We start from the raw sequence: 461,373 nt of genomic DNA on the forward strand, positions 1-461,373 counted from the left end.
CGCCGCCATCGGCATCGCCTACGCCTCACCAGGCCGCTGGGCCGGGGTTGTCGCCCTCGTTCCCTTCGTCATCTTGATCCTCGGTGCCCGCGCGTTGACGTCGAATTACGATGTGTCGCTGAACATCAGCTACTTCCTTGCGATCGCAGTCGGGCCGCTGATCGCGGACCTCGCATTGACCTTGGGCCCGTCGAGCCGTAAGGACATGGAACGCAGTGAACCCAAAACCGTTGCATTGGCCCCGGACATCAAAGGATGGAAGGGATACTTCCCCAATCCTCTGAAGGTCCTCGATCGCAAGCAGATCGGTTACACCGCCGCCGCTTCCACGGTGTCGAGCGCAACCTTCGTCTTCAGCCCGGTCGCCATGACTGTTCTGATGGGTGAGCTGGTAGGTGCGCGGATCAAGAACGGCTATCACCGACTGACCACAATGGTCTCGGCGAAGAACGGTACGACGGAATCCACCTACATCGCGGAAACCCTCATCCCACTCGTCGCTTTCGGCCTTCCGCTCAGCCCGCTCGCGGCAGGCCCCGCAGCCCCTCTGTTCAACGCTCCACCGGTGTTCGAGACCAATCAGGAAACCGGAGTGATCAACAATCTCTCCACGTACCTGACGCAGTGGGAGTTCCTGCTCTACGGACTGCTCGCAGTGGTCACGGCAACGGTCATCGCATACCCGTTTGCCATGAACTACGCGTACCGCGCTGCGTCAGCGGTGGTCAAGCACATCAGTCACGAAGCTGTGATCGCGGTGTTCACGGGACTCGTCGTCGTCATCAGCATCTGGGAGGGCGGCATCCTCGGGCTTCTGATAACCGTGACGGTCGGCCTGGTCGGTGGTCTTCTCGGGCGCCTGTTCAAGATTCACGGCGGAGTTCTGTTCATGGGTTACTACGTAGCGCTGTTCAGTGTTCCTGCGCTGATCAATCTGTTCTGAATCGGTCGACTCCACCACCACGTGCGGACCCGCAACAAACTGCGGGTCCGCACGTATTTCTTCAGCTACCGACCGTGAGCGCCACGGTTCGATTGCGGTCCAACTTCTTCGCTCGATACAACGCCTCGTCAGCGCAATCGACCAATTGCGTCAGGTCTGCGTCGCCGTGGGGTGAACACGCGACGCCGATGCTGACCGTCGGCCCGAATTCACCCAATACTGCCGACGAATTCTCCGCTTGCGCGCGTCGAATCATCTCGGCTGTTTCGGTCGCACCCTCGAGATCGACGCCGGCCATCAGTACGACGAACTCCTCGCCGCCCAATCGGGCGAAGAGATGCTTGTCATCGAGGTGCCGCCGCACCTGATCGGCAAAACTCACCAACGCCGTATCGCCGGCACGATGACCGAGGTTGTCGTTCACCATCTTGAAGTGATCCAGATCCATCATCAGGACGCTGACCGGACGTCCAGAGTGGCGACGCGGATCGGTCGCACCCGTCACGCTGCCGCCTCGCCGCAAGAATTCGTCCCGGCGCAACGCACCGGTCAGATCGTCGTGGGTGACGGCCTGGGTGAGTGCCTCGAGCGCGCGGCGACGCTCGAGGATCACGCAGGCCACCGCGATCGGCGCTACCGCCAGTAGCGACAATCCGATCTGGACCGACGCGCTGACCGGCGAGACGCCCTCGCTGGACAATCCGAGATGGCCGTCGGCCGTCAGTACCAACGTCCAGGCAGTTGACACAGCTGTGAGCACCGACGTGACAAAAACATTGGTGAGCAAGGCTGCAGTCACCAGCGCCGGCATGGCAAACGCGATCGCTCCGGCACCGCCTATCACCCACTCCAAGATGATGCAGACGGCCAGCAGCGCCGTCGGAACGAATGATCGACGCACAAGCGTGGCAACAGCTTTCGGTTCTCGATCCACTCGTCGAAGCGAAGGGAATGTCAGCACCAAGGGGACGATGGTCATGTAGTTGACGAACTCACTCGAGAACCAGAGCAACCAGCCGTCCCACCACTGCCCGCCGAACAGCACGCGGTTCGCGATTCCGCCCACGAGCGCCGCCATCGACGCGGCGGCGACAGTCATCGACACGAGATAGCCGACGGACTGAATACTGGTCAGTCGACGGTCCTCACTGTCGACCCAGCGAAAGGCGTAGAAGCCGCTCGCAACCCCGACGATGTTGGCCGCGTTGAGCCACACCGTGGACTCCCATGCCCCACCGGTGATCAGGTCGGCTCCGACATAACCGACTACGACGCAGATCCAGGTGAGCAATGTGGCGGAACGCGGCGACCGAAAGAGGATCCCGAGTAGCAGCGCGTTGGCCGGCCAGAAGACTGCAAGCGTGCCCGGCAGACGGCTCAGAATTCCGACCAGGCACGAGACGAAGACGACTACGCCGATAAGCAGTGCGCGACGTACGGCCGATGACGACAACGACTTTTCGACCGTGCTCACCACCTAAACTCGACTGACCTACTCACAATTCGACAACCACTGTCGGTGACCAAGGCGCCCCGGATGCAGGGTCGCCGCAAGACAGCCGTCGAAATATACCGACCGGAATCGTACGCGAGGGACGTCGAAACCCGAGGCGCCCCACTGTGCCTTGGCTATCGATGCGGACAAATCGGATGTTACGTCGTCAGTTGGTCAAATGAAGTTCACCGAGCGTGATCGAAGCGGTGCGAGCAAACTCTCGGACACTCGCGCCTCCACTTCCGGCAGGCATTACCCCGAGAAGGGGAACACCGCTGACCGAGACCAGATCCTCGCGATTGCATCTCTCGGCGAGGTCCGGTTCCTGCGGCCACGAACCGATCACCAACCCGGCGCAGTCCACGCCGGATGCACGCAGGGCTTCCACGGTCAGTGCGGTGTGATTGAGCGTGCCCAGGCCGGACGCAACCACCAGCACCACTGGCGCTGCCAGAGCCGCGGCAAGATCGCGAGCGGTGAACCCGTCGGCGCCCAAGCGGACCAGCAAGCCGCCGGCGCCTTCGATCAGGGTCAGGTCGTGGGTGGTGTCCAGGTCGGAGGCGACCCGAACCACGTCGTCGAGCGCCAACAACGGGAGACCACTTCGACGGGCAGCAGTATCCGGCGCCAAAGGTTCGGGGTACCGCGCCAACTCGACCAGCGTCGCACCGCCGCCGGTCAGACGCTCGATCTCGGCCAGATCACCCGCACCGTCCACGTCGACGCCGGTCTGGGCCGGTTTGAGCACCGCAACCGACTTTCCCGACTGCAGGGCGAGCGATGCCAGTGCTGCCGTCACCACTGTTTTTCCGACGTCGGTCGACGTTCCGGTCACCAGGAGAATACTCATGCGCGAGCACCTGCCAATACCTCGTGAAGTACGAGTGAGATCTGCTCCATCTCGGATGCGGACAGCGTCGCTCGTGCAGTCAGACGCAGCCGTGACGTTCCTTCCAGAACCGACGGCGGGCGGAAGCATCCGACGTGCAGTCCCTGGTCCCGGCACGCGGACGCGGCATCGAACGCCCGCTGCGGATCACCGAGAACGACTGAGACGACAGCAGATTCAGGCGACGGAGCACCGGTGACGTCCGCCAACTCGGATGCCCGGGCCAGGACGTCGAGCGCTCGCGTCGGCTCACGCTGGAGTACGGCGAGTGCAGCCCTGGCCGCGCCTACGGCGGCCGGTGCGAGCCCGGTGTCGAAGATGAACGTTCTTGCCGCGTCGATGAGATGCGCGCGGATCTTGTTGTCACCGAGTACAACTCCGCCCTGGCTGGCGAGCGCCTTGGACAGTGTTGCAGTCACGACGACGTCGGGTTCACCGGCCAGGCCAGACTCGTGGACGAGTCCACGTCCACCGGCACCGCGCACACCGATGCCATGCGCCTCGTCGACCAACAGGATCGCCCCGTACTCGCGGCACACCTGATGCATCTGCCGCAGTGGCGCAAGGTCTCCGTCGGCACTGAAGACCGAATCGGTGACGACCAGCGCTCGCTCTTCCACTCTGCTGCGCAACGTGTCGGCGAGAAAGCCCACGTCCGAATGCGGAGCAACGGCAACCCGAGCACGTGACAGGCGGCAGGCATCCACCAGCGAGGCATGCGATCCCGCATCGGAGACGATCAACGACCCTGGACCCGAGAGCGCCGTCACCGCGCCGAGATTGGCTGTGTAACCGGAGGAGAAGACAAGTCCGGAGTCCGCCCCGACGAACTCGGCCAGTTCGACTTCGAGCAGTTCGTGTTCGGTGGTGGTGCCGGTGACCAGACGCGAGCCCGTGGCGCCCGCGCCCCAACGGCGCAGAGCCGCCGTGGCACCCTCGATCACATCGGGGTGCCGCACGAGTCCGAGGTAATCGTTCGACGCCAGGTCGATCAACGGGGAGTCGACCGTGCGAGGACGGAGTTCGCGACGCAGTCCAGCGGCCCTGCGGTCCGCTTCGACGGCCGTCAGCCAATTCAGCGAGGTGTTCACTTTTCCGACCATACTTGAACACCGTTCAACTCAATGGTTAGGGTGCATCCGTGCTCACAACCGGACTTGATCCCCATGACGTCTCCGCCATCGATGCCGATGTCCTCTGGCATCCGTACGGATCGTTTCCCGCGTCGACTCGTCCGCTGATCGTCGACTCTGCGCAGGGGGCTACCCTGACGCTCTCCGACGGCCGCCGATTGGTCGACGGGATGAGCTCGTGGTGGGCCGCCATTCACGGCTACCGCAATCCCGTGCTCGACACCGCCGCCGCACGGCAGCTCGGCAAAATGAGCCATGTCATGTTCGGCGGACTGACGCACGAACCCGCCGCTCGCCTCGGGCGGCTGCTCGTCGACATCACACCACCTCACCTCGACAAGGTGTTCCTCTCCGACTCCGGTTCGGTGGCCGTCGAAGTCGCAGTGAAGATGTGCCTGCAGTACTGGCGGAGCCTCGGAAAGCCGTCGAAGAATCGTTTGATGACCTGGCGCGGCGGATACCACGGTGACACCTTCACTCCCATGAGCGTCTGCGATCCCGACGGCGGCATGCATTCTCTCTGGACCGACGTCCTGCGCCCTCAGGTCTTCGCGCAGGCTCCCCCGGCGGGCTATCTCCCCGAATACGTGCAGGAGTTGGAATCGCTCTTGGCCGAGCATCACGAGGACCTCGCAGCGGTGATCGTGGAACCGGTGGTTCAAGGCGCCGGCGGAATGCGTTTCCACGATCCCGCGTACCTGATCGACCTGCGTAACCTCTGCGACAAGTACCAAGTCCTCCTGGTCTTCGACGAGATCGCGACCGGATTCGGACGCACCGGAGAATTGTTCGCCGCCGATCACGCCGGCGTCAGTCCCGACGTCATGTGCGTCGGCAAGGCACTGACCGGCGGGTACATGAGTCTGGCGGCAACGCTGTGCACCACGGAGATCGCGGAGACCATCACTGCCGGTGAGGGCGGCGGGCTGATGCACGGCCCCACCTTCATGGGCAATCCACTCGCGTGCGCCGTCGCGGTGGCGTCGACCGAACTTCTGCTTGCGATGGACTGGCGGCGTGACGTCGCAACCCTCGAACGTGGCCTCGCTCGAGGCCTCGCCGAAGCCGTCACAATTCCCGGGGTCGTCGACGTCCGCGTCAAAGGCGGAATCGGAGTGATCGAACTCGAACAGCCGGTCGACATGCAGAGCGCGACCGATGCAGCCGTCGACGCCGGCGTCTGGCTCCGGCCGTTCCGCAACCTCGTATACGCGATGCCTCCGTACCTGTGTTCGGAGGCAGAGGTGGAACAGATCACAGCCGGAATGCTTGCAACCGCCCGCAGCCAGGCGAAACGGTGATCGGCACCGTAGACAGTCGACGAGATTCGATCGGCTGCACCCGATAGGGTCTGATTCATGGATCAACCGCCGAGCGAGACCTCAGCCACTCCCATCCCGGTATGGCCTGGCAGTGCGTACCCACTCGGTGCCACCTACGACGGCGCGGGGACCAATTTCTCGCTCTTCTCCGAGGTCGCCGAGGCCGTCGAACTGTGCCTGATCGCCAAGGACGGAACCGAAACCCGCATTCGGATGGACGAGGTCGACGGTTACGTCTGGCATGCGTACCTTCCGTCGGTATCCCCCGGCCAGCGATACGGCTACCGCGTACACGGGCCGTACGATCCGGCTGCAGGTCTGCGATGCGATCCGAGCAAACTCCTGCTTGACCCGTACGGAAAAGCGTTCGACGGAGACTTCGACGGAGACCGTTCGCTGTTCTCGTACGACGTCGAATCGGCGGCGGACCCCGAACCTTCAGGAGACGACGAATCTCCCGCCGTGGGGCCGCAAGAGGCTACCGACGAAACGAGTTCGGAAGCCGAATCGGACGAGGTGGGCCTCGAAGACGACTCGCCCACGGGCGATCAGGAATCGGAAGAGATCCTCGAGCCCGAACCCTTCGAGCCGGAACCACTCGTCGACGAACCCGCCACCATCCCTTTCCCCCAACATGATTCGCTCGGCCATACGATGTCGACCGTCGTCATCAACCCGTTCTTCGATTGGGCGTCCGACCACTCGCCGAAGCGTCCTTATCACGAGACGGTCATCTACGAAGCGCACGTCAAGGGTATGACCGCGACGCACCCCGGAGTTCCGGAGGAATTGCGCGGCACGTACGCGGGGCTCGCTCATCCGGTGATCATCGAGCACCTCACCGATCTGGGTGTCACGGCGATCGAACTGATGCCGGTCCACCAGTTCATGCACGATCAGGTGCTTCTCGACCAAGGTCTGCGAAACTACTGGGGTTACAACACCTTCGGCTTTCTCGCTCCACACACCGACTACTCCTCGGCCACGAAACCCGATGCGGCCGTAGCGGAATTCAAAGCCATGGTGCGCAGCTTCCACCAGGCGGGTATCGAAGTGATCCTCGACGTGGTCTACAACCACACCGCCGAGGGCAATCACATGGGGCCGACCATCAGTTTCCGCGGAATCGACAATGCCGCCTACTACCGCCTGGTCGACGGCGACGAAGAGCACTACATGGACTACACCGGAACGGGCAACAGCCTCAACGCCCGTCATCCGCATACGCTGCAATTGATCATGGACTCTCTGCGGTACTGGGTCACGGAGATGCACGTCGACGGTTTCCGCTTCGACCTCGCCTCGACACTCGCCCGTGAACTGCACGACGTGGACCGCCTTTCGGCCTTCTTCGATCTCGTGCAACAGGATCCGATCGTCAGTCAGGTGAAGCTGATCGCCGAACCGTGGGACGTCGGCGAAGGCGGTTACCAGGTCGGCAACTTCCCCGGCCTGTGGACCGAATGGAACGGCAAATACCGCGACACCGTCCGCGACTACTGGCGTGGTGAGCCGGCAACGCTGGGGGAGTTCGCCTCCCGTCTCACCGGATCCTCTGATCTCTACGAGGCCACCGGACGTCGCCCTGGCGCGAGCATCAACTTCGTCATCGCTCACGACGGTTTCACCCTCCACGACCTCGTCTCGTACAACGAGAAGCACAACGAAGCCAACGGCGAGAACAACAACGACGGCGAATCGCACAACCGATCTTGGAACTGCGGGGTCGAAGGCCCCACCGACGACCCGGAAATCCTCGAACTGCGTGGCCGTCAGAGCCGGAACATACTGGCTACGCTGATGCTCAGCCAGGGCACCCCGATGCTTGCTCACGGCGACGAGATGGGCCGAACTCAGCAGGGTAACAACAATGTTTACTGCCAGGATTCGGAACTGTCATGGATGGATTGGACTCTCGCGGAAACCAACGCCGACCTCGTCGAGTTCACCAAGCGCGCAATTGCCTTGCGCGCCAAGAACCCGGTCTTCCGGCGTCGTCGATTCTTCGAGGGGCGACCTATTCGAAGCGGCGATCAGAGTCGCGACATCGCCTGGCTCACGCCGTCTGGCGAAGAGATGACTCCGGCCGACTGGGACAGCGGTTTCGGCAAGTCGTTGGCTGTCTTTCTCAACGGTGACGCGATCCCGGAACCGAACTACCGTGGCGAGCGCGTCACCGGAGATTCGTTCCTTCTCTGCTTCAACGCCCACTACGAAGATCTCGAATTCTCCACCCCCAACGCGGACTACGCGTCGGAGTGGACCGTCGTACTCGACACCTCGGTCCCCACCGGTGAGAGCGATACCGTGATCAAAGCCGGAACAACATTGGATGTAAAAGCGCGAGCATTGACGGTACTTCGCAGAACCGCTTGAGGGAGACGTGCACATGGCCCCGATAACCAGCACCTACCGACTGCAGTTGCGACCGGATGCATTCACTCTTCGTGATGCGGCCGCACAGGTGGACTACTTCGAGGCATTGGGGGTCTCACATCTCTATCTCTCCCCCATCCTCACGGCAACGTCCGGATCGACGCACGGCTACGACGTCACCGATCCGACAACCGTGTCCGAAGGACTTGGTGGCCGCGAGGCCCTGGTGGAGCTCTCGCGCGCCGTTCGATCACGTGGGATGGGCCTGATCGTCGATCTGGTCCCCAACCATGTCGGTGTCGCCAAACCTCGCGAAAATGCTTGGTGGTGGGACGTTCTCACGCACGGGCAGTCGTCGGAGTACGCGCATTTCTTCGACATCGATTGGGCCGAGGACAACGGAGCCAACGGCGCCGACGGCAAACTCTCACTCCCGGTACTGGGCAGCCCGGACGATCTCGACGCACTGACTGTCGAGAAAGATGGCGAGGAAACACTTCTCGCGTTCTACGAGCACCGCTTCCCCATCGCTGCCGGTACTGAATTCGGATCTCCACAGGAGGTGCACTCCAGGCAGTCGTACCGACTCGTACCGTGGAACGCCGGGATCGTCAATTACCGACGGTTCTTTGCCGTCAACGAACTCGCTGCGCTGCGCCAGGAGGACCCCCAAGTCTTCGAACTCTGCCATCGGCAAGTGAAGTCGTGGGTCGACGAAGGACTGATCGACGGCGTTCGCATCGATCATCCGGACGGACTCGCGAATCCGGCGGAATATCTCGGGCGCCTGCGAGAACTGATCGGACCAGATCAGTGGCTCGTGATCGAAAAGATCCTCGGCCATACGGAACCACTCGATCCGATGCTCCCGATCGACGGCACCACCGGATACGACGCCCTCAATCAGCTGGGCGGCGTTTTCGTCGATCCCGCCGCCGAACTCGAATTGACCGAACTCTCGGCAGATCTGACCGGCGACGACGGGGACAGTGCATGGTTGCATCACACCGAACGTCAGTTCAAACGCGACACCGGGCGCGGTGACCTTGCACCGGAGGTTCGCAGGCTCGTGCGTGCAATCCGACGCGAAACCGGAAGTCGTTGCAGTGAGACCGAACTGAACGACGCAGTTGTCGTCGCGATCGCTCGGATGCCGGTGTACCGATCCGACTACAGTCCCCTCGCCGGTTTGGCCGCTCGGATCGTCGGCGACATGCACGAATTGGCTCCCGGACATGAACCATCGTTCAACGTGTTGGCGCAATCCCTGGTGAACAGCGGTGAAGCCTCAGTTCGCTTCCAGCAGGTGTGTGGCGCTGTCATGGCCAAGTCCGTCGAAGATCGACTCTTCTATCGGACGGCGCGCCTGGTCTCACGTCAGGAAGTCGGCGGCAACCCGGCATCGCTTGCCGTCTCCGTCGCCGAATTCCATCTCCACAACGCGGACCGAGCGAAGCGGTGGCCGCGCGCGATGACGAGTCTGTCCACTCACGACACCAAACGCGGCGAGGACGTGCGGGCACGGATCGGTGTTGTGTCTCAGGTGCCGACACTGTGGGCCCGGCTGATTCGCGAGTGGGAAGACGTGTGCCCCAGCCCTGATCCGCTTACCGGATTGTTCTTGTGGCAGAACATCATCGGTGTGTGGCCGGCGGGCGGCCGCTCGGCAGCCTCGGTTCCAGAGCTGCGCGAGCGTTTGCACGCCTATGCGGAGAAAGCCGTCCGCGAGTCCGGCGCCAGAACTTCCTGGAACGATCCGGACGTCGACTTCGAGTCGGCAGTGCACCGCTGGATCGACGAGGTGATCGACGGCCCGGTCGGTGATTCGGTCAGCGAATTCGTCGGCCGGATCGCGCGTCACGGCTGGTCGGACTCTCTGGGCCAAAAGCTGCTCCAACTTCTCGGGCCCGGCGTTCCCGACGTCTACCAGGGCACTGAGCTGTGGGAGGACTCGTTGGTCGATCCGGACAACCGGCGGCTTGTCGACTACGGAACGAGGCGATCACTGCTCGATTCCGGCGCCGCGCCGATCGACGCAACAGGAACCGCAAAGTTGCACCTCGTTCGCACGGCACTGACACTGCGGCGGGAGAACCCCTCGTGGTTCGATCACGGTGAGTACCGGCCGGTCTTCGCTTCAGGTTCCGGATCCGGTCATCTGGTCGGCTTCTCGCGCGGCCCGGCAGGTGATCCGCCCATGGTCGTCGCTCTGGCGACGCGACATTCGCTCAGACTCTCGTCGCACGGTTGGAGAGATACGCGAGTGGACCTGCCAGCTGGCGAATGGGTCGACGCACTGAGCGGACAACCCGTCTTGTCTTCGGATGCGCGGGACATCTTCGCTGCCGGGCCATGTGCCCTGTTGACCAGGGTGCGCTGAGCGGTTTCCGCTGACTGGGCATTCACCCCCGAAAAGAACTTCGTCGCGCTAACTTCCGAAGAGCAGATCGTCACCACTAGTCGGAGGTTTGAGCATGGCCGCCAGTCGATTCACCGGAAAAGTTGCCTTCATCACCGGAGCCGCCCGCGGTCAGGGGCGCGCCGAAACTGTCCGGCTGGCAGAAGAGGGCGCAGACATCATCGCCGTCGACGCGTGTGTTCAATTCGAATCCACCTCGTATGCCGGCGCCACCGACGACGACCTGGCCGAGACAGTCGAACTGGTCAAGGCCCTGGACCGTCGAATTGTCGCTACCAAGACCGACGTTCGCGACTTCTCTGCGCTGTCCGCGGCGCTCGCGGCCGGCATCGACGAATTGGGGCGACTTGACGTCGTCGTCGCGAACGCCGGAATCTGTTCTGCCAACATGTCCTGGGAAATCACGCCCGAGCAGTGGCAGGAAACGCTCGACGTCAACCTGACCGGCGTCTTCCACACCGCCAAGGCAGCGATCCCGCACCTGATCAAGCAAGGCACCGGTGGCTCGATCATCTTCACCAGCTCCGTCGCCGGCCTGCGCGGCCTCCCCTTCCTCGGCCATTACGTCGCGAGCAAACACGGCATCACCGGTCTGGCCAAGACGATGGCCTCGGAGTTGGGGCAGTACAACATTCGGGTCAACACCATCCACCCACACGGCGTGGAAACCGGAATGCAGATGACGGACATGCGGCCGCTCATCGACGCCAACGCCCACACACTCGGTCCGATCTTCATGCAGACCTTGCCCGACCCGGTCAGCCAGCCGGAGGACATCGCCGCCGCCGTCGCGTTCCTCGGTTCCGACGAGGCCCATCACATCACCGGCATCGCGATGCCGCTCGATCTGGGCACCCTGATCCGCTGATCGAATCTTCTCGAGTTTTTCCCGTCCTCGGGGAATATCGCTTCCCCGAGGACGGTTGCGCGAGACATGACCAAAACTGTTGTAGCGCAGACGTACGGCACGCCCGAGGTCCTGAAGCTGGTGGACGTCGATTTACCGGCACCGAAATCAGGTGAAGTCCTGGTCGACGTGAAGGCGATCGGCGTCAATCCCTTCGACTTCAAGCTCTACAGCGGCGCTTTCGGCACCGACCCCGAGAAACTTCCCATCCGCCTCGGCGGCGAGGCAGCGGGCGTCGTCTCGGCTGTCGGCGACGGCGTCACAAATGTGAACGTCGGCGACGAAGTGATCGTCAGCCCCGGCAACGGCCTCTACTCCGAACAAGTAGTCGTGCCGGTCTCCTCTGTCACCGCGAAGCCCGCAGGCATCAGCTGGGAACAGGCAGCCGGCCTCCTTCTGGTCGGCGGAACTGCAGTCGACGCCCTCGACACCATTCGGGTCGGTTCCGGCGACACCGTTCTCATCCACGGCGCGTCCGGCGGCGTCGGCGCGATCGCTGTTCAGTTGGCAGTTGGTCGCGGAGCTACGGTGATCGGCACTGCGGGAGCCTCGAATCAGGATTACGTGCGCTCGCTCGGCGCCACGCCTGTGCTCTACGGCCACGGCCTCGAAGCGCGTGTCCGTGAACTCGCGCCGAACGGCGTCGACGCCGCCTTCGACACCGCCGGAACGGACGAAGCCGTCGATGCATCTCTGGCTTTGGTCACCGACAAGAGTCGCATCGTCACCATCGTCGCGTTCGGACGCGCCCAGACCGACGGCTTCGCTTCCGTCGGCGGAGGCAATCCGGCAAGTGCGGAAGCGCGTTTGAAGGCACGATCCGAACTTGTCGAACAAGCCGGTTCCGGACACCTCATCGTGAAGATCGCCAAGACCTTCCCGCTAGCGGACGTGGCACTCGCTCACACCGAGTTGCAGAGTTCGCACCCCGCGGGAAAGTTCATCCTCGTTCCGTGACCTTCAGCTCTGTCTTGCCTAGGCCTTAGGGGCGAGTGGAACCAACAGGGTGGTGCCGAACGCGACGAGCACCGATTCGCCTTCGCGTTCGGCATGTACCTCGGCAGTGACGAACACCTGCTTGCGCCCGGCCTTGACCGAGCGCGCCGTAGCGACAAATGCGGTTCCGACGCCCGGACTCACGAAATTGACCGCGCAGTTGGACGCCGCCACGACACCTACCTGGGTGAAAGCAGCAAATCCGCACGCGGTGTCGACGAGTCCCGCCACGAGCGCAGCGTGCAGGTGTCCCGAGTACTGGCCCAGATCCTCACGCCATTCGAGCCGCAGACAAACGCGACCCGGTTCGGCCTCCGTGACTTCGAATCCGGCCCACCGGTTGAAGGCCGCCGAGGCGTTGACCGCGCGCAACTGTTCGAGCATTTCAGAATTTCCCATGTAGACCAGTCTACATAGATTGTGGTGGATCGCTGGGGTGTTTAAGCTCCAACTCGTGGCGACTCCCCCGAAACACCGCGAAGCACTCGTACGAGCTGCGGCCGATCTGTTTCGCCGCCAGGGGTATGCGGCAACGGGCCTCAACGAGATCCTCAAGTCGAGCGGGGCGCCGAAAGGTTCGCTCTACCACTACTTTCCCGGCGGCAAAGAGCAGATCGGCGAAGAGGTCGTCCGCGTCGGCGGGCAATTGGTCACCGACACCCTGACCGAACTCGCCGACAGCCAATCGGACGCCGGGTCGCTACTGCGCGAGTACGCGCGGTTGCTCGCCGGATGGGTGAGCGATTCGGATTTCCACGAAGGCTCGCCGATCACGACGGTGTTGTTGGAACTTGCCCCCGATTCGGAGAGCGTGACAGCCGCCGGACAGGCGGTGTATCGACAGTGGACTTCGCTACTGCGCGACACACTGATCGCGTCCGGGGTCGGACGTGCGCGAGCGGAACGGCTTGCCGTCCTGGCAGTGTCCGCGCTCGAGGGCTCGCTGGTGCGGGCTCGCGTCGAACGATCCGGTCAGCCGATTCTCGATTCCCTCGGCGAGGTCGCCGACGTGTTCGACGGAGCAATCGCCGCGGCGCACTCGCACTGAGCGAACGCGACCTGAGCGAACGGCACTCTCGGTCTCATGAAGGCGCCGAAAGGTACGTTCGCTCGGAATCGGAGGGTGGCTCAGTCGGCTTCCGGGCGCCACCTCGAGCACCACCGCGGGCCGCGCCGATCCCTGCGACGACGACGCACGCGATACCTGCCACGGCCAGAACACTCGGAACCTGTTGCAGCACAACCAGACCGATAAGCTGCGCGAAAGCAGGCTCGAGACTCATCAGCGTGCCGAACGCCGCCGTGGACAGCCTTCGCAACGAGACCATCTCCAGAACGAACGGCACGACGGGCAGCAAGATCGCGAGTCCGAGGCCCACGAGAATCAGATGCGGAGTCAGCCGCCCGATAGCCGAGTGGCCTACGGCAATTGTCGCGGCCAACCCGGCTACCGCCATCGACACCGCCAGCCCGTTGATACCGGCAACCTCGTCGCCGACGCGCTGGGTGAGCAAAATGTACATCGCCCAGCAGAGCGCCGCACCGAGTGCGTACGCCACACCGACCAGATCGACTGTCCCGGCCCACGGTTCGGTGAGAAGCACGACGCCCACGCCTGCCAGAACCGGCCACAGAACGCGGCCACGCCCCCGGAGCAAAGCAACCGTCAGCGGACCCAAGAATTCCAATGCGCTTGCTGTTCCCAGCGGAAGGCGCTCCACCGCTGCCATGAACAGGAGCGTCATGCCTGCGGTGACCACACCCAGAACCACGCAAGCCAGAAACGCCTTGCGAGTGAACGCCGAAGGGCGGGGCCTGACGATGATCAGAAGAATGATGCCTGCCCAGGCGAGTCGTAGCCACGCCGCTCCGTCTGCGCCGAGCTGATCGATCAGGCCCACCGACACGGCGAGCCCGAGCTGCACGCACAACATCGCCAAAACAGCCAGGCCCACTCCGGCCCGCGCTTTCGTATCCATAGCTGAATTGAACGGGAGGCCAACCGTTCGTGTCCACGCGATTTTGACCTACATTATGTTCACGATTAGTGAATGATCGAAGGATGGAAACCCGTCGACTCCATCTCCTCCTCGAACTCTCCCGCTTGGGTTCGATGCGTGCGGTCGCCGAAGCGCACAACCTCACGACGTCGACAGTGTCCCAACAACTCGCGGCCTTGACCGCGGAGACCGGTACCGCACTGATCGAGCCCGACGGTCGCCGGGTGCGGCTGACGCCGGCCGGTCAACGACTGGCCGATCATGCCGTCACCATCCTGGCAGCCGTCGATGCAGCTCGCCTGGACCTCGATCCGGACGCGGAACCGGTGGGGACCCTGCGAGTCGGCGGATTCGCAACTGCGATCAGAACCGCGATGCTCCCCGTCGCTCGAAGCCTGCAACGCAGTCACCCGCAGGTGGACGTGATGATCTACGAATACGAACCCGTCGAGGCTTTTGCACTCCTCGAACGCGACGATCTAGACCTCGCACTGACGTACGACTACAACCTTGCCCCCCGCGTCGCCGAGCCCACTACTCGAAGCAATTCCGCTCTGGTCGACGCCCTGGGGACTGTGTGTTCCCGACGACGCCAAAGCTCCCGACAAGTCCACAGAATCCGGAATCGATCTCCGCGCCTTCGCCGACACGTCATGGATAGTGAACTCACGCAACACGGCAGACGAGCGCGCTGTGCGAACCCTCGCGTCGCTGGCCGGGTTCACCCCTCGGATCACTCACCAGATCGACAGTCTCGACTTGGTCGAACTCTTGATCCTCAGTGGTTACGGCGTGGGGCTGATGCCGCTCGAACGCAAGACTCGCGAAGGCGTGCGCGTCGAACCACTCGTCGATCCGCCCGTCATCCTCACTGCCTATGCGGTGACGCGTCGCGGCCGATCGTCGTGGCCGCCGCTTCGGCTCGTGTTGGACCGACTCACGGCCTACCGATAACTCACATCCGATCAGCGTCGCCGTCGCGGCGCTGCTGCTTGGCAATTCGACGCTGCTCTTCCGCCCGCTCGCGGCACTGACGCAAGAAGGCTTCGTCCGCCGCCGGATCCTGCGCAACGGCACGTCCCGGGCGCTCGTATTCGCCGTAACCGGTTGGGCCGACGTAACCGCGGGGCGCGTTCTGTCCGCGCCCGACCACCAGCCACAGAACCGATCCCAAAGTAGGAAGGAAGATGATGATCAGAATCCAGACGACCTTGGGTAGGTACTGGATGTAGGCGTCATCTCTCGTGATGGCGTCGACGATGCAGAAAATCCACAGCAACATCGTGATGAGGCCGAACAAGGCATAGGGCACGCTGGCGATTCCTCCCGAGAATAAAAAACCCTCGCCATGCTAACGAAAACAGACCAATTAGTACATTAGATTCTGGCGAATGTTGAACTCGAGCCATCCTCGGTACGCATCGACGTCCCATCCACTGACCCGACGCAATTGCTGATGAAGCTGAGGCGAGACGAAAGCGGCAAGTATGCCCGCGGCTTTCTCGAGCGAAATCTCAGGCCTCAACAAGCCATGCTCGGAGAGACCCTCGGCTATCGACATCGCATTGACGGCCGACTGATCCGACGACTCCTCGGATAGTCGACGCATGTCGGCATCCGCACCCGAGGATTCGACCGCGACCATCATCAGAGCGCCGGCACGTTCGAGCAGTCCGATGCCCTGTGCCACGATCTGGGAGACGATCCGGCGAACGTCATCGGGGTCCGAGGCCAGGTTCGGCGCGCCGAGTGGAACCTCTTCGGCATCGAGCGCCGCAGCGAGGGCCGCTTCGAAGATCTCGAGTTTCCCGCCAGGGAAGGCTGTGAACACCGTCCGATCGGCGACGCCGGCCGAGGCGGCAATCTGCTTGACGGTGGCTTTGACATACCCGTCTCGAATAAACAAGGCCGTCGCCGCATCACGAATGAGTTCACGCGTTCGCTGCGCGGAAGCTTCACGTACGCGGGAGTGGTACTGGCGTCTGCCCTCCATTGCGCACACTTTAGCCGCATTCGATGCAACGACCATGCATGGAAAGAATCGTGCAGCTCAGGAGCCTTTTCCGGGGTGATCTATCCAGCCGTCGCTACCGGGAAACACCAACGCCTCGTGGCCGTTGTCGTACCTGACCAGATAGGGAGGACCGCCGTCCTCGCCGTGCACCTCGAGAACCTCGGCAGTTACCTCCGCCTGCCCCACCACGCGCCCCTGGACGTGGAGACGGTCACCCACTTCGGCATGCATCACTCCTCCTCGCTGCCCGCTCGCGCAGGCGCAGACCAACCACTGACGTTGTTCCCGCCATGCCGACTCGGAAACCCTGGGGCGAGTTGCCGTCGTGAGAAATCGCATATTCACCGAAGGTGACAGCGACGGGTGAACAGTGGTTCACTCATGGGTGAATTCCCGTTCACCATCGCCGCGTGAAGGACCGTCTCTTGGCATTGCACTCGTCTCCGACCACTCGCCGTTCAAGTCGGCTCATTACCGCAATTCTCTGTCTTTCCGGCACCGTGGTCGCGCTGCAACAAACGATGGTCATTCCGTTGTTGCCCGATTTCCCGAAGATCCTCGGCGTCAGCGCTGACGACGCCTCCTGGCTCGTCACCGTCACGCTCCTCACGAGTGCCGTCGCCACTCCGATCGTCTCCCGCCTGGCAGACATGTTCGGAAAACGACGCATGATGCTGATCTCGATGACGATGATCGTGGTCGGATCACTGGTCGCGGCGATCGGCGGCAATTTTGTCGCCCTGCTCATCGGACGTGGTCTCCAGGGCTTCGCGATCTCGATGATCCCCGTCGGAATCAGCATCATGCGCGACGAACTGCCCAAGGAGAAGGTGGCGTCGGCAACAGCGTTGATGAGTGCCACTCTCGGAATCGGCAGCGCACTCGGGCTCCCCCTGTCCGGGTTGATCTTCGAGCATCTGGGCTGGCCCGCCATCTTCTGGCTCTCGGCGATCGTGGGCGTCCTGCTGATCATCGCGGTAGCCGTCGTCGTCCCGGAATCGAGTGTTCGTACCCGCGGCAAATTCGACTTCCTGGGCGCGGTCATGCTCTCGACAGCACTCACGGCGATCCTCCTCGCCATCTCCAAGGGCGCCCGTTGGGGGTGGACGAGCGAACTGACATTGCTGATGTTCGTCATCGGAATCGTGACTCTCGCATTGTGGTTCCCTTACGAACTTCGCGTCACCCAGCCGATGGTCGATCTACGAACGTCGGCCAAGCGGCCTGTTCTGCTGACCAACGTCGCCTCGATCCTCGTCGGCTTCTCGATGTACGCGAACAACCTCTCCACCACCCAACAACTTCAGATGCCGAAGATCTCCGGCTACGGCTTCGAACTGGGCGTGATGGCGGCCGGACTGTGCATGATTCCGGCAGGCCTCGCGATGGTCTTCTTCGCGCCCGTCTCCGCGAACATCACGAAGCGATTCGGAGCCAAGATCACCCTGATCGTCGGCGGCACGGTGCTCGCGCTCGCCTACATCGCGCGAGTGTTCCTGACCGGTTCGATAGCACTGATCATCATCAGCGCGGCGGTGGTCAGCATCGGAACTGCAATCGCCTACTCCGCGATGCCGATGCTGATCATGCGATCGGTTCCGATTACCGAAACCGCGTCGGCAAACGGCCTCAATTCGCTGCTCCGCTCAGTCGGTACGTCCACGTCCAGCGCGGTGGTTGCCGCCATGCTCACTTCGATGGTCATCCCGTCCGGGCCGGGCGAGGGCCTTCCGTCGATCGACGCCTTCAAGAACATCTTCTGGCTGGCCGCCCTCGCCGCCGTGGCTGCTGCCGCTGCCGCTGCGTTCATTCCTCGCCGCGGCGCAAAACCGGAAGCGGCACTTCGCCCGGTGACCCCGGAAGGGTTCGAGCTTCCCGACGCCGCCGTGTCCGAAACGGAAATTGTGGTTGCCGGTCGTGTGGTCCGGGCCGACAGCCGACCGATCCGGCAGGCCGTTGTCACCGTGATGGACATGGAGGGTCGACCGATCGACTGGAGTCGCGCCGACAACGAGGGCAACTTTTCCCTCGCCCTACCCCGGCCCGGCCGGTACCTGGTGGTCACGAGCGCCGACGGTTGGTCCCCGAGATCACAGGTAATCAGCTTCGACAGCGCGCAATCGACGCACACCGTCGAACTCGGTGACCGCCTCACCATCTCCGGCAAGGTCGGAGTCGGCGGCCGAACAACCTCGGGAACCGTCGTCACGCTCACGAAACCGACCGGCGAATTCGTCGCATCCACGGTCACCGACGGAACCGGGCACTACGGAATCGCACTTCCCACATCCGGCCGGTACATCCTGACCGCGCTGACCGAGAGCGGACACGGCACATTGGCTCGTCAGATAGCGGTCATCGCGCAGTCCACCGTCGTCGACTTCGACGTACCCGTCGATGCCGAGCCGTTGACGACAGTATGAACGCCAGTATGAGCAACCGAACGCATGGCGATCGGGTATCGAGGCGAGCGACATGAGCAGCGGCGAAGCCAGCATCCTCACAGCAGCGAAAGCCTTGTTCGCGGAACGAGGTTACGCATCGACGACCATCAAGGACATCGCGGTCGCAGCCGGCTACTCCCCTGCTCTGGTCATGAAGATCTACGGCAGCAAAGCTCGGCTGTACTCGGCTGCGATCCCGTCCGCACCTCCGATGGACGAGGATCCGAATGCCGACGCCACCGGAGACATCGGCTGTCAACTGGTCGAGAAACTTGTCGCTCGTAGAGAATCCGATGAAACCGATCCGTGGGCAATGCTCGCAGTACACGTTCACGAGGCGCCAGATCCGGCCGCCGCTCGGGCCGAGATCAAGCAACGATACGTTCACGGGATCGCGCGCCGCATCGGCGACACGGAGCCCGGTTTGGTACGCAGCCAGATCGTCGTCTCACTGCTGCTCGGACTGGCCACCGGCATGCGGACGCTCGAACTCCTCGGTGAGGATTCACTGTCGTCGGAGGATCTGATCCGGCGCTACGGAAGGCTGATTCAAATAGCCGTCGACGAAATCGAACCGGTATCCGAGCACGAATCGTTCATCAGTGACACGGTGGAGGAATGACGACTTACCGATACCTCGACGCCGACCGGAATCTCCTCGAAGAGAAAGATTTCGAAACCGAGCAGGACGCACAGGAATACCGACTCTCCGTCCTCGGTGCCGAACACATCGAGCCCACCGACGAATGATCCTGTCGAGTCCCCGATCGGTCAGGAAGACTTCGCGGCAGTGGTGAGTTCAGCGATCAAGGCTTGAACGCGCCGCTCGATTTCGTCACGGATCGGGCGAACTGCTTCAAGGCCCTGTCCGGCCGGGTCGTCGAGAACCCAGTCTCGGTAACTCTTGCCGGGGAAGATCGGGCACGTGTCGCCGCAGCCCATGGTGATGACGACATCCGAATCCTGGACGGCGTCGACAGTGAGGATCTTCGGAGACTGCGCTGAGATGTCGATACCGCGCTCTGCCATCGCCTCGACCGCTGCCGAATTGACGGTCTCGGCGGGTGCGGATCCGGCGGAACGGACCTCGATGGCGTCGCCTGCGAGATGGCTCAGGAATCCCGCGGCCATCTGAGATCGACCGGCATTGTGGACGCAGACGAACAACACCGATGGTTTGCTCATGACCTCGCTCTTTCTCGACTGGATGAAACCTCTTCGACTGCAAAGCGTTTGCGTAGAGCAAGGGAGACATAGACCAGCCCGACGAGCACCGGTACCTCGATCAGCGGGCCGACGACACCGGCAAGAGCTTGCCCCGAGGTGGCGCCGTAGGTGGCGATGGCTACCGCGATCGCGAGTTCGAAGTTGTTGCCCGCGGCGGTGAACGCCAGGGTCGTGGTGCGTTCATAGCCCAATCCGATTGCGGCGCCGAGGATGTAGCCTCCGCCCCACATGAGCGCGAAGTACGCGAGCAAGGGCAGCGCGATCCGGACGACATCCCAAGGCTGGGAGGTGATCTGTTCGCCCTGCATCGAGAAGAGCACGACGATGGTGAACAGCAGACCGTAGAGCGCCCAGGGGCTGATCTTGGGGATGAACTTGTTGTCGTACCAGTCGCGGCCTTTGGCGCGTTCGCCGAAGAAGCGGGACAGAAAACCTGCCAGCAGCGGGATACCGAGGAAGATCAGGACCGATTTCGCAATCTGCCAGGGCGAGGTGTCGATGGTGGTCTGTTCGAGGCCGAGCCACCCGGGCAGGACCGAGAGGTAGAACCAACCGAGCACGGCGAACATGATCACCTGGAACACCGAATTGATGGCGACCAGCACCGCGGCGGCTTCGCGGTCTCCGCAGGCCAGGTCGTTCCAGATGATCACCATCGCGATGCAGCGAGCGAGACCGACGATGATCAAACCGGTTCGGTATTCCGGCAGGTCAGGCAGAAACAGCCAGGCGAGGGCGAACATCAGCGCCGGGCCGAGAACCCAGTTCAGGAACAGGGAGCCGGCGAGGAGTTTCTTGTCCCCGGTGACTGTGTCGAGGCGGTCGTAGCGGACCTTCGCCAGGACCGGGTACATCATGATCAGCAGACCGAGGGCGATCGGTAGCGAGATGCCGTCGATCTGCACCTTGTCCAGGGCAGTGTTCACACCGGGGATCCAGCGTCCAACCAGCAGGCCGACGACCATGGCCACGCCGATCCAGACCGCCAGATAGCGGTCGAGGGTGGAGAGTTTTCCGACGACTTCGGGGTGTTCGGTGGTGGCAGCGGTGTTGCTCATGCGGTGACCTCAGCGCAAGCGTCCACGGCACTCACGCTCGCACCTTCTACCAGCAGAACGGCGGAAAGCTGTTGCAGCGCAGCCGGAATAACCCAGTAGTACACCCAGGTCCCGCGTCGTTCACAATCGAGCAGCCCGGCCTGGCGCAACACCTTCAGGTGATGCGAGATAGTCGGCTGAGACAAGTCGAACGAGTCGGAGATGTCGCAGACGCAGGCTTCACCACCCTCGTGACTTGCCACCAAGCTGAGCAAGCGGAGACGAACCGGATCGCCGAGGGCCTTGAACATCCGAGACAAGTCGCCGGCCCAATCCTCGGTCAACGGTTCACGAACGAGCGGGGTGCAGCAAGCCTCGGAGTCCGGCAGCTCTTGATTCGACATTCTTCGATATTGGCAGATATCGAATCAACGCGCAATCGGGCATCCGGTCAGCCGGATCCCGGACTCATCCCTCGGCGATCGCCGTTCGACGCTCGAGCAGAACAGTGTCGCGCCACACGCCGTCGAGTTCGGCGATCTTCTCGCGAAGGCCGACCGTTCGAAACCCGGCCGAATGATGGAGCGAGATGGAGGCACGGTTCTCCGGGAACATCGACGTCTGCAGAGTCCAGAGTCCGTCGGCATCGGCGGCCATGACTTGCTTGCGCAACAACGCCTTTCCGACGCCACGACCACGCATGCCGTCCGCAACGTACACGGAGTTCTCGGCAACCCCGCGGTAGCAGTCACGCTCGAACACCGGACTCAACGCAGCCCATCCGACAACAACACCCCCGACAGTCGCCACCCATCGATGCTGCGGCAGCCACCGTTCGTGGAGATGCTCACGCGAGGGGACCTCAGCGGCAAAGGTGGCATTTCGGGTGTCGATACCCTCGCCGTAAATACGGCGAACCGCATCCCAGTCGTCGTCGATCATGGCCCGGACAGAGACATCGTCGGGCAGATCACTCGGGCAGCACGGACGCGGAGCAAGGACTCCCATCACCACATCCGCCGCCTGCGGCAAGGCAACGCAACACGTCGGACTCATCGCGACGACCGTGCTCGTCCCTTCCTTACGCATGGTCACAAAACCCACATCGGCAAGCTTGCGCAGGTGGTGCGACACCGTCGGTTGCCCGATCCCCAACGCCTCGGCGAGCGCTCCGACGGTAATACCACCGACCGCGCTCGCTACCCGGTGAAGCAATCGGACGCGCATCGGCTCGGCAAGGCAGGCGAACCACTGCGCGTAGGTATCGGCATCGCCCTGCGCGAGGACGGAAGAACGGATCTGATCCGAGTCCGAATCTCCGACTCGCACCGTCGGAGTCTGCAGCGAAGTCATCTCTCCACTATATCGACAGCTGTCGATGGTTGCCTACATTGATGATCGTCGATACTGTTCCCCGTAGATCGATAATCGTCGATGAAAGGCACGAAAATGAACCCCCTACCCGTTGTCGTGATCGGGGCCGGCCCGATCGGCCTGGCAGCCGCAGCAGAACTGCGCGAGCGCGGACTCACACCCCTTGTATTCGAGCGCGGAACCATAGCCGGTGCTGCGATCTCCGAGTGGAATCACGTTCGACTGTTCTCCCGGTGGTCCGAACTCGTCTCCCCCGCCGCGCGGCGACTCCTCGACCAGAATGGATGGAGCTCACCCGACGGGCAGACCTATCCGACCGGCCGGCAATGGCGCGAGCTCTACCTCGAACCACTCGCCTCGGCCCTCGCCGACCTGGTCCAGTTCGACACCGAGGTGATCGGCGTAGCTCGACGCGGACGTGACCTGGTCGTCGACGCCGGACGCGACAGCGAACCCCTCTCGATTCACCTGCGGCGCCGGGACGGAACCGAGGATCGGATGTTCGCCCAGGCCGTTGTGGATGCGTCCGGCACCTGGGGCACCCCCAACCCGCTCGGTGGTGAAGGTCTTCCTGCACTCGGCGAAGGCGCTGTGGGTACTGCGATCCGGTACCGGGTTCCTGATCTCGACGATCCGGCAGTGCGGGCACAGTTCGCCGGAACGCACACCGTCATCGCAGGTAGTGGCCACTCCGCGCTGACGGCGATCGTTGCGCTGTCAGGGTTGGCGGAGCAGGCTCCGAGCACCCGCATCACCTGGGCGGTCCGCCGAGGAAACATCGGCTCTGCATTCGGAGGCGGCGACGCTGACGAACTGCCCGCGCGCGGCGCCCTGGGCTTGCGTGCAAAGAAGGCCGTCGAGGATGGCCTGTTGAGAGTCGTCACCGGCTTCCGCACCGCAGAGGTGACAACTACCCCTTCGGGACAACTCATACTCGCCTCCGATGCGGGTGATCGCATCGAGAACGTGGACAACGTCATAACGCTGACCGGCTTCCGCCCCGATCTGTCCTGGCTCTCGGAAATTCGACTCGGCCTCGACCCGGTCTTACAAGCACCGGTCGAGCTTGCTCCGCTGATCGACCCGAACGTCCACTCGTGCGGCACCGTTTACCCGCATGGCGCGAAGGAGCTTCGCCATCCGGAGCCGGGGGTGTACTTGGCTGGAATGAAAAGCTACGGCCGAGCACCCACCTTCCTGGCGATGACCGGCTACGAGCAGGTTCGCAGCATCGCAGCCGAGCTCGCCGGCGATCACGAAGCAGCGGCCCGCGTCGAGTTGGTCCTTCCGGAGACCGGAGTCTGCGGCGGCGCAGGCATTTTCGACGAACCTGACACAGCAGAAACCGACACAGGGAAAGCCGAGGGCGGATGCTGCAGCGCCCCCGCTCCGAAACTGATCACGCTGTCTGCACCGTCCGGCAACACCTGCGGATAGAAACAGTCCTTGACGACGGAACCAGCCCGCCGGGCTGCCACATCCGGCCGAACAAGGCATGCTGATCGTGTGCATACATTCGAGGTCTGGGCGCCCACACCGGAATCGGTCCGGGTCGAAGTCGACGGCATCACGCACGAGATGGACCGGACCGACGACGGGTGGTGGCGCGCCGAGGTCGACTGCGACAACCGCGCTCGCTACGGCTTTGTCGTCGACGGTGAAACACTCCCGGATCCGCGTTCACCACGCCAGCCCGAAGGCGTGCATCTCCGCTCCCAACTGCACCAACTCGACGAGGCGTCCTGGACCGACTCTCAGTGGACCGGACGACAACTCCCAGGATCATCGGTCTACGAACTGCACATCGGAACGTTCACCCCCGAAGGAACATTCGACGCCGCGATCGAACGTCTCGATCACCTGGTAGACCTCGGCGTCGGCTTCGTGGAAATCATGCCGGTCAACGGCTTCAACGGAACTCACAACTGGGGCTACGACGGTGTGCTCTGGTACACGGTCCACGAGATCTACGGTGGCCCGGACGGATTGCAACGCTTGGTGAATGCGGCCCACGAACGCGGACTCGGCGTGATTCTTGACGTGGTCTACAACCACCTGGGCCCGTCGGGCAACTACCTCGAAAAGTTCGGCCCCTACATTGCCGATGGAGCGAACACCTGGGGCCGAACGATCAACATCGGCGGTCCGCAGTCGGGCGAGGTTCGCGAGTACATCATCGGGAATGCCCTGCGATGGATGCGCGATTTCCACATCGACGGTCTACGCCTCGACGCCGTCCACGCGTTGGTCGATCACACCGCAACGCACATCCTCGAGGAACTCGCCGTCCGAACGGAAACACTGTCGGCTCATCTGGGTCGACCGCTCACGTTGATCGCCGAAAGCGATCTCAACGACGCCACTCTGATCACGCCACGAGCGGCCGGCGGGTTCGGCTTGGACGCGCAGTGGGACGACGACATCCACCACACCATTCACACGGCCGTGTCCGGCGAACGCCAGGGTTATTACGCCGACTTCGGATCCTTGGAATCCCTTGCAAATACATTGCGGCGCGGTTTCTTCCACGCCGGAACGTATTCCTCGTTCCGTGGACGGGTTCACGGCCGGCCGATCGACATCACGCATCAGCCCGCCAGCGCCCTGCTCGCATACACGTGCACCCACGATCAGATCGGCAACCGCGCGATCGGGGACCGCCCGAGCGCCTATCTGACGCCAGGACAATTGGCGATCAAGGCGGCGCTGGTCCTGCTCTCGCCGTACACGCCGATGCTGTTCATGGGCGAGGAATGGGGAGCGACCACTCCGTTCCAGTTCTTCACCTCGCATCCGGAACCGGAACTCGGCGAGGCCACTGCCAAAGGCCGCAAAGCGGAGTTCGCGGCGCACGGCTGGAACAGTGACGACATTCCGGATCCGCAAGACCCACAGACATTTCTGCGATCGAAACTGGACTGGGACGAGCGAGACGACGAGACACGCGCTCGCGTCCTGGCCTGCTATCGCGATCTACTTGCCCTGCGCAGGAAGCGAATCGAGATCACCGACCCTTGGCTGGGGCACCTGCACGTCGACTACAACGAGGACGACCAGTGGATCACCCTGCGCCGCGGCGCATTACAGATCGTGTGCAATCTGGGAACGGACGCGGCCTCGGTCCCGGCCGGCGGAACCCCCATCCTCTGGTGGGATCCGCCGACACAGGACGAGACCGCGTCCGCAACAGTGGTGCCGGGGCACTCGTTCGTCGTACTCGAAAGCTGACTAACTCTCGAGATTCCGGTATTAACGCTTCGCGTTCTCTGGTGTACTCCGCAGCATCCGCAACACCAATGCGGCACTGACGAACAGAACCAAAGCTGTTGCACCGGCAGCAACGTGCATACCGTCGACAAACGCCGACTTCGCGGAATCGGCAAGCACCGAACCGAGTTCACCAGGTAGGTACGTTGCTTCCTGCAGGGCACCGCCGAGCGTGCCCTGTGCAGCGTGCGCCTGATCTGCTTCGAGCATCGAGGTGTCGATTCCCTTGCGGAAGATCGCCATCACCACGCTGCCCAGGATCGCCACGCCGAGCGCGATGCCGAGTTCGTACGCGGTCTCCGACACAGCGGACGCAGCGCCGGCGCGTTCGGGTTCCACCGAGCTGACCACGAGATCCGATGTCAACGTCAACGCGACACCGACACCAGCACCGGCCAGACCGAAGCCGATCACGAACATCAACGGGCCGCTGTCGACGCCGAGCGCGAGCAGCATCGCAGCACCGATACCGGCAACCGCGAGGCCCGCGCTGAGCACGTGAGACACCGACCACCGGCGAATCAACCAGGCCGCCGCAACCGCGGTGAATGCGCTGAGCAACATACCCGGGAGCATCAGCAGGCCGGCGTCGAGCGCCGAGTTACCCAGCACCAACTGCAGGTACTGCGAGCCGAAGAACAGGACACCTGCCAGCGCGAAGATCGAGAGCAGGTTGGTGATGACGGCGGTGGAGAACGACGCGTTGGCAAACAGCTTCAGATCCAACATCGGATCCTTCAGCATCCGCTGACGACGCACGAACACGTAACCCGCCGCGAGACCAACGAGGCCGATCGCCAGCAACGTGATGCTGACGCCGTGCACCACGGATTCCTTGACCGCGTACACCAGCGGCAACATGGTCGCCATCGACAGACCAGCGCTGATGAGATCGAATCGACCCGGATTGGGGTCCTTCGACTCCGGGATCAGGATCGGGCCGAGTACAACCAGCGCGATCATGACCGGAATGTTGATCAAGAAGACCGAACCCCACCAGAAGTGCTCGAGCAACCAACCACCGACCAACGGGCCGGCCGCGGTACCGCCACCGGCCATCGCGCCCCAGACACCGATCGCCTCGGTGCGCTGACGCGGGTTGACGAAGATCGTGCGGATCAGACCGAGGGTGGCCGGCATCAGCGTTGCACCGGAAATACCCTGCAGCACGCGGGCGGCAATGAGCATCTCGGGACTGACAGCGAGAGCGGCGATGATCGAGGCGAGACCGAAGCCGACTGCGCCGATCAGGAGCAGTTTTCGCCTACCGATCCGGTCGCCGAGCGTACCCATGGTGATGAGCAGACCGGCGAGCACGAACGAATAGACGTCGATGATCCACAGCAACTGCGTGCTGCTCGGTTCGAGGTCGGCGCTGATGAACGGAAGCGCAAGATCGAGCACCGTGCCGTCGACTGCGATGAGCAACACAGCAAAGGCAAGGACTATCAAGCCCGCCCAGTCACGCTTTGTCGCCCGAACCTCGTCGGGATTGATTGCAGACGTGTGATCTGCCGACACTGACATTGCTCCCCTGCGACTTTCTCTGAGTTCTTTCGAAAAGACTTCACTGCACCGTCCAGCCGGTACAGTAGGTCTACGGTAACAGTGAACCGTCCGAGCGGTAAAGTTATTTCCGGGTAGGGTCACATCACATGGCTGCCGACACTCGCGATCGAATTCTCGACGCACTGGAGAAGCTGCTGCTGGTCAGCGGCGTCGCCCAAGTCACGCTCGAAGGCGTTGCCGCCGAAGCCGGGGTTTCCAAGGGCGGACTTCTCTATCACTTCCCCAGCAAGGAAGCCCTCCTCGCGGCGATGGTCCGCAGACTCGGGGAACGCTCGGATCAGCAACTCGACGACGCCGTAGCAGGCGGTACGACGGTCACCGAGTTCTATCTGCAGATCCCCGATGCGAACGAAAGCGAAGAACTCTCACTCTTCCGGTCGATCATCGCGGCACTGAGAACAGTCGACGGACAACACGACGAAATCCAGAAGGCCGTCACACATGTGATGCGGAGCTGGGACAAGGGCCTTCAGACCGAGATCGCCGACCCTGTGCAGGCCGAGATCATCCGGCTCGTCGGCGACGGCCTGTATCTGGCGGCCATGCTCGGGCTCCCCCAGCCGGATCCCGAATTGCATCGACAGGTGGTCGAGCGACTGCGGCCCTGACCGGGGGCGTCTCTTACGTCAGATAGCGGTACGCCGGGCTTCCCGGCTCGAGCCTCTCGGACTGCATCGGCGCGCGCTCCATCCGCTCGAGTAACGCCGCCAACCCGTCGGCGGAACCGAGTTCGATACCCACCAACGCGGCACCCGTCTCGCGATTGTTTCGCTTGACGTACTCGAACAGCGCGATGTCGTCGTCCGGCCCGAGCACGTCCGAGAGGAAGCGACGGAGCGCTCCCGGTTCCTGCGGAAAGTCGACCAGGAAGTAGTGCTTGAGCCCGAGGTGAACGAGCGAACGCTCGAGGATTTCGCCGTAACGAGAGACGTCGTTGTTGCCACCGGAGATCAGGCACACGACGGTCGAACCCGGCTCGAACGTCAAATTCTGAAGTGCCGCAACGGAAAGCGCTCCCGCGGGTTCAGCGATGATGCCCTCGCTCTGATACAGCTCGAGCATCGCCGTGCAGATAGCGCCCTCGTCGATCTGATTGACGACAAACGATCCCGAACCGGACCGTGTCTGAAGTTGACGAGCCACGAGCGGCAACGACGCGTGCGACACCACGGCGGCACCCAGACGTGAGACGACCTCGTAGGGAACATCGCCGATCCTCTTGACCGCTGCTCCGTCGACAAATGGATCGACGTCGGGAAGAGTCACCGGGCCCCCGGCAACAAGAGCGGCCGTCATTGACGCCGCACCGGACGGCTCGATCCCGACGATCGACGTCTTCGGCGACCGTTCGTGCAGGTAGGTGGCGATGCCCGCAATGCAACCGCCGCCGCCGACCGGCACGACGATCGTGTCGAGAGGGGCGTCCAATTGCGTCAGAATCTCCGCTGCGATGGTTCCTTGCCCCGCAGCGGTGCGCACGTCGTCGAACGGCGGAACCATGGTTGCGCCGGTTTCGGCTACGTCCTCGGCGGCCGCAGCAGCGGCGGCGTCATAGGTCTCACCGATCATGAACAGTTCGACAAACGCTCCACCGTGCGCGCGGATGCGATCACGCTTCTGCTTGGGGGTATTGGCCGGAACGTAGATCCGACCCTTGATCTGCATCGTTCGGCACGCGAAAGCAACACCCTGCGCATGGTTACCGGCACTGGCAGTCACTACGCCGGCACCGCGTTCGGCCTCGTTGAGCTGAGCGATCAGGTTGTACGCTCCACGAATCTTGTACGAACGAACGCCCTGGAGGTCCTCACGCTTGAGATACACGTGTGCCCCGGTCAACGCCGAAAGACGATCGCTGTACTGCAGGGGCGTCGCCGCAATGACGTGCTGAATTCGCTCGATGGCCGCGTCGATCTCCTGCGCGTCGAGCGCGGGGACGGTGGACTTCGTTACTACGACATCGGGCGAGTTAGACACCCCGCCATTTTCGCACGTCGGAGATCAACCTTCCCACCACCCCGCCCCGCATGGTCTGCGAGGCAGGGTGGCGGTAGGTCAGCCGCGCGGATCCAACTGTGAGGGACGTGGCACGTTCCGCAGATTCGACTTGGCCATCTGTACTGCCTCGCCGACGCCGCCGTTCATCACCATCTTCGACATCGCCAAAGCGAAGCCCTTCATCTGACCACCGGTGATGGTGGGCGGCAACGACAATGCCAACGGATCGGTCACCAGATCCACCAAGGCCGGACCGTCGTGATCGAGCGCGGCGCGTAGGCCCGCTTCGATATCCGCGGGATTCTCGATTCGGCGCGAAAAGATACCGAGCGCAGCAGCAACCGCCGCGTAGTCGACCGCGGGCACGTCGACCCCGAAATCCGGAAGGCCGTCGACCAGCATCTCGAGCTTGACCATTCCGAGCGTCGAGTTGTTGAACACCACGATCTTGACCGGCAACTTGTACATCGCGACGGTGACCAACTCACCGAGCAGCATCGACAATCCACCGTCGCCCGACACCGAGATGACCTGACGCCCCGGACTCGACCATGCAGCACCCATCGCGTGTGGGAGCGCATTGGACATCGATCCGTGCAGCGCCGAGGAGATGAAGCGTCTCGATCCGTTCGGATTGAGATAGCGCGCCGTCCACACGTTGCACATCCCGGTGTCGGCGGTGAAGATTGCGTCGTCGGCTGCCAGATCGTCCAAGATCGATGCCGCATACTCGGGGTGAATCGGCGTGCGCTGCTTGACCGGATCCGTGTATGCACCAACCACTTTGGTCATCAGAGTGTTGTGCTTGGCGAGCGTGTCCTCCAGGAACCCGCGGTCGGTCTTTCGATCAAGCTGCGGAATCAGTGCGCTCAAGGTGCTCGCGACGTCGCCGTGCACAGCCAGGTCCAGGCTGGTTCGACGCCCCAACCGCTCGGCCGCGATGTCGATCTGAGCAGTGCGAACGTCGTCGGGCAAGAACTGATCGTAGGGAAAGTCCGTACCGATCAGGAGCAGGAGATCGGCGCCGTGGATACCGTCGTGCGCCGCACCGTAACCGAGCAATCCGGTCATCCCGACGTCGTATGGATTGTCGTACTGGATCCATTCCTTGCCACGCAGTGAATGCCCGATGGGAGCGCCGACGGTTTCGGCCAACGCCAGAACCTCCGCGCGCGCATCTCGCACGCCCGCGCCGGCGAAGATCGCAACCTTACGCGAGCCGTTGATCACATCTGCCAACGCCTTGACGTCACCGGCATCCGGAACGACTGTCGGCCTTCGGGTTTCGACGAGCGTCGGCGGGGTGCCTTCTGCCGGACAATCGGCGATGTCCCCGGGAAGCACGATCACCGAGACGCCGTTTCGAGCCACCGAATGCTGAATCGCCGACTGCACCACGCGAGGTGATTGGACTGCCGTGCTGACGAGTTCGGTGTAACTCGAACATTCGATGAAGATCCGCTCGGGATGCGTTTCCTGAAAGTAGCCCATTCCGATCTGGGCGCTGGGGATGTGTGAGGCGATCGCGAGGACCGGCGCGCCCGAACGATGAGCGTCGTACAGGCCGTTGATCAGGTGAAGGTTTCCGGGACCGCAGGATCCGGCACACACTGCGAGTTTTCCGGTGATCTGGGCATCCGCTGCGGCCGCAAAGGCGGCTGCTTCCTCATGCCGGACGTGTATCCAATCGATTCCGCCCTTCTCGGAACCACCGGTGCGACGAACCGCATCGACGATGGGATTGAGACTGTCACCGACAATGCCGTAGATCCGACTGACACCCGCGTCAACGAGCTGCTGAACCAATTGATCTGCAACGGTTTTCGGACTCATCAGACCTCCATGACACACTCACGGGAGTCGGGATCGCCGACCCCCGGGAGTGACGATTTACTTGTGATTGATGCAGCGCTTCTTGTGGAATGCGGGGTTACTTGGGTTCGAGCACGAACACCGGAATCTCACGATCGGTCTTCGTCTGATAATCGGCGTAGTCGGGGTACGCAGCGACAGCGCGCTCCCACCAGACCGCCTTCTCGTCGCCGGTGACTTCCCGAGCAACCAGGTCGAAGACCTGCGTCGCGTCACGCAGCGTGACGTGCGGGTCGGCTTTGACGTTGTAGTACCAGACCGGATTCTTCGGGGCGCCACCGAGCGAAGCCACAACGGCATACGAACCGTCGTGCTCGACCCGCATCAGCGGCGTCTTCCTGACCTTGCCGGACTTTGCCCCGATGGTCGTGAGAACGACGACGGGCATGCCGTTCATGTCGTTTCCCTCGGTGCCACCGGAGTTCTCGATGCGTGCGACCTGATCGGCGGCCCACGACGCTGGACTGGGTTCGTACTCACCTGTGATTGGCATGTGTACCAGTGAACACCCACTCGAGCACCTTGGCCACCGAACCACGCCGACCAGGCCTGTCGCCCGCGCACTCCCCTGGTTGATCGATTAAGTGAGCTGCCGATCAATAAAGTTCGCTTGCCCGAACTCTCATCTCTGGCTACTCTGAAACCACAGCTTCGAACAGCCGTATCAGAAAGGGACGAGATGACCACCGCCGATATCTCCACTCGCGAATCACGCCCCTCCCCCGACTATTGCGTCGATCTGGCCGGAACTCGGTGGCCGCTGTACAAGATCGAAGCTCTCGTGGTCGGGTTCGTGCTGTTCGTCGTCGCCGGTGCCGTCACGCAGTCGATGCAGGTGGCCGTACTGACTGCCGCAACGGCCGCTGTAGTCACGTGGTGGGTACGGCGCGTGCACTACTCACGCACCACCTGATCACCGCACTCCCCCGAACTCCCGCGAACCACGAAGGGACCTTGCTGCATCAGCAGCAAGGTCCCTTCGTTCGGTTCAGGTCCGCTCGGCGGTCAGACCGTCAGGCAACTCGGTCCGAGCAATGCCTTCAGGTCGCCCATCAGTGCCGAGGACGGTTCGACCCGAAGGACGTCGTCGACCTTCCACAAGCTGATTTCGGTTCCGCCGATCAGTCGGACATGGACATCGGACGTCCCCGGATGCCTGGTCAACACCTGCTTGAGAGCACTGAGCTTGTCCTTGGTGCATTGCCGAAGCGGCAGCGAGACCGACAGCGGACGCGCAACCCCGATCGCCGAAATATCAGGTACCGCAAGGTCGTTGCCGATCAGTGACATCCGATCGTCTCGGATCGAAACGCGAGCCTTGACCAACACGATGGCATCCTCGGCGATGTCCATTCCGTACACGGCGTACGCCTGCGGGAAGAACAGCACCTCGATTCCACCCACGAGATCTTCGAGCTGCACGATGCACCAGGTCAGACCGTTCTTGTTGACCCGGCGGTCCACCGAGGCGATGATGCCGCCGAGAGTTACCTGGGCACCGTCCTGGACGCCGCCTTCCAAAATCGCGGCGATGGACGTGTCGGACTGCTGGCGAAGAATGTGCTCGACGCCGTTGAGCGGGTGACCGGAAACGTACAGCCCCAGCATCTCTCGTTCGAGCGCCAGGCGATGCTTGGAATCCCACTCTTCGTCAGGAATCTTGACGTCGAACACCGAGGTGATCGACTCGTCCGCCTCGGCACCGCCGAAGAGGTCGAACTGTCCGATCGCCTCCGCCTTCTTGGTGCTCATCACGGAATCGATGGCGTCGGCATGAACCAACATCAGGCCCTTGCGCGGATGACCCAACGAGTCGAAAGCACCGGCCTTGATGAGCGATTCGGTGACCTTCTTGTTGCAAGCCATCGCGTCGATCTTGCCGAGATAGTCGGAGAAATCTGTGAACTTCGACTTCTCGGTGCGCGCCTTGATGATCGAGGCGACGACGTTGGCGCCGACGTTGCGCACCGACCCCATACCGAAACGGATGTCGTCGCCGACGGTCGCGAAGTCGACGCGTGACTCGTTGACGTCCGGTGGGAGAACGGTGATACCCAACTTGCGGCAGTCGGCGAGATAGATCGCGGACTTGTCCTTGTCGTCACCGACGGAGGTCAGCAGACCCGCCATGTACTCGGCCGGGTAGTTCGCCTTGAGGTACGCAGTCCAGTACGACACGAGTCCGTAGCCGGCGGAGTGCGACTTGTTGAACGCGTAGCCGGCGAAGGGAAGGACCGTGTCCCACAGCGCTTTGATGGCGGCTTCGCTGAAGTTGTTGTCCAACATGCCCTGCCGGAAGCCGGCGTAGGCCTTTTCCAGCTCGGACAGCTTCTTCTTACCCATGGCGCGACGCAGCAAGTCGGCCTGACCTAGGGTGTACCCGGCCACCTTCTGCGCCAGTTGCATGATCTGCTCCTGGTAGATGATCAGGCCGTAGGTCTCCGAGAGGATCTCCGCGAGCGGCTCCTCCAACTCGGGGTGAATCGGCTTGACGTCTTCCAAGGCGTTCTTGCGCTTGGCGTACGAGATGTGGGCGTCCACACCCATCGGTCCCGGTCGATACAGCGCCAAGGCGGCGACGATGTCGCCGAATCCGGTGGGCTGCATCAGTTTCAGCAACTCGCGCATACCGCCGCCGTCGAGCTGGAACACACCGAGAGTGTCGCCGCGGGCGAGCAGTTCGTATGTTGCCGCATCGTCCATCGGCAAAGTGTCGAGGTCGAGGTCGATGCCGCGGTTGGCTTTGATGTTCTCGAGCGTGTCGCCGATGACCGTGAGGTTTCGCAGACCGAGGAAGTCCATCTTGAGCAGGCCGATGGCTTCACACGAGGGGTAGTCCCACCCGGTGATGATGGCGCCGTCCTGGGCGCGCTTCCAGACCGGGATTGCGTCGGTGAGCGGTTCGGACGACATGATGACCGCGCAGGCGTGCACACCGGCGTTACGGATCAGCCCCTCCAGACCCACCGCGGTCTTGTAGATCTTCGCGACGTCCGGGCTGGAGTCGATGAGTGCTCGAACCTCGACGGCCTCCTTGTACCGCTCGTGCTTCGGATCGGTGATACCGGAGACAGAGATGTCCTTGGCCATGATGGGCGGCGGGAGTGCCTTGGTGATCTGATCGGCGATGGCGAAGCCCGGCTTGCCGAACTGGACGCGAGCCGAGTCCTTGATGGCAGCCTTGGTCTTGATGGTGCCGAAGGTGATGACCTGGGCGACCTTGTCGTTGCCCCACTTGTCCGTCGCGTAGCGAACCATCTCGCCGCGACGGCGATCATCGAAGTCGATATCGATATCGGGCATGGACACACGCTCGGGGTTGAGGAATCGCTCGAACAGCAACCCGTACGGGATGGGGTCGATGTTGGTGATACCCATCGCGTAGGCCACCAACGAACCGGCAGCCGATCCACGGCCGGGCCCGACACGGATCCCGACGTCCTTGGCGTGGTTGATCAGGTCGCCGACCACGAGGAAGTAGGCCGGGAAGCCCATTTCGTTGATGACGCCGATCTCGTAGTCGGCGCGGGCGAGGTACTCCTGCGGCGGTCCGCTAGGGAAGCGGCGATCGAGTCCGCGCATCACCTCGGCGCGCAGGAAGGTCTGCTGCGTGTGACCCTCCGGGACCGGGAAGATCGGCATGCGATCGTGGAACGCCCACACGTCCTCGTACGACTGCACACGCTCGCCGATGGCAACGGTGTTGTCGCATGCCCCCGGTACCTCGTTGTCCCAGATGGCGCGCATCTCGGCAGCGGACTTGAGGTAGTAGCCGTCGCCGTCGAACTTGAAGCGAGTGGGGTCGGAGAGCGTCTTGCCGGTCTGAATGCAGAGCAGCGCCTCGTGATTCTCGGCGGCGTCCTTGGTGACGTAATGGCAGTCGTTGGTGGCAAGTGGCGGAATACCGAGTTGCTTGCCGATGTCGAGCAGACCCTCTCGCACACGGCGCTCGATCGAGAGACCGTGATCCATCAGTTCGAGGAAGAAGTTGTCCGGGCCCCAGATCTCCTGCCACTTCGCGGCTGCTTCGAGAGCCTCGCGATCGTGGCCGAGACGAAGGCGGGTCTGGATCTCACCGGACGGGCAGCCCGTGGTGGCGATGATGCCCTCGGCGTGCGCCGCGATGAGCTCCTCGTCCATGCGAGGCCACTTGCCGAGCTGTCCCTCGATGGACGCGAGAGAAGACAGCTTGAAGAGGTTTCGGAGTCCGGTCGCGTTCTCGGCCACCATCGTCATGTGCGTGTACGCACCGCTACCGGAGACGTCGTCGGACTTCTGGCTTCGATCGCCCCACAGAACTCGCTTTGTGTTGAAGCGGGATTCGGGTGCGATGTACGCCTCGATGCCGATGATCGGCTTGATGCCGGCGCTCTTTGCCTCGTTGTAGAACTGGCTGGCGCCGTACATGTTTCCGTGGTCGGTCATGCCGACTGCGGTCATTTCGAGACGAGCGGCCTCCTCGAACATGGCGCCGACCTTGGCCGCACCGTCGAGCATCGAGTACTCGGTGTGATTGTGAAGATGTACGAACGAGTCAGCCACGTGCGCCTCTCTGAAGGTCTGGGAGCGAGATCGAGTGTATGCCGCGCTGCCGACACGACCGGCGACCGACGTAGCGGAGTCGCCGTGCGCCGCCTCCGGTCACGTGACCGGAACCTCGGGTTCGGCGCTCGACCTCACCGAACGCCGCGAACGTCGACTGGCGACGAAGGTGTCTGTCGTGAAGATCACCAGTGCAGCCCAGATCAGAACGAAGCCGATCCACCGTGACGCCGGCATGTCCTCGTGCATGACGGCCACACCCCACGCCATCTGGAGCGCCGGGGTGAGGTACTGCAGCATGCCCATCGTCGCCAACGGAACTCTCTGAGCGGCGACGCCGAACAGGAGCAGCGGCAGCGCGGTGACCGGGCCGGCGGCAAGCAGCAACAGGCTGTGACCGGAACCGCTGCTGATGAATGCACCGGCCCCGGTCAGGCCGAGAAACACGAGGTAGCCGACCGCGAACGGTGCGGCAACGACTCCCTCGGCAGTCAAACTGGTTCGAGGATCGAGCGGAACCACCTTCTTGACCAACCCATAGGTGGCAAACGAGCCGGCGAGCAGCAAAGCGACGATCGGAGGTTTCCCGAAGTCGACCGTGATCACCACAACTGCCGTGGCAGCGAGAACGAGCGCGGCGATCTGGGCGGGACGCAATCGTTCGCGGAAGATCACGACGCCGAGCAGAACGGTGACCAGCGGGTTGATGAAGTACCCGAGAGCCGCCTCCACGACGCGGCCTGACACCACGGCATAGATGTACGTCCCCCAGTTCACGGCGATCGCCGCTGACGCCGCGGTCACCAGCAGCCAGGTGCGTGCGCTGATTCCGCGAAGCGATCCGAGGCGGCCGGCAAAGGCCAACACGATCAGCATCAACAGAAGGGTCCACACCACCCGGTGCGCCAGGATCTCGACCGGATCGGCGAAGTCGAGTAATCCGAAGAAGGCCGGGAACGTTCCCCACAACAGGAAAGCCGCCACACCGTAGAAGATCCCCGAGGACGAACGGGACTCAGCGCGTTCGTCCTTGTTCACAGAACCGGAGTTCACGGGACCGGACCATCGTCGGGGCCGGGAGCAACGACGTCCACGTACTCCGGCAGCAAGGGACGGACGGCTGCCAACCACGGCGAGGCGTCGGACGGCAACGCTTCCACTGCACGGACGTTCGAGTCATGTTCGATCGCTTCGAGTCCTTCGGGAGTCGCTCGCACCAGCACGCCCACCGCGCAGGCGCACCCGGCGGACAATTGCTTCGCCGACGCGAGCGCCACCTGTTGCTGACGATCGGTGTCGCCGCCGAGCGAGACCAGTCGCGTGGCTGCAACACCGGGCGATCTGCGTACTGCTTCGTCGTTGTCGGGAACGGGCACCGACATGAGCGGCGTCTGGACGCGCTCTATCGGAACTCGGAACATGACCCTGGACACGCGAACGCCCGAGACCTCAGCGCCCGGCACCTGAACACTGCTGGTCGACGTGATGACCTCGTCGACGGTGAGTGCCTTCGTGAACGAGACCAACGCCCATACCGGCCCATCGACCGACGCGACGGAATCTCGCGCTCGGTCGAGGTAGTCCGGGACAGCTTCCCCACTGTCCGGACCCAGGGTGTCCGTCCGGATCGGCGGGGTCGGCACGGGATTCGCGAACCCCACGCCCACCACCGCCGCCACACCGACCACCACCGCGACGACGGCCGGCGCGGGGGTAAGCCCGCGCGGTGTCATGAGGACCGGAGAACTTCGAGTGCGTGTTCGAGATCCTTCGGGTACTTGCTCTTGATCTCGACCCAGCGACCGTCCGCCGGATGTGCGAATCCAAGAGACACGGCGTGCAACCACTGGCGCTCGAGGCCGAGCCTTTCGGCAAGTCGAGGGTCCGCGCCGTAAGTCAGGTCGCCGCAGCACGGATGGCGCAACGCCGAAAAGTGGACACGGATCTGGTGTGTGCGACCGGTTTCGAGGTGCACGTCCAGCAGACTCGCTGCCTGGAACGCCTCGATGGTGTCGTAGTGCGTGACGCTGGGCTTGCCGTCGGCCGTGACCGTGAATCGCCAGTCGTTCCCGTGATGGCGTCCGATGGGCGCGTCGATCGTTCCGCTGCTCGGGTCGGGGTGTCCCTGCACGAGAGCGTGGTAGCGCTTGTCGATGGTCCGCTGCTTGAAAGCGCGCTTGAGCAACGTGTACGCGCGCTCGGATGTGGCAACCACCATGACACCCGACGTTCCGACGTCCAGGCGGTGGACGATGCCCTGACGCTCGTGGGCACCGGACGTCGAGATGCGGAAACCGGCCGCGGCAAGTCCGCCGATGACGGTCGGTCCCGTCCACCCGACGCTGGCGTGCGCGGCAACTCCGACGGGCTTGTCGACTGCCACGACGTCGTCGTCGGCGTAGAGGATCTCCATTCCCTCGACCGGTGTCGCTTCGATGGTCAGGGGCCGCGGCGGTTCGGGCAGGACTACCTCGAGCCACGACCCTGCGGTCAGACGATCGGACTTGCCGACGGCCACACCGTCGACGAGTACCGAGCCTTCTTCCGCGAGTGTCGCGACCACGGTGCGCGAGAGTCCGAGAAGGCGCGCGAGGCCGGCATCGACGCGCATGGCATCGAGACCGTCGGGCACTGGCATCGAACGGGATTCCCTCACTTGGTTTCTCCCTCGGCTGCAGCCTTCGATTCGGTGAGCTTCTTGTCGTCCGCCTTGTGATCACGCAGGCGTTCACCGTTGGGTTCGAAGCCGAACAGTGTCAGGACGACGAGCAGAATCGCGCCACAGACGATCGCGGAATCCGCAATGTTGAACACCGGCCACCAGCCGACGGAGACGAAATCCACCACATGTCCGCGCATGATTCCGGGAGAGCGGAAGAATCGGTCGACGAGGTTACCCAGCGCGCCGCCGAGAACGAGGCCGAGACCGAGCGCCCACCACGGTGATCGGAGCGTGCGACCGATCTTGATCACACCGATGACCACACCGATTGCGACGAGAGTGAGGATCCACGTCATCGACGTCGCCATCGAGAACGCTGCCCCCGGATTGCGCACCATCGTGAATGTGACCACGTCACCGATGATTTCGATCGGCTGCCCCGGTTTGACCGCGGCGACTGCCCACACCTTCGTGAGAATGTCCGAGAGCAGGATGACAGCGGCGATGGCAATGAGCATGGTCAGCCGGCGGGGCTTTTCGACCGGCGCAACCGCCAGGTCACCGTCTTCCGATTTCACGGCTTCCGGTTTCACGGTTTCGGGCTCGTCGGCCTTCGAGATTTCGGTAATCGGCTGATCCTCCGCGTTGACATCTCGGTCTGGGTGGTCTGTACTCACGCAACCATCATCCCTCATGTTCACCGCACCGGGTCACGCACTCTGCAACTGCGGCTAGCCTGGAGCGCGTGCCACTGCTGTCCACGACCGGCCGACGCGTTCCGTTCGCCCTCGCTGCCCTCGCTCTCACCACCGTTCTCACCGCTTGCGGCGACTCGGATCAACCTCCGAACACCCCGACCTCCTCGCCGAGTGAGGTGACTGTTCCGGTGACCGCCGCGACGGTCGAAGTTCTCGAGGCGGGAAGCGAGCCGCGCGAGGTTTTGCGTACGAACTTGCCTGTCGGCACCACGCAGACGACGACGCTCGTCACCCAGGCCGTCGTGAGTCAGCAGATCGATCAACAACCGGCGCAGGATTTCTCTTCGCCGGAGATCACGATCCCGCTCTCGGCAAACGTGACCGCTGACGATCCCACCGCAGTCGTTGACCTCACGCTGTCGTCGATGACCTCGCCCGATGCAACGCTGCAGGCTGCGCTGAGCGGGGCCGACGGGTCTGCGGCCGGATTGTCGGTCACGGATTCGGGCGCCATCACCGCCCTACGGTTGAAGCCCTCCGCCAACTCGGCCAATGCTGCCCGCGCTGCAATCGAACAAGCGCTGGGCCAAGCGGTCTACCGGACCGTCGCACTCCCCGACGCTCCGGTCGGTGTCGGCGCACGTTGGGTGGTTCGGCAGCAAGTCAGCAGCGAAATCCTGCTCGATCAGACAACCACCGTCACGCTCACCGCGCGCGAGGGCAATCGGCTTTCGCTCGCGGTGGACGTATCGCAGACCCCGCAGAGCCCGGTCTGGAACCTGGCCGGTGACGCCGGAACGCTGAACATCGATCAGTACGTCATGGCCGGCTCCGGAAACCTCACCGTCGACCTCTCACTCCCCTTGCCGATCGACGGACAGATGACCGTCGGCGGCGACCAGGCATACGGCGACCCGGACAGCTCCTCGGTGATCCGGCAGACCATCTCCAACAGCATTCGGTGGGAATCGTGACACGCCGGTCGCTTCTCGCACTTGGTCTGACCGCAACGGCGGCACTGTTCGTCGTGACCGGTTGCGGCTCGGACGACTCGCCTGGTGCCGACACGACTGCGCAGGTTTCCGCCCCACAGGTCGGCTTGGCGCCGTTCACGGCTGCTCCGGCCGCACCGCTGAGCGGGGCGCCTCTCGACCGTGACGGCCTGCAACGAGCCGCGCTCACCCTGTCCGAGCTACCTGCGGACTTCGACGTAGTTCCCGACCCGGTCGACGACCTCGGCCTCACACCGGCGCCGGAAAGTTCGGAGGCGGACAAGTCGAGCACCGACCCCGCCGTCTGCGCCCAGGTTCTGGCGCCGATAGCCACCCAGGCTCCCGGATCGGTCGCCGACCTCTCCGACATGTTCACCGGCCCCGATTTCACGAGCATCGATCAGGACTCTGCTTCGTACGCCGACGGCACCGCGGCAGCAGCAGCTTTCGAGAAACTTCAGACCACGCTGGCTGGGTGTGCGGAGTATTCAGGAACCGATGCCGACGGAACGACAATCACCTATCGCGTCGGCGGAGCGTCGGACCCGAACGTCGGCGACGCGTCTTTCGCTTTCCGAATCATCACGGAGAGTGGCGGTTTCACCTTGGTCGCCGATGCGATCGTGGCCGCAGTCGGGACCACGTTGACCCAGGTGTCCGCAACTGCGCCGAGTCCGATCGCCCCCGACGTGCTGCACTCGATGGCATCGGCCGCCGCCGATCGCCTGCGCGCACAAACGCCCTGACTACGAGCGGATTCGTCCTGTCTCGGCCTTTCGCGAATGATTCGGGACCACAGACCCTTTGACAACTGCCCGTCCACACTGAACGGTGAGAGTAGGTACGAAACAGACCAACGCGACACACTGATGTGAGGAGCCAGAGTTCATGCCGGAACCCAGAAGGTCAGATCACACCGATTACGTAGCCGTCAATCCGATCTTCTCGAGGCCTGGCGAGGATTCGGTTGCATCGAAGTACACACTCGAACCCGACGGCATGCTTCCCGAGACCGCGTATCAGATCGTCCACGACGAAACGATGCTCGACGGCAATGCGCGGCTCAATCTCGCGACGTTCGTCAGCACGTGGATGGACGATCACGCCACCAAACTGTATGCCGAGTCGTTCGACAAGAACATGATCGACAAGGACGAGTATCCGCAGACCGCCGCGATCGAAACCTATTGCTGGCGCATCCTTGCCGACCTCTGGCACTCACCCTCCCCAAGGACGCAATCGGCACCTCGACGATCGGTTCGTCCGAAGCCTGCATGCTCGGCGGCCTGGCGATGAAACGACGCTGGCAGCACGCACGAAAAGCCGCGGGCAAGTCCACCGAAAAGCCAAATCTCATCATGAGTTCCGCGGTCCAGGTGTGCTGGGAGAAGTTCTGCAACTACTGGGACGTCGAAGCGCGTTACGTGCCGATCAGCGAGGAACACCACACCCTCGACGGTCACGATCTGGACAAGTACGTCGACGAGAACACCATCGGCGTCGTCGCGATCATGGGCGTCACGTACACCGGGATGTACGAGCCGGTCCTGGAAATCTCGAAGGCACTCGATGCGATCCAGGCGAAGACGGGACTCGACGTCCCCATCCACGTCGACGGCGCTTCCGGTGCGATGATCGCACCGTTCCTTCAGCCCGAACTCGAATGGGATTTCCGACTACCGCGCGTCCACTCCATCAACACCTCGGCGCACAAGTACGGGCTCGTCTACCCCGGCCTCGGCTGGGTGGTCTGGCGATCGCAGGATCTACTTCCCGACGACCTCGTCTTCAAGGTGAGCTACCTCGGCGGCAGTATGCCGACCTTCGCACTGAACTTCTCGCGTCCCGGCGCTCAGGTGATCCTGCAGTTCTACTTGTTCCTGCGTCTCGGCCACGACGGCTATCGCGCGATCCAGCAGTCCTCCCAGGACGTGGCGAAATTTCTCGCCGAAGGGATCGGGAAACTCGACGCGTTCGAACTGTGGAACGACGGTTCCGACATCCCGGTCTTCGCGTGGCGCCTCGCCGAGGGGCACACGTCCAACTGGACGCTGTACGACCTCTCGGACCGGTTGCGAGGCAAGGGCTGGTTGGTGCCGGCCTACCCCATGCCGGACGATCTCGCGGATCTGACAGTGCAGCGCATCGTGGTTCGTAACGGACTGAGCATGGACCTGGCGGCCAATCTGCTGCGCATCATCGAAGAGGAAACCGCGTTCCTCGACGAACTGGACAGCCCGATGCCGCGGCCGCGCGTCACCGAGGGATTCCATCACTGACGTCGCTTACCACGTGAAGAGCGGCCGCCCACTCCCCTTCGGGAGTCGGCGGCCGCTCTGGTGTTTCAGGTGTTACCGAGAGATCAAGCAGCGCAAGCCGGCGAGGTCAGACCTGCAACGCCGACGATCTGGCAAGCGGTGGTCTTCGAGAGCTTCCAGACGCCGTCTTCGTAGACGAACGAAGCCTGCAGGCCCTGCTGCAGCGGCTGGCCGTTGACGACGATGTTCAGCGAAGCTGCTGCCGTCTCGCTGCCCGTGTCGGTGACCGGGTCGAGGATCTCGACCTGCGCGCCGGCAGCCTTGGCGGCAGCGGCGACCTGGTTGATCAGCTCGGGATCAGCCTCGGCGCCCTGGACGAGGTTGACCTTGTCTGCGGCCGGAACGCTCTCGTCGAGTGCCTGAGCGACCTTGGCGTTGAGCTCAGGGGCGGTCGGCAGAACAACCTCGGACGTGGGTGCCGCAGAGGTGGTGGTCGTGGGCTTCGCCGAAGTCGTCTTGTCGGAGTCTCCTCCGTCTGAACCACACGCGGTCATCGTCAGGGCTGCTGCGATCGCCACGGCTGCAACGGTCATCTTCTGAAGCTTCAACTTCTCAGTCCTATCCATTCGGGTGTTCACATTCGAGCGTCAGTCGAACATCGTGCTTGCTCGAGGATCGTCGACAACATTACCCAACGGTAAGCGGAAAAAGTCTAAGGACATCCTCAGAGAAGGCTGTCGACCGCATCTGCTACCTCGAGCACCTCATCGGATTCGGCAAAAGTTTTGGCGATTCCCGTTCCGCTGGAACGGGTTTCGAAGCGAACGGTGACCACACCGTGCCCGGCGCCCTGCACCCAACCGTGTCCGTATTCTGGATGCTTCACGTCCAAACCGGGGTGCCAGTAGCGCTGAGGGACACGTGCTGCCACCGGAACGTCGAGTTCGGCCTCATCGAGGGCGCCCGTGAGAGTCTCGACCGGATAGCCGGGAACATCCTGATCCAACTCGGGAAAAAGTGATCCTTGCCGAACGGTGGACAAACCGGCGAATCCCACACCGACCAGGCGAATCGGCCCCAATTCCTGTGGATCGATGACCTGTTTCTGCGCAGTCGCGATGAGGATTTGGCGGTCGATGGTGGCAAACGGCAGCGTCACGGATCGAGTCAAGATACTCATATCGGACTTCTTGAGCTTCAGTACGACGGTGCGAGCAGCTCTTCCGTCCTTCTCCAGCCTGGAAAATGCTGCACGACCACTACTTTCGACGGCGGCGCGCAGTTGCGCCATCGTGACGATGTCTGCGGCGAAAGTGGATTCCGCGCTGATCTGCTTGGATTCGGCACGCTCGGCGACCGGCCGATCGTCGATCCCCTGCGCAAGCCGATGCAACCCCGGACCGACAGTGGTTCCGAGTATCGACGCCACCTCCGCTATGGGAGTGCGGGCAAACCCTCCGATGGTTTCGATACCGAGACGCTTGAGCTTTTCCTCGGCAACAGGGCCGATCCCCCAGAGCTTTCGCACCGGCAGTGGATCGAGCAACTCGTGCTGCATCCCGGGAGGAATCACTGCGACGCCGTCGGGCTTTGCCAGTCCCGACGCGATCTTGGCCACCTGCTTACCTGCGCCGGCCCCGATCGAAGCGACCAACCCGGTCTCGGCTTTGATCAACGCCCGCAGGTCCTCGCAAAACGCGCGGACCTCGTCAGCTCCGACACCGGCCAACTCCACCGGTTCCCCGAAAGCCTCGTCCACCGACAGTTGCTCGAGGATCGGCATACGAAGGCGCAACGCGTCGAACGTGCGTTTACTGAGAACCGAGTACAGGGACATCCGTGGCGGCAATACCACCGCTCCACCACCGACCATCCGGCGTGCTTGATGCATCGGCATTGCCGATCGCGCACCGAAAACTCTCGCTTCGTAACTTGCCCCGGCCACCACCCCGCGCCCGCCCAAGCCGCCGACCAGCACCGGGCGACCTCGCAGAGTGGGACGCGTCAACTGCTCGGCGGAAGCGAAAAACGCATCCATGTCGAGATGCAGCACCCACCTACGACTTCGTGTGGGATCACCTTGATTCATCGGGCGTTACGGTTCTCTCAAAAGTAGGTGCAGAATTTACGTCCGCGCCTTCTTCTTCGGCGACTTCTTCTTCGGCAGGGGCAATACGTCGGCAGTCCGTTGAATGAAGGCGTGCAGGTGATCGAGGTCCTGCAACCGTTCCTCCGTCACCCGGTAATAATCCTTCGCTCCCGGGTACGGCGGAGCCAGATCAGCCTCTGATCCGAACTCCGTACTGACCTCGGTGGGTTTGACGAACAGAACGTCTCCGCAGATCAAGCCCACGATCTTCTCGTCGCAATACAATCCGTACTCGCCGAACATCGCCCTTGCCCGCACGTCGAGCGGTTCCAACTGCTCGAGAATGCGCGCCACGGTTTCCTTGCTCGTGCTCATGAGAGCAAACTACTCCGGCTCCCCGACATACAGACATTCATCGGAGAGCCGGAGTAGTCGCGTCGGTACTAGACCTTCGTGATTGCGGCGCGGATACCCTCACCGAGATCGACGGCGTCGTCTCCCGCTTCACCCACCGAGAAGGAGGTGGCCAGAACCTCACCGGCGATCAATTCGCGATGACGCTCCGCCCACTCCTTGCAGTCCTGCGGAACCTCGAGCACGACGTTGATCCGGTCCGAGACGTCGAAACCGGCAGCACGGCGCGCATCCTGCAACTGACGGATACGGTCCTTGGCCCATCCCTCGGCTTCGAGTTCCTCCGTCACAGCGGAATCGAGTACGACCAGTCCCGCACCGTCCGGCAGTGCTGCCGTCGAATCCGGCTCGGCCGCAACCAGTTTCTGCGTGTACTCCTCGGGCAGCAGTTCGATGCCCGCCGCAACCACGACGCCGTCCGCGTTCTCGGTCCAGTCGCCCGCCTTGACCGCCTTGATGACAGTCTGAACGGACTTGCCCAGACGCGGTCCTGCAGCACGCGCATTGACCGCGATCTCGAAGCGCCCGTGCACGTCGACGTCATCGGTCAGATCGACCTTCTTGACGTTGACCTCGTCGGCGATCAGTCCGAGGAACGGACGCAGACGCTCGGCATCCGGCGCCGCAACCGTGACCTCGGGCAGCGGAAGACGAACACGCAGATTCTGCGCCTTGCGCAGGCTCAGCACCGTGGAGCACACGGTCCGGACGTCGTCCATCGCCGCTACCAGCTCGGGGTTCGCGGGGAGCTCCGACGCCTCGGGCCAATCAGCCAGGTGAACCGAGCGCTCCCCGGTCAGCCCGCGCCAGATCACCTCGGACACCAGCGGCAACAGCGGCGCAGCGAGACGCGTCACGACCTCGAGCACGGTGTGCAGGGTGTCGATCGCGTCGCGATCCTCGTCCCAGAACCGCGAACGCGACCGTCGCACATACCAGTTGGTGAGTGCGTCACAGAACAACCGAAGCTCGTCGCACGCGCCGGCGATGTCGTTGACCTCGAGGGCCTCGGTGATCACGTCGCGGGTGGTAGCGAGCTTGGCCAGGATGTACTGATCGAGGATGTTCTCCGAATCGGTACGCCACACACCGGATTCCGGCGCGTACAACTGCAGGAAGCTCCAGGCGTTCCACAGCGGGAGCAATGCCTGACGCACACCTTCGCGGATGCCCTGCTCGGTCACGATGAGGTTTCCGCCGCGCAAGATCGGCGAAGACATCAGGAACCATCGCATGGCATCGCTGCCGTCGCGGTTGAACACCTCCTTCACGTCCGGGTAGTTGCCCTTGGACTTGCTCATCTTGAGTCCGTCGTCGCCGAGCACGATGCCGTGCGCAGCAACGGTTTTGAACGCCGGACGATCGAAGAGTGCGGTGGCCAGCACGTGCAGCGTGTAGAACCAGCCGCGAGTCTGCCCGTTGTACTCGACGATGAAATCGCCCGGGAAATGGCCCTCGAACCATTCACGGTTCTCGAATGGGTAGTGCACCTGCGCGTACGGCATCGAACCGGATTCGAACCAGCAGTCGAGCACCTCGGGAACGCGGCGCATCATCGACTTCCCGGTCGGGTCGTCGGGGTTCGGGCGGACCAGGTCGTCGATCATCGGGCGATGCAGATCGGTCGGACGCACACCGAAGTCTGCCTCCAACTGATCGAGCGATCCGTAGACGTCCGTACGCGGGTACTGCGGATCGTCCGACACCCACACCGGGATCGGGCTGCCCCAGTAGCGGTTTCGGCTGATGTTCCAGTCGCGTGCACCTTCGAGCCACTTGCCGAACTGGCCGTCACGGATGTGCTCGGGCACCCACGTGATGTCCTTGTTCAGCTCGACCATGCGATCGCGGAACTTGGTGACCGCGACGAACCACGAGGGAACCGCCATGTAGATGAGCGGCTGCCCACTGCGCCAACTGTGCGGGTACGAGTGCTCGATCGTCTCGTGCCGCAGCAGCTTTCCAGCGGCCTTGAGGTCCTTGATGATGACCGGGTTGGCGTCGAAGACCATCAAGCCCTCGTACGGCGGAACCATCGAGGTGAACTTTCCACCCGGATCGAGCGGCTGCACGACCTCGATACCGTTGGCCGTGGCGACATCCATATCCTCCTCACCGAAAGCCGGTGCGAGGTGGACGATTCCGGTTCCGGAATCGGTTGTCACGTAGTCGGCCGAAAGCACGACGTGCGCGTTCGGATGTCCGAGGAAGAAGTCGAACGGCGGTGTGTACGACAGTCCGACCAACTCGGCGCCCTTGTGACGGGAAACGACCTCGGGGTCCTCCCCCAGCTCACGTGCGTAATGAGCAACCCGTGCTTCCGCGAGCACGTACCGCTTTCCGTCCTCGCCGAGCACCTGGACGTAGTCGACCTCGGGATGAACCGCAGTGGCCAAGTTGGACGGCAGTGTCCACGGAGTCGTGGTCCAGATGATCGCGTTTGCGCCGTCCAATGGTGAACCCGGAGCGACCAGCGGCATGTCGACCGTGACTGCAGGATCCTGACGCATCTTGTACGCGTCGTCGAGACGAGTCTCCTGATTGGACAGCGGAGTCTGCTCGTACCAGCTGTAGGGCAGCACGCGGAAGCCCTGATAGATCAGGCCCTTGTCGTGCAGCTCCTTGAAGGCCCACATGACGGACTCCATGAAGTCGACGTCCAGGGTCTTGTAGTCATTGTCGAAGTCGACCCAACGTGCCTGGCGGGTGACGTAGTCGCGCCACTCGTCGGTGTACTTGAGCACCGAGGCCTTGCAGTACTCGTTGAACTTGGCCAGACCCATGACTTCGATCTCGGCCTTGTCCTTGATGCCGAGTTGCTTCTCCGCTTCGAGTTCTGCGGGCAGTCCGTGGCAGTCCCAGCCGAAGCGTCGCTCGACCTTGCGTCCACGCATGGTCTGGAAGCGCGGCACCAGGTCCTTGACGTACCCCGTCAGCAGGTGACCGTAATGCGGCAAACCGTTTGCGAAGGGCGGTCCGTCGTAGAAAACGAACTCTTCGCTGCCGTCCCGATTGGAAACCGACGCACGGAAGGTGTCGTCGTCGTCCCACTGTTTCAGGACTTTCTGTTCCAGTTCGGGGAACTTGACTCCGGTGTCGGCGGGGACACCGTAGTCGACTTTGGGATACCCGTTACTCGCCATGGCGATCTCCTCGTGCCAGTCGGACTCGGCACGGGGACGACGTGGCGCTTGTGCGCCGACACCGCGGTACCACCCCGTTTGCACCCCGTAGATCCGCGCTTGGATCCCGAGGTGCCACTCGATCGAGCTGTGACGGGCTCACCCGTTCGGTTCTACTGAGTTCTGGGCGCCTGAAGCGACAAGAACCGTTCTTCCGAAAGCTCCCCGGTGATTGCCGGATCACAGCCTGGTATTCGTGTTGGACAGTCTAATACTCGTCCTGGACCTTGTCGGAACTCGCCCTAGGACTTGTCGGGGCCACCCGGCGACTCGCCATGATTTCTCTGATTGTCATCGTTGGCGGTGGCTGCATCGTCGATCGACGAATTCGAGGAACTCTCGACTCGACCGTAAGGCGACGACATTCCGCTGCCCGATGCCGGGTCATCCAACGAAGGAACCGCCTTCCTGCTGGTCAGCGCACTGACCAGCAGGAGGACGGCACCTGCTACACAAATCGCGATGCATGCCCACGCCCAGATCAGCGACCCTGTGGTCAGGGCGACGATCAGGAGAGCGAAACCAACTCCCGCGAGAACCAACGTCACGACCAGCACGTATCAACCTTTGTCCGGTCCGATAGCTGAGCCGACGGGGCGCTCTCGGTCAGCTGTTTCCCTTGGCGAAGGACGGGCTGTAGGAATCCTGTCCACCGTCGACCGGAACGGCCGAGCCGCGCTGTTCGAGCTCTTCGAGCTGCGATTCCAGGTAGGACTTCAGGCGCACCCGGTACTCGCGTTCGAACGTCTTGAGCTGCTCGATACGGCCCTCGAGGACCGAACGCTGCTGGTTGATGGTCGCCATGATTTCGGTGTGCTTCTTCTCGGCGTCCGCCTTGAGAGCGTCTGCCTTCTCCTGAGCCTGGCGAAGCCGGGTCTCGGAGCGAGTCTGAGCGTCGGTGAGCATCGCCTCCGACTTGTTGCGCGCATCCGCGATCATGCCGTCAGCCTTGCTGCGAGCCTCGCTCATGAGCTGCTCGGAGTTGGTGCGGGCACTGCCGAGCAGCTGCTCGGACTCGGTCTTGGCATCGTTGGTGAGGCGATCCGCCATCTCCTGAGCCAGTCCGAGGACCTTTGCGGCCTGCATGTGGGTGTCGCCACTCTGCGGCGCTGCAACGGCAGCGGCGGCGGGAACCGGCGCTGCAACAGGTGCAGGCTTGGGCGGTTCGACGACCCGAGCGGGCTCCGGCTTGGGCTGCGCTGCGACGGGTGCTGCCTGCTGAGCAGGTGCCGGCGACTTCTTGGCAGCCGCGAGCTCCTGATCCAGCTCACCTACGCGCTGGCGCAGGTCCGCATTCTCTTCGATGAGCTGCGACAGCGCCTGCTCGACGAGGTCGAGGAATGCGTCGACCTCGTCCTCGTTGTAGCCACGCTTGCCGATAGGCGGCTTGCTGAACGCAACGTTGTGCACGTCAGCTGGAGTCAGTTGCGGCATGGAAGGATCCCTTCACGCGTCATTTGGCGGTCTAGCAAGCATTCAGTTGCAACACAGTCTACGTAGTGGCGAACTACGTAGTGGCGAACCACTGGATGAGTTATGGCATCCATTCTGGCATACCACTCACTCGGACTGCGCTCAGCGAACAACCGACATCAGGATGATGACGATGAAAAGCAAGACCATGATGGATAGATCCAAGCGAACTCCACCGAGGTTGATCGGGGGGATCAACCTGCGGAGCAGTTTCACCGGAGGATCGGTGATCGTAAAAATGGTTTCGAGAATGACTGCGACCAATCCGGTCGGTCGCCAATCTCTGGCAAACGAACGAACGAACTCGACGATCACTCTGCCGATCAGCAACAGCCAGAAGACAACCAGCACCAGATAGATCACAGAGAGAAGCGCGTCCACACCCTCACTCTGCCTGACTTCTGCGGTGTGTCCAAAACAGACACACCGCAGCAATTCCGGAACCGGTCCGCATCGAGTCCGTCTTGTAACGGCCGGCGATGGGTCCGAATGCGGCGTCCGCCGAGACGGGCCGCCGTTCGAATGTGCTCACGTCACCCCTGCTCAGGGGCCGGACTGCGGTCGAGACCATCATTTCTGGCTGTAGAAACCCGTCTCGGCGATCCGACGGCGCTCCTCGGCGGAAACGTCGATGTCGGCCGGTGAGAGAAGAAACACTTTGGTGGCTACCTTGTCGAAAGAACCACGCAATGCGAACGCCAGGCCGGCCGCGAAATCGACCAGACGCTTCGCGTCGGCGTTGCTCATGTCGACCAGATCCATGATGACGGGAGTGCCGTCCCGGAACCGCTCACCGATCGTGCGGGCCTCTGCGTAGCTCTGCGGACGCAGTGTCGTGATCTTGGCGAGCGGGCCGCCGTCGTCGACAACCGGCGCACGTCGCGCTTCGGGTCGCTCTGCGCGCGCGTCGACCGCGAGGTTGCCACGGCTTGCCGGGCGCGGCGCCATCGCCGGGCGGCTGCTGCGGCTGGGAACGGTGTCGACGCGGGGCCGGGAGTCGTAGCGATCGAACTCCGCGTCCTCTTCGTCACGACGACTGGGCGCATAGCTCGCCTTCGAGAAGGCAGGTTCGACGAACTCGCGGTCGTCGCGCTCGGCATAGCCGTCGTGACTACGACGGGGTGCGCGGCGAGCCTGATCGGGCTCCTCCACGTATTCGTCCTCGTAGTCATCGAGGGGAACCATGCCGAAGTAAGCCTTGAACTTATGCAGGTTGCTCATTGATCGACCTTCCTTGGCGCGGCGGAATCAATCCGACTGCGACCGGTCGCAGCGGTGTGGACGGGTTGGGCGATCACCTGAGCGATCACCTCGAGATTACTGGTCGTGAGCCGAGCAGTGCGGTTCCGACACGCACGCAGGTTGATCCGTGGCGCACTGCAGCCTCCAGATCGCCGGTCATACCGGCCGAGAGTTCGGTTGCCCGGGGATGCGATTCGAGGATCAAAAGATGTGCCCTGCGGAGGATTTCGAACTGCTCGTCCGGATCTGATCCAAGCGGCGGGACGGCCATCAGTCCCGCGAATTCGAGACCTTCGGCTGATTCGATCCGCTCGGCGAGAGGCGTTAGCTCGCCCGTCGGAACTCCGCCACGCGCGGGGTCTCCGTCGAGACTTACCTGGATGAGCGCCCGGAGCGGCTCCGTGCGCTCACCGTCCGACAAAGCACTCAGCGCAGCCCGATCGAGTGCATCGACCAGTCGCGCACTGTCCACCGAGTGAATTGCATAGGCCCACTTCGCTACCGACCGAGCTTTGTTGCGCTGCAACTGTCCGATCATGTGCCAGCGAACCGGATCATCGATCGCGCCCGTCTGTGCAGCGCCGTCGAAGTCCGCGACCTTCTCCACTGCTTCCTGCTCACGAGACTCACCGAATTCACGGCAACCCAGTTCGTACAGAATTCGAGCGTCGGACGCCGGAAAGAATTTGGTCACCGGCAGCAGTGCTACGTCGGAAACCTCGCGACCGGCGGCAAGGCAGGCGGCCGCCAATCGCGCCCTCACCGAGTCGAGTGCCGTCGATATTTCTGTCAGCCGCATTTCCGTCTCGCGCATTTCTGCCTAGACGGTTTCCTGCGCTGCGGGCGCTTCCATCCAGATCACTGCAGCTTGACGCCCGGTCAGAGATTCTCGGCGATGACTGAACAACGCGCGATCCTCGATCGTGCACCGCGGGTCCTCGGCGACACCGGACACACCCGCGGCGAGCAACTGCTTACGCAGTCCCGCACGCAGATCGAGCCCCGGCGTGCCCTTCTCGGTGCGAGTTGCACTGCCCGGCAAGTGCTTTTCCACGTCCGCGCGCATCGCAGCGGGAACCTCGTACTGGCGTCCGCTCGCAGCCGGACCGAGGAAGGCGCCGATACGCGAAACGTCCGCGCCCTGACGCACCATCTCCGCGAGGACGCGCGGGACGATACCGATGCGGGCACCGATCCGTCCGGCATGAACGGCCGCGATCACACCGGCCTCCTCGTCGGAGAGCAGAACGGGAACACAATCTGCACTGAGGGTGGCGAGCGCCAGGCCGGGAACAGTGGTGACCAGAGCATCCGTCACCGGAATCACTTCGTCGGTCGGTTCCGTCACGACAGTGACGTTGCGCGAATGGATTTGTTCCATCCACACGAGATGGTCAGGCTCGACGCCTATTTCGCGTGCCAGACGTCGGCGATTCGCATCGACGGCTGCCGGATCGTCTCCGACGTGATCGCCCAGATTGAACGACTCGTACGGTGACGCGGAAACACCACCGGCTCGGCTGGTCACGACGCGGCGAATGCGGGTGCGGGTGGTCGACTTCTCGGTACTCAAGATAAGTGTGCTCACAAACGTCGAAAGTTGTCGTCCGGCTCAGACGTGACCGGACATCCAGTCAAGAACAGGGTACCCAGAAATTCCGGGCACCCTGTTCTCGAAACTGTTTGTAGCCCTACGTCAGCGACGCATGAAGACCGGCACGTCGACGTCGTCGTCGCCCTCGTCTTCCTGGACCGGCGCATGGCGGGGGCCACCGATCGGAGGCAAGCTGCCCGAACCGGTGGTCTCGCGCGCTGCGGAAATCGGCTGCTCGCCAGCAGGTTCGGCGGCCACCGGCGACCGGCCGACCTCACCCGCGCGCCCGGCGCCGATAGCTCCACGTCCCTGCGCGGTCGACTCCACGGGACGACGAGCCGGAGCTCCTCCGTCGAATCCCGCAGCGATGACCGTCACACGAACCTCGTCACCGAGTGAATCGTCGATGACCGTTCCGAAGATGATGTTGGCGTCGATGTGGGCAGCTTCCTGCACCAGCGAAGCCGCCTCGTTGATCTCGAACAGACCCAGATCGCTACCGCCGGCGATCGACAGGAGCACGCCGCGGGCGCCTTCCATCGAAGCTTCGAGGAGCGGGGAATTGATCGCGGATTCCGCCGCCTTGATCGCGCGTCCCTCACCCCGCGAGGAACCGATTCCCATCAACGCACTACCGGCACCGGACATGACACCCTTGACGTCCGCGAAGTCGACGTTGATCAGACCCGGAGTGGTGATGAGGTCGGTGATGCCCTGGACGCCGTTGAGGAGAACCTCGTCCGCGCTGCGGAACGCGTCCATCAGGCTGACGGCCGCGTCACCCAACTGGAGCAGGCGATCGTTGGGAATGACGATCAGTGTGTCGCAGGACTCGCGGAGCGCCTGGATTCCGGTATCCGCCTGTCCCCCACGACGCTTGCCCTCGAAAGAGAACGGTCGCGTCACGACACCGACGGTGAGTGCGCCCAGCTTCCGGGCGATGCTTGCCACGACAGGGGCACCACCGGTTCCGGTGCCACCGCCCTCGCCTGCGGTCACGAACACCATGTCGGCGCCCTTGATGACCTCTTCGATCTCGTCCTTGTGATCTTCGGCTGCCTTGCGACCCACTTCCGGGTCGGCACCGGCGCCGAGGCCACGGGTCAATTCACGACCGACGTCGAGCTTGACGTCGGCGTCACTCATCAGAAGGGCTTGCGCGTCCGTGTTGACCGCGATGAACTCGACTCCCTTGAGTCCCTGTTCGATCATGCGGTTGACTGCGTTCACGCCGCCGCCGCCGATGCCGACGACCTTGATTACGGCGAGGTAGTTGTGCGGGGGCGTCATCGGCTCTCGCCTTCCGTGTCGTGTTTCACGCTGCTTGTCAGTGCTGCTGTCTTTTTACTGCTGGTGTATTTGGTACTGCTGGTGTTCGAGAACAACCCTAAACCTCAACCACAGGGTTAGAGTTATGTCAAGTATTCGATCTGAAACGAAACGCTATGCACCGTCGTCGCGTTCCGCCATTAGGCGCGCCGAGACACACCGAAGTATTTGCTGCGCACTGACGCACGGCTGCACCGTGCGCTATCGGACCGTCGGCAGATCAGGACTGGACACGTCGTACGTCTGCCCCGGTTGGGTCAACAGCGGAAGCGTCACAGCAGCCTTACGATCCGAGTGCTCGACACCGCCCCAGTTTACGACGCGACCGTCGAGCAGAGTCAGCGTGACACTCGAAATCGACCGAGCGGCAACCTCTCCCACCTGAAATCTCAGATCCGGCGGCAACACCGACAACACCTCGAGCGCGGCAAGCGTCGGCTCGTCGTTCCACCCGGGCGTCGGTGTCACCAGACGCGGAACCCCGGGCGGCGGGACGCCCATCTCGAAGTCGACGCCCTTCTCGTCCAGCAGGTGTGCACCCTCGGGTGAGTCGACGAAGACGACCGGTACCCGTTCGGTGACGGTGACGCGGATAGTCGACGGATACATCCGCTGCACACGAGCCGAGGCCACCTTCGGAATCGTCGCCACACGTGCGGCGGCGGCGCCGGTGTCTACCCGCATCAACGGCTGACCGGTCGGTACGGCCAGGAGCGAAAGGATCTGTTCCTCACTGACGGTCGTCGCACCGAGAACTTCGGTGCCCCGCACCGAGAGCACCGGAGACAACCAAGCCGTCAACGCAATTCCCACCACCAGCACGATTGCCAGCGGTGCCACGATCAGCGGTCGCTTGAACCACTTACGAGTCGGTGTGGGTTCGGGAGCCGGCTCCGTCGACCGCGTCGAGTATCGCGATTCGGTGCGAGTACTGCGCCGACGCGTACTGGTGGCTTGTCTGGCTCGAGGATCTCGACGCCCGCGCCGACTTCGTGCGTCGGGTGTCATCGCGGCGCGGGATGCGGCGCCGAACGCAAAGCATCGAGGATCTGTTTGCCGAGCATGGTCACGTCACCGGCACCCATCGTGATGACGATGTCGCCGGGGTGAGCCAACGCCGCCACCTGCTTCGGCGCCTGTGACAGATCCGGTTGATAGTGAACAGGTTTCGTGACCGACTGAGCGACCAGCGCACCACTGACGCCCGGCATCGGCTCTTCGCGAGCGCCGTAGACATCGAGAACGACAACCTCGTCGGCCAAGTCCAGCGCCTGCGCGAACTCCTCGGCAAACGCGGCGGTGCGTGAATAGAGATGAGGTTGGAAGACCACGATCACGCGTCCGGCTGCCGAATTGGTCGACGACGAATCGTCCTCCGGTCGAACCAGATCCGCCGCCGCGCCGAGAACCGCACGAACTTCGGTCGGATGGTGGGCGTAGTCGTCGAACACCCGGACACCACGCTCGCGGCCGGTGAACTGGAACCGGCGGTGTACGCCACCGAATCCGGCGAGCCCCTCGACGATCTCCTCCGTCTCGGCGCCGGCGTCACGGGCAGCCAGTAGAGCCGCAAGTGCGTTGAGCGCCATGTGACGACCCGGCACTGCCATCCGCACGGTTCGCGCGGCGCTCTCGCCCGCCAGGTGGAACTGCAGGACTCCCCCGACGTCGTGCGCATGGAAGCCCAGTAGTCGGACTCCGACCTCGACACCGTCGACAGGCTCGAAGGCGGTGCCCGCCTCCACTTCCTGCGCGTCTGCCGATCCGTAACCGAGTACCCGGATGTCCGAACGGCCCGAGGCCACGATTCGCTTCGCGAGATCCGCCGATCCCGGGTCGTCGAGGCAAGCAATCAAGAGCCCACCCGGACGCAACTTGTCGACAAAATCGTCGAACACCTTCACATACGCTTCGACGCTGCCGAAATAGTCGAGGTGATCGGCCTCGATGTTGGTCACGACGATCACGTTGGGGTCGTACTGCAGCAGCGACCCGTCACTCTCGTCCGCCTCGGCGACAAAGACGTCACCGCTGCCGTGATGGGCATTCGTTCCCGCTTCGTTGAGTTCGCCGCCAACGGCAAACGAAGGGTCGAAACCACAGTGCTGCAGGGCGACCACGAGCATCGAGGTCGTCGACGTCTTGCCGTGTGTACCCGAAACCAGGAACGTGCGATTGCCCTGCATCAGAGATGCAAGGACAGCCGGCCGAAGAATCACCGGGATTCCGCGGCGAGCGGCCTCGACGAGTTCCGGGTTGTCCTTCGGGATAGCCGCGTGCGTCGTCACGACGACGGTCGGACCACCCGGCAGCAGGTCGAGAGCATCGGCGTCGTGGCCGATCCGGACCTGCGCCCCGCGTGCACGGAGCGCCAGGACTCCTCGGCTCTCCTTGGCGTCCGAACCCGAGACAAGACCCCCGCGAGAAAGCAGAATTCGAGCGATGCCGGACATACCGGCACCGCCGATTCCGACCATGTGTACTCGCTCGAGGTGGGCGGGCAGCGCGGTCATCGGTTTCCCCTTGCGTTTTCCTGGACGGCGTTTTCCTTTGCCGCGATGTCGAGCACGATCCGTGCGATCTCGGTTGCCGCGGTGCGGTGCCCGACGTTGGCAGCGCCACTGCTCATCTTGTCGAGGCGCGCGCTGTCGCTCAGCATCGGGACGACGGTACCGGCGACGAACGTCGGCGTGAGCTCGTTGTCGGAGACGATGATCGCACCGCCCGCTGCGACAACGGGTTTCGCGTTGAGTTCCTGCTCACCATTGCCGTGCGGCAACGGAACGTAGACGGCCGGAAGCCCGACCGCCGAGACCTCGGCGACCGTCATCGCGCCCGAACGACAGATAGTCGCGTCGGCTGCGGCATACGCGAGATCCATCCGCGAAAGATAGGGAACAGCCACATACGGTGCCGTCTCCGAGTACTGCGTGACTTCGAGAGAGTTCTTGGGTCCGTGTGCGTGAAGGACCGAGATCCCGGCCTTCGCCAGTTCTTCCGCTGCTCCGGACACCGCGTCGTTGAGCGACTTCGCGCCTTGCGATCCGCCGAAGACGAGCAGAACGGGACCGTCCTGAGGTAGTCCGAAGTACTCGCGAGCTTGCGAGCGGAGTCCCGCTCGATCGAAATTGGCGATCGACGCGCGAACCGGGATGCCAACGATCTCGGCGTCCTGATCGCCGCGGTTCTTCACACCTGACCCCGGAACCGCGGCAAGCACCCGCGTCGCCAGGCGAGCACCGATCTTGTTCGCGATGCCGGCACTGGCGTTCGCCTCGTGGATGACGATCGGAATCTTGCGGCGGCGCCGAAGAACACCGCCACGTGCGGCAAGATACGCCGGAAGCGCGACGTAACCACCGAAACCGACGATCACGTCGGCGTCGACGGAATCGAGTACCTCACGGGTCTTGCGCACCGAGGCGAGGATGCGTGTCGGCAGTTTGACGAGATCCATCGTGGGCTTACGAGGAAGCGGAACCGGGGGAATGAGCTCGAGCGTGTACCCGCGAGCCGGCACCAAGGTGGTTTCGAGACCACGCGCCGTCCCGAGCGCAGTGATTCTGGTGTCGGGCGCAGCGGCCTTGACCGCGTCCGCGACAGCAAGTGCGGGTTCGATGTGACCAGCCGTGCCTCCCCCTGCCACCACTACCGACAGAGCCGATTTGTTGCCGCTCACCTACGAATTCCTCGCTCTCGAACTTCTCGTGGATCTTGTGCCCTACGTGTCGGCGCCTGCCGACGCTGACCATTCTGCCCTCCCGCGGTGCGCTTCCGTGACCCAGCGGCCGCACCTCGGTTGGAATCCGAGGAAGGGCGAGCACCTTGATCTGCCCGCTTGCGTCGATCGCCCGTCTCGATCGCGCGCCGGCCGTCGCGTCCGCGTGCCGGTTCGATCTGCCGTGCGGGCTTCGGTCGACGGATCGGCCGGCCCCCTGACGGCGGGTGGTACAGCACGGGCTTCGGCAGTCTGAGCAACTTCGAGATCTTGCCGTCCTGCCCGGAGTTCAGAGCGGCAACTGCTTCGGGCTCGTGGCGCGCTGCATTGGCGATGACACCGAACATGAACAATGTGATCGCCAAGGACGAACCGCCGGCGGAGACCAAGGGCAACTGGAGTCCGGTCACCGGCAGCAGTCCGATGACGTAACCGATGTTGATCATTGCCTGGCCGACGATCCAGGTAGTTGCAGTGGCCGACAGGAGCCGCCAGAACGGATCGATGCTGCGGGCTGCGATCCGCAATCCCGTGTAGACGAATACAGCGAACAAACCGATCACCACTGCGCAGCCGACAAATCCCAACTCTTCGCCGATGATCGCGAAGATGAAGTCGTTGTGCGCGTTGGGTAGGTAGTTCCACTTGGCGACGCTCTGACCGAGTCCGCGTCCGAAAAGGCCCCCGTCGGCGAGCGAATACAAAGCCTGCTTGGCCTGATAGTTGTTGCCCTGCAGGTCGTCGCTCTTGTTGAAGAAGGCTTGAACTCGATCGGAACGATAACCGGCCGTCATCGCCAGCACGCCCGCCACGACGACGCCCGTCACCGCGATCGAGCCGAAGAGCTTCAGTGGCAGCCCACCGAACCACAGCAGGGCCCCGACGATGATTCCCAATGCGATGGTCGTACTGAGGTTCGGTTGCGCGACGACCAGCGCGAAGACCAGCATTGCTGCGGGCACGAGCGGAATCAGGATCGACTTCACGGATCGGTCGTCCGGCCGCCGCGAAGCCAACAGATGGGCGCCCCAGATCGCCAACGCGACCTTCATGATTTCCGAGGGCTGCACCGAGAACCCGCCGACGTTGAACCAGCGACGCGCGCCCTGCGCTTCTGTGCCGATTCCCGGAATCAGGACGAGTACCAGCATGATCAGCACGACGACGAACAGCGGAAACGAATACTGCCGGAGCACTCTCGCCGGGATCCGCAGCGCGACGTAGAAGAGCACAGCTCCGAGAATCGCGAAGATCAACTGCTGGGTGAACAACGAATACGCCGAGCCACCGGACACGTACTGCTCGACGCTCGACGCCGACAGAACCATCACGAGCCCCAAGACAGTCAACATCGTGGCAATCGTCACCACCAGGTGGAACGACGCCAACGGCCGCGCCAACCAGGCACCGATTCGGGTCTTGGGACCCTTGGTCATAGCAAGTTCCCGGCTTGGCCAGGCGAATCCGTGAACGGATCGGGTAATGCGGCGACGGCGGCGGCGAAGCTGTCACCACGATGTCCGTAGCTGGCGAACATGTCCAAGGACGCGGCGGCCGGGGCGAGTACAACTGCATCACCGGGGGACGCCAACTCGGCAGCTTCGACTACCACTGCGGCCATGACGGCATCCGCGTCGGCACCCGACGGCAGCCGGATGGTGAGAGTCGAGTTGCTGCTGTTTTCGCTCACCACTGCATCGTCCCCCGACATCACGTGCACCACGGGAACATCGGGCGCGTGTCGCGCGAGCGCGTCCTCGATCACACCAGCGTCACGCCCGAGAAGGACAGCGCCGGAGAGTCGAGGGCCGACTTCGCTCACCAATTGGTCGACGCTGGCTCCCTTGAGCAGACCGCCTGCAACCCAGACGACGCGATCGTGCGCGAGTATCGACGGTCGGGCTGCGTGCGGATTGGTGGCCTTGGAGTCGTCGATGTACACAACGGACCCGACACGGCCGACCAGCGCCCCTCGGTGTGGGCCGACCTTGTGTGCGGCCAGACCGCGTTCGACGACGTCTGCCTCGAATCCGAGTGCCCGCGCCAACGCGGCGGCGGCCAGCGCGTCCATGACGCCTGCCGGGCCGGCGGGATCTATCGACGCTGCTTCGGCCAAGCGGACGTGATCGCCGAATGCGTTGTCCACGAGGTGTCCCGCTTCGACACCCAGTTCTCCTTCGCCCGGTTCACCCAATCTGAACCCGGTGACAATGTCTGCAGTTGCGCGAGTTCCCAGTTCGGAAGCGATCGCGTCATCGAGGCCGACCACCGCGACCTTTCCGCTCAGCGCCCGCGACTTGGCCTCGGCGTACGCGCTCATTCCGCCGTGCCAGTCGAGGTGATCCTCGGCGACGTTGAGGACCACGCCGGCATCCGGACGCACCGAAGGCGCCCAGTGCAATTGGAAGGACGACAGTTCGACAGCGAGGTACTCCACGCGCGGCGACGTCTCGGCGAGTGCGTCGAGTATCGGCAGCCCGATGTTTCCGCAGGCTCGGCCGACAACTCCGGCGGCGTCGAGAATCGAGGCCAGCATCGACGTCGTCGTGGTCTTTCCGTTCGTCCCCGTCACGACGAGCCATTTACGGGGTGTGCCGAAGTGCCCGCTGTGGTCGACGCGCCAGGAGAACTCGACGTCTCCCCAGATGGGAATCCCGTGACCGGCGGCGGCTGCAAGGATCGGTGCATCCGGCCGAAAGCCGGGACTGGTGACTACGAGCCCGTACTCGGTGATCGAATCCGGAGCATCCTCGATCGAGGTGGTGGTCACCATGCCCGCGCCGAGCTCCGCGCAGCGCTCCGCGAAGTCCAAGGTCGAATCGGCAACCGTCACGACAGCACCGAGGGCGACGAGAGGTTCGATGGTCGCTTGACCGGACACCCGCCCACCGGCGACCAGCACTCGCGTACCGCGGAGCCAGGACAGGTCGTTCTCGGAATCCGCTGAGCTGGTCATGGTTTTCAGCCTCCGAGCGCTGCGAGGTATTCGCTGTAGAAGAGTGCCAATCCGATAGCCGACGCAATAGCCGCCAGCAACCAGAATCTGATGATGACCGTGGTTTCAGCCCACCCGGCGAGTTCGAAGTGGTGATGGAACGGCGCCATTCGGAAGACCCGCCGTCGGCTGGACCGGAACACCGCTACCTGGATCACCACCGACGCGGCCTCCGCGACGAACAGTGCACCGATGACCACCATCAACAGTTCCGTGCTGGTGGTGATCGACAATCCGGCGAGCATGCCGCCGAGGGCAAGAGAACCGGTGTCGCCCATGAAGATCTTGGCGGGTGCGGCATTCCACCAGAGGAAACCGATGCACGCGCCGGCGCCGGCCGCGCAGAGCACCGCGAGGTCGAGCGGGTCTCGGACGTCGTAGCAACCCTTACCGGGATTCGTCTCGCACGAGTAGCGGAACTGCCAGAACGTGATGATGACGTAGGCGCCGAGAACGAAACTCATCGCTCCGGCGGCCAATCCGTCGAGGCCGTCGGTCAGGTTGACGGCATTGGACCAGGCGCTGACCAGTAGGTAGCAGAAGGCGATGAAGACCACGGACCCGAGTGAGACGGTGGCGATGTCGCGCACGTACGACAGATGAACACTGCCCGGAGTCAGCCCGTCGTCACCGCGGAACTGAAGGGCCAGGATTCCGAAGGCAATGGCAGCGACGAACTGTCCGACCAGCTTCGCTGTCTTGTTCAGTCCCAGATTGCGCTGCTTGCGGATCTTGATGAAGTCGTCGAGGAAACCGACTCCACCGAGCGCGGTGGTCAGACCGAGTACCAGTAGGCCGGACGCCGATGGCCCCTCCGCGTTGTCCATGCCGAGACCGATGAGGTGTGAGCCGAGATAGCCGGCCCAGATTCCGGTCAGGATCGCGACGCCGCCCATTGTCGGCGTGCCGCGCTTGGCCTGGTGACTGGCTGGACCTTCGGTTCGGATCTCCTGCCCGAAACCTTGTTTCGAGAACGCCTTGATCAGGATCGGCGTGAGCATGATGGAGACCGCCAGCGCGATGCCTGCGGCGAGAAGAATCTGGATCACTGCGAATCCCCGCCGTTCTCGCCATCGGTGTTCGCGTCACCGGTGTTGTCGCTGGGCGTTGCGGCCAGAATCGCTTCGGCGACCGACCACAGTTCCACCGACTTGGACGCCTTCACCAGGACGAGATCGCCCGGTTCGAGTTCCGCTTCGAGAATGGCGATTGCCGCAGCTGCGTCGGGCACGACGACGGACTCGTCACCCCACGACCCCTCCATCACTGCTCCTTGATGCATCGCACGCGAGGTGCGGCCCGTCCCGACGACGATCAACTTGCTGACATCGAGTCTGACGGCAAGGCGACCGATCGCGTCGTGCTCGACAACTGATTCCGGTCCGAGCTCACCCATCTCTCCGAGCACAGCCCAGCTACGGCGACCGAAGTGCCGATCCGATCGCGCCATGGACACCAACGCTTTGAGGGCGGCGCGCATGGAATCGGGATTGGCGTTGTAACTGTCGTTGACGACGGTGACGCCGTCGGCGCGCTCGGTGACTTCCATCCGCCTCGCGGACGCTGCCTTCGTGCCCTCGAGGACACGCGCGATGTCTGCAACCGCGAGGCCGTTCTCGAGTGCGACGGCCGCCGCGGCCAGGGCGTTGCTCACGTGGTGTTCGCCGTGAACGGCCAGGCGAATACGTGCAGAACCCTGTGAACAGTTCAGTGTGAAGGAAGCCCTGGCCTGGTCGTCGACAACCACGTCGGTCGCCCGAACGTCGCAGTCTTCGGACTGACCGACGAATACGATCCGGGCCTTGGTTCGACTCGCCATTGCGGCGACCATGCGGTCGTCGGCGTTGAGGACCGCAACTCCACCGTCGGCTGCCGACGGGAGTGCTTCCACCAGTTCACCTTTGGCGACCGCGATCGCTTCACGCGAACCGAACTCACCGAGATGGGCAGTGCCCACATTGAGAACTACGCCGATCTTCGGCGGCGCGATCTTCGTCAGTTCGCCGACATGACCGACCCCACGGGCCGACATCTCGAGAACGAGGAAGCGGGTCTTCTCGTCGGCGCGGAGCACTGTCCACGGCAGACCCAATTCGTTGTTGAACGACCCGGGGGGCGCAACCACCTCGCCGCACTCGCGCAGCAGCGCTGCTATCAGATCCTTGGTCGAGGTCTTGCCGGCAGAACCGGTGACACCGACCAGCGTCAGTCCACCATCGGCCGGTGTGCCATCAGTTGCCAGTTCGTCGACGACTGCTCGGGCCAGAAGGCCGAGGGCATGCAGGACCGCGGCTCCGGACCCGTCGGTGTCGTGTTCGAGCAGCATCACTGCACTGGGACCGTCGTTCGGCACCGATGGAACGACGATTGCCGGAACTCCGACCGGCCGCGCCGCGAGCACCGCCACAGCACCCGCTGCCACCGCCGCTTCCGCGTGATCATGACCGTCGACACGCGCTCCGGGTAGGGCGAGGAAGAGCCCACCTGGAGCTACTTTGCGCGAATCGAATTCGACGGTTCCAGTCACCTGCGTCGACGAATCGTCGACGTCGTGCAGGGTTCCTCCGACGATCTCGGCGATCCGAGAGAGCGTCATCGGGATCATTGCTTGCCTCCATGTGCTGTGTTGATCGCGAATCGGCCGATCATTTCGCCCAACACCTCGCGGTCGTCGAACGGGTGTTTGACCCCGTCGATTTCTTGACCTACTTCGTGGCCTTTGCCTGCCACCAGGACGACATCTCCTGGCTGTGCCCACCGGACTGCTTGCTCGATCGCGGCGGCCCGGTCCCCCACTTCGCGAACCTCGCCGCGTTCGGATTCGGGCACGTCCATGGCGCCTTGCATCACCGAAGCGCGAATCTTCGCCGGATCCTCGGTGCGTGGGTTGTCGTCGGTGACGATCAGCAGGTCTGCGCCTCGCGCACCCGCTTCACCCATGAGTGCCCGTTTGCCGGCGTCGCGGTCACCGCCCGCACCGACCACCACGGCCACTCGGCCGGGAACCTGGTTGCGCAGCGTGGCGATCACGGCTTCGAGCGCTGCCGGCTTGTGGGCGTAGTCGACCACGGCGAGAAAGCTCTGCCCCCGGTCGATCCGCTGAACTCGCCCCGGGACGTCCACGGTCCCGAGCGCTCGAACAGCCGCGTCCGGGTCGAGTCCCGCCGCAAAACTGACGGTCAACGCCAGCGCAGCGTTGGCCACGTTGTATCGCCCGGGGAGACGAAGTGAGACTGGCCACGACTGTCCGTCCGGCCCGACCAACTCGAAGGTCTGCGAGCCGTCCTCGGCAACCTCGACTGCGCCGACCGTCCACTCGGCCTCGGCCGTCGAGGTCGAGACCGTGGTCACCGCGTCGCTCTCGTCGGTCGCGGCCAACTCGGCCATCCGTCGACCCCACACGTCGTCGACGCAGACGACGGCATGCTCGGCTCGCACCGTCGACTCAGGATCGAACAACCGAGCCTTGGCCTGGAAGTACTCCTCGAAGTCCCGATGGAAATCCAGGTGGTCCTGCGAAAGATTGGTGAACGCGCCGATGTCGAAGCGGATGCCGTCGACGCGTCCGAGAGCAAGAGCGTGACTGGAGACCTCCATGACGACGGTATCGATCCCCTGCTCTGCCATCACGGCGAACAGAGCATGCAGTTGCGGAGCTTCCGGCGTGGTCAGAGCGCTGGGCACCCGGCGGCCGTCGATTCGAGTCTCGATGGTCCCGACCAGGCCGGGCTTGCGGCCGGCTCCGGCAATCGCAGCTTCGAGCAAGTACGACGTCGTGGTCTTGCCCGATGTACCGGTAATGCCGACGACCTGCATCTTCTCCGAGGGCCGGCCGTAGATTTCCGCGGAGATCTCACCGAGCACATCCCGCGGGTTCGGATGAACGAGAACTGGGACGGACCGGTCAGGCGCCTTGTCCGCGGCCTCGATCAGTTCGAGGCCGGCCTCGTCGGTCAAGATCGCGGTCGCACCGCGCCCCAGAGCGTCGACGGCGAACTGAGCGCCATGGGTCCGTGCACCGGGCAGAGCGGCGAAGAGGTCATCGGTCACGATTCCCTGCGCACGCAGGTCGACGCCCTTGACGACGACCTCCGAGGACTGTGATCCCGGTTGCCCCACCCATTCGAGGCGAGCCCCGGACAGTTCGGAGAGCGCCGTGATCGCGGTAGCAACCGGTTGTGTCGGACGCGTCCCGGGAGCGCCGTCCGAGTTCGACGATTGCAAACGATTCGGCACTGTCACTCGACTCCTGGCAATTGTCGTTGTTCTATCGCGGTCGTTGTCTATGGCGGTCGTTGTCTATGGCGGTCGCAACGCAAGCAAAGTTCGGCGCACTGCGATGAATGAGGTTACTGCGACGTTTGAGATTACCGTGTCCGGGATTCACCCGAAGACCGTGTCGAAACCGACACACCGCAATCAGTCCGCCTGCAACACCAACTTGCGACCGGGGTCCGGCGACATCGGGACACTGTCACGCTGGAGCATCCACGACGCGATGTTGTGGAACAACGGTGCCGCCGACTGACCGCCGCCGCCGTCCACGCCGCGAACCGGTGCGTCGAGCATGATTCCGATCACGAATCGAGGATTGTCCGCAGGCGCGATTCCCGCGAAGGTGATCCAGTAGTTGGAGTTGGAGTAGCACTTGCACGCGGGATCCACCTGCTGCGCGGTCCCGGTCTTTCCACTGACCTGGTATCCCTCCACACCCGCGGCAACACCGGTTCCTCGTTGGTTGCCGGTGTCTTCCTGAGTGACCGACCGGAACATGTCCCGAACGGTCGCCGCTGTCTGGGCGCTGACCACCTCGACGCCCTCGGGCTGCGGCGTCTCGGTCCGCGTGCCGGAAGAATCGACAGTCGACTTCACGATCCGCGGAGGAATTCGCACGCCGTCGTTGGCAATGGCCTGGTACATCCCGGTCATCTGCAGGGTTGTCATCGAGAGACCCTGCCCGATCGGCAGGTTCGCGAAGGTTCCGCCGGACCACTGGTCGCCACTCGGAACGCTGCCCGCGCTCTCGCCGGGAAGTCCGACGTCGGTGCGTTGTCCGAGGCCGAACCTGTTCAGCATGTCTGCGTAGCGATCCTCGCCCACTCGCTGAGCGAGCATCAAGGTGCCGACGTTCGAGGACTTTCCGAATACACCGGTAGAGGTGTACGGGGCCACACCGTGATCCCACGCGTCCTTGACTGTGGCACCGGACATCGTGATGCTGCCCGGGACCTGCAGAACTTCGTCCGGAGTTGTCTTACCGTCCTCGATGGCCGCTGCTGCGGTGACGATCTTGTTCACCGATCCGGGCTCGAACGGCGTACTGACCGACGGATTGCCCATTTCGGCTGTCGGCGCGTTCTTGTCGATGCCGATTGCGGGGTTGAAGGTGCTGTCGTTGGACATGGCCAACACCTGTCCCGTCTTGGAGTCCATGACCACAACCGAAGCGTTCTTTGCGCCCGACTTGTCCTTGGCGATCTGGACCTGCTGCTGAACGTAGAACTGGAGGTCCGAATCGATGGTCAGCTCGACACCCGAACCGTTGACTGCCGGTTGCTTGTCACGCCAGCTGCCGGGGATCACAGCGCCGTCGGAACCGCGGTCATACGTTTCGGATCCATCGGTTCCGGCGAGCGTGGAGTCCATCGAATCTTCGAGACCGAGCAAACCGTGCCCGTCCCAGCCGGTCGCGCCGACGAGATTCGCGGCCAGAGAGCCACCGGGGTACTCGCGGATGTCCTGACGCTCGAGGCCGACCTCCCGGAACTTGTCCGAGATCTCGGCAGCAACCGCCGGATCCACGCTGCGCGCGAGGTACGTGAAAGTCTCGTTGCTGTTCATCTTCTGAAGCAGATCTTTTTCCGGAACGGTATCGCCGAGCTTGGCGTGGATTCCGGCGGCGATCTCGGCGAGGCGATCGCTCACTTCCGGCGCCTGCTTGTCACCCTCGGCGCCCTGCTCGATGCTCTTGGCGCGCGCTTCCTCGAGTTCCTTGCGTACCCGCACCGGCTGGAAAGTCAGCGCCTTGGCTTCCATGGTGAAGGCGAGGGGGTTTCCGTTGCGATCGGTTATCGAGCCACGTACAGCCGGATCGACCTGCGTCGTGGTTCGTTGATTGGCAGATTCCGCAGCCAGACTCGGCGCGTCGATTCCCTGAATCCACAAGAGCTGCAATGCCGCAACGGCGAGCGCACCACACATGGTGATACGACCGACTCGCTGACGAAACGGAAATGAGGCGGTGGCCGAGCGGCGCGGACGCCGACCGGGGTTGTTACGGGAGTTCTGACTCACCGACGTTCCTCAGGCGGAGCAGGCACCGCCGTCGTGGTGGCGGGTGCTGTCGTCGTGGGGATCACAGGAACCAATTGTTCACTCTGCGCGAGGTTTCGCGTGTTATTCGGAACGCTCGGCGTGGCTCCGGGAGCAACCGGCGTTGTGGTGCGCGGGGGTGTCGCAGTCGGTGCGGGCACCGATGTGGGCGCATCGAGCGGCGGCATAGCTCCGGCAGTCGCGGGAGTCGGCGTTCCGACGACCTCGACCGAACCGTCCGGATGAACTACCAGTCGTGCAGGGTCCTTGGCGGGGACCATGCCGAGAGCGCTTGCCTGATTTGCCAACTCCGGAGCCGAGTTACGCGACTGGAAGTCACGTTCGAGCGCTGCTTTCTGCTCGACCAAAGACTGGTTGTATGCACGTGCATCACTGAGTTGGTACGAATCCTCGGCAGCGCGAGTGGTCAGCAGCAGAGTCACCGCGAGACCGATGGACAGAAGTCCGATGACGGAGGCCACGAACGGCACTCTCCCCTTGAGCATCGCCCGAGGAGAGATAGACGGGCCGGCAGCAGCGACAGTTCCGGTCCGGCCTGCCGCCCGTGCGGTGCGCTTGTCGTATGCACGTTGCGCTGCACCGGATTTGCCCTGACGACTCATGCCCGCCTCCTGGAAATGCGTTCTGCGGCACGCAAACGCACCGGAGCTGATCGTGGGTTCTCTTCGATTTCCTGCTCTGACGCACGTTCTGCGCCACGGGTGAGAATGCGGAACTCCGGTCCCATACCCGGCAACTCGACCGGTAGTCCTTCAGGACTGGTGGACTTCGAGCGGGGAACCAACTCCGCCTTCACAACTCGATCCTCGAGCGACTGGTAGGACATGAACACCACTCGCCCACCGACTGCCAGTGCGTCGAGCCCGGCAGGAACGGCTGCACGAAGCGAATCCAACTCGGCATTGACTTCGATCCGCAGCGCTTGGAAGGTGCGCTTGGCCGGGTGTCCCCCCGTACGCCGCGTGGCTGCCGGGATTGTTCGGTACAGCAATTCGACCAGAGCTGCACTGGTGGTGAAGGGTTCACGCTCACGCTGCCGAAGGATCTCGGACGCAATCTTTCCCGCGAACCGTTCTTCGCCGTACGTGCTCAGAATGCGAGCAAGGTCGCCGTGACTGTAAGTGTTCAGGACCTCTGCCGCGGTCAGCCCGACCGTCTGATCCATCCGCATGTCGAGAGGAGCGTCGATCGAGTACGCAAAACCTCGGTCGGCTTCGTCCAACTGCATCGACGACACACCCAGATCGAAAAGGATCGCGTGAACCGACTCCGTCGACGGCAGACCTGCCTGTTCGAGCGCGTCCTCGATCCCGTCATACGTGGTGTGCACGAACGTCGTTCGGTCCGCGAATGGCGCCAGACGCTCGGAAGCGATCCGGAGTGCGTTGGTGTCGCGATCGAGACCGATGAGGTGAAGGCCCGGGTACTTGCCCAGGAAGAATTCGGAGTGGCCACCGAGCCCCAACGTTGCATCGATCATGTATGCGCCCGCTCCACCGTCACCGACGGCGGTGATGGCAGGGCCGAGAAGATCGTCGGCGCGGTGCAGAAGTACAGGGACGTGCGCGAAGCCATCGGCATCCGAGGGTTCGTTCACCTCGTGATCCACCATGATTGCTCCGGCTCCTACTTTCATGATTTCCGATGACTTTTCGAAAAGGTGCTGACTTTCCGAGAAGGCGATGACTGTTCGAGAAGGCGAATGCTTCGAGGTCCCTGCCCGAAGGAGAACCTGGCGCTGGGGAAGTGCGTCAGGGTCTTTCCGGGCAGAGGCCTCGCGGCATTCGCCGGGGGCTCTTCGCCTAGACGATCTCGCTGAGAGATTCGCCTGTTGCCTGCGAATAGTCCTCTTCGTTGTCTCCGAGATACCTCTCCCAGGCTGCTAGATCCCAGATCTCGAGGTAATCGACGGAGCCGGTCACTACGCATTCCTTGGACAGGTTTGCGTAACGCCGATGATCAGCCGAGAGGGTGATTCGCCCCTGGGCATCGGCGTGCTGTTCATCTGTGCCGGCGGCCAGAGCACGGACATACGCCCGAGCTGCCGGATCATTGCGTGGAGCTGCCGCTGCCTTTCGAGCAAGCTTGACGAACTCGTCCCGGGGGTAGATGGCGAGGCTGTGATCCTGACTCTTGGTGATCATCAATCCTCCTGCCAGTTCGTCTCGGAACTTTGCCGGCAACGTGAGCCGACCTTTGTCGTCGAGCTTCGGCGTGAAGGTACCGAGGAACACTCGACACCTCCTGCGAGCTTGCGCTGAAACCCTCCCTATCGAGCGGATCGTGCTTCAGCTCTCCGCCCGAACCCACAGTACCCCACTTTCCCCCACAAACAAGGAGCACATGGTCCCTATTCAGCATCATTTGCTGATAAATAGCAGGTCAGCGCAGGTGGGGAGACGTGGGGGAAATTTGTAACCGTGTCCCGGCCCACACCGCCGTCAGATCGACCCTTTACGCCACGATCTGTTGCTCCCCCACACAAAATCGCAGTACAAGCGCGGTTTTCGAATAGACGTGAGCGGGACGAGGTCTGGTCGTGCGTTGCAGTTCGACCAGGGTGGAGGAAAGTGGAGGGCCGAGTGGAGCGAAGTGGAGGAAGCCCGCGGGCATGCCCTGAGGCAGCAGGAGTGGCGAGTGATTCGCTCGCACGTCACTGATTCACTCGATGGATTGCCGGCGCACACGTACAACACCCACAGCAACGGCGTGTGGCGGTCGGCAACCTTGGTTGCCGACCGCCACACGTGTGGTCGTCCGTGTGGCGGTCGGCAACCTTGGTTGCCGACCGCCACACGTGTGGTCGTCCGTGCCCTGAAGAGGGCGTCACGTCCGAACTGCATCACTCTCGAAGTACGCCCGAAGAAGGGCGGGAGAGCTAGTCCTGCTCGAACCTGCGTTTGAATCGATCTTCCATCCGCGACGAGAATCCGCCGCCAGACTTCCGGCCGCGTCCCCGCCCGGATCCGCCGGCACTACCCCTACCCGGCGGACCGGAGGGATGATTGCCACCTTCGGAAGCGGAGTCGGCGGCCGGCGCAGACTTACGTCCACCACCCCAGAGGAACAACACCCCTGCGCCGAACATGAACAAGAAACCGAACAGGCTGATGATCGGAAAACCGCCCGGCTTGAGCGGGAGTGCAACCCCCGCGATCAGCAGGACCAGACCCAGCACGAATAGAGCCGCTGCTTGGAACCGCCGTCTACTCGACGGCGCCCGCATACGGCCGCCCCTCACATTGGAGGCGAACTTGGGGTCTTCGGCATAGAGAGCGCTCTCGATCTGATCGAGCATGCGCTGCTCGTGCTCGGAGAGTGGCACGGTACCTCCCCCGGCACTGGAAGTTTGGCAACCACCCCACGGTGTGAGGCGGCGGGTAATCAAGTTGGACGATTACCTGTTTTCATAATACGAGCAGTTTAGGTCTCGGACCACCAACTCCGGGTACGAGTTCCGCCACAAGCGTACGTATTCGTGCCGAAGGGCCCCGATTCGGCTCCATTTGCCTGTGCGGACCAGGAAATTCCCCGGAAACAACTGCCGACACGGACCATTTGTTCACGACGCTCGCAAATGCTCGGACGCGTCCTGACCGATGAAATCTTCGACCGCCGTGAGAAAACGGCCGACCTCGGCGAAGAATGCGTCGGAATCGGAGTCCGTGATCACGATCGACACGCCGGTTTCCACGGCCGCACGCGTAGAGGACCACCCTGCGAAGAACTTCGACCACGCTCCGAACGCGGGCGCTGCGGCGTCCATCAGAACCCACGCGTTTCCGCTTCGCTTGCGCTTCGAGCCGGCACCGGCAGGAGCTGCGGCCAACACTGCCCCGGCACCACGTAGGGCCGCCAGGTAGGCACACCGGAACCGGTCGGCAGGATCGCCCGCCCCAATCGCTTCCTCAAGAAGCGCATCCGCCTTCCGGAGCAGCCCCCACGCCACACCGGACTTTCCCACTCGAGCAGTGCGGTGGCTGGCGTCCGTCGCGCCGAAGGACCGCCTCGCCGACATCGGCAATCGAGAAATTGCGGCATCCGACGGACTCGACAACTCGGCAGGAAGAGTTCGTTGGCACTTCACACGTTCAGGCTTCACACGCTCGGACATCGGGGCACCTCCTGCACCGTGAGGATCCAAGACCAGGTGGGCCGGAGATGCCCGCTTCCCTTCGGGCATCTCCGGATCACCCACATCGAACATCTGTTCGACCTATTCAATATAACTGCACCCACCGACACGCCGTCAAGAGAAGAGGTGAGACCGGTCGACCCGCAGATCGCCTGGACACCACATACGGTCGACCTCGATCGCGCAGAATTCGCGAGTCGACTCCACGAGGCACTGGCCGTGTACGTCACCGCGATGGACTATCCGCGAGGAACCGAGTTCCATCGCGCACCGATGTGGCAGGAGCACGCGAACCGGCCTGGCTGGAAGGCCGTCGGCGCATTGGCGGTTCCTCAGCAACCGTCACACGAAAATCTGCCGCTGGTGGGGATCGCTTACGGGTATCGCGGGAGCCCGGACCAGTGGTGGCATCAACAGGTACTGCACGGGCTTCGGCGCTCGGGTCGTCCCCAGAGCGAGATCGACGCGATTCTGAGCGACTACTTCGAACTCACCGAACTCCACGTGCATCCGAACGGACAAGGTCACCGGTTGGGCGAATCGCTCTTGCGTCACCTCCTCGTCGATCGACCCGAACGTAGTGTGCTGTTGTCGACACCCGAGGTGTACGACGAGGACAACCGAGCCTGGCGGCTGTACCGTCGCCTCGGCTTTCGTGACGTGCTCCGCAGATTTCGTTTTGCCGGCGACAACCGGCCGTTCGCAGTCCTCGGCCGTGGACTGCCGCTGTGAGCGCGCTTCTCGACGCCGTCGTCGTCGGCTCCGGACACAACGCGCTCGTATCGGCCGCCTACCTCGCACGCGAGGGTTGGTCGGTCGAGGTTCTGGAGAAGGACACGGTTCTCGGCGGCGCCGTCTCGACCGTCGAGCGATTTCCCGGATACAAGGTGGACCGGGGGTCGTCGGCACACCTCATGATCCGACACAGCGGCATCATCGAGGAACTCGGACTCGGCGCGCACGGACTGCGCTACATCGACTGTGACCCGTGGGCGTTCGCGCCGCCCGCCCCGGGCACCGACGGGCCGGGCATCGCGTTTCACCGCGACCTCGACGCAACCTGCTGGTCCATCGAACGAGCATGCGGGACAAAGGACGCCGACTCCTACCGGCGATTCGTCGCGGTCTGGTCGGAGCGCAGTCGACATGTCATGAAAGCGTTTTCCGCACCGCCCACCGGATCGAACCTGATCGGTGCGTTCGGAGGTCTCGCCACCGCACGCGGCAACAGCGAACTGTCTCGGCAGTTCCTCGCGCCTGGCGACGCACTGCTCGACGAGTATTTCGACAGTGAGGCACTCAAAGCAGCGCTTGCGTGGTTCGGCGCCCAGTCCGGGCCTGCGATGTCGGAACCGGGAACCGCTCCGATGGTCGGCTTCGCGGCCCTCATGCACATCTTGCCGCCAGGGCGAGCAGTCGGTGGAAGCGGCGCACTGAGTGCTGCGTTGGCCTCCCGGATGGCTGTCGACGGCGCCACGGTCGCGCTCGGTGACGGCGTGACGTCGATCCGTCGAAACTCGAGTCACTGGACCGCCACAACCGAGAGCGGTCGAGAAGTTCACGCTCGCAAGGTAATCGCCGGGTGCCACATCCTGACCACGCTCGACCTCCTGGGCCGAGGGGGCTTCGACCGAACCACGCTCGATCACTGGCGGCGGAAAATCAGGGTCGGCCCCGGCATCGGCGCGGTACTTCGACTGGCGACATCCGCGCTTCCGTCGTACCGCGGCGACGCCACGACACGGGAAAGTACCTCGGGATTGCAATTACTCGTCTCCGATCGCGCACACTTGCGCACGGCACACGGCGCAGCACTGGCGGGGGAACTTCCTCCTCGCCCTGCGGTTCTCGGAATGAGTTTCAGCGGAATCGATCCCACGATCGCCCCGGCCGGGCGGCATCAGGTGACACTGTGGTCGCAGTGGCAGCCGTATCGCCTCAGCGGACATCGCGATTGGGCATCGGTCGCCGAGGCGGAGGCCGACCGGATCGTCGGCGAGATGGAGGCTTTCGCACCCGGGTTCGCCGATTCCGTCCTCGACCGATTCATTCAGACTCCCCGGGACATCGAGTCGGAATTGGGGATGATCGGCGGAAATGTCATGCACGTCGAGATGTCACTCGATCAGATGATGTTGTGGCGACCGCTTCCGGAACTGTCCGGCCATCGCGTTCCGGGAGCAGACGGGTTGTATCTGACCGGAGCATCGACTCATCCCGGTGGCGGTGTGTCCGGAGCCAGCGGTCGCAGTGCGGCTCGAATCGCACTGTCGGACAGCCGCCAGGGCGCGACTCGTCGTTGGATGCGTCGTTCGAGCAGGTCGTGAAGGTCACCCGCCGAACTTCACCCGCCGACACGCCCCCGCCTCGATGACTGGCTACGCCACGGCTGGCACGATGACCACTGTGCAACAGTCCACCGATCCCGCCGCCAAGCCGACCAGTCGGAAACGTTTCCTGACGGTTGCCGCGCTCGCCCTCATGCTTGTTCCCTTGCTTGCCGGGTGCATCCGCGTGCAGGTGTCGATGGGAGTGTCCGCGAACGATCGTGTGACCGGACAGGTGGTAGCTGCCGCTATTCCGGCGAACGAGGCGGACAAGGGTCCGCAGCTGACCCCACCTTCGTCGCTGGAGGACAAGGTACGGGTTCAGGAGTACAAGAAGGACGGGTACGTCGGCAGCCAGGCGTTCTTCAGCGACTTGTCCTTCGGTGACGTCGCCCAACTGGGCTCCATGTACGCCGAGGGGTCCGGGTCGTTCCAGATCACCCTCAAGCGATCCGGGGACACCGTCACGCTCGACGGCAAGGCAGACCTGAAGACGGTTCCGACTCAGGGCGCCGACGTCCAGGTCAGCATCGCCTTCCCGGCACGGGTCGGCACGACCAACGGAACACGAGACGGCGATTCCCGGGTGTCGTGGACCTTGCCCGCCGGCGAGGTGTCGACAATGCGCGCCGAGGTCAACTACGCGGACCCAAGCACCCGAAGCTTCGCCGGGTGGGCAGGAATCATGGCCGGGCTGGCGCTCGGTGTCGCGATTGTCGTCGGTGCGATGGCCTGGATGGCGCGCAATCGAGCACCGATCAAGCGCGCGCCCGCCGCGAAAGCACCGGTCATGAAGACGCCTGTCACGAAATCACCTGTCAGCAAGCAAGCTGACAACAGGAATCCGAAAAACACCGCGAAGTAGCGCCTGGCGATTGCCCCCTCGATTGGTGTCGAGCGGGGCAACCGGGATCAGACGGCTTGTGCTGTCCCGACAGAGGTGTCGGGGGTGAGACCGAGTCGCTCGAGGACCTCACTGGTGGCGCGCGCGAAGTTCAGCGTGATGAAGTGCAGGCACGGAGCGCCTTCGGCGATCAACCGCTCACCCATCTCGGTGGCCAGATCGATGCCGAGTTCGCGGACCGCTGCACGGTTCTCGTCCGGACCGCTTCCGGCCGCGGCGTCGAATCGACGCTCGAGAGCGGGGGGCAATGACGAGCCCGAGAGCTCGAGCATGCGCCGCACCGAGCGTAGCGACGTCACCGGCATGATCTCCGGGATGATCGGCTTGGCGCCCTGTTCTGCGTCGTACGCACTCACCCGGTCACGAAGACGCAGGTAGTCCTCCACGTCGAAGAACATCTGTGTGATCGAGTACTCGGCGCCGGCACGCAACTTCGACACCAGGTACTTCGTGTCGTATGCCAAGTCCGGAGCGCGGTAGTGCCCCTCGGGGAACGATGCGACGCCGACGTGGAAGTCGCCCAGGTCACGGACCATCCGCACGAGTTCCTCGGCGTACTCGACGCCTTCGGGATGCTTCTTCCACTCGCCGAGCGGATCGCCGGGCGGATCGCCGCGCAATACGAGGATGTTGCTGATCCCACGATCGGCGTAGGCACCGACCATGGCGCGAAGCTCTTCGGTGCTGTGTGAGACAGCAGTCAGGTGAGCAACCGGCAGCAGGGTCGTCTCTTCGGCAAGTTCGCCGGTGACACGCACCGTACGATCGCGCGTCGAGCCACCTGCGCCGTAGGTCATCGAGACGAACGCCGGTCCGAGCCGCTCGAAGGTACGCACCGCACGCCACAGGCGCGCTTCGGCGTCCGCGTCACGCGGCGGCGAAAACTCGACCGAGAACGGAATACGGCTACCTGTCGAGGAAGCGATCCGATCGACGATCGACGGTGTTCGGGTGGCCCACCCCTCGCTTGAGCGGCCCCTGACTGGATCGAATGTCACCGGTCAAGCATATGTTTTCCAGCTGCAAACAAGCTCATCGCCCAGTACTGCGTATCCCGAATGTCAGGATCGCGCAGTTCACGGCCCGACCCGCCGTTGATTCCAACCCCTACTAAGCTGGGCCCCAAGCTCGCTTCCGTGTAACCATCCGGCGCGAGAACATACCGATCTTGGAGGCCACCCTGTCCGCAGGAACCGCGCGCGTTGGACAGAGTTCGACCAACACCGCACCGCATCCGACCTCACTCGAACTGCCAGGTCTGTTCGAAGCAGCGCTCCGCGACTTCTTCGCTTCACGCCGCGAACTCGTCTCGAACATCGGCGGTGGATACGAGGAGGCCGTCAGCACCCTCGAGGCCTTCGTCCTGCGCGGAGGAAAGCGCGTCCGACCGTCGTTCGCCTGGACGGGATGGCTCGGCGCCGGAGGCGACCCGAACGGTAAGGACGCAGACGCGGTGATTCGTGCGTGCGCGGCCCTCGAACTGGTGCAGGCCTGCGCGCTCGTGCACGACGACATCATCGACGCATCAACGACCAGGCGCGGCTTCCCGACCGTTCACGTCGAATTCGAGGACCAGCACCGAGGCGAGGAGTGGAGCGGCGATTCCGCGCACTTCGGCGAGGCCGTCGCCATTCTCCTCGGCGACCTGGCCTTGGCCTGGGCTGACGACATGATCCGAGAATCCGGGATCAGCCCCGACGCGGCCGCACGAGTGAGCCCGGTCTGGTCGGCAATGCGCACCGAGGTGCTCGGTGGCCAATTCCTCGACATCAGCAACGAAGCCCGAGGCGACGAGACCGTCGAGGCAGCCATGCGGGTCAACCGCTACAAGACCGCCGCGTACACGATCGAACGCCCACTGCACCTCGGCGCCGCGCTGTTCGGTGCGGACGCCGAGTTGGTCGATGCCTACCGGACCTTCGGCACGGACATCGGTATCGCCTTCCAACTTCGCGACGACCTGCTCGGTGTCTTCGGAGATCCGTCCGTCACGGGCAAACCGTCGGGCGACGATCTCATCGCCGGTAAGCGAACTGTCCTGTTCGCGATGGCGCTTGCCCGCGCCGACGCCGCAGATCCGGCGGCAGCAGAACTGCTCCGCAACGGAATCGGCACCCAGCTGACCGACACCGAGGTCGACACTCTGCGCCAGGTGATCACCGATCTGGGCGCCGTCACCGACGTCGAAACGCAGATCGACACCCTCGTCGAGGCAGCTGCGAACGCCCTCGACTCGAGCACGGCAACGGCAGAGTCCAAGGCTCGCCTGACCGACATGGCGATCGCGGCCACGAAGCGAAGCTACTGACTGTGGCACACGTGCACCGCACTCGAACCGTCAGCTCGCCGACCGATCGAGTCGTGATCGTCGGCGCGGGACTTGCCGGACTGTCTGCGGGGTTGTATCTGCGTGGCGCCGGCCGCGACGTCACGATTCTCGAGAGCAACAGCTCGGTCGGTGGGCGAGTCGGTGTCTACCAGGGCAATGACTACAGCATCGACAACGGCGCAACGGTGCTCACGATGCCCGAACTCGTCGAAGACGCGCTTGCCGCCGTCGGTGCCGACCCAGCCTCGACAAACCCCAAATTCGTTGTGCACAAGCTCGACCCGACGTACCACGCGCGATTCGCAGACGGCACCGCTCTCGATGTCCACGCCGATCCAGAAGACATGGCTGCCGAGGTCTCCCGTGTCTGCGGGCCGGAAGAAGCGCAGCGATACCGTGCGTTGCGGCGATGGCTGAACCGGATCTTCGACGCGGAATTCGACCGCTTCATGGACGCCGACTTCGATTCTCCCCTCGGACTGGTCAATTCGCGTGACGCAGTCAAAGATCTGAGCCGGCTCGTCGCACTGGGAGGATTCGGGAAACTGGGCGGGCAGGTGGATCGCAAGATCCGCGACCCTCGCCTCCGGCGGATCTTCACCTTCCAAGCGCTGTATGCGGGCGTTGCTCCGTCTCGGGCCCTCGCGGTGTACGGGGCGATCGCTCACATGGACACCTCACTCGGCGTCTACTTCCCCGAGGGCGGGATGCGCACGATCGCCGAGTCGATGGCCGACGCCTTCACCGAGGCCGGCGGAATTCTGCATCTCGGCCGCACTGTCGAACGCCTCGTGGTGAGCGATCGGCGCGTGCACACCGTTCACACACGCGACGGCGAGCGCTTCTACTGTGACGCCGCCGTCCTCACTCCCGACATGGCCGTCACGGACTCGCTGTTGCGCCCGCATACGCGATTGCGTCCGCGCCCGGTGCGTACATCGCCGTCCGCTGTCGTGATTCACGGCACTGTTTCCTCCGCGGTCGCCGACGAATGGCCCGCGCAGCGACACCACATGATCGACTTCGGCGAGGCGTGGAAGCGTACCTTCGCCGAGATCACGGCACGCCGCGGCCGCGGGCGACTGATGAGTGATCCGTCACTGCTCGTCACCCGACCGGCACAGACCGATCCGAGCCTGGCCTTCTCGCGAGACGGCCGAATCCGTGAACCGCTGTCAGTCCTCGCGCCGTGCCCGAATCTGGACAGTGCAAGGCTCGACTGGGAAGTTCTCGGCCCGGCCTACGTGCGTGAAATCATCCTCACGCTGCAAGAACGTGGCTACACGGGACTGGTGGAGGGGTTCGATATCGATCACATCGACACCCCGCAGACCTGGCTCGAGAAGGGCATGGCCGCGGGTAGCCCGTTCGCGGCGTCACACACCTTCACCCAGACGGGGCCGTTCCGACGCAAGAACCTCGCCCGCGGCTTCGACAACGTCGTTCTCGCCGGATCGGGAACCGTTCCGGGGGTGGGAGTACCGACCGTTCTGCTGTCCGGACGACTCGCCGCCGAACGTATTACCGGTACACGGGAGCGAGCCAGCGCGGTGGGCACTCGTGCGAGCAACTAAACTAGCCCCTCGTAACCGACCATTCATCCACGATTCACCGACTCGGGCGCTGCATGCGCCGATCGACACCGATCTCCTCGGGGGAGGAACCTGCACCGATGACGTCCTCTGCCGCAGCCACTGAAAGACCGTGGCACCTAAGGGCCGCCAATTTCCTTCGGACTCCCGAAGGTCACAGTGCACTGCTCGGTTTCTTCGGCGCAGTCATGATCACTTTCGGCGGATTCGGTGCCGGTAGCGTCCGGCGCCAAGATCCGCTGCTCGAGTCGATGCATCTGTCCTGGCTCCGTTTCGGCCACGGATCGATTCTGTCGGCGGCCATCGTCTGGATCGGTGTCCTGTGCATGATCGCCGCCTGGGTTCGACTGGGCCGCTCGACTCTGCGCGGTGACGTCTCGTTGCGCGGATTGCGCTACGTCGTCCCGGTCTGGACGTTTCCGCTGCTGTTCGCGGTGCCCATGTTCAGCCGTGACGCCTACTCCTACCTGGCGCAAGGCGCGTTGTTGCGCAACGGCTTCGACCCGTATGCCGTCGGCCCCGTCGTCAATCCGGGAATCCTGCTCGACAACGTCTCAAACGTGTGGACGACGACAACTACCCCGTACGGTCCGGTTCACCTTCTCCTTGCCGACGCCATCGTTCGGCTGACCGGTGAGAACGTCATCGCCGGCACGATGCTGTTGCGGATCACGATGCTCCCCGGACTCGCCCTGATGATGTGGGCCGTTCCCCATCTCGCGACGAAGCTCGGCGGAAACACCTCGATCGCCCTGTGGCTCGCAGTACTCAATCCCCTCGTCCTGATCCACCTGATCGGCGGCGTTCACAACGAGATGCTCATGGTCGGCCTCATGGCCGCAGGCATTGCGCTCGCTCTCGAACGCAAGCACCTCTTCGGCATCGGGCTGATCGCGCTCGCCGTCGCGATCAAGGCAACCGCAGGCGTCGCACTTCCCTTCATAGTCTGGATCTGGATGATCCACGAGCGGGAGGACGCCGCAGCGGCCGGGCGAGAACCGGCGTCACCGATCCGATCGTTCGTCAAAACGGCCGGCGCAGGTTTCGCGGTGTTCGTGGCGGTACTCGGATCCACCTCACTGATCGCCGGAGTCGGCCTCGGCTGGACGACGGCACTCTCCGGTTCGGCAAAGATCATCAACTGGCTCTCGCTGCCCACGATCGTGGCGCACATCGGAACCATGGCAACCTCCTGGTTCGCCGGCGACCATTTCAACGACATCCTCGAAGTCTCCCGGACCATCTCGGCGGTTGTGTTGATCGCGATCATCGCCGTCGTGTGGTGGCGCTACCGCAAGACCGAGCGCGACGCCGTCATGGGCATCGTGATCGTGATGGTCGCCATCGTCGTTCTGTCCCCCGCAGCACTCCCCTGGTACTACTCCTGGCCACTGGCAGTAGCTGCCGGTTTCGCAATGTCGCCGACGACTCTCGCCGTACTGACCGGGCTGTCCACCTGGCTGATGCTGGTGTTCCAGCCGGACGGATCGATCGGCCTCTACACCTTCCCGCACGTGGCTCTGGCCATCGTCGCTGCCGTGATCGCGGCGATGTCCTTGCAGACGGAAGACCCACTGCGACTTCGTGGACGCAAACACGAGAAACCGATCGAAATGACGTCAGCCGCCTCGGCGCCCTCGACGTCAGGATCTGCGTGATCCGCGTGTCATGAACGCACTGCCTGCGTCCTATGAATTCTGCGAGGACGTGACGAGGGAACACGGCCGAACGTACTTTCTGGCCACCCGGTTGTTGCCCGTACCTCGACGCCGCGCAGTTCACGCGCTCTACGCATTTGCTCGCGTCGTCGACGACATCGTGGACGAACCCTCGGGTCCGCATGAACGAGGCACGGTGCTCGCCGACGTCGAACGTGCAGCCGTCAACGCACTCGACAACCCCACTGCGACAGGTGGCTTCCCGTCGACGGTTCCCCTCGACCTGACACGCGTACTCCCGGCCTTCGCGGATGCTGTGAAGACGTTCGACATCCCGCGCGCATATTTCGACGCCTTCTTCGAGTCCATGCGGATGGACGCCCCCGACACGGCGAAGTTTCGACCTGTTTACAACACGATGGACGAACTCAGCGAGTACATGTACGGCTCTGCCGTCGTCATCGGTTTGCAGATGCTCCCGATTCTCGGAGTGAGCGTTCCGCAGCAGGAAGCGGTAGTGCCCGCGTCGAATCTCGGTGAGGCGTTTCAGCTGACCAACTTCATCCGCGACGTCGGTGAAGACCTCGACCGGGGACGTCTGTATCTACCGGCGGGCGAGTTCGCCGCATTCGGGGTCGACATCGAGATGCTCGAGCACGGGCGCAGAACCGGAACGGTGGACGTTCGGGTCAAGCGCGCGCTGGCACACTTCATTGCCGTGACGCGGGGGCGGTATCGGTCTGCCGAATCTGGCATCCCGATGCTCGATCGGCGGGTCCAGCCGTCGATCCGCACGGCTTTCGTGTTGTACGGAGCAATTCTCGACCAGGTCGAGCGCGCCGACTTCCGGATACTGCATCGACGTGTGTCCGTTCCAGGACGCACGCGACTTCGAGTCGCTGCGCCGGGTCTGGTCCGGTCGGCAACCTACGCGGCGAAAAACCGCATGCGGTGAGTTGTCAGAAGGCCGGCAGCTCAGAAAGCCATGGCCTGTGCGCGGCGGATGACCTCACGCGCGAGATCACCATGCAGTGCGTCCACCGGGCGCCCCGGCAGGGAATCGTCGGCCAGGAACAACCAGCGGAGGATTTCGACATCGGTGTAGCCGCCGTCGTGCAGCACCGCCAGCAGACCGGGCAGCCACTTGACGATCTGGCCGTCCTCGCCGAAGAACACTTCGGGGACACCGAGAACGCCATGCCGCTTGACTGCGATGATCTTGTGATCGCGAAGCAACTGGTGAACCTTGCTCACCGGCAACCCGACGTTCTTCGCCACATCCACCAGCTGGAACAGGGAAACCGAAGAATCCAGGACATCATCACAATAAGGAATCGCGCTCACCGCGAGAAGTTTATCCGGTCCGGCGAGCCCGCTGTGTACCGCCCGGTGCAGTGCTCGAAACTGCCGCTCCGCTCAGGTCACAGCGCTCTGTGACGTTCTCGAGACTTCCGCGTCGGTATCGCTGGCTACGATGGACGGGATGCGGCGTATCAGTAACCGGGATTTCGCGGTGGATGTAAATGGGTGCCCTCACTGCGGGAGCCAGTACGCGGTAAACAACCACCCACATGCCGACAGCTACCACCTAGACCGCAAGCAGACAGATCGCAAGCACGGAGGAACAGTCATTACGGAGGTCGAGGGTTGATCGGCGAAATGCTCGAGCGCCGCTATCGAGTGGACGCACCGATCGCGCGCGGCGGTATGTCGACCGTGTATCGAGGCCTCGATACACGGTTGGATCGACCTGTCGCGATCAAGGTGATGGACCCGCAATTCGCCGGCGATCCAGCGTTCCTGACTCGTTTCGAGTTCGAGGCCCGGGCCGTGGCCCGACTCAAGCATCCGGCCCTTGTGGCCGTCTACGACCAAGGCAGCGATCGCAATCACGTGTTCCTCGTGATGGAACTCGTCGACGGCGGAACCTTGCGTGAACTCCTTCGTGAGCGCGGACCGATGCCGCCACACGCAGTCGCTGCAGTCGTGGCACCTGTCCTGGACGCGTTGGCGGTGGCGCATCGAGCGGGACTGGTGCACCGTGACGTCAAACCCGAGAACATCTTGATCTCGGACACCGGCGAAGTGAAGATCGCCGACTTCGGATTGGTGCGTGCAGCTGCGGCAGCAACCACCACCTCCAACAGCGTGATCCTCGGCACCGCGGCCTATCTGTCGCCGGAACAGGTGACGTCAGGAATTGCCGACACTCGAAGCGACGTCTATTCCACCGGCGTGTTGATGTTCGAACTTCTCACCGGTACAACACCGTTCACCGGCGATACGTCACTCTCCATCGCCTACCAACGCATCCACGACGATGTCCCGCGCCCAGGTTCACGTATCCCCGGTGTACCGGCGCAGTTCGATCGTCTGGTTGCCGAAGCCACTCACCGCGAGCCCGCACATCGTTTCGCCGACGCCGGTGAGATGGCAGCTGCACTTCGCAGTGTGAGCGAGCAACTGGAACTTCCGTCATACCGCGTTCCCGCTCCGCGTCGAAGCGCCCAGCACCAGAGCGCGCAAGTTGCCCCGGCCCGGCCACAACCGGCGCCCGCGCCTCCCACGGAGGTACATCCGAACTCTGCTGCGCGCCCGAACCCTGCTGCCACGACGGTATTGGCGTCCGGCGTGGCCCCGGCTGTGGCAGCCACCACGGCGCTCGGCACGGGCTCTCCTCCCCCTGGCGGTATCCAGCACACTCGCGCGGTCACCGCACAAACTGCTCGTCCGGCGACGGTCGACGGTGACTCGGATTTCGACGACGGTTCCGATTTCGGCGACGACCACCCGGGGCACGACGATCCGCATGCTCATTTTGTCGAGGCACGTCGTAAATCGCGACGAGCCACCCTGATCTGGCTGCTCGTCATCGCGGTCCTCGCGCTCGCGTTGGGCTTCGGCGGATGGTGGATGGGATCGGGCCGCTATACAGCCGTTCCCTCGATCGACGGGCTGACCAAGGACACTGCGGTCACCGCTCTGCAGGACGCCGGGCTCTCCCCCGACGTCCAGGGTCAGTACTCCGACGCCGAACCCATCGACACGGTGATCGGGACAGACCCGGCCTCCGGCTCCAGGGTTACCAAAGGCTCGACCGTCGCGCTGCTGACTTCGCTCGGGCGTCCGACTGTCCCGCCCATTCCGGCCGGCGGCGACGTCTCGGCCCTGGGCGCACAACTCGCCGACCGCACTCTCGTCGCGGTCGACGGCGGGGACACATTCAGCTCCAAGATCCCGATCGGCGGCGTGGCCGCGCTCGACCCGGCACCGGGAACCGAAGTTGCCGTGGGCTCCTCGGTCAAGGTCATTACATCCAAAGGGTCACCGCCCGTGGACATTCCCGATGTGAAGGGCATGTCCGAGAACGCTGCGCGCGCCACCCTCGACAAGGTAGGCATCTCAGTCAGCACCACCAGAACAACGTTCGACGACGCCGTCGAGGGCGGTAGCGTGATCGGCACCGATCCCGCAGTCGGGTCCTCCGTCAACGCCGGCACCTCCGTGGTTCTGCTCATCTCCGATTCCGTCAAGGTTCCCTCGCTGATCGGCCGCTCCGTCTCTTCAGCACGCGAAGAACTCGGCCGCCTCGGCCTCGAGATCACCGTGCGTCAGCTCACCCAGAACGACAGCTCGGTCATCATCAGCCAGAGCGTCAAGAACGACCTCGTTGCCAAGGGCACCGACATCAGCGTCGTCGCAATTCCCTGACAGTCCGCTTCGGCCTAATCTGAATTCATGGCCACGTGGGAACCCGAGAGCATTGGGATACTCGACTTGCCGTCGGGGAGATCGATTCGGGGTCGAGGACTCCGCAATCCGCTTCCTTCCGGACCTCTCCCCACCTTCGGCGTCTATCTGACCGGCAAAGAACCTCCCGACACCGAGTGGGAGTCGGAGTGGGTCCGCTGGCGAGATTTCTGGTTGCCGAGCGATCCCGATGCGCTGCGCAGGGCCTTGCACGAAGTGTGGGTGCGCTCGGAAACCGAAAGAGTCGAGATCGCGTGCGGTGGTGGATACGGCCGCACCGGAACAGCGTTGGCCGCTCTTGCCGTCATGGACGGAGTGCCCAGTAAGGACGCCACCGCGTACGTTCGCGCACGTTACTCACCTCGCGCCGTCGAAATGCCCTGGCAGCGCCGATTCGTCACACGATTCACGCAATAGCGAACGCCCCCACCTGCGCGAGCGGGTGAGGGCGTTTGCCGAAAATCGATGCCGGGCGCGAATCAGCTTCGGCGAAGCAAGGTTTCAGCCTCGCAGCATCTCGGCCACGAGGAACGCGAGCTCCAACGACTGTTGGGTGTTCAATCGGGGGTCGCACGCCGTCTCGTAGCGACCGCCGAGATCGAGGTCGGAGATGTCCTGCGCGCCGCCGAGGCACTCGGTGACGTTCTCACCGGTCAGCTCGACGTGGATGCCACCCGGATGCGTGCCGAGACCGTTGTGGACCTCGAAGAATCCCTGAACCTCGTCGACGATGCGGTCGAAGTGGCGCGTCTTGTACCCGGTGGAGGCTTCGTGGGTGTTGCCGTGCATCGGATCGCACTGCCAGATGACCTGGTGACCGGTGGCTTGGACCTTCTCGATGATCGCCGGCAGCAGGTCGCGGACCTTGCCGTTGCCCATGCGCGAGATCAGAGTCAGACGACCTGGCTTGTTGGTGGGGTCGAGACGCTCGACGTATTCCACCGCCATTTCCGGCGTCGTGCTCGGGCCGATCTTGAGGCCGATCGGGTTGGACACCAACTCGGCGAAGGCGATGTGCGCGCCGTCGAGCTGACGAGTGCGGTCACCGATCCAGAGGAAGTGAGCCGACAGGTCGTAGAGCTTGGGGTGATCGCTGTCGTTGTCGAGACGCAGCATCGCGCGCTCGTAGTCGAGAACCAGGGCCTCGTGGCTGGCAAAGATCTGTGCCTGGTGCAGGCTCGGATCGGTGACGCCACACGCGTTCATGAACTGCAGGCCGCGGTCGATCTCGGCTGCCAGTTGCTCGTAGCGTGCGCCCGCGGGAGACGCTGCGACGAATTCGCGGTTCCAATCGTGCACCTTGTGCAGGTCGGCCATGCCGGCGCCGGTGAGTGCGCGAACCAGGTTCATCGCGGCGCTGGCGTTGGCGTATGCACGCACCAGTCGCGAAGGATCGTGGGCGCGGACTGCCTCGTCGGCGACGAGCGAGTTGATCATGTCGCCGCGGTAGGACTTCAGACCCAACGAGTCGATGTCGGCCGAGCGCGGTTTGGCGTACTGGCCGGCGATGCGAGCGACCTTGACGACCGGCATCGAGGAACCGTAGGTGAGCACGACGGCCATCTGCAGCAACGTGCGGATGTTTCCCTTGATGTGCGGCTCGGTGTTGTCCGCGAAGGTCTCGGCGCAGTCACCGCCCTGGAGCAGAAATGCCTCACCACGCGCGACCTGCGCGAGACGCTCTTGCAGCGCCTCGACTTCGCTGGCCACCGTGATGGGAGGCACGCTCTCGAGCACAGTCCGCATGGCGGCCGCCTGGTCAGCGGGCCACGAGGGCTGCTGAGCAGCGGGCTTCGCGAGCGCCTCGTCGAGCTGCTTACGCAGTCCGGCAGGCAGCGGCGGGAGTTCGGGCAAGCGGTCGATCGGCACGTCGACAGTCCAGTTCACCTCTACAGGATATTCGCTCGCTCGTCGGCGCGTCACACAGGCTCTCGATCGCAGCCCAATCGGAACACTTCCCGCGCACCGAAACCTGGGTCAGCGAAGTGACCGTGCAGCCGAAATGGCGTCGAACTTCACGAGGTTGTGCCTGGCGTCGGCAAGTGCGTCGTGTGCGTCGGCGGGCGCCGACGGGAGGGCAGGACTGCCGTTGTCTTCCCAGAACTGTCGGAGTTCGCGGGTGTACCGCGGCATCGACTGCGGTAGTTCGGTCATATCGCCCCACAACTGGCACAGCGCGACGTGGTCGTAGGCGGCGACCCACGCCCAGAGCTCCGGAACCACCATCGGCCGCGGAACGAAGAATTTCAGAAGATCGTCGCGGATCTTCTCGCGTGATTTCCACAGCGGCGACGAAGGCTGCGGCAACTTCGGCAGCACGTTCTTGCGCACCCAACTACCGGCACGGGCGGGATCGAACTCCGTCGAAACCGCGTAATACTCTCGGCCGTCCTCACAGACAACGCCGATGGACACGAGATCGATGGTTCGACCGTCTTCGATGAATTCACAGTCGTAGAAGTAGCGCACGTCCGAAAACTATGCCGCACGCGCCGGCTCTGGAGCCAATGCGCGTGCGGCCGGTGTGGGAAATCTCTAGCTGGCTTGTGCGTCCGGGAGCGAATCCTTGTCGGTCTTCGCGGATTCCTTCGACTCGGCCGAGGCCACGAGATCGACAACCGACTCGCCGCCTTCCGCCGGAACGTCGACGGCAGCTTCGGGTTTCGTGGGCGCCTGGTTCTTGAGGCTTGCCGCGTAGATGTCCACGTACTCCTGGCCGGAGAGTTTCATCAACTTGTACATCACCTCGTCGGTCACAGCGCGCTCGACGAAGCGGTTTCCGCCCATGCCTTCGAAGCGGGAGAAATCGATGGGTTCGCCGACGATCACGGTGACCTTGGCGGGACGCCACATCCGTGAGCCGATCGGATTCATCTTGTCGGTGCCGACCATCGCTACCGGGATCACCTTGACGCCCGATTCAAGTGCGAGGCGCGCCATTCCGGTCTTGCCCTTGTAGAGGCGACCGTCAGGCGAGCGCGTCCCCTCGGGGTAGATACCCAGCAGGCTGCCCGAACCGAGGACCTTGAGACCGGCGTTGAGTGCATCCTGCGCCGCGTCTGCACCGGTTCGGTCGATGGGGACCTGACCGACCGCGGTGAAGAACCACTTCTGGAAAGCGCCCTTCAGACCGGAACCGGTGAAGTACTCACTCTTGGCAAGGAACGTGATGCGGCGGTTGACGCGAAGCGGAAGGTAGAACGAGTCCAGAACCGCCTGGTGATTGCTGGCCAGAATGGCCGCCCCGTCAGTCGGAATGTTCTCGTGACCCTTGACCGTCGGACGCCCGAGCAGCCAGAGAATCGGCCCCAGCAACACATACTTGAAGAGCCAATACCACACGGCGTCCCTCCCATTCACAGCTGAATTTCGCTGAGTACGACCTTACTGCCGACCGGTAACCCCCGCTACACACGCCCCTGCAGGATCGACCCGATCACAGTCCGGCAGACGTGGTTCCAGCGCCGTCGACCCCACCGAGATCCTGAGGCACTACCGATCGGGCCAATGCGGCGGCGCCGACCATGCCCGCAGCTTCGCCCAGCTGAGCGGAACGGATGCGGGCCAGTGGGCGGTGCTTCGCCCCGGTCAACAATGTCGCGTACTGCTCGCGGGCGTCGTCGAGAAACAGTGGGGCAGAACTCGCGACGCCGCCGGCGATCACGACCAGATCGGGATCGTAGACGTCACCGACCATGGCCAGACCCACGGCCAGCCAACGGGTGAACTCGGCGATCGTTGCCAGCGCGAGTGGGTCACCGTCCTGCGCGGCGTTGGCGATCCGGCGACCGGTGAGCGAACCAGGATCCACCGCAACCTCACGCGCCAGGACCGTCGACGCGGCCGGGTCGGCGGCAAGCAGTTCGATTGCCGTGTCGACGAGCGCCGTTCCGCTGCAATAGCGCTCCCAACACCCACGTTTGCCACACGCGCACTGACGCCCGCCCGGAACGACCTGGATGTGGCCCAGTTCGGGGGCGACGCCGTGACTCCCCCGGTACAGCTCACCGTTGATCAGCAGCGCACCACCGATGCCGGTCCCGATTGCCACCATCACGACATTGCGGCCACCTGCGGCCGCGCCGAATCGGTGCTCCGCGAACGCCGCTGCATTGGCGTCGTGTTCGAGAACGACCGGCAAGCCGAGCCGCTTGCTCAAGTCACTTCCGACCGGCGCGTCCACCCATGGCAAGTGCGGAGCGAACCGAACCGAGCTTCGATCGGAGGTGATGAAGCCGGCGACCGCCAACCCCACGGCCGATACCTCGTGCCTGGTGACCAATTCGCGCACGACGCGATCGAGACCGTCTTCGAGTGCCCTGGCCGACTGCGGGGTCGGGGCTTGAATCATCTCGAGCACTTGTCCGTCGACGTCCACGACGGAGGCCCTGATACTCGTCCCGCCGACGTCGATGCCGACCGTCAAGATGTCGTCCATGGTGGAGTCGGAGACCGCTTTCAAGCGGCGCGCGCTCATCGCGACGATTCCCGCGCGAGCGGCGTCCGCTGGAGTGCGCACCCTGAATCGGTGCCTCGTGCGTCGGTGACCATTGTGTCGATTGTGCTCATCTCGGGCCGTTCGCTCTACCCGGGGTACTGAGTCAGTCCTTGACCGTCACGTTGATCGGGACAAATGCCGCCGTGCGAGTTCGCTCCGCACCTGGCGTCGTCGGACCGCCGTCCGGTCCACGATCGGGACCTGACGGCCCCCCGAGAAACTCGTCGAGAATCTCACGAAGCAACGCAAGGAATGCTGCTGCTTGACCCGCGAGGAATGCCAACAGTTCGTGGTGCTCACCGCGAACCAGTGCGGCGAGGGCGCACACCGGGCACCAGCTGCAGCCGGTGAACACCGGCTGCGTGTCCGTGGACGCCGAGTCACTCGCAACGTCTGCCGTCGCTGCTGCGGCCTTCTGCAGCACCGGTTCCAGGCGCGTCAGAACGGTTTCCGCCAGCGCGCGAAACTCCGCGACGAGGCGCTCGTGCTCTTCGCTCATACCGGCCACACCGCGGGATCCGGGCTGAACCGGATGATCAGGTAACTGCCGTCCAACTCCGCCCCGTTCACGACACAACGACGCAGCACCGACGCCAAACGAACTCTGCGTCGTACGCCGTCTGCTCCCACCAGCACATCGTCCTCCACCCGGCCCAACGACAACGACGACGGATCCACGAGCGGAAGGTACATCCGCATCACGTACACCGAATCGACTCCGGTCCCGGACTCCAACGACACCACGATGTTGTCCGCGGTACCGACGGTGCCCGAATCCGTGCCCGCTCCACCCTCGAACGTGGCCGCGATCTCGCCCAGAGCGGCCAACCCTACCGGTTCGGCGCAAGCGCGTTCGACCGTTGTGACGGACATTCCATCGGTTGATCCACGCAGTTCGTCCACGACGAGTGCCTGAGCCGCCCGGATCGACGCGAGCCACTGCGCCGCCGGTGAATCGTCGACACCCTTCCCGGCGGACGAGTTGAACTGCGGGACAAGGTTGTTGACCACAATCCCGTCAACTCGCAACCCGGCCAGAGCCAGCCCGGACAACGTCCGACGAGTCGCCGCGACCGACACGCCGTCGGCCGACGTCACCACACGCACGCCGGTGTTCTCCCGATCCGAGAGGTGAACCGCGATCCGATCCACCGACGCGAGCACGCGTTCGACGACGGACACGAGCAGGAGCAGCCGCATGTCCGTACCTGTCACAGCGACCATCCGCCTGTGCCGCGGCCACAATCGCTCGAGATACTCCGACACCATCGACGGCGAGCCGAGTATCCGCAGCGCTTCGGCGGCGGCCGGACAGTCCACGATCACGAGGTCGTAGTCGCCGCTGTCCGAGAGGTCGACGATCTCGGCGAGCCCGAGCATGTCTTGGATGCCCAGGGATCCCGTCAACTCTTCCGGTTCCAAGCCCTCGAACGACGAACCGTGTTCGTGATCTCCCGCTCCGAAAGTTCCTGCAGCGTCGATCAACCCCGACAATCCTCGGAACTTGTCCTCGAGGAGCGCTGACGTGTCGAGTTGCCGGACGTCGAGACGCTCGGTGAGAGATGTGGTCGTTCGCGGATTCGGCACGCCCAGGACGTCTGCAAGAGAACCTGCCTGATCGATCGACACGAGCAGCACTCTCGCCCCATCGGTCGCAGCCGACACAGCAGTCGCTGCGGCAAGCGTCGTCGTGCCTACTCCGCCTTTACCGACGAACAGTTGGACGCGCGATCGTTGCTCCGGCACTCAGCCCTCGACTCGCTTCTTCAGTTCCTTCAGAGCTGTGTCGGTGATGATCTTCTCGGCCTTGCGCTTGAACAGTCCGATCATCGGAATCGTCAGGTCGACCGTCAACTCGTAGGTGACCGACGTGGTGCCGTTCGGGCCGGGCTCGAGTGTGTACGAACCGAATTGGGACTTCTGAATCTCGCCCGAGATCAGCTCCCAACTCACCGCCATACCGTCCGGTGCCCACGAATACTGCAGTTCGTAGGTGTCCTTCACCATCCCCGCGTCGAGGACGAAACGTACTCGGTCCGCGCGGCCGCCCTGTCCCGGCGCCGTCACCTCGACGGACTTCGCCGCGGCCACCCACTCGGGGTACCGCTCGAAATCGGCGATGACGTCCATCACGGCGTCGGCAGGAGCGTCGATGCTGATCAACCCCTTGGTCTTCTCGGCCATACGACTGCGCTACCTTCCTTCGTCAAAAGTCCAGAACCTGCACAACGTGCAGTGCTTCGATTATCAGTCCGGTGCTACTCCGGCGGCACGTCCCGCTTCGAGTTCGCGCTTGAGCTGGAACGACATGACCTTGCCATCGACCCGACGATTGCGGTTCATCCCGGCGAGGTCGAGGGTCGCCAGATCGGACGGCGATACGCCGACCGGCTCACAGTGCAGGAAGTAGTGCGCGATCGTCCCGTCCATGACCGGTTCGAGCCACACCTCCATGGTGCCGACCAGCTGACCGGACACTCCCCAACGGAATCCTGCGGGACCGCGATCTTCCCGGACTTCGAGCTCGAGATCACTGAACCAGCGACGCCACTGCGCGCGCGAGGACAACAGTTCGGCGACCCGCTCGGGCGGGGCGGCGATGAAAGTCTGGTCTGCGACCTGAATGCTGCTCACCGAAGTAGCTTCACATATCGCGTCCGCGAAGCGTCGAGGGGTGTCGCAACACTACATACCGGACAGACTGTAAGCCTGGCCACAACTGCGTCGGACATGCGACTACAGTAGGAGACGAAAACCCTACTCGTCAGTATTTCGCAGTGTCGGAGGTATTTCGTGCCTGAGTTCAGCGCACCCCAGACGTTCACCATTCCCGAGGATGCCTCCGCGGTCGACTCGGTCTTCGCCTTCGCGAAGACGAAGCCGGCGGCGGTTGTCTACAAGCGCAAAGTCGGAAATGCATGGGTCGATGTCACTGCAGGCGATTTCGCCGCTCAGGTGACTGCCGTCGCCAAGGGCCTGATCGCGATCGGAGTCGAGCAGGGCGATCGCGTCGGCCTCATGTCGGCGACTCGCTTCGAATGGCCGCTCGTCGACTACGCCATCTGGGCGGCCGGCGGCGTGACGGTTCCGATCTACGAAACCTCCGCAGCCGAGCAGGTTCGCTGGATTCTCGAGGACTCCGAAGCAATCGACCTCATCGTCGAGAACGACGCACATGCCGCGACCGTGAAGGACGTCGCTGCAGCCGCCCCCGCGCTGCGCACGGTGTACCAGATCGATGCCGCGGCAGGCGGTAAAGGTGTTGTCGAGGAATTGACCGCACTGGGCGCCGACATCTCCGACGAGGACGTCCACGCCCGCGTCGCTGCACTGAAGGCATCCGATCCCGCGACCCTGATCTACACGTCGGGCACCACGGGCCGACCCAAGGGCTGCCAGCTGACGCACTCCAACCTGATTGCCGAGTCGAAGGGCATCCTCGACTCCAACCTCGGCACGCTGCTCAAGACTCCTGGCGTTCGCACTCTGATGTTCTTGCCGCTCGCGCACGTTCTCGCTCGCGCAGTCAGCATCGCGTCGTTCGATGCCGGTGCAGCGCTGGGGCACACGAGCGACATCCCGAACCTCGTTCCGACGTTCGGCGAGTTCAAGCCCGACTTCATCCTCTCGGTGCCGCGCGTGTTCGAGAAGGTCTACAACAGCGCACGCGCCAAGGCGCACGGCGACGGCAAGGGAAAGATCTTCGACGCGGCCGCAGACACCGCCGTCGCGTGGAGCGAGGCGCAGGACAAGGGCGGCGCCGGCATCGTTCTCAAGGCCAAGCACGCTCTCTTCGACAAGCTCGTGTACTCGAAGCTGCGCGCAGCGCTCGGCGGGCAGTGCCAGCTGGCCATTTCCGGTGGTGCACCTCTGGGCGCTCGACTCGGCCACTTCTTCCGCGGTATCGGTGTCACGATCTACGAGGGCTACGGACTGACCGAGACCACCGCAGCGTTCGCCGTCAACACCATCGGCGCACAGAAGGTCGGTTCTGTCGGAAAGCCGTTGGCCGGCAACTCCGTTCGTATCGCAGAAGACGGCGAAATCCTCCTCTCGGGACCGGTGGTCTTCACCGGCTACTGGCGCAACGAGAAGGCGACCGCCGAGTCGATCGAGAACGGCTGGTTCCACACCGGCGACCTCGGCACCGTCGACAAGGACGGCTACATCACCATCACCGGCCGCAAGAAGGAAATCATCGTCACGGCAGGCGGCAAGAACGTCTCCCCCGCTCAGCTCGAGGATTCCCTTCGCGCGCACCCGCTGATCAGCCAGGCCATCGTGGTCGGCGACCAGAAGCCTTTCATCGGCGCCCTCATCACCATCGACGCCGAAGCTCTCCCCGCCTGGAACGAGCGCAACAACAAGGCCGCAGGAACCACAGCGGCCGACCTGGTTTCGGACGGCGAACTGGTCGGCGAAATCCAGGACGCCATCGACGAGGCCAACAAGCTCGTCTCACACGCCGAGGCGATCAAGAAGTTCCGCATTCTTCCGGTCGACTTCTCCGAGGACACAGGCGAACTCACGCCCACGATGAAGCTCAAGCGCAACGTCGTGCACGAGAGCTTTGCCGCCGACATCGAAAAGATCTACGCCAAGTAGTCTTTCGCCGATCAGCCCTCTGCCGACACGAACGTGCCGACATGAACGGCCCGCACCGAATTCGGTGCGGGCCGTTCGCGTTCGAGTCCCGTTTGCTCAGCCGAGGAGATTACGCAGTTTCGAAGCGAGCGTGTCCCACTTCCAGTCTTCGGCAACCCATGCCCGGCCGGCTGCTCCCATCGCGGCCGCGCGATCACGATCGGACAGCACCTCGATCACGGATTCGGCGACGTCGCGAACAGAGGTGCCGTCGACCACGAGCCCGGTCTTGTTCTGCTGCACCGTTTCCGGAGCGCCACCACTGCGCCCGGCGATGACCGGCACACCGGTAGCCGAGGCCTCGAGGTAGACGATTCCCAGTCCTTCGACGTCCAATCCGGCGCCTCGGGTACGGCACGGCATGGCGAACACGTCGGCGATCGTGTGGTGCGCTGCCAACTCTGCGGCGGGCACCGTGCCCGTGAAGACGACGTGATCGTCCATCCCGGTCTTACGCGCCAATTGGCGGAGATGGTCCTCGTACGGCCCACCTCCGACGATCACCAGTACCGCCCCGTCAATGCTCTTGCGTACGGTCGGCAGCGCCTTGATGAGCATGTCCTGCCCCTTGCGTGGCACGAGCCGCGACAGGCACAGGATCGTGGGCCGCTCGCCCAGCCCGTATCGCTTACGCAGTTCCGCGCGGGCGACCGAGTCCGGGTGGAACACTGACGTGTCCACTCCGGAAGGAAGGTGCTCGAGCGCCGCTTGCGGGCCGAAGGCCGCCGAGAACCGCCCACGGGTGTATTTGCTGACGAACGTCACCGCATCGGTGTGGTCACCGATCACACGCAACGACTGCCGCGCACCGGGAATCATCGACCATCCGACCTCGTGGCCGTGAGTACTCGCGATCACTCGGCTCGCTCCGGCGCGTCGAACAACCGGTGCCAACAACGCCAACGGCGCTGCCGCACCGAACCAGACCGACTCGCAGTCGTGCTTCTTGACCAACTTCGCGGCTCGACGAGCGACAAAAGGCGACGGCAGCATCAGCGGCGTCGGGTGCCGAACGACCTCGAAAGGCTGTGCCGCATCGAACTTCTTGTGCGAGTCGCCCCGCCACCGCGGTGCGTACACCACCAACTTGTCCGGCGGCAGATGCCCGGCGAACGTGTGGAGATAGGACTGGATACCTCCGGGGCGAGGAGGAAAATCGTTGGTCACCAAGAGGGTCCGGCGCATCCGTCCACCGTAGGGCACTCGGTGCTTCAAACGTGCGAAGGGCACCTCGCCGCTGCAATCGACCCAGCCGCGAACTACTCAGCCCAGATGGCTGTTGGTCCAGTCGACCCATCCGGCTCGCAGTTCCTCGGTTCCGACGCCAACGACCGCTCGGATCCGCGAATCGAGGTCTTCGGCCGTCATCTTTCCGGAGGCGAGAGCGCGAAAGAGGTCGGTCAGCTTTGCTTCTCCGAATCGATCGGCGATATACGCGTTGATCGACCACGCCGATTCGTACGCCAGTGAACTCACGACCGGTACACCGCTGAACTGCGTGTCGTCCGGAAACTCGGTCGGAGTATCGCCGGAGCGTACCGCTGCCGCCAGAGTCGGCGCGATCTCACCCCAGGCCCGCGAGGATCCACGGTTTCCCGCGTATTCGGCAAACCCTTCCAATACCCACATCGGCGACCCGTCACGGGTTTTCGATCGGGCGGCTATGTGCATCAGTTCGTGGCGCAACACCGTTCGCCTGGTGATGTCGGTCAACCTCGAAGCCGCGGCAGGCGAGAAGACCACCCGCTGGCCACTCACGTCGGAAGACCCGTCCGCCGTCGCATCCGCGACCGACACTGCAGCAATCGAAGCGCCGTCGTGATGGGAGCCGACCAGTGCGGTGAATTCCTCAGCGGACCCCGCCACCATGAGCACCGCGCGCTCGGACCACCACGGCCCCCACAACTGCGTCGTGTTCTCGATGGCTGAGTCCACATCGGCAGCCAAAGCGTCGACGAACGCCTGCTGACCCGGGTGGCCGATCACCAGCGCGTTACGCGCAGAATTCTCGGCGACGGCAAGCGGGCCGAAGTCCCAGGGGCCGTTCCAGGATTCGCCCGCCGTTCGGGCGCCGTCCAGTCCGACGATCGACCCGTCCGCAAGAACCGACCACTGATCGCCGCGTTTCGCGAGCGTCATGGACACTGCCTTGCGCGTGGGCAATGCGTCGACGCCGTCGAGGGCGTACCGCAACAGAACTTGCGCATTCCATACTTCGACGTCTCCGCCCGGCGCACCGGTTCGCGGCGCCGGAGTCAGGCCGCCGCTGGGAATCTCGTATCCCCAGTCGGAGAATTCAAGCGCTCCCGCAGCAGTGGCTCGTCGAACTTCCGCCTCGAGCACACCGGGTGCGGCGGCACTGTCGACGAACTTCGCCAGCCCCGACGGATCGTCGGACATCTGAGCCGCGGCCCATGCATCGAGAAAGCTCTGGACTTGAGCGCTGCGTTCCGCGTCCTGTTCGGCGGCGGCATTTTCGTCGGAATCGGACCTGTTCGTCAGGAAGATCGTCAGGCCCAGAACGAGCACCACGGCTACACCGAGCGCCACGAGGGCCGGATACTCCCAACGGCGTGGTCGATCTGCGCCGACGTCGGGCGTCGTCATCGGTTCAGTCGGCACGGTGCCGAGTGTAGGAGAACTCGACTCGACGCTTCACGGCGGCTGGCCACACGCCGCTCGGGCGCAGCAAGCCGTCAGTAACGACGCGCAGTGGAGAACTCCATGCCTGCCATCGACTGGACCTTCACCGGTACGCCGAACGTCGACGCATGCAGAATGTTTCCGTCGCCGGCGTAGATGCCGACATGCGAGTTGTCGCTGTAGAAAGTCACGACGTCGCCGGGCTGTAGTTGGTCCCTCGACACCGGTACACCGCCCTGCGCCTGCGCTTGGCTCGATCGCGGCAGAGTCTTTCCGATCTGCTTGTAGGCCCACACCACCAGACCTGAGCAGTCGAACTCGTTCGGGCCGGTCGCGCCCCAGACGTACGGGTCACCGATCCGCGTGAGGCCTGCCTGCAGAGCAGCAGCACCCGAGCCAGGGGTCAAGTTAGCCAGAATTTTGCTGAGATCGACGTCCGGCGGGAAAGGCGTACCGCTCAGTTGGTTACGTTCGTCGTCGGTGAGATTCTGGAAGGCTTTGGTCACGTCGGCGATCTGCGTCTGCAGTTCACTCTGCTTGCGCTGCAAATCGTCACTGAGCGCGCGGGCTTGATCGGCGGCGGTTCGCGCTTCTTCGGCCGATCGCTTCGACGCTTCCGAGGCGGCACGCGCATCGGCAGTGGCTTGGTTGAACTGAGAGACCTGTACTGCCGCGTCGTTGGAAATCACGTCGAGCGCAGACATCTGGTCGAGCAACTGCTGCGGCGAGTCGCTCACCATCAACGCAAAGAGGCGATTGGTTCGCGCACCCTGGTAATTCGCTGTGGCAATACGGTTTACCGCCGGAGCGAACTCGGCGACGCGCGCCGAAGCCGCGTCGAGAAGACCCTGATCGGCTGCCGATCGCACGTCCGCATCATTCGCGACTGCCAGCTTCGCGTCGAGGTCGATCTGCGCGTTGTGCAGCGCTTCGTTGGTCTGCTCGGAAACCCGGGAGAGTTCACCGAGCTTGTCGAGCGCCTCGGTGGGGTTGGTGATGACGGGGTCGGCACCGGCCTGCATCGAAGGCCCTGCAACGAGTCCGAACGCCAGCACTCCCACTGTCAATGCGGCCCGTACTCGACTGTTGTTTTTCGATGAAACCACGGAATGCAACTCTCCGTCTCGGTGAAGCGACGCCGACCGGGACCGGTCGACGATCTGTTAGCTGGCTGTCAACTATCCACAGTACCTGTCTCGGCCGCGCAATGTCTCGATAAGGTTACGGAACGGCATACGTTTGTGTCTACTCGCCGGTAGGCGTGTCGGGGTGAAGTACCGGGCGAATTGTCGCGAAACGAAAATGTGGGCCCCGAATCGAAGATTCGAGGCCCACATTCGAAGATCCGGAGCTCCCCCGAGCTCCGCCGCATCACAGCGGCGGATCGTTCCGACTGCCTACCGGAGACAGCCGTCGAGCGTGTTCAGAAATCAGTAACGGCGAGCGCCGTCGTACGGCATCGAGGACACCGGAGCGAGCTTCACGGGCTGACCAGCGGTCGACGCGTGGATGACATTGCCGTTACCGGCGTAGATGCCCGAATGCGATCCGCCGTAGAAGGAGATCACGTCGCCGACCTGAAGATCGGACTGTGCGACGGCAACGCCGGCTGCAGCCTGGTCGTAGCTCGTGCGAGGCAGGTTGAGACCGGCCTGCTTGTATGCCCACTGAACGAGACCGGAGCAGTCGAATGCGTCCGGGCCGGCTGCGCCGTACACGTACGGGGAGCCCAGCTTGCTCTCTGCGGCGCGAACTGCCTGCTCACCAACACTGGAGATGGGAGCGGCCGGTGCAGCCGGTGCGATGTCGGTGATGCCCGGAATGACCGGCAACTGAGGAATAGAAACGCCCGGAACCTCGAACGTGCCGACGCCGGGGATGGTGATGGGGTCTGCCGAGGCAGGTGCAGCGGTTGCAGCGAATGCTCCGACTGCGAGCGCGCCGGCTACTGCCAACTGCGCTGAACGCTTGAAACTCTGTGACGCCACTTAAGGGGTGCTCCATTTCTTCCATTCATCCGCCGACCGAGTTAGCTGACGGGTTCGGGCTGGGAAGATCAGCCCTACCCGCGTGGTCTGCAGCGATCCTGCGTGCTGCACCCCAGGCGGGATTCACCCCAGTGGAAACTTGGGTTCCCGGTTCGGGTTCCTCGCGGAGATCCCGATTAGGCGGTTCCTGACGATGCCGGTCCTGTTTGGTCCGGCAAGACTTCGTTAGGTCTCAGGAAGGTTACGAAATGATCGCGACGATGTCGACCGCTTCGTGACAATCGCGCCCGATTCGCCGGAAATCGTGGTGCCGCGCCCGCGATACGCCCGGCGGGTCACGGGGAGATAACAACAGGTCGGTTCGGCGACCCACTCCAGGCCGTCAAACCCGCGCCCGCTACCCACTGCCAAGGCTCACCAAACCCGACAATCCGATCTTCCATGCAGTTCAACGATGATTACTTGAAACTAGAACTTGTTCCGGTCACGGACGCGGTTTCAGCCGTCGACAGACGCACCGAAGACCCCCTCGACTCGCCCTACTCACAAGTAGGCGCGCGTCCACATTCGCGAGTTCCCACCGCAAGTGTGATCCTCGTCTCTCCTACTTTTGTCGGGCGTTCATCGACCGATTTCGCAACGGAAGTCCGTGCGGGTCGGATTCCGTGTCTGCACTCTCGAATTCGTGTCGGGGGGTACTTCTACTGTCTGCGGTGTGAGTCCCGCCTCGGCCCGAGAATTTCCGTCTCCGCCCCCGTTCTCCGACGGGGAGAAGTTCGACGTCGGGCGGCAACTGAGCTTCGACGAACTGGACACACCGCTGAGCGAGACAACATTTGTCGTCGTCGACCTCGAGACCACAGGGGGCAGCGCCGACCAGGACTCCATCACCGAGATCGGCGCCGTCAAGATCCGCGGCGGCGAGGTACTGGGCGAAATGGCAACACTCGTCGACCCCGGCCGGTCGATTCCGCCCTACATAGTCGAACTGACCGGAATCACCACGGCCATGCTGATCGGCGCACCTCCCATCGAACGTGTCCTGCCTGCATTTCTCGAGTTCGCCGAGGGCGCGGTGCTGGTGGCACACAACGCGCCGTTCGACATCGGTTTCCTCAAAGCAGCGGCGTCACGCAGCGCGCGCCCGTGGCCTGCGTTCCGTGTCCTGTGCACCGTCAAACTCGCCCGGCGCGTACTCACACGCGACGAAGCACCTTCGGTGAAACTCTCCGCACTCGCCCATCTCTTCCAAGTGACCACCCAGCCGACGCACCGGGCTCTCGACGACGCGCGTGCGACCGTCGACGTCCTCCACGGACTGATCGACAGGGTCGGAAACCAGGGTGTCCACAGTTACAGCGAACTAGTCGACTACCTGCCCAACATTTCCTCGCATCAACGGGCCAAACGGTCCTTCGCCGCAAACCTGCCGCGAAGCCCCGGTGTCTACCTTTTCCGCGGTCCTTCCGACGAAGCCCTCTACATAGGAACTGCTACCGACCTTCGACGCCGCGTCCGCAACTACTTCACCGGTTCGGAGACCCGCGGCCGGATGAAGGAAATGGTCGCGCTGGCCACCCGCGTGGACCATGTCGAGTGCGCGCACGCTCTCGAAGCCGGGGTGCGTGAACTACGACTGCTGAGCGCGCATGCGCCGCCGTACAACCGTCGCTCCAAGTTTCCCAAGCGAGGTTGGTGGATCACCCTCACCGACGAGGCGTTTCCGAGACTGTCCGTGGTTCGCAAGCCCACGGCCGATTCGATCGGCCCGTTCACCTCTCGCGCCGACGCAGTCGACGTCGCCGACACCGTCGCAGAGTTCAGTCGTCTGCGCACGTGTACCAAGCGTCTCGGACGCGGCGCCGTTCACGGCCCTGACTGCCCCGCTCGCGAACTGGGGGCGTGTCCAGCCTCCTGGACCCCGGAAATCAACGCAGAGGACTACGCGGCCGCCCCTGAGGCCGTGCGTGGATTCTTCCGAGGAACCAACGACGCTCCCCTCCAACAGATGCAGGCCCGGATCGACGAGCTGTCCGCACACGCGTTGTTCGAGAATGCTGCGCGTCTGCGTGACCGAACGGTCGCAGTCGCCACCGCAGTGCGGCGCACTCAGCGACTCGCCGCAGTCGCGGCGATCGAACAACTCGTTCTCGCCCGCCCCACCGGAGACGGCGGCTGGGAGCTGTCGGTGATCCGGTCCGGGCGTCTCGCGTCCGCCGGGCTCGCCAGACGTGGGACTCACCCGATGCCCGTCGTCGACGCCATCACCGCGGCGGCCGAAACCGTCCTACCGGACGACGCCCCGTTCCGCGGCGCGTCACCCGAAGAACTGGGACTGATCGCAAGGTGGCTCTCGTCGGACGGTGTCCGAATCGTGTCGGCGACATCCGGATACGTCGAACCTGTGAGCGGCGCCGGCAAGTGGGAAGCCTGGTGCCGACTCGCCCGAGCCGGAACCGAATCCGAACATCGATGACGTAACGGCGGGGCGGCACCCCTAAGCTCGATCGAAACCACCGGGTCATCACAACCCGCAGGGAAATCGAGGAGAGAAATGATCAACGCCATCGTCATGATTCACGCCGAGTCCGCTCGGATCCCGGAAACCGCGCAGGCCGTCGCCGACCTGTCCGGAGTGACCGAGGTCTACTCGTGCGCAGGTGACGTCGATTTGATCGCCATCGTGAAAGTGCGTGACCACGCCCAGATCGCCGACGTGGTCACCGGAGGAATCAACAAGGTGCCCGGCGTTCTCCGAACCGCCACACACATTGCGTTCCAGTCATTCTCCAGCGCAGACGTCGAGGCCGGTTTCTCGCTGGGTGAATAGCCCCTCGATCAGGCTTGGTCGGCCAGCTCGGCGGTGAGCGCCGCCCACTTGTGAAGCAGTTCAGCGCCCGCGCCGCTGTCGATCGCGGCAGCGGCTGCAGTCATCCCGGCAGAGATCGCACTCTCGAGATCGTCGCCGACACCGTTGAATGCCGCGATGGCTGCTCCCGCGTTCAGCAGGACCGCGTCCCGGACCGGCCCCTTCTGCCCGGAAAGCAGCGTTCTGGCGACGGTGGCGTTGATTTCGGCGTCGCCTCCACGCAACTCTTCGAGAGGAACGCGGTCGATTCCGAGGTCACGCGGATCCAGCGTGACAGTTCGCACACTTCCACCGCCGACGATGTGAACCGTCGACGTCGTCGATGTGGTCAGTTCGTCCAGTCCGTCGTCTCCCCGTACCACCAACGCCGAATTGCCGCGCTGCGCAAGGACTCCCGCGACGACCGAGATCAGTTTCGGAAATGCGCACCCGATCAGCCCGGCACGCGGACGAGCCGGATTGGTCAGTGGACCGAGCACGTTGAATGCCGTCGGAATGCCGATTTCCTTGCGAGGGACCGCCGCAAAGCGCAGTGCGGGATGGAAGACCGGCGCGAAACAAAAGCCGATGCCGACCTCTTCGACGCACCTCGCAACCTGCTCCGGCCCGAGGTTGATGCGAACGCCGAGCGCCTCGAGCACGTCGGCGCCACCGCTCTTGGACGAAGCAGCGCGGTTGCCGTGCTTGACAACTCGCACACCGGACGCGGCAACCACGATCGAGGCCATCGTCGAGATGTTCACCGTGTTGGAGCGGTCACCACCCGTGCCGACGATGTCGACGACGTCGGAATCGACCGGCACGCGCCTGGAGTGTTCGAGCATCGCGGCGGCGAGCCCTTCCAACTCCGCGGGGGTTTCTCCCTTCATCTTCAGACCGACCCCGAAAGCAGCGATCTGAGCGGAGGTGGCGTTGTCCGACATGATCTCGCCCATAGCCCAGCGACTGTCGGCTTCCGACAAGTCACTGCCGTCCGTGAGCAAACCGAGAATCATCGGCCAGGACCGCACCACTGCACTCGAATCGACGTTCACGGCGTTGGATGCGTCGGTGCCGGCCATAGTGCCTTGGTCCCCTGTCGTTCAAGTGGGCTGGATTTCGAGCTGTCGTTTCGAGCTGTCGTTTCGCGCTGCCATTTTGTGCTGCCGATGACCCTCGCAGCCTAGTCAGTGAGGTAACGAGGAAACCGAATAGGGCCGCTCAGGACTTTCTGCGACCGCGTTTGGGCGGCGCCTCCACAAGTATCGGGGGCTGGAGCGCGTCCCACCCGGCGACCGAACCACCGAGTCGCTGCGCCAGACCGGCCATTCGTGACCGCTCCTGGGAGCAATGCAGGGCGTCAAGCACCTGGACACGCTCGAAGACGACGCGAACCGAATTCTCGACCACCGGAGTCACGTCCTCGGGCCGACTCGAGCCTCGCACATATCCGTCCTGGGCGACGATGCTCTCGGCATCGGCTACCGAGCCCTCCGGGAGGTCGAGATGATGCCGCAGAACCACTTCGGACTCCGCCCTGAACTCCGGCTCGGTGGAGGCGGCACGTTCGAGAGCCGTCGAGCTCGCCTCGGCGTCGTCGAAGCCTTCGGCAACGACGACCAGATCCGACCGCCCTGCATCGAGCGGTGTCGGAATCTTCGTGCCGAAAATTCTCAGGAACCACGGTCTACTCTTGTGTGTAGCTGCCATCGCGCCAGCATATTCCGACCACGCCACCAGCGCGTTCGCCGCCCGATCCCGCGAACTCGAGCCGAGCGACGCGCCGATGGTGGACCCGAGTGGTCGTCTCTTACGACGAAGCGTCATACTTCTGTCTGTGACGAGCGCAGTAGGGACTTCAGGATCGGCAATCACCCAACGCGTGCACTCGCTGAACCGGCCGAATATGGTCAGCGTTGGCACCATCGTGTGGTTGTCAAGTGAGCTCATGTTCTTCGCAGGGCTCTTTGCCATGTACTTCGTGGCACGAGCTCAGGCGAACGGAAATTGGCCGCCGGAGCCAACCGAATTGAACCTTTATCTGGCCGTGCCGGTGACCTTGGTGCTTATCGCATCTTCGTTCACCTGCCAGATGGGTGTCTTCGCGGCTGAGCGTGGCGACGTCTTCGGACTTCGTCGCTGGTACACCATCACCTTGGTCATGGGGGCGTTCTTCGTCGCCGGCCAGGGTTACGAGTACTACCACCTCGTGCACGAGGGCACCACGATTTCGAGCAGCGTGTACGGCTCGGTGTTCTACATGACCACCGGCTTCCACGGTCTGCACGTCATCGGCGGTCTCATCGCCTTCGTCTTCTTGATCGCACGTACCCGGGTCAGCAAGTTCACGCCCGCCCAGGCCACCGCCGCGATCGTTGTTTCGTACTACTGGCACTTTGTCGACATCGTGTGGATCGCGCTGTTTGCCACGATTTATTTCATCCGTTAATCAGCTGTACGCCCCAGGCAGCCCCTGACGTCCAGTTCCGTCCCGACATACCAAAGGGATACAGATGAGTTCATCCCCCCCTCCCGCATCCGATAACTCAGCGAATGCCGCGAAGTCGCGTCGCCAGCGGAAAATCCGCCGGCGCGTCACTGGCGCGCTCGTATTGATGATGGGATTGATCAGCGCAGGTTTCCTCGCTTCGGCGTTGACACCAGCTCCGCAGGTTGCGACCGCCAGTGACGATTCAGCAGCCCTGATTCGTGAAGGCAAGCAGCTGTACGACACGTCATGCATCACGTGCCACGGCGCGAACTTGCAGGGCGTGCAGGACCGCGGTCCCAGCCTCATCGGCGTCGGCGAAGCAGCCGTGTACTTCCAGGTCTCCTCTGGTCGTATGCCGGCAGCTCGCAACGAGGCCCAGGCTGCACGCAAGGACCCCAAGTTCGATGCTGCGCAGACCGACGCCCTCGGCGCTTTCATCCAGGCCAACGGCGGCGGCCCGACGCTCATCCGCGACGAGAACGGCGAAATCGCCCAGTCCTCGCTGCGCGGTGGCGACGTCGGACGCGGCAGTGAGCTCTTCCGGCTCAACTGCGCGTCGTGCCACAACTTCACCGGCCGCGGTGGCGCACTGTCCTCGGGCAAGTACGCCCCGGTCCTGGATCCGGCCAGCGAGCAGCAGATCTACGCTGCCATGGTTACCGGTCCCCAGAACATGCCGAAGTTCTCGGATCGTCAGCTGACGATCGAGGAGAAGAAGGACATCATCGCCTACGTCAAGTCGTCGGGCGAGTCGAAGGACCCCGGTGGGTACGGGCTCGGTGGCCTCGGTCCGGCCTCTGAGGGTCTCGCCATGTGGGCCGTCGGAATCATCGCTGTCGTCGGTGCAGCATTGTGGATCGGAGCAAGGTCATGAGCGACGCTGGCCAGCATGGCGGCGATACGCCTAAGAAGTACACAGATGAAGAGCTCGACGCGATGTCACGCGACGACCTGGTCAAGCTGGGTACCAATCTCGATGGCGTCGATGTCGTCTACCGCCGTGATCGTTGGTCGGTAAAGGGCACCAGGGCGGAAAAGCGCGCCGAGCGCAACGTCGCCTTCTGGTTCGGCCTCGCCGGCGTTTCGGCGATCGCGTTCATCGCGATCTACCTGTTCTGGCCCTGGGAGTACGCAGGCGCCGGTGACGAGAACTACGGCAAGTACAGCCTGTACACCCCGCTGATCGGCTTGACCATGGGTCTGGCGATCCTCGGCGTCGGCATCGGTGCCGTTCAGTTCACCAAGAAGTTCATCCCCGAAGAGGTCTCGATCCAGGACCGCCACGACGGTGGTTCCACCGAGGTCGATCGTCGCACGATCGTCGCCGAGCTCGGCGACACCCTCGAGACGTCCACCCTCCCCCGCCGCAAGGCCATCAAGCGCAGCTTGATGTTCGGCGGCGGCGCACTCGGCGTCATGATGGTCATGCCCCTCGGCGGACTCATCAAGAACCCGTGGGCCAAGGGCGACGACTCACCTCTGTGGGTGTCCGGCTGGACCCCGAACTACCCGGGCGAGACCATCTACCTGCGTCGTGACACCGGCCGTCCCGAGGACATCGTCCTCGTTCGCCCGGAAGATCTCGATGCCGGTTCGATGGAAACGGTCTTCCCGTTCCGCGAGTCCGACCGTGGCGACGAGCACGCTCTGCTCGCAGCACTGCGCGGCATTCGTAACTCGGTGATGCTCATCCGCCTTCGCACGGAAGACACCGCGCGTGTCACCAAGCGTAAGGGCCAGGAAAGCTTCAACTACGGCGATTACTTCGCCTACTCGAAGATCTGCACCCACCTGGGTTGCCCCACCTCGCTCTACGAACAGCAGAGCAACCGTATTCTGTGCCCCTGCCACCAGTCGCAGTTCGACGCACTGACCTACGGCAAGCCGATCTTCGGTCCCGCTGCTCGCGCACTTCCGCAGTTGCCTATTACAGTGAACGAAGAGGGCTTCCTGGTCGCCGACGGTGACTTCATCGAAGCACTCGGCCCGGCATTTTGGGAGCGTCGACCGTGACCACAACAACAACCAAACCGTCCAAGATCAGCGCGGCAGCGGCTGGACAAGCGGAGGCTATGGACTCCCGCTACCACCTCGCCGCAGGCATGCGCCGGCAGATCAACAAGGTCTTCCCGACGCACTGGTCCTTCATGCTCGGCGAGATCGCGCTCTACAGCTTCGTGATCCTGCTGATCTCCGGTGTGTTCCTGACGCTGTTCTTCGATCCGTCGATGGCACACGTCGTCTACCAGGGCGCATACCAGCCGCTTCGTGGTGTCACGATGTCTCGCGCCTACGAGACGACCCTGAACATCTCCTTCGAGGTGCGCGGCGGTCTCTTCGTTCGCCAGATTCACCACTGGGCTGCACTGATGTTCGCGGCGTCGATCATCGTTCACCTCGCTCGCATCTTCTTCACCGGCGCCTTCCGTCGCCCGCGTGAAGCGAACTGGGTCATCGGCTGCCTGCTGCTCATCCTGGCGATGTTCGAAGGCTTCTTCGGTTACACCATCCCCGACGACCTGCTCTCGGGCACCGGCCTCCGCGCCGCCTTCGGTGGTATCACGATGAGTATCCCGATCGTCGGTACCTGGATGCACTGGCTGATCTTCGACGGCGACTTCCCCGGCGACCTCATCATCCCGCGTCTCTACGTCGCTCACGTGCTGCTGTTCCCGGGCATCATCCTGGCTCTGATCGCCGGCCACCTCGCGTTGGTCTGGTACCAGAAGCACACGCAGTTCCCCGGCCCCGGCCGTACGGAACAGAACGTCGTCGGCGTCCGCATCCTCCCGGTCTTCGCGATGAAGGGTGGCGCGTTCTTCGCCATGACCTTCGGCGTGCTCGCACTGCTCGGTGGTCTGTTCCAGATCAACCCCGTGTGGAACATCGGTCCGTACAACCCGTCACAGGTCTCGGCAGGTTCCCAGCCCGATATCTACATGATGTGGACGGACGGCCTTGCTCGACTGTGGCCGGCGTGGGAGATCTACCTGTTCAACCGGTACACGATCCCTGCAGTGTTCGCCGTCGCCCTGATCATGGGCCTCGTCTTCGCACTGTTGATCGCGTACCCGTGGATCGAGAAGCGTCTCACCGGAGACGACGCTCACCACAACATCCTGCAGCGCCCGCGCGACGTGCCGGTCCGTACCGCTATCGGTGCGATGTCCATCGCGTTCTACCTGGTGCTCACGATCTCCTGCATCAACGACATCATCGCGTACCACCTGCACATCTCGCTGAACGCAATGACGTGGATCGGCCGTATCGGCATGGTCATCCTTCCGCCCATCGCGTACTTCGTGACGTACCGGTTCTGCATCGGCCTGCAGCGCAGTGACCGTGCAGTCCTCGAACACGGCATCGAGACCGGCATCATCAAGCGGATGCCGAACGGCCAGTACATCGAGATCCACCAGCCGCTCGGCCCCGTCGACGAGCACGGACACCCGATCCCGCTCGAGTACCAGGGTGCTGCTGTCCCGAAGAAGATGAACAAGCTCGGCCTCGCCGGCAAGCCCGGTAGCGGTAGCCTGATCACCGCTGACCCAGTCGAGGAGAGCGAGGCTCTCGAAGCCGCTCATCACGAAGCTGAGCACGAGCAGCTTCAGATCCTTCTGGACTACCAGAACCGAACCAACGGCAAGTCCGATGGTTCAAGTGGAGAACTCCACTAAGAACGTCAGTTGACCAGTGAGGCCCCGAACCGGATTCCGGTTCGGGGCCTCACTCGTTCTCTGAGCGATTCAATATGGACAACCTCCAAGTGGGCACCACTCCCCCGGTTCGTCGTCTGAGCGCCGACAACAGCAGGCACTACGCTTTGCTAGACCTCGAGCACAGTCGAATAGTGCTCCACCGTCGGGAACGGCTCGTAGAAGTGATGGAGAAGTTCTCGCCACTTCTCGTATCCCGTGGACTGACGGAAGCCGATGGTGTGTGACTCCACGTCTTCCCACTCGACCAGCAGGAGATATCGCTCCGGTGATTCCAGGCAGTGCGAGAGCCGCAGCCTGATGAATCCGGGAACCTCGGAGATGATGGTTCGGGCCACGTCGAATGCGGCCTCGAAACGCGCTGACTGCGACGGATCGACCTGCAGGACGGCATGTTCGAGAATCATCTACGGAGTGTTGCACGTTCTCGGGAGTCCCCTCGAGGCGTTGTCGCCTGGTGAGATACTCGGACCATGACATCCCATGCACGCGGCACCTTCGAGATCGATCTTCGCCCCGCCGATCCTGAGCTCTCCGGACGCGTCGGACGCTTCGAGTTCGACAAGACGTTCATCGGCGGCGTCGAAGGCACGTCGTCCGGCCTGATGCTGTCCGCGGGCGATCCGACAGCCGGTGCAGCGGGCTATGTCGCTTTGGAGTTTGTCACGGGGCAGGTCGACGAAGCTGTGGGATCGTTCGCCCTGCAGCAGTTCGGTCAGATGATCGACGGAACGCAGAAGCTTCTGTACGAGATCGTGCCGGGGTCCGGAACCGGCGAGTTGAAGGGCATCGCAGGCACTCTCGAGCTCGAGGTCGTCGACGGTCTGCACCGCTACGACCTCGAATACTCGCTCCACGATTGACAGAGAGCGGTTGTTGACAGGGACCCTCCTACCACCGAAACGTACATAAACGACAACAGAGGCGCCGTACCCGGGTGGGTGCGGCGCCTCTGTTCGAGTGCGGGTGAAACTAGTGCTTCTCGGGTCCGGTGTAGTACTCGAACACCAGGCCTGCGGCTGCGGCGAGCACACAGACAACTGCGACTGCGATGAGCCACGGCTGGAAGTACGCCAGCGACACTGCCGCGAGTGCAGCAGCAGCGGCAAGCAGGATCGGCCAGAAGCTACCCGGGCTGAAGAAGCCCAGTTCTCCTGCACCGTCCGAGATTTCAGCGTCGTCGTAGTCCTCGGGACGGGTGTCCAGACGACGGGCGACGAAGCGGAAGTAGGTACCCACGATGAGCGTCAGACCTGCAGACAGGACGATGGCCGTCAGTCCGGCCCACTCGATACCTGTGCGTGACAGAGCGGTGAACACTCCGTAGATGATCGCGACGAGAATGAAGAACATCGTCAGGATCTCGAAGAGCTTGGCTTCGATCTTCATATCAGCACTTGTCCTTGTTCAGTGAAGAGGCTGGCCGGCTCAGTTGCCTGCAGTGGCGACGGTTGCCTGACGGTACTCGCGGTCGGTGTTGAACGGCGTGGTCGACGTAGCCACCGGCGACTGACCGATTGCCTGCAGAGCCTCGGCGGTCGTCAGACCACCCTTGCCCTCCGCGTCACCCTTGCGCAGTTCGATGTACTTGGCGAAGTCCTCCGGCGAAACCGCACGAACCTCGAAGTTCATCATCGCGTGGAACGTGCCACACATTTCTGCACAACGCCCGACGAACGCGCCTTCCTTCTCGATCTCACTGATCTGGAAGATGTTGTCCGAGTGGTTCTCCTTGGGGTTCGGGAGAACGTCACGCTTGAACAGGAACTCGGGCACCCAGAATGCGTGGATGACGTCCGAGGAAGCGAGTTCGAACTGGATTCGCTTGCCGGTGGGCAGAACGAGGATCGGGATCTCCTGGCTGGAGCCGACGGTCTCGATCTTGTCGTAGTGCAGGTAGCTCAGGTCCTCGGTGCTGTTGCCGTGGATCGGGCCGGGAACTTCTTCGCCGTGATCGTTCACAGTGGAGCCCTCGGTCTTGGCAGCCTCTTCGGCCTCGACGTCGATTCCGTTGTACTTGGCGGAACCGTCACCGAACTCGATGGAGCGGTAGCCGAACTTCCAGTTCCACTGGAAGGCCGTGACGTCTACAACGACGTCAGGGTTGTCCGTCTTGTCCAGAACATGGTTCTGAACGATGACGGTGAAGTAGAAGAGAACCGCGATGATGACGAAGGGAACTGCCGTGTAACCGAGTTCGAGCGGCACGTTGTATGCCGTCTGACGCGGGAATTCCGGCGAGTCCTTCTTCTTACGGTGGAAGATGACGGCCCAGAAGACCAACCCCCACACCAGCACACCCATGACGAGGGCGGCTACAACCGACCACGTCCACAGCTCACGCATGCGCGTCGCCTCCGGGGTGATGCCCGAAGGCCACCCGAAACGAAGCACTTCGTTGTCGATGGAGCAACCCGACAGCAGCAAGGCAGCAATGCCCAGAGATACTGCCAGCCCCGCTCGCCGAAGGATCCGACCTTGCGCCACGTTCACGCCTTCCTGATCGCCACAAAATTCAACTAGGGCATGCCCGGAGGGAAGGCCCAATTACTACGCAGCGTAGACCAAAGCCGGGCGCTATCCATCCTCGGGTCCTCGCCCGTGTCGCGGCGGACGTCACACAGCTCTCTCAGGTGCTGCTCAGGAACGGCTCAGGTCGTTTCGGCGACGCACATCACGTCGATTCGTTCCGCCGCGATCGGCAGGGACGTCGATCTGCGGCATACTTTCGTCAAGAGTTCGTTGACCTCTCCCCGACACTCGTGTCCGGGAGCCTTCTGTACAAAAATTCTGAATCGAGGAACCGGACGCTGTGTGTGGACTGCTCGGGCTACTGACATCTGGCGGAACCAGCGAGGACGCCGTCTCGCGGGTCGACCAGGCGATGCATTGCCTTCGTCACCGCGGGCCGGACGAACACGGGACGTGGAACGACGATCACCTCGTCTTCGGGTTCAACCGCCTGGCGATCATCGACATCGCTCATTCCCACCAGCCGCTGCGTTGGGGCCCACCGGAGAACCCGGAGCGTTATGCGCTCACGTTCAACGGCGAGATCTACAACTACTTGGAGATCCGCGCCGAACTGGTCAAGGACCACGACGCCAAGTTCTTCACCGAGGGCGACTCCGAGGCCATCGTCGCTGCATTCCACTACTGGGGTGAGGACGCGGTCCGGCGCCTGCGCGGAATGTTCGCGTTCGCGATCTGGGACACCGACACACGCGAGCTGTTCATCGCGCGCGATCCGTTCGGGATCAAGCCGCTGTTCATCGCGACCGGCGCCGGCGGCACCGCGTTCGGCAGCGAGAAGAAGAGCCTGCTCGAACTCACCGATCTGATCGGCATCGGTACCGAGCTGGATCCGCGTGCCATCGAGCACTACACCGTTCTGCAGTACGTACCGGAGCCGGAAACACTGCACAAGCAGATCCGCCGCCTGGAGTCGGGCAGCTTCGCTCGGGTGCGTCCGGGCGAGGAGCCCACGTTCACGCGGTATTTCACGCCGAAGTTCCCGGCCAAGCCTTTTGCACCTGGCACCGAGAAGGCGCGCTACCAGGAAATCGCCGAGGCACTCGAGGATTCGGTCGCCAAGCACATGCGTGCCGACGTCACCGTCGGTTCGTTCCTGTCCGGCGGTATCGACTCCACGGCGATCGCGGCGCTGGCGATGCGCCACAACCCCAACCTGATCACCTTCACGACCGGTTTCGAACGTGAGGGCTATTCCGAGGTCGACGTCGCTGCAGAATCTGCCGCAGCGATCGGCGCGAAGCACGTCGTCAAGGTGGTCTCCCCCGCCGAGTTCGCCGCTGCCATTCCCGAGATCGTCTGGTACCTCGACGACCCGGTAGCCGATCCGGCATTGATTCCGCTGTGGTTCATCGCGAAGGAAGCGCGCAAGCACGTCAAGGTGGTGCTGTCCGGCGAGGGTGCCGACGAGCTGTTCGGCGGCTACACGATCTACCGTGAGCCGTTGTCGCTCAAGCCTTTCGAGTACCTCCCCAAGGGATTGCGTCGAGCTGCAGGCAAGTTGTCCGAACGCATCCCGGACGGCACTCGTGGCAAGAGTCTGCTCAACCGCGGTTCCTTGACGCTCGAGGAGCGCTACTACGGAAATGCTCGTAGCTTCAACGACGCTCAGCTCCGCGCCGTCCTGCGCGATTTCCGCCCGGAGTGGACTCACCAGGACGTCACTGCGCCGATCTACGCGCAGTCACGGGACTGGGATCCGGTTGCGCGGATGCAGCATCTCGACCTGTTCACCTGGCTGCGCGGCGACATCCTCGTCAAGGCAGACAAGATGACGATGGCCAACTCGCTGGAACTGCGTGTGCCGTTCCTCGATCCCGAGGTCTTCGACGTCGCGTCACGCGTACCGCTCGATCAGAAGATCACGAAAGACACGACCAAGTACGCACTGCGCCAGGCCCTGGAAGGCATTGTGCCGCACCATGTTCTGCACCGTGCGAAGCTCGGATTCCCGGTTCCCCTACGCCACTGGCTGCGCGGCACCGAACTCTTCGACTGGGCACATCTGCAGATCGAGGAGTCGGGTACCGACCACATCTTCGACAAGCAGGCCGTCGTGAAGATGCTCAACGATCACCGCGAGGGCGTGTCCGACCACAGCCGACGCCTCTGGACCGTCCTGACCTTCATGGTCTGGCACGGAATCTTCGTGGAGAAGCGCATCGTGCCGCAGATCCAGGAACCGGTGTACCCGGTCAATATCTAGGCCTTCGGCCCCGTGAGCGGTTAGGGAGTCTCCGAACTCCTCAACCACTCACGGGGCGGAGCCCTACTTCGGCAGGATCGTCGCGATCTCGTCCGCTGCCGCGCTGCCGTATGCGTCGGTAAGGCGCTTGAGTGCCTCGTCGCGATTGAACACCCACTCCTGCGTTCCCACGGTCTCGAGAATCAACACAGCGACCAAAGATCCCAACTGTGCAGCACGCTCGAAGCTCAGACCGGCGCCGTGTGCGAGCAGGAACCCGGCGCGGAAGCCGTCACCAACGCCCGTCGGATCCACCTTGCCGGTCTCGGGCACTACATCGACGCGCACCCAATTGCCTTCGGCGTCAACAATTTCCACACCCTTGGAGCCGAGGGTGGTGACACGGATGCCGACCTGCGCGCGGATCTCTTCCTCGCTCAGACCAGTCTTCTGCTGAAGCAGACCCCACTCGTACTCGTTGGTGAACAAGTACTTCGCGCCGTGAATGAGCGCCTTGGCCTCGTCACCGGACAGGCGGGCAAGCTGCTGCGACGGATCCGCTGCGAACGGAATCCCGAGCAGACGGCATTCGTCGGTATGGCGAACCATGGCCTCGGGGTCGTTGGCGCCGATCAGCACCAACTCGACTGCGCCTGCAGTCTTGGCCACTGCCGCGAGTTCGATCTCGCGAGCCTCGCTCATCGCACCGGGGTAGAACGACGCGATCTGCGCCATGTCCTCGTCGGTGGTGCACACGAAACGCGCCGTATGTGCCTTGTCCGAGATACGGACCGCGCTGCAGTCGACGCCGTTGTCCTCGAGCCACGTGCGGTACTCGGCGAAGTCGGCACCGACTGCGCCGACGAGTAGCGGGGACCCACCGAGCACGCCCATGGCGTAAGCGATGTTGCCGCCGACACCACCGCGGCGAATCACGAGATCGTCGACCAGGAAACTCAGCGAAACGTGGGCGAGCTGATCGGCGAGGAGCTGATCGGCGAAGCGGCCGGGGAAGCGCATCAAGTGGTCGGTGGCGATGGAACCGGTTACCGCAATAGTCACGGATCGTGGCCTTTCAGCGAAGTGAGTACAAGAATGAAAGAGGAGCAAAAGTTCACGTTACCGCCCGTAGCGCCGTCATCGGCGTCCGAGCTGTCGGATCGGAACGGTCTACGTACGAGTCACCACAAACAACTGACGCGAAACCGAATGTCGGTTCCGCGTCAGTTGTTCGTGAATTGAGTTGTGATCGACAGACTCAGTTGAACGAGTCACCGCAGGCGCAGGAGCCTGTTGCATTGGGGTTGTCGATCGAGAAGCCCTGCTGCTCGATGGTGTCGAGGAAGTCGATGGACGCACCTTCGACGTACGGCGCGCTCATCCGGTCGACAACCAGATTGACGCCGTTGAAGTCGACAGTGAGGTCACCGTCGAGCGTGCGGTCGTCGAAGAACAGCTGGTACTTCAGTCCGGCACAGCCGCCGGGCTGCACTGCAATACGCAGCGCGAGGTCGTCGCGACCCTCCTGATCGAAGAGTGCCTTCGCCTTGGCGGACGCGGCCTCGGTCATCTTGACGCCGTGGGTGGCGGTCTCGTTCTGCACAGTCATGGGCTCTCCCTAATGTTCGTACCAACCCGTGAACGCTTCAACGGTACGCCGCTGCCGACTTATTCCCGCCAGTCCTTTACCGGGTGCGATTCGTCTTCATCCTATCCGGTCTTCCCGACACGGCAACGGCGCGTCGACGCTTGTGGATCCTCAGCTCCGGACGCCGCGCCAGATGTTCCACTCGCGTGCCGTGTGTTCGGCGAGTCCCTCGAGACACGCCGACGCTTCCTCCATCGCACGTTCCACCGACCCGGCGAAATCCGTCACCGACTTCGCCGCGACTATCGAGGTCGACGCATAGTCCGCCTCGTCGAGCGTCACCTGGCCGGCAAAGACGAGCGTCGGAACGCCGTGTGCTGCCCCCGCCGAAGCGAGCGTTGTGACGAGTTTGCCGCGCAGAGATTGGTGGTCGAACTTGCCTTCGCCCGTGATCACCAGGTCAGCGGAAGCCAGTAGCGCGGCTTGTCCGGTGCGATCCGCGACGACGTCGGCCCCGGATCGCCGCTGTGCACCGAGCGCAAAGAGCGCGGCACCGATACCACCCGCGGCGCCGGCACCCGGAAAATTCGACACTCGTTTTCCGGTGACGGACTCCAACTGTTCGGCCCATCTCGCGTTCCGCGCTTCGAGGACAGCGACGGCTTCGGCGTCGGCACCCTTTTGCGGGCCGAACACCGCTGCCGCACCGTGCTCCCCGAGAAGTACGTGTTCGACGTCGGTGGCGGCGAACAACTGAGTGCCTGCCGTAGCCGCCGCTGCAACCTCCAGGCCGCCCAGCGCCTCCACCAGTCCACGTCCCCCGTCGGTGCAGCAACTCCCACCGAGTCCGACGACAACCGTCTTCACGCCTGCCTCGAGCGCGACAGCGATCAGCTCTCCCACACCGAGACTGTGCGCGGCGAGTGCAGTGTCCCGCGTCGGCGGACCTCCGAGCAGGCCGAGCCCGACGGCCTCGGCGGACTCGATGTACGCCGTGTCCGAATCGAACAGCCACGTGGCGTCGACGGCGGCGGTCAAAGGCCCGGACACCCGTGCAGTCCGGATGTCGCCCCCAGCCGTGGCCAAGACGTCGACGAAACCCGGCCCACCGTCGGATTGTGGCGCGGTGACAACGTCGTCTTCGGGTCGGCCACGTCGCCAACCGGCAGAAATGGACTCAGCCGCCTCGACGGCCGTCAACGTCTCACCAAACGAATCTGGAGCAACTATTACCCGCATAGCCGAAGTCTAAGAGTCCCGAATGACCCCGATGTTTCACGATCTCGCGCGTTTCAGTGCCTCGGGCGATCGGGTTTTTCAGAAAGACCGAGGTCGGTTTCCCAGACCGTGCACTTATCCAATAGCCTGGAGGTGTGAAATTGCTACGCCGCGGTGACTCAGACAACTCCGACAAACGTGACGTCGAGGGCACTGAGGCATCCTCGGCCTCCGAAGAGGCGCCCATCGAGCAGGTGGGCAAGGGCCGCCCCACACCCAAGCGTCGTGACGCCGAGGCGAAGAGGCGTGGCCCCGTTGCCCCTGCCCCGCTGACCGCGAAGGAAGCCCGCGCCCGCCGTAAGGCGACCCGCGGCTCCAAGGAGGACCGCAAGGCCGAAGCCGCCGAGCGTCGCGCATCGTCGGCAGACCGCCGCGCCCGCATGCTCGCCGGCGAGGACAAGTACCTGCTCCCCCGCGACAAGGGACCGGTTCGCGCCTACGTCCGTGACTTCATCGACGCTCGCCGCAACCTCGTCGGGCTGTTCATGCCGCTCGCGTTGATCCTCATCATGACCATGTTCGTCACGCCCGCGCTCCAGCAGATCGTCACACTGGCAATGCTCGTGATGATGCTCTTCATGGTCGGTGAAGGCATCTGGCTCGGTCGCATGATCAACAACCGCGTCGCCGAGCGCTTCCCCGACAGCACCGACGGCGGATTCAAGCTCGGCTGGTACGCGTTCGTTCGCGCGTCGCAGATCCGCAAGCTGCGCGCACCGAAGCCTCGTGTGGGGCCGGGCGACGCAATCTGAGCGTGACGAACACGTATAGAACTTTGGTCCTCGGCGGCGCGCGGTCTGGTAAGTCCGCGCACGCCGAGGATTTGGTTTGTGCAGGCCACTTACCCGAAAGTTCGGCACCGATCCGGTACCTGGCGACAGCCAGACGTGATGTCTCCGACGCAGACTGGGAAAGCCGGATCGACCAGCACCGCAACAGACGGCCTTCTCATTGGTCGACTGTCGAAACCGCAGCTGCCGGTGACCTCGCGGCGCAGCTCGAAAGCGATTCACACACAGCGACGTTGGTCGACGATCTGGGAACGTGGCTGACCGCGGAACTCGATCGGCAAGGCGCCTGGGACGCACCGCGCGGCACCGTCACGCCCGCGGCGGACAGCCTGGTCGCCAGTGTCGAGAACTACCGCGGACACCTGGTGCTGGTCAGCCCCGAAGTGGGTTTGGCCGTCATCCCCGAGACGCGGTCCGGACGATTGTTCCGCGATGAGATCGGCACTCTCAACGCTCGTATCGCCGCGGTGTGCGATCGTGTCGTACTAGTGGTTGCAGGGTTACCGCTCATCTTGAAAGATACTGCTGCACAACCGGAAGGCACGATGTGAGTACCGAGGCCAATCCAGGGGCCATTTCAGGGGCGAATCCAGATGCCAACCCTGACGTCGCGCCAGTCAGTAGCGCCGACTTCGAACCCGTCACCCCGCCCGACCGCGAGGTGCGAGCGCAGGCCGATGCGCGTCAGCGTGATCTGACCAAGCCGGCCGGTTCGCTGGGCCGACTGGAGGCTCTCGCCGGCTGGGCATCAGCCTGCCAAGGAGTTTGTCCCCCACACGCTTTCGCTCGGCCTCGCGTCGTCGTGTTCGCGGGTGATCACGGAATCGCCCGCAACGGCGTCTCCGCCTATCCGCCGGAAGTGACCGCACAGATGGTCGCCAACTTCCTCGGGGGCGGCGCGGCAGTCAACGTCCTCGCCGAGGTTGCCGGCGCCACGGTACGCGTCGTCGACATCGCAGTGGACGGCGATACCGATCCGTCCGTCTCGAACCACAAGGTGCGCAGGTCTTCCGGGTCCATCGACCGCGAAGACGCCATGTCGAACGAGGAAACCCTTCAGGCCATCGCCGCCGGCCGAGCGATCGCGGACGAGGAAATCGACGGGGGCGCAGATCTTCTCATCGCCGGCGACATGGGCATCGGCAATACGACGCCCGCAACCGTACTCATCGCCGCACTCACGGACAGTGAACCCGTCGCGGTCGTGGGTCGAGGTACCGGTATCGACGACGCCGGATGGATCCGCAAGACCGCAGCGATTCGCGACGCTCTCCGGCGTGCCCGTCCGCACGTTCGCGACACAGTCGCGCTGCTGCGCACGTCTTCGGGTGCCGACCTCGCCGCGATGGCCGGCTTTCTGGCCCAGGCAGCTTCGCGTCGCACGCCGGTGATCCTCGACGGCGTAGTGGTCACCGCAGCCGCCATGGTTGCCGACGAACTGGCTTTCGGCGCACGTGAATGGTGGGTCGCCGGACACCGCTCCACCGAACCCGCCCACACCATCGCATTGACCCGCATGGGTCTCGAACCGATCGTCGAGTTCGACATGCGTCTCGGTGAAGGTTCAGGCGCAGTCACCGCTCTCCCGATTCTTCAGGGCGCAGTGGCAATCCTGGGCAAGATGGCGACATTCTCCGAAGCCGGTGTCAGCACTCAGGGCAGCGCACCTGTCGACGAACCCGAGTCGATCGACCTGACCAAGACCGATACGGCGGAGTGAGCGTGGCGGGCCCGCTGTCCGGGGTGCCACTGGCCTTCTCGTGGCTGACGGTCCTTCCGGTTCGTGGTCCCTCCGACATCGACCGAACTGCCGGCCGTCGCGCCATCGCGGCAGCTCCGCTCGCCGGGATCGCTCTCGGCATTGCCGCGACGTTTCTGCTCTGGGGCACAACCAGTATCGGCCTGAATCCCTATCTCGCAGGCTTGCTGACGGTAGGTGCGCTCGCCCTCGGGACACGCGGGATGCACGTGGACGGACTGGCAGACTCCGTCGACGGACTGGGTTGTTACGGTCCACCGGAGCGCGCCCGCGAGGTCATGCACAGCGGCGGTGCCGGACCGTTCGGGGTCGCGGCGCTGTTCATCTTCCTCGGGCTGCAATCGGTCTCCTTCGGCGTCCTCGCTGTTGCCGACTCCCCCACGCAGTGGATCGCCGTTCTCGTATCTGTCGCTGCGGGTCGTGTGGCCGTCGTTTTTGCCTGCCGCCGAGGTATTCTCGCGTCGAGCCCGAGCGGATTCGGTGCGCTCGTCGCCGATTCACAACCGTTGTGGGCCGCAATCGTGTGGTCGGTTCCGCTGATCGCCGCTTCCGGCTTTGCCACCGACCGGTGGTGGCTCGGCCCTCTCGTGACCGCGTCGGCGCTGGTGATCAGTGTGCTGTGCGTGCGTCACTGCGTCCGTAGATTCGGCGGACTCAACGGAGACGTTCTCGGATTCGCACTCGAACTCACTGTGACGCTTACGGCCGTCGGCCTCACTCTCGGACTGTGATCCGACGTCGTGCGAGTAGGTGTCCTTGCGTACGAAGGTTGCCTCGCGGCCGAGATCTTCGTTTTCACCGACCTTCTCCTGATCGCCAATCGCGTCGCTGATGGAGCGCCCGCCGACCCCTTCGAGGTATCGGTCATCGCAGCGTCCCGCACGCCCGTCGTTGCGGCAGGTGGATTTTCGCTCGGCGTGCAGGAGGGGCATCACGACATCGATCACCTGGTTGTGCCGGGGTTCGAACTCGTGCCGTCCGAAGACCCTGCGACGCGTTTGTCGCTGTGGGAGGGAGAAATCGAGTTCATCCGTGCGTGCGAGGCGCGCGGCGTTCGGGTGTCGTCGGTCTGCGTCGGCGCGTATCTGCTGGGCGAGGCGGGACTGCTCGACGGACGCCGATGTACGACGTCGTGGCTGTACGGTGCGGACCTCGCGAGTCGTTACCCCGGTGCGACGGTTCGAACCGACTCGTTGATCGTCCAGGACGACGGCGTCACCACCACTGCTGCGTTCACCGCCGCGCTCGACCTCGCAACAGCACTCGTGCGCGAGCATCTCGGCGACAAGATTGCGCGTACGACCGCAAGAATTACGCTGGCGCCCGAAAACCGAACCAGTCGAGCTCCGTACATCCTCGACTCGATGCTGCCCGCCAAACACACACAGTTTGCCGACGACGTCGGAAGGTGGCTGGTCGAACGGATGGCGGAACCTTACGACTTGGATCTGCTGTCGGGTGCTTTTCACCTCAGCACCCGAACCATGCTTCGGAAGTTCAAGGTCGAGACCGGGGAATCGCCGCGCAGTTATCTGCAGCGTGCACGGATCCGAAAAGCGAAACGGTTGTTGGAATCGACCGACTGGTCTCTCGGAAAGATCCTGGGGCACATCGGCTATCAGGATCCTGGAACCTTCCGTCGCCTGTTCACCGACCGCGTCGGCATCAGCCCGGCCGACTACCGAAAGCGATTCCGCAACGGCGGCGCGGGATAGGTGCGTGGCGAGCCCGCCCGAAAACATGGCGAACCGCCCTCTTCTGTAGTCGATCCCGCGCCGAAAGACTGTGCAGAGGAATTGTTTCGACTACTTGGGAGGGCTCACCGTGCCGAACCGGAGCATGACCGAAGACGATCCGCTCGAAGACTTCGACCGTCGAACGATCACCATCGACGCAGTGGCGAAGTCCGTGTACGTGGCCGGCACCGGTCCCGCAGTAATCGTCATGCCGGAGATGCCGGGCATCAGCCCGCATGTAGCGCGATTCGCCCGCTGGGTGCGCGACGCCGGTTTCACGGTCTTCGTTCCGTCACTGTTCGGCCGCGACGGAGCGGTCCCCACAGTGAACGAGGGGCTGACGGTATTCAAGAGAGCCTGCGTCAGTGCAGAATTCCGCGCCCTCGCTGCCGACGAACCGAGTCCGGCGGTCCGTTGGCTGCGTTCACTCGCCGCTTCGGCGCATGAGGAGAGCGGCGGTCCTGGCGTCGGCGTGATCGGAATGTGCTTCACCGGTAACTTCGCGTTGTCGATGATGCTCGAACCCTCGGTCATCGCGCCGGTTCTCGCCCAACCGTCGTTACCGCTCGATCGACCGGACGAAACCGACAGCGGGCCCGAAGAACTCGAAGCCGTGCGCTCGAGACTCGAGGCCGAAGACCTCACGGTGCTTGCATACCGCTTTCGAGGTGACTCGTTCTGCCGCGCACAACGATTCGCCGCCTATTCGAAGGCCTTGGGCGAGCGCTTCGTCGGGAAGGTACTACCCGACGAAGCGGCCAACGCGACAACGTCGCCGTTCTTCGAACACGTCATTGCCAATCCACACAGCGTGGTGACGGCTCATCTCGTCGACGAGGCGGGATCGCCCACCACCGTCGCACGAGACGAGATTCTGCAGTTCTTCCGGGAGCGATTGCTCGCGGAACGAACCAGCGATCAGTGAAGTTTCGTCATCCAGCCGTGGGTGTCGGCGAAGGTTCCGCGCTGGATACCCGTGAGGGTGTCGCGCAGTGCCATCGTCACCTCACCCGGCTCGCCGTCGGCGATGGTGAACTCGCCCTCGGCGGACTTGACGCGTCCGACGGGGGTGATGACTGCTGCTGTGCCGCAAGCGAAGACCTCGGTGATTTCACCGCTCTTGCACTTGGTGCGCCATTCGTCGGTGCTGATCTTGCGCTCCTCGACGGCGAAACCGGAATCGGCGGCAAGGGCGAGCAACGAGTTGCGCGTGATGCCTGGCAACAACGAACCGGACAGCGACGGCGTCACGAGGCGAGCGTCGGGGCCCGAGCCGAAGACGAAGAACAGGTTCATTCCACCCATTTCCTCGACGTACGTGCGCTCGATGGCGTCGAGCCAGACCACCTGGTCGCAACCCTCGTCGGCGGCTTGCGCCTGGGCGAGGAGTGAAGCGGCGTAGTTGCCGGCGAACTTGGCCGCGCCGGTACCGCCGGGGGCCGCGCGAACGTATTCGGTGGACAGCCACACACTGACCGGCTTGACGCCGCGCGGGAAGTACGCACCGGCGGGCGAGGCGATCAGCAGGTAGCGGTACTCGTCGGCGGGACGGACACCGAGTCCGGCTTCGGTGGAGAACATGAACGGACGGAGGTAGAGCGCGTCCTCGCCACCGGCTGCGGGAACCCAGTCGAGATCGACGTCGATCAGTTCGGTGATGGAATCGATGAACATCTGCGACGGGAGCTCCGGCATGGCCAGACGGCGCGCAGATGCCGCGAAACGCTCGGCGTTGGCCTCGACGCGGAACGAGCTGATCTCGCCACCCGGCTGACGGTATGCCTTGAGGCCCTCGAAGATGGCCTGTCCGTAGTGCAAAACCATTGCGGCCGGATCGAGCTCGATGTTTCCGTACGGCAACACCTGGGCGTCGTGCCAGCCCTTGCCCGCGGTGTAGTCGATCGAGACCATGTGGTCGGTGAAGTGCCGCCCGAAGCCGGGCGCCGCCAAAATGTCACGGCGCTCGGCGTCGGACTTCGGGGACGAGCTCTGAACACGAACGAAATCGGCGGCACCTGTCATGGGCGCAATCCTATCGAACGTGAAAAAGCTCTCTACTTGGTGTTGGTCTCCACGAACGGAGGAGACACCACGACGCACCGAAGAGCACGACCACGGACGTCGACTTCGATCTCGTCGCCGGCCGAGACATTGGCACCGGAATCGAGGAGCGCCAACGCAATTCCCACTTTGAGCGAGGGCGAAAACGTCCCCGAGGTGGTCTCGCCGATTGCCTCGCCGTCACGCAGAACACCGAGGCCGGCACGAAGCACGCCGCGATCGAGAGCCTTGATCCCCCAGAGTTTGCGAGCCGGGCCGGCAGCCTTCTCGTCGGTCAAGGTCTCTTTGCCCCAGAATGTCGGCTTCTTCCAACCGATCGCCCATCCGCAGCGCGCTTCGAGCGGAGAAATCTCGAGCGAAAGCTCATGCCCGTGCAGCGGATACCCCATCTCGGTACGAAGAGTGTCACGGGCGCCGAGTCCGGCGGCCTGCCCACCCTCGGCGCGCACTGCCTCGAGAAGCGCGCGGAACAACGGCTCGCTGTCCTCCCACCGCGGCAGGAGTTCGTAGCCGACCTCACCGGTGTAACCGCTGCGGCACACACGAACAGGCACGCCGTTCCATTCCGCATCTTCGTACGCCATGTACTCGATCTCGGTGGGAAGTCCCAGAGCGGTCAGAACCGCCACCGATTTCGGACCCTGCACAGCCAGCACACCGTAGGCACGATGCTGATCCTCGACGGTGATTCCGTCCGGTGCGAGGGCGACCAGAGCCGCAACGACGTCCGCGGTATTGGCTGCGTTCGGGACGAGGAAGATTTCGTCGTCGCTGACGTAGTACGCAATGAGGTCGTCGATGACACCACCGGACTCGTTGCAGCACAACGTGTACTGAGCCTTACCCGGCCCGATCTTGTTCAAATCGTTGGTCAGTGCGGAGTTCACGAATTCCGCGGCGCCCGCGCCACGCACGACGGCCTTGCCGAGGTGACTGACGTCGAAGAGTCCGACATTCTCACGCACAGAGGTGTGTTCGGCCACGACGCCGGCGTACGAAACCGGCATCTGCCACCCCCCGAACGGCGCGAACGTCGCGCCGAGTTCGACGTGGACGGGGTGGATCGGGCCCTGCAACAGTTGTTCGTCGGTCATGGCCCACAACCTATCGGACTTCGCCGATCGAAACATGTCCGCAGCGAGAGCTCACCCGGCCGTGACGATCGCCCGTCCGCAAACTGCAAAGGGCCTAACATCGACTCAGGCATCCGCCAGAACCGGACGCATCGCACACTCACCTCACAGGAGACACCTTGAGCACTCGCACAGCCCGATCGTTGGGACCCGACCTCGTTCTCGCCGGCACAGTCGCCAAGCGCGCAGAGATATTGGTCGTCGGTCTGACGTCGGGTCCGGACGGCCCCGAAATCGCACTCAGCGAAGGCATCGTCGCCGAAGACGTACTCGCCGAGATCCTCGACAGCCTCATCGCCGTCGGCGCCACGGGCAAGCCCGAGCAGCTCACTCGTGTCCCGGCACCGAGCGAACTGTCGGTCACCAGCGTTCTCGCCGTCGGACTCGGCTCTGCCGACAAGCTCGGCAGCGAGCAGATCCGTAAGTCCGCCGGCGCCGCAGCTCGCTCGTTGTCCGGCATCGACACCGTCGCAACCACGCTCTCGATCCTCGACCTCGGTGCAGCCGCCGAGGGATTTGCGTTGGGCGCGTACAGCTTCACCGAATTCAAGTCGTCCATGACGGCTCCCGGTCCCGATTCGCAGCCACTGGCCCGCGTCGAACTTCTGGTGCCGTCGCCGCGCACGAAGGAGACCAAAGCGACGCTGGCACGGTCGGCTGCCATCGCCGAGGCCGTCGCCACCGCACGCGAGTTCGTCAACACTCCCCCGAGCCACCTCTACCCCGCCGAGTTCGCCGCGCGCGCGAAGGCACTGGGCGTCGAGGCCGGGCTCACCGTCCAGGTTCTCGACGAGAAGGCACTCGAGAAGGGTGGCTACGGCGGAATCATCGGCGTCGGCAAGGGCTCGTCACGCCAGCCGCGTCTCGTCCGCCTCGAATACGCGTCGAAGAAGCGTGGTGCCCGCAAGGTCGCACTGGTGGGTAAGGGCATCACCTTCGACACCGGCGGAATCTCCATCAAGCCCGCCGCCGGTATGGAGAACATGACCTCGGACATGGGCGGCGCCGCAGCCGTCATCTCGACCGTCGTGCTTGCCGCCAAGCTCGGCCTGCCCGTCAACGTCGTCGCATACGTACCGATGGCCGAGAACATGCCGTCCGCGACCGCCCAGCGTCCCGGCGACGTGCTGACCCAGTACGGCGGAATCACCATCGAGGTCGTCAACACCGACGCCGAGGGCCGTTTGATTCTTGCCGACGCGATGGTTCGCGCGGGTGAGGACGATCCCGACTACATGATCGACACCGCCACCCTGACCGGTGCGCAGATGGTCGCGCTCGGCAACCGCACCCCCGGAGTCATGGGCACCGACGAGTTCCGTGACCGCGTCGCCTCCATCTCGCAGAGCGTCGGCGAGAACGGCTGGGCCATGCCGCTGCCGGAGGAATTGCGCGGAGATCTCGACTCCAAGGTCGCCGACATGGCCAATGTCACCCCACACCGCTGGGGCGGCATGCTGGTCGCAGCTCACTACCTCAAGGAATTCGTTCCCGAGGGTGTCCAGTGGGCGCACATAGACGTCGCGGGGCCGGCCTACAACACGTCAGGGCCGTGGGGTTACACCGGCAAGGGCGGTACCGGCGTTCCCGTTCGCACGATGATCTCGGTCCTGGAGGACATCGCGGTCAACGGCTGACCCCTTGCTGTGCGCCTTTATTAACCCCCCGCGGTTAATAAAGGCGCACAGCAGTTCAGGCGCCGTCGCGCAATTCCTGCTCTCGGGCCCGCTTGCGTTCGATTCGCTTACGTTCGTCATGATCGCGCATACGCTGCGGATATCCCGTTTTTCGGACGTCGTAGACCGGGATCTTCAGGTCTTGTCCCAATTTGCGGGCGCCACGTTCGCCGCCGACACGACGACGAGTCCACTCCCCGTCCTTCGCAACCAGGACGACGGTCACCTCGGTCACCGTCGTCTGCGGTTCCACATAGGCCTCGACGCCTTCGTGCGAGTGCGCCCAATTCGCCAGATGATCCGCATCACTTTGCGCTGCGGCCTGAGCCGCACTCGGCGGACGCTTGAAACGATCGAACAGTCCCACGGTCGTACCCTCCTCGGTACCGACGCCGCGGATGCACCCCGGCGATATGTCAAGTTTGCCAGGCGATGTCCGTTGTGCCTGCGCACGACATACCGTTTGGTCCGCTTACGCCGTTACAGCCGGACCCCCGACGCATACCTACTCGCCAGTAGCCGACACACCCGAAACGGACGGCATCCCCCTCATCGGACACGCCCGGCGTATCAATGGAAAGATGAACGACGGTGACGCCGCGCCCGCGCGTCGACATCGGCAAAATAGCTACAAGTAGCCGCACGTCGCGCGCCACTCGAGCACAATGCATTACGACCACAAGTCGACAAAATTCAACAACCCGAACACAACTGTCGAGGAGTCAAAAGACATGGCCTTCTCCGTCCAGATGCCAGCCCTAGGTGAGAGCGTCACCGAGGGAACTGTCACACGGTGGCTCAAGCAGGAAGGAGACACGGTCGAAGTCGACGAACCCTTGCTCGAAGTCTCCACGGACAAGGTCGACACCGAGATTCCGTCTCCCGTCGCCGGCGTCCTGACCAAGATCGTCGCGCAGGAAGACGACACCGTGGAAATCGGTGGCGAGCTCGCCCAGATCGGTGAAGCCGGCGAAGCCGCAGCACCCGCGGCAGAGGCACCCGCCCCCGCCGCCGAGGAAGCTCCCGCCGAGGAAGCGCCGGCTGCCGAAGCTCCCGCTGAAGAAGCTCCCGCTGCCGAGGCACCCGCCGCTTCGAGCGGTTCCGCTGAAGGTACCGCCGTGACGATGCCCGCCCTCGGCGAGTCCGTCACCGAAGGCACCGTCACCCGCTGGCTCAAGGCTGTCGGCGACGAAGTTGCCGTCGACGAGGCGCTGCTCGAAGTCTCGACCGACAAGGTCGACACAGAGATCCCGTCCCCCGTCGCCGGAATCCTGCTCGAGATCAATGCGCAGGAAGACGACACCGTCGAGATCGGTGGCCAGCTGGCCGTCGTCGGCTCCGGCACACCCGCCGCGGCTCCGGCACCCAAGGCCGCTCCCGCAGCACCGGCCGCACCCCCTGCCCCCAAGGCTGAAGCACCGAAGGCTGAGGCACCCAAGGCCGAGGCACCCAAGCCTGCTGCCGCACCGGCCGCCCCCGCTCCGAAGCCTGCTGCGGCTCCCGCACCGGCGGCTGCCCCCGCAGCTTCCGGCGACAGCAGCCCGTACGTCACCCCGCTCGTGCGCAAGCTCGCAACGGACAACGGCGTCGACCTCGCGACCGTCACCGGCACCGGCGTCGGCGGCCGCATCCGCAAACAGGATGTGCTCGCCGCTGCGGAGGCCAAGAAGGCTCCCGCCGCCGCTGCTCCTGCTGCAGCACCCGCGGCCGCACCGGCCGCCACCGCAGCCGCAGGCGTCCGACCCGAACTGGCACACCTGCGTGGAACCACGCAGAAGGCCAACCGTATTCGGCAGATCACGGCCACCAAGACACGTGAGTCGCTGCAGAACACCGCTCAGCTCACGCAGACCTTCGAGGTGGACGTCACCAAGATCGTCGCCCTGCGGGCCCGTGCCAAGGCCGGCTTCATCGAGCGCGAAGGCGTCAACCTGACGTTCCTTCCGTTCTTCGCCAAGGCAGTCGTCGAGGCGCTGAAGTCGCACCCGAACATCAACGCCAGCTACGACGAGGCTGCCAAGCAGATCACCTACTACGACGCTGAGCACCTCGGCATCGCAGTGGACACCGATCAGGGCTTGCTCTCCCCCGTCATCCACAACGCCGGCGATCTCGGCCTGGCCGGCCTGGCCCGCGCCATCGCCGACATCGCCAAGCGTGCACGCTCGGGTGGCCTGAAGCCGGACGAGCTCTCGGGTGGCACCTTCACCATCACCAACATCGGCAGCCAGGGCGCGCTGTTCGACACCCCGATCCTGGTACCGCCGCAGGCGGCCATGCTCGGAACCGGCGCGATCGTCAAGCGCCCGATGGTGGTCACCGACGAGAACGGCAACGAGTCCATCGGCGTTCGCTCGATGATCTACTTGCCGCTGACCTACGATCACCGTCTGGTCGACGGCGCCGACGCCGGCCGATTCCTCACCACTGTGAAGCAGCGGTTGGAAGAAGCCTCGTTTGAAGCTGATCTGGGCCTGTAAGCAACTGCTCGGCCGGCCGGGGCGTCATCTCCATCAGGAGGTGGCGCCCCGGCTTTTTCAGTACGGTCGGAGATATACGTTCGGATATCGAAGCACGCTGAATCGAAGGAGGCTTTCCGAATGCGAGTAGTCATCGCCGGCTCGTCCGGTTTGATCGGAACGGCCTTGGTGTCATCGTTGCGCTCCGACAACCACGACGTGGTGCGTCTGGTGCGACGCTCGACCGCCGGCCCCGACGAATCGCGTTGGGACCCGGACCACGACCGTCTGGACCTCTCCGTCCTGCAGGGCGCCGACGCCGTCGTGAACCTCTGCGGCGTCGGCATCGGCGACAAACGGTGGTCGGGTTCCTACAAGCAAGCGATCCGTGACAGCCGCATCGTCGCGACCGACGTCTTGGCCGAAGCGGTCGCGAGTCAGAAGGTTCCCGTCCTCGCCAACGCGAGCGCCGTCGGCTATTACGGCGACACCGGCGACAAGATCGTCGACGAGGATTCGCCGGCAGGCACCGACTTTCTCGCCACGACGTGTCGCGATTGGGAACTCGCCACCGAACCGGCGCGTGCGGCGGGTGCCCGCGTCGTCAATCTGCGGTCCGGCGTCGTGATTTCACCTCATGGGGGCATGCTCGGTCGGCTTCGGCGCCTTTATTCGTTCGGCCTCGGCGGGCGACTGGGCAACGGTCGCCAGTACTTTCCGTGGATCTCACTCGAGGACGAGTGCGACGCGATCAAGTTCGCGCTCACGACTTCCGAACTCTCCGGTCCCGTCAACCTGACCGGTCCGGCCCCTGTCACCAATGCCCAGTTCAATGACGCCATGTCCCGGGCGGTCCACCGCCCGGCTCCCTGGATCGTTCCCGGGTTCGCACTCGAAGCGTTGATCGGAGAATTCGCCAAGAGCGGCATCCTCGGTGGCCAGCGCGCCATTCCCGCAGCTTTGGAAAAGGCGGGATTCTCTTTCCGCCACAACACGATCGGCGAAGCGCTGGCGGCCGCACTCGGTTGATTCCGAAGTCGGGCGTAATCTCTACGTCCATGAGCAGCGCTGCCGTTTCCGCCCGGTTCTCGAAACTGCCGATCGCCGTCGAGCAACTCGGTTCGATCGACTACAACGCCGCGTGGGACCGCCAGCGTGAGCTCGCGGCAGCGCGGGCGGACGACATCGGACCGGACACGCTACTGCTCCTCGAACACCCGCCGGTGTACACAGCAGGACGACGCACGGAACCCGAAGATCGTCCCGTCGACGGCACGCCTGTCATCGACGTCGACCGCGGCGGGAAGATCACCTGGCACGGCCCCGGCCAGCTGGTGGGATATCCGATCGTGAAACTGGCCGAGCCCATCGACGTGGTGCGGTATGTCCGACGCATCGAGGAAGCACTGATCACGGTGTGCACGGACCTCGGCCTGAACTGCGGGCGCATCGACGGCCGCTCCGGCGTCTGGCTGCCTGCCGAACTCGCAAACGGACAATGGAAGCCCGAGCGCAAGGTTTCTGCCATCGGCGTGCGCGTCCAACGGGGCGTGGCACTGCACGGCTTCTCCCTGAACTGCAATTCGGTCCTGACCGGATTCGACAACATCATTCCCTGCGGCATCCGTGACGCCGGGGTCACGACGCTGTCGCATGAACTCGGTCGCGACGTCACCGTGGACGAAGTCACTCCCGCTGTGACCGAGGCAGTAATCGCTGCTCTCGACGGAACCATGCCCGTCACCGAACGGAACGTCGAGCGCGTCACCTTCGAAAGCGTCTCGCCTACTCCGACTTTTACTACCGTTCAGTACAGCTGACGGGCTCGCCCGAACCCCGTTGCAGTAATCACCGGGCGTAGGATCACTGTCGTGACTATCGCCCCAGAAGGACGTAAGCTGCTCCGTCTCGAGATCCGAAACGCGGAGACGCCCATCGAACGCAAACCCAACTGGATCAAGACCCGAGCAAAGATGGGCCCCGAGTACACGGAGCTCAAGGGCCTGGTCAAGCGTGAAGGTTTGCACACCGTCTGCGAGGAAGCGGGCTGCCCCAACATCTACGAGTGCTGGGAAGACCGCGAAGCCACGTTCCTGATCGGCGGTGAGCAGTGCACACGCCGCTGCGACTTCTGCCAGATCGACACCGGCAAGCCCGAAGCCCTCGACCGCGACGAGCCCCGTCGCGTCGCGGAAAGCGTTCAGGCCATGGGCCTTCGATACTCCACGATCACCGGCGTCGCCCGCGACGACCTCCCCGACGGCGGCGCCTGGCTCTACGCCGAGACCGTCCGCAAGATCCACGAACTCAACCCGGGCACCGGCGTCGAGAACCTGGTTCCGGACTTCAACGGCAAGCCCGAACTGCTCGACGAGGTCTTCGCCTCACGCCCCGAGGTCCTTGCACACAACCTCGAGACCGTCCCCCGCATCTTCAAGCGGATCCGTCCGGCATTCCGGTACCAGCGCAGCCTCGACGTCATCACCGCAGCACGCGACTACGGACTGGTCACCAAGTCCAACCTGATCCTCGGCATGGGCGAAACCCCTGAAGAGGTCACCGAGGCGATGGCAGATCTCCACGCCGCCGGTTGCGATATCCTCACCATCACCCAGTACCTTCGACCCTCGCCCCGGCACCACCCCGTCGAGCGGTGGGTCAAGCCCGAGGAGTTCGTCGCACACTCGAAGGCTGCAGAAGAGATGGGCTTCGCCGGCGTCATGGCCGGTCCGTTGGTTCGCTCGTCGTACCGCGCCGGCCGCCTGTATGCGCAGGCCATGGCGCATCACGGCCGTGAACTTCCCGAGGCGCAGCGTCATCTGACCGAGGGCGGCGACGCTTCCCAGGAAGCCAGCTCACTCATGGCGCGCCTGAATCGCTGATCCACTTTTTGCTGTGAGCCTTTATTAACCGCGGGCGGTTAGTAAAGGCGCACAGCAATGGACGTATCCTGGGTACATGGCGAACGGCAGCAAATCCGGTAAGGGCAAACCCACCAAAGAGGCAAAGGCTGCAGCGAAGGCTGCCCGCAAGCAGGCTTCCAAGGAACGTAGAACTCAGCTCTGGCAGGCATTCCAGATGCAGCGCAAGGACGACAAGCTCCTCCTGCCGCTGATGATCGGCACCCTCGTCGGTGCTGCTCTGGTCTTCTTCCTGGTCGGTCTCATCTGGGGCCTTCAGTGGTTCCTGCTGCCGATCGGCATCGTTCTCGGTCTCCTCGGCGCCTTCATCATCTTCGGTCGCCGCGTCCAGAAATCGGTGTACAAGAAGGCTGAAGGTCAGGCCGGTGCCGCTGCGTGGGCGCTCGACAACATGCAGGGTGCGTGGCGCGTCACGAATGCCGTCGCCGGCACTACCCAACTCGATGCCGTTCACCGCGTCGTCGGACGGCCGGGTGTCATCCTCGTCGCCGAAGGTTCGCCGCAACGCGTCAAGGGCCTCCTCGCGCAGGAGAAGAAGAAGACCGCCCGCCTCATCGGCGACACCCCGATCTACGACATCATCATCGGCAACGACGAGGGCCAGGTTCCGCTCTCGCAGCTCCAGCGCTACTTGAACAAGTTGCCCCGCAACATCGACACCAAGCGCATGGACAACATCGAAGGTCGCCTCGCTGCACTGAGCGCACGCGGCGGCGGAGCAGCGCTTCCCAAGGGCCCGATGCCCGGAGGCGCGAAGATGAAGGGAATGCAGCGGACCATTCGTCGTCGCTGACACTCCCCCACAGCAAAACGAAAGACCCGGGCCCACACGGACCCGGGTCTTTCTTTACTTCGAGAAATTTGTGTCAGCGCGATTTCACGAGCAAAGTGCCGGTCGCGCGGTCCTGCATACCGCGACCGTCGATGTCGGTGATGGTCGCGGGAATCACGAACACAAGCAGTGCCTGACGTCCGAGCGCGCGCACGAAGCCCACTCGGATCGGGCCTTCGATACGCGCAACCTGAAGTCCGAGGACGAACTGCCCCGGGGTGAAGTTGAACAGAGCCACGGTGACGACACCGACGGCGAACCACACCATCAGCGTGACAGTCGAGGTCATACCGTCGAAGAAGTCGCCGGTGATGAGCGAGGCCACTCCCACAGCCATCACCCAATCCACCAACAGTGCCGCGATACGACGGCCCGAACCGACCAGCGAACCCGGACCCTCCTGAGGGAAACCGAGGAGCTCGCCACGGTACGACTGCTCACGGCCGTCCGCGCTCTTCGGCAAAGCTGCTTGCGGCCCAGAGAGCCAAGTTCCGGTGATACGTGCCATGCTGTCCAGGATAGGCGTCGCAGCACCGTAGTCCAGATTTGCCGGGTTTTAACTGTGTGGCCGGTCACATGGACTTCGGAAATCCCCAGGATGCTGCGACGCGTAACACTGCCGAAACAAAGGGTTGACGAGCGGGCAACACCAGATCCCTACCGTCTGCCTCGACGGATTCAACCGACATCACTTGGCTGAAGCGACTTAAGGAGCACAAGCGTGGCGTTCACCACGGCCGAAGAGGTCATCAAGTACATCGCGGACGAGAACATCGAGTACGTCGACATTCGGTTCAGCGACCTGCCCGGCGTCCAGCAGCACTTCTCGATCCCGGCGTCTGCTTTCAACCAGGACGTGTTCGAGGACGGCCTCGCATTCGACGGATCTTCGGTCCGCGGATTCCAGTCGATCCACGAGTCCGACATGATGTTGCTTCCCGACGTCACCACGGCGCAGATCGACCCCTTCCGCAAGGCGAAGACCCTCAACATCAACTTCTTCGTGCACGACCCGTTCACCCGTGAGTCCTACAGCCGCGACCCGCGCAACGTTGCCCGCAAGGCCGAGGAGTACTTGGTCAGCACCGGCATCGCGGACACCGCATTCTTCGGCGCCGAGGCCGAGTTCTACATCTTCGACTCGGTTCGCTACGACTCCGGCATGAACTCCGCGTTCTACGAGCTGGATTCCATCTCCGGTTCCTGGAACACCGGCGCAGAGACCAACGCCGACGGCTCCCCGAACCTCGGCTACAAAGTTCGCGCCAAGGGTGGCTACTTCCCCGTCGCTCCGTACGACCACTACGTGGACCTGCGCGACGAAATCTCCACCAACCTGACCAACGCGGGCTTCGAGCTCGAGCGCGGCCACCACGAGGTCGGCACCGGCGGACAGCAGGAGATCAACTACAAGTTCAACACGCTGCTCGCAGCTGCTGACGACCTGCAGTTGTTCAAGTACATCGTCAAGAACACCTGCTGGCAGCACGGCAAGTCCGCAACCTTCATGCCGAAGCCGCTCTTCGGTGACAACGGCTCGGGCATGCACGTCCACCAGTCCCTGTGGAAGGACGGCAAGCCCCTCTTCCACGACGAGTCCGGCTACGCAGGCCTCTCGGACATGGCGCGCCACTACATCGGCGGCATCCTGCACCACGCTCCGTCGCTGTTGGCCTTCACCAACCCGACGATCAACTCGTACCACCGTCTGGTGCCGGGCTACGAAGCCCCCATCAACCTCGTGTACAGCCAGCGCAACCGCTCGGCAGCTGTCCGTATCCCGATCACGGGCAACAACCCGAAGGCAAAGCGTCTCGAGTTCCGCGCACCCGACTCCTCGGGTAACCCGTACCTCAACTTCGCTGCACAGATGATGGCCGGCCTGGACGGCATCAAGAACAAGATCGAGCCGATGGCTCCGGTCGACAAGGACCTCTACGAGCTTCCCCCGGAGGAGGCTCGCAACATCCCGCAGGCTCCGACCAGCCTCGAGACGGTCATCAACCGCCTCGAAGCCGATCACGAGTACCTGACCGAGGGTGGCGTCTTCACCACCGACCTGATCGAGACCTGGATCTCGCTCAAGCGTGAGCAGGAAATCGCTCCGGTCAACCTGCGTCCGCACCCGTACGAGTTCGAGCTCTACTACGACGTGTGATCCGCATCGGCCGCTGACCTGGGCTGGAACCGGCTGACCTAGCCTTCCGTCCGCACAGCGTCCGCAGCTTCTTCAGACGAGTCCACCCGCTTAGTGATCACAGCATCGATCGCAGAGCGGGTGGACTCGTCTGCGTCCGGCCACATGTGCCCGTAGGTGTCGAGCGTCGTCTTCGCGCTCGCATGCCGCAGCCGAGCCTGGACTGTCTTGATATCTGCGCCAGAGGCAATGAGCAGCGAGGCGAGATAGTGGCGCAAGTCGTGGAATGTGAACTCGTCGGGAAGGTCGACGTCCCCCGAATCCTTCACCGCTCGCAACGCACGTTCGATCAACCACGGTCCCGCGGCCTTCCCCTCGCCGTTCGTGACCATGTGCTCATGGGGCCACTGCTGCACCGACGCCGACAACATGAGCGCTAGAGACTGCGGCACTGGAATCGGCGCGTCACTCCCCCGTGTCTTCAACGGCTTGTCCGGCCACTGCCGCTTCGGGTGAACTACTCCCCTGGTGAAGTCGACATCGTCGACAAGAGTCGCGGCCGCTTCGGAGATCCGAAGGCCTGCGAACGCGCCAAGAAGGATCGCCACTCGATAGTGCGCCGGCATTGCGTCGTGCACTGCCCAGAGTTGCTCGGTGGTGATCACGTAGACCTTGGCGCGCCCCATGGGCGGCGATGTTCGACGCGAGCATGGGTTGCGTCCGAGTAGTCCGTCATGAACTGCGTCGCCCATGATTTGCGCGAGGCGCGAGTGTAGGGCGTAGATGTAGGAGTCCGCGAACCTGTCTGTCTTCAGCTTCGCCGTCCAGGTCTTGACGGCAGACGGCCGGACAGCAGCGAGGCGCACGTTCCCGAACTCTGCAGTTATCTGCGCAATGTGCGTACGCGCTTGCCTGACCGTCGAGTCTCGATGGACGGCATATCCAAGGATCCACTGATCGCACCATTGTTGAACAGTGATCTGAGCATCGCGGGGCGCGACGTGAGTTCCGGTGCCGAGTGCCGTCGTTGCTGTGTTCAGCCAGTTCTGCGCGTCGGCCTTCCTGTCGAAACCTTTCGCATGCTCGGTGCCGAGGTCATCGACGTAGCGGGCACGCCACCTCTTGCCCTTGCCATCGTTCGCCGATGGAACCTTCTTCTCGACATCGCCGACCTTGACCGTCTTCGTCCAGCGATCCTCGACACCAGCCCTACGGTTGCGAGTCATCTTCCGACTCTTCATGTTCTTTTTCGCGGTTCTTTGATATCGAAGATTTCGACCCGCTGGTTCGATTCCTGAGAATCGTGCGGTCTTCATCCTTCTGAGCTGCAAGCAACTTTCTCGATTCACGGTTCGCTCTCACGTCAGCTTTCGCCTCCGAAAACTCCGCGAGCACCTTATGCATGATCGGGTCTTCCAGTGTCCCAACAAGTCCCAGCGCCCCAGAGGTAATGAGCAGCCCCAAGGCGCCATCAAGAAAGCGGTCCGCCTCATCGGGGGCCGCACCAAGAGCCATGGCTTTCTGTGCGGCCAGAAATGATTCGCGAACAGTTGCAGTGAGTTCGATGATCGCGCTAGCCATCGCATATGGATCATCTTGACCGCGGGATTTTAAGTCTTTTGCAGAGTCCTTTAGATGGCGGACTACGTATTCCACCGATTCCTCGTCAACATCGGTTGAAGCTTGCGGTCTCGCGTCCGCAGCTTTACTGAAGGCCTCCTTAAAGGATATCCCTTCGCGCAAGATCGCATCCTTCTCAGGAGTTGTCGACCTCGGTTGAAGACCCTGCATGAGATCACCCAACGTGCCCGGGACCCAACCTAGTGCTGCCTCGATTTTGGTCCTTGAAGAGTCGCGGGGCCACCGCTCGCCCTTCTCTAGCGAACGGACAGTTTTGACATCAACCTCAGCTTCCTTCGCCAGATCCGCCTGGTCCATCCGCAGTCGGAGGCGACGGTCACGAACAGCGTCGCCAACCCTGATTCGTTTCTTATCTTCATCGGACATGGAAAGAGTTTTGCAGGGAACTCAGCGGAACTCAAGTCAGAGGGGAAATCGCAGGTAATTCTGCATATTGAACACGAAAACTACACAAATGTTGTTCCCTGTCGACCTGGGACTTTAATAAAAATCGAGCCACAGTTCCCTCGAGTTCCGTTGACATGTTCCCCTTCGTTCCGTAAGTTCCCTTTTGTGAAAACGGAACAACGAACATTCACCGGAAAAGGCCAGGCCAGCTGCCCCTTCGTCGAGTGCGACTGGGTACGCGTAGGGGGAACTCTGCGGGCACTTAGGGAACTTCGCGGATTCTCTCCGGGGCAGTTTGCGGAAGCTCTCCAGATCTCGCGGCCATACCTCGTGAACATCGAGAGCGGACGGAAGCGTCTGACGAACATTCTTCTAGCCCGAGCTGCGGCAACCCTACGTGTCGAACAAATCGCGATCATGCGGGAGCCGGGATGAGTAGTCAGATGGAAGTAAGCGAAGAGTTTTGGCAGGCCAAGCAATGCTTCGAGAACACGGGAATCCCCGAAAGCACTTGGCGCTACTGGGCTCAAAGATCCGAAGGGCCAAAGAGTTTCAGGCTCGGGCGCCGGAGGGTCTGGCGAAAAAGTGTAGTTCTCGACTGGATTGCCCAGCAGGAAGCAGCGACATGAATCCATCTACCTCCACAAACAACAACGGCACCGACCACGCGGCTGCAACCGCAGATGTGACCAGTGCCGTCGAGACCAATCCCCAAGCAAGGAATGAGTTCACCGTGAACGATACATCTCTATCCGCCGCAAGTGAAGTTGGTAGGACCCCGTTTGGTGAGCCACTCGGTATCAGAGAATCAATGCGTGTGAATGCAGCTGGCAGCGTACTCATTCGGGGTCCGGTACGCCAGTGACGAATGACGGTGTCGGTTGTTGTACTCCTCCTTCCAGTCCTCGATGACCACCCGGGCTTCGAGGAGGCTGTGGAATTCGTTCATGTTCAGACATTCGTCACGGACCCGGTTGTTGAACGATTCGATGTAGCCGTTCTTCCACGGTTGACCAGGTGGAACGTATCCGATTCCGACCTGGTCCTCGCAGAATGTCCTCAGTGCCTCGGAGATGAACTCAGGGCCGTTGTCGCACCGCAGCACTTGCGGCGGGCCGCCCCAGAGCGCGAACGCCTTCTCCAAGGCCGCGACGAGATCCTCCGCCGGGATGGACCGCTCGACGATGTTGAGCACCGACTGTCGCGTGTGCTCGTCCACCATCGAGGTAATCTTGAACTTCCGGCCGTCCGTAGTGGAATCGAACTGGAAGTCGATCGCCCACACCACCTTCGGTGCATCAGCCTCGGTGATCGGAGTGGTCGAGGCGCCAGCTCGTTTCCGGATCCTGTGGATCTTCACCCGCAGCCCTTCCTCGCGCCACAGTCGCTGAACTTTCTTCTTGTTGATCACCCAGCCAGTTGCACGCAGATCTGCCCACGCCCGCCGAAATCCCTTGCGCGCATTCGCTTTGGCCCAGTCCCGCAACCACTTCCGCAGATCGGCGTCCGGGTCGTCCGGGGTGTTCTTCGCTGATTCCTTGCGTTGGGTTGATCGTGGCTGCCCGACGACCTTGCAGGCGAAACGCTGCGAGAGCCCCATCGTTTCCTGGAGCATGACGACAGCGTTTCGTTTGGCGGTCGGGCTCAGAATTTTCCCCGAGCGATCTCCTTGAGTGCGGCCTTTTCGAGTTCGGCTTCGGCGAGGAGTTTCTTGAGTTGGGCGTTCTCGTTCTTGAGTTCCTTGAACTCTTTGGCATCGTCGGCTTTCATGCCGCCGTACTGCTTGCGCCAGTTGTAGAGCGTCGGCACTGAGACGTCGAGTTGTCGGGCGATCTCCTCGACGTCGGCGCCCTTGGCCGCGAGTTCGTCGCCGTGGCGCAGTTTTCGGATGATCTGTTCGGGCGTGTGCCGTTTGCGTCCAGCCATGAGTTGTAGCCTTTCATGCCCTTGATCAGGGCGGGAAGGATTCTCATAACCAGCGGGTCACTTAATGGGGGTCATGCCAAAGTGGTCGACCTGACGGTGCCGGCGGCACGCGCTCAGCGTGACACTCTCGTCACCCGCACTGACGTACTGGACAAAGTGAAGGTGTTGTCCCTTCTCCCTGACGGTATCCACGCCACAGTTGAGCAGGTTGCAACCTTCTTTGAAGTTCCCGCGAAGACGATCAGTTCGCTCGTAAATTACAACCGGGACGAGATCAGTTCCGACGGCTACCGCGTTGTACGAGGTGAGGAACTCAGATTGAACTTCAATCCGAGTTCCCTCGGCCTCGATCCCCGCACACCATCACTCGCCTTGTTCAACCGACGCGTCATGTTGCGCATCGCCATGTTGCTCCGTGACTCCGAGATCGCCCGCCGAGTACGCACGTACCTTCTCGACGTCGAGGCCGGTGTCCGTGAACTCGATGACGACGAGATCGTATTCCGTGCTTTGAAGATCCAGAGCCGCAAGATCGAGCGTCTCACTGTCGAGGTCGCCGAACTCGAACCCCGGGCAGCGTTTGCGGATCTGATCCTCGATGCATCCGGTGACTACTGCGTCGCAGACGCCGCGAAGGTGTTGTGCCGGGCGGGAATGAAAACCGGCGAAAAGCGACTCTTCGACGAGCTCGAGCGGCGCGGCTGGATCTTCCGTGGTCGCAGTGACGGCAAGTGGCGCGTGAAGCAGCCCGCCATCGAGGCCGGGTACATGTCGGAACTTCCGCAGTCGCACAAGCATCCGAAGACAGGTGCGCGTGTCACTGATGTTCCTCAGCCCCGCGTGAATCCCAAGGGCATTCAACGCATCCTCGACGATTTCCGCGCCGAGTCGCAGCTCGCGCTCGACCTTGTCCCATGACCACCCAAGTCGCATTCACTCGACACTTAGAAGGAAGTTCTCACATGTCACCCACCAGTCTCGACGCCTTGAAGTACCTCACCGCTTATGTTCACGGACAGACGGATTGGGCTGTCGACTACATCTCTGGAAACGTCTACTTCGGCCTGTCTGATGATGACGCAGGCCGGGTTGAGACTGTGCTCGACGATCCGATGGACGCGATTTCGGAGTTGCCGAAGCGGATGCTTGAGGTCGTGCAGGCTATCGAACCGGGCTTCACGATTCGTTCGGGTACGTATTCCGATGGACGACCTGTGCAGTCCATGATCGTGATCGAGGAAGGTCTCGTGTGCCCGTACCTGTGGCACTACGACATCGACAAGGTTGAGGCCGAAACGCTCACGGGGACACTGTGTGCCGACCCTGGCCAGTACAAGGGCACCTACGAGATCAAGATTCTTCCGCCGCAGTCGTTCGACGTCACGATCAAGCCGGCAAAGTTCGTCTACCACGCAGAGCCCGTGGAGGCGATCGGAAACGGTGTCGCGTCGGTGAGACTGGGCGAGTTCGAAGGCGGGCCGGAATTCATCGCCCTGGACATCGGCGACAGTGTGGAGCGTCGAACGGTGTACATCGAGCCCGATGAGGCCGGTGTCCTCGGTCGCGTGCTGCTGGAGTTCGAGAAGTCCGGTGAAGCCAAGTGACACTCGACAAGAATCGCCTGCAGGCGTACGCGTTGGACGGCACGATCATTCATCACAACCTCGTTGCGGATGAGGGTGCGTACGTCACTGTTCAGGGGCGCGATTCCCAGCCGATGACGGTCGTCTTCGACATGAAGGATCTCAAAGCGATCGCCGAAATGTATCGACAGCTGGAGTTGAGGTCGGTTCTGGATTGTCCGTCGGTGGTGCGGTGGGCTGACCGTCCGATGACCGACGAGGAACTCACAGCGAGCCATCGACTCATCTCACGTGCACTGAACGGCATCCGTAGCAACTGCCTGGATTGGGCGTGTACGGCGTCCAATCCGTGGGCAGAAGCTGGCCGCCGACAGTTGGCTAGCGACTGCCTCCAGCAAGTCGAGCATCAGTTGATGCAGGTGTATCCCGAGGCGAATGACCGGGAAATGTCCGGTGACTGAGCGGGAGTTGATCGACAACCGGGACGCGATGTCGTTGGCGGAACGTGTTGAGGCGCGTACGGACTTCGGTCCGTTGCCTAGTAATGCAAGTGTCCCCGAGCCTGCTACGAACAGGCTCGGGGACGGGAAGAGCAATTCCAACCACCCAGAAGGAATCAATCTGATGAGCACGATAGCACCTATCCCCACCAGCGAGGAAGCCTTGAAGGGCATCACAGCCGGCAATGGTATCTCCACGACACTCGACGAAGTGACCGTCGGTGCTGGACATCAGCAGGTCAAACTGGAATTGAATCGGTACGACGGCCGTGACGAAGACGGTAATCCGGAAACACCCGAGTTCGGCATCGCTTTCGAGCAGGCAGATGGCCAGCTGGACTGGGCCGAGATTCCGCCGGAGGCGATCGACGAGGCAATCTCAGCACTGGCCCGTTTGAAGCGGGCATGGAATCCGGAAGCATCACGCGTACAAGCTCTTCCACCCTTCGACGTGACAGCTAACGGCGGCAGCTACATGGCAGATGCGCCGATGATTCCGCTCGAAGAACACGAGTACGACGCGGAAGGCTTGCATGTCCAGGCATATCGGTGCGGAGACTCGACGGGGATAGATCGATTGGTGGGAATCGCTGCCACCGCTCGGCACTCGATTCTCGACTGGCCGTTCTACTTCACACCGGAAGCAGCGTTGCAGCTCGCGGACGATATCCGTGACACTGCTCTTGCTCTCATCGCTGACGCGGAGGTCGCGGCATGACCGTAATCAAGGATGCACCCACTAGCGCTGAGGTTCTCGCGAAGATCGGCGCGGACGGTGGGGAATACACCATTGTCGCGGAGGTGTTCCGAGTGCCGTTCTCTGCGCGGGTGTCTCGCTGGGATGCCAATGACGGAGAGGGTCCATACTCCGACCCGCCGCGCATCGAGATCGACTGCTCGGACCAGGACGGCGGGGAATGCTTCTTCGATCTGACGATCCTGCCTGAGTACGTCGACACTTTCGCGGCCGTCGTCGCGGAGATCGTGGCCGATTACAAGGCGGTGACCGGATGACGATCACAGAGCTGGTCCTCGCTTCGCTGCTCGTCGTTCAGTCCGCCGCTTGGGTCGCGACTGACTTCCGCCGCTTCTGCCGAGACTCCGACAGGTGGGCGGATCGATGAGAGCCAAGGTCGAGAAGTGCACGCGGTGCCGTCGCCGCATGCGAGCGATGGACGGTTGGAACGTCACGATGCGGGGCGGCATCCCGGTCGAATTGCTCTGTCCCACTTGCCAAACACCGGAAGAAAACGCAGAAGCCGTCATCAACGAGGCAACCCTCGTCTACGGCCGCACACCAAACGGACGAGCCATCGCTCGCCCCAAGACCTCGGAGGATTCGCTATGACCACCAACGCCGTGAACATCGACGACATCAAGGAAACCGTTCAGGCTCTCGTGAAGTCCGCTGTCGAATCCACAGGCCTCGCACTGACCCCGGATGTCAAAGGCGACCTCGACGGTATGACCGAGAAGGCTGTGATGCTGATGGGTTTGGGGGTCTCGGCTGATGATGCGAACGAGTTGATCGTCGATCACATCACGAACCTTGCCGACCGGATCCGTTTCGAAGCGTCGGTGGACTACTCGAACCCGCTGCCACCGCCGGTCGGGTTCGAAGGAACCGAAGTCGGGCAGTGGGAACTCGCCCTCATGCCGGCACGCCGGATCGAGCGGTACTGGTACCGCGACTTCTCACCCGAGAACCTGCGTGATGTCGGCGTTTACGTTTCAGTCACCGAGACGCTGGACGAGAACAATCGGATCGTTCGAGGGGAGCCCTCGGTCCGTATCGATGCCGAGTATGCGGATCTGTCGCCGGATGAGGCCCGTGAGGTCGCTGCGCGGATCGTGGCAGCCTCCGACGCCGTGTCGGTGCAGCCGTGACCGCACTGGACGAGTCGTTGCCGTGGCCGCCGCCCGATGCGCGGGCTGAGCAGATCCGAGAGTTGCGGCGCGAGAACGGGAAACTGCTGGCGATCGTTGCGGGGGTCGGCTCTGATGCTGGCCCCCGCAAGGGGCAGGACCGTCGGCGTCACGCAATCGAAATCTTGCAGGCGATCGGTAAGGCCGACGACGACCGTCATATCGCGCACTACGTGCGATTGGGACGTCAGTACGGGCTCACGTTCTCCACCATCGCAACGCTTCTCGGCAAATCTGTGGACGAGGTTCAGGAGCTTCTCGGGAGGACTGATGGCGCATGAGTGCATATGTGTGGCAGCCGGTTCCAACGCTCGGTCCGTGGATCGACATACCTGGAGACTCTGCCCGCGCAAACGACCTGATGCGCCGCAACTGGGAGTTGATCGACCAGATCGCGGGGATCGTCAACGGGTGCGCCGGCCAGGTCACGCCCGAGGACGAAGAACTGACGAACGAACTTTGGGAAGAGTCGTTGGACATCGAGCGCAAGTACGCCGAACTTCTCGCCGCCGAGAACGCGGAGTATCACCGCGCTACGCATGTCGCGTATTTCGGCGAGAACTACGAACAGGTTTTGGGGTGGGCATAACGACGCTCGATGTCGGCCACCCGCTGGAGACGAACATGAGGGGTCACTGTGGAGCCAGGAGAGTTCATCTCCGTCACGCCGGAGATGGTGAGGCGGCTCGGCAGTGCAAACGCCGCACTCGTCTGGTCTCGCATCCAGTTCGTCTGCCAGATCCCGGGCGAAGGACGTGTTGAAGATGAGTCCGGCCGGTGGTGGCGAGTGAGTGTGAACACTCTGTCAGAGGAAACCGGGCTGTCCGTGAAGATGGTGCGGACGGCTCTGACGGGACTCGAAAACGGGGCCCACATCGAGCTCGAGAAGCACCGAATTCTCGGCGGAGGCGATCAAACCGTGTCTTACCGCGCAACGCTCTCACCTGCCATTAGCCCTGAGGGGCAAATCGAATTGCCCTCTCCGGCAAATGGCAGGTCAAGCATTTGTCCTCAGGGGCAAATCCATTTGCCCTCAGGGGCAAATCTTTCCTTTATAGAAGAAGTAAAAGATATAAACCCTGACGCACACGTCAGGGCCGACGTTCTCGAGGTCTGCGAACTGCTCGCCAAACTGATGATCTCCAACGGTTGCCGCAAGCCCACGATCTCGGCGAAATGGAATAACGACATCCGGCTTCTGCTCGACAAGGACTGCGTGCCACTTGCCACCGTCCTTGCGGTCACCGAGTGGTCGCAACAGAGCGACTTCTGGAAAGCGAACATCCAGTCCCCGGCCAAGCTCCGCGCCAAGTTCGACACCCTCCGGCTCCAAATGCAACGAGACGGTGTTCAGCTCCCCGCTACGCCGTCAGGCATCGAGGATTGGCTCCGCGACTGCTGGACGAAGTACGACACCCAATCCGTCGAAACCAGATCCGGACTCAGATTCGATCCACCGGACATCCCCGCCGATGTGACCGACGTCCGCGAGTTCAACCTCATGGCACGAAGGCAGTGGATCACCGAATACCGACAAGTCATCACCACCCGAATCCTCGCGAAGGAGGCACCGCCCGCATGAACATCACCGGACCCAGCTTCGACACCGAAGAAGAACTCCTCGACGCACCCGATGAGGAAGCTACCGTCATCGCTGCGCTGCTCTCGCTCACCTCTCGGCACCTACTCCCGGACCTGCTCGCCAAGATCCAGCCAGCGGACTTCTACGACGTTCACCTCGGCATGATTTGGGAGGCTGCACAAGCCATCCATCGCGACGGGCGCCTGGTTTCCAAGCGGGCACTCCTCGCCCAGAAGGACACACCCGCGATTCGGGGCCGAATCACGCGGCTTGCCGGTGAGCCGGTGCGCGACGGCGAGATCCATCGCGCAGTCGCAGCGCTCAAGGACATGGCCAACCGCCGTCACCTCCTGGAAGCACTCAAGCGGGCCGCGGAACACACCTCGCTGGGGGCGAACTACTCCGAGTCCCTGCATTTCGCCTCAGAGCAAATCTCCGCGCTTACCCAAGGATCTATCCCGGAGGACACCCGAACGTTCGCTGACGCCGTCGACGCATGGCAGGAATGGGTCACCGCACCAAAGGAGTCGGTGCACACGATCCCCACGCCGTGGAATGACGTCAACGACATGCTCGCCGGCGGACTACACCCCGGGCGCTCGTACGTCATCGGCGGCCGACCCGGCGAAGGCAAGTCGATCGCACTACTCAACTTCGCCACCTACGCCGCCGAACTCGGGCATCCCGCAATCATCTTCTCCGTCGAGATGGGAGAAACCGAAGTCGTCTCACGCATCCTCGCCTCCGGCGCCCACGCCGAATACGGGCAGGTCACCAAACGCAACCTCGACGACTACAACTACTCGCAGATCCAGGAGTACAAGACCACTCACCGCGATATGCCGCTGACGTTGGTCGACAAATCCGACATCACCATCGACTCCATCGCCGCCCGGTGCCGAACCATCAAACGCACCCAAGGCTTGGACGTCATCGTCGTCGACTACCTGCAACTACTCAAGGAATCGGACAGCAAACAGCCCCGTGAACGGCAGGTCGCGCAGATCAGCCGCGCCCTGAAAATCCTTGCTCGCGAGCTTGACTGCGCCGTCATTGTCGCCTGCCAACTCAACCGCAACGCCGCCAACGCGGACCGCAAACCCGCACTGTCCGAACTACGCGAGAGCGGCAGCATCGAACAGGACGCCGACGTGGTGATCCTGCTGCACCACGAACTCATCAACAACACACCCACCGGCGAAGTCGAACTCGTCATCGCCAAAAACCGCACCGGCCGACTCGGATCCGTACTCCTGCCCTGGCGCGCACACCAAGCACGCCTCGGCTGACCACCCACACCGCCGACAAACGTCAGGAACGCGAAATGCCGGAACACTTCCATCTGCCGACGAACGAGCGGCAGGACCTCGTCAAGATCCTGGCAGAGATGCCGGAGTTGGTGGAGAACCTCGCTCGATGCATGACCATCGGGATCCGGGCACAAACCTTCGAACCGAAAGTCAGCACCGGCGAAAAACCTCAACCACTGCCATTCGCTGCCGGCGCCGACGAAGTCGCCGAAGACCTACGACGCGAGCTGATGCGATGGGTGAAATGGCTGTGCGAAGTCCGCCGAATCACGCACCCCCGCTTCGACATCCTGCCCATGGCCCGCTTCCTCAACCAACACATCCTGATCCTCGCCACCACCCCAGGATCGGAAACCGCGTACACGTCGATCGCAGCGAAAGTGAAAGCAGCGCAACGCTGCGCGGGCAGACGACCCACCACCACCACCGTGCACGTCGTCGATGTCGCACAAGCCCGCAACCAGGAACTCAACGCCAACGGCTGCGCGATCCTCGCCCGAGAAATCGGAGTCGAAGGACTGACCAGGACAAGGATCAACAACCTCAAACGACTCGGCCACATCGAACCGCTCCGATACGCCGGAAAGTTCCCGATCTACCGACTCGGCGACGTTCTCGACGCACACGAAACCGTCATCACCTGGAAGCGGCACACCGACGGACAACTGATCGACTTAACCAATCAATCATCCGAGACTGAAAAGAGTATCCAATGATCTGATACGCTGAGCGCGTTGTGCGGGCAGTGTCGAAATCGACCGCCCGCACATCCGCTTTCAGTAGAGCGCGTGCACAGAACAGGCACGAACGGCAACCGTCCGGAAGTTAAACACCCTTGCCTTCCTGCGACCGGAATGTCTGTGACTTTGAACAACAAGTACTTGAAAAGCTCAGCGATCGTGTAGCAAACTCAGCCGCGTGAAAGAGTTAGCGAAGTTCCTCAACGATCGCCTGGATGCAGACGCGGAAGCCGCTCCTCACTACACACGCTGCAGTTCCGCGAGGTGCGAGAACTGCTCACACGGACCGCTGCCCTGCGATTGCGGCGTACCGGAACGAACCGCCCTCGACATCCTGGCCAAACGCATGATCATCGACAATTGCATAGCAATCATCGACAATCACGTCTCCGGAGACTTCGCTGCGCATCACCTTGCCGAAGACACGCTCACCGCACTGGCGGCCTCGTACGCCGACCACCCCGACTATCGCAGTGACTGGATGCTTACCGTCCCGGACCAGGCCGAACCCAAACTCTAGCTAAATCCTTAGATCTGGTAATAATGGCCTGTGAACAGCCAGACGATCGCCTCCGCAACCCCTGACCAGAAGCTTCTCATCGCTGCAGCCCTCGTGAACGGGTACCCAACACCGATTCGAGATCTCCGCCAGCAGGAGGAATCGGCAGCAGTATGACGGAAGAAGAAGTCCGCGAGACGATCCGCGCTCGCGCCGCCCAAGCAGTCGGCCCCGACCTCGATGAGCGCTGGATCGAACTGATCAACAACGTCATCCGCAACAAAGCCCCTGACACGAACTAGCGTCACCTCGTCCAGGGGCGCGCCTGGATCTGTCGACGCACCAGCCGTACATCACCGGCCGCGTGCTCCAGAAATCAACGCGCACACAATTCGCTCGAATTCAGCGAGTGGCGAGACCGGTCATTCACCCAGAAACACCGGCCCCGCCACCCACGCACTCTACTCACACCGTCGCGACGCCCATTCGCGAATCAATCCATCGAAACGCAGGTAGCGCACCGACGGTGACCACCGGTTCCGTTCGCTTTGTTCCGTGCCGGAATCTGGCTGCCGGAAGGACAGTCGTTGTGATCGTGGTACACGTCCGGGTCAGACGGATTCGTTGAGTGATACGCCGAAACCTTCATTTCAAAGCCTCCTATTGCGGCGTGCACACCCATATGCGCACGTCGCAATAGGTTATTGCCGACCGATTGGTTTGTCTGGCAAATCAAGACTTCCCCCTGAAACAAAATCACAAGGGGCGAGGCCCGGGACGGGCACGAAAGTGAGGAGCGAGATGCCATCCGAGAAGTTCTACGACAGCGCCGTTGCGGTCGAAGGCGATGCCAACACACCGATTATCACCGTCGCCTGGGCGCTGCCTGGGAAAAGTGCACATCCGGGACCACAAATCAACGGCACCACGTTCGACCGGTCAGCACTCAACCGAATGATCCGCACACTCCGCAAAGCCCGCGATCAAGTCTTCGGCATAGACGACTGATCCACGTCCTCGCTCTCAGTGAGGTACGCGGCGACTCGCAGATCAGCCTCGCCGCAACAACTGAATAAACAACTCAATAGTGACCTCGGCAGCCGGCGCACGGTCCGAGGTGCAATTCCCTCGTAGCTCAAAGGCAGAGCTGCCCGCCATGATCGGGTGAAAGTGCTGGTTCGAATCCAGTCGAGGGAACCAACAGGCGGGACTTCGAGTCCACCTCTCCGCCACGGCTTACCCGCCGCTGAGCGAACCTGCCTGAGCTGCAGGTATTCACAACTTCACATCGGGGGTGTCATGCGCTCACTCGCCCTGCTCGCCGTTCTCGCCTGCTGCGTTATCGGCCCAGTCCTCACGCCTGCTGATGCGAGCGCCCGCACCGTGATCGTCGTCGACGGCACGGGACGATCCGGAGCGGCACTGCTCGCTCGCGAGATCCAGCCCGGCGACACCGTGACCTCGATCGACTATCCGGCAACGGTCCTGTGGCCGAGCTACGACCAGTCGGTGCAAGCCGGAACCCAGGCACTACGAGCGGAACTCGCCGACGCACCCGACGGGACACTCGTCATCGGCTACTCGCAGGGCGCCCGCATCGTCGGCGATGTCCTCGCCGAACCACAGCCAGCCGATGTGTCCGGGGTCGTGTACTCCGATCCACGCCAAACAGGTTCGGGGATCGAAACTCAGATCGCACTTCCCGGGGTCCTCGGCGCCACGATGTCGGGCGAGCGCAGCGCATTCACTGTGCCAGTCGAATCGAAGTGCATCCCAACAGATGGCGTCTGCGACTGGGACAACGCAGACCAGCTCGGATCTGTCGTCGGCTACCTGCGCAATCACACCCGCTACTTCAACTAACCGGAGGATCGCATGTCTGCACCCGTGCCCCCAACCCACATCGATCTGCGCGAATTCAAGTTCTCGGGCGTAGAGGCGAAAGAGCCCAACGCATTCCAGCGGATGCACAAGCGCGGTTACCCGGTTGGCGCCATCGCCGAGTTCTTCCGCTGCACTGTCGCAACGGTGCGCCACGATCTGGCACTGCCGTGATCCTCGACCTGATCGAAGCGATCCGAATCGTATGGGCGCTGATCGAGTTCTGGGTGATCTGATGGAGTTCCCATACGAAGGCGACCTGCTCGCGGTCTTCGAAGGCGTGGCACTCCCCCGAGTCATCCAAGAAGGCCTCGACTACATCAGCCCCTTCCTCGGCAAACCGAGCATTCAGGTGCAGATCGACGAGGTCCTCGACTACGCCTGGTGGTCGCGTCGAATGATGCAGCGAGAGCAGAGATGCCCAGCCTCGCGTTGATCAAGTGGGCGATCGTCAACACCTTGCGGATGTGGAGGTCCTGATGTGCCCGAGTCTCGAAGACATGTTGTTCGACGCCCGGAACCTGCTCACGAAGGCCCGTGTCATGTACGACTACGACGCGGTCATCTTCTACTCGAAGCGAGTTGAGTCGTTGAAGGCTCAGATCGCATCAGGCGGCAAGCATGAGTAGTGCGGGACGTTCGGGGCATCGTTGGCGCAAGATCCGAGCGAACCATCGAGCGATGTGTCAGGCGAGGAACGCTCCGTGCTGGCTGTGCGGACAACAGATCGACTATGACGCACCAGCGAACGCGACCGAGTCGTACGAAGCTGATCACTACTTCTCGGTGAGCACTCACCCGCAACTCGCCAACGACCCCGAGAACCTGCGCCCGTCGCACTCCGGATGCAACCGCAGCCGTGGCAACAAGGCAGCAGACACCGACACCTGGGTCCAATCAGAAGCATGGGACTGAAAAGCCCCTGACCTGCACTTACGTGGCAGATTCGGCATAACTGCAGGTCAGAGCCATAAAATCCGGACCCCCCACCCCACGGACACTCCGCCGGTTCCGTTCAATCTCCCCCTGGGCTCACAGGGGGTTGCGCGCACGCACGCACGCGCACGCGGATGTAGGGAGGGGGCCTCCGTGAACGACCCTGACGATGCGCTCGACCTCGGTGTGAGTGAAGCAACCGAGAAGGCCATCGCCGCCGCCTCCGGCCATCTGACCGACATGGACGCCGGCGCGCTCCAAACCTTGCGCGCTCTCGCCCGCAAAATCGACACCGAGCAGGAACTCCGCGACCGCGCCCTCGAATGGGCCGATTCGCATGACGCGAAACCGCCTGCCGTCGACAACGTCTCGATTCCGACGTACCTGAAGTACTGCGAGTCGCTCGGTCTCACGCCGATAGGCCGCAAGGCGCTCGGAGAAAAGAAGCAGGCCAAGGGCAAACTCGGCGAACTTCGCAGTCTGAACGGCGGCAAGGGCCAGAGCGCATGAGCAAGCCAACGCTCTACGGCAGCGAATTGCCGAGGATCTTCACCCCGCCGCTGCGCGAGTTGACGCCCGAGACCTCGCACGGGTTCGCGTGCATCCGCTTCGCCGAGGAGATCGTCGGAATCACGCTGCTGCCCTGGCAGAAATGGCTACTGATCCACGCGCTCGAATTGCGCCCTGACGGACTGTACCGGTTCCGGACCGTGCTCGTTCTCGTTGCGCGCCAGAACGGCAAGACGCTCGTGATGATGATCCTGGCGCTCTGGCACATCTACGTCCAAGGCTCCCGCACCGTCATCGGCACAGCCCAGGATTTGACCAACGCAGAGAAGGCGTGGGGCGAAGCAGTCGAGATGGCGCAGGGCGTCGAGGAACTCGAAGCCGAGATCGCGCACGTCGTGCAAACGAACGGCAAGAAATCGTTGCTCCTCGAATCCGGGGAACAGTACCGAGTCGCCGCGGCCTCGCGTCGTGGGGCTCGCGGGTTCACCGGTGATCTCGTACTGCTCGACGAGTTGCGTGAGCATCAGAACTGGGATGCCTGGGGCGCGTCGACGAAGACGACACTCGCTCGGCCGAAGGCGCAGGTGTGGGGATTCTCCAACGCCGGTGACGCGCTGTCGATCGTGTTGCGCTACTTGCGCGCTCTCGCGCATCAGGCGCTCGGGTGGCCCGATGGCAACGAGGACGAATCCGCCCTCGGCATGGCCGAGGATCTCTCCGAGGAAGATCTCGAAGACGGAGACTCGCTCGGACTCTTCGAGTGGTCCGCCCCGCCGAACGCTGCACGCAACGACCGCAAGGGCTGGGCATGGGCGAACCCGTCGATGGGATACACGATCACCGAGCGCGCCATCGCATCCGCGATGCGTACCGACCCGATCTCGGTGTTCCTCGTCGAGGTGCTGTGCCGGTGGATCTCGACCGCCGAGGCAGGTCCGTTCCCCGAGGGAAAGTGGATCGGGACACAGGACAACACGGCGAGGATTGCCCTCGCATCCAAACGTGTTCTGGCAATCGATGTTTCGTGGGATCGAACTACGACGTACATCGCCCGAGGCGGCAAGGATCGCGAAGGCTGCTCCGTCGTCGACATCGCAGCCCAGCGGCCCGGGACCGACTGGGTGGTGCCGTGGCTGATCAAACATCGCCGGCGCTACGACGCGTTCACCTTGCAGACCAACGGCGCCCCGGCGTCGTCGCTGCGGGATGTGATCAAGAATGCCAAGCTCCCTGACGGGTCGGATGCGAATCTGCCACTCGTCGAGTTGGCCGGCGCGGATCTCGTGCGCGCCACTGGCATCGCGTTCGACGCGGTCGACAAGAAACTCGTCAAACACCTGCAACACCAGGGACTCGACCTTGCGGCCGCGACGGCGCGACCGAAGGCACTGGGCGACTCGTGGGTCATCGACCGAAGGAACTCCCCCGTAGACGCCGCGCCTCTGATCGCGTTCTTCTACGTGCTCTGGCTCCTCGAACAAGAACTCGAGGAAACACCCGACCAACTACCCATCCAGGCTCCACCGCTTCAGCGGGAGGAACTGGACGAAGTAATGACCGCTGGATTCTGAGAAGGAGGTGGCTGGTGGACGCTCTGAAACTACCTGTGGGCGAAGGCGTGACGCCATGGATCAACAAGGCCGCCACGACAAGCCCGACCGCCGAAATCGGCTACGTCTCCGACGAAGGTGGCTACTGGGCAGTCGACCTCGAGGAAACCCCCGAGCTTCGCTGGCCCCAGGCCGGTGAGGTCTACGAGCGAATGTCTCGGCAAGACAGTCAGGTTCGATCAGTGTTGCAAGCGGTGACACTGCCGGTGCGGCGCACGAAGGCCCGACTCGAACCGAACGGTGCCCGGCCCGAGGTCGTCGCACTGGTTGCCGAGGATCTGCGACTGCCGGTGGTCGGGTCGGACGCTCCGCCTGCCGGTCGTGCGCGAGGTCGGTTCTCGTTCAAAGAGCACCTTCGACTGGCCTTGCTGCAAGCGAAGTTCGGGCACATGTTCTTCGAACAGAACTACCGCATCGACGACGCCGGTATGACGCGGCTCCGCAAACTCGCTCCGCGGATGCCGAGGACGATCTCGGAAATCACCACCGCCCGCGACGGCGGACTGATCTCGATCGAGCAGAGCGGGACGGACAAGCCGATCCCGGTCAGCCAGCTCGTCGCCTACGTCCTCGACGGCGACCCCGGAGACTGGCGCGGAAACTCGCTGCTGCGTTCGGCGTACAAGAACTGGCTCCTCAAGGACCGGTTGCTGCGGACACAAGCACAGGTGGTCGACCGCAACGGCCTCGGCGTTCCCGTCTACGAAGCTGGCCCGAAGGACTCCCAAGAACAGTTGGTCGAGGGCGAGAAGATCGCCCGATCCTACCGATCCGGGGACGTCTCAGGTGCGGCCACACCGTACGGCGCGAAACTCCGATTGGCTGCACCCGAGGGCAACCTGCCCGACGCACAAGGACCGATCAACTATCACGACGACCAGATCGCGAAATCCGTTCTCGCACACTTCCTCAACCTCGGGCGACAGACCGGATCGTGGGCACTGGGTACGACTTTCGCGGACTTCTTCGTCTTCTCGCTGCAGGCGCTCGCCGACTCGGTCTGCGAGACCTTCAATCAGCACGTCGTCGAAGACCTCGTCGATCTGAACTGGGGCGAGGACGAACCGGCCCCACTGGTCGTGTTCGACGAGATCGGCTCGCAATACGCCGCCGTCGCCGAGGCCCTCAAACTCCTCGTCGAGGCCGGACTGCTCGAACCCGATGACGCGGTCAAAGCCGCAGTGCGCCAGGCATACAGCCTGCCGACGAAGACCACATCCGAAGGAGGTTCCGAGTGAACCGAAACGAACGCCGGATGCGCGCCAGCGCTCGTCCGGACAAACACGACTGGTACCAGATCCGGAACGCCGCCGAGGAAGACGAAGGCCCCGCCGAGATCCTGATCTACGACGAAATCGGCTACGGCTGGTACGGCGGCGTCAGCGCCCAGAACTTCGCCAAGGAACTCGGCGCGATCTCCGCCGACGAAATCACCGTGCGCCTGAACTCGCCCGGCGGTGACGTCTACGACGGCATCGCGATTCTCAACGCGCTCCGCTCGCACAAAGCCCGCGTCACGGTCTACGTCGACGGGCTCGCCGCGTCCGCCGCAAGTTTCATCGCCATGGCCGGCGACGAGGTCGTCATGCGCCGCAACAGCGAAATGATGATTCACGACGCCTCATGCTTCGGCATCGGCAACGCGGGCGAGATGCGCAAGGTCGCAGACGATCTCGATCGCGTCAGCAACAACATCGCATCCATCTACGCCGAGCGTGCCGGTGGGACCACCGACGAGTGGCGCGAGATCATGCTCGCCGAAACCTGGTACTCCGCACAAGAAGCCGTCGACGCCGGGCTCGCCAATCGCGTCGACGCCAAAGCCGAAACCGAGGAAGACGACAAAGCTGCGAATAATTCGTTCGACCTGTCGATCTTCAACTACGCCGGTCGCCGTGAAGCGCCGGCGCCCCCACAGATCGTCCGTCACGAAGACCGTGCCGGATCTCGCCCGAGCGCATCGCATCGGGCGCCCACAACCCCAGCCGCACGCTCGGTCGGGTCTACACGAAAAGGAGGCTCGACAGTGGCACTGACACTGACTGACGAGCAGGAAACCTCCGTCCTCGAGGCCCTCGGGCTCGAGGAGGGTGCCACCGCCGACGACGTCGTGACGGCGGTCGAAGAACTTGCCACCGCACCCGAGGAAGGCGGATCCGAATCGGAGAACGCTACCACCGGTGCGACCACGGCTCGTCTGCCCGAGGGCGTCGTCGCCGTCGATGCAGACCAGTTCGCCGCACTGCAGGCACAGGCAGCGCGAGGCGCGGCTGCGGCAGAGCGCCAGGAATCCGAGGACCGCACCCGTCTCGTCGACGACGCGATCCGCGCCGGCAAGTTCCCGACCGCCAAGCGCGAGCACTGGCTCAACTACCTCAAGGCTGATCCGAAGGGCGGCCGCGAGGTGCTGGCATCGCTGGCGGAGGGATTGATCCCGGTCGGCGAATCCATCGGCCACGCACAAGAACACGAAACCACCGTCTCCGACGAGTCGCTCGACGACTTCGCCGCGCAGTTCGGACTCTCGAAGGGAGCACTCCGTGCCTGATTACCTGCCCAAGTTCACCGGCGGTCTGTCCCACCCGACCCGCACCGCGGGCGCGGGCGGTGTCACCGGCGGCCAGATCGTCACAGCGGCCGGTCTCCCCGCCGGCGCCGGTGCTCTCGACTGGGTCGGCATCGCCTCCCAGGACGCGGCAGCCGGTCAGCTGTTCGTCGCCTACAGCGGGGCAGTCCAGTACCCCACCGCTGCAGGTCCCATCGCCCAGGGCGCACGCGTCAAGTGCGCCGCGGGCGGTCAGGTCACGACCTGGGTCTCCGGCACCGATGTGCCCGACGCCCTGGTCGGTACTGCGCTGGAAGCAGCCTTCGGCGCTGGTGTCCAGTTCCCCGTCAAGTTCACACGCTGAGAAAGGAATTGGCCTGATGCCTACCACTTACCCCGACCAGGGGCCGACCATCAACGGTCAGAAGATCACCCTCGATCGACTCATGAACGACCCGGTCCTGCTGTACAGGGTGCTGCGCGACCTCGTCGACGAGCGACTCATCTCCCCGGTCATCCTGTCCGGAAAGGTCGATCTGACCGGTTCCGGGTCCGCGATCTTCGAGACCGGAGAATCGATCTACTCCGACCGCGCCGCCGAGCGTGTCGCTCACATGGGCGAGTACCCGCTCACCGGCGATACCGCCGGACCGATCACGCAGGTATCTGCCGAGAAGTGGGCGCTCGCAACCGAGTTCCCCGACACTCTCGTCTCGCGTGCCCGGATGGATCTGGCTGTCCGCAAGCTGATCAAGCTCGCGAACCGGCTGACCAAGCAGTTCGACGAGGTGTGCCTCTCTGCCGTCGCCTCCGCGGTGACACAGACTCAGGCGGCAGAGGCCGCGTGGAATACCGCCGGTGCGAACCCGTTCCTCGACGCGCTGCTCTCCGGGGCGAAGATCGACGAACTCAACGAAGGATTCGAGGTGAACACGATCGTCGCCCGACCGACGTCGTTCGCTCGTATCCTCGGCGCGGCGAAGATCCTCGACCGGTTGCCCCGCGAAGGCGCTGACGCGCCTGTGCTGACCGGCCGCATGATCTCGATCGCCGGATTCAACATCGTCAAGACCACGAACCTCCCACCGTCTACGGACGTGATGGTTCTCGACTCGACGCAGCTCGGGTCCATCGCCTTCGAAGATCAGGGCGGCGGCTACACCGGCAAGGCCGACGGAGTCCAGACCAAGCGCTTCCGCAAGGAAGAGGCGGACGGCTGGCGCATCCAGGCCCGCAAGGTCGGCGTGCCCATGGTTCAGGAGCCGATGGCGGCTCTGAAGGTGACGGGAGTCTGAGATGGCGAAGCAGTACTTCGGCAAGGCCGCACTGACAGTGGTGCGGCAGAAGAGCAACGGCTCTCGTGTCTACGTGTACGCGGGCCAGCCGGTCGGCGAGGACGTCGACGCTGGTGAGATCGCTCGGCTCGAAGCGGAAGGTTTCATCGAAGCTATCGAGATCCCCGAGACGATCGAGGATTTCGACCTCGACGGCGATGCCGGCGACGGACCGCCCGCCGAGTCGGCGCTCAAGCCCGAGTGGGTCGAGTACGCAGTCAGGCAGGGATACGACCGCGACGAAGCGGAGAAGGCCACCAAGCCGGACCTGATCAAGGCACTGAGCTGACAGTGAGGGGGCGTCATGGCATTCGCAACAACCGATGAGCTGGCCGACGGCTGGCGTCCCCTCAGCGATGCCGAGAAGAACTGGGCAGGAAAGCTGCTCGGTTCGGCGGAGCGATGGATCCGCAAGCATCGACCGGACATCGCCGCCGACGATCCCGACGCCAACGTCGTCGTCCTCTCGGTGGTGCGCAGCGCGCTGGGGCCGGGCGAGCACCTCGGGTTCAGCTCCTTCTCGCGAACCCTCGGGCCCCGCGGCAAGTCGGGCACCCTCACCAATCCGAATGCCGCACTCGTGTGGGAGGACTGGATGAAGGAACTCCTCGGCATCGCCACCTCGGAAATCGCGCTCGGGCACTTCGGGAACGGAGATCGTCGTGAGCGATGGTGAGCGCGTCCACATCCGACCGGGCACGAAACTCGACGCCCGTCAGAAGCGGATCCCCGCAACGGGAACCGCATTCGACATCGACGGATGCGTGATCGAACCGATCGGCAGCGAGGAACTCGGCGAGGTCGGCAGGAGCGGCAAGGTTAGCGGGATCAAGATCTACCCGCCCGGTCCGGTCGAGCGCGCCATCACCTCCGCCGACGTCGTCGACGCCCGCGGGCACGAGTGGCAAATCGAAGGCGATGCGGACCTGTGGATCGACGAAGACCCGGACCTGTCCGGTCCGGTCATCGTGGCGAAGCGGGCGATGGGATGAGCGGCAACAGTTTTCGGCTCAACCGTAAAGGCGTCTCGGAAATCCTCAAGTCGCCCGAGTTCGCGGCCGCAGTCAACGAAGCCGCTCACGGCATTGCCGCCGACATCGGCAACGAGGCCGAGGTGTCCGAATACACCACCGACCGCAAGGCGGCATCGATCTCGGTGCCGGCGCACATGCAGGCCAGCGACGGCGCACTCACCCGTGCCGCCGCTGCCTACGGGTTGGAGGTGAGGGCGAAGTGAAAGCTGCTCGCAGGCCCGCTGATCCGGCGAACCTGCTCGCCGACTTCTACGAGTCGATCATCCCGACTCTGCCTGATCCGATCGCATGCACAGTCGGACTCGGATTGCTCGACGACTGGAAACCGTCGATGCCCCCGCACGTCGGAGTCTTCGACGACAGCGGACCCGGGCGGTGGCCGATTTCCACCAGACCGATCCTCCGCGTCACCGTGTGGGCGATCGACCGCCCGAGCGCACGAGATCTCGCAGGATTGTGCATGGGCCTCGCGCTCGCGCACAAAGTCACCGGTATCGCGAATGTTCGTGAGCCGTCCGGGATCCTCGACGCTGTCGACCCGAAGAACCGGGGCCTGATGGCTTCGTTCACCGTGCGGACCACCGTCCGCACCCTCCCGCTCTAACCCGCCACCACTGTGGCCCGAACCCCTGAAAGGGGTGTTTTGTCATGCCTCCAGTAACCAATGCTGAAGCCTCGCACATCTGGGACGAAGCCGAGGTCTACGTCATCGAGAAGTCCGACCTCATCGCCGCCGGAATCGACATCGAGTCCCTCGTCCCCGAGACGATCGACGCCGAACTCGACCCGCGATGGATCGAAGGATTCGTCGGACTACTCGACGCGGCCGCCGGCATCCCCATCACCCCGGCCATCGAGATCACGCACTACGACGCGTTCGGCCGCGCACGGTACCGCAGCAAGTCCAAGAAGGGCACGGTCACGACCGGCTTCACCGCCTTCGAGGACAACGACGTCACGCGCAAGTTCGTACTCCCCGGATCCCGCAAGGGCAAGGTCGGCGCACCGCGCACGATGCACTTCTACACCTGCTACGTCACCCGTGACGAAGACATCGCCACGCGCATCCTCATCTCCACCGAGCCCGCACTCTTCGAGCTGTCCAGCCACAGCGGCATGGTCGAAGGCGAGCAGGAGGCGTACGAGATCACCGCGCACCACGCCAACGACAACGAGAACGACGTGTTCTTCCTCGTCGACGAGAACACCGGGTCGGACGATCTCACGATCACCACGACCTCGCTGCCCGCCGGTGTGGTCGGCACGGCGTACTCGCAGACCCTCGGCGCCGTCGGCGGCACCGGGGCGAAGACGTGGTCCAAGACCGGCACCCTTCCCGCCGGTCTGACGCTGTCGAACGTCGGTGTGCTCTCCGGTACCCCGACAGCGGCAGGTACCCCGTCGATCACCTTCACGGTCACCGACGCGGCATCGCCGACGCCGAACACCGTCAGCAAGGCGCTCACGGTCACCGTCACCGCCTGATGAACCCCGACCGCCCGCCGGTGTGCAGCCCGGCGGGCGGTCGGTCTCACCTACCGCTGCATAACCCTTTCTGCACAAAGGAGTTCGCCATGGCAACGCACATCTGGCCACACCGTGACCGAGGCCTGTACTTCATCGCCTACCGACTGTTCACCCGCAAGGCCGGGGTGAAACTCGACAGCAGCGGCAACGGCTGGCTACTGACCGCCGGACTGCTCACATTCGGGATCGGAATCGGATGGCTCGCGTGACACGCCGCGTCCCGTCCATGGCCGAGCGCGAAGAGGCTGCGATCCGGCTCGGCAAGCTCAAGCCCGGCGAGAAGATGTCGCCGCAACTGCAAACGCAGATGGCCGCCATCGTGCAGAAGGCACACGATCTCGACGCCGCCGACGCTGAGCGCGAGATCAACTCCGCCGACTTCGCCACGCCCATCGTCACCACCTACGACGCCCTGATCGAGGGCGGACTCCCCGAACATGCTGCCGCACGAGTGGTGGCCGCCATCGCGCCAGCCGTCTGGCGCACCAACCAAGGAGCTGCACATGCCCGCAAACACTGACTTCGACGACTTCGACGACACCGAACCGGAAGCGGTCGATGTTCCCACCGCCGACGAGATCGCTGCGGCGCGAATGATTCTCGCGCAGGCGAAGCTCGTCGACGTCGACGGCGCCGCGGGCATTGCCGAGATCCCTGCCGACCCTCTCGCCGACGAGGCAGAGGAAGCGAGTAGGGACAATGATGAGGAGATCCGGCGGGCGGACGAGGCCGCCGCCCGTGCGGTAGCGCACGAAAGGAAGCCCAAGGGCAACCGCAAACAGCGGCGCTCCGCGGGCAAGATCCCGGACAACGCACCCAAGCCGCAGGACCGCCAGAAGAAGACCGATGCCCGCCGCGCCGAGGCGAATGGCGACGCGGTCATCAAGCTCACCCTGTGGGGCGAGGAGATCGAGATCGATCGCTCGACACTCAGTGAGCGGTGGGACTGGCAGCTCGGCATGATCGAGAAGAACACCCTGCAGATGGTCAAGGGGCTCCTCGGCGAAGGCCTGTTCGTGTGGTTCTGCAAGAGATCTCAGGGTGACGGCAAGACCCCGTATCAGGCTGCGAACGAGTTGATGCAGCTCTTCTCCGACGAGGTCGGCACCGGTGGCGCGGGAAACTCCTAGGCCTCTTGGTCGCCCTGCGAGATCGGGGCGACGACATCGAGGCCGACCTCAAACGGTTTTACGGCGTCGACCTGCGTGACCTCTGGCGGCCCGGTGGCGGTGACTCACAGCTGACCTTGCGTCTGCTGTGGGTCTACATCCGCAGACTGCCGATGGACTCGGCGCTGGCGATCTCCGACAACGGCGGCACCATGCCGTGGACACTCGCCGACCATCTGCTCGCCGACAACTGGCTGATTCACGCTCGGGTGAACGCGCCGAAGAGTAAGCGGCCCAAGGACCATCCGCGCCGCGAAGACCGCAACAAGGCGATCCGAGCGCGCCGCGCCAGCCGCAAGGTCGGCACGTACGAGCGGGCGAAGGCACGCAACCAAGCACTCCTCGCCAAGCGAGCGCACAACAACTAAATAGGAGGTCGACGTGGCTTCAATCGGCTGGGCAACCCTGCAAGTCATCCCCTCTATGCAGGGCGCAACCGGCCAGATGACCAGTCAGATCGTCGGGCCGATGCGCACTGCCGGTCAGGCGGCCGGCCAGGCGGCAGGACAAGGTATCGCGGGTGGTATCGCTGGTGCCAGAGCGCAGGTCGAGAAGGCTTCGGAGTCGCTGGCGAAGGCGACCGACAAAGTCGCTGACGCCACTGGCCGACGGGGCCTCGCGGAGAAGACCCTGCAGAAGCTCATCGACGACGGTGTCACCGACACCGTGCGGCTGGCGACAGCAACCGAGCGACTCGAAGCTGCGAAGCGCAAAGAAGCTGCGGCGATGCGCGATGCCGACAAGGCCACGCGCAATCTCTCCGAGGCGGAAGAGCGTGCAGCGAACGCGACGGACGACATCGCGGACTCCGCCGAGAGTGCAACACGTGGCCTCAAGGGACTGTTCTCGGGACTGGACTCGGGCACGAAGAAACTCGCGGGGTTCGCTGCCGGTGCAGCCGGGCTGGGCGGTGCCGTCGACCTCGGGATGAAGTCCCTCGAGAACGGTGCCACGTTCGACAAGATGGCTGCGCAGATGGGCGCCACCGGCGACCTGGCCAAGGAGTACGGCAAGGAAGCGGGATCGCTGTACGCGCAGGGTCTCGGCACCTCGATGGAAGATGCTGCGCTCGCGGTGCAGTCCGTCGCGGTCGCATTCCCTGTGGCCGGATTCGAAGGTGAGAAAGCGCTCGGCGAGATCTCCGCGTCGGCGATGAAGTTCTCGGACATCTTCGACACCGACGTCTCCGAGTCGGTGCAGTCCGCTGCGCAGTTGGTCAACAACGGTCTCGCGAAGGACTCCACAGAAGCGTTCGACCTGATGACCGCAGCGGCGCAGCGAGTCGGCCCTGCGATGCGCGAAGAGCTGCCCGAGCTGATGGGCGAGTACGGCACGTTCTTCTCCTCGCTCGGCTTCAACGGTCAAGAGGCGTTCGGCATGCTGGTGAACGCATCCGCCGAGGGCGCGATCGCCATGGACAAAGTCGGTGACGCACTCAAAGAGACCGGCATCAAGGCCTCCGACCTCGGAGACCAGGGGGCGCAGGACGCCCTCAAATCGTTGGGTCTGGACGCGCAGCTGGTCGCCAACGATCTGCTGATCGGCGGCGAACAGGGCAAGTACGCCTTCCAGCAAATGGTCGACGGTCTACTCTCCGTCGAGGATCCGGCCAAGCAAGCCGAGGCGGCGATCGCCCTCTTCGGCACCCCGCTCGAAGACCTGAACAAGGCAGAGATCCCGGCATTCCTCGAAGCCATGGGCGGCGCAGGCGATTCGATGATCGGATTCGAGGGCAGCCTCGAATCCGCCTCGGACACCATGAATCAAGGTCCGCTCGCGGCGATGCAGAGCTTCGGTCGTGGCCTCGAAGAGAACGTCACCTCGATGCTCGGCGACAACGTGATGCCGATCCTCGGCGAGTTCACGGGCATGCTCGACGAGAACGAAGGCTCGATGCTCGGCGCCATCGCCGGTATGACCGGTATGGGCGGCGCTGTTGCTGGATTCGAAACGGCCAAGGGCGCATTCGATTCCGTCAAAGAGGGCGCCATGGGCCTCAAGGATGGTTTCGTTTCCGCCAAGGACACAGCGGTCGGACTCGCAGACAATGTCAAGAAGGGCGTGTCGGCAGTCAAGGACTTCGACGTCGCTTCGAAACTCTCCTCCGCGACAACGAAAATCTGGTCCGGAATCCAGTTGGCGTTCAACGTCATCATGTCCGCAAACCCGGTAATGCTCATCGTCGTCGGCATCGGCTTACTCATCGCCGCAGTCGTACTGATCGCCACGAAAACCACATGGCTTCAAACGATCTGGGACGCAGTGTGGGGTGGAATCACCGCCACCTGGGACTGGGCCTGGGGCAAACTGCAGGAAGGGTGGGAACTCCTCAAGCAGGCATTCGGTGCGATCGGAGACAAGGTCACCCAGGTCAAGGACTGGATCGTCGGAAAGTGGAACGAACTCGTCGACTTCGTCACGGGACTGCCTGGACGAATCGCTGCAAGCGCGTCCGGAATGTGGCAGAGCATCCTCGATTCCGCTGGCGCGGCTAAGGATTGGGTCGTCGGAAAGTTCGACGAGGTCGTTGGATTTGTGACCGGACTCCCGGGCCGGATCACATCTGCCGTGAGCGGCATGTGGGATGGCATCAAGGAGGCATTCAAGAATGCACTGAACTGGGTCATCAACAAGTGGAACAACTTCAAGATCCCGGCAGCCAAAATCGCGGGTGTCCAGGTCAGTCCCGAGATCAACTTTCCCGACCTGCCGCTGCTCGCTAGCGGAGGCATCGCAGGTCGCCGGAAGGACGGCACGCTCTGGGGACCTGGCACGCCGACATCCGACTCGATCCTCGGCATCGATCAATGGGGCATGCCCACTGCACTCGTCTCGACGGATGAAGGGGTGGTCAACGCCCAGGCCATGGCCAACGGTGGATCCGAACTCGTCGGCGCGCTCAATGCCGGCTGGACGCCGACCGCGGCCGAGTTGCACACGATGTTTCCGGACCTGCCGAAGTTCGCGGGCGGCGGCGTGCTGGGCGGCATTCAGGCCGGAGCAAATCAGCGCAAGCCGGTCGATGTCTACCGGGACTGGAGCATGGTCCCCACGACACCGCAGACGCCCGCACCGGTCAATCCCGAGGTGTTCGGCGGAACGAACTGGACACCCCCGGCGCAGAACTCGGGCGCAGGCAACGGTGTCCAGAACACTGGCGTGTCGTCTCCGTCCGGCGCATCGGGCACTCAGGGGACATCGGCTCCGTCAGGTGCATCCTCGGGCGGTGGCGGCGTCGGTGAGCCGTACGGCCTCCCGACCGGATCCAGCATCAGCTACGGGTCGGCAGGATTCCCTGACTGGGTGACCATCCTGGGGTCGACGTACGGACTGCAGCCGAGTACCTATCCCGGCCATCAGGAGAGCGATCGAGGAGAGGCGGGCTACGCGCCCAATCCCAATCACCTCAATCGTGGCATCGACTGGTCAGGTCCCGTGGACAAGATGCAGGCATATGCCGAGTGGCTATTGTCGATCGCTCCGAAGTCGGACGGCCTTGAGCAGATCATCTGGCAGAACCCGAACACCGGGCAGAAGATCGGATGGGCTGGACGAAGCGCTGATTCGAGCGGAAGTTATTTCGCTGCGGACTATTCCGGTCATCAGGACCACGTTCACACGCGGACATCGGCCTCTATCGGCGATTCCGCTCCGGACGTGGATGCTGCCCCGGAAAGCCCTGAATCGACAGGGGCGTCGACGTCGGCGCTAGCGGGCACCACCTCCACGACGACGGAAACGACCACCTCGCCGGAGAAGCAAAAGGTGTTCTCGGCGAGGGATCGAATCAAGACGATGTTCACCGACGTTGCCGGGATCTGGGCGGACTCCGCGATCGAGATCTTCGGCGTCGGTGAATGGCTGGATCTGGCGGACCGGTACACGATCACGCCGGGCACGACATCGTCGACGACATCACAGTCCGAGACGATGTCCAATGCCGAGGCGGACGCCGCGATCGTTGCCGGCACAAAAGACCCGGTCGATACGACGGTGCGCACAGGTCACGATCTGTACGCGTACGAGATCGCACGTGCAGCAAAGGATATGGGTCTTCCCGAGTCCGCTGCTGTGATCGGTGAAGCGACCGCCCTCGTGGAGGTCGGAGATCCGCTGAAGATGTTCGCCAACGCGGGACTGCCTGCATCGCTGCTGCTTCCGCATGACGCTGTCGGATCCAACGGCAGCTCGACCGGACTCTTCCAGCAGCAGAACTTCCCGGAGTGGGGCACGCTCGAACAACGGATGAATCCGTTCGAGAGCGCGAAACTCTTCTACGAGAAGTTCCCGCAGAACTGGGAAACCATGGATCCCGGTGCTGTGGCGCAAGCTGTGCAGCGCAGCGCGTTCCCGTCGAAGTACGCGGGCATGATGGGCCGCGGTAAAGAGTTGGTGGACAACACCTCTCTGTTCGACACCGGCGGCTGGCTGATGCCAGGCGAGTTCGGTTTCAACGGACTCAACGAGCCCGAACCCGTGCTCAAGAACGCGCACTGGAAGATCGCCGAATCCAACATCTCCAAGGTCGACGAACTCGTCGGTGCTGGCGTCGGTGGCGGCCCTCGGGTGCAGATCGTCAACAACAACAACCAAGTGATCGCTGACCAGGATTCCTGGCAGCGCGATCAGGCGAGCCGTCAGCGGACCGCCATCATGCGTTACGGAGGCTGACGTGGCAGATATTTGGATCGTCGGCGCGAACGGTCACCGCCTCGATGTTGCTGGACGCAACGCCGGCCGCCAGGGAATCACCCTGGCGGCCGGCCAGGTTCAAGGGATCTACGGGGCACCGATCAGCAGTGAATGGAAGCGCGCCGCTCGCCAGCGTGGCGGTTCGTTCAAATCCCGCACGTACCCGTGGCGGGACGTGGCCCTCGGATTCCACCTCTTCGGCGACGAAGGCGGCATGGACATCGAGCAACTCGACGGGCTGATGGATCAGATGATCACCGACGCCCCCGACGAGTACGACAAAGACGAGCAGCTCGCTCGGATCGTCATCAAGTCCAAACGCGACATTCGGCGTCTGTTCATCCAAAGATACGAGGACACCGACCTCGCACCGGAATTCGATCCGACACTCGAAGAAGAGCAGTACCTGAACCCGATCTACAAAGTCCGGTCTGCTCAACCGTTCTGGGAAGGACGGACGAAGGTCACCCATTTCGAAGCGACGACGACCGCGGCGTCCGGCTTCATCGAAGTGGCAAATCCAACGCCGATCCCGATGATGCAAACCTGGGTGCTCACCCGGGCGCAGTGGAACATCCCGGACTTCTCCTGGGATGGCAAGAAAGGCAAGCGGGTCCCGGGCGGCAAGTATCCGAACCGGATCGTGCCGTTGCTACCGATCGACTCCGTCCATGCCGGGGCGCGCATCAACTACGACCCGATGAAGCTGATGCTCGAATCCTGGTCGGGAACGAACCTGCTCGGCGAGAACGGCGGCCGCGAGTACTTCATGCACAAGATCCCGCCGTACACCCCGCGCACAAAACTGCCCATCAGCTATACCGGCGCACCCGCCGGAGGTGCCCGCGCCGAGCTGCATCAACCGCGACTGTGGCCGAAACCGTGGGGAGGTGAACTCTTGTGAGTGTCGACTTCACTCTCAGCCTCAAGGAACAGTGCGAGGCGATCTGGGAGGCCACCGAGCAGCGGCAGTGGGAACTCGACCGCGAGCGGCGCACAGCGCCTGTGGTGCGGTTGTGGACCGGCGCGAACGCCGACCTCGTGCACATCGTCGAATGCGAAGACGAGGCGTCATGGGAGGACCCCGACTGCGACACCGGCGTCGGGACCCTGAAGATCGACTTCTCGATGCCACAAGCGCAGTGGCTCAACGACATGTACGGCCGCATCCAACGCGGCGAGAAACGAAACGTCATCGTCTCGGTCGACTACATGGGCGACCGATGGTCCGGACTCCTCGAGGAGACCGACGTGCAGACCGACGAACTCGGTCACTCAGTTCTCACCGCGACGTTCCTCTCGGACTTCGAGCAACTGAAGACGAAACTGCTCTGGGCTACACCAACCATGCCGGCGGCGTTCCAGCCGATCAAGGTGTTTGGTCTCGCGGGCCCCTCGCCGTGGGTGCTGCTCGGCGCGCTGCACATCAACCTGTGCCGCGAGAACAACCCGATCCTCACCTTCCCCGACGACCCGCTCAAGCCCTCGTCGTGGTGGGAGGGCTTCGACATGTCCACCTGGACAGTCGTCGTCAAGCCCGGCAGCTTCATGGACTGGCTCGCCACCGGTGTTCCGTGGGCCAGGCTCACATCCCGATTCAAGTACTGGCACGAAGCGGCGCAAGCGATCCTCGCCGACTCCGAGCTCTCGCTGCAGTGGCGCCGCTGGTTCACCGGCGACCCGCTGCCATGGCCGGGCGCGAAGCTGCGTCACGGCGTACTCGTGGTGTGGATCGAAGACAAGTCCGGAGTGCACGCCGGAACTGCCAACGGCGGCACATGGTTCGACGGTCTCGTGCGCGCCATCCGTTCCTACACCGAGGATTTCGTCGAGAACATCGAAGAGACCATCACAGATATGCCAGTGGTCGGCGACTACCGAATCCCGGGTAAACGGCTCACCGATCCTCGTGTGCCGTACGTGTATTACCCGCCGGACAGTCCGGGGGTGCTCAGGTCGAGCTTCAAACAGCGACCAGCGCGTGCCGTGCAGCTCGTTACCGGTGGCCACTCGATGCCGGGCGTGAACGAAACCATGGGTGCACTCGTGCAAGGGATATTCGATGTCGTCGGAAATCTGTTGCAATTCGGCAGCATCGGCGGATCAATCGACCGAATCCTTGCCCCGTTCTACGAAAACACTGTGCTCGCTTGGATTGCCGTCAAGCTCTTGCGGCGTGCCCAAGTCTCCGGCGACTTCCGGTACTTCGAGTTCTTCATCGCCTCGGGAGGCAAGGCGTACACCCTCGACTCGCTTGCCGTGCTCCGTGCCGGCGCATTCGAAACACGCACGATCTTCGCCGGAGAAATGGAAATCGGCAACGCCGCACCGTATGTCATCGGAGCACCCGGCATCGGCCACTTCGGCAAGGGCGACCGCGTCGTCACCCGGATTCCAGGCGACATCACCCAACGCATGCACGTCGAACGAGTTTCGAAGAAAACCCTCTCGTGGGGCGTGGACCGCGCAGCGGACTTCGCCATCACCCTCGGCGGCGAAAAGCTCCAACAAGATCCGATCCTGCGCCTGATGGCCGAGATCGCCAACGGCAAATCCGAACTCAAGGAACTGGGGGTCATGGGATGAAAACGGACGAGATACCGCAACGCGAGAGCTGCAACCTCGACGATCCGGAAGAGATGTTCTGGTGGATGTTCGTCTCGATGCCCGAACTACGCGGCGCGCTGGCGATGCTCCCATTCGTCTACTACCGACTGATGTCGAAACGACTGCACGACTTGGGCGCCCGACTCAAGTGCGACGAGTGCGGACACATGGCCGAGCCGACGCTGAAGCTGCGACTGCCGCAAACCGAGGAGCACTGGATGACAGGCCTCGGCAAGTGGGTCCCGATCGACGAACCCGACCCGCCGCGAACCGAAGCGAAAGACCTTGTGCGCCAAATGCCCAAAGAACTGCGCGACGAACTTACCGACGCCCTCGACGCCATCAAAGCCGAGGGCACCGCACACCCGATTGCCCAGAAGGAGCACAACCAATGACACTCACCACACCGGCATTCGATGCCCGCTTCATGCTCAGCAATTCACGATCGAGTCGCTTTGGCGCCGCGGTCACCAACGCCTACTGGCATACCGAGGAAGGCAACGCCTCGGCCGTTCAACTCGCCGGGTTCTGTGGCAACCCCGCGAACAACGCGAGCTATCACGACATCATCCGCGATGGCATCGTCTGCCACGTCGTCGACGACGACTACGCATCCTGGTCGGTGCTCAACGTAAACCCGTCTTCGTACAACCTGTGCTTCGCCGGATCTCGCGCAGCATGGACCGAGGCACAGTGGATGGCACGCGCCGACGACATCCGTGTAGCCGTCTGGCTCACCCTCGAAGTCTGCCGACGCAAGGGCACCATCGCCACCGAGATCCTCGCCGAGGGCGGGGGACGGTACCGGCGCGGATCCGGTATCGCCGACCACGCCTACGTCACCAAGATTCTCGGCATCGGAAATCACACCGACCTCGGTCTCGGATTCCCGTGGTGGTTCGCCAAGCAGATCCTCGCCGAGTACCTCGCACCGGAACCGGTCAAGCCGGTCGTACTCAACGCGATCGACGAGGAGTACAAGCGCATTGGCGCTGAGGGCTCCTGGCTCGGGAAGCGGATCACGCAAGGTGAAAGTGACTGCCGCACCCGGGGTGGCAAGTTCGCCGAATTCGAGAACGGCTCGATCTACTGGTCACCTGAAACCGGCGCGAAGGCTATCCCCACGCTGCTACTCGGCGCCTACGCAAACCGTGACTACGAGAACGGACCACTCGGCTACCCGATCGGTGACCACACCGTCCTCACCGGACCGGATGGCAACGCGTGGGGCGACGTTCAAGGATTCGAAGGCGGACCGCTCTACCGCAAGTACGGACAGACCGGGCACCGAGTCCACGGCCTGATCCTCGCGACGTGGCGGCGAGCCGACTTCGAGAACGGTGAACTCGGCTGGCCCACCTCCGACGAAATCGCTCTCGCCAACGGCGACATCGTCCAGCACTTCGAACGTGGCGACATCTTCTACTCGCCTACAGGGACCGTTGCCCTGCGCCCGCAGGACGGACCGGACCAGCACTTTCCAATCGCGCACTGACAGGAGCACTTTGACATGAGCAAGTTCATTACATCCAAGTTCTGGGCCGACACCGCCGAACGAACTGTTGCCACCGCAGCCCAGACCGCGTTGGCGACGATCGGTGCCGGTGCGCTCGGATTTCCAGGCGTCGACTGGGCGAGTGTCGCATCCATCTCCGGGCTCGCTGCCGTCCTGTGCATTCTGAAGGCTCTCGCCGCAGGAACCAAGGGCGATCCCGAATCCGCCAGTTTCATCGGCTGAGCGCGTGACGTGGCTGCAAGAGTGGTACGACACGATCGGCGTCAGCACCTTCCTGCTTGCAATCGTCGCGTGGCTGATCGGCCGGCGGAAAGGTAAGGCCGACATCGGGAAGATCGATTCCGAGTCGGGGAAGATCGGCGTAGAAGCGGCGCAGATCATCGCACAGACCGCAACCGATCTACTCGTTCCACTATCGGAGCGGGTAGGCAAACTCGAAGCTCGGATCGATGTTCTCGAGGCGGAGAACGAGCACAAGACGAAGCTGCTCGACTCCGCGATCCGGTTCATTCGAGAACTGTTGCTGTGGATCGAGAATCACGCACCGGGACGTCCACCCCCGACGATTCCTCCAGATCTGGAAAGCGAGCTGCAGAGATGACGTCACCTGACCCGACCCGGCCGTATCCGGCGGGGATGCTCGACGGACTCGGAGGAATCGCTGCGTGGGCGGACAAGACTCGCGCTGAGTACGAGAGCGAGATCCTTGGCGATGTTACCGAGTCGACGAAGAAGATCAAGCTGTTCGGTGGGGGCGTAGCCGACACTCAAACCGAATTGGCTGGGCTGCAGTCCAGGACCCAGAAGCTCGAAGGTGTCATCGGCTACGCCCACGCATACGCGAACGGCGGAACCTCACTCTCGCTCGGCTCGGTGAAGTATCCGATGTCGAACCAGATCGGACCTGTCGTGGGCGCAACCATGACCAACGGATCGTTCATCCTCGGGTCCAAAGGGCTATGGGTAGCCGACGGTCAAGCGACTTTCGATTTCCTGAACATCGGCGTGAAAAAGATCAGCTTGACGTTGAAGGTGTATGCGCCCAACGGGTCTGAGCATTTCAAACGCACGTCCATATTCGACACCGGCGAGCAGAACACGCGAGCGGTTCACATGCCGTTCACGGTTCCGTCCGCGGGCTACTACGTCGAACTGTGGGTCAACGCCGCGATCGGTCGCGGTGTGTTCGGCGGTAGCGAATGGAATGGCCTGTCGGTCAGCAAGATCAGTACCGAGGAGAATTAGGAGGCAACTGTGACCACAACTCTTGTCGAGGACCCGCAGTATCCGCCGATCGACTACTTCCGCGGTTGGCCGCCGATCGAAGTGCGCACTGACGCCGAGTGGCACTATCTCGCGTGTCTCACGATCGCCGAGAGCGGGATCCTCGACGGCGATGTCGACGCCATGGCGCTCGCTCTCAAGTCCAGTGCTGCACGAGAGCAGGCGTACCGCGACGAGATCGTCGCCGGTTGGGCCGCCATCGAAACGGAGGCGCACGCGATGAACGACGCCATCGACGCAGAGGAGGTGAACACATGATCGGATGGGAACCACTGCGCGACGTCATGAGCATCACCACCGGCGACTTGATCTTCTCGCGTATCCGAGACGAAGGACCGATACCTGCCGGAACGGTCATCGAGATCATCTGGGACGACGGCCCGACATGGCCGGCCACCTCGATCCTCGGAAACAAGGTGAGTTGGCGCATCGAATCAGCCGAACTCACCGACATCGACAGCGGCGACACCTTCACCGTCTGGGTCCGATACCCGAACGGCGACACCGAAACCACCGACGACTACGAGTGGATCAAAGGATCCGCTCAACGCCCTCTAGACGAAGGATTCTGACATGGCACTTGTATGCCCCGTCGCAACCGCCAACAGCATCGCGACATCCGCAGCAGCACTCGGCTCGACCTTCGGGCTCCACACTGGCAGTCCTGGCCCCGCGGGCACCGCCAACGAGGCGACAGGCGGCTCGTACGCACGCCAGACTGCAACTCCCGCCGCGGCGGCGCTCGGCGTCGTGGTGTGGTCGCAGATGACGTTCCCGGTCGCCGCGAACACGTACACCCACATGACCCGGTGGAACGGTTCGACGCTGGTCGAGGTGATCGACAATCCGGACATCATCATCAGCCCGTCCGGCGAAGCCAAGGTCAACCACAAGGTGACCATCCCGTACGCGCTCCCGGCCTAAGCCATGAGGTTCCCGGCCCCGGACGTCGGGGTAGCCCGCTTTCCAGGACCGGACATCAGAGCAGCCCGGTTCCCTGGCATCGACGAGGGCACGGTCCCATTTCCTCCGGCGCCGAAGCTAGTCGTCCGCGTGTCCACCGAAACTGTCATCGACATCATCTCGGCAGGTGTCGTGATCGGTGTGCCGTGGCATCGCTCCGAGACCGTCATCGACGTCATCTCGACACCGGCGGTCAGCGCGTCCGTCACGATCGACACAGAGAGTGTCGTCGACGTCGTGTCGGAGACGATTCAGATCATCGACGTCGTGAACTCCGAGACGATCGTCGACATCGTTTCCGGAACCACAGTGAAACCGTCTCCGACCGTTGGCACGAACACCGTCGTGGACATCGCATCCACCAGTTCGGTCAAACCGTCACCGACGATCAACACCGAGACCGTCATCGACATCGTTTCCAGTGCGATGGTAATCCCATCGCCCACCACTGCGGGCGAGACGACTATCGACATCGCGTCGACCTCGACAGTGAAACCATCGCCGACCGTCAACACGAACACTGTCGTCGACATCATTTCTGAGGGAAGCATCACCACGTTCACGACATCGGGTGCAACACTCACCGCCGAGAACCAAACCGGCAGCACCACACCAGCCAAAACCACAGGGTGGGTTGCCGATACAGCGACGTACCCAGGCAGCACGATCGTGAGCAACGGCGTGCAAATGCGCGGCACGAAAACGGGTGCCAAGTTCAAGTTCGCTGGGCCGGTCTACTGGACTTGGTCGGGCAACGTCAACATCGCGGCGTACGTCGGCGGCGTGCAACGAGGCACCACCGCAGTCGTCAACCTCCCGAACGCATACACCGAGTACCAGCGCAGCGGCGAGATAACCATCGACGTAGCCAACGGCGAGGTTGTCGATCTGTACATGTGGGCCGGTCAATCGTTCGGCGTCACACGTCGAGTCGGATTCAAATACTGGGTCGAATGACTCGGACGACAAAGCCCCCACCCTCATCGCATGCAGTGGTGGGGTCGGGGGCCTTTCGGCGTTCGAGAGGCTCACCGACGAGTGGGACTGCGAGCGCACTATAGGTTGGCCTTGCGCAACCGTTGCACTGGACGGTGCACAGCTAGGGGCAGCCCACCTGGCCGATCTTCGGCCCCGGCCAGGTGGGCCGATGCGCGCCGCCGCCCGCTGAAAGGAATCGGCGCGCAGAATGGGCGGCCCGCCGACTTCTGTGTGGCAGCGACGGCGGGCCGGGTGCATTCCGGGGTTGATGGTCGGAATGCAGGGAGGAACCTTACCAAGCCGTTACCGGGCGTCAGATTGCGACCCGCAACAAAATTCCCCCACCCTCATTGGACGGATTCAACACGTCGTTGCGCACGCAGGTCATAATTCGCGGATCTCGAACGAGTTGTCATTTTATGACGAATGCAACACCGAGCCGCGCCTAAATCCCGGTCGCGTTTCATGAACAGCCGCGGCGCTGGGCTTCCCTTACCCTCCCGATCTGCACGGTGGGGTGGGGCAAGATAAGTCAGCGGACGCGACGATGGCCGAGGGGTACCCCCAGCGGCTGAGCTGTGACCAGTGAGCTGAGCAATCGAGTTGCGACGGCAGCGATAAAAGCGCCAGTTCCGAGACAGAACGCTAACCGTTTCATGACATCTCCATTTCAATGTTCGCTCGGTCGACTCAACGCATATGAACCGCAGACGACCTCAGCCGATCCACGCAACCAGGGCAATCGAGCCGCCAATGCACGAGGCGACCAACGATGCGTCGACCAGCAGTCCGGACCAGAACGAGTCTTTGGCACCCGCTCCCAAATTTCGTAGCTGAACCATAACCTTCCCCTGTCGCAGGTTCTCGAACAGGAGATTACCCAAGCCTATCGATTTGCTGGCATCGTTGGGAGCTAACTCACACACCGAAAAAGGCCCACCGACGAGAGTGTGATCAGCACGCCGGTGAGCCTTGTGCGCGCCGGGAACCGTGACGGAATCGACGCGCAGCCTCAGATGGCCTCACCGAGAAAAAGCAGCGTGACTTGCGAGGCCCCGGCGAGGCGATGCACTCCCACTGCCGCAGAGAAGTGGGAGCGCAGTTCGTGGTGCCCCGCCGGGCGGGATGGGAGTCTCAACCGGCGGGGCGCACGCCATACCCGAGTACGGAGTCGGGTGATGCCGCCGTCGAGAATTTACGCGGCGGTGATCGAGGATGCCAGTCTTCATTGAGTCACAGATAGTTGCGACAGGTAACTACCGCATTTCTGTAAACGCCTGGAATCGAAGCAGCCCCGACGGCCACACAAAGAGGGGACCGACGGGGCCGGTGAACACCGACGTCTCCGCCGAGCATTTACATCTCGACAATACATGTCACGGTAACCGAATGGTAGCCGCTGTACTGCCCTTACCCCCGACTTCGCCCTGCCGTTCACTACCTACGCTGGACGTGCGCTACCAACCGCGTTCCCGGCGGGGATCTTCGTGGTTGTCGGCACTCTTTCGATGGGAATCACATCGGCCGGACACACGTCGCGGTGATCATGCTGGAGACGCAGCCGTTCAACCGGCGGGATCCACACACCGTCGTACACCAGCGCTCCACAGCGTCGGCATTCCGTGCGATAAACGCTATTTACCATCAGCGACTGCATCTTTCACTGTCCTGGGATCCCGAACCGCCTACAGGTTAGTGCGTCTGGCCGGACCGCGTGCTCCGACCTCCGTCGATCGTTCCGGCGGACTATGCAGGTGCGCACACAACCTGGGCGGCTCACCCGGCGGCTCGTCAGTAACGCACCGGGTGAGCCTTGGCATGCGACCCGGCAGAGGTCGGCATGCCCAGAGCGATCCACCGGGAGCGAAAGTTTGGGGGTTCGACTCACCGGCAGATCGACGTCATTATGCCCGGAGTGGCGAGGTCGTAAACATCCGAGGGGTGAGGCGCCGAAGAAATCTCCAGAGGCTCGGCCAGGTCGACTCTTCCCACCGCCCCGGCTGGGCCGTGCACACCGGGAACCCACTTCCCGAAACCCGGCATGCAGTTCGAGCGGCCCGCCAGTGTGTGCGAGTGTCAGCTCCTTGCGGGCCGTGCACGTCGATGAGCCCTTGATGTCCCATCGCCATGCAGTTCACCGCACGCTCTCTCAGAGTGATTCGCTACGCGTAGGGACGAACGATTCATGGGAAAATGACAGCCATGCCTTCAGGATTCGCAGCGTGGGTCAAAGACCAGATTTCCGCCCGCGGTTACCAGAGCCCAGAAGAGGCTGCACGGGCAATGGGGATTTATCCCTCTCTGATGCGCCAATGGACGACGATCGCACGATCCCCCACTCCGCACGTACTGCGGCGCGTAGCAGCTCTGTTCGACACCCCTGTGCCGGAGGTGCTGATTGCCGCCGGGTACATGACCGAGGAAGAAAATGTGCCGCTGTCGCCGATTCGGATGTCCCTGCAGCAGTTGTCGAACAAGCAGATCCTCGACGAGATCCGCCGCCGGACTGCCGGCGACACGGGAGGGCCGCCGATTCCTGTGCGAGTGAACGGAGTCCTGCACACCCCGGATGGCCCGCTCCTGTGACAAACGCCTGTGAGACACAGGAGACGGGCCGAGCGCGCCGATCTGCGGCACGCTTGTGCGGGTGGCCCGTCGGCTTCTGTGTGGCAGCGTGTCGACGGACCGTACGCGTCCCAGATCCGACCAAGGATGAGACACGCAATCTGTGGTGGCCCATCAGCTTTGGCGGCGACCAGAGGGCTGATGGGCCATGCGCGCCCGAACCGGCGGGGAATAGACGCGCACTGGCGATCTTACTTCGAGGCAGTCGATTGCGGCGACTCAACAGCTGTATCAACCGAGCGGCGCCGCACGCATCCGTCGTCGACCACCTCACCGTCAAACCGACTGACCGCAGAGGCCGCGACGGACTCGACCCACACCGCGTCGACTACGTCTGGAAATCATAGCGAGCAGGGCGGAGTAGATTTCGCTTTGTTGTGCGGCGTGAAAGTGCGCGGTTGCTCGATCAGTTTGAAGATGTGTGGTATTCGTCTTCATCTGGAGCAGGTTTGTCAGGCGAGGAATTGTAATCGGCAATCATGCGCTTGATTTCATCCTCGAAATCTGCGGGGGACCCGCTGGCGTTGCATCGACGGCTCTAGCAAGGTCAGCGAGTGCGCTGACGACAATCGGTAAGGCGCGCTGGATCCCGAATCGTGTCAAGAAATCTTTCACCTGTTCGGTCGAGAGCTCTTCGTCGTCTTTTAGATGCCATTCAGTTACCTGATCCACGGTCGCCATCATCTCATCGGTCTCAGTCATCATTCTGATTCTCAATTTGATAACACCTAGATCAGTCAAAGACTGGGCACCGACCTTGTACGCTACGGAATCTTCGTCGTGCTCCTTTTGTAGAAGACTTCGCTTAAGATCATCCGCATCGTAGGCTTCGCGAGCTTTGACTGATCGCTCGAGGAACTGAATCTGATAATGCCCAACTCCGGACAGGTCGATTGGACGAGTGTCGGTCATCGCTTGCACCATGTCTTTTCGCTCCAGACGGTCGTCGATCGCGAAGATCCCGATGACTCAAAGACCTTGTTTGACGTCCATACTGCTCCACGGCTCTCCGTGCTGGTCACCACCGTCCAGCTGCCTGCTCGGTGCGCACGCGACAGAACTGATACAGCGACCTCCTCTACCGTTGAACGTTTCTCGACCGGACGATTGCGGGTTCTGGCAGCAATTTCCAGTGGTGGGTATTCCTCAGAGATCGGAGTCGCTGTGAGACCGAGGTTATATCCGAACGCACTCATGTACTTTGCGAGAGCAGCTACGGTCACATTTCCGTCCCCGGATAAGACCTGAGAAACTCGTCCAGGAGTTACACGAAGAATTTCTGATACTTCTTTCTGGGATACCGGTGAGATTACCTTTGCGCGCATCAGTATTCTTGCCACCAGGCTTGTAAGGTCCACGGCGGCCAACTCGGCGCGGCCCTCTGGCGTCGAACGGTACCGCTCAATCTCTGTCATTGGAACGACGTGATCAGTCATACTCAAGGTCCTCCGTTCGTACCGATCGAGCAAAGTTGATGTCTGAGGGTTTGGTAGTTCTACTATCCTTGGGCCACCCGCTGCAGAGCCGAATTTCACTGTCGAGGTCGGGTATGAACCAGGTCGGTGAATCCAAGCAATCGGCGTCGTCTGGGTACTGATGACGTGATTTGGGTTCGAATGTTCCGTCGCCAGGTGTGTCGTAGAACGAGATTCGTGCCGACCTGGCTTTGAATTCGAACAGACCGTCGCAGAGAGCATTCATGGATGTTTCATGGTCTCCTTCGCCCAGGTCTGCGTAGCATTCCATCGTTCGAATGAGCCTGGCGTACGCATTGACCTGTTCGTCGGCCTCCATCCCCTTGTCGTATCCGTGCTGCCATCCGCCCTCACGCAGATACTGCATGACCGCTTTCGCAGGCGAATCGCCGTTGCGGCGAACGGCGTACGAAATCGTGTACCAAGAGCCGCTCGCAACGACCTCTCGCCCTGCGTCAACTCCTCCTACTTTAGTCAAGGCTAAACCATTCTTGTGGTCGGAGGGTGTCGAGATGGTCACAATCCGTTCCCGAGACCCATCTGGAAATGACGGCAAAGCACTTGGGTCGGGTCGGTCGAACCAGAGCGCTGAGTGGGTATCATCGCATGCCGCAACCGGCCAGCATCACCCGAACCGAACTTACCGGTCTCAAACACACAGATGGTCAGTTGCATCAATCGACGCGCCTGTGGACCATCGAGGGATGAAATGGCCCGACCACCCAAGCAGGTCAAGGCGATGACCGCTGAAGCGAATGAAGAGTGGGCGTACCGAGTTAACGATGACGCTCTTTCCGAACGGGTCCGGATCCTAACGATCCACCAGCAAGTGCGAAGTTTCAGAGCCGATGTCCAGTTTCTCGACGGGACCAAGGCCGGGACAATCGAGAACATCCCTGAAAAACGACTACGGGTCCGATGGGAAGGCGTCGAACAGTATGACCTGCTGATGTCCGACTGGGCGCGACTGCGGGCCGAGGCCATCACCGATCCCGAATCCAGCGCAGTTGGAGAGGTGTTTCGATGGCTCATTCCCTCTGATGCCGCGACCCTCAACTGGAAACCAGTGCGCGACGCCGTGGAGCTACACAACTCGCAAGCTCTCCACGAAGCCGCCGACATTCCTGTCGACGCTCTAGCAGAATTTGCTGCGTTTGAACTCGGTGGCCTAACCCTTATGTCTCCGCAGGCTGCGCTGCTGATTGCCGAATCCGCCTGCCGAAAAAGTCCAGACCCCGTACTCGATGCTGTGCTTGAGGAGGAGCGAGAGATCCGTAGTCGCATATCCAAAAGAAGCAGCGACGCCCAGTTCGAATACAAGATCTACATCGAGGAAGTACGTCCTACCCATGAAATCCTGAGGACTTGGTGCGGGTACCGAGCTGCCACAGCGCAACAACGTCTTCAGGCCGCAGAATTGGAGGTCCGCAGACTCCAGGAGATCACGACAAGACTGCTGGATGCGTTGCGCGAACAACCAGAGAAGGCGTTATTCGTCAGCATTATTGAGCAAAAGATCGAAGACGAGCGGATCACTCCAGAAAATGTGAGACCGTCGATCGGGCGACCACTCAAAATCTCAGAGCTGCCAGTTAGGGAGGTCGAGCGGCGACGACGCTGGTGAGCTGCTCAAACTGTCGCCGTGACCGACCTCTTCGTTGACGCCACCTCGGCGCCCTTGCGATACGGTCGAGCAATGGCTGCCCACTACATGTCGGTCAAGGATGTCGCTGCGCGGTGGGATTGCCACGTTGGAGTGGTATATCGACAAGTGGCGTTAGGGCGGCTCGAAGCACTGCACATTGGCGGAACAATTCGGATCTCGATTGCCGCAGTGGAACGGTTTGAAGGCTCAAACACCACGGGCATCTAGTGGCTTCGGGCAGACAGGGAGCGTTCACCACGAACGCCCCCTTGTCTACGGCCGACACGCCGACGTGCCGACACGCCGTTTGTGACGAAACGGAAACCGGGCCCCGTCCGTCCGCAGAGCGTCCGCAGGACTGCCACCGGGCACTATCAATTGCCAACGCCACCATCACTTATTTGTGCTGGTAGATGCGATCAGCTCGCAACTGCTATCAATTGCAAACATGCAGGATGTAATCCGAGCTCTACTACGACGTGTGATCAGCATCCTGACGTAAGTCAGACCTGCGAGTACCGAGTCCACCCGTCCCGCTTCTGCGGGCGGGTGGACTTGTTTCGGTCCGATCGAATGTGTCCGCCGCACATGTGCCCGTAAGTGCCGAGCATTGCCTTCGCACTCGGGAGCCGCATCCCGAGCCTGAACTGTCTTGATATCAGCTCCCGACGCGATGAGCAGCGAGGCGAGAAAGTGCCGCAAGTCGTGAAGCTGAACTCGTCCGGTAGGTCCACCTCCCCGTCACCGTCACCGTCCGCAGGGTCCGCTCGATCAACCCCGACGCCGCGTCCATTCCTGACCCGTTCGTCACCATCTGCTCATGCGGCCACTGCAGTTCCGACGAGGAGAGCATGAGCGTGAGTGTCTGCGGCACCGAAATCGACGCATCACTCCCCTGGTCTTTAACGGTTTGTCCGGCCACTGCTGTTTCCGGTGCACAGCCCCACGGGTGAAATCGACGTCAGCAACACGACGCCCCGACGTCTCTGCCATGCGAAGGCCCGCGAACGCGCCGAGCAGTATCGCCAATCTATAGTGCAAGCCAGAGGCAGATGGATAACCCCGATAACGCGCATACCCCCAGTGACGACAAAGCCATCAGTATCGCCAGGGCGGCCGTACCTCTGCCCGGTGGCAGTTTCGATGCGGATACCGAAACAATCTGCCGTCAAGTTCCCAATGGTGAAAGCGACGTCGCGCAAGAGCTTTCAGCCTTCCGAGCTCGGCTGCATGGTTAGCGCGCCCACAGCTCACACCAGGATGTGACCATCCGTCGTCGAAACCGCTACTTGCAGCCACTGACCTTGAGCAACTCTGCCGGAAGGTCATTGTGCATCACGACCTCGTTTCCGTCCCATACAAAGGTCACGGTGGCCAAAACTGACGGATTCGCATTCGAGTCCATCCCTCGCGGCCACTTGTACTGCACCGTCACGCTGTCGCTGGAGGAATCAATCACCGAAGTGAAGCCGAACGAACACGCCGTAGCTGTCCCCTGATACTCCCCACGGTGGAAGAACATCACGTGCTGCGGCGAACTACCGGTCCCGCCATTGGTTTCGGCAATCGCATAGCTCAGCTCGGCACACGGATCAAAGTTTGTCTCCCCAAGAACGTCCACTCGATGCCAGGAATCTGGGTTGCGGCCGGCACCTGGTCGAGGCCGGCCGATATCGCCGCGACTTTCGGGGTCGTTCCACACTTGACCGTCGCGACCGCTGCCGGATCGACAGCGTTTGCCCCACACAGCCACGGCCATCCGGTCATCTGTCCGAGATTTTGCGGTTCCGCGGAGAAACTCTGCTCGTCCCCGAACAGGGAACCGTCACCGAACTGACCACCGTTCGCAGCGTCATAGCTGTACGAAGTCACTTTCATCGCCGGTTGCGTGGAACTTCCGCCGTACGGCGCAGTGAAATTCCAGACCTCGATCGGCCTGGACGGGTCGCCTGTACAACGAACCGCGGTCTCGGCCCCTTCACCTCGATGCAGTTTCCACTCGACGGGATTGCCTTCGTACAACGAGGCGGGCGGTGACATGACGGCCAAATTCGCGTCCTCCCACGACAACACCTTGTATGAGGCAGAGCCGCCGAGCTCCTTCGTGGCGACGACAACCTCCGCACCCGGCACACCGTCAACGTCCCATGCTCCGGCAAACCCTGCCGCATCCTGGACCTTCGGATCGGTCAGCAACTTGGAGTCCGTACCGGCTACCGCAGCTTCGATGCCGGTAGCTGTCAGCACCACGATCTGACCACCTCCACGGCCGATCGAATCATCTTTGCCGTCGCCGTCGACATCCACGACAGTCAAAGACACACAGCCCTGTTTACCCGAACAGACATCAGGCGCGGACGGAGTCGTCGTGGTCGGTGACGAAGCCGCTGCGTTGTCCCCCGCTTGTGCAGCGCCTTCGACTGGATCGGCCCCACACCCAGCCAACAACAATGTGGCTGACGCGCAGATAGAAATCGCTAGTTTGGTTCTCACTATGTCCCCTGATTCGATACACAAACCACGATCGGATTGATGCAACTGTCGATGAGTATTGCAGTTGCACTTCGACATGCCACAGATTCCTGGATTAATAGGGTTCGAATTCACCTCCGGATAGGATCCAGTTTCGCTGACTCGACGGAGGCATTGTGTTGGACGTTGGCACGTCAAGATTTCGGCACTACACCATAAGGTCCGTGATCGGAATCGGAGCGTTTATCCTGGTTGGTGGCCTATCGGTTGCACCGAGGAGGAAGAAGTTCAGTACACCGACCCCTCGACTACGAATACCCCGGAGCCTGGGATCTGAGCCACCGGTTTAACGGATGAGCTCTAAACATGGCTCGGAGAGATCTCTGTGAAGACCAAATGCACCACTGATCTGGAAATCGCAAACCAAATTGCGGCCCCACCAGCCAGCTCTGCGACCATTACTGTCGCAGTAACCGGAAGTCGATGTCCGAGGAGCTACTTGACGATGGCAAATGCTCAGACGATCCAGATCTTTCTACCTAAAGGTGATCCTTCGGGAATACGGGTGGCGAGTCTGACAACACGAACAGTGCGCGTATTCGAAGTGCCACGCTCACTGCTGAGGGACTTTCTGGAGATGTCGGAGTCCAACCAAGTAGGTGTCTACTATCTGTTCGGTTCCGAACCCGCAGACGTCCCCCAGTGCTATATCGGTCAGTCAGGCAGCGTCGGTGAACGGCTGAAGCAGCACACTGGACAGAAAGAGTTCTGGACCAAAGCCCTGGTGGCGGTCTCTTTGACGAACGAGTGGACATCGACCCATGTGGCGTATCTGGAAGTGGCTGTCGATCAACCGCGCGAAACAGTATGGGCGCTTTGAACTCCAGAACGGCAACGCCGCATCGAACCCATTTACGCCGGCCCCGCTCGAAGCCGATTGCCGCGAATTCCTCGACACTATCGCGGTCCTACTTGCTACCCTAGGCGCTCCGATCCTGGAACCAGTCCTCAAGACATCGAATGCTGGCGACGGCAGAAACACGATCGGCGAGCCTGCATCCGAAGTGCTGTATTTCAAGGAGGGCGGTTGCAGAGCCACGGGGCATCAGACACCCGAAGGCCTGCTCGTCGCCGCAGGATCAAGAGGCCGTCCAGAGGTACGCGATTCTGCCTACCCGTCGATTAGCCGCCGCCGTGACGCACTCCAAGCGGAGGGCGTAGTCACGATCGACACTGAAGGACTGATCTTCGTCAAGGACTATCTCTTCAACAGTCCTTCCATGGCGGGAACTGTCCTCATCGGTGGCAACATCAACGGGCGAAACAGCTGGAAAGACTCTCTCGGCAATTCGATCAATGACCTTGAACGAGCAGCTCTCGACTCGGTTCCCAAGACATCAGTAGCGCAGCAAAACGAAGTTGAGTTCGAGAAGTAGATCTGCAGCCACCTCGCTGTTCACGGTTGGTCATACTCGCCGACGGACGATGGATATCGCCGCATCTGAGCGGAATTACATCGGGTATACATTCGACCGATACCGACTTGGGTGCAGGAGAAGCAACAGATGCCCGATCCGTTCGCAATCGAAGTGGACTCCTTCTACAACACGATCGTCCTGCGCTCACCGGATGACTGCGAACCACTTGCGCCGGGTTGGTTTCCCACCGAACCCCAATTCGTCACTGGCGGACCAGGCCGACTCGTCATCCACACCGGTGGACGCGGGCTCGTACGCGTGACAGTCACCTCCACCGAAACACCTGCCCCTCCGCTCACGGATTCGCTACTCACAGTGTGGGAAGACATTGCGGAGGGTTCGTTCACCATCGAGAGCGACGCACTCTGCTTCGACGGATTCTCAGGTGAGGTATCGCATCCAATTCCCCATCCGAGGCCAGGCCCGTGCCGAGTGCGAGTGTTTGCTCGGGGACGGACTGAGTACTGGGACGCCTACCGGACCCCGGAGACCCAACCGCAGATACGACTCCACATCCAACTCTGGCCGCAACAACTCGGTGACCCGCACCTCATCCAGTACCGAGACCGGATTACCGGAAATCGTAGCCGAACCGACGACACCCCCGAGGAAAAGCAGCCCACCACGTAGCCGGGAACATCTCTCTCCACTGCGCAGTTCTGCTCCGGGCACGGCTACCGGATCCAGTAGTTTTCTGTGCCGAGGCCGGTAGCGAAGTGCGAGTAGTCGACCTACCTGCCAGGGCTGCGGATACAGCGTTTCGCGGACCTGTACCCGGCAACGGAAAGACCGACGCGAAAGATGCTTTCATCATCGTCGATGCCGCCCGCACACTCTCCGATACGCTGTTGCCGATCGGAAAGGCCTGCGACCTTGTCGAGGGTCTACGCATGCTGTCCGAATTCGACGCCGATCTGGCGGTCGACGAAAACCGGTTGACGCCTGCGGTCGATGCTGTTGTCGGTGAATCCATGGGCGTACGGACCGGTGTGACTATGCTCGTCGAGATCACCGACATCGGTCGTTCCGCGACGCAGGGGGGCTCGCGGTTTACGCCGGGGTCGCACCTCGCACACATCGCTCTGGAACGTCCGTCAAAGGTGAGCATCGACAACACAGCGGCAACGCCAGACTCAAACGCGCCAAGTATCTTTCAGCGTTCGCTGCTCTCAAGGATCCGGTCTCCCGTGCCAACTACGACCGAAAACGAGCTGAGGGCAGGCGTGGCTGGTGCGCGTCTCGAGGTCAGAGTTCGCGCGCCGGATATCGTATCGGAGAGAACCCCAATGTGGCTGCAGCGATAGCGAACACAACAACGACGCCGAGCAGGGTTAGGCGTTCACCGATCGCGCCGACCAGCAGACCTGCTATCACTGCGCCGAGCGCAGCCATGGTGCGGTTGACGGAGCGTCGGGCGGCATTCACACGCCCGAGAAGCTCATCGGGGGTGAGTGTTTGCCAATAGCCCATCTCGTTCGCGTTCTCCGCGCCCGCTGCCAACCCTTGCAGGCCCAGTGCTGCGAAGAGCAGTACATGGCCGACACCTGTGTCCGTCGCGAAGGCCACGAGAAGCCAGGTGACGGGGTATACCGTGCGGGCGAGGATGACTGCTCGTCCTGATCCGATGCGCGTGCCGAGCGCGTGAGCACTGGACGCTCCGAGGAGGCTTGCGACACCGAACGTCGTCAGCAGCAAACCGTATGTGTAGGCGCTGAACCCGAGCGAGCGGAGAGCGAACAGCGACAGCACAGTCAACGCAGCTCCGTTGGCAAGGAACCACACGTGTGTCGATATCGCGAGCGGGTTGAGAGTGCGGTGGCGATACGTGAATCTCAGACCCTCACGCACTTCGTTCATCAGGTTTCGGGAGCGAGTAACGGATCGAGGCTCGTCGACGTCGAGCCCGAAATTGAGTGCGGCATCAGCGAAATAGCTGATTGCGTCGACGGCAATCACCACTGGAGCGCCGAGCAGGCCAATGAGTCCGCCTCCGACCGTTGGCCCCAATGTCGTTGCCGCTGCGTCGGCTTGGTCGAGTCGAGCGTTTGCTTTCACCAGTTGACTGCGTGGAACCAGCCGGGGCAACAAGGACTGCATCGCAGCGAAGCCGAACACCGAGAAGGAGCCGAACAACAGCAACACGATGACCAGAACCCAGACGTGCAGAAGCCCGGCGAGCCACAGAAGCGGGACGGCACCGAGCACAACTGCCCGACCGACGCTGGCCCACACGAGAATTGGCTTGCGCCGCCACCGATCGACGTAGACCCCCGCGACCAACCCGAGCACCGCATACGGGATCAACTGAGCCGCGTTCACCACACCCACTTCGAACGGCGTCGCGTCCAAAAGCTGCACTACCAAAATGGGCATCGCCACAGCTGTCACCGACGAGCCGGCCGAACTGATCACCGCGGCCGTGAGAAAGCGTCGAAATGATGAACGGTGACCTGCCGGCGAATCGTCACTCATCGCTGACATCCACGACGCCACACAGCCGACTGCACCAGCCTGTCCCGCTCATGCACGGCACTGTAACCGAGCACGCCCGATATCGGTGCTGAGGACGAGGCGGCTGTTGGCATTGCCAAATTGATAGAAGCACTCAACCGTGACCAAGGACCAGAGCGGACACAGCCCCTCACCTCGTCCGCGTAGGTGGGGTTACCCGTCTCGACTTGCACTCCGCGATGCTCACCGAGTGGACATTGCACAGCGAACACGATTGGCTGTCACTCATTGTTGCGTTTCTTCGACCCAGTCGGGATGTTCGCGGCTGTCGTCGAGCACCCAGGTACGGGATTCGTCGCCGATGCGGTCGGGGTCAGTGAGCCAGCATGTTGCGTCGGGCGCCCACCCGGCGATGACGCTCGCCGTCTCGTCGTCGACTCCGATCGCGGTTCCCGCCGCGGCCAGGTATCCCATAACGGTGAGATGCACGCCCGTGTAGCTCTCAGCGACGAGCTGCCAGTTGGGGATGACCCAGCGCCCTGATCGTCCGGTGGTCCGGTACCAGTCGTGTCGTTTATCCGCGGTGACCTCGAGGGGGAACCGTCTGCAGAGTTCCGCCCACGCCTGCGCGCCGTCGATCTCGTATATGCGAGCGCCGGCGGGTGCGTCGACTTGTCGCACGGCGACGCGTTTCCAACCCATGCTGTCTTCGACGAACCACAATTCTGCCGGGGTCCCGTCGAACAGTGCCCGTGTCGAACACCGAACAGACGGATTCGACCACCAGTAACCGGACCAGTTCGCCTTCGGATCGGTCGGACGATCAGCGGCTCGCGCTTCCGCTGCGAGAGTGTGCTCATGCCAGTCGCTCAGGAGTTCTGCAGCCGTCGACTCAAAGGTATCGGGGCTGTCGTCGTCCCGGCTCACTATCACCCATTGGTCGGTCTCGGCGAGCGCGGTCGTCCACCACTGCGAGTGTTGGGATCGTGCGATGTGCTCGGCGACTCGTCGAAGCTCATGCCGTACCGGCTCGGTTGTGACGAGGATGTCTTCACCGTCGGGGTCCTGCCAGTAGCGTGCTGTGTCCGTCGCTGCGGCGAGGGCAGAACGGAGTGCAACCTCGGTCACCTCGGGAAGCGGTACTTCGGACAGGCGGTGCGCTACATCGTCGGCAGTGACGACGGTCTGCCGCGCTTCGTCTGCGCCGGGGCCGAACAATACGCTCGAGTCTCGGTCGGGGTCGAGGTGATAGGAGGCCAGAAAAACCGCGGAACCAAACGAGTCGTCATGTGGCTCGGGTCGCCGGATCCGTTCGGCATCCATCACGTAGTCAAGCAGCATCCGCCGTCCGCGTGGCCCCGACAACAACGTATCCGCTGTACTCGTTGTGCTCACTGCCTCAGGCTCCTCGTTTTCCGTCATGACTGTGTGTACCAGTGTGACGACCTATCGGTGTTGTGCGCTTGGGCCACACACCCCGGCGGCCCCAGCGGATCGGGCATCACTCGTCGAACACGAAGGTGGCGCTGCCATCTTCTGGTAGTTCGTAAACGATCACCTCGTTGCCGATACCCGTGACAGCAGACACGAAAGTGGTCGTCTCCCTGTCGATCCCGACGAGCCAACTGATCCCGACACCCTGCTGACGGGGTACTCGACGGAAGACCGATTCACCCCCTTCTATAGCCGCTCCCGGGTGCAACGATCGGGCTGTGTCCAACACCGCTTGCCGCACGGCACCGAGGTCGATCAGGTCATCGTCAGGTCCGATGTGTGACGGCTGCAAATACGTCAGAGCGAACGGCAGACGGATCATCACCTTGGGCTCGGGCGCGGACCCCTGCACCGGAACAAAGTAGAAGCCCCACCCCCGTGGGGAGGGTGGGGCTTCCTTCGGTCCGGCGCTCACGCACAGCGGGAGGGTGGTGGACGTGCCGGACCGACGACACGGCAGGGAGTCAAGCTGCCACGCCCAAGCGCTGACCTGAAGGAATGCGCCTGAGATCGTGGTTACGAGAACCATCAAACCAGACAAACTGGACACATGTTCAGTAATTGAGAGATTCGACCCCCGCACGTCAGAAAAATCTCACTGCACCCGATAGGTTTCGCTGCGTCCAGGATCAACCAACCGCCGCATGATCTCGTACGCGCGGTCCGGATCCGTGTACGGCGGAATCATCATCAGAACGAGTTGACGACCATAGATGTCGTCGAGATACATCAAATCGTGGGGCTGGCCAGGGTACGGACCCCGCACTTCCAGTCCGTCGACCTCGTCGATACGACGCTGCGCGCTGCTGATCGTGTTCCAGTCGAACGCAACCCGCGCGATCGGCCCCAACCTCAGCGAAAGTGCGGATATCAGATCGTGAAGCTCCGCCGTGACGTTCGTGGTCCACGGGAACCACGCGCCGTCAACCGATGCCTTGACGGCACCTTGCCCACGAAGCAGGAATCGCGGAGTCCGCGTCGGCGACGGGAAAGGTTGCCCGACATGGCGCTGCGGCGCTTCCATTGCATAGTCGAGAGTGCTGATGTGCGCCATGACGAGGCTCCTTGACGGAGGATTCGTGGAACCGTCAGGCAGAGGTGCCCGGTCGTGGGTTCCATACCTTCAGACTACTCCGCTACGCAATCCCGACTACGCATCGACGGAAATGATCACGCCGGTGTCGCCGTACGGGAACGGACCATTACCGATGTGACCGAGGGTGTTGAAGAATTTCGAAATAGGCACCATCACACCGTATTTCGCTTTGACTTTGCTGCGGATCTCGTCGAATTCAGCTCCACCGCTCACCAACTGAGCGGTCCCGGTGACCGGCGACGCACCGTCGGCAACCTTTCCGCGGTTGTTGCACGGCACTACGGTGACGCGTGGGTTGTTTCGCAGCCGCTTGGCCTTACCCGATTTCGAGGAAGTCCAGAAGCCGATACGTCCGTCAGGCAGAGGCACGACCCACGTCGGCGTGGCTACGCCGTCACCGCTCTTACGGAATGTGGTGACCGAGATCGTCTTCTCTTCGCCCAGGGACATGAAACGAGCGTATGCCTCCACAACCTCCACGACCATGCACGCGAATGAATTTTCTCTACCCCAGGAGTTTCAAAACGGACAATTATCCGGACGAAGGTGAACAACAGGTGCCGAGTGGTGGAAATGTCGCGGAACGACCACGTCTGAGGTCGATTTGAGGCCCGGAGGTGTTGGAACATGACTTCTCGTGAATGCGGAACTCATCGTTCTCCTCGTCGTCGTCGTAACCGCTCTGGGGTTCGACTTCACCAACGGTTTTCATGACACTGGCAACGCTATGGCCACGTCGATTGCAACCGGCGCCCTCAAGCCCAAGGTGGCAGTCGCTCTGTCTGCTTCCTTGAACCTGGTCGGAGCTTTCCTCTCGGTAGAGGTTGCTGCCACCGTGGCCAAGGGCGTGGTGAACCTCGGAAATGTGGGTGGCCAAGCGCTGCTCACCATCGTCTTCGCCGGCCTTGTCGGCGGCATCATCTGGAACCTGGCAACGTGGTTGCTCGGCATCCCCTCGAGTTCCTCACACGCACTGTTCGGCGGCCTGATCGGCGCCGCCATCGCGTCCCTCGGCATGAGCGGTGTCGCCTGGAGCGGCGTCCTCAGCAAGGTTGTCATCCCCGCAGTTCTCGCTCCCGTCGTGGCCGGCTTGGTTGCCGCGGCCGGCACCTGGCTCATCTACCGCATCACCTCCAACGTCGGAGAAGAAACCAAGGACAAAGGTTTCCGACTCGGCCAGATCGGTTCGGCTTCACTCGTTTCCCTCGCACACGGCACCAACGACGCTCAGAAGACCATGGGCGTCATCTTCCTCGCCCTGGTCGCCCACGGAACCATTTCCGCCGACGCGGACATGCCGTTCTGGGTCAAGCTCACCTGTGCGCTCGCGATCGCTGCCGGAACCTACCTCGGCGGTTGGCGAGTCATCCGCACTCTCGGCAAGGGACTTGTCGAGATTGCCGCACCACAAGGCATGGCAGCCGAAGCATCCTCTGCTGCAATCATTCTCACCTCCAGCCACCTCGGCCTTCCGCTCTCCACCACCCATGTGGCGACGGGTTCCATCATGGGAACCGGTCTGGGACGCAAGGGCGCCGAAGTTCGTTGGGGCGTAGCCGGACGTATGGCGGTCGCCTGGTTGATCACTCTTCCGTCCGCTGCAATCGTCGGCGCTCTGTGCTGGGGACTGGCCAACATCGTCGGCGGCCTGCCCGGTGTCCTGGTCGTCTTCGCCGTGCTCATCGCGTTGGCCGGCTGGATGTACCTGCGCTCCCGCAAGGAGCCCATCGATCCGAGCAACGTCAACGCCGAGTGGGACGGCGGCCTGGTACCCGCAGAGGTCCCCGGTCCGGACGCCCGCGTCACCACCGACGTCAAAGCCTGAAAGAGGGAATCGACATGGATATCTTGAAAAACACCGTCGACTCGCTCTGGCAGGTCGTACTGGTCGGCCTCCTGCTGGGCGCCGGACTACCGGCGATCTTCGCAATCGGCCTGAAGTCGCTCGACGCCGGACAACGTGGCAGTGGCGGCGGGAGCACTGCCGTCGCGGCTCGCAGTCCGTTGGCCGTGGCAGGCGCAGTGGTGTGCTTCGCGGTCGTGCTCATCGCGATCGTCACCGGAATCCTCTTCATCATGCAGGGCTTCCTCAGCCACACATTCGGCATCGAGATCTTCTGATCCCGTGCGCCCTCACGAGCGGAAAGACATCACCGTGACTGGACCGACTCCATCCCTTCCTCAATCCATTCTTGACTGGCTTCGCGCCGGCTACCCCGAAGGCATACCGCCCAAGGACCGCATTCCGCTTGTCGCATTGCTACGACGCAAACTCTCGGACGCGCAAATTCGAGACATTGCCATCGGCGCTGCACTCGCAGAACTGAGCGACGTCAACAGCGACCAGGTGATCTCGAGCGACGAGATCAGCGCTCAGATCGCCGATCTGACGAGCCAGACTCCCTCGGACGACGACATCGCGCGCGTTGCCTCCGTCCTTGCTGCCGCCGGGTGGCCCCTCGCTGATCTCGACAACCACTGAAGCTCGATTCGTTGAGTCTTCCACCACTTCTGGCTTCGATACTCGGCTGGCTGCGTGCCGGGTATCCGAACGGTGTGCCGGAGCAGGACTACGTCCCTTTGATGGCCCTGCTCCGGCGACAACTGTCCGACGACGAGATCGCCGTTCTTGCTGACGATCTCGTCGCGGGCTTTCCGCTTCCGGTCGATCCGATCGACTTTCCCGGTTCGGTCGATCCGATCGACATCGGCGTCCTCATCACCAAGGTCACCGACGATATTCCGCACGAATCGGACGTCGCTCGGGTACGTGAACACCTGATTCGTGGAGGTTGGCAAATCGTGGCACAACCTCCGGTCGACGACGCCTGACGGCATTACGGTAAATCGGACCAGTTTGATAACGAACCGGTAACGGTGCCGTCGAGGTCAATACAGACCACTTAGTGTCATAAGGAATTCCGCGCCTCGGGGGGCTCGGTCGGATTTCGGTGTGCAAGCACCTTTGGGGCGGGAGTGATACATGCACGAGGCTCACACAGATTTGGCGAAGAACCCAGATATTTCGAACCCGGATCTTTCGAGAAACCGTATTTCGAAACGAATCAAGCGTCGGATCCTGGGCCTCGCCGCGACAGCACTCGCACTCCCCCTGACCGCAGGCCTGATCAGCGGATCGGTAGCGACCGCAGCGCCCGCGCGTACCGCCCCGGCCGGTGGCTACGAGGAAGTGTTCGTCGACTCGTCGATGGGACCGATCAAGGTTCAGATCCAGTGGGCTTCGCGCGGCGGCAACGCGGCGCTCTATCTTCTCGATGGCCTACGAGCACGCGACGACCGAAACGCATGGAGTTTCGAGACCAACGCTCTCGAGCAGTATCGCGGCGACAACGTCACCCTGGTCATGCCGGTCGGCGGGCAGTCCAGCTTTTACTCCGACTGGTATGCGAGCAGCAATTTGAATCGCCAGCCGGTCACGTACAAATGGGAAACCTTCCTCACCCAGGAACTTCCCGCCTATCTGGAATCGCGCGGCGTCTCCCGAACCAACAACGGCGTGCTCGGACTGTCCATGGGTGGCAGCGCGGCACTGACGCTAGCCGCCTACCACCGCGATCAGTTCAAGTTCGCCGGTTCGCTCTCGGGATACCTCAACATCTCAGCTCCAGGCATGCGTGAGGCGATCCGGGTGGCCATGGTCAGCGCCGGGTCCTTCAATGTCGATGCAATGTGGGGACCGCCGTGGAACCCCGCTTGGCTCCGCAACGATCCCTTCGTGTTTGCACCCGAACTGGCTGGGCTCTCGCTGTACATATCCGCTGCGAGCGGCCTGCCCGGGCAGTTCGATCAACCGCGTCGGCCCGTCGACTTCGTGAATACCGGTAGTGCCATCGGGCTCGAGGCCCTTGCCTTGATGAACTCACGGGCATTCCAACTGCGCATGAACTCCCTGGGAATTCCGGCAACGTACAGCTTCCCGGCCAACGGCACTCATTCGTGGCCGTACTGGGGTGCAGAACTGTGGAAGGCCCGAGGCCAGATCCTCGACACCCTGAACGCTTGGTGAACTGACAACGACTCGATCACCGACAACCGCAGGCCCCGACCGATATTCGTTCGGGGCCTGCGTCGTTCGAATTCAGAGCGCGGCAAAGAGATCCACGGTATTGCCGTCGGGATCGAGAAGGACGGCGTAACGCTGCCCCACACGGCATCAAATGGCTCTTTATGTCCGGGGAAGTCGGCTGTGATGCGCTGATACGCCTCGTCGACTGCAGCGGGTGTCCCGAAATCGAAGGCCAAAGCGACGGGGTGTCGACCTTCCCCGACAGCGAAGTCCGGATCGAAGCTCGTGATGGTGGACAGCGCGTCCCAGGCCAGCCGAAGCCCACCGTCGAAAGTGAACTCCACGTGTGGAGCGTCAGCGGGTGTTTCCGGAATGTCGAGCCCGAGGGTTCGGTAGAACGCGAGGGAACGCGCGAGATCGTTGGTGACGATTCCGACGAGATCGAGTCTCGGAGAGACGGACACGGTATTTCTCCTGTTTCGGGTCGAGAAGTGATCGGCGAGTGTGTGACGATGATCTGATGACCGGCACTGACACCCTCGCTCTTGACGGTAGTCGGACGGTAGCGTCGAGTCTTGAACAAAACGGCCACACCTATGTCGAGACTCGGATCACCGGTTCGGCCGGCCTGTTCAGTTGCACGTGGAAAAGCACCAGCGAAGCCCATACGCCCACGGAAGCAAAGCGGATTCTTCCCGATCTCTGCGCCGACTTCATCGTCGACAGCACCGGAAAGTCGTGGCTCGTCGGACCTGCCACCGGTGCCGATCTGGTTTCGGTCGCCGCCGGTACAACCATGTGGGGCATCCGGATCAATCCACCGGCTCTGCGGAGCCTGCTCGGCACAGCTGCCGACGCGGTGCAGGATTCGAAGATCGCCTTCGACGACATCCTCACTTCCAGACAAGCGCGGGTACTTGCCGACGCCCTGAGCCACGAGGCAGTCGACGCTCACCTACTGGGCCAGTTGTGGCGCGGACTGGAACCCGACCACGGAATCGAGCGTGGTTACTCCGCGCTCATCTCCTCCCCTTCCACGCCGATACGAGAGATTGCTGCAGACCTCGGTGTTTCCGAACGTCATTTCAGACGATCGATCACGTCAGCGGTCGGGCTGTCCCCCAAACTGATTCAGAAGGTGCAACGAATGCAGGACGTGTTGACTCTCAGCCGCGGCGCAAAACTCACGCTGTCGTCGCTGGCCGGTCGCGCCGGCTACGCCGACCAAGCCCACCTCGCACGCGATACGCGTGCACTGGCAGGTCTGACACCGACTCAGCTACTGCGTGAGCACCGGTAACGATGAGCGAAGAACTGTTCGCCGCCCTCGATCACCTGGCTGCCACGTCAGCTGTCGTGATCGATCGCCCCCGAGGGTCGGCACACCCGCGGTACCCCGATGCGATCTATCCGCTCGACTACGGCTATCTCGACGGCACGGTCAGCGCGGACGGCGACGGGATCGATCTGTTCCGAGGCTCGGCCGTCGGCAACGGTGTTGTCGCCGTGGCCGTTGTTGCCGACATCGTCAAGAAGGACGTGGAAGTCAAGATCCTTCTCGAATGTACTGCGCCTGAAATCGACACTGCCACACTATTTCTCCGTGACGTTCTAGGTCTCGGTGCCACTGTCTTGCGGCGCGCCGTCAGCTGAGTTCGTCGAATCGCGGAACAAGATGCTCCGCAACCCACTTCGCTTCCTCGATCAGCGGCCAACCTGCCAGGATCAGTGCAGTCAAACCGGTTCGGCTGCGAAGCGTGCGTACCGAGTCCGTGATCGAATCCGGATCGCCGACGTAATACACCGCCGATGACCCGGTGCCGAAGATGTCGAGGGGTGACCACGCCGTGATACCCGCGTACAGCCCGTCACCGACGTACAACTCCTCCGGTTCCGGAAGTCGGCCGGAGGCAATCTTGTCCGCCCAACCCTGCCGCTGAGCGTCGCGGGCGGTGAAGGTCTTGAGGTCTTGCTTCCCCTGAGTACGACGACGCACTGCGTTGTCCAAGACATGAGCGATCTGCTCGACGCCCGTCTTCTCGAACAACGAACGGAACCGGTCGTGCGCCTGCGCCTTGGTGGGGCGAACGATCACACCGGTGAGCGCACCGAAGTCGGTGAACTCGCGCCCGGCTGCCTCCGCCGCCGCCCGTGCGGCAGAGAATTTGTCTTCGATGAACGAAGTCTCGCGCAGCATCGCCAAGTAGGTGTCGAGCACCTTGCCTGAATTCGCCAGGCCTGCAGGCGAATCACCGGTACCCCACAGCGGAACCTGATGCCCAGCGGGCGCATCGATACGCAGTGGTGTGTTGGGAAAGTTCGACTCCGTGCCTTCGGCGTAGATGCGGCGGAAGTCCGCCCAGTACTGCTCCCCCAACTCGTAACGCTCGTCGTGGGGCACGTTCATGTCGTACTTGGTCAGGATGTTCTCGCGTCCGTTGACCGAGTTGATCAACAGTCGGCCGCCGCTGAAGGCGTCGAAAGTCAATGCCTTCTCCGCCAGCAGTCGCGCCGGCGTCATGTTCGCGTAGACGGCGACGAGGAACTTCATGCGCGTGGTGTGCGCTGCCGCCCACGTCGCCGAGATGAACGGATCGTTCGGCCAGGTGGCAACAAGCGCACCTTCGAATCCGCCGTCGTCGATGGTCTTCGCGAGCTCGATCTGCCTGGCCCCGTCCACGGGGAACAGCCCACCGGGGCTCCACGGGTAGTCCCCGTCTGCCTGGGTGAGATACCAGAATGTCTTGATGCCCATCAGTTCTGCACTCCAGCCGGCAGGTCGAACGATTCAATTCGGGCACGCGAACGGATGGTGTCCGCATTCACGCTGCAGAGCGCGTCGAGGTATGCGACCGCGAAAGAACCGGGGCCCGAGGCATTTTCCTCGGCGATCTCCGATGCCACGGCAACATGCGTGTGCGCGGCAACCAATCCGTCCAGCGCGGTCGACGTGACGGCGAGGTAGGCGGCGACAAGACCGCCCAGAGAGCAACCGGTACTGGTCACGCGCGGCAACAGCGCGCTGCCACCGGAGACTCGGATGCCCTGGGTGTCACCGCCCGCATCGCGGCCGACGATGTAGTCGACCGGTCCGGATGCCGACACGGCATCCGCATGCTTCAAGAGTGACAGAGCGGCGGGCACCGCGTCGGCGGAATCGGAGGCACTGTCGACGCCGCGGGTGTCACCGCCGAGTCCGGCCAGAGCGATGATCTCCGATGCGTTCCCGCGGATGGCGCTGGGGTGAAAGCGCAGCAGATCCACAGCGATACCGCTCCGCCAGGGTAGTCCGCCGACACCGACGGGATCCAAAACCCATGGCGTACCGGCAGTTCGGGCCGCTTCTGCTGCTATCAGGAAAGCTTCGGCTGTCCCGTCGTCCGGCGTTCCGAGGTTGACGAGCACTCCCCCGGCGACGGCAGCGAACCCACCCGCTTCGTGGACGTTGTCGATGTGAGCGTTGCTTGCGCCGGCGGCGAGCAGAACATTGGTCAAGAAGTTCGCAGAAACGATGTTGGTCAGCGACTGGACGAGCGGTACCTGATCGCGGAGTGCGTCGATCGCCGACGCGACGGTTTCGACAGAGACAGTGTCAGACATGAGAATTCCTTCAGAACGGGAGGTAATTGAGGACTGCGGCGATTCAGGACCGCGGACATCGAACATCCGCAAGCGCGCCGCCGGGCTCACCGCCGACAACCATCGGCAAAGTCGGATCTGCAGTCCATTCCTCCAACGAACCGTCGTAGACCTTGACGTCCTCATAGCCGCCGCGGATCAGTGCGAGTGCTGTCAGGCACGCCGAAACTCCACCGCCGCAATAGATCACGACAGGTTCAGCGACGGGTGGTAGAACGTCAGCAGATTTCGACCGAACATCGTCCGCCGGAAGCATCCGGGCATCGGCGTCGAGAAGACCCTTCGCAGACAGATTCACACTTGACGGAATATGTCCGCGTCGCGAATATCGCGTCTTCTCCGTCCCCTCGTACTGCTCAGGCGCCAGCGCGCACACCAGCGTTCCGGCTTCTTCTCCTGCGGACAGTGAGGCAACGCGAGGTAGATCGACCCACAGGCCAAGGTCCGTCACACTCCAACGCTTCGACGCCGACGTGTGGGTGACGTCGTCGCCGCTCGCGAGGGCGAAGCCGCATCGAGTCCATTCGGCGAGGCCACCGTCGAGGACCCTTGCTTCGATGCCGGCGTTGCGAAACACCCACCAGAGCCGTGATGCCCAAGTGGTCGAACCCTGGTCGTAGATCACGATTGTCGCACCCGGTTCGATACCACTGGATTGGAGATCGGACATCAACTGCTCCGTTGACGGGCGTGTGAAATGCAGCGCCGCTTCCCTTTCGGAAAAGACGTCCATGAGGTCGACGTGTCGGGAACCCGGGATGTGCGAGGAAACCCAGCCGTCGTACCCGGACTCCGGGCGATAGTCGCCGTCGAATCGCGCGGGAGGAAAATGAACCGTCGCGTCGAGCACAGCGACGCCTCCCTCGCGCAGCATCGCGTCGAGTTCAGCAGCACTCACCAGCGGCGACGCGGTCTCTCCAGCCACTTCGGACCCTCTCCCTCGGAAACGAACAAGCACGAACCTAAATGAGTACTAGCGTATACGCAAGTACTCACTCGTCGCCGATGGCATAATCGAACGCGCTCTACTTGCATGCACAGGAATGAGGACACATGGATCTCGACGCCGATACGAGCACCACCGATCTGCTGGTGCCGGAGGCTGCGCTGGGCCGGTCCGATCAGACCTCGCGGCAGTACCTGCGCCTGCGAGCCGACATCCTGGCCGGCAAGTTCCCCCAGGGCTCTCCGCTGCACGAGACTCAATTGTGCGAATCGTACGGCGCATCGCGTACCCCGATCCGCGAGGCACTCAACTGGCTCGCGCACGACGGTCTACTCGAACGAGCCGCCCGCGGTTTTCGTGTCCGTTCCGGCACACCCGAGGACGTCATCGAAATCTACGCAGCGCGGGTTGCCCTCGAATCGGAAGCCGCCGGCGCCGCCGCACTCCGCCACAGCGATCTCGACCTTGCCCGCCTGGACGGATTGCACGAGTTCTGCTGCACTGCAACAGAAGGCACCGAGGTTCGTGCCGGAAACTTCAAGTTTCACGAGGCCCTCTGGCAGGCCGCCCACAATTCCACGATCACCTCATTGCTGATCCGCCTCACCACCCAATTGCGAATCTACGACAGCGGCCCGCCGTCGAACTACGGCGAACCTGACCTGCTCAATTCGGAGCATCAAGAGATCCTGAACGCCATCCGCGCCCGGGACGAATCGTCCGCACGTGGTCACATGCGCAACCATCTCGAGCGCAGCCGCGACCAACGAATAAGGATGTTCGCCAGCCGCTGACTTCAGACAGCCCCGAGTTCTGCACACTGACGCCTGCGCCGCCGTCGCTCAGACGGGGAGCGTGCCGGTGTCGACGTCGTACACGCTCTCGGCCGGGCTCGACATCACTCGATCCGCCATCTCCTGCTTGAGCTCTGTCAGCCGTGACTCGTCTTCGGCCGTCCGGTCGGACTTACGGGACAGAGTAATGAACTCGTCGACGACGAACCCCTCCCGAACAGTCAGCGTGACGCTCGCGCCGCGATAGGTGATCCGAAATACATACAGCGCGAGCGTATTTCCACGTTCACGCCTGGCCAAGGAACTGTCAACGGTGTACCGCCCTTCGGTCACCGCGCGCGTGACCAACTCGAACGCATCGCGCACTCCTGGTCCGCCGTGTGCGGTGGTGACGACCAGCTCGCGACGCTCGACGGAGCCTTCCCCGCCGAGCACACCGAGAGCGCGCTCGAGAACCTTGTAGGCATGCGCCACGCCGCCCGGGGCCTGCGGACCGTGATAGCGGAGGGCGTCCTCGTACGTGAAGTCGAGCATCGTCCCGTGATCGGTCACGGTGAGCGTGGTGGCCATGATGGGCGTCCTTGCCGGTCAGTGCTGGCGGTCGATCGGATTGATCCGCGAGACGATGAGCGGATCGATCGGAGTGAAAGGGAAGTGCGGCAGCTCCCGCTCCGGAACGCCGAACGAGGCCGAGAGAACGCTGCGCGAGAACGCGGAAGCCGTTGCACGGTAGCCTATGTCGCCCGGTGTCGGCTGGTCGAAGAAGATGAGGAAATTGATGTCCTCGTCGCCTAGAACCTCGATATGATGGGGATAGGCACGCGGAACGAAATACACCTGACCGGGCTCCAGCAGGTAGGTGTCGAGCGAACCGTCCGGATCGAGGACCGTCATCCGCCCGTGACCACGATGCACGTATCCCATTTCGGCAGTGACGGGATGCCAGTGTGGCTCACGCATTCCACTCTCGCGAATAGTCAACGAGTACATCGAAAGATCCTCCAGCGCCGCCCAATACTGCTTTCGCGCCACTTTCGCCTGTCCGTACGGATATGCGAGAGGCGCGATCTGGCCTTCGAGATCGAAGAGATGCGCGTTGGGAAGGCCGGCGGTATCGGGAACGACGGCGGCGCCGTCCCGCCGAACTATCTGGGACGCATCGGCTCTACCGAAGACGTCGAAGGCCGATGCGGCGAGATCGTACGTATTGCCGAGCACCGCGTTCGACATTGCGCTGACGCTACTCTGCAACGAAAAGTGCTGCGGCAGAGAAGTACGCAGGGCGGCGATGATCTCCGCCTCCTCCTCTCCGACATTCTCGATGTGATAAATCGCGCCGGATTCGACGTGATACATCTGCCCCGCTCGCACCACGAAACTGGCGAACTCGTCAGCATTGCCCAACATCGAGACGAGCACGGTTCCGCTGGTGACGTAGGCGATCTGGTTCGCGTTGACGTTCCATTGTGGTTCACGGATCGCGCCGGGACCGAGAACAATTCGTTTGATCGACAGACCGGACAGGATCGGCAACGAACTCGTGTCGAGCTGCGAGATCGACCCGAGTTCGTTCTCGAAGACACTGGGGCCATTGCGTAGTGAGGCAACGTGTGTAGACATGGCAATTTTATCCTTCCCACTCTGGTCCTTTCGACTCCGCTCCCTTCCGCCTCGCTGACGTCAGTCCTCGATGAACGCGAGAATGTCCTGGTCCAGTGTCTTCTGATATGAGCCGTAGATACCGTGAGGTGCGCCCGGATACACCTTCAGCGTGCCCTTCTTCACCAGCTTGATCGCCTTCTCGGCCGCTGCGCCGATCGGCACGATCTGATCGTCGTCGCCCTGAGCGATGAGGAACGGAACGTCGATGGCTTCGAGATCGGAGGTCTGGTCCGTCTCCGAGAATGCCTTGACGCAGTCGTAGGCCGCGGCGAGGTTGACCAACATACCTTGCCGCCAGAAGTCGTCCTTCGCCCCTTGCGAGACGTCGGCACCTTCGCGGTTCGCGCCGTAAAAGCTCTCGCTGAGATCCTTGTAGAACTGCGATCGGTCTCGCAGAACTCCCTCACGGATGCCGTCGAAGACCTCGATCGGTGTGCCTTCGGGGTTGCCGTCCGACTTGACCATGATCGGCGGTACGGCGCCGGCGGTGATCACCTTGGCCACGCGCCCTTTGCCGTGCTGCGCCGCGTACCGGACCACTTCCCCGCCGCCGGTCGAATGGCCAACCAGGACCAGGTCTTTCAGGTCGAGTGTGTCGATCAGCTCAGCCAGGTCCTTGGCATATGTATCCATGTCGTTGCCGGTGTACGTCTTCGACGAGCGACCGTGTCCTCGACGATCGTGCGCGATAGTCCGGTACCCGGCGTCGGCGAACAACTTCATCTCGACCTGCCACGCGTCAGAACTCAGCGGCCACCCGTGGCTGAGGACGATCGGCCGGCCGACGCCGTGCTCGGTGTAGTAGATCTCGGTTCCGTCTGAGGTGGTGATGTAGGGCATGCTCTGCTCTTCTCTGTCGAGTCGTGGACTGAGATCCGGACACGGTGCCCGGTTTCCTCACTCTGCGAGTGCCCACTACGGGGGCAGTCGACTCATCGATCGACAGAAATGTGCGTGGGGGCAGAAGACTCCGGCCCGACACCACGAAGCGTCGTGCCGGGCCGGAGCCTTCAGTCAAAGGGAAACGATCAGTAATCGTCCTCCGTGTAGACGATCATCCCGCGCAGATTCTTTCCTTCGAGCATGTCGGCGTACCCCTCGTTGATCTCCTCGAGCTTGTAAGTCTTGGTCACCAACTCGTCGAGTTTGAGTGCGCCGCTTCGGTAGTGATCGAGCAACTTGGGAATCTGGGACCGTGGCCCTACCCCGCCGAAGATGGCTCCCTGCAAACGCTTCTGCAGAAGGGTCAGCTCGAAGAGGCTGAGCGTCACCTGCGAATCTGCGTAATGCCCCATTCCGACGACCACGACCTGGCCACCCTTGCCCGTCGCGCTGAGCGCGGGCTGAATGATGTCGCCGTGAATCTCGCCCACGGTGATCACGGTGACGTCGGCCATCTTGCCCCAGGTGATCTCGCCGATCACCGGTAGCGCTTCCTCGAGGGAGGCAAAAGTGTGTGTGGCGCCGAATTCCTTTGCCTTGTCGCGCTTGAACTCGACGGGATCGATCGCGATCACAAATCGTGCTCCGGCGGACGCCGCACCCTGCACCGAGTTGATTCCGACGCCGCCGACGCCGACGACCACCACCGTGTCGCCGACCTTGGCTCCACCGATCGCGGTGGCCGATCCCCAACCGGTGGCAACACCGCAGCCGAGCAAGGCCGCCTTGTCGAGCGGGATGTCCTTCTCGATCTTGATCACCGACGCCTCGTTGACGGTCACGTACGGCGAAAATGTTCCGAGCAGGCACATCTGGATGACCGGCTCGTCGTCGAGGGTGACGCGGTACGTCTTGTCGGAGATCGCCTGCCCGGTCAACAGGCCGGCTCCCTCGTCGCAGATGTTCTGCAGACCCTTCGCGCAAGACGGACAACGTCCGCACGCCGGGATGAAGGCGAGAACCACGTGGTCGCCTTCTTCGACGCTCGCGACACCCGGTCCGACCTTCGTCACCACTCCGGCGCCTTCGTGCCCGCCCAGGGCCGGGTAGAAGGGCAGCGGGCTGGCGCCCGTACGCAAATGTTCGTCCGAATGGCACAGCCCCGATGCGGCGAGTCGGACCTGCACCTCACCCGAGACCGGGTCCCCCAGCTCGACCTCTTCGATCTCCCACGCCTGACCTGGCGCCTTGACTACCGCTGCCTTGACCTTCACCTGCACTCCTCGAAATTCTTCGTGATGCACGGACGACGAAAGAACGCGCCGGCATTGTGTTACCGATCACACTCTGTGTACGAGTGTGCCTGAAGTAGCCCGAGAATACCGTCGGTCCGTGTGCCTTTTTGGTAGTGGGCACTACCAAAAAGGCGCACGGCTAACATGGACACAGTGGCCAAGGGAACTCGCAAGACCAGAACTCGCAGCAGTACTCCCGAGCGAGGCGAGTCCGGTCCCGTCGCCGGCACTTTTCCGATCGATACCGGGACGTGCGAACTAGTCCGCGATCAGTACTCCGACGACAGCTGGATCATCCAGATCAACGGAGTGCCCAGTTCCCACGTGAACGTCGCGGATCCCACGGTGCTCGATTTCGAGTACATGCGGTGGATCGCTCATCTGGTCGATTCCGAACGTGACAAGGCCGAGCGCCTGCGGGTGCTTCATCTCGGCGGTGGCGCCTGCTCCATGGCCAGATACTTCGCCGCCACCTACCCTGACGCGCGTCAAGTGGTGGTCGAAATCGACGGTGCTCTGGCGGAACTCGTACGCGATTGGTTCGACCTCCCGCGCGCGCCTCTTCTGCGCATCCGCGTCGGAGAAGCCCGCGCCGTCACCGAAACTCTCACCGAGTCCACCCGGGACATCGTGATTCGAGATGTCTTCGCCGGCAGCACAACTCCGACACCACTGACGACGGCGCAATTCACCACCCACGTACGACGCGTGCTCGCACCGGGCGGCATCTACATCGTCAACTGCGGCGACACCCCGGATCTCCAGGGCGCGCGCAGTGAAGCCGCAACCATCGGCGCACAGTTCGAACACATGGCGATCATCGCCGATCCCGCGATGCTCAAGGGCCGCCGCTACGGCAACATGATCATCGCGGGCAGCGACGTACCGATCGGCGGGCAACCCGCGCTCGCGCGCGAGCTACTCGGCGGCGGAGTTCCCGCCCACGTGTGGCAGGACGCCGAAGTCCGCAAGTTCGCCGCGAATGCGCCGGTTCGCCAAGACTGAGCAAAAACGCTACTCCCCGCCGAAGACCCTCTCCACCACTGCTTTTGCCCGACGCGTGATGCGCAGGTAATTGTCGAGGAATTCCCCTGCGTCGTCGCCGTATCCAGCGACCTGCGCCACCGCCGCGAGAACACGGCCCGGGCCGGGAAGCTGATCGGTCGGCTTCCCCCGCACCAGAACGAGGCAGTTGCGTGCCTTCGTCGCGGTGATCCAGGCGCCACGCAGCAGTTCGACGTCACCTTCGCTGAGCAGTTCCGCGGCGCCGATGGCGTCGAGAGTCTCGAGGGTCGACGTGTTGTGCAGCGACTCGATCTTGTCGGCGTGGCGCAGCTGCAGCAATTGCACAGTCCACTCGATGTCGGCCAAGCCGCCGCGACCCAGTTTGGTGTGCGTCGCCGGATCGGCTCCGCGAGGAAGCCTTTCGGAATCGACTCGCGCCTTGATGCGCCGGATCTCGCGCACCGCCGCGTCACTGACGCCGCCTTCGGGGTAGCGCGTCTTGTCGATCATGTGCAGGAACCGCAGTCCCAGTTCAGGATCACCGGCAACCGGGTGCGCACGAAGCAGCGCTTGAATCTCCCACGCCTGAGCCCACTTCGCGTAGTACGCGTCGTAGGACTCGAGCGTGCGCACCATCGGTCCGTTGCGGCCTTCCGGACGCAATCCGGTGTCGACTTCGAGCGGAGGATCCGTGCTCGGTGCCCCGAGAAGCTTGCGCACCTTGTCGGCAATGCTGTTGGCCCACTTGACCGCAACGGTCTCGTCGACGCCCTCGCGGGGTTCGCACACGAACAGCACGTCCGCATCGGATCCGTAGCCGAGTTCGCCACCGCCGAGTCGGCCCATGCCGATGACGGAGAAACTGGCCGGCGCCTCGGTCCCGAGTTCGGTGACGCTGGCCTTGATCACCGCGGAGAGCGATGCATTGAGCACCGCGGCCCACACCGAGGACAGCGCCTTGCAGACTGCAGGAACATCGAGCATGCCGAGGATGTCGGCCGACGCGATTCGCGCAAGTTCGTGTCGCCGCAACGAGCGGGCCGCAGCAACAGCACGATTGGGATCACTGTGTCGGCCGGAGGCGGTGAGGATTCCGCGAGCGACGTCCTCGGGCTTCGGCTCGACCAGGCGCGGTCCACTCGGCGAATCCGCGAACAAGCGAATCACGTCGGGAGCCTTGATGAGCAGGTCGGGTAGGTACGCCGACGAGCCCAGCACGGTCATCAGACGCTCGGCCACCGCAGCCTCGTCGCGGAGCAGGCGCAGGAACCACGTCTGGTCGACGAGCGCGTCCGAGAGCCTGCGGTAAGCGAGCAGACCTGCATCGGGATCCGGTGTGTCCGCGAGTGATTCGAGCAGAGTCGGCAACAGGAGCGCTTGAATGCGACCCTTGCGTGAAGCGCCACTCGTCAGCGCCGTCAGATGTCCGAGAGCATGCTCGGGTGCCGTGTAACCGAGAGCGGCCAACTGGCGAACCGCGGCTTCTGGCCCCAGGACCAGTGCTTCCTTGTCCATCCGCGCCACCGATTCGAGAAGCGGGCGGTAGAACAACTTGGCGTGCAGGCGGCGAATCCGATGCGAATTCCGCTTGATCTCGGCGCGCAGGACTCCCAGGGAATCCAGACGACCGTCGGGTCGCATGTGCGCGGCGCGGGCCAGCCAACGCAGCGCTTCCTCGTCGTCCGGCGGCGGCAGGGTGTGTGTGCGCTTGAGCTTCTGCAACTGCAGACGGTGCTCGAGCAGACGCAGGAATTCGTACGACGCAGTCAGGTTGGCGGCGTCGTCGCGGCCGACGTATCCACCCGCCGCCAATGCAGTCAGTGCATCGACGGTGCTCTGGACATGCAACGAACTGTCGGCGCGCCCGTGCACCAATTGCAGGAGTTGGACGGCGAATTCGACGTCGCGCAAACTTCCGCGGCCGAGTTTGAGTTCACGCTCACGCAGTTCGGGGGGAACCATTTCCTCGACGCGTCGACGCATGGCCTGGACTTCGGGGACGAAGTCCTCGCGCTCGGAGGCGATCCACACCATCGGGCTCATCGCCTCGGAGTACTGGCGACCGAGCTCCATGTCGCCGGTCATCGGACGAGCCTTGAGCAGTGCCTGGAACTCCCAGGTCTTGGCCCAGCGCTTGTAGTACGTGATGTGGGATTCGAGGGAGCGAACCAATTCTCCGCGCTTGCCTTCGGGCCGCAGCGCAGCATCGACCTCGAAGAATGCGGAGGTACCGATACGCATCATCTCACCGGCAACGCGACTGGCCGTCGCATCGGCCGGTTCGGCGACGAACACCACGTCGACGTCGGAGACGTAGTTCAGCTCGCGCGCACCACATTTGCCCATGGCGATCACGGCGAGCCGGATCGGACAGCTGCCCTCGGGACACACCGTTGCGATGGCCACCGCAAGTGCAGCGGTCAGCGCGGCGTCGGCCAGATCGGAAAGCTGGTGCCCCACAGTCTGATACGGAACTACGGGTTCGTTCTCGACGGTCGCCGCAAGATCAGCCGCAGCCAGCAGCATCAGCTGGTCCTTGTAGCTCTTACGCAGAGCAACAACAGCTTCCGGCCCGGTCACCGTGGCGCGGTAGGTCAGGGAACCTTCGGTGGCACCCTCGTCGACAGTTGCACCCACGACCTCCAGCAAGGCTGCAGTCGCCTCGTCCTTGGTCGGCAGAGCGGTGCCGTCGAGCAGTTTCCAGCCGATCGGATCCGCGGCCAGGTGGTCGCCGAAGGCCGACGACGCACCCACCAGTGCGAACAAACGGCCGCGCAGGCTCTTGTCCTTGCGCAGGACCTGATCGAGTTCGCGCCACCCGTCGCCGAGCCCGTCCTTGATCCGCACAAGGGTGCGCAGAGCGAGGTCGGCGTTCGCGGCACGCGACAGCGACCACAAGAGTTCGATGCTCTCGGCGTCGACCCAACCGAGCTGACGCAACTCGTCGGCAGCGGTGGGCTCGACCAGCCCGAGTCGACCCGGTCCTGGAACTGCTGATCTCGCAGCGGGCGGTTTCACCGTCACAGACCGAGGTAGGTCTTGAGCTCGAACGGCGTCACGTGGCTGCGGTATTCCTCCCACTCACGACGCTTGTTGCGCAGGAAGAAATCGAAGACGTGCTCGCCGAGTGCTTCGGCCACGAGCTCCGACTTCTCCATCTCGCGCAGAGCGCTGTCCAAGTTGCTCGGCAGTTCCTTGTAACCCATGGCGCGGCGCTCGGCGGAGGTCAACGACCACACGTCGTCTTCTGCCTCGGGCGGCAAGGTGTAGCCCTTCTCGATGCCGCGAAGACCGGCAGCAAGCAGGACCGCGAAAGTCAGGTACGGGTTGCAAGCCGAGTCTGGGCTACGGATCTCGACGCGGCGCGAGGACGCCTTGTTGGGCGTGTACATCGGGACGCGAATGAGAGCCGATCGGTTGGACGGGCCCCACGACGCAGCAGTGGGTGCCTCTCCCCCGTGGACGAGTCGCTTGTACGAGTTGACCCACTGGTTCGTGACCGCACTGATCTCGTTGGCGTGCTCGAGGATGCCGGCGATGAACGCCTTGCCGGTCTCGGAGAGCTGCATCGGATCGTCCGGATTGTGGAAGGCGTTGGTGTCGCCCTCGAACAGGCTCATGTGGGTGTGCATCGCGGAGCCGGCCTGATCGCTGAACGGCTTGGGCATGAAGCTCGCCCGGACGCCTTCACCGATCGCGACCTCCTTGACGACGTACCGGAACGTCATCACGTTGTCGGCCATCGAGAGTGCGTCGGCGTAGCGCAGATCGATCTCCTGCTGACCCGGCGCGGCCTCGTGGTGGCTGAACTCGACCGAGATGCCCATCGACTCGAGTGCGTCGATGGCGTGGCGGCGGAAATTCGGAGCCGAATCGTGCACGGCCTGGTCGAAGTATCCGCCCGAGTCGGCCGGGATCGGTGGAGTGCCGTCGATCGGGCCGTTCTCCAGAAGGAAGAACTCGATTTCCGGGTGGACGTAGCAGCTGAAGCCCAAGTCGCTGGCCTTGCTCAGCTGGCGACGCAGTACGTGGCGCGGATCGGCCCACGACGGCGAACCATCGGGCATCGTGATGTCGCAGAACATGCGAGCGGAATGCTGCGCACCGTCCTTGTGCGCCCACGGCAGGATCTGGAATGTCGAGGCGTCGGGCCGAGCGACGGTGTCGGCTTCGGAGACTCGAGAGAATCCCTCGATGGCGGAACCGTCGAATCCGATTCCCTCCTCGAAGGCGCCTTCGAGTTCGGCGGGGGCGATCGCCACCGATTTGAGGTACCCGAGAACATCGGTGAACCACAAGCGGACAAACCGAATGTCGCGCTCTTCCAGGGTACGAAGCACGAATTCTTTTTGGCGATCCATGCACGCGAGACTAAGCAAGCCACGTTAAATCTGTGTTACATCAGTGGTCCCGGTTAGCAGAGTGATTGGTCACCATCGAATAGGCGCAGCGTACGGCGTCGCGCCGGTTAACATGTCAGACCCTCTTCCGGAGCCTTCAAGTAAACGAAGTAGTCGACGACGGCATCGTCGACGCAGGAGTTTCCGTCCAGAACCACCGTGTGTTGGGTTCCGTCGAACGTGATCAGAGCAGCGCCCAACTGCTTCGCGAGATCCACTCCGGCCTGATACGGGGTCGCCGGATCCTGCGTCGTGGACACGACGACCAGCTGCGGCAGACCGGCGTCAGCGAGCGCCTGGGGGTCGAGCGCGTGAGGGCTGCCGGTAGCCGGAACGGGCCAGAACGCGCACAGGTCGAGCGGCGCTTGACCCGTCCCGCGGCCGTCGTCGAGGAACGGCGCCGCCTCGCGGTACCGAGTGTCGGATTCGCCGGCCTCGGCGCGGTCGGTGGTTGCCGGATCGTCCACGCAGCGAATGGCGTTGAACGCGTCGTTGATGTTGGAGTAGCTGCCGTCATCCTCACGGCCTTCGTACATGTCGGCGAGATTGAGCAGCGAGTCGCCGCGTCCGTCGGCCAGACTCGACAGACCCCCACGCAGCGGCGTCCACAACTGTGGCGAGTACAGAGCTTGCTGCACGCCCGTGATCGCGTCGGAATAACTTAGCCCGCGCGGATCGGTGGTCTGTGCCGGCTTCTCGATCAACGGATCGACGAGTGCCTGAAAGCGTGCCTGCGCCTGCGCCGGATCATCACCCAGCGGGCAATCCGTTCGCGAGACACAGTCGGCGACAAAGGCGTCGAACGCGCCTTGGAAGCCCTGCCCCTGCAAGACCACTTCGTCGACCGGATCCTGCTCGGGGTCGAGCGCGCCGTCGAGGACCATCGCTCGGACGTTCTGCGGAAAGGTTTCCGCGTACGTGGATCCGAGCCGGGTCCCGTACGAGAACCCGAGGTAGTTCATCTTCGGATCGCCGAGAACGCCCCGAATGACGTCCATATCTCGCACCACCTCGTAGGTACCGACATGAGCGAGGAACTCCGTACCGGTCCGCTCAGCGCACTTGGCGGCGTAGTCCTTGCTGTCCGCCTCGGCGAGAGCGATGCCCTCCGGCGTCATGTCGACGTTGACCTCCGCACGCTCCGCGTCGGTCTCCTCCGGCGTCAAACACCGAACCTGCGGGGTCGACGCCCCGATCCCCCGCGGATCGAAGCCGATCATGTCGAAACGTTCCTGCAATTCGGTGCCCGAACCCGAGGTCGCCATCGACAGCCCGGACCCACCCGGCCCGCCGGGGTTCAGCAACAGTGAGCCGATGCGGTCGCCGGTTGCCTTCGAACGCGAGATCACCACCTTCGCGGTGTCGCCGTTCGGATTCGCGTAGTCGACGGGAACGCTCACCTCGGCGCAGTCGATCCCACGCCCCAGCGGCGCAGTTCCTTCTTCGACAAATTGGTCGCACGAACCCCAGTCGAGCGTCTGCTCGTAGAATTTCTCGAGGCCGGACGGCACCGCGGACGCGGCAGAACCAGCAGGTTCCACTGATTCGGGCGTGCCTTCCGAACTGGTGCAACCGACAACCAACACGAGCACTGCTGCGCTTCCGGCGAGGGCACCGGAGAGGCGAACGAACTTCGACATGCCATCGATGGTGCCAGGAAACCGCGATAGCCAGCGGTTCGCCTCGTCTCGGCACCTACCTGATACGCGCGCGGTGATGTGACCCATTGCACCCCGTCAACTATTCGTGTCGGCGATGTCCGGTGGCAGACTGAACACGTCATCACCCACACCCGGGGACCCGAAGGCGATCAACGCTCAGGGCCTCGAGGCCAGAAAGGGACAACGATGTCCGAAACACCTCTCTACGGTTCTGTACCCAGTGCAGTTTCTGTACCCACTGCAAGCTCTACCGATGCACCGAAGCGTAAGACGCGCATTCACCACCTCGCCGAAATGAAGCAGAACGGTGAACGCTGGTCGATGCTCACCGCCTACGACTACTCGACGGCACGCATCTTCGAAGACGCAGGCATCCCGGTGCTGCTCGTCGGCGACTCTGCCGCCAACGTCGTCTACGGCTACGACACCACCGTGCCGATCACCGTCGACGAACTGCTCCCGCTCGTGCGTGGCGTCGTTCGCGGCGCGCCGCACGCACTCGTCGTCGCCGACCTCCCCTTCGGCACCTACGAGGGTTCCGCCGAGCAGGCCCTGTCGACTGCGACGCGGTTCATGAAGGAAGGCCTCGCGCACGCCGTCAAGCTCGAGGGCGGCGAGCGGATGAGTAAGCAGATCGCGGCTATCACCTCGGCCGGCATCCCCGTCATGGCTCACGTCGGATTCACCCCGCAGAGCGTGAACTCGCTCGGCGGATTCCGCGTCCAGGGTCGCGGCGACGCGGCCGAGCAGCTTGTGGCGGACGCCATTGCAGTCCAGGAAGCCGGGGCGTTCTCCGTCGTCATGGAAATGGTTCCGGCCGAGATTGCGGGCCAGGTCAGCCGCAAACTCACCATCCCCACCGTCGGCATCGGGGCCGGTTCCGAATGCGACGCTCAGGTACTCGTCTGGCAGGACATGGCGGGTTACACGAGCGGTAAGACAGCCAAGTTCGTCAAGCGTTTCGGTAACGTCGGTGACGAACTGCGTTCCGCAGCCGCAGCCTATGCATCAGAAGTTCGCACTGGCGCTTTCCCGGCCGCAGAACACAGTTTCTGATCCGAGACCGGCGAACGCCGCCTGTCTCTCAACCAGCCAGGGGTGCGTTCAATGATCGGTAACCGTCGAAGTTCTACTGCCGCAGCTGTAGTCGGTGCGGCAGCTCTCGTCACGGTGCTGAGCGGATGCGCGGGAGGGTCCACCAACTCTCCCGCGCCCAGCAGCACTACGCCCGCGAGTTCCACCACGACGGCGCCGGCAACAACCGCGTCCGGTTCGACGTTCACCGACGCTCAGGTCCAGCAGTTGTGCTCGGATATGGAAGGGCAGCTGCAGAACTGGCGGACCGTCACCCCGACGCTCGGCAAGGGCGGACTGAACACGATCGTCATCACGTGGGCGACGCAGAACGGCATCAACCTGCTCGATCTCGCTCAGAACCGCGAAAGCATCGACGCGGCAACCTCAGCCGCGTGCCCCGACGTCCGGAGCGGCGCGATTTCCGCACTCGAGATCCCCGATCTCGCCTCCGGCCTGGTGGGCTTCTGATGACCGACACGTCAGCCACTTCAGGGCAGCCGTCGACTCTCCGGAGTCTGTATCCCCCGATCGAGCCTTTCGTCACCGGCTTCCTCGATGTCGGTGACGGCCAGAGCATGTACTGGGAAGTCAGCGGAAATCCGGACGGCAAGCCGGTGGTGTTCCTGCACGGTGGCCCCGGCGGTGGTGCGCAACCGGCGGTACGCCAGTTCTTCGATCCGGCCGCATACCGCATCGTTCTACTCGACCAGCGCGGCTGCGGGCGGTCCACCCCTCACGTTGCCGACGGCGCCGACCTGTCGGTGAACACGACGGACAAGCTGCTGGCCGACATCGAAGCCCTGCGCGAACATCTTTCGATCGACAAGTGGATGGTTTTCGGCGGGTCCTGGGGTTCCACGCTGTCCATCGCCTACGCCGAAACGTTTCCTACGCGCGTCACTGAGCTGGTCCTGCGCGGGATCTTCCTCCTGCGTCGTAGCGAGATCGACTGGTACTACAACGGCGGCGCGGGAAACATCTTCCCGGAGCGCTGGGACAAATTCCTCGAACCGGTACCCGAGGCGCAGCGCGGCGAAGACCTCGTCGCGGTCTATCACCAACTGCTCCATTCCGAAGCCCCCGACGTCGCGGCCCGCGCAGCCATCGCCTGGTCGGCTTGGGAAGGATCGACGAGCTACCTGTACCCACAGGCGGACAAGATCGAACAGAACTCCGAGACCCGGTTCGCCTTGGCTTTCGCCCGTATCGAGAACCACTACTTCGTCAACGGCGGGTTCTTCGACGAGAACCAACTCCTACGCAAAAGCTCCGCACTGCACGGCATTCCGGGGACGATCGTCCAGGGCCGCTACGACGTCGTCTGCCCCGCCACCAGCGCGTGGGCGCTGCACAAGGCGTGGCCCGAATCCAAGCTCGTGATCGTCGACGACGCCGGACACTCCGCCATGGAGCCCGGCATCGCACATCACTTGGTGGAAGCCACCGATTCTTACCGGTAGCTCCCTACGCCGGGAACGTGAATTCCACCGTCCGTTTGACGGTGTCGACGGCGGTGAGTCGCACCTTTGCGCGCTCACCGTCGTCGGGCGTTCCGACGCATTTCGCAATCACCGCGACCGACGGGACAAACACTTCCGCCGAGCGCTTTCCGTCCTTGGCGCGCATCACCACTGCGTCGAAGACCTCGCCGACCCGGCCGTCGAGCAGCGTGGACTCGGTCAGATCGATGCACGCACGGTCGACCTTGTTCGCCAGCGAGTCGGACCCACTCATGATGTCGGGCAGCTCGGGAAGTGCAGTGCGCGCCCATTCCGGTACCGGCGTACCAGCTGTGATCGCCAGACACACCTCGGTGCTGAAACGATCGGACAGTCGGCGCAGCGGAGCAGTCACGTGAGCGTAGGGCGCTCCGATCCCCGCATGCACCGTCAACTCCGGTAGTCGGCCGTCGAAGGCCGCGTAGTCTGCGCCGCGCAGCAACGACGGTGCAACCGACATCAGCGCCATCGTCGACGGCTCGTTGGAATCGAGTCCGGCAAGAATCTGCCCGACGCTTTGCCCCTCCGGCCACGTGATACCCAGCGCCACTGCAGTTCTCCGCAAGGTCCGAACCGCGGACTCCTCGGCCGGCGGCAGCGTGCGAAGCAACCCGATACCTGCGTCGATCATCATGCGGCCGGCACACATCCCGGTCAGCAGCGACACTTCTGCGTTCCAGTCGTCCGCTTCGGTGCGTGGCTCCAGTTCGATCCGCCAGCGAGCCGAGGACTCGTCCTCCGGCTGATCCCGAACCACTGACTGCTCGGGCAGTTTCAGCTCGATGGCACCCCTGGCAACCGCCGAGACACTGCGCAATCGTCCGAACTCCGGTAGTGCGGCGATGGACGGATGCAAGGTTCCCGCGTCGGCATCGCGCTGCACGGTCGAATAGTCCAGACGTGCCACCGATTTCACCAGAGCGCGTCTCACCTGCCACGACGTCGGCTCGGCCTGCGCGTCGAGTTCGATCCGCCACAGCGCGGCGGGGCGAACCACGTCCGGCAGCAGACTCGCCGATCCCTCCGACAACGCTCGGGGATGCAGCGGGACGGAACCGTCCGGGAGATAGAAGGTTTGGCCCCGCTTGCGGGTTTCGATGTCGAGAGCGCCACCCGGCGTCACCACCGCCGCGACGTCGGCGATCGCGTAGTGCACGACGTACCCGGTCGAGGTCTTCTCGATGTGCACTGCCTGGTCGAGGTCCATCGATCCGGGAGGGTCGATGGTCACGAAGGCGATACCCGTTTCGTCGACACGCCCGGCACCGAAACGATCCACGGCATTCTCGGCCTCGGCCTGCGCCGCGGCCGAGAATGCTCCCGGCAAGTCGAACTCCGCCCGAACCACTCCGAAGTCGATTCCCTGCACCATCATTCGACTTGCGGGCACGCATCCTCCATGATCGGTTCGGGCCGGTGTAGCAGCAGTACCGGTCCCAGTTGTTCGAGTCCCAGCTGTTCCAAGTCCCAGCTGTTCCAAGTCTCAGTTATTCCAAGGCTCAGTTGTTCCAGTCTTCGTCTGCCCGATCGGCGGCTTTGTTGCGTTCGGCAGCGATCTTCAATGCATGCTCGGCAGAGTCCCGATCAGGGTACGGCCCCATCCTCGTCAGCGAGGACGCACCCTTTCCCTGCGTGACGGAACCGTCGGACACGTCGAAGTACCAGAGTCGATCTTCATCAGTCATATCCACAGTGTGACATCAGAGTGAGATAGAAGCTTGTAGATCGCTGTGAGACTGATATTCTTTCTACTTGGCCTGGCAGGTGAGAACCGGACATTCGAACGGTGAGTTCTGCTTGAATGCCCAACACAAGCTACGAACAGAAAATGGAGTGCGCATGTCCGCAATTCTTTACGATTACCTCCTCCCGCTCATGGGCCATGACGCGGCAACGTACTGGGCTACGCTGCTGGTCATCAAGCCTGTCTGACAGCTTTTCGAACAGAGAAGACCCCCACCGATCCGGTGGGGGTCTTCTTTTTCTCACTGTGCAGATCGCGGGCGGACGAGTCGGCGTGTAAGCCGGATCCTGTCCTGCGGCACCGAAGTGCCGAGTGGCGACCATCCATCTGGGCACACCGTCGCCGGGTGCCTCGAGCGGTTCACCCGCAGGCTCGGGCGAGCAGCCCTCGAACACCTGCGCAGCCGCACCGCGAGCGATGCGACCTTCAACCTTGCTCCGGGCGGGGTTTACCTAGCCACCCCGGTCACCCGAGGTGCTGGTGCGCTCTTACCGCACCGTTTCACCCTTACCTGCCTCGAAAGGCAGGCGGTCTGTTTTCTGTGGCACTGTCCCGCGAGTTGCCTCGGGTTGCCGTTAACAACCGCCCTGCTCTGTGGAGTCCGGACTTTCCTCGGCCCCAGGCCTGTGCGCGATACGCGCTGGTTCCAGAAGCCGCGGCCGCCCGGCCAACTCGTCCGCCCCCGTATGCTACCGGGCGCCTGTCGGTGGCCGGCACTATGGTCACCGTATGACTCGGTACGTGGCCCTGCTACGCGGTATCAACGTGGGCGGCATCAACATCAAGATGACGGACCTGGCGAGAGTCTTCGGTGACCTCGGATTCCAAGGGGTGAAAACCGTCCTGGCCTCAGGCAACGTTCTGTTCGACAGTCCGAGCACCGACATCCCGACGCTGAAGAAACAGATCGAATCCGCCCTTGCCCGCGAGTTCGGCTACGAGGCTTGGGTGTTCGTCCTCGACATTCCGACACTGCAGGCGATCGTGGACAACTACCCGTTCGAGCGCGAACGCGAGGGTTGGCACGCTTATGCGATGGTTGCCTCCGAGCCGGAAATCCTGGAGGAATTGAGCACTGCGGCAGCGCAACTCGATGCCTCGGTCGAGCGTGTGGCGGCAGGCGACGGAGTCTTGTACTGGGAGGTCGAGAAGGGGCAGACCGTCAAGAGCGCGTTCGGCCGGAACACCGGAAAACCGAAGTTCAAGGCGTTCACCACAACCCGAAACCTGAACACGCTCTACAAACTGCTCAAATGACGCTCGCCCCGACGCGGAGCACAACCGCGTGACTCTTCTTCCCATCCTGCTCGTCGCCGCCGTACTCGTCTTTGCGATAGTGCGTCCACGCGGACTTCCCGAAATCACCGTTGCCGGCCCAGCAGCCGTGATCGTGCTTCTGACCGGTGTCGTCACTCTCGAAGAAGCCCGCGAAGAACTGACGAGCATGGCGCCTACCGTCGTTTTCCTGGTGGCCGTGCTGGTTCTCGCTCACGCCGCGGACGCTCTCGGTGTCTTCCGCTGGGTCAGCCAGGTCCTGCAGCAACGATCCCTCGCCATTCCGCACCGACTGCTGATCTATGTGTTCGGCGCCGCCGCCCTGACCACGGCGGTCCTGAGCCTCGACGCCACCGTCGTGCTGCTGACACCCGCGGTGATCGCGGCCGCACGATCCATCGGAGCAAGTCCCCGGCCGCATTCCTATGCCAGTGCGCACCTGTCGAATTCGGCGTCGACCCTGCTGCCGGTGTCCAACCTGACCAACCTCATCGCTTTTGCCGCAACAGGTTTGACGTTCTTGCACTTCACCGCATTGATGGCGTTGCCGTGGGTCGTGACGATCGCTGTCGAGTACCTTATTTTTCGACTGTTCTTCCGTTCGGAACTCGCGCGGGGCGACAGCGCCGAACCGCCGGTGGCAGCCAGATCTGCGCCTGCGCCGATTCTGCCGCTGACGGTGATCGGAATGACGCTGCTCGGTTTCGCGGTTTCGGGTTTCTTCGGGATCGAGCCCGCCTGGATCGCGGTGGTGGGTGCGAGTGTCCTGGGAGCGATCGCTCTGGCTCGGCACCGTACGACCGCCGCCAAGATGCTCTACGCTGCCGACCTCTGGTTCTGCGCGTTCGTCCTGGTTCTCGGAATCATCGTCGCCGGAGTCGCGAACGGGCCGGTGGGCGAATGGATTGCGCAGATCCTGCCAGGCGACACCAGCTACGGCTCACTGCTCTTTGTCGCCGCGGTAGCGGCGGTTGCGTCCAATCTCGTCAACAACCTGCCGGCAACCTTGCTGATGATCGCAGCGCTCGGAACGGCGGCACCTCCAGCGCTGGTGCTTGCGATGTTGATCGGCGTCAACCTCGGCCCCAACCTCACCTACGTGGGCTCACTGGCAACGATGCTCTGGCGACGAGTCGCCACCAGCGCGGGCGCACCGCCCACGCTGGCGACATTCACTCTGCTCGGGGTCATCACGACGCCACTGACATTGCTCGCCGCCGTGAGTGCCCTGTGGTTGGTGATCTGATCAGAGGCTGATCAGCCGTCGGGGCTCTTTCAGCGAAGGTGTGACGTGTCGTTGACCAACCGGACCGAGGCTCCCCCGTCGGGATAGAACTCGGTGATACTCAGCGACGCCAGATCCAGATGCAACCGGTACAGCAACGACGGCCCGGCATCGAGGGCCAGCTGCACCAAAGTCTTGATCGGGGTGACGTGAGAGACGACCAACAGCGTCGCGCCGCCGTAGGTCGAGATCAGGTCGTCACGCGCGGCGACGACTCGTTCGCGTACCTCGTCGAAACTCTCGCCGCCCGGTGGACGCACCGAAGTGTCCGAGAGCCATTCGCGATGCAGGTCCGGGTCACGCTCGGCTGCCTCGCGGAACGTGAGTCCGTCCCAGTCGCCGAAATCGGTTTCGATCAAACCCTTGTGCTCGACGACGGGTAAACCGAGCACGCGGGCCGATGCCTCTGCCGTCTCACGGGTTCTGCCGAGGGGTGAGCAGACGATGGCGTCGATACCGCCTCGGTTCCCGAAGCGTCCGGCTGCGCCGGCAGCCTGCGCGCGGCCCAGTTCCGTGAGCTCCGGATTCCCGCGTCCGGAATACCGGCGATCGACCGACATCGCTGTCTGTCCGTGACGTAGCAACAACATTCGTGTCGGCTTGCCGGTGGTGGCGATCCATCCCGGAGAGCCGGCGATCTGCGGCTCCGACGTCTCTTCGGACGGCGCGGCGGGTGCGGGGGCTGCGGTTTCGATGCCGGCAGCCGCGTCCATCGCCTCGTTGGCAAGACGATCGGCATGAGAGTTCTCGCCGCGAGGAATCCACGTGTAGGTCACTCGCGAGAACTGCGTCGCCAGCTCGGCAGCGCGCCGCTGCAGCGGAATCATGTCCGGGTGCTTGACCTTCCAGCGCCCGGACATCTGCTCGACGACCAACTTGGAATCCATGCGGACGTCGACCGTCGACGCGCCGAGCTCACCGGCAGCGATCAACCCGGCGATCAGTCCGCGGTACTCGGCGACGTTGTTGGTCGCGATACCGATGCTTTCCTTGCGTTCGGCCAACACCGAGCGCGAGGCGTCGAACACCACCGCTCCGTAGCCGGCCGGACCGGGATTGCCCCGCGATCCACCGTCGGCCTCGACGATGACCTGCGAGAGAGTCACAGACCGGACTCCTTGGTACGCACCATGATTGCATTGCACTCTGGGCAACGAACTACGACGTCGGCCGGTGTCGCGGCGATTCGGGAGATCTCGCCGCGGTCGATCTCGATCCGGCAAGCGCCGCATCGGCGTGCCTGCAGAAGCGCCGCGCCCGGTCCGCCCAGGCTGCGCTGCTTCTCGTAGACAGCAAGGAAATCGGCGGGGAATTCACCGACGAGTCGTTCACGATCGGCGGCACAACGCTCCTGCGCCTTGTCCAGATCAGCGACGGCATCGTCGCGGCGACGCTTGGCGTCGATCAGCTCTTCTTCGGCCTGGGACAGCTGGGCACCGGCGTGATCGTGATCGGCCTGCAACGCCTCACGCTGCTCCATCACTTCGAGCAACTCGTCTTCGAGAAGCCCCTGACGCCGGACCAGGCTGCCGAGTTCGTGTTCGAGTTCGGTGAGCTGCTTCGCCCCGACCGACCCGCTCTGCAAGAGTGTGCGGTCACGATCCTCGCGCTGACGAACCGCGTCGACCTCGCCTTCGAGCTTGCGAATGTCGCGATCGATGTCGTCGATCTGGATTTCGACGGCTACGGACGCGTCTTTACGGCTGATTCGCTCGGCCTCGAGACGTTCGACTTCCTGCTGCTCGGGAAGCGCTCCGCGTCGGTGGGTGATCCGAGTGAGCTCAGCATCCACCCCGGCGAGGTCGAGAAGCTTGGATTGCACCTGTGGTTCGACGTTCACGCTGTATAACTCCTGCTGTAAGTCCGATGTCGGCAGTGCTCGCGAAGGACGGCTCTCGAAGAACTGCTCTTGAATTGTTCGTGCAACCGTACCTTGCAGAGCGCTGCACTAATGCGCACTCAAACACCACGGATCGGTGCGAATTGTCGAAACCCGGCTTTCCCACTCCGGATTGTCGGCAAACGCGGCGTCGAGCACCGATTTCGCCTGTGCGCACCACGGGTATTCACTCGCCCAGTGCGCGACGTCGACCAGAGCCGGGCCACCGGCGCGTAGATGCTCGTCCGCGGGATGATGCCGCAGGTCCGCAGTGACGTAGACGTCGGCGCCCAGTGCCGCCACCACGTCGAGATACGAGTCGCCGGAACCGCCGCACACCGCCACGGTACGAACGGTCGCGTCTGGATCTCCGGCCGCGCGAACACCCCACTCGGTCGAGGGCAGTGAGCGCGCCACTCGCGCGGTGAATTCCCGCAAGGTTTCGGGGTGGTCGAGCTCACCCAACCGCCCCAGTCCGAGTGAACTGGGGAACGCTGCGAGTTCGAAGACATCGAAGGCCGGTTCCTCGTACGGATGGGAGGCACGCAATGCGCCCAGCACTGCGCTTCGCTTTCCGCGAGGGGCAATCACTTCCACACGATTCTCGCGAACCTGCTCCACAACGCCGACGGTCCCGATCGTCGGATTCGCTCCGTCGGCGGGCAGGAACTGACCCGTACCGGTGACGGTCCAACTGCACTGGCTGTAGTCACCGATCCGCCCAGCCCCGGCCTCGAAAAGTGCATCCTGCACGGCCGATGCATTCTCCACCGGAACCATGACGACCCACTTGTCGAGCGGCTGCGTCGGCTTGGGTTCGATCGGGCGCAGCACGGTCAGGCCCAGAGCCTGCGCCAACGCGTCGGACACTCCGGGGTCGGCCGAGTCCGCATTGGTGTGCGCCGAGAACAGTGCGCATCCCGCCTTGATGAGCTTGTGAACCAACGCACCTTTGGGTGTGTGAGCACCGACGGTGTCCACCCCACGCAGCAGAAGTGGATGGTGAACGACCAGAAGGTCGGCACCGGAGACGATGGCGTCGTCGACCACTGCCTCGGTCGGATCCACCGCGAAAACCACTCTCGTCACAGCGTCGGCCGGATCGCCGCAGACCAGACCGACCGAGTCCCACGATTCCGCCAGGGCCGGCGGATAAGCGGATTCCAGCACGGCTATGACGTCCGCAAGGGTTGGGCCACTCACAAGATCTCCTTCATCGCTTCGATCAGTACCGCAACCTGCTCGGCTGGACGGACGGCCACGCGCAGCCGATCCGGGCCGAGTCCGGGAAAGGTGTCGCACCTGCGGACCGCGATTCCGCGGGCATGCAGGTGCTCTCGCATCGTGGCGCCGTCACGGACGTCGATGAGCACGAACGGCCCCGCAGCGGGTTCGTGCACGGCAATCCCGATCTCGGTCAGTCGCCGCGACATGTCTCGGCGGTCCACGGCAATCGCGTCGGCTTTGATCCTCGACTGCTCGACGGCGAACGGTTCGCAGCACGCCGTGATGGCCTCGATCTGCAGACTGCCCAACGGCCAGTGGGCTCGGCCGTGACTGAGTCGAGCCAGAAGATCGGGAGAGCCGATCGCGTATCCACACCGCAATCCGGCGAGCGCCCACGTCTTGGTCAGGCTCCGAAGGACCAGTACATCCGCCGACTCGACACCGGCGATGCTCTCCGTTTCGCCGGGGACCGCGTCGCCGAAGGCCTCGTCCACCACCAGGATCCGGCCCGGCTGACGCAATGCCAACACATCGGCCTTGGGGTGAAGCACGGACGTCGGGTTGGTCGGATTGCCCAGAACGACAAGGTCCGCGGATTCGGGTACCTGCGCGGTCCGAAGCTCGAAAGGCGGCTCCAGAATCACTTGAGTCACCGGCACACCGGCCTCTCGCAGTGCCAGTTCCGGCTCGGTGAACGACGGATGGATCAGCGCTGCCGAACGAGCGCCCAGGCGCGGCAGCATCGCGAATCCCTCGGCACCGCCCGAGAGCAACAACACCTCTTCGGGCCGGCGCCCGTGCCGCTGCGCGACCGTTTCGCGAGCCTTCAGTTCCGCTGCGGCCGACGGGTACGAACCAAGCGTCGCCAGCCCTGCGGCCAGCCGATCCCGCAACCACTTCGGCGGGCCGGAGCCTTGAACGTTGACGGCAAAATCGAGTAACCCGGGCTCCGCTTCGACATCGCCGTGATGTCGCAAGCTCTCCAGGTCAACCGTTCCGGTACTCACCCGGTCAGCCTACGGTCGAGCACCGTGCGCGGACATCACCCCTGCCGTCCGGGACAATGAGTGCCGTGACGACACCACCCCTCGACCGTTTTCCTGTAGTTCTGTTCGATCTGGACGGCACCATCACCGATTCCGCTCCCGGCATTCACGGCGGCTTCCGACATGCGTTGGCAACTGTCGGCCATCCGGAGCCGACGGAAGCGATGTTGGCATCGGTGATCGGCCCGCCGATAGTCGATACCTTCAGGTCACTCGGTATGGCCCCGGCGGACGTGGATCGGGCGATCGCCGCGTACATCGAGCGTTACGACGCGACCGGGTGGCAGGAGAACTCGGTGTACGAGGGCATGGACGTCGTCCTGGGTAAGGCTCGCGCGAGCGGCACCCGACTGGCCGTCGCCACCTCCAAGTCGGAGCGATTCGCCATTCGAATCCTCGAGCATTTCGGCCTGGCCGAGCACTTCGAGTTCATCGGCGGCGCGAGTGACGACGGAACTCGTCGGGCTAAACCCGATGTGATCGCGCATTCGCTGACCTCACTCGGGATCACTCCCGTCCTCGCATCCGACGGCGGAACCCCCGACGTTCTCATGATCGGCGACCGTGATCACGACGTGCTCGGCGCCGCGAAGTACGGCATCCCCACCGTCGTCGTCGAATGGGGCTACGGTTCCGCCGAGGAAGCGCGGCAAGCGTTTCGCTCCGTATCGTCGGCATCCGAACTGGGAGGACTTCTCGATGGCCGCCACTGAACCACTCCACGTGACTGAACCACTTCATGTGACGTTTGTGTGCACCGGCAATATCTGCCGGTCACCGATGGCCGAAAAGATCTTGCTCGCGCATCTGGACCGTGAAGGCCTCGCCGACCGAGTCCGTGTCAGCAGTGCAGGTACCGAGGGGTTTCACACCGGTAGCGAGGCCGACGAGCGGACCAACGTCGTGCTCCGAGCGGCCGGATATCCGACGGGCCACAGTGCCGCGCAGGTCAATGCAGATCATCTCGCGGCCGATCTGGTCGTCGCCCTCGACACCGGCCATGAACGTGAGCTTGCTCATCTCGGCGTGCCCACCGAGCGTCGGCGCCTACTGCGATCGTTCGACCCCGAGGCTGACGGAGAATCGGTTCCGGACCCGTACTACGGGGATCAGGAGGACTTCGAACTGGTGCGAGACCAGATCGAAGCAGCCATTCCCGACATACTCGACTGGATCCGCGAGCGGGCCTGAACCCGGAGCAAAATTCACTCCCGTTCGGGCAACGGATACCGTGGACGTGTGCGAAGACTGAAATTCCTGTTGCGGCCCGGTTGGTTGGTACTGGCAGCTGTGGTCGGGCTCTTCGCCTACCTGTGCTTCACCGTGCTCGCTCCATGGCAACTCGGCAAGAACACCAAGACCGAGCACCGCAATGATCTGATCTCGAACTCGATCAACGCGGAGACCGTGCCGATCGGTGACGTCATCGCCGATTCGACGATCGCACCGGACGACGAATGGCGAAACATCACCGCGGCAGGCACCTATCTGCCGGACGCCGACATCCTCGTTCGACTGCAGTCCATCGAGGGCGCACCGTCGTACGAGATCCTGACGCCTTTCCGCCTGGACGACGGTCGCACGATCCTCGTCAATCGCGGATACGTTCGGCCGATCAACGGCGCCGAGGCACCGCCCATCGCCGCGCCGCCGACCGATCCGGTCACTCTCAACGGTCGCGTGCGTCTGTCGGAAGGCACCGCGCCCGGCCGAGTTCCGATGTTCGAGGACGGCGCGAAACAGGTCTACTCGATCGACGCACAACCTATCGGCGAGTTCATCGGAACGGACCTGATCGACGCGTACATCCAACTCGAACCCGACCAGCCCGGCGGCCTGGGGACGATCCCTCTCCCCCAACTCGATGCAGGTCCCTATCTCTCGTACGGGTTCCAGTGGCTGGCGTTCGGCATCATGGCGCCGCTCGGACTGGCCTACTTCATTCGCGCGGAGTGGCGCGAACGTCGCAAGGAGAAGGCAGCTCAAGCAGCTGTCGACGGTTTCGCAGCGGACGACGCCGCTACCGAGACGACCCCGGAAGCGCCGGTATCCGCGCCTGCCGCACCCCCCGCCGAACCGGCTCGTACCTTCAGCCGTCGCAAGAAGCCGGAGCCGGAATCAGTGCCGCTCACGGCGCAGGAAGCCAAACTTGCCGATCGATACGGCAATACCCGCTGAAATACCCGCTGACACCACAGCTGCACTGATCTGCACCGCCGACGAAAGCCTCGCCGCGCGGCGCAGATCGTTCGGCGTCGGCACAGGCCCGCGGCCGAGGACGGGACGCATCTCCACCCCGTGCGCGTACTCGGTCCGACCACCCAACGAAATGCCCAACGCCCCTGCCGCCGACGCTTCCGCGACGCCCGCATTGGGGCTTGGATGAGCCGCTGCGTCGCGTTTCCACGCTGCCAGTGATTCCTGAACCGAGCCGCCCACCACCGGTGCACACGCAGCCGTCAGCGCACCGGTCAGCCGAGCGGGGACGATGTTGACCAGGTCGTCGAACCTCGCCGCAGCCCACCCGAATCTGCGGTATTTCTCGGAGCGGTAGCCGATCATCGCGTCGAGGGTGTTGGCGGCGCGGTAGACGAACAGACCCGGCACGCCCGCAATTGCACCCCAGAACATTGCACCGACGCTTGCATCCGAGGTGTTTTCGGCGACCGACTCCAGCGCTGCACGCGTGAGGCCCTCCTCGCCCAGCACCGAGGGATCGCGTCCACACAGTGAAGGGAGAAGCTCGCGCGCTTTCGTCAGGTCACCATCGACCTGTGACGCCTCCAATCGAGCGGCCATGTCGATGCCGGTGCGTGCAAGCGACGTCCCGCCGAGCACAGCCCAGGTAGCCATCGCTGTCGTACCCGTGACGGCCACCCAACCGGCCCGGCGCGACGCTGTTTCGGCTGCGAGCCCAAGTCCTGCGGTGCCGGCCAAGAGCACGGCGACATGAAGTGTTCCGGCCGCGCGCGAGTCCCGGTAGGACATCTTCTGCAGCGCGATGGCCGCGGTTCCGAAGCCGGCAACCGGATGGAACCGCCCCGGATCGGCGAAGACCCGATCCGCGACGAAGCCGAGGAGAAGCCCGGCAGCTCGCGCATTGAATCGAGACTGGGACGAACGAACCGAAATCTGCACGAGCGTAGTTGTAGCAGCGACGCTCGTTCTGTGGCCAACCGTCACGTGTCTGCACGAGCCGATCTCTACCCGTCCCAGTCGATCGTCAGGTAGATCAAGCGGTGCATTCGGTTGATTTCCCAGACACGGGCAATCCCGGTCGCGAGTGCGTCGCTCTGGGAACGAACCCGGATCGTCTGCCCCGCGAACAACGCAACACTGAGACTGGGCATCTCGGCGATGTGTATGTGCGGACGGGTGGGATGCACGCGCGTCGGGTCGACGGCTACTTCGATCACAGAACTGGACATGCGTCCAGAATGGCGTATTGCGGACAATTCGTTGTCGAAAATGAAAAACCCCGATCTGCATCGACATGCAGATCGGGGTTTGAATTCTTCGGTGGGCGCGGAGGGTTTCGAACCCCCGACCGCTGGTGTGTAAAACCAGAGCTCTACCACTGAGCTACACGCCCGAACTCCCGGTGAGACCCTCACCGGGAGTGCTCTAAGACTCTAGCGCGGCAAGCGCGTTTGCCCAAAGTCCGTGGTCACGGGCTTCTCCGGGGCCGTTCATCTCGGCAAAACGAATGATTCCGTCTTTGTCGATGACAAAGGTGCCACGATTCGCGAAGCCCAACTTGTCGTTGAACACCTCGTACTTCTGAGCGACCTCACCGTGCGGCCAGAAGTCCGACAGCAAGGGAAATGTGTATCCCTGCTCGGCCGACCAGATCTTGTGAGTCGGCGAAGCACCGACAGAAATCGCGAGAATGGCGGTGTCGTCGTTCTCGAACTTCGGAAGCTCGTCACGGACCTTACAGAGCTCCCCCTGACAAGTCCCGGTGAAGGCCAACGGATAGAAGACCAGCAGAACGTTCTTCTTACCGCGGAAATCTGCGAGCGAAACTTCCTGGTTGTTCTGGTCCTTCAAGGTGAAATCCGGTGCCTGGGCACCAACTTCGAGAGGCATGTGCGATTCCTTGGGAAAGTGCGGAAAGGACCGGGTCAGCGCTTGTTGGCCGGACGAGCCTTCGGCTGAACCAGTCGACTTCCCGACCAGTCACCGAGGTTGGCTGCCGATGTCTGCGTCAGGCCGGCAGTCGGCGCCGATTCGGCGATCTCGCTGGGCTCGACATGTCCGTCGAGACCGGTCTTGGGAGTGAGAACCCACACGAAGCCTTCGTCGGCGAGGGGCCCGATGGCATCCATCAAGGCGTCCACCAGGTCACCGTCCTCGTCGCGCCACCACAGCAGCACGACATCGATGACCTCGTCGGAATCCTCGTCGAGCATTTCCCCGCCGATGGTTTCCTCAACCGCGGCACGAATGCCGTCGTCGGTATCCTCATCCCAGCCCAGTTCCTGCACCACCATGTCAGTGGTAATCCCGAGTTTCTGAGCGTAGTTCTGGGCATCCGCCGCGGCGACCACGGTGGGGTCCTCCTTTTGTTGATGGTGTGTGGCGACCCCGCACACCTACCGTTTGACGATCAATTAGGGAAAGCGAACATGGTCTGAGGCGTTAGCGCAAGCCGACCACGCCGAAAACTTTCACCAAAGATCGTCTTCTGACACACGGCGAACCTTACGCCTGCGGATTACCGCAGGTCACAGGGATCCACATTCATCGAAGATCGACTTGCGAATCGAATTGCTCGTATCGCTGATCGAATTGATTTCATCCGCCGAATGATCACTCTCGATCACGACTGCAGATGAACGTAGGTTCGCGGCCAATTCGTCGAACAGTCCGGAAAGTTGCGTCGGAAGTTCACTCGCGACCGAGTCGAACCACGAGGCGGTGTCCCTGGCCGACGAAGCAGCAGCGCTTGCTTCGGCTCTCAGGTCGGTCTCACCATGATTTCCGGCGTCGACGTAGGCATTGAACGCAACCACGTCGTTTTTCGATCGAGAGACCGCTTCCTCACAGATCGCGAAAGCTGCCTCTGCCGCATCTGCCGCCGCTTTCGACGAGGACGCGGCGGCCATCGAAATACTCACCTCGGATTGGTATGCAGCCACGTGCGCTTCATTGGGTACTGCCGATCCGGTCACCGCCGCCGAACATCCCACGATCACCGACAGTCCCACTGCGATCGATCCGACCGAGACCCACGCCCCGACCCTGCCGTAATTGATTTCTTTGTTTATTTTTTCCCACCCCTTCATACGTTCCGATCGATCCCCCAAGCCTGTGACTACGGGGAACCATCACACCCCTGCGTCACGCCGAAAAACGCTACCCGAGAGTAACCAGAGGCGAGGTATGCCGGACCGACCGGGATGGTGAAAGATGAGGTACGCGCCATATTCACGATGGAAGTGCGTCGGACCTAACAAGGCCTCGATCACCTATGTAAGGACGCCCCACCACGCGTCCCCAAACCAATGAGGAGCACACGTTGTCTGACCTGATCCAGGGTCCCGCGTCCGGGCAGAACGCCGATTCCGGCGCCGCCGGCGAGTCGGGTTCGCCCGCGTCGAATACGCCGGGGGGAACCGACGGTCGCGTTCGCGTCATTCGCGAAGGTGTTGCGTCGTACCTGCCGGACATCGATCCGGACGAGACCACCGAATGGCTCGAATCATTCGACGGACTTCTGGATCGATCCGGACCCACGCGTGCCCGCTACCTCATGCTCCGCATGCTCGAACGCGCCGGCGAGAAGCACGTCGCACTCCCCGCGCTCACTTCGACCGACTACGTCAACACGATTCCGACCGAAAACGAGCCGTGGTTCCCCGGCGACGAAGAGGTCGAGCGCCGCTATCGCGCCTGGATCCGTTGGAACGCCGCGATCATGGTCCACCGCGCTCAGCGACCGGGCGTCGGCGTCGGCGGTCACATCTCGACCTATGCATCCTCGGCAGCGTTGTACGAGGTCGGCTTCAACCACTTCTTCCGCGGCAAGGACCATCCCGGCGGCGGCGACCACATCTTCATCCAGGGTCACGCCTCCCCCGGCATCTACGCGCGCGCCTTCCTCGAGGGCCGGATCCCCGCGGAACAGCTCGACGGATTCCGCCAGGAGAAGTCCCACGCCGACTTCGGCGGCGCACTGCCGTCCTACCCGCACCCACGGCTGCTTCCCGACTTCTGGGAGTTCCCGACGGTCTCGATGGGCCTCGGCCCGATGAACGCCATCTACCAGGCCCGGTTCAACCACTACCTCAACGACCGCGGCATCAAAGACACCACCGATCAACACGTGTGGGCGTTCCTCGGCGACGGCGAAATGGACGAGCCCGAGTCACGCGGCCTCGCTCACGTCGCGGCAACCGAAGGCCTCGACAACCTCACGTTCGTCGTGAACTGCAACCTCCAACGCCTCGACGGCCCGGTCCGCGGCAACGGAAAGATCATCCAGGAACTGGAATCGTTCTTCCGCGGTGCCGGCTGGAACGTCATCAAGGTCGTCTGGGGTCGCGAGTGGGATGCGCTGCTGCACGCCGATCGCGACGGCGCACTGGTCAACCTGATGAACGTGACGCCGGACGGTGACTACCAGACGTACAAGGCCAACGACGGCGCGTTCGTACGCGATCACTTCTTCGGACGTGACCCCGCACCAAGGAACTGGTCAAGGACCTCACAGACCAGGAAATCTGGAACCTCAAGCGTGGCGGCCACGACTACCGCAAGGTCCACGCCGCCTACGCAGCGGCCATGGCACACAAGGGCCAGCCGACGGTCATCCTGGCGCACACCATCAAGGGCTACACCCTCGGTAAGCACTTCGAGGGCCGCAACGCCACGCACCAGATGAAGAAGCTGACGCTGGACGATCTCAAGGCGTTCCGCGACATGCAGCACATCCCGATCTCGGATGCCGAGCTAGAGAAGGATCCGTACCTGCCTCCGTACTACCACCCCGGCGCGGACGCTCCCGAGATCAAGTACATGCTCGACCGTCGTAAAGCACTCGGCGGGTTCCTGCCTTCCCGCAACACCGATGCGGCGCCGCTCAAGCTCCCCGAGGACAAGACGTACGACGTCATCCGCAAGGGTTCGGGCAAGCAGGAAGTCGCCACCACCATGGCGATCGTGCGCATCCTCAAGGAACTGTTGCGCGACAAGGAGATCGGCAAGCGCATCGTGCCGATCATCCCGGACGAGGCTCGCACGTTCGGTATGGACTCGTGGTTCCCGTCGCTGAAGATCTACAACCGCAACGGGCAGCTCTACACGTCCGTCGACGCCGAACTCATGCTCGCCTACAAGGAGAGCCCGATCGGCCAGATCCTGCACGAGGGCATCAACGAGGCCGGCTCGACGGCTTCGTTCACCGCAGTCGGCACGTCGTACGCCACCCACGGTGAACCGATGATTCCGCTGTACATCTTCTACTCGATGTTCGGTTTCCAGCGCACCGGCGACGGCCTGTGGGCGGCTGCCGACCAGATGGCTCGGGGATTCGTTCTCGGCGCAACCGCCGGTCGTACCACTCTGACCGGTGAAGGTCTTCAGCACGCCGACGGACACTCGCTGCTCCTGGCATCCACCAACCCCGCAGCTGTCACGTACGACGCCGCGTTCTCGTACGAGTTGGCGCACATCGTCAAGGACGGCTTGCGCCGCATGTACGGCGGCACCGAGGGCGTCGACGGTTTCGGTGGCGAGAACATCTTCTACTACCTGACCATCTACAACGAGCCGTACGTTCAGCCGGCCGAGCCCGAAGGTCTCGACGTCGAGGGCTTGCTCAAGGGCATCTACCTCTACAAGACGTCCGAAGCATCCGGCCCGAAGGCACAGATCCTCGTCTCCGGTGTCGCGATGCCCGAGGGGCTGCGCGCGCAGAAGCTGCTTGCCGACGAATGGGGCGTCTCGGCCGACGTCTGGTCGGTCACGTCCTGGGGTGAGCTGCGCCGCGAAGGCGTCGAATGCGAACGTCAGGCGCTGCTCAATCCGTCCGAGGATGCTCCGGTTCCCTTCGTCACCACGGCGTTGTCCTCAGCCCAAGGCCCCGTCGTCGCGGCTTCGGACTGGATGCGGGCGGTCTCGGATCAAATCCGTCAGTGGGTTCCCGGCGACTACACCACGCTCGGCACGGACGGGTTCGGGTTCTCCGACACCCGCACTGCAGCGCGTCGCTACTTCAACGTCGATGCCGAGTCCATCGTCGTTGCCGTGCTGATCGGTTTGGCGAAGGAAGGATCGATCGAGCGGTCGAAGGCCGTCGAAGCAGCGAGCCGATACCGCATCGACGACGTGAATGCTGCTCCCGAGCAGACCGGGGACACCGGTAGCGCCTAAGTCGTAGGGCAACAGTCCCAGCGATCGAAAACAGACCTACGCCCATCGCCGCGGGTGTCATCTCGACATCCGCTGCGGCGATGGGCGTAGGTTTTTCTCATGCCCGAACCTGATCCCGAGAAACCCGAAGAGGGCGTACGCCGCACTCGACCACAGTCGTCCGGGTTGCAGGCTGTACTCGCCCGCCGTCGTCAGGTTCGCGATCCACTTCCAGAAGCCTTGCTCCGCCGCGTCAAACAGTTCTCCGGCCGGCTCTCCACCGAGGCCGTGACCGTGATGGAGGAGCAGCTTCCGTTCTTCGACAGTCTCGACGCTTCGCAACGCGCCGACGTTCAACTGTTGGTGCAGACGTCGGTGGTGAATTTCCTGGAATGGCTGCGGCAACTCGACTCGGAGATCAGCTTCGGATACGAGTCGTTTCCGGTCATCCCTCAGGATCTTGCTCGACAGCTCACGCTGCGCCAGACCGTCGACATGGTCCGGGTGGCGATGGAGTTCTTCGAGAAATGGCTGCCGGCTCTCGCCCGCAACGATCAGCAGCTGATCGCGCTGACAGAAGCCGTCCTGCGCTACGGGCGTGAACTCGGTTTCGCAGCAGCGACGGTGTACGCAAGCGCTGCCGAGTCGCGGGGTGCCCTGGACACGCGACTGGAAGCGCTCGTCGTCGACGCCGTCGTGCAGGGAGACACCGGCTCGGACATGCTCTCTCGCGCCGCCACCTTGAACTGGGATGCCACGGCTCCGGCCACCGTCATCGTCGGGTCTCCCCCGCCGGACGAGCGGGTCTCGGTTGCCGGCACCGTCCACGCGACTGCCGCCGCGCACGGGCGCGCTGTTCTCGCCGTGGTGCAGGGTCCGCGACTGGTGATGATCGTCAGCGGCGAGCTGAGCAGTAAGACGGAAGGCAGCCAATTCCTTCAAGACCTGCTCATGAGTTTCGCCGACGAGCCGGTGGTGATCGGCCCGACGACACCCTCGTTGAGCGCAGCGCACTTCAGTGCGTCCGAAGCTCTGGCGGGAATCAAGGCTGTTGCCGGGTGGCGCGGCGCACCTCGTCCCGTTTTCGCGACTGAACTGCTCCCGGAACGGGCACTACTGGGAGACGCCGCTGCCGTGAAGGCTCTTCGCGATTTCCTCGTCGCACCTTTAGCTGAATCCGGCACAGTCTTGACCGATACTTTAGACAGTTATCTCGACTGTGGAGGTGCGGTTGAGACTTGTGCACGTCTTCTGTTTGTTCATCCAAATACCGTTCGGTACCGCTTGAAGCGAATCGCCGAAGTTACCGGCCGGGATCCAACGAATCCACGCGACGCGTATGTACTACGGATCGCCGCTACCGTGGGCCGATTGACACAAATCGATCTCAAATCGAACAATTCGGTTACTTCAGTCACATCTTTAACATCCGGACAAACAAACCTGTAACCCCTGAGCGTCCAATTTCGATGGCCGAGCGCGACGTGGGATTTTGTGGGAACCCTACAAAACACTTCGCCAGAGTTCATCGCGACCGACATCTCGCAGGTCGCTCGCGGCGGTGTTCTCTTAATAAGTGATTTCGTTGCTCGCCCCGGGACAGGGCTCTCAGACACCCGGCATGCTCAGCCCCTGGCTGGCACTGCCCGGAGCACAAGACCGCCTCGAAGTGTGGTCGAAGGCAGCCGGCCTGGACCTCGTCCGACTCGGCACGACCGCGACCGCCGAAGAAATCACCGACACCTCGGTAACCCAGCCCCTCGTCGTTGCCGCTGCTCTGCTGGCATACGAGGAAATCGAATCACGTGGGCTCCTCGGCGCCGACGTCATCGCTGCCGGCCATTCGGTGGGTGAGCTTGCCGCTGCTGCGGTCGCCGGTGTTATCTCCGCTGACGACGCGGTCGCGCTTGCCGCCCTCCGTGGCGCCGAGATGGCCAAGGCTTGTGCGCTCGAGCCCACGGGCATGTCAGCCGTTCTCGGTGGAGACGAAGCCGAAGTGCTCGCACGAATCGAAGAACTCGGGCTGGAAGCAGCCAACCGCAATGCGGCCGGCCAGATCGTGGCGGCCGGACTGCTCACCGCGCTCGAAGAACTCGCAGCAAACGCACCCGAAAAGGCCCGAGTCCGCGCACTACCCGTCGCCGGAGCTTTCCACACCCGCTTCATGGCGCCGGCGCAGGACGCCGTCGCAGCTGCTGCCGCCAAGATCACCCCTTCCGATCCGACGCGCACGCTGCTTTCCAACTCGGATGGCGCACCCGTCTCCTCGGGCGCCGACGCCCTCACCAAGCTTGCCGCGCAGGTAACCCGCCCCGTTCGTTGGGACCTCTGCTCCGCGTCGTTGCGGACAGCAGAAGTCAGCGCGATCGTGGAACTCCCGCCGGCCGGAACCCTCGTCGGAATTGCCAAGCGTGAAATGCGTGGCACACCGACGGTGGCCCTCAAGAACCCGGAGGATATCTCCGCACTGTCCGAGCTGACCTAGCTCGGACGCCCACCCGGCCGATCAGCCCGAACGGCGGCCGGACGTTTCACCCCACCTCAATCGATCAAGAAGGGAGCCACACCAGTGGCCCACACTCAGGAAGAAATCATCGCGGAACTCGGCCAGATCGTGGAGGAGGTCACCGGTATCGAGCCTTCCGAGGTCACCGTCGACAAGTCCTTCGTGGACGACCTCGATATCGACTCCCTGTCCATGGTCGAGATCGCCGTTCAGACCGAAGACAAGTACGGCGTGAAGGTCCCCGACGAGGATCTCGCAGGCCTGCGCACCGTCGGCGACATCGTCGCGTACATCCAGAAGCTCGAAGCCGAAGGCGCCGAAGCCAAGAACGCAGAGTGAGCCGACCGTGACTTCCGCTTCTACCCGCAAAGGGAAATTCCCCGACATCGTCGTCACGAGCCTCGCGACGTCGACCTCGGTGGCTGGTGATGTGGATGGCACGTGGAAGGCGCTACTCGCCGGCGAAAGCGGCATCGGAATCCTCGATGACCCGTTCATCGACGAGTTCGACCTTCCCATTCGCATCGGCGGGCACCTGAAGGTTTCACCGGACGAGGGCTTGTCCCGCGTCGAAATTCGACGGATGAGCTGGGTGGAACGCCTTGCCCTCACGTTGAGTCGCACGGTCTGGAGCAACGCCGGCAGCCCTGAAGTCGATCAGGACCGCCTGGCCGTTGTCATCGGCACCGGACTCGGCGGCGGCGACACGCTCATCGACGCCGTCGACAAGCTCCGTGGCGGCGGATACCGCAAGGTGTCCCCGTTCTCGGTGCAGATGGTCATGCCCAACGGACCGGCCGCAACGGTCGGACTCGAACTCGGGGCCCGCGGTGGCGTCATCACTCCGGTGTCGGCATGTTCATCAGGTTCCGAGGCAATTGCTCACGCTCACCGCATGCTTGTCATGGGTGACGCGGACATGGTTGTGGCTGGTGGAGTCGAGAGCTTCATCGACGCCGTTCCGATCGCGAGCTTCGCCATGATGCGTGCGATGAGCACCAACAACGACAATCCGGCCGCAGCTTCACGTCCTTTCGACAAGGACCGCGACGGATTTGTCTTCGGCGAAGCCGGCGCCCTGATGATCCTCGAAACCGAGGAGCACGCAAAGGCACGCGGGGCAACGATTCACGCCCGCCTGCTTGGTTCCGGAATCACTTCGGACGGGTACCACATCGTGGCACCGCATCCGGAAGGCCTGGGCGCGGCGCGAGCCATGACCCGAGCAATCGAGATGGCCGGACTGACGAAGTCCGACATCAAGCACATCAACGCCCACGCCACTGCGACGCCGATCGGTGACATCGCAGAGGCAAAGGCAATCAACGCAGCGGTCGGCAATCACGCTGCGGTGTACGGCCCGAAATCCGCGCTGGGACACTCGATCGGCGCTGTCGGCGCCCTCGAATCAGTCCTCACGGTTCTGGCAGTGCGTGACGGGATCATCCCGCCCACGCTCAACGTTGACAGCCAGGATCCAGAGATCGATCTCGATGTCGTCAAGGGTGAACCCCGAACCGGCTCTTTCGATTTCGCACTGAACAACTCGTTCGGTTTCGGTGGGCACAATGTCGCGCTCGCCTTCGGTCGGGCCTAGCCCGAACCGCGGTTTGCATCTGTCCGCGGGTGTCGTTGCAACACAACGTCACCCGCGGACAACACCGACCTTTCGTTCCACCCAAGGCTCGTACTGAAGGAGGACGCGATGACCATCCTGGCCCCGTGACAAAGTCCGAATCATCGACAGACCCGCGCGATCCTCTTGCGCGCCTGGAAAATCTGTTCGACCCCGGCACAACAGTGCCGCTCCACGCCCGTGACAAATCCGGTGTGCTCGCCGCGTCTGGAAACATCGACGGCGTCCGCACCATCGCGTACTGCTCCGACGCCACTGTCATGGGTGGCGCCATGGGCGTCGACGGTTGCAAACACCTCGTCAAAGCCATCGATACCGCTATCGAGGAAGAGTCCCCCATCGTGGGTCTCTGGCACTCCGGTGGCGCGCGTCTGGCTGAAGGCGTCGAGGCGCTCCACGCCGTCGGACTGGTCTTCGAGGCCATGGTCCGCGCGTCGGGTCTCATACCTCAAATTTCCGTCGTGCTCGGCTTTGCCGCTGGCGGAGCCGCGTATGGTCCAGCCCTCACCGATGTCGTGATCATGGCGCCGGAAGGCCGAGTGTTCGTCACCGGCCCAGACGTAGTTCGTAGTGTCACCGGCGAACAGGTCGACATGGTGTCACTCGGCGGTCCGGACACACACACCAAGAAGTCGGGTGTCGCTCACATCGCCGCACACGACGAGGCCGACGCATTGCACCGCGCGCGCCGCCTGGTCTCGATGATGTGCGAGCAGGGCGAATTCGATCAGCGGGCAGCGGAACTCGGTGACAGCGATCTGCGCGCCATGATGCCTGCCTCCGCGAAACGCGCGTACGACGTTCGTCCGATCGTTCACGAAATGCTCGACAACGTTGAAGGCGAGTCGAGTTTCGAAGAACTGCAAGGAAATTACGCTCGGAGCATCGTCACCGGTTTCGGCCGGATGGCCGGACGCACCGTTGGCGTCATTGCGAACAACCCACTGCGACTCGGGGGGTGCCTGAACTCCGAAAGTGCAGAGAAGGCCGCTCGATTCGTGCGACTGTGCAACGCATTTGGCGTGCCGCTCGTGGTCGTCGTCGATGTTCCCGGGTATTTGCCGGGCGTCTCGATGGAGTGGGAAGGCGTTGTCCGACGCGGAGCGAAGTTACTTCACGCCTTCGCCGAGGCAACGGTCCCCCGCGTCACCGTCGTCACTCGAAAGATCTACGGCGGCGCCTACATCGCGATGAACTCGCGAGCACTGGGAGCCACGGCCGTATTCGCTTGGCCCAACTCCGAAGTAGCCGTGATGGGTGCGAAGGCTGCTGTCGGCATCCTGCACAAGCGGGCCCTCGCAGCTGCACCGGACGACGAGCGTGAAGCATTGCACGACCGACTCGCTGCCGAGCACGAGGCAATCGCGGGCGGCGTCGACCGCGCGGTCGAAATCGGCGTCGTCGACGAGGAAATCGACCCGGCGAAGACTCGCAGCATCGTGACCGCTGCCCTCGCGTCTGCACCATCTGTCCGCGCGCGGCACAAGAACATTCCGCTCTGACAACCCTGGACAGCAAGGTGGGCCTCGCCGATACGGCGGGGCCCACCTTTGTCATTCGAGTCTTTGTCGTTCAAGCCGCGAGAGCACTCCGGGTTCAGGATGGACCTCGGTCAGCTGACACGCCTTCGCAGCCATGTCACTTCGGCACCTTCGCCTGAACTCCGGAAGGGTTCGAGTTCCTCGTCCCACGGTGTACCTATCGCCCGATCGATTTCCGCGGCGATGTCTCCACCGGAATTCATGATGGACCGCAGTTTCATCTCCCCTACGACGACATCACCGTTCGCACTGGTGGATCCGCGCCACAGGCCCAGACCGGGCACATGGCTGTACCGTTCGCCGTCGACGCCATGACTCGGGTCCTCGGTGACCTCGAACCGCAACATCGGCCACGCGCGTAGCGAGTCGACCAGGCGGGCACAGGTTCCGACGGGACCCGTCCAGTCCGTCGTCGCACGCAGAAGCCCGTCGTAGGCAGGCTGTGAGGTCCATCTGAGCTTGGCAGGGCTGTCCAACGTGGCGGACAAAGCCCAATCCACGTGCGGGCACAGCGCCGCGGGCGACGAGTGGATGTAAACCACACCAGTCGTCACGTCCGCGAATTGATTCATTTCGCGCACTCGAGCCTCCTGCTTCGACGAGGGACGTCTTCCCCAACGACCTCTGTCGAGTTCGTGCAGCACGCTCGATTGAACAGTGTGCCTTGTGTTACCCGTGTTGCGCCAGTGGAAGGAGAGAAAATTGTGCTTTACCGCGTAACTTCACCGACCACGCCATCCGACAATTCGGTCCACAAAGGCTTGGCCCAATCACCGAAATCGCGATCGGTAAGCACGACGCACGCAGTATCGATCGTGGGATCGACCCACAGGAACGTCCCGGACTGGCCGAAATGACCGAAGGTAGCGGCCGAGTTCTCGAGACCCGTCCAATGCGGACGCTTGTCGCCCCGAATTTCGAATCCGAGCCCCCAGTCGTTGGGGCGCTGAGAGCCATAGCCCGGAAGAATTCCGTTGAGCCCCGGGAACTGCACAATTGTCGCCTCTGCGAACGTCTGCGCCGAGACCAGAGTCGGCGAGAGCAGTTCAGCCGCGAACTTGGCCAAGTCGTCTGCCGATGCCTGCGCACCGTGACCGGCCGGACCGACAAGAGCCGCGCTGGTCATCGCCAACGGCGCGAACACCGCCTCGGCCAGATAGTCGGCAAATTCGATCTCGGTCTCCCGGGAAACCAACTCGGCAAGCACCTCGAACCCCGCACTCGAGTAGATCCGCTTCGACGCCACCGGAGCCTGAACAACACGTTCGGCGAATGCCAATCCCGAAGCATGTGCGAGGAGATGACGAACGGTCGACCCCTCAGGCCCGGCCGGCCCATCCAACTCGACCGCCCCTCCTCCACTGCCACGAGAATCGCGTAGGCGCACAACAGTTTTGTCACCGAAGCCAGGGGGAAAACATGCGCCTGGTCGCCACTGAAACCACGAATGCGGTCGCCCTCACCGGGATTCTTTCCGGAGAGGACGACCGCTGCCGCATTGTCGACCGGCCACTGCTGGATTACGTCGAGACTGTGAGTACTGGGCACCCGATCAGACTACTGGCACAAGGGTTGCGCTTCCGATCACCAGTCAGCTTCGGTGTAGCGGATGACGCCGCGGATGTTCTTGCCATCCAACATGTCCTGGTAGCCGTCGTTCACGCCTTCGAGCGTGTAGGTCCGAGTGACCATGTCGTCGAGGTTCAGCTTGCCTGCCTTGTACATCGCGAGGAGGTTCGGCACGTCCTGGCGAGCGTTGCCACCGCCGAAAATGTTGCCCTGAAGGTCCTTCTGAAGCATCGCCATCAGGAACAGGTTCAGCTTCACATCCATGTCCGTCAGGTGCCCCATTGCGGTGACGACACAACGGCCGGCCTTTGCCGTCAGAATCATCGCTTCTTCGACGTACTCACCCTTCATTTCGCCGACGGTGATGATCGTCTTCTGCGCCATGCGGCCATACGTAGCGTCGATGATCGGCTGAATGGCAGCGGCAGCGCTTTCGAAAGCGTGCGTTGCGCCGAACTTCAGAGCCTGCTCACGCTTCCACGGCACGGGGTCGATGGCAAAGATGTACCGGGCGCCCGATGCAACTGCACCCTGTAGCGCACTGATACCGACGCCGCCGACACCCATGATCACAACGTCTTCGCCGGGCTTCACATCGGCGATGTGGGTTGCCGATCCCCAACCGGTCGGGACGCCGCAACCGACGAGTGCGGCAACCTCGAACGGAATATCCTTGTCGATCTTCACCACTGACGACTGGTTCACGACCATGTAGGGCGAGAACGTCCCTAGCAGGCACATCGGGATCACGTTTTCGCCGCGAGCCTGGATTCGGTAGGTACCGTCACTGATGGCCTGGCCGCTGAGGAGGCCCATCCCGAGGTCACACAGGTTCTGATGGCCGGCCGAGCACGCCGGACAGGTTCCACAAGCCGGAATGAAGGACAGAACGACGTGGTCGCCGACCTCCAGACCCTTGACCTCCGGGCCGAGCTTGGTGATGACGCCCGAACCCTCGTGCCCACCCATGACGGGGAACGACGGCATCGGGGTCGCGCCGGTGACGATGTGGTGATCGGAGTGGCACATTCCGGCCGCTTCCATGCGAATCTGAACTTCGCCGGCTACGGGCTCACCGATCTCGATCTCCTCGACGGACCACCTTTCATTGAGGCCCCACAGGATTGCACCCTTGGTCTTCACGTCACTTCACCCTTTCATTCGCACACCCGCATCTATCTCTGTGACCATAGCCACAAATCTGCGAAATTGGAACGTGTTCTAACGAAAGATTTTGCACTGCAGGTCAGACGTCCAAATGACCTGGCACAACCGGCGCGGCAACAACGGAATTACGACCCACTGAGTGGGACAGGCCACACGGGCACCCGAAAGTAGAGCCGCCCCGAAAGCACGCAACCATTCGACTCCACCTCCCACCAATCGGTCGGACACAGAGCAGCGGGTCTGAAACAGACCTGGGCATGTTCTGGTGCATCTGAGGTTCGTCCTCAGGTTTTGAAGGTGGTGTTCGCCGGCCGCGGGTGCTGCTGCGGGTCGATCGAGGGTGGCGGGATGAACCAGGGTTTGTTGTCGACTCCTATTCGGATTTCCCATTTGCCGACGAACCCGGATTTGCGGTGCATCAGTCGGTGGTGTGAACGGCACAGCAGGACCAGGTTGTTCATCACCGTCGGGCCACCGTTGGCCCAGTGCCGGATATGGTGCGCATCAGTCCACGCGGGCACGCATGTGCAGCCCGGGAAGGCGCAGCCTTTGTCTCGGGCGATGAGGGCGACGCGTTGTTCGGCGGTGACCAACCTCTTCCCTGGTTGCGCATCCAAGGGCGCGCCGTGATCGTCGAGCAGAACGGTCGACAGGAAACAATCACACCCGAGAAGTCGGGTCTGCGACACCGACAGCGGTCCGAGCCAGGGCATGTGCCCGACATCGAGATCCGATACAGCCATTCCGTCATCAGCAGTGGAGGGTGTCGCGGCGCAGTCCCGATGCTCAGCGAGATCCCGAGCGTTGATGTGCACGTTCACGTGCGGGCGTTGACCACCGTCTGTGCCTGTTTTGGCGCAGTCCAGGTAACGGCGGATCAGTTCGGTGAACCCGTCCGCAGTGCGTTTCGCCGCCGACCGAGAATCCGGGGTTCCATCCGGAGCGGGGGTCGGCATCGTCAGATTCGACAACGCCGACAACAACATTTCACCGGTCAGGGCGTCGAAATCACCACGCACCACCACCCGGCCATTGAGCGTCGACGCGATCCGCAACTCGTTGAGATCGACATCCTCGGTGGGCGGAATCTCATCCGACTCGAACAACCTCTCCAACGTCGCGATCACGTTCCGCACCTTCGTCGTCGTCGCCTCCACACCCGACGCAGCCGCAAGCAGTAGGTCGATACAACGAGGGAGCGCCTCCTCCGGCATCCCCTTCGGTGGTGATTCACAGAACGCCACGATCAACACGGCATGCTCGAAGGAGCAGTCCCCACAACCGAACCGAGCAGCCACACCCGGAAGCGGCCGCAAAGCCGCACCCAACGCGGCGATCTTCTTCCCGTCCCGAACCTGCAGCATCGTGTTCGCCGCCAACCAGGACCCCACACCGCGGCTGGCAATCACCTGATCATCCGGGCGCAACGAGAGTTCGTCGACCACCGCAACACGAACGGCTTCCAGGCGCAGAATCTCCGCACTCGCCTCGACAGCAGCAGCGCGCAACTCCGCAGCAGTCAACCGCCACAGACGTCCACGTAACCCCACCGCAGAACCAGACACCACATCCGACAACAAGACACTCATTGAATCCCCCGATCCCCTCCCCATATCATACTCGAACACCCGTTCGAGTCAAGAGTTTTTCGAGTCAATCCACCGAGCGTCCCGGAATCACCACACCGCATTGATATGCGAGAACCACCAGTTGCGCGCGGTCGCGGACATCCAGTTTTGTCATCGCCCGGTTCACGTGTGTTTTTGCCGTGACAGCGCTGATCACCAACTCCGCGGCGATCTCGTCGTTGGACATCCCCATAGCAACGAGAGTTACCACCTCGAGTTCACGCGGCGTCAATTGACCGAAGATCCCAGAAGTCGAGTCTGCCCGCGACGGGATGGAAAGGAATCGAGTAATCAACGCACTGGTCGCAATCGGCGACAACAACGAGTTGCCACTTGCGACCGTCCGAACAGCATCCAGCAGATCTTCAGCCCGGATCCCTTTGCCGATAAAGCCGCTGGCACCCGCCCGGATCGCCTGTGCCACATGCTCATCCACCTCGAATGTCGTCAGGATCAACACGTGTACGTCGGACAAATCCGGATGATCGGCGATCATGGCGGTTGCTTCGACACCGCTGGTGCCCGGCATTCGAATATCCATGAGTACAACGTCAGGTCGGTGTTCGAGCGCTGCCTGGAATGCCTGCTCTCCGTCCGCCGCCTCGGCGACCACCTCCATGTCCTCTTCCGAACCGATCAGCAGCGCAAGCGTTTGACGGAAGAGCGCCTGATCGTCTGCCACTACCACCCGAATACTCACGACTCCCCACTCTCCGAACCCCTGGACACCGAGACAAGCGGCAGTTGGGCGTCCACACGAAATCCCCCGTCCGCGCGGAATCCTGCTGAGACCTCGCCTCCCATTGCCTGTGCCCTCTCCTTCATTCCCAGCAGTCCGTACCCGGGCGGTGACGTCGAAGGCACTGCCGTTCCGGAGTTTTCGACCGACAGCACCAGAACCTCGGCTTCGTACGACAACGACACGGTGACGGCCCCTGGCAACGCATGCTTGCTCGCATTCACGAGTGCTTCCTGGATAATTCGGTACGCCGTGAGGTCTACTGCGGGCCCGAGTGGGCGCAGCGAACCCACAGCGCGCACATCGATTTCCATTCCTGCACTGACGAATTGATCCACCAGTGCCGGTAGATCCGAAAGCCCCGGAGCCGGCTTCATCGAGCGATCACCGTCCTGAGCATCACGGAGAACTCCGACCGTGGCCCGAATTTCATCGAGTGCCGCCTTGGACGTTTCCTCCACTCCGCGTAGTGCAGTCGTCGCCTTCTCCGGGTCTTTCCCGATCAAGTGCGACGCGACCCCGACTTGCAGGTTGACCAAGGCAATGTGGTGCGCGACAACGTCGTGCAGGTCTCGCGCAATCCGCATCCTTTCTTCGACGACGCGGTGTCGGGCCTCGTCCTCGCGCATTCTTTCCGCTTGCACCGCGCGCGCCTCGACGGACTCCAGATAGGCTCGGCGAGAACGGACCTCGGCGCCGGCAAAACTTGCCATCAGCAACCAAGCCAACAACCCCAGTGCCTCCTGCAGGAGATTGTTCCCCACTCCCAGGAAGATCGTGACGAGCATCAGCGAGCTGACTGTGCTCGCCGCTGCGAAGAAGGTCCTCCGGCGGTCACTCGTGCTGGCAACGTAGTAGAGGCACACCATCGCTGCGGAACCTGTGCCGGCATTCGGCGGCGCTGACAGTGCAATCATCAATACGCCGAGGAGTACTGCCACCGCCAGTGCCGAGAACGGATAGCGCCTTCGGAACACGATGGTTGCCGCTGCGATCGCTGTTACAAGCACTCCCACAACCGTGACCTCGCGGGTGTCATTGCCGTCGAGCGCGATGCGGTGCGCCGTCCACGTGGCAAGGAGCACGAGAATCGCCAGTGCCAGGTCGATGGTGCGCGGGTGTTCCGCACACCATCGACCCCACGTCGATGTCGAAGTCATCGATCTACCGTATCCGGGTCACACCGACAACTTGTCGCTCGTGGGTTCACTGGATTCCTTCGAATCTGCGAGCAGCGCAGTCAACTGCTCCCCCTCGACATCGACGTTCGGGACCAACCGGTCCAGCCATGAGGGGAACCACCATGCCCTCGAGCCCAACAGGGACATGACGGCCGGTACGACGGTCATACGAATCACGAAGGCGTCGAACAGAACCGCGAACGAGAGTCCGAGTCCGATCTGCATGATGAAGGCGTCGCCGCCGAAGATGAAGCCCGCGAAAACGGCGATCATGATCAGCGCCGCGGCCGTGACCACTCGCGCGCCCTGGTCGAAGCCCTTCACGACTGCTTCATCCGGTCCGTCACCGTGGACGAACGCTTCACGCATTCTGGTCACCAGGAACACCTGGTAGTCCATCGCCAACCCGAAGACGATGCCAATCATGAAGATGGGCAACATCGCCACAACTGATCCGGTTTGACCTTCGATTCCGAGAATGCCGGCGAACCAACCCCACTGGAAGATCGCGACCAGCACACCGAACGTCGCACCGATCGAGAGCAGAAATCCGAGAGTTGCCTTGAGTGGTACCAAGATCGAGCGGAACACCAACATCAGGAGGATGAAGGCGAGGCCGACGACCAATGCGAGGTAGGGAACCAGGGCGTCGGCCAGGCGATCCGAAACGTCGATCGTCAACGCTGTCTGACCGGTGACCGACATCGTGGCTCCGGTCTCGTCGGTCAGTGATCCGGCGACCTCACGTATATCTGCGACGAGCGCCTTTGTTGCCTCGGTTTCCGGGCCACTCGAGGGAACCACCGTGATGACTGCTGTATCGCCGGCCTGATTGAGTGCTGGCGGCGTCACTGCCGCTACGTCGGGCAGAGCACCGAGCTTTTCCTGGGCGCCGCTCAATGCCGCTGCCGGATCTGCGGCGTCGGCAACGTCGACGACCACCATGAGCGGACCGCTGAACCCGGCACCGAACCCCTCGGAGAGTCGGTCGGTAGCCCTGGCGGCAGTTGTGTCGGGCACTGGTGGGCTCGCCAAACTCAGGTTGATTCCGAAGGTGGGGATCGCCAGCAATCCCAACCCGAGGACAGACGCGAGCAAAACCGGAACTCGACGCCGGATCACGAACTTGGCCCATCGCGAGCCTGCGCCTTCCTTCGTCTTGCGATGCGTCAACTGACCACCGGACGCAAGCAGGCGACGATCGGATCGGCTCAGAACGCGCGATCCAGCAAATCCCAGCGTGGCGGGCAGCAGGGTCAGTGAAATCACCACTGCAACAGCAACTGCAAACGCCGCAGCCAGACCCATGCTCGTCAGGAACGGGATGTTCACGACGAACAGTCCTGCCAATGCGATGAGCACCGTCAACCCCGCGAACACTACGGCCGAGCCCGCCGTCCCCGCTGCTCTGCCCGCAGCAATTTCCGGATCATGTCCGTCACGTAGTTCGGAGCGGTAGCGCGAGACGATGAAGAGCGAATAGTCGATCGCCACGGCGAGCCCAAGCATCATTGCCAGGACGGTTGTGCTCGAACCCAATTCGATGAAACCCGTTGCGATAGTGATCGTGCAGATCGCGATGCCGATGCCGATCAACGCGCTGATCAAGGGAAGCCCTGCTGCCACCAACGAACCGAAAGTGACCGTCAGGACCACAGCGGCGATCGCGACGCCGATCACTTCGCCCATCGATTCGGCGCTGCTTTCCATCAGCACGTTGCCGGCAACATCGACTGCCAGCCCTGAATCCGCGGCGTCGTGGACGGCGGACTCGAGCAGTTCTTTCGAGCTGTCCGGCAAGTCGATCGAGTCGGCGGTATAGGAGACCTGCATGTATCCGATCGTCCCAGTCGGCGACACTCCGCCGGAGGCATACGGATCCGATACCGCTGCAACCTCGGGGTCCTTCCCGAGCGCAGAGACCAAGTCACTGACGGATTGTCGAATCGCCGGATCGGTGAGCGTCGTGCCTGCCGGAGATTCGAAGACGATGCGAGCACTGGCTCCGTCGGTGGACGACTGCGGAAATCTTTCAGCCAGAAGATCCTGCGCCGCTTGTGATTCGGTGCCCGGAATCGACAACGTATTGACGGTCGGACCGGACAGCGTTGCTGCGCCTACTCCGCCCGCCACCAGCAGGACGACCCAGAAGCCCACCATTGCCCAACGGCGCCGAAACGCGAGTCGCGAGAGTTTGTACAGGAATATCGACATGCGTGTCACTGTGCCGATACACGACCCCGTCGCACATCGTGCACAGGTAGGCAGTTCGACGTACTGCGCTCGCAGTAGGGCGGTGGTCCCCAGTGCTAGACGGGCCGGCCCAACTCCCTTGACCACGGCGGATCCGCCCCGGGACGTGACACGGTGACGGCTGCCGCGCGTGCGGCAAAGGTCAACGCGGCCGACCAATCTGCCTCGGTGAACGCACGCACAACAGCGACGTCGAGTGCGTCGTGACGATCAAGGTAGGCCAACAGGGCTCCGTGAACGGTATCGCCCGCACCGATCGTGTCCGCGACGTCGACCGCGGGCGCCGGCACCGAAACATCGAGTTCCTCGGTGATCAACCGCAACCCGTCACCACCACGGGTGAGCAGGACGGCGCCGACGCCTTCGTGGAGCCACTCGGCGCCGTCGACCGAACCCAACCACTTCGCGTCGTCGTCGCTCACTTTGAGAATATCGATGGCGGGCAACCACGAACGAAACCGTCGTCGATACGCGTCCGGGTCGGAGATCACCGCCGGACGAATGTTGGGGTCGACCATGGTGAGTCGACCGCGGGCGTGGGCTTCGTGCAGCAAAGCTTCGTAGGCAGAGGCCCCGGGCTCGAGCACCAGCGACAGCGTTCCGAACGAGAATGCCCGGGCAGAGGGAAGTTTCGGCAGCGCGAACTGTCGATCTGCCGTTCCCTCGAGGTAGAAGGAATACCGCGCACCACCGTCCGCTGCAAGGTTCACGACGGCCAGAGTTGTCGGCTCGGGCCCACGTTCGACTCCGGTTGTGTCGACATTGGACGCGGCCAGCGAGTCGATCATCCGATCTCCGAAGGCGTCGATGGACAAGCGAGAGACGAATCCCACGTCGGATCCGAGTCGGCCCAATGCAACCGCAACGTTGAACGGTCCACCGCCCAACTTGGGCGAGAAGTTCTCCCCCACCGGAACCAGATCAACCAGTCCCTCACCACACACCACGACGGATCGTTCGCGTGTATCACTCATCGGTAGACCCTAACCTTCTCACCAGTCGAAGATGGATGTGACCTGCTCGGCACGAACGAGTTCGGGTGCCGAGCAGGTCACGAATGCGATGGGATTCAGCTACCCACACGCTCGCCCGTAGCCGGGTCGAAGAGGTGAACGAGGCCGTCCACCCGCTCGAAGCCCAGCGTCTGGCCGTACTGCAGCTTCGATCGCCCGCCGGTGCGTGCGACGAGCGAAATCGGATCGGATTCCGTGCCAGGTACGTGCGCGTAGATGTACGACTCGTTGCCCAGTTCCTCCACCAGGTCGATCTGAGCTGCGATTCCGTCTCCAGCGGCAACCACCTGGAATTGCTCGGGTCGAATTCCTACTGTGACCGAGTCCAGACCGGCCGCGGCGATTGCCGCCATCTGCTCGCGGTCCAGCGGAACCTCGACGTCACCGAAACGCACCCCACCCGAACTGACCGGCGCCGTTACCAAGTTCATACCTGGAGATCCGATGAAACCGGCAACAAACGCATTGGCCGGCCGATCGTAAAGTTCGGTCGGAGAGGCGAATTGTTGCAACTTGCCGCCCTTGAGCACTGCCACTCGATCACCCATCGTCATCGCTTCCACCTGATCGTGCGTGACGTAGACGGTGGTGGTTCCGAGACGACGCTGCAACGCCGCGATCTGCGTGCGGGTCTGGACGCGTAGCTTTGCGTCGAGGTTGGAGAGCGGCTCGTCCATGCAGAACACTTGCGGTTCACGAACGATTGCACGGCCCATGGCAACTCGCTGCCGTTGACCACCGGAAAGCTTGGCCGGCTTGCGGTCGAGGTATTCCGTCAGGTCAAGCAGTTTGGCCGCTTCGGCCACTTTCTTCTTACGCTCCTCGACGGGCACACCGCGCATCTTCAACGCGAACCCCATATTTTCCCCGACGGTTTTGTTGGGGTACAGCGCGTAATTCTGGAAGACCATTGCGATGTCGCGATCCTTGGACGGGACATCGGTCATGTCCTTGCCGTTGATGGTGATCGCGCCGGAATCGATGTCCTCGAGCCCTGCCAACATGCGCAGGGCCGTGGACTTTCCGGAACCTGACGGACCGACGAGCACGATGAACTCCCCGTCGTTGATGTCGAGATCGAGTGAATCGACAGCGAGGGTCCCGGCACCTTCGTAGATGCAAGACGCTTTCTGGTACGAGATTTCAGCCATGACGAACTCCTGAGAGGGTGAGGAGAATTATTTGATTGCACCGAAGGACAGGCCGCGCACCAGTTTGTTCTGGGCGAACCAACCGGCCAGGATGACGGGCAATGCCGCCATGGTCGCTGCCGCGGAGAGCCGAGCCCAGTACAGTCCCTCGCCGGTGATGAACCCGACCAGGAAGACCGGAATCGTCTGCGCTTGAACAGCTGTCAGGTTGACGGCGAAGAAGAATTCGTTCCACGAGAAGATCACGCAGATCAGCGCAGTCGCAGCAATTCCGGGCGAGATCAGCGGGAGGATCACCTCGCGAACCGAGGTCCACAAACTCGCGCCGTCCATGCTGGCAGCTTCGAGAAGTTCGCCGGGGACTTCGAGAAAGAACGAACGCATCATCCACACTGCGATCGGCAGATTCATCGATGTGTACAAGATGACCAGCGCCCAGATGTTGTCGAGCAACCCGATGTCGTTGACGATCACGTACAGCGGCACGATTGCAGCGACGACTGGGAGCATCTTGGTACTGATGAAAAAGAACAGAACGTCCTGAGTCTTGGCTACCGGGCGAAGCGACAATGCAAACGCAGCCGGAACACCCAGTAGCAGAACAAGAATCGTCGACATGGCCGTCGCAAATGCGGAGTTTGCCAGCGTCGTGCCGAGACCGGAGTCGAGGACGGCACGGAACTGTTCGAGGGTGGGAGTGAAGAACAGCTTCGGCGGATCCGTGTAGGCGTCTGCCTCGGTCTTGAACGCGGTGAGGACCATCCAGAAGACCGGGAAGAAAAACCCGAGAGCGGCGATCCACGCCACAACCGACCACGGACTGAACTTGCTGCTCTTCTTTTTCTTGACGACGGGCTTGTCGGCCGTCGCGCTTGTCGTCTCTACGGCAGTCATCACGCCGCCTCCTCGTTGCCGGTGAAGCTCTTGAAGATCAATCGGAGCGCAAGTGTCGACACGATGATCGTCGCGATCACTGTTACGACACCCATCGCCGCAGCTTGACCTACGTCGAAGCCGAGGAACGCGCGCTGGTAGATGTAGAACGGCAGGTTCGAGCTGGCCACGCCGGGCCCACCCGAGGTCATCATGTACACCGCGTCAAAGGTGTTCACGAGGTAGATCGCACCCAGAACTGCACCGAGTTCGATGAAGCGGCGCAGGTGCGGCAACGTCAGTTCGCGGAACATCGCAAACGGCTTGGCTCCGTCCACTCGTGCGGCTTCGAGAATGTCTCGGGGCATGGACTGCAAACCGGCCAGAATGAGCAGCATCATGAAGGGCGTCCATTGCCAGATCAGATTGATCATGACGGCGGCGAGCGGAAACTTACTGACCCAGTCGACCTGGCCGACGCCGAAAGGCTGGAGGACAAAGTTCACGATACCGAACACCGGGTCGAACATTGTTGTCTTCCACAGCAATGCGCCGGCGACGGGAGTGATGAGAAACGGCGTGATCAGCAGTGTCCGGACGATGCCCCGACCAAGGAATGCGCGGTCGAGTAGCAGCGCCAGCGCGAGTCCGAGGATCACGGAAACGATGACGGTTCCCACGATCATGATGACCGTGTTGACCGCGACTTCCCGAAACTGACTGTCCTTGAAAACCTCTATGTAGTTGTCGAACCCGTTGAAGTGCCGCGATCCCGGCCGGACTAGGTTCCACGACTGCGTCGAGTAGTAGAGGGTGAACAGAAACGGAATCTGGGTGACGACGATCGAGAAGATCAACGCCGGCAACAGGGGACCTCTACGACGCCAACCCTCGGCGCGGGAGATCTTCTTTTCGACACGGACCGGTGGCGCGTCGTCCACGGTAGTTCTGGGCTCGGCAACCGTAGTCATCGGTTCTCCTGATAGGTCTTGCCGACCACCTCGGCATACTGCTGGGATTGTTCGAGTGCTTCTTTCACGCTCTTCTGACCCGCGATGGCCGCACTGATCTGCTGGCTGACGCGAGTGCCCAGGTCCTGAAACTCAGGGATGGTGAGGAACTGGACGCCGGTGTACGGAACCGGTTGCACTGTCGGGTTTTTCGGATCTGCATTGTTGATCGATTCGAGGGTGATCGGACCGAATGCCTGTGCGGCCTCTTGATATTCCGGAATCTCGTAGGTCGATAGGCGACTTCCCGGAGGAACTCTCGACCAGCCGAGTTCGGTTCCGACCTTCTGGATGTAGTCCTTGTTCGTCATCCAGGAAATGAACTTCCAGGCGTCATCTTTGTTCTTTGCCGACTCCGGGATTCCGAGCGCCCACGTGTAGAGCCAACCAGGATCGGACTTCTCGACCTTCGGGGCCTTCGCATATCCGATGTTGCCGACTACCTTCGACGACGCAGGGTCCTCGAGAACCGACACAGCCGACGTCGCGTCGTACCACATCGCCGTATTGCCTTGCGCGAATTGTGTTGCACATTCACCGAATCCGCTTGTGGCAGGACCCGGCTGACCGTGCTCCTTGACCGTGTCCACGTAGAACTGAACCGCATCCTCGACCTGCGGACTGGTCAGCTGCGCATTCCAATTCTCGTCGTACCAGCGTCCACCGAAGGTGTTGATCACGGTGTTCAGCGGTGCGAGCACCTCACCCCAGCCAGGCTTTCCGCGCAAGCAGATTCCCGCCATCTTGGCGTCCGGGTTGTCGAACTGTGCTGCCCAACCTGCAACTTCTTGCCACGTCGGGTCTTCGGGAACTGTAATCCCCGCCTGATCGAACAGATCCTTGCGGTACATCAGGAACGACGACTCCCCGTAGAAGGGGACCGCGTACATACTGTCCTCGTACGACAGAGAAGTCTTGATCGACGGTACGAAGTCGTCCTCGTCGTAACCGGGCGTCGTGTCTGCATAGTCGGACAGGTTCGTGAGCCAACCGTTTGCAGCCCACTGAGGTGTCTCGTAGTTGCTGATCATCACGACGTCGAACTCACCGCCGCCGGTTGCCGTCGACGCTGTGATCTTGGCGCGCGCCTGGTTCTCGGAAAGGCTGACGAATTTGAGGTCGATGCCAGGGTTGTCGGCTTCGAAAGCCGGCGCCAGCTTGATGGCGTCCTGCATCTGCGAGTTCGACACCATCGCAATGGTGACTGTTCGTTCGCCGGAACCACCGAGCGCACCAGCGCCCGCACATCCCGACACCAGGAGGCAGAGCGCCGCCGCGGCAGCGCCCCACACTCGTCTTCCTGTTTTCACGGATTACCTTCCTTCACACTTGCGTGTCAGTCGCGCGCTCGGACCGCGAAACTCGTGAGATCGCTAGCCTTCGAGCAGCCACTGGGCGCACTCGACGTCGGTGACGAGTACGTTTGCCAAACCTCCGCGCAATGCGCCCAGAACGGCCTGGCGTTTGTGTGTTCCCCCCGAAATCAGAATCGTCTGATCGCAGGATTTCACTGCGTCGAGCGATACTGAGACCGTTCGCTCAGGCAGTGGCCCCTCCACTGGATTGCCGTCGATCGTGTAGAAACGGCCGCCGATTTCACCGACAGCGCCTCGACTTTCCAACTCGTCCAGCATGGTCGAGTCGACGAAGCTACCGGCAAACAAGGTCGTGGCAGTCGAGACGGCACCAACTCCGAAAACCATGATGTCGGAATCAGTTCCGGCTTGCAGCGCCTTCGAGATCACCGAGTCGTTTCGCATCGACTCCACAGTCGCCGGGTCGGCATACAGCGGAGCGTTGAGACGAATAGGATTGGCCTGCAACTGTTGTGCACATCGGCCGATGGTGAAGTCGACACCGGTTTGGTAGTCGGTCACCGTCATGGAGCCGTCAAGTTGTACCACAGCCGAGCACTTCGCGGCCTTGTCTGGCAAAGATCCTGCTACCGCAACGGTTTCCGGACCCCAGGTAAACCCGAGAACGCTCGAAGGCTGCAGACGACGAACCAGAACTTCCGCTGCTCGTCGACCGAGTGCGTCGAAGTCCGGGTCGTCCGCATCCGAAATCGCTTCGGGGACGATCAACACTTCGGCCAACCCGAAGTGCTTCTCCAGCTTCGATTCCAACTCCGTGTTCACCGAACCTTCGAGCTCCGGCGGTACCAAAATCTCGACCCTGACCAAACCTTGCGTCCGCGCCCTGGCCAACAGTCGCCCGGCTGTCGGCCGCGAGACGCCCAACTTCGCTGCAATCTCCGCCTGAGTGGCACCTTCGAGGTGATACATGGTCGCTGCCCGCAAGGCGAGCCGCACATCTTCGGAAGCGGGCAACTTCGACGTCTTGAGTCCTGTGGGCTGAGCCGACTGGTTCACGCGGTCTCCTTGTGCATCAGGTTCAAAGTTTCTTGATCGTGAGCCAATGCTCACTAGATGTTCTTATGCTCATTAAGCTAACATCTACGTTGTGACCCACACAACAGTTTCCGGAGAATCCGTCGATCTACCTGCGACAATTCGGGCAAATGTCCTCGTCGAGACCGGAAAGATGCAGATGGTCGAGAGACCACGACCGTCCCCGAAGGCGGGTGAAGTCCTCGTTCGCATCCATGCCGTGGGCGTGTGCGGGTCGGACGCGCACTACTTTCACGAAGGTCGCATCGGCCCTTACGTAGTCAACTCACCGCTCGTTCTCGGACACGAAGCATCGGGACGCATCGCTGCGGTCGGTGACGGCGTCGACCCAAGACGCATCGGGCAGCGTGTCTCCATCGAGCCTCAGAAGCCCGATCCGACAAGTCCCGAATCCAAGGCAGGCAGATACAACCTCTGCCCTCATATGGAGTTCTTCGCGACGCCGCCGATCGACGGTGCGCTGACCGACTACGTCACGATCGGTGCCGACTTCGCCCATCCCATCGCAGATTCCGTGTCCTACGAGGCAGCTGCGCTGTTCGAGCCACTCTCCGTAGGGATCGCCTCAGCCCAGAAGGCGGGGATCACTGCCGGCTCTCGGGTGTTGATCGCCGGCGCCGGCCCGGTAGGAATCGTGACGACGCAGGTGGCCAAGGCATTCGGCGCGACGGAAGTCATCGTCTCGGACATCGATGCGGCCCGACGTGATGTGGCACTGAAATTCGGCGCAACAACCGTCGTTGATCCACGTGAGAGCGACGTACGCTCGCTGGCCGTCGACGCATTCATCGACGCCTCGGGTGCCACGGCCGCGGTGATCGACGGGATTCACGCAGTTCGGCCCGCTGGGACCGTCGTTCTGGTCGGAATGGGTGCCGACGAGATACCGTTGCCGGTCCCGATCATTCAGAATCGCGAACTGATGCTGACCGGAGTGTTCCGGTACGCCAACACGTGGCCGATCGCCGCCGCATTGGTCGCTGCCGGGCGCGTCGATCTGGACTCGATGGTCACAGCACGCTTTTCACTCGAACAGTCGCAAGAGGCCCTGGTGGCCGATTGCATTCTCGGCAGCATCAAAGCCGTAGTCATCGTCGCCGAAGGAGACTAGTACTTTCATGGAACTCAATACGAAGACCCTGTTCGACTTCGATGCTGCACTCGAAGTGCCGAACTACGACCGGAGCAAAGTCACTACTGGCATAGTGCATTTCGGTGTCGGAGGCTTTCACCGTGCACACCAGGCCATGTACATCGATGATCTCCTGCGACGCGGTGAGGGCTTCGACTGGGGAATCTGCGGAGTGGGAGTGATGCCGTCGGACAAGCGGATGAAAGACGCTCTCCGCGCGCAGGACTGCCTCTACACGCTGGCGCTCAAGCATTCTGACGGAACCCTCGAGGCCCGGGTCATCGGGTCGATCGTCGAGTACCTGTTCGCTCCGGAGGATCCGGAGGCGGTGATCGAAAAGATGGCATCCGAATCGACGAAAATCGTATCTCTCACCATCACCGAGGGCGGATACAACATCTCGCACACTACGGGTGAGTTCGACGCGTCCGATCCCGATGTAATGCACGATCTCGAGCCGGGAACACTCCCCCACACCACCTTCGGTCTGATTTGTGCGGCACTCGCACTCCGTCGCGACCGGGGCCTCGCCCCGTTCACGATCATGAGTTGCGACAACATCGAAGGCAACGGATCGGTCGCCAGGACGGCAGTCGGAGCGTTCGCCGCCCTGAAGGATCCCGAACTTGCGGAGTGGATCGACGAGAACGGCGCCTTCCCCAACTCCATGGTCGACCGGATCACACCCGTCACGACAGCCGAGGTGACCACCGAGATCGCCGAGACGTTTGGCGTGGAAGATCAGTGGCCGGTCGCGGCTGAGCCGTTCACCGCGTGGTTCCTCGAGGACGAGTTCACCTCAGGCAGGCCACCTCTGGAGAATGCCGGCGTCAATCTCGTGCCGGATGTTCGCCCGTACGAACTGATGAAACTGCGCCTTCTCAATGCCGGCCATCAAGGCATCGCGTACTTCGGCTACCTTGCCGGATACCGCCTGGTCCACGAGGCATGCCAGGACGAACTCTTGTCGGGGTTCCTGCTCGACTACATGAATCTCGAAGCGACGCCGACCCTTGACCCGGTACCCGGCGTCGACCTCGATCAGTACAAGAAGACCCTCATCGAAAGATTCTCGAACCCCCAGATCCGCGACACGATTGCACGTCTGTGTGCCGAGTCGTCCGATCGAATTCCCAAGTGGCTGTTGCCCGTCATCCGGAACCAACTCGACACCGGTGGGTCGATCAACCTGTCCACCGCAATTGTCGCTAGCTGGGCCCGCTACGCCGAGGGCACAGACGAGAACGGAGATCCCATCACCGTCGTCGATCAGCTGTCGGACACTCTGGTGCCGCTCGCCCAGAAACAGTCGAGCGACCCGTTGGCCTTCATCGGGTACCGCCAAGTGTTCGGCGATCTCGTGGACGATCGCCGATTTGTCGCTAGCTTCCGAAAGACCCTCGACTCATTGCACTCCGTCGGAGCCAGAAGAACCCTCGAGGAGGTGCGCGGGCTCTGACTACACCGAGACGTCGTGCAGGTGATGGATCGGATCGTGAATGAAGTAGGCCGCCAACGATTCGACGGTGAACGCCGATCCGTCACTGCGGAGACCCCGTCGTTGGCGGCTACCCTCTGGCACGGTTTCGAAGGCATTCGCGACCTCCGCCGCGGCGTCGGACAATTCCGATGCCACCTTTGCCGGATCTTGGTCGTTGTACCGCTCGGCCTCGGCTGTTGCGTCCTGATCCCAGTTCTCGAATCGCGGATCGTCGAATTCGAGCATCTGTTCCAACCGCACCTTGAAGATCCGGAACACGTCGCGTACGTGGGCGGAATACTCCAGCGCTGACCATGTTTCGCTGTCCGGTCGCTCCGTCACATTCTCGCGCTCCAGTACCTCGGCCCACGAGACGGCATTGCTACGCACAAGATCTGGAACATCCGCGAACGCCACAGCGGACGAATCAAACCCGCACTCGGCGCATGGGCGTTCGAGGACCCAGGTCCAGTTCTTTGTATCCGGGGTGATCGGCATGGATCGAGAATAGTCCGCCAGGGCGGGGTCAGTCTGCTTCGATTGGCCGATGAAGCGAATCATGATCGCTATTGCGACTCCATTCGTGCTGATGCTTACTTCGTGTGGCGGGGACGTGGGCGACGCCGAACCACACGAACTCGCCTTCACATGCGACGACGCACATGCGTACCTCGAAGTTTTCGGGACGGTCGAGGCGGCGTTGGCCCGGCTACAGAGCCCTGGATGGAACGATGTCCCTGAACTCGCGGGTTCCGCCAGCGCCTGGGCAGCGTTCACACCACAACAGCAGACTGCGATAGTCAATTCACTTCATGCGGCTTCCCGAGGTGAATGTTGATCCGTATTTCGGTGCCGTTATCCGGCATCTGACTCCGTCGACAAGATTTGCCGGTCGATACTCGGATCGGCCGAAGAACTGGACATACTCCGACTGATCCCACGTCGCCGATCGATCGAGTCCGCGATGACACGAGCGGACCGCACGACGACTGGAGAGGATTCGACGCTGAGGCGCGTGAGCGCACCCAAGAAGCCTTCGAAGCAGCGAAATCGGGATCGTGCGACCGAGCAACGCCGGAGGCCTGATTCGCCGGTCGCACAACAGAATTACAAACGACGACGTAACTACGTCATTCCGTTCGTGACAAAATACTCGTTCGTCGGCGACGGACCGATCACTTCGATTTCCTCGACGGGTCTCGTCACCCCTCACGTGAAGGGCGTCGAGTCGACATGTACCCCTTCCGAACGCAGTAAATGCTCGGCCGCACAAATCAACAGGGAAATGGATTCGTACGAGAGTCCCTCGATCGCATGCATCAGCCTGTCAGGCGCCGGAATCGACCGGTCGACCGGCGAACCCTCGGATCTCCGCACAGAAAGCACGGTCGAGAGTTCTCGTTGATTCACCACCTGACCCGCGCTGTTCGCTCGCTCGAACATGGCATTCAGCCGCTGGACCAGTTCCTCACCTTCAGCTGATCGAATAGTGTTGCCGAACAGCCTGTTTCCATGATCGGCTTCGACACCAGGCCCGATCGAGTTCTTGATTGTCACAGTATGTTCTCCGTTACGTTGGTCTGTCAGGTTGATCAGGGGTGCGACCCGGCGCAATTCACAGAGCCTTTGTCCGTGCCGCCCAACGGCGTCGCGTCCATCGACAGCAGACGAATCTCCCCCGGCGCCCATCGGCTTCCGGTAGCGAGACCTCGAAGCCGCTGTTCATTTGCGACCTATCGTTACATATTAACATCAACTGTAACTCTTCGACAAGCACTTTGTTCCGATTGCCCGGTTTGATCACGGGTGGCGCAGAACATCAGGGGTGGCCAACTTATCGACATGATCTACGCCGTCCCTGCCATCTCCGTTCAGGCTGCAGTGATGGTCGAGCCACCGGCAAGGGACAAGAACGACATTCCGCCGACGAGCTCCCAGCGTAGGTATCGCCGCGCGTGCATCACCTGCGGTGAACTGCGATGCACGAAAGCCGCAACGCGGATAGGGGCGGCGACACAGTCCACGAGAGCTTTCTTACCCGAACTTCTCCATCACCGTGTGAGGCAGCCGGCCAGCCAAGACTGCGCCCAAAGTCCTCGCTACTGATGACCTAAGTCCGACAATACTTTTCACGAAAAAGAGGACCCCGCGCCTGCGGGGTCCTCTTCGCTTTCCTTCAGAGCTAGAGACCGAGCGAGTGAAGGTGCTCGCTGATCTTCTCGAACATGAGCCTTTGACCTGCCGGCGTGGGATGCATGCCGTCTTCCTTGAGTAACGTCGGGTCCGACAGCCAGTTCTCTGCGAGCGCATCAATGAAAGGCAGCTTGTACTGCTCAGCGGCGGAACGGATTCGATCGTTGACATTGACAGCGGTCTCGGATGGAGGCCGGTTGTCCATGATGGGGCCGATGACGACAACCTTGGCGTGAGGAAGCCGATCTCGTAGCTGCGCATACAACTCCCGAGTCGCATCTCGCACCTCGAGCGGGTACGAAACATCGTTCCGACCGCCGGCGATGATGACGACCTCGGGATTCACCGCAACGACCTGATCAATTTTCGCACCGAACGGTAGCTTGCCTTTTTCCTCGTTTCCCTGGACGTAGCCGGTGCCACCGCTCGCAAAATCTGCCAGGTACCAGCGACGATCGAAGGCGAGCAGCGCCGGCCAATGATCTCCCGTCGTGTTCGGAATCGAGTACGAGTCCCCCAAAATTGCGACCGTGTCGAAGTCGTCGGTAGGGGCATTCAGCGCCGGCGCCGAACTGTCAGGCTGCGATACAGAGGCAGTTGCCCGACTGTCTCGGGATTGCTCGTACGCAAATCCTACGATCACCGCTACGACGGTGAAAACCATGGCACCGATGACGGCGACAGTTCGCTTGTTGGGTTTGGTCACCCCGTAAACATACGGGGTCGAATCATGTTGCCTCTGAGCGAGTGTCAAGCATCTGTCGTTCCGCTTGAATCGGCCATCAACGAAGGAGTGAAATCCCGCTCTCACAGCAGACTGGGGCGAAGCTTGCTGGAAGTTAAGGCGCGGCAAAGCATTCAGGGCACACTGTCCCCCATTCGACGGACCAAAGTCCATTTTCAAATCAACACTGCGACAAGCGGCAATCGCGCAGCTATATTTCGTCGACACTTCAACTACTTTCGGCACATCTGCACGGACGCGCGACAACACCCAGTCCCCTCGCTCGGCAATCCCCTCTATTTTTCTCATTCGAAGAAACCGGCACCAGGTGCCAGGAAGAACGTCGACATGCCGGAAACAGAAGCAAAGCGCAGCAATCGGCGACTGATCGCGATCGCAGCACTCGCAGTCGTACTCCTCGTGCAAGGCGCCTACTCGTTCGGTGTCCGCCCTGAGCCGTACCCGACAATTCGCATGCCCAGCTTCGGTGGCGTGCCCAATGCAGACGGCGAGTTCAGTGGGAGTGGCTTGGATATCACTCTCCATTACACCGACGGATCCACGATCAGTCCCAACCCAGTGGATCTCGCCGGCGATATTCGCTACTCATCCGCGAGAGCATCACTCGATTATGCGTTCCGCCCCAGCGGGGCAGGCGACCGCAACACCCGAACCGCGGACCCTGAATTGGTCGAATGGCTCCGAAACCGCAGCGTCGAAGTCGGAAGTGGTGCCATCCCGGACAGTATCGAGTTCTGCTGGCGCAAAACAATTATCGACATCACCGACGGAACCGATGCGTCAACTGACCCGTGCGAAACGACAAGGGTTGATCTATGAGTGCCCGTGCGGGAACTCTGTTGTTCCTGCGCGACCACATCGATCAGTTGTGCGAGGCGTACCGCGGGGATGCGAGGTTCCTCGCTGTCATTCGAATCCTCTTCGCGCTATATGTGATCGCGTTTCCCATCGACTACACGTGGGCGGGCGAGGTTCCCTCGATTCTGTTTCATCCGCAATCCGGTCCGTTCTCCCTGCTGTCGTCACCACCCTCCGAGAACTTCCTCGTCGGACTCGAAGTCGCCCGATTCATCCTGGCGATCGCCATCTTGGTCGGATATCGAACGACAGCCGCGTCCATCGCAATGACCCTCACGCTCATGACCGGCAGCGGGTTGGTCAATTCCTTCGGCAAGGTCGACCACTTCATTCTTTTCGAAATCTTGCCGGTGGCCATGGCAGCCGCTGGATGGGGCGCCGCATGGTCCCTCGACGCACGACGTTCACGCACACAACGCAAAGCACTTCAAACCCGCGGACTGCCCATGCTCATCTGGGCAGTGACGGTCGCCTACGCCCTGTTTACAGCGGCACTACCCAAAGCTGCGTCGGGCTGGCTGAACCCCGAATTGCAGGCAACCCGGGGCTACGTTGCGCGAGACGTCGCTGACCCCACCAAGCTCGGTCCGCTGACCCACGAACTATTCGACATCCATTCGGAGTGGCTATGGAAAGCACTCGACTACGCCACTGTCTTCGCTGAAGGCTGGTTGATCGTTGCCGTGCTCTTCCCTGTCTTGTTCAGAATCGGGATCGTCGTCTTACTCGGGTTTCACCTTGGGGTTTATCTCGCGTTGGGCATCGAGTTCGACAGCTATATCTTCGTGTATCTGCCGTTCCTGTCGGCACCTGCCGTATGGGTCACCGAGCGAGCCCTGGGCAGAAGGCCCGATATCGGTAGAACGTCGGCGCCGGAAACTCCACGTCAAGTATCTCCGGCCAATTCGGACGCACCGTAAATCTAATATCCGGGAGCGGACCTTTCCGTCACAGTTCGGGAGTGCCCCAATCACAGGTAGGCGATCCTCAGGCTCCCTCAACCTGGGGATCAAAGAAACCTACTGTCTCCCAATGAAATTCCGAGAACTTCTACTTTCGCTGACATTTGGTTCGCAGACGGGCGCCCCAATCGCCAATTCGGCGCCGCCATTCGGACCCCACGTCGCGTGTTGGGGGCAGTCGAGCCGCGGGGGTCGGCTCGACTGCCTGCACTAACACCAGGCGAAAATGGTTTCTTGCCAGCTGTCTGCTTAACCAGCGTGCGTCGACGCTCAGGGGGTCGCTGGAACGCATCATCGTCACCTGTGGGCCGGGTTCGCGCCGGCAGGTACAGACAATTGTTCAGTGACCCCCGAGGTCGATCTTCGAAATCACCTTCGATCGCCGTGCGTAGGTACATCCAGAGCATGACACTTCGGCTGGTTGAGCACATACGCTGAAATACCTGGACAGATACCTGCTTTTCCTTCGTCTTCCGAGTGGTCGCTGTCTCGGTCACGCCCAGAAGCGTTGCACATCCGACACTGTCGGGAAATTGGTCATCTGGATCCGAGACTTTCACCTCATCTGCGATCGACGATCATGATGCGACGATTCCTTGTGTGACCACGAACGCTCGACTCAGACGCAACCGCAGGCGCATTGCCAGGCGATTCAATCCCAACAATGTGTGGGCGAATGTCTTGGTGATTGCACTCTGTGCACTTGTCGCCTTGGCGATCGTCTGGAGCATGATCTTCGACAAAAGTCATTGGGGCTGACCCGCGGGCTCACGGCACCTGAACGTGGGGCGGGCGGGGCTCGAACCCGCGACCAATGGATTATGAGTCCACGGCTCTAACCGACTGAGCTACCGCCCCATCCGGATGCGATGCATCGCGGCGAATCCGAATGTTACCGGCACATCCGACGCGGATCACAATCGGGCAGGCGGTGACGCGTTGCACTCTTTCGAGTCGAGTCTTCCAAGGTTGGTCGGCACAGGCGCGATGAGCCGATACCGTGGGAGTGCACACCCCACGGAACAGGATCACCACATGAAGCTTGCACTGACCGAATTCAAGAACTCGAAGGCCACGATCCGGATCATCATGTCCGACGGCGCGAAACTGAACGGCACCGTCACCGATTTCACCGAAGACACTCTCGTTCTCAATTCTCCGAATGGTGTCTACTACATCAACCCCAGCCACATCATCCGGCTGTTCGAGCCGTCGGATCGCGCAGCGAAGTAGGCGCACCGGTCAGACAGTTCGACGGTTCCACCGAAAGCCCGACGCAGACACTTGCGTCGGGCTTTGGTGTATCTGTCGCCAATATCTTCGCGTCGCGTTCACGGGTGCTGATGCCGCCTATCCTCTCCGACATGGCGAACGACAGCGGACCACCTGAACTCGTGTTGTTCGACCTGGGCGGTGTGCTGTGTCGATTCGAGCCTGACCGTCGCGCCGCAGAACTGGCTGCGGCCATCGGCGTCACGGAAGACGAGATTCATGCCCTCGTGTTCGCGTCCGGGTTCGACCAGGAATGCGATCTCGGCATTCACTCCGAAACCGCGATCCTGGAACGCTTTCGACGACTCGGGTTTCCTGGTGACCGCGACGAGCTACGCCGAGCCTGGGCCAAGGCCTTCATCCCGGACCGCGCGGTCATCGATCTCGCAATCGCGCTTCGAAGCGAGGGGGTCGTGGTCGCCACACTCTCCGACAACGGACCTGTTCTCTTGGCCGCCATCGAGAGTGTCGTAACTCCATCGGCAATCGACGAGCATGTTTTCTCCTGCATGCTCGGAGCTACCAAACCCGAACCTGCGGCCTTCCTGGCTGCGCTGGAGTTGCTCGATGCGCGTCCACAGCAGACCTTCTTCGTCGACGACAACCCGGTGAACGTCCTCAGCGCTCGACGGCTGGGAATTCGCGGCGAACAAGCAAACAAGGCGGCAGACGTCGAATCGGCACTTCGATCGGTGGGTCTGCTGCGAGCGCACTAGGTCAGACAAAAACAAGGTCAGACCACAACAAGAAAGCCCCCCACCCGATTTCTCAGGTGAGGGGCTTTGCTGCTCCCCCGGCTGGACTCGAACCAGCAACCGTCCGATTAACAGTCGGAAGCTCTGCCAATTGAGCTACAGGGGATTGTCTTGCTCGCTTCGCCCGTTCCGGCGTTGCCTGAGAAACTGTAGCGAATCCTTCACCGAAGTACCAAATCGCCTGCCCAGCGAGTCATCAGGCAGGATGGAGTCAGGACGATCGGTGCTGGAGGGAAGCAGGAATGATGCGTTTGTTGATCGGTGTTGCAGCTGGGTACGTCCTGGGAACCAAAGCGGGCCGCGCACGATACGAGCAGATCAGCCGGGCCGCGAAGGCGGTGGCCACCAGTCCGGCCACCAAGAAGGTGTTGGACGCGTCACGGCAGAAGCTGGCCGACTCACTGAGTACTCAGCCCAAGCTCGAGCCGATGAAGCCGATCAACGAGGAGACTACGATTCTGGTCCCCCACGACCAGTTGAAGAAAAACCGTTAGGTCAGACGCTTTGGTCGCCGACAGCCTGCTCACGCAGCTGTCGGCGATACTGCTCCAGCGCCACGAGGTCGCCGAACAGTGAGTTGTACTCCTCGGGGGCTGCAGCAGGTGAAACGCGCTGAAGCTTGGATTTGAGGTCGGCAACCTGCTCGCCCACCCACGCTTCCTGCAGTCGTGCGAGCACTCCGTTGATGTAGCGCGGAACCGTGTCTTCGTCACACGGCATCGGTTCGACGGCCAGCTCAGATACAACCGAGGCCACCGTCATGTCTTCGACGCCCTTGGTGACGACTTCGATCCACTCGGCGCCGCCGAGTCCCTTGCTCGTTCCACCGGCGTCAGCCATTGCCTGTCTGATGACAACGTAGGCGGGGTGGGTGAACGTCTCGGGCGGCAACGAGTCGAAGACACTGCCGGCGATGCCAGGGTGCTGCAATGCGGCCTTGAGGACAGCTCGCTGCGTCGAGAGCGCGGGATCGTTGGGCCGGGGCCTGGAGATTCCGATCGGCAGCGCAAGCGCATCGGCAGCAGGCTGGTCGACAACCTGACGACGCTTGGGCGCCGGTGACGATCCGCGCGTCGACGCCCGTTTGCGAGCTTCGTCACGCACGCGTCGTCGAACCGACGGAAGATCGTCCCAACCGACCCATCCGCACAACAGATTCGCGTAGCTGTCGCGCAGAGTTGATTCCTTGATCTGCGCAACGACGGGCACGGTACGACGCAGTGCCTCGACACGACCTTCAGCGGTCTCCAGATCGTGTTCGGTGAGGATGGACTTCACCACGAACTCGAACATCGGAGTGCGCCGTGCCACGAGGTCGCGAACGGCGGCGTCACCAGACTTCAGTCGCAGATCGCACGGGTCCATTCCGTCGGGCGCGACGGCGACGAACGTCTGCCCGGCCATCTTTTGATCACCCTCGAACGCCTTCATCGCAGCGGCCTGCCCCGCGGCATCACCGTCGAAGGTGTAGATGATCTCACCGCGAAAGTAGCTGTCGTCCATCAGGAGTCGACGGAGCATCGCAAGGTGCTCCTCACCGAAGGCGGTTCCGCACGAAGCGACGGCGGTCTTGACGCCGGCCAAATGCATCGCCATGACGTCGGTGTAACCCTCGACGACTACCGCCTGGTGCCCCTTGGCGATGTCGCGCTTGGCGAGGTCCAAGCCGAACAAGACCTGAGACTTCTTGTAGAGAATCGTTTCCGGCGTGTTGACGTACTTACCCGGCATGGTGTCGTCGTCGAAGAGCTTGCGGGCACCGAAGCCGATGACGTCACCGGCGACGCTGCGGATCGGCCACAGAAGTCGGCGATGGAACCGGTCGATCGGACCTCGCCGGCCTTCTTTGGACAGCCCGGCTGCTTCTAGTTCTTTGAACTCGAAACCTTTGGACATCAAGTGTTTTGTGAGAGTGTCCCAACCTTCTGGCGCGTATCCACACCCGAACTGCAGGGCCGCTGCACCGTCGAAGTTTCTCTCGGTGAGGTAGTCGCGAGCCGCCTGGGCATCGGGTTCGCGCAGACGAGCGGCGTAGAACTCCTGAGCCGCCGCGTTTGCTGCGATCAAGCGTGCACGGGTGCCGCGATCGCGCTGAACGGACGGTCCGCCGCCCTCGTACGAAATCGTGTAGCTGAGTCGATCCGCCAACTGCTCGACGGCCTCGACGAAGCTGATGTGATCCATCTTCTGCAGGAACGAGTACACGTCACCACCCTCACCGCAGCCGAAGCAGTGGTAGAGGCCGTGGTTGGGTCGCACATGGAACGACGGCGACTTCTCGTCGTGAAAGGGACACAGACCTTTGATCGAATCGCCACCGGCACGCTTGAGTGAAACGTATTCACCGACGATGTCCTCGATGCGAGTGCGTTCGCGAATGGCCGCGATGTCTCTGTCAGAAATTCGGCCCGCCACGTACATCAGTCTAGGCGGTCCCCCGGCACCTCCTGACAACGATATGTTGATGGCCGACTCTGCAACGCAGCGATGGGACCGACGATGACTGAAAACGCCTCGAGCGCGCACGAAGGGCGATCAGGAACCCGATTCGGCGTGTACGAGTTGCGTAGCCTCCTCGGCCGAGGCGGAATGGGTGAAGTGTACGAGGCGTACGACACCTCGAAGGATCGCCTGGTCGCTCTCAAGTTGCTCCATCGAGAGCTTGCGGCCGACCCGTCATTCCAAGCTCGTTTCCGCCGAGAATCTCGCACCACCGCCGCCCTGAACGAACCGCACGTGATCCCTGTGCACGACTGGGGCGAGATCGACGGAGTTCTCTTCATCGACATGCGATTGGTCGAAGGTCATACGTTGCGAGCCGAGTTGACCGAATTCGGCCGACTCACGCCTGTACGAGCCGTCGACATCGTCTCGCAAATCGCGTCGGCGTTGGACGCCGCCCATGCCCGCGGGCTCATCCATCGTGACGTCAAACCAGACAACATCATTCTCACGAACAACGGCTTCGCCTACCTCGTCGACTTCGGAATCGCATACTCACAGACGGACACGAAGATCACCACCGAGGGAAGCGCAGTCGGTTCGTATGCATACATGGCGCCGGAGCGGTTCGGAATCGAAACGCCGACGGCCGCAGCGGATGTCTATTCCCTGGCTTGTGTCCTCTACCAATCACTCACCGGAACAACACCTTTCAACACCACAAGCATCGAGCATCTGGTCAATTCGCACCTGAACGCTCCGCCGCCACGCCCCACACTGGCGGTTCCGTCGCTCCCGCAAGGCCTTGACGCCATCGTGGCTCGCGGCATGGCAAAGGATCCCGCACACCGCTATCCGACTACGGGAGCGCTCGCACTCCAAGCGCGGCAGGCCCTCTCGACGACCGATACCCCCGGTGCCGCCGGCGGATTGCAACCCACGATCGTCGGGCAGCCCACCTACACCACGGCGAATCCCGCTCACGGGAACTACACGCACATCGTGACAAAGACCAAGCGAAACCGAGCACCGATCGCGATCGGTGCGGCTGGAATTGCACTCGTTCTGGCCGCAGGAGGCACGGCGGCCTGGGTGACGCTGGGGAACTCGGGCCCCGAATCACCAACCGCTGTAGCAGCTTCCACCGCCACGTCGGCACCGGCACCCATTCAGGATCCGGTCAGAACGCCGAAGCTCGAGCCGCTACCCACCGCCGGACAGCAGGCAACCACGACCACGCGGGCGCCGAACCCCGCCACGAAGAACGGCGATCTCGGGGTGAGCAAGCCGATCACCGTCCCCTCATGCAAAGGAACCGGAATCGTGGTGTTGGCCAATGCCACCGATCCGGCAACGTACGCCAGCGAGATCCAGAACTACCTCGACGCGTTCCCCGGCTCGAAATACCTACGCACAGACCAGTCCTGCCCGTCACTGCGTCAAGTCTCCGATTCGGGGACGGCGATCTACACGGTGTATCGCGAATCCGGGAACACCGAGTCGAAGATCTGCAAGGACGTTCGCGCAGCAGGCGGCGACGCTTACGGCAAGTGGCTCGATACCACTACCGACCCGTCGACGCGGATGACCTGCTGAAGGCGTAAGTGGCTCAGCCCCAGCTGGCCTGCGCGCCCAGGCTCGCTTTGTCCACCCGTTCGAGCCGACTCTCCGTGTACGACGCGATCTGATCCACCACTACCCGGACCCGAGCACCGTCGTCCGCGGCGCGTTCCCACGCGGGCAGCAGGATCGGATCGAGCCCGGCCGGCGCAGTTGCCAGCAGCCATTCCGCGACGCGATGAACACGATCACGCTGCCGATCCTGACGCGCCTTGTGTCCGGCGTCGGACATCACGTAATACAGCGCTACGGTCTTGAGCAACGCCACCTCGGATGCGACGGCCTCGGGTACGTCGAGGTCGGCTTGATAGCGCGAGAGGGGTCGGTCACCGTGTGTCAGCCGGGTGCTGGCGATCGCCGCGGTGGCGAAGCGACCCACCAATTCACTCGTAAGATTCTTCAACGCGACGGAACTTCCGAGTGTTCCGTCGAAACTTCCGACCCCGCGTACGACGGGGAGTTCGGACAGCCGTTGGGCGGCTTCGATCAGATCGTCGACTACCAACCCCCGAAACTCGGAGGCCCCCAGTTCTGCCAGTGCACGCTGCTCGGACGGATCGGCAAGCGAGCGAAGGTCGATGCGGCCTGCGATCACCCCGTCCTCCACGTCGTGCACGGAATAGGCGATGTCATCGGCCCAGTCCATGACCTGAGCTTCCAGGCATTGCCGACGCTCGGGCGCTCCCTCGCGAACCCAGGCGAGCACCTCTGCGTCGTCGTCGTATGCCCCGAACTTCGCGCCGGGCTCAGGGCGGGTCCAGGGATACTTGATGGCTGCGTCGAGTGACGCCCTGGTGAGATTGAGGCCTGCGCTCAGACCGTCGGGGCGCAGGATCTTGGGTTCGAGGCTGGTCAAGATCCGCAGATTCTGCGCATTGCCCTCGAAACCTCCGCAGTCCTTGGCGACTTCGTCGAGGGCCTTCTCGCCGTTGTGACCGTACGGTGGGTGCCCGATGTCGTGCGCGAGACCGGCGAGGTCCACCAGGTCCGGATCGCAACCGAGTCCGTCGGCAATCCCTCGCCCGATCTGTGCGACCTCCATCGAGTGTGTCAACCGCGTACGAGGCGTGTCACCGTCGCGCGGGCCGACAACCTGGGTCTTGTCGGCCAGCCGCCGCAAAGCCGCGGAGTGTTGGACGCGGGCCCGATCTCGCGAGAAGTCCGAACGATGCTGCGCCGCTGCGATCTGCGAACCCGGCAACCCCGCTCGCTTCGGCGCCTCGACGACACGACGTTCGAGGTCGTGTTCGGAGTAGGTGCCGCCTCCGTAGGTGGTGTGAGCTGTCATGGTCTCTATTGCCCTGCCGTGTAGGGGAAGTCTGCCGAGAAGTGCGTGAGCTGATACCAGAGCAGCGCGCCGGTTTCGCGAGCGATTCCGTGTAACTGGGATTCGCGGGTGAACACAGCCGGGCCTTGACGAGTAGGTGCGGTCCACGCTTGAAGGCCCGTGTCGCGGGCCATCGTCCGCGTTCGCAAGGAGTGCCACGGATCACTGACCAGGACGGCGGAATTGATTCCCTGCGAAGACATCTCGGCACTGACTGCGTCGATGCTGAGCAGTGTGTCCGAACCGGTCTCCACCGCGGTGATCGCACTCGAAGGAATTCCGCGATCGGTCAGATACATCTTTCCCGACGCCGCTTCGGTGTACTCGTCGCCTTCCTGTTTACCGCCGACAGTGATGATCTGCGGCGCCACTCCGCGCTTGTACAGCTTGTACGCCTGCTCGAGTCGGGCCTCGAAGACGGACGACGGAGTGCCGGAATACTGAGCCGCGCCCAGAACGACTATCGCGTCGGCCGGCCGCGTGTCGTCGATGCGCGCCACCTGCCACACCCGGAACGCAGTACCCCCGACCAGAACCACGGCCATCAACACTGCACCGGCGATCAGTCGGCGCGTCCAGCGAGCCAATCCTGCCCCGAAGCCGCCCGCCCGTGAGGGTGATGGGTCGTGGGGGCGGTTACCGAAAGCAGGTTTCACTCCCGCAATTCTGCCAGTTCGCGGCGATCACCTCCGATGCCGACGCGCCACAACGGATAGATTTGCGTCATGGCCCTCGCACCACACTTCTCGCAGTTGTCCTCGGTAGAGCAGAGTCGGACAATCACCCGACCCGTTCGCCGTCGGGGAAGCGCCGCCGCCGTCGCTGCGATTTTCGCTCTGCTGGCGCTCGTCTTCAGTCCTGCGCTCGCCTCGGCGGACGCCCCGATGGTGTTGCCGAATCACATCACCGACACCTCCGGGGTTCTCGACGCCGGGCAACGCAGCGACATACAAGCCGCGATCGATCAACTCGGCGAGGACCACCAGATCGATCTGTGGGTCGCGTTCGTCCCCGATTTCAACAACCTGGGTGGCCAGGCGTGGGCGCAGCAGACAGCCACGAAGTCGACGCTGAGTACCAAGTCCGTCCTGCTTGCAGTTGCCACGGCGGAGCGTGCTTACTACCTCGATGTGCCCGCTGAGCTGAGCAACATCACGGATTCCGACATCGAATCGATCAATACCGACGCGGTGGAACCGGCTCTCGCCGAGGATGATTGGACCGGCGCGGCGATTGCCGCGGCCGGCGCACTCGGCGACGCGAACAACACGAGCGGCGGAATGGGAGTCGGAACACTCCTCATCGCGGGCGGCGCTGTGGTGGTCGGGACGGGCGGCGTGGTCCTGTACTCACGCAAGCGCAAGAACGACAAGAACAAGGCAAGCGTCGAAGCCGCGAAGAACATCTCCCCCGACGACATCGCCAGCCTCAATGCACTCCCGCTGCCAACGCTCGACGAACGCGCGAAGGAGATCCTCGTCGAGACGGACAACGCGATCGCCGGCAGCCAGGAGGAACTCGATCTGGCCCGCAGCGAGTTCGGAGATTCCGCCGTCGCACCCTTCTCGGCAGCATTCGACAAGGCCAAGGCCACCCTCGCCGAAGCCTTCGCGATCAGGCAGCGACTCGACGACGCCATCCCGGAAACTCCCGATCAACGCCGCCAGATGCTGATCGACATCATTTCCTCGTGCGGTCGAGCCGACCAAGAACTCGAAGCTCGCGTCGAGGAGTTCGACGGGCTTCGCGACCTTCTCATCAACGCCCCCGCCCGTCTCGATGCGTTGACGCAGAGTGTTGTTTCTCTCAGCGTGCGCTTGCCCGAATCCGAGGCGATTCTGACCAAATTGAAGGATCAATTCCCCGCGCCGACGCTGGCATCGGTCGTGAACAACGTCACGATGGCGAGTGAGCGCCTGACGCTCGCCGAGAAGTCGATCGAGGAAGGACGAGACGCGACGGCACTGCCGGCCGGTAAGCAAGGCGCTGCCGTCACTGCGATTCGCACGGCCGAAGCCGCCCTCGATCAGGCACGCAAGCTACTCGACGGCGTCGATCACGCCGCCGACGACATCCGAAACGCCATCGCGACACTTCCGTCCGCGATGGACGACGTCCAGCAGGGCATCACCGCTGCGGACGCTTACCTGGCGCAAGGCGGGCAGAAGTTGGCGGACGCGAAGGCCGCAGCCCAGGCAGCGTTGGCGAATGCTCAGACGTCGAAGGACAGCGATCCGCTGACAGCCTTCAACCAGATCGTCGCAGCCGACGCCCAACTCGACGCGCTTCTTGCCGACGCTCAGGAGCAGAAGCAGCAGCTCGAACGTGCACAGCAGCGCCTCGCCCAGGACATTCTGGCCGCACAGGCTCAGGTGACCGCTGCAGGCGACTTCCTCGGAACCAGGCGCGGCGCGATCGGAGCGGAGGCGCGCACTCGCTACGCCGAGGCTCAGCGGCACCTGCAGGCGGCCCAGCAATTGCAGGCCTCGGATCCGTCGAAGGCGCTGCAACACGCCCAGGCCGCGACCACCTTGGCGACGCACTCACTTCGCGCCGCGCAGAACGACGTCAACACCTGGGAAGCAAACCAACGACCCCGTGGCGGCGGCGGCGATGCGACAGGAGCGATCCTCGGCGGCATCCTGATCAACAGCATTCTGCGAGGTGGCGGAGGGCCCCGTTCGTACGGCGGACCGAGCAGCAGCGGACGCTCCGGTCGCGGTGGCGGCGGCGGTGGTTTCGGCGGCGGGGGCGGCGGCCGAACCAGTCGAGGCGGCGGCGGCCGGTTCTGACGGATCCCGTCGAGGTAGTAAAATCCCTACTTTGTTCACGACCGCACTCGTCGTACGCTTCATCCGGCAAGTCGGGATCACAGATCATACGAAGGTGTTATGGAAAGCGTCGCCCCGCAGATAACCGTCGTTGTACCCACATACAACGAGCGTGAGAACCTGCCAAAGCTCGTCGATCGCCTCGCCGCGTTGAAGATCCCGAACCTGCACGTCCTCGTGGTGGATGACAACTCCCCCGACGGCACGGGTGAGGTTGCGGACAAGTTGGGTATCGACGGTCCCATCCCGGTCGGAGTGCTTCACCGCACGGTCAAGGACGGACTCGGCCGTGCTTACGTCGCGGGCATGAGCCGGGCTCTGGCGGAGAACGCAGACATCGTCATTCAGATGGACGCAGATCTCTCGCACCCGTCCGAGGCGATCCCCGCCATGATCGAGATCCTCACCACTACCGATGCGGCAGTCGTTCTCGGCTCCCGCTATGTCGAAGGCGGCGCAGTCGCCGGCGACTGGCCGTGGCACCGCAAGGCTTTGTCCGCCTGGGCGAACTTCTACGTCAACGCCATTCTGCGACTGCACGTCAAGGATGCGACCGCCGGCTTCAAGGCGTGGCATGCAAAGACCTTGCGCGACATCGACGTCGAATCGGTGCAGAGCAACGGCTACGCGTTCCAGGTCGAGATGAACTACCGAGTTGTTCAGCGCGGCATGAAGATCGCCGAAACGCCCATCCGCTTCGAGGAGCGCACCGAAGGCGTCTCCAAGATGAGTCTCTCGGTTCAGTTGGAGTCTGCACTGGTGCCGTGGAAGCTCAAGTTCGGCAAGAAGTCCCTGTGACCTCGGCGGCCGATCGAAAGTAGTCGGCCGTCTGCGTGTCCGACGGGTAGAACGATTCGATCGCAATCTCTGCGAGCGTGACGTCGCGCGGCGTACCGAACACTGTGGTGGTGCTGAACATCGCCAGTTCGGTATCGCCGACGCGTAGACGCAACGGAACCAGCAGGGAATTCGCGCGGTCGTCGTGCCAGTCTCCGCCGCTGGGATAGGCGCGCAGCTCGTCGAGCAACGACGACAGCTGCGCATCCGCACTGACCTCCACTTCCGAGCCAGCCTTGTGAGCAGGTGGGCCCGCCACTGCGCGAGGTTCACGATCCGCGGCGCCATGCCCTCGGGATGCAAGCTCAGACGCAAGACGTTCACCGGTGGTTCCAGGAGGAAATCAGCGGCGCCCGCGGTCAAAATTCCCACGGCCTGGTTCCCGGCGACCATCTCCCACTGCTGATCGACCACCACGGCCGGATACGGGTCATGCGCGTCGATGATGCGATCGATGGCCTCACTCACCGCTGACATCGGCGCTTCTGCCAACGACTTCTGCGAGTACTCCGGCGCGTGGCCACTTGCCAGCAGAAGCGTGTTCTGTTGTCGTAGAGGAACATCCAGACATTCGGACAGGTGAAGAATCATGTCCCGGCTCGGCTTGGAGCGGCCGGTTTCGATGAAGCTCAGATGCCTGGTCGACACTCCTGCCGCCGCCGAGAGTCCCAACTGAGTGAGCCTTCGCCGCTCCCGCCACCGCTTGAGTTCGGAGCCCACGTCCATCGTCTCGAAGGTCATTCTTTCAAGTTAGCGACCCGAGGTAGCCGAGGCCATGACCTCAGAGGTAATCGACCCGACGCAGTTTCGGAGGAACAGTGGTCTCAGCCGGCGAGGCCGCCGGACATTCACCACCGGAAACTGATCAAGGGAGCGACCATGAGCGACTTCGACGCAATCGCCGACGCCTACATCGACATGTGGAACGAAACCGATACCACCGCCCGTAAAGCACGGGTCGAGCAATTGTTCGCACCCGGCGGTCGCTACACCGATCCGCTCGCGGACGTCACCGGACACGATCAGATCGACGCGATGATCAACGCTGTGCAGCAACAATTTCCGGGCATGCACTTCACCCTCGTCGGACCTGTGGACGCGCATCACCGACAGGCCCGATTCGGTTGGGCTCTCGGCCCGTCGGGGGCCGAGTCACTGATCGACGGATTCGACGTACTCGAACGCGACGACGACGGCCGGGTGACGCTTGTCCTCGGGTTTCTCGACAAGGTGCCTTCGGCCTGAATCGGGACTACCACCGACAGCGTTCGTCACGAAGGTTGTCGGTGGTTCGTGGCATCATCGGTGCCGATGAACGCCGACGGATTTACCTGGTCCACACCGATTCCCGAGTCCGAGGGTGCTGAGTACGACGCTCACACGCTGACCGTCAACGGCCTTCCCACCGTCTATCGAACCGCCAAGACGACGCCGACCAAGCTCGGTCAGTTCGTCACACTGTGGCGCCGTTCCGAGGCCGGGCCCATCCGCCCATTCGACGCCAGCGACCGCGTGATGCTGTTCGTGGTGAAGGTATACGACGAAGAGCATTCGGGGCACTTCGTCTTTCCCGTCGAAACCCTCGTCGAACACGACATCGTCTCGACGAACTTCTCCGGCGGTAAGCGCGCTGTCCGGGTCTATGCACCCTGGGTTACGCCGACCAGCGCGCAAGCAGTCAGAACTCAGCGCTGGCAGATCCGGCATTTCGGCGAGTTCCCTGATGTACTCAGCTCGACTGTGTTCAGCTCAACTGTGTTCAGCTCAACTGATACGTCGCGATGATGACGCCTGTTGTCGTGGGGACGCTGTCGGTGAGGGTGAACTGAGCGAGCGCAGCTCCGTCGGGGAACAATCTGCGCCCGGTTCCGAGAACCAGCGGATGTATCAGCAGAGTGTAGGTGTCGACGAGACGTCGCTCGGCCAAGGACGTGATCAAGTCGCCGCTGCCCAGAATCACCAGATCCGGGCCCTCACTTTCCTTGAGCGTGGCGACCGCTTCGGCGGCATCACCTTTCAACAAGGTCGAGTTCTTCCACGGCAGCGGTTCACCCAAAGTCCTTGACGCTACGTACTTCTGCGTGTTGTCGAGCACCTCGGTGAACGGATTGTCGGTCTGAAACGGCCAGTACGAGGCGAAGTTTTCGTAGGTTTTGCGGCCGAACAGCAACTCCGATTTCTTCGCCATCCCCTCCCCCATCTTCTGCGCCATGACGGAATCGTTGAAGGGTGCTGCCCACCCACCGTGCTCGAATCCGCCACGACGGTCCTCGTCCGGCCCACCAGGTGCCTGCATGACACCGTCGAGAGTCACGCTGTTGGTCACGCTGAGTTTTCTCATAACTTCGATCCTGCGCCTGAAGGACCATCGGGGAAAGAGAAAACGGGCGGTCCTTCTCGATTGAGAAGGACCGCCCGTCAGCTTCGAACGAGAATCAGGAGCCGATCAGCCGTGCGGCCAGGTAGCTTTCCACCTGATCGAGGGCGACGCGTTCCTGCGCCATGGAGTCACGCTCACGCACCGTCACAGCCTGGTCTTCGAGAGTGTCGAAGTCGACCGTGATGCAGAACGGTGTGCCGATCTCGTCCTGGCGACGGTAACGACGACCGATGGCGCCGGCGTCGTCGAACTCGACGTTCCAATTCTGACGCAGCTGCGCTGCAAGATCTTTGGCCTTCGGAGTCAGGTCCGCGTTACGCGAGAGCGGCAGAACGGCAGCCTTGACGGGAGCGAGTCGGCGATCCAGTCGCAGCACTGTGCGCTTGTCGACGCCGCCCTTGGAGTTGGGCGCCTCGTCCTCGGTGTAGGCGTCGACCAGGAAGGCCATCAGCGAACGCGTGAGACCCGCCGCCGGCTCGATGACGTAGGGCGTGTACCGCTCGCCCGTCGTCTGGTCGTAGTAGTTCAGCTCGGTGCCCGAGTGCTTGGAGTGCGTCGAGAGATCGAAGTCGGTACGGTTCGCGATGCCCTCGAGCTCGCCCCATTCGCTGCCCTGGAAGTGGAAGCGGTACTCGATGTCGGTCGTGCCCTTCGAGTAGTGCGAAAGCTTTTCCGGCGCATGCTCGTACAGACGCAGGTTGTCCTTGTTGATACCGAGGCCGGTGTACCAGTCAAGGCGGTAGTCGATCCAGTACTGATGCCACTGCTCGTCCTCGCCCGGCTTGACGAAGAATTCCATCTCCATCTGCTCGAACTCGCGGGTGCGGAAGATGAAGTTGCCCGGGGTGATCTCGTTACGGAAGCTCTTGCCGATCTGACCGATGCCGAACGGCGGCTTCTTACGCGAGGTGGTCAGCACGTTGGCGAAGTTCACGAAGATGCCCTGTGCGGTCTCGGGGCGCAGGTAGTGCATGCCCTCTTCGCTCTCGACGGGGCCGAGGTACGTCTTGAGCATCATGTTGAAGTCGCGCGGCTCGGTCCACTGGCCGACGGTGCCGCAATCGGGGCAACCGATGACATCCATCGAGACGTCGTCCGGGTTGTCGAGCTTCTTCTTCTCCGCGTACGCCTCCTGCAGGTGATCCTGACGGTGACGCTTGTGACAGTTGAGGCACTCGACGAGCGGGTCGTTGAAGACACCGACGTGACCGGACGCGACCCACACCTCGCGGGGCAGAATCACCGACGAGTCGAGGCCGACAACGTCCTCGCGGCTGGTGACCATGTTGCGCCACCACTGGCGCTTGATGTTCTCCTTGAGCTCGACACCCAATGGGCCGTAGTCCCATGCGGACTTGGTACCGCCGTAGATCTCACCGCACGGGTAGACCAGGCCTCGCCGCTTGGCGAGATTGACAACGGCTTCGATCTTGGACTTGGGTGCCACTCGATTGCTCTCCATCTGGGTAATAGATGCATGATTTTCGTGCGCTTTTCGCACCATCAGCCTATCTGGCGGCTGCCACGCACTTCCGTCCAAGGTTGACATGCATACTTGTGCATATCAAAATGAAAGTGATTTGCAATAATGTGGTGAGATGGCTATGCCCGGACATCATGATCTACCCCTCGAAGGAGCCTCGCTGTGAGCATTGCGGATACCGGCGATCTCCACAAAAGCCATGATCATTCCGACCTCGGACACACGCACGACCCGTTCGAAGCCGCACCGCCCGCGCCCGTGCCGCCCAAGGAAACCCTGGCGGCAGCCGGCGAAATTCTGCGGGCGCTCGCTGCACCCGTTCGGATCGCGATCGTGCTTCAGTTGCACGAGTCGGAGCGTTGCGTTCACGAACTCGTCGGAGCTCTCGGTGTCACTCAGCCACTCATCAGCCAGCATCTGCGCGTACTCAAAGCAGCGGGCGTCGTCCGCGGCGAGCGCAACGGACGAGAAGTTCTCTATCGACTCGTCGACGATCACCTTGCACACATCGTCGTCGACGCTGTCGCCCACGCCGAAGAAGGATGAGATTCCACCGCATGAACACCCCGGGCAGTACGACCTCGAAACGTGGACCGGCCACAGTCGGCGTTCGTTCCACGAAACAGCGCAGCGCCATCTCCGCCCTGCTCGACGACATCGACGAATTCAAGTCGGCACAGGAATTGCACGACGAACTGCGCAAGCGAGGTGAAGGCATCGGCCTGACCACCGTCTACCGCACGCTGCAGGCACTCTCCGACGCCGGAACCATCGACGTCCTACGCACCGACACAGGTGAGTCCGTCTACCGACGCTGCTCCTCCGGGCACCACCATCACCTGGTGTGCCGCAACTGCGGATTCACCGTCGAGGTCGAGGGCCCGACGGTCGAGCAGTGGTCACAGACCATCGCCGAGGACAACGGTTTCACCGAAGTGAGTCACACCGTCGAGATCTTCGGCACCTGCCGCGACTGCGCCGCCGCCTGAGAGCGTCAGGGAATCAAACCCTGCCGGGCGGTATCGGCACCGGTGAGCGCCAGTAGCAACATCGTGGTCAGTGCCTCGTCGTCCAGTCCGGCGGCAGGGAACGTGTAACGCAGGATGACGTCCGCCAGACTGCCGTGGCCGAACACCGCGATGGAGCCGAATTGGATGGTGCGATTCCGCTCGGCCACCTTGCGATGCAGTGCCGCGCTCACCGGTCGGTCCCATGCGAGAACACACGTCATGGACAGCACGTCCAGACCCTCGGACAGATTCATCGCCTGGATGGAACACAGCGCGCCGGAGTACTGGAAACCCAGTGATCCGTCGGCAGCCACATCGACCGTCACGAAATGCGCCAGCGAGGCGGCCGCGCGTTCTTGTAGGCGGGCTGCTTCGTCGGTGGTGTCGGTCATGTTCTCCCCTGTCATTTGACGCCACCGAATCTACGGTCACGTGAGGCGTACTCGACGCAGGCGGCCCAAAGGTCGCGGCGGTCGAAATCGGGAAACAGCTTCTCCTGGTACACCATTTCGGCGTAGGCAGATTGCCAGATCAAGAAATTGGACGTCCGCTGTTCCCCCGACGGACGCAGGAAGAGATCGACGTCGGGCATTTCGGGTTCGTCGAGGTACTTGGCAACCGTCGCCTCGGTGATCTTGTCCGGATTGATCTCACCGGCCGCGACACGCTTCGCGATTTCCTTTACCGCATCGGCAATTTCGGCCCGGCCGCCGTAGTTCACACACATGGTCAAGTTCATGACGGTGTTGTTCTTGGTCAGTTCTTCGGCGATCTCGAGTTCCTTGATCACGCTGGCCCACAGGCGTGGCTTACGACCGGCCCAGCGAACACGCACACCCATTTCGTTCATCTCGTCGCGTCGACGGCGGATGACATCACGGTTGAAGCCCATCAGGAATCGAACCTCGTCGGGACTGCGCTTCCAGTTCTCGGTGGAGAAGGCGTAAGCGGAGAGCCACTCGACACCCATCTCGATGCACCCGCAGACGGTGTCCATCAGGACAGCTTCGCCGCGTTCGTGCCCGGCGGTTCGGGGCAGACCGCGCTCCTGCGCCCATCGTCCGTTGCCGTCCATCACCAAAGCGACGTGGCGCGGGATCAGTTCGGTCTGCAGGATCGGCGGGGTCGCCCCGGACGGATGTGGGTCCGGTGGTCGGATCACCCGGTCAGCAGCAGAATCAAGCGGAGTTCGCGGTTCGCGTCGTCGAATCACGTGTTCCATCCTGCCTCACGGGCAAGTCGACCTCGACGGCTGCATGCGGCCTCGAACGCTCGATCAGCGGCAACGTCCGCAATTGGCGCTCGAGATGCCACTGCAGGTGTGCCGCGACCAGTCCGCTGGCTTGCGTCCGCAGCGTCGCGGGCGCCGAATCGGTACCCTCCCACTCCCCTCGGAGCAGGGCTTCCATCAAGTCGAGCACTCCGGGCGACGGCGTCGCAGCACCCGCCGGGCGGCAATAGGTACACACGGCTCCGCCTGCGGCGACATGAAAGGCCCGGTGCGGTCCAGGAGCACTGCAGCGGGCGCACTCTTCGAGGGCAGGCGCCCAACCCGCATAGCCCATGGCTCTCAACAAGAACGCGTCGAGCACGAACTCGACCGGTCGTGCCTGCTCGGCGATCGCACGCAGTGCTCCCACCGTCAATCGCTGAAGCTGCGGGGCCGGCGCGCGTTCCTCGCCGGCCAACCGCTCGGCAGTTTCGAGTACGGCGCAGGCCGTGGTGTACCGGCTGTAGTCGTCGACGATGTCGGTGGCGAATGCGTCGACCGTCTGCACCTGAGTGATGATGTCGAGATTCTTGCCCGGAAGTAGTTGCACGTCGATGTGAGCAAACGGTTCGAGTCTGGCACCGAATTTGGAGGTGGTTCGGCGGACACCTTTGGCCACGGCACGTACCAACCCGAACTGACGGGTGAGCAACGTGACGATGTGGTCGGCTTCGCCCAGTTTGTGCAGGCGCAGCACCACCGCCGTGTCTCGATACAACCTCACTCGACCAGTGTCCCACGTTGTACCGACGACCGATCCCGATGCCGCGCCCGATGACAAGTCGGAAACACGGCAGGTCCGTCCGGATAGACTGGCGCGATGCCGAGCGACGCAATTGTGCAACCTGTCACTGCAGAGTTGACCGGTCGCGAAGCGCGGTGGGAGCGACACAACTCCGAGCGTCAGAAACGGATACTCACCTCGGCGGTCGAACTGATCGAAGAGCGTGCGGCAGGTGCCGAGGTGTCCGTCCAGCAGATCGCCGATCGTGCCGGCCTCGCCAAGTCGGTGGTGTACCGCCAATTCAGCGGCCGAGACGACCTCGATCGACGAGTGCGAGCGTTCGTGCTCGGCCAATTTGCGGCGGCCCTGGATGCTTCGATGAGCATTTCGGTAGGCACTCTCGACCAGATCCTGACCCGAACCATCAGCGCCGTCGCCGAGTGGATCACCGAGCATCCGCGGATTCACGAGTTCATGGGTACCGGCCCCACCGACTACGACGACGAGAGCATCGACGCGATCAGCAGTCTGAAGGCCACAATCGCCGACTCCGCCCTCACCACTATCACCGAAGTCGGTCGATCCGTGGGGATCGACTCCTCACCCTTCGATTCACTACCGTTCGCAGTGGTGACAATGGTCGAGGGCACGCTCACCCACTGGGTCCGAAGCACCGATCCGAAGCCGAGCCGCGAAGAGATCGTCGCCGACCTCGCGAAATACACCTGGTACATGTTCGACGGCGTTGCCCGCTCGAGCGGACTACAGATCGATCCCCATGTCGAATTGTCCACGCTCATAGCCGAGCTGGTGTCCTCCGACGGAGGAACTTCGCGGCCGGACTAGATCCGGGTCTTGTCGGAACGCTTCGGCTCGCCGCGGTAGCGGGCGTAGTCGCCGTCGATGCGCAGCTTTCGCCACGCACGCTTCGACACCGGATTCATCAATCCGAGTTCGTCTGCCAGGGCTCGCATTTCGCCGAAGTAGTTACCCAGGATGCGGCGTGAATGCGGGCTCCCCCAGAAGGCGCTCTTCATCACCTCGTCCGGGATTCCGAATTCTTCGGCGAATTCCTTTGGCGGTGACATGATTTCACCCGCAAGCCAACGCATCGCGCCGGGGAAGGCGACCGATGTGATGGCTCGACTCGTACGACTGAGTCTGGGGACGTGATTGCGCAGGAACTCGTGAGCAAACGAGATGTGTCTCGCTTCTTCGGCGATGTGAATCTCCATGGTGCGGAGCATCGCCGGCGGCGTGTCCTTACCCTCACGGATGAGATCCTTCTGGAAGTGGTCGATCGGTTCTTCACCAGCCAGAATGCCGATGAAGAAGATGACCGGGAACTTTGCTCCCAGCACCCCGATGATCGGCGACAGCCGCCGGAACATCGGACGCATACCCGGCACGTCGATGTCCATGCGATTGACGAGTTCCTGGAACATCTGGATGTGATTGCACTCTTCGGTCATCTCGTGCAGGCAGTACCGGAACTCAGGCGACTGGTTGGGTAGCGCCATGATGTATTGCAGCATCCCCCGGATCAAGATGCTCTCGAAGGCCGAACCCACCTTGGTCACGTTCGCCTGACGCCACATTCCCATGGCGATTCGACGCTCCAACGACTGATCCTGGTACCACTGCGTCGCCCCGAGGGGGTCCGACACGGACGAGAGCACCCATCTCGGATCATGCGGATCGATCGCGAACTCTGTTGAATCCCAGTCGATGTCGAGATAGGGATCGAAACTGCGGGCAACTGAGCCCTCGGACAAAGTCTGCAGTACCTGGTGGTACGGCTTTTCCACTTCGATCGACGCTGACCGAGCCATCGGTGTCTCCTCACGGCCAGTCCGTCGATTGCAGTCGACGGACTTGAATGAGGTCAAACATAATGGGACACCGCGTCCCACGCAACCCCCTCGGGGGCCTATTTCAGGCCCGACGCAGCGGGATGATCTCGCGAACCTTCTCGTCCCGGAGATACAGTCCCGCCCACATGACGATTCCGGTGTAGACGGCAAACAGGGTCGTGCTCAGCAGAGGCTGTTCAGCTCGAAGGTTGGTCAACACCGCTCCCCCCAGGTAACCGGTGAGCAGAATCGCGCCGAGTATCGACGTTCGCGGAATCACGTACAGCGCAAGGCAGATCAGTTGCACCACCCCAGCCGTCAATGCCAGCGAGTCCGGCAACCCAAGTTCAGCCGACGCATCCTCGACTGTCTGAAGGTTGAGAATGTGGATGATGCCGTCGAAGAGCATGAAAACGACGAACAGCCCACTCAGGACGTATCCGAGCTTGCGAGCCGTGGCCGAAGGTGTCGTCGTCGTGGCGTCACCGGAAACAGTTTCGTTGTGGACGGGCTGGGTGGTCATCGGAATCTCCTGGGGCGAAGGCGAGCGGCCGGTTGCCACTTCGCTTGCAATTACGACTCCCGCGCGATCGAAAACTCATCGCGCCGGCCGTTACAACGCACCCGGCGTTCAGGACGATTCACCTCACGTGGTCTGATGGACGGTGACACGGGGTGCCGAAAAAGTCGGCTGAGATCAGACCCGATGAACCTGACCAGTTAGCACTGGCGGAGGGATGTCGACGTGACCGAACAGCAATTTCAGCGCGCATTGAACCTCGACGAGCAGATCGTTCTGATCACCGGTGGCGCCCGCGGGCTCGGCGCCGCACTGAGCCGAGCATTCTCCCGCTCGGGCGCCAGAGTAATCGTGAACTACAACAAGAGCCGCGATGCCGCCGAGGCCCTGGTCGCCGAACTGGGTGAGGAACGCACCTTCGCAGTCCAGGCGGACGTGACGGACCGCAGTTCCGTCGACCAGTTGTTCTCCGCTGCACGCGAGAGATTCGACGCACCGATATCGACCGTGGTCGACAATGCACTCGTCGACTTCTCGTTCAACGGCGACGCCCGGCCGAGCGCGGACACGATCACCTGGGCCGACTTCGACTCTCAACTACGCGGAGCTGTTGCCGGAACACTCAATACCACCCAGGCAGCGCTACCAGGCATGCGCGAACTCGGCTTCGGCCGAATCATCACTGTCGGAACCAATCTGGTCCAGAATCCGGTAGTTCCGTACCACGACTACACCGCTGCCAAGGCCGCACTGTTGGCACTGACACGGACACTGTCCGCCGACCTCGGTCCGGACGGGATCACAGTCAACATGGTCTCGGGCGGCTTGCTCCGCACCACCGATGCGAGCGCCGCAACACCGGAAGCCGTCTTCGACATGATCGCGGCAAGCACTCCCCTGCGCCGAGTCACCACGCCGGACGAATTTGCCGACGCTGCACTCTTTTTCGCCTCACCATGGTCACGGGCCGTGACCGGTCAGAACCTGGTTGTCGACGGCGGACTCGTCAAGAACTGATGGGCGCGCAATTACGGATAGGTGCGTTCCTGCTCGGGTGCGGACATCACAGTGCGGCATGGCGTCATCGCGACTCACCGGTCGAAAGTCTCGGCGACATCACGTATTACGAGTCGCTCGCCCAGATCGCCGAACGCGGAAAGCTGGACGCCGTTTTCTTCGCTGACGGTCACAGTGTTCGCGAACCCGAGTCGGGTGCATCGTGGTTTCTCGAGCCGATCACCGCACTGACTGCCATGGCACGAGCGACAGCGGACATCGGCCTGGTGACCACCATTTCCACCACTTTCTACACGCCATTCCACGCGGCACGACTGTTGGCCTCGCTCGACCACATCAGCGGCGGACGGGCCGGCTGGAACGTCGTGACCTCGATGTTCGACCAGGAGGCGCGCAACCACGGACTCGAGGCGATGCCCGATCACGCCTCCCGATATGAACGAGCCGACGAATTTGTCGAAGTGGCCCTCGCATTGTGGGATTCGTGGTCGGAAGACGCGCTGATCCTCGACCGGGCGGGACGTTTTGCCGACGCAGGCAAGACTTCTCGCATCGATCACGACGGCAAGCATTTTCGTGTCGACGGCCCGTTGACGGTTCCTCGATCCCCGCAGGGCAGACCGGTTTTGTTTCAGGCCGGGGCGTCCGAGCAGGGTCGCGATCTGGCGGCGCGTCGCGCCGAGGCAATCTATTCGGTTGCCTACGACTTACCCAGCGCACAGGCCTACTACGCGGACGTGAAATCGAGAATCGAGCGAGCCGGCCGGGATTCGAGTTCGGTCGCCGTGATGCCGGGACTGGTCACCTACGTCGGCAGCACCGTCGCCGAGGCCAGGGCGAAGAAGGCCGAACTCGATCTCCTGCTGCCCACCGAACAGTCGATACGCCAACTCTCGTTGTTCACCGGACAGGATTGCGAGAACTGGGATCTCGACGGGCCCGTGCCCCCGTTGCCTCCACTCGAAGCGTTCACCGGGCCGCAGGGCCGCTACGCCACTATTTTGCGGATCGTCGAGAAGGACGCACCGACTGTGCGGGAACTCCTCGGGACGCTCGCTGCGGGTGGTGGTCACGCAACGATGATCGGAACACCGGAGTCGATTGCCGACGAGATGGGATCCTGGTTGAACGGCCGCGGTGCCGACGGTTTCAATCTGATGCCGCCGACCTATCCGCAGGGTCTGGAAGATTTTGTCGATCACGTGATTCCGGTGCTGCAGGCGCGTGGGTTGTTCCGTCGCGAATACGAGGGAGCGACTCTGCGAGAAAACCTCACCTAGTCCGGCAGTAGCGGCACCGACAGGTCCGGATCGCGTCCCAGGAGCACTCCCCTCGTGAGGGCCGCGGAGCCGAACTTCTTCCGGACACTGTCCATTGCCGAGTCGAGGGCGGCAGTGTCCGGACCCGCGAATCCTGGACCGTCGAAGGGCAATTCGAGTTGTTCGGCGCCGTCCCGATCCAGGTTGGAGACAGCGACACCGATCAACGTGATGCCCTTGTCCGCGATCATCGGTATCGCTTCGTCCAGCAGCACCATCGAGGCGCTCAGCAATTCCGCTGTGTCGGCGGTGGACCGGCGCAGCGTGTGAGATCGAGTTGCCCGCGTGAAATCCGCGAAGCGGAGCCGGAGCGTGACCGTGCGCCCCGTCCGCTGCGCCGAACGCATGCGTCGACTGACACGGTCGACAAGGGACATCAACGACGCATCGAGTTCTGCGCGGGGATGGGATCCGCGCCCCAGCGCATGCTGAGCACCCATCGAACTGCGGCCACGATAGGCGCGGACGGGGCGCGGATCTCGATTGTGTGAGAGTGCGTAGAGATGGCGACCGGCGCCGCCCCCGAGAATCGAGACGATCGAGGATTCGTCGTGCCGAGCGATGTCACCCACCGTCACGATGTCGAAGTTTCGCAGCTTCTGGGCCGTGATCTTGCCGACGCCCCACAGCTTCTCGACCGGCAAGGGATGCAGGAACTCGGTCTCGCCCTCCGGCGGCACTCGCAGCAATCCGTCGGGTTTCGCGAATGCACTGGCGACCTTGGCCAGGAACTTGGTGCGTGCGATTCCGACCGTGATCGGTAGTCCGACCTGCTCGGCCACATCGCGTCTGAGGTTGGCTCCGATCTGCAGCGGGTTTCCCACGATCTTGGCGAGCCCGCCGACCTCGAGAAAGGCCTCGTCTATGGAGATTCCTTCGACCAGCGGCGACGTGTCGTGAAAGACGTCGAACACGTCTTTGCTCGCCTGCGAGTACGCCGACATTCGCGGAGGGACGACTATCGCCTGAGGACACAGTGATCGGGCCTGACCACCGCTCATGGCTGTGCGAACCCCGAACGCCTTGGCCTCGTAGCTTGCCGCCAAGACCACCCCACCACCGACGATGACCGGCCTGCCGGCCAGAGTCGGGTCGTCGCGTTGCTCGACTGATGCGTAGAACGAATCGAGGTCCGCATGCAGGATTGTTGCGTCACCTGTGTACCGACTACCGCCAGAATGATTACCGCCGGAACGAGCACCGCCAGGGTGATTACCTGGCGTTTCTTGGTCCAGCGGTTCATATGACACGAACATATGTTCCCATGACCCACCGACACTGCGTAAGGTTCGGAAATAGATTCCATGGAATTAATCACGAATCGGGCGTACGGTGAAAGAATGATTCCACGGAATGCATATCGGTTCGGAGTCTGCTCTTGACCAGATCAGCCCTGAGCAGGCACTTCGACAACCTCGTCCGCTTCGAAACCGAACTGTGGACGGCCGTCGACCAGCGACTCCGAATCGAGCACGACCTGCCACTGAGTCGATTCGAGCCGATGCAGATCATCGACAGGCTCGGCTCCTGTCGGGTCTTCGACATCGCCGAGGCCCTCGCGATCACCGTCGGTGGCACGAGCAAGCTGGTGGATCGAATCGAAGCGGCTGGACACTGCCGTCGAAAATCCAATCCCACCGACAAACGATCCTCACTCATCGAGTTGACTCCCGAGGGCAATGAGCTGTTGCGGCGGGCGAAGGCAACGTTCGACGACGAATTGGAGCGCCGTCTCGGTTCCGTGCTGACGCCCGACGCTCTCGATCGATTCGGCGCCACACTGGCCACGCTGCGTGAAGCCAATCGAAACCTGACACCGACCACGAAGGAAAAAGCATGACCGGCACAATGCGCGCAATCGTGCTCGACGCCCCCGGCCCGCCAGAAGCATTGACTATCAAAGTGATTCCGATACCCGTGCCGATTGCGGGCTGGGTACTGGTCCGGGTGAAGGCTTTCGGCCTCAATCGATCCGAACTTCACACCCGCCTCGGCCTCGCCGAAGGCGTGACATTCCCGAGGGTGCTGGGCATCGAGGCCGTCGGCGAAGTGGTGAACTGCCCCGGCGGGGAGCTCACCGAAGGCCGGCAAGTCGCCGCCATGATGGGTGGGATGGGGAGGACGTTCGACGGCGGTTATGCCGAGTACACGTGCGTTCCCGTCAGTCAGGTCGTTCCCTTCTCGAGCGAACTGGACTGGTCGACAGTGGGAGCTGTTCCCGAGATGCTGCAGACGTCCTACGGCTCGCTGACGGTAGGACTGGACACGAAATCCGGTCAATCCCTGTTGATCCGGGGAGGAACCTCCTCGGTCGGCATGGCAACCGCAGTCCTGGCGAAGCAGTGGGGGCTCACTGTCCTTGCGACCACCCGAGATGCGAGCAAAGCGTCGTCGTTGACCGCGATCGGGGTTGACCACGTTATCGTCGACGACGGTGCTGTGGCCGGCCAGGTTCGAGACATCCTCCCGGGCGGTGTTGATCTGGCCCTCGAATTGGTCGGAACACCAACACTTCCCGACACGTTGCGCGCGACCCGCGTTCACGGCACCGTGTGTTTCACGGGAATGCTGTCCAACGAGTGGACAGTCAAAGACTTTTATCCGATCGACTACATTCCACGCGGAGTGCGATTGACCTCGTACGGTGGGGACGCGTCCGACCTGCCTGCCGGCCGGCGTACTGCAAGACTTCCTCTCCGCTGTGGCGTCAGGCGAGGCGGTGGTACCGATCGACGAGGTGTTCGCGTTCGAGGACATCGCGCGAGCACATGCCAAGATGGAAGCCGGTACGGCACGTGGCAAATTGGTAGTTGTGCTCTGACCTGGCTTCTCACACCACGAATCGATAACCCATTCCTGCCTCGGTGATCAGATGCTTGGGGTTCGCCGGGTCATCCTCGAGCTTCCGACGAAGTTGAGCCAGGTAGACACGTAGATAGTGGGTCTCGGTGTCGTACGCCGGTCCCCACACTTCCCGAAGCAACTCCTTCTGCCCGACCAGCTTTCCGCGGTTGCGCACAAGCATCTCGAGCATGCCCCACTCGGTCGGAGTCAGGTGCACCTGTTCACCGCGCCGACTCACTGTTTTCGCAGCCAAGTCCACCGTGAAGGACGCGGTCTCGACCGACGGTTCCGAAGTGTCCGCCGCGGAGGTTCCCCGCCTCGCCGCAGCGCGCACGCGGGCCAGAAACTCGTCCATCCCGAAGGGCTTGGTGACGTAGTCGTCCGCACCGGCGTCGAGAGCCTCGACCTTGTCCGCGGAATCCGTGCGCGCCGACAGCACGATGACCGGCGCCGTGCACCAGCCACGCAGGCCGGCAAGCACTTCGGTGCCGTCCATGTCGGGCAGTCCGAGATCGAGTACCACGACGTCCGGTGGACGCTCGGCAGCAGCCCGCAAGGCACCGGCGCCCGTCGACGCGGTCACCACCTCGTACCCGCGCACCGAAAGATTGATACGCAGAGCTCGCAGAATCTGCGGTTCGTCGTCCACTACCAGGATTCGACTCATGATCCATTCCCATTCGTACCGGCCGCAGCCAACTCCACGATCATCGTCAATCCCCCACCAGGTGTGTCTGTGGCGCTGACCGTTCCGCCCATCGCATCGACAAATCCGCGCACCACGGAAAGTCCGAGGCCCACTCCGCCGGTGTTGTCGCGATCTCCCATCCGTTGGAACGGCTGGAACATCGTTTCGGCCTCACCTCGCGGAACACCTGGGCCCGTATCGGCAACACTGATCACCACACGATCACCGAGTTGCGCCGCCCCGACGCGCACCGGGGTTTCTCCCCCGTAGCGCAGAGCGTTGTCGACGATGTTCGCAATCACCCGCTCGAGCAGACCTTGATCTGCCTGCACTGCAACGGTACCCACGTCGACGACTACACTTCGAGCCCGCGAATCCGAGCGTCCACCGATGCCGAGGCCCAGCAACGCGCGGTGAACCACCTCGTCCAGATACACCGGCCGCAGCGTGGGTTTCACCACCCCGGCGGCAAGTCGGGACGAGTCGAGCAAGTTCCCGACCAGCGCCGTCAACTGATCCGCCGACTCCTCGATGGTTGCCAACAATTCAGCGGTGTCTTCGGGCGAGAACTCGATGTCGTCGCTGCGCAGACTCGACACCGCCGCCTTCACTCCGGCGAGAGGCGTTCGCAGGTCATGGCTTACCGCTGACAGCAGGGCTCGACGCAGTTGATCAGCCTCGGTGAGCGCGGCAGCCTTGCTCGCCTCGACTGTCAGTTTCTCCTGGCGGATCATCCCAACTGCTTGGTGAGCCACCACCGTCAGCACTCGTCGATCCCGCGCACTCAGGTCGGGCCCAGCCAACAACAGCGCGTATTCCCCGTCGTTGACCTCACAGACCGTATCCGCTTCGTCGTCCGTGGTCGGCGGCTGCGTACCCACGGCGGCGATGACTCCGTCGTCGTGATGAATGACGGAAACCCCTCGCTGGCGATAGATTTCGAGTGCCTTCGCCAGAAGTGTCGACAGATCCGCTCCGCGGAGAACTGATCCCGCGAACAGTGTGAGCAGTTCGGCTTCCTCGGATGCGCGCTTCGCCTCGCGGGCGCGCTTTGCTGCGGCGTCGACCAGAACGGCAACTGCCACAGCCACGATCAACAGCACGACAGTGGTGATGAAGTTGTCAGGTTCGGCGATGGTGAAGCTGTACCGCGGATCGGTGAAGAAGTAATTGAGCAGCAGTCCCGAGATCAGGGCCGACAATATCGCCGGGCCGACGCCGCCGAGGAGGGCGACCAGAACGACCACGACGAAGAACAGCGCGTTCTCGCCGTTGACCCCGGAGATTCGGTCGACGAGACCCATGATCGCGGCCGCGAGCGAAGGCACGACGATCGCCGCAATCCACGACAGGACCCGGCGCTCCGAGCGCCCCAGCACCGAAATGCGTCGTCGCGCCGTCGCTTCCTCGTGCGTGACCATGTGAACGTCGATACCACCGGACTGCTGAACCACCGCAGCGCCGATCCCCTCGTCGAGGATGCGAGCCAGGCGGGAACGCCGCGACGTTCCCAGCACCAACTGTGTGGCGTTCTCCTCACGCGCGAACTCGAGGAGCGTCGACGGTACGTCGTCACCGACAACAGTGTGAAGCGTGGCGCCGACTCCGACAGCCAACGCGCGCACCTTGCCCATCTCGGGGGCCGAGACTCCGGTGAGTCCGTCACCGCGTACGACGTGGACCACCATCAGCTCGGCGCTCGACTTCGACGCGATTCGAGATGCGCGTCGTACCAGGGTTTCCGACTCCGGTCCCCCGGTCACGGCAACGACGACACGCTCGCGCGCTTCCCAGGTATCGGTGATCTTGTTCTCGGCCCGGTATTTCGCCAGTGCGGCGTCCACCTGATCGGCCACCCACAGCAGAGCCAGTTCGCGTAGCGCCGTGAGGTTTCCGCGTCTGAAGTAATTGCCCAAGGCCGCATCGACCCGTTCTGGTGAATACACGTTTCCGTGAGAAAGTCTGCGGCGCAGCGCCTCCGGGGTGATGTCGACCAGCTCGACCTGCGCCGCACTACGCACTACCGCGTCCGGAACCGTCTCCTGCTGAACCACGCCGGTGATGTGCGCGACAACGTCGTTGAGGCTTTCGAGGTGTTGCACGTTGACCGTGGACAGAACGTCGATCCCGGCTTCGAGCAGTTCCTGTACGTCCTGCCAGCGCTTGTGATTCTTGCTCCCTGGCGTGTTGGTATGTGCCAACTCGTCCACCAGGACAAGGGCCGGACGCCGAGCCAACACGGCCTCGACGTCCAGTTCCGGCATCCGTGTTCCGCGATAATCCACCAGCTTGGGCGGCACTGTTTCGAGGTCTCCGATCTGCGCCGCGGTGCGGGCGCGGCCGTGTGTCTCCACGACGGCCGCGACCACGTCACAGCCACGATCTCGACGCCGATGAGCCTCACCGAGCATCGCGAAGGTCTTTCCGACGCCGGGCGCAGCGCCGAGGTAGATACGCAATTCACCACGTTTGCGTGCCCTACCGAAAGATTGACCGACCTTCTCCGAAGAACTCACGTGACAATCATCCACCAGTCGTCGGTGCAGCACACGTAGGTGCCGTCAATCCGAGTGCCAGGTTCAATTCCAGTACGTTGACTCGCTCGGCTCCGAGAAATCCGAGTTGCCGACCGTCGGTGTGCTCGGCCACCAAGTCCCGCACCTGGTCTTCCGAGATGCCGTTGTTGGCCGCCACCCTCGCGACCTGCAGTTCGGCGTACGCCGGACTGATGTGGGGATCGATACCCGAGCCCGAACCGGTGACTGCGTCGACGGGAACCGATGCCGGGTCGACACCCTCACGTGCCGCGATGGCTGCCCGGCGCTCGATGACGAATCCGGCCAGAATCTCGCTGCTCGGCCCCTGGTTGGACGGCAGTGCCGCAGCGGGATCACCGGTGGCAAACGGATCCTCGTCCGAAACGGATCCGACAACACGATTGTGGAAGAACGGGTCCTGCTGCCCTTCGGCGACCTGCGGATCGACACCCACCCAGGCACTGCCGACCACGCAACCGGCGGCATCGGTGACCGGTGAGCCTTCGGCAGATCCGGAGCTGATCCGGCTGACACCCCACACCGCGGCGGGATAGACCACACCGAGAACGACGGTGAGCGCGAGCAATACGAGCAAACCCGCCCACACCTGTTTGGCAAAACCGATAGTGAAACGCATGTCAGGTCACCCAATTCCAGGAATCAAACGTACGACGAGATCGATCAACCAGATACCGACGAACGGTGTGATCACACCGCCGAGACCGTAGACGAGCAGGTTACGTCCGAGCAACTGCGATGCCGTCGACGGTCGGTATCGAACACCCTTGAGTGCCAACGGAATCAAACCGATGATCACCAAGGCGTTGAAGATCACGGCCGAGACGATCGCCGATTCGGGGGTGGCGAGACGCATGATGTTCAACGCGTCCAGCTGCGGGTAGATGCCGCTGAACAAGGCCGGCAGGATTGCGAAATACTTCGCCAGGTCGTTCGCCAACGAGAATGTGGTCAACGCGCCGCGGGTGATCAGCAATTGCTTGCCGATTTCCACCACCTCGATCAGCTTGGTGGGATCGGAATCGAGATCGACCATGTTCCCGGCCTCTTTGGCTGCCGAGGTTCCCGTGTTCATCGCGACCCCGACATCCGCCTGGGCAAGGGCGGGAGCATCATTGGTGCCGTCACCTGTCATCGCGACGAGACGTCCGCCTTCCTGTTCCTTCCGGATCAGGGCCAGTTTGTCTTCCGGGGTGGCCTCCGCCATGAAGTCGTCGACGCCCGCCTCGTCGGCAATCGCCTTCGCGGTCAACGGATTGTCGCCGGTGATCATGATCGTGCGAATACCCATCGCCCGGAGTTCGGCGAACCTGTCAGCCATTCCCGGCTTGACGACGTCGGACAACGCGATCACGCCGAGGATCGAGGTACTCTCACCATGCTTGACGGCAACTACCAGCGGCGTTCCGCCCGCTTGGGCGATGTCGTTCACGGTGTCGGTCACCGCGCTCTCCGCGTGTCCACCGCCACTGACGACCCAGTTCATCACCGCATCTGCTGCACCCTTTCGGATTTGGCGTCCGGAATGGTCGAGTCCGCTCATCCGGGTTTGTGCCGTGAACGGAACGAACTCTGCGCGTTCCTCGTCCAGCGTCGGCTCGGCAGCGAGACCGAAATCCGCTGCGCACAGCTCGACGATGCTCCGTCCCTCGGGAGTTCCGTCGGCCAGGCTCGACAAGCGAGCTGCCGCAGCAAGATCGTCGGCGGATACACCGGGCGCCGGATGGAGTGCGGTGGCCCGGCGGTTACCGAAAGTGATGGTTCCGGTCTTGTCCATCAACAGGGTGTCGATGTCGCCCGCAGCTTCCACCGCGCGTCCCGACATCGCGAGAACGTTGCGCTGGACGAGGCGGTCCATGCCCGCGATACCGATCGCCGAGAGCAGCGCTCCGATGGTCGTCGGGATCAGGCAGACGAGAAGTGCGATCAGCTTGATCGGATCCTGCTCGTGCCCCGCGTACAAGCCCATCGGGCCGATGGCTACGACGGCGAGGAGGAAGATGACGGTCAACGACGCGAGCAGGATGTTGAGCGCAATCTCGTTGGGTGTCTTCTGACGTGAAGCACCCTCGACGAGCGCGATCATCCGGTCCACGAACGAACTGCCCGGTGCTGCGGTGATTTCCACGACGATGCGGTCCGAGAGAACCGTCGTACCACCGGTGACGGCGCACCGGTCACCACCGGATTCACGGACCACCGGCGCGGATTCACCGGTGATCGCCGATTCGTCTACGGAGGCAATACCTTCGACCACGTCGCCGTCGCCGGGGATGACCTCGCCGGCAACCACTATCACCCGATCGCCGACCACCAGTTCGGTGCCGGAAACCGATTCGATCGCACCGCTCATCGTGATCCGATGTGCTGTGGTGTCCTGCTTCACCTTTCGCAGGCTCGCCGCCTGCGCCTTGCCGCGCCCTTCGGCCACGGATTCGGCGAGGTTCGCGAAGATCACCGTGAACCAGAGCCACAGGGTGATCACCCAGGAGAACACCGAGGGATCGGCGATCGCCATGACAGTGGTGATGACGGAACCGACGAACACCACGAACATGACCGGGTTGCGGGCGAGGTGGCGTGGGTCGAGTTTGCGCACGGCCCCCGGCAACGCGGTGATCATCTGCCGCGGGTTGAAAACGCCTGCGTGTACTTGACGGGACTGCCCTGGATCAGCCTTGTCGGCGGCGTCTTGCGCTACCACGGGTTTCTCACTGATACGCACGGTCATTGAAGAGCCTCCGCTAGCGGGCCCAGCGCGAGGGCCGGGAAGAATGTAAGTGCAGCAACAAGAACGACGGTGCCGGTCAACAAACCGGTGAACATCGGTCCGGACGTCGGGAGGGTGCCGGCCGTCGGCGCCACCTTCTTCTGCGAGGCAAGAGCACCGGCCAAAGCGAGAACGAAGATGATCGGCAGGAATCGGCCGAGAAGCATGCAGATTCCGAGAGACGACTGGAACCAGTCGCTGGTGACCGTCAGACCGCCGAAGGCGCTGCCGTTGTTGTTCGAGGCGGAGGCGAAGGCGTAAAGCACCTCACTGAACCCGTGGATCGATCCCGGCGTGCCCGGATCTCCCCCATTGCCTTGATAACCGGTGGTCGAACCGAGGATGACGGTGATGGCGGTACCGATCAAGACCAGCGCGGGCATGACCAGAATCGACAGCGCCGCAAGGGTGATCTCGCGTCGACCCAACTTCTTGCCGAGATATTCGGGCGTGCGACCGACCAGCAGTCCGCCGACGAACACTGCGATCAATGCCAGCACAAGAATCCCGTAGAGGCCGGTTCCGACTCCACCTGGCGCAATTTCGCCGAGCAACATGTTGAGCAGGACCGCGCCGCCGCCGAGGGGGACATGCTGTCGTGGGCCGAGTTCACCGCGCCCGTCGACGTTCCCGTGGTCGCCACCGCGAACAACGCCGATCCGGGGATTCCGAAGCGAACTTCCTTGCCCTCCATCATCGAACCAGCTGCTGTGGCGGCAACACCGCGTGCGCCGGATTCGGCAGCGAGCGTGACTGCGAGCAGCCCGCTCCACAGGATTCCCATCACTGCCAGCAGGGTGAGGCCTTGCCTACGATCCCCGACGAGAGTTCCGAACGTTCGGGTGAGGCAGACCGGAATCAACAGGATCGCCAGGATCTCGACGACATTGCTCAACGGGGTGGGGTTCTCGAACGGGTGCGCCGAGTTGGCAGCCAAGATCCCGCCACCGTTGGTGCCGAGTTCCTTGATCGCTTCCTGGGACGCGACGGGGGCCAGTGCATTGGTGACCGCATTGCCGTCGAGGCCGGTGGAGGCGAAACCGCTGTGGAACGACTGGATCACTCCCTGGCTCAACAGGATCAGGGCGATCACGAATGAGAACGGGAGGAGGATGCGCAGAGAACCACGCGTCAGATCGACCCAGAAGTTGCCGATCTCGCCGCCCCTGGCCACCCGAATGAAGCCGCGAACCAATGCGATGGCCACCGCCATGCCGACCGCTGCCGAGACGAAGTTCTGCACCGCCAGACCGACGGGCTGAACGAAGTTGCTCATCGTCGTTTCCGGCGTGTACGACTGCCAGTTGGTGTTCGCCACAAACGAAATCGCGGTGTTGAACGCTACGGCGGGACTGACCCCGGACAGACCGTCACTCAGCGGCAGTACTCCCTGAATCCGTTGCAGGAAGTACAGGAACAATGCGCTGGCCAGCGAGAATCCGAGAACGCTTGCGGCGTAGCCGTACCACGTCTGCTCGGCCCTGGAGTCGATCCGACCGACGCGGTAGATCACACTCTCGACCCGAAGATCTCGCGTCGACGAGTAAACACGCGCCATGTAGTCGCCCACCGGAACGTAGGCGATTGCCAGAACGACGAGGACAAAAGCGATCTGCAGGCCGGCTGCAAGAGCGGGCGACATCAGAACCTCTCAGGATCTACGAGTGCAACGAGCAGGTAAATGACCAATGCCGCGGCGACGGCGATCAGAACCACGCTGACCACACCGGCAACCGTCATTTGGGAGCGCTCGCCTGTAGGGCGCGCAGTACCAGCGCGCACACGAGAAAACCGCCGAGAATCAGAGCAACGTAGGCCAGATCGGCCATGAGCTTCCCTCTTCGAAATCTTTTGCCGTGCTGCTGTGCATCGCAGCCATGACGCGCGGTCGCCCTCGACCGGATGCGCTCTCTCAGCTTCGACCTCCGGAAAGGCCGATTCCGCGTCTCTGACGATCCGCTTACGCACTGACCTGGCGTCTTGACGCGATCTTGACGCGAAACCGAAGTTCACTAATACTGAAACAAGTTACTGTTCGTTCGAACGAACAGTTTTGCGAAGGGAACCTGATGACTTCTCGAACCGACCACGATCTCGCCCCCGGTCTTGTCGACCAGGTTGCGAGTCTGGCCTCGGGCGCCACCTCGTCCGTCGCGGCCACGGAGGCAACGCTGAGCCGGATCGAGGCCACTCAGCCTCACCTCAATGCGTTCAAGATCGTGCGGCGCGAGAAGGCACTCGAGGAAGCTGCCGAGGCCGACAGGCGTCTCGCACTCGGCGAGCGCCTACCTCTTCTCGGCGTGCCGATCGCAGTGAAGGACGACGTCGACATCACCGGCGAACCCACGGCCTTCGGTTGCCCTGGCGATTTCCCGGCCAAGACCGAGGACTCGGAGATGATTCGACGCCTTCGCGACGCCGGCGCAGTGATCGTGGGCAAGACCAACAGTCCGGAATTGGGCCAGTGGCCGCTCACGAGCGGTTCAGCCTTCGGTTACACGCGCAATCCGTGGTCGCGTCACCACACTCCAGGCGGATCGTCGGGCGGCACCGCCGCGGCCGTCGCCGCCGGATTGGTCAGCGCCGGAATCGGTTCCGACGGTGCCGGTTCCATCCGAATCCCTGCGGCCTGGACCAACCTCGTCGGAATCAAACCGCAGCGCGGGCGCATCTCCACCTGGCCCGACGCCGAAGCGTTCTACGGCCTGACGGTCAACGGCCCGCTCGCTCGCACCGTCGCCGACGCGGCACTGCTGCTCGACGTCGCTGCCGGCAACCATGACGGCGATCTCCACAAGCCGACACCGGTCACCGTCAGCGACGCGGTGGGACGCGACCCCGGAAAACTGAAAATCGCGCTTTCCCTTCGCAATCCGTTCACCGCCACTCCCGTGAAGCTGGACCCGGAAGTGCGCCTGGCCGTGCATTCGATCGCCGACACGCTGCGGGAACTCGGACACCATGTCGTCGTCGACGATCCCGCATACGGCCTGATCTTCGGCCTGAACTTTCTGCCCCGCTCGCTCGTCGGGGTCCACGACTGGCTCGGACGGGTTCCCGACCCGACACTGGTCGATGCCAGAACACGCGGAAATGCCCAGAACGGCAAGCTACTTCGCGGCGCACCTCTGCGCGCGGCCCGCGCGGCCGAGCCGCGGATGCGAAAGCGGATCGGAGCGATCTTCGACACCTACGACGTCGTCCTGGCACCCACGACGGCAACTCCACCGATCATGGCGACCGCGATCGACGGCATCGGTGGCTGGGACACCGACAAGGTCATGACCGGCGCCTGCCCCTACGCGTGGCCGTGGAACGTCCTCGGCTGGCCCTCGGTCAACGTGCCGGCCGGATTCAGCAAGGCCGGCCTGCCCATCGGTGCGCAGTTGATGGGCAACGAGAACACCGAACCTCTGTTGGTCTCCCTCGCTTCACAGTTGGAATCGGCCCTGCGTTGGGATCAGGTCCGACCCGAGCCGTGGTGGTGACCCGATGAGTAACCGGGACGTTCGCGAGCGAATACTCGACGCCGTTCTGCACGTCGTCGGTACCGACGGCATCCCGGGTGTGAGCAACCGGCGCATCGCCGCGCAGGCCGGCGTCTCACTCGGATCGATCACGTATCACTTCGCCAGCCAGTCGGACATGCTGCGGGCCGCGCTGTCTCGTTTCGTGACCGACGAGACGACGCGCCTGCGCGCCTTGGCCGAGGAGTACCGCGACAAAGGTCTGAGCGTCGAGGACGCCGCGGCAATAGCCGAAAAGGTGACGCGAGATCTTTCGTTCTCGGCCGAGCGGATCGCGCCGTTCGAGATGTACATCGCCGCCGGGCGCGACCACGAACTCCACGAAGTCGCCGTCGAATGCTTCGCCGCCTACGACGATTTGACCGTCACGATTCTGACGGCACTCGGTGTACCTGATCCGGAGTCGATTGCATCGACGCTCGTCGCCGTCATCACCGGCCTCCAACTCCGACGCCTGGCCACCGGCGTCGACGAGCAGGACATCGGCGCGGCGATCCTCAGGGTCCTCCGGCCCTAGAAGCCCAGCCGGCCGAGCTGCTTCGGGTCGCGCTGCCAGTCCTTGGCGACCTTGACGTGCAGCTCCAGGAAGATCCGCACACCGAGCAGCTTCTCGATCTGCAGGCGCGCACTGGTACCGACTTCCCGCAGACGCGCTCCGCCCTTACCGATGACGATGCCCTTCTGACTGGGCCGCTCGACGTAGAGCAGTGCATGCACGTCGAGCATCTCGCCCTGCTTCTCGGTGCGTCCCTCGCGCGGGATGACCTCCTCGATCACCACAGCCAGGGAGTGCGGCAATTCTTCGCCGAGCCCCTCGAGCGCAGCCTCACGGATCAGTTCGGCCATGAGCACCTCTTCGGGCTCGTCCGTCAGTTCCCCGTCCGGGTAGAAGGCCGGGCCCTCGTCCATCAGACCGGCGAGGACGTCGACCAGGATCTCGACCTGTTCACCCGACTTCGCGGACACCGGAACGACCTCGGATTCGGGACCGAGCAGGGTGGACAGCGCGAGCAACTGCTTTCCGACGGCGTCGCGGCTGACCTTGTCGATCTTGGTCACGATGCCGACCAGCTTGGTCTTGGGCGCCATCTGACGGACCTGCTGCACGATCCAGCGGTCTCCGGGCCCGATGGCCTCGTCGGCCGGGATGCACAGGCAGATGACGTCGACCTCGGAGTACGTGTCGCGAACCAGGTCATTGAGGCGCTGCCCGAGCAAAGTGCGGGGCTTGTGCAGTCCAGGGGTGTCCACCAGGATCAGCTGCGCATGCTCGCGGTGAACGATGCCGCGAATCGTGTGGCGCGTCGTCTGCGGGCGCGAGGACGTGATCGCGATCTTGCTGCCGACCAACGCGTTGGTCAGCGTGGACTTGCCCGTATTGGGTCGACCCACGAAACACACGAAGCCTGACCGGAATTCGTTCTTGCTCATAACTGCTCCTCGCTGAACTCTCGCTCAGTCATCGGTGTCTTCTGTCTCTTCGTCTTCCGACGGCGGGATGCGCTGCACGAACACCGTGCTGATGCGTACCCGGCCTCGGCCCGTATTGGTTCCCTCGCCGCGCAGAATCAAACCGTCGTACTCCACTTCGGAACCGGGAAGTGGCACTCGGCCGAGTACGTATCCGATCAGCCCGCCGACGGTCTCCACCTCGTCGAGTTCGAGTTCGAGATCGAACAATTCACCGAGGTCTTCGATGGGAAGTCTCGCGGATACGCGGAACATTCCGTCACCGAGATCCTCGATGGGCGGCGTCTCGTCCTCGTCGTACTCGTCGGCGATCTCACCGACGATCTCTTCGATGACGTCCTCGATCGTGACGAGCCCGGCGATTCCGCCGTACTCGTCGACGAGTATCGCCATGTGGTTGCGGTCGCGCTGCATCTCGGCCAGCAAGCTGTCGAGCGGCTTCGAGTCGGGAACGAAGACGGCGGGCCGCATGACGTCGCAGACGTTGACGTTCCGGCCGCCGTCGGGCAGGTGGTAGGTCTGCTTGACCAGATCCTTGAGGTAGACGACACCGAGCACGTCGTCGACGTTCTCCCCGATGACCGGCAGGCGCGAGTGACCACTGCGGACGGCCAACGACGTCGCCTGCCCGGCATTCTTGTCGTTCTCGATCCACACCATGTCGGTGCGCGGCACCATCACCTCGCGTGCCGACGTGTCTCCGAGCTCGAAGACGGACTGGATCATTCGGCGTTCTTCGTCGGCCACGACGCCACGTTCCTGCGCCATGTCCACGAGTTCACGCAACTCGATTTCCGACGCGAACGGGCCGTTGCGGAAGCCCTTACCCGGGGTCAATGCGTTACCCACGAGGATCAGGACGCGACTGATCGGCCCGAGCAGAACCCCGATCCACAGCAGTGGCAGCGACGCGGCCATCGCGATGGAGTACGCATGTTGGCGCCCAAGCGTTCTCGGTCCGACGCCGATGACCACGTACGAGACGAGAACCATGATCACCGCCGTGACGGTCAGTGCCCAGCCCAGCGAGAGGACGTCGATCAGGCCGCCCACGAGTACGACGGTGGCCGTGATCTCGCACAAAATGCGAAGCAGGACCATCAGATTCACGTATCGCGGACGATCGGTCAGGATGCGTTGCACTCGCGCGGCGCCGGCTCGCTCTTCCTTTGCCATCTCGTCGATCCGCGCCGACGAAATGGTGTTGAGCGCCGAGTCGACGGCCGCGAACACACCACCGACCGGGACAAGAGCAATCGCCAGAACAAAGAGCGCTATCGCGCTACTCACTACAGAACCCCGGATAACTGTTATCGGTCCACTCCGTCGACGAAACCGGTCTTGCCGAGCAGCTTCTGATCGCGTTCGGCCAGTGCTGCTTCGCGGTCGATACGGCGAAGGTCTTCGTACCACTCTTCGAGGAGGCTGTTCTGCAAGCCGAACATCTCCTTCTCCTCTTCCGGCTCCGCATGGTCGTAGCCGAGAAGGTGCAACACACCGTGGACGGTCAGGAGGGCAAGTTCGTGAGCCAGTGAATGCCCGGCCTTGTCAGCCTGATCCGCGGCAAAAGACGGACACAGCACGATGTCGCCGAGCATCGACGGCCCCGGCTCGGGGGAATCGGGACGGCCACCCGGCTCGAGTTCGTCCATCGGGAACGACATGACGTCGGTCGGACCCGGCAGGTCCATCCAGCGAACGTGCAGATCCGCCATCGTCACGGAGTCGACGAGAACCATCGACAGCTCGGCCGCCGGATGGACATCCATCCGAGCGATCACGAAACGGGCAACGCTGATCAACTCCGGTTCGGAGATGTCCATGCCCGATTCGTTCGAGACCTCGATGCTCATGTGCGACGCTCTTTCCTGGGAAAAGTAGGGGTTGATGCGTCGCTCAGCCTACCGTCGCGGTGAATGAGCATGTGCAGCGCGGCGCTGCGCCCGGTTTCCGACCGCCAACTCGCCGGACCGATCCGATTCGTGACGCTCGTAAGCGTCGACGATGTGAGAGACCAGCCGATGACGTACGACGTCGCTGCTGTCGAGAGTGGCGAAATGAATATCGTCGATCCCGGTGAGGATTTCGGATGCCGCGCGCAGACCCGAACGGGCCCCGCCCGGCAGATCGACCTGGGTCACGTCTCCGGTGACCACGATTTTGGAACCGAACCCGAGGCGGGTCAGGAACATCTTCATCTGCTCGGCCGTGGTGTTCTGCGCTTCGTCCAAGATGATGAAGGCGTCGTTGAGCGTCCGGCCACGCATGTAGGCGAGCGGAGCGACCTCGATGACTCCGGCCTGCATCAACTTCGGAATCGCCTCGGGATCCATCATGTCGTGCAATGCGTCGTGCAGCGGGCGGAGATACGGATCGATCTTCTCGTGCAGCGTGCCGGGCAGAAAGCCCAGTCGCTCCCCGGCCTCGACTGCCGGCCTGGTCAAGATGATCCGAGAGACCTGCTTGGCCTGCAACGCCTGAACGGCCTTGGCCATGGCGAGGTAGGTCTTGCCGGTACCGGCCGGGCCGACTCCGAACACGATGGTGTTCTCGTCGATGGCGTCGACGTAGCGTTTCTGGTTGAGGGTCTTCGGCCGAATCGTCTTGCCCCGACGCGAAAGAATGTCGAGGGAGAGCACCTCGGCCGGAGACTCGCCGACCTCGTTGGTGAGCATGCCGATGGTTCGTCGAACAGCGTCCGGAGCAATGGGCTGCCCTCGACCGGCCAGCGACGCCAATTCACTGAACACACGTTCTGCCAGCGCCACGTCTGCAGCCGTCCCCGACAAGGAGATGGTTCCGCCACGTACATGAATGTCGGCACGAAGCTCACGTTCGATCGCGGTGAGATTCTCGTCCGTCGCCCCCAGGATTTGACGCACGGTCTCCGGCGCCAGATCCATACTCGAACGGACGGTGCGCTCTGCGGGCAGAGCGCGCTCGGTGATGGTGGTTACACGGTTCCCGTCGAGTTCACTGTGTTCACTCACGTGGTGAATATGGCCTGCTTTCTGGTCCGATCAGCCCACTCGACTCGTGAGCCTCGATACTTCGAAGTCTAGCGCCAGAGTCGGACACGGCCCACTTGTTAATCGTCCCGGCCTAATCCTCGCGGCGACCGGACGGCAGCGATTCGCGGATCCACTCCGACGCTTCGGCGACGATCTCGGAGCTTCTGTCCGGACTGATACCCGCGATGACCAGGCACACGGCGGCAAAGGATTCGCCCGAGTCCGTGATGAGCCCACTGTTGGCCTGATCGAACAAAGTGATCGTGATCGCCTCGGTCATCGCTACCAGAGTCTCGGCCGGCAGGTATTTCGAGAAGGTTCCGTCACGCTGACCGCGCTCGACGACGCTGATACTCACGGCGCGCGCGGGCTCCATCAGATCGAGAATCCGCTGCTCCCCCAACTCTTTGCGAGCAAAGCTGAGCAGCATCCGGAAGCGATCACCGACCGGCCATGACAGCAATGCCAGTACGGCAGTCGCCAGATCCGGGCGCTCGGGCGGCTCACCGGCTTGGCTCAGCGCAGCTACGAGATCGGTCGACGCCTCGTCCACGATGCCGTTGATCAGCGCCTCTCGGCTGTCGAAATGCGCGTACACGGTTCGCCTGACCACACCGGCGGCCTTTGCGACGTCGTCCATGCTCGCATCCGGATCAGCAGCGAACGCCGTGATCGCCGCCTCGATGATGCGATTGCGATTGGCCGCGGCCTGACTACGACGCTGCCGTCCGCCCGATTCGGCTGTTCCCGAAACGACTGTGCCCGAATGCGTCAACGCGCGTTCCACCTCTTTCGACTGCCCAACTGTGATCTAGGTCAATCATAGTTGCACATCGGTGTGCAAGTTATTAACTTACACATCAGTGTGCAAATAGATCGAGGAGTGTCTTCGATCATCAGGAACGGAGTCGCGACATGACGACACTCATGAGCAAACCTGTCTCGGAGATGGACCAGCCGTACTCACGGCGGTGGGCCGCGCTCGGGGTGTTGTGCCTGAGTCTGCTGATCGTCGTGATGGCGAATACCGCGCTGATCGTCGCGGCGCCGGACATGACCAGAGACCTCGGCCTCACCAGCACGCAACTTCAATGGGTCATCGACGGCTACACCGTTCCCTACGCCGCATTGATGCTGCTGTTCGGCGTGATCGGTGACAAGTACAGTCGCCGCGGCGCACTTCTCGCCGGACTCGCCGTGTTCGCCGGCGGCGCCGTCTTCGGCAGCATCGCGGACACCACCAACGCCGTCATCGCGGCACGAATGATCATGGGCGTCGGCGCCGCGATCATCATGCCCGCGACGCTTTCGCTTCTGGTCGCTACCTTTCCCAAAGCGGAGCGATCACGCGCCATCGCGGCGTGGGCGGCGACGTCGGGTCTCGCGATTGCCCTCGGCCCTCTACTGGCCGGATGGATTCTCGACAGTCATTCCTGGAGCATCACTTTCCTGATCAACGTCCCGATCGCCGCAGTCGCCGCCGTCGCCGCCGTAATTCTGGTGCCGCCGAGCAAGGCCGAGCACCTGGGCCGGATCGACTGGATCGGCGGCGCACTCTCGGTGGTCACCATTGGCTCGCTCGTGTACTCGATCATCAACGGATTCCACTTCGGGTGGACCGGCGGACCCATCGGTGCCGCCGTACTCGCTGCGATCGGCCTCGTCTCGTTCGTCGTCTGGGAACTGCGTCACCCGCAGCCACTGCTCGACGTCCGTAAGCTCGGCCAGCGCATGGTCGGCGGCGCGACGCTCGCCGTACTTCTGCTGTTCCTGGCCGCCTTCGGCGCCATCTACTTCATCTCACAGCAGTTCCAGTTCATCCTCGGCTACGGCGCACTCGAAACCGGTGTTCGTCTGCTGCCCTTGGCAATTGCCGTTTCGATCGGCGCCGTTGTCAGTGGGCGGATCACTCCGCTGATCGGCGTCCGGGCATCCATCGTCGGCGGCATGGTGGTCGCCGCGATCGGCGTTCTGATTCTCACGCAGGTCGACGGCGATTCGGGCTACTGGATGTTCGCAGTCCCACTGATCCTGCTCGGCCTGGGCATCGGTCTCAGCGAACCGCCGGCCACCGACGCCATCATGGACAACTTCTCCGAGGACGATCTCGGTGCTGCGGGTGGCCTCAACGACACCGCCATCGAACTCGGCGGCTCGCTGGGTATCGCGATCCTCGGCTCGATCCTCGCTGCGAGCTACAAGGATTCGATTGCCGGATTCATCAATGGAATGCAGGTTCCGCAGTTGACGGGCGAACTTGCACAACAGGCCGCGTACGCGATGGAGGTGTCGGGCGAATCCGTCGGCGGCGCTTCGTTGGTCGCCGAAGAGATGGCAGGCAACCCGTTGGCTGCAGCTCAGGCAGGGCCGTTGCTCGACGCCGCAGGCAGTGCCTACGCCGACGCGATTTCGGCGGCCAGTTGGGCGGGCGGTCTTGCACTGTTCGTGGGGGCAGTTGTCGTGGCGTTCATCCTGCCGGGCAAGAAGGCCCCTGTGGAAGTAGACCCCGCGTCAGTCTGACGTGCTCAGAGCCAGCGGGTCTTCGGCGAGAACCAACTCGCGGGAGACCCGCCACGACTCGGTCGAGGGTGAGAGAAATGCGTCGTGTCCTTCGCCCTCGATCACACGCAGTGCCACGGGATCACCAGCCGCTTCCGCGGCTTTCGCGTACCGGGAGCTCACCTTGGCCGGCACCTGCAGATCCTCCGCACCCGTGACGCACACAACGGGGACGCCGATCGGCAATCGATGCTGCGGCGACGCACTGCGATACAGATCCGGGTCCGCGTCGAACGGAACGCCGAACAGATCCTCGATGAAGCTGATCCGTCGTCCACGCTCGCCTGCCGACGCCAGATCGAGTGCGGCCGCCTGGGCGATGACCCGTTCAGGCCGGGTAAACGTGTCCTTCTCCCCCGCCAGCCACACTGCAAGATGTCCTCCGGCCGAATGCCCGAGCAAGCGAATCTGATTCAGATCCAATTCGGCCGAGGACTTCCCGGCAACCAGTCCGGGGATTTCGTCGTACGCCGTTTTCACGTCGGCGGACATCTCCGGCCAACCACCGCCCGCCCCGAGACGGCGGTATTCGATGTTCCACACCGCGACGCCGTGCCGCGCGAGTTCGACGGCAAATGCGGTGCCCAGAGTCAATCCGTACTGCCCGCTCCAGAAGCCGCCGTGGATCTGCATGACGACCGGGATCGGGCCGTCAGCGACTCCGTCGGGAACGTAGAGATGCCCGAACTGCTGCTCGTGTCGGCCGTACGGAATCTTGAATCGAGGCACCGAGGAAATCTATCTCAGGCGAGGGCGCTGCCTGCGGCCCAGTCTGCCCAGGAAAGGGTCCAGTCGCCGTTCTGCCACACCTCCAGCGGAGCGCCGCCGGTGTTCTTGATCTCGACGACATCTCCCGGCTGCGAGAAATCGAAGAACCATTTGGCATTGGCCGCACTGAGATTGAGGCAACCGTGCGAGGTGTCGGTGTTTCCCTGCGCCCAGACGGTGCTCTCCAACTCGTGAAGATAGATACCGTCTGTGCTGATGCGGGTGGCCCAGTTGATGGATTCCTTGTAGCCCAGGCGCGAGTTGATCGGCAGACCGTAGGTCGACGAATCCATGATGACGGGGTTGGCCTTGTCCATCACGGTGTACGTGCCGGGCTGGGTCCAGAACGAGAGCGTCGTGCCGCCGATCGTCTCGGTGCCGCCCATTCCCATCGAGGTCGGCATTTCCTTGATCACCTGACCGTTTTCGTAGACGGTCACCATCTTGGTGTTGTCGTCGGCGACCGAGACGTGGGAGTCGCCGATTTTGAAGGACACGGTGTCGTCCTGCTGGCCGTACAGTCCGTTGCCGAGCTGCTTGCCGTAGATGTTCGCGTTCACCGAGACCGTCGTGCCTGGTGCGTAGTAGTTCTGCGGTCGCCAGTGAACGTTCTGACCGTCGACCCAGTACCACGATCCCTGTACGGGCGGATTGGTTGTGACCAGCAGAGACTTCTCGGCCGCGGCCTTGTCACCGATCAACTCGTCGAAATGAACGGCGACGACGGTGCCGACACCGTACGTGCCACCGTCCGATATCGAGGCGCCACCGGTGGTGTTGATGTACGCCCGGGTCTGGTTACTCGGCGCGACGGTGGTCAGCGTCGTGTTCTTGGTCGTGGCAACACCATTCGCGTCGACGACGTCGACGACCAGCTTGTAAGTCTTGCCGTATCCGAGTGGTTCGCTCGGTTTCCATGACGTCTTGTCCGGCGTGGTGATACCGGCGACTTCCTTACCCTCGGGATTGGTCAGCGCGACGGTCGTCAGTGTTCCCTTCGCGACCTGGACCTCGATGGGGTCGAGTGGACTCACCGGAGTTCCGCCGTCCGCCGGTGTGACGGTGACGAGCGCCTCGCTGGTCGGGGTAGTGGTGACGGCGCTGCTGGAGGAACCCGTGTTGTCTCCGGTGGAGACCGTGCACCCCGCGACGAGCATCAACGCCGCCGCGGCACACACCGCTCCAACGATTCGCATATGCGCACGTGACAACATCTGGCCTCCTGAAATCCCCGAACCAACTCACGCCGAAGGCGACCCCCGACGTCCTTACGATAGTGCGCAAATCTGACACTTCGCTGAGCGCCGGATCCGATTCAGCTCGGGATCACAACAAGATCAGTGCAGTGGCCGTGGTCCCCAGCGATCGGTCAGCACTCCGATCGCGCCCAGAGCAACAGCCCCGGCGGTCGACGTGCGCAGGACCGTCGGGCCGAGAAGCACCGGAGTGGCCCCGGCCTCCGACAACGCGTTGATCTCCGAATCGTCCAGCCCACCTTCGGGACCGACAACCAGAAATACCTCGTCCGCGCTCGCCAGCGGCAAACCGGCCAACGGCGTCGTCGCCGATTCGTGAAGCACCGCAACCACAGCGCCGCGGGCAACGGCGTCACGAACCAACGCGATCACCGCCGGCGTCTTGTGCAGTTCCGCAATTTCCGGGACGAACGCGCGTCTGGACTGCTTTGCCGCAGACACTGCCGCACTTCGCCAGCGTGCGACGCCCTTGGCGAGCTTGGGGCCCTCCCACTTGGCGACACAACGCAAGGACTGCCACGGGATCACCGCGTCGATCCCCGCCTCGGTCGCCAGTTCGACGGCCAACTCGGAACGCTCGGCCTTGGGAAGTGCCTGAACGAGGGTCACCAACGGCTTGGGCTGCTCGAGAACCTGAACGTCACTGACCAACAGTTCCAGGCGGTCCTTGCCGACGCTCGTCACCTCGGCGTCGGCTACCCGGCCACGGCCGTCGGCCAACACCAATCGCTCGCCGACGCCGATCCGGCGGACAGTGGCCGCGTGGCGACCCTCCTGTCCGTCCAGAACTGCGATTTCACCGACGCCGGGAACCGGGTCGAGAAAGAAGACCGTTGCGGCCACCGTCAGCGGCCGCTGAATGCTTCGCGAAGACGCGAGAACAATCCACCGCTGTTCTGCGAGGCCGTCGAGACAACCTCGGCCTCGTCGCGATCGCGGAGCAGCTTGAATTCCTTGAGCAGCTTGGACTGCTTGTGATCGAGACGGCTCGGGATGACCACCTCGAGGTGAGCGTGCACGTCGCCGCGCACTCCCGACCGCAGTTTCGGCATGCCATGACCGCGAAGAACAGCAACGTGTCCGGGCTGGGTGCCTGGCTCGATGGTGATTTCCTTGGGGCCGTCGATGATGGTGTCGACGGTGACAGTCGTACCGAGCGCTGCGTCGACCATCGGAACGCGGATCGTGCAGTGCAGGTCTTCACCGTCTCGAACGAAGACGTCGTGCTGCTGCTCGACGATCTCGACGTAGAGGTCGCCGGGGTGTCCGCCGCCCGGGCCCACTTCACCCTGCGCGGTCAAACGGATGCGCATGCCACCGGCGACGCCCGCGGGAACCTTCACGGTGATGTCACGCTTGGCCCGAACTCGGCCGTCGCCGCCACACTTGTGGCAGGGATCCGGGATGGTCTCACCGGCACCGCGGCACGTCGGGCACGGACGCGAGGTCATGACCTGACCGAGGAACGAGCGCTGGATGGACTGAACTTCGCCGGCACCGTTGCAGGTCTCACAGCGGACAGGCTTGGAGTCGCCGTTGGTTCCGGCTCCGGTGCAGCTGTCGCACAGAATGGCCGTCTCGACGGTCACGTGCTTGCTGACTCCCGTCGCACATTCTGCGAGGGTCAGCTTGGTGCGAAGCAACGAGTCGGCCCCGGGCTGAACGCGACCGCGCGGCCCACGACCTGCGCCGCCACCGCCGCCGAAGAATGCTTCGAAGACGTCGCCGAGGCCGCCGCCACCGAATCCGCCGCCGAAGCCACCACCGCCGCCACCACCGGACTCGAGCGGGTCTCCGCCGAGATCGACGATGCGACGCTTCTCCGGGTCGGTCAGGACCTCGTAGGCCGTCGAGATCTCCTTGAACTTGGCCTGCGCCGCCTCGTCAGGGTTGACGTCCGGGTGCAGTTCGCGTGCCAGCTTGCGGTAAGCGCGCTTGAGCTCCTGGTCTGTCGCGTTCTTGTCGACGCCGAGCAATCCGTAGTAATCCCGTGCCACGTTGAGTCTCTCGTCCTTCTCTTACTTCTAGGTTTTCCTCAGTCCTCGCGAGGAGGCGTGCCGACGAATGTCGACGTCCGTCATCGCTCGGAGAGAACTTCGCCGATGTATCTGGCAACGGCGGCAACCGATGCAATTGTTCCCGGATAGTCCATCCGAGTGGGTCCGAGCACACCGACACCACCGAAAACGGTACCGGCCGCGCCGTAGCCAGTCGAAATCACGGAGGTTCCGCGCATCTGTTCGACCTGCGTCTCTTCACCGATCTGAACGGTGACCGTGCCGGAGTTCTGCGTCGCAGCGAGCAGTTTGAGGACCACTACCTGCTCTTCCAGTGCTTCGAGCACGGCGCGCAGCGAACCGGGGAAGCCGGCCAGACCGGAGAAATCGGCGGCGTTGCGCGTGAGATTCGAGGTTCCGCCCAGAACGAGACGATCTTCCGGATGTTCGACCAGGGTCTCGACCAGAACCGTTGCCGAGCGGATCACGGCGTCGCGAAGGTCGGCCGGAGACTCGTCGGCCAGTTCCGCCACGGCAATCGACGCGGCGGCCAGGCGCTTGCCTTCCAGTGCTCCGCCGAGAAGCGTGCGCAACCGGGAAAGGTCTTCGTCTTCGAGGACGTCTCCGAGTTCGACGATTCGCTGATCGACGCGGCCGGAATCGGTGATGAGAACGAGAAGCAGGCGCGCCGGCGTCAACGCGACCACCTCGAGGTGGCGAACCGACGACGCGGACAGCGACGGGTACTGGACAACCGCGACCTGACGGGTCAGTTGCGCGAGCAGTCGCACACCGCGGCGCAGAACGTCGTCGAGATCGACACCCGACTCCAAGAACTCGAGGATCGCTCGACGCTCGGGCCCGGACATGGGCTTGACGTCGGCGATGCGATCGACGAATTCGCGGTATCCCTTGTCGGTGGGGACGCGGCCGGAACTGGTGTGCGGTTGGGCAATGTAGCCCTCGGCCTCGAGGAATGCCATGTCGTTGCGCACAGTGGCGCTCGACACTCCGAGGTTGTGACGCTCGACCAGTGCCTTGGATCCCACCGGGTCCTGGGTGGAGACGTAATCGGCCACGATTGCACGTAAGACCTCGAAACGCCTGTCGTCGGTACTCGACATCGTTGCCACCTCCGTTTCCTGAAAAGAACGAACACCGACATTTACACATCGGTTTCCACTGGCAGTCTAATCGCCCGAGCGCCAGAGACGGCTGTTGCCCTTACTGTGGAGTGAGATCGGCGAAAGGTCGATCGCACAACCATGGACAAGGCGGCACATGATCTTCAAAGGCGTGATGGACGGCAAACCGTATCCCGATCACGGACTGTCTCTACGCGACTGGTCGAAGTTCCCTCCACGTCAGGTTCGACTCGACGAGATCGTGACCACCACGAAGGTCCTCGAACTCGATCGCCTGCTGTCGGAGGACTCGACCTTCTACGGCGATCTGTTCCCGCACGCAGTGCAGTGGCGCGGCACTCTCTACCTCGAGGACGGTCTGCACCGAGCGGTTCGTTCGGCCCTGCGAAACCGCGTCGTGCTGCACGCGCGTGTCTTCGACTTCGACGCGATGCCCGGTGTCATCGAGGGAGTCCGCTGACGCTCACGCGACTCGGGTACCGAGACTCAACCGACGAACGCGAGCAGTGCGGGATTCGTCTGCCCCGGCCAGGTTCCGGTGAGTGTTGCCGAGCCTGACACTCGATCTGCGTCGATCACTCTCACCACGGTCAATTCCAGATCTCCCGCGCTGATGGTCGTGTCGGTGCCGACTGTCGAGCAGGTCACGGATTCGACTGCCGGTACGGAAGCGCGGGCCGTACCGCTGCCTACTACGCGAGCCGTCACGGGGATGTGATCGGCGGTGTCCGCGAAGACCAGTTCGACTCCGGCCCCACCCGTCAGAATCGCGGTCGCCACCGCGCTGACGTAGACCGGATCACAGCATGCGTCGTACACCCACCGTTCGCCGAGTACCGAATGATCCATGGTCGCGATCAGCGCGGTCTCCGCCCCGTCCAGCGGAGCACCACGATAAGTGAGCGGGACCTGAAGAATTCGACCGTCGGCAGAGCGCATCAGGTGCGTCTCGATTCCGACCTCGCCGTCCGGGTCGTCGAAACGATAGGCGTCGACGCGTTCGAGCGTCGAACAGTCGACCGACCCGAGCCACTGCTGCTTGGGCACCCACGCTCGGAGCAGGTCGTTCTTGGACGGATTCAGCTGCGCACGATGAATGATGGCCACCACGGCCACATTACGCGGCGAAGGATGGTTGCGCGTCAGGTCAGGATCGTGCGAATCACCGCATCGGCGAGCAGGCGACCACGGTCGGTGAGAACCACGTGATCGTTCTCGATCACGGCCAACCCGTCGACTACCACCTGTTCGGCCGAAAGACGTTCGGATGCAGACAGTTCCGACAACGGAAGTCCCGTACGCAACCGTGCGGTCAGCATGACTCGCTCCATGTGTTCGTCCTCGGCGGTCAGTTCTTCGCTGCCGCCGACGGGAAGTTCGCCGAGCGCCAACTGTTCCGCGTACCGCGCCGGGTGCTTGACGTTCCACCACCGCACTCCGCCGACGTGGCTGTGCGCGCCCGGACCGGCACCCCACCAGTCACCGCCGTCCCAGTAGCCGAGGTTGTGACGACACCGGGTGTCACCGGAGTCCGCGGTTTCCGCCTTTGCCCAGTTGGAGACCTCGTACCACCGCAAGCCTGCCTCGGACAGGCGTGAATCGATTCGTTCGTACCGCGAGGCCAGCACGTCGTCGTCCGGGGCGGGCAGCTCGCCGCGCCTGACCTTGCGAGCCATGGCGGTGCCGTCCTCGACGATCAACGCGTAGGCCGAGACGTGATCGACATCGGCGGAAAGGACCGCATCGAGTGAGGCGTCCAGGTCTTGATCGCGCTCCCCCGGGGTTCCATAGATCAAATCGAGATTCACGTGCGAAAAACCAGCTCCGCGAGCCTCTTTCGCGGCAGCGACGGCGCGACCGGGGGTGTGCGTGCGGTCGAGGATCTTCAGAACGTGCTGGGCGGCCGACTGCATGCCGAGGGAAATCCGGGTGAATCCAGCGCTGCGGAGAGCACCGAAGAACTCCGGCGACGTCGATTCGGGGTTCGATTCCGTGGTCACTTCGGCGCCGGACGCCAGGCCGAAGCTGCTCCGCACCGCCGACAGCACGTCGGACAATCCGTCACCACCGAGCAGCGACGGCGTTCCACCGCCCACGAACACGGTCTCCGCCGCCGGGGCGCCCGTCATCTCGGCCGCGAGATCGAGTTCGCGCCGCAGACCTTCCAACCACGATTGCGGCGAGGCGGAAGTTCCGAGCTCTCCGGCCGTGTAGGTGTTGAAATCGCAGTACCCACACCTGGTGGCACAGAACGGGACGTGGATGTAGATCCCGAACGGCCGTTTCCCGACACCCTCGAGCGATCGCGCGGGCAAGGCGAAGGGCGTCGCCTCGCTCTGTCGAGTGGGAGTCGTGCTGGTGGCATTCACGCCTCCAGTGTCCCAGCATCCGGAACGCACACCTATTCAGCCTGCGATGCAGGTCGGCGTACGGCTTGAACTCGATATTTCCCCCGTTTTTCGTGGAAATACGCACCCGAGTCGGAATTATCGAGTTGACGTGGCACAATGGTCCGCATGACCGGACTCGGAGTGCGACTTGTGGCGCGTCGCCATGTCGACTTCAAGCGTGTGTGCAGCTCGTCGTGTCTGCACCTGTGTAGCTGTTGATCTTTCACTGATCTTCCAGCCTTTCCCGCTCATCTCCATCTGCTTCACCGAAACACTCTCTGCAGAGAAATGCCTTTTCAGGGACGCAGCTTCTCCAGCTGTTCGTTTTCGTGAGCACACCTGCCGGCCGCGAGCTTTCCGAGACCGAGGACAGCCCCCTCGATTTCCGACACGGACCGGTGCGTCCCGATCAGACACCGCCACAGTTCATCGATAGTGCGTGCCGCGTGCCGATCAACCGCCCAGATCCAGGAGTTCATCGATGACGTCGACCACCGACGCCGCCACACCCGCCGATTCGGCAGCTGCCGAAGCCCGGCCTGCACGCGCTGCGCGTCCCGCCAAGCGTCGCGCCGAAGGTCAGTGGGCCCTCGGTTACCGCGAGCCTCTCAACGCCAACGAGCAGGCCAAGAAGGACGACAACCCGCTCAACGTTCGGGCCCGCATCGAGAACATCTACTCCAAGCAGGGCTTCGACAGCATCGACAAGGGCGACCTTCGCGGCCGCTTCCGCTGGTGGGGTCTCTACACCCAGCGCGAAGAAGGCTACGACGGCACCTTCACCGGCGACGAGAACATCGACCTGCTCGAGGCCAAGTACTTCATGATGCGCGTGCGTTGCGACGCCGGCGCTCTCAACGTCGAGCAGCTGCGCACCATCGCCGGCATCTCGAAGGAATTCGGCCGGAACACCGCCGACCTGTCCGACCGCGAAAACGTCCAGTTCCACTGGATCGAGGTCGAGAACGTTCCGGAGATCTGGAAGCGCCTCGAAGCCGTCGGACTCAAGACCACCGAAGCGTGCGGTGACTGCCCCCGCGTCGTCCTCGGTTCTCCCCTGGCCGGCGAATCGCTCGACGAGGTCCTCGATCCCACCCCGGCGATCGACGAGATCGTTCGCCGCTACATCGGCGACCCCAAGTACTCCAACCTGCCGCGCAAGTTCAAGACCGCCATCTCCGGCCAGCAGGACGTCGTTCACGAGATCAACGACATCGCCTTCATCGGCGTGAACCACCCCGAGCACGGCCCGGGCCTCGACCTCTGGGTCGGCGGCGGACTGTCCACCAACCCGATGCTGGCGCAGCGCGTCGGCGCCTGGATTCCGCTCGACGAGGTCCCCGATGTCTGGGAGGGCGTCGTCTCGATCTTCCGTGACTACGGCTACCGCCGTCTGCGCGCGAAGGCCAGGCTCAAGTTCCTCGTCAAGGACTGGGGTATCGAGAAGTTCCGCGAGGTTCTCGAGACCGAGTACCTCGAGCGCCCGCTCATCGACGGCCCCGCGCCCGAGAAGCCCAAGCGCCCGATCGATCACGTGGGCATCCAGAAGACCCGCAACGGCCACAACGCAGTCGGTTTCGCTCCGATCGCCGGCCGCGTCTCGGGAGACATCCTGGCTCAGGTCGCCGACGCCGCGGAGAAGGCCGGCAGCGACCGGATCCGCTTCACTCCGTACCAGAAGCTGATCATCCTCGACGTCGCCGACGAGACGCTCGAGCCGCTCATCGCCGATCTCGACGCGCTGGGCCTTCCCGCCCGACCGTCACACTGGCGCAAGAACCTGATGGCCTGCTCCGGCATCGAGTTCTGCAAGCTCTCGTTCGCCGAGACCCGCAAGCGTTCGCAGGTGCTCGTGCCCGAACTCGAGCAGCGTCTCGCCGACATCAACAGCCAGCTCGACGTGCCGATCACCATCAACATCAACGGTTGCCCCAACTCCTGTGCTCGCTCGCAGATCGCCGACATCGGCTTCAAGGGCCAGCTCGTCGACGACGGTGAGGGGAATCAAGTCGAGGGTTTCCAGGTTCACCTGGGAGGCAGCCTCGGATTCGACAGCGCCTTCGGACGCAAGCTGCGCCAGCACAAGGTCACCAGCGTCGAGATGGGTGACTACATCGACCGCGTCGTACGTCAGTTCGTCAAGAACCGCAACGAAGGTGAACGGTTCGCCGAATGGGCAGTGCGCGCAGACGAAGGAGATTTGCGATGACAGTGGACATTTCGCGAGCAACTGCCGACGAGCTTCGGTCCATCGCCGAGCGCGGTGCAGTAGAACTCGACGGAGCCGGCGCGCAGGAACTGTTGCAGTGGACCGAGGACACGTTCGGTGACTCGTACATCGTGGCGTCGAACATGCAGGACGGGGTGTTGGTTCACCTTGCCGCACAGGTGCATCCGGGCGTCGACGTCCTCTTCCTCGACACCGGCTACCACTTCCCCGAAACCATCGGCACGCGTGACGCGGTCGAGCAGGTGTACGGCGTCAACGTCATCAACGCTCGTGCGCTGGCAAGCGTCGCCGAGCAGGATGTCGCCGAGGGCAAGGATCTGTTCGCCCGTGATCCCAACCGCTGCTGCGCACTACGCAAAGTCGCGCCGCTCAAGCAGACACTGTCCGGGTACAGCGCGTGGGTGACCGGCATCCGCCGCGTCGAAGCGCCCACCCGCGCCAACGCTCCCCTGATCTCCTTCGACGAAGCCTTCGGACTCGTGAAGATCAACCCGATCGCTCCCTGGTCGGACGAGGAGATGCAGAACTACATCGACACCAATTCCATCCTCGTCAATCCCCTTGTCGACGAGGGATATCCGTCCATCGGCTGCGCACCCTGCACCAGCAAGCCAGCCCCCGGCAGCGATCCGCGTAGCGGTCGTTGGGCCGGTGCCTCCAAGACAGAATGCGGGTTGCACGCATCATGACAGTTGACTTGACACCTTCACGGCCTCAGCTCGACGGCACACAGTTCGATACTCTCGACGCCCTCGAGTCCGAAGCGATCCACATCTTCCGAGAGGTAGCCGGCGAATTCGAACGCCCGGTCATTCTCTTCTCGGGCGGTAAGGATTCCACGGTGCTGCTGCATCTGGCGATCAAGGCCTTCTGGCCTGCGCCGCTGCCGTTCACCCTGCTGCACGTCGACACCGGCCACAACCTGCAGGAAGTCCTCGACTTCCGCGACCACGTGGTAGCCAAGTACAACCTGCGCCTGCACGTGGCCAGCGTCGAGGAGTACATCGCGGACGGTCGCCTCACCGAGCGCCCCGACGGTATCCGCAACCCGCTGCAGACCGTGCCGTTGCTGGACGCGATCTCGGAGAATCGTTTCGACGCCGTCTTCGGCGGCGCTCGCCGCGACGAGGAGCGGGCCCGCGCCAAGGAGCGGATCTTCTCGCTGCGCAACGCTTTCGGACAGTGGGATCCCAAGAAGCAGCGCCCGGAGCTGTGGAACCTGTACAACGGTCGCCACTCCCCGGCGAGCAGGTACGCGTCTTCCCGCTCAGCAACTTCACCGAGCTGGACATCTGGCGTTACATCGCCCGCGACAACGTCGAGCTCGCCAGCATCTACTACGCCCACCAGCGTCCGGTGTACCAGCGCGACGGCATGTGGATGACCCCCGGAGTCTGGGGTGGGCCGGCTGACGGCGAAGAGCTGCAGACCCTTTCGGTGCGATACCGCACCGTCGGCGACGGTTCGACCACCGGCGCAGTCCTCTCCGATGCCGCTGACAACGAGGCCATCCTGGCCGAGGTTGCGGCATCACGTTTGACCGAGCGCGGCGCGACCCGTGGCGACGACCGAGTTTCCGAAGCGGCCATGGAAGACCGCAAGCGAGAGGGCTACTTCTGATGAGCGATCTGCTCAGACTGGCAACTGCCGGCAGCGTCGACGACGGAAAGTCCACCCTCGTGGGCCGTCTGTTGTACGACACGAAATCCGTTCTCGCCGACCAGATCGACGCCGTGACCCGTGCGTCGGTGGACCGCGGTCTCGACACCCCTGACCTCTCGCTCCTGGTGGACGGACTGCGCGCCGAGCGTGAGCAGGGCATCACCATCGACGTGGCGTACCGCTACTTCGCGACCCCCAAGCGCACCTTCGTGCTCGCCGATACACCGGGCCACGTGCAGTACACCCGCAACACGGTCTCCGGTGCCTCGACGGCTCAGCTCGTGATCCTGCTGGTCGATGCTCGCAAGGGCGTCATCGCGCAGACTCGCAGGCACGCAGCGGTTCTCGCGTTGCTCGGTGTCCCGAAGCTCGTTCTCGCCGTGAACAAGATCGACCTCGTCGAGAACCCCGAAGAGGTCTTCACCTCGATCTCCGCCGAGTTCAACGAACTCACCAGCTCACTTGGCTGGGCAAGCGAAGACGTCGTCGAGATCCCGGTGTCGGCACTGCACGGTGACAACGTCGCCATCCGCTCCGACAAGACCCCGTACTACACCGGCCCCACACTGATCGAGCACCTCGAGTCGATTCCGGTCGACGCCGAGCCACATCGCGTCGGTCTGCGTTTCCCGGTGCAGTACGTGATCCGCCCCCGCACCGCAGAGTTCCTCGACTACCGCGGCTACGCCGGTCAGGTCGCTGCCGGTTCCGTCGTGCCCGGCGACGAAGTGGTGATCCTGCCCTCGGGTACGCGCACCACCGTCACACGTATCGACACGGCCGACGGCGAACTGGACGTCGCCCACGCCGGACGCAGCGTCACGCTGATCCTGGCCGACGACGTCGACGTCTCACGCGGCGACACCATCGCATCGCCGTCCGACGCACCCGAGCCGATCGGCGAATTCGACGCCACTGTCTGCTGGCTGGCCGAGAAGTCGCTGCGCCCCGGTGCACGTCTGCTGCTCAAGCACGGCACGCGAACGACGCAGGCCATCGTGGGCAGCTTGGTGGAACGCTTCAACGAGCAGGACCTCACCACGGATCAGGGCCCGGACACTCTCGAGCTCAACGAGATCGGCAAGATCTCCATCCGGGTGGCCGAGCCGATCGTGGCTGACGACTACGCCGTCAACCGCCACACCGGCAGCTTCCTGCTGATCGATCCCGCTGGTGGAAACACTCTCGCAGCCGGCCTGGTGGGCGACGTCATTTCCGCTGTCGAATTGGGCGAGCGCGTCTAAGTCGATGGTTCCGCTCATCGCTGTTGCGCACGGCAGCCGTGACCCCCGTTCTGCTCGGGTGATCGCGGCTGCTGTGGCAGCTCTTCGTGAAGTCCGGCCAGACCTCGATGTCCGGCTGGCGTTCCTCGACCTCAATGCACCGTCCATCGATCAGGTCCTGGACGGAGTTGCACACGACGGCCACACTCACGCCGTTGTTGTTCCGATGCTGCTGGGCAATGCCTTCCACGCCCGGGTAGATCTGCCCGGACTCTTGGCCGCTGCCGCGACACGCCACCCCCAGTTGACCGTGTTCCAAGCAGACGTGCTGGGTCGCGATGCTCGGCTGATCGAGGCAGTACGCGAGCGAATTCTCGAAGCGGGTGCCCGCCCGGACGATCCGTCGGTCGGTGTCGCTCTTGCGGCAGTCGGCTCGTCCGACGCGCGCGCCAATGCCGCGACCGCAGAATTGGCGTCCACTCTCCTCGGCGGAACCAACTGGTCGGGCGTTCGAATCTGTTTCGCGACATCCGCGGAACCGACAGTTGCCCAGGCGATCTCCGCACTCGAGCAGGACGGCGCCGAACGTGTTGTCGTCGCACCGTGGTTCTTGGCTCCCGGCCTACTGACCGATCGACTCAGCGCTGCCGCAGCAACTGCATGTCCGCGCGCGCGTTTCGCCGACACGATCGGTGGGCACTCTCTACTGATCGAAACGATGATCGACCGTTACCGACAAGTCGCTGATGCACTACCCGACCGTCTGGTCCGCTCCGCCTGATCCGGTTTCACAGGCCGTTATCAGATTGTTACCGTAGTGTTGGATCTGTCCAGCTCGCGAAGGTACCTCCTTCGCCTGCGAAACAGATCTTTGGGTGCAATCCCCTCAGAGCGCCGCGAGAGGGAACACCATCACTCACAATCTTCGCCTCGGCACAGCCGGCATCGCATGGGTCCTGTCGGTGCTCTACCTGCTTGTCGAAATCTTCACAGCCGGAGCATGGAAGACGCCGTACAGCTTCGCGCGCGACTCCATCAGTTCGCTGGGCGTGACGACATGCAGCGTGGATTCGTGTTCGCCGATGCACGACGTGATGAACGCGGCCTTCATGATCCTCGGTGCGCTCACCATCCTCGGTGCAGCCTTGCTGCACAAGTACATTCCGGACGGTCGTGCGAAGAAGTGGATTCTCGGTCTTGCCGTCGTCGTTGCATTGAGCACCGCGGCCACCGGCCTCTTCCCGGCGAACGACGGGACCTTCGTTCATTGGACCGCCGTACTTCCCGGCTTCGTCGCACGTCATGCCGTTCTCGTCCTCATGGCAATTCAATTCTGGAAGCACAGCAAATGGATCGCAGTGTGGTCGGGGCTGTGCGCGGCTACCGGAATCGTAGGTGCCGTACTGCTTCTCGGACGAACCCTCACTTTCGGCCTTGGTGAACGCCTGACGCTGTACCCGCTGCCTATGTGGATGGCCGTCACCGGCGTCGCAGCCCTGCTTGCGTTGATGCGCCGAACCGTGTTGAAGAACGTGGAACTGACACTGTCCGGTAACGGATTCATCACCGCTCTGTTGTCGTTGCGCCCGCGTCGATCTCGCGCGGCTGTGCCTACCGACGTTCTCGCACCGCGGAAGCTGACGAGTTTGTAGCGAACCCGGGGTGACCAGGGACACACTGGTAGGGAGGCGACGCGAGGAGACTTCCATGACCAGTGCATCTGTTCGACACGGAATCGTGGCCGGTATCGACGGCTCGGCAAGCGCGGTCAACGCCGCGAGGTGGGCAGCTTCGGCTGCAAAGAGATTCGACGAACCACTTCGCCTGACCCACGTGCTGCCAGGACAACCCGAGTCCGGTGGCGGTACCAACGTCACCGACGAAGAGATGTTCGACCACCACCTTCGCGTCGAGGGTGCAAAATTGCTCGACGAGGCCGAGGACGCCATCCGCGATGATCACACCGACGTCACCGTCGAACGTGGCCTCGTGACCGGTACTCCCGCAACCACACTCGTCGAACTCTCGAAGTCGGCTCGCATCGTTGCACTGGGTCAGGCCGGCACCAGCGAAATGCAGTCCGTGTTTCTCGGATCCGACACCATTCGGGTGGTCAACCGCGCGCACTGTCCCGTGGCCGTATTCCGCGGTACGGGTGATCACGCGATGGCCGACACCAGGCCCATCGTCGTCGGCGTCGACGGGAGCAAGCTCAGCGAACTCGCCGTCGCGCATGCCTTCGAGTTTGCCGCGTTCCTCGGCGCACCTTTGGTTGCGGTCCACACGTGGAACGAGCACGCCTCGCTGGGCGGGTATTCCGAAGCCAGGCGCTTCGTCGACTGGGGACCGTACGAACAGCATGAGCATGCACTGCTGTCCGAGTGCCTCGCCGGCTGGACGGAGAAGTACCCCGATGTCGAGGTCACCCGCAGTGTCCAGCGCAGCGGACCGATGAAGGCACTGCTCGAGCACTCGGCGGAAGCCCAACTCGTAGTCGTCGGTAGCCACGGCCGCAGCCCGTTCATGGCGTCGATAGTCGGTTCGACCAGTCAGAGCCTCATCCACCACGCCCAATGCCCGGTCCTCGTCTGCCGAGAGGGCTGAACTCGTCTCGCTGTTGCCCGGCCCCCCAACTCTGAGCGAACGGCACTTTCGGCGCCATCAGGAGTCCGAAAGTGCCGTTCGCTCAAACAGGAGTGGGGGTACAACAGGTCGAACAGGGCGAGCGGGTCATACCTGGCCGACCACGCTCACCGTGACCGGCTCCTGCACCGGCGTCGACACCGGGGTCTCCGGCAGATCCGGCACCCGGGTAGCACGCGCGTACACCGTCTCCCCCGCCTCGAGGTGCAGCGCTGCACTGTCACCGCGCGTGACCTGAGCCGAGAAGAGCTCGCCGGTTGCCTCGTTGCGCAGGTCCACTCGAACCTCGAAGCCGAGGTACACGACGCGCTCGACGGTTGCGCGTGTGACGCCGAGCGACTCGGCCGTTCCGGATTCCTGCGCGAGAGCCATGCTCGGATCGCGGCCGAGACGGATGTCATGCGGACGGACCAACTGCCCGTTGAGCTTCGCGACGGATCCGAGGAAGGACATCACGAAGTCGTTGGACGGGCGGTCGTACAGGTCGGCAGGTTCACCGATCTGCTCGATCCGCCCCTTGTTCAGCACCGCGATGCGGTCGGCGACGTCGAGAGCCTCTTCCTGGTCGTGGGTGACCAGGACGGTGGTGACGTGCACCTCGTCGTGCAGGCGACGCAACCACGTGCGCAGGTCGGCACGCACCTTCGCGTCGAGCGCGCCGAAGGGCTCGTCGAGCAGGAGCACCTGTGGATCCACAGCCAGAGCGCGCGCCAACGCCATGCGCTGACGCTGACCGCCGGAGAGCTGCGCGGGGTACCGATGCTGAAACCCGTCGAGACCGACGATCCCCAGTAGTTCGTTGACCTTCTTCTCGATCTCCGGCTTCGGGCGCTTGCGGATCTTGAGCCCGAACGCCACGTTGTCCCGCACGGTCATGTGCTTGAACGCCGCGTAGTGCTGGAACACGAAACCGATGTCACGCTTCTGCGGCGACACGCCGGTGACGTCCTTGCCTGCGATGGTGATGGTTCCCGAATCGAGTTCTTCAAGCCCTGCGATCGAACGCAGCAACGTCGACTTTCCCGAGCCACTGGGCCCGAGCAATGCCGTCAACGAACCCGAGGGAATGTTGACCGTCACGTCGTCGAGCGCCGCGAAATCACCGTAGTTCTTGCGGGCCCCGGTCACTGTGATCATGTGGTGCTCCTCTTACGGTCCAGCAGCGTCATCAGCAACAGGACAATGATGGCGATGCCCATCAGCAGCGTTGCCGCCGAATACGCACCAAAGGTGTTGTGGTCGTCGATGTATCGCGAGTGCACCAGCAACGTCAGTGTCTGGGATACCCCCGGGAAGCCGGAAGAGACCATGATGACTGCGCCGAATTCACCGAGCGAACGCGCCACCGTCAACACGATTCCGTATGTCAGGCCCCAACGGATCGCGGGCAAGGTGATCCGCCAGAACGTCTGCCAGCCCGAGGCACCGAGCGTCGCGGCTGCTTGTTCCTGCTCGTCGCCGATCTCGTGAAGTACGGGTTCGACTTCCCGGACGACGAAGGGCAGCGTCACGAAAATCGTCGCGATCACCATGCCTGGCAAACCGAAGATGACCTTGAACCCCAACGATTCGATTCCGCCGAACCAACCGTTGGCACCCCACAGAAGAATCAACGACACACCGACGACGACGGGCGAGACCGCGAAGGGCAGGTCGACCACCGACTGCAGAACTCCGCGGCCCGGGAAACGCCCACGCACGAGTGCCAGAGCAGTGACGACGCCGAACACGACGTTGATCGGGACCACGATCGCCACGATGATCAGCGAAAGATTCAGCGCGGAGATCGCTGCCGGTGTCGTGATCGATTCGAGAAACGGGCCGATTCCGTTCTCGAACGTTCGCGTCAGGATCACACCGATCGGCACGACCAGCAACACGAACAGGTAGACGAGAGCGATGGTCCGCAGACCGATCTTCGATCCTCTGGACACGTTCATCGGGAACTCTCCTCACGTCGCTGTCCCCGCGATGCGAAGATTCGCAGGACGAACAGCGTCACGAATGCGATGGCCAGCAACGCTACCGAGACGGCAGCGGCGTTGGTCGGACGATCGATCTCGATCTGCTGCTGAATGTACTGCGACGTCATCTGTGTCACGCGTGGGATGTTGCCGCCGATCAGAACGACCGAGCCGTATTCACCGATCGCTCTGGCGAACGCGAGGCCCGCACCGGAGATGACGGCAGGCGCCAACGTCGGGAGAACAACCGAGCGAAAGATCGTCCAGTTGGAAGCTCCCAACGACGCAGCGGCTTCCTCGACTTCGCGGTCGACCTCCATCAGCACCGGCTGCACGGAACGGACCACGAACGGCAAGGTCACGAAGGCCAATGCCACGATCAGTCCGGGCTGGGTTGCATTGAGATGGATGTCGATCGGTGACTGCGGGCCGTAGAGGGACAGCAGCACGATCGATGCCACGATTGTCGGCAGTGCGAACGGCAGATCGATCATCGAGTTGACGATGCGCTTGCCCGGGAAGTCGTCCCGGACCAGCACCCACGCGATGATCGTGCCCATCACGACGTTGATCAGTGCCACGATCACCGAGACCAACAACGTCACGCGCAACGACGCCAAGGCGACGGGTGCGGTGACGGCGTCCCAGAATCCGGAGATCCCCTCGTCGAACGCGGTGGCGGTCAACGCGGCGAGCGGAAGCAGAACGATCACGGAGAGCCACAGAGTGGCCACTCCGATTCCGAGCGGCCCCACACTCCCCGTGACCCGCGCGAGTTTTCGCCGACGAGCCACGGGGGTGGGGTCAATAGTGTCAGTCACGTCAGTCTTACTTGGTCGCGTTGTCGTAGATCACTGCGATCGAACCGGTGTCCTTGGTGAACAGAGCACTGTCAACGGCCTTCCAGCCGCCGAGGTCTGCAATGGTCCACAGCTTGGTCGGCTCGGGGAACTTGTCCGTGAACTTGGCAGCGACGGCGGGATCAACGGGACGGAATCCTGCTTCGGCCCAGAGCGTCTGACCCTCGGTCGTGTACAGGTAGTCCTTGAACGCGGTCGCCTTGTCGAGGACCTTGCTGTTCGAGATCACGGCAACCGGGTTCTCGATCTTGAAGGTCGTGGGCGGGGTGACGTGCTCGACCGGGTCGCCGTTGCCTTCGATGAACAGTGCCTCGTTCTCGTAACTGATCAGAACGTCACCGCTGCCCTGCAGGAAGGCTTCCGAAGCCTCGCGTCCCGACTTGGGCTGGATCTTGACGTGATCGTTGACCAAGGCGGTGACGTAGTCGAGCCCCGCCTGCGGGTTTTTGCCACCGTCGCTCTTGGCGGCGTACGGCGCCAAGAGGTTCCACTTGGCCGAGCCGGAGCTGAACGGGTTCGGCGTGACGACCTCGAGGCCGGGCTGAAGCAGGTCGTCCCAGTCCTTGATGCCCTTCGGGTTCCCCGGACGCGTCACGATGGTGACTACCGATCCGAACGGAATTCCGTTGTAGGCGTCCTGGTTCCAGTTCTGATCTACCAGACCGGCATCGACCAGACGGGTGATGTCGGGCTCGACGGAGAAGTTGACGAAGTCTGCCTCGGCACCGTCCTTCACCTTGCGCGACTGGTCGCCCGAGGCGCCGTAGGAAGGATTGAAGTTGACGTTCTTGCCCTCGTCGGTCGCCTGGAAGGCTGCGGTGAGCTTGTCGAAGCCAGGCTTCGGCACGGCGTAGGCGAACAGGTTGATCGTGCCGGCGCTACCGTCGCTGGCGGCGCTGTCACCACCCACGGTGTCGCTCGAGCCACCACTGCACGCTGTGAGTACCACGGCCCCCATGGTCGCGATAGCAGTGAGAAGTGTGCGGGAACGGCGTTTCATTGCAGATACCTTCCTGAAAGGACTGACAAACGAGGGTTGGTCAAACGACAAGTCCGAGACCTCTGGGGCTGATTCCATCGGGATGTTCAGACATGGAGAGCCGACGGGCGATGAGCCCTGAATCGGGGGCGCGAGTTACGCGCAGAGAAGTTCGAGTGGGGTGCGCAGCACCACCGGAGAGGTCGAACTCAGGAAATCAACAACAGGCGACGTCAGCGACGTCGAGCATGCCGACAGCAATCAACGCCAACTGGTGGCGGATTACGGGAGCTGTTGCTTCGGACACGCGGTGGACTTTAGCAGAGCACCGGCGCCCGCTCTAATCGGGAGAACTAACGGGTGAGAAGCCACGCGACGATCACGAGGAGAATCAGGGCTATCAGGGCGAGAGTGACCCGTGAGCGGGGCATCAGCTTTCCTCTACTTCTCGAGAATTCCTACGCAACCAGCCGAAGAGCGGCAGAGCGAGAACGGCGGCCAACGCGCGATCCAGACCGATGGCCACCAGGCGGCACAGCGGAACGACGACGATCAGGACCAACGCGACCTGCGGGATGAACGGGAGCCCCGCCATCCACAGCTCGAAGCTGTCCCACCAATCCGCAATCCGATCCACGCCAACACCCTATCCTTCGGACGATACGGTCCCGACAGCGTGTGGATTGGACGTGTGCCGATTCTGGCCGGATGATGGCCGAATGAGTGCTGACGACGAAGTGGTGCAGACGATTCCTCCCGCCTCCACGGGTCACCATCGAAGCAACTTTCCCCCGATCGACGACTATGCGTTTCTTTCCGATTGCGAAACCTCGTGCCTGATTGCCCGTAACGGATCTGTCGAGTGGATGTGCGTTCCCCGCCCGGACTCCCCCAGCGTGTTCGGTGCCATCCTCGACCGCAGCGCAGGCCATTTCCGTATCGGCCCCTACGGCCAGAACGTGCCGGCCGCTCGGCGCTATCTGCCGGGTGGACTCATTCTCGAGACCACCTGGCAGACCGAGACCGGCTGGCTCGTCGTCCGCGACGCCCTGGTTCTCGGTCCCTGGCACAACGTCGACAAGCGATCGAACACGCACAAGCGCACACCGACCGACTGGGATGCCGAACACACCCTTCTCCGTACGGTCAAATGCGTCAGCGGCACCGTCGAACTCGAGATGAGCTGTGAGCCCGCGTTCGACTATCACCGTGGCACGGCGAATTGGGAGTACACCGGAAAGGTCTACGAGGAAGCAACGGCAACGTGTCGCTCCGCCAAGCCCGGAGACCATCCCACTCTGCGCTTGACCACCGACCTACGACTGGGTCTGGAAGGTCGTGAAGCACGAGCGCGGACGCGACTGGTCGAAGGCGACAACGTGTACGTCGCGCTCTCGTGGTCGGATCTTCCCGCGCCGCAGACGTTCGACGAGGCCGCCGACAAGATGTGGCAGACGTCCAAGTCCTGGCGTGAGTGGGTGACGATCGGCAAGTTCCCCGATCACCCGTGGCGCGGATACCTACAGCGCAGTGCGCTCACACTCAAGGGGCTCACCTACGCACCGACCGGAGCCCTGCTTGCGGCTTCGACGACCTCGCTACCGGAAACACCAGGCGGAGAACGCAACTGGGACTACCGCTACGCGTGGGTTCGCGATTCCACCTTCGCACTGTGGGGCCTCTACACGCTCGGGTTGGACCGTGAGGCCAACGACTTCTTCAACTTCATCTACGACGTGTCGAGTTCGGACAACGGTCAGCCGCATCCCTTGCAGGTGATGTACGGCATCGGCGGCGAGCGCACGCTCGAGGAATCCGAACTCAACCATCTGTCCGGCTACGACGGCGCCCGTCCGGTGCGTATCGGCAACGGGGCGTTCGATCAACAGCAGCACGACATCTGGGGCACCATGCTCGACTCGGTGTACCTCCACATCCGTACCCGCGAGCGCGTCCCCGAGGCGTTGTGGCCGCTGCTCAAGAAGCAGGTCGAGGAAGCGATCAAGCATTGGCGCCAGCCCGACCGCGGGATCTGGGAGGTGCGCGGTGAACCGCAGCACTTCACGTCGTCGAAGATCATGTGCTGGGTCGCACTCGATCGCGGCGCCAAACTGGCAGAGATGCAGGGCGAGAAGAGCTTTGCACAGCAATGGACGGCCATCGCGGACGAGATCAAGGCCGACATCCTCGCGCACGGTGTCGACTCGCGCGGAGTTCTGACACAGCGGTACGGCCACGATTCACTCGACGCGTCGCTCTTGTTGGCACCGCTGCTGCGCTTCCTGCCGGCCGACGATCCGCGCATCCGGGCGACGGTGCTGGCGATCGCCGACGAGCTCACCGAAGAGGGGTTGGTCCTGCGCTATCGCGTCGACACCACCGACGACGGATTGAGCGGAGAAGAGGGCACGTTCACCATCTGCTCCTTCTGGCTCGTCTCCGCCCTCGTCGAGATCGGCGAACTGGATCGGGCAAAGCATCTCTGCGAGCGTCTGCTCGGGTTCGCGAGCCCGCTCAAGCTGTACGCGGAGGAGATCGACGCGCACACCGGTCGCCATCTGGGTAACTTCCCGCAGGCGTTCACACACCTGGCGCTGATCAACGCCGTGGTCCACGTGATCCGCGCCGAGGAAGCTGCCGAAGCCGGAGCTTTCCAGCCCGCGCACAACGCGACCTAGACCCCCTGCTGTGCGCCTTTATTAACCGCCCGCGGTTAATAAAGGCGCACAGCAGGTCTAGCCGGCCACCGCTTCGAGCTGCGGCGTGATCGATTCGAGCGAGTACTTCAGCGACAGCGACGACGGAGTGTTCAACCCGGCGACAGTCGGATAGTCGACGATGGCCAATCCGCCACCCTTGACTGCAGGCAGGTCGGCAAACCCCGGCAGCTTCATCATGTCGTCGAGCGACCCGCCGTTGGGCAGCAGCACCACGACGTCGGCGCTGAGAGCGTCGACCCGTTCCGGGCTGAGTATCAGCCGGCCACCGGTCACACCGGCCTCGTCGACCAGCTTGGGCGGCAACGACATTCCCAGACGCGTGAACAGTCCCGAAGCACCGTCCTTGGGATCAGCGACGATCACCAACTGCGACGTCGGGAAGACGTACTGCGACAAAAGAGCGGTCTTACCCTTCAGCCCCGGCAACCGCTGTGCGAGCGCATCGATCTGCCCGTTTGTCGCCTCGACGATCTCGTCGGCTCGCGACTCCTTGTCGAGAACCCGGCCGAGAATCTCCACCTGGTCCTGCCACGGATCGACCTGGACGTCGGACAGACCGGCAATTGTCGGAGCGATCTTGCTCAACTGGTCGAAATCGTTCTGATCGGCGACGGAGAACCCGCCGAGAATCAGATCGGGATCCAAGGCTGCAATTTCTTCAGCTTTGAGCGGGACACCGAACTGCTGGATCGCCGAGCGATCGAGTTCCTTCGCCGACGCGTCCACGCCACTCTCCCACGGGAACAGACCACGCTCGTCGCCCATCGGGCCGGCAGCCAGGTACCCCACCGGCTGGATTCCGAGTTCGAGCAGAGCGTCGAGCCACTGGGTGTCGGCCGCGACGATGCGCGTCGGCGTCCCGGTGATCGTGGTGGCGCCGAACTTGTGGTCGATCGTGGTGACCCGACCGCCCGCGATCTCGTCGGCGTCCGAGGACGAACACCCGCTGATACCTACGACCAGCGCTCCCAAGAGAGCCACCGCCGAAAACTTCATCGCACGCACGAAAATACTCCTCCACTAGTTAGCAGAGGCTTACCTTCTCATATGGGACCCGGTTGTGTCCGACCTTGCTTTCAGGCGAAACGAGAGAGCAGACGCTCCGCATCGGCGCCGATGCGTCGAACCACGTCGCCGGCCGGATGGGTTCCGTGTACGAGTCCGACAGCTTCTCCGGCGTAGACGACTCCGCTGTGGGGATCCGACGGGTCGTACGCCTTTGCCAGCATTTCCTCATCGGCGTCGACTCCGTGCCAGGCGGCAGTGAACTCGTTGGCCACCGCGCGGCCACCCCACCGCTGCGGCCACGGTTGACTGCGCGCTCGGTCGAACACCGAGGTGTAAATCGTGTCGGCACTTCCGGCTTCGACGACGCGGTCGCGGGCATAGTCCGGCCCGACCGTCTCCGGGCTGGCGAGCAGCGCCGTTCCGATCATCACGCCTTCCCCGCCGGCTGCCAGGACTGCGGCCAAACCGCGGCCGGTCCCGATTCCGCCGGCCGCCAGTACTGGAAGTGATGTCGTTTCGAGGATCTCCTGCAGCAGCGGCAAGGTTCCGATTCGGCCCGTGTGACCGCCTGCCTCACCGCCTTGCGCGATCACGCCGTCGACACCCGCGGCCTCGACAATGCGAAGGTCTTCGAGCGTATTGATCTGTGACACAACGGGAATGCCCGCATCGTGGATTCGTCCGACATACGAGGCGGGATCACCGAACGACAAGGTGATCATGGTCGGCTCGACGGCAATCGCGGCGTCGAGCATCAACTCGTTCTCGGGCAGCGACCACGTCATCAGGCCGACGCCGAACTTTCCGCCGATCGAGCGGGCCACTTCGGCTTCGGCCTCGATCCACTCCGGTGTGTTGTACCGAGCCGCGCCGAGCAGCCCCAACCCGCCGGCCGCCGATACAGCTCCGGCGAGCGCGCCGCCCGCGCGACCACCCATGGGCGCCCCGAGAACCGGGATTTCGATTCCGAACTCTCGGGACAACCAGGTGGTGACCATGCGCTCCTACTTCTTGGGCTTCTCGCCGACCGATTCCGACGTCAAGGCCGCCACGAATGCTTCCTGCGGCACCTCGACGCGACCGATGGTCTTCATGCGCTTCTTGCCTTCCTTCTGCTTCTCGAGCAGCTTGCGCTTACGGCTGATGTCGCCGCCGTAGCACTTGGCAAGAACGTCCTTGCGGATTGCGCGAATGTTCTCGCGCGAGATGATCTTCGCGCCGATCGCGGCCTGGATCGGAACCTCGAACTGCTGGCGAGGAATCAGCTCACGAAGCTTCGACGTCATGCGTCCGCCGTAAGCGCCGGCGTTGGAACGGTGCACGATCGAGGAGAACGCGTCGACGGCCTCGCCCTGCAGCAGGATGTCGACCTTCACCAGATCGGCCTGCTGCTCACCGGCCTCCTCGTAATCGAGGCTGGCATAACCCTTGGTGCGGGACTTGAGGGCGTCGAAGAAGTCGAACATGATCTCGCCCATGGGCAGTTCGTAGCGCAGTTCGACGCGAGTCTCGGAGAGGTAGTCCATGCCGCCGAGCTCACCGCGACGGGACTGGCACAGCTCCATGATGGCGCCGACGTACTCACTCGGGGCGATGACGGTGCATTTGGCGACGGGCTCGTAGACCTCGCGAACCTTGCCTTCCGGCCAGTACGACGGGTTGGTGACGATGACCTCGGCCCCGTCCTCCATCACGACGCGGTAGACGACGTTGGGCGCGGTGGAAATCAGTTCGAGGCCGAACTCACGCTCGAGGCGGTCGCGGGTGATCTCCATGTGGAGCAGGCCGAGGAAGCCGCAGCGGAAGCCGAATCCGAGGGCAACCGACGTCTCGGGTTCATACGCCAGCGCCGCGTCGTTGAGACGGAGCTTGTCGAGGGCATCGCGCAGCACGGGGTAGTCCGAGCCGTCCATCGGGTAGAGGCCCGAGTAGACCATCGGCTTGGGATCGCGGTAGCCGACCAGCGGTTCGGTCGCGCCGTTGCGGGTGGTGGTGACGGTGTCACCGACGCGCGACTGGCGGACATCCTTCACACCCGTGATGAGGTAGCCCACCTCGCCGACGCCCAGACCGATACTGGCCTTCGGCTCGGGCGAGATGATGCCGACCTCGAGCAGTTCGTGTGTGGTGCCCGTGGACATCATCGTGATCTTCTCGCGGGGACGGATCCGACCGTCGACCACACGCACGTAGGTGACCACGCCGCGGTAGGCGTCGTAGACGGAGTCGAAGATCATCGCGCGGGCGGGACCGTCAGCATCGCCGACAGGCGCAGGTACCTGCTTGATGACCTCGTCGAGCAGTTCCTTGACGCCCATGCCGGTCTTACCCGAGACGCGCAGGACATCACCGGGCTCGCAGCCCGTGATGTGCGCGATCTCTTCGGCATAGCGGTCGGGATCCGCGGCCGGGAGGTCGATCTTGTTGAGGACGGGAATGATCTTGAGATCCTTCTCCATCGCCAGGTAGAGGTTCGCCAGCGTCTGAGCTTCGATGCCCTGAGCAGCGTCGACCAGCAGAATTGCACCCTCACATGCTTCGAGCGCGCGGGAGACCTCGTACGTGAAGTCGACGTGGCCGGGTGTGTCGATGAGGTGGAGGACGAACTCTTCGCCGTCGACGGTCCAGGGCAGACGAACGTTCTGAGCCTTGATGGTGATGCCGCGTTCACGCTCGATGTCCATGCGGTCCAGGTACTGCGCACGCATCGCCCGCTCTTCGACCACACCGGTGAGCTGAAGCATGCGATCTGCCAGCGTCGACTTACCGTGGTCGATGTGCGCGATGATGCAGAAGTTCCGGATCTGCGCAGGATCCGTGAACGTCTTGTCGGCGAAGCTGCTGATGGGAGACCCCTTAGTCGGACCGGCACCGGCCCGGATCCGGGCCACTGTCAACCCTCAGGATATCCAAGTCTCGGCGCCGCCGTACCAGGGGTTCCCACGGGTGGGTGATTATGCTCGAACGCTATGGCAAGCATGTGGAAGCAGATCGGCAGAACCCTCGGCGCCCTCGCGGTGGAGAAGGGCCCTGCGTTGCTGCGCCAGCTGCAGTCGTCCACGTCCCAGTCGTCTGCCTCGAAGCCGGGTCCGACCGGCCGCCCGATCGCCGCGCGAACGTCTCCGACCGCACATCGCGCCCGCAAGGTCGAGTACTCCCCGACCTCGACGGCAAGGCCGATCCGGGCGAGATCGTCTGGACCTGGGTTGCCTACGAGGAGGATCCGACCCAGGGCAAAGACCGCCCGGTGCTGGTTGTCGGCCGCGACGGCGACACGCTGCTCGGCCTGATGTTGTCTTCGCAGAGTAAACGCGAGGGTGAGCGCGATTGGCTCGCAATCGGTTCGGGTCCATGGGACGGCGAGGGAAGGCCCAGCTGGGTCCGGCTCGACCGGGTGCTCGACGTTCCCGAGAGCGGGATCCGGCGCGAGGGCGCCGTCATGGATCACAAGAAGTTCGACGCGGTCGCGGCAAAACTTCGGGCCGACTTCAGCTGGAGCTGAAGCCGACCCGGACGATGGAAACAGTGTCGATCAGCTGTCCATACGGTTGAACCGTCCGAAGAGTGCTCGATAGATGAGTGCACCGAGCGCACCGCCGATGAGCGGGAACACGATGAACAACCACACCTGGCCGAGTGCACCGTCCTGGAACGGCGCGACAGCGAGGCTTCGAGCGGGGTTGACGGAGGTGTTGTCGATCGGGATCGAGATCAGGTGAATGACGGCCAGGGTGAAGCCGATGGACACCCCGGCGAGAGGCACGTCGGAGATCTGGTCGGTCGACGCGAGAACGACGAATACCAGCAGTGCTGTCAGCAGGATCTCGATGATCATGGCGGCACCGATGCCGTAGCCGTCGGAAACCACGTTTCCGAGAAGATTCTTCTCGGCAGACGGACTGTGTGCGCCCCAACCGTTTGCACCCAAACCGTCAGCAGCACGGTTGTACGCCGGGAGACTGTTGGCCACCGTGTAGATCACGACGCCTGCGACCAAGCCGCCGATCACTTGCGCGACAACGTAAATCGCCGCATTGACGGCTGAGATTCGCCCGATCACGAATTGGCCGAGAGTCACGGCTGGGTTGACGTGGCAACCGGAAATCGGGCCGATCGCATATACGAGGAACAGCAGGGTCAGGCCGAATGCGAAGGCAACTCCGAGGTTGCCGACTTTCGCACCTGCAAAGACGGCAGTTCCGACTGCGGAGAACACGAGCACGAATGTTCCCACCGCTTCGGCCGCATACTTCTTCACATCCGAGATCGGTTCGATCTCAGTCAATTCCTGTGCAGTTGGAGACATATTCCCACCTTCTTCTCATCGAACGGTAGTAATGCTCACGCGCCTAGATTTGCCGGACTTTACGCAAGCCTGGTGATCTCCACAACAACTTCGAGATCTGTGGAGCGTCCACCGGAAAAGATTCCCTTCAATGGCGGCACATCCGAATAGTCCCTTCCTATTCCGACCGAGACATGCTGTTCATTCACAGCTATCGCATTGGTCGGGTCGTATCCCCACCACGCGCCGGTCCACGCTTCGATCCACGCGTGCGATTCGCCGACCACCGTGTCCCCGACTGCCGCATCACGTTTGGGGTGGAGATAGCCGGAAACGTATCGACACGGTATTCCCATCGTTCGAAGCAATACCAAGGTCAGATGCGCATAGTCCTGGCAGACGCCTTTCCGTGCCGACCACGCCTCGACCGCCGACGTATGCACTCCGGTCGTACCCGGAACATATGACATTTCGCCGTAAACCCATTGCGACGCAGCCACTACTGCATCTTCAGGTGATTTATCTTTGCGCAATTCCTTGGCAATTGTCGCCAGCTTACGATCACGCGGAACATATCTCGTGAAACTCAGTTGTTCGTTGAATCGATCTTTAATCGCGTTTCCCGACAATTCATCCCAGTCGACGGTTTCCTCGGGCTGAACGAACGGTTCCGTCTCCACCACCGACAGTCCGGTCACTTCGAGTTCCGTATGCGGGGCGTGCAAGTCGAAGGCGGTCACCGCGGTGCCCCAGTAATCGGTGTATCGGTAGGAACGTGTGGCCGGCTGGGTTTCGACGCGCGTGAGTATCACCGTCTGCCTGGTGTCGCCGCGAGGTGTCAATCGCGCTTCGTTGTACGACGACGTCACCGGGGCGTCGTACGCATATCCCGTGGTGTGCACGACCCTCATTCGCCAGCTCACAGCTCTCCCTCCACCGTCGACTCCGCATACGCGGCGCCGGCATCCGTCCACGCGACCCACGGCGCAGCGTGGAAGTACTGCAATGCAATTGCCTCACCCAGTTCGCGGCAGGTCTCCTGCCAACCGAGCAACCGTCCCTGCAGATCCTCGAGCAACACGCCCTGCGGCAGGAACTCGAGTTCGCTGCGTGCGCGGCCCAGAAGCCGCGGCGCCTCCGCCCGGATTCCGACGCGACTGCCCGGCTGCGGGTCGAGCTCCTGCAGGCACTTCTCGGCCTGCCTGATCGAGTGGAACACCGAGCGCGGAAAGAGCCTGTCCAACAAGATGAACTCGACGACGCGATTGGCGTCGAGTGCTCCGCGATACGTACGCAGATACGTGTCATGTGCGCCCGCCGAGCGAAGAACGCTGACCCATGCCGGCGACGACGGGCGGTCACCGGCGCGCGCCAGAAGCATCCGCACGATCATGTCGACACGTTCGATCGACCTGCCCAGCAGAAGGAACCGATAGCCGTCGTCGCGACTGAGCGTAGAATCCGCCAGGCCCGCGAACATCGCTGCGCGTTCCTCCACATAGCGGAAGAACTCGTGTGGCCCCAGCCTGCGTGAGGCACGTTCACGCTCGGCCAGTCCGTTGTACGTGGTGTTCAGGCACTCCCACATCTCACTCGACGTGACCTCACGCGCCCCGCGAGCATTCTCACGTGCACTTGCCAGCGAGTCCACGATCGAACCAACCTGGTTGCGGCTGAACGCAACCAGATCGGTGAGCGAGCGCACGTCGAGCTTGCCCTCCGGCGCCTCGATGCCGAGGACACGCAGGAGCAGACGCGACGTGCGGTCCGGGTCGACGGTGGCGTCGTCGAGCAATTGATGGACGGCGACGTCGAGGATCCGAGCAGTGTCGTCGGCGCGCTCGACGTAGCGGCCGATCCAGTAGAGGGACTCTGCGTTGCGAGCAAGCATCGGTCACCACGCTCCGTTCACTGATAGTTCTTGGTAGCTGGGCACTTCCGAGGTGTTCACTGTTGCTGCTGCTGTTGTTGCTGCGAGGTGCTCAGTTCGGGACCCTGCACCGGCTCCGCGGATTCCGGGGGCTCGGACACCAGTTCCTCGCCTGACAACTCTGGGTCTTCGTCAGAGGTGCGACTCGCAAGCACCCACGTGTCCTTGCTTCCGCCGCCCTGGCTGGAGTTGACCACCAGCGAACCTTCCGGAAGTGCCACCCGGGTCAGGCCGCCGGGCAACACCCACACGTCCTCACCGTCGTTGACGGCAAAGGGCCGCAAGTCCACGTGGCGCGGCGAGAGAACATCGTCGATCTTGGTCGGCACCGTGGACAACTGCACGAGTGGCTGCGCAATCCACCCGCGCGGGTCTGCCTTGATCTTGCGGGTTATCGCGGCCAGTTCCTTGGGGCTCGCGTCGGGTCCGAAGACGATTCCGTAGCCGCCGGACCCTTCCACCGGCTTGATGACCAGTTCGGCGACGCGGTCGAGGACTTGCTCGCACTCCTCGTCCAACCAACAGCGGAACGTGTCGACGTTCTGCAAGAGCGGCTTCTCACCGAGGTAGTAGTCGATGATCTGCGGAACGTAGGTATAGACGAGTTTGTCGTCACCGACTCCGTTGCCGACGGCGCTCGAGATCACCACGTTGCCCGCCCGCGCCGCATTCAGTAGGCCTGCGACGCCGAGAATCGAATCCGGACGGAAGTGCATCGGGTCGAGATACTCGTCGTCGATGCGGCGATAGATGACATCGACCTGGCGCTCGCCTTCCGTAGTGCGCATGTACACCATGTTGTCGCGGCAGAACAGGTCGCGACCTTCGACGAGTTCCACACCCATCTGACGAGCGAGCAACGAATGCTCGAAATAGGCGGAATTGGCGATACCCGGTGTGAGAACAACCACTGTCGGGTCCGCTTCGTTGAGTGCAGCACCCGCACGCAGCGCCCTCAGCAGGTGTGTTGCGTAATCACCGACCGCCCGCACCTTGTGGGACATGAACAGATCCGGGAACACCCGAGTCATGGTGCGACGGTTTTCCATCACATAGGAGACACCGGACGGAGATCGCAGATTGTCCTCGAGAACTCGGAACTCTCCCGCCTCGTCTCGGACCAGGTCGATACCCGCGACGTGAATTCGCACACCGTTGGGCGGCACGATGCCTGCCGCTTCACGGTGGAAGTGCTCGCACGAGGTGACCAGGCGGCGCGGCAACACGTGATCGCGCAGGATTCGCTGCTCTCCGTAAATGTCCGCGAGGAACAACTCGAGCGCCTTCACCCGCTGTTTGATGCCCTTTTCCAGCCGCGACCACTCCTGGGCGGCGATGACGCGTGGCACCAGATCCAACGGGAAGGGTCGTTCCTGCCCGGACAGCGAAAACGTCACACCTTGGTCGATGAATGCGCGTCCGAGTGCGTCGGCACGCGCGGCGAGGTCGGCGCTGCTCGTCGGCGCCAGGGCTTTGTACACACCCTTGTACGGACCACGCACCGAGCCGTCGGGCTCGAACATCTCGTCGAAAGCCAACTCGTAGCGACCGATGTCTGAATATCCGTCGAACACTGCGGCAGGACGCGCTCGGGTGGTGGTCGAACCTGTTTTACTCGAACTTTTCGAAGGCGACGGCGTCATAGGGCAACATGCTGCTACAAGTGGGGCTATTCGGCAGCGCGGCGAGCAATCGGGCGCTCGGTGTACCCTTCTCGACAGACGCAACGTGCGACGGTTTGGGTTCTTGGGCCCTCGGCTGGTAATCTTGCCAGTCGGTGCATCAGTGCGCCCACAGCTTTCTCGACCGTAACCAGCTAAAGACGACAAGGATTTTACGCGTGGCCAACATCAAGTCCCAGGTGAAGCGAATCCGTACCAACGAGGCGGCCCGACTCCGTAACCAGTCGGTGAAGTCCTCGCTGCGTACCGCGATCCGTTCGTTCCGCGAGGCTGCGGCAGCCGGTGACAAGGACAAGGCCAACGAGCTCCTCGTCTCCACCAGCCGCAAGCTCGACAAGGCAGCCAGCAAGGGCGTCATTCACGCCAACCAGGCTGCCAACAAGAAGTCTGCACTCTCGCAGGCTGCCAACAAGCTCTGACGTTTCCACTGTGACGGTTCGCCGTCACACTGGTTCGTCTCGATAGCCGCCAGGTCGAAAGACCAGGCGGCTATTTTGCGTATTCAATCGGGTCAGTGCGAAGACCCGCCATCCATGTCTTGCAGCGAATATGTGGAGCGGGCTGCAACCATCTGATGATGGCGATCAACGGGCACGGGAAGCGCCCTCGCAGCTGGTTGTTCACGACTGTCTTCTGGGCGGTCGTCGCTTTCGGCGTAGTGGCCGCCCTGGGAATCCCTCGTTGGTGGGAATCATTGACGGTTGCAGTCGTCGGAGGTGCCGCAAGCTACGGATGGTGTAAGCGCAGGCAACGTAGCGAATTCCGGATCTTCTTCGGCGTGATGTGTTCACTCGTTGCGATTCTGGCGTTTCTCGCCGTTGGACGAGCGCTACTCACCACCGTGAAGGTGCCGGTGGACAGCATCGGCCAAGAAACCATTGTCTGCGGCAGTGTGGTGAATCCGGTGTCGCACGACTCACTACGGGTGACCGACATCAGAACAGGTGAACCAACGACACGGCCTCAGGCCATTCCGCATACTCAGTTGGAGCAAGCCTGCGTGAAACGCCTCGACTACCGGGCGGGTGAGGCCACGGCCGCCACTGTCGTCGGACTACTTCTGGCCGGACGCGCAGTAGGCCACGTTGTACTCAGTTCTTCCGCAACGCGCACACTTTCCGCACTGCCATCTCCAGGGCGAAGGACGAGTCGACTGCGGCACCCTTCACGTCGGCATTGAGGGCGGCGACGATCTGCATCGCAGCGCCGATCGACGTGGGATCCCAGCCGCCGACCTCCTTGATCGCCTTCTTGACCTTCCACGGCGGCATTCCGAGATCCGACGCCAACCGGAACGGGTCACCGCCCCGTGCAAACGGGCCGACCTTCGCGATGGTGTGGACTGCGTCGGCGAGGGCATCCGCGAGCAGAACATGGGCTGTTCCGATCTGATCTGCCCATCGGAGCGCCTCGAGCGCACCCCGGGTATCGCCGACGATGACTTTGTCGGCCACGTCGAATCCGGAAACCTCGGCCTTGCCCGAGTAATACTTGTGGACTGCATCCACGTCGATCTTGCCGCCCGTATCTGCCGCCAATTGCGAGCAGGCCGACGCGAGTTCGCGGAGGTTGGAGCCGACGCTTTCGATCATCGCGGCGATCGCATCTGGCGCAACCCTGACGTCTGCGGTCCGAAACTCACCCCGGACGAAGTCGACAAGCTGACTCTTGTTCAGTTTTCCGCAGTTGTGAACCGTCGCGCCGAGCTTCTCGAGGGCCGGCGCCAACGCTTTCGCGCGACCGCCGCCCGAGTGCACGACGATCAGAACCACACCTTCTGCCGGCTCGCGTGCAGCCTCCAGGACAAGCGCTACGGCATCTTTGCCTGCTTCTGCAGCCGATTCCAAGACGATCACACGGTCTTCGGCAAAAAGAGAAGGGCTGAGCAACTCGGCCAACTCGGGAGCATTGGTGTCGCCCGCACGCATCTTGGTCACCGGGAGATCCGAAATACCCTGGCCGCGGTCACCGCGGACAGCTCTGATGAGCTGCGATACCGTGCGGTCGATCAGGAACTCGTCGTCCCCGAGAACAAGATGCAGCGGATCGACTCCAGACGGATTACTCACCCGAAGATGGTCCCACGAGGAACCGACACGATCGACACAGACCCGCCGCCCCCGCCGTACACAGCGACGGTGCCGTCGACGTCGGTCCGAACCACCGCCCCGCCCAATGAATCCAGTTCATCGAGAACCTCCGCATTCGGGTGCCCGAAACTGTTGCCGACGCCGACGCTGATCATCGTCAACCTCGGACGCACCGCTTCCAGAAATGCCGACGACGTGGTCCGAGAACCGTGATGGGGCAGCTTCAACACATCGGCCTTCACGTCCGCTCCCGATCGGAGGATCGCCTCCTCCCCCGCAACTTCGGCGTCGCCCGTCAACAGAATTCGACCCGCGCCCGTGTGCGCCATCACCACCAGCGACTGATCGTTGGCTGCATCTGCGGCACCGACGGAATCGCGGGGAGCTGGAACCAACGGACCGAGAACCTCCACGTTCACCGATCCCAACGTCAACTCCATACCTGCGCGCAACGAGACAACCGGAACGGCCTGCGAGTCGGCGGTATCCTTCACCGCCCGAAAACCTGACTCCGGCAACAACATCGACCCGACTCCGATCGCAGCGACCGAACGCCCACTCAGGACTGCTTCCAATCCACCGATGTGATCGGCATGAAAATGACTGATCATCAGCAACGCGATGTCGTTGACGTCCAACATGTTCAGGCAACGATCCATCGACGTGGGATCAGGACCGACATCGATCACGATCACCCTGCCGTCTCCAGTCGAGAGCACAAGACCGTCCCCTGACCGACGTCGCACATCACCAGTGCCCACCCCGGAGCAATGCGGCCACCCCCGAACACGTGTTGAAAGATCAGGGCCAGAACAACTCCCAGAACGAGAACGCCGAGCACCCATCTCGAAATCCGATTCCACAGCGTCAGGGCCGCGGCCAGTAGGACTCCCACGACGACGAGAGCACCGATGAGTCCTGACGGCACTACCACCGACGCTCCGGGAAGCGCCGCCGCCCGCTCGGACACGCACAGCAGCCACCCCATCGGCGGCCGCACCAATGGCGCGACGAACACCGCGATCGGTGGACAGATCAGCGCACACAAGGCAATCACCGCACCGAACACCGTGATGATTCCGATCACCGGCGCCACCGCCATGTTCGCGGCAATCGTGACCACGCTGAAGGTTCCCGCCATGGCGCCCACCAACGGTGCAGTCACGACAAACGCAGCACCCGAGACAGCTGTCATCTCCGAAAACCAACGGGGCCAGCCTCTTCGGCGAAGCACGTCCACCCACACCGGAGCAATGATCACCAGCGCGCCCGTCGCAGTAGTCGACAGCGCAAATCCCCAGTCGACGGCCAGCTCGGGCCTCACGACTACCAGAACGATGACGGCGGCGGCAAGCGCAGGCAGCGCCTGTTTGCGCCGACCAGTGACCAGACTGAGCAGGCCTACCAAGCCCATCACCGACGCGCGTAGAACACTCGGCGACGGCCTCGCGACGACAACAAAGGCAACGAGGGCTACCACCGCCAAAGCGGCGCCGACCCGTGGACTGAGCGCCGCGGCTCTGACCAACAGCAGAACGGCCCCGAGCAGAATGCTGATGTTGGCGCCGGACACCGCGGTGAGATGGGAAAGTCCGGCAACGGTGAAGTTGTCCTTCACCACCGGCGACAGCGCCGACGTGTCTCCGACGACGAGGCCAGGCAGCAGACCCGCCTGATCCGGCGGGAGTGCAGCCGAGCACGCAGCCGCGAAACGAATGCGCACCACACTTGCCCATCGCTGATACCAGGGCACTTCTCCCACCGCGACGGGAGGCCCTTCGGACGTGATCACGGCGAGCGTGGAATCGCTACGCCATGGCTGACTCGCCCGGCCACGAACCGTGAGGCTCTGCCCTGGAACAACTTCGAGCCACGACGAACTGGGCGCCCGGATGGTGACCAAGCCGCCTCCGGAGTACCTGCGGTTCTGGGCAGTCACCGAATTGACGGTTGCCCTGAAGACGACCTGACCTTGACCCACCGCGCCGGAGACCGCGTGCGGATCCTCCGAGGGTTCCACTTCGACACTCACCCAAGCTCCCTCGAGAGAGGCTCGGGTCAGTGGGTGCCTCTCCGCCTCGGACGCCCGCCACCCGCCGACGGCACTACACCCGGCACCGAACAGCAATGCAACCAACATGATTCGTACCCACCCCGCTGATGTCCGGCGCACAACCACGTAAGTGAGGAGTGCCGCTGGAACCGCACACGCCACCGCCAGTACCCACGCGGCGACCGGGCCGAACAGGATCCCCACCGCACTGCTCCCCCACACCGCGACCGCCGACAGAAGCAGTCGAGCGTCGAGGACCGGCGAGGCTTCCGGTTCGTTCACACCGACACCAGCACTCGCAATTTGGCCAACCTTGCCGGGCCGATCCCGTCGACTTCCCCCAATTGTTCTATGTCCGTGAATTTTCCGTTGGATGTGCGCCAGGAGATGATCGCCGCAGCCGTTACCGGCCCTACCCCGGGAAGCTCGTCCAGTTCGGCCTCGGTGGCGGTATTGAGGTTCACCAGCCCAGCCCCGCCGGATTCCCCTGTAGCTGCGGGGCTGGTCCCTCCTGCAGTGGTACTCGAAGAAACACCACCGGACTGATCGGCCGCACCAACCACGATCTGATCGCCGTCGACAAGTTTCTGAGCCAGATTCAGGCCCACCGTCTCCGCTCCGTCGAGCACGCCACCTGCCGCAGCAAGCGCGTCGGCGATGCGCGAGCCCGAATGAAGATTGACAAGCCCAGGCGTGCGCACGAGCCCGACGACACTGACCACCACAGCCTCGGGCGGCTGCTCTGCCACGACGCCGGTCGGTACAGGACTGGCTGATTCACCATCGCCGGCAGTCGCATTCTTCTCCGTGACATTCTGGGGCGAGGGCAACGGTGGGACCGCCTGCAGGCTCGGAGAATCCCACCACACGGCGAACAAGCCGATTGCCGTAGCCAGAACTGCAACGATCGCCAACACCCAGGTCGCCGACCGACTCGGGCGCCAACGTGTACCGCGCCAATGTTCGGGCAATCGGTCGAACCGTGACGAGTCGGGCTGAGCGTCGTAGTCGTCCTCGTCGAAGTCCCGAAGCCACTCGGGGGACCTCTCGAAAGACCCTGAATCCTCGAATTCGTCGACGTCCTCGTGTCGCCGCCGGTAGTTGCCGTCCATCGCCGCGAGGCGATCACGCGCCCGCTCGCGCTCCTCGCTGATCCTCATGACTGGACGCTAACGAGAGACCTCGCCGCCAACGACGAACAATTTATATCTGTGGAGAACTCGCGGATTGTGGAGAAGCGATCAGGCGCTCGTGTCGATCTCCGGCAACGGGCACACCACAACACCGATCGCGCCGACACCGACGTGCGCTCCGATAACCGCACTGAAGTCGGTGACGACGGATTCCGCTACATCGGGAATGCGCTCGGCCAACTGTTCGGCTATCCCGTCCGCACGCTCTCGCGCGCGCATGTGATGCACGGCTATCGCCACACGACCGAGACCGGCGCGTTCGACTGCCGAATCCACCAACCTTGCAAGAGCTTTGGTGGTGGTACGTGTCTTCTCGCCGAGCACGAGCTTGCCGTCCACCAGATGCAGAATCGGTTTCATCGCCAATGCAGTGCCCAGCAGTGCGGCCGCGGTTCCGATTCGTCCTCCCCTACGCAATTGATCAAGTTTGTCGACGACGATGTAGCAGCGCCCACGGCTCGCTACGTCGACCGCCCGGCCGTACGCCTCTTCGAGTGAAGCGCCCTTCTCGGCCAAGCGTGCAGCTTCGAGAGCCGGATAGCCCAAACCCATACCGGCGGACTGTGAATCGACGATCCGGACGGCGCCACCGAATTCCTGGGCTGCGACTCGTCCGGCTTCCCACGTTCCCGACAGTTGACGTGAAATGTGAACGGCGAGAACGCCGTCACCGTCGCTCATGTCCAGGGCGCGTGCATACGCTTCGGACAACTCGGCGGGCGACGCTCCGGCCGTTGTCACTCCCGACAGGTCGCTCGGCATTGCGTCGACGCCCTCTCGCAAGTCGCACCCGTCACGGAGCACGTGGAGCGGAACAACCTGAATGCCACATGCGTCGGCCGACTCCTGCGGAATGCAGGCGGAGGAATCCGTGACGACGACGACCGGCATTCTGCTACCCGACTTCGCTCGGCGGTGCTACCAGTTCCGGCGAAACCACTTTCTGCGCCTCGACCCCGCGAATCGCAGCGATCATCGCGCGGGCTACGCCGACGTGACCGTCCCAACCCCAGTGAATGCCGTCAGGATTGCCGTTCTCGGAAAAGACGTTGTCACGCACTGCATCCGCAAGGTCGACTACGGGAACGTCTTTCTCCGTAGCCCACTCGGTGATCGCGGACACCGCGGCAGGCCGTCCGGCATGCACGCTCGCGTAGGCATCGCTGCGGTGCACTGACGGCAGGGTCGCGATCATCGGCAGTTCCGGCCGCATGTACTCCAACGCATTTCGCGAGCTTTCCAGATACTCGACGCTCAGCTTGGGCGGAAGTGCGACCGGGCGGCCCAGAGGTGCAAGCCGCGGCTGCAGCCATTGATAACCCTCGCGCACCACGCGTCGAAGCGCGGGTGGCCGAACGTAGCGGATGGTCTCGCGGAGCGCGGTAGGCAATGGGGACGGCAGCGAGTCCATCCCGCCGACCGCGAACACGACGGCGCCGGCCCGCGGCACCGCCGCCCACACACGAGGATCCTGAGTCAGTGCCCACCACGCGTCGCGACACGTCCATCCGATACGGGCGACCAACTCGACGTCCCAGCCGAGTTCGTCGGCCACGATGTTGGGCCAGATGCGTGGATGATCTGCCGCGAGGCCGCCTTTGGGGCCGAAATACGACAGCGAATCCGCGAGTACGAGGAGGACGGGGCGCTGCCCGTCGGCACTTTCAGAGGACGTCATTTGCGACACTCGCAGAAGCATTCCATACGTCGAGTCGCCACTCGATCGACTTGACGTCACCATGTCCACTGAGTTGCACCCAACTGGTGTTTCCCAATCCGCCGAGGACGGCCCAGCGATCGACGGGTAAGTCGAGCAATGCCGCTGTCAGTGCCGCGATCAAGCCTCCGTGCGCCACCAGAACCACGGGCCGCTCGGCCCAGTCCGGGTGCGTGTCGAGCAATTCGTGAACTACGGGGAGGCTGCGATTCGCGACGTCGATTCGGCTTTCGCCGCCGGGCGGCGCCAACGTGGCATCCGCTCGCCACGCAGATCGCACACCGGGAGTGCGCTCGTCGACGTCATGATGAGTCAGGCCCTGCCATTCCCCCAGGTGTGTCTCACGCAGACGCGTGTCGGTGAGGACCGGAAGTCCGGCGGCATCACCGACTGCGACGGCCGTGAAGTACGCCCGACGCAGATCCGAGGACACGATCGTCAACGGCCTGCGATCGGCGATCACCGGACCTGCACTCTTGGCCTGCGTGCGTCCCAACTCCGACAGGTCGGTGTCGAGTTGCCCCTGCATCCGAGAGTCGGCGTTGTATTCGGTCTGTCCGTGACGCAGCAGGATGAGCCGGCGGACAGGGTTCGACGCCGCACTGGGCGCCGACGAAGTCACAGCGAGGGATCCTGCGCGTCCGGCTCGGAAACCGTGTCGGTCTCGAACACCGTGTTGGCGTCGGCGGGGCCGGGACGGTTCTGTCCGAGGCCTTCGACCTCGACCGTCGGGCAGTCCTTCCACAGACGATCGAGAGCGTAGAAGTTGCGCTCCTCGTCATGCTGGACGTGGACGACGATGTCGGCGTAGTCGAGCAGTGCCCAGCGGCCCTCGCGGGTGCCTTCACGGCGGACCGGCTTGTGTCCCGCTTCGCGGAGACGGTCTTCGATGTTCTCGACAATCGAGTTGACCTGACGCTCGTTCGTCGCAGATGCGATGACGAAGCAGTCCGTGATGACCAGCTGTTCGGACACATCGAGCACCACCACTTCGGTGGCCAGCTTCTCGTCGGCTGCCAAGGCCGCGATGCGTGCCATGTCGATGGCTTCGGTGTTTGCGCTCACTCGATGTTCTCCAGTTTCGTCTTCAGAAAGTACTTGTTGTTCTCGGCTAGCTCGATTCGGCGCCCGGGACGGCTTCCGACTTCCCCGGTGCGGGCTCCGACATCGTTGTAGCTCCGTCGCGGCGCTCCGCGTCGACAGGTCGATACAGGTTCCGCTTCGAGATGTACTGCACCACTCCGTCCGGCACCAGGTACCAGACGGGGCGGTCTTCACTTGCCCGACGCCGACATTCGGTCGACGAAATGGCAAGTGCCGGAATCTCTATCAACGTGACCGCGTCGGCGGGCATGGTGTCGAGGTGACCGGCCAGGTGCTCTGCATTGAGATCGAAACCCGGTCGCGATACCCCGACGAACTTCGCCAATGCGAACAACTCTTCCCAATCTTGCCAGGAAAGGATGCTGGCCAGCGCATCGGCACCGGTGATGAAGAAGAGTTCGGCGTCAGGGTGGTAGGCCCGGAGGTCTCGCAGCGTGTCCACGGTGTACGTCACTTTTTCACGGTCGACGTCGACCCGAGAGACGGAAAACCGCGGGTTGGAGGCGGTGGCGATGACCGTCATGAGGTACCGGTCCTCGGCAGGACTGACGCCCTTCCCCTGCTTCTGCCAGGGCCGCCCGGTGGGGACGAAGATCACTTCGTCGAGTCCGAACCGGTCGGCGACCTCACTGGCCGCAACGAGGTGGCCATGGTGAATGGGGTCGAAGGTGCCACCCATCACTCCTAGGCGTCGAGCACGTTCCACCGATAGTCCCTTCTGCACGAGTGTCGAGCTTACGGGTCAGACCGGCAGCAGACGGGACACGACGTCGGCAAGCTGCTGGGCCGAGCGGCACTCGTGCATGCTGATGACCTCGTTGTAGACCTTCGCCGCGGAGTCACCCGTTCCCCATTGCCCCTTCGGCTCGGGGTTGAGCCAGTGCGCGTGCTTGGCTACTGCCACCATCTGCGACAGCGACTGAAGGTTGGGATCGCGGTAGTTGTTGCGACCGTCGCCGAGTACCAGTAGCGACGTGCGACTGGTGATCGACTGCGCAAACTTCTCCTGGAACACTCCGAAGGCGTGTCCGTAGTCTGAGTGGCCGTCGTAGGTGATCAGTTCGGCCTCACGCACCATCCGTGACATCGCTGATCCGAGGTCTGCGTTCGAGTCGAAGAACCGCGTGACCTCGTCGGTCGTGTCGATGAACGCGAACACCCGCACGCGCGAGAACTGCTCACGCAAAGCGTTCACGAGCAGCAGAGTGAAATGGCTGAACCCCGCCACCGAGCCGGACACGTCGCACATCACCACAAGTTCGGGCCGCGCCCGCTTCGGCTTGCGCTGCACCAGATCGATCGGCACTCCGCCCGTCGACATGGACTTGCGCAACGTACGACGTAGGTCGATCGAACCCGCGCGAGAGCGGCTACGACGCACGGCGAGACGACTGGCCAACAAGCGAGCCAGGGGTGCGACGTTCTTCTTCAGCGTGGTGAGTTCGGCATCGGACGCTCGCAAGAAGTCGACTTCCTCGGCGAGTTTCGGAACGCCGTACGTGGCGACCCGCTCCTTGCCCAAATTCTCGGCTGTGCGTCGACGCGTTTCCTTCTCGACCATCTTGCGGAAGTCCGCGATGCGCTGCGCTGCCGTGCGCTTGGCGACCTCGGACTGGTAGTCGGAGTTGTCCTTGCCCTCTGACCCGGAACCCTCCTGGTTGCCGAGCAGGCCCTGCAGGATCTTGTTGAGCAACGTCTCCGGGGCGACGTCGCGCAGCGCCTGGTAGGCGGAGAACGACGGGCCGTTACTCGACTGGTACTGCCCGAGTTCCTCGACCATCGCGGCGGTCAGGAGTTCGGTCATCTCCATCGCCTCGTCACTGCCGTCTGTCAGCAGTTCGGCGATCAGCTCACGCAATGCCTGCAGGTCGATCGAGCCGTCTGGCTTGCGCGGCAGTGTGACGTCGACGTCGCCGACCGCACGGTCACCGATCGCCTTGGGGAACCACAGGTCGAAGACGGCGTCGAACGTCGCCCGGTGGGTCGGCCTGCGCAGGAGCGAGCATGCCAGCCCTTCACGAAGCGCTTCACGATCGAGCAGGTCGAGAACAGACATGACCTGACCGGCGTCGACTGTCTCGGACGGGCCGACCATGATTCCGCGTCGTCGCAGAGCCTCGACAAAATCGACGAGGTGACCGGGAATCCCGTGCGGCGCTGCCAGGCCGCCAGGTGAGAGCGGCGACGTCGATGCTGCGGGAGCCATGTCAGACCTCAGTTCAGCCGAAGTTCAGCGGCGGCACGCACCTGGTCCGACTGGTGCTTGAGGATCACGCCGAGCGTGGCGCGAACGGCATCGTCGTCGAGAGTGTCCATGCCCAGAGCAAGAAGGGTGCGTCCCCAGTCGATGGTCTCGGATACCGAAGGGACCTTCTTGAGCTGCATTCCGCGCAGAACACGAATGGTGTTGACCAGCTGCTCGGCAATCGCTTCAGGAAGCTCCGGCACACGGCTTGCGAGGATGCGACGCTCGAGGTCGGCGTCCGGGAAATCGAGATGCAGGAAGAGGCAACGACGCTTCAGAGCCTCCGAGAGTTCACGAGTGGCATTCGAGGTCAACACCGTGAACGGCTTGCGGGTGGCGGTGATCGTTCCGAGCTCGGGGATCGTGACCGCGAAGTCGCTGAGCACTTCGAGGAGCAGACCTTCGATCTCGACGTCTGCCTTGTCCGTCTCGTCGATCAACAGCACCGTCGGGTCCTCGCGGCGAATGGCCTTGAGCAGTGGACGTGCGAGCAGGAACTCCTCCGAGAAGACATCCGCCTTCGTCGAGTCCCAGCTGTGGTCGACCGCGACATCACCCCTCGCTCCGCTCGCCCCGCCCGACTGAATCCGAAGAATCTGCTTCGCGTGGTTCCACTCGTACAGCGCACGAGCCTCGTCGACGCCCTCGTAGCACTGCAGACGCACCAGTTCTGCGCCCGTGGTCTGGGCGACTGCGCGGGCGAGTTCCGTCTTTCCGACACCGGCCGGGCCCTCGATGAGCAGCGGCTTGCCCAGACGATCGGCCAGGAAGACTGCCGTCGCGGTGGCCTTGTCGGACAGATAGCCGGTTTCGGCCAGCCGTTCGATCACGTCGTCGACGGTCGAGAAGAACGGCGTCGTGTCGGGAAGTGCTCGGTCCACGGTTAACTCCTTGAGAGGTGGGGCAAGTCTGGTGAACTTTTCAGGCGGGTCGGGTATGCCCGTCGCCCCAGACGATCCACTTGGTGGACGTCAGTTCCGGCAGCCCCATGGGGCCACGCGCGTGCAGTTTCTGGGTGGAGATGCCGATCTCGGCGCCGAACCCGAACTGCTCACCGTCGGTGAAGGCAGTCGACGCGTTGACCATCACTGCCGCAGCGTCGACTCGAGCGGTGAACTCGCGGGCAGCCGAGAGATTGGACGTCACGATGGCTTCGGTGTGGCCGGTTCCGTACTGGTCGATGTGCTCGACGGCAGCGTCCAAGTCCTTGACGACCTTGAGGGCGACGTCGAGGGTGAGGTATTCCTTCGACCAGTCGTCCTCGGTCGCGGGAACCAGTCCCGGCAGATCACCGTGCACGACGACGTCGTGCATCTGGAGCGCTTGGAGCAGCTTCGGCACGGCCGTCTCGGCAATAGCGGCGTCGACCAGCACCGTCTCTGCCGTGTTGCACACACTGGGCCGACGGGTTTTGGAGTTGAGAAGAATCTTCTCGGCCATCAGTAGATCGGCGGCCGAGTGAACATAGACGTGGCAGTTACCGACACCGGTCTCGATGGTGGGGACAGTGGCATCACGCACGACGGCGCTGATCAGGCCGGCACCGCCGCGCGGGATGACTACATCGACGAGGCCGCGGGCCTGGATGAGGTGCGTGACCGTCGACCGATCCGCACTCGGCAGAAGTTGAACGGAGTCCTCGGGGAGCCCCTGAGCAACCAACGACGCGCGTAGCGCCTCCACCAACGCTTCGTTGGACTTGACTGCCGAGGACGAACCACGAAGCAGCGCAGCATTTCCCGACTTGAGAGTCAGCCCGAAAGCGTCGACGGTAACATTGGGGCGAGCCTCGTAGACCATGCCGACGACACCGAGCGGAACGCGCTGCTGACGTAGTTCCAAACCGTTCGGCAGAGTGGATCCACGAAGCACTTCACCGATCGGATCGGGTAGTCCGGCAACCTGACGCAAACCCGACGCGATGCCCTCGATCCGGTCAGCGGTCAGACGAAGACGGTCGAGCAGCGATTCCTCGGTGCCGCCCGCCTTCGCGGTGTCGATATCGAGAGCGTTGGCCGCGAGAATCCGATCACTTGCCGCGAGTACCGCGTCGGCTGCGGCGTTGAGCGCAGCATCCTTCTGCGCGGTGGTCAGCAGAGCCAGGACGCGCGAAGCCTTACGGGCTCGGCGTGCGGCGTCGTGCACGACGGACTTGGTGTCGGACGCATTCGAGTCGACGGTTTCTGCGTTGGATGTCACAGCGGTCATGAATACACATTAACCACCCACCGCGGCGGCCTGCTCGGCGGAACAAGGCTGTGACCACCGGAGAACATTTCGGCGGACCGCCGGGGACCATTCCGGCGGACCGCCGGGGAACAATTCCGATGCGGGGCGCTGTTGCACCCACCGACCTTCTTCTTCGAGTCAGGAGCCATCCGTGAGTGTGTTGTTCGAGCCTTTGACCCTGCGCGGCGTCACCATCCCGAACCGCGTCTGGATGGCACCGATGTGCCAGTACTCCGCTGACGTCATCGGCGACCAGGTCGGAGTGCCCAACGAGTGGCATCGCACGCATCTGGTGAGCCGTGCAATCGGCGGCACCGGCCTGATTCTCACCGAGGCGACGGCCGTCAATCCCGAAGGCCGCATATCGGCAGCTGATCTGGGGATCTGGAACGACACGCAGGCGCAAGCCTTCGCCGAGATCAACGCGCAACTCGCGTACTTCGGCGCAGTGCCCGGAATCCAGCTGGCCCACGCCGGACGCAAAGCATCGACGCAGGTTCCGTGGCGCGGCGGCAAGAGCCTGCCCGCCGACGACCGACTCTCGTGGCAGACGGTGGCCCCGAGCGCGGTTCCGTTCGGTCACCTTGCCGATCCGGTCGAGCTCACCACGGAAGGCATCGAGAAGGTCGTCGCAGACTTTGCAGCGGCGGCTACCCGCGCACTGAAGGCCGAATTCAAGGTCGTGGAAATTCACGCGGCCCACGGATACCTGATCCATCAGTTCCTCTCCCCCGAGAGCAACAAGCGGACCGACCGCTACGGCGGCAGCTTCGAGAACCGCATCCGGTTGCTCCTCGAAATCCTGAGCGCAGTCCGCGAGGTGTGGCCGGCCGAGCTACCGCTCTTCGTCCGGGTCTCGGCGACCGATTGGCTCACGGAAGAACGTGGGCTCGACGTCGAGAGCTGGACCGCGGATCAGACCGTAGCCCTCGCCAACATCCTCTCCGACTACGGCGTCGATCTCGTCGACGTGTCCACCGGCGGTAATTCACCGGCAGCCAAGATTCCGGTGGAGCCGGGATACCAGGTTCCGTTCGCCCGTCGCCTGCAGAACGAGAGCCTGCTACCGGCCGCCGCCGTCGGCCTCATCACCGAACCCGAACAAGCCGAGAAGATCGTCGAAGACGGAAGCGCAGTGGCGGTGCTCCTCGGCCGCGAACTGTTGCGAGATCCCTACTGGGCGCGCCGGGCGGCCCGTGAACTGAACGCCGAGGTAGGACCGCATATCCCGTCGCAGTACGCCCGCGCCTTCTAGCCCGAAAATCGGCTCCCGCGCACAACTTTGATAGCGTAAGCGTCTTACTTGCCGGTAGTCCGGAGCCCTGAGGGTTCCGGACACTGCCGCGGGCCAGAGCCGTGCGACGGGGGTCGCAACGAGCCACAGGGCACGCGGACGCTCGATTTCCCGACCGGCTCATCGGCGAGTGGGCAACGAAAAGATGCGTGCATCAGGTACGTGCCCCGCTCGGTTCGATGATTGCGCTGGGGAGCGCATGTCATGACTACACCAGAGAACTCGATCAGCGCTCTCGAAGTGGCCGAATCACCCGATGTCTGCGTCACCGACAATGCGTCCGTCAAGCGCGCTGTCAAGGCAACGATGCTCGGAAATGCCATGGAGTGGTTCGATTTCGGCGTTTACGCATATCTAGCTACCACTATAGGAAAAGTGTTCTTCCCGGACGCGAGCGGCAGCGCTCAACTCCTCTCTACCTTTGCAATTTTTGCGGCAGCCTTCATCGTCCGCCCACTCGGCGGATTGTTCTTCGGTCCACTCGGTGACCGCATCGGACGCAAGAAAGTCCTGGCCACCACCATCATTCTGATGGCGGGCAGCACCTTCGCCATCGGCCTCATCCCGAGCTACGAATCCATCGGTATCGCCGCCCCGATCCTGCTGGTACTCCTACGCCTACTGCAGGGCTTTTCCACCGGCGGCGAATACGGCGGAGCCAGTACGTTCGTCGCCGAATACGCACCGGACAAGCGCCGCGGTTTCTTCGCCAGCTTCCTCGAATTCGGTACTCTGGCAGGATATGTGGCGGCAGCGGGCATCGTGACGATCATCCAGACCGTCGTCAGTGCCGAGGACCTACTCCAGTGGGGCTGGCGCATCCCCTTCCTCATTGCCGGACCTCTGGGTCTCATCGGCCTGTACCTCCGTCTGCGTTTGGAGGAAACTCCCGCATTCCAGATGATGGAGCAGGCCGAAGAGCGCTCCCTCGCAGATGAATCCACAGGCAAGAAACTACGCGAAACTCTCGTCGACAACTGGCGTCCGCTTGTTCTGTGCATCGTCCTGGTGGCCACGTACAACATCGCTCACTACGGACTGCTCAGCTACATGCCGACGTATCTGACCAACACGTTGGGTTACGACGAATCCCACGGACTCGTTCTGATGATCATCGTCATGATCGTGATGATGATGGGAATCAGCTACGTCGGAAAGTTCTCGGACCGCGTCGGGCGTAAACCCTTGCTGCTCAGCGGTTTCATCGGATTCTTCGTCCTGTCCCTGCCTGCCTACCTTCTGATCGGCGTCGGCAACTACGTGACGGTCTTCCTGGGACTCGCAATTCTCGGTGGCTTGCTCCTGCTGTTCGTCGGAGTGTTCCCGTCCGTGCTTCCCGCACTCTTTCCGACCGGAATCAGGTACGGCGGCTTGGCAATCGGATACAACCTCGCGGTCTCCATCTTCGGCGGGACCACTCCCCTGGTGCTCACCGCCCTCGAAAGTGCAACGGGCAGCAACTTGGTCGCACCGATGTACATGATGATCGCCGCCGTGATCGGCGGTATCGCAGTCCTGATGATCCCCGAGACCGCACGCAAGCCACTCGACGGCTCTCCGCCCTCCGTCGCCACCGACGAGGAAGCACGTCGGATCATCCGCAAGGTTCGTCGAAAGAGAATGAAGGCCGATAACCTCGAGGTATGAGCACGCCTCGAATCGTCGTCGTCGGCAGTATCAACATGGATCTGACCACGTCAGTATCCAGATTCCCAGCTCCGGGAGAAACGCTGCTCGGCACTGCCTTTGCCACCGCGGCGGGAGGCAAAGGCAGCAACCAGGCCATCGCCGCCGCGAAGGCCGGTGGGGACGTGTCGTTCGTCGGCGCGGTCGGCGACGACGGTTTCGGCACCCAATTGCGCGAGACCCTGCAAGACGCCGGGGTCGACACCGCGTTGCTTCGTAGTGTCGACGGCCCGAGTGGCGTTGCCGCCATCACCGTGAGCGAGGACGCGGAGAACAACATCATCGTCGTCCCGGGCGCCAATTCCTCGGTCACCTCGTTGTCAGAAGCAGACCTCGACGCGATCGCACACGCCGACGTTCTACTGTGCCAACTCGAAATACCCCTCGACACGGTCACCGCAGCGGCCCGGCACGCGCGTGCCAACGGAACAACTGTCATCCTCAATCCTTCGCCGGTACAAGACCTTCCGGGCGCCCTGATCGAGTCTGTCGACATCCTGATCGTCAACCAGACCGAGTCGGAGCAGTTGGCCGCGGTCACCGGTCGCGTCCGATACCTCGTCACGACGCTCGGGGCCGGCGGCGCGGATCTCCGGTCGGGCGAGGAGACAATCCACGCCGACTCCCCGGCCGTGACACCCGTGGATACAACTGGCGCAGGCGATGCTTTCACCGGCGCCTTCGCCGTGGAGTGGGTGCAGGGCCAGGACCGCGCCCTGCAGTTCGCTGCCACGGCGGGAAGTCTGGCGACGACGGTCCGCGGCGCGTCGGTGTCGTCACCCACTCGCGCTGCGATCGAAAAAGTCCTGAACCGACAGCTTGACTCTGACACCGTGTGAGGTCGTAAACCTGTAGGTATCGGGTTTGTGAGAGAGAAACGGGGCGAGCAAGGATGTTGAGCATCGGAGACTTCGCGAGAGCAGGTCGTGTGTCGGTGCGCATGCTCCGCCACTACGACGCCATCGGTCTGCTCAGACCCGCGAGGGTCGACGCATCCACCGGGTATCGCTCGTACACCGCGGGCCAGTTGGCGCTGCTCAACCGCATCGTCGCTCTCAAGGAGTTGGGCCTGACTCTGGCCCAGGTCCAGCAAGTGGTGGAGTCGGCGGTCACCGTCGACGAGATCCGCGGGATGCTCACGCTTCGCCGAGCAGAACTCGAAACCCGAATCCAGGAAGACACCGCGCGACTGGCGCATGTACAGGCGCGCCTACGGATCATCGAAAGTGAGGGACAGATGTCCGCATACGAGGTTGTGATCAAGTCAGTTCCGGCGCTGCGGGTCGCGGAGTTGACCGGTACCGCCAAGACGATGGATCCGTCGTCGATCGGCCCGGTGGTTCGCGGGTTGTACGAGCGCCTTTGTACCGGTTTGGATCGTGCCGGTATCGCCGCGATCGGACCCGCTGTCGCTTACTACGAGGATGCCGGTGACGACGAGAACGTCGTCGTCCATGCGGCGCTACCGGTAGACGCGAATCCCGATGGCGACTACGAGTTCGCTGTGGTGGACCTGCGGGCCGAAGAGCACGTGGCCTCGCTGCTGCACAAGGGTTCGATGGACAACTGCCTGCCCGCTTATCAGGCGTTGGCCCAATGGATCGACGCAGCGGGATACCGCAATGCCGGCCCCAGCCGTGAGGTGACGCTGGCGTGCCCGGAGGATGTCGACGGCTGGGTCACCGAACTGCAGGAACCTGTTGCCAAGGCCTGAAGCCCGCACGTGTCGGCAGGGTCGTGCACCATGGGGTCCATGACCACCGCCACTGCCCCAGCCATGCGCGACGAAGCCGAGCGGCTGCTCCGCGAACTCGCGGGGCCGGATGCCCGCCTACGCGAGGACCAGTGGACGGCCATCGAGGCGCTGGTGGTGCAGCGCAAACGCGCGCTCGTCGTACAGCGGACCGGCTGGGGCAAATCTGCGGTCTACTTCATCTCGGCGAAGCTGCTCCGGGCAACGGGCCACGGCCCCACCGTCATCGTCTCTCCGTTGTTGGCCCTGATGCGAAACCAGGTCAGTTCTGCCGAACGTGCCGGAGTGCGCGCCGCAACCATCAATTCGGGCAACGTCACCGAATGGGACGACATCCATGCCCGCGTCGCAGCCAATGATCTCGACGTCCTTCTGGTCAGCCCCGAGCGCCTGAACAACCCTGACTTCCGCGATCAGGTGCTCCCGGCCCTGGCAGCTGATGCCGGCCTGGTCGTAGTCGACGAGGCTCACTGCGTTTCCGACTGGGGCCACGACTTCCGTCCCGACTACCGCCGCATCAGGACCTTGATCGCCGAACTCGGCGAGGGCATTCCCGTCCTCGCAACCACGGCGACGGCCAACAACCGCGTCGTCGAGGACGTGTCCGCCCAACTCGGCGTCGGCGGTGAGGAAACCCTCGTCCTTCGCGGCGGGCTCGAACGCGAGTCGCTTCACCTCTCTGTAGTCCACATTCCGGAGGCGACGGCGCGCGCTGCCTGGCTTGCCGACATGCTCGAGACGCTGCCGGGTTCGGGCATCATCTACACGCTGACGGTTTCGGCCGCGCGCGACCTCGCAAGCCTGCTCTCCGAGCGCGGCCATACCGTCGCCGCCTACACGGGCCAGACCGATCCCACTGAACGTGAATCTCTCGAGCAGGACTTGTTGGGTAATCGCGTCAAGGCTCTGGTGGCCACCTCGGCACTCGGGATGGGCTTCGACAAGCCTGATCTCGGGTTCGTCGTCCACCTCGGCGCACCGTCGTCGCCGATCTCGTACTACCAGCAGGTGGGCCGCGCCGGTCGTTCCACCGACAGGGCAGACGTGATCCTCCTGCCTGGCGCCGAGGACAAGCAGATCTGGAGTTACTTCGCCTCGGTCGCCTTCCCCCGCGAGCACCTGGTCCGCAGCGTCATCGAACACCTCGACACCGAAAAGGCCACGTCGACACCGGCACTCGAACCTCTGGTGGAGCTCAATCGCACGCGTCTCGAGATGGTCCTCAAAGTCCTCGACGTCGACGGCGCGGTCAAACGCGTCAAGGGCGGGTGGATCAGCACCGGCGAACCCTGGGTGTACGACGCCGAGCGCTACGGCCGACTCGACGACGCTCGCCAGGCCGAGCAGGCCGCAATGGTCGAGTACCAGAGCATCACGACGTGTCGAATGACCTTCCTGCGTGAACAACTCGACGATCCTGGTCTGACCTCGGAGAACTCACAGTGCGGTCGCTGTGACAACTGCACAGGCAATCGCTACGACACCACTGTCGACACCGCCGCCCTCGACGAGACTCGGGCGCGCTTGCAGCGCCCCGGATTCGACCTGGAGCCGCGCAAGATGTGGCCGACCGGCCTGAGCAAGCTGGGCGTCAAGCTGTCCGGGAAGATCACCGAGGGGCCCGAAACCGGGCGCATTCTCGGACGGATGTCGGACCTGGGCTGGGGTCAACGTCTCCGCGCGCTTTTCGACGGTCCCGACGCCGAGGTACCCGATGCGGTGGTCAGCGCGTGTATCAGCGTTCTGGCCGCCTGGAATTGGGCCGAGCGACCCACCGGTGTCATGGCCCTCGAATCCACGACGCATCCTTTGTTGGTGTCGAGCCTGGCTGCCAAGTTGGCCGAGGTCGGGCGATTGACCGACCTGGGCACCCTTCGCTTGCGACCCGACCACCCTCCGGTGTCGGCAGCGAACTCCGCCTACCGTGTGTCCGGACTGGTCGATGTTTGGGAAGTCCCGGACATGAGTATCCATCAGGGACCGATACTTCTTGTCGACGCAATCGCCGATACCGGTTGGACTTTCACGATGGCCGCGCGCGCACTTCGACAGGCTGGTGCTCACTCTGTACTTCCGTTGGCGCTCGCAAGCCCGAAATAGCGAGTTTTTGCCCGAAATAGTCGCTCCGACAACGGCAAAAGTTACATAATGTGAGCACCATCACATTCATGTCCTCACCTGGGGCGCAACGGGTTCCACACGGCCCGAAACGGACATCTGCATGACTTCGACAGCAATGATTGTTACGTTCAGATGACCGATGAAGCCTGTTGATACGAGAGCTATCCCGACCACCGCGCCGGACGCGGTGTTGTTCAGAAGCCCACAGATCGATGACGGAGTCCGGCTCTGGGAGATCGCACGTGATTCGAAGGTGCTCGACCTCAATTCGAGTTATGCATACCTGTTGTGGTGCAGGGATTTCAGCGCGACGTCCATCGTCGCGGAGGTAGACGGCCGCGTAGTCGGATTCGTTTCCGGTTATACCCGTCCCAGCGCGCAGGAAACCCTGTTCGTGTGGCAAGTTGCGGTCGACGAAGACCAGCGCGGCAAGGCAATTGCTGCCCGCATGCTGTCCGACTTGATGGATCGCACTGCCCCACTGGGTGTTACACATCTGGAGACCACGATCAGCCCCGACAACGAGGCTTCGATCGCACTCTTCACCGCGCTCGCACGTCGGCGCGAAGTACCGATAACCAGGCAGACCTTGTTCTCGCCCAACGATTTTCCCGATGGACACGAAGCCGAAGATCTTTACACGATCGGCGCCTAGCGCACTTCGCGCTCGGCATACAGCATGCCCCGGAGGAACAAAGAAGATATGAATATCAACGAAGCAAGCATTTTTGAAACCCTCGAGTCCGAGGTTCGCAGCTACTGCCGTGACTGGCCCGCAGTGTTCACCAGCGCATCCGGATCCTGGATTCGTGACGAGAACGGGCGCGACTACCTCGATTTCTTCGCCGGTGCCGGCGCCCTCAACTACGGCCACAACAACCCGGTGCTCAAGTCCGCACTGGTCGACTACATCATGAGCGACGGCATCACGCACGGTCTCGACATGTCGACAGTCGCCAAGCGTGAGTTCCTCGAGACCTTTCAGCGCAACATCCTCGAGCCGCGCGGCCTGGACTACAAGGTCCAGTTCCCCGGCCCGACCGGATCGAACACCGTCGAGGCTGCACTGAAGCTGGCCCGCAAGGTCACCGGACGTTCGGCAGTCATCAACTTCACCAACGCATTTCACGGAATGACACTTGGTGCACTCTCCGTGACCGGCAACTCGATGAAGCGCGCGGGCGCCGGTGTCCCCCTCGTGCACACGACACCGATGCCCTTCGACAACTACTTCGACGGCGTCACCGAGGACTTCCAGTGGTTCTCCCGCGTTCTCGATGATTCCGGCAGTGGAATCAACCGCCCCGCGGCAGTGATCGTCGAAACCGTGCAGGGTGAAGGTGGCGTCAATGTCGCTCGCCCCGAATGGCTTCGGGCGCTGGCAACACTGTGCTCGGATCGCGGAATCCTGTTGATCGTCGACGACGTCCAGATGGGTTGCGGCCGTACCGGCCCGTTCTTCTCCTTCGAAGAGGCCGGAATCGTTCCCGACATCGTCACGTTGTCCAAGTCGATCAGCGGCTACGGAATGCCGATGGCGCTCACGCTGTTCAAGCGTGAACTCGACGTCTGGGGACCGGGCGAGCACAACGGCACCTTCCGCGGCAACAACCCGGCGTTCGTCACCTCCAAGGTGGCACTCGACCACTACTGGTCCGACGACGCACTCACCAAGACGACGTTGAAGAAGGGCGCACGCATCAGCGAATGCTTCGCCAACCTCTCCGATCAGTTCCCCGGCGAGGTCTCGCACCGCGGGCGTGGCTTGGTTCAGGGCCTCGTCTTCGAACAGCCCGAGCGCGCCGGCAAGGTCTGCCAGTTGGCATTCGACGAGGGATTGCTCGCCGAGACCTCCGGACCCTCCGACCAGGTTGTGAAACTGCTTCCCGCACTGACGATTACCGACGACGAGCTCGAGCACGGCCTCTCCATTCTGGCCGAGGCGACACTCAAGGTCTGCAGCTAGAGGAAGGACTCTCCCATGATCGTTCGCACCACCACCGAGATCACCGACACCGACCGCGACATCACGAGTGAGGACGGAAACTGGCGCAGCAAGCGCATCGTCCTCGGCGGCGACCGCGTCGGGTTCTCGTTCCACGAGACCACCATCAAGGCGGGTTCGGTCAACGAGTTCCATTACGCCAACCACGTCGAGGCTGTCTGGCTCGTCGAGGGCACCGGCAAGCTGATCGACCTCGACAACAACAAGGAATACGATCTCGCACCGGGGTCGATGTACCTGCTCAACGGCCACGAGCGTCACCGCGTCGAGCCGGACACGCAGATGCGCATGCTGTGCGTGTTCAATCCGCCGGTCACCGGGCGTGAGGTGCACGACGAGAACGGTGTCTACCCACTGGTGGAGGTCCCCGCGTAGCGTCTAGTCATGGCGACTGACACCTCTCCACGCGTAGCGATCGGCCCCGTCCCCGATGCACTGCTCGACAGCGCGGTGCTTCGGGGCGGTGGTCTGATCAGTCCGATCGACACTGCGGACGCCCTGATCTGGGCGGGCTCACCCGAGACCTTTCCGTCGGAGTTACCGGCGTCGGTCAGGTGGGTGCAGCTTCCGTCGGCGGGAATCGAGGATTGGTTCGACTCCGGTGTGATTCCGAAGGACACAGAAATCACGTGGACCTCGGCGGCCGGTGCGTTTTCGGCGTCGGTGGCCGAGCATGCACTCATGCTTCTCTTGGCCGGAGTTCGTCACTTGCCTGCACACATCGAGGCTCGAACGTGGCGTCAGTTCGAGTTCTTTCCCAAGATCGGCACCCTTCGTGGCTCGACGGTTGCGATCATCGGCGCGGGCGGTATCGGCCGCGCGCTGATTCCGATGCTGGCCGCGCAGGGGCGGACAGCATCGCAGTCAATCGTTCCGGTAGCCCGGTCCCCGGGGCGATCTCCACGTACCCCGCATCCAGAATGGATGAAATCTATTCTCGCGCAGATCACTTCGTGATTGCTGCGCCCGCCACCCCGGCCACCCGTCACCTCGTGGGCCGTGCGCAGTTGGCGGCGATGCAACCCCATTCCTGGGTGATCAATGTCGCGCGCGGATCACTGGTCGACACCGACGCACTGGTCGAGGCCATCGAGTCGGAACAGATCGGCGGCGCCGGTCTCGACGTCACCGATCCCGAACCCCTCCCGGACGGTCACCCACTGTGGGATCTGACGAATGCGATCATCACACCCCACGATTCCAATCCGCCAGGCGTTCGCCCCGCCGCCTTCGCGGATCACGTCTCCAAGAACGTGACCCGCTTCGCGAAGGGTGAGGCGCTGGCTGCCCTCGTGGACCCAGTAGCCGGATACTGAGTACGCCGCCGAAGCTCGAATGCTCGGACCACGGTTGCCACAAATTACTGTGGCGACTGCGTCTCCGGAAAGAAGAGCGCCCGCGCCCGGCGAGCGACCTCTTCGGCAGGTACATCCTCGACCTTCGTGCATACTGCCCACCTGTGGCCGAACGGATCGAGAAACACCCCATGCCGGTCGCCCGAAAATGTATCGGCCACAGCCGTGACCAGCGTGCCTCCCTCGGCGACTGCCCGAGCGACAAACCCGTCCGTGTCCTCGGTGTAGACGACGATCGACGAATGCACCCAGCCGCCCTGTGGTGATTTGAGTCCGAAGTCCGGCATCTCCTGCGAAAGCTGCAGCATCGAATCGCCGATCCGGATCTCCGCATGCATGAGGGAGCCGTCAGGTGCGTTCATCGCATCGACTATCTCAGCTCCAAGTGCTCGTTTGTAGTAGACGAGTGCGGCATGACCGTCCGGCACCGCGAGGTAGGGAGTGATCGTGCGGTAACCAGCGGGGATTGGGTTCACTGTGTTCATGTCTACGAGTATCGGCGATCGCACACGTGTTCTATTGAACATTTCGGACTTCCTCCGCGCCTCCGTCTCGCACACGCGCCTATCCTGGAGCAGTGCCCACCGACAACAGCCGCCTCGATGCCCTTCCCGAACTCCTGGCCGGCCGTCGCCTGGCAGTTCTGACGGGCGCCGGCATCTCCACCGACTCCGGAATCCCGGACTACCGCGGACCTGATTCACCCCCGCGCAATCCGATGACGTTCCAGCAGTTCATCGGCGATCCGGCGTTTCGGCGGCACTACTGGGCGCGCAACCACATCGGCTGGCGATACATGGACAGCTCCCGCCCCAACCAGGGCCACCGGGCCGTCGCGGCGCTGGAACGAACAGGGCGAGCCGTCGGCGTGATCACCCAGAACGTCGACCTCCTGCACACCAAGGCCGGCGCGCGAAACGTCATCGACCTCCACGGCACCTACGCGCAGGTTCGATGCCTGAGCTGCCAGCGGCTGATCTCCCGCACCACTCTCGCGGAGAGACTGGAAGAAGCCAATCCTGGATTCGCCGAAACAGTCGCTGCTGCAACAGGAGTCGAAATCGCACCCGACGCAGATGCCGTGATCGAATCCACCGCACACTTTCGCGTCGTGGATTGCGCCGTGTGCGGTGGCTTACTCAAACCGGACATCGTCTACTTCGGCGAATCCGTCCCCAAGGAACGCGTCGCCCGTGCGTACAGCCTCGTCGACCAATCCGACGCACTGTTGGTAGCCGGGTCGTCGTTGACCGTGATGTCCGGCCTACGTTTCGTCCGGCATGCCGCCAAGACCGGGAAGCCGATCGCCATCGTCAATCGAGGCACGACTCGCGGCGACGAATTCGCCGACCTCAAGCTCGAAGTCGGTTGCGCTGAAGCACTTTCCGCCCTCGTCGAACACGAAAGCTACAGCGCCACCAAGTCGTCCGCGTGAACCACAGGACGCTGCATGTCAGCCGGTAGATCGGTGGTGGAGCGCCCCAGGATCTCCTCGATCTCCGCAGCGTCGAACGCAACGACACCCCGGGCGACGGGCTTCTCCCCCGGCCCCATCAGGGACACGACGTCGCCGGCGTGGAAGTCACCGGATACACCGACGATGCCAGCGGACAGAAGGCTTCGACGCTTGGACACGACCGCGCGGACGGCGCCTTCGTCGAGGTGGAGGTCACCCGATGTGTCAGCGGCGTGACGAACCCAGAATCGGCGGGCCGACAATCGCGTCGGCCGGGGCGCAAATGCCGTTCCGACATCGGCACCACTGAGTGCCTGCGCAGCGTCCGATGCTGCCGCGAGCAGAACTGGCACGCCGGAATCCGCGGCCAGGCGTGCTGCTGAGAGCTTCGACGCCATGCCTCCGGTACCGAGGGCGCCACCCGAACCGGCAACCACACCGTCGAGATCCTCGGGACTGTTGACCTCGGGAATCAGTGTGGCATCGCCCTTTCGGGGATCCCCGTCGTACAGTCCGTCCACATCCGACAACAGGATCAACGCGTCGGCGCCGACCAGATGAGCAACCAGAGCAGCCAGCCGATCGTTGTCACCGAATCGAAGTTCGGTGGTGGCAACGGTGTCGTTCTCGTTCACGATCGCCACCGCGTGCAATGCCCGTAGACGATCGAGTGTCCGTTGGGCGTTGCGGTGCTGCGTCCGTCGAGCGATGTCGTCAGCCGTGAGTAGAACCTGCCCGACGGTACGGCCGTAACGGGCGAACGACGTACCCCAGGCGTGAGCCAGAGCCAACTGACCGACGCTGGCCGCAGCCTGCTTGGTCGCGAGATCGCGAGGCCGCTTGGTCAGTCCCAGCGGCGCCAGTCCGGCGCCGACGGCACCGGACGAGACGACGACGACATCGGAACCCGCACGCATGCGAGACTCGATGGCATCGGCCAACAGGTCGAGTCGGTGAGTATCGAGTCCCGCCACCAGACTGGTGAGCGCAGACGACCCGATCTTCACGACGATACTGTGAGCCGACGCTATCGACTCCCTGGTGGACCCGAGCACAGTCCCGTTCCCTCTCTTCGGTTTTCGTCCTGAAATCGCGTGGGTCAGGCGTCTTCGTCGAGCAAGCCGCGGCGGACACGACGCGCGTGCTTGCGCTCGTCGGCGCCGATGCGCTCCACCTGATCGAGACGCGGGTCGGTTCCACGGCCCGTGCGGGTCAGATCGATACCGGCCGGCGTCATCGGCTCCCACTCGAAGCTGACGTCGCCGATGGTGACGGAAGCTCCTGGCTGAGCGCCCTTCTTGACCAATGCGTCCTCGACGCCCAATCGAGCAAGACGGTCGGCGAGGTAACCAACGGCCTCGTCGTTGTCGAAGGCGGTCTGACGAATCCACCGCTCCGGGCGGGTGCCTCGGACGACGAACCCACCGGGAATATCGGGATCCTTCTCGATGGTGAAGCTGGAATCCTTGACCTTGACCGGGCGAATGACCTGGCGCTTCGGCTCGGGCTTCGGATGAGCTTCGCGGTAGTCGCGGACCATCTTCGCCAGCGCGAATGTCAACGGTCGCAATCCTTCTCGGCTCACCGCCGAGATGGTGAAGACCGGCCATCCGCGAGCTTCGATCTCAGGCGTGACCATTTCGGCCAATTCGGCGGCCTCGGGAACGTCGGTCTTGTTGAGGATGACGACGCGCGGGCGCTTGTCGAGGTCACCGAGTCCCGAGTCGCCGGAGAGCGCGGGCGTGTACGCGGCCAGCTCTGCTTCCAGGGCGTCGATGTCGGAGATCGGGTCACGTCCCGGATCGAGGGTGGCGCAGTCGATCACGTGCGCCAATACGGCGCAGCGTTCGATGTGGCGCAGGAAGTCCAGGCCCAAACCGCGGCCTTCGCTTGCACCGGGGATCAGCCCGGGCACGTCGGCGACGGTGAAGGTGGTGTCACCGCTCGAGACGACGCCGAGGTTGGGGACCAGAGTTGTGAAGGGGTAGTCGGCGATCTTCGGCTTGGCCGCAGAGAGAACGGACACAAGCGAGGACTTACCGGCGGAGGGGAATCCGAGCAGACCGACGTCGGCTACCGACTTGAGTTCGAGAACCAGGTCACGCTCGACACCGTCCTCACCGAGGAGTGCGAAACCGGGAGCTTTGCGGGCTTTCGAGGCGAGTGCTGCGTTGCCGAGTCCGCCGCGGCCGCCCTGAGCGGCGTCGAAGCGTGAACCGACTCCCACGAGGTCGGCAAGCACGTTGCCGTCGGTATCGAGAACCACAGTTCCATCCGGAACCTTGAGGATGAGGTCTTCACCGTTTGCACCCTCGCGGTTACTGCCGGCGCCCTGCTTGCCGTTGGTCGCCTTCGCGTTGGGATGGAAGTGAAAGTCGAGGAGGGTGTGGATGTTCTCGTCGACCACGAGGATGACGTCGCCACCGCGACCTCCGTTGGCACCGTCCGGACCGCCGAGCGGTTTGAACTTCTCGCGGTGTACGGAGGCGCAACCATTGCCGCCTTTTCCAGCGCTGACGTGCAGCACAACACGGTCAATGAATCGGGACATGACTGCCGGATCCTTCCTCAGTCAATTGCGGGTCTCACGCGATGAGCTGAACTTCTGGTGAGCAGGGTTGCTCGGGGCAAAACGGGTACTGCTTAAACAAACGATAGGGGCGGACCGGGTTATTTCAACCCTGGTCCGCCCCTATCGGGAGCTTGGAACGCGTCACTCTCTTACCGAAAGCAGAACCGGCTTACCGAAGTAGAACCGATGACGCACAACTAGCGAGAAAGACTAGACCTCAGCCGCAACGACGGCCGGAACGATGTTCACGGTCTTGCGTCCACGCTTCTGGCCGAACTCGACTGCACCGGCAGCGAGAGCGAATAGGGTGTCGTCGCCGCCACGGCCGACGTTGACGCCGGGGTGGAAGTGCGTGCCGCGCTGGCGAACCAGGATTTCGCCTGCGCTGACCGACTGGCCGCCGAAGCGCTTCACGCCGAGGCGCTGGGCGTTTGAATCGCGACCGTTACGGGAGCTGGATGCACCCTTCTTATGTGCCATGCTATTGACCCTCCTCGGGTGAAATTAGCTAGAAAGAACTGGTTACTTGATGCCCGTGACCTTGAGCACCGTGATCGGCTGCCTGTGGCCCTGACGCTTGTGGTAACCGGTCTTGTTCTTGAACTTGTGGATGCGGATCTTCGGGCCCTTGGTGTGCTCGACGATCTCACTGGTGACTGCGACCTTGGCCAGCTTGGCCGCGTCGGTGGTCAGGTCGGATCCGTCGACCACGAGAACGGGAGCAAGCGAGACAGCAGTGCCGGGCTCACCCTCGATCTTCTCGACCTTGACGAGGTCACCAACAGCGACCTTGTACTGCTTTCCGCCGGTCTTGACGATCGCGTACGTTGCCATCGGAGGGCTACCCCTTGCTTCTTCGAACTTGCTCGCGCTGCTGCCTGAGGCTTCAAATGCATCGCGACTGGTCTGGTTTATGTCACCTCGGCTCGGCACTGACGTACCGGGACATTCACGCACACTCTAGGCACACGGAATCTCTACCGCCGGGTGGCGACCCTCCAAGGTTACGGGAAAGCAACCGTCAGGGTCAAACCGCCCCGCCGAGGGGTGGTGCTCACTACTCTGTACTGCTTCTACCAGCTGAAACTTCGGATAACGGTTGGATGTCCTCGCTCATCGCGAAGTCATCCAACCGACCGAAAGCCAGTAGTTCTTACTCTCCGTCTACCGGAGGCCCTGCGGGACGTGCTGCTGCACGCCTGCGACGGGGTCTCTTGACGACGACAACTTCTTCCTCAGCCGGAACTTCGGTGGCCGGAGCCGGAACGTTTTCCGCGACCGCGTCCACCACGGGTTCCGGAGTCGGAATCACGAAGACCGTGCCCACCTCGGGAGCTGCCTCGGCAACCGGTGCCGACGCTGCCCGCGACGCCCGGCGACTACGCCGACGACCGCGCGGAGCTGCTTCGGTCGAAGCTGCGGCCGACTCGTTGTCCACTGCGGATACTTCTTCCGCAGCAGAGTCCACAACAGGAACGTCATGGTGCTCAGCAGCAGCAGGAGTATCGATCGGCCGATCTTGTTGCCGATCGGCACTTTTGGATGCATCGTCCCCCGAAGACACACCGGCGGAATCAGACTCGGTCGAGTCGGCCGCGACGGTCTCGTCGTCGTCGTGGTGATGCGAGGCCATCGCCAATGCCACCGGATGAGCCCGCTTGACCGTCGCGTCGACGGCCGGAACCTCCGGCGCCGGAGCTTCCTGTCCGTTGGACTCGGTCGAAGCCGACTTGTCTCCGCGGCCACGCTTGTTCTTGCGCGAGGTACCGGAATCACTGCGCTGCGAGCCCGAACGCGATCCTCCGTCGTCCGAGGACTTCACCTCGACGGGCTCGGAATGGACGATGATGCCGCGGCCGTGGCAGTGCTCACAGGTGGTCGAGAAGGCCTCGACCAATCCGGTGCCCAACTTCTTGCGCGTCATCTGCACGAGCCCGAGTGACGTGACCTCCGACACCTGATGGCGCGTGCGATCGCGACCCAGGCATTCGGTGAGCCGACGCAGGACCAGGTCCCGGTTCGATTCGAGAACCATGTCGATGAAGTCGACGACGATCATTCCGCCGATGTCCCGCAGGCGCATCTGGCGAACGATCTCCTCGGCCGCTTCGAGGTTGTTACGGGTGACGGTCTCTTCGAGGTTTCCGCCGGCTCCGGTGAACTTGCCGGTGTTGACGTCGACGACGGTCATGGCCTCGGTGCGGTCGATCACCAGGGTGCCGCCGGACGGCAGCCACACCTTGCGATCGAGTGCCTTGGCCAACTGCTCGTCGATACGGCGAGCCGCGAAGACGTCGATACCGTTGTTCGGCGTGTACTTCTCGAGCCGCGGAAGCAGGTCGGGCGCAACGGAGTTGATGTAGTTCTCGACCGTCGTGTGCGCCTTCTCGCCCTCGATGACCAGCTTGGAGAAGTCCTCGTTGAACAGATCACGAATGACCTTGACCAGCATGTCAGGCTCTTCGTACAGCGCCTGCGGGTTGCCGGACTTACCGGTGTCCGCAGCCGCAGCCTGCTCCTCGATGCCGGCCCACTGAGCCTGCAGACGAGTCACGTCGCGCGCCAACTCTTCTTCGCTGACGCCCTCGGACGCCGTGCGAATGATCACGCCCGCGTCGGCGGGCACGATGTCGCGCAAGATTTCCTTGAGACGCTTGCGCTCGGTGTCCGGAAGCTTGCGGCTGATACCCGTGGACGTACCACCGGGCACGTAGACGAGGAAACGACCGGCAAGCGAAATCTGTGTGGTCAGTCGAGCACCCTTGTGACCGACCGGATCCTTGCTGACCTGAACGAGCACCTGATCGCCCGGCTTGAGGGCCTGCTCGATCTTGCGCGAGTTGCCACCGAGACCGGCGGCCTCCCAGTTCACCTCACCGGCGTAGAGAACACCGTTGCGGCCACGCCCGATGTCGATGAACGCAGCTTCCATGCTGGGGAGCACGTTCTGGACACGTCCGAGGTACACGTTGCCGACCATCGACGCGGACGCCGAGTTGGTGACGAAGTGCTCGACCAGCACTCCGTCTTCGAGGACTGCTACCTGTGTAGTCGCATGCGGCTGACCGCTGTCTGCCCGATCGCGCACGACCATGACGCGATCGACGGCCTCACGACGCGCGAGGAACTCCGACTCGGTCAGGATCGGTGGGCGACGTCGGCCGGCGTCACGACCGTCGCGGCGACGCTGGCGCTTCGCTTCCAGACGTGTCGAACCACTGATGCCCTGGACCTCGTCCTTGACGCGGGTCTTGTTGCGAGGTTCGCGCTCGTGAACGACGGTGTTCGGCGGATCGTCCTCGGACGTCGCAGTCGCGTCGGTGGCGCCGTCGGTGCCGGTCTTGCGACGACGACGACGGCGGCGACGGCGGCTCGATCCGTCGGCATCGAGATCGGAATCGTCGGCATTCTCGGAATCCGCATCAGCGGTGGACTCGGACTTATCACCGGATTCTTCGCCGGCAGCGTCGTCGGTTTGCTTCTCGACTGCCGCAGGGGCAGATTCCTGCTCCGATTCGGTAGCGGTATCCGACTCTTCGTCCGAACCCTGCTCACCACCCTGTTCACCGCGACCACGTCCACGTCCACGGCGTCCACGACGACGGCGACGCGGCTGATCGTCGTCCTCGTCCTCGGACTCGGCGCTCTCGCCCTCGGTTTGCGGTGCGGTCACAGCCGGCTCTTCGACGGCAGGAACTGCAACCGGCGCTGCCTCGGGAACGACGGTTTCGGCTTCCGCGGTTGTCTGCTTCTCTTCGACGACCGCCGGTGCAGCAGGCTCGCGGCGTGCGCGACGGCGACGCGGAGCTACCTCGGCGGCTTCGAGATCCGGCTGCAGGAACAGCGGGACCTGCGGCGCGGCGGGAGCCACCTCGGGCTGATGGGTCTGCGGCGCCTCGAAGGAAGTGAACAGATCGGACTGCTCGGCTTCCTTGCTCTGCAGCGCAGCAGCGGCGTCGAGTCCAGCGCTGATCTCGGCGACAGCCGGATCCACTGCTTCTTCTGCTGCAGGTTCTTCGACGACGACCTTTTTGCGGGTGCGACGAGCCCTGACAGGCTTCGCGGCCGGAGCCTCTGCAACAGGAGCCTCCACGGGAGCTTCTGCAGCAGGCTCCTCGACAACAGGCGCCTCGACAACCGGGTCGATGAGGGTGTCGAGCTCGGCGACGACGGGCTCGATGGCCTCGGCCGCGGAAGCCAACGAGGCATGAATCCGCTGAGCGACGTCACGGTGGAGACTCGACTGCGCGCTGCGCAATTCGGTACCGAGCGCTGCGGCTTCGGCAAGGACCTGCTTGCTGGTGACGCCGAGCAACTTCGCCAGCGCGTGTACGCGCATCTTGTCGGGAAATTCCGGGGTGGTGCTGGAATCTGATTCGGTTGGGGATTGATCGGCCACGTAAGTCTCCTCAGCCCCCGGGCGCGTCCAACCCAGAAGTCGAGTTGTCACGCGGCCACGCGGGAGCGTGCTGTGTGTACTCGCACTCAGAAGTGAGTACGAGATTGTAAGGTCTCGCTCCGCATGGTCCGCAATGCCCGTTATTCACTGCGAGCACATGAAGTGCCTGGCTGGATGGCCGTTGTCCTGTGCGCGAGCGCCTGATCATCCAGCGTGCAGAGGTCCAGGGATTTCCTGTTGACCTGGAGCAGCGATGAAAGGGCATCGAACCTAGGTGTCATCCGGTTGAACGTGCGTAAAACAAATTGCGGTTCAACTGAAAGCAGTATCCCACACCAACGCGCCTGCAACTGCAAAGGGCGCACCGATGTGGGATACGTGCCGAGAATTCGCTGTGGAGATGTGGGCCGAAGGCCCGTTCATGTGGGCCGAGGCCTGATCGGAGATTCAGATGGACGACAGCGCGGGGAACCACAGAGCGATTTCACGCTCTGCCGACTCCACGGAGTCGCTGCCGTGAACGAGGTTCTGCTGCGCTTCGAGTCCGAAGTCGCCGCGGATCGTACCCGGAAGAGCCTTGTCGACCGGGTCGGTTCCGCCGGCCAACTGACGGAAAGCAGCGATGGCTCGGGGGCCTTCGAGCACTGCGGCCACCAGCGGACCGGAGGTGATGAACTCCAACAAGCTCGGGTAGAACGGACGCTCGGCGTGTTCTGCGTAGTGGCTACCAGCCACCTCTTCGGAAGCTACGCGGAGGTCGAGTGCTGCAATTGTCAGGCCTTTGCGCTCGATACGGCTGAGGATTTCTCCTACGTATCCACGGGCAACGGCGTCGGGCTTGATCAGTACGAGGGTGCGCTCAGTCACAGCGGACAGCCTAAATGGTCAGTCCCGCTGACCGGGAAGCAGGCCCTTGTCCATCCGGCGCTTGATGTCTCTCTGCAGGTAGACGAGGTATCCCCAGACGATCCCGAAGGTGATCGCCACACCGGCGATCGACGGGTGGACGAAGAAACCGAACAGAAGGATCACCTGCAGCGCGACGTTGAACCCCATCGCCCACGGCTTGCCCTGGATGCCCGCACCCAGAATCATCAGTACCGCCAACCCGATGATGAATCCCGCGGAGGCCGCGGTGAGGCCTCCGCCGACGACCGCGACAACCGGCAAAGCCAGCAGCACGACGATCGCCTCGAGGATCAGGGTTCCGGCCATCACTCCGCGGAAGCTTTTCCACGGGTCCTTGGTCGGCGGCCCGAATTCGCCGGCAGTGTCTCCGGGCTCGTGGTCTCCGGACTCGGGATTGGCATCTGACGGGGTACTCACGCGGGGTCCTTTCCGAACAGCGTGCGGGCGGCGCCTGCGGTCACGACGGATCCCGTCACCACCACACCCGCCCCTGATACGGCCTCACCGGGTTCGGCGACCTGCTCGGCGATTTCGATCGCGACTTCCAAGGCGTCGGCAAGCACCGGCGCAACGACGACGCGCTCGTCGCCGAACTTCGCGACGGCGATGTTCGCCAGTTCTTCGACGTCCATCGCCCGGGGTGACCCGTTGTGGGTGACGACGATCTCGTCGAAGACGGATTCGAATGCAGTCAAGATGGCGTCGACGTCCTTGTCCGCCATGACGCTGACCACTCCCACGAGCTTGCGGAAGTCGAACTCGGCGGCCAGTGCGGCCGCGAGAGCGCGAGCACCGTCTGGATTGTGGGCGGCGTCGAGAAAGACCGTCGGCGCACTCCGAACACGTTCGAGGCGACCGGGATTGACGACCGAGGCGAACCCGTTGCGGATTGCATCCTGATCCAGTTGTCGATCCGGACCGGCACCGAAGAACGCTTCTACGGCAGCGAGCGCGAGCGCGGCGTTGTGCGCCTGATGCTCACCGTGAAGGGGGAGGAAGATGTCGGTGTACACACCGCTCAAGCCTTGAAGTTCGAGCTGCTGTCCGCCCACCGCGATCTGGCGAGCAAGCACCTTGAACTCCGAGCCTTCACGAGCGACCGCGGCCTCCACCTCGACAGCACGCCGCAGCAATACCTCCATGACTTCGGGAGTCTGCTCGGCGATGATCGCGACGGTGTCCACCGGAACCAGGTCCTCGCGGCCCTTCTTGATGATCCCGGCCTTCTCCTCCGCGATCCCGGCCAGGTCGGTGCCCAGGTACTCGGCGTGATCGAGGCTGATCGGGGTGATCACCGCAACCTGCCCGTCGATCACGTTGGTGGCGTCCCAGCGTCCGCCGAGGCCGACCTCGACCACGGCGACGTCGACCGGCGCCTCCGCGAAGGCCGCATAGGCCATGGCGGTGAGCACTTCGAACTTGCTCATCGCCGGTCCCCCGGCTTCCTCCGACTGTGCGTCGATCATCTGCACGTACGGCTCGATCTCGCGGAACGTGTCCACGTAGAGCCGCGGCGAGATCGGATGACCGTCGATGCTGATCCGCTCGGTCGCGATCTGCAGATGAGGGCTGGTGGTTCGCCCGGTGCGACGATGCAGAGCCGTCATCAACGAATCGATCATGCGCGTCACCGACGTCTTACCGTTGGTTCCCGTGACGTGCACCGACGGATAGTTGTGCTGAGGCGAGCCCAGGACATCCATGAGCGCCTCGATGCGAGTCAGTGACGGCTCGATCTTGGTCTCGGGCCAACGCTTGTCGAGTTCTGCTTCCACCAGCGCCAGTTCGGCGATGTCGACCGGAGTCGGAACCGAACTCTGAGCGTCGAATTGGGACGGCTCGTACGAACTCACTTGTCGGCCAACTCCTTCAGACGTCCCGTGATGCGCTCGATCTCTTCGACGGCGATCTGGCGACGTGTCTTGATCTTGTCGACGACGGCGTCGGGCGCCTTCGCCAGGAAGGCCTCGTTCGCCAGCTTGTTGTCAGCGGTGACGAGCTCCTTCTGCGCTGCCGCGAGGTCCTTTTCGAGCCGCTTCTTCTCCGCGCCGAGGTCGATGGTGCCCGAGGTGTCGATGTCGACAGTGACGGTGCCCTGGCTCAGGCGCACCTCGACGGAGATCGACGCGGTGAATCCCTCTTCGGGTTCGGTCAGCTTGGCCAGCGCCGCCACGTAGGCGAACTGGCCGTCCATGCCGGCCTCCGATAGCCCGGACGCACGAGCCGGGACCTTCTGGGAAGGCTTGAGTCCCTGATCGTTTCGGAATCGTCGCACCTCGGTGATCAGCTTCTGCGTGTCTTCGATCCTGGTTGCGGCCTGGGCGTCGACTGCCTCACCGGACAACACGGGCCATTCGGCGACGACCACGGACTCGCCGCCGGTGAGCACCTTCCACAGGGTTTCGGTCACGAACGGAATGACCGGGTGCAGGAGGCGGAGCAGTGCATCGAGAACGTTGCCGAGCACGGCGCGGGTGTTCGCGGCGACGGCCTCGTCGGCGGCGAACTGCACCTTGGCGAGTTCGAGGTACCAGTCACAGACCTCGTCCCACGCGAAGTGGAACAGGCCTTCGCACGCCTTGCTGAACTCGTAGCGATCGAATGCGGCGTCCGCCTCGGCCTGGACCGTGTCGAGACGGTCGAGGATCCAACGATCGGCGTCGGTCAGTTCGCTTCGAGCGGGCAGCGGCGCGGGAGCAGCGCCGTTCATCAGAGCGAACTTGGTCGCGTTGAACAACTTGGTCGCGAAGTTGCGCGAGGACTGCGCCGAATCCTCACCGACGGACAGGTCGCTGCCCGGGTTGGCGCCGCGTGCAAGTGTGAATCGCAGGGCGTCGGCGCCGAAACGATCGACCCAGTCGAGTGGGTCGATACCGTTGCCGCGAGACTTCGACATCTTCTTGCCGTACTGATCGCGGACCAGTCCGTGCAGGAACACGTCCTTGAACGGCATCTGCGCGCCGGACTTACCCGGACCGGCGGTGATCGACTCGTCCTCGGACACGTAGGTGCCGAACATCATCATGCGGGCGACCCAGAAGAACAGGATGTCGTAGCCGGTGACGAGAACGCTGGTGGGATAGAACTTTTCGAGTTCGGGCGTGTTGTCCGGCCAGCCCATCGTCGAGAAGGGCCACAGTCCGGAGGAGAACCAGGTATCGAGGACGTCGGGATCCTGGACCCAGCCTTCCGGCGCCGTTTCGTCAGGACCGAAGCACGCAACTTCACCCTCGGGGCCGTACCAGACCGGAATGCGGTGACCCCACCAGAGCTGACGGGAAATGCACCAGTCATGCATGTTGTCGACCCAGTCGAACCAGCGTGGCTCCTGGCTCGCCGGGTGAATGACGGTGTCCCCGTTGCGAACCGCGTCACCCGCAGCCTTGGCGAGCGTCTCGACCTTGACCCACCACTGCAACGAGAGACGAGGCTCGATGGCCTCGCCACTGCGCTCGGAGTGCCCGACGCTGTGCAGGTACGGGCGCTTCTCGGCGACGACGCGTCCCTGCTCGGCGAGAGCTTCGCGAACCTTGACGCGAGCCTCGAAGCGGTCCATTCCGTCGAATTCGGTTCCGGTGTCGGCAATCTTGCCGGTCTTGTCCATGATTGTGGGCATCGGCAGGTTGTGCCGCAGGCCCATCTCGAAGTCGTTGGGATCGTGAGCCGGCGTGATCTTCACAGCGCCGGTTCCGAACTCGGGGTCGACGTAGTCGTCGGCGATGATCGGGATCTGACGCCCGGTGAACGGATGATCGAGAGTGGTGCCGATGAGGTGCTTGTAGCGCTCGTCCTCGGGATGGACCGCTACTGCGGTGTCACCGAGCATCGTCTCGACGCGAGTGGTCGCGACGATGACGTGCGGCTCGTTGTCGTCGAGCGAGCCGTAGCGCAGGGAAACCAGCTCACCCTCGACGTCCTCGAACTTCACCTCGATGTCGGAGATCGCGGTCTGCAGCACCGGCGACCAGTTCACGAGACGCTCGGCGCGGTAGATCAGGCCCTCGTCGAACATGCGCTTGAAGACGGTCTGGACGGCGCGGGAGAGGCCCTCGTCCATCGTGAAACGATCACGACTCCAGTCGACGCCGTCACCGATGCGCCGCATCTGGCCACCGATGGTTCCACCGGATTCGCGCTTCCAGTCCCAGACCTTGTCGATGAACAGCTCGCGGCCGAAATCTTCCTTGGTCTTTCCGTCGGCAGCGAGTTGCTTCTCGACGACGGACTGCGTGGCGATACCGGCGTGGTCCATGCCTGGCAGCCACAGCACCTCGTAGCCCTGCATCCGCTTGCGACGGCTGAGCACGTCCATGAGGGTGTGATCCAGGGCATGGCCCATGTGCAGGCTGCCGGTGACGTTCGGGGGCGGCAGCACGATGGAGTAGCCGGGCTTGTCGCTGGTCGCGTCGGCCTGGAAGTACCCGGCGTCTACCCAGCCTTGATACAGATCGGCCTCTACCGCGCTGGGGTCCCAGCTCTTGGGTAGGGCGTCGGCGGGGGTCTGGGGGTTCTCTGGAGCTGCACTGGTCACCACTTGATCCTAATGACTCCCCCGTCGTGAACGAATTCGCCCGTCGGCCGCCGCAGCGCACACGAACGACTGCCCCGCAGTCCGGGGTCAGCCGAACAAACGATATTCACCGATCCGCTCCGCTGACAGGATCGCTCTGAAGGACGACCGACCAACGACCTGTGGAGCAAATATGTTGAACAACTGGAGTTCTCGCCGTCCCGGCGTTCGAACCTTGGCGGCGGCCGCGACGATCGGAGCCGCGGTTGCCCTCGTGCTTCCGGCGACTGCGTCTGCTGCCCCCGGCATCGAAGAAAGTGTGCAAGGAAGCATCGACAGTGGCAGCGCCACGATCAACGGAAGCGTCGGCGATATCGGGAACGACATCGCAAACGGCATCGCCAGCGGCAGCGTGGGTGACATCGTCGGCGGGATCGCCACTGGGAACCTCAACGACGTCCTCGGCGGCCTGAACGCCGGCTCGACGAGCGCGACGGACATCGTCAACGGCCTGGCCAGTGGCAACGTCAGGGACATTCTCAGTGGCCTGGCCAGCGGCAGCGGCGGCGGCGGATCGTTTGCGCCCACGCAGCGCTGCGACGCCTCGACCGTCTCGGGCGGCGCAGGAATCACCAGCACCAAGCACGAACTCGGCCGCGGTGGCCCGACCTCGTTCGTGCTCGGCTACGAGACCGAAAACGTCCCGGACCTGATCGAGGTGTACTACGAAGGTCGGTTGATCCACAGCACCGGATACATCGGCGACAACATCAACGAGGGAACTGGTTCAGCTGTCGTCAACGTGCCCGCCGGTGGGGCGTCGTCCGTTCTGGTTCGCGTCACGGGCCCTGACCACACCGAGTGGTCGTACACCGTTCGTTGCCCCGGCGCCTGATTCCGGTCCGGATCCACGCGAAGACGCTCGTGCCTCGTTCGGTGTTTCATCCGAACGAGGCACGCGCGGGTTCAGCCCAGAATCTCCGGTAGCGCGACATCTTCGCCGAGAACGTGCTCGGAGAGGAACGCGGTGACCACCTCGTACCAGATCTTGGTGTGCTGCGGCTTGAGCACCCAATGATTCTCGTCGGGGAAGTAGAGGAAGCGATGGTCCGTTTTCCCGTCGTCGTCGGCGGGCAGACCTGACTCGGCAAGCAGTTCGTACCAGAGTCGCAAGCCCTCACCGATCGGAACCCGGTAGTCCTTGTCGCCATGGATGACCAGCATCGGAGTCGTGATGTCCGCGACGTACAGATGCGGCGAATTCTCGACGGCCATCTCAGGCGACATCTCGCGCTGCCAGTACCAGGCAGCGTCCGTCGTCGGGCCGAATTGATCGAGTGCCCACAGACTCGCGTGGGTGACGATGGCGTCGAAACGGTTGGTATGTCCGGCAATCCAGTTGGCCATGTAACCACCGAACGAACCACCCATCGCGCCGGTTCGCTTGGGGTCGATCTCGGGCTGGGCGACAGCAGCATCGGTGATCGCCATCAGATCGGTGAAGGGCGCCTTGCCCCACTGACCCCACCCCCGCTGGACGAAGTCCTGGCCGTATCCGGTCGAGAGCGCGGGATCTGGTAGCAGTACTGCATAGCCCTTGGCGACGAGCAGCCACGGATTCCACCGCCAGGACCAGGTGTTCCACGAACCGAGTGGGCCGCCGTGGACCCAGAGAAGCAATGGCACCGGTGCATGCGGCGCGGCGCCCGTCGGCAGCGCCAACCAGCTACGCACCGTCGAACCGTCCTCGGCACGCGCGGTGATCTCGGTCAGTGTTCCCGGCAGCTCCGGCAAAGTGTCGGGCCCACGAAGTGCGGTGATCTCACCTGATCGCAGATCGACCCGCACCACGTGCGGGGGCGCTTCGTACGAGGCTCGCAACGCGTAGATCGACTCACCGTCCGGCGCCACTCGAACGTCGGTGTACGCCGCGTCGTCGGCTGTCAGGCGCACTGGTTGGCCCCACAGGTCGATGGTGAAGATCGGACCGCGGCCGCCGTCGTCAGCGGTGACGACCAGCCCGGATCCGTCGGGTAGCCAGGCAAGTGAGGTAGGCCAGCGATCCCAGCCGTCGGCGACGCCGGTCACGGCACCGGATCCGAAGTCGTAGAGCTGCAGAGTCATTCGTGGTGCGGACTCCGGTGTGGTGAGTGTCTCCCGGATGAACGCGAGCTTGGTTCCGTCCGGCGAGAGCACCGGGTTGTAGACGTCCGCGTCGGCCTCGTCGACAAGCGTGACTCGGTCACCGGTCACCGTGTCGATCCGAACCAACGTCGATCGGCGGGCGGCACTCGCATCGCCGACAGTCCACGTGGTCACGACGAAGAGACCATCGTCGGAAATCGTGGTCGACGTCTCCCGCAGCGCTGCGCCTGCCGTCGGTGTGATGTCCCGCAACTCGACGGATTCCTTCGAATCCGTCTCGGCCACAACCAGATGCGGATGATCGGGGCCCAGGTCGTGGTCCCAGTGGCGCACCGGATAACCGGTGTGCAGCATCGCCGTGACTTTCTTGTCCTTGCGCGCCGATCGCACCTGATCGTCCTGGTCGAGGCTGATCGCCGAAGCCATGACCGACGTCTGGGCCACGAACGTCGGCGCCGCCTTCGCCGCTGATACCGACGAGACACCACCGGGACGCGAGATCAGCAGCTGAGCTTCTCCGCCCGCCGCTGGTAGGCGCCAGAGTGCTGGTTGCGGATCACTCTCGCCCGGCACGGCTCGCGTGGCAGTGAAGAGCACGTCGCCGTCGAACGCGAAGGCAGCACCGGACTCGCTGGTCGAACCCCAGGTCAACCGACGCGCAGGACGCCGGCCTTCCGGGTCGATCTCCCACAACGAGGACACGTATTCGGCGCTCTTGTCGTCGAGAACGGCGCGCGCGCAGATCAGCAGCGAGCCGTCAGGTGACAACACCAGGCCGGACAACCTGGCCAGAGCGATGTAGTCGTCGAGTTCGTCGAACGGTGTGCCTGCGTGGAGCTCGGGAATCTGGGTCACCACTAGTTCGTATCACGCGCCCCGCGGTTGACGCATCATTGCGTAGATCGTCGGCCCGCCGCCTGGCATGACGATGTCACGGGTCACTTCGAAACCGAAGCGGTTGTAGTACGGGATGTTCGATTCCTTGCTGCTCTCGAGGTAAGCGTCGACATGTTGACGGTCACAACGCTCCAACCGAGAGTTCAGCAGCGCTTTGCCGTATCCCCCACCGCGCGCCGCGCTGCCGGTCCCGACGGTCGCGAGATACCAGTGCGGCGAATTCGGGTGTGCTCCTTCGAGAACGGAGCTGACCTCGGCCGCGTGTCGAAGCCCCCTGCCGAAGACACGCACCATTGCGGGCAGGCTCACGAGCCCGGAAATCCACGACTGCTTCCACCGCCCCGGCGGATCCCACAGAGTTGCCCCGCCGATCAGGCCGTTGTCGTCGGTGGCCACCTCGACGCCGCCCCCGGCGAGGTGGTGGTAACGAGCTTCTGCGGCAAACAGTTTCGTCAGGCGATCAGCCCTGGTGGCCTCGTCCGGCAACATCCACGCCATCAAGGGATCATCTTCGAACGCCTCGGCCAACACTGCCGACAGTGCCGGAATATCGGATCGGACAGCCGGCCGTACGTGTACACCCATGAGGCGAGAGTACCGCCGACTGTCCGAATCACTGGACTTTGAACAGCGCTGTCCTTGAACCGATCAGACGAGCAAGCCCGCAATCCGCGGCGGAATCTGTTCGAGCGCGTACGGCAAGCTCAGTACGGTGCTCCACGTCATGGCTTCGGCAGCAGCGTCTTCCAGAATGATCGCGCGGCCGTCCTTCACGACGTCGAGTTCCTGGTAGATCGGGGTCTTGTCCAGCTCCGCGCGAAGCTTGTCGCCGTAGCCGCCACCGGCGTACCAGACGAGTACGTCGACGTCCGCGAGCGAGAGTTGCTCGGTGCTGATCTCGGCGAAGTTACCCGTGATCTGATCGGTGACAGGCGGATTCACGAATCCGAGTTCGGTGAAGAACCGCACCTTCGGGTCTTCCGGTCCGTAGACCCCGAACTGCCCCGGCCCCTTCAACGCGCCGACCAGAACGGTCTTGCCGGCAAACGCCGGATTGGCCGTCTTCACGTCGGCGAACTTCTGGTCGACGCCGGCGATCAGCTCGGTGGCCTTACCCTGCTGCCCCAACGCTTCGCCGATGATGGTCGTCTGGTTCTGCCAGGGGATTCCGTAATCCGCGAACTCCTTGGGCTGCGCCACCGTCGGCGCAATGGCACTGAGTTTGTCGTATTGCGCCTGAGTGAGCCCGGAGTAGGTGCCGACAATGAGGTCGGGTGTCGTGGCAGCGACCTTCTCCATCTGAATGGTGGTGCCCGCAGTTCCGATGATCTCGGGAGTCGCCCCGTTCAGCAGCGGCTGCGCCCAGGGCCACACTCCGTAGGGGTAATCGCCGTACCAGTCGAAGGTTCCGACCAAGGTCCCACCGAGCGCCAGGATCGCATCTTGATCGTTGTATCCGACACTGACGATCCGCTGCGGATCCTTGGGCAACTCCGTAGCCCCGAACTTGTGGGTGATCGATTCCGCAGAGTCACCGCTGGGAGGTGTGTCCTCGTCGTTCGAACTGGAGCAGGCTGCGGCGAATGCCAGCAACGCTCCCGACGTGCCGATCAGAAATCCGCGCCGGGTCAGCCGACCTGCGTCCGTTCGATCCATGTTCCTACCCCTTAAAGTCTGCTGGTTCGGTAGGTAAGGCTAGCCGATGAAAGCTTCATTCCGGCTAGTTCGACCGGCCCATTCGATGGCAGTACCGCGCCGTTCGGGCCACTATGGAGACATGACGCGCCAGGGCCCCTCGAAGGACATCGACGAATCGGATCTCGAAGTCACGCACCCCAAGGACTACGCCGCCGGAGTTCCGGCCGTTCTGGTGTCGCTGCAACGAGGAATCGAGCAGATGGGAGCCTTGCGGACCGCCCGAACGCTCACCAGACTCAACCAGCGACACGGCTTCGACTGCCCGGGGTGTGCGTGGCCGGAGACTCCCGGACATCGCAAGCCCGCCGAATTCTGCGAGAACGGAGCGAAGGCTGTTGCCGAGGAAGCAACGCTTCGCACCGTCACACCCGAATTCTTCGCGGAGCACTCGATCGCCGATCTCGAAGGCAAGACCGACTACTGGCTCGGAAAGCAGGGGCGACTGACGCACCCGATGGTCCTGACGCCGGGAGCAACCCATTACCGGCCGATCGACTGGGACGGCGCGTACGCACTGATCGCCGAACATCTGAACGGCCTCGCATCGCCGGACGAAGCGGTGTTCTACACCTCCGGTCGCACGTCCAACGAAGCCGCGTTTCTCTACCAGTTGATGATTCGCAGCTACGGCACCAACAACATGCCCGACTGTTCCAACATGTGTCACGAGTCGTCCGGAAGCGCACTGACCGAATCCATCGGCATCGGCAAAGGCTCGGTGACGGTTCCCGACCTCGAGAACGCCGATCTCATCCTCATCGCCGGACAGAACCCCGGCACCAACCACCCTCGAATGCTCTCGACGCTGGAGAAGGCAAAGAGCAACGGCGCCAAGATCATTGCCATCAATCCTCTGCCCGAGGCGGGATTGCGCAGGTTCAAGGATCCACAGAAGGTGTCCGGCGTGATCGGGCACGGAGTCGACATCGCGGACGAGTTCCTGCAGATCCGGCTGGGCGGCGACATGGCGCTGTTCCAAGGCCTGGGGAAGCTGCTGCTCGAGCAGGAAGATCGCGCTCCCGGGACGGTCGTCGACCGTGCCTTCGTCGACCGGTACTGCGCCGGTTGGGACGAATACGAGGAGCACATCCGCGCGGTCGATCTCGACACGGTACTCGAGGCAACGGGTCTGTCGATGGCACAGCTCGAGGAAACGGCGGCCGCACTTGCCCGATCCGAGCGAACCGTCACCTGCTGGGCCATGGGGATCACTCAGCACACACACGGAGTCGCCACCATCGAAGAAGCAGTCAACCTGCTGCTCATGCGTGGAATGATGGGCAAACCCGGTGCCGGCGTTTGTCCGGTGCGAGGACACTCCAATGTCCAGGGTGACCGCACGATGGGCATCTGGGAAAAGATGCCGGAAGAGTTCCTGGCCGCGCTCGACACCGAGTTCTCGATCTCGAGTCCCCGCAAGCACGGATGGGACACCGTCGACGCAATCCGCGCCATGAACGCAGGCAAGGCAAGCTTCTTCATGGCGATGGGCGGCAACTTCATCCAGGCAAGCCCGGACACCGCAGCGACCGAAACAGCGTTGCGTCAATGCGAACTCACCGTGCAGGTGTCCACCAAGCTGAACCGCAGTCACGTGGTCCACGGGCAGACCGCGATCATCCTCCCCACCCTCGGACGCACCGACCTCGACGTCCAAGCCGGCGGAAAGCAGCTTGTCTCCGTGGAGGATTCGATGTCCATGGTGCACCTGTCGCGCGGACGCCTCACACCGGTCAGCCCCTACCTGCGTAGCGAAGTCGCCATCATCTGCCAACTCGCCCGCGAACTACTCGGCAACGATCACTCCGTCCGCTGGTCGGCCTTCGAGGGCAACTACGACCTGATCCGCGATTCCATCTCACGGGTAGTGCCAGGCTGCGAAAACTACAACTCCCGCGTTCGAGAGCCAGACGGATTCCAACTCCCCCACCCGCCGCGTGACTCGCGTGAGTTCCGCACGCACACCGGCAAAGCCAACTTCGGCGTGAACGACCTGCACTGGATACCCACTCCGAGTGGGCGCCTGATTCTGCAGACGATGCGCAGCCACGACCAGTACAACACCACGATCTACGGCCTCGACGACAGATACCGCGGCATCAAGGGCGGACGCAAAGTCATCCTCGTCAACGCCGAAGACATCACCGCGCTCGGATTCCGTGACGGCGATCTCGTCGACATCGTGTCCGAGTGGACAACACCCGACGGCACACTCGAAGAGCGTCGGGTCACGGAATTCCGCATCGTCTCCTACGACACCCCGCGCGGCAATGCTGCGGCGTACTACCCGGAGACAAATCCGCTCGTTCCCCTCGAACACGTTGCGGCCAAGTCGAACACGCCGGTGTCGAAGGCCGTCACCGTTCGACTCGAAGCATCGGGCGCCTGAGATGGGACGAGTCACCGCACGAACACCGGTCGTTCGAATCTCGGGTGATCGGGTCGTCACGCGCCCCGACACGCTGGCCGTCGAGGAACCACTCGAAATGAGAGTGGGCGGTCAGGTGCTGGCAGTGACGATGCGGACCCCCGGCAACGACGTCGACCTCGTGCACGGATTCCTTCTCAGCGAAGGTGTCATCGCCACCCGCGACGACGTGAGCGTCGTCCGCTACTGCGACGGCGTCGACGAATCCGGTGCGAACACGTACAACGTCCTCGACATCGCTCTCGCTCCCGGAGTGCCGTTGCCCGACCACACCACCGATCGGAACACCGTCGTCAGTTCCGCGTGCGGCGTGTGCGGCAAGACCTCGCTCGACGCCGTCCGAACCACGACGCGACATCCGCTGGTCGGTGACACGACTTCCGTCACCTCGACCATCCTGTCGGCCATGCCGGTCACACTGCGGGAGAGCCAACGGATCTTCGAGCGCACCGGTGGCCTGCACGCGGCCGGATTGTTCACCGCCACCGGCGAACTCCTGGCACTGCGCGAGGATGTCGGCCGTCACAACGCCGTCGACAAGGTGATCGGTTGGGCCATCACCGACGGCCGAGTGCCCCTCTACGACACGATCTTGATCGTCAGCGGTCGGGCGTCGTTCGAACTCGTCCAGAAGGCCGTCATGGCCGGCATTCCGATCCTCGGTGCTGTCTCCGCGCCGTCGTCGCTGGCCGTGGAACTAGCGCAGGAGTCCGGGCTGACTCTCGCCGGTTTCATCCGCGGCGATTCGATGAATATCTACTCGCACCCGCACCGAGTCGAGGTCACGTCGAACTCGCGCGCAACTGAGCCGACAGTCGCACAGCGGAGTTAACTTCCCCGTAGCCCTCGTATCCACCCACCCGCTGCACGACCTCGAAGAACAGGTCTCCCCCGACGGTCGGGGTGAACAGGTGGAAGAACTCGCCGTGAGCGTCCGCGTCGTAAAGGATTCCGGCGCTGCGCATCCGGTCGAGCAGTTCTGAATTCAGACCGAAACGTGCGTCCAGATCGTCGTAGTAGTTCGGGGAAATGGGTAGCGGAGCAAAGCCCCAGTCCTGCATGGACGCAGCGGCACCGAAGATGTTCTCACACGCGAAAGCGACGTGGCTGACGCCGCCGCGGCGGACCGTCGGCAGCCCGCTTCGACTGCCCTCCACCATGTTCAGTGAGATCCGCAGGGTATGTCCGTCACCGTCCTGAACGAGCGTGAGTGCCTGGCTCCGCATGAGTCCGACCGAATCGGTGACGTCCTGCCCCTCGTGCGGTTGCATCTCGAACACGGACCGCAGGAGCAGCATGATGCCGTCCCAACTCTCCGCCGGAACTGCCAGTGCCACGTGGTCGATCCCGGTGAACACTGCGCCCTGTTCACGATTGCGCTCGGCGGGCAGCGGGTAGATCTCGAATGCCGATTCCCACGCTGCAGCGCTGCCAGGGCCACGAAGGTCGATCGATGTCGCATCGGTGACCTTCAAGCGTACGACGTCCGGTACCTCGGAGTTCTCGTCGCTCGAACCGGGCAACTGCACGCGCGTCGCCGGTACTTCGAGAGCCAGAGCGCGCTCTCCCCACACTTCGGGTTCGGTTGCCCTGATGCCGATCTGAGTGAGAACCGGCAGATCCGCGGGCAGCCCGGGCGCCGTCCACACCGTGCCCGCTGTCGCGTCGACGGCAACGGTGAGCGGTCCGTGCCGCCACAACTGCAAGTCGTGATCGTGGTGCCGTCCGACCAGATGAAAACCGACGCGAGAGAGCATCGAGTGCACCTGGTCCTGTTTAGCCGGACCCGCAGCGATTCGCAGAGACACGATCCCTTCGAGCGGGGTGCGCTCCGGGGCGGTGAACAGCGTGGGTCCACCGGCGGCAGGGTTCGCGGCGGCGACCTGTTCTTCCAGATGGAGGAGCGACCGATGAGCGTCGATTGCCGTCCGCTGGGTGTCCGCGCGTCGGAATACGTCGTTGAAGATCTCGAGCGACCACGGTCCGTCGTAACCGGTGGCGTAGACATGCTGAGCGAACGCATTGAGATCGAAGCTGCCCTGCCCCGGGAAGTTTCGGTGATGCCGGCTCCACTGGAGGATGTCCATCGCCAAGAACGGAGCGTCCGCCAACTGGAGGAAGAAGATCTTCTCGCCGGGAATCTCGCGAATTCCGGCGGGATCGTCACCGCGCGAGAGGATGTGAAAGCTGTCCAGACAGGTACCGAGCGAAGGATGGTCGACGCCCTCGACGATCTGCCACGCATGGCCGTACGTGTTGACGTGGGCACCCCACGCGAGCGCCTCGTATGCAACCTTCTTGCCGTGCTCGGACGCCAGTTCGGCGAGAGCTCCGAATTGCTCTGTCAACTGACCGTCATCGTGACTTGCGGTCGGCAGGGGCGAGGAGCACACCAGGAGCGTCTCGCACCCCAGTTGATCCATGAGCTCGAATTTGCGTTGCACTCGAACAAGATTCCGAGCAAATTGGGCCTCGTCCACCGTGTCGAAGTCACGGAACGGCTGATACAGATCGAGGGTCAAGCCCAGATCCGCAGCCCTCGTTCGTAATTCCTTCGGGACCACGGCGAAGCAACAAAATCCGGCTCGAACACCTCGAAGCCGTCGAAGCCGGCAGCGGCGATGGCGTCGAGCTTCTCCTCGAGAGTGCCACTGAGCGATACCGTCGCGATCGACGTCCGGACCGGGGCACTCACAGCGCTGCCGCAGTCTGTTCGCCGTGTACAAGTTCCGTCATGTGCGCGAGCATGCGCTTACTGTCGGGCTCGATGCCCGTGAAGATCCGGAACGCGTCGACGGCCTGGAAGACAGTCATTCCGCCTCCGCTGAGCGTCGGGGCTCCGATCAACCTTGCCTGACGCAACAGTTCGGTTTCGAGTGGACGGTAGACGATTTCGGCCACCCACAGATCAGGGCGAAGCAGATCCGGCGAGAATGCCATTCCGGGATGAGCCGCCATTCCCATCGGCGTCGCGTGGATCAATCCGTTTGCCTTGCCGAGCACTTCGGCGAGGTCGCTCGTGTGCCGCGCCTCGACAACCTGCGCCGGAAACTGCTGCGCGAAGGTTTGTGCAAGTTCCTGCGCGCGAGGCAGGCTCGAATCGACCAACGTCAGTGTCCCGACGCCACGGGTGAGCGCGGCATAGGCAACCGCCGCACCGGCTCCGCCGGCACCGAGCTGCACGACGCGATCGAGCTGTGCTCCGGGAAGTCCGTCGTCGAAATTTCGGCCGAAGCCCGACCAATCGGTGTTGTGTCCGATCGCCTTGCCGGAGTCGAAGAGGACCGTGTTCACCGCGCCGAGCCGGCTCGCATCGGGCGAGAGCTCGTCGAGGTGCTCGATCACCAACTGCTTGCACGGGTGAGTGATGTTGAGGCCGCGGAACCCGAAACGTCGTGCATAGGTGAGAAGTTCACCGATGTCCGACGGCGCCATGCCCATCACGTCGAGATCGAGGATGCGGTAGACGTACGGAAGACCCTGCCTGCGCCCTTCTTCCTCGTGCATGATCGGAGTCAAAGAGGCTCCGATTCCGGTGCCGATCAGACCGCAGAGCATCGAATCGCTCATCAGTTCTTCCCTTCTCGGATGCAGACGAATTCGACTGCGGCGCTGTATCCGTCGATTCCCAATCCGCAGATGACGGCGTCGGCGATGCCGGAGACATACGAGTGGTGACGGAATTCTTCGCGACTGTGGATGTTGCTGATGTGCACCTCCACGACGGGGGCATCGAGTGTGACCAGAGCGTCACGCAACGCAACGGAGGTATGCGAGTACCCACCGGGATTGATGACGATGCCCGCAACGTTTCCCCTGGCCTCGTGGATCCAATCGATCAGTTGGCCCTCGTGGTTCGACTGCCTTGCCTCGACCACCGCTCCGAACTTCGCGGCCGCCGCTTCACAGCGGGAAACTACGTCGTCCAGCGTGTCTCTCCCGTAGAACTCCGGTTGGCGCTGGCCCAACAAATTCAAGTTGGGCCCGTTGAGGACCAGAATCGGTAGAGATGAAGTCATCAGGGGCACCTCGGGGTTGACGCTCGAAACTAATGTACGAACTAGTGAGTTAGTTCACTGGACGTTACTCCCCCGACGCGGACTCGACAAGCAAAGTCGACAAACTGCTGACAGATAGAGTGAGCACATGGTTTCCGAGCAGTCAGTGAACTCTGTGGTGTCGAAGCCGGAGAAGCGACGCCGAAACAGCGATCTGACCAGGGTGAACATCATCGCCGTCGCCACCGAGGAGTTTGCCGACAAAGGCTTTGCCGGCGCCCGAGTGGACGAGATCGCAACCAAGACTCACACCACCAAGCGCATGATCTACTACTACTTCACCGACAAGGAAGGGCTGTACAAGTCCGTCCTCGAACACGCGTACAGCGTCATTCGTGCGCAGGAACGTGAACTCGACCTCGAGGGATTGAAACCCACGGCAGCAGTCCGCGCCTTGGCCGAACTCACCTTCGACCACCACGAACAACACCCGAACTTCATTCGGCTGGTAGCCAACGAGAACATGCTCCGCGGCGAGCACATCGAGAAATCCGAGCTACTCAGCGGTCTCGGCGCCCCCGCCGCCGACCTGGTCTCGCAGATCCTCCACGACGGACAGCAGTCGGGAGCATTCCGCTCCGACGTAGATGCTCTCGATATTCACATGTTGATCAGCAGTTACTGCGTCTTTCGTATCGCCAATCGTTACACCTTCAAAGCGCTCTTCGACCGCGATCTGACCGACTCGACGCATCGTGAGCATCTTCGAACAATGCTCGGCGACATGGTTGTTGCGTTCTTGACCTCGAAGGCGCCGTCCTGACCCACCCCGAAGTCCGAAAAATCCCCCTACGGTGGTGAGTGGAACTCACAGCTGCCACCGGGAGGAATGACGTGACCGAGAATTACGTAGACGGGCTTTCACTCGAGGAGAAGGCGTCGTTGACGTCGGGCTCGGATTTCTGGCACAGCCAGTCCGTTCCCGGAATCGAATCGATACTCCTGACCGACGGTCCGCACGGAGTCCGGAAACAACCCGAGGGCGGCGACGCACTCGGACTCGGCCACAGCATTCCAGCGACATGTTTCCCACCGGCGGTCGGGTTGGGCTCGTCGTGGAACCTCGACCTCATCCGCCAGGTCGGTGAGGCTCTGGGCGACGAGGCCAAAGCCGAACAGGTCTCGGTCCTCCTCGGCCCAGGCATCAACATCAAACGATCACCCTTGTGTGGCAGGAATTTCGAATACGTCTCCGAGGACCCATTCCTCTCCGGCCGCGTCGCGGCAGCGCTGATCACCGGCATCCAGTCTCGCGGCGTCGGAACCTCGCTCAAGCACTTCGCTGCCAACAACCAAGAACACGACCGGATGAGAGTCAGTGCCGACGTCGACGAACGGACGCTGCGCGAGATCTATCTGGCCGGCTTCGAATACGCCGTCAAGACCGCGGCCCCGACGACGGTCATGTGCTCGTACAACAAGATCAACGGTGTGTACTCGAGCCAGAACCATTGGCTGCTCACCGAGGTACTCCGCGAACAGTGGGGCTTCGACGGCCTCGTCGTTTCGGACTGGGGAGCGGTCAACGACCGCGTGGCGGCACTCGCCGCGGGCCTCGACCTGGAAATGCCGCCGACCGGAACCGATACCCAGATCGTCGACGCCGTGCGCGGCGGCGACCTGGACGAATCAGTGCTCACCACTGCCGCCGAGCGCCTGGCGACGCTGGTGGCACGCACCGCCGCCGCGCGCACCGAAGGCCACACGTACGACGTCGAGCGTCACCACGAACTGGCACGGACCGCTGCAGCGGAGTCCGCTGTCTTGCTGGCCAACGACGGAGAACTACTGCCGCTGACCCCCGGCGGGCAAACCGTCGCGGTGATCGGCGAATTCGCGTGCAGCCCGCGGTACCAGGGAGCCGGCAGTTCACAGGTGGTCCCGACCAAGCTCGACAATGCCTTGGACGCGATCCTCGACCGCGAAGGCGCCGACCGCGTCACTTTCGCACCGGGCTTCACCTTCGACGGCACTCCGGACGACGACATGGTCACCGAGGCTGTCGACGCCGCACGCCGCGCTGACGTCGCGGTGCTGTTCCTCGGACTACCGTCCGCCACGGAATCCGAAGGATTCGACCGAACCGACATCGAACTGCCGGCTGACCAGATCGCCCTGTTGGAAGCGGTCCACGGCGCGAACCCGAACACGGTCGTCGTGCTCGCCAACGGCGGCGTGGTTGCGATCGAGCCTTGGAAGGATCATGCCGCCGCAATCCTCGAGGGCTGGCTACTCGGCCAGGCGGGCGGCTCGGCGATTGCCGATCTTCTGTTCGGCATCACGAATCCGTCCGGCCGCCTGACGGAGACCATTCCGCTTCGCCTCCAAGACAATCCGTCGTATCTGCATTTCCCGGGATCACAGCAGCACGTCCGCTACGGCGAAGGCCTGTACGTGGGATACCGCTACTACGACTCCGCGCTGCGCGAAGTGGCGTACCCGTTCGGGTTCGGGCTGAGCTACACCACCTTCGACATCACCGATACCTCCGTCGAGGCCGGTGAGAACTCCGCCGAAGTGACCGTCACCGTGCGCAACAGCGGCGACCGATCGGGCAGCACCGTCGTTCAGGTCTACGTCCACGACGCCTCGGCAAGCATCGATCGACCCGCGCAGGAATTGAAGGGCTTCGCCAAGGTCCACCTCGACCCCGACGAATCCGCGACTGTGACCATCACGCTCGACACCAGGGCATTTGCCTATTGGTCCGTCGCGGCGCAGGACTGGGCGATCGAACCTGGCGACTACGAGATCCGCGTCGGCTTCTCGTCTCGGGACATCGCAACCACCGACACGATCACCCTGGCCGGGAACGTCGGCGTCGGCACGCTCGACGCCATGTCGACCATCGGCGAATGGCTCGCCCATCCCGTCGGCAGCACAGTTCTCGGCGCCGCCATGGCTGCCGCAGCGGGCGACGGTGCACAGGCGGTCAGCCCCGAGATGATGGCACTCGCAGGCTCGATGCCGCTCGGAAAACTCGCCACCTTCGGCCTCGGGATCACCGAGGAACAGGTGGAGCAGTTGGTGGCGGCCGCAGCACAGCCGGCCTCCTAACTCCCTGAACTGCGGTTTCGACGAGCGGCGTGACCGCCAGTAGATTTTTATGAACTATTTGGTTAATAATCTTGTGTAGTTGCTGTGGCGTCGGTTACATTCCTTGTATCGCTCTCCGCACAGACGTTCTTTATACGAACACAATCGGCGGATGTAGAGCCTCCACGACGCTTCCACCCAGGAGATGAGCATGTCAGCTAGCACGGTTACACCGTCCGGGCCCGAGGCGGGGTCCTTGGCAAGGCCGGATACGACCAAGGTCAAGCGCGCCGCAACATCGTCGTTTCTCGGCAGCATGCTCGAGTACTACGACTTCTACATCTACGCCTCCGCCGCTGCGCTCATCTTCCCCACGGTGTTCTTCCCGGACAGCGGACATGCGGCTCTGCTTTCGCTGGCCACCTTCGGTGTCGCGTACGTCGCGCGTCCCCTCGGCGCTGTAGTCCTCGGCCATTTCGGTGACCGCGTCGGCCGCAAGAAGATCATGCTGCTCACGCTCATTCTGATGGGCGCAGCCACCTTCCTCATCGGATGTATTCCCAGCGCCGATTCGATCGGAGTTCTTGCACCGATCCTTCTTGTCCTGATGAGAATCGCCCAGGGCATCTCCGCCGCGGGTGAACAGAGCGGTGCCAGCTCACTGACGCTCGAACACGCCCCCGAAGGCCGACGCGCGTTCTTCTGCAGTTGGACCCTCAACGGCACCCAGGCCGGCTTCATCCTCGCCAGCCTCGTATTCCTGCCCATCGCCGCGCTCCCCGACGACATCCTTTACACGTGGGGTTGGCGAATCCCGTTCTGGGGCAGCCTGATCGTTCTGGTCGCGGCATACATCATGCGTCTCAAGCTCGAAGAGCCCGAAGAGTTCACCGAGCAGCAGGAATCCAAGACCGTCGCCAAATTGCCTGTTGCCGATCTTCTTCGCACCCACAGCGCAAATCTGATTCGCGTGATCTGCTGCGCTTTCATCGCCGTCGTCTCGACCATCTTCTCCGTCTTCGGTCTCGCTTTCGCCACCACCGAAGAAGTGGGGATTCCGAAGTCGACCATGCTCTGGGTTGCCATCGCAGCCAACGCCGTAGCCCTGCTCAGTCAGCCCGCCTGGGCGATGCTCTCCGACCGGATCGGTCGCAGGCCGTTGTTCATCGGTGGCGCCCTCGGTAGCGCGGTGTTCATCTACGTGTACTTCGGCGCAATCGCCAGCGGCAACGTTCCCCTGATCTTCCTCGCCGCAATCGGATTGATGTCCGTCTTCTACGCTGCCCCGAATGCCATCTGGCCGTCGTTCTACTCCGAGATGTTCAACACCAAGGTCCGCTACTCGGGCATTGCGATCGGCACCCAGGTCGGCTTCGCCCTCGCAGGCTTTGCCCCCGCCATCGGCAACGCCCTCATGGGCGGCGACAAGACACACTGGATGCCCGTTGCCATTCTGACTTCGGTGGCCTGCGTCATCTGCGCGATCTCGGCGTTCACCGCTAAGGAGACGTTCCGCACCCCCCTCAAGGAGCTCGGCAACCCGATCTAGCCGACCACCCCACAGACACCCTGCACGAACCACTGTGTTACACGAACCACTGTGTTGCGCGAACGACTGTGGCCCGGCATCTCGCGAGAGATACCGGGCCACAGTCGTTTTGAAGTTCTACGCCGTCTTGTCGCGACGCTCGCCACGTTCCGGCTTACGCGGAACGATGGTCGGAAGTACGTTGTCGTTGACGGTCTCCGCGGTGACGACCACCTTTTCGACGTCGTCACGGCTGGGAATGTCGTACATCACGGGAAGAAGAACCTCTTCCATGATGGCGCGCAGGCCACGAGCGCCGGTTCCACGCAAGATCGCCTGATCGGCAATAGCGTCGAGCGCTTCTTCGGTGAACTCGAGTTCGACGCCGTCCATGTCGAACAGGCGACGATACTGCTTGACGAGAGCGTTCTTGGGCTCCGACAGGATCTGAACGAGCGATTCCTTGTCGAGGTTGGTCACCGACGCGATCATCGGCAGTCGGCCGATGAACTCCGGAATCAGACCGAACTTGATCAAATCCTCCGGCATGACCTCGGCGAAACGATCGACCGTATCCAGTTCGGCCTTCGACCGAACCTCGGCACCGAATCCGATACCGCGCTTGCCGACACGATCGGAGACGATCCGCTCGAGACCTGCGAAAGCGCCCGCGACGATGAACAGCACGTTCGTGGTGTCGATCTGAATGAATTCCTGGTGCGGATGCTTACGGCCACCCTGCGGCGGGACGCTTGCCTGCGTACCTTCGAGGATCTTCAGCAACGCCTGCTGAACGCCTTCGCCGGAGACGTCACGCGTGATCGACGGGTTCTCGCTCTTACGGGCGATCTTGTCGACCTCGTCGATGTAGATGATTCCGGTCTCGGCGCGCTTGACGTCGTAGTCGGCAGCCTGAATCAGCTTGAGCAGAATGTTCTCGACGTCCTCACCGACGTAACCGGCCTCGGTCAACGCCGTCGCGTCAGCGATGGCGAACGGGACGTTGAGCATCTTCGCGAGAGTCTGAGCGAGATACGTCTTGCCACAGCCGGTGGGGCCGAGCATCAAGATGTTGGATTTCGCGAGCTCAACCGTCTCACCCCGCGCGTCACGGCCCTTGTCGCCGGCCTGAATGCGCTTGTAGTGGTTGTAGACGGCCACGGCCAACGTCCGCTTGGCGGAGTCCTGACCGATGACGTAGTTCTCGAGGAATTCTCGGATCTCCGCAGGCTTGGGAAGCTCGTCGAGCTTGACCTCGCTCGATTCGGCCAATTCCTCTTCGATGATCTCGTTGCAGAGGTCGATGCACTCGTCGCAGATGTACACCCCGGGTCCTGCAATGAGCTTTTTGACCTGCTTCTGACTCTTACCGCAGAAAGAGCACTTGAGCAGATCCCCGCCGTCGCCGATGCGTGCCATCTCGTGAGGTCCCTACTTTCCATCATGTACGTGCACTCGCCGCCACTCGATCGGTCGAGACGCTCCGCAGTACTTCGGTAGTTGTCAGATCAGACAAACTGATCGAACAAATCTGGTCGAACAATCGCAGAACGCCGGTCGAGAACCAGCCCGTGAAGTGACGGTACCCGCAGATCCCGAACGGGGTCGACCTGTTCTCGGCGTTTCGTCTGCGGATAAAAAAGAAAAGAGTCGAGATTTCAGCCTGGCAAGCGCTCCACCAGGCACTTCTCGACGTGTCCGCCTCGTGTCGGGAATCGGGATACAGATCCTCGACACGAGGCGGAAATCGACTACTTCTGTGCGCTGAGCTTCCGGTAAGCCAGCACGTCGTCGATGATGCCGTACTCCTTGGCCTGCTCGGCCGTGAGGATCTTGTCGCGATCGGTGTCGACGCGGATGGTCTCCGGATCCTTACCCGTGTGCAGCGACAGCGTGCTCTCCATGAGCCGACGCATACGCTCGATCTCCGCAGCCTGGATCTCCAGATCGGAAACCTGACCCTGGATGCCGCCCGTAGCCGGCTGGTGGATCAGAATGCGCGAGTTGGGGAGCGCGAAGCGCTTGCCCGGCGTACCGCCGGCCAGAAGCACGGCAGCTGCCGAAGCAGCCTGACCGAGGCAGACGGTGGAAATGTCGGCACGGACGTACTGCATCGTGTCGTAGATCGCCATCAGCGCGGTGAAAGAACCACCGGGCGAGTTGATGTACATCGTGATGTCGCGGTCCGGATCCTGCGATTCGAGAACCAGCAACTGCGCCATGAGGTCGTTGGCGGACACGTCGTCGACCTGCGAGCCGAGGAAGATGATGCGCTCCTCGAACAGCTTGTTGTACGGGTCGGACGTCTTGACGCCGTAGCTGGTCTGCTCCGTGAACTGGGGCAGGATGTAACGCGATTGGGGGCCCGACGGCGCCTGGCCGCCCAGCGAGTTAGCTCCGAAAAGATTGGTCATCAGTTCTCCAAAGTATGAATTGGGCAGCGAAAGGATGGGCGAACCGGCTCAGTTGCCGGTGCCGCCGGCCTGATTCGCACGGGAGACGACGTGGTCGACGAAGCCGTACTCGAGAGCTTCCTTCGCCGTGAACCAACGGTCACGATCGGAGTCCGCGGTGATCTGCTCGACCGTCTGGCCGGTGTGCTGAGCAATCAGCTCGGCCATTTCGCGCTTGGTGTGCTTGAACTGCTCGGCCATGATCGCGATGTCACTGGCGGAACCACCGATGCCGGCGGACGGCTGGTGCATCATGATGCGGGCGTGAGGCAGCGCGTAGCGCTTGCCCTTGGTGCCTGCCGAGAGCAGGAACTGACCCATCGACGCCGCAAGGCCCATGCCGAAGGTGGCGATGTCGCACTCGGCGAACTGCATCGTGTCGAAGATCGCCATACCTGCGGTCACGGATCCACCGGGCGAGTTGATGTAGAGCGAGATGTCTCGCGTCGGGTCCTCGGCCGAGAGCAGCAGGATCTGTGCGCACAGCTTGTTGGCGATGTCGTCGTCGACCTGGGTACCGAGGAAAATGATGCGCTCTCGCAGCAAGCGCTCGTACACCGAGTCGCTGAGGTTCAACCCAGCGGTCGCTGAAGTCATGGCGGGACTCTGCAAAGTCTCCAGGTGATTGGAAGTCACGGTACCTGCCTTCTATGTGGATCTACTTGTGCGGTGGATCGTCTATGCGAAACACTTCTACTGACACAGACAGTAACGAAGTAGGGCGGCACCGGAGTCCCGGTGCCGCCCTACTTCGCTCAAAGCGGAAAACTCAGTGCAGTCGATCGTGGTGAAAACACCCGTCCGCCTGCGTTTTTACTTGTCTTCGCTCTCGGCGGAATCAGACTCGTCCGCTTCGGTTTCGGCCTCACTGCTGCCGAACAGCTCTGCGGTGTCGACAACTGCGCCGGAGGTGTCCTTGACACCGGCCGACTCGACGACGGACGCGAGAGCCTTGCCACGACGGACGTCTGCGAAGACGGCGCCGAGCTGGTTGGCCTGCTGGATCTGCTGGATGAACTGCTCAGGAGCCATGCCGTAACGCTGCGCCTGGAACAGGATGCGCTCGGTGAGCTCGTCCTGACCGACGGTGACGTTGCCCGCATCGGCAATCGAGTCGAGCAAGAGCTGCGTCTTGACGGAGCGCTCAGCGGCTTCCTGTGCATCCTTGTCGAACTCTTCGCGGCTGCTGCCCTGCTCTTCGAGGAGCTTGTTCAGTGCCTCTTCGTCGTGATCGAGACCGTGAACGGCGTCGTGCAGTGCAGCGTCGACCTCAGCCTTGACGACAGCCTCCGGCAACGGAACCTCGACGGTCTCGAGCAGCTGCTCGAGAACCTTGTCGCGGATCTGACCGGCCTGCTCGACCTTGCGGACGCGTGCGACGCGCTCACGGAGGTCAGCCTTCAGTTCTTCCAGGGTGTCGAACTCGCTGGCGAGCTGAGCGAACTCGTCGTCCTCAGCCGGAAGCTCGCGCTCCTTGACCGTCTGCACGGTCACGGTGACAACAGCTTCCTTGCCTGCGTACTCGCCGGCGACCAGCGTCGACGTGAAGTCCTTGGACTCCCCCGCCTTGAGGCCGATGATGGCTTCGTCGAGGCCCTCGATGAGCTGGCCCGAACCGACCTCGTGCGACAGTCCGCTCGCGGTTGCCTCGGCAACGTTCTCGCCGTCGACGGTGGCCGACAGATCGATGGAGACGAAGTCGCCGTCCTCGACTGCGCGGTCGACGCCGGTGAGGGTGCCGAAACGCTGGCGCAGCGAAAGCAGCTGCTCTTCGATGGCTTCGTCGGTGATCTCGATCGGATCGACCTCGACGTTGATGGAGCTGAAGTCAGGGAGCTCGATCTCGGGGCGCACGTCGACCTCGGCGGTGAACTCGAGGAGCTCGCCGTCTTCGATCTTGGTGACCTCGATCTCGGGCTGGCCGATGGCCTTCACGCCGGCGCTGGTGACAGCCTCGGAGTAACGCGACGGCAGAGCGTCGTTGACGACCTGCTCGAGCACAGCGCCGCGACCGACACGCGCTTCGAGGAGGCGGGCCGGAGCCTTGCCGGGACGGAAGCCGGGGAGACGAATCTGCTGCGCGAGGGCCTTGTAGGCCTTGTCGAAATCAGACTTGAGTTCCGCGAAGGGCACCTCAACGTTGATACGGACTCGCGTCGGGCTGAGCTGCTCGACGGTGCTCTTCACGAAACTTCGCTCCTTCGTCTGGTCTTGCTCACAACTTGTGTTGAATCGGTACTGCTGTCTGGCGCGGCACTTCACTCCCGGACTTACTGGAGGTGAAGTGCCATGTACGTACTTGTCGGGATGACAGGATTTGAACCTGCGACCCTCCGCTCCCAAAGCGGATGCGCTACCAAGCTGCGCTACATCCCGTTTCCGATCGCATGAAACACACGATACGGCCATCCGAGGCCGCTAAGACAGCGGGCCACAAAGGCAGCCACCATCGGTGACCGCGCACAACCCTATCGCGCTCACTACTCTCTCACGAACCCGACCGCCATTTGTACACGGCCCGGCTGTCGACCCCGTCAGTATGTCATCCGACGGCAGCCACATACGGGAGCCACATACAGCCTTGCCTCAACTGCCATTCAGAGCCGGAATCAGAAGCCGCGCCTGCGGCCGAGACACCCCGACTCGCCGAGCAATTCGCCAATTCCCCAGGTGAACGACGGTCTCGAACTTCTCCGACCCCCCGATTATGAAATCCGGTGGGGCATTGGGTACAGTTTCGTATCGCAGACGACGAACACGGCGATCCCGAGTTGTCGTATGCACGGGGATGTAGCTCAATGGTAGAGCCTCAGTCTTCCAAACTGATCACGCGGGTTCGATTCCCGTCATCCCCTCCATCAGGAGGGAAACTCCACAAAAGATCCGCATCGGCCCAGCCGGTGCGGATTTTTTGTATTCCGACTTTGTCCACTCAGACCACTCCCCTGCGGTCCGTATCCTGGAGTTGTCCGGATCGATTCTGCTCGGGAGGCCACGTGACCACGATTCTTCTCATACTCGTCGTTCTGGCCGTAGTCGTATTTCTGGTCATGAAAAGCCAGCAACGCGGTTCCGGCCACAGCGCAACACAACTCGACGATGCGAAAGCCGATGCCCGGCAGTCGATCGAACGCCTCGGCGGTCAGGTCTACAACCTGACCGGCAGTGACGACGCGTCGCGCCAAGCCCTCGCCGACGCGGCCGAACGGTACAACGCCGCAGGCTCGCAGATCGATCAGGCCGCAACGCCGGTCCAAGCACGTCTCGCGAAACAGACTGCACTGGAAGGGCTTTACTACATCCGCGCGGCACGGGTGGCGATGGGCATGGATCCGGGACCGGAAGTTCCTTCCATCGACGGACAGAAGGCTGCCGGTTCGGTCACCGAAGACCGTGAGGTCGAATTCGAGGGCCGCAAGGTCGCCGCATCACCCAATCCGTCGTCGCACACACCCAACTACTACCCCGGTGGCCGAGTCGCCGGACGCCCGGTCCCGGCCGGCTGGTACTCCGAACCCTGGTGGAAGCCTGCACTCGTCGCCGGCGCCTGGGGTCTGGGTTCGATGATGCTGTTCTCGACCATGTTCTCCGGCATGGCCGGGGTTCCTTACGGCGCAGAGGCTTTCGCCCAGGGTGGCGATCCCGGCGCCGACACAGGCTCCGGTGACTCGGGAGATCAGGGTATGGACGCCGGTGATCCCGGCGCCGACCAAGGAAGTATCGACAACACGGACTACACCGCTGACGGCGGAAGCGACTGGTCTGGTGGCGACGGAGGCGGAATGGATTTCGGGGGCGGCGGGGACTTCGGCGGCTTCGACTTCTAAGCCGACTGACAGACCGGGCACCAGAACAGGTTTCGTGCCTTCATGACGGAATGCAGGATCGGTGTGCCGCACACGCGGCACGGCGATCCTGCTCTTCTGTAGACATAGGTACGCGGACGATCCTTCGCGTACGCCGGATCTCCGTTGTCGTGCTCGGCGCGAACGACGTGCATCTTCCCCCGTCTGACGCCGACTTTCATCAATTCGACTAGGTCTGCCCACATGGCGGTCCACTCGCCGTGAGAGACGAGATTCCCCGGTCGTTCAGGGTTGATTCCGTGACGAAAGAGAAGTTCGGCGCGATAGACGTTGCCGACACCCGCCAGGACCGCCTGGTCCATCAGCAGGGCGCCGATTGCCGTCTTGGACTTGGAGATTCGCAACCAGGCCTTCTCTGGATCCGCGTCGCGGCGCAGTGGGTCCGGCCCGAGTCTGGCCTCGATCGCGGCGACCTGAGGAGGTAGCAGGACTTCGCAGGCGGTGGGACCACGAAGGTCGGTGCCGAAATCGGCACCGACCATACGCATCCGGACCTGACCTACCGGTTCTTCCATCGGCAGGGCGGCGTCGGTGAACTTTCCGTACAACCCGAGGTGTACGTGAACTGTCAGACCGTTGTCGTACGTGTGCCAGAGGTGCTTTCCCCAGGCATCCGAGGACGTGAGTACGTGTCCGTCCACCAGGCGCGCGTCCTCGGCGAATCTGCCTTGCGGACTGAGGACGCGGACTGGTGAACCGACGAACTTGCGGGCATGCAACCGTGCCAGCCGGTGCAGGGTATGACCTTCAGGCACGGAACAACTTTCGGATCAGGCTTGCGGCAGAGCCGGTGCGACGCCGGTCTTCTCGTACTCGGACAGGATGTCGATACGACGCTGGTGGCGCTCTTCACCCGACCATGCGGTGGCGAGGAAAGCGTCGACGATGGCAAGCGATTCCTCGAGGGAATGCATACGTCCGCCGATGCCGATCAGCTGAGCGTTGTTGTGCTCACGTGCCAGCTTCGCCGTTTCGACGCTCCAAGCGAGGGCGCACCGTGCGCCGGGAACTTTGTTCGCTGCGATCTGCTCGCCGTTGCCACTGCCACCCAGGACGATTCCCAGGCTGCCCTCGTCGGCGACGACGCGCTTTGCGGCTTCGATGCAGAAAGCCGGGTAGTCGTCCACGGCGTCGTACTCGTGAGCACCACAGTCGATGGCCTCGTGGCCGTTCGCTTTCAGGTGTTCGATGATCTCGTTCTTACGTTCGAATCCGGCATGGTCGGCACCCAGGTATACGCGCATGGCGACAATTCTCTCAGGCCCGACCAGCCGGGCGCACCCGGGTCGACGTCACACTTTCAGGAACACGCATCGCCGCGCGAGCACACCTATCGTGGTGCCCATGTACCCCGTCAACGGCCAGGCCGCTGCACCCGCCCTTCGTATGTCACCGGGCAGTGACGCCGTTCGCCACCCGTGGGAAATCCCGCTACTCGTGCTCGCGGTACTGACGACGGTCGTCACTTATGTGGTGGCGATCGTTCTGATCGCTGCGGGTGATCTGTCGACGTGGATCCTCGTGGTGCTCGCGGCTCCGATCCTGCTGTTCCTCGCGCGAGGTCAGCTGTACGGATCGCAACAGGTCAACGGAATCAAGATGACGCCTTCACAGTTTCCGGAGGGGTATCAGCTGGTTGCCGAGGCTGCGGCACGATTCGGCATGAAAACTCCGCCGGATGCCTACGTCGTGCTGGGGAACGGACGGATCAACGCGTTCGCGTCGGGGCACGGATTTCGCCGTTTCGTCGTCGTCTACAGCGACCTGTTCGAAGTCGGTGGGCAGGCACGCGAGCCCGATGCGCTCGCATTCATCATCGGCCACGAGGTCGGCCACATCGCTGCCGGGCATGCGTCGTACTGGCGCCAGTGGGGACAGTTCGCGTCGAACTACATTCCGGTGATCGGGTCTTCGCTGTCGCGTTCCATGGAGTACACGGCGGACAACTTCGGCTTTCACATGCGCCCTCAGGGTGCACCGGGCGCGATGGGCGTCCTCGGCGCGGGAAAGTATCTGGTGGGTCTGGTCGGGTTCGACGAACTGGCCGATCGGGCGACACTCGAATCCGGGTTCTTCCCGTGGTTCGTCAACATCTTGTCGTCGCATCCGGTGCTGACCTGGCGTGCGGCTGCGCTTCGCAACCGCACGCACTCAGGGCATCTGTTCTTCCGGCCGGGTCAGCTCTACCGAAATCCGGCGCTCACTGCCGCTCAGTCGAACTGAGGATCCTCGTTGCGGGTCCGCTTGAGCTCGAAGAAGTGGGGGTAGCCGGCCAGCGCGACTGCGCCGTCCCACACCTTGCCTGCGTCCTCGCCGCGCGGGATGCGTGAGAGCACGGGGCCGAAGAACGCCACACCGTTGACATGGATCGTCGGAGTTCCGACGTCGGGTCCGACGGCGTCCATGCCCTTGTGGTGGCTCTCGCGCAGAGCCTCGTCGTACTTGTCGGTGTCGGCGGCCTCGGCCAGTTCAGGTGGCAGGCCGACCTCGGCAAGGGACGACTTGATGACGTCGGCGAAGTCCTTGTTTCCCTCGTTGTGAATCTTCGTCCCCATCGCCGTGTACAGCGGCAGCAGGATATCGTCGCCCTTCAGCTGCGCTGCAGCGATGGCGACACGGACCGGGCCCCAGGCCTTGGTCATCATCTCCCGGTACTCGTCGGGAAGGTCACGGCCCTCGTTGAGAACCGCAAGGCTCATCACGTGGAACTTGGCCTCGATGTCGCGTACCTGCTGGGCCTCGAGAATCCAGCGTGAGGTGATCCAGCACCACGGGCAGAGCGGATCGAACCAGAAGTCAGCAGTGTCCGTGGTCTTGCTCGAGGTTGCGCTCACGAAGAAACTCCCTATCAGTTCATGTCGGTCAGGTCATATCAGTTCGGGGACATACTCCCGTTCTGCCAACAATCATGAACCCGCAATCCTTCCCGCGCTTTCCCCCGAACCACCTCCCGATCGCAGTAGTGTCGAAAAGAAACGAGTACGAAGGAGTGGTTCAGTAATGAGCACCAACCGGAGATTCGTGATCGTCGGCGGCGGGCTCGCGGGCGCAAAGATCGCAGAAGCCCTGCGTGACAGAGATTTCGACGGTGAGATCACCGTATTGAGTGAAGAAGACCACCTCCCGTACGAGCGTCCGCCGCTGTCGAAAGAGTTCTTCGCAGGCAAGAAGACGCTCCCCGAATTCACCGTCCACGACGGCGAGTGGTTCCGCGACCATCATGTCGATCTTCGCCCGGGAACGACGGCAACGGCCATCGACCCCGCTGCGCACACCGTGTCACTTCCGGACGGTTCCACGATCAGCTACGACAAGCTCGCCTTGGCCACCGGTTCGCGGTCGCGGCGCCTCGACATCCCGGGATCCGACGCCGAGGGCGTTCACTACGTGCGAACAGTCGATCAGGCCGCCGCACTGCTGCGCACCCTGGCCGCCGACAAGAAGCTCGTCGTGGTCGGTGCCGGCTGGATCGGCCTCGAAATTGCCGCGTCGGCTCGCGGTTTCGACGTCGAGGTCACCGTGCTCGAACATGCCGGCCTTCCGCTCGAATCGACCCTCGGCCCGGAAATGGGTGAGGTCTTCGCCGCGCTGCACCGCCAGAACGGCGTCGACTTACGCACCGGCACCGACGTCACCGCAATCTCTGTCGACGGGGCTCACGCCTCGGGTGTCACTTTGAGCGATGGAACCGTGATTCCGGCCGACGCCGTGTTGATCGCTGTCGGTGCATTGCCGAACACCGAGTTGGCATCGGAGGCGGGTATCGACGTCGAGAACGGGGTTCTCGTCGACGCCGGTCTGCAGAGCAGCGACCCCGACGTGGTCGCGGTGGGTGACATCGCGGCCGCACAGCATCCGATTCTGAATGCACGAATTCGGGTGGAGCACTGGGCAAACGCACTCAACCAACCCGAGACGGCCGCAGAGACCATGCTGGGACGGCCCGCCGAGTACGTCCGCATGCCGTATTTCTTCACCGATCAGTACGACCTCGGAATGGAATACGTAGGTCACGCACCGCACGGCGGCTACTCCCGTGTCGTCACTCGCGGCGACGTCGACAAGCGCGAGTTCCTGGCATTCTGGCTCGATTCCGCGAACAAGGTGCTCGCCGGCATGAACGTGAACATCTGGGATGCCGGTGACGCCATCAAGGAATTGGTCGCGTCTTCGCGTCCCGTCGATCCGGAGCGGTTGGCCGATCCGGAGATTCCGCTGGCAGAAGTGTCCGCTTGAGTGAAGTCGTTCTCTTCGTGATGGGATGGACGTAATAGATCCGCACCATCTACGAGGAGATCTTTGTGGTCGCACCGAACCTGACACGCGAAACCGCAGCGCAACGGTCAGCAATCCTGACCGTCGAGAACTACCTGATCGAACTCGATCTCACCGACGGCAAAGACGCACCCGGAGAGGAGACGTTCTCCTCGAAGACCACCGTCACGTTCACCGCCACGGCCGGAGCAAGCAGCTTCATCGACATCGTCGCGGCCAGAGTCCATTCCGCGGTCCTCAACGGCACCGCGCTCGACGTCTCCGGCTACGACGAGTCGACGGGCATCAGTCTGCCCGACCTCGCTGCCGACAACGAGTTGGTCATCGAGGCCGATTGCATCTACTCCCACACCGGCGAAGGGCTGCACCGATTCGTCGACCCGACCGATGACGCCGTCTACCTTTATTCACAGTTCGAGACGGCTGACGCCAAGCGCATGTTCGCGTGCTTCGATCAGCCTGATCTCAAGGCCACGTTCGACGTCCGCGTCACCGCTCCCACGTCGTGGAAGGTCATCTCCAACTCCGCGGTCGTCGAGACCCTTGCCGCCGATCCCGGCAAGCACGTTTTCCGGACCACCCCGAAGATGAGCACGTACCTGGTGGCGCTCATCGCCGGTCCCTACGCGCAGTGGACCGACAACTACTCCGACGAGCACGGCGACATCCCGCTCGGAATCTTCTGCCGCGCTTCGCTGGCCGAGTTCATGGACGAGGAGCGACTGTTCACCGAGACCAAGCAGGGATTCGACTTCTACCACCGCAACTTCGGTGTTCCCTATGCTTTCGGCAAGTACGACCAGCTCTTCGTCCCCGAATTCAATGCGGGCGCGATGGAGAATGCCGGCGCCGTGACATTCCTCGAGGACTACGTCTTCCGCTCCAAGGTGACCCGCTACTCGTACGAGCGTCGTGCCGAAACGGTCCTGCACGAAATGGCGCACATGTGGTTCGGCGACCTCGTCACGATGGCGTGGTGGGACGACCTGTGGCTCAACGAGTCGTTCGCGACCTTCGCTTCGGTCCTGTGCCAGACCGAGGCCACGGAGTACACGAACGCCTGGACGACGTTCGCCAACGTCGAGAAGTCGTGGGCGTACCGCCAGGACCAGTTGCCGTCGACGCACCCGATTGCCGCGGACATTCCGGACCTGGCCGCCGTCGAGGTCAACTTCGACGGCATCACGTACGCCAAGGGCGCCAGCGTCCTCAAGCAGTTGGTGGCATACGTCGGACTCGAGCCGTTCCTCGCCGGACTGCGTGAGTACTTCCGTGAGCACGCATTCGGAAACGCAACCTTCGACGATCTGCTGGGCTCACTCGAAAAGTCCTCGGGCCGTGACCTTTCCGACTGGGGTCGGCAGTGGCTCAAGACCACCGGTTTGAACATCCTGCGCCCCGACTTCGATGTCGACGCAGACGGAAAGTTCACCCGCTTCGCCGTCCTGCAGGACGGTGCTGCACCAGGCGCCGGCGAGCGGCGAATCCACCGGATCGCCATCGGCATCTACGACGACGTCGACGGCAAGTTGGTGCGAAGCCATCGCGTCGAACTCGACCTCGATGCTGTGGAAAGCACGGATGTCCCCGAACTTGTCGGCGTCGCCCGCGGTGCACTCGTGTTGGTCAACGACGACGATCTCACCTACGGCTCCGTGCGACTCGATCCCGAATCGTTGGCGACGGCGATCGAGCGGGTCGGCGACATCACCGACTCACTCCCCCGCACCCTGGTCTGGTCGGCGGCGTGGGAAATGACCCGTCAAGCCGAACTGAAGGCACGCGACTTCGTCGCGCTGGTCGAGCGCGGCATCAGTTCGGAGACCGAAGTCGGTGTGGTGCAACGTCTCTTGCTCCAAGCCCAAACCGCCATCGGCTCCTACGCAGATCCGGCCTGGGCCGAGGCCGAAGGCGCGGCGAGCTTCGCCAATCGGTTGCTCGAGCTCGCACGTGAGGCAGAGGCCGGGTCCGACCACCAGCTGGCATTCGTCAACGCACTTACCGGCGCAGCACTCTCCCCGTGGCACACCGAGGTACTGCGCGAATTGCTCGACGCCGATCCCTCCACCGTTGGGCTCGACGGCCTGATCGTCGACACGGACCTGCGCTGGCGCATCGTCGGGGCACTCGCGGCCGCCGGTGAGATCGACGCCGAAGGAACCGCAACTCCATTCATCGACGCCGAAGCTCAGCGTGACCCGACCGCTGCGGGCGCTCGTCAAGCCGCGGCGGCCGCGGCCGGACGTCCGCAGGCCGCTGTCAAGGAAGAGGTCTGGGCGAAGGTCGTCGGCGACGACTCCGTGCCCAACATCACCGCGCGATCGATCATCGGCGGGTTCGCTCGCGAAGGCCAGGACGAATTGCTCGAGCCCTTCGTCTCCCGCTACTTCGCCGATATCGCGGCGGTGTGGGAACGACGCTCGAGCGAAGTGGCACAGACGGTCGTCATCGGGCTGTACCCGTCGTGGTCGATCTCGGACGAATCCGTAGCGGCAGCAGACCGGTTCCTCGAAGGCGACATCCCTCCCGCGTTGCGTCGCCTGGTCGTCGAAGGCCAGGCCGGCGTGGTTCGTTCACTCGCAGCACGAAAGTTCGACGCGAGCTGACATGCGAAAGGCCGGTGCTCGCTTCGATTCTCACGAATCGACGCGAGCACCGGCCAGTGTCTTACAAGTCAGGGCGCTGAAATCGCGGCTGCCATAACGCGGATAGCGCTGATCAGTCCGTCGATCAGGTTGCCTTCACTGAAGGATGCAACAGCTGCCGTTGCTCCGAGCTGGGTAACACGATCGGTGACCCGATCGGCGATTGCCCGACCGCTGCGAACCTCGACGGTGCGCTGGTTGGGCGAAACGGCGATCAGGACGGAACGCTCGGCTTCGGGCGTGGTCGGGAACAATGCGTCGGCACCCGCTGCCGGATCAGAACCGAGATCACCGACGTACGCGTTGAACCGCACCTTGGTGGCCCGCGTCGCTTCGGTCATCGCGACGTCGAGCGCGACCAGATCCATGGTCTCGAACGGAAGATCGTCGGTGAACGGCTCGCCGATGCGATGCACACCGGATACGCGTCCACTGGACGTGACGACGCTGCCGACGGGCAGGTCCTCGGGCGCTACTGCGAGCGCGGTCGAATGATCACCACTTGCCACTTGCGGACCCTCCGATCAGATCAGCCGAACCGGCTTCGATTGCGTGTGCACTGCCGTGATGGCCACCGCGAACGGTGACCTCGTCGACAGCACTCCACAGCACGGGAGCGTGATCCCACGACTCGCCGAGATGGAACGCCGGCGGAACCGGTCCCGGCGTCTTCTTCCCGAGGAAGGACGCAGCCGCGAAGAACGCGGTGATCAAGGCCGGAATCCCAACGTATATCAGTACTACCTCGAGAATGCTCACACCAGATAACGTAGCCCAGAACGCCAGGAAGGAAAGCGTCAGGGCCACAAATTCTCGGGCAATTTCGTTTCGGTGACGCTAGAACTCAATTCAGGCTGCGCCCACGCCGACACATAGCTCAGGCTGCGCCCACGCCGAGATAAGGCATCCACGCCGGATGCAATTCCTTGGTCGCCGCGAGCAGACGCCAGTGCGGTCCGGACGGCGGGACCAATTCCGCACGGAGGGTCCATCCGAGTTCGCTGAGCATCTTGTCGGCCTTGCGGTGATTGCAGGGGGCACAGCACGCGACGCAGTTCTCCCACGAATGCCCGCCACCTCGGCTGCGAGGAACGACGTGGTCGATGGTTTCGGCTTTGGCTCCGCAGTACGCACATCGGAAGTGGTCACGATGCATCAGCGCGGCACGAGTCATGGGGATGCGGGCGCGATACGGAACGCGCACGTAGGTGCGCAATCGAATGACCGAGGGAACCTGCACCGACCAGTCCGCGGAATGGACTACCGGGCCCTGTTCGTCCTCGTGGACGGTATCGGCCTTGCCGCAGGCCATCAGTACGACCGCGCGCCTGGCAGGAAGGGCGGTCAGCGGTTCGTACGTGACGTTGAGCAGTAGCACCCGACGTTTCACCCACTCGGGGACGACGCGATCGGGAGGGAACATCTCGAGGTGAGAATGCTCGTCGGAAAAGAGTGGGTCGGCAGTGTGCGCGAACCCGTCAGGAACAACTTCCAGAACAGCCCCTAACGCGTGGTCGTTCCGCGCGCTAGTGGGCTGGAGTTGTCGGTGATTGCGTGCAGCATGTCGGTTCTTCATACGACCTCCGGGAGACTGCCCCCAAGTTGACCACGGATGATCGCGTTACGCACTCCCATTTCGAACAAAATTGCCAGGACGGCCGGTGAATTTCCGGTGAATGGGTACGCACTCCGACTCGATACAACCGTCGTCGACCCGGAAACCGACCACTACGGCCGTCAGGCACAATGGAACTTGCCATGAATGACGTACAGCACGACGTGCAGCAGACCTTCTACGACGCCGTCGGCGGAGCCGAGACGTTTCACAAGCTCACCGCGCGATTTTACGAAGAAGTCGCGAAGGACGAGGTTGTGCGCCCGCTCTACCCCGAGGCCGACCTCGGCCCGGCCGAGCGGCGGATGCGGATGTTCCTCGAGCAGTACTGGGGCGGACCGCACACGTACTCGGAGGAGCGTGGACACCCGCGTCTGCGGATGCGCCACAATCCATTCGTGATCGGCCCGATCGAGCGTGATGCGTGGCTGCGGTGTATGCACGTCGCCATCGCGTCCATCGACGAGAAGACTCTGAGCCCGGTGCACCGCAAGCAGTTGATCGACTACATGGAGATGGCTGCCGCGTCCATGGTGAACTCCGCTATCTGACCGTCTACTTAGCCTTCGGCCTGAACACGCGCGCGATCCGGCGGGCAGCGCGTACCCCGAACGACACCGTGGGATGCAGGGGCGAACTCAAGATTGCATGCTTGCGCACGTACTCTTCGACCTCCCACTCCGACCAACTGCCCGCACGGAAGAGTGCGGCATCGCCGACACTCAGGGTTCGCTCGGCGATTCCGTCGGCCTGAACGGTGACCGACCCTTCGATGATGTGCACGATTTCGTCCGCGTGGAAGTACCAGCGGAAGCGCCCCTTCGTGCAATCCCAGACGTGTGTAGTCGTGGTCCCGTCTTTACTCGCCGACCATTGCGCCGACCGTGCAACCGGTGTGCCGAAGATTATCCAGTCGCGGTTGATGGGATCATCTTCGAGCAGTACATGATCCAAACTGACCGCTTCGATTGCCGACAAAGTCAAGGCCAAGCCCCCTTGGTTGAATTCCCGAATACTTCTCCCCCGGCAGTAACACCAAAGTTGCCACATGGTGTCACCGCGTGAATGCAAAGTACACCAAGGCTAGGTAAAGAGTCACGCTTTTGCCGTGTCCAAGTCGTGAGAGTGCCAGACGTTTGGCACTATGAACTGCTGTGAGCACCCCCGCGGATTCGTCCTCTGTAAGCCGGCCCGAAGCCCCGTGGTGGAACGAGGCGGTCTTCTATCAGATCTATCCGCGTTCTTTTGCCGATTCGGGCAGCGACGGTATCGGCGACCTCGGCGGAGTCGAGGAGAAACTCGGCTACCTCGAACTGCTCGGCATCGATGCAATCTGGTTGAGCCCGGTGATGAAGTCACCGATGGCAGACCACGGCTACGACGTCTCGGATCCTCGCGACATCGATCCCTTGTTCGGCGATCTGGCGACGATGGATTCGCTGATCACGTCAGCCCACGAACGCGGAATCAAGGTCACGATGGACCTGGTCCCGAACCACACGAGTGATCAGCACGAGTGGTTCAAGGCAGCCCTGGCGTCGGCGCCCGGTTCTGCGGAGCGATCCCGTTACATCTTCCGAGACGGCAAAGGTGAGAACGGCAACGAACCGCCGAACAACTGGCCGAGCATCTTCGGCGGCCCGGCGTGGACCCGCGTCACCGAAGCCGACGGAACACCCGGCCAGTGGTACCTGCACATCTTCGCCAAGGAACAGCCCGACCTGAACTGGGACAACCCCGAGGTCTTCGACGACCTCGCCAAGACTCTGCGGTTCTGGCTCGAGCGCGGAATCGACGGATTCCGCATCGACGTGGCCCACGGAATGGCCAAGCCCGACGGTTTGCCGGACCACGACTGGGAGCTCAACGAGCTCATGCGCAATTCCGACGACGACCCGCGGTTCAACAACCCGGCAGTTCACGAAATCCACCGCGGCATCCGCAAGGTCATGGACGAGTTCCCGGAGGCGATGACCGTCGGCGAGATCTGGGTGAAGGACAACCAGAAGTTCGGCGAATACATCCGGCCAGACGAACTGCATCTCGGATTCAACTTCCGACTTGCAGAAACCGAATTCTCCGCCGAGTCCGTCCGGGAGGCCGTGGAGAACTCTCTTGCGGCCGTCGCCGAGGTCGGGGGTGTGCCCACGTGGACGCTGTCGAATCACGACGTCGAACGTGAAGTCACGCGCTACGGCGGGGGTGAGATCGGAACCCAACGCGCACGGGCGATGATCCTCGTCGAACTGGCGCTTCCGGGCGCGAGCTTCATCTACAACGGAGCCGAACTCGGCCTGCCGAACGTCGACCTGCCCGACGAGGCACTACAGGACCCGGTCTGGGAACGATCCGGACATGCCGAGCGAGGACGCGACGGCTGCCGAGTGCCCCTTCCGTGGGAAGGAAGCGAACCCCCGTTCGGATTCACCACCGGTGCGAGCACCTGGTTGCCGATGCCACGCGAGTGGTCGACACTCACGGTGGAGGCGCAGATCGAGGACGTCGACTCGATGCTCTCGCTTTATCGCGCCGCCCTCGAACTCCGTAGCGCCAGGCCGGAGTTCTCCGGCGCCGACATCGATTGGTACGGCAGTCCCCCCGGCTGCCTCGCTTTCCGTCGACGCGGTGGTCTGATCTGTGCTCTCAACACCACGGAGGTGCCGATCGCACTGCCGAACGGGCAGCTGCTGTTGAGCAGCGCGCCACTCGTCGACGGTCAACTACCCGTCAACGCTGCGGCGTGGCTGATCTGAGAGAACACCGCACCCGCCACCTGTAACTCCTATCGTGCGACCATCAGCGGTATCGAACCACCGCGGTGACGGTAGATCGAACCGAACCGTGCATCGAGCCGCACCCAGGATTTGCTCGCCCGCACCCGAACCAGTTCCGAGGCGTCGATCTGCTCGAGGTCGATGTCGGCGGTCATCGCCTCGGACCCGGCGTGCGGAACGAATCCCATTGCGGTCAAGGCAAAAACAACCCGCATCGAGATCCCGACCGTGCCGGACGGACCACTGACCTCGAGCACGTCCTGATCGAGCAACGACGCCGGCGGACCGTGACTACTTCCATGCTCCAGTGCCAAGGCGTTGCCCCGCTGCGCCAGTTCGATCAGCACCCGGGCGGGTACGTCGTCCAGGTGCTCGAAGCCGTCCATCGGCGGCAACGCCCCACGCCACGCCGAATCCATGGCGAACCCCGGATCGATCAGCTCACTTGTCGCCTGCTCCACCGCCGAGAGCAACTGATCGCCGGCAGCCGAGGTGTCGTCAGGGTTGATGGTGCCCGCCACGGTTCGCGTAGCGAGAGCGTCGAAACCCGTTGACGCCCAAACGCTCAGGTGAGCATCTCCGCGTCGACGCATCCGGATGACCGTGGACTCGTCCAAACGCAAGGCATGACCGATGAAGCCGGCCAAGTTCTTTCGCTCGGCCTCCTCGGGCACGGTCAGTACACGTTCATGCACGTTGCCAGCTCTCCAAGTACTCGCGCTCGGGCCCGCTGAGGCGACGCAAACGTTGAGTGTCGATATCGAAGGCCGCGATCTGAGTCGACGCCACGATGGACGGCGGGACACTGAGATCCGCACCGCGGGGGCGAACCTCGTACGCGATGGTGAAGTCCACCGCGCGCACCTTTTCCACCCACATGAAGACGTCGAGCGGCGAATCGTCGTGCCGCAGTTGGCCGCGGTACCGCACATGGAGATCGGCAATCACGGCCCCGTCACGCAGGGTGACCGTCGGGCGCGAGTCTTCGAACAACCAAGGAATCCGCGCCTCTTCGAGCAACGTCACCATCCGTGCGTGGTTGATGTGCTGGAAGGCATCCATGTCGGACCACCGAACCACAACTTCGGCGTGGAATCCTTCGCTCAACGTCCTACCTCCGATCGGGTGCCCATGCTGCGCACCATGCTACGAACCTGACGCGCCGCCACCGAGAGCGTCGCGAGGTCAAGCGTCCCAGACTCGAAGATCTCGACGAGAGCTGCCCTCGCCCGGCTCAGCCGCGAGGCGTTGGTCGACTCCCATTCGTCGATCTTCTCCTGCGGCGACTCCCCCGGCTCGCCGCCGGCCAGAACCTCCATCGTCAACTGCCGCAGCGAACTGTAGAGGTCGTCTCGCAACGCGAGCCGAGCGAGCGAGTGCCAACGATCGCCGCGCTCGAGTCCCGAGACCGCGCTCAGCAACCAGTCGATTCCCAGATGCGCGTCCAAGGCGTAATACAGCTCCGCGACTTCGGTGATGTCGTGATCTGCGATGTCGGCGATATCCGCGATGTCGAGCAGGCAGTAGACATCCAGCAGTCGGAACACGTCCAGCGCCAACGCTTCCGGAGCCCCGCGATCGATCACCGATTGAGCCCGCACCAGCAGATCGTCGAGTTGATGGCCCGCAAGCAGCCCCGGGACCAGAGGTGCCGTAGCCCGATACGCCGCCGAGTAACGCGCAACCTCGGCGCCGACGGCGATCGGCTGGGGCCGATTGGCCAGGAACCACCGCGACGCGCGGTCGAGCAAGCGGCACGACTCAACGATCAACTCGTTTTCGATCTCTGCACTGACGCCCGCCGAGCGGATTCGCGACCACACCTCGTCGAGCGCAAACACCTCTCGCACAGCGGCGTAGGCACGGATCGAGTCCGTACTGCTCGCTCCGGTCTCCTCGGCCAAGCGGTAGGCGTACGTGATTCCGCCGTTGTCGATCACTTCGTTCACGAGCATCGTCGCGACGATCTGCCGCCGCAACGGGTGTGCCTTGATCTCCGTTTCGAACCGATCGCGAACAGCGGTCGGGAAGTACTGCGGGATCTGCTGGGCGAAGAAATCGTTGTCCGGCAACTCGGTTGCGAGCAGATCGTCCTTGAGTGAAAGCTTCACGTGCGCCGTCAGCGTCGCCAATTCCGGCGACGTCAGACCCATACCGGCCTCGAGTCGACGCTCGATCTCCTTGTCGGTCGGCAACGCCTCGAGCTTGCGGTCAAGGCCACGTGCCTTGGTCAGATCCGTCAACTGACGGCGGTGAACACCGAGCATCTGAGAAGCGGTCACGCGGGAGATTCCGAGCAGCGCGTTCTGAGCAATGTTGTCCGCCAACACCAGCGCCGCCACGTCGTCGGTCATCGACGCCAGCAACGGATTCCGTTCCTGCGTGGGCAGTAACTGCGAACGCACGAGCGAATCGAGAAGAATCTTGATGTTCACTTCGTGATCGGAGCAGTCGACGCCGGCCGAGTTGTCGATGGCGTCGGTGTTGATGTGACCGCCGCTGGCGCTGAACTCGATTCTTCCCAGAGCAGTGACGCCGAGGTTGCCGCCCTCCCCGATCACCTTGACCCGCAGATCTTGACCGTCGACACGCACGGCGTCGTTGCTCTTGTCGCCAACCTGCGCATTGGTCTCGGTCGACGCTTTGACGTATGTACCGATTCCGCCGTTCCACAGCAGATCCACCGGTGCCGACAGAATCGCCTGCATCAATTCCGGCGGCGAGAGCTTCGTGACCCCCTCGGCCAGACCCAGTGCGATCCGGACGCTTTCGGCGATCGGAACCGACTTGACCGTGCGGTCCCAGACGCCGCCACCTTCACTGATCAGGCTCTTGTCGTAGTCGGCCCACGACGACCGTGGCAACTCGAAAAGTCGTTGACGTTCGACGAACGAGCTCGCTGCATCCGGGTTCGGATCGAGGAAGATGTGTCGATGGTCGAACGCGCCCACCAGACGGATGTGCCGACTGAGGAGCATTCCGTTGCCGAACACGTCTCCGCTCATGTCGCCGACGCCTACCGTCGTGAAATCCTGCGTCTGCGTGTCGACCCCGAGTTCGCGGAAGTGCCGCTTGACGCTTTCCCAGGCGCCGCGAGCGGTGATACCCATGCCCTTGTGGTCGTATCCCACGGAGCCACCGGAGGCAAACGCGTCGCCGAGCCAGAAGTCGTACTTGGCGGCAACCGAATTGGCGAGATCCGAGAACGTCGCCGTGCCCTTGTCCGCGGCGACCACCAGGTAGCGATCCTGATCGTCCTTGCGCACCACTCGATCCGGCGTCACAACTTCGCCGGTAGCCGCATGCACGTTGTCGGTGATGTCGAGCAATCCGGAGATGAACGTGGTGTAGCAGGCCTTGCCGGTTTCCAGCGTCGCCATTCGATCAACGGCCGGATCACCCGTCGGCAGAGGCGGATTCTTCACGACGAAGCCGCCCTTGGCGCCGACCGGCACGATCACCGCGTTCTTGACGGCCTGAGCCTTCACCAAGCCGAGCACCTCGGTGCGGAAATCCTCGCGCCGGTCGGACCAGCGGAGCCCGCCGCGCGCGACTGCGCCGAATCGCAGGTGGACGCCTTCGACCTCGGGTGAGTACACGTAGATCTCGAAAGCCGGCCGCGGCTTGGGCAACTCGCTGATCCGTGAGGGATCGAGCTTGACCGACAGGTAGTCGCGAGAGCGGCCATCGGCGTCGACGACGTAGAAATTGGTACGCAAGGTCGCCTTCACCAAGGAGAACATTCCACGCAGAATGCGATCGGCATCCAAGCTGAGTACCTCGTCGATGGACGCACGCAACTGCTCGTCCAATTCGGCGACGCGAATGTCGTCCTGCTTCTCGGGGTCGAACATCGCCTCGAACAACTGCACCAATGCAAACGCGGTCTGCGGGTGTGTAAGCGCGATTCCTTCGATGTGGAACTGACTGTACGGAAATGTGGCCTGGCGCAGATACTTTGCGTAAGCACGCAGCACCACGGCTTGCCGCCAGGACATTCCGGCGCGCAGCACCAACTCGTTGAATCGGTCAGCTTCGGCCCGGCCGAACCAGACTGCACCGAATGCAGCCGTGAATCGCTTCTGGACCTCGGTCAGCGGGGCGGTACTGGTCTCGAGCGGCACCTGCGCATCGAGGTCGATCTCGACCGACGCCCGAAGATCCGCCGGTACCGACAATCCGAAATCGTAGATCCAGCACTGAACGCCGTCGAGTCGCTGCACGACGTGCGGCCGCTCGTCGAGAACTTCGACGCCGAGTGACTGCAGCACCGGTAGCACCTGGCTCAACGAGATACCGTCGCCGCCGACGAAGAGCGTGAAGCGCCAGGCACCGGGCGCGGAGTCCACAGCACGATAGAGCAGTACGTCGATCGCGCCTGGCGCCAACGCCTCGAGTCGGGCGATGTCGGCCAACGCGCGTGACGGTTCGAAGTCCTCCTTGTATCCATCGGGAAGCACCCGCGAATACCGCTGCACCAGTTCCGGATCCACACCCGGACTTTCACGAACAAGGTCGTTGATGCGGTCGTCCCAGCTACGACTGACTTCGGTCAACAGAGCCTGAACTCGCTCGCGGTTGGCCTCGGAGACATCCAGATGAACCGGCTCACTGTCCGGATCGCGCCGGATCGTCACGTGCAACAGCGCAAGATCGTTCTCGGTAACCCGGGCGGTGTAATCGACTGTGCCTGGTCCGAATTCGCGCCACAGCAGGTTTTGCATCGCCAGTCGCACCCGCGTCGTGTACCGGTCGCGGGGTAGGTACACCAAGCAGGACACGAAGCGTCCGAACGTGTCCTCGCGGACAAAGAGTCGCACCTGTCGACGCAGCCCGATGCTGTGCACGGCGTGGACGGTCTCGAACAAGGTCTCGGCGTCGCTCGAGAACAACTCGGTGCGTGGGAACGACTGGATGACCTCGAGCATCGCCTGACCGGAGTACGAATGCAGGTCGACACCGGCACGCGCGATGACTTCGCGAACGCGGCGCTCGATCAGAGGAATCGCGAGGACGTTCTCGTGGAGTGCGACCACGGTGAACACACCCAGGAATCTGTGCTCCCCCACGATGTTTCCCTCGTCGTCGAGGATCGAGACACCCACGAAGTACGGGTAGACAGCGCGGTGCACCGTGGCGGGGAACGATCCCTGCGTCAGGACCAGAAGCGGTCGATCCGGGAGATCTGCGACGGGAGGCAAACTCATCGGGCCTTCGGTGACCGCGTCGGAGCGCAGCACGCCGAGCCCGCTGCCGGCGACCGTGCGTGAACCGTCCTTCGTACCCTCGAATCGCCGGTATCCGAGCACGGCATAGTTTCCGTCCGCCATCCACCGCAGCAGCCGAGCGGTATCGGAGAATTCTTCGGGGGTGATCCTCCCGGAGGCAGTTTCTGCAGCACTCTCCAACTCGTCGGCAACGCGCAGTTGCAATGCCTTCATGTCCGGGGTGTCACCAACCACCTGGCGGACGTCCGCGAGCACCTTGCCGAGGTGTGCTTCGATCGCGTCGAGAGCGGAATCCTCGACTTCGGAGTCCAACTGGACGTGCATCCAGGATTCTTGGATACCGCTGTCGCCCAAGGACATCAGATTGCCCGAGTCATCGCGTTCAACCGTCAGGATCGGATGGGCGAATTGACTGATTCCCACACCTTGTCGGTTGAGCATCGCGGTAACGGACTCGACGAGCAACGACATGTCGTCGGTGACGATCTGGACGGCAGCGCCGAGACCCTCGGATCCTGACGGGCGGTACACACGCCATACGGCCGTGCCCGGGGTCCGCTGCCTCCCGAGCGCAAGATGCGCGAGCAGGACTCGATCCGATCGACCGTTGATGACGTCGTCGCTGTCACCCTCGTCGATATGCGTGAAAAAGGCCTCGCGAAGACGCGTCAACAACGTCGCTTCGTCGAGGCCTGTGCCCTGCTGCCGTACACGGTCTGTCATTCCTGGCTCACATCCTTGTGGGTTCTGATCGCCGCGACCAATCTCTGACTCGAGACTAGCCGCGGCAACCAGTACCTAGGGTGAACTGAGAAACGAAATCTACGATGTCGTCATCTGAACAAGCGATGCTTCGAGCACCGCGCGTTCGCTGTCCGCCAGCGGTCTGGACTTTTCGGACACCGTGTCGAATCCGACCATCAACGCGTCGCCGAAAGCGCATTCGACACCCGCGTTGTCACGGATGACGTGCCGAACCGTGAACGAGGAAGTCCCGACGTGAGTCGTGAAGATCTCCACATTCAAGGGACCGGATCGATCGGTGACCGGCTTGAGGAACTCGACGGTCATCTTTCGAACCACGAGGTATCCCGGCCGGCCGCCGAGCGGCGCCAGTTTCGCTTCCAGGAACTGGATGCGCGCTTCCTGCATGTACTCGACGTAACGCGTGTTGTTGACGTGACCCAACCGGTCGGAATCGCCCCACCGGACCTGGATCTGCGCCGTGTATACGTCGGACACCGGATCAGTCCCTGGTGAGCTTGCGGTGAGTCACGCGGTGCGGGCGTGCGGCGTCGGGGCCGAGTCGCTCGACCTTGTTCGCCTCGTAGCCCTCGAAGTTGCCCTCGTACCAGTACCAGGCTGCCTCGTTGTCGCCGAAGCCACCTTCCCACGCAAGGATGTGGGTACAGGTCCGGTCCAGGAACCAGCGATCGTGCGAGATCACGACGGCGCAGCCGGGGAACTCTTCGAGAGCGTTCTCCAGCGAGCCGAGGGTTTCGACGTCGAGGTCGTTGGTGGGCTCATCGAGCAGGATCAGGTTGCCGCCCTGCTTGAGCGTCATCGCCAGGTTCAGGCGGTTGCGCTCACCACCGGAGAGGACGCCGGCCGGCTTCTGCTGATCGTGACCCTTGAAACCGAACGAGCTGATGTACGCACGCGAGGGAAACTCGGTCTGGCCGACGACGATGAAATCGAGCCCGTCCGACACGGTCTCCCAGACCGTCTTCTTGGGGTCGATTCCGGAACGGTTCTGGTCGACGTAGCTCAGCTTGACCGTCTGACCGATCTTGACCTCACCGGCGTCAGGCTCCTCGAGACCGACGATGGTCTTGAACAGCGTCGTCTTACCGACGCCGTTGGGGCCGATGACGCCGACAATTCCGTTGCGCGGCAACGTGAACGAGAGATCCTTGATCAGAACGCGACCGTCGAAGCCCTTGTCGAGGTTCGAGACCTCCACGACCACGTCACCCAGGCGCGGCGGTGCCGGGATCTGGATCTCGTCGAAGTCGAGCTTGCGCGTCTTCTCTGCTTCGTTCGCCATTTCCTCGTAGCGATCGAGACGAGCCTTGTTCTTGGCCTGGCGGGCCTTGGCGCCGGAACGAACCCATGCGAGCTCGTCCTTGAGGCGCTTCTGCAGCTTCTGATCCTTCTTGCCGGCAACTTCGAGGCGTGCAGCCTTCTGCTCCAGGTAGGTGGAGTAGTTGCCCTCGTACGGGTACAGGCGTCCGCGGTCTACTTCACAGATCCACTGCGCGACGTGATCGAGGAAGTAACGATCGTGAGTCACGGCGAGGATTGCGCCGGGGTAAGCAGCGAGGTGCTGCTCGAGCCACAGGACAGATTCGGCGTCGAGGTGGTTGGTGGGCTCATCGAGGAGCAGGAGGTCGGGCTTGCTCAGCAGCAGCTTGCAGAGCGCAACGCGTCGCTTCTCACCACCGGAGAGGTGAGTGACCATCTCTTCCGGCGGGGGGCAGCGCAGGGCGTCCATAGCCTGCTCGAGCTGCGAGTCGATCTCCCACGCATCTGCGTGATCGAGCTTCTCCTGCAGCTCGCCCATCTCTTCCATGAGCTCGTCGGAGTAATCCGTAGCCATCAGCTCGGCGATCTCGTTGTACCGCTTGAGCTGGACCATCGTCTCTCCGAGACCGTCCTCGACGTTCTCGCGAACAGTCTTGGTCTCGTCGAGCTCCGGCTCCTGCATGAGGATGCCGACGGTCGCGCCCGGAGCCAGGAATGCCTCGCCGTTGCCCGGCTGGTCCAGTCCGGCCATGATCTTGAGGATGCTGGATTTACCAGCGCCGTTCGGTCCGACGACACCGATCTTCGCGCCGGGGTAAAAGCTCATCGTGACGTCATCGAGGATGACCTTGTCACCGTGCGCCTTGCGCACCTTCTTCATCGTGTAAATGAACTCAGCCATGACCGCCAGCCTATCGGTGTTTGTCCTATAACCCACATTGCGCGTTGGCGCTCACACCGATGCGGGTTCTGCGGACAGTCCGAGGTCATCGACCAGATTCGTCGACAGGCTTCTCGAGACCCACGAATTCTGCGATGGGAGCGCTGTCCCAGGGATCCGCACCATCCGAGGTACGCACTTTCCGATCAGGGTCTCTCCCAGGTGCGCTCGAGCCCCAAGTTGCGCTTCGACAGAGATCCGATATCTCCCTGTAACTGTCGAATTGGGCACGTACACAAAAGCTTTCTCCCAACAGATGGAAAACGCCATGGCGAACAAGACCCTAGGCGAACTGTGATGTGACTTACATGGACGGCAGGGATCGCGTCGTCCGCACCTCAGCTCATTGCTCGCCGGACCGAAGTCGACCTCGCACTCCGAGAACTGTGTCCGCGCACTCCGAAAGGACCGCCCCAATGACCTCTATGCCGTGCCCAACCGATCCACCGGACTCATCCACTGACAGCCCTCCGACCCCTCAACGGTGGACGCCTCGCCTCGCCCTCTCCCTTGCGGCTCTGGTGCTCCTTCTCGAGACGCTCACCATCAGCTACCTGATGATTTCGATGGCGATTCCTTCGATTGCAGCGCACTACCGAACCACTCAAGGGGCCTGGCTCCTGACCGCGTTCCTCCTCGTCGGAGCCATCACGGCACCTCTCGTCGGAAAGCTCGCCGACATGTACGGCAAGCGCAGACTCCTCTTGGCGTGCGTGACGATCGCAGCGGTGGGTGCATTCATCTGCGCCGTCGCCGACAGTTACGCGGTGATGCTCGTCGGACGATCTGTATCGGGGTTGCTCATTCCCTGCCTCTTCCTTAGTTACTCACTCATACGAGATGTATTCCCACCGAAGAAAGTGGCGCTAGCTGTTGTGGGTATGGACGTTGCTGACGCTGGATTGAAGTAGACGGGCTGGCCCTTCGCGGCAGGATGGAAGTTGCGAAACAGACCATCAACAGCAAAGGGACCAGCCCTGTGACACACCGTAATGCTCCGCTGACTGTGGAGGGAAGACGACGACTCATCGAGCGGTGCCGCACTCGTCCGATCGCCCACGTCGCCGCCGAAATGGGCATCTCCCGACAATGCGCCTCCACGTGGGTCAACCGGTACCGCAAATACGGTGAACTGGGATTACAAGACAGATCCAGCGCACCGAACCATCAACCCACCGCCACCGCCGCAGAGATCGTGGCCGAGATCGAAGCGATGCGCCGGACCCGGAAATGGTCGGCCGCGCGCATCACGTTCGAACTCCGAATGGACGGAACGGTCATCGCTCGCCGGACGGTCACGAAACTCCTGCGGGATCTTGGTCTCAATCGCCGCCGGTTCATCGACCCGAACGGCGAAACGAACCGCAAACCCCAGGTCATCGCCGCGAAACGGCCTGGTCAGATGGTGCACGTCGACGTGAAGAAGGTCGGCCGCATCCCTGACGGCGGAGGTTGGCGCGTCCACGGGCGAGGTTCCGAGCAGGCCAAACGATCACAACGTCGGAAAACGAAGAACAAGCAGGGCCGCGTCGGCTACACCTATTTGCATTCCGCGATCGATGGCAACACCCGTTTGGCGTACACCGAGGCCAGAGACAACGAAACTGCCGCGACAGCCATCGATTTCATGAACAACGCCCGACTCTTCTTCGCGGCGCACGGCATCACCCGGATCGAGCGCGTGATCACCGACAACGGATCATGCTATCGGGCAGCAGATTTCACTGCTTCACTGCGGGAAGCGCGGCACTACCGGATCAAGCCGTACACGCCGAAACACAATGGGAAAGTGGAGCGCTACAACCGCATCCTCGCCGAAGAACTGCTGTACTCCCGCGAATACATCAGCGAAGCCGAGCGGCGCACTGCCGTCGAGGTGTGGAACATTCACTATAATTATCACCGACCGCATTCAGCACGCGGAGGACGACCGCCTGCCGCTTACCGCCGGCACCGCGTAACTAACGTCCGTGCCTCATACAGCTAGCGGTCAGTATTGCTACGAGCGGAATGGGATTGATCGCCATACCTGCGCCATTTCTCACCGGATGGTTGATCGATCATTACGGCTTCCGAAGCATCTTCTGGTTCTTCGTGATCGTTCTGGTCCTTCTGCTCGGCATGATCGCTGCAACTACTTCCGAATCGTCGGTTCGGTTGCGTTCCACGCTCGACCTGCTCGGCGCCGCCCTTCTCGGCGCCGGAATTGCCGGTGTCTTGATTGCGGTGAGCATCGGCCCCTCGAACGGATGGACACATATCTCAACCGTCGGCTACTTGGCCGGTGGAATCATTCTGTTGGGAGCGTGGCTCATCTCCGCACGACTTGTCCAGGATCCGCTGATCGACCTGCATGTTCTCGGCAATCGACCGGTACTTCTCACCGCCGTCGGCGCCGGTTTCACCTATGCCGCTGCCGGCTTGTACTCGATCCTGCTCCCAATGCTGGCCATGACACCCGCGACCTTGGGGCTGGGCTACGGATTCGGGGTTACCGCAGAGGGTTTCGCTGTGTTTCAGGCGCCTATCGGCGGCATGGTGGTAATCGGGGGCATTGTCGTCGGACTACTCGTCAGCAGAGGGATACGCCCTCGAGGACTTCTCATCGCAGGATTGTCGGCAATGACACTCGGATTTGTCCTGACGTCACTCGTACACGACAACAGAATTCTGCTCATTCTTTTCGCCGCACTGTTCGGGTGCGGAATGGGCCTCGCCTATGCGTCTATTCCAAATCTCTTGATAGAAGCTGTGCCAGCGGAACTCCAGGCGACTACAGCAAGCATCGTGGGAGTGTTTCAGAGCGTATTTCCGGCAGTGCTTCCCGTCGTCGCGTTCAGCGTCATGAATGTCGCGTACATTGCGCCACTCTCCCCCGAAGTAACGAAAGGCGTTGTCTTCTATACTGATACCGGATTCCAGATGGCATTCATGATAGGTGCCGCGGCCACCACTCTCGGCGTCGTTGTCGCGTTCATGCTTCCAAGGTCGATTGAACGATTGCGCAAGCCGACTGAATCAAATCCGAATCGATCCGAGGTCGTAGCCACCAACTGACACAAGACCAGTGAGGCCGTGCCACGAAATGACCCGGCCGCGCTGGTCCGACCGAGCAGATTCAGATCATTGCCCGGTGGATACCCTGCGGCTCGCCACCGAGCTGCGAGAGCGTCGACGCATGGAAGATGGAGCCAGGCACATGAATCGCATGCGCGAGACCGGCATGAGCATCACGCCAGAACCGCTGCATCGGCGTGCTCAACTGCAAAGCCCCACCACCGGAACGAGCAAAGATCTCGTCCACCGCACGCACCGCCCGCCACGCAGCAGCAGTCTGCGTACGCCGACCGATCGCACGAAGCTCGAACGAAACTTCCTGCCCCTTCTCCGTCATGTCCCAGAAACGATCCACCGTCTCCAAGATCGCAGCCCGAGAAGCAGCGATCTCGGCCGCAGCCTCACCGATCGCGAACAACACGTACGGATCTTCCTTGATCGGAACACCACTGACCGTCACCCGCTCACGCTGCGCCGCCATGTTGCACGCCAACGCACCCTCGGCGATACCGATCAACGACGAAGTGATCCCCAACGGGAAAATGCACGAGAACGGGAACTTGTACAACGTCTCCGTACGACCCGCTTCCTTCCACGCCGTCCCGTCGAAAACCTTTCCCGCATCAAGAGTCCGATACGTCGGCAAGAACGCATCCTTGACGATCAGATCCTTCGACCCCGTACCGCGCAGACCCACGACATTCCAGCTGTCCTGGTCGATGTCGTAATCCGAACGCGGCAACAACACGTGCAGAATCTTCGGCGGCATCAACGGCTTACCGGACTCGTCACCGACCATCGCACCGATCATGATCCAGTCACAATGATCGGTACCGGACGAGAACGACCAACGACCGTTGAGGATGTACCCACCCTCGACCGGCCTCGCCACACCCATCGGCGCATACGGTGACGCCATCCACGTATCAGGATCGGTTCCCCACACCTCTTCCTGAGCCTTGCGGTCGAAGAACGCAAGCTCCCACGGATGAACACCGACGATGCCGCTGACCCAGCCCGTGGCACCATCCATCGCACCGATAGCCATTGCCGTCTCGGCGAATTCACGCGGATGCGCCTCGAGGCCACCGAACTCCTTCGGCTGCAACATCCGGATGACGCCGGCGTCGCGCAAACGCTTCGCGCTGCCGTCCGTCAAGCGCATCAGCTTGTCGCCCTCGACTCCGTCGGCGCGGATCTCGTCGGCGAACTGTGAGATGTTGTCCAGAACCTGACCCATGATCTTCCGCCTCCATTGATAGCCCGCCAACCTTCAATAAAGTAGAACACGTTCTAGAAAAATGCGGAAGTAGAACGGCCAGTTCGTTCAGCGCCGATCAATACGAATGCGACAAGGCCAGTGGCGTTCAGGTCGACACGTGCCCCAGTCCCGCGGTCAGAATGCGAATACACCTCATCGCAACTTCCGCAGGCGAGCCGTCGCCATACGCCGGGGAGTCCCCGTCAACCCACGCGACAACGGCCATCCGCTGGGCCGTGTTCGCTGCAATTGCAAGCAAACGCACTTCCAGTGGGTCTGCGCCGGGTCCCATCAAATCACGCAGTACGAGCACCAATGCAGTCTCGGTGTCGTTGACCAAGCTCACCACGCGTTCCGAAGCGCCGGATCGCCAGGAACAATCCTTTGAAGTCGGCGAATCAACGCAATCGCATCGGGTGTTGCGGCAGGTGAATTCAGTGCGACGCGGGCGGCGGATGCCAGCACCTGAACAACAGGCGTACCCGGCGAACTGGACGCGATATACCCGAGCCATTCGTCGATCCCGTTGGCGAGTATCGGCCTCACCGCATCTTCCTTCGTCCGAAGTATCGATAGAACGTGCGAAGTCCGATTCCAGCTGCGCGTGCAATGCCCTCGGCAGTCACCGGATTCTCGCCGCGAAGGACAAAAAGCTCTGCAGCACAACGTGATATCTCCAACTTTGCCTGCTCCTTCCGCCGTTGGGTGAGCGACGGGGAGTTAGACACTGAACCATGCTCATGCCAGTATCGCACGGTGCGCCACCGTGCTTCGGAGTTGAACAGGAAGAACCCTGGCATCGGCTGCGGAAGCCATGAACCGTCCACTTCGCCTTCGATCAGTTCCGCCACCGACTGGACATCGAGACGCCAGGCCAGCCTCGTCTGACCCCCATCGCCATTTGACGCGATTCGAGGCGGCAGCGCAGGACCAAGTCTACGGATCATCGACGTTCACGAACGCATACGCCTGGGTCCCGCCGACGGCAACGCTCGCAGTTCACGCATGGTGCGTTGAACATCGAAATGTGTCGCAGTTTGGCCAACCGCCCCCCAAATCGATGACGCTACAAGGCGGACAGGTACCGCACTTCGGTAGTCGAGTTTGAGCATCGCGGACGGACCGGAAACAGCAACGGCAGCAATCGCGTTTCCTTGCGGCCCAACCGGTGCAGCAACGCAATTGAGGCCGGGACTCAACAGCCCCGCGCCGTACGCTACGCCGGTATCACGTATTCGACTGAGTTCCTGCCTTAGAGTCATCGGCGCTTCAGCGCCCACAGGGGAGCCTCCGAACGCAAGGAGCACACGTCCAAGAGCCGACCTGTCGGCCGAAGAACGTTCGCCGACACGAGTAGGAACTACACCGGACAGCATTCCGCCGATCTTGTCGAGGTAAACGACATCCGGCGCGTCCAGCACTCCGAACTGCACTACCAGTCCGGTCACTCGATGCAACTCGCGAAGGAAGGGCAAAGCGACCGAATACAATCGATCCTGTTGTATTGCAAGGCTTCCCAGCTCCATCAATCTGATTCCAAGGCAGTAATCAGTGCCATCCCGCCGGAGCCACTTCTTGGCGACGAGCTGCTCGAGCATGCGATGCACCGACGAACGAGGCAAGCCGGTAATTCGCGAAACTTGACTGAGAGTGAGCTGTCCGGACACTTCGAAAGCATCCATGACCGACGCCAGTCGATCCAGGAACCCCGCCGGGGTCGTAGCGTCTGCACGAGCGGAAGCTTGCATGCGAATTCCTTGAAGTCATTCCCACAATTTATGGTGCATGTGGGGCACGTGGAGCCGAAAAGCGCTACCGGGCTTACTGGTTACGGCCCGCTGCAACAGCACCGCGACACCAGGCCGTCCGTCACCGTCGGATGTTCGAACGATCTCAGTGTGACAAATTGTGCCATGTTGACATCGGGTGTGAAGAGAAAAACCTCAGGAGCATTCACAGAAGGATCACGGTGGACGTTAACGCCGCAACATGAACAGAGAAGGACGAAATACGTTGCCCCGGACGCATATTCCACTAGACCAGAAAGTCGCACGGAAGATTTCCGTCAAATCCGTTGGGCCATTCGCCACGCTTGTGCCGCAAGCCTGTCCGCCTGGGCGCCGAACGATTCCGCCGACCGCTCGATTTCGCCCATCGCGCCACGTAGCGTGCGGCTGTACACACCCTCGACAATGCATGCGATCTTCCACCAGTTGAACGCAATGTAGAAGTCGATATTGAAGTCCGCATCTTGTTGGGCCGCAGAGATATAGACGTCCAACAGCTCATCACGCGACGGAAAACCTTCGATTCGAGTCGGAGCATTCTCCAATGCACAAACATCGTCATCGGGTTCGGCCCAATAGACCAACAGTTGGCCCAGGTCTGCCAAGGGGTCACCCACCGTGGCCAGTTCCCAATCCAGTATTCCGGCGATCACGCCGTCGGCGCCGACAATGCAGTTGTCAAGGCGAAAGTCACCGTGCACGACGCTGCTACTGCACTGAGGGGGAATATTTCGAGACAACTTGGCATGTGTGCGTTCGAGGTCGAGGCTATCTCGCACACGATCACCCTTCCAGTTCCGCAACCACCGATTCAACTGACGATCGATGTAGTCCGTCCGATCGGCCAGAGCATTCCATCCGATCTCACGAGGGTCGACCGAGTGCAGGGCGGCAAGATTGCGAACCAGTTCCGCGGCCAATCCGGCTCGCGTTTCGTACGGGATTTTCGCGCGTACTACCTCCGGATCACGCAGGACTGCGCCGTCGATGAAGTCCATGACAAAGAACGGAGCACCAGTCACAGATTCGTCAATGCACTTGCCTACAACGATCGGTGACGGAACCGGCACGTTCTGCAGTCGCTCGAGAATGTCAGCTTCGCGAATTACATCATGGGCGGATGCATGCCTGATTCCGAGCGGGGGTCGACGTAGCACCCATCGAGAACCTGCCTCGTCGCTCACCGAGTAAGTCAGGTTCGAGCGTCCACCGGCGATCCGTTCGAATTCGAGCAATCCTTGCGTGGCATCGGGCAGATACTCACGGAACCACGCCGCCACCAGGGGCTCACACAAACCGTTGTCGCCCTGCGGTGCCGGGTTCACGACCTCACACCCTCTCGCGCGGGACCACTTCCGACAGATGCTGATTTCAGCGGCGCATCGATGCCGTCGAGAAACACCGAAACGACGGCATCGGCGAGCTCTGAAAGACCGAACTCCTCTGTGGGGCTGAACCATCGGAGCGACAACCACACAGCGTCGCGAATCAGTCCGTAGAGAATCTCCGCCGGCAGGTCCGATCGAAACTCGCCTGCGCTCATTCCGGATTCGATAACAGCGATCCAGGCGTCCTTGGTGCTACGGGCGGCCTCACGGATGTCGTGATAGGAGTCAAGTTTCCGGAGATAGGTGCTGTTGTTCTGATAGATCTCGGAGGCGTGTGGGTGCGCCTGACTGACCTGAAACGAAGCTCGAACCAGCGAACCGAGGCGAGTACGTGGGTCACCGGCAGATTCCAGGATCGACCCGTATGCGCTCGTGAGCGCCTGAAGATATTGTGTGACAATCGTATTCGCGATTGCATCCTTCGATGGGAAGTAGTGATAAAGGCTTCCGGACAGAATTCCCACCGCATCAGCGATATCGCGAACTTTGGTGCCCGCGATCCCCTTGGTGGCGAACAGTTCTGCAGCCTGTTCGAGTATCAAGTCGTGACGATCCGACCATTCCATTCAAGTCCTCCTGACGAGTCTTCACGTGTCACCTCTGACGAGGTTGCAATTTTGACTCTATACCGCGAATCAAACGTTTGCTACAGTCGCTCCGTACCGCGTAGCAAACGTTTGATACGAGACTTTGAGCGCTCGTGAAATACCAGGAGAGGACGGACGCGTGTCGGACAAGACAATGTCGGAAGCAGATGTCGTAAGTCGACTGAGATCGGGAATGACAATCGGAATCGGCGGGTGGGGTTCGCGCCGGAAGCCGATGTCACTCATCCGAGAGATCCTCAAGTCAGAACTGACCGATCTGACCGTTGTGTCGTACGGCGGAGCTGATGTGGGGTTGTTGTGCGCAGCCGAAAAGGTTCGAAAGGTTGTGTTCGGTTTCGTCTCGCTGGACTCGATCCCCCTGGACCCTCACTTCAGAGCAGCCCGACAGGCTGGTCGTATCGAGGTCAGCGAATACGACGAGGGCATGCTCCAATGGGGCCTGTACGCGGCCGGGATCCGTATGCCCTACCTGCCGACTCGCGCGGGACTCGGTTCCGACGTCCTCCGAGTGAATCCGGAACTGCAGACGATCGTCGATCCTTATGCGGGCGAATCATTGGTTGCGATGCCGGCGCTCCCCCTCGATGCCGCGCTGGTACATATGAACCGCGCGGACATGCATGGCAATGCCCAATACCTCGGGCCGGACCTGTACTTCGACGACCTGTTCTGCCTAGCTGCCGAATCGGTCTATGTCTCTTGCGAACAAGTGGTTCCCACTGCGGAGTTGACCGCGGATGCACATCCGTCGACGATTCGAATTCCCCGGTTGCTTGTATCGGGAGTCGTTCACGCTCCAGGTGGTGCGCATTTCACATCCTGCGTACCCGACTACGATCGTGACGAGGCTTTCCAACTCGAATATGCCACTGCAGCAAAAGATCCAGAAGCTTGGCAACGCTTCGTCGACCGATATCTGTCCGGCTCCGAGGCCGACTACCAGAGACTCGTCGCTGCGGAATTCGAAGGAGTGCCGGCATGAGTGACGCCACTCGGGCAGAGGTCTGCGCGATCGCGTGCGCCGAGGCGTACCGAGGCAACGGTGAAGTGATCGCGAGCGCATTCGGCGTGATACCTGCAATCGGTGTGCGATTGGCGCGCCACACTTTCGAACCCGATCTCGTTTTGTCCGACGGAGAAGCGTCAGCCGTGCGCGGCACGTGGGCCGTCGACCGAACTCCGGCAGGCGAGGTCGAATCGTGGTTGCCCTTCAACCAGATCTTCAATCTCGTCTGGAATGGCAAACGGCACATCATGATGATTCCCACGCAGCTCGATTCCTATGGGAACTGCAACATCTCCGCGATAGGTGATCATTCGCGGCCGACAGTGCAACTCTTGGGAGTCCGCGGAGCGCCGAGCAATACCGTGCATCACCCGACAAGTTACTGGGTGCCGAAACACAGTGCACGCGTTCTCACTTCACAGGTCGACATGGTTTCCGGTGTCGGAAACGACAATGCACGCAAGGCCGGACCGTCGGCCAGCCGATACCACGAGTTACGACGAGTTGTCACAAATCTCGCAGTTCTGGACTTCGAGTCGGATAGCGGACAGTTGCGTCTGGTGTCGACTCACCCCGGCGTAACCGTCGACGAAGTAGTAGCCGCAACCGGGTTCGAACTCCACCTGCCCAAAGCCGTACCCACTACTCGAACCCCCACAAGCGAGGAACTCGACCTGATTCGCAACGTCATCGATCCACGGAACCTACGTGACAAGGAAGTACCGGCATGACCGTGCTGAACTCAGGTACCGGGCCACTGCACACCCGTATCTGCGAACTCTTCGGTGTGAAGTATCCGATTGTGCAGACCGGCATGGGGTACGTCTCGGACGCCCGACTTACGGCGGCCACAACCAAAGCCGGCGGTTTGGGAATCATCGCCGGGGCGATGCTGACCTACGACGAACTCGTCAGCGCCATCGATTACGTCAAAGACCGCACCGACCAACCATTCGGCGTGAACTTGCGAGCCAACCAGGACGACATCGATCGCAGAATCAAACTTCTCATTCGATCGGGGGTCAAGATCGCCTCCTTTGCGCTCGCACCGAACCAGGCGCTGATCGGCCGACTCAAAGATGCAGGCCTTGTTGTCGTGCCGTCGATCGGAGCTCGCAGACATGCCGAGAAAGTTGCAGCGTGGGGAGTTGACGCAGTTGTCGTTCAAGGCGGCGAGGGCGGCGGACACACAGGCGCAGTCCCCACGAGTTTGCTTCTGCCACAGGTAGTCGACGCCGTCGACATCCCCGTTATCGCGGCAGGCGGATATTTCGACGGCCGAGGTCTCGTCTCAGCACTCGCCTACGGTGCAGACGGAATCGCGATGGGGACTCGCTTCATGCTCACCAGCGATTCACCGGTGTCTCAGGCAGTCAAAGATGTCTATCTCTCGAAGTCGGTCAACGACACCGTGGTCACACTCGAGATCGACGGGGTTCCTCAGCGTGTGCTGCGCGCAGGAACGATCGATCAACTCGAATCAAGCCACGGACCGACGCGCATGTTACGTGCTGCCCGCAATGCTGTTGCTTTCCAACGTCTCTCGGGAACTCCCTGGTCGAAGTTGATACGTGAAGGCCTGGAAATGCGGAAGAGCCACGAACTCGGCTGGCGGCAAGTTGTGATGGCCGCCAACGCACCGATGCTGTACCGATCCGCACTCCTCGACGGCCGCACGGATATCGGAGTCATGGCGACCGGGCAGGTCGTCGGACTGATCGACGACATCCCCAGTAGCGCAGAACTCGTCGAACGCATCATGCAGGACGCGGAGGCCGTCCTTGCTCGACTCACACCCGCACCCGAATTGGACAGTCGAGTCTTGTCAACTGAAAACGTGAAAGGAACAACGAACTGAAATGAATCAGCTGAAAGATCGAGTAATCATAGTAACCGGTGCCGGTCGTGGTTTGGGCCGGGAGCACGCCCTGCTACTTGCGGCCGAAGGCGCAAAAGTGGTTGTCGACGACACCGGCGCCGGACCGGACGGGCACGGAAACGACATCAGTATTGCGGCATCGGTCGTCGACGAAATCGTCGCGGCCGGAGGAATCGCAGTTGCCAGTGTCGCGGACGTCACGACGATCGACGGCGCGAGCGAACTCCTGGACCTGGCCCTCGAGGCATTCGGCTCGGTCGACGGCCTGGTCAACAATGCCGGCATCCTGCGTGATCGAATGTTTCTGAACATGCCCGAGGCCGATTGGGACGACGTGATCTCGGGACAACTACGCGCTACATTCGCGCCCTGCACTGTATTCGGCAACTACTGGCGCGAGCGTTCGAAGTCGGGCGAAACCGTCGCGGCGTCGATCGTGAACGTATCGAGCACCTCCGGGCTGCTCGGTGCCGTCGGTCAGAGCAACTACGGCGCCGCGAAGGCCGGGATCGCAGCGTTGACAACGATCCTCGCACAGGAGGTCGCCCGATACGGTGTGCGAGTCAACGCAATTACGCCTGTGGCCAGGACACGGATGACCGAGAATGTTCCCGGTATCAAGGAACTTGTTGCAGCACCTGACGATCCGAGTGCATTCGACACCTATCATCCAGGCAACGTCTCGCCAGTTGTGGCCTATCTGCTCACCGAGAAGTGCCCCGCCACTGGTCAGGTGTTTTACGCCAAAGGCGGCGAAGTCCGCCAGTTTCTCGGGTGGCAGTACGGAAAGACCATCGCCAGAGACTCGCGATGGACGGTGGAAGAGTTGACAGAGGCGATGAGTGAAATTGTCTGAGACGACTGCGCCGATCCCTGGTCCGGGACACGGCCTTGCTGAAGGCAAATCCGTTCTGGTGACAGCAGCAGCGGGAACTGGAATCGGATTCGCAGCGGCACAACGCTTTGCTGCCGAAGGTGCCCGACTGGCGATCAGTGACCGGCATGAGCGCAGATTGATCGCGGCCGCCGACCGCATCGAGTCCGAGTTCGGCACCCGCCCACTCACTGTTCCTTGCGATGTCACGGACAATCAGCAGATCGACGCAATGGTCGATCGGGTGGTTGCCGAGTATGGATCCATCGACGTCCTCATCAACAACGCAGGCCTCGGCGGGACGGCGAGCATTCAAAGTATGACCGACGAGCAGTGGTGTTCGGTACTCGATGTGACCCTGACGAGCACTTTCCGCACCACACGATCAGTGTTGAGAGTCATGATTCCACGAGGGTCGGGGGTGATCGTCAACAACGCGTCGGTCATCGGCTGGCGTGCGCAGGAAGGGCAGTCGCACTACGCCGCAGCGAAAGCCGGCGTCATGGCGCTCACACGATGCTCTGCCCTCGACGTGGCACCGCACGGAATCCGGGTCAACGCGGTTGCACCGAGCATCGCGATGCATCCTCACCTTGCCAAGGTGACCAGCGACGAACTGCTCGAACAGCTCAGCAAGAGTGAGGCTTTCGGTCGTGCGGCACAGCCGTGGGAGGTCGCCAACGTCATGGTCTTTCTTGCAAGCGACTACTCGTCGTACATGACGGGCGAAGTCGTTTCGGTAAGTAGCCAACATGCATAGCCACCCATGGGGTCTGAAGGAGAAGCTGTGGTCGACAAAGAGTCACTAGGTATCACGGGCACCCCGTTCCGTATGGACATCGAGCGCGGCAAGATTCGTGAGTTCGCCGTTGCCACGTATTCGAGCAATCGGAACTATGTCGAAGACGAGTTCCCGGTAGTGCCCCCGACGTTTCTCACCACGACCCTCCTCTGGCAGACAGAGGGCTCGGATCCGTGGCGGAAGGTAGAACTCGACGGCAAACGCGGACTCCATGCCGAACAGAAGTACGAGTTCTTCGGTCCACCTCCCCGCGCAGGTACTCGTCTGAACTGCACTTCGCGGATCGTCGACATCTACACGAAGCAGGGACGGAAGGGCGGCGAGATGACTTTTGCCGTGATGACAACGGATTTCGAAGACGAACAGGGAAATCTCATTGCTCGGGCAACTATGACCGGAGTGGAAACTGCTCGACCGACTGTGGAGGAATCTTGATCAACACAGTGTCAGTCCCGACCCCGTGGGTTGTCGGTCCGGTATCCCGCACCGATTTCGTCAGGTACCAAGGTGCGTCGGGAGACATGAATCCGATTCATCACGACCAGGTTTTCGCCGAGGCGGCGGGGTACCCGAGTCCGTTTTCGGTCGGGATGTTCCAAGCTGGGCTCCTGGCCACCTTCGCCACCGATTGGCTGGGTGCAGAGAACATCCGAGCGATACGAGTTCGGTTCCTCGAACAGGTTTGGCCCGAAGACACTCTGACATGCTCAGCGCTTGTCGAACGAACCTATACGGACGACGAAGGTGACAAGATCGACGTCGAACTCGCCTGCACGCGGCAGACCGGCGGATTGGCGGTCAAGGCGTGGGCAACCTTCGTGCGGACGCCCCTCGTACCTTCGGAGCGGCCGTGAAGGCGCACGTATGTACCCAGCTGGGGTTGCCGAATCAACTGCAGTTCACAGAAATTGACGATCCCACGCCGACACCGAACCAAGTTCTCGTCTCGGTCAAGGCGGCGGGTGTCAATTTTCCCGACGGGTTGATCGTCGCCGGAACGTATCAAACTAAACCCCCACTCCCCTTCATTCCCGGGTCGGAAGTCGCGGGTGTAGTGCACAGTGTCGGCTCGGACGTCCAAGGGGTCACCCCGGGGATGCGAGTCATGGCCTTCTGCGGCATGGGCGGATACGCGGAACTCGTGGCGGTCACCAGTGACAAGGTCTTTGTCATCCCTGATTCCATGAGTTTCTCCGACGCTGCCGGATTCGTGGTTACCTACGGAACGTCCTACCACGCACTCGTCGACCGAGCTGCGATCCGACCAGGAGAGACATTGCTCGTCCTGGGTGCCTCCGGGGGCGTCGGGCTCACCGCAATCGAGATCGGCAAAGCATTGGGTGCACGCGTGGTGGCGGCGGCGTCCTCCGAGGCGAAACTCGAGGTCTGTAAGCAACATGGAGCAGACGAGTTGATCAACTACACAACGGGCAACCTTCGCGAACGAGTCGCACAGGTCGCACCGTCCGGTGTAGACGTGGTGTACGACCCGGTCGGTGGAGATCACGCCGCTACAGCGGTGCGCGCATTATCCACCGCAGGAAGATATTTGACGGTTGGCTACGCTTCGGGGCAGATTCCGAAGATCGGCATGAATCGCCTCCTCGTCGTTGGCGGGGCGCTACATGGAGTTCTCTGGGGCGCATGGGCGAAGCGTAATCCGGAGTGCAACGCGGACAACATGCGAGCGCTCTTCGACATGTACGACGGTGGCGCTCTGTCTCCTCATGTGAACAGCATCCACCCGCTGATCAATGCTCCTACCGCACTCGAGGAAGTCATGAGTCGACGAGCGCTGGGCAAAGTCATCCTCTCAACCAACCCCGAATGACAATTCACGACAAAAGGTGCCGTCAATGGACTTAGCTCCGAGCCCCGCTGCGCGCGAAATCATCGCGCGTCTAGAAGCATTCATGGACGAACACGTCTACCCAGCTGAGTCGGTTTACTCCGAACAACTCGAGGCCGCAGGACCTCGCAGTCACGTCTTGCCACCCGTAGTCGAGTCGCTGAAGTCGGAAGCGAGACGCCAGGGCATGTGGAATCTGTTCATGCCGGCGCTCTCAGGACTGTCTCACCTCGACTACGCCCACATCGCCGAGGTGACGGGACGCTCGCCCTACATTGCCCCCGAAGCCCTCAACTGCGCGGCGCCCGATACCGGAAACATGGAGATCCTGCACCTGGTGGGAACCCGCGAGCAGAAGGAGCGATGGCTTCAACCACTGCTCGACGGCACAATGCGTTCGGGCTTCTCCATGACTGAACCCGATGTTGCGTCCTCCGATGCCCGAAACATCATGACGTCGATTGTTCGGGACGGCGACGAATACATCGTGAACGGTCGAAAATGGTGGACGACCGGTGCAGCAGACCCACGGTGCGAAATTCTGGTAGTCATGGGGAAGACGAATGCCGAGGCAGAGCCCCACAAGCAGCAATCGATGATCTTGGTGCCCGTCGCCACCGCTGGAGTCGAAATCGTGCGCAGTTTACCGATATTCGGATACCACGACCAACACGGCCACTGTGAAATTCGGTTCGATAACGTTCGAGTACCGGCAACAAATATGCTTGCGTCCGAAGGAGACGGGTTCGCCATCGCACAGGCGCGCCTGGGTCCGGGCAGAATTCACCACGCCATGCGCTGTATCGGCATGGCGGAGCGCGGATTGGACTTGATGGTTCGACGTGCCCAGTCTCGTAACGCTTTTGGCGGGCCGATCTCGGATCAGGGAGTTGTCCGGACCTGGATCGCCGAATCGCGAATGGAAATCGAGCAGGCCCGCCTTCTGGTGCTGAAGACAGCATGGCTCATCGACCAGGTCGGAGCCAAGGGCGCTCAGATCGAGATCGCGGCAGTCAAAGTCATCGGTCCTCGTGTGGCGCGCAACGTCCTGAATCGATCGATCCAGTGCCACGGGGGTGGCGGTGTCACCGACGACTTCCCGATCGCGAGAATGTGGGCGAGTGCCCGGATCCTCGGTATCGCCGACGGACCAGACGAAGTGCATATCAGGAGCGTCGCACGCCACGAGTTGCGCAAGCACCGCTGACGGCGATCGGTGTTGGAGGCCCGCGAAAGCCGTTGTATTGCTGAATCATCAGCCTTCGTCCACTCGAGCGCATGATTGACCTCGGTCAACCCCTTCGGGCTGCGGCCCGTGAAGAGAAAACCTCAACCAATTGAATAGGAGAGGCAAATGCCTCGCGCGTCAAAATCAAGGGAAGTGTCCTTCGATCACGAAGTGGGCTTCCTCGTTGTCGGCAGCGGTGCCGGTGGGTTGACCGCGGCGTTGGCAGCCGCCGCCAATGGTCTGAACACCCTCGTCATCGAAAAAGCAGACGTTTATGGCGGCACCACCGCGCTGTCGGGCGGCAACATCTGGGTGCCCAACAATCCAACTCTCATCCGTGAAGGGCTCTCGGACAGCCGTGACGACGTCCGGGCGTACATGCGAGCTGTCGTTGGTGATGGAGTTCCCGAGGACAACATCGACGCGTTCGTCGACGAAGGTCCACGCGTGTTCGAGTTCCTCGAGAAGACCAGCCCGCTCATGCGATTCCAATGGTGTACGGGCTATTCGGACTATCACCCGGAGAAGCCGGGCGGTCGCCCACGTGGACGTACCATCGAACCGCTTCCTTTCGACCTGAAAATGCTCGGCACCGACGAGTCCGGTCTGCGCCCCGGCGCACTTCCGACTCCCGCCGGTCTGTACATCACATCCAAAGAGTTCGTGAAACTGAACATGGTCATGCGTACCTGGGCAGGGCGACGTGCCGCGCTGGCAACCGGGTGGCGTGCAGCGAAGAGTGTTCTGACCAGAAGGCACATGGAGACACTCGGGCAGGCCCTGGTCGGCCGTCTGCGCCTGGCGATCAAACAAGCCGGCGTTCCGCTTTGGCTGAACACTGCGATGGAATCGCTGATCACCGACGACGATGATTGCGTGGTGGGTGTGGTGGCCGAGCGCAACGGCCGCACTGTCAGAATCCGAGCTTCCAAAGGCGTACTGCTCGCCTGCGGCGGTTTCGAACAGAGCGACGAGATGCGTCGGCAGTATCTCCCGGAAAACGCCAGCGCCAACTACAGCCTCGGTTCGGTCGACAACACTGGAGACGGCATCCGCGCGGGACAACAAATCGGCGCCTCAGTTGACCTGATGGATGACGCGTGGTGGATGCCCTCGTTCAAGAGACCTGACGGGATCATGCACGGATTGGTCTCCGAACGGTCGGTGCCCCGATCGATCATCGTGAACCAGAACGGAGTTCGGTTCACCAATGAATCCGCTCCCTACGTGACATTCGTCCACAACCAGATTGCCGGGGGTCACGAGCCAGCGTGGTTCATCTTCGACGCGAAGGCCAAAAGTCGCTATCAGATCGGAGCGATCATGCCGGGGCAGAAGTTCCCGAAATCCTGGTTCGACAACGAACTCCTCTACACCGGCGACACGCTCGACGAGTTGGCCGGCCGCCTCGGACTTCCGAAGAAACAATTGGCTCTCACTGTGCATCGATACAACAGGTTTGCGCACAACGGTGTAGACGAAGACTTCGAGCGTGGAAAAAGTGCGTACGACAACTACTACGGGGACCCGACATTGCCAGTCCCCTCGATGGACATGATCGACGAAGGTCCGTACTACGCGATTCGACTACGAACCGGCGATCTGGGAACGAAAGGCGGGCTCGTCTACAACAAACATGCACAGGTCATGCACAGTTCCGGTGAACCGATTGCAGGTCTCTACGCGACGGGCAACACCTCGTCCGCGGTCATGGGCAACGACTACGCCGGGGCAGGCGCGACCATTGGGCCGGCGATGGTTTTCGGATACATCGCGGCGCGCCACGCAGCTGACCGCCGACAGGACCCGCGATAGATCGGAGTCGTTCCCGTTCCCGTCGGCACGACGTACAACCCCGCGGAGGTGGCCTGGACGAACCATCCATGCCACCTCTGGTCGGTGCTCGGTGACTCGCCAACGCGACGGACGCACTGTCACACAGTCTGCAATTCCGCAGGCAGTTCGACCGCGTCGCTACCCGAAGCCGCAAGCAGCTGCGCGTACCGCCCGCCTTGCTTCACCAGTTCGTCGTGGGTGCCCTTTTCCACAACCACGCCCTGGTCGAGGACCGCGATGAGATCCGCATCTCGAACCGTGGAGAGTCGGTGCGCCACAACAAGAGTGGTGCGTCCGACCATCAGCTCGTCGAGCGCGTCCTGCAACGCACGTTCAGTGCGATTGTCCAAGGCGCTCGTCGCCTCGTCGAGGACGAGGATCGGCGGATTCCGCAGGACTGTGCGCGCGATCGCTATGCGCTGTTTCTCACCGCCGGAGAATCGGTAGCCGCGCTCGCCGACCATGGTGTCGTACCCGTCGTCGAGACCGGAAATGAACTCGTGGATCTGCGCGATGCGCGCTGCCTGCTCGATCTCGGCGTCCGTGGCGTCGGGTTTCGCGAACCGAAGGTTCTCACGAATCGTCGTGTGGAAGAGATACGTCTCCTGCGACACCACACCTACCAGGTCGGAGACCGTCGCCAGATCGAGGTCCCGCAGATCGACGTCGTCGATTCTCACCGATCCCGCAGTCGGGTCGTACAGACGTGCGGCCAAGTATCCGAGAGTGGTCTTGCCCGAACCCGTGGAGCCGACAAGCGCCAAGGTTCCGCCGGCCGGGACCGTGAGGTCGATGTTGTCGAGGGTCTTGCTGTCGGTTCCTGGATACGAGAAGTCGACGTGGTCGAACCGAAGTTCGCCGGACATCTTGGTGCGGTCGAAGCTCTTCGACTCTTCCGGATCCGCGATGTCGATCGGCAGATCCAGGTACTCGAACACGCGACTGAACAGTGCCATCGAGCTCTGCACCTCGACGCCCGTGTTGAGCAGCATCATGGTGGGGCGGAACAATTGTGTTTGCAGCGTGGTGAATGCGACGAGGGTGCCGACGGTGATGGTGTTGCCGTGATCGAGAGTGAAACCGGCAAACCAGTAGACCAGTGCAGGCATGGCTGCGAAGGTGATCGACATGGTCGCCATGCGCCACTTGCCGGCCATCATGGCTCGGAGTTCGACGTCTGCGACTTCCGCTGAACGCTCGGTGAATCGATCCGTCAGAGCCGACTTCGCGCCGGTCGTCTTGCCGAGGAGAATGCCGCTGACGGAGAGAGATTCCTCCACCTGGACCGACAGATCACTGAGTAGCTTCTGCCGCTTACCAGAGATCTTGCGGCGCTCGTCACCGATCTTGCGTGCGATACGGATGAACACCGGCAAGATCGCCAGCGAGAAGATGGCAAGCCGCCAATCCAGAAGGAACAGAGCAACAATGGTGGCTGCCACGGTCGTTGCATTTTGCGCGATGGACGTTGCCGTGTTGGTGACCACCGACTGCATACCGCCGATGTCGTTGGCAATACGCGACTGAACTTCTCCGGTTCGGGTTCGAGCGAAGAATCCGAGCGACTGATTCTGCAGATGCGAGTAGACCCGCACGCGCAGTTGGTGCATCAGTTTCTGGCCGATGCTGTTGGACATCCATGTCTGGGCCACGCCGAGACAGCTCGTGATCACGGCAATGGCGATCATGCCGATGGCCAGAACGCTCACGAGTCCGAGGTTCTTGTCCGGGATCGCCTTGTCGAGCATTTCGCGTAGGAGCAGCGGGCTGCCCAGCGCCACGATCGCGCTGAGTGTGATGACCGCGGTGACGATGGCGATCTGAGTTCGATACGGCGCGAACAGTCCGAGTACGCGCTTTGCCGGTACGGATTCCGCCGGAGTGATCTCGACAGCGGATCGTTCGATGTTTCGCATGTGATCTGGTTTCACGTTCTACCTCCTGGAGGCTTTCTCACCCTAGTTTCATATTGATGAGGTTACCTCACTATGAGGCTGACACCAACAACGCTAGACTGACGCCATGCATTCCCGAGAGCGCGAACTCACCGACGTCGTGATGTCCGTGGCACGGCTCATCCGCCGACGTCAGGTGGCAGCGCTGGAACCATTCGGTCTCTCGCCGTCGCAAAGCCGAGCGCTGCGAGTACTGACCCGAGTGGGCGAGCCGGTTCGACTCGGGTTTCTTGCCGAGCGATTGCGCATCGTTCCGCGGTCGGCGACCGACGTCGTGGATTCCCTCGAAGAGGCCGGATGGGTGCGCCGCACTCCCGATCCGAACGATCGGCGAGCTGTATTACTCGAGCTCACCGACGCCGGCGCTACCCTCGCTGCCGACGTCGCGAAAGCTCAACGACGCGAATCCTCGGATGTGTTCGACGACCTCGACGAATCGGAGCGAGCAACTCTCACCGAACTTCTCGAGCGAGTGGACGCGGGGCACGACTCTCGGCCCCGCGACTGCCCGAAACCTTCGGTGTGAGTCCTCACGCAGCGACGGTGTCGACTGCGTCCTCGACATTCTCCGCCGCCGTCGACTTGCTCTGACGCTCGATCTTCGAGATGCAACGAGCAAGGTCCGCGCCTACCGCAGTCGCCCGTAGCTCGAGATCGGAACGAGGCACACCCTCTTTGGTCGTGTACTCGTTGGTGCGCAACTCCCCCGCCACCATGACCGGATCACCCTTCATGATGGATGCGCCGACGCCGGTGACCAACCGCCGCCAGCAACTCACCGTGAGATAGAGGGTCGCTCCGTCCGTCCACTCTCCGGTCACCGCGTCTTTGCGACGCGTGTTGCTCGCCATCCGAAAGCTCAGCACCTCTTCGCCATTGGTGGTCTGCCGCTTCACCGGATTGGTGATGACGGTTCCGACAACCGTTGCATGCGTTTCGTACATGTCCGATCCCCCTTCGAACTCCAGAACCCGCCAACTGCCGCGGGGCCGATCACTGCGTCGGCAGTTTCGATTGTGGAACGGCAAACGCCTGGCTCGGGATTTCGATTTCCACCTGTGCATCGGCGGGACAGCTGTGGAGAAACAACACTGCCCGAGCCAAACGGCCCGGGCAGTGTCGGAGCTAAGTGCTAGTGGAGGATTCGTCGGATTTCTTCTCGCTGGGTGTCTCGTCCGCAGAGTCCTCGCTTGCAGTCTCCGCGTCAGCAGCCTCACGCGGTTTCCACCCCTCGCGGTCCCGCCTGGCCAATTCGGCGAACATGGCGTTGTGAGCAGCGAGGTCGGCGTCGTGGTCACGCTCGGCCGCACGGTCCGTTCGGCGCGCGGTCCTTCCGTCACTGCGCGACCACTGAACCAGCAGCGCGAGCATGACCACCATGAGTGGGATCTCGCCGGTCGCCCACGCGATGCTGCCGCCCAGCTGCTGATCGCCGATCAGATCGTTGTTCCAGCCGAGGCCGAGCGAACGGAAGTACGCGCCGCCCATGACGGCGGTAGTGCTCATCAATGCCACGCCGAAGAAGGCGTGGAACGGAAGTGAGCCGAAGACCATTGCCAGCTTGGTCACCGGCTGCAATTGGCGCGGTGACGGGTCGATTCCGATCGCCACCCAATAGAAGAGATAGCCACTGAGGATGAAGTGCAGATTCATCAGCAGGTGAGCACTGTGCGAGTCGACGGTAGCGCCGTAGATTCCGCCGAGGTAGAGCGCGTAGAAGCCGCCGACAAAGAGAACTGCCGCCACGATCGGGTGGGTGATGAATCGCGAGAACGGGCTGTGCAGAGCGGTCAGAATCCACTCGCGAATGCCGGGCACGCCGTCCTTGCCTGCCGGATCCAGGGCCCGCAGAGCCAAAGTGATCGGCGCACCCAGAACCAGCAGGACTGGTCCCAACATCGACAGCGCCATGTGCGCACCCATGTGAACGCTGAATACTGCCGGCGCGTACTTGCCGACGCCCGAAGACGTGGCGATCAAGAGCACCGCACAACCGCTCATCCAGGCGATGGTTCGGCCGACAGGCCAGGAATCACCACGCTTGGCCAGCTTGCGCAGGCCGATTCCGTACAGAATCGCCGCGGCGATCGCGGCGGTGCCGAACATGAGGTCGAATCGCCAGTCCGTCACGAAAGCCATGAACGACGGCGGGTCCGGAAGGTTGTAACCGAGTTCGACCTCGGGAATCGAGGGAATCGACAGCGGCGGGGGCGGCGGGGTACGACCGAGGCCGATCGCGAGACCGATGGTTGCCGCCATCACGATGCCCTCCGCGCCGGCAAATCGAATCAGGGCAGAGCGACTCTTCGGATTCTCCGCCAGCGCCGGTAGCGCCCGACTCCGCTGAGCCCAACCGAAGAACCCGAGGATGATCAGTGCAACCGTTTTCGCGACGATCAATCGTCCATACGTCGTGGTGAAAACGTCGTCGAGAGGCAGACGGACAATCGCGTTGATGACGCCGCTGAATCCCATGACGACGAAGCAGATGGATGCGACCGTCGAAAAGCGTCGGGCTGCTACGTCGGTGTAATCGCCGCCGCGGCGCGCGTGTGCCAGTAGCGCGAACAACCCGCCGGCCCAGAGCGAAGCCGCCACGAGGTGCAGGATCAGACTATTGGTAGCGATGTCATGCGAGCCGCCCGAAGACGAGTGACCGGTGAGAGCAAGCGGCATCAGTCCGAGGAGACCGACCACCAGCAGGAGCGGAGTCCACCACCAGCGCAGTGTCAGTCGGGCCAGGATCGCCAGAACAACCGCGATGATCGCCGTCCAACGCCAAGCGCCGGCGATCTCGACCTGATCGAGTCCCGACCACAGGTTCGCCGGTTTGATCGCTTCGGCAAACGGCTGACCCGACGTGTCAGAGAGCGTCAGAGGCACCATCATGAACGAACAGATCGCCCACACGATCGCGGCGTGCGATGCAGTTCGGACTGCCCGATAGCCGTCGACGTCGAGGACACCCGACTTCTGCGGCGGCACGAAGAACGCGGCCAGAAGCAGTGACCCGATCGCGATGACCGCGGCGATCTCCCCCAGTGCGCGCATCGCGGGCAGGCCGTATGTGGTGATCGGGCCTGGATCCGGGATGCCCAGAAGAGTCAGTGCCTGCGACGCGGAGAATCCCACCACGATGGCTGCGGTGAGCCCTGCGATGAGTCCACTGACCACGAATATCGCGGTCGAAGAAGCGGGTGCACCGCTGTGCTGTGTGGACTCCGGTGGGGAATCTGTCGGCGCGAGGTCGGGTGTAGCCATACCTCAAGGGTAGGACCTTCGCGAACCGACTACGACAACGCGTCGGAGTTGGGCGGCGCGCGTCACATCCCGAACCCTCGAGTATGATGTTCCACGCGCCTCCGTAGCTCAGGGGATAGAGCAAGAGCCTTCTAATCTCTTGGTCGCAGGTTCGAATCCTGCCGGGGGCACCACAAGATTTGATTCACGGATAGTCACACTGCGTGGACGAGCGGCCACTGGGCAGAACAGTCCGATTCGGATCGAAACCTAGCCCACAAATTGCGTGCCGTCCGCAGTAATCTGCCTCGCATGAAGAAGGCACTTCCGAAGACACTGAAGTCACTCGCCCGGACCGTTGGAATCCTGGCACTCGCGATCGTCGTTGTATCCGTCGTCGAGCGGTTCACCGGCGCACACCAACCGACTACCGGTCCCGCCTCGTTGACCGGGCCCGACCAATCGTTGTAGCCCTTCCCTGCGACAAGGTCGTCTCACGAAGTTCTACGACGACGAGTCGGTAGGCAAGAGTCCACCAATGGCGGCTGAGTCGCATGCAACACGCTGCGCGGAGCGGCCGCGACTGTCACAGAATCTCTGCGCTCCGGATCCCAAGGCGTCACAGCAGCCGGGGCAGTCAAACCTTGCGGGCAGCCGCGGGTGTAGCGCCATTGACACAAGCTGCGTCAGAATGGTTGCGCGAGAACTCGATTCGAAGGTCCGATTTCGCGAAGTGTCCAGAGAGCTGCGAAAAGTACCGGCTGAGGGACCTCGCGGCCACTCGGTGCGGTTGCTCGGATGTGGCGACTGCACGCCGATCGAACCGGTCGCATCCACCGTCAGCAACTACGCAACGACCGTCACCATTTGACTCCGGGCATCGAAAGCGCTTGAAAAGTAAGCCAGTTCATCGTGCCGAGGCGCGCGAGAACGACCTGAACTTGCGAGGTCTCGAGATCTTCGAAGAAGCCTCCGACGTGGCATTTTCCGAGATCCACACACATCCCAGACAGTGCCTCATCCGTGCGCACAAGAGCGTCGCCCAAAGTCGCTGCGGCGCGTGATCAGCTGGACTGACGTAACCGTACCGAAGGCCTTCTACGAAAAGCTGGGCGATTCTTCGTCTCGAAATGCCATGTCGGCCCCCGAAGCATTATCGACAGTTAACTGAGGCCGGAATCCAATCTGCTAAGAAAAACGAATCTAATGTGACCCCTATCTCTGGATCATTTCAGAACAGGGGTTTCGATGACCCGCGACTGAATTCACCCCCTAATTCACCCTCCTCCTATGCACAGAAAAATGATTTGCATTTATGTCGAGCGTGTGTACACAGATAATTCGCTCCACACCTTGTCGTTCCGACAGCAAATAAGGGGCAGTGAACTGCATAAAGGCTCATTCGGTACAGCAGCGCCGACTCGCTCGGCCGCTCACCGATTGTCGACAAGTGCCAAGGCAGGCATGCAACTGATGGTCGAGATCGAATTGTGATGAACCAGCCAGTTAACTTGAAAGAAATCAACGGAAGATAGATATACCCAGGTAAGCGCAGTTTTTCTTGCATGGACGCACGTCCATGGCGTGTCCAGCTATGCGATTTGCTCGTGTTAGATTCCTGATTGCGCATCGCCCGGTTTGCGCCTTCTGCGTTGTTTGCGCGGAATTTGCATCTTCTCGCGAACGGCCCCGCGCACATTTCTTTACGTTGTGCCAAAGAAAGGAATTTCATGAAAACCGTCACGGCAGCGAAGCACGTAGCACGAAGACTCCCCCCTCGGAGCCATCGCACTGTTGCTTTTGCTATCCGGGATGGTGCTCATGCTCGAACTGCAATGAATCGCGCAGGAAAGATCCTCGGCCGCAGCCTTTAGTACCTCGAAGGTCGTCGCGTTAGGTAATACCGGCGGTCGATTTTTCTTGGAATTTCCTGGCCTACCCAGAGCCGGCCGTCGGTCTGCGCTGGCGCCAACCAGGTCCGATTACCAACAGTTCGGCTCCGCAGTAGGTCGCCTGAGAATCACCAACGCTCGCAACCAGGCTCCAGAGCGGCTCAAAGGTCCCGTTTCCCTATTCGACGGCCCCGGAAACGGGGCCTAAATCATGTGTTCTGAACGAAAGGTGTTCGTCATGCGTAACCGTGTCTTCCCACGCCGTGCCGGGGAGGGGGTGGTGTCTCGGTGGGCAGCTTTGGGGATGATCGTTGCGGTCCTGGCGCTGGTCGTATCGTCGTTCTCTTTCGTCCAGGTTGCCTCGGCCGATGACGTCGGGACCTCGACCACCATAGTTCCGACCACAATAGTTCCGACCACACCGAAGCCGCCCGCGACTACGACGGAGGCGCCACTGAAGACGACGGCACCGCCTACTTCCACGTCGGAGTCACCCACTTCTGCGAAACCGCCGATCACGACGGCGTCCTCGTCGACGACTCCTGTGGCGGCGCAGCGACTGGCCGCACGCGGAGTCAATCCCGGCATCGATGTGAAAATCACCGACGTCCAGGTCGAAGGAAAGAACGACCAGCAGATCACGGTCGGGGACTCCGTCACGGTGAAGGGCATTTGGGACGCGTCAAGCGCGAGTCCGCAGCCGGGCGACCAGTTCACCATTGAATTCCCTGGCGAGCTGAAGCTTCAGTCCAACCCGACGATCGCGCTGGAGGGCGACGATGGGACGGTTTGGGGCACATGCGATCTGGCTGCTTCCACCAATCTCATGACCTGCGTGCTCTCCGACGCTGTGGCGGATCGGCCGGACGAGGTGAAGGGCGATTTCTTCGTCTACACGAAGGCAGTCGAGTACACCACGTCAGAGACTGTGGATTTCACGATCAACAACAAGGTCACGCAGGTCGACCTGCCCGGCACGGGCGGCATCACCGACGGCCGCGTAATCGGCGAGTCGACGAAGTCCGGCAAACTCCAGGACAACAAGCAGTCAGTGCGGTGGACCATCGACATCCCCGGCGCAGATCTGGCCAAGTTGGACACAGGCAACACCGGTTCGGTGACCCTGAGCGACGAGCTCTCCGACAACATGAAGGTGTGTGCGGGCAGCCTGCTCAACGCGAAGCTGTGGTCCGGTCGCCCGGGCGATCTCAAAGAGACCCCTGGCGGCGTCACCGTCACCCAACCCGACGCGGGTGATCAGGTCACGATCAACATCAACAACGGCGGGCCCTTCGAGGGCAGCAAGCTCTACCGCATCGAGTACACCTCATGCACGACCAGCGGCGTTGTGGATCTCAAGGGGACTCAGTACACCAACTCCGTGACGATCGGTGACAACACGGTGGCTTCGGATGGCGTGGGACAGGACTACGCGCCGCAGACCGAGCCCTGGAAGGGCGGCTACCTCGACGGCGGTAAGCGCAATATGGAAGCCGTCTGGACGATTGTGGTTCCGGGCACCGACATTGCCGCCAACAACCACAAGATCGACATCACCGACACCTTTGGCGGCCCCCATGCGGTCTGTGCCTCGGGCGTGCAGGTAGTCATCGAGAAGTCTGACTACCTCCCAGGGCGGGAGAACGAACCCAACTACCGCACTCCTGCCGCAGGATTCACCATTGCTCCCATCGGCGCAGTAGCCGGCGCGAGTACCTTCACCGCGGCGATCACTGTGGATAACCCGGACACATTCAACGAAGAACAGTATTACTACTTCACGTACCGGACCTGCCTGACCACCACCGAGGTGCCGGACTCCGAGGACCATCTCACCAACTCGGCGATCGTCAACAAGACGTCGATCACGGGAAAGACTGAGGGACCTGGGTTCACGAGCGGCAAGAACGGCGCGATCAACACCACGTCGCAGACGATCGGCGGTGTGGAGCAGCCGGCAGGCACCACCCTCAATTGGACCGTGGAAATCTCCGGACACGATCTCGAGGGCCTTACGGAACCGGCGGTCATCAACGACAGGTTCTCACCGAACATGACGGTGTGTGAAATCGGCGGCGATCTCAAGAGCAACCTCAATCTCAAGGTCGTCGCGCAAGACTTCTTCGACGGCAACAAGAAACGCGATATAACCGACGCCACCTCGGTGGCGCGCGCCGACGGCGGTTTCGATCTCACCCTCCCTCGGGACGCGGACGGTTACAGCCGTCAGACGAAGTACCTCGTCAGCTACACCCTGTGCACCAGCAGCGGCGGACTGGACCAGCGCGACACGGAATACTCCAACACCCTCACCTATGCCGGCAAGCAGACGCTGTCGAAGAGCGTCAAGCAGGAATGGGGCGGCGGCGGCACCGGCCAAGGTGTGTCGCGGGGCTCGTTCTCGCTTCTGAAGGAGATCGCTCCCTTCTCCGAGAAATTCCCGGAAGACACCGAGTTCACTGTGAAAGTCGAGGAGTTCGCCCCCGGGCAAGATCCAGCGACCGACGCCCCGGTGAGCTCCTACGAGATCAAGGTGAAGGCTGACGGGACACCCGTCAGTGGGATCAACCCCCGCGGAACCGGCTGGCAGATCCGCCTGTCCGAGATCAACCTCCCGACCGTTGACGGTGTGTACTTCGAGAGAGGGACGTTCCGCCCGTCGGAGGGTGTGACGCTCAACGGGGACCGCACCGAGGCGCTGGTGACCATCACGCCGAAGAGCAATGTCGGTGTCACACTGCTCAACAAAGCGAGCCTGGGATCGGCGAGGATCACCAAATCCGTCATCGGTGACGGAGCGCGCACGGGGCTCGAGGCTTTCGTCGTCAACGCAGAGATCGCCTTCGGTGACGACGCCGCCGGCAACGAGCTGCGTCAATTCACCCTGAAGGACGGTCAGCACTACGACCTGGGCAAATTGCCCATCGGAGCGAAAGTCACCTTCACCGAGGTCCAACCGACGAACACCGACCTCGTGACGTGGTCGCTGCCGGTGATCAGCCCGAAGACGCTCACCATCGGCACCGACGCGTCGGCGAACACGGTCTCCGTCACCAACGAGGCCACGATCACGCAAGGCACCTTCGAAGTGAGCAAAAAGCTCACGGGCCCGAAGGCGTCCGACAAGGCCGTACCGGCGAGCTTCGACGTGATTGCCACCTGGCTCGATACGGACGACAACCCGCAGAGCAAGACGCTGTCTCTTCCGTCCGACGGCACCCCGGTTCCGTTCGGCGAGAACCTGCCGGGCGGCACCGAAGTCACACTGACAGAGCTGGTTCCGGCAAACGGTGACGGTCTCGCCTATGGCGTGCCCGCATACTCCGGGAATGTCAGGATCAGTCCGGACAACGCAGCCGTGGTGACCATCGGCAAGGATCTGCGCAAGATCGAGGTGTCGAACTTCGTCGACGTCAACGACGGCACTCTGCGCATCGCAAAGCAGGTCGGCGGTGAGGCCGCCGAGGCCGTCGGCGACGACGTGGAGTTCACGGTCGAGGCGCGTTGGCGCGACGGTGTGGAGTACCGCACCCAGGTGCTGAGCGTCAAGCAGGGACAGACCACACCGCTCGGCGTCGACCTCCCTGTCGGCACCGAGGTGACCTTCACTGAGACCGGCCGTCCCGATGTCGACGGAGTCGAGTGGGGCGCGATCTCCTGGGGCACCAGCCCGGAAGGCGAATCGTGGCTGCATTCGAACCTCGACGGCACCGCGACGGGCATAGTCTCCGACGACCCGACCGACGGTCGACTGATCACGCTGTCGAACGAGGCGCTGTGGAAATTCGGATCGGTCGAATTCACGAAGTTCATCCTCGACGCTGACGGCAACCCCGTCCGCGCACCCGAGGCCGACCTGCCTGACAGCGCGACGTTCGAGGTCCGTATCGACGGGATCGATCCGGCACTCCCCGCTGGAACTGATTTCCCGGCAGTGGGCCAGACCATCACCCTCGATGCCGCAAACGACTGGAGCTGGACGTCCGACGAGGTTGTGCCGCGGAACACCGTGATCACCTTCTCCGAGGTCGACCCCAAGCCACTGGCCGGTATCGACTGGGCGCGGCCGTACTACTACGTCTCCGCGGATGCCGGTGACGCCGATTACCGCGACACCGTCAAGGCGGTGGCGGGTGAGAAGGCTGTGGTGGAGATCCACAACCGCCCGATCCCGACCACCGAGGTGGATATCGACAAGATCGTGACCGGCCCCAAGGGCAGCCAGGTAGCCAAGGACGGATCCACGATCTTCCAGGTCACGGCTACGTGGACGGACATCGACAATGAGGCGCGGTCTTGTGTTCTCGATGTCAAGCCGGGCGCTTCGGTCACTCCGACCGCCCAGTGCGACGCAGCCGTCATCGACGGCCGGGTCCAGTTCCCGCTGAACACCGACATCACTTTCACAGAAACCGGTGCTCACACCGACGTCACCAACGTCAAGTGGGGTGAAGTGATCTGGGGCGTCAAGGAAGGCAAGGCGGATGTCTCGAAGATCGACGGCGAACCGACCGCAACTTCCGTCGAGCTCACCGGCGAAGCAAACAAGTCGGTGGTCCTGGGACTCGAGAACAAAACCAGCAGCAATGGGCTGATCATCATCCCGATCCCGATCCCGCTGCCGCCGTGGGAAATCCCGACATGGCCGGGCTCTGAAGTACCCGGAGGACCAGGCACTGACGTGTCGACTCCCGGCAACAACACTCCCGGCGACAACGGTGGTGGACACAACGGTGCTCCGGGCACACCTGCTCCGGGAAATCCTGCTCAGGCCAAACCGGACCAGTCCTCGTCCCTGCCGGTAACCGGCGCGAACGTCATCTGGCTCGCCGGTCTGGCGCTGGCACTGATCGGCGGTGGCGCATGGCTCACCCTGCGTAACCGCAAGCGCGCACCCGGCCAGGAGTAACTCCCAACCAGAAATACCGAAACAGGGCGGGTGCGACATACACCTGGTCGCACCCGCCCTGTTTCACCGTCACGACGCATCTATCTCGCGGCCGCCGCCGCGGCCCACCCCTCGAGGAGAAACACCATGTCATTCCTCCCGTTCCCGATCGTCATCGAAGGCATCGAGACCACTGGTTCTGCCGCGATCGACGGCCTCGGTCGCCTGTCCGTACTCCTTTACGATCTCCTCGGCGGTACCGGGAGCGCCACGATCGACGCGGGCAGCTAGTTCGATACGGCACCAATTCGACACATCAGCTAGCTCTGTAGATCTGTGAAGAGGAGACCCCGGTCCGTGAGCGATACCGAAGTTCCAGGGCGTCGGCGGCCGGGCGCAGGCCAGGTAATCGGCGAACTGCTCCTCACGGCCGGGGTCGTCATCCTGCTGTTCGTCATCTATGAGGCGTTCTGGACCAATATCGTCTCAGGGCGGCTGCAGGACGAGCTCAACAACAGTCTGGAGGAATCCTGGGCCGAAGTCCCCGAATCCTCAGGAGCGATCGATGGTCAGCCGGTGTCCCCGCTGATCCCTGTGCTCGGCGAGGGATTCGCGCGCGTGCATTTCCCCACACTCGGCGCCGCGTACGCAATCGTCGAGGGCACACGCAACGAGGACCTGCGGGCCGGCCCCGGCCACTACCCGGACTCGCAGATGCCCGGCGAAGCCGGAAACTTCGCGCTCGCCGGGCACCGCAATGGTTCCGGCGCAGTCTTCCAACACCTGGATCGACTCGATGCATGCGATGCCGTCGTCGTGGAGACCGAGTTCCAATGGATGACGTACCGGTTGCTCCCACTCGACCAGGCCTCGCCCGACCGTCGCGCTGCGGCGAAAGCCTGCTTGAATCCCGAGCAAGCCGATCGCGTTTCCGAAGGCGACTACGTCCATCTCCTCGGGCGGCGCATCACCGTGCCCGGGGATGTCGCGGTCGTCAACCCGCTGCCCGGAAGCACTTGGGCCGAGCCCGACGCCACGCTGGAAAGTATGTTGACACTGACCACGTGCCATCCGCTCTACTCGAACAGCGAACGCTTGATCGTCCACGCGGTTCTCGTCGAAACAATCTCGAAGACTTCGGGCACCATTCCCGCGGCATTCCAGGAGCAATGAATGTACGGATACCTCTGGGGAGCGCTCCCCGGCCCCCGACCAGTGAAGGCCCTGCTGGCGATCGTTCTCGTGGTCGCGGTGGTGCTGCTACTCATGGAATTCGTATTTCCTTGGGTGTCAGAGCATATGCCCTACTCCGACGTCACCGTATAGAGCGCCCGTGCAGGTCGGCCGACACCTGCACAACGCCCGGCTGGAGCCCGAAGGTGCTGTCCTACATCGGACTCGACGGATCTACGATGATTATGGCGTGTCGATGCAAACCAGTTTCCGCGTGTGTCGGAACGGGTCGCCTAGTTGACGCTCGGGGCTCTCCGGAATGTTTGTTCGACGCCTGAGCGAGCACTGAAACCTGACTCCGCCGCTACAGAACCTTCGTGAAGATCTGCGCCGGCGCTGCCGTCTCGAGCTTGGCCAGCGCCTCAACCAACCTGACGAAGTGCTCGGTATGGGTATGAGCGTCGAGGTGCTCCTGCGATTCCCATTCTTCCGCCAACACGAGCTCGCAGGGATTGTCGGTGCGCTGCAATAACTCGTAGTTGATGCAGCCGACCTCTTTTCGGGTCTCGGTGACAAGTTCTTCGTACAACCGAAGCACTTCCGCGAGATCGCCCTGCTCCACTGTGGTTGGCACCAAAACCCTGATCACAAAGACTCTCCGATTCGTCTGACCCGCGTTGACCCCTCCGCTCGAATTCTGCCGTAGACCTCCGACAGATCGACATTTCCGTTGTGACTCGAAGTTTGCGGACAGGCGCAATATCTACGAAACACCCCCGATACCGGAGGTTCGTAGGGTTTGCCGAAGTCGGGCTCGCAATCAGCAGCGCAGCCCTGGGCCCGGGCGAGGGGTAAGCACATGAGTGGAAATGCAGTTCGCTTGCAAGCGATCAAGGACGTCGAGGCCTACACACCTCCGGTGGTCAGTTTCACCACCGACGAGACACCCGGCGAGGTGTTCGGTGCCAACGTCTTCAACAAGGTGGTCATGCAGAAGCGACTGCCCAAGCTCGTCTACAAATCGGTGATGGCGACGATCGAGCAAGGCAAACCGCTTGATCCCATGGTCGCCGACGCGGTCGCATCCGCGATGAAGGACTGGGCGTTGGAGAAAGGCGCAACCCACTACGCCCACGTCTTCTATCCACTGACCGGGTTGACGGCCGAGAAGCACGACAGCTTCCTCGAGCCGGTCGGCGACGGCAGTGCACTGGCGGAGTTCGCCGGCAAGACCTTGATCCAAGGTGAACCCGACGCTTCGAGTTTCCCGAACGGCGGGCTGCGCAACACGTTCGAGGCTCGCGGATACACCGGCTGGGATGTCACCAGCCCGGCCTACGTTCTCGAAAACCCCAACGGCAACACACTGTGTATCCCGACCGTGTTCGTTTCGATGACCGGCGAAGCGCTCGACCACAAGACTCCCCTGCTGCGTTCACAACAGGCAATGGGTTTCCACGCCGAACGAATCCTTAAGTTGTTCGGTCATACCGATCCCGAGCACATCGTGTCGTTCTGCGGACCCGAGCAGGAGTACTTCCTGATCGATCGACACTTCTTCCTCGCCCGCCCCGACCTCCTCAACGCCGGCCGAACACTCTTCGGCGCAAAGCCGCCCAAGGGCCAGGAGTTCGACGACCACTACTTCGGGGCGATCCCGGAACGTGTGCTCGGATTCATGATGGACACCGAGCGGGAACTTTTCAAACTCGGTATCCCCGCCAAGACGCGGCACAACGAGGTTGCGCCCGGCCAGTTCGAAATCGCCCCGATGTTCGAGCGAGGCAACATCGCCGCGGACCACCAGCAGTTGCTGATGACCACTTTCAAGACAATCGCCAAGAAGCACGGCATGGAATGTCTGTTCCACGAGAAGCCGTTCGACGGTGTCAACGGCTCCGGCAAGCACGTCAACTTCTCGCTGGGCAACTCCGAACTCGGCAGTTTGCTTGTCCCCGGCGACAATCCGCATGACAATGCCCAGTTCCTCGTATTCTGCGCCGCAGTCATCCGGGCCGTCCACAAATACGCGGGCCTCCTGCGCGCGTCGGTCGCATCGGCAACCAACGATCACCGCCTCGGTGCCAACGAGGCTCCCCCGGCCATCATTTCGATCTTCCTCGGCGATCAACTGGCCGACGTCTTCGAGCAGATCGCCAAGGGCGCCGCGACATCGTCGAAGGACAAGGGCACCATGATGATCGGCGCCGATACCCTTCCCGTCCTACCGACCGACCCGGGCGATCGCAACCGTACGAGCCCATTTGCCTTCACCGGCAACCGTTTCGAGTTCCGCGCGCCAGGATCGCTGCAAACAGTCAACGGCCCGATGGTCACCATCAACACGATCATGGCCGAGGCCTTGGACTACATGGCCACCGAACTTGAGGCCGCGGTCGCCGACGGCGCCGATTTCGACACCGCCGTCCAGAATCTGCTCACCGAGATCATCACCAACCACGGTGCGGTTGTCTTCAACGGCGACGGTTACTCGGAGAACTGGCAGATCGAGGCCGAGTCTCGCGGCCTGCCGAACCTTCGCACCACGCTGGACGCCCTTCCTGAACTGATCACCGAATCCTCGATGGAACTCTTCGAGAAGTACAAGGTCTTCAACCACCGGGAGATGCACAGCCGCTACGAGGTCGGACTCGAACAGTACGCACTGAGCATCGGCGTCGAGGCACGCCTGGCCGCCGAAATCGGTACGACGCTGATTCTTCCGGCCGCAGTGCGCCACCAGACGGAAGTTGCGCAGAACTTCGTCGCACTGAAGTCTGCCGGCCTCGAACCGGATTCAGCACCGCTCGAAGAAGTGTCGGCGCCCGTTGCGGCTCTGCGCACAGCGCTCGCGGCCCTGCGCGCAGCAATCGACACCGACGCCGGCGAGTCGCCATTCGATCAGGCCAAGCACGCACAGGACGCACTCCTGCCCGCCATGGCAGAGGTACGTGCAGCGGCCGACTTCCTCGAAACCATCGTCGCCGACGATCACTGGCCACTCCCGACGTATCAGGAAATGCTCTTCATTCTCTGAGTATCACCCGAATATCACTACCCACAGAACTATGGCCTGCAACTCGATCGAGTTGCAGGCCATAGTTGTCGAATCTTGCTCGGCTAGCGGTCTTCCGGCATCGTGACTTCGAGTACGCGAGCCTCACCGGTGGTCGCGGGGTCAGGACGATCGCGCGAATCCGACGACGCCATCTGGAGTCCGTTCAAATCGGTCCGCATGTAGATGACGTTGTAACGGTCCCACGTGGTGGCGACGAATTCGAGGAACTGTCCGCTCGCCCACGGGTGCATGAATCCGCCGTACAACGCGGGCAACGTGATTCCACTCAACAGGGTCTGCGTACCACTCCACGGGCCTTGCGGTTGGTCGGCCTGACGGATCACCAGGTTGCCCTCGGCACTGGTGTACATGGCAACGTACTTGTTCAGGTAGTCGTTCCACTGCACTGCGAGTTCACTGACCGGTGCCTTGATGACCTGAACGGCATCGGTATCTCGCGGACTCCAACCGGAGCCGTCCCAGTATTCGTAGGCGCCGAGATTTCTGATGTCGGCGCCGGCCACTCGCGCCAGGATCGCCTTACCGAAACGACCTGAGGGAGTTCCGTATTCGTAAATGTAGCCGTCCCGACCGTCGAGGAAGGCGCTCTGCTGGAAGTTGGAATTGATCGGCGATACTGCCGGAATCCCCGGAATGCCAAGTCCTTCGGTATTGGCGCGAACTGTCGCCGGATCGAGTTCCCAGTTCTCACCGTTGTCCGTGGAGAAGGCCAGAGCCGAGTAGTTGGTGGTCCAGGCTCCAGGTTCGTCCCACGACCGAACGGACATGAATCTGATGTACTGCACACCACCGTAAGAGATTCCAGCGGTCGGGATGGTGGTGAACTCACCCGGAATGCCGAATCCCGGAATGATCTCCTTGGAATGATTGGGGCCGTCCAAAGGAGAACTGTCGATCTTCATCCCGTCGGCAATGGCGGTGTCGTTGCTGCGGAACAATACGTTGCTGCGCCAGTCGTCACCCGGGGTGTCGCAGTCGCCCACCGTGTCGCCGAATGCCATCAGCACGTCGTGATCCGGCCCCGAAAGACCGTTGTCCCACATGATTCCGAGGTCGGTACCCGACACGTTGAACCGCTCGATGGTGTTGTTGGGACTGCCTGGGCCAGTGACCATTTCGATCGCCTTGGTCCGGCCGGTCAGCACCGGCAGAGCACCGTTGGGGGCGCCGGTGATCCAAGGCAGCGCGTTGGCGAGGGAGCCGGTACCGGCGGATCCACTGCCGAGCGATCCGGTCAGCGAGCCGAGCGAACCCGTCATCGATCCGGCGGAACCACTTCCTCCCGAACCGCACGGTCCACCGATCGCCGACGCAGACGGTGCTGCGGCAATCGTCGCGGCAATCGTGACGACGCCTATCGACAACATCGCCGACATGGAGTGTTTATTACGCACGTGCAGCCCCTCTGATCATTTCGACTCGTTCGGACCACAGGCACAGTGATCCCCGACCGCAGAAGCAAACCATTTGGAATGTGTTAAGAGAGTGAAAGCTGAGCAAATTGTTATAAATCGCCCGTTCAACTGACACAAGTGACAGCTGTGTCCGATTTCACCTTCACAGGACAGTTGTCCGATACAGCAATAAAGGCGCCTAGTATGTAACGGAAATGTAAAAGAGTTCTCACAACGAGGTAGGTGAGCGGTGTCCGTACGTGACCGCGTAGCGCAGATTTACGATCAGGTTTTGGTTCGCAATGCAGGAGAGCCCGAGTTCCATCAGGCCGCCGCAGAGGTCTTCGAGTCTCTTCACGTAGTGCTCGAACGCCACCCCCGCTACGCCGACGCCGGACTCATCGAGCGGCTCTGCGAGCCGGAACGCCAGATCATCTTCCGCGTGCCGTGGACCGACGACCAGGGCAACGTTCACGTCAACCGTGGCTTCCGCGTGCAGTACAACAGTGCACTCGGCCCCTACAAGGGCGGCCTGCGCTTCCACCCCAGCGTCAACCTGGGCATCGTGAAGTTCCTCGGCTTCGAGCAGATCTTCAAGAACTCACTCACCGGCCTGCCCATCGGCGGCGGCAAGGGTGGCTCGGACTTCGATCCCAAGGGCCGCTCCGACGCAGAGGTCATGCGCTTCTGTCAGTCCTTCATGACCGAACTGCAGCGTCACATCGGTGAATACACCGACGTTCCGGCCGGCGACATCGGTGTCGGCGGTCGCGAGATCGGCTACCTGTTCGGTCAGTACAAGCGGCTGACCAACACGTACGAGTCGGGCGTCCTCACCGGCAAGGGCATCACCTGGGGCGGATCGCAGGTTCGCACCGAGGCCACCGGCTACGGCGTCGCGTACTTCGTCGCCGAAATGCTCAAGGCAAAGGGTGAAGGCCTCGAAGGCAAGAACGTCGTGATCTCCGGATCCGGCAATGTCGCCATCTACGCAATCCAGAAGATCCACCAGCTCGGCGGCGTCGCGATCGCCTGCTCGGATTCCTCGGGATACATCGTGGACAAGAAGGGCATCGATCTCGACCTCCTCAAGGAGATCAAGGAAGTTCGCCGCGGCCGCATCAGCGAGTACGCCGACGCAGTTCCGCATGCCGAGTTCATCGCCGACGGTTCCATCTGGGACGTGCCGTGCGACGTCGCACTCCCCTGCGCGACTCAGAACGAGCTCGACGAAGATGCCGCAAAGACCTTGATCGCCAACGGCGTTCAGGCCGTTGCCGAAGGCGCGAACATGCCCACCACCCCCGGTGGCATCCAGCTCTTCCGTGACGCGAACGTAGCCTTCGCACCCGGCAAGGCGGCCAACGCCGGTGGCGTTGCAACCTCCGCTCTCGAAATGCAGCAGAATGCTTCGCGTGATTCCTGGAGCTTCGAGTACACCGACGAGCGTCTCGCCGGAATCATGCGCGGCATTCACAAGCGCACCATCAACACCGCTGCCGAGTACGGAAAGCCGGGCGACTACGTGCACGGCGCGAACATTGCCGGCTTCGTGAAGGTGGCCGACGCCATGATTTCGCTGGGCGTCATCTAGAGATTTCCGCAATACAGACAGCAGTACAAAAAGGGGTGATTTCACCCTGAACCGGTTCCCGTACATCGGACTGGTCGAATCAATACCTAGGCCGCGAGGGCCCTGGGTCCGCGAGGACCCGGGGCCCTCGAGCTTGATCTGAGCAAATCGCCCGCGACGAGCACCGTAGGCGCCGGCAATCATCCCAGACGGAACTCGTAGTGTCCTCCGAATCCGTTTTCCGCTCTGACGTCGAAAAACACCGTAAGTGGACGATTGTTTAGGTCCGCAGCGCGTGGGGCATATGGACTTATCTTCACATTTGTCCATTTCACAGTTGGACGATCGTTCATGTGGTAGAAATCACAACGCCTGGCGCAATTCGATCCGCAAATTTCAGCGGCGAGTATGCCCCCGAACAAGGCCTCAGCGTGTACCGCGCTTCGTAACGCGCCGAGCCTCCGGGTGCCTGTGCCAGGCGACGCACCTGTCTAGAGGAGGCCACCCATGTCCCCAGCGCTGCTGAACAACCCGGGACCGCTCATGTTGGGAGGCAAGCCCGCCTCCACAGCGGTCAACGACGTCATCCCACTGGCAAGCGATCTCGTAGATCACCTGTCCCGTGCCAACCCGACGTTGACTTCCCTCCAAACGGAGGCAGTACGTCGGGAACTGATTGCGGTGATCGTGCAGGGGCTCCAAGTGGGGATCCAGCTATTGGATCACCGCAAACTTCCCACCGACCAAGAGTTGGACGGCATTCACACGATGACCGTCCAACAAGCATTGAAAGGCGTGCCACTCAGCGCGATCCTCAACTTGACCAACGAGGGCATCAGCACTTTTCGCACCCTCATCCTCAGCCGGGCCGACGCCGAGGACTCCGCCAATCTCGGGGATCTCAACGAGTTCTTGTTCGCACTTGCGCAGCGGCTTCACTCGTTCATCTCGATCAGCTATCTTTCGGCTCTTCCTGCCGGTTCCCAACTCGGGGAATACTCCGCCGGCGCTCTCGTGAAAGCCATGCTGGACGGCGACGATCCCACCCAGCTTGCGTTGCAGATGGGCGTTGAACTCGCACCCCGCTATCTCGTCCTGCGACTCCTGGTGAACCTGCCGCCCATCCGCCCGGGAGCACGCAACGGCAACCACCAGCGCATACAGGCCTACCGTGACCTCTCCGTCGCTCAATCGAAAATCGCGGCCCACTTCGGGTCGGCGCTGCTCGAAGCTCCTGCACCGCAACGTGGTCTGGTCCTGATCGAGGGCACACCCGACTGGGGAACAGTGTGCGAGGTCATCCAACGCGCACGCGCAACGGTCGGGGTGGAGATCACAGCAATCGCCGAGAACGCCGCGGTACGAGATATCGCCGCCGCCCAAGCAACCACTCACGAATTGGCGCAACTCGTGCGGCGCCTGAGACTGCCGGCGCGGTCCTACCGAATGGAAGACCTCGCGCTCGAGTATCAACTCACTCGGGGTGGCGCAGGCCGCGACAGCTTGATCAATCTTCTCAAGCCACTCGACGGCAATCCGGAACTGCTGCAGACATTGTCCATACATCTCGCCAACGGCCAGCATCGTCAGCGCACCGCGTCGGCGCTCGGCCTGCACACCAACACCGTCGACAATCGAATCAAGCGCATCGCAACCCTGACCGGATTGGATCCGGCCCTGCCCTCTGAACTGCTCAAACTGCGCGCTGCCATGATCTCGCTGACCTTCGCAAGCACTGATGTGGACAATCGTCCAGCGAAAATGTGAACACTCACATCCTCGCTATTAGCTGTCCACGTGTGGCGCCTGGACCCCACTTTTCCGCTCCGAACCGGGCTATAAAAGTGTGGTGCGAATCACCGCGCAAACCAGTAACAATTAAGGGGAAACACATGATCAACGGCCAGGATAACGCTCTCCTCGGTGCCTTCTTCGACACCATCCTGCAGCTCTTCAACGCGGGCAGCACCGGCACGGGCTCGACGGATGGCGGCGGCGTCTCCTAGGACGAATCTCGGGCCCTGTGCGAGAGAATCTCTCGCACAGGGCCCGCTCCAAGCCGCCTGACACTGTGATGGCGGTGACCACGGTGACCACCACGTCGCCACCGCTGAAACCAGGAGCAAGCACATGATCGCCGCACCAACCACAGGCGCTTTGGCCGTCGTCTTGAACACCGTCCTACAGATGTTCAACGCCGGCAGCAGTTTCCTCTACACCGACAACTCTCCGATTGGCGGCGGCGGCGAAACTCCCACGACGCCTGCTCCCTGATCGACTTACCCGCTCGCATCACACAGTCGCGGCACAGACAGGAACCACCGTGATAAACCAGCACACCCTGGGCAGCCTGGTCATCGACTTCGGCTCACTCTCCCGAGCACTCGGGTTCGGCAACGGCTCCATCGTGTCGCTCGGCAGCACCGGAAGTGGCTGAAACAGCCCGCCTGACCACGTCGACGATCCCGTCGCCGCTCACCTTCTCACCACATCTCGAAACAGAAAGCAGGTCCCCCTGTGCCTACAATTCCGCTCACCGGCGACCCCATCGTCATCAACATCATCGTCCAGCTACTGAGCGCGGGCAGCAGCAATGCGCTCGCACTGGGCGGAGTCGGTAGCAGCGGTCTCGGTAGCACCGGGCTCGGCAGCTTCGACTCGGCGAGCCTCGGAAGCGCTGCTTAGGACCTCACTTGTGAGCGGCGTTCGATCCGCCTCTTCGGCCGCCGAAACAGTCCACGAAACCCACGTTGCCCTCCGTCATCTGTGACGGAGGGCAACGTGGTCGTTCAGGCGAGACGGCTCGCGGTTGCGCGATCAGGCCGTCCGCCGCGGTGAATCAACGCCAGTCTTCAGGTGGATCGCTGTCGTCGTGCTCGATGGTCACGGACTCCGAACGATCGTCAGCTGCAGCCTTTTTCGCTGCTTCACGCATCTCGATTCCGTCGGACACCCAGTCGCCGATCTCGCGCGTCACGTCTCGAACGGCCCCGGCGATGATCATCGCGATCGAGCCCACGTGGTTGGCTGCACTTTCGGTCAGTTCCTGGACCGTGTCCTTGCGGCGTTCGAATTTCCCGACCATCAGTGTGTGCCTCTCAGGCTGCAGTTCGCTGGCGCTCGACGATAACACCGGGAGGGGTCGTCGACTTGACCAAACCGGGCGGAAGAGCGAGCTTGAAGATCTTGCCCCATACCGAACCGATCTGCTTGAAGAACCCACCGGTGTTGTACGGCAAACCGTACTTCCCACACAATTCTTTCACCTGGGGAGCGAGTTCCGGATAACGATGCGCAGGCAGGTCCGGGAACAGGTGGTGCTCGATCTGGTGCGAGAGGTTGCCGGACATGATGTGGAAGAGCGGGCTTCCCTCGATGTTGGCGCTGCCGAGCATCTGACGCACGTACCACTGCCCGCGAGTCTCGTCGGCCGTCTCGTCCTCGGTGAAGCTCTGGACACCGGTGGGGAAATGGCCACAGAAGATGATCGAGTAAGTCCACACGTTCCGGACCAGGTTGGCGGTGACATTCCCCGCGAGAGTGGTCACGAACAGCGGCCCCGTGAGAACCGGGAAGATGACGTAGTCCTTGAGGACCTGCTTGCCCGCCTTGTTCCACCAGCCCTTCAGAAGCGGCTTGACGTCGTGCCACTTGCGTTTGCCCTGGATGACGTTCTCGATCTCGAGGTCGTGCATCATCACGCCCCACTCGAAGAGCATCATCAAGGCAAAGGCCCAGACCGGATTACCGAGGTAATAGGGGTTCCACTTCTGCGCGTCGTCGATACGCAGGATGCCGTATCCGATGTCGCGGTCTTTGCCGAGAATATTGGTGTACGTGTGATGCATGTAGTTGTGCGAGTGACGCCACTGGTCGGCCGGGCACACCGTATCCCATTCGAAGACTTCGGAATTGAGCCCTGGTTCACGCATCCAGTCGTACTGACCGTGCATGACGTTGTGGCCGATCTCCATGTTGTCGAGGATCTTGGACACGCTCAATGCACCGACTGCCGCGAGCCACACCGGAGGCAGGAAGCCGAGATACATCAAGCCGCGACCTGCGACCTCGAACCCGCGCTGAGCCTTGATGATCTTGTAGATGTACTCCCGATCCTCCGCCCCGAGCGAGGCGACGGTGCGATCGCGCAATGCGTCCAACTCGCGGCCGATCTCCTCGACCTGCTCGTACGTCAGGACGACGGGAGCGTCGTCCTTCGCATCGGAACCGTTGCCGAGGAACGGGAGGGTGGGAAGTGAAAGTCCAAACATGTCGGTCTCCAGACAGTCGTGTGGAAAATGGGACTTCAGATGTCGACGGTGACGTCGCCGACGGGAGCACTGACGCACAGCTGGATCTTCTTGTCCGGCTCGTCGTCTGTCTCACCGGTGCGCACGTTTCGGGTACGGCCCGCCTTCTTGACGGAGGTGCAGGAGAAGCAGATTCCCATCCGGCATCCGTACTCGGGATTGAGGCCCGCAGCTTCTGCTTGTTCGAGAAGTGTTTCGCCGGAGTTCTCGGCCGCCACCCCACTTTTGGTGAATGACACCTCGCCGCCGGCCTCCCCCGGCTCGGCCACCGCCGGCGCGAACTCCTCGGTGTTGAGCAAGTGCTCGACGTCGACCTCACGGAACACCTCACGCACTCCCCGCATCAGTCCGGGAGGTCCGCAGAGATAAGCCTGAGCGTCGATCGTGTCCGGATCGGCGATCCAAGGAGCCACCGCGTCGAGGTGCCCGCGATCGAAGAAACCTTCGAGGTCACCTCCACCGCTTTCGGTGTACACGAGTACCAGTTTCACGTTCGGGTTCTGCTCGGCGATGGTCTTCAGCGCGCGCGTGTACGCCACGTCGGCATCGGTGTTCGCGTAATGCACGAACACGATCTCGCCCGAGTGCTGCTCCTCCACCAGCGTCCGAAGCATCGACATGACCGGGGTGATTCCACTGCCGCCACTGATCAACAACACCCGACGCGGGCGGTCGACGGGAAGGGAGAACACCCCGTCTGCCTGCGAGAGGCTGACAACGAGCCCGGGCGCTGCGTTGGCGTACAGATACTGCGACACCAAGCCACCCGGATGCGCTTTGACGGTGAGCTCGATCAGCCCGCTGCGCGTAGACGCGCCCCCGGCCGGCGAGTAGCAGCGAGTGTGACGAACACCGTCGATCACCACGCCCAACTGCACGAACTGGCCCGCCTGAAAACCGCGCCACTGGCGCGTCGGGCGCAGCGTGAGAGTGACGGAGTCAGCCGTCGGATGGTCGACAGCGACAACCTGCGCGCGAATGTCACGAACGGTCGTCATCGGGTTGACCAACTCGAGGTATCGGTCGATCTGATGTGGAGCAGCCATGGCTTCGATCAGTCCCACCAAGGACAGTCCGCGCCGAGGTGTGGACTTCGGTGTCGTGTTCTCAGGAGCAGATGCGATTGTCATGACCCTCCTCGTACTTCGATTGCCGGGTATCTCGATTGCTGGGCTAGCTTCCCCCGACTGCGTGAATTCAGTGTACAAATGTTCACCGAAGATAGTGTGACAGGTGCACACAAGTACATGTCAACAAGAATGTGATCCGAGTTACACGAGTTGCCGAAAGGAGCCGGAATGCCTGTACCTACACTCGACGTCGTGACGAAGGCCGGACCGGTGAACCCCGAGCGCAGGGAACCCGACAACAGGGAACCGGAAAGTCGTGCCGCCAAGAAGGAACGCACACGCCAAGCGCTCCTGGACACTGCCATGGACCTCTCGGCCGATCGCGGCTTCGCCGGAATCAGCCTGCGAGAGGTAGCCAGGGAAGCCGGGATCGTTCCGACGGCGTTCTACCGCCACTTCGCTTCACTGGAGGACGTCGGTGTCGTCCTCGTCGAAGAGAGCATGCGTATGTTGCGCCAGATGCTGCGCGACGCAAGGCGCAATCCCAGCACCAAGGACGCCGCTACGTCCCTGGGCATCCTTGTGCGACAAGTGCATACACACGAGCGACAGTTTCGGTTCCTCTGCCGCGAACGCTACAGCGGCGTCAGTGAGGTACGACGTGCGATAGCCACTGAAATGCGGTTGTTCGTCAGCGAACTGACCATCGACCTCTCCAGAATTGCCGGACTGGAAAGCTGGTCGTCGGACGATCTGGAAATGGCTGCCGACCTGATCGTCTCGACGATGTTCAGTGCTGTCGTCGAACTGCTGGACGCCGGGACCGCCGGGTATCGCGACGAAGCCGCCGTCATCACACGAGCCGAGAAGCAACTGCGAGTCATCATGCTCGGAATGGCCACCTGGAATCCACCTCGAAACTGACCTCGGGTTCACCTTTTCGACGTACGGTGAGAGTCATGTCTTCCACGAGTACATACGAAATCCCCGTTGGCGACCTCACCTTCGACGTACTGATCTCGGGCCCGGACGACGGCATTCCGCTGGTAGCGCTGCATGGCTTCCCGGAGAGCGCCGCATCCTGGGGCAAGGTCACACCACTGCTCACCGCAGCGGGCTACCGCGTAATCGCACCGAATCAGCGCGGTTACTCCGCCGGCGCACGCCCCGAAGGGGTGGATGCCTACAAGATCGAGCACCTGGTAGCCGACGTCGTCGGATTGCTCGACGCGCTCGGCCTGTCCGACGCGCATCTTGTCGGCCACGACTGGGGTTCGGCGGTCGCCTGGCAGGTCGCCGGTCGCCATCCGAACCGGATCCGCAGCCTGACGGCGATCTCGGTCCCCCACCCCACCGCCTTCGGTTGGGCACTCCGCGAGGACGAGGACCAAAAACAACGCTCGTCGTACATCGGACTTCTCCGACAGGAGGGCAAAGCCGAGGAAGTGTTGTCGGAGGACAACTTTCGCCGGCTGCGCGCCATGTTCGACGGCCAGATCGATCCTGAATTCGCCGACGAGCACATTCGTGCCCTGAGCGGGGAGGGCGCGCTGACCGGCGCCTTGAACTGGTACCGCGCGATGACCCGCGACTTCGGCGACATCGATCGCACCACCGTGCCGACCACGTATGTCTGGAGCACCGGCGACACAGCGCTCGGCCGCGCAGGCGCAGAACGCTGTGGTGAATTCGTGGACGCTCCCTACGAGTTCGTCGTGCTCGACGGCGGAAGTCACTGGATTCCGGAAGAGCGAGCCGAAGAGTTGGCCGAGGCGATCCTCGCACGTGCAGGATCCTGATCGCCGCGACGAATTCGGCTCTATGTATGTTGTCATACATAGAGCCGAATTGATTCCATCACCAGGAGTTCTGCGATGACCGAAACCGTTGCACCACCCCATCCTTTCGACGCTGCTGTCGGATTGACGCCACTCACCGCCGGCTTGTCGACCGGCGAGACCAATCCGGCGTACAACAACATGGTCGGGCCGTTCGGCGGCGTCACCGCTGCCACGTTGCTCGAATCTGTACTGAAGCACCCCGAACGCCTCGGCGATCCGCTGTCGTTGACCGTCAACTTTGCCGGTCCGATCACCGAGGGCGCCTTCGAGATCTCCGCCCGGCCGGTGCGCACCAACCGCTCGACGCAACACTGGTCCATCGAACTTTCTCAGGACGGAACCGTCGCCACTACCGCGACGGCAGTGTTCGGTACCAGGCGTGAAACCTGGTCGTCTACCGAGATCACGATGCCGGAAGTTCCGTCGGCCGAAGACGTTACGCTGCTGCCGTTCCCCGAGTTCATCGCCTGGGCACAGAACTACGAGATGCGCTTTGTCGAGGGTGCGATCCCCGACCTGGAGTCGGGCGAGCATCCCGACTCGACAACGACGCTCTGGGTGCGCGATCAACCGGCACGCGCTCTCGACTTCACGTCGCTGACCGCACTGTGCGATGTCTTCTTCCCACGAGTTTTCTTGCGCCGAGGCAAGATGGCTCCGGCTGGGACGGTCTCGATGACCATCTACTTCCACGCCGACGCTCAGACGCTGACCGAACAGGCAGACAATTCCGTGCTGGGAACCGCGCGGACCCAACGGTTCGGCAACGGGTACTTCGATCAGTCGGCCGAAATTTGGGGCAGTGACGGCGCATTGCTCGCTACGACACACCAGTTGGTCTACTTCAAGGATTGACGGGAAGCGCACTGTCCCCTTCCGGCGCTTTCACCATCGACAATGCGGCAAGACCGACGCCGAGAACCACCAGCAGTCCGATGATGCCGGCACGGTCTGCACCGAAGAGCCAAGCAAACAGGCCGAACAGTGTCGGCGCCAAAAACGACACTGCTCGGCCTGTGGTCGCATACAGGCCGAACATCTGACCTTCACGCCCAGGCGGGGTGATGCGCGCCAAGAAGGTTCGTGCCGAAGACTGAGCGGGCCCGACGAAGAGGCAGAGCGCGAGACCGAAGATCCAGAACATCACCGGCCCTGACACCGCGATCAATATTGCGCCGACCACGATCATCGACGCCAGCGAGACGGTGATGACCTGTTTCGGTCCGATCCGATCGTCGAAACGTCCGGCCACCAATGCACCGATTGCGGAAATCACGTTGGCCGCAACACCGAACAACAGCACGTCGGCCGCACTGATCCCGTAGACGTTGACAGCCAGCACGGCTCCGAAGGTGAACACGCCCGCGAGACCGTCACGAAAGAGCGCGCTCGCGATCAGGTACCAGATCGTGCGCCTGTCGACGTTCCAGAGTTCGCGCAGATCGCGCCACAACACCCGATAGGAGTCGAGGAACCCGGCCTTGGACGCTCCCGGATCGACCGCGGGGCTGGGCAACTCTGGAACCTTGAAGAACACCGGAATCGCGAAGACCGCGAACCACACTGCAGCCAGCAGTGCCACCATCCGGATGTTCATGCCGCCGTCGGTGGTCAATCCGAGGAATCCCCGAGTGTCACCGTCGCCGACGATGAACCCGAAGTAGCACAGCAACAGCAGCACGATTCCGCCGAAATATCCCATGGCCCAGCCGAAGCCGGAGACTCTACCCAGATTCTCCGGTGTCGACACCTGCCGCATCATGGCGTTGTAGGGAACGCCGGCAAGCTCGAAGATCACCGAACCGATTGCGAGCAGAACCAATCCGAGCCACAGATAGCGGTAGTTGTCCTCGACGAAGTAGAGGCCCGCCATCGAGAGCACGGTGATGCCGGTCAGTATCGCGAGCGAGAGTTTACGTTTACCCGACGCATCGAAACGTTGTCCGGTGATCGGAGCGAGAATCGCGATGAAGAAGCCGGCGATTCCGAGTGCCCAGCTGAGCCACGTAGTTGCCGAAATCGTGCCGGGAAGGTCGTCACCGACCGCGTCGGTGAGATAGACCGAGAAGACGAACGTGAGGATCACTGCGTTGAATGCGGCCGATCCCCAATCCCACAGCCCCCATGCGAACACTTGACTCTTCGTGGCCGCACCGCCGATGCCTGCGGGTGGCTCGGCCTGCGTGCTCGTGGACTCGGCGCTCATACGGCGAAGCCTAACTGCGCGCGGCCGACTCGGCGCCTCTCTCCGAAGTCGACATACAAGACGTTCTATGCACCCGAGTTAGTACGCACTTAGTTGCATACGCACCTGAGTGCATAGATACTTTTTCCATGGCACTCGAACATGCGTTGCTCGTCTCCCTGTCCGAACAGGATGCGTCGGGATACGACCTCACACGCCGGTTCGACAAGTCGATCGGCTTCTTCCACAGCGCGACGCACCAGCAGATCTACCGAGTCCTCAAGCGAATGGACGAGGCAGGCTGGGTGGAGGTGGAGGCCATCGCGCAAGACGGCCGACCGGACAAGAAAATGTACCGCGTCAGCGATGCCGGCCGCGCCGAACTGACCCGATGGATCGCAGAGCCGTCCGAACCGAACCACCTGCGCAACGAGTTGGCCATCAAGATCAGGGCCGCTGCGCACGCCGATCTCCCCGCTCTACGACGCGAAGTCGCTCGCCACCGCGACGGCCACGCCGCCCGCCTCGACGTCTACCGACTCATCGAAAAGCGTGACTTCCCCAATCCAGCAGCGCTTTCCGGCTCTTCACTGCACCAGTACCTCGTACTTCGCGGCGGCATCCGCGTCGAGGAAGGATTCACCGACTGGTGCCAGGAAGTTCTGGACGCACTGCCCACTGGCGAGTACGCCACCGAAGACACTGGCGAGTACGCCACCGAAGACACCGGCGAGTACGCCACGGAAGGACATCTTCAGTCATGACGGATACACAGTTTCCCCGCCTGCTCGAACCGCTCGACCTCGGATTCACGACGCTGAAGAACCGCGTCGTCATGGGATCGATCCACACCGGCCTCGAAGATCGCGCGAAGGACACCGACCGCTTGGCCGAGTACTTCGCCGAACGTGCTCGTGGCGGTGTCGGCTTGATCATCACCGGCGGCTACGCGCCCAACCGCACCGGTTGGCTCTTGCCCTTCGGTGCCAAGCTGACCAACCGCATCGAAGCGCGCCGTCACCGCCGGATCACCAAGGCGGTTCACGACGCGGGCGGAAAGATCGCCATGCAGATCCTGCACGCCGGCCGCTACAGCTACCAGCCTTTCAGTGTCTCCGCGTCGTCGATCAAGGCGCCCATCAACCCGTTCCGTCCGCGCAAGCTGACCGGCCGTGGGGTGCGTTGGCAGATCCGCAACTACGTTCGCTGCGCGCGCCTGGCCAAGTCCGCGGGTTACGACGGCGTCGAAATCATGGGCGGTGAGGGCTACTTCATCAACCAGTTCCTCTGCGAGCGCACGAACAAGCGCACCGACCAGTGGGGCGGCAGTTCCGAGAACCGTCGACGCATGGCAGTCGAAATCGTGCGACGCACACGCAGGGCCGTCGGCCCGAACTTCATCATCGTGTTCCGGTTGTCGATGGCAGACCTGGTCGAGGGCGGTCAGACCTGGGATGAAATCGTCTCATTGGCAAAGGAAGTCGAAGCTGCCGGCGCCACGATCATCAACACCGACATCGGATGGCACGAGTCACGGGTGCCCACCATCGTCACCTCGGTTCCCCGAGCAGCCTTCGTGGACATCACGAGCAAACTCGAGAAGCACGTCGACATTCCGGTAGCCGCCTCGAATCGGATCAACATGCCCGAGACTGCCGAAGAGATCCTCAACCGCGGTGACGCGCAGTTGATTTCGATGGCCAGGCCGATGCTCGCCGATCCCGACTGGGTGAACAAGGCAGAACGCGGAGCGTCCGACGAGATCAACACGTGCATTGCCTGCAACCAAGCCTGCCTCGACCACGCCTTCGTTCACAAGCAGGTCTCCTGCCTGCTCAATCCGCGCGCGGGCCGTGAGACCACGCTGATCCTCTCCCCCACTCGGCGGACCAAGAATCTCGCCGTCGTCGGCGCCGGTCCTGCCGGACTTTCCGCAGCACTCAATCTTGCTCAGCGTGGTCATTCGGTCACGTTGTTCGAGGCCTCGGACAAGATCGGCGGGCAATTCGGGATCGCACAGCTCATTCCGGGTAAGGAAGAGTTCGCCGAGACCATTCGCTACTACACCCGCATGCTGGACGTGGTCGGAGTGACGGTCAAGCTCGAAACCCGCGTCGCACCGGCAGATCTCATCGGCTCCTTCGACGAAGTCGTGGTTGCCACCGGCGTGACGCCGCGGGTTCCCAAGATCCCCGGCATCGAGAACCCGAAGGTGCTGACCTACGCCGAGGTCGTCCGAGAGGGCAAGCCCGTCGGCAAGTCCGTCGCCGTCATCGGTGCCGGCGGCATCGGCGTCGACGTGAGCGAATTCCTCACGCACCCCACTTCCCCCACTCTTCATCTCAAGGAGTGGAAGCAGGAATGGGGCGTCACCGAACCCGAAATGGCCCCGGGCGCTCTCACCACTCCGGTACCGGAGCTCTCCGAGCGGGAGGTCTACCTCCTCCAACGCAAGCCAGGACGCATCGGCGCCGGCCTCGCGAAGACCACCGGCTGGGTCCACCGGGCGGCCCTCAAGAACAAGGGCGTCCACGAGCTCTCGGGCGTCAACTACGAGCGCATCGACGACGCCGGCCTGCATATCACCTTCGGTGAGAAGCACGAGAAGCCCCGACTTCTCGAGGTCGACACCATCGTCATCTGCGCCGGGCAGGAGTCGGTTCGCGATCTCGTGGACGAACTGACCGTCGCGGGTGTGGTGACCCACATCATCGGCGGCGCGGATGTCGCTGGCGAACTCGACGCCAAGCGTGCCATCGAACAGGGCACACGACTGGCCGCGAAGATCTGACCGGCTACGCTGACTGATCGTGAGCCTGCCGACACCCACAACCACAGCCCGCGCCGTCGTGACCGGCGCCTCCTCCGGCATCGGAGAGGCACTGGCCGCTGATCTGGCATCACGCGGACACTCCCTGATCCTCGTTGCCCGTCGCGGCGAGGTCATGGAGGTCCTCGCCGAGAAGCTTCGTGCCGCGCACGGCGTCGAGGTGGAGGTCCGTGCATCGGACCTCTCCGACAGCGCGGCGCGTGCCGTTCTGGTCGAGGAACTCGGTGGCCGCGACATCAGCATCCTGTGCAACAACGCCGGTATCGCCACCTTCGGGCCGATCGCCGAGCTGGACCCGGCATACGAGCGCGACCAGGTCGAGCTCAACGCCGTTGCAGTGCACGATCTCACGCTGGCCGTGCTGCCGGGCATGCTCGCGCGCAAGTCCGGAGCCATCCTGATGGTCGGGTCCGCGGCCGGAAACATGCCGATCCCCAACAACGCGACGTACGCCGCCACCAAGGCGTTCGTGAACACCTTCGCGGAATCGTTGCGAGGTGAACTCAAGGGCACCGGAGTGAACGTCACCCTGCTCGCCCCAGGCCCCGTACGCACCGAAACCCCGGACCCGGCCGAAGCGTCGATCGTCGACAAGCTCGTCCCGGACTTCTTCTGGATCTCGAGCGAGTACACCGCCAAGGTCTCGCTCGACGGCCTGGCCGAGAACAAGATGCGCGTCGTACCGGGCATCTTGAGCAAGGCGATGTCCGTCGCGGGCGGTTACAGCCCGCGTGCCGTCGTTGCGCCGATCGTGGGCACGTTCTACAAGAAGCTCGGCGGCTGATTCACTCAAACTTCTCAGAGCAGTCCATAGCAGACCATATAGTCGGTTAATAGCGATGCGAAGAACACTGGCAGTCGGGGCAATCCTTCTTTTGACCGGAGGGTTGCCCTTACTGCTGCCCTCGGCAGCGAATGCATGTTCGTGCGCATCATCGGCTACCCCGGAAGAAGCCGTGAGCGTCTCCAGCACCGTTTTCCTCGGGACTCCGACGGAGAAAACTTCGGACGGGTTCGAGGACACCTACCTGTTCGACGTCAGCCGGGTCTACAAAGGCGATCTGGCATCGGTGACGTCGGTGGGGACACTCGCGAACGGGAACGGTTGTGGCACAAGCTACGTGCTCGGCACCGAGCAGCTGATGTTCGTTTCTGCGCCGTACTACGTCGACGCCGAGCACGAGGGGCACAGCTGCGGGCCGGCTACCGAAACCGGGTTCGACATCCAAGCGGCGGTCGAGTCCGTGTACGGCGCCGGTTACGCCCCGAGTGCCGGCGGAACTCCGTCCGTTGGTGTGTCCGCCGACCGATCGACGGTCATCGGCGGAGGCGCCGCGGTGGCATTGCTCGCGGTGCTCGGTTGGTTCGGATGGAGGCGGCGACGGGCACAGTGAGTCCACGGGCACAGTGCCGAGGCCGTCAGAGCCGCGTCAACCTCGTTCGGCGGCGCGTCAAGTAAGCGTCAAGATCCGCCCCACCTGTGATCTTCGGGAGTAGATCTGAAAGTAGCCCGCAACACGGCGGGTCACCTTCAGGAGATCGACGTGACGCTACTCGAAATCTTCCCCTCCCTACGCGGCGCAATGACACCGCGTATGGATCCTGCGTTGTGGCCCATCAGTACTCGCCACGACCACAGCGGGCGTGTCTGCATCGGCGACGTCTCCCTCGAAGAGATCGCGGACCAGTACGGCACACCGACGTACGTCGTCGACGAGGCGGACGTGCGGCACCGCTGCCGCACGTATCGAGAGATCTTCCCCGACTCGGAGATCGTGTACGCCGGCAAGGCACTGATGATTCGAGCGATGGCTACCTGGGTCTCCGACGAGGGACTCGGGGTGGATGTCTGTTCCGCCGGTGAACTCGCCGTCGCGCTTGCCGCGGGCGTGGACCCCCACCGAATCATCCTGCACGGCAATGCCAAATCGGTTTCCGAACTGAGGGCGGCGGTCAACGCGGGTGTCGGCCGGATCGTCCTCGACTCCCCCAGCGAAGCGGTACGGCTCGCGTCGGTGTGTACCCACCGACAGAAGGTGTTGGTCAGAGTCACACCCGGCATCGACATACACGGACACAAGGCAGTGTCCACGGGCATCGTGGACCAAAAGTTCGGCCTACCAGCGTTTTCCGAAGAACTGGAACGTACGGTATCCGTCGTCGCCAACGCGACGCACCTGCAGCTCATCGGCCTGCATTGCCATCTCGGCTCCCAGATCACCGATCCCGAACTCTTCCGCCCCGCGATCGAGACGATGATCGCACAGATGGACGACATACGACGCTCGCATCGAATCATCCTCACCGAACTCGATCTCGGCGGTGGCCATGGGATCGCCTACGTGCCGGGAGATGCCCAATTGGATCTGACCCGCCTCGCTCACGTCATCGACGAAACTCTCGACGACGCGTGCACCCGAAACCGCTTCCCTCGCCCCGAAATCGTGCTCGAGCCTGGCCGAGCGATCGCTGCGCGGGCCGGAGTCACGCTCTATCGCGTACAGAACATCAAGTCGATCAGCGGGGGACGAACCTTCGTCTCCGTCGACGGCGGGATGAGCGACAACCCTCGGGTGTCGTTGTACGACAGCCACTACGACGTCGAACTGGTGAACCGACATTCGCGCGCACCGCTCCAGGAAGTCACCGTCGCCGGGCGACACTGCGAATCGGGCGACGAAATTGCCGTCGGAGCCAGGCTTCCCGCCGACCTACATGAAGGTGACCTGTTGGCAGTGCCGTGTACGGGCGCATACCACCACAGCATGGCCTCCACCTACAACAGCGTCGGCCGGCCGCCGGTCGTCGCCGTGCTGGGCGGGATTGCGCGGCCGTTGATCAGGCGCGAATCGATCAACGACCTGCTGGCCCGCGAGGTCGGCATCTGACCTCGCGGGCGCCTGAGCCTCAGCGCCTGCGGCGACTACCGGTGCCGAAGATGTTTCGCGAAATCTCGCGTCCCGCAGCCGAAGCCGCCGAGCGCAGGAAACTCTTGACAGCCGAGTTGCCCAAGATCTGCTCGGCGATGTTGGGGCCCTCCGGCTCGGCCGGCGGCGGTGGCGGCAGATCGGGCAGCGACGGAAGATCCAGGGACTGATCCGCTGTCGGAGCACCGGCCACCTTGGCCGTCAGCTTCTCGTACGCCGACTCGCGGTCGATGGTCTGGCCGTACTTCTGATTCAGGGGACTCGACGACGCGGCCGCCTTGATCGCGTCGTTGCCGATGGTGTCCATCAGCGACCTCGGAGGACGAATCTTGGTCCAGGCCACCGGCGTCGGCGCACCCTTTTCCGAGAGTACGGTCACGATGGCTTCACCGATGCCGAGTGAAGTCAGTGCCTTTTCCAGGTCGTAGTGCTCGGTCTTCGGGTACGTGCGGACGGTCTTGTTGAGGGCTTTCTGATCGTCGGGCGTGAAGGCACGCAGGGCGTGCTGAACCCGCGCACCCAACTGTGACAGCACCGAATTCGGAATGTCGGTCGGAAGTTGCGTGCAGAAGAACACGCCGACGCCCTTGGAACGAATGAGCTTGACCGTCTGTTCGACCTGCTGCAGGAAGGCCTTCGACGCGTCCGCGAACAGAAGGTGCGCCTCGTCGAAGATGAACACGAGCTTCGGCTTGTCCAGATCTCCCTCTTCGGGCAGCGTCTGGAACAGGTCCGCGAGCACCCACATCAGGAAGGTGGAGAACATTGCCGGGCGCGCCGCCTGGGCACCGAGTTCGAACAGCGTGATCACACCGGCACCGCCGACGACACGCAGCAGATCCTCGGTTTCGAGTTCTGGTTCACCGAAGAAGGTGTCACCACCATCTGCTTCGAGGTTGACCAACGCGCGCAGAATCACTCCCGCCGTCGCCGAGGAAACTCCGCCGATACCCTTCAGATCGGCCTTGCCCTCAGCGCTTGTCAGGTGGGCAATGACCGAACGCAGATCCTTGAGGTCCAGCAGGGCGAGGCCCTGAGTGTCGGCCCAGTGGAAGATCAGCCCGAGTGTCGATTCCTGGGTCTCGTTGAGGCCCAACACTTTACTGAGCAGGATCGGCCCGAAACTGGTGATGGTCGCGCGCACCGGGATACCGATTCCGTCAGTACCCAACGACAAGAACTCGACTGGCATCCCAGCGGGAGTCCACGAATCGTCGCCCGTCTCGACTGCGCGAGACTTCATCTTCTCGCTCGGATCCCCCGCCTTCGACAGACCCGAGAGATCGCCCTTGACGTCGGCCATCACAACCGGCACACCCGCGGCGGACAGCTGCTCGGCGATGCCCTGCAACGTCTTGGTCTTGCCGGTACCCGTCGCACCGGCGATCAGACCGTGACGGTTGATCGTCGCCAACGGAATCCGCACCCGCGCGGTGGGATCTGCCACACCGTCGATCACCACCGAGCCGAGCTCGAGTGCCCGCCCCTCGGATGAATAGCCCGCCGCGATTTCAGCGGCAGCACCCGAGGGCGCCTGAGCAGCGGGGGTGGCTCCGGCCGATGCTTCGGCCTCAGCGGCAGCCGCTTCCTTCTCTGCTTCCTCAGCTGCTGCAGCGGCTTCAGCTGCAATCCGAGCGGCTTCGGCAGCGGCAGCCTTGGCAGCTTTCGCCTTCTCCGCCGGCGTCAGCGGCGCTGCTCCGTCCTTCGGATCCACGGTCATCGAAAAGCCCTCCTCGTTGCAATGCGGCGAAGTTCTTGTCATCACCCGAACGCCGTCTCACACACGTCGAGTTTCCACCGCAGACCTTATCCCGCGCCCGCGCGCACTACTGTGTTCCTGGTGCAGGACAAATTGGTATGGATCGATTGCGAAATGACCGGGCTGCGACTCGAGTCGGACAAACTCATCGAGATTGCGGCTCTGGTGACCGACAGCGACTTGAACATCTTGGGCGAAGGTGTGGACATCGTCATCCACGCCGACGACGACGCGTTGGCTGCAATGCCCGACGTCGTGAAGAAGATGCACGCAAAGTCGGGACTGACCGAAGAGGTTCGTAAGTCGACGGTCACCCTCGCCGAGGCGGAGAAAGAGGTGCTCGCGTACATCCGCAAGCACGTTCCCGTCGCCGGTACGGCTCCCTTGGCGGGTAATTCAATCGCCACCGACCGCGGATTCATCTCACGGGACATGACGGCACTGGACACATACCTGCACTACCGGATGATCGACGTCAGCTCCATCAAAGAACTCTCCCGCCGCTGGTACCCGCGAATCTACTTCGGCCAGCCCGAAAAAGGTCTCGCCCACCGGGCACTCGCCGACATCAAGGAATCCATCCGCGAACTCAAGTACTACCGCGGCACTGCATTCGTCGCGGCGCCCGGACCGTCGAGCGCGGAGATCGCAGCCGTCGTAGAGGGCTTGGGTCCCGCCTGACCTGCCGATTGGCTTCCTGACCGACTTTCGCGCTAGTATCTCTTTCGTCAAAGCAGCCGGGTCAAACCGGTGGCCGAGGCAATGGTGGGCGTAGTTCAGTTGGTAGAGCACCAGGTTGTGATCCTGGCTGTCGCGGGTTCGAGTCCCGTCGCTCACCCAAGCGGAACCCCTGAGAATGTCGGAAGACATTTTCGGGGGTTCTTTTGGTTTGTGCGCCAGCCCCAATCTCCCCTTCCACAGCCGGGTGAACGTATCGCTCCCCTTCTCTGACGGGGGCAGCGATACGTTCACCCGAAGTGGGTGGGGTGGCGACCGCGACAAATCGCGCGCTCCCGAGCAACCCGTGCCCGAGCCGAGCGAACGTACCTCTCGTCGCTTCAGATAGACCGAAAGCCACTTTCGCTCACATGGGGGTAGCTGGAAATCGCCGCAAATGGCCCAGCCGTCGATCACTCGGGCGACGGTTCCGGCTCCCAGACACCTACGACGGTCCCCTCGCGAACATGTCGCTCGTACGCCGAAACCTTGTCGTGGATGACGTTCAGGTTTTCCTGCATCGCAGCGATCCTGGATCGAATCAACTCCTCATGCGACTGTAAAAGTGAAAGCCGCTCCTTCTCGTTTCCCGGCCCTGACCTGACGAGAGCGGCGAATTCGCGGATCGTGGCGATCGGCATACCCGAGTCTCGGAATCGATTGCACAGCTTCAACCAAGAGACATCGCTTTCGGAGTACACCCGACGCCCACCTGCCGAGCGCGCCACCTCGTGAACGAGCAATTCCTCACGTTCGAAGTATCGAAGGGAATCGATACTGATTCCGGTCTGGACAGCGACGTCACCGATTGACAGTTCGCGCATTGCCTGGCGACCTTTCCTTGACCTGGAGTGCACTCCAGATTTTACGGTCGCAGCCATGAATTCCATCCAGCGCAAAATCAACACCGGATACTCCCGAGTCTCCACTGCCGACGACGTACTTGCCGGACAAGATTTAACAGGCACTATGGTTTTGGTCACCGGCGGGTACTCCGGACTGGGATATGAGGTTTCGCAGTCACTTTCTTCGGTCGGCGCGCGAGTTGTAGTTCTTGCCCGCCGACCAGAACAGGCACGGAGCGCGGTGGCCGACCTTCCGGGTATCGAAGTGCGAGCGTGCGACCTGTCGGACCCGAGCAGTGTCAGATCGTGTGCGCGAGAAATTCTCGAATCCCGGATCACTCCGGACATCATCATCTGCAATGCGGGGGTCATGGCCTGCCCGGAACTCCGTGTCGGCTCCGGATGGGAATCACAATTCGCGATCAATCACCTCGGGCACTTTGTACTGGTGAACCTGCTTGTGCCAGCCATGCCCGCAAACGGCTCTCGCGTAGTCGCTGTCTCGTCGGCGGGACATTTTCTGTCGGGAGTGCGTTGGAATGACATAAATTTCCGCAACGGTTACGACCGCTGGCTTGCGTACGGTCAAGCCAAGACTGCAAATGCTCTATTCGCTGTACAGCTGGCGAGCTCCGGTGCTTCACGCGGTATCAGTGCGTTCTCCGTCCATCCCGGGAGCATCCGCACTCCCCTTCAACGTCACTTCTCTGCATCGGAGAAACACGATCTCGGATGGACGACGTCGAATGGCGACGCCGTGCCGGGGTTCAAGACTCCCTCCCAGGGCGCCGCTACAACGGTGTGGGCAGCGACGGCACCGATACTCGCCGATCACTCCGGCGCGTATCTCCAGGACTGCAACATCGCGGACGTCGCGCAGACCGATGACATGAGCGCCGGCGGAGTGAAACCTTGGGCTACCGATCCCGCCGACGCACGCAGATTGTGGACACTGTCCGCTGAGATGACCGGAGTGGACGCGTTCGGTCGACGCTGACACCGAGCGAACGTACCTCCCGTCGCCTCAGATAGACCGAGAGGCACTTTCGCTCACAAAAGGTGTACAGATGCAGAATGCCCCCAACCGGACGGTCGGGGGCATTCTGCCGTTCAAGGCTTCAGGGACGCACTCAGACGTCCGCGTTGCCGGTCTTCCAGACGCTCCAGGGGATGTTCCAGTCACCGAGGCCGTCGGTGCCGGAGAGAGTGCCGCCGACGGTGTTCTTGACGACGACGATGTCCCCACGCTTGGTGTTGTCGTAGACCCACTTGGCGTTGGACGGGCTCAGGTTGAGGCAGCCGTGACTGGTGTTGGAGTAGCCCTGCTGCCCGACCGACCACGGCGCCGAGTGGAAGAAGATGCCGCTGTAGGACATTCGGGTCGCCCAGTCGACGGGGGTCTTGTAACCCTGCGCTGAGGTGACCGGGACGCCGTACGTGGACGAGTCCATGATCATGTTCGCGAAGCGGTCACCGATGATGTAGACGCCGTTGTCGGTAGGAGTGCTGTCCTTGCCCATGGAGGTGGGCATGGTCATGACAGTCTCACCGTTGACCTGGAAAGTGACCTGCTTGGTGTTGTCGTCCGCCGTGGCGATGACGGCATCACCGATGGTGAAGGAACTCTTGGCGTCTTCCTGCCCGAAGACTCCCTTGCCGAGATTGCGCCCGTACACGTTGACGCTCACGTCGACCTTGGTGCCCGGTGCCCAGTAGTTCTCCGGACGCCAACGGACCTCACGATTGTTGACCCAGTAGAACGCACCTTCGACGGCCGGAGTCGTGGTGACGGTGATCGCGGCTTCGGCAGCCTTGCGATCGGGGATGTTCTCGTCGAACTGCACCGCGATGGGCTGACCGATGCCGACCACGTCACCCTCGTTGGGCAAGACGTACGGCTTGGTGACGTTTCCGGGTGCGCTGGTGGTGAAGGACGTGACCGTCGTACTTGCGCCACCCAATCCGAATGCGCGGGCCTCGATTTTGTACTTGCGGTTGTAGCCGAGTGGCTCGGTGGTGGTCCACGACGCACCGTCGGCAGCAATCGCGCCGGCAACTGCCTTACCGTCCTGATTGACCATCGTCACGTCGGACAGAGCGCCGTCAGCGACGTTGATCTTGACCGGGTCGCCCGGCGAGAAGCCGACAGCGCCGTCGGCAGCGGTCGAGGTGAGCTTCGGCTTGATGAGTTCGGTGAGCGGATTGGAATCGATCGGCGCCGACCCTTCGGTACTGACGTCCTTGCCGCCCGACGTGCACGCGGTCATCAGAACGAGAGCACCGAGAGACGCCGCGATCATCGCCGCGCCCTTCGACGCTCGACCGTTCCCCCGCGCACGGACAGACCCCACCTTTGACGACTCATCGTTCGACTCCGCTTCACAATTTCTCCGACTAACTTCCGCGTCACATGCGAATCCCACTTACCGGAAGGCAAGTGGGACTTGCGGTATGACTGCGCTGCACCAATGATGCCAGGCGCGCTCGTTACCAACGGTCATGAAAGGCCACGCCGTCAGTAACGTTCAAGTATCAATCGCTCCGAACCGTCCGTTTTGTTACCGCTTTCAGCGGATTTCCTCCGATCGGACTACAGCGGTGACGCCTCCACCTGGCGATTTGCTCCCGAACCGGCGATTCGGCTAATGTTCTGTCTCGCAAGAGCGAGCGCCTATAGCTCAGTTGGTAGAGCAAGTGACTCTTAATCACTGGGTCCGGGGTTCGAGTCCCTGTGGGCGCACTTGCAAAGGTCCCCACCTTCTTCGGAAGGTGGGGATTTTTCTTTGTGTCGTGGTGAACAGGTTGTGGTGAATAGACTTCACAGTTATCGGAACCACGGCCTGGAGGATTGATGACCGAGCGCGAAACCACACCGGGCAGCGAGCTGGCATTTGCCGGGGTTGCGGGTCAGGCCGCTCTGATCCGGTCCGGAGAAATATCGGCCCGCGAGCTCACCGAGAACACACTTCGCCGTATCGAACGCCTCGATTCGACGCTCAATGCTTTTGTGCGAGTTCTCGCAGACGAAGCGCTCGACGAAGCGACACGTCTCGATCAGCGCCAGGCCGACGGCCACAGCCTGGGCCCACTGCACGGAGTTCCGATCGCGATCAAAGACGAGAACGACGTCGCCGGAACGCCGACGACGTACGGCGGTGCGGCAGCAACTCGCATCGCATCGGCCGATTCAGAGGTCGTCCGGCGGTTGCGCGAGGCCGGCGCGGTGATCGTCGGCAAGACGACGATGCCCGAGTTCGGCATCTGGCCCTTCACGGAGACTGCTGCAAACGGCTACACCAGAAACCCTTGGGACACCGGCGTATCCACGGGCGGATCGAGCGGAGGATCTGCGTCGGCCGTCGCGTCAGGCATGGTCGCAGCGGCAATCGGAGGCGACGGCGGCGGTTCCATCCGACTGCCTTCGGCGTTCTGCGGGTTGTTCGGACTCAAACCGCAGCGCGGTCGGGTGAGCACCGCGCCGAACCGCAACCTCTGGCGCGGACTCGGCACGCTCGGCCCTCTCACTCGTTCCGTCGAGGACAGCGCGCTCGTGTACGACGTGATAACCGGTACCACCGGGATCGACGACTACACAGCCGAAACGCTCCGCACCAGCTTTGCCGAGTCAGCCGCGTCGGCGCCCAGGCCGCTTCGCATTGCAGTGTCCACCCGGAGTCCGGTCCGGGGCGTCCGCCCGTCCCCGGAGGTCGTTGCCGCGGTGCATTCGATCGCAGAGATGTTGAGCGCGTTGGGACATCACGTCGAAGAGCACGATCCCGAGTACCCGGACGCAACTGCAGCATTTCTCCCCCAGGTGCTCGGCGGCGTCCGCGACGAAGCACTGCGCGTCGATCATCCAGCGTTACTCGAGAAGCGCACACGAGCACTCGCGTCGATCGGCCGGATAGCCGCTCCCGCGCGCGTCGGGAAATTCGCTTACCGCAAAGGTGAGCGAATCGCAGCGACGGTCAACCAGGTCTTCGACACCTTCGAACTGGTCCTGATGCCGACCACGCCCGCGCTGCCACGCCCGATCGGACAACTCGAAGGAACCGGCCTTCTGTCAGCAGTCCGCAAGGCGTTGCCGATCGCCGCCTACTGTTCGATCTGGAATGTCTGCGGCAACCCGGCGGCCGCTGTGCCCGCCGGGTTCTCCGAACGCGGACTCCCCCTGAGCGTCCAACTGGTCGGGCGCAGCGGTGGTGAACCGACCATTCTCGCCGTCGCACAGCAGTTGGAAAGCACCGTCCGCTGGCCGGATTCGCACCCTCCACACTCGTGAATTCCGGAAGCGATGTAACCATCGTCACCACGATGAACACGCGTTTTGCAAACTCCTGAGCCTGTCGGCTAATGTTCTGTCTCGCAAGAGCGAGCGCCTATAGCTCAGTTGGTAGAGCAAGTGACTCTTAATCA

433 protein-coding genes, 10 tRNA genes, 1 other RNA gene, 15 pseudogenes and 2 riboswitches (2 of these 461 running past the window's edge) are annotated in these 461,373 nt (G+C 62.7%); of the genes and pseudogenes, 225 read left to right on the forward strand and 234 right to left on the reverse strand.

Annotation, left to right across the window (positions count from 1 at the left end; genetic code table 11):
* Positions 1-943, forward strand: partial view of a tripartite tricarboxylate transporter permease gene (locus tag EHW12_RS16870; RefSeq protein WP_003941745.1) — the 3' portion only. The gene continues 440 nt to the left of window position 1, outside the view; 943 of the gene's 1,383 nt are visible here — the last part of the coding sequence; the start codon falls outside the window, past its left edge; it ends in the stop codon at positions 941-943.
* A 61-nt stretch (positions 944-1,004) separates the two neighbouring features.
* Here EHW12_RS16870 and EHW12_RS16875 read toward each other — a convergent pair whose 3' ends face one another.
* The 3 genes from EHW12_RS16875 to EHW12_RS16885 all read right to left on the reverse strand — a co-directional run bounded on the left by EHW12_RS16875 (position 1,005) and on the right by EHW12_RS16885 (position 4,430).
* Complete coding sequence (locus tag EHW12_RS16875; protein ID WP_241198988.1) at positions 1,005-2,417, reverse strand: sensor domain-containing diguanylate cyclase; 1,413 nt, start codon at positions 2,415-2,417, stop codon at positions 1,005-1,007.
* A 187-nt stretch (positions 2,418-2,604) separates the two neighbouring features.
* Positions 2,605-3,288, reverse strand: coding sequence for a dethiobiotin synthase (gene bioD, locus EHW12_RS16880; RefSeq protein WP_125051229.1), 684 nt, complete (start codon positions 3,286-3,288; stop codon positions 2,605-2,607).
* Positions 3,285-4,430, reverse strand: a complete 1,146-nt coding sequence (locus tag EHW12_RS16885; protein WP_125051231.1) for an 8-amino-7-oxononanoate synthase — start codon at positions 4,428-4,430, stop codon at positions 3,285-3,287. Before EHW12_RS16885 ends, bioD begins: the two co-directional genes overlap by 4 nt.
* 38 nt (positions 4,431-4,468) lie before the next feature.
* On the opposite strand from EHW12_RS16885, the gene EHW12_RS16890 reads away from it, so the two are divergent.
* The 5 genes from EHW12_RS16890 to EHW12_RS16910 all read left to right on the forward strand — a co-directional run bounded on the left by EHW12_RS16890 (position 4,469) and on the right by EHW12_RS16910 (position 12,441).
* Positions 4,469-5,761, forward strand: a complete 1,293-nt coding sequence (locus tag EHW12_RS16890) for an adenosylmethionine--8-amino-7-oxononanoate transaminase (RefSeq protein ID WP_030537108.1) — start codon at positions 4,469-4,471, stop codon at positions 5,759-5,761.
* Between the two features lie 57 nt (positions 5,762-5,818).
* On the forward strand, positions 5,819-8,158 hold the full coding sequence (gene glgX / locus EHW12_RS16895; protein WP_125051233.1) for a glycogen debranching protein GlgX: 2,340 nt from the start codon (positions 5,819-5,821) through the stop codon (positions 8,156-8,158).
* Between the two features lie 13 nt (positions 8,159-8,171).
* Complete coding sequence (treY, locus tag EHW12_RS16900) at positions 8,172-10,538, forward strand: malto-oligosyltrehalose synthase (protein WP_125051235.1); 2,367 nt, start codon at positions 8,172-8,174, stop codon at positions 10,536-10,538.
* A 94-nt stretch (positions 10,539-10,632) separates the two neighbouring features.
* Positions 10,633-11,445, forward strand: coding sequence for a mycofactocin-coupled SDR family oxidoreductase (locus EHW12_RS16905; protein WP_064113298.1), 813 nt, complete (start codon positions 10,633-10,635; stop codon positions 11,443-11,445).
* 66 nt (positions 11,446-11,511) lie between these two features.
* A complete protein-coding gene (locus tag EHW12_RS16910) occupies positions 11,512-12,441 on the forward strand; it encodes an NADP-dependent oxidoreductase (RefSeq protein ID WP_047270119.1) in 930 nt (309 codons plus the stop codon).
* Between the two features lie 18 nt (positions 12,442-12,459).
* Here EHW12_RS16910 and EHW12_RS16915 read toward each other — a convergent pair whose 3' ends face one another.
* Complete coding sequence (locus EHW12_RS16915) at positions 12,460-12,879, reverse strand: PaaI family thioesterase (RefSeq protein ID WP_230587613.1); 420 nt, start codon at positions 12,877-12,879, stop codon at positions 12,460-12,462.
* A gap of 55 nt (positions 12,880-12,934) precedes the next feature.
* Here EHW12_RS16915 and EHW12_RS16920 point away from each other — a divergent pair, with 55 nt between their 5' ends.
* Positions 12,935-13,528 (forward strand): TetR/AcrR family transcriptional regulator, encoded by a 594-nt coding sequence (locus EHW12_RS16920; protein ID WP_003941729.1) that lies wholly within the window; start codon positions 12,935-12,937, stop codon positions 13,526-13,528.
* Positions 13,529-13,562: 34 nt separating this feature from the next.
* On the opposite strand, the gene EHW12_RS16925 is transcribed toward EHW12_RS16920, so the two are convergent.
* Positions 13,563-14,459 (reverse strand): EamA family transporter, encoded by an 897-nt coding sequence (locus EHW12_RS16925; protein ID WP_042921816.1) that lies wholly within the window; start codon positions 14,457-14,459, stop codon positions 13,563-13,565.
* 83 nt (positions 14,460-14,542) lie between these two features.
* Here EHW12_RS16925 and EHW12_RS16930 point away from each other — a divergent pair.
* Positions 14,543-15,434, forward strand: a pseudogene (locus EHW12_RS16930) (LysR family transcriptional regulator).
* Between the two features lies 1 nt (position 15,435).
* Here the strand turns inward: EHW12_RS16930 and EHW12_RS16935 are convergent.
* The 3 genes from EHW12_RS16935 to EHW12_RS16945 are packed head-to-tail and all read right to left on the reverse strand — an operon-like array spanning position 15,436 to position 16,725.
* Complete coding sequence (locus tag EHW12_RS16935) at positions 15,436-15,792, reverse strand: PLD nuclease N-terminal domain-containing protein (RefSeq protein WP_003941757.1); 357 nt, start codon at positions 15,790-15,792, stop codon at positions 15,436-15,438.
* A gap of 57 nt (positions 15,793-15,849) precedes the next feature.
* On the reverse strand, positions 15,850-16,473 hold the full coding sequence (locus EHW12_RS16940) for a TetR/AcrR family transcriptional regulator (RefSeq protein ID WP_042450140.1): 624 nt from the start codon (positions 16,471-16,473) through the stop codon (positions 15,850-15,852).
* A 57-nt stretch (positions 16,474-16,530) separates the two neighbouring features.
* Positions 16,531-16,725 (reverse strand): DUF1918 domain-containing protein, encoded by a 195-nt coding sequence (locus EHW12_RS16945; RefSeq protein ID WP_003941743.1) that lies wholly within the window; start codon positions 16,723-16,725, stop codon positions 16,531-16,533.
* Between the two features lie 179 nt (positions 16,726-16,904).
* On the opposite strand from EHW12_RS16945, the gene EHW12_RS16950 reads away from it, so the two are divergent.
* The 3 genes from EHW12_RS16950 to EHW12_RS35885 are packed head-to-tail and all read left to right on the forward strand — an operon-like array spanning position 16,905 to position 19,688.
* Complete coding sequence (locus EHW12_RS16950; RefSeq protein WP_054186682.1) at positions 16,905-18,917, forward strand: MFS transporter; 2,013 nt, start codon at positions 16,905-16,907, stop codon at positions 18,915-18,917.
* A gap of 52 nt (positions 18,918-18,969) precedes the next feature.
* Complete coding sequence (locus tag EHW12_RS16955; RefSeq protein ID WP_003941800.1) at positions 18,970-19,560, forward strand: TetR/AcrR family transcriptional regulator; 591 nt, start codon at positions 18,970-18,972, stop codon at positions 19,558-19,560.
* The gene (locus EHW12_RS35885; protein ID WP_256082667.1) at positions 19,557-19,688 is read left to right on the forward strand and encodes a hypothetical protein; all 132 of its coding nucleotides are present in this window, start codon (positions 19,557-19,559) and stop codon (positions 19,686-19,688) included. Before EHW12_RS16955 ends, EHW12_RS35885 begins: the two co-directional genes overlap by 4 nt.
* Before the next feature lie 21 nt (positions 19,689-19,709).
* Here EHW12_RS35885 and EHW12_RS16960 read toward each other — a convergent pair whose 3' ends face one another.
* The 4 genes from EHW12_RS16960 to EHW12_RS16975 form a co-directional block, all read right to left on the reverse strand.
* Positions 19,710-20,123: an arsenate reductase ArsC gene (locus EHW12_RS16960; RefSeq protein WP_003941758.1), complete on the reverse strand. Its 414-nt coding sequence runs from the start codon at positions 20,121-20,123 to the stop codon at positions 19,710-19,712.
* The gene (gene arsB / locus EHW12_RS16965; RefSeq protein WP_003941673.1) at positions 20,120-21,223 is read right to left on the reverse strand and encodes an ACR3 family arsenite efflux transporter; all 1,104 of its coding nucleotides are present in this window, start codon (positions 21,221-21,223) and stop codon (positions 20,120-20,122) included. The genes EHW12_RS16960 and arsB overlap by 4 nt, the downstream gene beginning before the upstream one ends.
* Positions 21,220-21,606 (reverse strand): metalloregulator ArsR/SmtB family transcription factor, encoded by a 387-nt coding sequence (locus EHW12_RS16970; protein ID WP_047270115.1) that lies wholly within the window; start codon positions 21,604-21,606, stop codon positions 21,220-21,222. Before EHW12_RS16970 ends, arsB begins: the two co-directional genes overlap by 4 nt.
* A 64-nt stretch (positions 21,607-21,670) precedes the next feature.
* A complete protein-coding gene (locus tag EHW12_RS16975; RefSeq protein ID WP_125051237.1) occupies positions 21,671-22,555 on the reverse strand; it encodes a metalloregulator ArsR/SmtB family transcription factor in 885 nt (294 codons plus the stop codon).
* A 96-nt stretch (positions 22,556-22,651) separates the two neighbouring features.
* On the opposite strand from EHW12_RS16975, the gene EHW12_RS16980 reads away from it, so the two are divergent.
* Positions 22,652-24,013 (forward strand): NAD(P)-binding domain-containing protein, encoded by a 1,362-nt coding sequence (locus EHW12_RS16980; protein WP_125051238.1) that lies wholly within the window; start codon positions 22,652-22,654, stop codon positions 24,011-24,013.
* Positions 24,014-24,082: 69 nt separating this feature from the next.
* The gene (gene treZ / locus EHW12_RS16985) at positions 24,083-25,804 is read left to right on the forward strand and encodes a malto-oligosyltrehalose trehalohydrolase (RefSeq protein ID WP_030537019.1); all 1,722 of its coding nucleotides are present in this window, start codon (positions 24,083-24,085) and stop codon (positions 25,802-25,804) included.
* A gap of 21 nt (positions 25,805-25,825) precedes the next feature.
* On the opposite strand, the gene EHW12_RS16990 is transcribed toward treZ, so the two are convergent.
* On the reverse strand, positions 25,826-27,370 hold the full coding sequence (locus EHW12_RS16990; protein WP_125051240.1) for an MFS transporter: 1,545 nt from the start codon (positions 27,368-27,370) through the stop codon (positions 25,826-25,828).
* Positions 27,371-27,498: 128 nt separating this feature from the next.
* Between EHW12_RS16990 and EHW12_RS16995 the strand changes: the two genes are divergently transcribed.
* Complete coding sequence (locus EHW12_RS16995) at positions 27,499-28,020, forward strand: TetR/AcrR family transcriptional regulator (RefSeq protein ID WP_003941685.1); 522 nt, start codon at positions 27,499-27,501, stop codon at positions 28,018-28,020.
* Between the two features lie 13 nt (positions 28,021-28,033).
* Here the strand turns inward: EHW12_RS16995 and ilvA are convergent, their stop codons facing one another.
* The 3 genes from ilvA to EHW12_RS17010 form a co-directional block, all read right to left on the reverse strand.
* On the reverse strand, positions 28,034-29,389 hold the full coding sequence (gene ilvA / locus EHW12_RS17000) for a threonine ammonia-lyase IlvA (protein WP_007733150.1): 1,356 nt from the start codon (positions 29,387-29,389) through the stop codon (positions 28,034-28,036).
* Positions 29,390-29,467: 78 nt separating this feature from the next.
* The gene (locus EHW12_RS17005; RefSeq protein ID WP_020969844.1) at positions 29,468-31,243 is read right to left on the reverse strand and encodes a pyruvate dehydrogenase; all 1,776 of its coding nucleotides are present in this window, start codon (positions 31,241-31,243) and stop codon (positions 29,468-29,470) included.
* A 97-nt stretch (positions 31,244-31,340) separates the two neighbouring features.
* Positions 31,341-31,775, reverse strand: coding sequence for a nitroreductase family deazaflavin-dependent oxidoreductase (locus tag EHW12_RS17010; RefSeq protein WP_003941666.1), 435 nt, complete (start codon positions 31,773-31,775; stop codon positions 31,341-31,343).
* Positions 31,776-31,961: 186 nt separating this feature from the next.
* On the opposite strand from EHW12_RS17010, the gene EHW12_RS17015 reads away from it, so the two are divergent.
* The gene (locus EHW12_RS17015) at positions 31,962-32,195 is read left to right on the forward strand and encodes a hypothetical protein (protein ID WP_003941759.1); all 234 of its coding nucleotides are present in this window, start codon (positions 31,962-31,964) and stop codon (positions 32,193-32,195) included.
* A gap of 92 nt (positions 32,196-32,287) precedes the next feature.
* Here EHW12_RS17015 and dnaE read toward each other — a convergent pair whose 3' ends face one another.
* From dnaE to lspA, 5 genes are all read right to left on the reverse strand, one after another.
* Positions 32,288-35,824 (reverse strand): DNA polymerase III subunit alpha, encoded by a 3,537-nt coding sequence (dnaE, locus tag EHW12_RS17020; RefSeq protein WP_003941755.1) that lies wholly within the window; start codon positions 35,822-35,824, stop codon positions 32,288-32,290.
* Positions 35,825-35,923: 99 nt separating this feature from the next.
* Complete coding sequence (rarD, locus tag EHW12_RS17025) at positions 35,924-36,862, reverse strand: EamA family transporter RarD (RefSeq protein WP_125052621.1); 939 nt, start codon at positions 36,860-36,862, stop codon at positions 35,924-35,926.
* An 11-nt stretch (positions 36,863-36,873) separates the two neighbouring features.
* Positions 36,874-37,557 carry a hypothetical protein gene (locus EHW12_RS17030; RefSeq protein WP_007733159.1) on the reverse strand — a complete coding sequence of 228 codons (684 nt, stop codon included), beginning with the start codon at positions 37,555-37,557 and terminating at the stop codon, positions 36,874-36,876.
* On the reverse strand, positions 37,554-38,480 hold the full coding sequence (locus tag EHW12_RS17035) for an RluA family pseudouridine synthase (protein ID WP_007733161.1): 927 nt from the start codon (positions 38,478-38,480) through the stop codon (positions 37,554-37,556). The genes EHW12_RS17030 and EHW12_RS17035 overlap by 4 nt, the downstream gene beginning before the upstream one ends.
* Entirely contained in the window at positions 38,477-39,064 is a 588-nt protein-coding gene (gene lspA, locus EHW12_RS17040; protein WP_228402286.1) for a signal peptidase II, read from the reverse strand. The genes EHW12_RS17035 and lspA overlap by 4 nt, the downstream gene beginning before the upstream one ends.
* Before the next feature lie 167 nt (positions 39,065-39,231).
* Between lspA and EHW12_RS17045 the strand changes: the two genes are divergently transcribed.
* The 3 genes and pseudogenes from EHW12_RS17045 (at position 39,232) to EHW12_RS17055 (ending at position 42,455) form a co-directional block, all read left to right on the forward strand.
* Complete coding sequence (locus EHW12_RS17045) at positions 39,232-40,158, forward strand: hypothetical protein (RefSeq protein ID WP_125051242.1); 927 nt, start codon at positions 39,232-39,234, stop codon at positions 40,156-40,158.
* Entirely contained in the window at positions 40,155-40,922 is a 768-nt protein-coding gene (locus EHW12_RS17050) for a sensor domain-containing protein (RefSeq protein ID WP_241198989.1), read from the forward strand. Before EHW12_RS17045 ends, EHW12_RS17050 begins: the two co-directional genes overlap by 4 nt.
* Before the next feature lie 142 nt (positions 40,923-41,064).
* Positions 41,065-42,455: pseudogene (locus EHW12_RS17055) on the forward strand (glutamate decarboxylase).
* Between the two features lie 83 nt (positions 42,456-42,538).
* Here EHW12_RS17055 and EHW12_RS17060 read toward each other — a convergent pair.
* The 25 genes from EHW12_RS17060 to EHW12_RS17190 form a co-directional block, all read right to left on the reverse strand.
* Complete coding sequence (locus tag EHW12_RS17060) at positions 42,539-43,042, reverse strand: hypothetical protein (protein WP_047270137.1); 504 nt, start codon at positions 43,040-43,042, stop codon at positions 42,539-42,541.
* A 116-nt stretch (positions 43,043-43,158) separates the two neighbouring features.
* The gene (locus EHW12_RS17065; protein ID WP_042452844.1) at positions 43,159-44,523 is read right to left on the reverse strand and encodes a DNA polymerase IV; all 1,365 of its coding nucleotides are present in this window, start codon (positions 44,521-44,523) and stop codon (positions 43,159-43,161) included.
* 36 nt (positions 44,524-44,559) lie between these two features.
* Positions 44,560-44,898: a TfoX/Sxy family protein gene (locus EHW12_RS17070; protein WP_003941748.1), complete on the reverse strand. Its 339-nt coding sequence runs from the start codon at positions 44,896-44,898 to the stop codon at positions 44,560-44,562.
* 68 nt (positions 44,899-44,966) lie between these two features.
* On the reverse strand, positions 44,967-48,080 hold the full coding sequence (ileS, locus tag EHW12_RS17075; RefSeq protein ID WP_125051244.1) for an isoleucine--tRNA ligase: 3,114 nt from the start codon (positions 48,078-48,080) through the stop codon (positions 44,967-44,969).
* Positions 48,081-48,361: 281 nt separating this feature from the next.
* The gene (locus EHW12_RS17080) at positions 48,362-48,676 is read right to left on the reverse strand and encodes a hypothetical protein (protein ID WP_007733197.1); all 315 of its coding nucleotides are present in this window, start codon (positions 48,674-48,676) and stop codon (positions 48,362-48,364) included.
* Between the two features lie 49 nt (positions 48,677-48,725).
* Complete coding sequence (locus EHW12_RS17085) at positions 48,726-49,553, reverse strand: DivIVA domain-containing protein (protein ID WP_125051246.1); 828 nt, start codon at positions 49,551-49,553, stop codon at positions 48,726-48,728.
* A gap of 141 nt (positions 49,554-49,694) precedes the next feature.
* Positions 49,695-49,973, reverse strand: a complete 279-nt coding sequence (locus EHW12_RS17090; protein ID WP_003941780.1) for a YggT family protein — start codon at positions 49,971-49,973, stop codon at positions 49,695-49,697.
* Positions 49,974-50,162: 189 nt separating this feature from the next.
* On the reverse strand, positions 50,163-50,813 hold the full coding sequence (locus EHW12_RS17100) for a cell division protein SepF (RefSeq protein ID WP_003941752.1): 651 nt from the start codon (positions 50,811-50,813) through the stop codon (positions 50,163-50,165).
* Positions 50,814-50,898: 85 nt separating this feature from the next.
* Positions 50,899-51,648 (reverse strand): YggS family pyridoxal phosphate-dependent enzyme, encoded by a 750-nt coding sequence (locus tag EHW12_RS17105; RefSeq protein ID WP_007733204.1) that lies wholly within the window; start codon positions 51,646-51,648, stop codon positions 50,899-50,901.
* A 6-nt stretch (positions 51,649-51,654) separates the two neighbouring features.
* A complete protein-coding gene (pgeF, locus tag EHW12_RS17110) occupies positions 51,655-52,422 on the reverse strand; it encodes a peptidoglycan editing factor PgeF (RefSeq protein WP_007733207.1) in 768 nt (255 codons plus the stop codon).
* Between the two features lie 108 nt (positions 52,423-52,530).
* Positions 52,531-53,718, reverse strand: a complete 1,188-nt coding sequence (gene ftsZ / locus EHW12_RS17115; RefSeq protein WP_003941788.1) for a cell division protein FtsZ — start codon at positions 53,716-53,718, stop codon at positions 52,531-52,533.
* A gap of 240 nt (positions 53,719-53,958) precedes the next feature.
* Positions 53,959-54,765: an FtsQ-type POTRA domain-containing protein gene (locus tag EHW12_RS17120; protein ID WP_003941781.1), complete on the reverse strand. Its 807-nt coding sequence runs from the start codon at positions 54,763-54,765 to the stop codon at positions 53,959-53,961.
* Complete coding sequence (gene murC, locus EHW12_RS17125) at positions 54,762-56,270, reverse strand: UDP-N-acetylmuramate--L-alanine ligase (protein WP_030537033.1); 1,509 nt, start codon at positions 56,268-56,270, stop codon at positions 54,762-54,764. The genes EHW12_RS17120 and murC overlap by 4 nt, the downstream gene beginning before the upstream one ends.
* On the reverse strand, positions 56,267-57,436 hold the full coding sequence (gene murG / locus EHW12_RS17130; protein WP_003941767.1) for an undecaprenyldiphospho-muramoylpentapeptide beta-N-acetylglucosaminyltransferase: 1,170 nt from the start codon (positions 57,434-57,436) through the stop codon (positions 56,267-56,269). Before murG ends, murC begins: the two co-directional genes overlap by 4 nt.
* Positions 57,433-58,911, reverse strand: a complete 1,479-nt coding sequence (ftsW, locus tag EHW12_RS17135) for a putative lipid II flippase FtsW (RefSeq protein ID WP_007730088.1) — start codon at positions 58,909-58,911, stop codon at positions 57,433-57,435. Before ftsW ends, murG begins: the two co-directional genes overlap by 4 nt.
* Positions 58,908-60,431, reverse strand: a complete 1,524-nt coding sequence (gene murD, locus EHW12_RS17140) for a UDP-N-acetylmuramoyl-L-alanine--D-glutamate ligase (protein ID WP_030537034.1) — start codon at positions 60,429-60,431, stop codon at positions 58,908-58,910. The genes ftsW and murD overlap by 4 nt, the downstream gene beginning before the upstream one ends.
* A gap of 5 nt (positions 60,432-60,436) precedes the next feature.
* A complete protein-coding gene (gene mraY / locus EHW12_RS17145; protein WP_003941699.1) occupies positions 60,437-61,519 on the reverse strand; it encodes a phospho-N-acetylmuramoyl-pentapeptide-transferase in 1,083 nt (360 codons plus the stop codon).
* On the reverse strand, positions 61,516-63,075 hold the full coding sequence (gene murF / locus EHW12_RS17150) for a UDP-N-acetylmuramoyl-tripeptide--D-alanyl-D-alanine ligase (RefSeq protein ID WP_125051248.1): 1,560 nt from the start codon (positions 63,073-63,075) through the stop codon (positions 61,516-61,518). The genes mraY and murF overlap by 4 nt, the downstream gene beginning before the upstream one ends.
* Positions 63,072-64,706: a UDP-N-acetylmuramoyl-L-alanyl-D-glutamate--2,6-diaminopimelate ligase gene (locus EHW12_RS17155; RefSeq protein ID WP_042921840.1), complete on the reverse strand. Its 1,635-nt coding sequence runs from the start codon at positions 64,704-64,706 to the stop codon at positions 63,072-63,074. The genes murF and EHW12_RS17155 overlap by 4 nt, the downstream gene beginning before the upstream one ends.
* Positions 64,707-64,889: 183 nt before the next feature.
* Complete coding sequence (locus EHW12_RS17160; RefSeq protein ID WP_125051250.1) at positions 64,890-66,764, reverse strand: penicillin-binding protein 2; 1,875 nt, start codon at positions 66,762-66,764, stop codon at positions 64,890-64,892.
* The gene (locus EHW12_RS17165; protein WP_003941715.1) at positions 66,761-67,405 is read right to left on the reverse strand and encodes a hypothetical protein; all 645 of its coding nucleotides are present in this window, start codon (positions 67,403-67,405) and stop codon (positions 66,761-66,763) included. The genes EHW12_RS17160 and EHW12_RS17165 overlap by 4 nt, the downstream gene beginning before the upstream one ends.
* Complete coding sequence (rsmH, locus tag EHW12_RS17170; protein WP_007730079.1) at positions 67,402-68,415, reverse strand: 16S rRNA (cytosine(1402)-N(4))-methyltransferase RsmH; 1,014 nt, start codon at positions 68,413-68,415, stop codon at positions 67,402-67,404. Before rsmH ends, EHW12_RS17165 begins: the two co-directional genes overlap by 4 nt.
* Positions 68,416-68,605: 190 nt before the next feature.
* Positions 68,606-69,037: a division/cell wall cluster transcriptional repressor MraZ gene (gene mraZ, locus EHW12_RS17175; protein WP_003941779.1), complete on the reverse strand. Its 432-nt coding sequence runs from the start codon at positions 69,035-69,037 to the stop codon at positions 68,606-68,608.
* Positions 69,038-69,681: 644 nt separating this feature from the next.
* Positions 69,682-70,128 carry a DUF3040 domain-containing protein gene (locus tag EHW12_RS17185; protein WP_003941660.1) on the reverse strand — a complete coding sequence of 149 codons (447 nt, stop codon included), beginning with the start codon at positions 70,126-70,128 and terminating at the stop codon, positions 69,682-69,684.
* Positions 70,129-70,365: 237 nt separating this feature from the next.
* Positions 70,366-70,917, reverse strand: a complete 552-nt coding sequence (locus EHW12_RS17190; RefSeq protein WP_228401065.1) for an SAV_6107 family HEPN domain-containing protein — start codon at positions 70,915-70,917, stop codon at positions 70,366-70,368.
* A gap of 147 nt (positions 70,918-71,064) precedes the next feature.
* Here EHW12_RS17190 and EHW12_RS17195 point away from each other — a divergent pair, with 147 nt between their 5' ends.
* From EHW12_RS17195 to EHW12_RS17205, 3 genes are all read left to right on the forward strand, one after another.
* Positions 71,065-71,670 carry an N-acetyltransferase gene (locus EHW12_RS17195; RefSeq protein ID WP_003941672.1) on the forward strand — a complete coding sequence of 202 codons (606 nt, stop codon included), beginning with the start codon at positions 71,065-71,067 and terminating at the stop codon, positions 71,668-71,670.
* A complete protein-coding gene (locus EHW12_RS17200) occupies positions 71,667-73,265 on the forward strand; it encodes an NAD(P)/FAD-dependent oxidoreductase (RefSeq protein ID WP_007730076.1) in 1,599 nt (532 codons plus the stop codon). The genes EHW12_RS17195 and EHW12_RS17200 overlap by 4 nt, the downstream gene beginning before the upstream one ends.
* A 70-nt stretch (positions 73,266-73,335) precedes the next feature.
* The gene (locus EHW12_RS17205) at positions 73,336-74,130 is read left to right on the forward strand and encodes a DUF3153 domain-containing protein (protein ID WP_241198990.1); all 795 of its coding nucleotides are present in this window, start codon (positions 73,336-73,338) and stop codon (positions 74,128-74,130) included.
* Positions 74,131-74,177: 47 nt separating this feature from the next.
* Here EHW12_RS17205 and EHW12_RS17210 read toward each other — a convergent pair whose 3' ends face one another.
* The gene (locus EHW12_RS17210) at positions 74,178-75,167 is read right to left on the reverse strand and encodes a methylenetetrahydrofolate reductase (protein WP_003941803.1); all 990 of its coding nucleotides are present in this window, start codon (positions 75,165-75,167) and stop codon (positions 74,178-74,180) included.
* A gap of 170 nt (positions 75,168-75,337) precedes the next feature.
* Here EHW12_RS17210 and EHW12_RS17215 point away from each other — a divergent pair, with 170 nt between their 5' ends.
* The 4 genes from EHW12_RS17215 to EHW12_RS17230 all read left to right on the forward strand — a co-directional run bounded on the left by EHW12_RS17215 (position 75,338) and on the right by EHW12_RS17230 (position 80,703).
* Positions 75,338-76,477 (forward strand): polyprenyl synthetase family protein, encoded by a 1,140-nt coding sequence (locus tag EHW12_RS17215; RefSeq protein WP_007730074.1) that lies wholly within the window; start codon positions 75,338-75,340, stop codon positions 76,475-76,477.
* Between the two features lie 2 nt (positions 76,478-76,479).
* Positions 76,480-78,072: a phytoene desaturase family protein gene (crtI, locus tag EHW12_RS17220; RefSeq protein WP_125051252.1), complete on the forward strand. Its 1,593-nt coding sequence runs from the start codon at positions 76,480-76,482 to the stop codon at positions 78,070-78,072.
* 98 nt (positions 78,073-78,170) lie between these two features.
* Complete coding sequence (locus EHW12_RS17225) at positions 78,171-79,748, forward strand: alpha-(1->6)-mannopyranosyltransferase A (protein WP_003941737.1); 1,578 nt, start codon at positions 78,171-78,173, stop codon at positions 79,746-79,748.
* A gap of 10 nt (positions 79,749-79,758) precedes the next feature.
* On the forward strand, positions 79,759-80,703 hold the full coding sequence (locus tag EHW12_RS17230; protein ID WP_007730072.1) for a phytoene/squalene synthase family protein: 945 nt from the start codon (positions 79,759-79,761) through the stop codon (positions 80,701-80,703).
* A 20-nt stretch (positions 80,704-80,723) separates the two neighbouring features.
* Here EHW12_RS17230 and EHW12_RS17235 read toward each other — a convergent pair whose 3' ends face one another.
* Complete coding sequence (locus EHW12_RS17235) at positions 80,724-81,092, reverse strand: Rv2175c family DNA-binding protein (RefSeq protein WP_003941747.1); 369 nt, start codon at positions 81,090-81,092, stop codon at positions 80,724-80,726.
* A 303-nt stretch (positions 81,093-81,395) separates the two neighbouring features.
* Here EHW12_RS17235 and pknB point away from each other — a divergent pair, with 303 nt between their 5' ends.
* Together pknB and EHW12_RS17245 are read left to right on the forward strand one after the other, a co-directional pair.
* Positions 81,396-83,459: a Stk1 family PASTA domain-containing Ser/Thr kinase gene (gene pknB, locus EHW12_RS17240; RefSeq protein WP_125051254.1), complete on the forward strand. Its 2,064-nt coding sequence runs from the start codon at positions 81,396-81,398 to the stop codon at positions 83,457-83,459.
* A 27-nt stretch (positions 83,460-83,486) separates the two neighbouring features.
* The gene (locus tag EHW12_RS17245) at positions 83,487-83,915 is read left to right on the forward strand and encodes a protein-tyrosine phosphatase family protein (protein ID WP_003941706.1); all 429 of its coding nucleotides are present in this window, start codon (positions 83,487-83,489) and stop codon (positions 83,913-83,915) included.
* Positions 83,916-83,999: 84 nt separating this feature from the next.
* Here the strand turns inward: EHW12_RS17245 and EHW12_RS17250 are convergent, their stop codons facing one another.
* From EHW12_RS17250 to EHW12_RS17285, 8 genes are all read right to left on the reverse strand, one after another.
* Positions 84,000-85,385: a 3-deoxy-7-phosphoheptulonate synthase class II gene (locus EHW12_RS17250; protein WP_007730070.1), complete on the reverse strand. Its 1,386-nt coding sequence runs from the start codon at positions 85,383-85,385 to the stop codon at positions 84,000-84,002.
* Positions 85,386-85,475: 90 nt separating this feature from the next.
* The gene (locus tag EHW12_RS17255) at positions 85,476-85,967 is read right to left on the reverse strand and encodes a polyadenylate-specific 3'-exoribonuclease AS (RefSeq protein WP_003941683.1); all 492 of its coding nucleotides are present in this window, start codon (positions 85,965-85,967) and stop codon (positions 85,476-85,478) included.
* Between the two features lie 66 nt (positions 85,968-86,033).
* Positions 86,034-86,840, reverse strand: coding sequence for a lysophospholipid acyltransferase family protein (locus EHW12_RS17260; RefSeq protein WP_029538272.1), 807 nt, complete (start codon positions 86,838-86,840; stop codon positions 86,034-86,036).
* A 94-nt stretch (positions 86,841-86,934) separates the two neighbouring features.
* Positions 86,935-87,975: an ROK family protein gene (locus EHW12_RS17265; protein WP_020969875.1), complete on the reverse strand. Its 1,041-nt coding sequence runs from the start codon at positions 87,973-87,975 to the stop codon at positions 86,935-86,937.
* 124 nt (positions 87,976-88,099) lie between these two features.
* Positions 88,100-88,495, reverse strand: a complete 396-nt coding sequence (locus tag EHW12_RS17270; RefSeq protein WP_042453569.1) for a hypothetical protein — start codon at positions 88,493-88,495, stop codon at positions 88,100-88,102.
* On the reverse strand, positions 88,492-89,742 hold the full coding sequence (locus EHW12_RS17275) for an ArsA-related P-loop ATPase (RefSeq protein WP_125051256.1): 1,251 nt from the start codon (positions 89,740-89,742) through the stop codon (positions 88,492-88,494). Before EHW12_RS17275 ends, EHW12_RS17270 begins: the two co-directional genes overlap by 4 nt.
* Positions 89,743-90,180, reverse strand: coding sequence for an SRPBCC family protein (locus EHW12_RS17280; protein WP_003941701.1), 438 nt, complete (start codon positions 90,178-90,180; stop codon positions 89,743-89,745).
* Positions 90,181-90,243: 63 nt separating this feature from the next.
* Positions 90,244-90,630 (reverse strand): polyketide cyclase / dehydrase and lipid transport, encoded by a 387-nt coding sequence (locus EHW12_RS17285; RefSeq protein ID WP_125051258.1) that lies wholly within the window; start codon positions 90,628-90,630, stop codon positions 90,244-90,246.
* A gap of 159 nt (positions 90,631-90,789) precedes the next feature.
* On the opposite strand from EHW12_RS17285, the gene EHW12_RS17290 reads away from it, so the two are divergent.
* Positions 90,790-92,601 (forward strand): long-chain fatty acid--CoA ligase, encoded by a 1,812-nt coding sequence (locus EHW12_RS17290; RefSeq protein ID WP_003941777.1) that lies wholly within the window; start codon positions 90,790-90,792, stop codon positions 92,599-92,601.
* A 96-nt stretch (positions 92,602-92,697) separates the two neighbouring features.
* Here EHW12_RS17290 and EHW12_RS17295 read toward each other — a convergent pair whose 3' ends face one another.
* The 4 genes from EHW12_RS17295 to EHW12_RS17310 form a co-directional block, all read right to left on the reverse strand.
* The gene (locus EHW12_RS17295; protein WP_125051260.1) at positions 92,698-93,825 is read right to left on the reverse strand and encodes a glycosyltransferase family 4 protein; all 1,128 of its coding nucleotides are present in this window, start codon (positions 93,823-93,825) and stop codon (positions 92,698-92,700) included.
* A 78-nt stretch (positions 93,826-93,903) separates the two neighbouring features.
* Positions 93,904-95,262, reverse strand: a complete 1,359-nt coding sequence (locus tag EHW12_RS17300; protein ID WP_241198991.1) for a hypothetical protein — start codon at positions 95,260-95,262, stop codon at positions 93,904-93,906.
* 74 nt (positions 95,263-95,336) lie between these two features.
* Positions 95,337-96,389 carry a C40 family peptidase gene (locus EHW12_RS17305; protein WP_003941704.1) on the reverse strand — a complete coding sequence of 351 codons (1,053 nt, stop codon included), beginning with the start codon at positions 96,387-96,389 and terminating at the stop codon, positions 95,337-95,339.
* Positions 96,390-96,713: 324 nt separating this feature from the next.
* On the reverse strand, positions 96,714-97,271 hold the full coding sequence (locus tag EHW12_RS17310; protein ID WP_003941754.1) for a C40 family peptidase: 558 nt from the start codon (positions 97,269-97,271) through the stop codon (positions 96,714-96,716).
* A 14-nt stretch (positions 97,272-97,285) separates the two neighbouring features.
* Positions 97,286-97,464: riboswitch (cyclic di-AMP (ydaO/yuaA leader) on the reverse strand.
* Between the two features lie 522 nt (positions 97,465-97,986).
* Between EHW12_RS17310 and EHW12_RS17315 the strand changes: the two genes are divergently transcribed.
* Both EHW12_RS17315 and EHW12_RS17320 read left to right on the forward strand, forming a co-directional pair.
* On the forward strand, positions 97,987-99,747 hold the full coding sequence (locus tag EHW12_RS17315) for a DEDD exonuclease domain-containing protein (protein ID WP_164490583.1): 1,761 nt from the start codon (positions 97,987-97,989) through the stop codon (positions 99,745-99,747).
* 78 nt (positions 99,748-99,825) lie between these two features.
* Positions 99,826-100,101 (forward strand): Lrp/AsnC ligand binding domain-containing protein, encoded by a 276-nt coding sequence (locus EHW12_RS17320; RefSeq protein ID WP_003941677.1) that lies wholly within the window; start codon positions 99,826-99,828, stop codon positions 100,099-100,101.
* Positions 100,102-100,109: 8 nt separating this feature from the next.
* Here EHW12_RS17320 and trpD read toward each other — a convergent pair whose 3' ends face one another.
* Positions 100,110-101,201 (reverse strand): anthranilate phosphoribosyltransferase, encoded by a 1,092-nt coding sequence (trpD, locus tag EHW12_RS17325; protein WP_003941751.1) that lies wholly within the window; start codon positions 101,199-101,201, stop codon positions 100,110-100,112.
* 139 nt (positions 101,202-101,340) lie between these two features.
* On the reverse strand, positions 101,341-101,829 hold the full coding sequence (locus EHW12_RS17330; protein ID WP_042453564.1) for a hypothetical protein: 489 nt from the start codon (positions 101,827-101,829) through the stop codon (positions 101,341-101,343).
* Positions 101,830-101,956: 127 nt separating this feature from the next.
* Here EHW12_RS17330 and EHW12_RS17335 point away from each other — a divergent pair, with 127 nt between their 5' ends.
* The 4 genes from EHW12_RS17335 (at position 101,957) to EHW12_RS17350 (ending at position 106,287) form a co-directional block, all read left to right on the forward strand.
* Positions 101,957-102,568, forward strand: a complete 612-nt coding sequence (locus EHW12_RS17335) for a heme-copper oxidase subunit III (RefSeq protein ID WP_007730060.1) — start codon at positions 101,957-101,959, stop codon at positions 102,566-102,568.
* A 64-nt stretch (positions 102,569-102,632) separates the two neighbouring features.
* The gene (locus EHW12_RS17340; protein ID WP_003941682.1) at positions 102,633-103,484 is read left to right on the forward strand and encodes a cytochrome c; all 852 of its coding nucleotides are present in this window, start codon (positions 102,633-102,635) and stop codon (positions 103,482-103,484) included.
* Positions 103,481-104,623 (forward strand): ubiquinol-cytochrome c reductase iron-sulfur subunit, encoded by a 1,143-nt coding sequence (locus tag EHW12_RS17345; protein WP_007730058.1) that lies wholly within the window; start codon positions 103,481-103,483, stop codon positions 104,621-104,623. Before EHW12_RS17340 ends, EHW12_RS17345 begins: the two co-directional genes overlap by 4 nt.
* A gap of 59 nt (positions 104,624-104,682) precedes the next feature.
* The gene (locus tag EHW12_RS17350; RefSeq protein ID WP_007730057.1) at positions 104,683-106,287 is read left to right on the forward strand and encodes a cytochrome bc complex cytochrome b subunit; all 1,605 of its coding nucleotides are present in this window, start codon (positions 104,683-104,685) and stop codon (positions 106,285-106,287) included.
* A 149-nt stretch (positions 106,288-106,436) separates the two neighbouring features.
* On the opposite strand, the gene EHW12_RS17355 is transcribed toward EHW12_RS17350, so the two are convergent.
* Positions 106,437-106,733 carry an antibiotic biosynthesis monooxygenase gene (locus EHW12_RS17355; protein WP_020908105.1) on the reverse strand — a complete coding sequence of 99 codons (297 nt, stop codon included), beginning with the start codon at positions 106,731-106,733 and terminating at the stop codon, positions 106,437-106,439.
* Between the two features lie 66 nt (positions 106,734-106,799).
* On the opposite strand from EHW12_RS17355, the gene EHW12_RS17360 reads away from it, so the two are divergent.
* Positions 106,800-107,189 carry a DUF3224 domain-containing protein gene (locus EHW12_RS17360; protein WP_030537047.1) on the forward strand — a complete coding sequence of 130 codons (390 nt, stop codon included), beginning with the start codon at positions 106,800-106,802 and terminating at the stop codon, positions 107,187-107,189.
* Positions 107,190-107,298: 109 nt separating this feature from the next.
* Here EHW12_RS17360 and EHW12_RS17365 read toward each other — a convergent pair whose 3' ends face one another.
* Both EHW12_RS17365 and EHW12_RS17370 read right to left on the reverse strand, forming a co-directional pair.
* Entirely contained in the window at positions 107,299-107,715 is a 417-nt protein-coding gene (locus EHW12_RS17365) for a cytochrome c oxidase subunit 4 (protein WP_003941723.1), read from the reverse strand.
* 39 nt (positions 107,716-107,754) lie between these two features.
* Positions 107,755-108,819 carry a cytochrome c oxidase subunit II gene (locus tag EHW12_RS17370; protein WP_007730054.1) on the reverse strand — a complete coding sequence of 355 codons (1,065 nt, stop codon included), beginning with the start codon at positions 108,817-108,819 and terminating at the stop codon, positions 107,755-107,757.
* Between the two features lie 319 nt (positions 108,820-109,138).
* Here EHW12_RS17370 and asnB point away from each other — a divergent pair, with 319 nt between their 5' ends.
* A complete protein-coding gene (gene asnB / locus EHW12_RS17375) occupies positions 109,139-111,064 on the forward strand; it encodes an asparagine synthase (glutamine-hydrolyzing) (protein WP_003941790.1) in 1,926 nt (641 codons plus the stop codon).
* 63 nt (positions 111,065-111,127) lie between these two features.
* Here asnB and EHW12_RS17380 read toward each other — a convergent pair whose 3' ends face one another.
* The 3 genes from EHW12_RS17380 to EHW12_RS17390 all read right to left on the reverse strand — a co-directional run bounded on the left by EHW12_RS17380 (position 111,128) and on the right by EHW12_RS17390 (position 113,870).
* A complete protein-coding gene (locus tag EHW12_RS17380; protein ID WP_003941700.1) occupies positions 111,128-112,105 on the reverse strand; it encodes a carbohydrate kinase family protein in 978 nt (325 codons plus the stop codon).
* A gap of 196 nt (positions 112,106-112,301) precedes the next feature.
* Entirely contained in the window at positions 112,302-112,652 is a 351-nt protein-coding gene (locus tag EHW12_RS17385) for an iron-sulfur cluster assembly accessory protein (RefSeq protein WP_007730053.1), read from the reverse strand.
* A 150-nt stretch (positions 112,653-112,802) separates the two neighbouring features.
* Positions 112,803-113,870: a glycerate kinase gene (locus EHW12_RS17390; RefSeq protein ID WP_050655816.1), complete on the reverse strand. Its 1,068-nt coding sequence runs from the start codon at positions 113,868-113,870 to the stop codon at positions 112,803-112,805.
* A gap of 134 nt (positions 113,871-114,004) precedes the next feature.
* Here EHW12_RS17390 and EHW12_RS17395 point away from each other — a divergent pair, with 134 nt between their 5' ends.
* The 6 genes from EHW12_RS17395 (at position 114,005) to EHW12_RS17420 (ending at position 119,120) form a co-directional block, all read left to right on the forward strand.
* A complete protein-coding gene (locus EHW12_RS17395) occupies positions 114,005-114,661 on the forward strand; it encodes a DUF3043 domain-containing protein (protein ID WP_007730051.1) in 657 nt (218 codons plus the stop codon).
* Positions 114,662-114,684: 23 nt separating this feature from the next.
* Positions 114,685-115,251 (forward strand): bifunctional adenosylcobinamide kinase/adenosylcobinamide-phosphate guanylyltransferase, encoded by a 567-nt coding sequence (gene cobU, locus EHW12_RS17400; RefSeq protein WP_003941711.1) that lies wholly within the window; start codon positions 114,685-114,687, stop codon positions 115,249-115,251.
* Between the two features lie 23 nt (positions 115,252-115,274).
* Complete coding sequence (cobT, locus tag EHW12_RS17405) at positions 115,275-116,420, forward strand: nicotinate-nucleotide--dimethylbenzimidazole phosphoribosyltransferase (protein ID WP_050655822.1); 1,146 nt, start codon at positions 115,275-115,277, stop codon at positions 116,418-116,420.
* A 2-nt stretch (positions 116,421-116,422) separates the two neighbouring features.
* On the forward strand, positions 116,423-117,190 hold the full coding sequence (locus EHW12_RS17410) for an adenosylcobinamide-GDP ribazoletransferase (RefSeq protein ID WP_082239037.1): 768 nt from the start codon (positions 116,423-116,425) through the stop codon (positions 117,188-117,190).
* Between the two features lie 9 nt (positions 117,191-117,199).
* Positions 117,200-118,174 carry a helix-turn-helix domain-containing protein gene (locus EHW12_RS17415; RefSeq protein ID WP_125051264.1) on the forward strand — a complete coding sequence of 325 codons (975 nt, stop codon included), beginning with the start codon at positions 117,200-117,202 and terminating at the stop codon, positions 118,172-118,174.
* Between the two features lie 124 nt (positions 118,175-118,298).
* Positions 118,299-119,120 (forward strand): dienelactone hydrolase family protein, encoded by an 822-nt coding sequence (locus EHW12_RS17420; protein WP_030537052.1) that lies wholly within the window; start codon positions 118,299-118,301, stop codon positions 119,118-119,120.
* Here EHW12_RS17420 and EHW12_RS17425 read toward each other — a convergent pair.
* A complete protein-coding gene (locus tag EHW12_RS17425) occupies positions 119,114-120,217 on the reverse strand; it encodes a branched-chain amino acid aminotransferase (RefSeq protein WP_003941766.1) in 1,104 nt (367 codons plus the stop codon). The two genes, EHW12_RS17420 and EHW12_RS17425, sit on opposite strands and share 7 nt — an antisense overlap.
* Before the next feature lie 32 nt (positions 120,218-120,249).
* Complete coding sequence (gcvT, locus tag EHW12_RS17430; RefSeq protein WP_003941726.1) at positions 120,250-121,350, reverse strand: glycine cleavage system aminomethyltransferase GcvT; 1,101 nt, start codon at positions 121,348-121,350, stop codon at positions 120,250-120,252.
* Positions 121,351-121,508: 158 nt separating this feature from the next.
* On the opposite strand from gcvT, the gene EHW12_RS17435 reads away from it, so the two are divergent.
* Positions 121,509-123,026 (forward strand): leucyl aminopeptidase, encoded by a 1,518-nt coding sequence (locus EHW12_RS17435; protein WP_019748919.1) that lies wholly within the window; start codon positions 121,509-121,511, stop codon positions 123,024-123,026.
* A 55-nt stretch (positions 123,027-123,081) separates the two neighbouring features.
* On the opposite strand, the gene EHW12_RS17440 is transcribed toward EHW12_RS17435, so the two are convergent.
* Positions 123,082-123,432, reverse strand: a complete 351-nt coding sequence (locus tag EHW12_RS17440) for a hypothetical protein (protein WP_003941713.1) — start codon at positions 123,430-123,432, stop codon at positions 123,082-123,084.
* 364 nt (positions 123,433-123,796) lie between these two features.
* Between EHW12_RS17440 and sucB the strand changes: the two genes are divergently transcribed.
* From sucB to EHW12_RS17465, 5 genes are all read left to right on the forward strand, one after another.
* Complete coding sequence (gene sucB / locus EHW12_RS17445; RefSeq protein WP_118603049.1) at positions 123,797-125,545, forward strand: 2-oxoglutarate dehydrogenase, E2 component, dihydrolipoamide succinyltransferase; 1,749 nt, start codon at positions 123,797-123,799, stop codon at positions 125,543-125,545.
* Positions 125,546-125,665: 120 nt separating this feature from the next.
* Positions 125,666-126,553, forward strand: a complete 888-nt coding sequence (locus EHW12_RS17450; RefSeq protein WP_125051266.1) for a TIGR01777 family oxidoreductase — start codon at positions 125,666-125,668, stop codon at positions 126,551-126,553.
* 29 nt (positions 126,554-126,582) lie between these two features.
* A complete protein-coding gene (gene lipB / locus EHW12_RS17455) occupies positions 126,583-127,344 on the forward strand; it encodes a lipoyl(octanoyl) transferase LipB (protein WP_125051268.1) in 762 nt (253 codons plus the stop codon).
* A 51-nt stretch (positions 127,345-127,395) separates the two neighbouring features.
* On the forward strand, positions 127,396-128,406 hold the full coding sequence (gene lipA / locus EHW12_RS17460) for a lipoyl synthase (RefSeq protein WP_003941610.1): 1,011 nt from the start codon (positions 127,396-127,398) through the stop codon (positions 128,404-128,406).
* Positions 128,407-128,482: 76 nt separating this feature from the next.
* Entirely contained in the window at positions 128,483-129,238 is a 756-nt protein-coding gene (locus tag EHW12_RS17465; RefSeq protein ID WP_003941625.1) for a DUF4191 domain-containing protein, read from the forward strand.
* Between the two features lie 73 nt (positions 129,239-129,311).
* On the opposite strand, the gene EHW12_RS17470 is transcribed toward EHW12_RS17465, so the two are convergent.
* Entirely contained in the window at positions 129,312-129,785 is a 474-nt protein-coding gene (locus EHW12_RS17470) for an RDD family protein (protein ID WP_003941579.1), read from the reverse strand.
* A 213-nt stretch (positions 129,786-129,998) separates the two neighbouring features.
* Here EHW12_RS17470 and glnA point away from each other — a divergent pair, with 213 nt between their 5' ends.
* Positions 129,999-131,435, forward strand: a complete 1,437-nt coding sequence (gene glnA, locus EHW12_RS17475) for a type I glutamate--ammonia ligase (RefSeq protein ID WP_003941609.1) — start codon at positions 129,999-130,001, stop codon at positions 131,433-131,435.
* A 38-nt stretch (positions 131,436-131,473) separates the two neighbouring features.
* Here the strand turns inward: glnA and EHW12_RS17480 are convergent, their stop codons facing one another.
* From EHW12_RS17480 to EHW12_RS17500, 3 genes are all read right to left on the reverse strand, one after another.
* On the reverse strand, positions 131,474-132,640 hold the full coding sequence (locus EHW12_RS17480) for a site-specific integrase (RefSeq protein ID WP_125051270.1): 1,167 nt from the start codon (positions 132,638-132,640) through the stop codon (positions 131,474-131,476).
* Positions 132,624-133,421, reverse strand: coding sequence for a helix-turn-helix domain-containing protein (locus EHW12_RS17485; protein ID WP_125051272.1), 798 nt, complete (start codon positions 133,419-133,421; stop codon positions 132,624-132,626). The genes EHW12_RS17480 and EHW12_RS17485 overlap by 17 nt, the downstream gene beginning before the upstream one ends.
* A gap of 829 nt (positions 133,422-134,250) precedes the next feature.
* Positions 134,251-135,368, reverse strand: a protein-coding gene (locus EHW12_RS17500; protein WP_125050763.1) for an IS3 family transposase whose coding sequence is annotated in 2 segments (ribosomal slippage) — positions 134,251-135,092 and positions 135,092-135,368 — 1,119 coding nt in all. Because the reading frame shifts where the segments join, the coding sequence is not laid out codon by codon here.
* An 81-nt stretch (positions 135,369-135,449) separates the two neighbouring features.
* On the opposite strand from EHW12_RS17500, the gene EHW12_RS17505 reads away from it, so the two are divergent.
* The 50 genes from EHW12_RS17505 to EHW12_RS17735 all read left to right on the forward strand — a co-directional run bounded on the left by EHW12_RS17505 (position 135,450) and on the right by EHW12_RS17735 (position 168,073).
* Positions 135,450-136,286 carry a phage antirepressor KilAC domain-containing protein gene (locus tag EHW12_RS17505; RefSeq protein WP_164490585.1) on the forward strand — a complete coding sequence of 279 codons (837 nt, stop codon included), beginning with the start codon at positions 135,450-135,452 and terminating at the stop codon, positions 136,284-136,286.
* Positions 136,287-136,330: 44 nt separating this feature from the next.
* Positions 136,331-136,972, forward strand: a complete 642-nt coding sequence (locus tag EHW12_RS17510; protein ID WP_125051276.1) for a hypothetical protein — start codon at positions 136,331-136,333, stop codon at positions 136,970-136,972.
* Complete coding sequence (locus EHW12_RS17515; RefSeq protein WP_125051278.1) at positions 136,969-137,412, forward strand: hypothetical protein; 444 nt, start codon at positions 136,969-136,971, stop codon at positions 137,410-137,412. The genes EHW12_RS17510 and EHW12_RS17515 overlap by 4 nt, the downstream gene beginning before the upstream one ends.
* 163 nt (positions 137,413-137,575) lie before the next feature.
* Entirely contained in the window at positions 137,576-138,169 is a 594-nt protein-coding gene (locus tag EHW12_RS17520) for a hypothetical protein (RefSeq protein WP_125051280.1), read from the forward strand.
* Complete coding sequence (locus EHW12_RS17525) at positions 138,166-138,465, forward strand: hypothetical protein (RefSeq protein WP_125051282.1); 300 nt, start codon at positions 138,166-138,168, stop codon at positions 138,463-138,465. The genes EHW12_RS17520 and EHW12_RS17525 overlap by 4 nt, the downstream gene beginning before the upstream one ends.
* Positions 138,466-138,571: 106 nt before the next feature.
* Entirely contained in the window at positions 138,572-138,799 is a 228-nt protein-coding gene (locus tag EHW12_RS17530; protein WP_125051284.1) for a hypothetical protein, read from the forward strand.
* Complete coding sequence (locus EHW12_RS17535; RefSeq protein ID WP_125051286.1) at positions 138,796-139,338, forward strand: hypothetical protein; 543 nt, start codon at positions 138,796-138,798, stop codon at positions 139,336-139,338. Before EHW12_RS17530 ends, EHW12_RS17535 begins: the two co-directional genes overlap by 4 nt.
* Positions 139,335-139,658: a hypothetical protein gene (locus tag EHW12_RS17540; protein ID WP_125051288.1), complete on the forward strand. Its 324-nt coding sequence runs from the start codon at positions 139,335-139,337 to the stop codon at positions 139,656-139,658. The genes EHW12_RS17535 and EHW12_RS17540 overlap by 4 nt, the downstream gene beginning before the upstream one ends.
* On the forward strand, positions 139,655-139,966 hold the full coding sequence (locus EHW12_RS17545) for a hypothetical protein (RefSeq protein WP_125051290.1): 312 nt from the start codon (positions 139,655-139,657) through the stop codon (positions 139,964-139,966). Before EHW12_RS17540 ends, EHW12_RS17545 begins: the two co-directional genes overlap by 4 nt.
* Before the next feature lie 48 nt (positions 139,967-140,014).
* Positions 140,015-140,959: a hypothetical protein gene (locus EHW12_RS17550; protein ID WP_125051292.1), complete on the forward strand. Its 945-nt coding sequence runs from the start codon at positions 140,015-140,017 to the stop codon at positions 140,957-140,959.
* A complete protein-coding gene (locus EHW12_RS17555) occupies positions 140,956-142,248 on the forward strand; it encodes a DnaB-like helicase C-terminal domain-containing protein (protein ID WP_125051294.1) in 1,293 nt (430 codons plus the stop codon). The genes EHW12_RS17550 and EHW12_RS17555 overlap by 4 nt, the downstream gene beginning before the upstream one ends.
* Before the next feature lie 35 nt (positions 142,249-142,283).
* On the forward strand, positions 142,284-142,985 hold the full coding sequence (locus tag EHW12_RS17560) for a hypothetical protein (RefSeq protein WP_125051296.1): 702 nt from the start codon (positions 142,284-142,286) through the stop codon (positions 142,983-142,985).
* Positions 142,986-143,187: 202 nt separating this feature from the next.
* Positions 143,188-143,529: a DUF6221 family protein gene (locus EHW12_RS17565; RefSeq protein WP_125051298.1), complete on the forward strand. Its 342-nt coding sequence runs from the start codon at positions 143,188-143,190 to the stop codon at positions 143,527-143,529.
* 30 nt (positions 143,530-143,559) lie between these two features.
* A complete protein-coding gene (locus tag EHW12_RS35890) occupies positions 143,560-143,685 on the forward strand; it encodes a hypothetical protein (protein WP_277426202.1) in 126 nt (41 codons plus the stop codon).
* Positions 143,682-143,810 (forward strand): hypothetical protein, encoded by a 129-nt coding sequence (locus EHW12_RS35895; protein WP_265153801.1) that lies wholly within the window; start codon positions 143,682-143,684, stop codon positions 143,808-143,810. Before EHW12_RS35890 ends, EHW12_RS35895 begins: the two co-directional genes overlap by 4 nt.
* Positions 143,811-144,309: 499 nt before the next feature.
* Complete coding sequence (locus tag EHW12_RS17570; protein ID WP_125051300.1) at positions 144,310-144,516, forward strand: hypothetical protein; 207 nt, start codon at positions 144,310-144,312, stop codon at positions 144,514-144,516.
* 116 nt (positions 144,517-144,632) lie between these two features.
* Positions 144,633-144,708: transfer RNA gene (locus EHW12_RS17575), tRNA-His, on the forward strand.
* 99 nt (positions 144,709-144,807) lie between these two features.
* Positions 144,808-145,371 carry a cutinase family protein gene (locus EHW12_RS17580; RefSeq protein WP_125051302.1) on the forward strand — a complete coding sequence of 188 codons (564 nt, stop codon included), beginning with the start codon at positions 144,808-144,810 and terminating at the stop codon, positions 145,369-145,371.
* Positions 145,372-145,383: 12 nt separating this feature from the next.
* On the forward strand, positions 145,384-145,563 hold the full coding sequence (locus tag EHW12_RS17585; protein ID WP_125051304.1) for a hypothetical protein: 180 nt from the start codon (positions 145,384-145,386) through the stop codon (positions 145,561-145,563).
* A 61-nt stretch (positions 145,564-145,624) separates the two neighbouring features.
* The gene (locus tag EHW12_RS17590) at positions 145,625-145,825 is read left to right on the forward strand and encodes a hypothetical protein (protein ID WP_125051306.1); all 201 of its coding nucleotides are present in this window, start codon (positions 145,625-145,627) and stop codon (positions 145,823-145,825) included.
* 4 nt (positions 145,826-145,829) lie between these two features.
* Entirely contained in the window at positions 145,830-146,018 is a 189-nt protein-coding gene (locus tag EHW12_RS17595; RefSeq protein WP_125051308.1) for a hypothetical protein, read from the forward strand.
* The gene (locus EHW12_RS17600; protein WP_125051310.1) at positions 146,011-146,304 is read left to right on the forward strand and encodes an HNH endonuclease; all 294 of its coding nucleotides are present in this window, start codon (positions 146,011-146,013) and stop codon (positions 146,302-146,304) included. The genes EHW12_RS17595 and EHW12_RS17600 overlap by 8 nt, the downstream gene beginning before the upstream one ends.
* A gap of 174 nt (positions 146,305-146,478) precedes the next feature.
* Positions 146,479-146,835, forward strand: coding sequence for a hypothetical protein (locus tag EHW12_RS17605; RefSeq protein ID WP_125051312.1), 357 nt, complete (start codon positions 146,479-146,481; stop codon positions 146,833-146,835).
* Entirely contained in the window at positions 146,832-148,406 is a 1,575-nt protein-coding gene (locus EHW12_RS17610; protein WP_125051314.1) for a terminase family protein, read from the forward strand. Before EHW12_RS17605 ends, EHW12_RS17610 begins: the two co-directional genes overlap by 4 nt.
* A 14-nt stretch (positions 148,407-148,420) precedes the next feature.
* Positions 148,421-149,683, forward strand: a complete 1,263-nt coding sequence (locus EHW12_RS17615; protein ID WP_241198992.1) for a DUF935 domain-containing protein — start codon at positions 148,421-148,423, stop codon at positions 149,681-149,683.
* Positions 149,680-150,993 (forward strand): head maturation protease, ClpP-related, encoded by a 1,314-nt coding sequence (locus EHW12_RS17620; protein ID WP_125051316.1) that lies wholly within the window; start codon positions 149,680-149,682, stop codon positions 150,991-150,993. The genes EHW12_RS17615 and EHW12_RS17620 overlap by 4 nt, the downstream gene beginning before the upstream one ends.
* Entirely contained in the window at positions 150,986-151,354 is a 369-nt protein-coding gene (locus EHW12_RS17625; RefSeq protein WP_125051318.1) for a DUF2190 family protein, read from the forward strand. The genes EHW12_RS17620 and EHW12_RS17625 overlap by 8 nt, the downstream gene beginning before the upstream one ends.
* Positions 151,355-151,370: 16 nt before the next feature.
* Positions 151,371-152,285: a hypothetical protein gene (locus EHW12_RS17630; protein WP_125051320.1), complete on the forward strand. Its 915-nt coding sequence runs from the start codon at positions 151,371-151,373 to the stop codon at positions 152,283-152,285.
* Position 152,286: 1 nt separating this feature from the next.
* Entirely contained in the window at positions 152,287-152,613 is a 327-nt protein-coding gene (locus EHW12_RS17635; protein ID WP_125051322.1) for a hypothetical protein, read from the forward strand.
* Positions 152,614-152,628: 15 nt separating this feature from the next.
* Complete coding sequence (locus tag EHW12_RS17640; RefSeq protein ID WP_125051323.1) at positions 152,629-153,000, forward strand: hypothetical protein; 372 nt, start codon at positions 152,629-152,631, stop codon at positions 152,998-153,000.
* On the forward strand, positions 152,987-153,316 hold the full coding sequence (locus EHW12_RS17645) for a hypothetical protein (RefSeq protein WP_125051325.1): 330 nt from the start codon (positions 152,987-152,989) through the stop codon (positions 153,314-153,316). The genes EHW12_RS17640 and EHW12_RS17645 overlap by 14 nt, the downstream gene beginning before the upstream one ends.
* Positions 153,313-153,561 carry a hypothetical protein gene (locus EHW12_RS17650; protein ID WP_125051327.1) on the forward strand — a complete coding sequence of 83 codons (249 nt, stop codon included), beginning with the start codon at positions 153,313-153,315 and terminating at the stop codon, positions 153,559-153,561. Before EHW12_RS17645 ends, EHW12_RS17650 begins: the two co-directional genes overlap by 4 nt.
* Positions 153,558-153,962, forward strand: coding sequence for a hypothetical protein (locus EHW12_RS17655; RefSeq protein WP_125051329.1), 405 nt, complete (start codon positions 153,558-153,560; stop codon positions 153,960-153,962). Before EHW12_RS17650 ends, EHW12_RS17655 begins: the two co-directional genes overlap by 4 nt.
* Positions 153,963-154,006: 44 nt before the next feature.
* Positions 154,007-154,843, forward strand: coding sequence for an Ig domain-containing protein (locus EHW12_RS17660; RefSeq protein WP_125051331.1), 837 nt, complete (start codon positions 154,007-154,009; stop codon positions 154,841-154,843).
* Positions 154,844-154,932: 89 nt separating this feature from the next.
* Complete coding sequence (locus EHW12_RS34645; protein ID WP_164490586.1) at positions 154,933-155,094, forward strand: hypothetical protein; 162 nt, start codon at positions 154,933-154,935, stop codon at positions 155,092-155,094.
* A complete protein-coding gene (locus tag EHW12_RS17665; protein ID WP_125051333.1) occupies positions 155,091-155,405 on the forward strand; it encodes a hypothetical protein in 315 nt (104 codons plus the stop codon). Before EHW12_RS34645 ends, EHW12_RS17665 begins: the two co-directional genes overlap by 4 nt.
* On the forward strand, positions 155,389-156,015 hold the full coding sequence (locus EHW12_RS17670; protein WP_125051334.1) for a hypothetical protein: 627 nt from the start codon (positions 155,389-155,391) through the stop codon (positions 156,013-156,015). Before EHW12_RS17665 ends, EHW12_RS17670 begins: the two co-directional genes overlap by 17 nt.
* Positions 156,016-156,020: 5 nt before the next feature.
* Positions 156,021-156,422 (forward strand): hypothetical protein, encoded by a 402-nt coding sequence (locus tag EHW12_RS17675; protein WP_125051336.1) that lies wholly within the window; start codon positions 156,021-156,023, stop codon positions 156,420-156,422.
* A gap of 13 nt (positions 156,423-156,435) precedes the next feature.
* Positions 156,436-160,725, forward strand: coding sequence for a hypothetical protein (locus tag EHW12_RS17680; RefSeq protein WP_125051338.1), 4,290 nt, complete (start codon positions 156,436-156,438; stop codon positions 160,723-160,725).
* Position 160,726: 1 nt separating this feature from the next.
* Positions 160,727-161,650 carry a hypothetical protein gene (locus EHW12_RS17685; RefSeq protein ID WP_125051340.1) on the forward strand — a complete coding sequence of 308 codons (924 nt, stop codon included), beginning with the start codon at positions 160,727-160,729 and terminating at the stop codon, positions 161,648-161,650.
* A complete protein-coding gene (locus EHW12_RS17690) occupies positions 161,647-163,332 on the forward strand; it encodes a hypothetical protein (RefSeq protein WP_125051342.1) in 1,686 nt (561 codons plus the stop codon). The genes EHW12_RS17685 and EHW12_RS17690 overlap by 4 nt, the downstream gene beginning before the upstream one ends.
* Positions 163,329-163,748, forward strand: a complete 420-nt coding sequence (locus EHW12_RS17695) for a DUF2744 domain-containing protein (protein WP_125051344.1) — start codon at positions 163,329-163,331, stop codon at positions 163,746-163,748. The genes EHW12_RS17690 and EHW12_RS17695 overlap by 4 nt, the downstream gene beginning before the upstream one ends.
* A complete protein-coding gene (locus tag EHW12_RS17700) occupies positions 163,745-164,848 on the forward strand; it encodes a hypothetical protein (RefSeq protein WP_241198993.1) in 1,104 nt (367 codons plus the stop codon). Before EHW12_RS17695 ends, EHW12_RS17700 begins: the two co-directional genes overlap by 4 nt.
* Positions 164,849-164,863: 15 nt before the next feature.
* Positions 164,864-165,091: a holin gene (locus tag EHW12_RS17705; protein WP_125051346.1), complete on the forward strand. Its 228-nt coding sequence runs from the start codon at positions 164,864-164,866 to the stop codon at positions 165,089-165,091.
* A 4-nt stretch (positions 165,092-165,095) separates the two neighbouring features.
* Positions 165,096-165,470: a hypothetical protein gene (locus tag EHW12_RS17710; RefSeq protein WP_125051348.1), complete on the forward strand. Its 375-nt coding sequence runs from the start codon at positions 165,096-165,098 to the stop codon at positions 165,468-165,470.
* Positions 165,467-166,114 (forward strand): hypothetical protein, encoded by a 648-nt coding sequence (locus EHW12_RS17715; RefSeq protein WP_125051350.1) that lies wholly within the window; start codon positions 165,467-165,469, stop codon positions 166,112-166,114. Before EHW12_RS17710 ends, EHW12_RS17715 begins: the two co-directional genes overlap by 4 nt.
* Before the next feature lie 9 nt (positions 166,115-166,123).
* On the forward strand, positions 166,124-166,411 hold the full coding sequence (locus EHW12_RS17720) for a hypothetical protein (RefSeq protein ID WP_125051352.1): 288 nt from the start codon (positions 166,124-166,126) through the stop codon (positions 166,409-166,411).
* On the forward strand, positions 166,408-166,725 hold the full coding sequence (locus EHW12_RS17725; protein ID WP_125051354.1) for a hypothetical protein: 318 nt from the start codon (positions 166,408-166,410) through the stop codon (positions 166,723-166,725). The genes EHW12_RS17720 and EHW12_RS17725 overlap by 4 nt, the downstream gene beginning before the upstream one ends.
* A gap of 1 nt (position 166,726) precedes the next feature.
* Positions 166,727-167,077 (forward strand): hypothetical protein, encoded by a 351-nt coding sequence (locus EHW12_RS17730; RefSeq protein ID WP_241198994.1) that lies wholly within the window; start codon positions 166,727-166,729, stop codon positions 167,075-167,077.
* Between the two features lie 129 nt (positions 167,078-167,206).
* Complete coding sequence (locus EHW12_RS17735) at positions 167,207-168,073, forward strand: hypothetical protein (RefSeq protein ID WP_125051356.1); 867 nt, start codon at positions 167,207-167,209, stop codon at positions 168,071-168,073.
* Positions 168,074-168,810: 737 nt separating this feature from the next.
* Here EHW12_RS17735 and EHW12_RS35900 read toward each other — a convergent pair.
* Positions 168,811-168,936 carry a hypothetical protein gene (locus tag EHW12_RS35900; protein ID WP_265153802.1) on the reverse strand — a complete coding sequence of 42 codons (126 nt, stop codon included), beginning with the start codon at positions 168,934-168,936 and terminating at the stop codon, positions 168,811-168,813.
* A 1,360-nt stretch (positions 168,937-170,296) separates the two neighbouring features.
* Here EHW12_RS35900 and EHW12_RS17740 point away from each other — a divergent pair.
* On the forward strand, positions 170,297-170,680 hold the full coding sequence (locus tag EHW12_RS17740; protein WP_125051358.1) for an XRE family transcriptional regulator: 384 nt from the start codon (positions 170,297-170,299) through the stop codon (positions 170,678-170,680).
* Between the two features lie 516 nt (positions 170,681-171,196).
* On the opposite strand, the gene EHW12_RS17745 is transcribed toward EHW12_RS17740, so the two are convergent.
* Both EHW12_RS17745 and EHW12_RS17750 read right to left on the reverse strand, forming a co-directional pair.
* On the reverse strand, positions 171,197-171,631 hold the full coding sequence (locus EHW12_RS17745; protein ID WP_125051360.1) for a hypothetical protein: 435 nt from the start codon (positions 171,629-171,631) through the stop codon (positions 171,197-171,199).
* Between the two features lie 516 nt (positions 171,632-172,147).
* Positions 172,148-172,714 (reverse strand): hypothetical protein, encoded by a 567-nt coding sequence (locus EHW12_RS17750; RefSeq protein WP_125051362.1) that lies wholly within the window; start codon positions 172,712-172,714, stop codon positions 172,148-172,150.
* Between the two features lie 219 nt (positions 172,715-172,933).
* Between EHW12_RS17750 and EHW12_RS17755 the strand changes: the two genes are divergently transcribed.
* The gene (locus EHW12_RS17755) at positions 172,934-173,818 is read left to right on the forward strand and encodes a hypothetical protein (protein WP_125051364.1); all 885 of its coding nucleotides are present in this window, start codon (positions 172,934-172,936) and stop codon (positions 173,816-173,818) included.
* Positions 173,819-174,497: 679 nt separating this feature from the next.
* On the opposite strand, the gene EHW12_RS17760 is transcribed toward EHW12_RS17755, so the two are convergent.
* Positions 174,498-174,761, reverse strand: coding sequence for a hypothetical protein (locus EHW12_RS17760; protein ID WP_125051366.1), 264 nt, complete (start codon positions 174,759-174,761; stop codon positions 174,498-174,500).
* Positions 174,762-175,209: 448 nt separating this feature from the next.
* On the opposite strand from EHW12_RS17760, the gene EHW12_RS35905 reads away from it, so the two are divergent.
* A complete protein-coding gene (locus EHW12_RS35905) occupies positions 175,210-175,338 on the forward strand; it encodes a hypothetical protein (protein WP_277426203.1) in 129 nt (42 codons plus the stop codon).
* 76 nt (positions 175,339-175,414) lie between these two features.
* Here EHW12_RS35905 and EHW12_RS34650 read toward each other — a convergent pair whose 3' ends face one another.
* On the reverse strand, positions 175,415-176,161 hold the full coding sequence (locus tag EHW12_RS34650; RefSeq protein WP_164490588.1) for a hypothetical protein: 747 nt from the start codon (positions 176,159-176,161) through the stop codon (positions 175,415-175,417).
* A gap of 655 nt (positions 176,162-176,816) precedes the next feature.
* Here EHW12_RS34650 and EHW12_RS35330 point away from each other — a divergent pair.
* The 3 genes from EHW12_RS35330 to EHW12_RS17775 all read left to right on the forward strand — a co-directional run bounded on the left by EHW12_RS35330 (position 176,817) and on the right by EHW12_RS17775 (position 178,419).
* Positions 176,817-177,191, forward strand: a complete 375-nt coding sequence (locus tag EHW12_RS35330) for a GIY-YIG nuclease family protein (RefSeq protein ID WP_241198995.1) — start codon at positions 176,817-176,819, stop codon at positions 177,189-177,191.
* Entirely contained in the window at positions 177,133-177,747 is a 615-nt protein-coding gene (locus EHW12_RS17770; protein WP_241198996.1) for a DUF4357 domain-containing protein, read from the forward strand. Before EHW12_RS35330 ends, EHW12_RS17770 begins: the two co-directional genes overlap by 59 nt.
* A 129-nt stretch (positions 177,748-177,876) precedes the next feature.
* Positions 177,877-178,419, forward strand: coding sequence for a hypothetical protein (locus tag EHW12_RS17775; protein ID WP_125051370.1), 543 nt, complete (start codon positions 177,877-177,879; stop codon positions 178,417-178,419).
* 615 nt (positions 178,420-179,034) lie between these two features.
* Here the strand turns inward: EHW12_RS17775 and EHW12_RS17790 are convergent.
* The 5 genes from EHW12_RS17790 to EHW12_RS17810 all read right to left on the reverse strand — a co-directional run bounded on the left by EHW12_RS17790 (position 179,035) and on the right by EHW12_RS17810 (position 183,280).
* Entirely contained in the window at positions 179,035-180,261 is a 1,227-nt protein-coding gene (locus EHW12_RS17790) for an MFS transporter (protein ID WP_125051372.1), read from the reverse strand.
* 264 nt (positions 180,262-180,525) lie between these two features.
* Positions 180,526-181,635: a hypothetical protein gene (locus EHW12_RS17795; protein ID WP_320443254.1), complete on the reverse strand. Its 1,110-nt coding sequence runs from the start codon at positions 181,633-181,635 to the stop codon at positions 180,526-180,528.
* Between the two features lie 106 nt (positions 181,636-181,741).
* A complete protein-coding gene (locus EHW12_RS17800; RefSeq protein WP_125051374.1) occupies positions 181,742-182,149 on the reverse strand; it encodes a hypothetical protein in 408 nt (135 codons plus the stop codon).
* 180 nt (positions 182,150-182,329) lie between these two features.
* Positions 182,330-182,788, reverse strand: coding sequence for a DUF5994 family protein (locus EHW12_RS17805; RefSeq protein WP_003941615.1), 459 nt, complete (start codon positions 182,786-182,788; stop codon positions 182,330-182,332).
* 96 nt (positions 182,789-182,884) lie between these two features.
* Positions 182,885-183,280, reverse strand: a complete 396-nt coding sequence (locus EHW12_RS17810; RefSeq protein ID WP_042445944.1) for a PPOX class F420-dependent oxidoreductase — start codon at positions 183,278-183,280, stop codon at positions 182,885-182,887.
* A gap of 187 nt (positions 183,281-183,467) precedes the next feature.
* Here EHW12_RS17810 and EHW12_RS17815 point away from each other — a divergent pair, with 187 nt between their 5' ends.
* The 5 genes from EHW12_RS17815 (at position 183,468) to EHW12_RS17835 (ending at position 186,857) form a co-directional block, all read left to right on the forward strand.
* Positions 183,468-184,655 (forward strand): inorganic phosphate transporter, encoded by a 1,188-nt coding sequence (locus EHW12_RS17815; protein ID WP_003941590.1) that lies wholly within the window; start codon positions 183,468-183,470, stop codon positions 184,653-184,655.
* A gap of 14 nt (positions 184,656-184,669) precedes the next feature.
* Positions 184,670-184,951, forward strand: a complete 282-nt coding sequence (locus tag EHW12_RS17820) for a hypothetical protein (RefSeq protein ID WP_003941641.1) — start codon at positions 184,670-184,672, stop codon at positions 184,949-184,951.
* 34 nt (positions 184,952-184,985) lie between these two features.
* Positions 184,986-185,312 carry a DUF3349 domain-containing protein gene (locus tag EHW12_RS17825; protein ID WP_225320063.1) on the forward strand — a complete coding sequence of 109 codons (327 nt, stop codon included), beginning with the start codon at positions 184,986-184,988 and terminating at the stop codon, positions 185,310-185,312.
* Between the two features lie 11 nt (positions 185,313-185,323).
* The gene (locus EHW12_RS17830; protein ID WP_007735437.1) at positions 185,324-185,662 is read left to right on the forward strand and encodes a DUF3349 domain-containing protein; all 339 of its coding nucleotides are present in this window, start codon (positions 185,324-185,326) and stop codon (positions 185,660-185,662) included.
* A 151-nt stretch (positions 185,663-185,813) separates the two neighbouring features.
* The gene (locus EHW12_RS17835; protein WP_206434748.1) at positions 185,814-186,857 is read left to right on the forward strand and encodes an alpha/beta hydrolase family protein; all 1,044 of its coding nucleotides are present in this window, start codon (positions 185,814-185,816) and stop codon (positions 186,855-186,857) included.
* A 72-nt stretch (positions 186,858-186,929) separates the two neighbouring features.
* On the opposite strand, the pseudogene EHW12_RS17840 reads toward EHW12_RS17835, so the two are convergent.
* A pseudogene (locus EHW12_RS17840) lies at positions 186,930-187,321 on the reverse strand (VOC family protein).
* A 56-nt stretch (positions 187,322-187,377) separates the two neighbouring features.
* On the opposite strand from EHW12_RS17840, the gene EHW12_RS17845 reads away from it, so the two are divergent.
* Positions 187,378-188,157 (forward strand): AraC family transcriptional regulator, encoded by a 780-nt coding sequence (locus tag EHW12_RS17845; protein ID WP_223304497.1) that lies wholly within the window; start codon positions 187,378-187,380, stop codon positions 188,155-188,157.
* A 2-nt stretch (positions 188,158-188,159) separates the two neighbouring features.
* Complete coding sequence (locus EHW12_RS17850; RefSeq protein WP_125051378.1) at positions 188,160-188,510, forward strand: inorganic pyrophosphatase; 351 nt, start codon at positions 188,160-188,162, stop codon at positions 188,508-188,510.
* Here the strand turns inward: EHW12_RS17850 and EHW12_RS17855 are convergent.
* Genes EHW12_RS17855 through EHW12_RS17865 form a run of 3 tightly spaced genes read right to left on the reverse strand, consistent with a single transcriptional unit; the run spans position 188,503 to position 191,421 of the window.
* Entirely contained in the window at positions 188,503-189,612 is a 1,110-nt protein-coding gene (locus tag EHW12_RS17855) for an LLM class flavin-dependent oxidoreductase (protein WP_007735443.1), read from the reverse strand. The two genes, EHW12_RS17850 and EHW12_RS17855, sit on opposite strands and share 8 nt — an antisense overlap.
* Positions 189,612-190,457 (reverse strand): hydroxyethylthiazole kinase, encoded by an 846-nt coding sequence (gene thiM / locus EHW12_RS17860; RefSeq protein WP_125051380.1) that lies wholly within the window; start codon positions 190,455-190,457, stop codon positions 189,612-189,614. Before thiM ends, EHW12_RS17855 begins: the two co-directional genes overlap by 1 nt.
* A gap of 43 nt (positions 190,458-190,500) precedes the next feature.
* On the reverse strand, positions 190,501-191,421 hold the full coding sequence (locus EHW12_RS17865) for a rhodanese-like domain-containing protein (protein ID WP_073512201.1): 921 nt from the start codon (positions 191,419-191,421) through the stop codon (positions 190,501-190,503).
* A gap of 128 nt (positions 191,422-191,549) precedes the next feature.
* Here EHW12_RS17865 and EHW12_RS17870 point away from each other — a divergent pair, with 128 nt between their 5' ends.
* Positions 191,550-192,236 (forward strand): GntR family transcriptional regulator, encoded by a 687-nt coding sequence (locus EHW12_RS17870; RefSeq protein WP_003941581.1) that lies wholly within the window; start codon positions 191,550-191,552, stop codon positions 192,234-192,236.
* Between the two features lie 48 nt (positions 192,237-192,284).
* On the opposite strand, the gene EHW12_RS17875 is transcribed toward EHW12_RS17870, so the two are convergent.
* The 4 genes from EHW12_RS17875 to EHW12_RS17890 form a co-directional block, all read right to left on the reverse strand.
* A complete protein-coding gene (locus EHW12_RS17875) occupies positions 192,285-192,806 on the reverse strand; it encodes a hypothetical protein (RefSeq protein ID WP_042445775.1) in 522 nt (173 codons plus the stop codon).
* A gap of 18 nt (positions 192,807-192,824) precedes the next feature.
* On the reverse strand, positions 192,825-193,856 hold the full coding sequence (locus tag EHW12_RS17880) for a cupin domain-containing protein (protein ID WP_007735448.1): 1,032 nt from the start codon (positions 193,854-193,856) through the stop codon (positions 192,825-192,827).
* 60 nt (positions 193,857-193,916) lie between these two features.
* On the reverse strand, positions 193,917-194,738 hold the full coding sequence (locus EHW12_RS17885) for an alpha/beta hydrolase (protein ID WP_003941629.1): 822 nt from the start codon (positions 194,736-194,738) through the stop codon (positions 193,917-193,919).
* Positions 194,739-194,926: 188 nt separating this feature from the next.
* Positions 194,927-196,054: an NDMA-dependent alcohol dehydrogenase gene (locus EHW12_RS17890; RefSeq protein WP_003941634.1), complete on the reverse strand. Its 1,128-nt coding sequence runs from the start codon at positions 196,052-196,054 to the stop codon at positions 194,927-194,929.
* Between the two features lie 165 nt (positions 196,055-196,219).
* Here EHW12_RS17890 and EHW12_RS17895 point away from each other — a divergent pair, with 165 nt between their 5' ends.
* Positions 196,220-197,080, forward strand: coding sequence for a fused MFS/spermidine synthase (locus EHW12_RS17895; RefSeq protein WP_007735449.1), 861 nt, complete (start codon positions 196,220-196,222; stop codon positions 197,078-197,080).
* 9 nt (positions 197,081-197,089) lie between these two features.
* On the opposite strand, the gene EHW12_RS17900 is transcribed toward EHW12_RS17895, so the two are convergent.
* The 3 genes from EHW12_RS17900 to EHW12_RS17910 all read right to left on the reverse strand — a co-directional run bounded on the left by EHW12_RS17900 (position 197,090) and on the right by EHW12_RS17910 (position 203,120).
* Positions 197,090-200,104, reverse strand: coding sequence for a bifunctional [glutamine synthetase] adenylyltransferase/[glutamine synthetase]-adenylyl-L-tyrosine phosphorylase (locus EHW12_RS17900; protein ID WP_125051382.1), 3,015 nt, complete (start codon positions 200,102-200,104; stop codon positions 197,090-197,092).
* Entirely contained in the window at positions 200,101-201,441 is a 1,341-nt protein-coding gene (locus EHW12_RS17905) for a glutamine synthetase family protein (protein WP_003941637.1), read from the reverse strand. Before EHW12_RS17905 ends, EHW12_RS17900 begins: the two co-directional genes overlap by 4 nt.
* Before the next feature lie 107 nt (positions 201,442-201,548).
* A complete protein-coding gene (locus EHW12_RS17910; RefSeq protein WP_007735453.1) occupies positions 201,549-203,120 on the reverse strand; it encodes an alpha/beta hydrolase in 1,572 nt (523 codons plus the stop codon).
* Between the two features lie 207 nt (positions 203,121-203,327).
* Here EHW12_RS17910 and panB point away from each other — a divergent pair, with 207 nt between their 5' ends.
* From panB to pip, 3 genes are read left to right on the forward strand one after another with little or no spacing between them, the layout of a single operon-like run.
* Entirely contained in the window at positions 203,328-204,197 is an 870-nt protein-coding gene (gene panB / locus EHW12_RS17915; protein WP_064074745.1) for a 3-methyl-2-oxobutanoate hydroxymethyltransferase, read from the forward strand.
* Between the two features lie 51 nt (positions 204,198-204,248).
* A complete protein-coding gene (locus EHW12_RS17920; protein ID WP_007735455.1) occupies positions 204,249-204,686 on the forward strand; it encodes a hypothetical protein in 438 nt (145 codons plus the stop codon).
* Positions 204,686-205,678 carry a prolyl aminopeptidase gene (gene pip, locus EHW12_RS17925; RefSeq protein WP_064444133.1) on the forward strand — a complete coding sequence of 331 codons (993 nt, stop codon included), beginning with the start codon at positions 204,686-204,688 and terminating at the stop codon, positions 205,676-205,678. The genes EHW12_RS17920 and pip overlap by 1 nt, the downstream gene beginning before the upstream one ends.
* A gap of 4 nt (positions 205,679-205,682) precedes the next feature.
* Here pip and EHW12_RS17930 read toward each other — a convergent pair whose 3' ends face one another.
* The 3 genes from EHW12_RS17930 to rnpB form a co-directional block, all read right to left on the reverse strand.
* Positions 205,683-207,092 (reverse strand): RNB domain-containing ribonuclease, encoded by a 1,410-nt coding sequence (locus tag EHW12_RS17930; RefSeq protein WP_064113243.1) that lies wholly within the window; start codon positions 207,090-207,092, stop codon positions 205,683-205,685.
* A 124-nt stretch (positions 207,093-207,216) separates the two neighbouring features.
* On the reverse strand, positions 207,217-207,402 hold the full coding sequence (locus tag EHW12_RS17935; protein ID WP_007735457.1) for a hypothetical protein: 186 nt from the start codon (positions 207,400-207,402) through the stop codon (positions 207,217-207,219).
* 319 nt (positions 207,403-207,721) lie between these two features.
* Positions 207,722-208,136: RNase P RNA component class A (rnpB, locus tag EHW12_RS17940), an RNA gene on the reverse strand.
* Positions 208,137-208,190: 54 nt separating this feature from the next.
* On the opposite strand from rnpB, the gene EHW12_RS17945 reads away from it, so the two are divergent.
* Together EHW12_RS17945 and EHW12_RS17950 are read left to right on the forward strand one after the other, a co-directional pair.
* On the forward strand, positions 208,191-208,718 hold the full coding sequence (locus EHW12_RS17945) for a DUF1697 domain-containing protein (protein ID WP_125051384.1): 528 nt from the start codon (positions 208,191-208,193) through the stop codon (positions 208,716-208,718).
* Between the two features lie 28 nt (positions 208,719-208,746).
* Positions 208,747-209,982: an SLC13 family permease gene (locus tag EHW12_RS17950; protein WP_125051386.1), complete on the forward strand. Its 1,236-nt coding sequence runs from the start codon at positions 208,747-208,749 to the stop codon at positions 209,980-209,982.
* 29 nt (positions 209,983-210,011) lie between these two features.
* Here EHW12_RS17950 and EHW12_RS17955 read toward each other — a convergent pair whose 3' ends face one another.
* The 4 genes from EHW12_RS17955 to cobC all read right to left on the reverse strand — a co-directional run bounded on the left by EHW12_RS17955 (position 210,012) and on the right by cobC (position 214,134).
* Positions 210,012-211,127: a bifunctional RNase H/acid phosphatase gene (locus EHW12_RS17955; protein ID WP_125051388.1), complete on the reverse strand. Its 1,116-nt coding sequence runs from the start codon at positions 211,125-211,127 to the stop codon at positions 210,012-210,014.
* A complete protein-coding gene (locus tag EHW12_RS17960) occupies positions 211,124-211,861 on the reverse strand; it encodes a C4-type zinc ribbon domain-containing protein (protein WP_003941604.1) in 738 nt (245 codons plus the stop codon). Before EHW12_RS17960 ends, EHW12_RS17955 begins: the two co-directional genes overlap by 4 nt.
* Before the next feature lie 108 nt (positions 211,862-211,969).
* On the reverse strand, positions 211,970-213,103 hold the full coding sequence (locus EHW12_RS17965) for a Nif3-like dinuclear metal center hexameric protein (RefSeq protein WP_125051390.1): 1,134 nt from the start codon (positions 213,101-213,103) through the stop codon (positions 211,970-211,972).
* The gene (cobC, locus tag EHW12_RS17970) at positions 213,100-214,134 is read right to left on the reverse strand and encodes an Rv2231c family pyridoxal phosphate-dependent protein CobC (protein WP_125051392.1); all 1,035 of its coding nucleotides are present in this window, start codon (positions 214,132-214,134) and stop codon (positions 213,100-213,102) included. The genes EHW12_RS17965 and cobC overlap by 4 nt, the downstream gene beginning before the upstream one ends.
* A gap of 56 nt (positions 214,135-214,190) precedes the next feature.
* Here cobC and EHW12_RS17975 point away from each other — a divergent pair, with 56 nt between their 5' ends.
* Genes EHW12_RS17975 through EHW12_RS17985 form a run of 3 tightly spaced genes read left to right on the forward strand, consistent with a single transcriptional unit; the run spans position 214,191 to position 216,351 of the window.
* Positions 214,191-214,886, forward strand: a complete 696-nt coding sequence (locus EHW12_RS17975) for an HAD hydrolase-like protein (RefSeq protein WP_125051394.1) — start codon at positions 214,191-214,193, stop codon at positions 214,884-214,886.
* Entirely contained in the window at positions 214,873-215,364 is a 492-nt protein-coding gene (locus EHW12_RS17980) for a low molecular weight protein-tyrosine-phosphatase (protein ID WP_007735468.1), read from the forward strand. The genes EHW12_RS17975 and EHW12_RS17980 overlap by 14 nt, the downstream gene beginning before the upstream one ends.
* Before the next feature lie 48 nt (positions 215,365-215,412).
* A complete protein-coding gene (locus tag EHW12_RS17985) occupies positions 215,413-216,351 on the forward strand; it encodes an SURF1 family protein (protein WP_125051396.1) in 939 nt (312 codons plus the stop codon).
* On the opposite strand, the gene EHW12_RS17990 is transcribed toward EHW12_RS17985, so the two are convergent.
* The 6 genes from EHW12_RS17990 to EHW12_RS18015 all read right to left on the reverse strand — a co-directional run bounded on the left by EHW12_RS17990 (position 216,292) and on the right by EHW12_RS18015 (position 219,314).
* Complete coding sequence (locus tag EHW12_RS17990) at positions 216,292-217,311, reverse strand: cobalamin biosynthesis protein (RefSeq protein WP_125051398.1); 1,020 nt, start codon at positions 217,309-217,311, stop codon at positions 216,292-216,294. The two genes, EHW12_RS17985 and EHW12_RS17990, sit on opposite strands and share 60 nt — an antisense overlap.
* A gap of 65 nt (positions 217,312-217,376) precedes the next feature.
* Entirely contained in the window at positions 217,377-217,601 is a 225-nt protein-coding gene (locus tag EHW12_RS17995) for a hypothetical protein (protein WP_050656439.1), read from the reverse strand.
* A 92-nt stretch (positions 217,602-217,693) separates the two neighbouring features.
* Positions 217,694-217,765, reverse strand: a tRNA-Val gene (locus EHW12_RS18000).
* Between the two features lie 32 nt (positions 217,766-217,797).
* Positions 217,798-218,262 (reverse strand): peroxiredoxin, encoded by a 465-nt coding sequence (locus EHW12_RS18005; protein ID WP_003941619.1) that lies wholly within the window; start codon positions 218,260-218,262, stop codon positions 217,798-217,800.
* A 35-nt stretch (positions 218,263-218,297) separates the two neighbouring features.
* Positions 218,298-218,723, reverse strand: a complete 426-nt coding sequence (locus EHW12_RS18010) for a DUF3052 domain-containing protein (RefSeq protein ID WP_003941575.1) — start codon at positions 218,721-218,723, stop codon at positions 218,298-218,300.
* A gap of 177 nt (positions 218,724-218,900) precedes the next feature.
* Entirely contained in the window at positions 218,901-219,314 is a 414-nt protein-coding gene (locus EHW12_RS18015; RefSeq protein WP_238565263.1) for a hypothetical protein, read from the reverse strand.
* A gap of 380 nt (positions 219,315-219,694) precedes the next feature.
* Here EHW12_RS18015 and aceE point away from each other — a divergent pair.
* The 6 genes and pseudogenes from aceE (at position 219,695) to EHW12_RS18050 (ending at position 228,172) form a co-directional block, all read left to right on the forward strand.
* Positions 219,695-222,549, forward strand: a pseudogene (aceE, locus tag EHW12_RS18025) (pyruvate dehydrogenase (acetyl-transferring), homodimeric type).
* A 99-nt stretch (positions 222,550-222,648) separates the two neighbouring features.
* Complete coding sequence (locus tag EHW12_RS18030; protein WP_003941635.1) at positions 222,649-223,977, forward strand: helix-turn-helix domain-containing protein; 1,329 nt, start codon at positions 222,649-222,651, stop codon at positions 223,975-223,977.
* A 127-nt stretch (positions 223,978-224,104) separates the two neighbouring features.
* Positions 224,105-225,013, forward strand: coding sequence for an ACP S-malonyltransferase (locus EHW12_RS18035; RefSeq protein ID WP_064689135.1), 909 nt, complete (start codon positions 224,105-224,107; stop codon positions 225,011-225,013).
* An 84-nt stretch (positions 225,014-225,097) separates the two neighbouring features.
* The gene (gene acpM / locus EHW12_RS18040; RefSeq protein WP_003941649.1) at positions 225,098-225,373 is read left to right on the forward strand and encodes a meromycolate extension acyl carrier protein AcpM; all 276 of its coding nucleotides are present in this window, start codon (positions 225,098-225,100) and stop codon (positions 225,371-225,373) included.
* Positions 225,374-225,380: 7 nt separating this feature from the next.
* Positions 225,381-226,631, forward strand: coding sequence for a KasA/KasB family beta-ketoacyl-ACP synthase (locus EHW12_RS18045; protein WP_003941591.1), 1,251 nt, complete (start codon positions 225,381-225,383; stop codon positions 226,629-226,631).
* Positions 226,632-226,756: 125 nt separating this feature from the next.
* The gene (locus tag EHW12_RS18050; protein WP_125051400.1) at positions 226,757-228,172 is read left to right on the forward strand and encodes a carboxyl transferase domain-containing protein; all 1,416 of its coding nucleotides are present in this window, start codon (positions 226,757-226,759) and stop codon (positions 228,170-228,172) included.
* Positions 228,173-228,282: 110 nt separating this feature from the next.
* Here EHW12_RS18050 and EHW12_RS18055 read toward each other — a convergent pair whose 3' ends face one another.
* The 13 genes and pseudogenes from EHW12_RS18055 to EHW12_RS18115 all read right to left on the reverse strand — a co-directional run bounded on the left by EHW12_RS18055 (position 228,283) and on the right by EHW12_RS18115 (position 243,167).
* Positions 228,283-228,792 (reverse strand): DUF3145 domain-containing protein, encoded by a 510-nt coding sequence (locus EHW12_RS18055; RefSeq protein WP_042445731.1) that lies wholly within the window; start codon positions 228,790-228,792, stop codon positions 228,283-228,285.
* A 128-nt stretch (positions 228,793-228,920) separates the two neighbouring features.
* A pseudogene (locus tag EHW12_RS18060) lies at positions 228,921-229,759 on the reverse strand (serine hydrolase domain-containing protein).
* A gap of 36 nt (positions 229,760-229,795) precedes the next feature.
* Positions 229,796-230,923, reverse strand: a complete 1,128-nt coding sequence (locus EHW12_RS18065; protein WP_125051402.1) for an NDMA-dependent alcohol dehydrogenase — start codon at positions 230,921-230,923, stop codon at positions 229,796-229,798.
* Positions 230,924-231,231: 308 nt separating this feature from the next.
* Complete coding sequence (locus EHW12_RS18070; protein ID WP_125051404.1) at positions 231,232-232,536, reverse strand: HNH endonuclease signature motif containing protein; 1,305 nt, start codon at positions 232,534-232,536, stop codon at positions 231,232-231,234.
* A gap of 64 nt (positions 232,537-232,600) precedes the next feature.
* Positions 232,601-233,275 carry a response regulator transcription factor gene (locus EHW12_RS18075; RefSeq protein ID WP_125051406.1) on the reverse strand — a complete coding sequence of 225 codons (675 nt, stop codon included), beginning with the start codon at positions 233,273-233,275 and terminating at the stop codon, positions 232,601-232,603.
* Complete coding sequence (locus tag EHW12_RS18080; RefSeq protein ID WP_125051408.1) at positions 233,272-234,474, reverse strand: sensor histidine kinase; 1,203 nt, start codon at positions 234,472-234,474, stop codon at positions 233,272-233,274. The genes EHW12_RS18075 and EHW12_RS18080 overlap by 4 nt, the downstream gene beginning before the upstream one ends.
* An 18-nt stretch (positions 234,475-234,492) precedes the next feature.
* Positions 234,493-236,709: an MMPL family transporter gene (locus EHW12_RS18085; protein ID WP_125051410.1), complete on the reverse strand. Its 2,217-nt coding sequence runs from the start codon at positions 236,707-236,709 to the stop codon at positions 234,493-234,495.
* 95 nt (positions 236,710-236,804) lie between these two features.
* Complete coding sequence (locus EHW12_RS18090; RefSeq protein ID WP_125051412.1) at positions 236,805-237,722, reverse strand: carbohydrate kinase; 918 nt, start codon at positions 237,720-237,722, stop codon at positions 236,805-236,807.
* Positions 237,723-237,817: 95 nt separating this feature from the next.
* Positions 237,818-238,912, reverse strand: a complete 1,095-nt coding sequence (gene ugpC / locus EHW12_RS18095) for a sn-glycerol-3-phosphate ABC transporter ATP-binding protein UgpC (RefSeq protein ID WP_125051414.1) — start codon at positions 238,910-238,912, stop codon at positions 237,818-237,820.
* Between the two features lie 27 nt (positions 238,913-238,939).
* Positions 238,940-239,806: a carbohydrate ABC transporter permease gene (locus tag EHW12_RS18100; protein WP_003941600.1), complete on the reverse strand. Its 867-nt coding sequence runs from the start codon at positions 239,804-239,806 to the stop codon at positions 238,940-238,942.
* Entirely contained in the window at positions 239,806-240,756 is a 951-nt protein-coding gene (locus tag EHW12_RS18105) for a sugar ABC transporter permease (RefSeq protein WP_019748978.1), read from the reverse strand. The genes EHW12_RS18100 and EHW12_RS18105 overlap by 1 nt, the downstream gene beginning before the upstream one ends.
* Complete coding sequence (locus EHW12_RS18110; protein ID WP_241198997.1) at positions 240,753-242,105, reverse strand: sugar ABC transporter substrate-binding protein; 1,353 nt, start codon at positions 242,103-242,105, stop codon at positions 240,753-240,755. Before EHW12_RS18110 ends, EHW12_RS18105 begins: the two co-directional genes overlap by 4 nt.
* Before the next feature lie 63 nt (positions 242,106-242,168).
* Entirely contained in the window at positions 242,169-243,167 is a 999-nt protein-coding gene (locus EHW12_RS18115; protein WP_054827191.1) for a sugar-binding transcriptional regulator, read from the reverse strand.
* 139 nt (positions 243,168-243,306) lie between these two features.
* Here EHW12_RS18115 and EHW12_RS18120 point away from each other — a divergent pair, with 139 nt between their 5' ends.
* Both EHW12_RS18120 and EHW12_RS18125 read left to right on the forward strand, forming a co-directional pair.
* Positions 243,307-244,317, forward strand: a complete 1,011-nt coding sequence (locus tag EHW12_RS18120; protein WP_125052653.1) for an NAD(P)-dependent alcohol dehydrogenase — start codon at positions 243,307-243,309, stop codon at positions 244,315-244,317.
* A 7-nt stretch (positions 244,318-244,324) separates the two neighbouring features.
* A complete protein-coding gene (locus EHW12_RS18125; protein ID WP_042450149.1) occupies positions 244,325-245,797 on the forward strand; it encodes a mannitol dehydrogenase family protein in 1,473 nt (490 codons plus the stop codon).
* Here EHW12_RS18125 and EHW12_RS18130 read toward each other — a convergent pair whose 3' ends face one another.
* Entirely contained in the window at positions 245,798-246,316 is a 519-nt protein-coding gene (locus EHW12_RS18130; protein ID WP_030536585.1) for a DinB family protein, read from the reverse strand.
* A 49-nt stretch (positions 246,317-246,365) separates the two neighbouring features.
* Between EHW12_RS18130 and EHW12_RS18135 the strand changes: the two genes are divergently transcribed.
* Positions 246,366-246,656, forward strand: a complete 291-nt coding sequence (locus EHW12_RS18135; protein WP_125051416.1) for a hypothetical protein — start codon at positions 246,366-246,368, stop codon at positions 246,654-246,656.
* 371 nt (positions 246,657-247,027) lie between these two features.
* Here EHW12_RS18135 and EHW12_RS18145 read toward each other — a convergent pair whose 3' ends face one another.
* The 3 genes from EHW12_RS18145 to EHW12_RS34665 form a co-directional block, all read right to left on the reverse strand.
* Positions 247,028-247,375, reverse strand: coding sequence for a hypothetical protein (locus tag EHW12_RS18145; RefSeq protein WP_054827189.1), 348 nt, complete (start codon positions 247,373-247,375; stop codon positions 247,028-247,030).
* Positions 247,376-247,689: 314 nt separating this feature from the next.
* Positions 247,690-247,842, reverse strand: coding sequence for a hypothetical protein (locus tag EHW12_RS34660; protein WP_155277928.1), 153 nt, complete (start codon positions 247,840-247,842; stop codon positions 247,690-247,692).
* Positions 247,843-248,000: 158 nt separating this feature from the next.
* Entirely contained in the window at positions 248,001-248,717 is a 717-nt protein-coding gene (locus tag EHW12_RS34665) for an SGNH/GDSL hydrolase family protein (protein ID WP_024487644.1), read from the reverse strand.
* 366 nt (positions 248,718-249,083) lie between these two features.
* On the opposite strand from EHW12_RS34665, the gene EHW12_RS34670 reads away from it, so the two are divergent.
* Positions 249,084-249,575, forward strand: coding sequence for a hypothetical protein (locus EHW12_RS34670; protein WP_020969946.1), 492 nt, complete (start codon positions 249,084-249,086; stop codon positions 249,573-249,575).
* Entirely contained in the window at positions 249,572-250,534 is a 963-nt protein-coding gene (locus EHW12_RS18155; RefSeq protein ID WP_125051418.1) for an HTTM domain-containing protein, read from the forward strand. The genes EHW12_RS34670 and EHW12_RS18155 overlap by 4 nt, the downstream gene beginning before the upstream one ends.
* Before the next feature lie 826 nt (positions 250,535-251,360).
* On the opposite strand, the gene EHW12_RS18160 is transcribed toward EHW12_RS18155, so the two are convergent.
* Positions 251,361-251,434 (reverse strand) — tRNA-Ile (locus tag EHW12_RS18160).
* Positions 251,435-251,611: 177 nt separating this feature from the next.
* On the opposite strand from EHW12_RS18160, the gene EHW12_RS35335 reads away from it, so the two are divergent.
* Together EHW12_RS35335 and EHW12_RS18170 are read left to right on the forward strand one after the other, a co-directional pair.
* Positions 251,612-251,809 carry a hypothetical protein gene (locus EHW12_RS35335; protein ID WP_003941659.1) on the forward strand — a complete coding sequence of 66 codons (198 nt, stop codon included), beginning with the start codon at positions 251,612-251,614 and terminating at the stop codon, positions 251,807-251,809.
* Positions 251,810-251,940: 131 nt separating this feature from the next.
* Entirely contained in the window at positions 251,941-252,564 is a 624-nt protein-coding gene (locus tag EHW12_RS18170) for an HAD-IA family hydrolase (RefSeq protein ID WP_223304513.1), read from the forward strand.
* 72 nt (positions 252,565-252,636) lie between these two features.
* On the opposite strand, the gene EHW12_RS18175 is transcribed toward EHW12_RS18170, so the two are convergent.
* Positions 252,637-252,709, reverse strand: a tRNA-Asn gene (locus EHW12_RS18175).
* Positions 252,710-252,845: 136 nt separating this feature from the next.
* Here EHW12_RS18175 and EHW12_RS18180 point away from each other — a divergent pair.
* The gene (locus EHW12_RS18180; RefSeq protein WP_003941570.1) at positions 252,846-253,097 is read left to right on the forward strand and encodes a hypothetical protein; all 252 of its coding nucleotides are present in this window, start codon (positions 252,846-252,848) and stop codon (positions 253,095-253,097) included.
* A gap of 1 nt (position 253,098) precedes the next feature.
* On the opposite strand, the gene dnaG is transcribed toward EHW12_RS18180, so the two are convergent.
* Positions 253,099-255,018, reverse strand: coding sequence for a DNA primase (gene dnaG / locus EHW12_RS18185; protein ID WP_030536590.1), 1,920 nt, complete (start codon positions 255,016-255,018; stop codon positions 253,099-253,101).
* Between the two features lie 72 nt (positions 255,019-255,090).
* Here dnaG and EHW12_RS18190 point away from each other — a divergent pair, with 72 nt between their 5' ends.
* The gene (locus EHW12_RS18190; protein WP_125051419.1) at positions 255,091-256,641 is read left to right on the forward strand and encodes a serine/threonine-protein kinase; all 1,551 of its coding nucleotides are present in this window, start codon (positions 255,091-255,093) and stop codon (positions 256,639-256,641) included.
* Between the two features lie 13 nt (positions 256,642-256,654).
* Here the strand turns inward: EHW12_RS18190 and EHW12_RS18195 are convergent, their stop codons facing one another.
* Together EHW12_RS18195 and EHW12_RS18200 are read right to left on the reverse strand one after the other, a co-directional pair.
* Positions 256,655-257,953: a deoxyguanosinetriphosphate triphosphohydrolase gene (locus tag EHW12_RS18195; RefSeq protein WP_125051421.1), complete on the reverse strand. Its 1,299-nt coding sequence runs from the start codon at positions 257,951-257,953 to the stop codon at positions 256,655-256,657.
* A gap of 5 nt (positions 257,954-257,958) precedes the next feature.
* Entirely contained in the window at positions 257,959-258,537 is a 579-nt protein-coding gene (locus tag EHW12_RS18200) for a YdcF family protein (RefSeq protein ID WP_128638009.1), read from the reverse strand.
* A gap of 180 nt (positions 258,538-258,717) precedes the next feature.
* Between EHW12_RS18200 and EHW12_RS18205 the strand changes: the two genes are divergently transcribed.
* Both EHW12_RS18205 and EHW12_RS18210 read left to right on the forward strand, forming a co-directional pair.
* Positions 258,718-260,784 carry a TPM domain-containing protein gene (locus tag EHW12_RS18205; protein ID WP_030536592.1) on the forward strand — a complete coding sequence of 689 codons (2,067 nt, stop codon included), beginning with the start codon at positions 258,718-258,720 and terminating at the stop codon, positions 260,782-260,784.
* A 99-nt stretch (positions 260,785-260,883) separates the two neighbouring features.
* Positions 260,884-261,621 carry a polyprenol monophosphomannose synthase gene (locus EHW12_RS18210; RefSeq protein WP_003944487.1) on the forward strand — a complete coding sequence of 246 codons (738 nt, stop codon included), beginning with the start codon at positions 260,884-260,886 and terminating at the stop codon, positions 261,619-261,621.
* Here the strand turns inward: EHW12_RS18210 and EHW12_RS18215 are convergent.
* A pseudogene (locus EHW12_RS18215) lies at positions 261,596-262,401 on the reverse strand (helix-turn-helix transcriptional regulator). The gene EHW12_RS18210 and the pseudogene EHW12_RS18215 overlap by 26 nt on opposite strands.
* Before the next feature lie 138 nt (positions 262,402-262,539).
* Between EHW12_RS18215 and EHW12_RS18220 the strand changes: the two are divergent.
* Entirely contained in the window at positions 262,540-262,905 is a 366-nt protein-coding gene (locus EHW12_RS18220; RefSeq protein ID WP_054781579.1) for a nuclear transport factor 2 family protein, read from the forward strand.
* Positions 262,906-262,953: 48 nt separating this feature from the next.
* The gene (locus EHW12_RS18225; protein WP_054781578.1) at positions 262,954-263,445 is read left to right on the forward strand and encodes a MepB family protein; all 492 of its coding nucleotides are present in this window, start codon (positions 262,954-262,956) and stop codon (positions 263,443-263,445) included.
* Here EHW12_RS18225 and EHW12_RS18230 read toward each other — a convergent pair.
* Together EHW12_RS18230 and EHW12_RS18235 are read right to left on the reverse strand one after the other, a co-directional pair.
* Positions 263,420-264,001 (reverse strand): dihydrofolate reductase family protein, encoded by a 582-nt coding sequence (locus tag EHW12_RS18230; protein WP_003944459.1) that lies wholly within the window; start codon positions 263,999-264,001, stop codon positions 263,420-263,422. The genes EHW12_RS18225 and EHW12_RS18230 overlap by 26 nt on opposite strands.
* A 94-nt stretch (positions 264,002-264,095) precedes the next feature.
* Positions 264,096-265,487 carry a glycine--tRNA ligase gene (locus tag EHW12_RS18235; protein WP_003944491.1) on the reverse strand — a complete coding sequence of 464 codons (1,392 nt, stop codon included), beginning with the start codon at positions 265,485-265,487 and terminating at the stop codon, positions 264,096-264,098.
* Positions 265,488-265,781: 294 nt separating this feature from the next.
* Here EHW12_RS18235 and EHW12_RS18240 point away from each other — a divergent pair, with 294 nt between their 5' ends.
* Positions 265,782-266,069: a metalloregulator ArsR/SmtB family transcription factor gene (locus tag EHW12_RS18240; protein WP_223257795.1), complete on the forward strand. Its 288-nt coding sequence runs from the start codon at positions 265,782-265,784 to the stop codon at positions 266,067-266,069.
* Positions 266,070-266,080: 11 nt separating this feature from the next.
* Positions 266,081-266,512: a Fur family transcriptional regulator gene (locus tag EHW12_RS18245; RefSeq protein ID WP_003944514.1), complete on the forward strand. Its 432-nt coding sequence runs from the start codon at positions 266,081-266,083 to the stop codon at positions 266,510-266,512.
* 5 nt (positions 266,513-266,517) lie between these two features.
* On the opposite strand, the gene EHW12_RS18250 is transcribed toward EHW12_RS18245, so the two are convergent.
* From EHW12_RS18250 to recO, 3 genes are read right to left on the reverse strand one after another with little or no spacing between them, the layout of a single operon-like run.
* Positions 266,518-266,940 (reverse strand): YbjN domain-containing protein, encoded by a 423-nt coding sequence (locus EHW12_RS18250; RefSeq protein ID WP_019749000.1) that lies wholly within the window; start codon positions 266,938-266,940, stop codon positions 266,518-266,520.
* A complete protein-coding gene (locus EHW12_RS18255; RefSeq protein ID WP_030536597.1) occupies positions 266,937-267,755 on the reverse strand; it encodes an isoprenyl transferase in 819 nt (272 codons plus the stop codon). The genes EHW12_RS18250 and EHW12_RS18255 overlap by 4 nt, the downstream gene beginning before the upstream one ends.
* Positions 267,712-268,527, reverse strand: coding sequence for a DNA repair protein RecO (gene recO, locus EHW12_RS18260; protein WP_029255636.1), 816 nt, complete (start codon positions 268,525-268,527; stop codon positions 267,712-267,714). The genes EHW12_RS18255 and recO overlap by 44 nt, the downstream gene beginning before the upstream one ends.
* A gap of 96 nt (positions 268,528-268,623) precedes the next feature.
* Between recO and EHW12_RS18265 the strand changes: the two genes are divergently transcribed.
* The gene (locus EHW12_RS18265) at positions 268,624-269,373 is read left to right on the forward strand and encodes a TetR/AcrR family transcriptional regulator (RefSeq protein WP_042924100.1); all 750 of its coding nucleotides are present in this window, start codon (positions 268,624-268,626) and stop codon (positions 269,371-269,373) included.
* Here EHW12_RS18265 and EHW12_RS18270 read toward each other — a convergent pair.
* Together EHW12_RS18270 and EHW12_RS18275 are read right to left on the reverse strand one after the other, a co-directional pair.
* Positions 269,370-270,359: a diiron oxygenase gene (locus EHW12_RS18270; RefSeq protein WP_125051423.1), complete on the reverse strand. Its 990-nt coding sequence runs from the start codon at positions 270,357-270,359 to the stop codon at positions 269,370-269,372. The two genes, EHW12_RS18265 and EHW12_RS18270, sit on opposite strands and share 4 nt — an antisense overlap.
* 103 nt (positions 270,360-270,462) lie before the next feature.
* Entirely contained in the window at positions 270,463-270,903 is a 441-nt protein-coding gene (locus EHW12_RS18275; RefSeq protein WP_007731093.1) for a DoxX family protein, read from the reverse strand.
* A gap of 138 nt (positions 270,904-271,041) precedes the next feature.
* Positions 271,042-271,135: riboswitch (TPP riboswitch) on the forward strand.
* Between the two features lie 17 nt (positions 271,136-271,152).
* Here EHW12_RS18275 and EHW12_RS18280 point away from each other — a divergent pair.
* Together EHW12_RS18280 and EHW12_RS18285 are read left to right on the forward strand one after the other, a co-directional pair.
* Positions 271,153-271,917 carry a 3-oxoacyl-ACP reductase gene (locus EHW12_RS18280; protein WP_030536601.1) on the forward strand — a complete coding sequence of 255 codons (765 nt, stop codon included), beginning with the start codon at positions 271,153-271,155 and terminating at the stop codon, positions 271,915-271,917.
* Positions 271,917-273,197, forward strand: a complete 1,281-nt coding sequence (locus EHW12_RS18285) for an LLM class flavin-dependent oxidoreductase (RefSeq protein WP_125051425.1) — start codon at positions 271,917-271,919, stop codon at positions 273,195-273,197. Before EHW12_RS18280 ends, EHW12_RS18285 begins: the two co-directional genes overlap by 1 nt.
* Here EHW12_RS18285 and dinB read toward each other — a convergent pair.
* Positions 273,194-274,492 carry a DNA polymerase IV gene (dinB, locus tag EHW12_RS18290; protein ID WP_125051427.1) on the reverse strand — a complete coding sequence of 433 codons (1,299 nt, stop codon included), beginning with the start codon at positions 274,490-274,492 and terminating at the stop codon, positions 273,194-273,196. The genes EHW12_RS18285 and dinB overlap by 4 nt on opposite strands.
* Before the next feature lie 122 nt (positions 274,493-274,614).
* Between dinB and EHW12_RS18295 the strand changes: the two genes are divergently transcribed.
* The 3 genes and pseudogenes from EHW12_RS18295 to EHW12_RS35340 all read left to right on the forward strand — a co-directional run bounded on the left by EHW12_RS18295 (position 274,615) and on the right by EHW12_RS35340 (position 276,057).
* A complete protein-coding gene (locus EHW12_RS18295; RefSeq protein ID WP_030536603.1) occupies positions 274,615-275,076 on the forward strand; it encodes a MarR family transcriptional regulator in 462 nt (153 codons plus the stop codon).
* An 8-nt stretch (positions 275,077-275,084) separates the two neighbouring features.
* Positions 275,085-275,762 (forward strand): annotated as a pseudogene (locus EHW12_RS18300) (alcohol dehydrogenase catalytic domain-containing protein); the annotation flags it as partial.
* Between the two features lie 193 nt (positions 275,763-275,955).
* Positions 275,956-276,057, forward strand: a complete 102-nt coding sequence (locus EHW12_RS35340) for a zinc-binding dehydrogenase (RefSeq protein WP_241199180.1) — start codon at positions 275,956-275,958, stop codon at positions 276,055-276,057.
* Between the two features lie 9 nt (positions 276,058-276,066).
* Here the strand turns inward: EHW12_RS35340 and EHW12_RS18305 are convergent, their stop codons facing one another.
* From EHW12_RS18305 to kdpF, 6 genes and pseudogenes are all read right to left on the reverse strand, one after another.
* Entirely contained in the window at positions 276,067-276,747 is a 681-nt protein-coding gene (locus EHW12_RS18305) for a response regulator (RefSeq protein WP_003944545.1), read from the reverse strand.
* Complete coding sequence (locus EHW12_RS18310) at positions 276,744-279,284, reverse strand: sensor histidine kinase KdpD (RefSeq protein WP_003944466.1); 2,541 nt, start codon at positions 279,282-279,284, stop codon at positions 276,744-276,746. Before EHW12_RS18310 ends, EHW12_RS18305 begins: the two co-directional genes overlap by 4 nt.
* A 7-nt stretch (positions 279,285-279,291) precedes the next feature.
* A complete protein-coding gene (locus tag EHW12_RS18315) occupies positions 279,292-279,942 on the reverse strand; it encodes a potassium-transporting ATPase subunit C (RefSeq protein ID WP_007731080.1) in 651 nt (216 codons plus the stop codon).
* A 6-nt stretch (positions 279,943-279,948) separates the two neighbouring features.
* Positions 279,949-282,054, reverse strand: a complete 2,106-nt coding sequence (gene kdpB, locus EHW12_RS18320) for a potassium-transporting ATPase subunit KdpB (protein WP_042924094.1) — start codon at positions 282,052-282,054, stop codon at positions 279,949-279,951.
* Positions 282,051-283,735, reverse strand: a pseudogene (gene kdpA / locus EHW12_RS18325) (potassium-transporting ATPase subunit KdpA). Before kdpA ends, kdpB begins: the two are co-directional and overlap by 4 nt.
* Positions 283,735-283,833 carry a K(+)-transporting ATPase subunit F gene (kdpF, locus tag EHW12_RS18330; RefSeq protein WP_007731078.1) on the reverse strand — a complete coding sequence of 33 codons (99 nt, stop codon included), beginning with the start codon at positions 283,831-283,833 and terminating at the stop codon, positions 283,735-283,737. Before kdpF ends, kdpA begins: the two are co-directional and overlap by 1 nt.
* A 329-nt stretch (positions 283,834-284,162) precedes the next feature.
* Between kdpF and EHW12_RS18335 the strand changes: the two genes are divergently transcribed.
* Positions 284,163-285,581 carry an amidase gene (locus EHW12_RS18335; RefSeq protein WP_125051429.1) on the forward strand — a complete coding sequence of 473 codons (1,419 nt, stop codon included), beginning with the start codon at positions 284,163-284,165 and terminating at the stop codon, positions 285,579-285,581.
* A 4-nt stretch (positions 285,582-285,585) separates the two neighbouring features.
* A complete protein-coding gene (locus EHW12_RS18340; RefSeq protein ID WP_030536607.1) occupies positions 285,586-286,137 on the forward strand; it encodes a TetR/AcrR family transcriptional regulator in 552 nt (183 codons plus the stop codon).
* On the opposite strand, the gene era is transcribed toward EHW12_RS18340, so the two are convergent.
* The 5 genes from era to EHW12_RS18365 all read right to left on the reverse strand — a co-directional run bounded on the left by era (position 286,134) and on the right by EHW12_RS18365 (position 290,888).
* The gene (era, locus tag EHW12_RS18345) at positions 286,134-287,051 is read right to left on the reverse strand and encodes a GTPase Era (protein ID WP_003944451.1); all 918 of its coding nucleotides are present in this window, start codon (positions 287,049-287,051) and stop codon (positions 286,134-286,136) included. The genes EHW12_RS18340 and era overlap by 4 nt on opposite strands.
* Before the next feature lie 24 nt (positions 287,052-287,075).
* A complete protein-coding gene (locus EHW12_RS18350) occupies positions 287,076-288,380 on the reverse strand; it encodes a hemolysin family protein (RefSeq protein ID WP_003944509.1) in 1,305 nt (434 codons plus the stop codon).
* A 20-nt stretch (positions 288,381-288,400) separates the two neighbouring features.
* On the reverse strand, positions 288,401-288,943 hold the full coding sequence (gene ybeY / locus EHW12_RS18355) for an rRNA maturation RNase YbeY (protein ID WP_125051431.1): 543 nt from the start codon (positions 288,941-288,943) through the stop codon (positions 288,401-288,403).
* 48 nt (positions 288,944-288,991) lie between these two features.
* On the reverse strand, positions 288,992-289,993 hold the full coding sequence (locus EHW12_RS18360; RefSeq protein WP_223304543.1) for a PhoH family protein: 1,002 nt from the start codon (positions 289,991-289,993) through the stop codon (positions 288,992-288,994).
* Between the two features lie 199 nt (positions 289,994-290,192).
* Positions 290,193-290,888: a TetR/AcrR family transcriptional regulator gene (locus tag EHW12_RS18365; protein ID WP_007731067.1), complete on the reverse strand. Its 696-nt coding sequence runs from the start codon at positions 290,886-290,888 to the stop codon at positions 290,193-290,195.
* Between the two features lie 128 nt (positions 290,889-291,016).
* Between EHW12_RS18365 and EHW12_RS18370 the strand changes: the two genes are divergently transcribed.
* Positions 291,017-292,621, forward strand: a complete 1,605-nt coding sequence (locus tag EHW12_RS18370) for an MFS transporter (RefSeq protein WP_007731066.1) — start codon at positions 291,017-291,019, stop codon at positions 292,619-292,621.
* Here EHW12_RS18370 and EHW12_RS18375 read toward each other — a convergent pair.
* The 5 genes from EHW12_RS18375 to hrcA all read right to left on the reverse strand — a co-directional run bounded on the left by EHW12_RS18375 (position 292,613) and on the right by hrcA (position 297,805).
* Positions 292,613-293,389, reverse strand: a complete 777-nt coding sequence (locus EHW12_RS18375) for an alpha/beta hydrolase (protein ID WP_125051433.1) — start codon at positions 293,387-293,389, stop codon at positions 292,613-292,615. The two genes, EHW12_RS18370 and EHW12_RS18375, sit on opposite strands and share 9 nt — an antisense overlap.
* Before the next feature lie 14 nt (positions 293,390-293,403).
* Entirely contained in the window at positions 293,404-294,642 is a 1,239-nt protein-coding gene (locus EHW12_RS18380) for an Ig-like domain-containing protein (RefSeq protein ID WP_054187678.1), read from the reverse strand.
* 123 nt (positions 294,643-294,765) lie between these two features.
* Positions 294,766-295,527 carry a 16S rRNA (uracil(1498)-N(3))-methyltransferase gene (locus tag EHW12_RS18385; protein WP_125051435.1) on the reverse strand — a complete coding sequence of 254 codons (762 nt, stop codon included), beginning with the start codon at positions 295,525-295,527 and terminating at the stop codon, positions 294,766-294,768.
* Positions 295,528-295,529: 2 nt separating this feature from the next.
* A complete protein-coding gene (gene dnaJ / locus EHW12_RS18390) occupies positions 295,530-296,681 on the reverse strand; it encodes a molecular chaperone DnaJ (protein ID WP_003944460.1) in 1,152 nt (383 codons plus the stop codon).
* A gap of 80 nt (positions 296,682-296,761) precedes the next feature.
* Positions 296,762-297,805: a heat-inducible transcriptional repressor HrcA gene (gene hrcA / locus EHW12_RS18395; protein ID WP_003944583.1), complete on the reverse strand. Its 1,044-nt coding sequence runs from the start codon at positions 297,803-297,805 to the stop codon at positions 296,762-296,764.
* Between the two features lie 157 nt (positions 297,806-297,962).
* Between hrcA and EHW12_RS18400 the strand changes: the two genes are divergently transcribed.
* Positions 297,963-298,286 (forward strand): type II toxin-antitoxin system VapB family antitoxin, encoded by a 324-nt coding sequence (locus EHW12_RS18400; protein WP_003944521.1) that lies wholly within the window; start codon positions 297,963-297,965, stop codon positions 298,284-298,286.
* Between the two features lie 26 nt (positions 298,287-298,312).
* Here the strand turns inward: EHW12_RS18400 and EHW12_RS18405 are convergent, their stop codons facing one another.
* Positions 298,313-298,933 carry a hypothetical protein gene (locus tag EHW12_RS18405; RefSeq protein ID WP_054827651.1) on the reverse strand — a complete coding sequence of 207 codons (621 nt, stop codon included), beginning with the start codon at positions 298,931-298,933 and terminating at the stop codon, positions 298,313-298,315.
* A 35-nt stretch (positions 298,934-298,968) separates the two neighbouring features.
* On the reverse strand, positions 298,969-300,195 hold the full coding sequence (hemW, locus tag EHW12_RS18410) for a radical SAM family heme chaperone HemW (RefSeq protein WP_125051437.1): 1,227 nt from the start codon (positions 300,193-300,195) through the stop codon (positions 298,969-298,971).
* Positions 300,196-300,697: 502 nt separating this feature from the next.
* Here hemW and EHW12_RS18420 point away from each other — a divergent pair.
* The 7 genes and pseudogenes from EHW12_RS18420 to EHW12_RS18450 all read left to right on the forward strand — a co-directional run bounded on the left by EHW12_RS18420 (position 300,698) and on the right by EHW12_RS18450 (position 307,935).
* A complete protein-coding gene (locus tag EHW12_RS18420) occupies positions 300,698-302,425 on the forward strand; it encodes a nitrite/sulfite reductase (protein WP_125051439.1) in 1,728 nt (575 codons plus the stop codon).
* Positions 302,422-303,135: a phosphoadenylyl-sulfate reductase gene (locus EHW12_RS18425; RefSeq protein ID WP_003944488.1), complete on the forward strand. Its 714-nt coding sequence runs from the start codon at positions 302,422-302,424 to the stop codon at positions 303,133-303,135. The genes EHW12_RS18420 and EHW12_RS18425 overlap by 4 nt, the downstream gene beginning before the upstream one ends.
* Positions 303,132-304,066 (forward strand): annotated as a pseudogene (cysD, locus tag EHW12_RS18430) (sulfate adenylyltransferase subunit CysD). Before EHW12_RS18425 ends, cysD begins: the two are co-directional and overlap by 4 nt.
* Complete coding sequence (locus EHW12_RS18435; RefSeq protein ID WP_020969973.1) at positions 304,066-305,352, forward strand: GTP-binding protein; 1,287 nt, start codon at positions 304,066-304,068, stop codon at positions 305,350-305,352. The pseudogene cysD and the gene EHW12_RS18435 overlap by 1 nt, the downstream one beginning before the upstream one ends.
* Positions 305,353-305,356: 4 nt before the next feature.
* The gene (locus tag EHW12_RS18440) at positions 305,357-306,112 is read left to right on the forward strand and encodes a sirohydrochlorin chelatase (RefSeq protein WP_007731050.1); all 756 of its coding nucleotides are present in this window, start codon (positions 305,357-305,359) and stop codon (positions 306,110-306,112) included.
* A gap of 94 nt (positions 306,113-306,206) precedes the next feature.
* Positions 306,207-306,983 (forward strand): DUF998 domain-containing protein, encoded by a 777-nt coding sequence (locus EHW12_RS18445; protein ID WP_042450193.1) that lies wholly within the window; start codon positions 306,207-306,209, stop codon positions 306,981-306,983.
* A gap of 55 nt (positions 306,984-307,038) precedes the next feature.
* Positions 307,039-307,935 carry a universal stress protein gene (locus EHW12_RS18450; protein ID WP_003944544.1) on the forward strand — a complete coding sequence of 299 codons (897 nt, stop codon included), beginning with the start codon at positions 307,039-307,041 and terminating at the stop codon, positions 307,933-307,935.
* A 126-nt stretch (positions 307,936-308,061) separates the two neighbouring features.
* On the opposite strand, the gene EHW12_RS18455 is transcribed toward EHW12_RS18450, so the two are convergent.
* The 6 genes from EHW12_RS18455 to EHW12_RS18475 all read right to left on the reverse strand — a co-directional run bounded on the left by EHW12_RS18455 (position 308,062) and on the right by EHW12_RS18475 (position 312,414).
* The gene (locus tag EHW12_RS18455) at positions 308,062-309,111 is read right to left on the reverse strand and encodes a sulfate ABC transporter ATP-binding protein (protein ID WP_007731046.1); all 1,050 of its coding nucleotides are present in this window, start codon (positions 309,109-309,111) and stop codon (positions 308,062-308,064) included.
* Positions 309,108-309,914 carry a sulfate ABC transporter permease subunit CysW gene (gene cysW / locus EHW12_RS18460; protein WP_003944503.1) on the reverse strand — a complete coding sequence of 269 codons (807 nt, stop codon included), beginning with the start codon at positions 309,912-309,914 and terminating at the stop codon, positions 309,108-309,110. Before cysW ends, EHW12_RS18455 begins: the two co-directional genes overlap by 4 nt.
* Positions 309,911-310,759, reverse strand: coding sequence for a sulfate ABC transporter permease subunit CysT (gene cysT, locus EHW12_RS18465; RefSeq protein WP_030536617.1), 849 nt, complete (start codon positions 310,757-310,759; stop codon positions 309,911-309,913). The genes cysW and cysT overlap by 4 nt, the downstream gene beginning before the upstream one ends.
* Positions 310,760-310,766: 7 nt before the next feature.
* Positions 310,767-311,798 carry a sulfate ABC transporter substrate-binding protein gene (locus tag EHW12_RS18470; RefSeq protein WP_003944569.1) on the reverse strand — a complete coding sequence of 344 codons (1,032 nt, stop codon included), beginning with the start codon at positions 311,796-311,798 and terminating at the stop codon, positions 310,767-310,769.
* A 196-nt stretch (positions 311,799-311,994) separates the two neighbouring features.
* Positions 311,995-312,084, reverse strand: coding sequence for an Ms4533A family Cys-rich leader peptide (locus EHW12_RS36050; protein WP_309599318.1), 90 nt, complete (start codon positions 312,082-312,084; stop codon positions 311,995-311,997).
* Between the two features lie 123 nt (positions 312,085-312,207).
* A complete protein-coding gene (locus EHW12_RS18475) occupies positions 312,208-312,414 on the reverse strand; it encodes a hypothetical protein (RefSeq protein WP_003944489.1) in 207 nt (68 codons plus the stop codon).
* A gap of 82 nt (positions 312,415-312,496) precedes the next feature.
* On the opposite strand from EHW12_RS18475, the gene EHW12_RS18480 reads away from it, so the two are divergent.
* Positions 312,497-314,455: a glycoside hydrolase family 15 protein gene (locus tag EHW12_RS18480; RefSeq protein WP_003944557.1), complete on the forward strand. Its 1,959-nt coding sequence runs from the start codon at positions 312,497-312,499 to the stop codon at positions 314,453-314,455.
* 57 nt (positions 314,456-314,512) lie between these two features.
* Here EHW12_RS18480 and EHW12_RS18485 read toward each other — a convergent pair whose 3' ends face one another.
* From EHW12_RS18485 to lepA, 3 genes are all read right to left on the reverse strand, one after another.
* Positions 314,513-315,493, reverse strand: a complete 981-nt coding sequence (locus EHW12_RS18485) for an ABC transporter substrate-binding protein (protein WP_231783562.1) — start codon at positions 315,491-315,493, stop codon at positions 314,513-314,515.
* Between the two features lie 80 nt (positions 315,494-315,573).
* The gene (locus tag EHW12_RS18490) at positions 315,574-316,503 is read right to left on the reverse strand and encodes a nitronate monooxygenase (protein ID WP_030536619.1); all 930 of its coding nucleotides are present in this window, start codon (positions 316,501-316,503) and stop codon (positions 315,574-315,576) included.
* Between the two features lie 6 nt (positions 316,504-316,509).
* Positions 316,510-318,402: a translation elongation factor 4 gene (gene lepA, locus EHW12_RS18495; RefSeq protein ID WP_003944564.1), complete on the reverse strand. Its 1,893-nt coding sequence runs from the start codon at positions 318,400-318,402 to the stop codon at positions 316,510-316,512.
* Positions 318,403-318,474: 72 nt separating this feature from the next.
* Here lepA and EHW12_RS18500 point away from each other — a divergent pair.
* Positions 318,475-319,007, forward strand: a pseudogene (locus tag EHW12_RS18500) (type II toxin-antitoxin system PemK/MazF family toxin).
* A 30-nt stretch (positions 319,008-319,037) separates the two neighbouring features.
* On the opposite strand, the gene EHW12_RS18505 reads toward EHW12_RS18500, so the two are convergent.
* Genes EHW12_RS18505 through EHW12_RS18520 form a run of 4 tightly spaced genes read right to left on the reverse strand, consistent with a single transcriptional unit; the run spans position 319,038 to position 323,363 of the window.
* On the reverse strand, positions 319,038-319,811 hold the full coding sequence (locus EHW12_RS18505) for an aquaporin (RefSeq protein WP_003944482.1): 774 nt from the start codon (positions 319,809-319,811) through the stop codon (positions 319,038-319,040).
* A 59-nt stretch (positions 319,812-319,870) separates the two neighbouring features.
* Complete coding sequence (locus EHW12_RS18510; protein WP_007731033.1) at positions 319,871-320,701, reverse strand: transglutaminase family protein; 831 nt, start codon at positions 320,699-320,701, stop codon at positions 319,871-319,873.
* 8 nt (positions 320,702-320,709) lie between these two features.
* Positions 320,710-321,681, reverse strand: coding sequence for an alpha-E domain-containing protein (locus EHW12_RS18515; RefSeq protein WP_003944483.1), 972 nt, complete (start codon positions 321,679-321,681; stop codon positions 320,710-320,712).
* Between the two features lie 56 nt (positions 321,682-321,737).
* Positions 321,738-323,363 (reverse strand): circularly permuted type 2 ATP-grasp protein, encoded by a 1,626-nt coding sequence (locus EHW12_RS18520; RefSeq protein WP_047270788.1) that lies wholly within the window; start codon positions 323,361-323,363, stop codon positions 321,738-321,740.
* 197 nt (positions 323,364-323,560) lie between these two features.
* On the opposite strand from EHW12_RS18520, the gene rpsT reads away from it, so the two are divergent.
* On the forward strand, positions 323,561-323,821 hold the full coding sequence (rpsT, locus tag EHW12_RS18525; RefSeq protein ID WP_003944567.1) for a 30S ribosomal protein S20: 261 nt from the start codon (positions 323,561-323,563) through the stop codon (positions 323,819-323,821).
* 672 nt (positions 323,822-324,493) lie between these two features.
* Here the strand turns inward: rpsT and holA are convergent.
* The 11 genes and pseudogenes from holA to EHW12_RS18580 form a co-directional block, all read right to left on the reverse strand.
* Complete coding sequence (gene holA, locus EHW12_RS18530; protein WP_003944476.1) at positions 324,494-325,471, reverse strand: DNA polymerase III subunit delta; 978 nt, start codon at positions 325,469-325,471, stop codon at positions 324,494-324,496.
* Positions 325,468-327,827 (reverse strand): annotated as a pseudogene (locus EHW12_RS18535) (ComEC/Rec2 family competence protein). The gene holA and the pseudogene EHW12_RS18535 overlap by 4 nt, the downstream one beginning before the upstream one ends.
* Positions 327,824-328,705, reverse strand: coding sequence for a ComEA family DNA-binding protein (locus tag EHW12_RS18540; RefSeq protein WP_125051441.1), 882 nt, complete (start codon positions 328,703-328,705; stop codon positions 327,824-327,826). Before EHW12_RS18540 ends, EHW12_RS18535 begins: the two are co-directional and overlap by 4 nt.
* A gap of 81 nt (positions 328,706-328,786) precedes the next feature.
* Positions 328,787-329,629, reverse strand: coding sequence for a DegV family protein (locus tag EHW12_RS18545; RefSeq protein ID WP_003944515.1), 843 nt, complete (start codon positions 329,627-329,629; stop codon positions 328,787-328,789).
* A gap of 4 nt (positions 329,630-329,633) precedes the next feature.
* On the reverse strand, positions 329,634-330,416 hold the full coding sequence (octT, locus tag EHW12_RS18550) for a diglucosylglycerate octanoyltransferase (protein WP_030536627.1): 783 nt from the start codon (positions 330,414-330,416) through the stop codon (positions 329,634-329,636).
* Positions 330,403-331,077, reverse strand: coding sequence for a histidine phosphatase family protein (locus EHW12_RS18555; RefSeq protein ID WP_019749053.1), 675 nt, complete (start codon positions 331,075-331,077; stop codon positions 330,403-330,405). Before EHW12_RS18555 ends, octT begins: the two co-directional genes overlap by 14 nt.
* Positions 331,074-331,520 carry a ribosome silencing factor gene (rsfS, locus tag EHW12_RS18560; protein WP_003944502.1) on the reverse strand — a complete coding sequence of 149 codons (447 nt, stop codon included), beginning with the start codon at positions 331,518-331,520 and terminating at the stop codon, positions 331,074-331,076. The genes EHW12_RS18555 and rsfS overlap by 4 nt, the downstream gene beginning before the upstream one ends.
* A 46-nt stretch (positions 331,521-331,566) precedes the next feature.
* Positions 331,567-332,283 carry a nicotinate-nucleotide adenylyltransferase gene (nadD, locus tag EHW12_RS18565; protein WP_003944462.1) on the reverse strand — a complete coding sequence of 239 codons (717 nt, stop codon included), beginning with the start codon at positions 332,281-332,283 and terminating at the stop codon, positions 331,567-331,569.
* A gap of 18 nt (positions 332,284-332,301) precedes the next feature.
* Entirely contained in the window at positions 332,302-333,765 is a 1,464-nt protein-coding gene (locus EHW12_RS18570; RefSeq protein ID WP_007731020.1) for a VWA domain-containing protein, read from the reverse strand.
* An 8-nt stretch (positions 333,766-333,773) separates the two neighbouring features.
* Positions 333,774-334,685, reverse strand: a complete 912-nt coding sequence (locus tag EHW12_RS18575) for a MoxR family ATPase (RefSeq protein ID WP_003944506.1) — start codon at positions 334,683-334,685, stop codon at positions 333,774-333,776.
* A 40-nt stretch (positions 334,686-334,725) separates the two neighbouring features.
* Positions 334,726-336,012 carry a glutamate-5-semialdehyde dehydrogenase gene (locus EHW12_RS18580; RefSeq protein WP_047270781.1) on the reverse strand — a complete coding sequence of 429 codons (1,287 nt, stop codon included), beginning with the start codon at positions 336,010-336,012 and terminating at the stop codon, positions 334,726-334,728.
* Positions 336,013-336,184: 172 nt separating this feature from the next.
* Between EHW12_RS18580 and EHW12_RS18585 the strand changes: the two genes are divergently transcribed.
* The 9 genes and pseudogenes from EHW12_RS18585 (at position 336,185) to EHW12_RS18625 (ending at position 346,208) form a co-directional block, all read left to right on the forward strand.
* Positions 336,185-337,288, forward strand: coding sequence for an NADH:flavin oxidoreductase/NADH oxidase (locus EHW12_RS18585; protein ID WP_054826982.1), 1,104 nt, complete (start codon positions 336,185-336,187; stop codon positions 337,286-337,288).
* 243 nt (positions 337,289-337,531) lie between these two features.
* Entirely contained in the window at positions 337,532-338,974 is a 1,443-nt protein-coding gene (locus tag EHW12_RS18590) for an MFS transporter (RefSeq protein ID WP_003944479.1), read from the forward strand.
* Positions 338,971-339,852, forward strand: coding sequence for a ribokinase (locus EHW12_RS18595; protein WP_042450215.1), 882 nt, complete (start codon positions 338,971-338,973; stop codon positions 339,850-339,852). Before EHW12_RS18590 ends, EHW12_RS18595 begins: the two co-directional genes overlap by 4 nt.
* Before the next feature lie 53 nt (positions 339,853-339,905).
* Positions 339,906-340,727 (forward strand): MerR family transcriptional regulator, encoded by an 822-nt coding sequence (locus tag EHW12_RS18600; protein WP_007731010.1) that lies wholly within the window; start codon positions 339,906-339,908, stop codon positions 340,725-340,727.
* A 39-nt stretch (positions 340,728-340,766) separates the two neighbouring features.
* Positions 340,767-342,866: a DEAD/DEAH box helicase gene (locus tag EHW12_RS18605; RefSeq protein ID WP_030536630.1), complete on the forward strand. Its 2,100-nt coding sequence runs from the start codon at positions 340,767-340,769 to the stop codon at positions 342,864-342,866.
* Positions 342,867-343,026: 160 nt separating this feature from the next.
* Positions 343,027-343,542: a diaminobutyrate acetyltransferase gene (gene ectA / locus EHW12_RS18610; RefSeq protein ID WP_003944572.1), complete on the forward strand. Its 516-nt coding sequence runs from the start codon at positions 343,027-343,029 to the stop codon at positions 343,540-343,542.
* A gap of 48 nt (positions 343,543-343,590) precedes the next feature.
* Positions 343,591-344,853, forward strand: coding sequence for a diaminobutyrate--2-oxoglutarate transaminase (gene ectB / locus EHW12_RS18615; RefSeq protein ID WP_007731008.1), 1,263 nt, complete (start codon positions 343,591-343,593; stop codon positions 344,851-344,853).
* A gap of 15 nt (positions 344,854-344,868) precedes the next feature.
* On the forward strand, positions 344,869-345,267 hold the full coding sequence (locus tag EHW12_RS18620) for an ectoine synthase (RefSeq protein ID WP_003944463.1): 399 nt from the start codon (positions 344,869-344,871) through the stop codon (positions 345,265-345,267).
* Between the two features lie 9 nt (positions 345,268-345,276).
* Positions 345,277-346,208: pseudogene (locus EHW12_RS18625) on the forward strand (D-isomer specific 2-hydroxyacid dehydrogenase family protein).
* Positions 346,209-346,252: 44 nt separating this feature from the next.
* On the opposite strand, the gene EHW12_RS18630 reads toward EHW12_RS18625, so the two are convergent.
* Complete coding sequence (locus tag EHW12_RS18630; RefSeq protein ID WP_125051443.1) at positions 346,253-346,774, reverse strand: VOC family protein; 522 nt, start codon at positions 346,772-346,774, stop codon at positions 346,253-346,255.
* 50 nt (positions 346,775-346,824) lie between these two features.
* Here EHW12_RS18630 and EHW12_RS18635 point away from each other — a divergent pair, with 50 nt between their 5' ends.
* Complete coding sequence (locus EHW12_RS18635; RefSeq protein WP_042450219.1) at positions 346,825-347,682, forward strand: NAD-dependent protein deacetylase; 858 nt, start codon at positions 346,825-346,827, stop codon at positions 347,680-347,682.
* Here EHW12_RS18635 and proB read toward each other — a convergent pair.
* The 9 genes from proB to EHW12_RS18680 all read right to left on the reverse strand — a co-directional run bounded on the left by proB (position 347,655) and on the right by EHW12_RS18680 (position 360,114).
* Positions 347,655-348,758, reverse strand: a complete 1,104-nt coding sequence (gene proB / locus EHW12_RS18640) for a glutamate 5-kinase (RefSeq protein ID WP_125051445.1) — start codon at positions 348,756-348,758, stop codon at positions 347,655-347,657. The genes EHW12_RS18635 and proB overlap by 28 nt on opposite strands.
* Positions 348,759-348,802: 44 nt before the next feature.
* Positions 348,803-350,254 carry a GTPase ObgE gene (obgE, locus tag EHW12_RS18645; RefSeq protein WP_003944579.1) on the reverse strand — a complete coding sequence of 484 codons (1,452 nt, stop codon included), beginning with the start codon at positions 350,252-350,254 and terminating at the stop codon, positions 348,803-348,805.
* Positions 350,255-350,485: 231 nt separating this feature from the next.
* Positions 350,486-350,755: a 50S ribosomal protein L27 gene (gene rpmA / locus EHW12_RS18650; RefSeq protein WP_003944532.1), complete on the reverse strand. Its 270-nt coding sequence runs from the start codon at positions 350,753-350,755 to the stop codon at positions 350,486-350,488.
* A gap of 42 nt (positions 350,756-350,797) precedes the next feature.
* Positions 350,798-351,109 carry a 50S ribosomal protein L21 gene (gene rplU, locus EHW12_RS18655; protein WP_003944533.1) on the reverse strand — a complete coding sequence of 104 codons (312 nt, stop codon included), beginning with the start codon at positions 351,107-351,109 and terminating at the stop codon, positions 350,798-350,800.
* 319 nt (positions 351,110-351,428) lie between these two features.
* Positions 351,429-354,674, reverse strand: coding sequence for a translation initiation factor IF-2 N-terminal domain-containing protein (locus EHW12_RS18660; RefSeq protein ID WP_125051447.1), 3,246 nt, complete (start codon positions 354,672-354,674; stop codon positions 351,429-351,431).
* Between the two features lie 447 nt (positions 354,675-355,121).
* A complete protein-coding gene (gene ndk, locus EHW12_RS18665; protein ID WP_003944527.1) occupies positions 355,122-355,541 on the reverse strand; it encodes a nucleoside-diphosphate kinase in 420 nt (139 codons plus the stop codon).
* A gap of 18 nt (positions 355,542-355,559) precedes the next feature.
* Complete coding sequence (locus EHW12_RS18670) at positions 355,560-356,000, reverse strand: DUF4233 domain-containing protein (protein WP_003944448.1); 441 nt, start codon at positions 355,998-356,000, stop codon at positions 355,560-355,562.
* Positions 355,997-357,436 (reverse strand): folylpolyglutamate synthase/dihydrofolate synthase family protein, encoded by a 1,440-nt coding sequence (locus EHW12_RS18675; RefSeq protein ID WP_125051449.1) that lies wholly within the window; start codon positions 357,434-357,436, stop codon positions 355,997-355,999. Before EHW12_RS18675 ends, EHW12_RS18670 begins: the two co-directional genes overlap by 4 nt.
* Complete coding sequence (locus tag EHW12_RS18680; protein ID WP_064074827.1) at positions 357,433-360,114, reverse strand: valine--tRNA ligase; 2,682 nt, start codon at positions 360,112-360,114, stop codon at positions 357,433-357,435. The genes EHW12_RS18675 and EHW12_RS18680 overlap by 4 nt, the downstream gene beginning before the upstream one ends.
* A 172-nt stretch (positions 360,115-360,286) precedes the next feature.
* Between EHW12_RS18680 and EHW12_RS18685 the strand changes: the two genes are divergently transcribed.
* Positions 360,287-360,988 (forward strand): hypothetical protein, encoded by a 702-nt coding sequence (locus tag EHW12_RS18685; RefSeq protein ID WP_019749074.1) that lies wholly within the window; start codon positions 360,287-360,289, stop codon positions 360,986-360,988.
* A gap of 71 nt (positions 360,989-361,059) precedes the next feature.
* Here the strand turns inward: EHW12_RS18685 and EHW12_RS18690 are convergent, their stop codons facing one another.
* From EHW12_RS18690 to EHW12_RS18700, 3 genes are all read right to left on the reverse strand, one after another.
* On the reverse strand, positions 361,060-363,093 hold the full coding sequence (locus tag EHW12_RS18690) for a S9 family peptidase (RefSeq protein WP_030536637.1): 2,034 nt from the start codon (positions 363,091-363,093) through the stop codon (positions 361,060-361,062).
* 12 nt (positions 363,094-363,105) lie between these two features.
* Complete coding sequence (locus EHW12_RS18695; protein WP_042450225.1) at positions 363,106-363,720, reverse strand: GNAT family N-acetyltransferase; 615 nt, start codon at positions 363,718-363,720, stop codon at positions 363,106-363,108.
* A gap of 63 nt (positions 363,721-363,783) precedes the next feature.
* Entirely contained in the window at positions 363,784-364,791 is a 1,008-nt protein-coding gene (locus EHW12_RS18700) for an iron-siderophore ABC transporter substrate-binding protein (protein WP_030536639.1), read from the reverse strand.
* A 121-nt stretch (positions 364,792-364,912) separates the two neighbouring features.
* On the opposite strand from EHW12_RS18700, the gene EHW12_RS18705 reads away from it, so the two are divergent.
* Entirely contained in the window at positions 364,913-367,222 is a 2,310-nt protein-coding gene (locus EHW12_RS18705) for an FdhF/YdeP family oxidoreductase (protein WP_206434749.1), read from the forward strand.
* Between the two features lies 1 nt (position 367,223).
* Positions 367,224-368,093, forward strand: coding sequence for a formate dehydrogenase accessory sulfurtransferase FdhD (gene fdhD, locus EHW12_RS18710; RefSeq protein WP_064113167.1), 870 nt, complete (start codon positions 367,224-367,226; stop codon positions 368,091-368,093).
* On the opposite strand, the pseudogene EHW12_RS18715 reads toward fdhD, so the two are convergent.
* The 3 genes and pseudogenes from EHW12_RS18715 to aroQ form a co-directional block, all read right to left on the reverse strand.
* Positions 368,044-369,956: pseudogene (locus tag EHW12_RS18715) on the reverse strand (TIM barrel protein). The gene fdhD and the pseudogene EHW12_RS18715 sit on opposite strands and share 50 nt — an antisense overlap.
* Positions 369,953-370,831: a shikimate dehydrogenase gene (locus EHW12_RS18720; RefSeq protein WP_054187687.1), complete on the reverse strand. Its 879-nt coding sequence runs from the start codon at positions 370,829-370,831 to the stop codon at positions 369,953-369,955. Before EHW12_RS18720 ends, EHW12_RS18715 begins: the two are co-directional and overlap by 4 nt.
* Positions 370,831-371,280 (reverse strand): type II 3-dehydroquinate dehydratase, encoded by a 450-nt coding sequence (aroQ, locus tag EHW12_RS18725; RefSeq protein ID WP_054187688.1) that lies wholly within the window; start codon positions 371,278-371,280, stop codon positions 370,831-370,833. The genes EHW12_RS18720 and aroQ overlap by 1 nt, the downstream gene beginning before the upstream one ends.
* A 127-nt stretch (positions 371,281-371,407) precedes the next feature.
* Here aroQ and EHW12_RS18730 point away from each other — a divergent pair, with 127 nt between their 5' ends.
* The 3 genes from EHW12_RS18730 (at position 371,408) to EHW12_RS18740 (ending at position 375,904) form a co-directional block, all read left to right on the forward strand.
* Positions 371,408-372,082 (forward strand): TetR family transcriptional regulator, encoded by a 675-nt coding sequence (locus tag EHW12_RS18730; protein ID WP_007730968.1) that lies wholly within the window; start codon positions 371,408-371,410, stop codon positions 372,080-372,082.
* Between the two features lie 71 nt (positions 372,083-372,153).
* Positions 372,154-374,376 carry a glycoside hydrolase family 3 C-terminal domain-containing protein gene (locus tag EHW12_RS18735; RefSeq protein WP_125051453.1) on the forward strand — a complete coding sequence of 741 codons (2,223 nt, stop codon included), beginning with the start codon at positions 372,154-372,156 and terminating at the stop codon, positions 374,374-374,376.
* A 190-nt stretch (positions 374,377-374,566) separates the two neighbouring features.
* Complete coding sequence (locus tag EHW12_RS18740; RefSeq protein WP_003944496.1) at positions 374,567-375,904, forward strand: MFS transporter; 1,338 nt, start codon at positions 374,567-374,569, stop codon at positions 375,902-375,904.
* A 117-nt stretch (positions 375,905-376,021) separates the two neighbouring features.
* On the opposite strand, the gene clpX is transcribed toward EHW12_RS18740, so the two are convergent.
* From clpX to EHW12_RS18765, 5 genes are all read right to left on the reverse strand, one after another.
* The gene (gene clpX, locus EHW12_RS18745) at positions 376,022-377,302 is read right to left on the reverse strand and encodes an ATP-dependent Clp protease ATP-binding subunit ClpX (RefSeq protein ID WP_003944582.1); all 1,281 of its coding nucleotides are present in this window, start codon (positions 377,300-377,302) and stop codon (positions 376,022-376,024) included.
* Between the two features lie 332 nt (positions 377,303-377,634).
* On the reverse strand, positions 377,635-378,297 hold the full coding sequence (locus EHW12_RS18750; protein ID WP_003944539.1) for an ATP-dependent Clp protease proteolytic subunit: 663 nt from the start codon (positions 378,295-378,297) through the stop codon (positions 377,635-377,637).
* Positions 378,298-378,345: 48 nt separating this feature from the next.
* Positions 378,346-378,933, reverse strand: coding sequence for an ATP-dependent Clp protease proteolytic subunit (locus EHW12_RS18755; RefSeq protein ID WP_007730960.1), 588 nt, complete (start codon positions 378,931-378,933; stop codon positions 378,346-378,348).
* Between the two features lie 216 nt (positions 378,934-379,149).
* Positions 379,150-380,523: a trigger factor gene (gene tig, locus EHW12_RS18760; RefSeq protein ID WP_007730958.1), complete on the reverse strand. Its 1,374-nt coding sequence runs from the start codon at positions 380,521-380,523 to the stop codon at positions 379,150-379,152.
* A gap of 115 nt (positions 380,524-380,638) precedes the next feature.
* A tRNA-Pro gene (locus EHW12_RS18765) sits at positions 380,639-380,712 on the reverse strand.
* A gap of 408 nt (positions 380,713-381,120) precedes the next feature.
* Between EHW12_RS18765 and EHW12_RS18770 the strand changes: the two genes are divergently transcribed.
* Together EHW12_RS18770 and EHW12_RS18775 are read left to right on the forward strand one after the other, a co-directional pair.
* Positions 381,121-381,194, forward strand: a tRNA-Gly gene (locus EHW12_RS18770).
* 192 nt (positions 381,195-381,386) lie between these two features.
* Positions 381,387-382,163 (forward strand): hypothetical protein, encoded by a 777-nt coding sequence (locus EHW12_RS18775; RefSeq protein ID WP_047270838.1) that lies wholly within the window; start codon positions 381,387-381,389, stop codon positions 382,161-382,163.
* Here EHW12_RS18775 and EHW12_RS18780 read toward each other — a convergent pair.
* Complete coding sequence (locus EHW12_RS18780; protein WP_003944531.1) at positions 382,160-382,957, reverse strand: DNA-formamidopyrimidine glycosylase family protein; 798 nt, start codon at positions 382,955-382,957, stop codon at positions 382,160-382,162. The two genes, EHW12_RS18775 and EHW12_RS18780, sit on opposite strands and share 4 nt — an antisense overlap.
* A gap of 15 nt (positions 382,958-382,972) precedes the next feature.
* A complete protein-coding gene (locus EHW12_RS18785; protein WP_003944571.1) occupies positions 382,973-383,446 on the reverse strand; it encodes a ribose-5-phosphate isomerase in 474 nt (157 codons plus the stop codon).
* A 142-nt stretch (positions 383,447-383,588) separates the two neighbouring features.
* On the opposite strand from EHW12_RS18785, the gene EHW12_RS18790 reads away from it, so the two are divergent.
* Complete coding sequence (locus EHW12_RS18790; RefSeq protein WP_228232720.1) at positions 383,589-384,425, forward strand: M48 family metallopeptidase; 837 nt, start codon at positions 383,589-383,591, stop codon at positions 384,423-384,425.
* On the opposite strand, the gene EHW12_RS18795 is transcribed toward EHW12_RS18790, so the two are convergent.
* Positions 384,413-385,036, reverse strand: coding sequence for a DsbA family protein (locus EHW12_RS18795; protein WP_007730951.1), 624 nt, complete (start codon positions 385,034-385,036; stop codon positions 384,413-384,415). The genes EHW12_RS18790 and EHW12_RS18795 overlap by 13 nt on opposite strands.
* A gap of 166 nt (positions 385,037-385,202) precedes the next feature.
* Here EHW12_RS18795 and EHW12_RS18800 point away from each other — a divergent pair, with 166 nt between their 5' ends.
* Both EHW12_RS18800 and pepN read left to right on the forward strand, forming a co-directional pair.
* Positions 385,203-386,438, forward strand: coding sequence for an FAD-dependent oxidoreductase (locus EHW12_RS18800; protein WP_125051455.1), 1,236 nt, complete (start codon positions 385,203-385,205; stop codon positions 386,436-386,438).
* Between the two features lie 65 nt (positions 386,439-386,503).
* Positions 386,504-389,083 carry an aminopeptidase N gene (gene pepN / locus EHW12_RS18805; protein WP_125051457.1) on the forward strand — a complete coding sequence of 860 codons (2,580 nt, stop codon included), beginning with the start codon at positions 386,504-386,506 and terminating at the stop codon, positions 389,081-389,083.
* Positions 389,084-389,151: 68 nt separating this feature from the next.
* On the opposite strand, the gene EHW12_RS18810 is transcribed toward pepN, so the two are convergent.
* The 3 genes from EHW12_RS18810 to EHW12_RS18820 all read right to left on the reverse strand — a co-directional run bounded on the left by EHW12_RS18810 (position 389,152) and on the right by EHW12_RS18820 (position 390,698).
* The gene (locus EHW12_RS18810; protein WP_003944512.1) at positions 389,152-389,631 is read right to left on the reverse strand and encodes a DUF5130 domain-containing protein; all 480 of its coding nucleotides are present in this window, start codon (positions 389,629-389,631) and stop codon (positions 389,152-389,154) included.
* The gene (locus EHW12_RS18815; protein ID WP_007730943.1) at positions 389,618-389,881 is read right to left on the reverse strand and encodes a hypothetical protein; all 264 of its coding nucleotides are present in this window, start codon (positions 389,879-389,881) and stop codon (positions 389,618-389,620) included. Before EHW12_RS18815 ends, EHW12_RS18810 begins: the two co-directional genes overlap by 14 nt.
* A 118-nt stretch (positions 389,882-389,999) precedes the next feature.
* On the reverse strand, positions 390,000-390,698 hold the full coding sequence (locus tag EHW12_RS18820; RefSeq protein ID WP_003944465.1) for an HNH endonuclease: 699 nt from the start codon (positions 390,696-390,698) through the stop codon (positions 390,000-390,002).
* 182 nt (positions 390,699-390,880) lie between these two features.
* Here EHW12_RS18820 and EHW12_RS18825 point away from each other — a divergent pair, with 182 nt between their 5' ends.
* A complete protein-coding gene (locus tag EHW12_RS18825) occupies positions 390,881-391,288 on the forward strand; it encodes a globin (RefSeq protein ID WP_003944464.1) in 408 nt (135 codons plus the stop codon).
* A 4-nt stretch (positions 391,289-391,292) separates the two neighbouring features.
* Here the strand turns inward: EHW12_RS18825 and EHW12_RS18830 are convergent, their stop codons facing one another.
* On the reverse strand, positions 391,293-391,727 hold the full coding sequence (locus tag EHW12_RS18830; RefSeq protein ID WP_125051459.1) for a cupin domain-containing protein: 435 nt from the start codon (positions 391,725-391,727) through the stop codon (positions 391,293-391,295).
* A gap of 164 nt (positions 391,728-391,891) precedes the next feature.
* On the opposite strand from EHW12_RS18830, the gene EHW12_RS18835 reads away from it, so the two are divergent.
* Positions 391,892-393,490, forward strand: a complete 1,599-nt coding sequence (locus EHW12_RS18835) for a glycoside hydrolase family 13 protein (RefSeq protein WP_007730939.1) — start codon at positions 391,892-391,894, stop codon at positions 393,488-393,490.
* 29 nt (positions 393,491-393,519) lie between these two features.
* On the opposite strand, the gene EHW12_RS18840 is transcribed toward EHW12_RS18835, so the two are convergent.
* The 5 genes from EHW12_RS18840 to ettA all read right to left on the reverse strand — a co-directional run bounded on the left by EHW12_RS18840 (position 393,520) and on the right by ettA (position 401,665).
* Positions 393,520-394,206 carry a hypothetical protein gene (locus EHW12_RS18840; RefSeq protein WP_030536651.1) on the reverse strand — a complete coding sequence of 229 codons (687 nt, stop codon included), beginning with the start codon at positions 394,204-394,206 and terminating at the stop codon, positions 393,520-393,522.
* Positions 394,199-394,618 (reverse strand): thioesterase family protein, encoded by a 420-nt coding sequence (locus EHW12_RS18845; RefSeq protein WP_003944573.1) that lies wholly within the window; start codon positions 394,616-394,618, stop codon positions 394,199-394,201. The genes EHW12_RS18840 and EHW12_RS18845 overlap by 8 nt, the downstream gene beginning before the upstream one ends.
* Positions 394,615-399,462: an NAD-glutamate dehydrogenase gene (locus EHW12_RS18850; protein ID WP_065352692.1), complete on the reverse strand. Its 4,848-nt coding sequence runs from the start codon at positions 399,460-399,462 to the stop codon at positions 394,615-394,617. Before EHW12_RS18850 ends, EHW12_RS18845 begins: the two co-directional genes overlap by 4 nt.
* A gap of 99 nt (positions 399,463-399,561) precedes the next feature.
* A complete protein-coding gene (locus tag EHW12_RS18855) occupies positions 399,562-399,981 on the reverse strand; it encodes an acyl-CoA thioesterase (RefSeq protein WP_003944475.1) in 420 nt (139 codons plus the stop codon).
* A 4-nt stretch (positions 399,982-399,985) separates the two neighbouring features.
* Positions 399,986-401,665 (reverse strand): energy-dependent translational throttle protein EttA, encoded by a 1,680-nt coding sequence (ettA, locus tag EHW12_RS18860; RefSeq protein WP_007730925.1) that lies wholly within the window; start codon positions 401,663-401,665, stop codon positions 399,986-399,988.
* Between the two features lie 464 nt (positions 401,666-402,129).
* Here ettA and EHW12_RS18865 point away from each other — a divergent pair.
* The 3 genes and pseudogenes from EHW12_RS18865 to EHW12_RS18875 all read left to right on the forward strand — a co-directional run.
* A pseudogene (locus tag EHW12_RS18865) lies at positions 402,130-402,576 on the forward strand (MFS transporter); the annotation flags it as partial.
* Positions 402,577-402,683: 107 nt separating this feature from the next.
* Positions 402,684-403,691, forward strand: a complete 1,008-nt coding sequence (locus tag EHW12_RS18870) for an IS481 family transposase (RefSeq protein ID WP_125050221.1) — start codon at positions 402,684-402,686, stop codon at positions 403,689-403,691.
* A pseudogene (locus EHW12_RS18875) lies at positions 403,682-404,761 on the forward strand (MFS transporter); the annotation flags it as partial. The gene EHW12_RS18870 and the pseudogene EHW12_RS18875, both read left to right, overlap by 10 nt.
* Before the next feature lie 61 nt (positions 404,762-404,822).
* Here the strand turns inward: EHW12_RS18875 and EHW12_RS18880 are convergent.
* From EHW12_RS18880 to EHW12_RS18900, 7 genes are all read right to left on the reverse strand, one after another.
* A complete protein-coding gene (locus tag EHW12_RS18880; RefSeq protein ID WP_125051465.1) occupies positions 404,823-406,001 on the reverse strand; it encodes an acyl-CoA dehydrogenase family protein in 1,179 nt (392 codons plus the stop codon).
* 127 nt (positions 406,002-406,128) lie between these two features.
* A complete protein-coding gene (locus EHW12_RS35350) occupies positions 406,129-406,368 on the reverse strand; it encodes a hypothetical protein (RefSeq protein ID WP_007733370.1) in 240 nt (79 codons plus the stop codon).
* Positions 406,365-406,568: a hypothetical protein gene (locus tag EHW12_RS35355; RefSeq protein WP_007733369.1), complete on the reverse strand. Its 204-nt coding sequence runs from the start codon at positions 406,566-406,568 to the stop codon at positions 406,365-406,367. The genes EHW12_RS35350 and EHW12_RS35355 overlap by 4 nt, the downstream gene beginning before the upstream one ends.
* Positions 406,565-406,969, reverse strand: coding sequence for a TetR family transcriptional regulator (locus tag EHW12_RS36055; protein ID WP_320443255.1), 405 nt, complete (start codon positions 406,967-406,969; stop codon positions 406,565-406,567). The genes EHW12_RS35355 and EHW12_RS36055 overlap by 4 nt, the downstream gene beginning before the upstream one ends.
* A gap of 6 nt (positions 406,970-406,975) precedes the next feature.
* Positions 406,976-407,770: an IclR family transcriptional regulator gene (locus tag EHW12_RS18890; protein WP_125051466.1), complete on the reverse strand. Its 795-nt coding sequence runs from the start codon at positions 407,768-407,770 to the stop codon at positions 406,976-406,978.
* A gap of 317 nt (positions 407,771-408,087) precedes the next feature.
* On the reverse strand, positions 408,088-409,134 hold the full coding sequence (locus EHW12_RS18895) for a phosphotransferase family protein (RefSeq protein ID WP_007733366.1): 1,047 nt from the start codon (positions 409,132-409,134) through the stop codon (positions 408,088-408,090).
* A complete protein-coding gene (locus tag EHW12_RS18900; RefSeq protein ID WP_007733365.1) occupies positions 409,131-409,763 on the reverse strand; it encodes a TetR/AcrR family transcriptional regulator in 633 nt (210 codons plus the stop codon). Before EHW12_RS18900 ends, EHW12_RS18895 begins: the two co-directional genes overlap by 4 nt.
* A gap of 175 nt (positions 409,764-409,938) precedes the next feature.
* Between EHW12_RS18900 and EHW12_RS18905 the strand changes: the two genes are divergently transcribed.
* The 10 genes from EHW12_RS18905 (at position 409,939) to EHW12_RS18950 (ending at position 419,258) form a co-directional block, all read left to right on the forward strand.
* Positions 409,939-410,787 (forward strand): CoA-transferase, encoded by an 849-nt coding sequence (locus EHW12_RS18905; RefSeq protein WP_197494238.1) that lies wholly within the window; start codon positions 409,939-409,941, stop codon positions 410,785-410,787.
* Positions 410,784-411,542, forward strand: a complete 759-nt coding sequence (locus tag EHW12_RS18910) for a CoA-transferase (RefSeq protein WP_125051468.1) — start codon at positions 410,784-410,786, stop codon at positions 411,540-411,542. The genes EHW12_RS18905 and EHW12_RS18910 overlap by 4 nt, the downstream gene beginning before the upstream one ends.
* Entirely contained in the window at positions 411,539-412,669 is a 1,131-nt protein-coding gene (locus EHW12_RS18915) for a nitronate monooxygenase (protein ID WP_042446094.1), read from the forward strand. The genes EHW12_RS18910 and EHW12_RS18915 overlap by 4 nt, the downstream gene beginning before the upstream one ends.
* A 1-nt stretch (position 412,670) precedes the next feature.
* On the forward strand, positions 412,671-413,546 hold the full coding sequence (locus tag EHW12_RS18920) for an SDR family NAD(P)-dependent oxidoreductase (protein ID WP_007733359.1): 876 nt from the start codon (positions 412,671-412,673) through the stop codon (positions 413,544-413,546).
* The gene (locus EHW12_RS18925) at positions 413,533-414,324 is read left to right on the forward strand and encodes an SDR family oxidoreductase (RefSeq protein ID WP_042446100.1); all 792 of its coding nucleotides are present in this window, start codon (positions 413,533-413,535) and stop codon (positions 414,322-414,324) included. Before EHW12_RS18920 ends, EHW12_RS18925 begins: the two co-directional genes overlap by 14 nt.
* A 27-nt stretch (positions 414,325-414,351) precedes the next feature.
* The gene (locus EHW12_RS18930) at positions 414,352-414,801 is read left to right on the forward strand and encodes a MaoC family dehydratase N-terminal domain-containing protein (protein ID WP_003945322.1); all 450 of its coding nucleotides are present in this window, start codon (positions 414,352-414,354) and stop codon (positions 414,799-414,801) included.
* Entirely contained in the window at positions 414,798-415,220 is a 423-nt protein-coding gene (locus tag EHW12_RS18935) for a MaoC/PaaZ C-terminal domain-containing protein (RefSeq protein ID WP_116056527.1), read from the forward strand. Before EHW12_RS18930 ends, EHW12_RS18935 begins: the two co-directional genes overlap by 4 nt.
* Positions 415,217-416,197 carry an NADPH:quinone oxidoreductase family protein gene (locus tag EHW12_RS18940; protein ID WP_065352975.1) on the forward strand — a complete coding sequence of 327 codons (981 nt, stop codon included), beginning with the start codon at positions 415,217-415,219 and terminating at the stop codon, positions 416,195-416,197. Before EHW12_RS18935 ends, EHW12_RS18940 begins: the two co-directional genes overlap by 4 nt.
* Positions 416,198-416,222: 25 nt before the next feature.
* The gene (locus EHW12_RS18945) at positions 416,223-417,422 is read left to right on the forward strand and encodes an acyl-CoA dehydrogenase family protein (RefSeq protein WP_125051470.1); all 1,200 of its coding nucleotides are present in this window, start codon (positions 416,223-416,225) and stop codon (positions 417,420-417,422) included.
* 147 nt (positions 417,423-417,569) lie between these two features.
* Positions 417,570-419,258 (forward strand): FAD-dependent oxidoreductase, encoded by a 1,689-nt coding sequence (locus EHW12_RS18950; RefSeq protein WP_125051472.1) that lies wholly within the window; start codon positions 417,570-417,572, stop codon positions 419,256-419,258.
* A gap of 119 nt (positions 419,259-419,377) precedes the next feature.
* Here the strand turns inward: EHW12_RS18950 and EHW12_RS18955 are convergent, their stop codons facing one another.
* Positions 419,378-421,210, reverse strand: a complete 1,833-nt coding sequence (locus EHW12_RS18955) for an ABC transporter ATP-binding protein (protein WP_039973329.1) — start codon at positions 421,208-421,210, stop codon at positions 419,378-419,380.
* A 91-nt stretch (positions 421,211-421,301) separates the two neighbouring features.
* On the opposite strand from EHW12_RS18955, the gene EHW12_RS18960 reads away from it, so the two are divergent.
* Positions 421,302-421,760 (forward strand): MarR family transcriptional regulator, encoded by a 459-nt coding sequence (locus EHW12_RS18960; protein ID WP_003945320.1) that lies wholly within the window; start codon positions 421,302-421,304, stop codon positions 421,758-421,760.
* Positions 421,761-421,764: 4 nt separating this feature from the next.
* On the opposite strand, the gene ssb is transcribed toward EHW12_RS18960, so the two are convergent.
* Both ssb and EHW12_RS18970 read right to left on the reverse strand, forming a co-directional pair.
* The gene (ssb, locus tag EHW12_RS18965) at positions 421,765-422,178 is read right to left on the reverse strand and encodes a single-stranded DNA-binding protein (protein WP_054826593.1); all 414 of its coding nucleotides are present in this window, start codon (positions 422,176-422,178) and stop codon (positions 421,765-421,767) included.
* 181 nt (positions 422,179-422,359) lie between these two features.
* Positions 422,360-424,495: a cytochrome c oxidase assembly protein gene (locus EHW12_RS18970; protein ID WP_125051474.1), complete on the reverse strand. Its 2,136-nt coding sequence runs from the start codon at positions 424,493-424,495 to the stop codon at positions 422,360-422,362.
* 97 nt (positions 424,496-424,592) lie between these two features.
* Between EHW12_RS18970 and EHW12_RS18975 the strand changes: the two genes are divergently transcribed.
* The 6 genes from EHW12_RS18975 (at position 424,593) to EHW12_RS34685 (ending at position 432,580) form a co-directional block, all read left to right on the forward strand.
* Positions 424,593-424,668 (forward strand) — tRNA-Arg (locus EHW12_RS18975).
* Positions 424,669-424,786: 118 nt separating this feature from the next.
* On the forward strand, positions 424,787-424,945 hold the full coding sequence (locus EHW12_RS34675; protein WP_003945304.1) for a hypothetical protein: 159 nt from the start codon (positions 424,787-424,789) through the stop codon (positions 424,943-424,945).
* Between the two features lie 1,659 nt (positions 424,946-426,604).
* Positions 426,605-431,275, forward strand: a complete 4,671-nt coding sequence (locus EHW12_RS18980; RefSeq protein ID WP_241199001.1) for a DUF5979 domain-containing protein — start codon at positions 426,605-426,607, stop codon at positions 431,273-431,275.
* 126 nt (positions 431,276-431,401) lie between these two features.
* Complete coding sequence (locus EHW12_RS34680; RefSeq protein ID WP_007733341.1) at positions 431,402-431,545, forward strand: hypothetical protein; 144 nt, start codon at positions 431,402-431,404, stop codon at positions 431,543-431,545.
* Between the two features lie 66 nt (positions 431,546-431,611).
* Positions 431,612-432,427, forward strand: coding sequence for a class E sortase (locus EHW12_RS18985; RefSeq protein WP_047270260.1), 816 nt, complete (start codon positions 431,612-431,614; stop codon positions 432,425-432,427).
* The gene (locus tag EHW12_RS34685; protein ID WP_003945315.1) at positions 432,428-432,580 is read left to right on the forward strand and encodes a hypothetical protein; all 153 of its coding nucleotides are present in this window, start codon (positions 432,428-432,430) and stop codon (positions 432,578-432,580) included.
* Positions 432,581-432,791: 211 nt separating this feature from the next.
* Here the strand turns inward: EHW12_RS34685 and EHW12_RS18990 are convergent, their stop codons facing one another.
* Positions 432,792-433,061 carry a putative quinol monooxygenase gene (locus EHW12_RS18990; RefSeq protein WP_230691674.1) on the reverse strand — a complete coding sequence of 90 codons (270 nt, stop codon included), beginning with the start codon at positions 433,059-433,061 and terminating at the stop codon, positions 432,792-432,794.
* A gap of 225 nt (positions 433,062-433,286) precedes the next feature.
* Between EHW12_RS18990 and EHW12_RS18995 the strand changes: the two genes are divergently transcribed.
* Positions 433,287-435,464 carry a glutamine synthetase III gene (locus EHW12_RS18995; protein WP_003945365.1) on the forward strand — a complete coding sequence of 726 codons (2,178 nt, stop codon included), beginning with the start codon at positions 433,287-433,289 and terminating at the stop codon, positions 435,462-435,464.
* 83 nt (positions 435,465-435,547) lie between these two features.
* On the opposite strand, the gene EHW12_RS19000 is transcribed toward EHW12_RS18995, so the two are convergent.
* Positions 435,548-436,882: a DUF4185 domain-containing protein gene (locus tag EHW12_RS19000; protein ID WP_007733338.1), complete on the reverse strand. Its 1,335-nt coding sequence runs from the start codon at positions 436,880-436,882 to the stop codon at positions 435,548-435,550.
* Between the two features lie 268 nt (positions 436,883-437,150).
* Here EHW12_RS19000 and gdhA point away from each other — a divergent pair, with 268 nt between their 5' ends.
* The 4 genes from gdhA (at position 437,151) to EHW12_RS34695 (ending at position 441,158) form a co-directional block, all read left to right on the forward strand.
* Positions 437,151-438,494, forward strand: coding sequence for an NADP-specific glutamate dehydrogenase (gdhA, locus tag EHW12_RS19005; RefSeq protein ID WP_003945368.1), 1,344 nt, complete (start codon positions 437,151-437,153; stop codon positions 438,492-438,494).
* 486 nt (positions 438,495-438,980) lie between these two features.
* Positions 438,981-440,240: a helix-turn-helix domain-containing protein gene (locus EHW12_RS19010; protein WP_003945374.1), complete on the forward strand. Its 1,260-nt coding sequence runs from the start codon at positions 438,981-438,983 to the stop codon at positions 440,238-440,240.
* Positions 440,241-440,603: 363 nt separating this feature from the next.
* On the forward strand, positions 440,604-440,747 hold the full coding sequence (locus tag EHW12_RS34690) for a hypothetical protein (RefSeq protein WP_003945326.1): 144 nt from the start codon (positions 440,604-440,606) through the stop codon (positions 440,745-440,747).
* Between the two features lie 243 nt (positions 440,748-440,990).
* Positions 440,991-441,158 carry a hypothetical protein gene (locus EHW12_RS34695; RefSeq protein WP_003945367.1) on the forward strand — a complete coding sequence of 56 codons (168 nt, stop codon included), beginning with the start codon at positions 440,991-440,993 and terminating at the stop codon, positions 441,156-441,158.
* Between the two features lie 154 nt (positions 441,159-441,312).
* On the opposite strand, the gene EHW12_RS19015 is transcribed toward EHW12_RS34695, so the two are convergent.
* The 3 genes from EHW12_RS19015 to EHW12_RS19025 are packed head-to-tail and all read right to left on the reverse strand — an operon-like array spanning position 441,313 to position 443,913.
* Positions 441,313-441,558, reverse strand: coding sequence for a hypothetical protein (locus EHW12_RS19015; RefSeq protein WP_003945295.1), 246 nt, complete (start codon positions 441,556-441,558; stop codon positions 441,313-441,315).
* A gap of 13 nt (positions 441,559-441,571) precedes the next feature.
* Positions 441,572-442,744 (reverse strand): acyl-CoA desaturase, encoded by a 1,173-nt coding sequence (locus tag EHW12_RS19020; RefSeq protein WP_064689260.1) that lies wholly within the window; start codon positions 442,742-442,744, stop codon positions 441,572-441,574.
* Between the two features lie 35 nt (positions 442,745-442,779).
* On the reverse strand, positions 442,780-443,913 hold the full coding sequence (locus EHW12_RS19025; protein WP_125051476.1) for a ferredoxin reductase: 1,134 nt from the start codon (positions 443,911-443,913) through the stop codon (positions 442,780-442,782).
* A 168-nt stretch (positions 443,914-444,081) separates the two neighbouring features.
* Here EHW12_RS19025 and EHW12_RS19030 point away from each other — a divergent pair, with 168 nt between their 5' ends.
* The 3 genes from EHW12_RS19030 (at position 444,082) to EHW12_RS19040 (ending at position 446,549) form a co-directional block, all read left to right on the forward strand.
* Entirely contained in the window at positions 444,082-444,777 is a 696-nt protein-coding gene (locus tag EHW12_RS19030) for a TetR family transcriptional regulator (RefSeq protein ID WP_003945327.1), read from the forward strand.
* 35 nt (positions 444,778-444,812) lie between these two features.
* Positions 444,813-445,652 carry an alpha/beta hydrolase gene (locus EHW12_RS19035; RefSeq protein WP_125051478.1) on the forward strand — a complete coding sequence of 280 codons (840 nt, stop codon included), beginning with the start codon at positions 444,813-444,815 and terminating at the stop codon, positions 445,650-445,652.
* A gap of 75 nt (positions 445,653-445,727) precedes the next feature.
* The gene (locus tag EHW12_RS19040; RefSeq protein WP_007733332.1) at positions 445,728-446,549 is read left to right on the forward strand and encodes a thioesterase family protein; all 822 of its coding nucleotides are present in this window, start codon (positions 445,728-445,730) and stop codon (positions 446,547-446,549) included.
* On the opposite strand, the gene EHW12_RS19045 is transcribed toward EHW12_RS19040, so the two are convergent.
* A complete protein-coding gene (locus EHW12_RS19045; RefSeq protein ID WP_007733331.1) occupies positions 446,539-447,900 on the reverse strand; it encodes an MFS transporter in 1,362 nt (453 codons plus the stop codon). The two genes, EHW12_RS19040 and EHW12_RS19045, sit on opposite strands and share 11 nt — an antisense overlap.
* A gap of 128 nt (positions 447,901-448,028) precedes the next feature.
* On the opposite strand from EHW12_RS19045, the gene EHW12_RS19050 reads away from it, so the two are divergent.
* The 5 genes from EHW12_RS19050 (at position 448,029) to lysA (ending at position 453,597) form a co-directional block, all read left to right on the forward strand.
* Entirely contained in the window at positions 448,029-448,643 is a 615-nt protein-coding gene (locus EHW12_RS19050) for a PadR family transcriptional regulator (RefSeq protein WP_042923881.1), read from the forward strand.
* Positions 448,640-450,670, forward strand: a complete 2,031-nt coding sequence (locus EHW12_RS19055; protein WP_125051480.1) for an NADPH-dependent 2,4-dienoyl-CoA reductase — start codon at positions 448,640-448,642, stop codon at positions 450,668-450,670. Before EHW12_RS19050 ends, EHW12_RS19055 begins: the two co-directional genes overlap by 4 nt.
* A 19-nt stretch (positions 450,671-450,689) precedes the next feature.
* Positions 450,690-451,493 (forward strand): mycolate reductase, encoded by an 804-nt coding sequence (gene cmrA / locus EHW12_RS19060; RefSeq protein ID WP_019749133.1) that lies wholly within the window; start codon positions 450,690-450,692, stop codon positions 451,491-451,493.
* A gap of 172 nt (positions 451,494-451,665) precedes the next feature.
* Positions 451,666-452,103 (forward strand): hypothetical protein, encoded by a 438-nt coding sequence (locus EHW12_RS19065; protein WP_125051482.1) that lies wholly within the window; start codon positions 451,666-451,668, stop codon positions 452,101-452,103.
* Positions 452,104-452,253: 150 nt separating this feature from the next.
* Complete coding sequence (lysA, locus tag EHW12_RS19070) at positions 452,254-453,597, forward strand: diaminopimelate decarboxylase (protein WP_125051484.1); 1,344 nt, start codon at positions 452,254-452,256, stop codon at positions 453,595-453,597.
* Positions 453,598-453,616: 19 nt separating this feature from the next.
* Here the strand turns inward: lysA and EHW12_RS19075 are convergent, their stop codons facing one another.
* Positions 453,617-455,356 (reverse strand): helicase HerA-like domain-containing protein, encoded by a 1,740-nt coding sequence (locus tag EHW12_RS19075; protein ID WP_050656807.1) that lies wholly within the window; start codon positions 455,354-455,356, stop codon positions 453,617-453,619.
* Positions 455,357-455,476: 120 nt separating this feature from the next.
* On the opposite strand from EHW12_RS19075, the gene orn reads away from it, so the two are divergent.
* Together orn and EHW12_RS19085 are read left to right on the forward strand one after the other, a co-directional pair.
* Positions 455,477-456,076: an oligoribonuclease gene (orn, locus tag EHW12_RS19080; RefSeq protein WP_024487359.1), complete on the forward strand. Its 600-nt coding sequence runs from the start codon at positions 455,477-455,479 to the stop codon at positions 456,074-456,076.
* A gap of 84 nt (positions 456,077-456,160) precedes the next feature.
* Positions 456,161-456,233: transfer RNA gene (locus EHW12_RS19085), tRNA-His, on the forward strand.
* A 292-nt stretch (positions 456,234-456,525) separates the two neighbouring features.
* Here EHW12_RS19085 and EHW12_RS19090 read toward each other — a convergent pair.
* Positions 456,526-456,936 carry a MerR family transcriptional regulator gene (locus EHW12_RS19090; RefSeq protein ID WP_042923889.1) on the reverse strand — a complete coding sequence of 137 codons (411 nt, stop codon included), beginning with the start codon at positions 456,934-456,936 and terminating at the stop codon, positions 456,526-456,528.
* Between the two features lie 55 nt (positions 456,937-456,991).
* On the opposite strand from EHW12_RS19090, the gene EHW12_RS19095 reads away from it, so the two are divergent.
* Positions 456,992-457,954 (forward strand): oxidoreductase, encoded by a 963-nt coding sequence (locus tag EHW12_RS19095; RefSeq protein WP_125051486.1) that lies wholly within the window; start codon positions 456,992-456,994, stop codon positions 457,952-457,954.
* A 133-nt stretch (positions 457,955-458,087) separates the two neighbouring features.
* Here the strand turns inward: EHW12_RS19095 and EHW12_RS19100 are convergent, their stop codons facing one another.
* Complete coding sequence (locus EHW12_RS19100) at positions 458,088-459,257, reverse strand: Ig-like domain-containing protein (protein WP_125052658.1); 1,170 nt, start codon at positions 459,255-459,257, stop codon at positions 458,088-458,090.
* Between the two features lie 367 nt (positions 459,258-459,624).
* Here EHW12_RS19100 and EHW12_RS19105 point away from each other — a divergent pair.
* The 3 genes from EHW12_RS19105 to EHW12_RS19115 all read left to right on the forward strand — a co-directional run.
* A tRNA-Lys gene (locus EHW12_RS19105) sits at positions 459,625-459,697 on the forward strand.
* A 111-nt stretch (positions 459,698-459,808) separates the two neighbouring features.
* On the forward strand, positions 459,809-461,239 hold the full coding sequence (locus tag EHW12_RS19110; RefSeq protein ID WP_125051488.1) for an amidase: 1,431 nt from the start codon (positions 459,809-459,811) through the stop codon (positions 461,237-461,239).
* Positions 461,240-461,332: 93 nt separating this feature from the next.
* A tRNA-Lys gene (locus tag EHW12_RS19115) sits at positions 461,333-461,373 on the forward strand; it runs 32 nt beyond the window's last position.

Source organism: Rhodococcus sp. NJ-530 (assembly GCF_003860625.1).
GTDB lineage: Bacteria > Actinomycetota > Actinomycetes > Mycobacteriales > Mycobacteriaceae > Rhodococcus_F > Rhodococcus_F qingshengii.

Bases quoted from the DNA above. Each gene is read 5' to 3' on its own strand.
- bioD (WP_125051229.1), bottom strand. From the start codon at position 3,288: ATGAGTATTCTCCTGGTGACCGGAACGTCGACCGACGTCGGAAAAACA.
- EHW12_RS16885 (WP_125051231.1), bottom strand. From the start codon at position 4,430: ATGGTCGGAAAAGTGAACACCTCGCTGAATTGGCTGACGGCCGTCGAA.
- glgX (WP_125051233.1), top strand. From the start codon at position 5,819: ATGGATCAACCGCCGAGCGAGACCTCAGCCACTCCCATCCCGGTATGG.
- treY (WP_125051235.1), top strand. From the start codon at position 8,172: ATGGCCCCGATAACCAGCACCTACCGACTGCAGTTGCGACCGGATGCA.
- EHW12_RS16905 (WP_064113298.1), top strand. From the start codon at position 10,633: ATGGCCGCCAGTCGATTCACCGGAAAAGTTGCCTTCATCACCGGAGCC.
- EHW12_RS16910 (WP_047270119.1), top strand. From the start codon at position 11,512: ATGACCAAAACTGTTGTAGCGCAGACGTACGGCACGCCCGAGGTCCTG.
- EHW12_RS16915 (WP_230587613.1), bottom strand. From the start codon at position 12,879: ATGGGAAATTCTGAAATGCTCGAACAGTTGCGCGCGGTCAACGCCTCG.
- EHW12_RS16925 (WP_042921816.1), bottom strand. From the start codon at position 14,459: ATGGATACGAAAGCGCGGGCCGGAGTGGGCCTGGCTGTTTTGGCGATG.
- EHW12_RS16940 (WP_042450140.1), bottom strand. From the start codon at position 16,473: ATGGAGGGCAGACGCCAGTACCACTCCCGCGTACGTGAAGCTTCCGCG.
- EHW12_RS16945 (WP_003941743.1), bottom strand. From the start codon at position 16,725: ATGCATGCCGAAGTGGGTGACCGTCTCCACGTCCAGGGGCGCGTGGTG.
- EHW12_RS16955 (WP_003941800.1), top strand. From the start codon at position 18,970: ATGAGCAGCGGCGAAGCCAGCATCCTCACAGCAGCGAAAGCCTTGTTC.
- EHW12_RS35885 (WP_256082667.1), top strand. From the start codon at position 19,557: ATGACGACTTACCGATACCTCGACGCCGACCGGAATCTCCTCGAAGAG.
- EHW12_RS16960 (WP_003941758.1), bottom strand. From the start codon at position 20,123: ATGAGCAAACCATCGGTGTTGTTCGTCTGCGTCCACAATGCCGGTCGA.
- arsB (WP_003941673.1), bottom strand. From the start codon at position 21,223: ATGAGCAACACCGCTGCCACCACCGAACACCCCGAAGTCGTCGGAAAA.
- EHW12_RS16970 (WP_047270115.1), bottom strand. From the start codon at position 21,606: ATGTCGAATCAAGAGCTGCCGGACTCCGAGGCTTGCTGCACCCCGCTC.
- EHW12_RS16975 (WP_125051237.1), bottom strand. From the start codon at position 22,555: ATGACTTCGCTGCAGACTCCGACGGTGCGAGTCGGAGATTCGGACTCG.
- EHW12_RS16980 (WP_125051238.1), top strand. From the start codon at position 22,652: ATGAACCCCCTACCCGTTGTCGTGATCGGGGCCGGCCCGATCGGCCTG.
- EHW12_RS16990 (WP_125051240.1), bottom strand. From the start codon at position 27,370: ATGTCAGTGTCGGCAGATCACACGTCTGCAATCAATCCCGACGAGGTT.
- EHW12_RS16995 (WP_003941685.1), top strand. From the start codon at position 27,499: ATGGCTGCCGACACTCGCGATCGAATTCTCGACGCACTGGAGAAGCTG.
- EHW12_RS17005 (WP_020969844.1), bottom strand. From the start codon at position 31,243: ATGAGTCCGAAAACCGTTGCAGATCAATTGGTTCAGCAGCTCGTTGAC.
- EHW12_RS17010 (WP_003941666.1), bottom strand. From the start codon at position 31,775: ATGCCAATCACAGGTGAGTACGAACCCAGTCCAGCGTCGTGGGCCGCC.
- EHW12_RS17015 (WP_003941759.1), top strand. From the start codon at position 31,962: ATGACCACCGCCGATATCTCCACTCGCGAATCACGCCCCTCCCCCGAC.
- EHW12_RS17030 (WP_007733159.1), bottom strand. From the start codon at position 37,557: ATGACACCGCGCGGGCTTACCCCCGCGCCGGCCGTCGTCGCGGTGGTG.
- EHW12_RS17065 (WP_042452844.1), bottom strand. From the start codon at position 44,523: ATGAATCAAGGTGATCCCACACGAAGTCGTAGGTGGGTGCTGCATCTC.
- EHW12_RS17070 (WP_003941748.1), bottom strand. From the start codon at position 44,898: ATGAGCACGAGCAAGGAAACCGTGGCGCGCATTCTCGAGCAGTTGGAA.
- ileS (WP_125051244.1), bottom strand. From the start codon at position 48,080: ATGGCGAGTAACGGGTATCCCAAAGTCGACTACGGTGTCCCCGCCGAC.
- EHW12_RS17085 (WP_125051246.1), bottom strand. From the start codon at position 49,553: ATGCCGCAACTGACTCCAGCTGACGTGCACAACGTTGCGTTCAGCAAG.
- EHW12_RS17100 (WP_003941752.1), bottom strand. From the start codon at position 50,813: ATGAGCAACCTGCATAAGTTCAAGGCTTACTTCGGCATGGTTCCCCTC.
- EHW12_RS17105 (WP_007733204.1), bottom strand. From the start codon at position 51,648: ATGCGCGAGACGGAAATGCGGCTGACAGAAATATCGACGGCACTCGAC.
- ftsZ (WP_003941788.1), bottom strand. From the start codon at position 53,718: ATGACGCCCCCGCACAACTACCTCGCCGTAATCAAGGTCGTCGGCATC.
- EHW12_RS17120 (WP_003941781.1), bottom strand. From the start codon at position 54,765: ATGACACCCGACGCACGAAGTCGGCGCGGGCGTCGAGATCCTCGAGCC.
- murC (WP_030537033.1), bottom strand. From the start codon at position 56,270: ATGACCGCGCTGCCCGCCCACCTCGAGCGAGTACACATGGTCGGAATC.
- ftsW (WP_007730088.1), bottom strand. From the start codon at position 58,911: ATGACCAAGGGTCCCAAGACCCGAATCGGTGCCTGGTTGGCGCGGCCG.
- murD (WP_030537034.1), bottom strand. From the start codon at position 60,431: ATGACCAGCTCAGCGGATTCCGAGAACGACCTGTCCTGGCTCCGCGGT.
- murF (WP_125051248.1), bottom strand. From the start codon at position 63,075: ATGATCCCGATGACGCTCTCTCGGATCGCCGAGATCGTCGGAGGAACC.
- EHW12_RS17165 (WP_003941715.1), bottom strand. From the start codon at position 67,405: ATGAGTCGTCAGGGCAAATCCGGTGCAGCGCAACGTGCATACGACAAG.
- rsmH (WP_007730079.1), bottom strand. From the start codon at position 68,415: ATGGTGGATCACGAGGTGAACGAACCCTCGGATGCCGATGGCTTCGCG.
- EHW12_RS17190 (WP_228401065.1), bottom strand. From the start codon at position 70,917: ATGTCCGAGCGTGTGAAGCCTGAACGTGTGAAGTGCCAACGAACTCTT.
- EHW12_RS17205 (WP_241198990.1), top strand. From the start codon at position 73,336: ATGACCACTGTGCAACAGTCCACCGATCCCGCCGCCAAGCCGACCAGT.
- EHW12_RS17225 (WP_003941737.1), top strand. From the start codon at position 78,171: ATGACGTCCTCTGCCGCAGCCACTGAAAGACCGTGGCACCTAAGGGCC.
- EHW12_RS17230 (WP_007730072.1), top strand. From the start codon at position 79,759: ATGAACGCACTGCCTGCGTCCTATGAATTCTGCGAGGACGTGACGAGG.
- EHW12_RS17245 (WP_003941706.1), top strand. From the start codon at position 83,487: ATGGCCACGTGGGAACCCGAGAGCATTGGGATACTCGACTTGCCGTCG.
- EHW12_RS17265 (WP_020969875.1), bottom strand. From the start codon at position 87,975: ATGAGCGCGCGCCGCTTGAAAGCGGTCTCCGACTCCACCATGGACGAC.
- EHW12_RS17270 (WP_042453569.1), bottom strand. From the start codon at position 88,495: ATGAGCGAAGAGCACGAGCGCCTCGTCGCGGAGTTTCGCGCGCTGGCG.
- EHW12_RS17280 (WP_003941701.1), bottom strand. From the start codon at position 90,180: ATGGCCGAGAAGACCAAGGGGTTGATCAGCATCGACGCTCCTGCCGAC.
- EHW12_RS17295 (WP_125051260.1), bottom strand. From the start codon at position 93,825: ATGCGCCGGACCCTCTTGGTGACCAACGATTTTCCTCCTCGCCCCGGA.
- EHW12_RS17320 (WP_003941677.1), top strand. From the start codon at position 99,826: ATGATCAACGCCATCGTCATGATTCACGCCGAGTCCGCTCGGATCCCG.
- trpD (WP_003941751.1), bottom strand. From the start codon at position 101,201: ATGGCCGGCACCGACGCATCCAACGCCGTGAACGTCGATTCGAGTGCA.
- EHW12_RS17330 (WP_042453564.1), bottom strand. From the start codon at position 101,829: ATGGCAGCTACACACAAGAGTAGACCGTGGTTCCTGAGAATTTTCGGC.
- EHW12_RS17340 (WP_003941682.1), top strand. From the start codon at position 102,633: ATGAGTTCATCCCCCCCTCCCGCATCCGATAACTCAGCGAATGCCGCG.
- EHW12_RS17345 (WP_007730058.1), top strand. From the start codon at position 103,481: ATGAGCGACGCTGGCCAGCATGGCGGCGATACGCCTAAGAAGTACACA.
- EHW12_RS17350 (WP_007730057.1), top strand. From the start codon at position 104,683: ATGGACTCCCGCTACCACCTCGCCGCAGGCATGCGCCGGCAGATCAAC.
- EHW12_RS17355 (WP_020908105.1), bottom strand. From the start codon at position 106,733: ATGATTCTCGAACATGCCGTCCTGCAGGTCGATCCGTCGCAGTCAGCG.
- EHW12_RS17360 (WP_030537047.1), top strand. From the start codon at position 106,800: ATGACATCCCATGCACGCGGCACCTTCGAGATCGATCTTCGCCCCGCC.
- EHW12_RS17365 (WP_003941723.1), bottom strand. From the start codon at position 107,715: ATGAAGATCGAAGCCAAGCTCTTCGAGATCCTGACGATGTTCTTCATT.
- EHW12_RS17385 (WP_007730053.1), bottom strand. From the start codon at position 112,652: ATGACTGTGCAGAACGAGACCGCCACCCACGGCGTCAAGATGACCGAG.
- EHW12_RS17390 (WP_050655816.1), bottom strand. From the start codon at position 113,870: ATGCGGGTAATAGTTGCTCCAGATTCGTTTGGTGAGACGTTGACGGCC.
- EHW12_RS17420 (WP_030537052.1), top strand. From the start codon at position 118,299: ATGACCGAAGACGATCCGCTCGAAGACTTCGACCGTCGAACGATCACC.
- EHW12_RS17425 (WP_003941766.1), bottom strand. From the start codon at position 120,217: ATGACAGGTGCCGCCGATTTCGTTCGTGTTCAGAGCTCGTCCCCGAAG.
- gcvT (WP_003941726.1), bottom strand. From the start codon at position 121,350: ATGACCGACGAACAACTGTTGCAGGGCCCGATCCACCCCGTCCACGTC.
- sucB (WP_118603049.1), top strand. From the start codon at position 123,797: ATGGCCTTCTCCGTCCAGATGCCAGCCCTAGGTGAGAGCGTCACCGAG.
- EHW12_RS17450 (WP_125051266.1), top strand. From the start codon at position 125,666: ATGCGAGTAGTCATCGCCGGCTCGTCCGGTTTGATCGGAACGGCCTTG.
- lipB (WP_125051268.1), top strand. From the start codon at position 126,583: ATGAGCAGCGCTGCCGTTTCCGCCCGGTTCTCGAAACTGCCGATCGCC.
- EHW12_RS17465 (WP_003941625.1), top strand. From the start codon at position 128,483: ATGGCGAACGGCAGCAAATCCGGTAAGGGCAAACCCACCAAAGAGGCA.
- EHW12_RS17470 (WP_003941579.1), bottom strand. From the start codon at position 129,785: ATGGCACGTATCACCGGAACTTGGCTCTCTGGGCCGCAAGCAGCTTTG.
- EHW12_RS17480 (WP_125051270.1), bottom strand. From the start codon at position 132,640: ATGACTCGCAACCGTAGGGCTGGTGTCGAGGATCGCTGGACGAAGACG.
- EHW12_RS17485 (WP_125051272.1), bottom strand. From the start codon at position 133,421: ATGTCCGATGAAGATAAGAAACGAATCAGGGTTGGCGACGCTGTTCGT.
- EHW12_RS17510 (WP_125051276.1), top strand. From the start codon at position 136,331: ATGTCACCCACCAGTCTCGACGCCTTGAAGTACCTCACCGCTTATGTT.
- EHW12_RS17520 (WP_125051280.1), top strand. From the start codon at position 137,576: ATGAGCACGATAGCACCTATCCCCACCAGCGAGGAAGCCTTGAAGGGC.
- EHW12_RS17525 (WP_125051282.1), top strand. From the start codon at position 138,166: ATGACCGTAATCAAGGATGCACCCACTAGCGCTGAGGTTCTCGCGAAG.
- EHW12_RS17530 (WP_125051284.1), top strand. From the start codon at position 138,572: ATGAGAGCCAAGGTCGAGAAGTGCACGCGGTGCCGTCGCCGCATGCGA.
- EHW12_RS17535 (WP_125051286.1), top strand. From the start codon at position 138,796: ATGACCACCAACGCCGTGAACATCGACGACATCAAGGAAACCGTTCAG.
- EHW12_RS17545 (WP_125051290.1), top strand. From the start codon at position 139,655: ATGAGTGCATATGTGTGGCAGCCGGTTCCAACGCTCGGTCCGTGGATC.
- EHW12_RS17555 (WP_125051294.1), top strand. From the start codon at position 140,956: ATGAACATCACCGGACCCAGCTTCGACACCGAAGAAGAACTCCTCGAC.
- EHW12_RS17560 (WP_125051296.1), top strand. From the start codon at position 142,284: ATGCCGGAACACTTCCATCTGCCGACGAACGAGCGGCAGGACCTCGTC.
- EHW12_RS35895 (WP_265153801.1), top strand. From the start codon at position 143,682: ATGACGGAAGAAGAAGTCCGCGAGACGATCCGCGCTCGCGCCGCCCAA.
- EHW12_RS17570 (WP_125051300.1), top strand. From the start codon at position 144,310: ATGCCATCCGAGAAGTTCTACGACAGCGCCGTTGCGGTCGAAGGCGAT.
- EHW12_RS17580 (WP_125051302.1), top strand. From the start codon at position 144,808: ATGCGCTCACTCGCCCTGCTCGCCGTTCTCGCCTGCTGCGTTATCGGC.
- EHW12_RS17585 (WP_125051304.1), top strand. From the start codon at position 145,384: ATGTCTGCACCCGTGCCCCCAACCCACATCGATCTGCGCGAATTCAAG.
- EHW12_RS17590 (WP_125051306.1), top strand. From the start codon at position 145,625: ATGGAGTTCCCATACGAAGGCGACCTGCTCGCGGTCTTCGAAGGCGTG.
- EHW12_RS17600 (WP_125051310.1), top strand. From the start codon at position 146,011: ATGAGTAGTGCGGGACGTTCGGGGCATCGTTGGCGCAAGATCCGAGCG.
- EHW12_RS17610 (WP_125051314.1), top strand. From the start codon at position 146,832: ATGAGCAAGCCAACGCTCTACGGCAGCGAATTGCCGAGGATCTTCACC.
- EHW12_RS17630 (WP_125051320.1), top strand. From the start codon at position 151,371: ATGCCTACCACTTACCCCGACCAGGGGCCGACCATCAACGGTCAGAAG.
- EHW12_RS17635 (WP_125051322.1), top strand. From the start codon at position 152,287: ATGGCGAAGCAGTACTTCGGCAAGGCCGCACTGACAGTGGTGCGGCAG.
- EHW12_RS17640 (WP_125051323.1), top strand. From the start codon at position 152,629: ATGGCATTCGCAACAACCGATGAGCTGGCCGACGGCTGGCGTCCCCTC.
- EHW12_RS17650 (WP_125051327.1), top strand. From the start codon at position 153,313: ATGAGCGGCAACAGTTTTCGGCTCAACCGTAAAGGCGTCTCGGAAATC.
- EHW12_RS17660 (WP_125051331.1), top strand. From the start codon at position 154,007: ATGCCTCCAGTAACCAATGCTGAAGCCTCGCACATCTGGGACGAAGCC.
- EHW12_RS34645 (WP_164490586.1), top strand. From the start codon at position 154,933: ATGGCAACGCACATCTGGCCACACCGTGACCGAGGCCTGTACTTCATC.
- EHW12_RS17670 (WP_125051334.1), top strand. From the start codon at position 155,389: ATGCCCGCAAACACTGACTTCGACGACTTCGACGACACCGAACCGGAA.
- EHW12_RS17695 (WP_125051344.1), top strand. From the start codon at position 163,329: ATGAAAACGGACGAGATACCGCAACGCGAGAGCTGCAACCTCGACGAT.
- EHW12_RS17700 (WP_241198993.1), top strand. From the start codon at position 163,745: ATGACACTCACCACACCGGCATTCGATGCCCGCTTCATGCTCAGCAAT.
- EHW12_RS17705 (WP_125051346.1), top strand. From the start codon at position 164,864: ATGAGCAAGTTCATTACATCCAAGTTCTGGGCCGACACCGCCGAACGA.
- EHW12_RS17715 (WP_125051350.1), top strand. From the start codon at position 165,467: ATGACGTCACCTGACCCGACCCGGCCGTATCCGGCGGGGATGCTCGAC.
- EHW12_RS17725 (WP_125051354.1), top strand. From the start codon at position 166,408: ATGATCGGATGGGAACCACTGCGCGACGTCATGAGCATCACCACCGGC.
- EHW12_RS17730 (WP_241198994.1), top strand. From the start codon at position 166,727: ATGGCACTTGTATGCCCCGTCGCAACCGCCAACAGCATCGCGACATCC.
- EHW12_RS35900 (WP_265153802.1), bottom strand. From the start codon at position 168,936: ATGGTTCAGCTACGAAATTTGGGAGCGGGTGCCAAAGACTCGTTCTGG.
- EHW12_RS17740 (WP_125051358.1), top strand. From the start codon at position 170,297: ATGCCTTCAGGATTCGCAGCGTGGGTCAAAGACCAGATTTCCGCCCGC.
- EHW12_RS17745 (WP_125051360.1), bottom strand. From the start codon at position 171,631: ATGACCGACACTCGTCCAATCGACCTGTCCGGAGTTGGGCATTATCAG.
- EHW12_RS17755 (WP_125051364.1), top strand. From the start codon at position 172,934: ATGACCGCTGAAGCGAATGAAGAGTGGGCGTACCGAGTTAACGATGAC.
- EHW12_RS35330 (WP_241198995.1), top strand. From the start codon at position 176,817: ATGGCAAATGCTCAGACGATCCAGATCTTTCTACCTAAAGGTGATCCT.
- EHW12_RS17770 (WP_241198996.1), top strand. From the start codon at position 177,133: ATGTGGCGTATCTGGAAGTGGCTGTCGATCAACCGCGCGAAACAGTAT.
- EHW12_RS17775 (WP_125051370.1), top strand. From the start codon at position 177,877: ATGCCCGATCCGTTCGCAATCGAAGTGGACTCCTTCTACAACACGATC.
- EHW12_RS17790 (WP_125051372.1), bottom strand. From the start codon at position 180,261: ATGAGTGACGATTCGCCGGCAGGTCACCGTTCATCATTTCGACGCTTT.
- EHW12_RS17805 (WP_003941615.1), bottom strand. From the start codon at position 182,788: ATGGCGCACATCAGCACTCTCGACTATGCAATGGAAGCGCCGCAGCGC.
- EHW12_RS17810 (WP_042445944.1), bottom strand. From the start codon at position 183,280: ATGTCCCTGGGCGAAGAGAAGACGATCTCGGTCACCACATTCCGTAAG.
- EHW12_RS17820 (WP_003941641.1), top strand. From the start codon at position 184,670: ATGGATATCTTGAAAAACACCGTCGACTCGCTCTGGCAGGTCGTACTG.
- EHW12_RS17835 (WP_206434748.1), top strand. From the start codon at position 185,814: ATGCACGAGGCTCACACAGATTTGGCGAAGAACCCAGATATTTCGAAC.
- EHW12_RS17845 (WP_223304497.1), top strand. From the start codon at position 187,378: ATGACCGGCACTGACACCCTCGCTCTTGACGGTAGTCGGACGGTAGCG.
- EHW12_RS17850 (WP_125051378.1), top strand. From the start codon at position 188,160: ATGAGCGAAGAACTGTTCGCCGCCCTCGATCACCTGGCTGCCACGTCA.
- EHW12_RS17855 (WP_007735443.1), bottom strand. From the start codon at position 189,612: ATGGGCATCAAGACATTCTGGTATCTCACCCAGGCAGACGGGGACTAC.
- thiM (WP_125051380.1), bottom strand. From the start codon at position 190,457: ATGTCTGACACTGTCTCTGTCGAAACCGTCGCGTCGGCGATCGACGCA.
- EHW12_RS17870 (WP_003941581.1), top strand. From the start codon at position 191,550: ATGGATCTCGACGCCGATACGAGCACCACCGATCTGCTGGTGCCGGAG.
- EHW12_RS17875 (WP_042445775.1), bottom strand. From the start codon at position 192,806: ATGGCCACCACGCTCACCGTGACCGATCACGGGACGATGCTCGACTTC.
- EHW12_RS17880 (WP_007735448.1), bottom strand. From the start codon at position 193,856: ATGTCTACACACGTTGCCTCACTACGCAATGGCCCCAGTGTCTTCGAG.
- EHW12_RS17885 (WP_003941629.1), bottom strand. From the start codon at position 194,738: ATGCCCTACATCACCACCTCAGACGGAACCGAGATCTACTACACCGAG.
- EHW12_RS17895 (WP_007735449.1), top strand. From the start codon at position 196,220: ATGGACACAGTGGCCAAGGGAACTCGCAAGACCAGAACTCGCAGCAGT.
- EHW12_RS17905 (WP_003941637.1), bottom strand. From the start codon at position 201,441: ATGGATCGCCAAAAAGAATTCGTGCTTCGTACCCTGGAAGAGCGCGAC.
- EHW12_RS17910 (WP_007735453.1), bottom strand. From the start codon at position 203,120: ATGTCGAAGTTCGTTCGCCTCTCCGGTGCCCTCGCCGGAAGCGCAGCA.
- panB (WP_064074745.1), top strand. From the start codon at position 203,328: ATGTCCGAAACACCTCTCTACGGTTCTGTACCCAGTGCAGTTTCTGTA.
- EHW12_RS17920 (WP_007735455.1), top strand. From the start codon at position 204,249: ATGATCGGTAACCGTCGAAGTTCTACTGCCGCAGCTGTAGTCGGTGCG.
- pip (WP_064444133.1), top strand. From the start codon at position 204,686: ATGACCGACACGTCAGCCACTTCAGGGCAGCCGTCGACTCTCCGGAGT.
- EHW12_RS17930 (WP_064113243.1), bottom strand. From the start codon at position 207,092: ATGATGGTGCAGGGAATCGACTTCGGAGTGGTTCGGGCGGAGTTCGAC.
- EHW12_RS17935 (WP_007735457.1), bottom strand. From the start codon at position 207,402: ATGACTGATGAAGATCGACTCTGGTACTTCGACGTGTCCGACGGTTCC.
- EHW12_RS17945 (WP_125051384.1), top strand. From the start codon at position 208,191: ATGACTCGGTACGTGGCCCTGCTACGCGGTATCAACGTGGGCGGCATC.
- EHW12_RS17975 (WP_125051394.1), top strand. From the start codon at position 214,191: ATGAGTGCCGTGACGACACCACCCCTCGACCGTTTTCCTGTAGTTCTG.
- EHW12_RS17980 (WP_007735468.1), top strand. From the start codon at position 214,873: ATGGCCGCCACTGAACCACTCCACGTGACTGAACCACTTCATGTGACG.
- EHW12_RS17995 (WP_050656439.1), bottom strand. From the start codon at position 217,601: ATGTCCAGTTCTGTGATCGAAGTAGCCGTCGACCCGACGCGCGTGCAT.
- EHW12_RS18005 (WP_003941619.1), bottom strand. From the start codon at position 218,262: ATGCCTCTCGAAGTTGGTGCCCAGGCACCGGATTTCACCTTGAAGGAC.
- EHW12_RS18030 (WP_003941635.1), top strand. From the start codon at position 222,649: ATGCCCGAACCTGATCCCGAGAAACCCGAAGAGGGCGTACGCCGCACT.
- EHW12_RS18070 (WP_125051404.1), bottom strand. From the start codon at position 232,536: ATGAGTGTCTTGTTGTCGGATGTGGTGTCTGGTTCTGCGGTGGGGTTA.
- EHW12_RS18080 (WP_125051408.1), bottom strand. From the start codon at position 234,474: ATGACTTCGACATCGACGTGGGGTCGATGGTGTGCGGAACACCCGCGC.
- EHW12_RS18085 (WP_125051410.1), bottom strand. From the start codon at position 236,709: ATGTCGATATTCCTGTACAAACTCTCGCGACTCGCGTTTCGGCGCCGT.
- EHW12_RS18090 (WP_125051412.1), bottom strand. From the start codon at position 237,722: ATGAGTGATACACGCGAACGATCCGTCGTGGTGTGTGGTGAGGGACTG.
- ugpC (WP_125051414.1), bottom strand. From the start codon at position 238,912: ATGGCTGAAATCTCGTACCAGAAAGCGTCTTGCATCTACGAAGGTGCC.
- EHW12_RS18100 (WP_003941600.1), bottom strand. From the start codon at position 239,806: ATGACTGCCGTAGAGACGACAAGCGCGACGGCCGACAAGCCCGTCGTC.
- EHW12_RS18105 (WP_019748978.1), bottom strand. From the start codon at position 240,756: ATGACTACGGTTGCCGAGCCCAGAACTACCGTGGACGACGCGCCACCG.
- EHW12_RS18125 (WP_042450149.1), top strand. From the start codon at position 244,325: ATGGAACTCAATACGAAGACCCTGTTCGACTTCGATGCTGCACTCGAA.
- EHW12_RS18130 (WP_030536585.1), bottom strand. From the start codon at position 246,316: ATGCCGATCACCCCGGATACAAAGAACTGGACCTGGGTCCTCGAACGC.
- EHW12_RS18135 (WP_125051416.1), top strand. From the start codon at position 246,366: ATGAAGCGAATCATGATCGCTATTGCGACTCCATTCGTGCTGATGCTT.
- EHW12_RS34670 (WP_020969946.1), top strand. From the start codon at position 249,084: ATGCCGGAAACAGAAGCAAAGCGCAGCAATCGGCGACTGATCGCGATC.
- EHW12_RS18155 (WP_125051418.1), top strand. From the start codon at position 249,572: ATGAGTGCCCGTGCGGGAACTCTGTTGTTCCTGCGCGACCACATCGAT.
- EHW12_RS35335 (WP_003941659.1), top strand. From the start codon at position 251,612: ATGAAGCTTGCACTGACCGAATTCAAGAACTCGAAGGCCACGATCCGG.
- EHW12_RS18170 (WP_223304513.1), top strand. From the start codon at position 251,941: ATGGCGAACGACAGCGGACCACCTGAACTCGTGTTGTTCGACCTGGGC.
- EHW12_RS18180 (WP_003941570.1), top strand. From the start codon at position 252,846: ATGATGCGTTTGTTGATCGGTGTTGCAGCTGGGTACGTCCTGGGAACC.
- EHW12_RS18190 (WP_125051419.1), top strand. From the start codon at position 255,091: ATGGGACCGACGATGACTGAAAACGCCTCGAGCGCGCACGAAGGGCGA.
- EHW12_RS18195 (WP_125051421.1), bottom strand. From the start codon at position 257,953: ATGACAGCTCACACCACCTACGGAGGCGGCACCTACTCCGAACACGAC.
- EHW12_RS18200 (WP_128638009.1), bottom strand. From the start codon at position 258,537: ATGGCCGTGGTTCTGGTCGGGGGTACTGCGTTCCGGGTGTGGCAGGTG.
- EHW12_RS18205 (WP_030536592.1), top strand. From the start codon at position 258,718: ATGGCCCTCGCACCACACTTCTCGCAGTTGTCCTCGGTAGAGCAGAGT.
- EHW12_RS18210 (WP_003944487.1), top strand. From the start codon at position 260,884: ATGGAAAGCGTCGCCCCGCAGATAACCGTCGTTGTACCCACATACAAC.
- EHW12_RS18220 (WP_054781579.1), top strand. From the start codon at position 262,540: ATGAGCGACTTCGACGCAATCGCCGACGCCTACATCGACATGTGGAAC.
- EHW12_RS18230 (WP_003944459.1), bottom strand. From the start codon at position 264,001: ATGAGAAAACTCAGCGTGACCAACAGCGTGACTCTCGACGGTGTCATG.
- EHW12_RS18245 (WP_003944514.1), top strand. From the start codon at position 266,081: ATGAACACCCCGGGCAGTACGACCTCGAAACGTGGACCGGCCACAGTC.
- EHW12_RS18250 (WP_019749000.1), bottom strand. From the start codon at position 266,940: ATGACAGGGGAGAACATGACCGACACCACCGACGAAGCAGCCCGCCTA.
- EHW12_RS18255 (WP_030536597.1), bottom strand. From the start codon at position 267,755: ATGGAACACGTGATTCGACGACGCGAACCGCGAACTCCGCTTGATTCT.
- EHW12_RS18265 (WP_042924100.1), top strand. From the start codon at position 268,624: ATGCCGAGCGACGCAATTGTGCAACCTGTCACTGCAGAGTTGACCGGT.
- EHW12_RS18270 (WP_125051423.1), bottom strand. From the start codon at position 270,359: ATGGCTCGGTCAGCGTCGATCGAAGTGGAAAAGCCGTACCACCAGGTA.
- EHW12_RS18275 (WP_007731093.1), bottom strand. From the start codon at position 270,903: ATGACCACCCAGCCCGTCCACAACGAAACTGTTTCCGGTGACGCCACG.
- EHW12_RS18285 (WP_125051425.1), top strand. From the start codon at position 271,917: ATGGGCGCGCAATTACGGATAGGTGCGTTCCTGCTCGGGTGCGGACAT.
- dinB (WP_125051427.1), bottom strand. From the start codon at position 274,492: ATGTTCGTGTCATATGAACCGCTGGACCAAGAAACGCCAGGTAATCAC.
- EHW12_RS18305 (WP_003944545.1), bottom strand. From the start codon at position 276,747: ATGAGTCGAATCCTGGTAGTGGACGACGAACCGCAGATTCTGCGAGCT.
- EHW12_RS18315 (WP_007731080.1), bottom strand. From the start codon at position 279,942: ATGCGTTTCACTATCGGTTTTGCCAAACAGGTGTGGGCGGGTTTGCTC.
- kdpB (WP_042924094.1), bottom strand. From the start codon at position 282,054: ATGACCGTGCGTATCAGTGAGAAACCCGTGGTAGCGCAAGACGCCGCC.
- kdpF (WP_007731078.1), bottom strand. From the start codon at position 283,833: ATGACGGTTGCCGGTGTGGTCAGCGTGGTTCTGATCGCCGTCGCCGCG.
- EHW12_RS18335 (WP_125051429.1), top strand. From the start codon at position 284,163: ATGACTTCTCGAACCGACCACGATCTCGCCCCCGGTCTTGTCGACCAG.
- EHW12_RS18340 (WP_030536607.1), top strand. From the start codon at position 285,586: ATGAGTAACCGGGACGTTCGCGAGCGAATACTCGACGCCGTTCTGCAC.
- era (WP_003944451.1), bottom strand. From the start codon at position 287,051: ATGAGCAAGAACGAATTCCGGTCAGGCTTCGTGTGTTTCGTGGGTCGA.
- ybeY (WP_125051431.1), bottom strand. From the start codon at position 288,943: ATGAGCATCGAGGTCTCGAACGAATCGGGCATGGACATCTCCGAACCG.
- EHW12_RS18360 (WP_223304543.1), bottom strand. From the start codon at position 289,993: ATGGATCTGGCGCCGGAGACCGTGCGTCAAATCCTGGGGGCGACGGAC.
- EHW12_RS18370 (WP_007731066.1), top strand. From the start codon at position 291,017: ATGACGACACTCATGAGCAAACCTGTCTCGGAGATGGACCAGCCGTAC.
- EHW12_RS18380 (WP_054187678.1), bottom strand. From the start codon at position 294,642: ATGTTGTCACGTGCGCATATGCGAATCGTTGGAGCGGTGTGTGCCGCG.
- hrcA (WP_003944583.1), bottom strand. From the start codon at position 297,805: ATGTCGAGTACCGACGACAGGCGTTTCGAGGTCTTACGTGCAATCGTG.
- EHW12_RS18400 (WP_003944521.1), top strand. From the start codon at position 297,963: ATGATCTTCAAAGGCGTGATGGACGGCAAACCGTATCCCGATCACGGA.
- EHW12_RS18420 (WP_125051439.1), top strand. From the start codon at position 300,698: ATGACGTCGACCACCGACGCCGCCACACCCGCCGATTCGGCAGCTGCC.
- EHW12_RS18425 (WP_003944488.1), top strand. From the start codon at position 302,422: ATGACAGTGGACATTTCGCGAGCAACTGCCGACGAGCTTCGGTCCATC.
- EHW12_RS18435 (WP_020969973.1), top strand. From the start codon at position 304,066: ATGAGCGATCTGCTCAGACTGGCAACTGCCGGCAGCGTCGACGACGGA.
- EHW12_RS18440 (WP_007731050.1), top strand. From the start codon at position 305,357: ATGGTTCCGCTCATCGCTGTTGCGCACGGCAGCCGTGACCCCCGTTCT.
- EHW12_RS18450 (WP_003944544.1), top strand. From the start codon at position 307,039: ATGACCAGTGCATCTGTTCGACACGGAATCGTGGCCGGTATCGACGGC.
- EHW12_RS18455 (WP_007731046.1), bottom strand. From the start codon at position 309,111: ATGATCACAGTGACCGGGGCCCGCAAGAACTACGGTGATTTCGCGGCG.
- cysW (WP_003944503.1), bottom strand. From the start codon at position 309,914: ATGAACGTGTCCAGAGGATCGAAGATCGGTCTGCGGACCATCGCTCTC.
- EHW12_RS18470 (WP_003944569.1), bottom strand. From the start codon at position 311,798: ATGAAACGCCGTTCCCGCACACTTCTCACTGCTATCGCGACCATGGGG.
- EHW12_RS18480 (WP_003944557.1), top strand. From the start codon at position 312,497: ATGAGTGCTGACGACGAAGTGGTGCAGACGATTCCTCCCGCCTCCACG.
- EHW12_RS18485 (WP_231783562.1), bottom strand. From the start codon at position 315,493: ATGAAGTTTTCGGCGGTGGCTCTCTTGGGAGCGCTGGTCGTAGGTATC.
- EHW12_RS18490 (WP_030536619.1), bottom strand. From the start codon at position 316,503: ATGGTCACCACCTGGTTGTCCCGAGAGTTCGGAATCGAAATCCCGGTT.
- EHW12_RS18505 (WP_003944482.1), bottom strand. From the start codon at position 319,811: ATGTCTCCAACTGCACAGGAATTGACTGAGATCGAACCGATCTCGGAT.
- EHW12_RS18510 (WP_007731033.1), bottom strand. From the start codon at position 320,701: ATGAGGGTCGTGCACACCACGGGATATGCGTACGACGCCCCGGTGACG.
- EHW12_RS18515 (WP_003944483.1), bottom strand. From the start codon at position 321,681: ATGCTTGCTCGCAACGCAGAGTCCCTCTACTGGATCGGCCGCTACGTC.
- EHW12_RS18520 (WP_047270788.1), bottom strand. From the start codon at position 323,363: ATGACGCCGTCGCCTTCGAAAAGTTCGAGTAAAACAGGTTCGACCACC.
- EHW12_RS18540 (WP_125051441.1), bottom strand. From the start codon at position 328,705: ATGAGGATCAGCGAGGAGCGCGAGCGGGCGCGTGATCGCCTCGCGGCG.
- EHW12_RS18545 (WP_003944515.1), bottom strand. From the start codon at position 329,629: ATGCCGGTCGTCGTCGTCACGGATTCCTCCGCCTGCATTCCGCAGGAG.
- octT (WP_030536627.1), bottom strand. From the start codon at position 330,416: ATGACGTCCTCTGAAAGTGCCGACGGGCAGCGCCCCGTCCTCCTCGTA.
- EHW12_RS18570 (WP_007731020.1), bottom strand. From the start codon at position 333,765: ATGGCTCCCGCAGCATCGACGTCGCCGCTCTCACCTGGCGGCCTGGCA.
- EHW12_RS18580 (WP_047270781.1), bottom strand. From the start codon at position 336,012: ATGACCGCTGTGACATCCAACGCAGAAACCGTCGACTCGAATGCGTCC.
- EHW12_RS18590 (WP_003944479.1), top strand. From the start codon at position 337,532: ATGACTACACCAGAGAACTCGATCAGCGCTCTCGAAGTGGCCGAATCA.
- EHW12_RS18595 (WP_042450215.1), top strand. From the start codon at position 338,971: ATGAGCACGCCTCGAATCGTCGTCGTCGGCAGTATCAACATGGATCTG.
- EHW12_RS18600 (WP_007731010.1), top strand. From the start codon at position 339,906: ATGTTGAGCATCGGAGACTTCGCGAGAGCAGGTCGTGTGTCGGTGCGC.
- EHW12_RS18605 (WP_030536630.1), top strand. From the start codon at position 340,767: ATGACCACCGCCACTGCCCCAGCCATGCGCGACGAAGCCGAGCGGCTG.
- ectA (WP_003944572.1), top strand. From the start codon at position 343,027: ATGAAGCCTGTTGATACGAGAGCTATCCCGACCACCGCGCCGGACGCG.
- ectB (WP_007731008.1), top strand. From the start codon at position 343,591: ATGAATATCAACGAAGCAAGCATTTTTGAAACCCTCGAGTCCGAGGTT.
- EHW12_RS18620 (WP_003944463.1), top strand. From the start codon at position 344,869: ATGATCGTTCGCACCACCACCGAGATCACCGACACCGACCGCGACATC.
- EHW12_RS18630 (WP_125051443.1), bottom strand. From the start codon at position 346,774: ATGTTCAATAGAACACGTGTGCGATCGCCGATACTCGTAGACATGAAC.
- obgE (WP_003944579.1), bottom strand. From the start codon at position 350,254: ATGTCCCGATTCATTGACCGTGTTGTGCTGCACGTCAGCGCTGGAAAA.
- rpmA (WP_003944532.1), bottom strand. From the start codon at position 350,755: ATGGCACATAAGAAGGGTGCATCCAGCTCCCGTAACGGTCGCGATTCA.
- rplU (WP_003944533.1), bottom strand. From the start codon at position 351,109: ATGGCAACGTACGCGATCGTCAAGACCGGCGGAAAGCAGTACAAGGTC.
- EHW12_RS18685 (WP_019749074.1), top strand. From the start codon at position 360,287: ATGTTGAACAACTGGAGTTCTCGCCGTCCCGGCGTTCGAACCTTGGCG.
- EHW12_RS18695 (WP_042450225.1), bottom strand. From the start codon at position 363,720: ATGGGTGTACACGTACGGCCGGCTGTCCGATCCGATATTCCGGCACTG.
- EHW12_RS18700 (WP_030536639.1), bottom strand. From the start codon at position 364,791: ATGGATCGAACGGACGCAGGTCGGCTGACCCGGCGCGGATTTCTGATC.
- EHW12_RS18705 (WP_206434749.1), top strand. From the start codon at position 364,913: ATGACGCGCCAGGGCCCCTCGAAGGACATCGACGAATCGGATCTCGAA.
- fdhD (WP_064113167.1), top strand. From the start codon at position 367,224: ATGGGACGAGTCACCGCACGAACACCGGTCGTTCGAATCTCGGGTGAT.
- EHW12_RS18720 (WP_054187687.1), bottom strand. From the start codon at position 370,831: ATGAGCGATTCGATGCTCTGCGGTCTGATCGGCACCGGAATCGGAGCC.
- aroQ (WP_054187688.1), bottom strand. From the start codon at position 371,280: ATGACTTCATCTCTACCGATTCTGGTCCTCAACGGGCCCAACTTGAAT.
- EHW12_RS18730 (WP_007730968.1), top strand. From the start codon at position 371,408: ATGGTTTCCGAGCAGTCAGTGAACTCTGTGGTGTCGAAGCCGGAGAAG.
- EHW12_RS18740 (WP_003944496.1), top strand. From the start codon at position 374,567: ATGTCAGCTAGCACGGTTACACCGTCCGGGCCCGAGGCGGGGTCCTTG.
- clpX (WP_003944582.1), bottom strand. From the start codon at position 377,302: ATGGCACGCATCGGCGACGGCGGGGATCTGCTCAAGTGCTCTTTCTGC.
- EHW12_RS18750 (WP_003944539.1), bottom strand. From the start codon at position 378,297: ATGACCAATCTTTTCGGAGCTAACTCGCTGGGCGGCCAGGCGCCGTCG.
- EHW12_RS18755 (WP_007730960.1), bottom strand. From the start codon at position 378,933: ATGACTTCAGCGACCGCTGGGTTGAACCTCAGCGACTCGGTGTACGAG.
- EHW12_RS18775 (WP_047270838.1), top strand. From the start codon at position 381,387: ATGAAAAGCCAGCAACGCGGTTCCGGCCACAGCGCAACACAACTCGAC.
- EHW12_RS18785 (WP_003944571.1), bottom strand. From the start codon at position 383,446: ATGCGCGTATACCTGGGTGCCGACCATGCCGGATTCGAACGTAAGAAC.
- EHW12_RS18790 (WP_228232720.1), top strand. From the start codon at position 383,589: ATGTCACCGGGCAGTGACGCCGTTCGCCACCCGTGGGAAATCCCGCTA.
- EHW12_RS18800 (WP_125051455.1), top strand. From the start codon at position 385,203: ATGAGCACCAACCGGAGATTCGTGATCGTCGGCGGCGGGCTCGCGGGC.
- EHW12_RS18820 (WP_003944465.1), bottom strand. From the start codon at position 390,698: ATGAAGAACCGACATGCTGCACGCAATCACCGACAACTCCAGCCCACT.
- EHW12_RS18825 (WP_003944464.1), top strand. From the start codon at position 390,881: ATGAATGACGTACAGCACGACGTGCAGCAGACCTTCTACGACGCCGTC.
- EHW12_RS18850 (WP_065352692.1), bottom strand. From the start codon at position 399,462: ATGACAGACCGTGTACGGCAGCAGGGCACAGGCCTCGACGAAGCGACG.
- ettA (WP_007730925.1), bottom strand. From the start codon at position 401,665: ATGGCTGAGTTCATTTACACGATGAAGAAGGTGCGCAAGGCGCACGGT.
- EHW12_RS18880 (WP_125051465.1), bottom strand. From the start codon at position 406,001: ATGGGTCAGGTTCTGGACAACATCTCACAGTTCGCCGACGAGATCCGC.
- EHW12_RS36055 (WP_320443255.1), bottom strand. From the start codon at position 406,969: ATGATCCGTAGACTTGGTCCTGCGCTGCCGCCTCGAATCGCGTCAAAT.
- EHW12_RS18890 (WP_125051466.1), bottom strand. From the start codon at position 407,770: ATGCAAGCTTCCGCTCGTGCAGACGCTACGACCCCGGCGGGGTTCCTG.
- EHW12_RS18900 (WP_007733365.1), bottom strand. From the start codon at position 409,763: ATGGAATGGTCGGATCGTCACGACTTGATACTCGAACAGGCTGCAGAA.
- EHW12_RS18905 (WP_197494238.1), top strand. From the start codon at position 409,939: ATGTCGGAAGCAGATGTCGTAAGTCGACTGAGATCGGGAATGACAATC.
- EHW12_RS18910 (WP_125051468.1), top strand. From the start codon at position 410,784: ATGAGTGACGCCACTCGGGCAGAGGTCTGCGCGATCGCGTGCGCCGAG.
- EHW12_RS18915 (WP_042446094.1), top strand. From the start codon at position 411,539: ATGACCGTGCTGAACTCAGGTACCGGGCCACTGCACACCCGTATCTGC.
- EHW12_RS18920 (WP_007733359.1), top strand. From the start codon at position 412,671: ATGAATCAGCTGAAAGATCGAGTAATCATAGTAACCGGTGCCGGTCGT.
- EHW12_RS18945 (WP_125051470.1), top strand. From the start codon at position 416,223: ATGGACTTAGCTCCGAGCCCCGCTGCGCGCGAAATCATCGCGCGTCTA.
- EHW12_RS18950 (WP_125051472.1), top strand. From the start codon at position 417,570: ATGCCTCGCGCGTCAAAATCAAGGGAAGTGTCCTTCGATCACGAAGTG.
- EHW12_RS18960 (WP_003945320.1), top strand. From the start codon at position 421,302: ATGCATTCCCGAGAGCGCGAACTCACCGACGTCGTGATGTCCGTGGCA.
- ssb (WP_054826593.1), bottom strand. From the start codon at position 422,178: ATGTACGAAACGCATGCAACGGTTGTCGGAACCGTCATCACCAATCCG.
- EHW12_RS18970 (WP_125051474.1), bottom strand. From the start codon at position 424,495: ATGGCTACACCCGACCTCGCGCCGACAGATTCCCCACCGGAGTCCACA.
- EHW12_RS34675 (WP_003945304.1), top strand. From the start codon at position 424,787: ATGAAGAAGGCACTTCCGAAGACACTGAAGTCACTCGCCCGGACCGTT.
- EHW12_RS18980 (WP_241199001.1), top strand. From the start codon at position 426,605: ATGCGTAACCGTGTCTTCCCACGCCGTGCCGGGGAGGGGGTGGTGTCT.
- EHW12_RS34680 (WP_007733341.1), top strand. From the start codon at position 431,402: ATGTCATTCCTCCCGTTCCCGATCGTCATCGAAGGCATCGAGACCACT.
- EHW12_RS34685 (WP_003945315.1), top strand. From the start codon at position 432,428: ATGTACGGATACCTCTGGGGAGCGCTCCCCGGCCCCCGACCAGTGAAG.
- EHW12_RS18995 (WP_003945365.1), top strand. From the start codon at position 433,287: ATGAGTGGAAATGCAGTTCGCTTGCAAGCGATCAAGGACGTCGAGGCC.
- EHW12_RS19000 (WP_007733338.1), bottom strand. From the start codon at position 436,882: ATGTCGGCGATGTTGTCGATAGGCGTCGTCACGATTGCCGCGACGATT.
- EHW12_RS19010 (WP_003945374.1), top strand. From the start codon at position 438,981: ATGTCCCCAGCGCTGCTGAACAACCCGGGACCGCTCATGTTGGGAGGC.
- EHW12_RS34690 (WP_003945326.1), top strand. From the start codon at position 440,604: ATGATCGCCGCACCAACCACAGGCGCTTTGGCCGTCGTCTTGAACACC.
- EHW12_RS19015 (WP_003945295.1), bottom strand. From the start codon at position 441,558: ATGGTCGGGAAATTCGAACGCCGCAAGGACACGGTCCAGGAACTGACC.
- EHW12_RS19020 (WP_064689260.1), bottom strand. From the start codon at position 442,744: ATGTTTGGACTTTCACTTCCCACCCTCCCGTTCCTCGGCAACGGTTCC.
- EHW12_RS19025 (WP_125051476.1), bottom strand. From the start codon at position 443,913: ATGACAATCGCATCTGCTCCTGAGAACACGACACCGAAGTCCACACCT.
- EHW12_RS19030 (WP_003945327.1), top strand. From the start codon at position 444,082: ATGCCTGTACCTACACTCGACGTCGTGACGAAGGCCGGACCGGTGAAC.
- EHW12_RS19035 (WP_125051478.1), top strand. From the start codon at position 444,813: ATGTCTTCCACGAGTACATACGAAATCCCCGTTGGCGACCTCACCTTC.
- EHW12_RS19040 (WP_007733332.1), top strand. From the start codon at position 445,728: ATGACCGAAACCGTTGCACCACCCCATCCTTTCGACGCTGCTGTCGGA.
- EHW12_RS19045 (WP_007733331.1), bottom strand. From the start codon at position 447,900: ATGAGCGCCGAGTCCACGAGCACGCAGGCCGAGCCACCCGCAGGCATC.
- EHW12_RS19050 (WP_042923881.1), top strand. From the start codon at position 448,029: ATGGCACTCGAACATGCGTTGCTCGTCTCCCTGTCCGAACAGGATGCG.
- EHW12_RS19055 (WP_125051480.1), top strand. From the start codon at position 448,640: ATGACGGATACACAGTTTCCCCGCCTGCTCGAACCGCTCGACCTCGGA.
- EHW12_RS19075 (WP_050656807.1), bottom strand. From the start codon at position 455,356: ATGACCGTGGATCCGAAGGACGGAGCAGCGCCGCTGACGCCGGCGGAG.
- EHW12_RS19090 (WP_042923889.1), bottom strand. From the start codon at position 456,936: ATGCGCGAACTGTCAATCGGTGACGTCGCTGTCCAGACCGGAATCAGT.
- EHW12_RS19095 (WP_125051486.1), top strand. From the start codon at position 456,992: ATGAATTCCATCCAGCGCAAAATCAACACCGGATACTCCCGAGTCTCC.
- EHW12_RS19100 (WP_125052658.1), bottom strand. From the start codon at position 459,257: ATGATCGCGGCGTCTCTCGGTGCTCTCGTTCTGATGACCGCGTGCACG.
- EHW12_RS19110 (WP_125051488.1), top strand. From the start codon at position 459,809: ATGACCGAGCGCGAAACCACACCGGGCAGCGAGCTGGCATTTGCCGGG.